The 461,373-nt window shown below is 70.1% G+C and carries 385 protein-coding genes and 25 pseudogenes (2 of these 410 cut by a window edge); 209 read left to right on the forward strand and 201 right to left on the reverse strand.

Annotated features, from left to right (window positions below; translation table 11 throughout):
• A protein-coding gene (locus ACZ41I_RS07805; RefSeq protein WP_468513479.1) for a helix-turn-helix transcriptional regulator crosses the window boundary here: on the reverse strand, positions 1–235 show its beginning. It extends 755 nt beyond the left edge of the window; 235 of the gene's 990 nt are visible here — the first part of the coding sequence; it begins with the start codon at positions 233–235; its stop codon lies beyond the left edge, outside the window.
• Positions 236–327: 92 nt separating this feature from the next.
• On the opposite strand from ACZ41I_RS07805, the gene ACZ41I_RS07810 reads away from it, so the two are divergent.
• The 6 genes and pseudogenes from ACZ41I_RS07810 to ACZ41I_RS07835 all read left to right on the forward strand — a co-directional run bounded on the left by ACZ41I_RS07810 (position 328) and on the right by ACZ41I_RS07835 (position 3,912).
• Complete coding sequence (locus tag ACZ41I_RS07810) at positions 328–726, forward strand: VOC family protein (RefSeq protein ID WP_468513480.1); 399 nt, start codon at positions 328–330, stop codon at positions 724–726.
• A gap of 128 nt (positions 727–854) precedes the next feature.
• Positions 855–989: pseudogene (locus tag ACZ41I_RS07815) on the forward strand (helix-turn-helix domain-containing protein); the annotation flags it as partial.
• A 35-nt stretch (positions 990–1,024) separates the two neighbouring features.
• Positions 1,025–1,243: a hypothetical protein gene (locus ACZ41I_RS07820; protein ID WP_468513882.1), complete on the forward strand. Its 219-nt coding sequence runs from the start codon at positions 1,025–1,027 to the stop codon at positions 1,241–1,243.
• A gap of 342 nt (positions 1,244–1,585) precedes the next feature.
• Positions 1,586–1,768: a hypothetical protein gene (locus ACZ41I_RS07825; protein ID WP_399775336.1), complete on the forward strand. Its 183-nt coding sequence runs from the start codon at positions 1,586–1,588 to the stop codon at positions 1,766–1,768.
• A gap of 888 nt (positions 1,769–2,656) precedes the next feature.
• Positions 2,657–3,325: pseudogene (snpA, locus tag ACZ41I_RS07830) on the forward strand (snapalysin); the annotation flags it as partial.
• A gap of 395 nt (positions 3,326–3,720) precedes the next feature.
• The gene (locus ACZ41I_RS07835; RefSeq protein ID WP_468513481.1) at positions 3,721–3,912 is read left to right on the forward strand and encodes a hypothetical protein; all 192 of its coding nucleotides are present in this window, start codon (positions 3,721–3,723) and stop codon (positions 3,910–3,912) included.
• Positions 3,913–4,401: 489 nt separating this feature from the next.
• On the opposite strand, the gene ACZ41I_RS07840 is transcribed toward ACZ41I_RS07835, so the two are convergent.
• The 3 genes from ACZ41I_RS07840 to ACZ41I_RS07850 all read right to left on the reverse strand — a co-directional run bounded on the left by ACZ41I_RS07840 (position 4,402) and on the right by ACZ41I_RS07850 (position 9,816).
• The gene (locus ACZ41I_RS07840; protein ID WP_468513482.1) at positions 4,402–5,238 is read right to left on the reverse strand and encodes a hypothetical protein; all 837 of its coding nucleotides are present in this window, start codon (positions 5,236–5,238) and stop codon (positions 4,402–4,404) included.
• A complete protein-coding gene (locus ACZ41I_RS07845) occupies positions 5,235–5,555 on the reverse strand; it encodes a PadR family transcriptional regulator (protein WP_399775330.1) in 321 nt (106 codons plus the stop codon). Before ACZ41I_RS07845 ends, ACZ41I_RS07840 begins: the two co-directional genes overlap by 4 nt.
• Positions 5,556–6,879: 1,324 nt before the next feature.
• Positions 6,880–9,816, reverse strand: coding sequence for an AfsR/SARP family transcriptional regulator (locus ACZ41I_RS07850; protein ID WP_468513483.1), 2,937 nt, complete (start codon positions 9,814–9,816; stop codon positions 6,880–6,882).
• A 444-nt stretch (positions 9,817–10,260) separates the two neighbouring features.
• On the opposite strand from ACZ41I_RS07850, the gene ACZ41I_RS07855 reads away from it, so the two are divergent.
• From ACZ41I_RS07855 to ACZ41I_RS07875, 5 genes are all read left to right on the forward strand, one after another.
• On the forward strand, positions 10,261–10,770 hold the full coding sequence (locus tag ACZ41I_RS07855; protein ID WP_468513484.1) for a hypothetical protein: 510 nt from the start codon (positions 10,261–10,263) through the stop codon (positions 10,768–10,770).
• Between the two features lie 167 nt (positions 10,771–10,937).
• The gene (locus tag ACZ41I_RS07860; protein WP_468513485.1) at positions 10,938–11,357 is read left to right on the forward strand and encodes a hypothetical protein; all 420 of its coding nucleotides are present in this window, start codon (positions 10,938–10,940) and stop codon (positions 11,355–11,357) included.
• Between the two features lie 79 nt (positions 11,358–11,436).
• Positions 11,437–11,706, forward strand: a complete 270-nt coding sequence (locus tag ACZ41I_RS07865) for a hypothetical protein (RefSeq protein ID WP_468513486.1) — start codon at positions 11,437–11,439, stop codon at positions 11,704–11,706.
• A gap of 36 nt (positions 11,707–11,742) precedes the next feature.
• On the forward strand, positions 11,743–11,901 hold the full coding sequence (locus ACZ41I_RS07870; RefSeq protein WP_399775324.1) for a hypothetical protein: 159 nt from the start codon (positions 11,743–11,745) through the stop codon (positions 11,899–11,901).
• A complete protein-coding gene (locus ACZ41I_RS07875) occupies positions 11,898–12,281 on the forward strand; it encodes a hypothetical protein (RefSeq protein WP_468513487.1) in 384 nt (127 codons plus the stop codon). The genes ACZ41I_RS07870 and ACZ41I_RS07875 overlap by 4 nt, the downstream gene beginning before the upstream one ends.
• A gap of 356 nt (positions 12,282–12,637) precedes the next feature.
• Here the strand turns inward: ACZ41I_RS07875 and ACZ41I_RS07880 are convergent, their stop codons facing one another.
• The 5 genes from ACZ41I_RS07880 to ACZ41I_RS07900 form a co-directional block, all read right to left on the reverse strand.
• Positions 12,638–14,515, reverse strand: a complete 1,878-nt coding sequence (locus ACZ41I_RS07880) for a caspase, EACC1-associated type (RefSeq protein ID WP_468513488.1) — start codon at positions 14,513–14,515, stop codon at positions 12,638–12,640.
• Positions 14,512–14,937, reverse strand: coding sequence for an effector-associated constant component EACC1 (locus ACZ41I_RS07885; protein ID WP_468513489.1), 426 nt, complete (start codon positions 14,935–14,937; stop codon positions 14,512–14,514). Before ACZ41I_RS07885 ends, ACZ41I_RS07880 begins: the two co-directional genes overlap by 4 nt.
• Positions 14,938–15,056: 119 nt before the next feature.
• On the reverse strand, positions 15,057–15,311 hold the full coding sequence (locus ACZ41I_RS07890) for a hypothetical protein (protein WP_468513490.1): 255 nt from the start codon (positions 15,309–15,311) through the stop codon (positions 15,057–15,059).
• A gap of 117 nt (positions 15,312–15,428) precedes the next feature.
• A complete protein-coding gene (locus ACZ41I_RS07895) occupies positions 15,429–15,641 on the reverse strand; it encodes an nSTAND1 domain-containing NTPase (RefSeq protein WP_468513491.1) in 213 nt (70 codons plus the stop codon).
• Between the two features lie 466 nt (positions 15,642–16,107).
• Positions 16,108–16,845 carry an SDR family oxidoreductase gene (locus ACZ41I_RS07900; RefSeq protein ID WP_468513859.1) on the reverse strand — a complete coding sequence of 246 codons (738 nt, stop codon included), beginning with the start codon at positions 16,843–16,845 and terminating at the stop codon, positions 16,108–16,110.
• A gap of 149 nt (positions 16,846–16,994) precedes the next feature.
• Between ACZ41I_RS07900 and ACZ41I_RS07905 the strand changes: the two genes are divergently transcribed.
• Positions 16,995–17,792: a helix-turn-helix transcriptional regulator gene (locus tag ACZ41I_RS07905; protein WP_468513492.1), complete on the forward strand. Its 798-nt coding sequence runs from the start codon at positions 16,995–16,997 to the stop codon at positions 17,790–17,792.
• Between the two features lie 29 nt (positions 17,793–17,821).
• Entirely contained in the window at positions 17,822–18,097 is a 276-nt protein-coding gene (locus ACZ41I_RS07910; RefSeq protein WP_468513493.1) for a hypothetical protein, read from the forward strand.
• A gap of 44 nt (positions 18,098–18,141) precedes the next feature.
• Here the strand turns inward: ACZ41I_RS07910 and ACZ41I_RS07915 are convergent.
• A pseudogene (locus tag ACZ41I_RS07915) lies at positions 18,142–18,501 on the reverse strand (transposase); the annotation flags it as partial.
• Between the two features lie 224 nt (positions 18,502–18,725).
• On the opposite strand from ACZ41I_RS07915, the gene ACZ41I_RS07920 reads away from it, so the two are divergent.
• Complete coding sequence (locus ACZ41I_RS07920) at positions 18,726–19,199, forward strand: hypothetical protein (RefSeq protein WP_363221119.1); 474 nt, start codon at positions 18,726–18,728, stop codon at positions 19,197–19,199.
• Between the two features lie 355 nt (positions 19,200–19,554).
• On the opposite strand, the pseudogene ACZ41I_RS07925 reads toward ACZ41I_RS07920, so the two are convergent.
• The 3 genes and pseudogenes from ACZ41I_RS07925 to ACZ41I_RS07935 all read right to left on the reverse strand — a co-directional run.
• Positions 19,555–19,992 (reverse strand): annotated as a pseudogene (locus ACZ41I_RS07925) (nucleotidyltransferase family protein); the annotation flags it as partial.
• A gap of 201 nt (positions 19,993–20,193) precedes the next feature.
• Positions 20,194–20,928, reverse strand: a complete 735-nt coding sequence (locus ACZ41I_RS07930) for a dienelactone hydrolase family protein (protein WP_468513494.1) — start codon at positions 20,926–20,928, stop codon at positions 20,194–20,196.
• Positions 20,929–22,197: 1,269 nt separating this feature from the next.
• Positions 22,198–23,814 carry an ADP-ribosyltransferase domain-containing protein gene (locus ACZ41I_RS07935; RefSeq protein ID WP_468513495.1) on the reverse strand — a complete coding sequence of 539 codons (1,617 nt, stop codon included), beginning with the start codon at positions 23,812–23,814 and terminating at the stop codon, positions 22,198–22,200.
• Positions 23,815–23,928: 114 nt separating this feature from the next.
• On the opposite strand from ACZ41I_RS07935, the gene ACZ41I_RS07940 reads away from it, so the two are divergent.
• A complete protein-coding gene (locus tag ACZ41I_RS07940; protein WP_468513496.1) occupies positions 23,929–24,606 on the forward strand; it encodes a macro domain-containing protein in 678 nt (225 codons plus the stop codon).
• A gap of 291 nt (positions 24,607–24,897) precedes the next feature.
• Here the strand turns inward: ACZ41I_RS07940 and ACZ41I_RS07945 are convergent, their stop codons facing one another.
• Positions 24,898–25,179, reverse strand: a complete 282-nt coding sequence (locus ACZ41I_RS07945) for a hypothetical protein (RefSeq protein ID WP_468513497.1) — start codon at positions 25,177–25,179, stop codon at positions 24,898–24,900.
• 558 nt (positions 25,180–25,737) lie between these two features.
• On the opposite strand from ACZ41I_RS07945, the gene ACZ41I_RS07950 reads away from it, so the two are divergent.
• Positions 25,738–26,835 carry a PP2C family protein-serine/threonine phosphatase gene (locus ACZ41I_RS07950; RefSeq protein WP_468326005.1) on the forward strand — a complete coding sequence of 366 codons (1,098 nt, stop codon included), beginning with the start codon at positions 25,738–25,740 and terminating at the stop codon, positions 26,833–26,835.
• A gap of 914 nt (positions 26,836–27,749) precedes the next feature.
• Here ACZ41I_RS07950 and ACZ41I_RS07955 read toward each other — a convergent pair.
• From ACZ41I_RS07955 to ACZ41I_RS08020, 14 genes and pseudogenes are all read right to left on the reverse strand, one after another.
• On the reverse strand, positions 27,750–28,358 hold the full coding sequence (locus tag ACZ41I_RS07955) for a TetR/AcrR family transcriptional regulator (RefSeq protein ID WP_468513498.1): 609 nt from the start codon (positions 28,356–28,358) through the stop codon (positions 27,750–27,752).
• A 362-nt stretch (positions 28,359–28,720) separates the two neighbouring features.
• Positions 28,721–29,503 (reverse strand): ISL3 family transposase, encoded by a 783-nt coding sequence (locus ACZ41I_RS07960; RefSeq protein ID WP_468513860.1) that lies wholly within the window; start codon positions 29,501–29,503, stop codon positions 28,721–28,723.
• A gap of 45 nt (positions 29,504–29,548) precedes the next feature.
• A pseudogene (locus tag ACZ41I_RS07965) lies at positions 29,549–29,716 on the reverse strand (transposase); the annotation flags it as partial.
• A 98-nt stretch (positions 29,717–29,814) separates the two neighbouring features.
• Positions 29,815–29,991 carry a hypothetical protein gene (locus tag ACZ41I_RS07970; RefSeq protein ID WP_468513499.1) on the reverse strand — a complete coding sequence of 59 codons (177 nt, stop codon included), beginning with the start codon at positions 29,989–29,991 and terminating at the stop codon, positions 29,815–29,817.
• A gap of 105 nt (positions 29,992–30,096) precedes the next feature.
• Positions 30,097–30,489 (reverse strand): annotated as a pseudogene (locus ACZ41I_RS07975) (telomere-associated protein Tap); the annotation flags it as partial.
• Positions 30,490–30,642: 153 nt separating this feature from the next.
• Complete coding sequence (locus ACZ41I_RS07980) at positions 30,643–33,240, reverse strand: DUF6185 family protein (RefSeq protein WP_468513500.1); 2,598 nt, start codon at positions 33,238–33,240, stop codon at positions 30,643–30,645.
• A complete protein-coding gene (locus tag ACZ41I_RS07985; protein WP_468513501.1) occupies positions 33,222–33,602 on the reverse strand; it encodes a hypothetical protein in 381 nt (126 codons plus the stop codon). Before ACZ41I_RS07985 ends, ACZ41I_RS07980 begins: the two co-directional genes overlap by 19 nt.
• Before the next feature lie 36 nt (positions 33,603–33,638).
• Positions 33,639–34,088, reverse strand: coding sequence for a transposase (locus ACZ41I_RS07990; protein ID WP_468513502.1), 450 nt, complete (start codon positions 34,086–34,088; stop codon positions 33,639–33,641).
• A 55-nt stretch (positions 34,089–34,143) separates the two neighbouring features.
• Positions 34,144–34,326, reverse strand: a pseudogene (locus tag ACZ41I_RS07995) (hypothetical protein); the annotation flags it as partial.
• Positions 34,327–34,406: 80 nt separating this feature from the next.
• Positions 34,407–34,805: a YciI family protein gene (locus tag ACZ41I_RS08000; protein WP_468513503.1), complete on the reverse strand. Its 399-nt coding sequence runs from the start codon at positions 34,803–34,805 to the stop codon at positions 34,407–34,409.
• 66 nt (positions 34,806–34,871) lie between these two features.
• Positions 34,872–35,771: a Vgb family protein gene (locus tag ACZ41I_RS08005; protein ID WP_468513504.1), complete on the reverse strand. Its 900-nt coding sequence runs from the start codon at positions 35,769–35,771 to the stop codon at positions 34,872–34,874.
• Between the two features lie 5 nt (positions 35,772–35,776).
• Positions 35,777–36,433 (reverse strand): CatB-related O-acetyltransferase, encoded by a 657-nt coding sequence (locus ACZ41I_RS08010; protein WP_399775284.1) that lies wholly within the window; start codon positions 36,431–36,433, stop codon positions 35,777–35,779.
• A gap of 92 nt (positions 36,434–36,525) precedes the next feature.
• A complete protein-coding gene (locus ACZ41I_RS08015; RefSeq protein ID WP_468513505.1) occupies positions 36,526–36,681 on the reverse strand; it encodes a hypothetical protein in 156 nt (51 codons plus the stop codon).
• Positions 36,682–36,695: 14 nt separating this feature from the next.
• Entirely contained in the window at positions 36,696–38,165 is a 1,470-nt protein-coding gene (locus ACZ41I_RS08020; protein WP_468513506.1) for an MFS transporter, read from the reverse strand.
• Between the two features lie 166 nt (positions 38,166–38,331).
• Here ACZ41I_RS08020 and ACZ41I_RS08025 point away from each other — a divergent pair, with 166 nt between their 5' ends.
• Positions 38,332–38,898: a TetR/AcrR family transcriptional regulator gene (locus ACZ41I_RS08025; protein ID WP_363219641.1), complete on the forward strand. Its 567-nt coding sequence runs from the start codon at positions 38,332–38,334 to the stop codon at positions 38,896–38,898.
• 185 nt (positions 38,899–39,083) lie between these two features.
• Here ACZ41I_RS08025 and ACZ41I_RS08030 read toward each other — a convergent pair whose 3' ends face one another.
• Together ACZ41I_RS08030 and ACZ41I_RS08035 are read right to left on the reverse strand one after the other, a co-directional pair.
• Positions 39,084–39,254, reverse strand: a complete 171-nt coding sequence (locus tag ACZ41I_RS08030; RefSeq protein ID WP_468513507.1) for a Tn3 family transposase — start codon at positions 39,252–39,254, stop codon at positions 39,084–39,086.
• A gap of 20 nt (positions 39,255–39,274) precedes the next feature.
• Positions 39,275–39,442 (reverse strand): annotated as a pseudogene (locus ACZ41I_RS08035) (Tn3 family transposase); the annotation flags it as partial.
• Between the two features lie 16 nt (positions 39,443–39,458).
• On the opposite strand from ACZ41I_RS08035, the pseudogene ACZ41I_RS08040 reads away from it, so the two are divergent.
• The 4 genes and pseudogenes from ACZ41I_RS08040 to ACZ41I_RS08055 form a co-directional block, all read left to right on the forward strand.
• Positions 39,459–39,920, forward strand: a pseudogene (locus ACZ41I_RS08040) (SAM-dependent methyltransferase); the annotation flags it as partial.
• Positions 39,921–41,038: 1,118 nt separating this feature from the next.
• Positions 41,039–41,644: a dihydrofolate reductase family protein gene (locus tag ACZ41I_RS08045; RefSeq protein WP_468513508.1), complete on the forward strand. Its 606-nt coding sequence runs from the start codon at positions 41,039–41,041 to the stop codon at positions 41,642–41,644.
• A gap of 122 nt (positions 41,645–41,766) precedes the next feature.
• Positions 41,767–42,411, forward strand: a complete 645-nt coding sequence (locus ACZ41I_RS08050; RefSeq protein WP_468513509.1) for a hypothetical protein — start codon at positions 41,767–41,769, stop codon at positions 42,409–42,411.
• A gap of 104 nt (positions 42,412–42,515) precedes the next feature.
• Positions 42,516–43,318 (forward strand): annotated as a pseudogene (locus tag ACZ41I_RS08055) (IS5 family transposase); the annotation flags it as partial.
• A 15-nt stretch (positions 43,319–43,333) separates the two neighbouring features.
• On the opposite strand, the gene ACZ41I_RS08060 reads toward ACZ41I_RS08055, so the two are convergent.
• The 4 genes from ACZ41I_RS08060 to ACZ41I_RS08075 all read right to left on the reverse strand — a co-directional run bounded on the left by ACZ41I_RS08060 (position 43,334) and on the right by ACZ41I_RS08075 (position 45,446).
• Positions 43,334–43,699 carry a VOC family protein gene (locus ACZ41I_RS08060; RefSeq protein WP_468513510.1) on the reverse strand — a complete coding sequence of 122 codons (366 nt, stop codon included), beginning with the start codon at positions 43,697–43,699 and terminating at the stop codon, positions 43,334–43,336.
• A gap of 93 nt (positions 43,700–43,792) precedes the next feature.
• On the reverse strand, positions 43,793–44,188 hold the full coding sequence (locus ACZ41I_RS08065) for an SgcJ/EcaC family oxidoreductase (protein ID WP_468513511.1): 396 nt from the start codon (positions 44,186–44,188) through the stop codon (positions 43,793–43,795).
• The gene (locus ACZ41I_RS08070) at positions 44,185–44,766 is read right to left on the reverse strand and encodes an MPN domain-containing protein (protein WP_468513512.1); all 582 of its coding nucleotides are present in this window, start codon (positions 44,764–44,766) and stop codon (positions 44,185–44,187) included. The genes ACZ41I_RS08065 and ACZ41I_RS08070 overlap by 4 nt, the downstream gene beginning before the upstream one ends.
• Positions 44,767–44,840: 74 nt before the next feature.
• Entirely contained in the window at positions 44,841–45,446 is a 606-nt protein-coding gene (locus tag ACZ41I_RS08075) for an EF-hand domain-containing protein (protein WP_399776901.1), read from the reverse strand.
• Positions 45,447–45,777: 331 nt separating this feature from the next.
• On the opposite strand from ACZ41I_RS08075, the gene ACZ41I_RS08080 reads away from it, so the two are divergent.
• From ACZ41I_RS08080 to ACZ41I_RS08090, 3 genes are all read left to right on the forward strand, one after another.
• Positions 45,778–46,401, forward strand: a complete 624-nt coding sequence (locus tag ACZ41I_RS08080) for a hypothetical protein (protein WP_468513513.1) — start codon at positions 45,778–45,780, stop codon at positions 46,399–46,401.
• A 43-nt stretch (positions 46,402–46,444) separates the two neighbouring features.
• Positions 46,445–47,218 (forward strand): transposase, encoded by a 774-nt coding sequence (locus ACZ41I_RS08085; protein WP_468513514.1) that lies wholly within the window; start codon positions 46,445–46,447, stop codon positions 47,216–47,218.
• An 84-nt stretch (positions 47,219–47,302) separates the two neighbouring features.
• Positions 47,303–48,132 (forward strand): IS5 family transposase gene (locus ACZ41I_RS08090; RefSeq protein WP_468513861.1). Its coding sequence is split into 2 segments (ribosomal slippage): positions 47,303–47,618 and positions 47,618–48,132, totalling 831 coding nucleotides; the frame shifts between segments, so codons are not numbered across the junction.
• On the opposite strand, the pseudogene ACZ41I_RS08095 reads toward ACZ41I_RS08090, so the two are convergent.
• The 3 genes and pseudogenes from ACZ41I_RS08095 to ACZ41I_RS08105 form a co-directional block, all read right to left on the reverse strand.
• A pseudogene (locus ACZ41I_RS08095) lies at positions 48,081–48,650 on the reverse strand (transposase); the annotation flags it as partial. The gene ACZ41I_RS08090 and the pseudogene ACZ41I_RS08095 overlap by 52 nt on opposite strands.
• A 473-nt stretch (positions 48,651–49,123) precedes the next feature.
• Positions 49,124–49,369 (reverse strand): annotated as a pseudogene (locus ACZ41I_RS08100) (MSMEG_1061 family FMN-dependent PPOX-type flavoprotein); the annotation flags it as partial.
• A gap of 335 nt (positions 49,370–49,704) precedes the next feature.
• Entirely contained in the window at positions 49,705–50,070 is a 366-nt protein-coding gene (locus tag ACZ41I_RS08105) for a hypothetical protein (protein WP_468513515.1), read from the reverse strand.
• A 210-nt stretch (positions 50,071–50,280) separates the two neighbouring features.
• Here ACZ41I_RS08105 and ACZ41I_RS08110 point away from each other — a divergent pair, with 210 nt between their 5' ends.
• The 4 genes from ACZ41I_RS08110 to ACZ41I_RS08125 all read left to right on the forward strand — a co-directional run bounded on the left by ACZ41I_RS08110 (position 50,281) and on the right by ACZ41I_RS08125 (position 54,387).
• Positions 50,281–50,913 (forward strand): PASTA domain-containing protein, encoded by a 633-nt coding sequence (locus ACZ41I_RS08110; protein ID WP_468513516.1) that lies wholly within the window; start codon positions 50,281–50,283, stop codon positions 50,911–50,913.
• 622 nt (positions 50,914–51,535) lie between these two features.
• Entirely contained in the window at positions 51,536–52,741 is a 1,206-nt protein-coding gene (locus ACZ41I_RS08115) for an acyl-CoA dehydrogenase family protein (protein ID WP_468513517.1), read from the forward strand.
• A 164-nt stretch (positions 52,742–52,905) separates the two neighbouring features.
• The gene (locus tag ACZ41I_RS08120; RefSeq protein ID WP_468513518.1) at positions 52,906–53,787 is read left to right on the forward strand and encodes a polysaccharide deacetylase family protein; all 882 of its coding nucleotides are present in this window, start codon (positions 52,906–52,908) and stop codon (positions 53,785–53,787) included.
• 411 nt (positions 53,788–54,198) lie between these two features.
• On the forward strand, positions 54,199–54,387 hold the full coding sequence (locus tag ACZ41I_RS08125; RefSeq protein WP_468513519.1) for a DUF6896 domain-containing protein: 189 nt from the start codon (positions 54,199–54,201) through the stop codon (positions 54,385–54,387).
• 576 nt (positions 54,388–54,963) lie between these two features.
• Here ACZ41I_RS08125 and ACZ41I_RS08130 read toward each other — a convergent pair.
• Positions 54,964–55,557 (reverse strand): hypothetical protein, encoded by a 594-nt coding sequence (locus tag ACZ41I_RS08130; RefSeq protein WP_468513520.1) that lies wholly within the window; start codon positions 55,555–55,557, stop codon positions 54,964–54,966.
• Positions 55,558–55,966: 409 nt separating this feature from the next.
• Here ACZ41I_RS08130 and ACZ41I_RS08135 point away from each other — a divergent pair, with 409 nt between their 5' ends.
• From ACZ41I_RS08135 to ACZ41I_RS08145, 3 genes and pseudogenes are all read left to right on the forward strand, one after another.
• Positions 55,967–56,686 (forward strand): peptidoglycan-binding protein, encoded by a 720-nt coding sequence (locus ACZ41I_RS08135; protein ID WP_468513521.1) that lies wholly within the window; start codon positions 55,967–55,969, stop codon positions 56,684–56,686.
• Between the two features lie 30 nt (positions 56,687–56,716).
• A complete protein-coding gene (locus tag ACZ41I_RS08140; RefSeq protein ID WP_468513522.1) occupies positions 56,717–57,601 on the forward strand; it encodes a DUF2690 domain-containing protein in 885 nt (294 codons plus the stop codon).
• Positions 57,602–57,700: 99 nt separating this feature from the next.
• Positions 57,701–58,087: pseudogene (locus tag ACZ41I_RS08145) on the forward strand (ATP-binding protein); the annotation flags it as partial.
• On the opposite strand, the gene ACZ41I_RS08150 reads toward ACZ41I_RS08145, so the two are convergent.
• The 5 genes from ACZ41I_RS08150 to ACZ41I_RS08170 form a co-directional block, all read right to left on the reverse strand.
• Positions 58,044–58,787 (reverse strand): GNAT family N-acetyltransferase, encoded by a 744-nt coding sequence (locus ACZ41I_RS08150; protein WP_468513523.1) that lies wholly within the window; start codon positions 58,785–58,787, stop codon positions 58,044–58,046. The pseudogene ACZ41I_RS08145 and the gene ACZ41I_RS08150 sit on opposite strands and share 44 nt — an antisense overlap.
• 540 nt (positions 58,788–59,327) lie before the next feature.
• Entirely contained in the window at positions 59,328–59,903 is a 576-nt protein-coding gene (locus ACZ41I_RS08155) for a SigE family RNA polymerase sigma factor (RefSeq protein WP_468513524.1), read from the reverse strand.
• 973 nt (positions 59,904–60,876) lie between these two features.
• On the reverse strand, positions 60,877–61,290 hold the full coding sequence (locus tag ACZ41I_RS08160) for a peptidoglycan-binding domain-containing protein (protein ID WP_468513525.1): 414 nt from the start codon (positions 61,288–61,290) through the stop codon (positions 60,877–60,879).
• Positions 61,291–61,335: 45 nt separating this feature from the next.
• The gene (locus ACZ41I_RS08165) at positions 61,336–61,509 is read right to left on the reverse strand and encodes a hypothetical protein (protein ID WP_468513526.1); all 174 of its coding nucleotides are present in this window, start codon (positions 61,507–61,509) and stop codon (positions 61,336–61,338) included.
• A gap of 702 nt (positions 61,510–62,211) precedes the next feature.
• Complete coding sequence (locus ACZ41I_RS08170; protein WP_468513527.1) at positions 62,212–62,646, reverse strand: hypothetical protein; 435 nt, start codon at positions 62,644–62,646, stop codon at positions 62,212–62,214.
• A 447-nt stretch (positions 62,647–63,093) separates the two neighbouring features.
• Between ACZ41I_RS08170 and ACZ41I_RS08175 the strand changes: the two genes are divergently transcribed.
• Positions 63,094–66,768, forward strand: coding sequence for an nSTAND1 domain-containing NTPase (locus ACZ41I_RS08175; RefSeq protein ID WP_468513528.1), 3,675 nt, complete (start codon positions 63,094–63,096; stop codon positions 66,766–66,768).
• A 212-nt stretch (positions 66,769–66,980) separates the two neighbouring features.
• The gene (locus tag ACZ41I_RS08180; protein ID WP_468513529.1) at positions 66,981–67,436 is read left to right on the forward strand and encodes a VOC family protein; all 456 of its coding nucleotides are present in this window, start codon (positions 66,981–66,983) and stop codon (positions 67,434–67,436) included.
• A 42-nt stretch (positions 67,437–67,478) separates the two neighbouring features.
• Here ACZ41I_RS08180 and ACZ41I_RS08185 read toward each other — a convergent pair.
• Positions 67,479–67,745 (reverse strand): annotated as a pseudogene (locus ACZ41I_RS08185) (transposase); the annotation flags it as partial.
• A 265-nt stretch (positions 67,746–68,010) separates the two neighbouring features.
• Between ACZ41I_RS08185 and ACZ41I_RS08190 the strand changes: the two are divergent.
• From ACZ41I_RS08190 to ACZ41I_RS08200, 3 genes are all read left to right on the forward strand, one after another.
• Positions 68,011–69,495, forward strand: coding sequence for an alpha/beta hydrolase (locus tag ACZ41I_RS08190; RefSeq protein WP_468513530.1), 1,485 nt, complete (start codon positions 68,011–68,013; stop codon positions 69,493–69,495).
• 496 nt (positions 69,496–69,991) lie between these two features.
• Complete coding sequence (locus ACZ41I_RS08195; RefSeq protein WP_468325922.1) at positions 69,992–71,278, forward strand: hypothetical protein; 1,287 nt, start codon at positions 69,992–69,994, stop codon at positions 71,276–71,278.
• A 411-nt stretch (positions 71,279–71,689) separates the two neighbouring features.
• Positions 71,690–72,253, forward strand: a complete 564-nt coding sequence (locus ACZ41I_RS08200) for a dihydrofolate reductase family protein (RefSeq protein ID WP_363219055.1) — start codon at positions 71,690–71,692, stop codon at positions 72,251–72,253.
• 467 nt (positions 72,254–72,720) lie between these two features.
• On the opposite strand, the gene ACZ41I_RS08205 is transcribed toward ACZ41I_RS08200, so the two are convergent.
• A complete protein-coding gene (locus ACZ41I_RS08205) occupies positions 72,721–74,349 on the reverse strand; it encodes a hypothetical protein (RefSeq protein WP_468513531.1) in 1,629 nt (542 codons plus the stop codon).
• A 1,429-nt stretch (positions 74,350–75,778) separates the two neighbouring features.
• Between ACZ41I_RS08205 and ACZ41I_RS08210 the strand changes: the two are divergent.
• The 18 genes and pseudogenes from ACZ41I_RS08210 to ACZ41I_RS08295 all read left to right on the forward strand — a co-directional run bounded on the left by ACZ41I_RS08210 (position 75,779) and on the right by ACZ41I_RS08295 (position 94,459).
• Positions 75,779–76,338: pseudogene (locus ACZ41I_RS08210) on the forward strand (P-loop nucleotide/nucleoside kinase family protein).
• An 860-nt stretch (positions 76,339–77,198) separates the two neighbouring features.
• The gene (locus ACZ41I_RS08215) at positions 77,199–77,534 is read left to right on the forward strand and encodes a transposase (RefSeq protein ID WP_468513532.1); all 336 of its coding nucleotides are present in this window, start codon (positions 77,199–77,201) and stop codon (positions 77,532–77,534) included.
• A 999-nt stretch (positions 77,535–78,533) separates the two neighbouring features.
• A complete protein-coding gene (locus tag ACZ41I_RS08220; protein WP_468513533.1) occupies positions 78,534–79,610 on the forward strand; it encodes a glycosyltransferase family 2 protein in 1,077 nt (358 codons plus the stop codon).
• A 93-nt stretch (positions 79,611–79,703) separates the two neighbouring features.
• On the forward strand, positions 79,704–79,973 hold the full coding sequence (locus ACZ41I_RS08225) for a hypothetical protein (RefSeq protein ID WP_468513534.1): 270 nt from the start codon (positions 79,704–79,706) through the stop codon (positions 79,971–79,973).
• 180 nt (positions 79,974–80,153) lie between these two features.
• Positions 80,154–82,274 (forward strand): NHL repeat-containing protein, encoded by a 2,121-nt coding sequence (locus tag ACZ41I_RS08230; RefSeq protein WP_468513535.1) that lies wholly within the window; start codon positions 80,154–80,156, stop codon positions 82,272–82,274.
• A gap of 342 nt (positions 82,275–82,616) precedes the next feature.
• Entirely contained in the window at positions 82,617–82,997 is a 381-nt protein-coding gene (locus tag ACZ41I_RS08235) for an NHL domain-containing protein (protein ID WP_468513536.1), read from the forward strand.
• Complete coding sequence (locus ACZ41I_RS08240; RefSeq protein ID WP_468513883.1) at positions 82,901–83,233, forward strand: hypothetical protein; 333 nt, start codon at positions 82,901–82,903, stop codon at positions 83,231–83,233. Before ACZ41I_RS08235 ends, ACZ41I_RS08240 begins: the two co-directional genes overlap by 97 nt.
• 232 nt (positions 83,234–83,465) lie before the next feature.
• On the forward strand, positions 83,466–84,818 hold the full coding sequence (locus ACZ41I_RS08245) for a hypothetical protein (RefSeq protein ID WP_468513537.1): 1,353 nt from the start codon (positions 83,466–83,468) through the stop codon (positions 84,816–84,818).
• A gap of 166 nt (positions 84,819–84,984) precedes the next feature.
• Entirely contained in the window at positions 84,985–85,632 is a 648-nt protein-coding gene (locus ACZ41I_RS08250; RefSeq protein WP_468513538.1) for a class I SAM-dependent methyltransferase, read from the forward strand.
• Positions 85,633–85,918: 286 nt separating this feature from the next.
• On the forward strand, positions 85,919–86,110 hold the full coding sequence (locus ACZ41I_RS08255; protein WP_468513539.1) for a hypothetical protein: 192 nt from the start codon (positions 85,919–85,921) through the stop codon (positions 86,108–86,110).
• A 90-nt stretch (positions 86,111–86,200) separates the two neighbouring features.
• Positions 86,201–87,211, forward strand: coding sequence for a hypothetical protein (locus ACZ41I_RS08260; protein ID WP_468513884.1), 1,011 nt, complete (start codon positions 86,201–86,203; stop codon positions 87,209–87,211).
• A complete protein-coding gene (locus tag ACZ41I_RS08265; protein WP_468513862.1) occupies positions 87,208–88,149 on the forward strand; it encodes an NAD(P)-dependent alcohol dehydrogenase in 942 nt (313 codons plus the stop codon). The genes ACZ41I_RS08260 and ACZ41I_RS08265 overlap by 4 nt, the downstream gene beginning before the upstream one ends.
• A 194-nt stretch (positions 88,150–88,343) precedes the next feature.
• On the forward strand, positions 88,344–88,979 hold the full coding sequence (locus ACZ41I_RS08270) for a hypothetical protein (RefSeq protein ID WP_468513540.1): 636 nt from the start codon (positions 88,344–88,346) through the stop codon (positions 88,977–88,979).
• A 461-nt stretch (positions 88,980–89,440) separates the two neighbouring features.
• A pseudogene (locus ACZ41I_RS08275) lies at positions 89,441–89,979 on the forward strand (transposase); the annotation flags it as partial.
• 275 nt (positions 89,980–90,254) lie between these two features.
• Positions 90,255–90,653: an ATP-binding protein gene (locus ACZ41I_RS08280; RefSeq protein WP_468513541.1), complete on the forward strand. Its 399-nt coding sequence runs from the start codon at positions 90,255–90,257 to the stop codon at positions 90,651–90,653.
• Positions 90,654–91,736: 1,083 nt separating this feature from the next.
• Positions 91,737–92,224 (forward strand): annotated as a pseudogene (locus ACZ41I_RS08285) (helix-turn-helix domain-containing protein); the annotation flags it as partial.
• Between the two features lie 480 nt (positions 92,225–92,704).
• Positions 92,705–93,283: a hypothetical protein gene (locus ACZ41I_RS08290; protein ID WP_468325192.1), complete on the forward strand. Its 579-nt coding sequence runs from the start codon at positions 92,705–92,707 to the stop codon at positions 93,281–93,283.
• A gap of 183 nt (positions 93,284–93,466) precedes the next feature.
• Complete coding sequence (locus ACZ41I_RS08295) at positions 93,467–94,459, forward strand: glycosyl hydrolase family 18 protein (RefSeq protein ID WP_468513542.1); 993 nt, start codon at positions 93,467–93,469, stop codon at positions 94,457–94,459.
• 915 nt (positions 94,460–95,374) lie between these two features.
• Here the strand turns inward: ACZ41I_RS08295 and ACZ41I_RS08300 are convergent.
• Positions 95,375–99,013, reverse strand: coding sequence for an nSTAND1 domain-containing NTPase (locus ACZ41I_RS08300; protein WP_468513543.1), 3,639 nt, complete (start codon positions 99,011–99,013; stop codon positions 95,375–95,377).
• Positions 99,014–99,315: 302 nt separating this feature from the next.
• Here ACZ41I_RS08300 and ACZ41I_RS08305 point away from each other — a divergent pair, with 302 nt between their 5' ends.
• Entirely contained in the window at positions 99,316–99,642 is a 327-nt protein-coding gene (locus ACZ41I_RS08305) for a hypothetical protein (protein WP_363220338.1), read from the forward strand.
• Positions 99,643–101,128: 1,486 nt separating this feature from the next.
• Positions 101,129–101,413, forward strand: coding sequence for a hypothetical protein (locus ACZ41I_RS08310; protein ID WP_468513544.1), 285 nt, complete (start codon positions 101,129–101,131; stop codon positions 101,411–101,413).
• 175 nt (positions 101,414–101,588) lie between these two features.
• On the opposite strand, the gene ACZ41I_RS08315 is transcribed toward ACZ41I_RS08310, so the two are convergent.
• Both ACZ41I_RS08315 and ACZ41I_RS08320 read right to left on the reverse strand, forming a co-directional pair.
• On the reverse strand, positions 101,589–102,134 hold the full coding sequence (locus ACZ41I_RS08315) for a GNAT family N-acetyltransferase (RefSeq protein WP_468513545.1): 546 nt from the start codon (positions 102,132–102,134) through the stop codon (positions 101,589–101,591).
• A gap of 37 nt (positions 102,135–102,171) precedes the next feature.
• On the reverse strand, positions 102,172–102,999 hold the full coding sequence (locus ACZ41I_RS08320) for a HEAT repeat domain-containing protein (protein ID WP_468513546.1): 828 nt from the start codon (positions 102,997–102,999) through the stop codon (positions 102,172–102,174).
• A 108-nt stretch (positions 103,000–103,107) separates the two neighbouring features.
• Here ACZ41I_RS08320 and ACZ41I_RS08325 point away from each other — a divergent pair, with 108 nt between their 5' ends.
• From ACZ41I_RS08325 to ACZ41I_RS08340, 4 genes are all read left to right on the forward strand, one after another.
• Positions 103,108–104,307 carry an SMI1/KNR4 family protein gene (locus ACZ41I_RS08325; RefSeq protein ID WP_468513547.1) on the forward strand — a complete coding sequence of 400 codons (1,200 nt, stop codon included), beginning with the start codon at positions 103,108–103,110 and terminating at the stop codon, positions 104,305–104,307.
• A 274-nt stretch (positions 104,308–104,581) separates the two neighbouring features.
• Positions 104,582–105,277 carry a glycerophosphodiester phosphodiesterase gene (locus ACZ41I_RS08330; protein ID WP_468513548.1) on the forward strand — a complete coding sequence of 232 codons (696 nt, stop codon included), beginning with the start codon at positions 104,582–104,584 and terminating at the stop codon, positions 105,275–105,277.
• A 741-nt stretch (positions 105,278–106,018) separates the two neighbouring features.
• Positions 106,019–106,903 carry a pentapeptide repeat-containing protein gene (locus ACZ41I_RS08335; protein ID WP_468513549.1) on the forward strand — a complete coding sequence of 295 codons (885 nt, stop codon included), beginning with the start codon at positions 106,019–106,021 and terminating at the stop codon, positions 106,901–106,903.
• A 211-nt stretch (positions 106,904–107,114) separates the two neighbouring features.
• Positions 107,115–107,600 carry a VOC family protein gene (locus ACZ41I_RS08340; RefSeq protein WP_468513550.1) on the forward strand — a complete coding sequence of 162 codons (486 nt, stop codon included), beginning with the start codon at positions 107,115–107,117 and terminating at the stop codon, positions 107,598–107,600.
• Positions 107,601–107,869: 269 nt separating this feature from the next.
• On the opposite strand, the pseudogene ACZ41I_RS08345 reads toward ACZ41I_RS08340, so the two are convergent.
• Positions 107,870–108,669: pseudogene (locus tag ACZ41I_RS08345) on the reverse strand (IS701 family transposase); the annotation flags it as partial.
• Between the two features lie 424 nt (positions 108,670–109,093).
• Here ACZ41I_RS08345 and ACZ41I_RS08350 point away from each other — a divergent pair.
• On the forward strand, positions 109,094–111,214 hold the full coding sequence (locus tag ACZ41I_RS08350) for a PKD domain-containing protein (protein ID WP_468513551.1): 2,121 nt from the start codon (positions 109,094–109,096) through the stop codon (positions 111,212–111,214).
• Here ACZ41I_RS08350 and ACZ41I_RS08355 read toward each other — a convergent pair.
• Positions 111,129–111,734, reverse strand: coding sequence for an IS701 family transposase (locus ACZ41I_RS08355; RefSeq protein ID WP_468513863.1), 606 nt, complete (start codon positions 111,732–111,734; stop codon positions 111,129–111,131). The genes ACZ41I_RS08350 and ACZ41I_RS08355 overlap by 86 nt on opposite strands.
• A 165-nt stretch (positions 111,735–111,899) precedes the next feature.
• Here ACZ41I_RS08355 and ACZ41I_RS08360 point away from each other — a divergent pair, with 165 nt between their 5' ends.
• The 3 genes from ACZ41I_RS08360 to ACZ41I_RS08370 all read left to right on the forward strand — a co-directional run bounded on the left by ACZ41I_RS08360 (position 111,900) and on the right by ACZ41I_RS08370 (position 115,936).
• Positions 111,900–112,304: a type II toxin-antitoxin system PemK/MazF family toxin gene (locus ACZ41I_RS08360; RefSeq protein WP_468513552.1), complete on the forward strand. Its 405-nt coding sequence runs from the start codon at positions 111,900–111,902 to the stop codon at positions 112,302–112,304.
• A 432-nt stretch (positions 112,305–112,736) separates the two neighbouring features.
• Positions 112,737–113,486 (forward strand): ABC transporter ATP-binding protein, encoded by a 750-nt coding sequence (locus ACZ41I_RS08365; RefSeq protein WP_399776029.1) that lies wholly within the window; start codon positions 112,737–112,739, stop codon positions 113,484–113,486.
• Positions 113,480–115,936: an ABC transporter permease gene (locus ACZ41I_RS08370; protein ID WP_468513553.1), complete on the forward strand. Its 2,457-nt coding sequence runs from the start codon at positions 113,480–113,482 to the stop codon at positions 115,934–115,936. The genes ACZ41I_RS08365 and ACZ41I_RS08370 overlap by 7 nt, the downstream gene beginning before the upstream one ends.
• Positions 115,937–116,646: 710 nt before the next feature.
• On the opposite strand, the gene ACZ41I_RS08375 is transcribed toward ACZ41I_RS08370, so the two are convergent.
• The gene (locus ACZ41I_RS08375; protein ID WP_468513554.1) at positions 116,647–118,893 is read right to left on the reverse strand and encodes a pentapeptide repeat-containing protein; all 2,247 of its coding nucleotides are present in this window, start codon (positions 118,891–118,893) and stop codon (positions 116,647–116,649) included.
• Between the two features lie 182 nt (positions 118,894–119,075).
• A complete protein-coding gene (locus ACZ41I_RS08380; RefSeq protein WP_468513555.1) occupies positions 119,076–119,645 on the reverse strand; it encodes a TetR/AcrR family transcriptional regulator in 570 nt (189 codons plus the stop codon).
• Between the two features lie 73 nt (positions 119,646–119,718).
• On the opposite strand from ACZ41I_RS08380, the gene ACZ41I_RS08385 reads away from it, so the two are divergent.
• Positions 119,719–120,570: a patatin-like phospholipase family protein gene (locus ACZ41I_RS08385; RefSeq protein WP_468513556.1), complete on the forward strand. Its 852-nt coding sequence runs from the start codon at positions 119,719–119,721 to the stop codon at positions 120,568–120,570.
• 21 nt (positions 120,571–120,591) lie between these two features.
• On the opposite strand, the pseudogene ACZ41I_RS08390 reads toward ACZ41I_RS08385, so the two are convergent.
• Positions 120,592–121,098, reverse strand: a pseudogene (locus ACZ41I_RS08390) (transposase); the annotation flags it as partial.
• Positions 121,099–121,351: 253 nt separating this feature from the next.
• Positions 121,352–121,750 (reverse strand): hypothetical protein, encoded by a 399-nt coding sequence (locus tag ACZ41I_RS08395; RefSeq protein ID WP_363220788.1) that lies wholly within the window; start codon positions 121,748–121,750, stop codon positions 121,352–121,354.
• Positions 121,751–122,120: 370 nt separating this feature from the next.
• On the opposite strand from ACZ41I_RS08395, the gene ACZ41I_RS08400 reads away from it, so the two are divergent.
• Positions 122,121–122,309: a hypothetical protein gene (locus ACZ41I_RS08400; RefSeq protein WP_468513557.1), complete on the forward strand. Its 189-nt coding sequence runs from the start codon at positions 122,121–122,123 to the stop codon at positions 122,307–122,309.
• A 534-nt stretch (positions 122,310–122,843) separates the two neighbouring features.
• Here the strand turns inward: ACZ41I_RS08400 and ACZ41I_RS08405 are convergent.
• A complete protein-coding gene (locus ACZ41I_RS08405; protein ID WP_468513558.1) occupies positions 122,844–123,425 on the reverse strand; it encodes a Type-2Aa cytolytic delta-endotoxin in 582 nt (193 codons plus the stop codon).
• Positions 123,426–123,708: 283 nt separating this feature from the next.
• On the opposite strand from ACZ41I_RS08405, the gene ACZ41I_RS08410 reads away from it, so the two are divergent.
• From ACZ41I_RS08410 to ACZ41I_RS08420, 3 genes are all read left to right on the forward strand, one after another.
• On the forward strand, positions 123,709–125,148 hold the full coding sequence (locus tag ACZ41I_RS08410; protein ID WP_468513559.1) for a hypothetical protein: 1,440 nt from the start codon (positions 123,709–123,711) through the stop codon (positions 125,146–125,148).
• Positions 125,145–126,296 (forward strand): ARPP-2 domain-containing protein, encoded by a 1,152-nt coding sequence (locus tag ACZ41I_RS08415; protein WP_468513560.1) that lies wholly within the window; start codon positions 125,145–125,147, stop codon positions 126,294–126,296. Before ACZ41I_RS08410 ends, ACZ41I_RS08415 begins: the two co-directional genes overlap by 4 nt.
• A gap of 343 nt (positions 126,297–126,639) precedes the next feature.
• Positions 126,640–127,971: an alpha/beta hydrolase family protein gene (locus tag ACZ41I_RS08420; RefSeq protein ID WP_468513561.1), complete on the forward strand. Its 1,332-nt coding sequence runs from the start codon at positions 126,640–126,642 to the stop codon at positions 127,969–127,971.
• Between the two features lie 159 nt (positions 127,972–128,130).
• Here ACZ41I_RS08420 and ACZ41I_RS08425 read toward each other — a convergent pair whose 3' ends face one another.
• Together ACZ41I_RS08425 and ACZ41I_RS08430 are read right to left on the reverse strand one after the other, a co-directional pair.
• Positions 128,131–128,349 carry a hypothetical protein gene (locus ACZ41I_RS08425; RefSeq protein ID WP_468513562.1) on the reverse strand — a complete coding sequence of 73 codons (219 nt, stop codon included), beginning with the start codon at positions 128,347–128,349 and terminating at the stop codon, positions 128,131–128,133.
• Positions 128,350–128,709: 360 nt separating this feature from the next.
• A complete protein-coding gene (locus ACZ41I_RS08430; RefSeq protein ID WP_468513563.1) occupies positions 128,710–129,030 on the reverse strand; it encodes an ArsR/SmtB family transcription factor in 321 nt (106 codons plus the stop codon).
• 372 nt (positions 129,031–129,402) lie between these two features.
• Between ACZ41I_RS08430 and arr the strand changes: the two genes are divergently transcribed.
• From arr to ACZ41I_RS08475, 9 genes are all read left to right on the forward strand, one after another.
• Positions 129,403–129,831 carry an NAD(+)--rifampin ADP-ribosyltransferase gene (arr, locus tag ACZ41I_RS08435; RefSeq protein ID WP_468513564.1) on the forward strand — a complete coding sequence of 143 codons (429 nt, stop codon included), beginning with the start codon at positions 129,403–129,405 and terminating at the stop codon, positions 129,829–129,831.
• A 398-nt stretch (positions 129,832–130,229) separates the two neighbouring features.
• Positions 130,230–131,465, forward strand: a complete 1,236-nt coding sequence (locus ACZ41I_RS08440) for an epoxide hydrolase family protein (RefSeq protein ID WP_468513565.1) — start codon at positions 130,230–130,232, stop codon at positions 131,463–131,465.
• 585 nt (positions 131,466–132,050) lie between these two features.
• A complete protein-coding gene (locus ACZ41I_RS08445) occupies positions 132,051–133,469 on the forward strand; it encodes an ATP-binding protein (protein WP_468513566.1) in 1,419 nt (472 codons plus the stop codon).
• A gap of 2 nt (positions 133,470–133,471) precedes the next feature.
• Positions 133,472–133,894: a roadblock/LC7 domain-containing protein gene (locus ACZ41I_RS08450; protein WP_468513567.1), complete on the forward strand. Its 423-nt coding sequence runs from the start codon at positions 133,472–133,474 to the stop codon at positions 133,892–133,894.
• Positions 133,891–134,244, forward strand: a complete 354-nt coding sequence (locus tag ACZ41I_RS08455) for a DUF742 domain-containing protein (RefSeq protein WP_363219731.1) — start codon at positions 133,891–133,893, stop codon at positions 134,242–134,244. The genes ACZ41I_RS08450 and ACZ41I_RS08455 overlap by 4 nt, the downstream gene beginning before the upstream one ends.
• On the forward strand, positions 134,222–134,848 hold the full coding sequence (locus ACZ41I_RS08460; RefSeq protein ID WP_363219730.1) for a GTP-binding protein: 627 nt from the start codon (positions 134,222–134,224) through the stop codon (positions 134,846–134,848). Before ACZ41I_RS08455 ends, ACZ41I_RS08460 begins: the two co-directional genes overlap by 23 nt.
• On the forward strand, positions 134,845–136,062 hold the full coding sequence (locus ACZ41I_RS08465) for a cytochrome P450 (protein ID WP_399775899.1): 1,218 nt from the start codon (positions 134,845–134,847) through the stop codon (positions 136,060–136,062). Before ACZ41I_RS08460 ends, ACZ41I_RS08465 begins: the two co-directional genes overlap by 4 nt.
• A gap of 50 nt (positions 136,063–136,112) precedes the next feature.
• Positions 136,113–137,354, forward strand: coding sequence for a cytochrome P450 family protein (locus ACZ41I_RS08470; RefSeq protein ID WP_468513568.1), 1,242 nt, complete (start codon positions 136,113–136,115; stop codon positions 137,352–137,354).
• 132 nt (positions 137,355–137,486) lie between these two features.
• Complete coding sequence (locus tag ACZ41I_RS08475; protein ID WP_468513864.1) at positions 137,487–138,008, forward strand: MepB family protein; 522 nt, start codon at positions 137,487–137,489, stop codon at positions 138,006–138,008.
• Positions 138,009–138,121: 113 nt separating this feature from the next.
• Here ACZ41I_RS08475 and ACZ41I_RS08480 read toward each other — a convergent pair whose 3' ends face one another.
• On the reverse strand, positions 138,122–138,691 hold the full coding sequence (locus ACZ41I_RS08480) for an RICIN domain-containing protein (protein WP_399775895.1): 570 nt from the start codon (positions 138,689–138,691) through the stop codon (positions 138,122–138,124).
• A 262-nt stretch (positions 138,692–138,953) separates the two neighbouring features.
• Between ACZ41I_RS08480 and ACZ41I_RS08485 the strand changes: the two genes are divergently transcribed.
• The 3 genes from ACZ41I_RS08485 to ACZ41I_RS08495 all read left to right on the forward strand — a co-directional run bounded on the left by ACZ41I_RS08485 (position 138,954) and on the right by ACZ41I_RS08495 (position 142,559).
• A complete protein-coding gene (locus ACZ41I_RS08485; RefSeq protein WP_468513569.1) occupies positions 138,954–141,827 on the forward strand; it encodes an AfsR/SARP family transcriptional regulator in 2,874 nt (957 codons plus the stop codon).
• Positions 141,824–142,357: a GNAT family N-acetyltransferase gene (locus tag ACZ41I_RS08490; protein WP_468513570.1), complete on the forward strand. Its 534-nt coding sequence runs from the start codon at positions 141,824–141,826 to the stop codon at positions 142,355–142,357. The genes ACZ41I_RS08485 and ACZ41I_RS08490 overlap by 4 nt, the downstream gene beginning before the upstream one ends.
• Before the next feature lie 76 nt (positions 142,358–142,433).
• Positions 142,434–142,559, forward strand: coding sequence for a hypothetical protein (locus tag ACZ41I_RS08495; protein ID WP_468513571.1), 126 nt, complete (start codon positions 142,434–142,436; stop codon positions 142,557–142,559).
• Positions 142,560–143,046: 487 nt separating this feature from the next.
• On the opposite strand, the gene ACZ41I_RS08500 is transcribed toward ACZ41I_RS08495, so the two are convergent.
• Positions 143,047–144,240 (reverse strand): hypothetical protein, encoded by a 1,194-nt coding sequence (locus ACZ41I_RS08500; protein ID WP_399775886.1) that lies wholly within the window; start codon positions 144,238–144,240, stop codon positions 143,047–143,049.
• A 447-nt stretch (positions 144,241–144,687) separates the two neighbouring features.
• Here ACZ41I_RS08500 and ACZ41I_RS08505 point away from each other — a divergent pair, with 447 nt between their 5' ends.
• Positions 144,688–145,251 carry a hypothetical protein gene (locus tag ACZ41I_RS08505; protein ID WP_399775882.1) on the forward strand — a complete coding sequence of 188 codons (564 nt, stop codon included), beginning with the start codon at positions 144,688–144,690 and terminating at the stop codon, positions 145,249–145,251.
• Positions 145,252–145,353: 102 nt separating this feature from the next.
• Here ACZ41I_RS08505 and ACZ41I_RS08510 read toward each other — a convergent pair whose 3' ends face one another.
• The 3 genes from ACZ41I_RS08510 to ACZ41I_RS08520 all read right to left on the reverse strand — a co-directional run bounded on the left by ACZ41I_RS08510 (position 145,354) and on the right by ACZ41I_RS08520 (position 152,143).
• On the reverse strand, positions 145,354–150,276 hold the full coding sequence (locus tag ACZ41I_RS08510; protein WP_468513572.1) for a trypsin-like peptidase domain-containing protein: 4,923 nt from the start codon (positions 150,274–150,276) through the stop codon (positions 145,354–145,356).
• A gap of 7 nt (positions 150,277–150,283) precedes the next feature.
• On the reverse strand, positions 150,284–150,511 hold the full coding sequence (locus tag ACZ41I_RS08515; protein WP_399775878.1) for a trypco2 family protein: 228 nt from the start codon (positions 150,509–150,511) through the stop codon (positions 150,284–150,286).
• 240 nt (positions 150,512–150,751) lie between these two features.
• A complete protein-coding gene (locus ACZ41I_RS08520) occupies positions 150,752–152,143 on the reverse strand; it encodes an MFS transporter (RefSeq protein WP_399775876.1) in 1,392 nt (463 codons plus the stop codon).
• Positions 152,144–152,241: 98 nt separating this feature from the next.
• On the opposite strand from ACZ41I_RS08520, the gene ACZ41I_RS08525 reads away from it, so the two are divergent.
• A complete protein-coding gene (locus ACZ41I_RS08525) occupies positions 152,242–152,844 on the forward strand; it encodes a helix-turn-helix domain-containing protein (RefSeq protein WP_399776025.1) in 603 nt (200 codons plus the stop codon).
• A 210-nt stretch (positions 152,845–153,054) separates the two neighbouring features.
• The gene (locus ACZ41I_RS08530) at positions 153,055–154,095 is read left to right on the forward strand and encodes a vWA domain-containing protein (protein ID WP_468325282.1); all 1,041 of its coding nucleotides are present in this window, start codon (positions 153,055–153,057) and stop codon (positions 154,093–154,095) included.
• Between the two features lie 76 nt (positions 154,096–154,171).
• On the opposite strand, the gene ACZ41I_RS08535 is transcribed toward ACZ41I_RS08530, so the two are convergent.
• Positions 154,172–155,266 carry a M4 family metallopeptidase gene (locus tag ACZ41I_RS08535; RefSeq protein ID WP_468513573.1) on the reverse strand — a complete coding sequence of 365 codons (1,095 nt, stop codon included), beginning with the start codon at positions 155,264–155,266 and terminating at the stop codon, positions 154,172–154,174.
• A 458-nt stretch (positions 155,267–155,724) separates the two neighbouring features.
• Between ACZ41I_RS08535 and ACZ41I_RS08540 the strand changes: the two genes are divergently transcribed.
• From ACZ41I_RS08540 to ACZ41I_RS08580, 9 genes are read left to right on the forward strand one after another with little or no spacing between them, the layout of a single operon-like run.
• Complete coding sequence (locus tag ACZ41I_RS08540; protein ID WP_468513574.1) at positions 155,725–156,744, forward strand: 3-oxoacyl-ACP synthase; 1,020 nt, start codon at positions 155,725–155,727, stop codon at positions 156,742–156,744.
• On the forward strand, positions 156,741–157,010 hold the full coding sequence (locus ACZ41I_RS08545; protein WP_363219597.1) for an acyl carrier protein: 270 nt from the start codon (positions 156,741–156,743) through the stop codon (positions 157,008–157,010). The genes ACZ41I_RS08540 and ACZ41I_RS08545 overlap by 4 nt, the downstream gene beginning before the upstream one ends.
• Entirely contained in the window at positions 156,994–158,232 is a 1,239-nt protein-coding gene (locus tag ACZ41I_RS08550) for an acyl-CoA dehydrogenase family protein (protein WP_468513575.1), read from the forward strand. Before ACZ41I_RS08545 ends, ACZ41I_RS08550 begins: the two co-directional genes overlap by 17 nt.
• Entirely contained in the window at positions 158,229–159,278 is a 1,050-nt protein-coding gene (locus ACZ41I_RS08555) for an HAD-IIIC family phosphatase (protein ID WP_468513576.1), read from the forward strand. The genes ACZ41I_RS08550 and ACZ41I_RS08555 overlap by 4 nt, the downstream gene beginning before the upstream one ends.
• Before the next feature lie 23 nt (positions 159,279–159,301).
• Positions 159,302–161,197: a non-ribosomal peptide synthetase gene (locus tag ACZ41I_RS08560; protein WP_468513577.1), complete on the forward strand. Its 1,896-nt coding sequence runs from the start codon at positions 159,302–159,304 to the stop codon at positions 161,195–161,197.
• Positions 161,198–161,219: 22 nt separating this feature from the next.
• Positions 161,220–166,598 carry a condensation domain-containing protein gene (locus tag ACZ41I_RS08565; RefSeq protein ID WP_468513578.1) on the forward strand — a complete coding sequence of 1,793 codons (5,379 nt, stop codon included), beginning with the start codon at positions 161,220–161,222 and terminating at the stop codon, positions 166,596–166,598.
• A 31-nt stretch (positions 166,599–166,629) separates the two neighbouring features.
• Positions 166,630–167,577 (forward strand): 3-hydroxyacyl-CoA dehydrogenase family protein, encoded by a 948-nt coding sequence (locus ACZ41I_RS08570; RefSeq protein WP_468513579.1) that lies wholly within the window; start codon positions 166,630–166,632, stop codon positions 167,575–167,577.
• The gene (locus ACZ41I_RS08575) at positions 167,570–172,327 is read left to right on the forward strand and encodes an amino acid adenylation domain-containing protein (RefSeq protein WP_468513580.1); all 4,758 of its coding nucleotides are present in this window, start codon (positions 167,570–167,572) and stop codon (positions 172,325–172,327) included. The genes ACZ41I_RS08570 and ACZ41I_RS08575 overlap by 8 nt, the downstream gene beginning before the upstream one ends.
• Positions 172,324–177,009, forward strand: a complete 4,686-nt coding sequence (locus ACZ41I_RS08580; protein ID WP_468513581.1) for an amino acid adenylation domain-containing protein — start codon at positions 172,324–172,326, stop codon at positions 177,007–177,009. Before ACZ41I_RS08575 ends, ACZ41I_RS08580 begins: the two co-directional genes overlap by 4 nt.
• Before the next feature lie 137 nt (positions 177,010–177,146).
• On the opposite strand, the gene ACZ41I_RS08585 is transcribed toward ACZ41I_RS08580, so the two are convergent.
• Positions 177,147–178,229 (reverse strand): TFIIB-type zinc ribbon-containing protein, encoded by a 1,083-nt coding sequence (locus ACZ41I_RS08585; protein ID WP_468513582.1) that lies wholly within the window; start codon positions 178,227–178,229, stop codon positions 177,147–177,149.
• A 48-nt stretch (positions 178,230–178,277) separates the two neighbouring features.
• On the reverse strand, positions 178,278–179,411 hold the full coding sequence (locus tag ACZ41I_RS08590) for an SPFH domain-containing protein (protein WP_468513583.1): 1,134 nt from the start codon (positions 179,409–179,411) through the stop codon (positions 178,278–178,280).
• A 301-nt stretch (positions 179,412–179,712) separates the two neighbouring features.
• Between ACZ41I_RS08590 and ACZ41I_RS08595 the strand changes: the two genes are divergently transcribed.
• Positions 179,713–180,120, forward strand: a complete 408-nt coding sequence (locus tag ACZ41I_RS08595) for a YciI family protein (protein WP_363219709.1) — start codon at positions 179,713–179,715, stop codon at positions 180,118–180,120.
• A gap of 8 nt (positions 180,121–180,128) precedes the next feature.
• Positions 180,129–181,274 carry an RNA polymerase sigma factor gene (locus ACZ41I_RS08600; RefSeq protein ID WP_468513865.1) on the forward strand — a complete coding sequence of 382 codons (1,146 nt, stop codon included), beginning with the start codon at positions 180,129–180,131 and terminating at the stop codon, positions 181,272–181,274.
• Between the two features lie 196 nt (positions 181,275–181,470).
• Here the strand turns inward: ACZ41I_RS08600 and ACZ41I_RS08605 are convergent, their stop codons facing one another.
• A complete protein-coding gene (locus tag ACZ41I_RS08605) occupies positions 181,471–182,805 on the reverse strand; it encodes an alpha/beta hydrolase (RefSeq protein ID WP_468513584.1) in 1,335 nt (444 codons plus the stop codon).
• Positions 182,806–182,889: 84 nt separating this feature from the next.
• On the opposite strand from ACZ41I_RS08605, the gene ACZ41I_RS08610 reads away from it, so the two are divergent.
• Together ACZ41I_RS08610 and ACZ41I_RS08615 are read left to right on the forward strand one after the other, a co-directional pair.
• Complete coding sequence (locus ACZ41I_RS08610; RefSeq protein WP_468513585.1) at positions 182,890–183,507, forward strand: TetR/AcrR family transcriptional regulator; 618 nt, start codon at positions 182,890–182,892, stop codon at positions 183,505–183,507.
• Positions 183,508–183,691: 184 nt separating this feature from the next.
• A complete protein-coding gene (locus ACZ41I_RS08615) occupies positions 183,692–184,165 on the forward strand; it encodes a GNAT family N-acetyltransferase (RefSeq protein WP_363219706.1) in 474 nt (157 codons plus the stop codon).
• On the opposite strand, the gene ACZ41I_RS08620 is transcribed toward ACZ41I_RS08615, so the two are convergent.
• The gene (locus tag ACZ41I_RS08620) at positions 184,130–184,780 is read right to left on the reverse strand and encodes an HAD family hydrolase (protein WP_468513586.1); all 651 of its coding nucleotides are present in this window, start codon (positions 184,778–184,780) and stop codon (positions 184,130–184,132) included. The two genes, ACZ41I_RS08615 and ACZ41I_RS08620, sit on opposite strands and share 36 nt — an antisense overlap.
• A 260-nt stretch (positions 184,781–185,040) precedes the next feature.
• On the opposite strand from ACZ41I_RS08620, the gene ACZ41I_RS08625 reads away from it, so the two are divergent.
• Positions 185,041–185,559, forward strand: a complete 519-nt coding sequence (locus tag ACZ41I_RS08625) for an AMIN-like domain-containing (lipo)protein (RefSeq protein WP_468325328.1) — start codon at positions 185,041–185,043, stop codon at positions 185,557–185,559.
• Positions 185,560–185,744: 185 nt separating this feature from the next.
• On the opposite strand, the gene ACZ41I_RS08630 is transcribed toward ACZ41I_RS08625, so the two are convergent.
• Positions 185,745–186,095: a hypothetical protein gene (locus ACZ41I_RS08630; RefSeq protein WP_363219703.1), complete on the reverse strand. Its 351-nt coding sequence runs from the start codon at positions 186,093–186,095 to the stop codon at positions 185,745–185,747.
• A 664-nt stretch (positions 186,096–186,759) separates the two neighbouring features.
• Positions 186,760–188,895 (reverse strand): hypothetical protein, encoded by a 2,136-nt coding sequence (locus tag ACZ41I_RS08635; RefSeq protein ID WP_468513587.1) that lies wholly within the window; start codon positions 188,893–188,895, stop codon positions 186,760–186,762.
• Between the two features lie 447 nt (positions 188,896–189,342).
• Between ACZ41I_RS08635 and ACZ41I_RS08640 the strand changes: the two genes are divergently transcribed.
• A complete protein-coding gene (locus ACZ41I_RS08640) occupies positions 189,343–190,032 on the forward strand; it encodes a hypothetical protein (protein ID WP_468513588.1) in 690 nt (229 codons plus the stop codon).
• Between the two features lie 163 nt (positions 190,033–190,195).
• On the opposite strand, the gene ACZ41I_RS08645 is transcribed toward ACZ41I_RS08640, so the two are convergent.
• Positions 190,196–191,185, reverse strand: a complete 990-nt coding sequence (locus tag ACZ41I_RS08645) for an ornithine cyclodeaminase family protein (RefSeq protein WP_399775834.1) — start codon at positions 191,183–191,185, stop codon at positions 190,196–190,198.
• 427 nt (positions 191,186–191,612) lie between these two features.
• On the reverse strand, positions 191,613–194,264 hold the full coding sequence (locus ACZ41I_RS08650; RefSeq protein ID WP_468513589.1) for a WD40/YVTN/BNR-like repeat-containing protein: 2,652 nt from the start codon (positions 194,262–194,264) through the stop codon (positions 191,613–191,615).
• 354 nt (positions 194,265–194,618) lie between these two features.
• Between ACZ41I_RS08650 and ACZ41I_RS08655 the strand changes: the two genes are divergently transcribed.
• Together ACZ41I_RS08655 and ACZ41I_RS08660 are read left to right on the forward strand one after the other, a co-directional pair.
• The gene (locus tag ACZ41I_RS08655; protein WP_468513590.1) at positions 194,619–195,413 is read left to right on the forward strand and encodes a S1 family peptidase; all 795 of its coding nucleotides are present in this window, start codon (positions 194,619–194,621) and stop codon (positions 195,411–195,413) included.
• Positions 195,414–195,501: 88 nt separating this feature from the next.
• Positions 195,502–196,440, forward strand: a complete 939-nt coding sequence (locus ACZ41I_RS08660; RefSeq protein ID WP_468513591.1) for a class I SAM-dependent methyltransferase — start codon at positions 195,502–195,504, stop codon at positions 196,438–196,440.
• Positions 196,441–196,615: 175 nt separating this feature from the next.
• Here ACZ41I_RS08660 and ACZ41I_RS08665 read toward each other — a convergent pair whose 3' ends face one another.
• The gene (locus ACZ41I_RS08665) at positions 196,616–197,104 is read right to left on the reverse strand and encodes a hypothetical protein (RefSeq protein WP_468513592.1); all 489 of its coding nucleotides are present in this window, start codon (positions 197,102–197,104) and stop codon (positions 196,616–196,618) included.
• A 725-nt stretch (positions 197,105–197,829) separates the two neighbouring features.
• On the opposite strand from ACZ41I_RS08665, the gene ACZ41I_RS08670 reads away from it, so the two are divergent.
• Positions 197,830–198,648 carry a hypothetical protein gene (locus ACZ41I_RS08670; protein WP_468513593.1) on the forward strand — a complete coding sequence of 273 codons (819 nt, stop codon included), beginning with the start codon at positions 197,830–197,832 and terminating at the stop codon, positions 198,646–198,648.
• Positions 198,649–198,824: 176 nt separating this feature from the next.
• On the opposite strand, the gene ACZ41I_RS08675 is transcribed toward ACZ41I_RS08670, so the two are convergent.
• Positions 198,825–199,067, reverse strand: a complete 243-nt coding sequence (locus ACZ41I_RS08675) for a hypothetical protein (RefSeq protein ID WP_468513594.1) — start codon at positions 199,065–199,067, stop codon at positions 198,825–198,827.
• 477 nt (positions 199,068–199,544) lie between these two features.
• Positions 199,545–199,679, reverse strand: coding sequence for a hypothetical protein (locus tag ACZ41I_RS08680; protein ID WP_468513595.1), 135 nt, complete (start codon positions 199,677–199,679; stop codon positions 199,545–199,547).
• A 633-nt stretch (positions 199,680–200,312) separates the two neighbouring features.
• Here ACZ41I_RS08680 and ACZ41I_RS08685 point away from each other — a divergent pair.
• Together ACZ41I_RS08685 and ACZ41I_RS08690 are read left to right on the forward strand one after the other, a co-directional pair.
• The gene (locus ACZ41I_RS08685; RefSeq protein WP_399775816.1) at positions 200,313–200,846 is read left to right on the forward strand and encodes a nucleoside-triphosphatase; all 534 of its coding nucleotides are present in this window, start codon (positions 200,313–200,315) and stop codon (positions 200,844–200,846) included.
• On the forward strand, positions 200,843–201,205 hold the full coding sequence (locus tag ACZ41I_RS08690) for a hypothetical protein (RefSeq protein ID WP_468513596.1): 363 nt from the start codon (positions 200,843–200,845) through the stop codon (positions 201,203–201,205). Before ACZ41I_RS08685 ends, ACZ41I_RS08690 begins: the two co-directional genes overlap by 4 nt.
• A gap of 711 nt (positions 201,206–201,916) precedes the next feature.
• Here the strand turns inward: ACZ41I_RS08690 and ACZ41I_RS08695 are convergent.
• Positions 201,917–202,384, reverse strand: coding sequence for a hypothetical protein (locus ACZ41I_RS08695; protein WP_468513597.1), 468 nt, complete (start codon positions 202,382–202,384; stop codon positions 201,917–201,919).
• Between the two features lie 76 nt (positions 202,385–202,460).
• Positions 202,461–203,561: an ArsR/SmtB family transcription factor gene (locus ACZ41I_RS08700; RefSeq protein WP_468513598.1), complete on the reverse strand. Its 1,101-nt coding sequence runs from the start codon at positions 203,559–203,561 to the stop codon at positions 202,461–202,463.
• Between the two features lie 546 nt (positions 203,562–204,107).
• Here ACZ41I_RS08700 and ACZ41I_RS08705 point away from each other — a divergent pair.
• The 3 genes from ACZ41I_RS08705 to ACZ41I_RS08715 all read left to right on the forward strand — a co-directional run bounded on the left by ACZ41I_RS08705 (position 204,108) and on the right by ACZ41I_RS08715 (position 208,142).
• Complete coding sequence (locus ACZ41I_RS08705) at positions 204,108–204,743, forward strand: LysE family translocator (RefSeq protein WP_399775804.1); 636 nt, start codon at positions 204,108–204,110, stop codon at positions 204,741–204,743.
• Between the two features lie 986 nt (positions 204,744–205,729).
• Positions 205,730–206,629, forward strand: a complete 900-nt coding sequence (locus tag ACZ41I_RS08710) for an FG-GAP repeat domain-containing protein (RefSeq protein WP_468513599.1) — start codon at positions 205,730–205,732, stop codon at positions 206,627–206,629.
• Positions 206,630–207,596: 967 nt separating this feature from the next.
• Positions 207,597–208,142, forward strand: a complete 546-nt coding sequence (locus ACZ41I_RS08715) for a hypothetical protein (protein WP_468513600.1) — start codon at positions 207,597–207,599, stop codon at positions 208,140–208,142.
• A gap of 93 nt (positions 208,143–208,235) precedes the next feature.
• Here ACZ41I_RS08715 and ACZ41I_RS08720 read toward each other — a convergent pair whose 3' ends face one another.
• Positions 208,236–208,757, reverse strand: a complete 522-nt coding sequence (locus ACZ41I_RS08720) for an EF-hand domain-containing protein (protein ID WP_468513601.1) — start codon at positions 208,755–208,757, stop codon at positions 208,236–208,238.
• Positions 208,758–208,996: 239 nt separating this feature from the next.
• On the opposite strand from ACZ41I_RS08720, the gene ACZ41I_RS08725 reads away from it, so the two are divergent.
• Complete coding sequence (locus tag ACZ41I_RS08725) at positions 208,997–209,533, forward strand: hypothetical protein (protein WP_468513602.1); 537 nt, start codon at positions 208,997–208,999, stop codon at positions 209,531–209,533.
• A 220-nt stretch (positions 209,534–209,753) separates the two neighbouring features.
• The gene (locus ACZ41I_RS08730) at positions 209,754–210,563 is read left to right on the forward strand and encodes a VOC family protein (protein WP_468513603.1); all 810 of its coding nucleotides are present in this window, start codon (positions 209,754–209,756) and stop codon (positions 210,561–210,563) included.
• Positions 210,564–210,653: 90 nt separating this feature from the next.
• Here the strand turns inward: ACZ41I_RS08730 and ACZ41I_RS08735 are convergent.
• The 3 genes and pseudogenes from ACZ41I_RS08735 to ACZ41I_RS08745 form a co-directional block, all read right to left on the reverse strand.
• Positions 210,654–210,896 (reverse strand): annotated as a pseudogene (locus ACZ41I_RS08735) (SpoIIE family protein phosphatase); the annotation flags it as partial.
• A 49-nt stretch (positions 210,897–210,945) separates the two neighbouring features.
• Positions 210,946–211,164, reverse strand: a complete 219-nt coding sequence (locus ACZ41I_RS08740) for a transposase (protein WP_468513604.1) — start codon at positions 211,162–211,164, stop codon at positions 210,946–210,948.
• Between the two features lie 119 nt (positions 211,165–211,283).
• The gene (locus tag ACZ41I_RS08745) at positions 211,284–212,114 is read right to left on the reverse strand and encodes an NAD(P)H-binding protein (protein ID WP_468513605.1); all 831 of its coding nucleotides are present in this window, start codon (positions 212,112–212,114) and stop codon (positions 211,284–211,286) included.
• An 82-nt stretch (positions 212,115–212,196) separates the two neighbouring features.
• Between ACZ41I_RS08745 and ACZ41I_RS08750 the strand changes: the two genes are divergently transcribed.
• Positions 212,197–213,138 carry an AraC family transcriptional regulator gene (locus ACZ41I_RS08750; protein ID WP_468513606.1) on the forward strand — a complete coding sequence of 314 codons (942 nt, stop codon included), beginning with the start codon at positions 212,197–212,199 and terminating at the stop codon, positions 213,136–213,138.
• A 242-nt stretch (positions 213,139–213,380) separates the two neighbouring features.
• Here the strand turns inward: ACZ41I_RS08750 and ACZ41I_RS08755 are convergent, their stop codons facing one another.
• Entirely contained in the window at positions 213,381–214,517 is a 1,137-nt protein-coding gene (locus ACZ41I_RS08755) for an FAD-dependent oxidoreductase (RefSeq protein ID WP_399769125.1), read from the reverse strand.
• Between the two features lie 281 nt (positions 214,518–214,798).
• Complete coding sequence (locus ACZ41I_RS08760) at positions 214,799–215,350, reverse strand: CGNR zinc finger domain-containing protein (protein WP_468513607.1); 552 nt, start codon at positions 215,348–215,350, stop codon at positions 214,799–214,801.
• 77 nt (positions 215,351–215,427) lie between these two features.
• Between ACZ41I_RS08760 and ACZ41I_RS08765 the strand changes: the two genes are divergently transcribed.
• Positions 215,428–216,672, forward strand: a complete 1,245-nt coding sequence (locus ACZ41I_RS08765; RefSeq protein WP_468513608.1) for an MFS transporter — start codon at positions 215,428–215,430, stop codon at positions 216,670–216,672.
• A 776-nt stretch (positions 216,673–217,448) separates the two neighbouring features.
• On the opposite strand, the gene ACZ41I_RS08770 is transcribed toward ACZ41I_RS08765, so the two are convergent.
• Positions 217,449–219,068: a DHA2 family efflux MFS transporter permease subunit gene (locus ACZ41I_RS08770; protein ID WP_468513609.1), complete on the reverse strand. Its 1,620-nt coding sequence runs from the start codon at positions 219,066–219,068 to the stop codon at positions 217,449–217,451.
• Positions 219,061–219,591, reverse strand: a complete 531-nt coding sequence (locus tag ACZ41I_RS08775) for a gamma carbonic anhydrase family protein (RefSeq protein ID WP_468513866.1) — start codon at positions 219,589–219,591, stop codon at positions 219,061–219,063. Before ACZ41I_RS08775 ends, ACZ41I_RS08770 begins: the two co-directional genes overlap by 8 nt.
• Positions 219,592–220,053: 462 nt before the next feature.
• On the opposite strand from ACZ41I_RS08775, the gene ACZ41I_RS08780 reads away from it, so the two are divergent.
• Positions 220,054–227,655 carry an SDR family NAD(P)-dependent oxidoreductase gene (locus ACZ41I_RS08780; RefSeq protein ID WP_468513610.1) on the forward strand — a complete coding sequence of 2,534 codons (7,602 nt, stop codon included), beginning with the start codon at positions 220,054–220,056 and terminating at the stop codon, positions 227,653–227,655.
• A gap of 58 nt (positions 227,656–227,713) precedes the next feature.
• On the opposite strand, the gene ACZ41I_RS08785 is transcribed toward ACZ41I_RS08780, so the two are convergent.
• The 3 genes from ACZ41I_RS08785 to ACZ41I_RS08795 all read right to left on the reverse strand — a co-directional run bounded on the left by ACZ41I_RS08785 (position 227,714) and on the right by ACZ41I_RS08795 (position 230,909).
• Positions 227,714–228,949, reverse strand: a complete 1,236-nt coding sequence (locus ACZ41I_RS08785; RefSeq protein ID WP_468513611.1) for a cytochrome P450 — start codon at positions 228,947–228,949, stop codon at positions 227,714–227,716.
• Between the two features lie 124 nt (positions 228,950–229,073).
• Positions 229,074–230,081 (reverse strand): NADP-dependent oxidoreductase, encoded by a 1,008-nt coding sequence (locus ACZ41I_RS08790; protein ID WP_468513612.1) that lies wholly within the window; start codon positions 230,079–230,081, stop codon positions 229,074–229,076.
• A gap of 150 nt (positions 230,082–230,231) precedes the next feature.
• Positions 230,232–230,909, reverse strand: a complete 678-nt coding sequence (locus ACZ41I_RS08795) for a TetR/AcrR family transcriptional regulator (RefSeq protein WP_468513613.1) — start codon at positions 230,907–230,909, stop codon at positions 230,232–230,234.
• Between the two features lie 91 nt (positions 230,910–231,000).
• Here ACZ41I_RS08795 and ACZ41I_RS08800 point away from each other — a divergent pair, with 91 nt between their 5' ends.
• The 3 genes from ACZ41I_RS08800 to ACZ41I_RS08810 all read left to right on the forward strand — a co-directional run bounded on the left by ACZ41I_RS08800 (position 231,001) and on the right by ACZ41I_RS08810 (position 234,278).
• A complete protein-coding gene (locus tag ACZ41I_RS08800; protein ID WP_363217743.1) occupies positions 231,001–232,053 on the forward strand; it encodes an alcohol dehydrogenase catalytic domain-containing protein in 1,053 nt (350 codons plus the stop codon).
• A gap of 153 nt (positions 232,054–232,206) precedes the next feature.
• Positions 232,207–232,665: a DUF485 domain-containing protein gene (locus ACZ41I_RS08805; protein WP_399769134.1), complete on the forward strand. Its 459-nt coding sequence runs from the start codon at positions 232,207–232,209 to the stop codon at positions 232,663–232,665.
• On the forward strand, positions 232,662–234,278 hold the full coding sequence (locus ACZ41I_RS08810) for a sodium/solute symporter (protein WP_363217741.1): 1,617 nt from the start codon (positions 232,662–232,664) through the stop codon (positions 234,276–234,278). The genes ACZ41I_RS08805 and ACZ41I_RS08810 overlap by 4 nt, the downstream gene beginning before the upstream one ends.
• A gap of 40 nt (positions 234,279–234,318) precedes the next feature.
• Here ACZ41I_RS08810 and ACZ41I_RS08815 read toward each other — a convergent pair whose 3' ends face one another.
• Entirely contained in the window at positions 234,319–236,739 is a 2,421-nt protein-coding gene (locus tag ACZ41I_RS08815) for a SpoIIE family protein phosphatase (protein WP_468513614.1), read from the reverse strand.
• 226 nt (positions 236,740–236,965) lie between these two features.
• Complete coding sequence (locus ACZ41I_RS08820) at positions 236,966–238,150, reverse strand: PucR family transcriptional regulator (RefSeq protein ID WP_468513615.1); 1,185 nt, start codon at positions 238,148–238,150, stop codon at positions 236,966–236,968.
• 213 nt (positions 238,151–238,363) lie between these two features.
• Here ACZ41I_RS08820 and ACZ41I_RS08825 point away from each other — a divergent pair, with 213 nt between their 5' ends.
• A complete protein-coding gene (locus ACZ41I_RS08825) occupies positions 238,364–239,014 on the forward strand; it encodes a carboxymuconolactone decarboxylase family protein (RefSeq protein WP_468513616.1) in 651 nt (216 codons plus the stop codon).
• Entirely contained in the window at positions 239,007–239,816 is an 810-nt protein-coding gene (locus ACZ41I_RS08830) for an SDR family NAD(P)-dependent oxidoreductase (protein ID WP_468513617.1), read from the forward strand. Before ACZ41I_RS08825 ends, ACZ41I_RS08830 begins: the two co-directional genes overlap by 8 nt.
• Before the next feature lie 57 nt (positions 239,817–239,873).
• On the opposite strand, the gene ACZ41I_RS08835 is transcribed toward ACZ41I_RS08830, so the two are convergent.
• Positions 239,874–240,485: a TetR/AcrR family transcriptional regulator gene (locus ACZ41I_RS08835; protein ID WP_468513618.1), complete on the reverse strand. Its 612-nt coding sequence runs from the start codon at positions 240,483–240,485 to the stop codon at positions 239,874–239,876.
• Positions 240,486–240,532: 47 nt separating this feature from the next.
• On the opposite strand from ACZ41I_RS08835, the gene ACZ41I_RS08840 reads away from it, so the two are divergent.
• Positions 240,533–241,468, forward strand: a complete 936-nt coding sequence (locus ACZ41I_RS08840) for a DUF2867 domain-containing protein (RefSeq protein ID WP_468513619.1) — start codon at positions 240,533–240,535, stop codon at positions 241,466–241,468.
• Between the two features lie 82 nt (positions 241,469–241,550).
• On the opposite strand, the gene ACZ41I_RS08845 is transcribed toward ACZ41I_RS08840, so the two are convergent.
• The 8 genes from ACZ41I_RS08845 to ACZ41I_RS08880 form a co-directional block, all read right to left on the reverse strand.
• Complete coding sequence (locus ACZ41I_RS08845) at positions 241,551–242,753, reverse strand: ABC transporter substrate-binding protein (RefSeq protein ID WP_399769150.1); 1,203 nt, start codon at positions 242,751–242,753, stop codon at positions 241,551–241,553.
• Positions 242,754–243,097: 344 nt separating this feature from the next.
• Entirely contained in the window at positions 243,098–245,926 is a 2,829-nt protein-coding gene (locus ACZ41I_RS08850) for a SpoIIE family protein phosphatase (protein WP_468513620.1), read from the reverse strand.
• A gap of 615 nt (positions 245,927–246,541) precedes the next feature.
• Positions 246,542–249,157, reverse strand: a complete 2,616-nt coding sequence (locus ACZ41I_RS08855) for a LamG-like jellyroll fold domain-containing protein (protein WP_468513621.1) — start codon at positions 249,155–249,157, stop codon at positions 246,542–246,544.
• Positions 249,158–249,444: 287 nt separating this feature from the next.
• Positions 249,445–250,254, reverse strand: coding sequence for an SMI1/KNR4 family protein (locus tag ACZ41I_RS08860; protein WP_468513622.1), 810 nt, complete (start codon positions 250,252–250,254; stop codon positions 249,445–249,447).
• A gap of 250 nt (positions 250,255–250,504) precedes the next feature.
• On the reverse strand, positions 250,505–251,431 hold the full coding sequence (locus ACZ41I_RS08865; protein WP_468513623.1) for a hypothetical protein: 927 nt from the start codon (positions 251,429–251,431) through the stop codon (positions 250,505–250,507).
• A 234-nt stretch (positions 251,432–251,665) separates the two neighbouring features.
• Positions 251,666–253,390, reverse strand: a complete 1,725-nt coding sequence (locus ACZ41I_RS08870; RefSeq protein ID WP_363217727.1) for an acyl-CoA dehydrogenase family protein — start codon at positions 253,388–253,390, stop codon at positions 251,666–251,668.
• Between the two features lie 96 nt (positions 253,391–253,486).
• Positions 253,487–254,059: a PadR family transcriptional regulator gene (locus ACZ41I_RS08875; protein ID WP_399769161.1), complete on the reverse strand. Its 573-nt coding sequence runs from the start codon at positions 254,057–254,059 to the stop codon at positions 253,487–253,489.
• Positions 254,060–254,253: 194 nt separating this feature from the next.
• Positions 254,254–255,234 (reverse strand): hypothetical protein, encoded by a 981-nt coding sequence (locus ACZ41I_RS08880; protein WP_468513624.1) that lies wholly within the window; start codon positions 255,232–255,234, stop codon positions 254,254–254,256.
• Positions 255,235–255,483: 249 nt separating this feature from the next.
• On the opposite strand from ACZ41I_RS08880, the gene ACZ41I_RS08885 reads away from it, so the two are divergent.
• The 3 genes from ACZ41I_RS08885 to ACZ41I_RS08895 all read left to right on the forward strand — a co-directional run bounded on the left by ACZ41I_RS08885 (position 255,484) and on the right by ACZ41I_RS08895 (position 257,591).
• Complete coding sequence (locus ACZ41I_RS08885) at positions 255,484–256,101, forward strand: papain-like cysteine protease family protein (RefSeq protein ID WP_468513625.1); 618 nt, start codon at positions 255,484–255,486, stop codon at positions 256,099–256,101.
• 4 nt (positions 256,102–256,105) lie between these two features.
• A complete protein-coding gene (locus ACZ41I_RS08890) occupies positions 256,106–256,975 on the forward strand; it encodes a hypothetical protein (protein ID WP_468513626.1) in 870 nt (289 codons plus the stop codon).
• Positions 256,976–257,159: 184 nt separating this feature from the next.
• Positions 257,160–257,591 carry a type II toxin-antitoxin system Phd/YefM family antitoxin gene (locus ACZ41I_RS08895; RefSeq protein WP_468513627.1) on the forward strand — a complete coding sequence of 144 codons (432 nt, stop codon included), beginning with the start codon at positions 257,160–257,162 and terminating at the stop codon, positions 257,589–257,591.
• 117 nt (positions 257,592–257,708) lie between these two features.
• On the opposite strand, the gene ACZ41I_RS08900 is transcribed toward ACZ41I_RS08895, so the two are convergent.
• Both ACZ41I_RS08900 and ACZ41I_RS08905 read right to left on the reverse strand, forming a co-directional pair.
• Positions 257,709–258,593 carry an alkaline phosphatase family protein gene (locus tag ACZ41I_RS08900; RefSeq protein ID WP_363219531.1) on the reverse strand — a complete coding sequence of 295 codons (885 nt, stop codon included), beginning with the start codon at positions 258,591–258,593 and terminating at the stop codon, positions 257,709–257,711.
• A 247-nt stretch (positions 258,594–258,840) separates the two neighbouring features.
• Complete coding sequence (locus tag ACZ41I_RS08905) at positions 258,841–259,485, reverse strand: hypothetical protein (RefSeq protein WP_468513628.1); 645 nt, start codon at positions 259,483–259,485, stop codon at positions 258,841–258,843.
• A gap of 247 nt (positions 259,486–259,732) precedes the next feature.
• Here ACZ41I_RS08905 and ACZ41I_RS08910 point away from each other — a divergent pair, with 247 nt between their 5' ends.
• Positions 259,733–260,299, forward strand: a complete 567-nt coding sequence (locus ACZ41I_RS08910; protein ID WP_468513629.1) for a DUF6817 domain-containing protein — start codon at positions 259,733–259,735, stop codon at positions 260,297–260,299.
• A gap of 54 nt (positions 260,300–260,353) precedes the next feature.
• Here ACZ41I_RS08910 and ACZ41I_RS08915 read toward each other — a convergent pair whose 3' ends face one another.
• From ACZ41I_RS08915 to ACZ41I_RS08960, 10 genes and pseudogenes are all read right to left on the reverse strand, one after another.
• Positions 260,354–260,848, reverse strand: a complete 495-nt coding sequence (locus ACZ41I_RS08915) for a hypothetical protein (protein ID WP_399769177.1) — start codon at positions 260,846–260,848, stop codon at positions 260,354–260,356.
• 173 nt (positions 260,849–261,021) lie between these two features.
• On the reverse strand, positions 261,022–262,308 hold the full coding sequence (locus tag ACZ41I_RS08920) for a M20 metallopeptidase family protein (RefSeq protein ID WP_468513630.1): 1,287 nt from the start codon (positions 262,306–262,308) through the stop codon (positions 261,022–261,024).
• Positions 262,309–262,627: 319 nt separating this feature from the next.
• On the reverse strand, positions 262,628–264,319 hold the full coding sequence (locus tag ACZ41I_RS08925) for a tetratricopeptide repeat protein (protein WP_468513631.1): 1,692 nt from the start codon (positions 264,317–264,319) through the stop codon (positions 262,628–262,630).
• A 205-nt stretch (positions 264,320–264,524) separates the two neighbouring features.
• On the reverse strand, positions 264,525–265,334 hold the full coding sequence (xdhC, locus tag ACZ41I_RS08930; RefSeq protein WP_363219539.1) for a xanthine dehydrogenase accessory protein XdhC: 810 nt from the start codon (positions 265,332–265,334) through the stop codon (positions 264,525–264,527).
• A 1-nt stretch (position 265,335) separates the two neighbouring features.
• Positions 265,336–267,780 carry a xanthine dehydrogenase molybdopterin binding subunit gene (xdhB, locus tag ACZ41I_RS08935; protein ID WP_363219540.1) on the reverse strand — a complete coding sequence of 815 codons (2,445 nt, stop codon included), beginning with the start codon at positions 267,778–267,780 and terminating at the stop codon, positions 265,336–265,338.
• Positions 267,777–269,240 (reverse strand): xanthine dehydrogenase small subunit, encoded by a 1,464-nt coding sequence (locus ACZ41I_RS08940; protein WP_468513632.1) that lies wholly within the window; start codon positions 269,238–269,240, stop codon positions 267,777–267,779. Before ACZ41I_RS08940 ends, xdhB begins: the two co-directional genes overlap by 4 nt.
• 376 nt (positions 269,241–269,616) lie before the next feature.
• Entirely contained in the window at positions 269,617–270,153 is a 537-nt protein-coding gene (gene grpE, locus ACZ41I_RS08945; RefSeq protein ID WP_468513633.1) for a nucleotide exchange factor GrpE, read from the reverse strand.
• Positions 270,154–270,155: 2 nt separating this feature from the next.
• A complete protein-coding gene (locus tag ACZ41I_RS08950; RefSeq protein ID WP_468513885.1) occupies positions 270,156–270,422 on the reverse strand; it encodes a hypothetical protein in 267 nt (88 codons plus the stop codon).
• Positions 270,385–270,648 (reverse strand): annotated as a pseudogene (locus ACZ41I_RS08955) (Hsp70 family protein); the annotation flags it as partial. The gene ACZ41I_RS08950 and the pseudogene ACZ41I_RS08955, both read right to left, overlap by 38 nt.
• 46 nt (positions 270,649–270,694) lie before the next feature.
• Positions 270,695–271,063, reverse strand: coding sequence for a J domain-containing protein (locus ACZ41I_RS08960; protein ID WP_468513634.1), 369 nt, complete (start codon positions 271,061–271,063; stop codon positions 270,695–270,697).
• Between the two features lie 172 nt (positions 271,064–271,235).
• On the opposite strand from ACZ41I_RS08960, the gene ACZ41I_RS08965 reads away from it, so the two are divergent.
• The 7 genes from ACZ41I_RS08965 to ACZ41I_RS08995 all read left to right on the forward strand — a co-directional run bounded on the left by ACZ41I_RS08965 (position 271,236) and on the right by ACZ41I_RS08995 (position 278,166).
• On the forward strand, positions 271,236–271,700 hold the full coding sequence (locus ACZ41I_RS08965; protein ID WP_399769191.1) for an STAS domain-containing protein: 465 nt from the start codon (positions 271,236–271,238) through the stop codon (positions 271,698–271,700).
• Between the two features lie 106 nt (positions 271,701–271,806).
• Entirely contained in the window at positions 271,807–271,959 is a 153-nt protein-coding gene (locus tag ACZ41I_RS08970) for a hypothetical protein (RefSeq protein WP_363218607.1), read from the forward strand.
• A gap of 286 nt (positions 271,960–272,245) precedes the next feature.
• A complete protein-coding gene (locus ACZ41I_RS08975; protein ID WP_399769193.1) occupies positions 272,246–273,145 on the forward strand; it encodes a hypothetical protein in 900 nt (299 codons plus the stop codon).
• Positions 273,146–273,502: 357 nt separating this feature from the next.
• Entirely contained in the window at positions 273,503–275,641 is a 2,139-nt protein-coding gene (locus ACZ41I_RS08980; protein WP_468513635.1) for an FxsB family cyclophane-forming radical SAM/SPASM peptide maturase, read from the forward strand.
• 6 nt (positions 275,642–275,647) lie between these two features.
• Positions 275,648–276,475 carry an AAC(3) family N-acetyltransferase gene (locus ACZ41I_RS08985; protein WP_468513636.1) on the forward strand — a complete coding sequence of 276 codons (828 nt, stop codon included), beginning with the start codon at positions 275,648–275,650 and terminating at the stop codon, positions 276,473–276,475.
• Between the two features lie 125 nt (positions 276,476–276,600).
• Positions 276,601–277,674, forward strand: coding sequence for a tyrosine-protein kinase family protein (locus tag ACZ41I_RS08990; RefSeq protein WP_468513637.1), 1,074 nt, complete (start codon positions 276,601–276,603; stop codon positions 277,672–277,674).
• 9 nt (positions 277,675–277,683) lie between these two features.
• The gene (locus tag ACZ41I_RS08995; protein WP_468513867.1) at positions 277,684–278,166 is read left to right on the forward strand and encodes a toll/interleukin-1 receptor domain-containing protein; all 483 of its coding nucleotides are present in this window, start codon (positions 277,684–277,686) and stop codon (positions 278,164–278,166) included.
• Positions 278,167–278,403: 237 nt separating this feature from the next.
• On the opposite strand, the gene ACZ41I_RS09000 is transcribed toward ACZ41I_RS08995, so the two are convergent.
• Both ACZ41I_RS09000 and ACZ41I_RS09005 read right to left on the reverse strand, forming a co-directional pair.
• The gene (locus ACZ41I_RS09000) at positions 278,404–280,824 is read right to left on the reverse strand and encodes a tetratricopeptide repeat protein (protein WP_468513638.1); all 2,421 of its coding nucleotides are present in this window, start codon (positions 280,822–280,824) and stop codon (positions 278,404–278,406) included.
• A 49-nt stretch (positions 280,825–280,873) separates the two neighbouring features.
• Positions 280,874–281,254, reverse strand: coding sequence for a hypothetical protein (locus tag ACZ41I_RS09005; RefSeq protein WP_468513639.1), 381 nt, complete (start codon positions 281,252–281,254; stop codon positions 280,874–280,876).
• A gap of 4 nt (positions 281,255–281,258) precedes the next feature.
• On the opposite strand from ACZ41I_RS09005, the pseudogene ACZ41I_RS09010 reads away from it, so the two are divergent.
• Positions 281,259–281,543 (forward strand): annotated as a pseudogene (locus tag ACZ41I_RS09010) (winged helix-turn-helix domain-containing protein); the annotation flags it as partial.
• A 138-nt stretch (positions 281,544–281,681) separates the two neighbouring features.
• On the opposite strand, the gene ACZ41I_RS09015 reads toward ACZ41I_RS09010, so the two are convergent.
• Positions 281,682–283,205: an isocitrate lyase/phosphoenolpyruvate mutase family protein gene (locus tag ACZ41I_RS09015; protein ID WP_468513640.1), complete on the reverse strand. Its 1,524-nt coding sequence runs from the start codon at positions 283,203–283,205 to the stop codon at positions 281,682–281,684.
• Positions 283,206–283,362: 157 nt separating this feature from the next.
• Here ACZ41I_RS09015 and ACZ41I_RS09020 point away from each other — a divergent pair, with 157 nt between their 5' ends.
• A complete protein-coding gene (locus ACZ41I_RS09020; protein ID WP_468513641.1) occupies positions 283,363–283,875 on the forward strand; it encodes a GNAT family N-acetyltransferase in 513 nt (170 codons plus the stop codon).
• 56 nt (positions 283,876–283,931) lie between these two features.
• Here ACZ41I_RS09020 and ACZ41I_RS09025 read toward each other — a convergent pair whose 3' ends face one another.
• Positions 283,932–284,840 carry an oxidoreductase gene (locus ACZ41I_RS09025; protein WP_468321585.1) on the reverse strand — a complete coding sequence of 303 codons (909 nt, stop codon included), beginning with the start codon at positions 284,838–284,840 and terminating at the stop codon, positions 283,932–283,934.
• 78 nt (positions 284,841–284,918) lie between these two features.
• Here ACZ41I_RS09025 and ACZ41I_RS09030 point away from each other — a divergent pair, with 78 nt between their 5' ends.
• Both ACZ41I_RS09030 and ACZ41I_RS09035 read left to right on the forward strand, forming a co-directional pair.
• Entirely contained in the window at positions 284,919–285,893 is a 975-nt protein-coding gene (locus tag ACZ41I_RS09030; RefSeq protein ID WP_468513868.1) for an ArsR/SmtB family transcription factor, read from the forward strand.
• A 321-nt stretch (positions 285,894–286,214) separates the two neighbouring features.
• The gene (locus ACZ41I_RS09035) at positions 286,215–287,447 is read left to right on the forward strand and encodes a hypothetical protein (protein WP_468513642.1); all 1,233 of its coding nucleotides are present in this window, start codon (positions 286,215–286,217) and stop codon (positions 287,445–287,447) included.
• Here ACZ41I_RS09035 and ACZ41I_RS09040 read toward each other — a convergent pair.
• From ACZ41I_RS09040 to glyA, 7 genes are all read right to left on the reverse strand, one after another.
• On the reverse strand, positions 287,431–289,188 hold the full coding sequence (locus tag ACZ41I_RS09040; protein ID WP_468513643.1) for an asparagine synthase-related protein: 1,758 nt from the start codon (positions 289,186–289,188) through the stop codon (positions 287,431–287,433). The genes ACZ41I_RS09035 and ACZ41I_RS09040 overlap by 17 nt on opposite strands.
• Before the next feature lie 61 nt (positions 289,189–289,249).
• Positions 289,250–289,873 carry a lasso peptide biosynthesis B2 protein gene (locus ACZ41I_RS09045; protein ID WP_363218620.1) on the reverse strand — a complete coding sequence of 208 codons (624 nt, stop codon included), beginning with the start codon at positions 289,871–289,873 and terminating at the stop codon, positions 289,250–289,252.
• Positions 289,874–290,154: 281 nt separating this feature from the next.
• On the reverse strand, positions 290,155–290,763 hold the full coding sequence (locus ACZ41I_RS09050) for a sarcosine oxidase subunit gamma (RefSeq protein ID WP_468513644.1): 609 nt from the start codon (positions 290,761–290,763) through the stop codon (positions 290,155–290,157).
• The gene (locus ACZ41I_RS09055) at positions 290,756–293,623 is read right to left on the reverse strand and encodes a sarcosine oxidase subunit alpha family protein (protein WP_468513645.1); all 2,868 of its coding nucleotides are present in this window, start codon (positions 293,621–293,623) and stop codon (positions 290,756–290,758) included. The genes ACZ41I_RS09050 and ACZ41I_RS09055 overlap by 8 nt, the downstream gene beginning before the upstream one ends.
• Positions 293,620–293,916, reverse strand: coding sequence for a sarcosine oxidase subunit delta (locus ACZ41I_RS09060; protein ID WP_363218623.1), 297 nt, complete (start codon positions 293,914–293,916; stop codon positions 293,620–293,622). Before ACZ41I_RS09060 ends, ACZ41I_RS09055 begins: the two co-directional genes overlap by 4 nt.
• Positions 293,917–293,926: 10 nt before the next feature.
• Positions 293,927–295,147 (reverse strand): sarcosine oxidase subunit beta family protein, encoded by a 1,221-nt coding sequence (locus ACZ41I_RS09065; protein WP_399769218.1) that lies wholly within the window; start codon positions 295,145–295,147, stop codon positions 293,927–293,929.
• The gene (gene glyA / locus ACZ41I_RS09070) at positions 295,144–296,448 is read right to left on the reverse strand and encodes a serine hydroxymethyltransferase (RefSeq protein WP_399769220.1); all 1,305 of its coding nucleotides are present in this window, start codon (positions 296,446–296,448) and stop codon (positions 295,144–295,146) included. Before glyA ends, ACZ41I_RS09065 begins: the two co-directional genes overlap by 4 nt.
• A 95-nt stretch (positions 296,449–296,543) precedes the next feature.
• On the opposite strand from glyA, the gene ACZ41I_RS09075 reads away from it, so the two are divergent.
• Both ACZ41I_RS09075 and ACZ41I_RS09080 read left to right on the forward strand, forming a co-directional pair.
• Positions 296,544–297,224, forward strand: coding sequence for a GntR family transcriptional regulator (locus ACZ41I_RS09075; RefSeq protein ID WP_468513646.1), 681 nt, complete (start codon positions 296,544–296,546; stop codon positions 297,222–297,224).
• Between the two features lie 233 nt (positions 297,225–297,457).
• Positions 297,458–298,387: an oxidoreductase gene (locus ACZ41I_RS09080; RefSeq protein WP_468513647.1), complete on the forward strand. Its 930-nt coding sequence runs from the start codon at positions 297,458–297,460 to the stop codon at positions 298,385–298,387.
• Here the strand turns inward: ACZ41I_RS09080 and ACZ41I_RS09085 are convergent.
• A complete protein-coding gene (locus ACZ41I_RS09085) occupies positions 298,353–299,063 on the reverse strand; it encodes an SGNH/GDSL hydrolase family protein (protein WP_399769225.1) in 711 nt (236 codons plus the stop codon). The two genes, ACZ41I_RS09080 and ACZ41I_RS09085, sit on opposite strands and share 35 nt — an antisense overlap.
• Positions 299,064–299,172: 109 nt before the next feature.
• On the opposite strand from ACZ41I_RS09085, the gene ACZ41I_RS09090 reads away from it, so the two are divergent.
• Positions 299,173–300,471, forward strand: coding sequence for a glycosyl hydrolase family 28-related protein (locus ACZ41I_RS09090; protein WP_468513648.1), 1,299 nt, complete (start codon positions 299,173–299,175; stop codon positions 300,469–300,471).
• A 95-nt stretch (positions 300,472–300,566) separates the two neighbouring features.
• Here ACZ41I_RS09090 and ACZ41I_RS09095 read toward each other — a convergent pair whose 3' ends face one another.
• Positions 300,567–301,076 carry a DinB family protein gene (locus ACZ41I_RS09095; protein WP_468513649.1) on the reverse strand — a complete coding sequence of 170 codons (510 nt, stop codon included), beginning with the start codon at positions 301,074–301,076 and terminating at the stop codon, positions 300,567–300,569.
• A 275-nt stretch (positions 301,077–301,351) separates the two neighbouring features.
• Between ACZ41I_RS09095 and ACZ41I_RS09100 the strand changes: the two genes are divergently transcribed.
• On the forward strand, positions 301,352–302,554 hold the full coding sequence (locus tag ACZ41I_RS09100) for an alpha/beta hydrolase family protein (RefSeq protein ID WP_468513650.1): 1,203 nt from the start codon (positions 301,352–301,354) through the stop codon (positions 302,552–302,554).
• A gap of 63 nt (positions 302,555–302,617) precedes the next feature.
• Here the strand turns inward: ACZ41I_RS09100 and ACZ41I_RS09105 are convergent, their stop codons facing one another.
• The 4 genes from ACZ41I_RS09105 to ACZ41I_RS09120 all read right to left on the reverse strand — a co-directional run bounded on the left by ACZ41I_RS09105 (position 302,618) and on the right by ACZ41I_RS09120 (position 305,632).
• Complete coding sequence (locus tag ACZ41I_RS09105) at positions 302,618–303,142, reverse strand: transglycosylase SLT domain-containing protein (protein ID WP_399769231.1); 525 nt, start codon at positions 303,140–303,142, stop codon at positions 302,618–302,620.
• A 357-nt stretch (positions 303,143–303,499) separates the two neighbouring features.
• Positions 303,500–304,300 (reverse strand): thioesterase family protein, encoded by an 801-nt coding sequence (locus ACZ41I_RS09110; protein ID WP_468513651.1) that lies wholly within the window; start codon positions 304,298–304,300, stop codon positions 303,500–303,502.
• A gap of 35 nt (positions 304,301–304,335) precedes the next feature.
• The gene (locus ACZ41I_RS09115) at positions 304,336–304,710 is read right to left on the reverse strand and encodes a hypothetical protein (protein ID WP_468513652.1); all 375 of its coding nucleotides are present in this window, start codon (positions 304,708–304,710) and stop codon (positions 304,336–304,338) included.
• 493 nt (positions 304,711–305,203) lie between these two features.
• The gene (locus ACZ41I_RS09120; RefSeq protein WP_399769237.1) at positions 305,204–305,632 is read right to left on the reverse strand and encodes a DUF2690 domain-containing protein; all 429 of its coding nucleotides are present in this window, start codon (positions 305,630–305,632) and stop codon (positions 305,204–305,206) included.
• Between the two features lie 288 nt (positions 305,633–305,920).
• Between ACZ41I_RS09120 and ACZ41I_RS09125 the strand changes: the two genes are divergently transcribed.
• From ACZ41I_RS09125 to ACZ41I_RS09135, 3 genes are all read left to right on the forward strand, one after another.
• Positions 305,921–307,213 (forward strand): sensor histidine kinase, encoded by a 1,293-nt coding sequence (locus ACZ41I_RS09125; protein WP_468513653.1) that lies wholly within the window; start codon positions 305,921–305,923, stop codon positions 307,211–307,213.
• A 29-nt stretch (positions 307,214–307,242) separates the two neighbouring features.
• Entirely contained in the window at positions 307,243–307,932 is a 690-nt protein-coding gene (locus tag ACZ41I_RS09130) for a response regulator transcription factor (RefSeq protein ID WP_363219839.1), read from the forward strand.
• A 108-nt stretch (positions 307,933–308,040) separates the two neighbouring features.
• Positions 308,041–308,664 (forward strand): histidine phosphatase family protein, encoded by a 624-nt coding sequence (locus ACZ41I_RS09135; protein ID WP_399769242.1) that lies wholly within the window; start codon positions 308,041–308,043, stop codon positions 308,662–308,664.
• 24 nt (positions 308,665–308,688) lie between these two features.
• On the opposite strand, the gene ACZ41I_RS09140 is transcribed toward ACZ41I_RS09135, so the two are convergent.
• Positions 308,689–308,928, reverse strand: coding sequence for a hypothetical protein (locus ACZ41I_RS09140; protein WP_468513654.1), 240 nt, complete (start codon positions 308,926–308,928; stop codon positions 308,689–308,691).
• A 103-nt stretch (positions 308,929–309,031) separates the two neighbouring features.
• A complete protein-coding gene (locus ACZ41I_RS09145; protein ID WP_399769246.1) occupies positions 309,032–311,416 on the reverse strand; it encodes a phosphoketolase in 2,385 nt (794 codons plus the stop codon).
• Positions 311,417–311,848: 432 nt separating this feature from the next.
• On the opposite strand from ACZ41I_RS09145, the gene ACZ41I_RS09150 reads away from it, so the two are divergent.
• The 3 genes from ACZ41I_RS09150 to ACZ41I_RS09160 all read left to right on the forward strand — a co-directional run bounded on the left by ACZ41I_RS09150 (position 311,849) and on the right by ACZ41I_RS09160 (position 314,008).
• Positions 311,849–312,259: a VOC family protein gene (locus ACZ41I_RS09150; protein WP_468513655.1), complete on the forward strand. Its 411-nt coding sequence runs from the start codon at positions 311,849–311,851 to the stop codon at positions 312,257–312,259.
• Between the two features lie 119 nt (positions 312,260–312,378).
• Complete coding sequence (locus tag ACZ41I_RS09155; RefSeq protein WP_363218317.1) at positions 312,379–312,807, forward strand: hypothetical protein; 429 nt, start codon at positions 312,379–312,381, stop codon at positions 312,805–312,807.
• A 418-nt stretch (positions 312,808–313,225) separates the two neighbouring features.
• Positions 313,226–314,008 (forward strand): hypothetical protein, encoded by a 783-nt coding sequence (locus tag ACZ41I_RS09160; protein WP_468513656.1) that lies wholly within the window; start codon positions 313,226–313,228, stop codon positions 314,006–314,008.
• A gap of 110 nt (positions 314,009–314,118) precedes the next feature.
• On the opposite strand, the gene ACZ41I_RS09165 is transcribed toward ACZ41I_RS09160, so the two are convergent.
• Complete coding sequence (locus tag ACZ41I_RS09165; protein ID WP_468513869.1) at positions 314,119–314,508, reverse strand: hypothetical protein; 390 nt, start codon at positions 314,506–314,508, stop codon at positions 314,119–314,121.
• A gap of 133 nt (positions 314,509–314,641) precedes the next feature.
• On the opposite strand from ACZ41I_RS09165, the gene ACZ41I_RS09170 reads away from it, so the two are divergent.
• Positions 314,642–315,052 carry a hypothetical protein gene (locus ACZ41I_RS09170; RefSeq protein WP_468321635.1) on the forward strand — a complete coding sequence of 137 codons (411 nt, stop codon included), beginning with the start codon at positions 314,642–314,644 and terminating at the stop codon, positions 315,050–315,052.
• A 55-nt stretch (positions 315,053–315,107) separates the two neighbouring features.
• Here ACZ41I_RS09170 and ACZ41I_RS09175 read toward each other — a convergent pair whose 3' ends face one another.
• From ACZ41I_RS09175 to ACZ41I_RS09185, 3 genes and pseudogenes are all read right to left on the reverse strand, one after another.
• The gene (locus ACZ41I_RS09175; protein ID WP_468513657.1) at positions 315,108–315,251 is read right to left on the reverse strand and encodes a hypothetical protein; all 144 of its coding nucleotides are present in this window, start codon (positions 315,249–315,251) and stop codon (positions 315,108–315,110) included.
• Positions 315,248–315,427: a hypothetical protein gene (locus tag ACZ41I_RS09180; RefSeq protein ID WP_468513658.1), complete on the reverse strand. Its 180-nt coding sequence runs from the start codon at positions 315,425–315,427 to the stop codon at positions 315,248–315,250. The genes ACZ41I_RS09175 and ACZ41I_RS09180 overlap by 4 nt, the downstream gene beginning before the upstream one ends.
• 95 nt (positions 315,428–315,522) lie before the next feature.
• Positions 315,523–315,597 (reverse strand): annotated as a pseudogene (locus ACZ41I_RS09185) (GNAT family N-acetyltransferase); the annotation flags it as partial.
• 142 nt (positions 315,598–315,739) lie between these two features.
• Here ACZ41I_RS09185 and ACZ41I_RS09190 point away from each other — a divergent pair.
• The 7 genes from ACZ41I_RS09190 (at position 315,740) to ACZ41I_RS09220 (ending at position 322,235) form a co-directional block, all read left to right on the forward strand.
• Entirely contained in the window at positions 315,740–316,039 is a 300-nt protein-coding gene (locus ACZ41I_RS09190) for a hypothetical protein (RefSeq protein WP_363218311.1), read from the forward strand.
• A 150-nt stretch (positions 316,040–316,189) separates the two neighbouring features.
• Positions 316,190–317,218: a 3-oxoacyl-ACP synthase III family protein gene (locus tag ACZ41I_RS09195; protein ID WP_468513659.1), complete on the forward strand. Its 1,029-nt coding sequence runs from the start codon at positions 316,190–316,192 to the stop codon at positions 317,216–317,218.
• Positions 317,215–317,955, forward strand: a complete 741-nt coding sequence (locus ACZ41I_RS09200; RefSeq protein WP_399769264.1) for a glycosyltransferase family A protein — start codon at positions 317,215–317,217, stop codon at positions 317,953–317,955. Before ACZ41I_RS09195 ends, ACZ41I_RS09200 begins: the two co-directional genes overlap by 4 nt.
• Entirely contained in the window at positions 317,955–319,433 is a 1,479-nt protein-coding gene (locus ACZ41I_RS09205; protein WP_468513660.1) for a class I adenylate-forming enzyme family protein, read from the forward strand. The genes ACZ41I_RS09200 and ACZ41I_RS09205 overlap by 1 nt, the downstream gene beginning before the upstream one ends.
• Positions 319,430–320,191, forward strand: a complete 762-nt coding sequence (locus tag ACZ41I_RS09210; protein ID WP_468513661.1) for a glycosyltransferase — start codon at positions 319,430–319,432, stop codon at positions 320,189–320,191. The genes ACZ41I_RS09205 and ACZ41I_RS09210 overlap by 4 nt, the downstream gene beginning before the upstream one ends.
• Positions 320,188–321,327 (forward strand): cytochrome P450 family protein, encoded by a 1,140-nt coding sequence (locus tag ACZ41I_RS09215; protein ID WP_468513662.1) that lies wholly within the window; start codon positions 320,188–320,190, stop codon positions 321,325–321,327. Before ACZ41I_RS09210 ends, ACZ41I_RS09215 begins: the two co-directional genes overlap by 4 nt.
• Positions 321,324–322,235 carry an NAD-dependent epimerase/dehydratase family protein gene (locus ACZ41I_RS09220; protein WP_468513663.1) on the forward strand — a complete coding sequence of 304 codons (912 nt, stop codon included), beginning with the start codon at positions 321,324–321,326 and terminating at the stop codon, positions 322,233–322,235. The genes ACZ41I_RS09215 and ACZ41I_RS09220 overlap by 4 nt, the downstream gene beginning before the upstream one ends.
• Positions 322,236–322,287: 52 nt before the next feature.
• Here ACZ41I_RS09220 and ACZ41I_RS09225 read toward each other — a convergent pair whose 3' ends face one another.
• Both ACZ41I_RS09225 and ACZ41I_RS09230 read right to left on the reverse strand, forming a co-directional pair.
• Positions 322,288–322,845 carry a DoxX family protein gene (locus ACZ41I_RS09225; protein WP_468513664.1) on the reverse strand — a complete coding sequence of 186 codons (558 nt, stop codon included), beginning with the start codon at positions 322,843–322,845 and terminating at the stop codon, positions 322,288–322,290.
• A 185-nt stretch (positions 322,846–323,030) separates the two neighbouring features.
• Complete coding sequence (locus tag ACZ41I_RS09230) at positions 323,031–323,783, reverse strand: helix-turn-helix transcriptional regulator (RefSeq protein ID WP_468513665.1); 753 nt, start codon at positions 323,781–323,783, stop codon at positions 323,031–323,033.
• A gap of 121 nt (positions 323,784–323,904) precedes the next feature.
• On the opposite strand from ACZ41I_RS09230, the gene ACZ41I_RS09235 reads away from it, so the two are divergent.
• From ACZ41I_RS09235 to folE, 3 genes are all read left to right on the forward strand, one after another.
• On the forward strand, positions 323,905–324,453 hold the full coding sequence (locus ACZ41I_RS09235) for a DUF2231 domain-containing protein (protein WP_399769278.1): 549 nt from the start codon (positions 323,905–323,907) through the stop codon (positions 324,451–324,453).
• A 74-nt stretch (positions 324,454–324,527) separates the two neighbouring features.
• Positions 324,528–324,986 carry a hypothetical protein gene (locus ACZ41I_RS09240; protein WP_363218301.1) on the forward strand — a complete coding sequence of 153 codons (459 nt, stop codon included), beginning with the start codon at positions 324,528–324,530 and terminating at the stop codon, positions 324,984–324,986.
• A gap of 1 nt (position 324,987) precedes the next feature.
• Positions 324,988–325,647, forward strand: coding sequence for a GTP cyclohydrolase I FolE (gene folE / locus ACZ41I_RS09245; protein ID WP_468513666.1), 660 nt, complete (start codon positions 324,988–324,990; stop codon positions 325,645–325,647).
• Between the two features lie 253 nt (positions 325,648–325,900).
• Here folE and ACZ41I_RS09250 read toward each other — a convergent pair whose 3' ends face one another.
• Positions 325,901–326,164, reverse strand: a complete 264-nt coding sequence (locus ACZ41I_RS09250) for a hypothetical protein (RefSeq protein ID WP_468513667.1) — start codon at positions 326,162–326,164, stop codon at positions 325,901–325,903.
• Between the two features lie 164 nt (positions 326,165–326,328).
• Here ACZ41I_RS09250 and ACZ41I_RS09255 point away from each other — a divergent pair, with 164 nt between their 5' ends.
• Together ACZ41I_RS09255 and ACZ41I_RS09260 are read left to right on the forward strand one after the other, a co-directional pair.
• Positions 326,329–327,087, forward strand: a complete 759-nt coding sequence (locus tag ACZ41I_RS09255) for an IclR family transcriptional regulator (RefSeq protein WP_363218298.1) — start codon at positions 326,329–326,331, stop codon at positions 327,085–327,087.
• 98 nt (positions 327,088–327,185) lie between these two features.
• Positions 327,186–328,367: a PP2C family protein-serine/threonine phosphatase gene (locus tag ACZ41I_RS09260; protein WP_468513668.1), complete on the forward strand. Its 1,182-nt coding sequence runs from the start codon at positions 327,186–327,188 to the stop codon at positions 328,365–328,367.
• Here the strand turns inward: ACZ41I_RS09260 and ACZ41I_RS09265 are convergent.
• Complete coding sequence (locus tag ACZ41I_RS09265; RefSeq protein WP_399769285.1) at positions 328,364–328,786, reverse strand: ATP-binding protein; 423 nt, start codon at positions 328,784–328,786, stop codon at positions 328,364–328,366. The genes ACZ41I_RS09260 and ACZ41I_RS09265 overlap by 4 nt on opposite strands.
• Positions 328,787–328,981: 195 nt before the next feature.
• On the opposite strand from ACZ41I_RS09265, the gene ACZ41I_RS09270 reads away from it, so the two are divergent.
• From ACZ41I_RS09270 to ACZ41I_RS09295, 6 genes are all read left to right on the forward strand, one after another.
• On the forward strand, positions 328,982–329,749 hold the full coding sequence (locus ACZ41I_RS09270; protein ID WP_363218296.1) for an IclR family transcriptional regulator: 768 nt from the start codon (positions 328,982–328,984) through the stop codon (positions 329,747–329,749).
• A 43-nt stretch (positions 329,750–329,792) separates the two neighbouring features.
• On the forward strand, positions 329,793–331,325 hold the full coding sequence (gene glpK / locus ACZ41I_RS09275) for a glycerol kinase GlpK (RefSeq protein WP_468513669.1): 1,533 nt from the start codon (positions 329,793–329,795) through the stop codon (positions 331,323–331,325).
• 66 nt (positions 331,326–331,391) lie between these two features.
• Entirely contained in the window at positions 331,392–332,636 is a 1,245-nt protein-coding gene (locus ACZ41I_RS09280) for an LmeA family phospholipid-binding protein (RefSeq protein WP_468513670.1), read from the forward strand.
• 371 nt (positions 332,637–333,007) lie between these two features.
• Positions 333,008–333,565: a pyridoxamine 5'-phosphate oxidase family protein gene (locus ACZ41I_RS09285; RefSeq protein ID WP_468513671.1), complete on the forward strand. Its 558-nt coding sequence runs from the start codon at positions 333,008–333,010 to the stop codon at positions 333,563–333,565.
• A 193-nt stretch (positions 333,566–333,758) separates the two neighbouring features.
• Complete coding sequence (locus ACZ41I_RS09290; RefSeq protein ID WP_399769292.1) at positions 333,759–334,319, forward strand: DUF2243 domain-containing protein; 561 nt, start codon at positions 333,759–333,761, stop codon at positions 334,317–334,319.
• Positions 334,319–335,158: a cytochrome c oxidase assembly protein gene (locus ACZ41I_RS09295; RefSeq protein ID WP_468513672.1), complete on the forward strand. Its 840-nt coding sequence runs from the start codon at positions 334,319–334,321 to the stop codon at positions 335,156–335,158. Before ACZ41I_RS09290 ends, ACZ41I_RS09295 begins: the two co-directional genes overlap by 1 nt.
• A gap of 229 nt (positions 335,159–335,387) precedes the next feature.
• Here ACZ41I_RS09295 and ACZ41I_RS09300 read toward each other — a convergent pair whose 3' ends face one another.
• Positions 335,388–335,723, reverse strand: coding sequence for a hypothetical protein (locus ACZ41I_RS09300; protein ID WP_399769296.1), 336 nt, complete (start codon positions 335,721–335,723; stop codon positions 335,388–335,390).
• A gap of 147 nt (positions 335,724–335,870) precedes the next feature.
• Here ACZ41I_RS09300 and ACZ41I_RS09305 point away from each other — a divergent pair, with 147 nt between their 5' ends.
• Positions 335,871–336,614, forward strand: coding sequence for an HAD family hydrolase (locus tag ACZ41I_RS09305; RefSeq protein ID WP_399769298.1), 744 nt, complete (start codon positions 335,871–335,873; stop codon positions 336,612–336,614).
• On the forward strand, positions 336,611–339,007 hold the full coding sequence (locus tag ACZ41I_RS09310) for a glycoside hydrolase family 65 protein (RefSeq protein WP_468513673.1): 2,397 nt from the start codon (positions 336,611–336,613) through the stop codon (positions 339,005–339,007). Before ACZ41I_RS09305 ends, ACZ41I_RS09310 begins: the two co-directional genes overlap by 4 nt.
• A gap of 81 nt (positions 339,008–339,088) precedes the next feature.
• Here ACZ41I_RS09310 and ACZ41I_RS09315 read toward each other — a convergent pair whose 3' ends face one another.
• The gene (locus ACZ41I_RS09315) at positions 339,089–339,574 is read right to left on the reverse strand and encodes a hypothetical protein (RefSeq protein ID WP_468513674.1); all 486 of its coding nucleotides are present in this window, start codon (positions 339,572–339,574) and stop codon (positions 339,089–339,091) included.
• Positions 339,575–339,651: 77 nt separating this feature from the next.
• Complete coding sequence (locus ACZ41I_RS09320) at positions 339,652–341,043, reverse strand: (2,3-dihydroxybenzoyl)adenylate synthase (protein WP_468513675.1); 1,392 nt, start codon at positions 341,041–341,043, stop codon at positions 339,652–339,654.
• A 561-nt stretch (positions 341,044–341,604) separates the two neighbouring features.
• Here ACZ41I_RS09320 and ACZ41I_RS09325 point away from each other — a divergent pair.
• The 12 genes from ACZ41I_RS09325 to ACZ41I_RS09380 all read left to right on the forward strand — a co-directional run bounded on the left by ACZ41I_RS09325 (position 341,605) and on the right by ACZ41I_RS09380 (position 353,891).
• Complete coding sequence (locus tag ACZ41I_RS09325) at positions 341,605–342,672, forward strand: glucose-1-phosphate thymidylyltransferase (RefSeq protein ID WP_468513676.1); 1,068 nt, start codon at positions 341,605–341,607, stop codon at positions 342,670–342,672.
• Positions 342,669–343,703, forward strand: a complete 1,035-nt coding sequence (rfbB, locus tag ACZ41I_RS09330; protein ID WP_399769305.1) for a dTDP-glucose 4,6-dehydratase — start codon at positions 342,669–342,671, stop codon at positions 343,701–343,703. The genes ACZ41I_RS09325 and rfbB overlap by 4 nt, the downstream gene beginning before the upstream one ends.
• A gap of 38 nt (positions 343,704–343,741) precedes the next feature.
• Positions 343,742–344,635, forward strand: coding sequence for a dTDP-4-dehydrorhamnose reductase (gene rfbD / locus ACZ41I_RS09335; RefSeq protein WP_468513677.1), 894 nt, complete (start codon positions 343,742–343,744; stop codon positions 344,633–344,635).
• Positions 344,632–345,231, forward strand: coding sequence for an acyltransferase (locus ACZ41I_RS09340; protein ID WP_468321690.1), 600 nt, complete (start codon positions 344,632–344,634; stop codon positions 345,229–345,231). Before rfbD ends, ACZ41I_RS09340 begins: the two co-directional genes overlap by 4 nt.
• A gap of 263 nt (positions 345,232–345,494) precedes the next feature.
• Entirely contained in the window at positions 345,495–346,667 is a 1,173-nt protein-coding gene (locus ACZ41I_RS09345; RefSeq protein WP_468513678.1) for a hypothetical protein, read from the forward strand.
• Positions 346,664–347,434 carry a WecB/TagA/CpsF family glycosyltransferase gene (locus tag ACZ41I_RS09350; RefSeq protein ID WP_363218559.1) on the forward strand — a complete coding sequence of 257 codons (771 nt, stop codon included), beginning with the start codon at positions 346,664–346,666 and terminating at the stop codon, positions 347,432–347,434. The genes ACZ41I_RS09345 and ACZ41I_RS09350 overlap by 4 nt, the downstream gene beginning before the upstream one ends.
• A complete protein-coding gene (locus tag ACZ41I_RS09355) occupies positions 347,434–348,693 on the forward strand; it encodes a nucleotide sugar dehydrogenase (RefSeq protein WP_363218558.1) in 1,260 nt (419 codons plus the stop codon). Before ACZ41I_RS09350 ends, ACZ41I_RS09355 begins: the two co-directional genes overlap by 1 nt.
• A gap of 3 nt (positions 348,694–348,696) precedes the next feature.
• Positions 348,697–349,812 (forward strand): non-hydrolyzing UDP-N-acetylglucosamine 2-epimerase, encoded by a 1,116-nt coding sequence (gene wecB / locus ACZ41I_RS09360; RefSeq protein WP_468513679.1) that lies wholly within the window; start codon positions 348,697–348,699, stop codon positions 349,810–349,812.
• Positions 349,813–349,863: 51 nt separating this feature from the next.
• On the forward strand, positions 349,864–350,709 hold the full coding sequence (locus tag ACZ41I_RS09365; protein WP_468513680.1) for a YveK family protein: 846 nt from the start codon (positions 349,864–349,866) through the stop codon (positions 350,707–350,709).
• On the forward strand, positions 350,672–352,159 hold the full coding sequence (locus ACZ41I_RS09370) for an oligosaccharide flippase family protein (protein WP_468513681.1): 1,488 nt from the start codon (positions 350,672–350,674) through the stop codon (positions 352,157–352,159). The genes ACZ41I_RS09365 and ACZ41I_RS09370 overlap by 38 nt, the downstream gene beginning before the upstream one ends.
• A gap of 14 nt (positions 352,160–352,173) precedes the next feature.
• The gene (locus tag ACZ41I_RS09375; RefSeq protein WP_468513682.1) at positions 352,174–353,088 is read left to right on the forward strand and encodes a right-handed parallel beta-helix repeat-containing protein; all 915 of its coding nucleotides are present in this window, start codon (positions 352,174–352,176) and stop codon (positions 353,086–353,088) included.
• Between the two features lie 11 nt (positions 353,089–353,099).
• Positions 353,100–353,891, forward strand: coding sequence for a glycosyltransferase family 2 protein (locus ACZ41I_RS09380; RefSeq protein WP_363218553.1), 792 nt, complete (start codon positions 353,100–353,102; stop codon positions 353,889–353,891).
• A gap of 3 nt (positions 353,892–353,894) precedes the next feature.
• On the opposite strand, the gene ACZ41I_RS09385 is transcribed toward ACZ41I_RS09380, so the two are convergent.
• Positions 353,895–354,794, reverse strand: a complete 900-nt coding sequence (locus tag ACZ41I_RS09385; protein ID WP_468513683.1) for a glycosyltransferase family 2 protein — start codon at positions 354,792–354,794, stop codon at positions 353,895–353,897.
• Positions 354,791–356,806, reverse strand: coding sequence for an O-antigen ligase family protein (locus tag ACZ41I_RS09390; protein WP_468513684.1), 2,016 nt, complete (start codon positions 356,804–356,806; stop codon positions 354,791–354,793). The genes ACZ41I_RS09385 and ACZ41I_RS09390 overlap by 4 nt, the downstream gene beginning before the upstream one ends.
• A gap of 71 nt (positions 356,807–356,877) precedes the next feature.
• On the opposite strand from ACZ41I_RS09390, the gene ACZ41I_RS09395 reads away from it, so the two are divergent.
• The gene (locus ACZ41I_RS09395) at positions 356,878–357,534 is read left to right on the forward strand and encodes a hypothetical protein (RefSeq protein ID WP_468513685.1); all 657 of its coding nucleotides are present in this window, start codon (positions 356,878–356,880) and stop codon (positions 357,532–357,534) included.
• Positions 357,535–357,551: 17 nt separating this feature from the next.
• Here ACZ41I_RS09395 and ACZ41I_RS09400 read toward each other — a convergent pair whose 3' ends face one another.
• The 8 genes from ACZ41I_RS09400 to ACZ41I_RS09435 all read right to left on the reverse strand — a co-directional run bounded on the left by ACZ41I_RS09400 (position 357,552) and on the right by ACZ41I_RS09435 (position 368,696).
• A complete protein-coding gene (locus ACZ41I_RS09400; protein WP_468321713.1) occupies positions 357,552–358,598 on the reverse strand; it encodes a glycosyltransferase in 1,047 nt (348 codons plus the stop codon).
• Entirely contained in the window at positions 358,595–362,206 is a 3,612-nt protein-coding gene (locus ACZ41I_RS09405) for a DUF4082 domain-containing protein (protein ID WP_468513686.1), read from the reverse strand. Before ACZ41I_RS09405 ends, ACZ41I_RS09400 begins: the two co-directional genes overlap by 4 nt.
• A 61-nt stretch (positions 362,207–362,267) precedes the next feature.
• On the reverse strand, positions 362,268–363,386 hold the full coding sequence (locus ACZ41I_RS09410) for a DegT/DnrJ/EryC1/StrS family aminotransferase (protein ID WP_468513687.1): 1,119 nt from the start codon (positions 363,384–363,386) through the stop codon (positions 362,268–362,270).
• Positions 363,383–364,072, reverse strand: a complete 690-nt coding sequence (locus ACZ41I_RS09415; RefSeq protein ID WP_399769328.1) for a NeuD/PglB/VioB family sugar acetyltransferase — start codon at positions 364,070–364,072, stop codon at positions 363,383–363,385. The genes ACZ41I_RS09410 and ACZ41I_RS09415 overlap by 4 nt, the downstream gene beginning before the upstream one ends.
• The gene (locus ACZ41I_RS09420; protein ID WP_399769330.1) at positions 364,069–365,208 is read right to left on the reverse strand and encodes a DegT/DnrJ/EryC1/StrS family aminotransferase; all 1,140 of its coding nucleotides are present in this window, start codon (positions 365,206–365,208) and stop codon (positions 364,069–364,071) included. Before ACZ41I_RS09420 ends, ACZ41I_RS09415 begins: the two co-directional genes overlap by 4 nt.
• On the reverse strand, positions 365,205–366,179 hold the full coding sequence (locus ACZ41I_RS09425; RefSeq protein WP_468513688.1) for an NAD-dependent epimerase/dehydratase family protein: 975 nt from the start codon (positions 366,177–366,179) through the stop codon (positions 365,205–365,207). Before ACZ41I_RS09425 ends, ACZ41I_RS09420 begins: the two co-directional genes overlap by 4 nt.
• Before the next feature lie 31 nt (positions 366,180–366,210).
• On the reverse strand, positions 366,211–367,266 hold the full coding sequence (locus tag ACZ41I_RS09430) for a Gfo/Idh/MocA family protein (protein ID WP_468513689.1): 1,056 nt from the start codon (positions 367,264–367,266) through the stop codon (positions 366,211–366,213).
• Between the two features lie 23 nt (positions 367,267–367,289).
• Positions 367,290–368,696 carry a sugar transferase gene (locus tag ACZ41I_RS09435; RefSeq protein WP_399769334.1) on the reverse strand — a complete coding sequence of 469 codons (1,407 nt, stop codon included), beginning with the start codon at positions 368,694–368,696 and terminating at the stop codon, positions 367,290–367,292.
• 310 nt (positions 368,697–369,006) lie between these two features.
• On the opposite strand from ACZ41I_RS09435, the gene ACZ41I_RS09440 reads away from it, so the two are divergent.
• The 3 genes from ACZ41I_RS09440 to ACZ41I_RS09450 are packed head-to-tail and all read left to right on the forward strand — an operon-like array spanning position 369,007 to position 372,215.
• On the forward strand, positions 369,007–369,855 hold the full coding sequence (locus ACZ41I_RS09440) for a glycosyltransferase (RefSeq protein ID WP_399769336.1): 849 nt from the start codon (positions 369,007–369,009) through the stop codon (positions 369,853–369,855).
• Between the two features lie 27 nt (positions 369,856–369,882).
• A complete protein-coding gene (locus ACZ41I_RS09445) occupies positions 369,883–371,142 on the forward strand; it encodes an MFS transporter (RefSeq protein WP_468513690.1) in 1,260 nt (419 codons plus the stop codon).
• 32 nt (positions 371,143–371,174) lie between these two features.
• Positions 371,175–372,215, forward strand: a complete 1,041-nt coding sequence (locus tag ACZ41I_RS09450; protein WP_399769340.1) for a TolB family protein — start codon at positions 371,175–371,177, stop codon at positions 372,213–372,215.
• A gap of 49 nt (positions 372,216–372,264) precedes the next feature.
• On the opposite strand, the gene ACZ41I_RS09455 is transcribed toward ACZ41I_RS09450, so the two are convergent.
• The 4 genes from ACZ41I_RS09455 to ACZ41I_RS09470 are packed head-to-tail and all read right to left on the reverse strand — an operon-like array spanning position 372,265 to position 377,181.
• Positions 372,265–373,938 carry a glycoside hydrolase family 13 protein gene (locus ACZ41I_RS09455; protein WP_468513691.1) on the reverse strand — a complete coding sequence of 558 codons (1,674 nt, stop codon included), beginning with the start codon at positions 373,936–373,938 and terminating at the stop codon, positions 372,265–372,267.
• A 42-nt stretch (positions 373,939–373,980) separates the two neighbouring features.
• Positions 373,981–374,814, reverse strand: a complete 834-nt coding sequence (locus tag ACZ41I_RS09460; RefSeq protein ID WP_399769344.1) for a carbohydrate ABC transporter permease — start codon at positions 374,812–374,814, stop codon at positions 373,981–373,983.
• The gene (locus ACZ41I_RS09465; RefSeq protein WP_399769346.1) at positions 374,811–375,872 is read right to left on the reverse strand and encodes a carbohydrate ABC transporter permease; all 1,062 of its coding nucleotides are present in this window, start codon (positions 375,870–375,872) and stop codon (positions 374,811–374,813) included. The genes ACZ41I_RS09460 and ACZ41I_RS09465 overlap by 4 nt, the downstream gene beginning before the upstream one ends.
• A gap of 10 nt (positions 375,873–375,882) precedes the next feature.
• The gene (locus ACZ41I_RS09470; RefSeq protein ID WP_399769348.1) at positions 375,883–377,181 is read right to left on the reverse strand and encodes an ABC transporter substrate-binding protein; all 1,299 of its coding nucleotides are present in this window, start codon (positions 377,179–377,181) and stop codon (positions 375,883–375,885) included.
• 240 nt (positions 377,182–377,421) lie between these two features.
• Between ACZ41I_RS09470 and ACZ41I_RS09475 the strand changes: the two genes are divergently transcribed.
• Entirely contained in the window at positions 377,422–378,483 is a 1,062-nt protein-coding gene (locus tag ACZ41I_RS09475; RefSeq protein ID WP_363220481.1) for a LacI family DNA-binding transcriptional regulator, read from the forward strand.
• Between the two features lie 25 nt (positions 378,484–378,508).
• Here the strand turns inward: ACZ41I_RS09475 and ACZ41I_RS09480 are convergent, their stop codons facing one another.
• The 8 genes from ACZ41I_RS09480 to ACZ41I_RS09515 form a co-directional block, all read right to left on the reverse strand.
• On the reverse strand, positions 378,509–379,153 hold the full coding sequence (locus ACZ41I_RS09480; RefSeq protein ID WP_468513692.1) for a nitroreductase family protein: 645 nt from the start codon (positions 379,151–379,153) through the stop codon (positions 378,509–378,511).
• Positions 379,150–380,043: a hypothetical protein gene (locus ACZ41I_RS09485; protein WP_468513693.1), complete on the reverse strand. Its 894-nt coding sequence runs from the start codon at positions 380,041–380,043 to the stop codon at positions 379,150–379,152. Before ACZ41I_RS09485 ends, ACZ41I_RS09480 begins: the two co-directional genes overlap by 4 nt.
• A complete protein-coding gene (locus ACZ41I_RS09490; RefSeq protein ID WP_468513694.1) occupies positions 380,040–381,023 on the reverse strand; it encodes a ScbA/BarX family gamma-butyrolactone biosynthesis protein in 984 nt (327 codons plus the stop codon). Before ACZ41I_RS09490 ends, ACZ41I_RS09485 begins: the two co-directional genes overlap by 4 nt.
• 10 nt (positions 381,024–381,033) lie before the next feature.
• Entirely contained in the window at positions 381,034–381,966 is a 933-nt protein-coding gene (locus tag ACZ41I_RS09495; protein WP_363220485.1) for a nucleoside-diphosphate kinase, read from the reverse strand.
• Positions 381,963–383,057: an SDR family oxidoreductase gene (locus tag ACZ41I_RS09500; RefSeq protein ID WP_363220486.1), complete on the reverse strand. Its 1,095-nt coding sequence runs from the start codon at positions 383,055–383,057 to the stop codon at positions 381,963–381,965. The genes ACZ41I_RS09495 and ACZ41I_RS09500 overlap by 4 nt, the downstream gene beginning before the upstream one ends.
• Before the next feature lie 37 nt (positions 383,058–383,094).
• Positions 383,095–384,765 (reverse strand): hypothetical protein, encoded by a 1,671-nt coding sequence (locus tag ACZ41I_RS09505; RefSeq protein ID WP_468513695.1) that lies wholly within the window; start codon positions 384,763–384,765, stop codon positions 383,095–383,097.
• A complete protein-coding gene (locus tag ACZ41I_RS09510) occupies positions 384,762–387,530 on the reverse strand; it encodes a phosphoenolpyruvate synthase (RefSeq protein ID WP_468513696.1) in 2,769 nt (922 codons plus the stop codon). Before ACZ41I_RS09510 ends, ACZ41I_RS09505 begins: the two co-directional genes overlap by 4 nt.
• Positions 387,531–387,797: 267 nt before the next feature.
• Positions 387,798–388,466, reverse strand: a complete 669-nt coding sequence (locus ACZ41I_RS09515; protein ID WP_399769366.1) for a TetR/AcrR family transcriptional regulator — start codon at positions 388,464–388,466, stop codon at positions 387,798–387,800.
• 142 nt (positions 388,467–388,608) lie between these two features.
• Here ACZ41I_RS09515 and ACZ41I_RS09520 point away from each other — a divergent pair, with 142 nt between their 5' ends.
• The 3 genes from ACZ41I_RS09520 to ACZ41I_RS09530 all read left to right on the forward strand — a co-directional run bounded on the left by ACZ41I_RS09520 (position 388,609) and on the right by ACZ41I_RS09530 (position 390,975).
• The gene (locus ACZ41I_RS09520) at positions 388,609–389,799 is read left to right on the forward strand and encodes a cytochrome P450 (RefSeq protein WP_468513697.1); all 1,191 of its coding nucleotides are present in this window, start codon (positions 388,609–388,611) and stop codon (positions 389,797–389,799) included.
• 8 nt (positions 389,800–389,807) lie between these two features.
• A complete protein-coding gene (locus ACZ41I_RS09525) occupies positions 389,808–390,029 on the forward strand; it encodes a ferredoxin (protein WP_399769370.1) in 222 nt (73 codons plus the stop codon).
• Positions 390,030–390,285: 256 nt separating this feature from the next.
• Complete coding sequence (locus ACZ41I_RS09530) at positions 390,286–390,975, forward strand: GAF and ANTAR domain-containing protein (protein WP_363218900.1); 690 nt, start codon at positions 390,286–390,288, stop codon at positions 390,973–390,975.
• A 41-nt stretch (positions 390,976–391,016) separates the two neighbouring features.
• Here ACZ41I_RS09530 and ACZ41I_RS09535 read toward each other — a convergent pair whose 3' ends face one another.
• Entirely contained in the window at positions 391,017–392,600 is a 1,584-nt protein-coding gene (locus tag ACZ41I_RS09535; protein WP_468513698.1) for an alpha/beta hydrolase, read from the reverse strand.
• A 394-nt stretch (positions 392,601–392,994) separates the two neighbouring features.
• On the opposite strand from ACZ41I_RS09535, the gene ACZ41I_RS09540 reads away from it, so the two are divergent.
• Positions 392,995–393,369, forward strand: coding sequence for a VOC family protein (locus ACZ41I_RS09540; RefSeq protein ID WP_363218902.1), 375 nt, complete (start codon positions 392,995–392,997; stop codon positions 393,367–393,369).
• A gap of 216 nt (positions 393,370–393,585) precedes the next feature.
• A complete protein-coding gene (locus tag ACZ41I_RS09545) occupies positions 393,586–396,261 on the forward strand; it encodes an MFS transporter (RefSeq protein ID WP_468513699.1) in 2,676 nt (891 codons plus the stop codon).
• 123 nt (positions 396,262–396,384) lie between these two features.
• On the opposite strand, the gene ACZ41I_RS09550 is transcribed toward ACZ41I_RS09545, so the two are convergent.
• From ACZ41I_RS09550 to ACZ41I_RS09560, 3 genes are all read right to left on the reverse strand, one after another.
• Positions 396,385–397,557, reverse strand: coding sequence for a carboxylate-amine ligase (locus ACZ41I_RS09550; RefSeq protein ID WP_468513700.1), 1,173 nt, complete (start codon positions 397,555–397,557; stop codon positions 396,385–396,387).
• A 261-nt stretch (positions 397,558–397,818) separates the two neighbouring features.
• The gene (locus ACZ41I_RS09555) at positions 397,819–398,544 is read right to left on the reverse strand and encodes an FAD binding domain-containing protein (RefSeq protein WP_468513701.1); all 726 of its coding nucleotides are present in this window, start codon (positions 398,542–398,544) and stop codon (positions 397,819–397,821) included.
• 213 nt (positions 398,545–398,757) lie between these two features.
• Entirely contained in the window at positions 398,758–399,918 is a 1,161-nt protein-coding gene (locus ACZ41I_RS09560) for an alpha-hydroxy-acid oxidizing protein (protein ID WP_468513702.1), read from the reverse strand.
• A 110-nt stretch (positions 399,919–400,028) separates the two neighbouring features.
• Between ACZ41I_RS09560 and ACZ41I_RS09565 the strand changes: the two genes are divergently transcribed.
• On the forward strand, positions 400,029–401,066 hold the full coding sequence (locus tag ACZ41I_RS09565; RefSeq protein WP_399769385.1) for an Lrp/AsnC family transcriptional regulator: 1,038 nt from the start codon (positions 400,029–400,031) through the stop codon (positions 401,064–401,066).
• Positions 401,067–401,190: 124 nt separating this feature from the next.
• The gene (locus ACZ41I_RS09570; RefSeq protein WP_468321771.1) at positions 401,191–401,721 is read left to right on the forward strand and encodes a DUF488 domain-containing protein; all 531 of its coding nucleotides are present in this window, start codon (positions 401,191–401,193) and stop codon (positions 401,719–401,721) included.
• 138 nt (positions 401,722–401,859) lie between these two features.
• Here the strand turns inward: ACZ41I_RS09570 and ACZ41I_RS09575 are convergent, their stop codons facing one another.
• Positions 401,860–402,642 (reverse strand): hypothetical protein, encoded by a 783-nt coding sequence (locus ACZ41I_RS09575; RefSeq protein ID WP_468513703.1) that lies wholly within the window; start codon positions 402,640–402,642, stop codon positions 401,860–401,862.
• Between ACZ41I_RS09575 and ACZ41I_RS09580 the strand changes: the two genes are divergently transcribed.
• From ACZ41I_RS09580 to ACZ41I_RS09595, 4 genes are all read left to right on the forward strand, one after another.
• On the forward strand, positions 402,641–404,422 hold the full coding sequence (locus tag ACZ41I_RS09580; protein ID WP_468513704.1) for a glycoside hydrolase family 15 protein: 1,782 nt from the start codon (positions 402,641–402,643) through the stop codon (positions 404,420–404,422). The two genes, ACZ41I_RS09575 and ACZ41I_RS09580, sit on opposite strands and share 2 nt — an antisense overlap.
• Positions 404,423–404,549: 127 nt before the next feature.
• Positions 404,550–404,765, forward strand: coding sequence for a DUF4177 domain-containing protein (locus ACZ41I_RS09585; RefSeq protein ID WP_031168938.1), 216 nt, complete (start codon positions 404,550–404,552; stop codon positions 404,763–404,765).
• Between the two features lie 170 nt (positions 404,766–404,935).
• Positions 404,936–407,458, forward strand: coding sequence for a SpoIIE family protein phosphatase (locus ACZ41I_RS09590; RefSeq protein WP_468513705.1), 2,523 nt, complete (start codon positions 404,936–404,938; stop codon positions 407,456–407,458).
• Positions 407,459–407,573: 115 nt separating this feature from the next.
• Positions 407,574–407,729 (forward strand): DUF6131 family protein, encoded by a 156-nt coding sequence (locus ACZ41I_RS09595; protein WP_363220280.1) that lies wholly within the window; start codon positions 407,574–407,576, stop codon positions 407,727–407,729.
• 216 nt (positions 407,730–407,945) lie between these two features.
• Here ACZ41I_RS09595 and ACZ41I_RS09600 read toward each other — a convergent pair whose 3' ends face one another.
• Together ACZ41I_RS09600 and ACZ41I_RS09605 are read right to left on the reverse strand one after the other, a co-directional pair.
• Positions 407,946–408,227, reverse strand: coding sequence for a hypothetical protein (locus ACZ41I_RS09600; RefSeq protein WP_363220279.1), 282 nt, complete (start codon positions 408,225–408,227; stop codon positions 407,946–407,948).
• A 77-nt stretch (positions 408,228–408,304) separates the two neighbouring features.
• Entirely contained in the window at positions 408,305–408,775 is a 471-nt protein-coding gene (locus tag ACZ41I_RS09605) for an HIT family protein (RefSeq protein ID WP_468513706.1), read from the reverse strand.
• Between the two features lie 123 nt (positions 408,776–408,898).
• Here ACZ41I_RS09605 and ACZ41I_RS09610 point away from each other — a divergent pair, with 123 nt between their 5' ends.
• Positions 408,899–409,306: a YrdB family protein gene (locus tag ACZ41I_RS09610; protein WP_468321783.1), complete on the forward strand. Its 408-nt coding sequence runs from the start codon at positions 408,899–408,901 to the stop codon at positions 409,304–409,306.
• A 45-nt stretch (positions 409,307–409,351) separates the two neighbouring features.
• On the opposite strand, the gene ACZ41I_RS09615 is transcribed toward ACZ41I_RS09610, so the two are convergent.
• From ACZ41I_RS09615 to ACZ41I_RS09640, 6 genes and pseudogenes are all read right to left on the reverse strand, one after another.
• Entirely contained in the window at positions 409,352–413,812 is a 4,461-nt protein-coding gene (locus ACZ41I_RS09615; protein ID WP_468513870.1) for a caspase, EACC1-associated type, read from the reverse strand.
• A gap of 12 nt (positions 413,813–413,824) precedes the next feature.
• Positions 413,825–414,223, reverse strand: a complete 399-nt coding sequence (locus tag ACZ41I_RS09620) for an effector-associated constant component EACC1 (RefSeq protein ID WP_363221163.1) — start codon at positions 414,221–414,223, stop codon at positions 413,825–413,827.
• A 181-nt stretch (positions 414,224–414,404) separates the two neighbouring features.
• Positions 414,405–414,617, reverse strand: a complete 213-nt coding sequence (locus tag ACZ41I_RS09625) for an O-methyltransferase (protein WP_399769848.1) — start codon at positions 414,615–414,617, stop codon at positions 414,405–414,407.
• Between the two features lie 70 nt (positions 414,618–414,687).
• Positions 414,688–414,864 (reverse strand): annotated as a pseudogene (locus ACZ41I_RS09630) (DUF2218 domain-containing protein); the annotation flags it as partial.
• Positions 414,865–415,119: 255 nt separating this feature from the next.
• The gene (locus tag ACZ41I_RS09635; protein ID WP_468321792.1) at positions 415,120–415,872 is read right to left on the reverse strand and encodes a hypothetical protein; all 753 of its coding nucleotides are present in this window, start codon (positions 415,870–415,872) and stop codon (positions 415,120–415,122) included.
• 85 nt (positions 415,873–415,957) lie between these two features.
• Complete coding sequence (locus ACZ41I_RS09640) at positions 415,958–416,368, reverse strand: nuclear transport factor 2 family protein (RefSeq protein ID WP_468513707.1); 411 nt, start codon at positions 416,366–416,368, stop codon at positions 415,958–415,960.
• Positions 416,369–416,499: 131 nt separating this feature from the next.
• Here ACZ41I_RS09640 and ACZ41I_RS09645 point away from each other — a divergent pair, with 131 nt between their 5' ends.
• The 3 genes from ACZ41I_RS09645 (at position 416,500) to ACZ41I_RS09655 (ending at position 417,847) form a co-directional block, all read left to right on the forward strand.
• A complete protein-coding gene (locus tag ACZ41I_RS09645) occupies positions 416,500–417,144 on the forward strand; it encodes a TetR/AcrR family transcriptional regulator (protein ID WP_399769403.1) in 645 nt (214 codons plus the stop codon).
• Positions 417,145–417,292: 148 nt separating this feature from the next.
• Positions 417,293–417,535, forward strand: a complete 243-nt coding sequence (locus tag ACZ41I_RS09650) for a hypothetical protein (protein WP_363220886.1) — start codon at positions 417,293–417,295, stop codon at positions 417,533–417,535.
• Between the two features lie 96 nt (positions 417,536–417,631).
• Positions 417,632–417,847 (forward strand): hypothetical protein, encoded by a 216-nt coding sequence (locus tag ACZ41I_RS09655; RefSeq protein ID WP_363220885.1) that lies wholly within the window; start codon positions 417,632–417,634, stop codon positions 417,845–417,847.
• Positions 417,848–417,993: 146 nt separating this feature from the next.
• Here ACZ41I_RS09655 and ACZ41I_RS09660 read toward each other — a convergent pair whose 3' ends face one another.
• The 7 genes from ACZ41I_RS09660 to ACZ41I_RS09690 form a co-directional block, all read right to left on the reverse strand.
• Positions 417,994–418,605 (reverse strand): TetR/AcrR family transcriptional regulator, encoded by a 612-nt coding sequence (locus ACZ41I_RS09660; protein ID WP_399769405.1) that lies wholly within the window; start codon positions 418,603–418,605, stop codon positions 417,994–417,996.
• Between the two features lie 81 nt (positions 418,606–418,686).
• Complete coding sequence (locus tag ACZ41I_RS09665) at positions 418,687–419,859, reverse strand: acyl-CoA dehydrogenase family protein (protein ID WP_468513708.1); 1,173 nt, start codon at positions 419,857–419,859, stop codon at positions 418,687–418,689.
• Positions 419,860–419,890: 31 nt separating this feature from the next.
• Entirely contained in the window at positions 419,891–421,066 is a 1,176-nt protein-coding gene (locus tag ACZ41I_RS09670) for an acyl-CoA dehydrogenase family protein (RefSeq protein ID WP_468513709.1), read from the reverse strand.
• A 28-nt stretch (positions 421,067–421,094) separates the two neighbouring features.
• Positions 421,095–423,149 carry an acetate--CoA ligase family protein gene (locus ACZ41I_RS09675; RefSeq protein WP_468513710.1) on the reverse strand — a complete coding sequence of 685 codons (2,055 nt, stop codon included), beginning with the start codon at positions 423,147–423,149 and terminating at the stop codon, positions 421,095–421,097.
• A gap of 1 nt (position 423,150) precedes the next feature.
• Entirely contained in the window at positions 423,151–423,333 is a 183-nt protein-coding gene (locus ACZ41I_RS09680; RefSeq protein WP_399769413.1) for a ferredoxin, read from the reverse strand.
• A 48-nt stretch (positions 423,334–423,381) separates the two neighbouring features.
• Positions 423,382–424,638, reverse strand: a complete 1,257-nt coding sequence (locus ACZ41I_RS09685) for an NADH-ubiquinone oxidoreductase-F iron-sulfur binding region domain-containing protein (RefSeq protein WP_468513711.1) — start codon at positions 424,636–424,638, stop codon at positions 423,382–423,384.
• Positions 424,635–425,063 carry a hypothetical protein gene (locus ACZ41I_RS09690; RefSeq protein WP_468513712.1) on the reverse strand — a complete coding sequence of 143 codons (429 nt, stop codon included), beginning with the start codon at positions 425,061–425,063 and terminating at the stop codon, positions 424,635–424,637. The genes ACZ41I_RS09685 and ACZ41I_RS09690 overlap by 4 nt, the downstream gene beginning before the upstream one ends.
• Before the next feature lie 377 nt (positions 425,064–425,440).
• On the opposite strand from ACZ41I_RS09690, the gene ACZ41I_RS09695 reads away from it, so the two are divergent.
• From ACZ41I_RS09695 to ACZ41I_RS09725, 7 genes are all read left to right on the forward strand, one after another.
• Positions 425,441–426,616: an aromatic ring-hydroxylating oxygenase subunit alpha gene (locus ACZ41I_RS09695; protein ID WP_468513713.1), complete on the forward strand. Its 1,176-nt coding sequence runs from the start codon at positions 425,441–425,443 to the stop codon at positions 426,614–426,616.
• Positions 426,617–426,787: 171 nt separating this feature from the next.
• Positions 426,788–427,912: a polyamine ABC transporter substrate-binding protein gene (locus ACZ41I_RS09700; protein ID WP_468513714.1), complete on the forward strand. Its 1,125-nt coding sequence runs from the start codon at positions 426,788–426,790 to the stop codon at positions 427,910–427,912.
• Between the two features lies 1 nt (position 427,913).
• Positions 427,914–428,798, forward strand: coding sequence for an ABC transporter permease (locus ACZ41I_RS09705; protein ID WP_468513715.1), 885 nt, complete (start codon positions 427,914–427,916; stop codon positions 428,796–428,798).
• Complete coding sequence (locus tag ACZ41I_RS09710; protein ID WP_399769425.1) at positions 428,795–429,676, forward strand: ABC transporter permease; 882 nt, start codon at positions 428,795–428,797, stop codon at positions 429,674–429,676. Before ACZ41I_RS09705 ends, ACZ41I_RS09710 begins: the two co-directional genes overlap by 4 nt.
• A 3-nt stretch (positions 429,677–429,679) precedes the next feature.
• Positions 429,680–430,750: an ABC transporter ATP-binding protein gene (locus ACZ41I_RS09715; protein WP_399769427.1), complete on the forward strand. Its 1,071-nt coding sequence runs from the start codon at positions 429,680–429,682 to the stop codon at positions 430,748–430,750.
• 26 nt (positions 430,751–430,776) lie between these two features.
• Positions 430,777–432,090 carry a flavin monoamine oxidase family protein gene (locus ACZ41I_RS09720; protein WP_468513716.1) on the forward strand — a complete coding sequence of 438 codons (1,314 nt, stop codon included), beginning with the start codon at positions 430,777–430,779 and terminating at the stop codon, positions 432,088–432,090.
• On the forward strand, positions 432,083–433,429 hold the full coding sequence (locus tag ACZ41I_RS09725) for an aldehyde dehydrogenase family protein (protein ID WP_468513717.1): 1,347 nt from the start codon (positions 432,083–432,085) through the stop codon (positions 433,427–433,429). Before ACZ41I_RS09720 ends, ACZ41I_RS09725 begins: the two co-directional genes overlap by 8 nt.
• On the opposite strand, the gene ACZ41I_RS09730 is transcribed toward ACZ41I_RS09725, so the two are convergent.
• From ACZ41I_RS09730 to ACZ41I_RS09760, 7 genes are all read right to left on the reverse strand, one after another.
• On the reverse strand, positions 433,419–433,841 hold the full coding sequence (locus ACZ41I_RS09730; protein WP_468513718.1) for an SRPBCC family protein: 423 nt from the start codon (positions 433,839–433,841) through the stop codon (positions 433,419–433,421). The genes ACZ41I_RS09725 and ACZ41I_RS09730 overlap by 11 nt on opposite strands.
• Before the next feature lie 12 nt (positions 433,842–433,853).
• Positions 433,854–434,306 carry a MarR family winged helix-turn-helix transcriptional regulator gene (locus tag ACZ41I_RS09735; RefSeq protein WP_468513719.1) on the reverse strand — a complete coding sequence of 151 codons (453 nt, stop codon included), beginning with the start codon at positions 434,304–434,306 and terminating at the stop codon, positions 433,854–433,856.
• Between the two features lie 79 nt (positions 434,307–434,385).
• The gene (locus tag ACZ41I_RS09740) at positions 434,386–435,627 is read right to left on the reverse strand and encodes an FAD-dependent oxidoreductase (protein ID WP_468513720.1); all 1,242 of its coding nucleotides are present in this window, start codon (positions 435,625–435,627) and stop codon (positions 434,386–434,388) included.
• Between the two features lie 30 nt (positions 435,628–435,657).
• Positions 435,658–436,824: an XdhC family protein gene (locus ACZ41I_RS09745; RefSeq protein WP_468513721.1), complete on the reverse strand. Its 1,167-nt coding sequence runs from the start codon at positions 436,822–436,824 to the stop codon at positions 435,658–435,660.
• Positions 436,817–438,955: a xanthine dehydrogenase family protein molybdopterin-binding subunit gene (locus tag ACZ41I_RS09750; RefSeq protein ID WP_468513722.1), complete on the reverse strand. Its 2,139-nt coding sequence runs from the start codon at positions 438,953–438,955 to the stop codon at positions 436,817–436,819. Before ACZ41I_RS09750 ends, ACZ41I_RS09745 begins: the two co-directional genes overlap by 8 nt.
• The gene (locus ACZ41I_RS09755; RefSeq protein WP_468513723.1) at positions 438,952–439,944 is read right to left on the reverse strand and encodes an FAD binding domain-containing protein; all 993 of its coding nucleotides are present in this window, start codon (positions 439,942–439,944) and stop codon (positions 438,952–438,954) included. Before ACZ41I_RS09755 ends, ACZ41I_RS09750 begins: the two co-directional genes overlap by 4 nt.
• Positions 439,941–440,522: a 2Fe-2S iron-sulfur cluster-binding protein gene (locus ACZ41I_RS09760; protein WP_468513724.1), complete on the reverse strand. Its 582-nt coding sequence runs from the start codon at positions 440,520–440,522 to the stop codon at positions 439,941–439,943. Before ACZ41I_RS09760 ends, ACZ41I_RS09755 begins: the two co-directional genes overlap by 4 nt.
• Positions 440,523–440,747: 225 nt before the next feature.
• Between ACZ41I_RS09760 and ACZ41I_RS09765 the strand changes: the two genes are divergently transcribed.
• A complete protein-coding gene (locus ACZ41I_RS09765; protein WP_468321832.1) occupies positions 440,748–441,326 on the forward strand; it encodes a TetR/AcrR family transcriptional regulator in 579 nt (192 codons plus the stop codon).
• Between the two features lie 75 nt (positions 441,327–441,401).
• Here the strand turns inward: ACZ41I_RS09765 and ACZ41I_RS09770 are convergent, their stop codons facing one another.
• From ACZ41I_RS09770 to ACZ41I_RS09785, 4 genes are read right to left on the reverse strand one after another with little or no spacing between them, the layout of a single operon-like run.
• Positions 441,402–441,638, reverse strand: coding sequence for a hypothetical protein (locus tag ACZ41I_RS09770; RefSeq protein ID WP_468513725.1), 237 nt, complete (start codon positions 441,636–441,638; stop codon positions 441,402–441,404).
• Positions 441,638–442,042 (reverse strand): hypothetical protein, encoded by a 405-nt coding sequence (locus ACZ41I_RS09775; RefSeq protein WP_468513726.1) that lies wholly within the window; start codon positions 442,040–442,042, stop codon positions 441,638–441,640. Before ACZ41I_RS09775 ends, ACZ41I_RS09770 begins: the two co-directional genes overlap by 1 nt.
• A 57-nt stretch (positions 442,043–442,099) precedes the next feature.
• Positions 442,100–443,557 (reverse strand): sensor histidine kinase, encoded by a 1,458-nt coding sequence (locus ACZ41I_RS09780; protein ID WP_468513727.1) that lies wholly within the window; start codon positions 443,555–443,557, stop codon positions 442,100–442,102.
• Positions 443,554–444,258, reverse strand: a complete 705-nt coding sequence (locus ACZ41I_RS09785) for a response regulator transcription factor (protein ID WP_399769449.1) — start codon at positions 444,256–444,258, stop codon at positions 443,554–443,556. Before ACZ41I_RS09785 ends, ACZ41I_RS09780 begins: the two co-directional genes overlap by 4 nt.
• 265 nt (positions 444,259–444,523) lie before the next feature.
• On the opposite strand from ACZ41I_RS09785, the pseudogene ACZ41I_RS09790 reads away from it, so the two are divergent.
• Positions 444,524–446,018, forward strand: a pseudogene (locus ACZ41I_RS09790) (MFS transporter).
• A gap of 32 nt (positions 446,019–446,050) precedes the next feature.
• On the opposite strand, the gene ACZ41I_RS09795 reads toward ACZ41I_RS09790, so the two are convergent.
• The 3 genes from ACZ41I_RS09795 to ACZ41I_RS09805 form a co-directional block, all read right to left on the reverse strand.
• Complete coding sequence (locus tag ACZ41I_RS09795) at positions 446,051–450,193, reverse strand: molybdopterin-dependent oxidoreductase (protein WP_468513728.1); 4,143 nt, start codon at positions 450,191–450,193, stop codon at positions 446,051–446,053.
• A 185-nt stretch (positions 450,194–450,378) separates the two neighbouring features.
• Complete coding sequence (locus ACZ41I_RS09800; RefSeq protein ID WP_468513729.1) at positions 450,379–451,233, reverse strand: isocitrate lyase/PEP mutase family protein; 855 nt, start codon at positions 451,231–451,233, stop codon at positions 450,379–450,381.
• Positions 451,234–451,274: 41 nt separating this feature from the next.
• A complete protein-coding gene (locus tag ACZ41I_RS09805) occupies positions 451,275–452,636 on the reverse strand; it encodes a bifunctional transcriptional activator/DNA repair enzyme AdaA (protein ID WP_468513730.1) in 1,362 nt (453 codons plus the stop codon).
• 213 nt (positions 452,637–452,849) lie between these two features.
• Between ACZ41I_RS09805 and cpt the strand changes: the two genes are divergently transcribed.
• Positions 452,850–453,464 carry a chloramphenicol phosphotransferase CPT gene (gene cpt, locus ACZ41I_RS09810; RefSeq protein WP_363220752.1) on the forward strand — a complete coding sequence of 205 codons (615 nt, stop codon included), beginning with the start codon at positions 452,850–452,852 and terminating at the stop codon, positions 453,462–453,464.
• Here cpt and ACZ41I_RS09815 read toward each other — a convergent pair.
• Entirely contained in the window at positions 453,378–454,013 is a 636-nt protein-coding gene (locus ACZ41I_RS09815; protein ID WP_399769458.1) for a DUF1345 domain-containing protein, read from the reverse strand. The genes cpt and ACZ41I_RS09815 overlap by 87 nt on opposite strands.
• Before the next feature lie 33 nt (positions 454,014–454,046).
• On the opposite strand from ACZ41I_RS09815, the gene ACZ41I_RS09820 reads away from it, so the two are divergent.
• Positions 454,047–454,841: a PIG-L deacetylase family protein gene (locus tag ACZ41I_RS09820; RefSeq protein WP_468513731.1), complete on the forward strand. Its 795-nt coding sequence runs from the start codon at positions 454,047–454,049 to the stop codon at positions 454,839–454,841.
• Between the two features lie 18 nt (positions 454,842–454,859).
• On the opposite strand, the gene argS is transcribed toward ACZ41I_RS09820, so the two are convergent.
• From argS to htpG, 4 genes are all read right to left on the reverse strand, one after another.
• Entirely contained in the window at positions 454,860–456,521 is a 1,662-nt protein-coding gene (argS, locus tag ACZ41I_RS09825; RefSeq protein ID WP_468513732.1) for an arginine--tRNA ligase, read from the reverse strand.
• Between the two features lie 109 nt (positions 456,522–456,630).
• A complete protein-coding gene (locus ACZ41I_RS09830) occupies positions 456,631–457,806 on the reverse strand; it encodes a DSD1 family PLP-dependent enzyme (protein WP_468513733.1) in 1,176 nt (391 codons plus the stop codon).
• A gap of 69 nt (positions 457,807–457,875) precedes the next feature.
• Entirely contained in the window at positions 457,876–458,532 is a 657-nt protein-coding gene (locus ACZ41I_RS09835; protein WP_399769467.1) for a transcriptional regulator, read from the reverse strand.
• A 152-nt stretch (positions 458,533–458,684) separates the two neighbouring features.
• On the reverse strand, positions 458,685–460,589 hold the full coding sequence (htpG, locus tag ACZ41I_RS09840; RefSeq protein WP_468513734.1) for a molecular chaperone HtpG: 1,905 nt from the start codon (positions 460,587–460,589) through the stop codon (positions 458,685–458,687).
• 215 nt (positions 460,590–460,804) lie between these two features.
• On the opposite strand from htpG, the gene ACZ41I_RS09845 reads away from it, so the two are divergent.
• Together ACZ41I_RS09845 and ACZ41I_RS09850 are read left to right on the forward strand one after the other, a co-directional pair.
• Complete coding sequence (locus ACZ41I_RS09845; protein ID WP_363220146.1) at positions 460,805–461,155, forward strand: DUF1330 domain-containing protein; 351 nt, start codon at positions 460,805–460,807, stop codon at positions 461,153–461,155.
• A gap of 26 nt (positions 461,156–461,181) precedes the next feature.
• On the forward strand, positions 461,182–461,373 hold the 5' portion of the coding sequence (locus ACZ41I_RS09850) for a VOC family protein (RefSeq protein ID WP_468513735.1). 156 nt of this gene lie beyond the right edge of the window; 192 of the gene's 348 nt are visible here — the first part of the coding sequence; it begins with the start codon at positions 461,182–461,184; its stop codon lies off the right edge, out of view.

A 461,373-nucleotide genomic window follows, 5' to 3' on the forward strand; every position in this document is an offset into this window, starting at 1 on the left:
CCTCGTCGTCGCTGAGCATGAGCGGAGGCAAGCGGTACCCGGGGGCGAGCCGGTACCCGCCGTAGCGGCCGCGCACCGATTCCACGGGCACGTCCAGGTCGATCAGCTGGTGCACATACCGCCGCACGGTGCGCCCTTCGACGCCGAGCCGGTCTGCGAGTTCCGCCACCGTCCGGGTGCCGCCCGACTGCAGCAGCTCCAGGAGTGTCAGCACGCGGCCAGTGGGTCGAGGCATGTGCACAACATAGCGCGAATACAGGACCGATTCTGTCCACTATTTCTCCTAGCCTGCGACGTGCACGCCTTCACACAGCCAAGGAGATCCCCATGGACTTCGTCTCGATCCGCATCATCACCAGCGACGTAGCGCGCCTCGTCGAGTTCTACGAGCGAGCCACCGGGGCGCGGGCGACGTGGGCCACCGAAGACTTCGCCGAACTCAAGACCCCGGGCGCCACCCTCGCGATCGCCGGCACTCGCACCGTCCCGCTGTTCGCCCCGGGCTCTGCCCGCCCGGCGGACAACCACAGCGTGATCACCGAGTTCCTCGTCGACGACGTGGACCGCGTTCACCAGAACCTGTCCGGCTTCGTCACCGACTTCGTCAACGAGCCCACCACGATGCCCTGGGGCAACCGGTCGCTGCTGTTCCGCGACCCCGACGGCAACCTCGTGAACTTCTTCACCCCCGTCACCCCGGCGGCCATCGAAAAGTTCGCACGCTGACGCCACGCACAGCCGCTCACGCGGGAGCCCGGAGACCCCAGGGCTCCCGATGAACGCGGCCGCCGAATCCAAGAACGCCACCAGCAGGGGACATCGGACGCGCCGCCGACCCCGAAGGACGTCTGCGCTTGTGCCGGCGGATCGACGCCGGACGTGAGATAGCACACGTCGCTGCGGAAGCCGGAATCTCCCGCCGCCGCCTGGTCAAGTGGTACGCCAGCTGGCGCGCGCTCGGCGAGAATGGACTGCTCGACCACTCCTCCCGCCCACCCGCACCCATGAGAGCATCACCGACCTGGTGGAGGCGCTGCGACAGCAGACCAACCACGGACCGGCCCGGCTCGCCGACGACCTACAACGGCTGCACGGCGTCACACTCGCGCCGACGACCCTCCACCGCATCCTGGTGAGGCGAGGAATCAACCAGCTCCGGGGACCTCGATCCACCGAGCGACGCGCAGCCACCGAGGCGAGTGGCGACCTGGCGCGCATCCATGCCGAGCTGCACCCCAGCTGATCCGTGTTCACGACGGTCTCAATCCCCGCACCGTGGCGGTGATCCTGGACTCCCAGTCCGTCAAGGGATACGAGACGGTGGGTCAGAGCACCCGCGGTTTCGACGGCGGGAAGTTGATCAATGGGAGGATGCGGCAGACGCTGGCGTCTGCTCCGGGGACTATGAGTCGCCACGTACGTGTGGTGGCGATCCCCGCCATCGCCACCACACGCTCACGCTCCGTTGGCTCTCCCGGCGGCCGGGCTAGTAGCAGGCCTGGGCGCCTGTGCGCCGTGTACAGGAAGCTACGGCCTGTCGCCGTGGTCGTTGATCTGCCCGGCCGGCCGGTAGGTGTTGCCGGCCGTGTCGGTCACGGTGACCACACCTGAGTCCGCGCTGATGAGCCGCCTGCTGCTCTTTGCAGTCCTCCGTGCCAGGCCGCTGAACACACTCGATCAGATCACCATTCGCCGGCCGAGAGCCATCGTCACCCATATCGCGATCCACGTCGACGTATTCCGGTGGATCACCGCCGCCGGACCCTGAACCGATGCCGAATCGGACATTAGCCATAAATCAACCGACAATGGCGGCCTGACACTACGATTCCCAGGCGACCCCTTCCGCACCGCCGTGAACGCCCCAACCGGCCCCGCCTCCCAATTCGATGCACCCGGGCAGGAAACGCACCGGCAGCCCGTGCCCGCACAACCCCACGCTCACGACGGCCCACCGCTCCATCACCTCCACAGACGACGGCTGCACGGTCCACGGCACCGCGACCCCACCACGGCAGTCCATTCCCCTGCACCTCCACGCAGAGGCACGAGCAAGCAGCCGGGTGCGGCGCGCACGTCGCTGAAGACGGGCGCGGAACTCATCGCCCCCCCGCCGCTCGCCGGGCCCGGCCTCCGCCCTGATCAGGACGGAGCGGCGACGCTCAGCGGCGAGGGATGCCACCCGGCGCCGAGTATGACTCTCCTGGGGCGCCCCGGGGTCGGTGGGGCGCGAAAGAAGCGGAAGCTCATGTTCTATGGCGTCGGTCACAGTGCCCCGCCCACAAACCGGCACGCTTAGTAGAGGCGACATGGCAGATATTCGAGTATTTGTCCGTCTTGGGTCAGATGTGAATCCCGCCGTGCGTCTTGGGATTCCCCCGGTCTGCCGCACGCCCGTTGCCGCGTGATGTAAGGCTTCTGACGCTGCGACAGCTTTCCGTCCTGCCCGCCATGTGCGGACCCGAGGCCCGTGCGCTGCCCTGGAAAGGCCCCGGTACCTACGAGGCGACGTAGTGGCGGGGACCCTTTGCGCTCCCTGTCGAGCCGTTCTAAGAATGACGACCCACAGGACGTCGCCGCAGTTCGGAACCGGTGTTCACACAGAGTCGACCCACACCGGGCGCTCGGCGTCAGCGAGTGAGTAGGAGCCCCCCACATGAAGTCGTCCCGAACGTCCGCGAGACTCCTCGCCCTCGCTCTCGGCCTGGGTCTGGCATCCAACGCGCTGGGCGCGGCGGTGCCGGCCAGCGCCCAGACGGCCGACACCCCCTCCCGCGCCACGGGTACCTCCGTGGCGCAGTACACCGGGTCGCTTGAGGAGGCCGCGGACAACAAGGCGTTCTTCGAGGCCGTGCTCAAGTCCGTCGCCGAGAAGCGTGCCGCCCAGCCGAACGCGCAGTCGGTGACTGTCTACTACAACGCCTCCCAGGCACCGAGCTTCCGTTCGCAGATAGCGAGCGCGGCCTCGATCTGGAACAGCTCCGAGTCCAACGTCAAGCTCCAGGAGGCGTCAACCGGTGGTGCCGACTTCTCCTACCGCGAGGGGAACGACCCGCGAGGTTCTTACACCTCCACCAACGGCCACGGAAGCGGCTACGTCTTCCTCGACTACACCCAGAACCAGCAGTACGACTCGGTCCGCGTCGTCACCCACGAGACCGGGCACGTGCTCGGCCTGCCGGACGACTACGGCGGGCCCTGCAGTGAGCTGATGTCGGGCGGCAGCGCCGGCCCGTCCTGCACCGACCGCTACCCGAACGCCACCGAGCGCTCGCGTGTCGACCAGTTGTGGGCCACCGGACTCGCACAGGCCCCGGACACGGCACGCCCACCCAAAACCACCGGCCCGCTCGCAGGCGGTGTCACCAGTGAAGGCGAGGAACCGATCAGCGGCGATGCCCAGGCCCCCAGCACGCCTGCGATCACCGCGCCGGCACCCGCGCCCGTCGTGATCCATGTTGGCTGATTCACGGCAACAGCAGATCACCCAGAAGTCCGCACACCCCGAACACTGCCAAGGACCCTGCCACGACGATGGTTACGCAACTCCCATGGCCTCTGCCGGCATCGGTGGATCGTAGAACGCGGCGACCGCCGGTGGTTGGCCTCGCGCTCCTGGTCCCGGTCCAACCGGACTGGCTCGTCGTCGCCGACCTGGACGGGACTTTGATGTTGCCCGTCGGTGGCGTGTAGGACGCGCAGAGCCTGGAAGCCGACGCGGTGGAAGAACTGGTGGGCCGCGACGCGCGTGCCACGGTGCGCGTACGGCCGGCGCTCCAGCTCCTCGACCAGGTACGGCCGACCGCCCGGACACGCGTCCTGGTCGGCCGGCAGGCCCTCGCCATAGGTGGGACCGCCTGCACCGAAGCGGGCGTCATGGAGGCCGAACTGCCCGCGGATCTCACGGCCTGATGCTTCCCCGGGTGCGGCCGCCGCTCGTGGCCGCACCCGGGAGTTGACGTAACGGACTGAACGCTGTCACGTCTCCCGGAATGACCACGGCCTTGGAGCGGGGCCGAACCTTCGTGGGACAGACCTGCACATGACCGACGAGTCCTCGTTCCATTCCGCCACCGTCAACAAGCACCCGCACAAGTGGGTCGTCGCTGCCGAGACATGCGTTGACGAAGCGGTTGCTCGCGTCGCGGCGGAGACCAGGCCGTCCGCGCGAAGCGCAATCCGGCCCCGACGCCGCCCCCGAACAGGAAGCTTGTCAGGGGCGGCTCCTACAGCCGCTACGACCACAAGGCGTACGTCGCCGACATCTCCCGCCGCACACGCAGCCCTGGTCGGCGACCACGCGAGGCCAACCCGAAGGCGTTCCTAGCTTCCGCCGGGTGAGCACGACGAGCAGCTGCAGCTGGCGGGCCCCCGCCTGGAGTGGGAGCACCACCGCGTCACTCACACGTCACCATCGACATCCACCGGCTGCTCCCTGTGGAGCGCGGCCTTGGCTCCGCGACCGGAGCTGATCAGGGCTACCGTAGAAGCGGCCACGGTGATGAGCATCATGACCAACTGGGCCGCGTCAGCGGTATTCATGGTGAACGTCGCGACGCAGGCGATGCCTGTCGTCGTCACGGCGAACGCCACCGCAACACCGGACAGGGCAAGCAGCCGCAACACCTTCGCAGATGGTCGGCACCGGGTGACGACGACAGCCGGCGTCACCGCCGCGGTAATGAGGAACGCTGCCGGCCCGAGCATCCCCAAGGCCCCGACCCAATAGGAGACCGGGTCGATGGAGGCGAATGCCAGGAGGAACGGCGCGATCAGCCACGTGGGCAGCGTCGGGACAAGAGCCACCAGCGGGCGCCACGCGGCCCAGCTGCCGGTTCTGGAGGATTCCGCAAGGAGTGCGAGGGCGCCGACCAGCAGGATCAGGCCGGCGCCGTACATGACGTACTGGGCGACGTCGAGCAGTCGACCTACCAAATCCGGAGTCGGCCAGGGCTCCTCGGACAGGATGAAGCGCAGCATCGGCAGGGCATACAGCGCCGTGCACCAGGTGACCCAGGTGGTGGCGACGCTTGCCTGCATGCGGCGGCGGCGCCGTTCGGCGGACCCATCGGGCATCACTGGGCGAAGCCATGCCCGCAGCGCGCCAATAAGGAGGTCTGCGACGACGCTTGGGCCTGCGCCGGTGTCCTCGACCAGTGCTTCAAGCTCGCAACCGTAGCGCTCCCGGAACGAGGGAGGATATGCCCGCAAGGCCAACCGGGCCGCCATGCCGATCACGCGTTTGCCACCCCCAACCGGGTCAACCCGGTGCGTGCGAAGCGGGCCATCGCCCGGAGTTTGTCGTCGAGCACGGTCTGGCCTTCCGCCGTGAGCCGGTAGGGCCGCCGACGCTCGTCCTCGTCCACCGGCGCGACCAGGCCCCGTTCCTCCAGCCGCGCGATGGCGGCATACAGCGTGCCCGGTCCCAGCCTGATGGAAGTCTGTTCCTCGACGTCCTTGATGATCGCGTAGCCGTGCTTCGGTCCGTCGGCCAGGCTGGCCAGGATCAGCAGCGCGGGTTCGGCCCATCCGACGCGGTCCCGTTGACGCGGCATCAGGCACCTCCTTCGTTCCTGGCGACTACTACGTAATACGATACTACGTAGTACGTTGCAGTGGCCCGCCGCAGCGGAGGAGCCTGGACAGGCCCGTCCACCGGGCTGGGCCCGCGCCGCTTCGGTGAACTGTTGACCGCCCTGCGCCGCGAGGGAGCGGATGCGGTCCTTCGAGGCCGGCCGTGCAGCCTTCCCCTGGAGGACCGCGTTCTGCCGTTTGCGGCGTAACGTCACACGTACTTGATGCGGCGCCAGATCGCACCCCTGCTCGGAATCTCGAAGTCCGCGGACGCCCGGATCCTCAATCGCCTCGCACCGCTGTTCGCCCTGCGGCCGCGCCGACGGTTCCGCATCCGCCGGCGGCCAAGGCGGAGGCCGCGCCGAAAGGGAGGTTCCTTTGCGCGCACGTCTCGCCGCCTCAGCCGTGGCCCTCGCCGGTGTCTGCTGCAGCGCACCGGCCGCATCAGCGGCGACTCTGCCGCCCACCAACACCGCCCACCACTGCATCCACCACACCACCGGACTGTGCGGCTGGACGCACCGCCAAAAACCCAAGGACAAGTACGACACCGCGAAGTGCCAGGACACTTCCCTCTCGCACTCGCGGCACTCCCAGAGCACCTGCCTTCGCCGAGTACTGGCCCGGGCGCCGCAGCACACAGGGCTCGCCCCAGTCGGGCGCCACGACAAACGCCTCGTCGAGCGTCATGCCATCAGGATCGGCGGGACTCTGCACGGCGGTCGAGTACCAGATCCACTCGTAACCCCTCGCTCTTGGTTGCTTGTCCACCGGCCGCTCCACCGGTACGGGCGAGAAGGTGGTCCGGCGACGGTAGTAGTGCACCGTGACAGCGCCCAGTAGCGGACCTCACAGGAGCAGCGGTGAGGAACGCCAAGAGCTCGGAGACCAGGCTGAGGCCGATGAGGTAGAACGAAAATGCCCGGGCGTGTGGAACGGCGCGCCTGCCTCCAGCGGTTCGACCCCGGCGGCCCGCATCATGTCCACCGCCTCTGCAGCAGACAGACGACGCCGTGCGGCTGCCGCCTTCCGCGCGCAGTGGGTGCAGCCACCTCGGTCGGAACGCCCCACCGTGACATCGGCATAGCCGTACCGTGGTGGCGCGGGCCCGGAGGATCTTGACCCTGTTCGCGCTGGCTGCGTGGGAGCCGTGCGCAAGAGTGAGCGGCGTGCGCGTCCTGCCGCTGTGATGCAGCGTAGGGCATCAGACTGACAACGCGCAGGGCAACGCTCGGAGCCGCAGGCGACACCAGCGCGATGGGGGGTCCTTGGCGCTCACGCCGGCCAGAGCCAGCGTGGCCCGCATCACGGCGACGATGGTCGGGCCGGAGCTTTCGTCTGGTTCATGTCTCCGATCATCTCCCACAGCCGCAGCGCCCGCCCTCGGTGCCGGTGCGCCATGTGGTGGACGCCGGCGGCGGCATCCAGGTCGCCGATCAGTTGCCAGCACGTGGCCTCGTCCTGGCGGTCGCCGTGCCGGTGGAACAGCCCCGCCGCGCGCTCCAACGCCGGGTTCGCCCGGTCCCGGTCGTGTTGACCGGCGTACACGCGGCCGACTTCCAGCAGCGTGTACGCAGCGCACCGTTCGTCGGCCAGTTCCTCGAAGGTGGCCAACGCCTGCCACAGGCAGCGCAGCGCCTCGTCCGGATCACCGCGCCGATCGTGCAGCCGGCTGAACCGCCGCAGCACGACCGCCACCCGGTGCCCGTCGTCGAGTGCCCTGGCCTGACGCAAGGCTCCGTTGAACCACAGCTCCGCTTCGTCGAGTTTGCCCTGCATGAGCGTCATCACGGCCATTGAGCAGGACAGCTGCGCTTCGATGTGCCGGTCACCCACACCGACCGCGATGGCCAGCGCCTGCTCGACACGTTCGAGGGCTTCGTCGTCACGGCCCTGTACGCGGCTGACCGTGCTCAGCATCGCCATTGACAACGCCTCGCCGCGCTTGTCCCCACCGTCCCGGCACAGCCCGACGGAGGACTCCAGGGCACGGGTGGCCTGGTCGTACTCGTCTCGGTAGATGTGCAGCTGGCCAAGACCGCGCAGCAGCACCGATGTGCCGTGCACGTTGCCGGCGGCCTCGGCCGCCTCCAACGCGAGCTGGTGCCCGTGCTGCCAGTCCTGATACAGACACCGGTGGTCGTAGTAGGTCGCCGTGCCGGCTGCCAGCTCCCAGGCCAACTCGTCCAGGCCCCAATCCACGGCCAGTTTCACCACACCGAGCAGGTTGTCGCTTTCCGCGTCGAACCAGCCGAACGGATCGGCCATCAGCCGGTCCACGACCGCATCGGGCAGCGGCCGGCGCGGTGCCGAACCGGGGGCGGCGGCCAACAACCCGGCCGCCGGCAGTCGACCGGTGCCGCGCCCGACCAGTTCGAGCCAGGCGGACAGCACTCGGATGATCGCGTCCCGCTTCTCCGTCACCGGCAGCGGGGCAGCGATCTCCACGGCACAGGTCCTGATCAGGTCGTGCAGCCGGTAGCGCGGCTGGCCGATGGCGTCGGTGGCGGTCAGCCGAACCAGGCTGGCATCGACGAGAGTGTCCAGCACCTCCTCTGCGTCCGAGCGGTCCAGCAGCGGGCCGACCACCCAGCCGGGCAGGGTGTAGGCGCCGAGCAGTCCTAGCAGGCTCAGCGCGCGCACCGCGTCAACCGGCAGCAGTCGCACGCTCAGTTCGACGCTGGCTCGCACGCTGAGATCCCCGATCCTCAGCTCGGCCAGCCTCCGGGACTCATCCTCGATCCGTTCCCGCAACACCCGCAGCGACCAAGCCGGGCGGCCCGTGAGCTTGCCGCTGGCGATCCGGATCGCCAGCGGCAGGTTGCCGCAGCAGTCGAGGATCGCGTCGGCCTCCGCCGGTTCCCGCTCGACCCGCCGCCGCCCGACAATTCCGGTGAACAACTCCCGCGCCTCTGCGGGGCTCAGCACGTCCAGGTCGATGTGCCGAGCGCCGGGAAGTTGCGTCAGCAGAGTGCGGCTGGTGATCAACACGGCACAGCCGTCGGCCCCGGGTAGCAACGGCAGCACCTGATCGGCGTGACCGGCATCGTCCAGCACCACCAGCATGCGGCGGTCCACCAGCAACGACCGATAGAGCGCGGCCCGCTCGAACAGGCCGTTCGGGATCGCGCTGCCGGCGATCGAGAGCGCGCGCAGCGCCTCGGCCAGCATCAGCCCCGGATCCCGCGGCTCGTCCGATGTCGCGGCGAGGTTGAGGTAGAGCTGGCCGTCGGGGAAGGCGCCGCTCGCCAGCCGCGCGGCATGCGTCACCAGGCAGGACTTGCCGACACCGGGACCGCCCGTGATGACGGCGACCGGGGCCCGGTTCGGCGCCGACCCGTCGAGCAGTCCAGCGATCTCGGCCAGTGCCTCGGCCCGGCCCACGAAGTCGGAGACATCGAACGGTAGTTGACGCACGGGCATCCCCATTGCCAGACCGGCGGCCGCCGCGTCAGGACTCTCCGGTGGTGTGTCTGAGAAACCGCTTGGTGGGACCGGAGCCGCTAGGGCGGGATCCGCGGTCAGGATGCGCTGATGCAGCGCCTGGAGCGGCGGGGTGGGATCGACGCCGAGTTCGTCGGCCAGTGTCCGGCGCAGCCGCTCGTACACCTGCAGCGCCTCGCCTTGTCGCCGACACCGGTAGAGGGCGACTATCAAGTGTTCGGCGACGTCCTCGTCGTAGGGGTTCTCGCGGAGCAGGGCGGTCAGTTCGTCGATGACCTCCCGATGACGCCCCAGGTCGAGTTCGATGGCCAGGCACTGTTTGTGCGTGGCCGCGCGTCTTTCGTTCAGCCGTGTCGCATCGAGTTCCAGGGCCCGGCTGGGGATGTCGACCAGGGCGTTTCCACGCCAGCAGGCCAGCGCCCGCCGTAGCGCGACAGCTGTCTCGAACGGGGCCGTGTGCCGTTCGGCGAGGCGCCGCTCGTGGTCGAACTCCAGCAGGTCGAGCTGATCCGGGGCCAGGTGGATCTCGTAGCCGCCGCGCCGCGTACTGATCAAGGAAGCTGGTGCTCCGCAGGCTACGAGGTTGCGACGCAGTCCGGAGACGGCGTCCTGGACCTGGCGGACGGCAGTGGCAGGCGCCTTCCCGTCCCACATCACGGCGACGAGCCGTTCCATGGCAACGATGTCGTTGGCGTCGATCAGAAGTGCGGCCAGCATCTTGGCCTGCCGCGGCCCCTTGAACCGGACCTCGCGTCCGGTGATCTGGGCGTGTAACGGCCCCAGTAAGCCGAATCTCATGTTTCCCCCGGCACGTGACGATTAGCGCCAACCCCCGCTGACCTCGCACTAGGACGAATCTAGGACGGCCGACGGATGCGTGTCCATAGCGTTCCCGTAGCAGGGCTGACCGAAGACGAGTGGGCCGGCAATACGTGTGGAGAGTGCCTTCGCATTCCGGACTTGATGCGACCGAGGGGGGTGGCTGGATCCAAGTGGTGAGCATGTCTGGAGCAGGATCCCGACCCCGATCGGTCGACATGAAGCACACGGCATTGCACCAGGGAGCCGCGAAGGCCAACCGAACTTCGGCTTGACAACCGGTGTTGCTCTGGATTGCGCGTCAAGGATTGCACCAGGGCTCAGAGCGGCCAGCCTTGCGACACAAAGCCGTCACTTTCATGAGATGCCAAAAGGAGCTGCACCATGAAGGCAATACTGAGATCTGCACTCACTCTCGCCGTCATGACCGCCACCGTCTTCACAGCCGTGACAGGAACGGCGTCCGCCTCGATCTGGATCGAGAATCAGCAGCTGGGCCTCCGGGCCCTCAGCGCAGATGGCGGCCAGTGCATCAGGGCCAACCCCTATCAAGGCAGCTTCATCAGTGAGTGCGGCATGTGGGGCAACGAGGATGACTGGAATCTCGAGTCTGTTTATCCCGACGCACCCAACCACGCCTACGCCAACGTCCGGATCCGCAGCACGCGCCTGGACAAGTGCCTCACTGTCCTGAACCAGGCCGGGCCGCCCGGCGGAGCCAGCAAGGAGGTGTCTCCGCGCACCTGCGACAACTCACCGTCCCAAGAATGGGCCAGCACCCGCAGCGCAGACGGCTACCTCAACTACTTCAACTTCCAATACCGGGTATGCCTTGATGGTGGCTACGGGGATACCTACGGATTCTCGGAGAACGGGTGCAACGCCAACGGAGAGAACTACTACCAGGATTGGTACTACCTTCCCGGCGCCTGACTCCATCGGCCCACCAACCAGGCTGAGCAGGCACCTGCGCACCACGGCCTGCACTCACTCCAGCTGCGATCTGACATGGGAGTGGTGCAACCAGCCTCCCAACGGGGGGTCTCTCTCCTGTCAGTTCGTGGCGAACAAGCGCAAAGACCAACACGCATGGGGGACACATGAAAAGCAAACTCGCCACACTCATCCGCGCCGCCGCCGCTCTGGGGCTCGCGACCGCTGGCACCGTGGGCCTGGGAGCCGGTGCCGCGCACGCCGACACCCTGAGCTGCTCCGACCAGATGTGGAGCAACTACAAGACCGAGTACCGCATCTGCATCGACTACATCGACTATGCCCACGCCGTCGTGAAGTGGGCGGTCAACACCACCTACCACACCACTGACGAGCGCTTCCATCTCCAGATCAGCGGCGGCTGCCAGAACGGCTACAACGCCGACTGGAACGACATCTACCAGTCGGGGCAGAACGTCGGCCAGCTGGCGATCAGCTGCCCCGCCGGCGAGGCCAACGGGGGGATCGACGCCCAGCTGTGGCCCACCGAGTCCTACCACTACAGCGGCCCCGTCGCAGAGGCGTGAGCCGTGCCATGAACGGACGCATCCTCACCCGCGGCCTCGCGGCCCTCGGCCTGGCCACCAGCGCCCGGCCCGCTATACGGTGTGTCTGCGCTACGTCGCCTGGGACCGCGCCTACGCCACCTGGGCCGTCGACCCGACGTTCGCCAGCACCGACGAGCGCTTCTACCTCCGCCTCGCGAGCGGCTGCGGCGATGTCTACGGCATCAACTGGAACGACAAGAACGACCAGGTCTGGGACTTCAACCACTCCCCAACGTTCACCTGCACCGCAGGCGACCTGACCTTCGAGGCGATCCTGCGGCCGCAGGAAACCGGCCACTGGTCCGGTCCCGAAGCCGACGCCGGCTGACCCCTCAACCTTCCAGGGAGAAACATGATCAGGCGCATGGCCACCGCCGCCGCGCTCAGCATCGCAGCCGCCGGCCTCATGGGACTCGGCGCAGGCACCGCCGGCGCCACCGGCAGGAACGTCAGCTACGCGGCGATGTTCCCGACCGAGGCCAGCCAGTCTGACGACGGACCGACGGTGCAGGTCAACGGATGAGTCGACACATCTCCACCAGCCTGGCAGCTCTCGGCCTCGCGGCCGCCGGCCTTCTCGGCACGGGGGCCGCCTCGGCCCACGCTGCGGACCCGGGCTGCTCGGACTGGGCCAAGACCGCGCACGGCGCGAGCTACCGCGTCTGCAAGGGGAGCAACGTCTTCTCCTGGCAGGTCATCACCGTGGGCGCGAGCACCGATGAGCGGTTCTACGTCGGCGGCCACGACGACTGCGGGCACTCGTACTACCTCAACTGGAACGACCGTGGCCAGACGCAGCTCAACCAGTCGTACTGGACAGCCGCCTGCAACATCACCTACGGCTACATCACCCCGACCGAGGCCACCACCGCGAACGACGGCCCTGAGGTCTACACCCCCTGACCCGAGCGTCCCGACCCACGACGCTGTTGCCGCCGAGGAGCAGCGCCGCGGCAGCCGGCGACAGCAGTTGCACATCGTCGTCGCGGTCGCACTGCAAGCAGGATCGCACCCGGAGAAGTCAGGCACACCCGGTCGTCCACCGGCTTCGAACCGGGAGCCCTCTGCAGTGCCGGTGGGTGATCGGTCAGCAGGCGCGTCTTGGGAATGCTTCGTGGATGTCGGCCTGTCGTTCGCCGCTTGGAGCCGCTACTGCCACAGCGTGAGATCCACGGCGACATCCCCACATCGCACCGAACGCTCAACTGCCATCCGGACACGGCCGTCAGCGCCGATCCACCTCTTTGTGTCATCCGTTGTCAGCGGGCGACTGTCCAGAGGCGGATCTTGTTGTCGGCACCGGCGCTGGCGAGGAGCTTGCCGTCGGTGGTGAAGGCGACCGAGTGAACGGCGCCGGTGTGGCCGGCGAGAGGGTGGCCGAGTGGTTTCGGTTCGGCCGGGTCGGTCAGGTTCCAGAGGCGGACCTTTTTGTCGGCCCCGGCGCTGGCCAGGACTTTGCCGTCGGTAGTGAAGGCGAGGCAGTAGACCGCGTCCGTGTGACCGGATAGCGGGGCACCGATCTGCGTCGGGTTCGCGACGTCGGTCACATTCCACAGGCGGACCGTCCGGTCCCCGCCTGCGCTGGCCAGGATCTTGCCGTCGGGGCTGAACACCACGCTGTGGACGCGGTTCTTGTGGCCGGGGATGGGTAGGCCCACGGTGGCCGGCGGGGTGGCCACGTTCCACAGCCGGATCGAATTGTCGGCGCTGCCGGTGGCCATGAGGCTCTGGTCAGGACTGAACGCCACGGAGAGGACGGCGTCCGCGTGGCCGGTGCCGGGGCGGCCCATCAATGTCGGGTTCACGGGGTCCGACACATTCCAGAGACGGAGCGTCAGATCCGCGCTGCCGCTGGCGAGGATGGTGCTGTCGGGATTGAAGGCGACCGAGAAGACCGCGCCCGTGTGGCCGGTCAGCCGGCTGAGCAGTCTCGGTTTCGCGGGATCGGTCGTCTTCCACAGCCGGACCGCGTTGTCGTTGCCGCCGCCGGCCAGGAGGCCACCGTCGGAGCTGAACGCCACCGCGTCGACGTTGTCCGTGGGGGCGGTGAGAGAGACGAGCGGTGCCGTTTTCGCCGGGTCGGTCACCTTCCACAGCCGGATCGTCCGATCGGCGCCGGCGCTGGCCAGGATCTCTCCGCCGGGGCGGAACGCCACCGACAGGACGGCGCCCTTGTGAGCGGCGAGGGTCTGCCCGGGAGAGGGTGCACCGGTCACCTTCATCGCCGGGGAGCCACTCGACGACGGCCCGCTGGAGCCCGATGTGTCATGGCCCGGCCCGCCTTTGACCAGCCATTCCAGGGCCGCGGCACCGAGGGCCAGACCGGCGGCGGAGCCCGCGACCAGGAACCCGCGCCGGTTCCGCCGGGTCGGCGGCGCCTCCTCGGTGTGGGGCGTGTCGCCAGGGTGCGCCGCGGTAGGCGGACCCTTCACCAGGGTCAGGCCTCCCGCCGTGTTCATCACCCGCCGCTGGGGCAGTGGTAATGACCGGGCGAGGAGGTGGTGGTGCACCTTGTCGAACAACGCGTCGAGGGTGAGCGGATCCGGGCGGCGCAGCGCCGTGAGCAGTGCCTCGGTGAAGGCGGTGTGGGTCGCGCCCGGCACGGCCCGCGAGGGCTTGGTCGCCGATGACGAGGCGAGGACGTACGTGCCGGCGATGTCGATCTGCCCGCTGATCAGCCCTTGCCCGTCCCCCATCGGTCCGGTCGCCCGACCGGAGAAGCAGCAGTCCAGCACGAGCACCCTGACCGCCGCGGGACTGTCGACCATCGCCTCCCGCAGGACGTCGTAAGGGAGCGCGGTCACGCTCGTCCGAGCCGGGTCGGTGTGGAACACGGCCAGATGGAGCCTGCCCTGCCCGTCGACGACTCCGTGACCCGCGTAGTAGACGAGCAGTACGTCCGTGGCCTCGCCGGCGGCCTCGGTGACGGGGATGCCGAAGTCGGTCGGGGCCCGGGGCTCGTCGACCACGACGCAGTGCTCGTCCCGCAGAGTCCCGTTGACCGGATCCGTGAGGACCGCCCTGAGATCGGCGAGGTTCGCCCGCACCGCCGGGAGCCCGGGCAGTTTGGGGTGCTGGTACCGGCTCACGCCGACCAGGACGGCCCGCGAACCAGCCGGATCCGGGAACCGGGTCACTCCGGCGTCCTCTCCCCGTCCCCGTCTGCCTGCCTGTCCGCCAGCAACCGTTCGACGACCTCGGCCAGTGCGGGGACATCGACGCGCTTGCCGTCCACCTCGACGGTGCGTCCGTTCTCGTTGGTGACGGTGATCCGCAGGTCCGCACGGCGATGCTGGAACCATGTGGCCAGAGCGCCGATCAGCGCGCCGACCGCGGCCACGCCCACGCCGCCGGGACCGATGGCCACCACCAGGGCGTCCAGGCCTCCGCCCATCTCGCCGGGCGTGATCGGAGCGTGTTCGACGCGTACGCGTCCGCGCAGCGCGTCCTCGTGCCGCAACCAGTCGAAGAGGGATCTCAGCTCGTCGGGCCCATGGTCGCTCTCGCGGGACGCGGACTCGGTACGGATGCGCAGCTCTTGAGATGTCGCCGATGTCACCCGCTCATCATCCCGGGCGAAAACCGGAATTGGGCCGAATCTCAGCACTTCGCCTTCTGCACCTGCACATCAGAGCCATGGTCCGCGCGGAACAAGCAAGATCTCGGGTTACGGCTGACTCAAGCGGAGATCACGTGCGTGAGCCGCCGGTACTCACCGGGCAGCGGTCTGAGCCGGGCCTTCAGCAGGTCCCCCGGCGTGCTCAGCAGGGCGCCACGGGCTGGTGCGGCAATACCGTTCAACCGCGCCGCGCCCATGGCCAGCAGCTGTTCCGTCTCGGGCAGGCCCTGGTTGCGGGCGTCGGCGGCCGCGGCGGTCGGGGCCAGAGCCTGGGCGTGTGCGGTCTGGTCACGTGCGGTGGCTCCCTTGTCCACCGCGATCGAGGCCAGAACGAAGGCCAGCAGGCTCAGTGCAGTCAGGGCCGCGGTGAGTGAGCGCAGGCGCCGGACCCCGGCCCGTTCGGCACGACGGTCAGCGTCCTGGAACCCGACCTAGGCACGGATGAACTCCTGCTCCTGGGGAGCCACGCGGCGCTGCGGCATGAGGTCCAGCGCGGCGGCACGACGCGCCCCTCGATACAGGAGGTGCCGGTCCTTGCCCTCCGCCGCCCAGGCGCGGGCAGCGGCGGTGAGCTGCTGGTGGGCGCACAGCGCGGCGCGGTCGTCGCTGATCCATGTCCGCAGGGGCGGCCAAGCGGTGAGCACTGCTCAAGAGAGCCCCAGCCGAGGCCCTTCGCCGCCCCGACCCGGGGAACGTCATCGGCGCCCTGGTCTGCCTCGCAGGCACGGCCGTGATCATGTACACGCCGTGCAGCTGCTGGCCCACGCTTCGTCCCGCAAAGCCTGTCAGATCGGATCCGGACGCCACTCCTCTCGGCAGCCCGGCCGGTCGGCGTACGGCAGCGCGAGGGGGCACACCACTGGGGCCAGGTTTTCGCTTGCCTCGATCAGCTCGTTCTCCCGCCGATGCAGGCGTGGGCCCTCGATTTCGGCCTCCAGCGCTTCGCCCTGCCGGACGAGAGCGGCGCACGGACCCTGCTGCCTCGGCCTGTCCTCCGCCATCCACCCTGGGCCCTGGTCTACTACGACGACGAACCGCCCCAACACCGGTCCAGCGTCCCGACGCGACCGACTTGTGACCGCCTGCGTGACCGCCTCGAACTCGAGCGGGTCAGCTCTGGGCGGTGGGCCGGACGACGATCTCGTTCACGTCGACGGTTGCAGGCTGCTCGATGGCGAACGCGATGGCTTGGGCGATCGCCTCAGGCGGGATCGCGATCCGGTCGCGCATCTCCGTGATCTGTGCTCGCACCTGCGAATTCGTTGATGCCCCGGCGAAGTCGGTCCCTACCGCGCCGGGCGAGACGCAGGTCACCCGCAGAGAATCACCTGCCTCCTGGCGCAAGCCTTCGCAGATGGCGCGGGCCGCGAACTTCGTGCCGGCGTAGACCGCCATGGTCGGCACGATGCGAAATGCGGCCGTAGAGGCGATGGCGACGAAGTGGCCTGCGCCCTGGGCTCGGAAGACCGGCAACGCTGCGCCGATTCCGTGCAGCACACCCTTCACGTTGACGTCGACCATCTCGTCCCACTCGTCGACCCTCAGATCGTCCAGAGGCGAAATGGTGCCGACCCCCGCGTTGCTGACCAGCACGTCGAGCCGGCCGAAGCGCTCGCCGGCCAGGGCGACGAGGGCGTGCAGGTCGTCCCGTCGCGTCACGTCCGTGCGAGTCTGCACGGCCGTACCACCCGACTTCTCGATTCGCGCCACCAGCTCCGCGAGGCGCTCGGACCGGCGCGCACCCAGGACGAGCCGCGCACCTCGCTCGGCCAGCAGGAGCGCGGTCGCCTCGCCGATGCCGCTGCTGGCTCCCGTTATCGCCACGACCTTGCCGTCGATTCCCGACACCATGTCCGCCTCTTCCTTCCGCACTACTCGCTGGCCGGTGACCTACAGATCACCGGTGTGAGCTGCACCTCCCGCTCGGGATCAGTCTGCGGGGCGTTTAACCTGGTATCCAGAATGCATTTATTCTGGAACCCGAGATGCCATCCACCATGCATACACAGCCGAATCAGCGCCGTGAGCTGGGCGCCTTCCTCCGCAGCCGCAGAGAGCGGATCACCCCCGACCAGGTCGGACTGCCACGCACCGGCCGACGCCGGACCCCGGGCCTGCGCCGGGAGGAACTCGCGCTGCTCGCCGGGATCAGCGCCACCTGGTACACGTACCTCGAGCAGGGCCGGGACATCCGCGCCTCGGACCACGTACTCAACGCCCTCGCCTCAGCACTGCAACTCGACCGGTACGAGCGCGGTCATCTCCTTCAGCTCGCCGGGCACGCGGTTGCGGCCGAACCCGAAGAACCCGAGCCGCTCGCCGCCGAGGCGGCAGCCGTCCCGCTCCTGCTCCAGCCGCACCCCGCATACATCATCGGCGGCACCTACGACGTGCTCAGCTACAACCAGGCGGCCGACGAGCTGTTCCCGCACCTCACCGCGGCCGCGGACCAGCCGGCGAACTTCGCCCGCTGGGTCTTCCTCGAACCCGCCGCCCGTACTGTTCTGGTCGACTGGGAGCTCGAGGCACGCGGCCTGCTCGCCCGGCTGAGGACACTGGCCGGACGCCACCCGGGCGACCCCCGATACAGCCGGCTGATCGACGAGCTGAAGACGGGCAGTCCCGAAGTGCGCGCCTGGTGGCCGCAATACGACGTGCAGGCCCGGCACAGCGGACGAAAACGGCTACGACGCCCGGGACGCGGGGTGATCAACTACGCCTACACCGCCTTTCATCTGGCCGAACAGCCCGAACAAACACTGGTGATCTACTCCTGCGAGGCACCAGTTGACTGAGCGTCATGTGAGTCGTCCAGCGTTGAGCCGTGACGTTGAGTGAGGCGGAGTACCTCGAGTGTCTGCAGTCCGAACGGCGCGGCTACGCATGGGTGATGCAGCATCATGGTGGGCTGACGCTGGTGGAAGCCGAGGAAGCCGCTCTGCAGCGATACCCGTACGAGCCGGAGGATGCCCCGTACCGCGGGCTCATCTTTCATGATGAGGCGTGGCACTGGGCGATGCTGGCGATCCACGGCGATCGGTACGTCGTGGAACACCCGGAACTGGTCCACCCCTCACCTGACTACCGAACCCTCAGGTGAACGTCGAGCTCAGGTGCACATGCGGCGGTTCTTCAGGCTCCGGCCTTGCGCTCGTAGCGGCGGTGGAGACGGCGGCAGCCACCCAGCCAGGACACCGTCCTTTCGACTACCCAGCGGTGGCGGCCGAGCCGCCGAGAGGACTCGACACCTTCCCGGGCGACGCGATGGCTTATGCCGCGGCCGCGGAGCCATCGACGCAAGTGTTCGTAGTCATAGCCCTTGTCGCCATGCAGTTTCCCGGGTCGCCTGCGCCGCGGCCCCTGGCGGGAGCGAACAGGCGGGATACCTCGTACGAGCGGCACCAGGCCCTGACTGTGGTGCACGTTGGCAGCAGAGACCCCGAGCGACGGGGGCAGTCCGTTCCGATCAGTGATCAGGTGAATCTTCGATCCAGGCGTGCCTCGTGGGGCATGCGGGACCGAAGACCGGTGGAACCCCTGCCGCCAAGTGCACCCCGACGTGGCCACGGAAATCATCCGGCACCAGCCGCTCAACCAGATCCGCCACGAAACGACCAACCAGCCCGGAGGCCAAAAGAGACGACGCCAAGGAGCATGATCGGCTCGCCCGCAGGCACCTGTTACGTTTACGGGCGTTGTAAAGACGCAAAGAGAGAACGGACGTTGTTGTGCGCAAGGCGCGATGGATAGCGGCCGCGACGCTCGCCGTGGCCGTAACGGCCGCCGGGTGCGGTGGCAAGAGCGCGGGTGGGAAGACGGCAGACGGCACGGCAAGTGCCACCGCCGGCGTGGCGAAGAAGCCTGCCGGCACGGCTCCGTCTCATGGCACGCTCCTTGAGCGGGCGGCCGGCACCTGGAAATACATCGCCACCCACGACGACTCAACGCTGGACACGCTCGTCATCAAGGACGGCAAGGCCACAGCCAAGGGCGCGAAGCTCTCGTGCATGGGCACCTTCGTGCCGACGAAGAAGGACGGCCAGGAATCCGCGACCATCACCTACACGTGCCAGGGCGGCAAGGACGGCGGGCGCGGTCTCGGTCACCTGAAGGTGGACCCGGACGGCTCCTCGCTCGTGATCGACTTCGACGGGCCTCCCGGCGGCTGGGGCGGCCCGGTCGACAGCTACCGTCGAGCCTGAACGCCTGCTTCTGGGCTGGGCATGACGTGACAGGGGGTCTGGCCGGTCGACACCGACGCCGACGAGTGCGGCGACGACCGGCTCACCCCGACGACCGTACCGGGCTCGCCACGCTGCGCAAGGCGAAAGCCCAGCTCAAGCGGGTGAACGAGGTCCTGCGGACGGCCTCGGCCATTTTGCGGCCCACTGCTCGACTGCTCGACCCGACTCAGCCCAGGTGACCGCGCTCCTCGATGAGCACCTGGAGCTGGTGGTCGAGCCCGTCCTGCGGGACCTCTGTGCCGTAGGGCTCGTACTCACTGCCGGCGCGCCTCCGAAGACCTCCCTCCTTCTCGCGTCCAGTGGCAGCAGGCATCCGCCAGGGGGCTGGGCCGCCTACGCTGATCTCATAAAGCGCCCGTGGAGCGAGCATCGGGTTCGGACGGACAACGAGGTTGAACACGTCCGACAGGCCGTGCGGCGCATGCACGAGCCACCGGCCGTCCACCTCCACACATATTCCGAGGCAGCAGGTCGTCGCGGCGAAACTGTCGATCGCCGCCTCAGTCGAGTCATACGGCGGACACGGGAGACCGAACTTGTCCTGGTACGAGAGGTGCACCCGCGCTTCGTTGCGGATCTCCACCTCCGCGGGCAGGCCGGCGAAGACTCTCCGACCGGCCTTGAGCACCGTGTCTTCGGCCTCCCAGTAAACGATCTGGAACGGGCAGCCGGCCGTCACATACCACCCGGGCAGCTCCAGCGTCGCCGCTCGCGACAGGACCTCCGTCAACACGTCGTTACGGCACAGCACCGCGCGAAGGGACTCAGATTGCTGGTCGAGAGGGAGTCAACTGATCATCAGCCCTACCTACCACAGGTCGCCCGCCGGACGGGCCGGCTTGCCGCAAGGACCCCTCGGTGGAGGGCGGGTGACGTCCGCCCTCCACCGAGTCCGAAACATCGCCAGGACCCCGGCGACGTGTACTTCAGGCTTGACCTTCGGGCCGGATCCTCAGCTCTTGGTCAGTGTGCGGCGGAGAAGGGGCAGAAGGCGGTCCCAGTGAAGTTGCAGTGCGGCGGGGTTGAAGGCATCGGTGTCGGACATGGTGAAGCCGTGGACGGTGCCGGGGTAGATCTCGGAGGTGTAGCTGATACCCGCCGCGTCCAGGGCCTGGTTGAGCTCGCCGAGGGCCTCGGGCGTCAAGTCGCTCTCGGCGTGGCCGAAGTGGACCTCGGCGGTGAGCTTCGAGAGACTGTCGGGTCCATCGACTCCCACCGGACCGTGGAATGCGGCGAGGGCGGCTACCTGGCCAGGGTGGGCCGCGGCGGTGCGCGTCGCCAGGAGGCCGCCGATGCAGTAGCCGGTCACCGCGACCGGCCCGCCGCTGACCTGGGGCTGAGCGGTGAGGAACCTGAGATAGGCGTCGGCGTCGCTCAGGACACGTTCTGTGGTGTGCGCCTCGATCACGGGCATCAGCTGGGCGAAGACCGCGGGCCGGACGTCATCTCCAATGTGTTCGGGAAGCTCGATCAGCGGTGCCGGGCCGTGCCGGTAGAAGAGGTTGGGGACGAGCACGTAGTAACCGTGCCCTGCCAGTTCACGGGCCATCTGCCGCAGCACGGGCCGGATTCCGAAGCCGTCCGCGTACATCAGCACCCCTGGGCGCCGCCCGCCACCTTCGGGGAAGGCGGCGAACGCGTCGGCCTGGCCGTCCGGGGTGGGAATCTGCAGCGTCTTGGTGGGCACGAATTCTCCTGTCGTGGTTGATGTGTCGAGCCTGTGATCAACACGACGGAGGCGGACCCCGCGCAGCAGCGCAAAATCCTCGATCCAACAACGGGCCAGCACCGGCCCGTACGGCGCTCAGAAGAGCACCGGGTCACCAATCCGTGTGTGGCGCAATGCCATCCCGGTAGTCACGACTGCACAACGTAGCCCACGGAATGAAGCGGATGCCAGCCTCCCAGGCCACGTGCTGTTCGTGAGAACGCTCTCGGTCAACACTACGGATCCAGAAGCCGGTTGACCCGCTGCCAGTGACCGGGATATCCCATCCTGCCGGATCGCGGTCGTCACCGCACTTCGAAACACCCCCTTTGCCGAACCCTCCGGATGTGACCGAACCGAAGCCGCTCTTCCGGTCCGATTTGGCCATGTTCGTAGGCTTCCACAGGGAAGGCAGTGCACCACGGCGCGAGGCGGTCACCAGATTGCCGAAGCAGCGCGGACCCAGCCCGGTGTACGGGCCTGTCCAGGACGCCTTCGACACCGTGATCACACCAAACACACATTGATCACTTCACTGCGGCTTGGGCTTGGGTCAGGCCCCTCATACAGCTTCTCGTCTGCCGGCCAGACGGCGCCGCCACCAGAGGTCAGAACGCCACTGCCGGTGATCGGCGAACGGATCTGGCAGCGTGCGCTCGACATACCTGGCATCCAGGGCGCGCACTCGGCGTCCAAGCTCGGTGCGGGCCCAGGGAGGCAACTGCCGCAAGACCTCCTCAAGCACGTCGCGGGCATGCCGCACGTCGTCGAAGGAACAGTCGCGGCACGAACACTCCGCCTCCTGCGGATACAGGGGGCGTCGTCCTGGTGGTTGCAGAAACGCTCGATACCGCCGCAGCGCACGGTCGGTGACGCCGGGGTAGACGTAGTAGTCACCCGAGAGCCTCTCTACTTGACCTATTGCGGCACTGGTTCGAGCAGAGAGGCCGTGGATCCGGTCTGGGGGCAAGCCCCACGCGACAGGGAGAGACTGTTCAGCGCGCAGCGCGCCGGGCCGCTTACGCGGCATCGGCCTTTCGGTACGTGGGCATGAGCATCATCATGCCAGCATCTGCAGTCCGAGGACGGTCAGGAAGCCGCATCCGTCTCGATCCGGCGCCCCAGGACTCAACCTCGCATGCTGTCGTTGACGGCCTCGGCTGCTGCCTCCAACTGACGGTCACCGGCGCTACCTTGGACGCGTCCTGGCTGAACTCCAACCATTTGCCCCGGCTCGTTCACGCCTGCTCAGGACACGAGGGGCTGTTCTTCCGACTCGGTGAGCTTCACGGTGCACAGACCGCCACGCTCGGTCTTCACATCCACCACCTCGAGCTGCGTGCCCGGCAGGAGAATGAACTCCTCCTCGCCCGTGAACGCGGAGAAGTTGCGAATGCCGACGGCCCGTGCGGGCTGCACCTCGAAGAGCGTCCGCTTGCCGCGACTGCCGAGGAACGCCCGTGCCACGCCGAGCTCGGATGTGCACGAGGACACACCCCACCAGGTCACGGTCCGCCCCACCGGGTACTGCGCCCGCAGGTCCAGCGGCACACCGCGCCACAACGGCTCCTTGCGCACGGGAAGGCCCGACACCGCTGAGAACAGCAGCCGCAGATAGGGGAGGTAGGGGACGACCTTCGACCGGTCCGGATTGCGCAGGATGGCGTTGATCTCCCGGTAGAACGCGGACTCGCAGGTGTAGAGGTAGAGGGCGGCGACGGCGTCTGCGGACAGGTTCCCGGTGCCTTCGTCCGCTCGGAGCTTGCCGAACTCGTGCGACCGCTGGACGTGCCGGTCGAGACCGCGCAGCAGCTTGGCGACGGGGCTGACGGCGTCTCGGAAGTCCATGAGCGGGGTGTCGAACACGCCGGTGATCGCCTCAAGGACGAGGCCTTCGTCCTTGACGCTGGAAAGCCGCTCCAGGTACAGCTGGTGCAGCTCCATGGTGGACGTGATGAACGCGCCCATGCGCTCGGCGACGTCGCTGTCCGTCCCGCCGGCCCCCGCCGCGAGCCTGTCCCACCCTCGGCTCGGCAGCCAGTCGACCGCCTCGGCACCCACCGACGCGAGGGCGTCATTCACCATTTCGAAGTGGTCGCCGTCGCAGAAGATATCGCCCTGCGCGGCGGGGTTGCAGTGGTCGATGTGCCGGACCTCGACCTCGGGATACTTCTTCTGGAGCCGGAGGACGACCTGCTTCAGACTGCGGGCGTGGGCCCCCCACCACGCGAAGACGACACCGCGGTCCTCCTCGTCGGCGTTCTGCTTGGCCTTGAGTATCTCCTCGACGATCCGCTCGGCGACCGGACGCCAGAACCCGGTGTGCGGGTCGGCTCCCCTCGGCCCGTCGCTGCTGGCGGTGAGGGCCGCGTTCAGCAGCAGTACGCCCTGCGTGAGCATTGCCTGGAACCATTCCGGCGGCTGGACGGTGTCCTGCTTCTTCAGCAGCGCGCGGATGTCGGCGATCGGCGTCTTCTTGGGGATGCCGTACTTCCACATCGCCGCTGCCTTGATGATGCAGCGGATACTGACGACCCTGCCGAACTGGCTGTCCTTCCAGTCGTGGAAGGTGTTGTCGAACATGGCGATGCCGGTGGCGCTCTCCGGCCGTGGGTACGGGTTCTGCCCGAAGATGACGACCTTCCACTTGTGGGGCGGGTTGGGCTTGAGCGCCTGGAAGGTCAGTTCGCGGACGGGAACCACATCCGGGCCCCGGTCCGGGCCGATGAAGGAGGTGGCGTTCGGCTGCGCCTCGATGACCGGCCTCAGCAGCGGGAGCCAGGGTTCACCACCGTCCTTGAACAGTTCGGCGAGGGCGAGCGGGTCGTTCGGGTCGGGCTGGGCCGAGGCGTTGTCATTGATCATGGCCCGGGAGGCTAGCAGCGGGGTACGACAACGTGATCTCCCAACTGCGTTGTCAGTGGGCCCCTGTAGCGTCGTGATCACTGGAAAGCCCCTTTCCCGACGGGAGTGTGGAAGATGACCGTGAACCGCGTGCAGCCGCCGCTCAAGGTGGTCTTGACCGACATCAATGCCACGGTGGTGCAGGCGTGGCGGGCGGCATTCGCCGATACTCCCGGGATCGAGATCCGCAAGGGGTCGATCCTCGATGAGACCGTCGACGCCTGGGTCAGCCCGACCAACTCGCGGGGCCTGATGAACGGCGGGGTCGACGCCGTCATCAAGCGGCACCTCGGCGCGGGGATCCAACTGCGCGTACAGCGGGCGATCCGCGACCAGTTCGAGGGAAGGCTCCCGGTGGGAAGCGCGGTGTGCGTTCCCTCCGGGGCGACCAACCCGAAGTTCCTGATCTCCACACCGACGATGGAACAGTCGTCGCAGAACGTGAGCGAGACCCTCAACGTGGCTCTGGCGTGCGCCGCCGCGTTCCAGGCGATCCACCGCCAGAACAACGGAGCACCCGGCAGCATCACGTCGGTGGCACTGGTCGGCATGGGCGCCCAGACCGGCCGGGTACCGGCACGCGTGTGCGCCAACCTGATGTGGACGGGCTACACGCTGTTCAACGACTACTGCTTCGACGACTACGACAACCTGCGCAACACGATCATCGCCCAACTCGACGACATCGAAAACGCCCCCACCGAAACCCGGGTACGCATAGCGCCGCCCCGTCGGGCGTCATCCCATCGGTGACCACCGTACGAACCGCCGCCGGTGTGGTGCTTGATCCCGCAGGATGCGCAGCGCCTCGACGAGCAATCCCTTCCTGCCGCGCATCCACTCTCTGTCCGCCCTCGTGCCGCTGAACGCCGCAGATCGCACTAGGAGCCGCCACCAGGGCCCGTGGCCGAACGCTGGAAACATCACCAGCGTGTGCCACACAGGAGCGGGCGCACCTCCGGCCGTGTCGGGTACTGGGACCAGCACGGCCAGGCGGGACGTCAGCGGGCCAGGGTGACGGTGACAGGAACATCGGGACAGCTGCTAAGGACATCCGTGAGCGCCGTCTGCTCGGCGGCGGGGGCGCCACTCCCCCGCGGCCGGGAGGTGCCGGGCTGGGTCGGTAGGCCGGACGTCGTGCCCGAGCTGGACGAGCCGCAGGACGATGCAGGCAGCCGCCTGTCGGCCCTGACCGGGCTGGGTGCGGTCTTCGATGTCGGGGCTCCAGGTGAAGGCCGCGTCCTCGATGTCGGCGTGGGTGGCGTCGTTGAGGTCGTCGGGGCACTCCGGGGCGGCGACGGCACCGAGCTGGGTGTCAGTGGTCACCAAGTACATGGATCCGGGAGTGGCCGCGTTGTGGGTGTGAGGTGACCCGCTTGGGACGGCGGCGGGTGGGCAGGGCACGGTCGACGGAGAAAAGGTCGTACTTCTTGCGCAGCCGGTCCTCGGTGCGCCGCCGATCAGCTGTTGATGCGCTACAGAGAAGTTGAGGCCGAAACCCCGCCGGCCGCCCATCGCCACCAAACCGATGGACAAACGCCGCTGATTGAAGTGAACGAAGCCAGACATTCGGAGCCGGCAGCCGAATTCTCGACTGCGCGACATCCCGCGAGTTCCTCTGAGCTCTGCTGAGTCCTCGTCCGCGTGGCCGGGGCGTTGTGGCCCCTTGGGAGTGTCCTTCGAGGAAAGCAGCAGGTCAGACGGGATGCGGCTGGGCGATCACAAGGCCTGTGAAGGGGCCGGGCTGGTCTCCGTGCTGCCCAGGGGTGGCGGGCTGGGGTGGAGTCGTGGGTTTCAGCGAGGCAGGCTTGGTGCATGAGGTCGCTCTTGCGCTCACCCCCGGTACCAGGAGCAGGCGGTCATCACCGGGTCCTCTTCGCGTTGATGCCGTGTGTGCCCTATCTGATCGCGCTGGCTGTGCTGGTCATCGAGCTCACGCCTGCGCACTTCATCTATACAGGTCCCTTTCTCACTGCGGTCCCGGCGCTGGCGGCGGTGACGTTGGGGCCCAGGGGCACCACTGCGGCGGCGGTCCTGGCGCTGGCGATCAGTGTGGTCACCGCGACTTATAACGGGGCGTGGGGCACCCTGCAGGTCTACAGCAACTTTCTGGCGCTGGCCCTGGTCTCCGTGGCTGGGTTCATCACCAGCCGCGCCATGCAGGAGCGCAGGCAGAAAGAGCTCGACCAGGTCCGCCGCATCGCCGTGGCGGCCCAGGAGGTCGTGCTGCGGCCCGTACCCGCGCGCCTGGGCCCGCTGCGAGCCGGCAGCCTGTGCCTTGCGGCTGGGACGGGGGCACGGGTGGGCGGTGATCTGTACGAGGCCGTGCAGACGCGGTACGGCGTCCGGATGATCGTCGGGGACGTGCGGGGCAAGGGACTGTCTGCGGTGCGGGCCGTCGCGGTGGCGCTGGGGGCGTTCCGGGAGGCCGTGCACTATGAGGACGATCTCGTGGAGGTCATGAACCGCTGCGCGGCTGCGCTGCGACGGGAAGTCGCGGTGCCGGGCGCGTTCGGGCAGGAGGTTCTGCTGGAAGGGTTCACCACGGCGCTCATCGCGCAGGTGCCGGACGAACCCGTGGTGCAGTTGGTCAACCGTGGACATCCGCCACCGCTGCTGCTGCACCGGGGCAGGGCCGCACCGTTGATGCCGGGCCTGCCGTCGCCACCTCTCGGTCTCGAAGACCTCGTCACCGACCTCCCCGAGAAGCCTGAGACCTATCCGTTCACTCCCGGTGACCGTCTGTTGCTGTACACCGACGGCGTGATCGAAGCCCGCAACCGCGACGGCGAATTCTTCGCTCTGCGGGAGGCCGTCGAGGAGATGGGCGTCGGCCCCGCCCCGCCAGAATTCCTGGAGCAACTGCACCAAGCGTTGAACCGCCACACCGGCGACGACTTGGCCGACGATGTGGCGATGATCTTGGTCGACCGGTTCGACTGCCTACCGCAGTCGCCTCCCGGTGAGTCAGAGGCGGGGTAGGTGACTGTCACACGGTCGGCTGCGAAACCACGGCTTGCCGGTCATCTTCCGCACGGTCTGTAAACCTGCCGGTGATGAAAGCCGTCGTGGTGGTCGCCTCGGGCCGGGCAACGTACGACGGAGGTCCTGTGGAGGCAGCGCGGGGCGCGGTGCCGTCCAGCGCGCACCGGCCCCGCACTGTGCTGCCTTACCGGGCCGGGCGGTGCCGCGGTAACGGGGTCCCAGGGCCGGCGAGGTGTGGGGAGTCCCACGACGCGGAGTGGAGTAGCAGCGTCGACACGATATCGACCCCCTGGGGCTGGCGCGTCGTCCTGGGCTGTCGTCATGTTCTGTCCTTGTCGGCGAGCGGTCTGGTGAGGCTTCGTGCTCCTGAATGACCTTCTCTGTGCTGGCGCGCCACAGATCGAGCCGACGGCGCAGCGGGAAGGGCAACTGCGGGTCCGGCGCAGTCGGCGTCGATCTGGTCGAGTTGCTCTCGGGCCCGGTCGATGTGGGTGTCGATGCGGGAGATGTTCACGCACACGGGGTTGCAGCGGCTCCAGTGCGGTGTCCGCATCGACGGCACTCGTCGCCGGGGTGTGCGGGCCTCCACCCAGACACCGCCGATCCCGTCCGGGAAGTGCATCTGCTTCTGCACGCCCCGCTGGAAGACGGCTCCGGCCTCGTCGGCATCACCCTTCTACGGCTAGAGATCCATAACGCTGGGGGTTACGGTCAGTTGTGATGGCTGTCCTGGGCCGCGCCATGCCAGAGGAATGAGGTATCCGATGACGTTGGGCTGACGGCCGACGAGCGGGCTCGGCGCGAGCAAGTCCGGCTTGAAAGCCGCTCCAACGACGGTAATGCGCCCGTCATTGGGTTCTGACCGGTCGCCGGTGTTCCAGCGGGGGCAATGCCACTTCCGGGTGTTGCCGTCAGGGCGCTTCCGTGGACATGGGTCCCAGTGCCTGGATCGCGGTGTCGATTGCGGTGGCCAACCGTGCGGGATCGTGGCCGGCGCGTTCCCGGACCCGCAGTCCGAGCACCGTGGTGAACAGGAGTTCCGCGGCGCCCTCGATGTCGAGGGCGGGGGGTAGTTCGCCGTTGTCGCGGCCCTCGAGCAGCAACGATCGCAGTGCCTGCCGGGTCACTTCGAAGGCGGCCTCGGTCCGCTGACGGACCTCGTCGTCGGTGATGTCGAGTTCGGTGGCTGTGTTGACCACGAAGCAGCCCCGGCCGGGCTCGCCGCCGGTCGGGCAGGTCACCAGCCACAGCATCCAGTCCCGCAGTGCCTGGCGCAGCGGACGGCCATCGGCGCCCAGCCGTTGTTCGGCCTGGGCGGACTCGGTGGCCCGGTAGTGGTCGAGGGCGCGCAGGAACAGCGTGTGCTTGTCCTGGAACGTCCGGTACAGGCTGCTGGGCGTGAGTTTCAGCTCGTCACCCAGATCACGCACGGAGGTGGCGTTGTAGCCACGTCGCCAGAACAGCTCGGTCGCTCTGGCGACCGCGTCCTCCCGAATGACTGAAGGAGGCGTCGGTGACAACCACAGAACGGACCACCGCCCAGGTGGCTGGTCAGTCAGCAAGCCCTGCACAAGAGCCACTGGCCGGCGGTCACCGCCGTGGCCTTAGGCACCTTCCTGCTGGTGACCGCCGAGCAGCTGCCGATCGGCCTGCTGACCGCCGTGGGATCGGCACTGTCGGTCTCCGAAGGAACGGCAGCGCTGATGGTGACGGTTCCCAGCCTGCGGTTCCCAGCCTGGTCGCCGCGGTCTCGGCACCACTGGTTCCGGTGCTCGTCGGCGCCATGGACCGTCGGCTCCTGCTGCTTGGTCTGGCGGTCAGGGCCTGCCCGCTACGGCCGCAATCTAGGTATCCCACCAGTTATCTGTCTGAAGCCAGAAGGTCAGGGCTGGGCGAGGATGCGGGTCCGAAGGAGTTCGAACGAAGCCCGGCCGTACATAGCCCGCTTGAGCGTTTTCACCCGGTTCACATGCCCTTCGACGACCCCGGAACTCCAGGGGAGAGTGAGGCCGGCGGTGATCGCATCGAGGTCCTGACGGAGGAAGCCAGCGAAGCCCTTCATGGGCTTCGGTGCGTCCTGCTCGGCCTGCCTGATCCAGTCGAGCAACAGGTATCCACGCTGGTGACGGACTAGATCGGCGAACGCCCGCGCGAGGTCGCAGGCCCGGGTGATGTCCGAGCAGGCGAGCCGGACTTGAAGGAGTCGCTTGTCCTGACTGTCGGTGAGCGTCTCCCGGGGCCGCATGATCCACGAGGTGATCTTGCGAGGACTCGGGATGTCGGCCCGGACCGGTTCGGCGGTGCCTGAACGGAGGGCGGCGAGGTGCTTGCGGACGACATGACAGCTGCCGCGGTAGCCGCGAGCCTGGATTTCCAGGAACAGGTGCGTCCCGCTGACCTGGCCTTGTGCTTCGGTGAAGCGGGCATTGAGGTATGCCTTGAAGGGGTCCAGGACGCCGTTGGGGCGGCGCTCGCGAGCGGAGGCCAGCAGCTCGTCGAGGTCGGTGTCGCGAAAGCGGCGCACGGTCTTGCGGTCAAGGTTCAGACGGCGGGCGATGACGCTGACGGTCCAGCGTTTCTCCAGCAGGCGGTGGATGTCCTCGTAACGGTGGCGGGTGCGTTCGATGATCTGAGTGCGGGCCAGTTCCGCGGGTGGTAACAGCATCGGGGGTGGCTCCGGCACTTCGGTCACGGCCTCCTCGTCGGCGCGTTTGCGCAGGCAGTCGCGGTGCTGGTGGCAGGTCCTCTCCACCGCGGCGGACAGGTTCTGCAGCAGGTGCCAACGATCAGCGACTTCGAGGGCATGAGGGGTGGCTTCCTTGACCGCCTTGGTGTAGGCGGTGGCCCAGCGTGCGGCCGGACGGCCGCCGAGCTCGATAGCGCAGCCAGCCTGTCAGCCCGGTGCTGGAGCGGCGGTGTCGCTCGGACAGGCCCGGCACCTGCTCGACGAACGTCTTGTGGGAACAGCTCTTCCGGTCACAGAAGTACCGGCGCACCCGCAGCCGTCCTCGCCTGCTTCCGGCAGTCCGGGCACCGGCCCGGACGAGCCGTCGATACCGCCTCCACCACCAGGACGCTGGAGAAGTCGTTGACCCGCTCCACCCGCACATCGATCCCGGGAAACAGCACATCCTCGACCGTCTTGCTCGCCACGGCAGGAAACACCCTGCTGAAACGATCCCCCGTTCCAGCTGCTGACCTGGGGATTCACGGAACTGCGGACAGAGCCTTGAAAACGACCACGGATGCTCCCCGGTGGGACAGGACCGCTATGGTGTACTGCCCGGTGAACGCCGCGTACTTGACGATCTTGCGGTGCAGGTTGATTCGGGTGCGGGAGATGACCGCCGTACGGATGTCTGGCCGCCACGTCGGCCGGGACAGCGCCCGCCAGGGCTCACCAGGTCGCCAGCCCTCACCGCGCGGGCGCTCGCGCAGCTTGCCCAGGCCGCCCTTGACGGTGGCTTTGATCGCCGAGGCGACGATCGCCAGCTCAGGGTCGCCTTCCTTATAGCCTTCCATCGCCGCCAAGAAGTCCGCCGGCGGCAGGTCCGCGCGCACGCCGAGGTCGGCCATCGTGGCGACGAGGTAGGCGTCGCACAACCGCTTGTACCAGCCGTCCAGGTAGCAACCGTTGTCATACCGCACCCACCTGCGGTGATCCGGCCACCGGCCACTCTGGGTCGCGCACGACCGAGTGACTTCGTGCGCCGGAGGGAAGGTAGCGATCACTCGCGGCTGCTCGTTGGTCCTTGGGGCGCACCGAGCCCGGTGCCCATGCGATGCGGGCGTGGTCGCGGGTGATCAGGCATTGACGACGGCACGCCAGATTGTCACCACGGCCCCCGCCTGGATCAGCAGGAAAGCGATCTGTCCCGAGAGGCCGTGCAGCTCGTAGATCGATGCCAGTAGGCGGAGGCGTTTCGTCATGTAGGCCCGTTCGCGACTGAACGTGTCGGTGTCCATCCACATGCTCGTCAGGGTCAACACCATGAGCATGAGAATGACGCGCAGGACTGCCTCGCCCAATTCCTTGGTTCCGAGGTTTTGGGTGAATGCGGCAAAGACGGCAGCGACCACGATGGGAACGAACCAGGCGACGAAGAGACTCAGAGCTCGCGTCGGACCGCGTTCTCCGGGCAATACTCGCCACAACGCGCCCAGAACGAGTCCCGCCCCGGCGAAGGAGATCTCACCTGCGATGAACGTCCCGATCGTATCGGGAATGCCCGTGGGTAACGTGAGAGTATATGTCCAGTGTTTGACGCCGTATGCGTTCTGGTACCAGGCGAAGACCATACTGGGCAGAATTCCGAAGATAGATGCCCAGCGTGCCGCATTGAGAGCATTTCCCCACCAACGGGAGCTTGGTCCCCAGCTGAGCGCGACGTCGACCACGGACACAGGGTCCGGTAGACAGTCGTGGCCACATTGGGTGGGTCGCCAGCGGTGCAGGAAGCGGAGCTGCTTCTCCAGGCTCGGTCTCGTGGTTTCCTCCGCGTGCCCGTGATCGATGAGGTGCAGCCGGTGGAGCAGCTCCCGGCAGCGCCGGGCCTCGACCAGTAGCTGCTTGTGCCTTTCCCGGTCACTCAGTTCCGCCACGACGCAATGCGTCCCTGCTTTTCGGTCCACTCGGCTCAGTACCGACCAACGGCCCATCACCTTCACCACGCCGTACAATGCGACCATGTTGAGAGGTAGCCAGAGGCCGTACACCGCCGCGACATTTCCCGGAAACTTGACTCCCCTCAACGCAACGACGATGGCAAAGATGGAGATCACCGCAACTAGATCCACACCCTCCGGGCCCAGGGTTTCTGGTTTGATTCGGCAGTTGCTGTGGAGAAGTGCTACGAGTGCGAGGCCTGCCAGTGCCCACGTGTAGGCGTACGCCCATTGCGGGCCGCGGGATGCGAAGTCTGCGAGCTGCTGACTCAGGGCGCTTCCATGGTCGGTCCCGAAAAGCGCGGCTGCTTCCCCCATCCAGTTGGCACGTTTCCACCTATCTTCGAAGATCAGTGCACGGCAGAGCACCACCATGGCTGCGACCACAGCAAGCGCTGCGCCGACTGCAACCATGTGCCGGAGGTGATAGTCGGGTCGGCCATCTTTCGAGGGTGAAGGATTTTCGGGCTTGGTTTCGCTCGGGGATTCTCCCAGCCTTCCTTCCCGTGCAAAACGCCAGGCCCAGGCAGCGATCGCAGTCAGCCACAGCCAAAGCATGGACAGGTCCAGCAAAACCAGTCCGGCTATTCCTAGAGTAGGGGGGCGAGTGCTGGGCACGAGATTCGGCGGAAGCCCGATGAGGTGCGGAGACAGGATTACCAGCAGTCCTACCGCTGCCGCCGCCCCGGAGGTGCCGTAGACGACTCTCTTGCGGTTCACCAACCCTCTGGGATCATCGGGGCCCTGCGTCAGCGGCAGCCATGGCCGCGCGAGAAGGACCATGGTGAGACCCGCGCAGATCCCCAGCAGGGCGCGCCCGACGTTCTTGCTGGGAGAAGAAGGCTGGATCACCAGCAGCAATGCCAAGCCAAGGGCTGCACTCAGCACGGCCCATTCCAACGCCGCGCAGGCCACCGCTCTGGAAGCGGTCCTCTCGGTGTTGTCGTCGGACTTCCCGCTGTCCCGTCGTGCCAGAGGCAACGCTGACGCGGCGAGGACAATCGAGGCACTGACCCACCACGAGGCAATTCCCAGAGAGGCGATGAAAGTAGCGCGTTTACTTTGAGTAAGATCCCGTGGTGGCGCTATTTTGGCGAAGATGGGCGGCTTGTGTCCGCGCCATACTCTGGTGTCTTTGTCGATGCTCGATATTCCGGGGGAATCGCTTATCTCCAGTCCGCCTGGATCGATCGAGATCGTCTGCCATGAGGCGTTGGTCGAACCACTCGATGGGTTGAGGGTGATGCTCCAGTCGTTGGCTGACGGAGCCGTGACCGTCCAAGGACCCACCTCGTATTCGCCGCCTGGGTGAATCAGATTCCACGACTCGTATTGCAGGGTGGCAGGGTGTTTTTGCGTGATCTGGTGATTGATGGATCGCCACTCCGGATGCCACTCGTCGATACTTTTCGGCGATTGGTTACTCCTGGGTAGCAGGCAGTGTAGGGCTTGTTTGTACTTGAATGCATTCGAGCTGAGTGTCAGGCTGTCCGCAAGTTGCCCCTTCTGCTCTGGTAGCTCGATGCTTGTTATCTGCCGAACTTCAACGAACTCGAGATTTTTCCGTCTGAAGATCAGCCGGGAAGTGAAATTCGCCTTCCCGGCCTTTCGGATTTCCGAGCAGTTGGCCATGTCGGCGGCGTGTGCCTGTGCTGGTTGCGCCGCCCCCCACCCCAGCACCACGAAGGTGAGCGCAATCAATCGCCACACCAAGGAATTCATGTCCGGGATGGGCATCCGCTGTAGGGGTCGCATTGCAGGATGACCTCATAGGGGTCGCCGGCGAACTCGCTGCGGCGTGAGTGGCCGACGCTGGAGAGGAAGCGCCATTGGGTGGGCTTCTTATGGCTGGTCCGGTCCGTTTTCTCCACGTGGGTGTGGAGGGTGCGTGTGCTCGTGTCGGTCGTCTCGACCAGGGTCTCGTCGTCAGCCAAGGGGAAGTGCTCGTGCAGCAGGCACAGGCCGAAGCGGTCCAGGTTGCCGTGTTTCTCAAGTACGGCGATCAGATCCCGGACGAAGTCCGCGTCCTGCGAGCTCAGAGGCTCGGCTTCCTCGAACCGTGGGAGGCCTGACTCAGAATTCGGCTTCTGTGCGCTCACCGCCACCTCCGTCGACTACCAAAAGTACCCTCTTTGTCACTTTACGTGTGCATATGTCTGCCCGCAACGGATGGGTCTCCGGCGCAAGGACGGGGCAGTTGTCCACAGGGTCTGACGCGTCGCACTGGCTCGGTCCTGGCAGATGATCTCGGCTCCGGGGTGCTCGGTGAGCCAGGCCGCGAACGTTTCGGAGGTGCGGCCAGGCAGTACGTCCACGACCCGGCCGGCCTCGACGTCGACCAGCACGGTGCCATAGGTGCAACCCTTGCGGAAGGCGAACTCGTCCACCCTCAGCACCCGCGGCGCACGGTGCGGCACCGTCGGCGCCGCCAGCAGCCTGAGCAGCCGGGTACGGCCTGCGACCAGCCGCAGGCGGCGGCACAGCCGCGCGGCCGGATGTCCGTCGAGCTCGATCGCGATGGACCGCAGCCAGCCTGTAAGTCCTGTGCTGGAGCGGCGGTGCCACTCGGACAGGCCCGGGGTCACAGAAGTACCGGCGGACCCGCAGCCGGACGATGACCCGGCGAGATCCCAACGACTTGTCATCCAGGACGCGTTCGTACGTGCTGTGTATGCGTCTCGCCTGTTTCCGGCAGTCGGGGCACCGGCCGGGGCGAGCGGTGGACACCGCCTCCACCACAAGGACGTCGGAGGAGTCGGTGACGCGCTCCACGCGCACATCGATCCCGGGAAACAGCACAACCTCGACCGTCTTGCTCGCCATGCCGGGACATACTCTTCCGAAACGATCCCTCGCTCAGCTCGCTGACCTGGGGATTCACGGAACTGCGGACAGAGCCATTTTCAGCGACCCTGCGGCCGGGCTCTGGGCCGTCGAGCAGGTTCCCGGCGTCGGTCGGGCGGATTCGAGGATCGGGCGGACCTCGACGGTCTCCGGGGTAGGGAGGCTCTGGCCAGTTCGAGGGCTTCCGCACGGTCGGCCACCTCGACGATGAACCAGCCGCCGAGGGTCTCCTCGCCGGCGTGCGCGGGCCCGTCGGTCACCGTCGGCGTCCCGTCGGCCGCAATGCGCACCGTCGCGGGCGCGGTGCGCTCGGTCTCCAGGGCTTCGCCGCCGACCAGTTTCCCGACCGCGGCGAGGCTACCGATCCAGCCCTCGCACTCCTTGCGGTACGCGGCCCGGTCGGCCTGGATCCGGCAGCGCGATTCGTCCGTCTCGAAGATCACGAGTGCGTATTTCATGGGACCTCCTCCCCCGGCCGCCGTACGGCCGACTGCTGCTGACGGTGCGGGAGAGGGGTGGTTTGTTCAGGCGGTGCTGTCCAGCGGGGCGATGCGGGCGAGTGCGCCGATCTCCAGCGCGGTCCACAGGGCGCCGTCGGGGCCGACGGTGATGCCGTGCGGTTCGGAGCGGGGGGTGGGCAGGTCGTGGACGGTGACGTAGCCGTCGGGGGTGATCGTGCCGACGCGGTTGCCTCCCCATTCGGTGAACCACGCGGTGCCCTGTCCGTCGACGGTGACGGCGTGCGGTCGGGCGGCGCGGTCGGGCAACGGGAACTCGGTGATCCGCGCGTCGGGAGTGATCCGGCCGATCTGACCGGCGGCGATCTCGACGAACCAGAGCGCTCCGTCGTGGCCTGCGGCGATTCCGACCGGCGCCGCCGCCTCGGTCGGCAGGGGATGGAGAGTGACCCCACCGTCCATGCCGATCCGCCCGATGGCGTTGGCCTGGTTGAGTGTGAACCACATGCCGCCGTCGCGACCAGCGGTGATTGCCGAGGGAAACGCGCCGGTGACGGGCAGTGGAAACTCGGTGAGGTGACCTTCGACGGTGATGCGGCCGATGCGGTCGGCGGCGGTCTCGGTGAACCACAGCGCGCCGTCGGGGCCCGCCGCGATACCGAACGGCCCGCAGCCGGAGCCGGGCACGCCGAACTCGTCGATCACGCCGTCGGTGGTGATCCGCCCGATCCGGTCCGCCCGGTACTCGGTGAACCACAGCGCGCCGTCCGGGCCGGGTGTGATGACGGTCGGTCCGCTGTCGGGGTCGAGCCGGTGGCTCGTCGACTCCTCGCCGGGGGCGAGGCGGCCGATCCGACCGCTGTGGACGAGGGTGAACCACAAGGCGCCGTCCGGTCCCGTGGTGAGGGCGTAGGGTCCGGCCGCGTGGTCGGCCACCGTGTGCTCTTCGATGGATACCTGGGTCACGTGGGTCAAAGGGACTTCCCCTGTCCGTGCTCGGTTGCGATGCGTTCGATGTCGGCCGGGGTTCCGGCCATGATGGTGCGAGCGTGTTCGGTGACCAGGTCGGCGGGCCAGTCCCACCACGCGGCGCGCCGCAGCCGCTCGATATCGGCGTCGTCGAAGCGCTGCCGGATCGGTCTGGCCGGGTTGCCGCCGACGATCGTGTAGGGCGGAACGTCGGCGGTGACTACGGCGCCGGCCGCGATGATGGCGCCGTCGCCAATCCGTACGCCGGGCATGACAGTCGCCCGGTACCCGAACCAGACGTCGTTGCCGACGACTGTGTCGCCGCGGCTGGGCATGGCGGTCACGATGTCCAGCGTCTGCTCGGCCCACCGACCGCCGAACATGGTGAACGGGTACGTCGAGACGCCCATGGTCGGGTGCTCGGCACCGGCCATCAGGAAGGTGGTTCCGGTGGCGATCGCGCAGTACTTGCCGATGGTGAGGCGCTCCGGCCCGTAGGCGTAAAGGACGTTGCGGTGCTCGAAGTCCGTGGCGCCGCCCGGATCGTCGTAGTAGGTGTACTCGCCCACGGTGATGTTCGGTGAGGTGACCAGCGGGTTGAGGAACACCACGCGGTCGTGAGCGGGCAGCGGGTGCACGGTGGTCGGGTCAGGGGACAAGGTCGGGGTCCTTTGCGTGGTTGCGGGATGTTGCACACGGGCCTGGCGGGGGGCGCCGGGCCAGGGTCGGATCACCCTGGCCCGGTGGGGCTTCAGGTGTTCTCGGGGCCGGGCGGGGTGACCCATTCGATGAACTGGACGATGACGCCGCTGGGGTCGGCGGCCTGGAAGTAGCAGTTCGCCCAGGGGCCTCGGTAGCGGCATGGTGATGTCGACGCCCTCGGCGCGCAGCCGCTGCTCCCGGCCAAGGCGGTTGTCACTGTCAACGGCTGTTCACGGATGCCTCGTTCGAGGTGGTGACCGCGTCTGGGCCGGTGGAACAATGCGTCACCACAGTGCCTTCCGCGGGCTTGGACCTCGCCAGCCACAGGCCGGTGAACACGGCGGTGGCCAAAGTGACGGTGCCGGCAGCGAGGAAGGCGCTGTTGAGGCCGGTCTCGAAGGAGGCGCCGCCGGATTGCCGGGTGCGGACGATGGCTCCGAGCACCGCCACGCCGAGCACCGCACCGATCTGCCGGGTGGTGCTGCTGATGCCTGAGGCGAGGCCGCCTTCCTGCGGGCTGACTGCTTGGATGGCGGCGCCTGTCAGCGGGGACATGGCCAGTGCGAAGCCGATGCCGGCGAGTCCCAGCCGCCACCACACGTTCCCGTAGCCGGTGTCGGCGTGCACCATGCCGAGCGCCAGCAGCCCCAGGCCGGCCAGGGCCAGGCCGATGGTGACCACGATTCGGAAGCCGTACCGGGCGGCGAGCCGGCCCGCGTACGGGCTGACGATCACCATGGCGAGGGATACCGGCAGGGTCTGCAGGCCGGCGCGCAGGATCGAGCTGCCCTGGACGTACACGAAGAACTGGGAGAAGAAGAACGACGAGCCCATGAGCGCGAACCCCACCACGACCATGGCGGTGTTGGACACGGTGAACAGGCGCTGCCCAAACAGCCGCAGCGGCAGCATCGGAGCGGAACGGCGCGCTTCGACGGCGACGAAGGCGGCGAGGAGGATCACCGCGGCGGCGAAGCTGCCCAGGATGACCGGTGAGGTCCAGCCGCGGGCACCCCCCTCGATCAGCCCGTAGGTCAGTACCCCCACCGCCAGAACGGACAGCACCGTGCCCGGGATGTCGATCGCGGGGGCGCTCGGATTGCGGGACTCGCCGAGGTGGCGCAGGCCGACCAGCAGCAGGACCACGCCGATGGGCAGATTGACCAGGAAGATGGCGGGCCAGCCGAAGGCTTCTGTCAGCACGCCGCCGGCCACGGGGCCTGCGGCCAGACCGATTCCGCTGAGTCCGGCCCACAGCCCGATCGCCTTGATTCGTTCTTGCGGCACGGGATAGGCGGCGGCGAGCAGGGCGAGCGAGGCAGGGCTCAGCGCCGCGGCCCCGATGCCCTGCAGCACCCGGCCGGCGACCAGCCAGCCGAGCGAGGGTGCGAGGCTGCACAGCAGCGACGCGGCGGTGAACACCGCCACACCGGTCAGGTACACCCGCTTGCGGCCGAAACGGTCGGCGAAGACACCGCCGGACAGCAGCAGCATGGCGACCAGTAGTACGTACGCGTCGACGATCCATTGCAGACCGGTCAGCTGAGTGTGCAGCCGGTGCTGCATATCGGGCAGTGCCGCTCCAACAATCGTGTTGTCGAGCAAGACCATGAATTGGCCCAGGCAGGTCACCGTGAGCAGCACGGCCCGGTTTGATCGACTGCCTAAGGTCGCAGGCGATGCAGCCATGGGATCCCCCTCAATCGTTGGTTGCGCCCGGTCGCGGTCGACGCGGGTGGTGATACACGCGGGTGGCGATACACCTGAGCACCCTAAAGCAGTCAGCGACTGCGTTAGGTGACTATAGAGAGGATGATCCCGCAAACGCAAGTCGTGACTGCGTTAAGGTGTGGGCATGAACGAGCGACAGCGAGCCCGGCGGCCCGGCGGGCGCAGCGCCCGCGTCGGCGCGCAGGTGCACCAGGCCGTCACCGACCTGATCAGTGAGCGCGGCTACGGCAACTTCAGCGTCGGCGACGTCGCAGCCCGCGCAGGCGTAGCCGACAGCAGCATCTACCGCCGGTGGGGCGACCTGGAAACCCTGCTCACCGACGTGGCGCTCACCCGCCTCAATGCGCAGTCGCCGATGCCCGACACCGGGAGCCTCGCCGGCGACCTGCGCACTTACGCGGCCCAAGTGGCCCGCGAGATCACCGGACCCGACGGTCCGGCGGTGCTGCACCTGGCCTTCGCCCTGTCGAGCAGCGGTCAGCAGGGCCTGCAGGCTGGTGCCGCCCTCCGCGCCGAACGCACCCGGCAACTGCAGGCCATGCTCGATCGCGCCCGCGACCGTGGCGAGCACGCACTCGACGCGTTCGACGTGCTGGATCACATCCTGGCCCCGATGTATATCCGCGTCTTGTTCGGCATGGTCCCGCTCACCCCGGACTACATCGACGGGCTGGTCGACCGACTGCTGTGACCTCAGCCCGGTTCCCTCGATCAGCCCTCGGACGCGGTGCCAGGGCTCCGCGAGGTGCTCGCCGACACGCGCCCGGCCAGCTCACGCATCCGGCCCTTGTCGGGTTCGTCGGCGAGCTCGTGGGTGGAGTAGTCGCCGCAGCGGCGGATGTGCTTGGTTAGGCACAGCGAGACCTGCGCCCGGTCCTACGGGCCGACCTTCTCTCCTTCATCCTTCAGCTGGCGGACGATCTCGGCGATGTCCAGCACGTTGTGGAAGATGATCACGTTGGCCAGCAGGGCGTTGAACTTCGTGGCCTTCTCCTGCTCGGGGGGTCGTAATCGGCGAGCATCCCGCCGTTGCCGAAGCCGAACCACTTCGAGACTTTGTTGAACGCCTCCACCTTGTTCGTCGCCGCAGTCACTCTGCGGCGCAGCGGGGCGTCGGAGAGGCAGTGCAGCAGCTGGATGGTGCGGATGGCCCGTCCGACCTCGCGGAAGGCGGTGTAGGTGGCATTCTTGTTCGACCCGAAGCCCAGCCGGCCCAGCAGCAGCGTGAAGGAGATGGCGCCCCAGCCGACTCACCCCGACCGCGCACTGCGCAACGTCCACGACGTGCTCGCGCCCGGCGGCCTGTTCGCCGTCGTCGCACTGGCCGGCCATCCCCGCTTCCTGCCCGAAAACGCCCCCGAGGACAGGCCCGGCCTGGCAGAGCGCGTCCACGCCGGCGCCGATCGCCGCCCAGCAGAACACATGCCCCACCGCGGCGCCGACTGTGGCCCGATGCTGACCGTCGCCGGATTCACCATCGAGGGCGAACGCACCATCGCCGTGAACCTCAAAGGCTCGCGCAGCGAAGCGATCGGCCACTGCTCCGCCGGAGTCTTGCAGCGCATCCGCAGCGTCATCGCAGGCAGACTCTCCCCCGAGGACCTCACCGCGCTCGACCAGCTCCTCGACACCAGCAGCCCGCACAGCATCCTGCGCCGCGACGACCTGACGGTACGCACCGAGCGCACCGTCGGGGCCGCCCGCCGTATCTGACCACGGATGGTTCTCCCGCAGGGCGGCCCGCCTCCGAGTCCGCGGGCGGTGAATGACCGGGTACGCCTTTCGTCCCGCTGGTCAGCTGCGCTTTGCGGCGAAGCCACCACCTGCACCGGGCGTAGACAGCGACTCAGTGGCTTCGGCCTGGATGTGGCTGCGTCGGCAACGCCCGGACCAGGGAGTCGGGCTGCGACAGGGCGTGGAGCAGCTGCCGGTTGTGCGCGGTCAGTTGGTTCATGGCGCGTACGAGGTGCTCACTGGGCCAGGGCAACGATCGGCAGCGCGCCGTTGGAGTGCTGCGTGATTCCGTGGAGGATACGGTCCATCGCCGCGCGGATACGGGCGCGTTCGTCGCGTGCGGGGCTCATGCGGTGCCGTCCTGGAGGCTTGCACGGGTGCGGTGGTGGGTGTCGGCGAGGTCGCGCAGCCGGGTGGCGTTGTCGCGCAGACGCTCAGCGGGCCGGGGACATGGCCTGCCTGCTGGTCAAGTGCCGTGGCGTGGCGCCGAAGGGCGGCGGCGTCCTGATCGGTGCGCGCGTTGTTCGCGCAGGCGGGGACACACTGGTCGAGGCTGGGGGTGTCCTTGAGGCCGCGGTGGCACAGGGCCTTGTCGCGCTTGTAGACGCACATCAGCAACGTATGGGGGTTGTCGTAGACGACCAGGTGGGGGTTGGCGAGGATCTGGCGGCCTGCCGGGCGGTGATGACGGTGCCGGTGTACTGGGCGCGGTGACGGCGGCCTTGACAGCCCGGCGAGCGGCGGGCCCGGAGATGCCGAGGCCGTCCTCCAGAGCGGCAATCAGGTCGGCGACGGTGTGGATGGTGGCGCGCGCCGTCTCGACCCCTGCCCGTGATCAGCCGGGACGACCGAAACAGCCCGCCAGAGAATCCAACGGGCCGTCACGAAAAATCGAGGCCAGGACCTGTCGTGTGGATCATCCCGGCGGCGCGGGGTTTGGTGCGCACATCTGCGGACCAGACCCCCTCGGGTCGGCCAAGAGGCACCGCACTTCACAGCCGGGCTGATTCAGGCGACGCCTGCTGCTGCTCTGCGGAAGTTCCGCCGATGAGTTTCCGGCAGTTGCGCGGTCTACCCGTCGAGGAAGGGAGCGCACCATGCGCAAGATCATCGTTTGCACGTTCCTGACGCTGGACGGCGTCATGCAGGCGCCGGGCGGTCCGGACGAAGACGCTCAGAGCGGCTTCGAGCATGGCGGCTGGCAGAAGCCGGTGTCCGACGACGAGGTCGGCACGGCCATCGCCGGTTGGTACGAGGTCTCCGACGCGATGCTGCTCGGTCGCAAGACGTACGAGATCTTCGCGTCGTACTGGCCGACCGCCGATCCCGACAATCCGTTCACCAATCAGATGAACAGCATGCGCAAGTACGTGGCGTCTCGGACCCTGACATCCGTCGAGTGGCAGAATTCCACGCTGCTGGAGGGCGAGATCGTCGATGCCGTACGCAAGCTGAAAGCGTCCGACGGCGGCAACATCAACGTCGTGGGCAGTGGCGACCTCGCCCAGACCCTCATGCAGCACGGCCTCGTCGACGAGTACCGGCTGACCATCCATCCCGTGATCATCGGCACCGGCAAGCGGCTGTTCGCCGACGGAGCGATCCCCACTGCGCTGGAGCCGGTCAGCGTCTCAACGACGAAAGGCGGCACCGTCGTCGGCATCTACCGGCCGAACGGTAAGCCGAGCTACGACAGCTACTAGGGCCTGTCCGGCCGATCATGCGGCTGATCCTGCACCGGTCTGATCCGGGAAGTTGGGAGGGACGCAAGGAAGCGCCGGGCCGGAGGATTCTTGGCGCGCTGGCCCTGGTAAAACAGTGACCGGTGGGTATCCAGGAGCGGGAACGGAAGATGTACCGGCCGCTGCGGCGGGCAGGCCTTGAGGTGATCCCGGACGCAGTGCCGGACGGCACGATGCCGTTCGACTCCGGATGGCGTCCCGAGGACGTTGCCGGCCGCTTCTCCCACCAGTACGAAACCCCACGGCTCGTCGAGCGTCTCAACGAGGACTGGTACGACCTGGCGGTCTCCTCGGGCCTTCTCGACCACCGGCGTGAGTTCCTCGTCCTGCTTCCCCACGGCACCCACACGCACCAAGCCGTCCTGCGTAGGCAGAACCAGCACTATGGCCGCCGTGCCGCACCGGCGGTCTGGGCCCGGGTCAGGCTCCTGGACCGCTGGGACATCATGGGCCGGGGTGCGGCATCGGCGTTCCTCGGCATACGCGCGGGCCACCCGGGCTTTGGCATGATGGCGCTCGACAGCAGCGTGTACATCAGCTGCTCGACCGGCGAGATCGGTGTCGACGCGCTCGCGGTGCGTCACCCAGACCGCTCTGAGAACATCCTGCAGAACCTGGAATGGTACGCACATTGGGACTACCCCCGTGCCGACAAGGAGTTGCAGAAGCGGATCGCCGTCTGGCTCGCGGGCCGCGCACCGGGGACCGCCAGCCGTTCCGACCGATGACCACGCGCCCCGGCGGCGAGGTCGGCAAGAGTGTCGCCGTCCAGCTGATCATGTGACTACTCCGTTGTCGAATCGTTCACGTGGTCATGGGGCGGGGTGACCTGACCGGTGTTCAGTGGCGCGACCTGCCCGAACGGTTCGGTCCGTGGAAGACGGTCTATGAACCCACCGCTTGTGGTCGGCCGACGGAACCTGGGAACGCCTGCTCCGGCAGGTCCAGGCCGAGGCCGGTGCGGCAGGTGAGACCGACTCGGACATTTCCGTCGACTCCACCATCGTGCGAGCGCATCAGCACGCCGCCGGCGCCCGCACCGATCCGCCGTCGGCTCCCTCCTCAAAGGGGGACATGCCGGCAGAACACCAGGACGAGACGCGGTGGCAGAGCCGCGTTGCCCGTCTGGCGGAAATGGTGCTGGAGGTGAGGGCCTGGGCCGTTCGCGCGGCGGGTTCACGACCAAGCTCCACCTGAGCGCGGACGGCCGCTGCCGCCCGCTTTCCCTGATCGCCACACCGGGACAGAGGGCGGACTGCACCCAGTTCAAGCCCGTGCTGGAGAAGATCCGCGTCCCGCGGATCGGGACGGGCAGGCCCCCGTAAGAGGCCGGACAGTCTCGCCGCGGACAAGGCCTACAGCAACGGGCCGTGCCGTGAGTACCTGCGGCGCCGGGGCATCCGGCACACCATCCCGGAGAAGATCGACAGCCAGGCCGCCCGCCTGCGCAAAGGCACACGCGGCGGACGGCCACCGGGCTTCGACGAGGAGCGGTACAAGAAGCGCAACACCGTCGAACGGGCCATCAACAAGCTCAAGCACGCCCGAGCTGTGGCCACCCGCTACGACAAGCGCGGTTACATCTTTCTCGGGACCGCGACTCCCGCAGCCCTCGTCATCTGGCTCCGCGCATGATCGGCCGGACAAGTCCTAATCGACCCCGTAACCGTGCTCGGACAGGTCGAACCAGTTCCCCTCGGGATCGATGGCGCGGAATTCGGCGTACGGGCGCGGGGATGCCCGGCGCTCGGGGCGCTCGACGGGTTCGTTCGCCAATTCCGCACAGAGTCGGCCGATGTCGTTGACGTGGAATCCGAAGTGGTTTATTCCGGCGGGGGCCTCACCGCCCATATCGAGCTTGAGCAGGGCCAGGGTCAGGTAGCCGTCGTGGAGGAAATGGTTGCCCGCCTGGTCGGCGGCGAGTAATTCCATGCCGAAGCGCTCGCCATAGAAACGCGCCAGTTCCGTCGGCTGTCGGGCATACAGGGCCAGATGACGAATTCTGGACCTACTCACGAGAGTGTGCTCCTTTCTTTGTCGGCGCCGGTCGACCGTGGTCGCCCGTCATCTTCTGTACCCGTAATCTTCGATGTCTGCTACCCCTCGCCGTTATTGACGGACCGGCAGCATGTTGATGAAGGCGACGATGAGCCAGTTCTCCCGGCGGCGCTCCAATACCGCCTGAGCGTGCAGTACGAGAGCGGCGCCAGATTCCCGGGTGTGCACCGTGTTCTCCACCCGTGCCACGGCGATATCCGGCCGGAGTTGGGTCACCCGCAGGACGGTGGCCGTCAGACGGGTTCCCGCATAAACCGTGGTGAACAGGTGTCGATGCGCCGCCGCGATCTGCGTGCTGCCGCGGTAGTGGTCGGCGCGTACGGAGGTGAAATCCGCGTCGGCGGAGAAAACCCGGGCGAAGGCATCGGCGTCGGACCGGGCCCATGCCGTCTCCAGGGCCGCGAAGGCGGATCGTACCTCCGCCGCGTCGGCGTCGGCCGCGGTCATGCCGGCACGCCCCTTTTGCGGTGTTCGTGGAGCTGGATGCGCAGCGGCGTGCAGGCCGTTGCGTCGGGGCCATACGCGGGGCCCCAGGCGGCCACCGTGTAGCAGAGCAGCCCCTCCTGGCGCTCCACGTAGCAGATCATGTTCACCAGCCAGCCGGTGCTGGCGAACATATAGGCGTCCATGGGCGTCGGTGCTTCGCTGATGCGCAGGCCGCGCTCGCTCGGCGGTCCGATCCGGTGCCAGTCGGGATGCAGATGGATCGAACCGAGCACCTCCAGGCCCTGTTCGGCCGCCAGGCGGTGGACGCGCAGCAGATCGCGCGAATCGCACCAGAATCCGCGGTGGACGTTGTCGTAAGCCGTCCCGAAGCGCGGGACGATCGTTGTGCGGAACTCTTCCGTGGCCGCCCGGTCCGCGGACCGGGCGTTGCGCGCGAACTCCGTCGCGGCGATCAGCGCCCGGCCGTTGCGGAGGGTGCCCGTGAGGAGGGCGAAGGACGAGGGGGGCTCGGCGGGCGAGCACCCCTCGTACGCCTCGAAAGCGGCATGCAGAAACGGCGCGAGCGTCTCGTGACTCACCACGACAGTGCTGCATCGAGCGGCGCCGCCCCCGGACGACCCGGCCAGGGTGCTCCGCCCGGTGATCTCAGAGGTCACAGACCGGCCTTCGCCGCCGTCCCCGGGACTTCGGTGCCCCACACGTCGCCGTACAGCCAGTTGCCGCGCGCCTGTGGATCGTTGCTGGTGTAGTACTCCCGGTAGGCACTCAGGATTTCGTCGACGGACAGCGATCCGTCGCCGTTGACGTCGAGCTTCTCGAAGGCGAGCCGTCGGTTTTCCGGGGAACTTCCCATGGCCTTCTGGAAGCAGAGGAATTCCTCAGCACTGACGGTGCCGTCGCCGTCGCGGTCGCAGACGCGCCAGATAGCCTCGGCCAGCGGCCGGAACAGGGCATCGAACCGCTCGGGATGGTCACCGAACACGCCGATGATCCCCTTACGCCATTCCTCGGGGTTGATCCTTCCGTCACCGTCGACATCGAGGTGCTCCAGAATGTTGTGCATGAACTCCTGGTAGCTCTTGAAGAGGCCCACCGCCGGTGCCGAATCGATGGGGATGTTCTGGTGTGCGATGATCCTGGCCGCCATTGCCAGTACGTCGGCCTCGTCGAAGAATCCGTCTCCGTCGACGTCCACATGTCCGAAACAGACGTCGATCTTGCGCTCCAGCAGATCGCCCTTGGTGCGCCGGTCCGCCATAAGAAAAACCCACCCCTTCGATCTCGTATTCGCTTTGCCCTGTCGGGCTCCCGGATCGAGAATTCCCGGCTCCCCCTTCAGGGAAACCGCGGCAGCCACACCTTTCAATAGATGGGTAATCAGATGAGTAAGCCGCTGGGCGCGGGGGCTCTTCCGGCGCCTGATGTCGTACCGCCATGATCCGCCGGACAGCCCCTAGAGCGTGTCTCTTTGATGGGTTGATCAGTTGATCGGATGTGTCCGTCCGATTAAGTCCTGTCCCGCAACTCGGCGACGCCCCCCTGCCGATCCCGGATCGGACCGTGTCAGTGGCTGGTGACAGGATCGAGGAGTGCTGATCAAGGGATATGACGCCGACGCGTTGGTGGCGGGCGAGTCACTGCTGGCCCGCCCGGGCTTCTGGTCGAACTACCTTCTGGCCATGTGCAGCTACGGGGGGTGTGCCGAGCGGCCGGTTCCTGAGTGGTTCGGCGACGACGGCGCCGATGCCGATGCCCTCTCCGAGATCCTCTTCGCTCCCGGATGCTGGCCGGTATTCCGGGTGCCAGCCGAAGCCGGTCCTGGAGTCGTGGTGATCTACCGAAACCTGGATGGCGACTACGGCACCGACTATCTCCTCACCCATCCTGGCAGGAGCGATGTCCAGCAGATCGCGAGTTGGGACGGAGATTTCAGGGGCACTGGGCTGACGTGGCACGAACTGGTCGGCATCGCTGACAGCCCCTCCTCCGGGGTCGAAGGTGTCCAGGACACGGCAGCCCGCCTCCTGCTGGTTCTTCCGCTTCTTACCGACCCGGATGTGCCAGAAGAGGCGTCGGCCAGGCTCACCTCCGCCCTGACGGTGGTCGGCGCGCCGCAAGACACTGCCTCCAACACGGCGGAGCACCTGCTGGCCCACCTCACGAGAAGATCCCTGCACGATCCCACCTGGGGGTCTCCGCTCAGCGGAAGCTGAGAGGTGAGCCGAGCTGCTGGTCACCGCATGAAATGATCTTGATGTGGCCTGTGTGATTACGGCATCGGAGTCTGCTGCCTGGATAGCCCCGTTCACCGGGTTGAGCCCCCGCCAGTTCCGCAAGGTGGTGATGGTTTTGCGGCGCGATGGTGCGGATGCGGTCCGCAGGGGCCGGCCGTGGAGCCTGCCTCTGGAGGACCGTGCCCTGCTGGTTGCTGCCTACTGGCGCACGAACCTGACGATGCGGCAGCTCGCTCCGCTGTTCGGGGTTTCGAAGTCGGCGGCGGACCGCATCATCGACCACCTCGGGCCGATGCTTGCGCTCCGGCCCCGCAAACGGTTCGCCAAGGACACCGTGCTCATCGTGGACGGCACTCTCGTACCCACCCGGGATCACACTGTGGCCGAGCAGTCCAAGAACTACCGCTACTCCACCGCCCACCAGGTCGTCATCGACGCGAACACCCGTCTCGTCGTCGTGGTCGGCCGGCCGTTGCCGGGCAACCGGCACGACTCCCGCGGCTGGGAGGAGTCCGGCGCCAAGGCCGCCGTCGGCAACACCACCACGATCGCCGACGGCGGCTACCAAGGCACCGGACTGGTCATCCCGCACCGAAAGGCGAAGGGGCAGGCCGGACTCCCGGACTGGAAGGAGGAGCACAACCGGTCCCACAAGCAGGTCCGAGCACGCGTCGAGCACGTCTTTGCCCGTATGAAGACCTGGAAGATCCTCCGCGACTGCCGCCTCAAAGGCGACGGCGTCCACCACGCCATGCTCGGCATCGCCCGGATGCACAACCTCGCCCTCGCCGGATAGGCAACCGGGCCGCACGACAGTTGGCCATGCCCGAGGTGACGAAGAAGATCATTTACGGGACAGCCCTTAGTGATCACCGATGCGATGTGGGACCGGATCGAGCCGCTGATGCCTGCCGATCCGGTCCGCGGGCGGCGATGGGCCGACCACCGCCGCACTCTCGAGGCCATCGCGTGGAAGTACCGCACCAACTCGCCCTGGCGAGACCTTCCCGACGAGCTCGGCTCGTTCCGGACCGCTCACAAGCGGCTGATCAGGTGGGCCGTCGATGGCACCTGGGAGAGGATCCTCGCAGCGGTCCTGGCGGCGGCGGACGCCGACGACGATCTGGACTGGACGGTGTCGGTGGACTCCACGGTCGTCCGGGCCCATCAACACGCTGCCGGAGCACGCAAAAAGGGGCGGACCACTTCGGCGAGCCCGCCGATCATGCGCTCGGACGCTCCCGCGGCGGACTGAGCACCAAGGTCCACCTGGCCGCGGACGGCCGTGCACGACCCCTCGCCTTCACCGTCACCGCAGGCCAGGCAGGTGATGCACCCGCCTTCGAGACGGTGATGTCCCGCATCCGTGTGCCCCGCACCGGTCCGGGCAGGCCCCGTACCCGGCCCCTGGCCGTTCTCGCCGACCGCGCGTACTCCTCACGTGCCATCCGCAGCCACCTGCGGCGCCGGGGCATCCACGCAGTCATCCCGCAGCCGTCCGACCAAGTCGGCCACCGCCTACGGCGAGGCCGGCTCGGCGGCCGTCCGCCCGGCTTCGACAGCGAGGCGTACAAGCAGCGCAACACTGTCGAGCGGTGCATCAACCGCCTGAAGCAGTGGCGCGGCCTGGCCACACGAACCGACAAGCTGGCGATCGCCTACCAGGCCGCACTCCACGTCGCGGCCATCCTCACCTGGACCCGACGCTGACCAAAGAGACAGAACCTAGGCGGCTTCGTTGGATCACCGGGCAGACCACAAGGGATGCCCGCTCCGGGGAGTCCGGCCAGGTAGATGGTCGCGGTCTTCTCGTAGCGGGTGGCGACGCCGCGCCGCTGCTTCCAGCGGTTGATGCATCGCTCGATGGTGTTGTGCTCCTTGTACGTCTCGCCGTCAAAAGCCGGTGGTCCGCCGCCCCTGCTGCCTCGACGCAGCCGGTGGTCCCGCTGGTCGGCCGGGACCGGAATCACCGCCCGGATGCCGCGCTTGCGCGGGTGCTCGCGGACCGCGCGTGACGAACCGGCTCTATCGGCCAGAACGGCGTCCGGGCCTGGTGCGGGGCCGTCCGCGTCGGCTCGGAACACGCAGGCGTCTCATCACCTCGCGGACGGCGGGCACGTCAGCAGCTGCCCGGCGGTGTGGTGGAAGGCCAGGGGTCGACAGCGGCCATCTGCTGTGAGGTGGGCCTTTGTGGTCAGCACGCCGCGGTACCGGCCGATGGCATGGTCTACCGCTCTGCGGCAAGTCGCGTGGGCGCACGAGCTGCGCCAGGCGGTGGACGAACTACGGGCGCCCGGCTCGGCACGGCAGCTTCCAGCGCATCCGAAGGGGCGCATACGCCGAGCGCGCGTGCCCTGCACACCCCCGCGCCCTTCCTCACTACCCCGGCACTCCAAGGCCAGCGCCGAACGTCGGCCCCGTTCAGCCACGGGCGCACCGTCGTTGCAACCGACGCCGCGTGCCCCCGCCATCCGCCGAGCCGCGCCCGGCAACTTCCCCGCCACGGCCCCCTCCAATCCGGAACCCCCCAGCGCCAACCAGTTCCGGCTCACGGAGTTCACTCACAGGAGTGACACCCGCCGTACTGCCCGCACCTCCCGGCCGCAGACAGACCCGCAATCCCCGGCGCACCCGATCGGTCGCAGGCTTGCATGACGCCGTGAGGCCGACCGGTCTTTCGAGTAGCGGTTACCGGCGGTGAGACGAACCCGGCCGGGCCGCCACGCGGCGTCACGTCCGCCCGGCCCTCGACGTCCGCACTGCTGATGAACACCAGCGAGGAACAGCCGATCAGCGCCCGGGTCTCCTCGGTCAGGCGATCGATCTCCTTGCGGAGCGAGTTCGGGTTCGGCTGCGGGTAGAGCTCGCGCAGCTGCTCCGGGCTGGTGAGGGCGTCCGCCCGGAGGGATTCAAAGGGCAAGCCGGCGACCCCAGTGCCGATCATCATACGGACGACCCTGGAAGACGGCCGAGCAAGTGCGCGGCTCAGCGCGTGATCTCGCCCGCGTTGACCAGTCGCCACTCCTCGGTGCAGTCGGAAGAACGTGGCGGTGCGAGGCCAGTCCGTACCGAGGCGGATCTCGGCGAGCAGGCGCTCCGTCAGGGCAGCACGGCGCCCGCCTCGTCCCGCTGCCATGCCGAGCCGAGGAGTCCGGTCAGCACGCGGACCGGGGCAGAGGTCAGCGCGGGTGAACCAGGCCATGTTGTCCGACCTGACCACTCTGTTAGGAGTTCTAAGACGAGACGGACGGGCCCTACTCCCCCTCGGAGCGGGGCTGCTGCTCACCTGGTCACGACTTGCCCGCTCTCCCGCAACGTCAGATAGGCGACGGCCACGTCTTCACACTGCGTCTTCACGCCGACCGGTGTCGAGTCCCGCAGGTGCGTGAGCGCGCTGTACTCGGTCTCGTGGATGCCGTTCTTCTGGAGGTCCTGCACCGTTGCGTAGACGTATCCGGCCAGCGCCGCCGAATCTTCGTTGCAGCGGGATCCCCACGTATTGAGTGCCTGCTGGTACTGGCCGACGAGGTGGCTTCCACCGTCCAAGTCCGCAAGCTTCTGCGCCGAGCTCGGAGCGCTGTGGCTGTCGTTCGAACTTGAGCAGCCGACAAGCGAGACGCTGATGGCGGCGGTGATGCGGCGGCGCATGTGTGTCCCCCTGATGTTGAATGCCGGCCGCATGATGCGCCCACCGCCCGCGAGCGGAAGTCCACTGTCACCGGACTGTGATCCCAGGAAGGCCGTGATACTGCCCCACTGCCGGCAGGGTCGCAGTGTCACGGATCCGTCACACACTTCACTTCTCTCCCACGAGTGCCTTAGCGTGTTCCGCCTGTATTGGCACCACTAGGGGGATCGATGCGCGTCCGCATCATCGCTGCTGTCCTGCTCTGCGTCGCGAGCGCGGGCGTTGTCGCCTGCCAGCCGACCGACACCGCCAAGCCGAGTGGCAGCGCGCCACCGGCGGCCACGAGCGGCGCGCCGAAGAAGGACGACAAGCCGGCGGAGAAGAAGGTGACGGTGCCGAACTTCGTGGGCATGGGCCTGCAGTCCGCGCAGGACAAGGCGCAGGCGGCCAGCTTCTATAGCCTCAAGAGCCACGACGCGTTGGGCCGGGCCCGGATGCAGATCCTGGACCGTGACTGGAAGGTCTGCTCCCAGAACGTCAAGGCGGGCACGGTCGTGGTCACTTCGACACAACTGGACTTTGGTGCCGTGAAACTGACTGAAAGTTGTCCGGCGCACGACCAGGCGACACCCTCGGCGGCTGGCGGGTCGATGCCGAACTTCCGCGGCAAGAGCGTGAAGGCGGCGCGGCAGGCGCTGGACTCCAGCACATCGGTCACCGTCAACGACGCGACGGGCGACAGCCGGATGGTGATCATCGAGTCCAATTGGCAGGTGTGCTCCCAGAAGCCAGCCGCAGGAACGAAGCTGAACGGTCAGCCGGTGACGCTGGATGCGGTCAAGTACGGCGAGAGCTGCCCGTAGGAACGGCGAAGACGCCCCCCTCGCGAAGGAGGGGGGCGAGTCTCATGCGGGTAAGTGCCGTCGGTCCATGCGTCGCCGGTCGGTCGTGATGCTCCCGCTGTGCTTTCAGCAGCAGACGGGTGCGCCGAACCATGAGAACGGCGAGGCCACGAGAGCAATTAGACGGGTTACTCAGTGTGAGTTGACCACCCTGAGTTTGGGCTTCCCTCCAAGTCGGGCGGCCGGGCAGACCTAAGGCCGAGACCCAACGCCGGTCCCGGCCTTCCACTCACCTCGTCCGTAGACGATCACACCCCCCTGGTGCGGCTGAGGAAGACACGCTCCGACTTCAAGCGGCTTGGGGCGCTGCCGTCCGCGCTCAAGCGGGGCTACCAGCTGGAGGCTCCGCTGGAGCAGTTGTTCAGGCAGGCGCGCTTCCGGGCCGACCGCGACCCGACCGTCGCCAAACCGCGACAGACGAACCTGATGGCCCGCTACGGCGACACCTGGTACATGATCGAGGCGAAATGGCTCAACGGGCCAGCCGACGACGACGTCTTCGACGCGGTTCGGTCACGGTACGGTGCCGGGACCGGCCGCTGGCCTCTTGCCTGGCCGGTTCACGTGCGAAGGAGGACCTCTCATGACGATGGGCGCCGCGGAACCTGCCACGGACATCGAGCAGGCCACGCTGCCCGGACGGGCCGCAGCCTTGGTCGAGTTACTCCGGCGCAATGCAGCCCGCACCGAACAGGACCGCTGTGTTGCTGCGGAGAACATCGCGGCACTCGATGAGGCCGGCCTGTTCAGCCTCACCGTTCCCCAGCGGCTCGGCGGCCACCAGGAACGCATCCGCACGCTGGTCGAAGTGAGTTCCGAACTCGGCCGCGGCTGCGGATCGACTGCCTGGACCACCAGCTTGATCAACATCTCGGGGTGGCTCATCGGCCTCTATCCCCAACGCGCGCAGCGTGAGGTCTACGCGCAGGATCCCGGCACCCGTGCCTGTGCGGTCCTGCCACCCCATGGGACCGGCAGGACAGCCGACGCCGGCAGCATCGTCACCGGACGGTGGGGCTTTGCCTCCGGCTGTCTCCACGCCCGATGGGCGCTGCTCGGCATGACGCTCACGGGCGAGCGCGACGAGCGCCTGGACCAAGCACTGGCCCTGGTCCCGATGGACCAGCTGACGATCGAGGACACCTGGCACGTTGCCGGGATGCGTGGCACCGGCAGCAATACCCTCATCGCCGACGGCGTCTTCGTACCAGCCCACCGCATTCTGTCGGTTACGCGCGCGCTCCAGGGCGCGTATCCGACCGAGTTCAAGGACGAGACACTGTACCGTGCGGCGTTCGTCCCGACGCTCGCCCTGTCGCTCGCCGGCCCGCTGCTGGGTCTGGCCCGCGGCGCGATGGAACTGGTGCTGGCCTCGCTGGCGATGGGCCGGGGCATTTCGCATACGCACTACGCACAGGCACGCGAGGCGCCCTCCACCCAGATGCAGCTCGCCGAGGCAGCATCATTGATCGACACTGCCACCCTGCACCTGATGCGTGCCGCGGACGATGTCGACAGCTGGGCGGCGAGCGGCCAGTGCATGCCCGTGGTCAACCGGACCCGGGCGCGCATGGATATCGGGACAGTCGCCCGCTGCTCACGTGATGCACTGGACCTGCTGCTGAGCGTCCAGGGGGCCCGGAGTTTCGCCGACGCCAGTCCGCTGCAGCGCATCTGGCGGGACCTGGAGACTGGTACGCGGCATGCCATGGTCAACCCCGCCATCGCGACCGAGATGTACGGCCGGGCCCTGCTCGGTATCGAGGACCAGGTCACCCCGCTGATCTGAGCGGGCAGCTCTCGACGGCTCCCGGACATACCCATCCTGCTACCCAGGATCAGAGAGCGGGGCACCGGTTGCTCCGGCCAGGCGAGACACCGGTGGGCGGCCGCGGGCGAAAGGTACGGGCCGGGCCACTGTCGCAGTGGAACGGGCTCAAGCGCGGACACGGGGTGGCCGATGGCGGTGGCATGGAAACGCATTCCCACATCGCCGCGCGCCGTCTTGCCTGCCGCCGCCTGCTCGGGGCGGCTGGCGGCCTGTTCACTGCCCTGTGGGCGGTGGTGCCCGGGCCCTGGGCCGTAACCGCCCAGGTCCTCTTCCCTCGGATATCAGGGACTGCGGATGACAAGTGCCTTGAGGTTCTGTTCGCGTCGGAGAACCGCGTGATCCGTACACGCGAGCGAGTGGTCGCAGTGACGTTCAATGCGGCGTGGAACGATGCCGGACTGGACAGCGTCCTCGGGACGCTTGCCCGCCGGCACACGCCTGCCACCTTCTTCCTGACCGGCGACTTCGCCGACCGGCACCCCGCAGTGGTCAAGAGGATCGCGGCTGCTGGACACGGGCTGGGTAACCACTCCTACAGCCACCCCCACTTCGCCCACCTGACCGAGGCCGGAGCTCGCCACGAGGTCCGGGCAGCGGACCGGGCCCTGCACGCCGCCGGGGCAGGCCGTGCCCTGACCCCATTCTTCCGGTTCCCCTACAGCGAGACGAGCACCGCACAGATCAGAGAGATCAACAAGCTGGGATTCGCGGATATCGAATTCACCACGGACACCAACGGATGGATGGGCACCGAGGGCGGGATGACCGTGGACCGGGCGGTGCAAAGAGCCCTGGACGCCCTGCACCCGGGGGCGATCCTGCAGATGCACGTCGGCGCTCCCGAGGGGCGCACCGAGGTGATCGACGCCCAGGCCCTGCCCCGAGTCCTCGAGGCGATCCACGCCCGCGGTTACCGCGTCATCGACCTCCGCAGCCTTCTGGCCTCCGCCCCATCCGTGCCCAGTGGCGGACAAGGCACTTCGGGCAGCCGCGCCAGACCGTGACCGGGGCGAGCAGCCAGAACAGGGCCGAAGCCGTTGTGCCCCCGGGCGGCCGACGTGCTGTCGCAGCGCGGGACGACTGCGCCGATCGCGTGACTACGACGACCTAGGCTGACGGTCATGATGACGACCGCCGATGAATGCCGCTCGATGGAGATGCTGGAAGCCCCAGTGTGACAATCGCTTCAAGCGTGGACGGGGAAGGCCACCTGGAACAGAGCTCGGTTTGGGAAGAACCGCACGCGGTGACAGCGCGTGATCTTGTGATCGGTTACATCGACGCTCTCAACGCGGTTGGTGAGGCCGTAAGAGCGGCAATCAGCCCGCTTGAGCGGCTAGGGGACGTGCTCAGCCTGGTCCGTTCGCACGAGATCATCAGCCGGAGTGGCGAAATCGGTACCTACTCCTATCGACGTGGACTTCGCGGCCGACGGCAGGGAGATCTTCGATTTCTGGCGGCTGCGCTGCTATGGGCGGAGTTTGCCTGAGCCTTATGATCCCACGGAGCAGGACTTACGGTCCGCGGTGGAGTCGCTGAAGCCTCTGCTGGTCGAGGTGCGGCCAGGGTGGTTCAGCGTGGCTGCGGCCAGGGCTTCAGCATGAGACCGGCGTGTCGGCTGGTAGCTGGTGATCTTCGCCGGCAGGGTCTGCGAGGTGCCCGATGATCTTGTCCCTGATGACCTGTCGGAGCGCGTAGCGCCACTGCTGCCACCGCAGGCCGAGCGAAGACGCCTGCGCCCAGGCCGGCTTCGGGTGCCTGACTGGGTTCCATTGGCGGGCATCTTTTACGTGCGACGGCTCCCACGTCAGGGCCCTCAAGGGGGGCACTGTGTCGGGCCACCGCCGGTCGACCGCGGTCGCTCCGGATCCGAACACCACCTGATGGTCGACCAGTACGGAAACCCACTGGCCGCGTCCTGACAGGCGGGAACCCGTGCACAGGCCGCCGAGCCGCCCACGGTCCCCGGCGGCCAGGGATCGGCCGTCAGTCGGGCATCGCTTCACGCCGACCTGGTGGCCACCGACGCCCGTACCGCCGACCTCGCCGCCGCCCGCGCAGCCAGCCGCGAGCTCATGTGCCAGATCAACCGCGATCACAACGGCTTGCCCCGTGAAGGGACTTCAGAGGGAGACCGTAGCGCCACAGTGCCGCTGTCAGCGACCTGGCTCTGCCCACCATCAGCTCAGGTACCAACGGGTGCAGCCCACCCAGTAACCGCCACTGTTGGTCTTGGGATTTCCGCCGGAGCCGATGCAGACGCGGGCGGACCGGTTCCTGACCCAGTCGAATGCCTTGGTGTACGTGGCGACATTCTGGTAGGCAACGTAGGAGGGACGGTTGCCCCAGCCGCATGCGTGATACGTACGGCCTCCGTCGTCAGACCATTCCGCTGCAACGAAGAAGCCGCCCTCGAAACTGTAGACCGCTTTCACACGACCCCACGCGAACCAGCGGCCCTTCAAAGAAGACCAGCCGTTACGCAAGTAGCCGTCGAGGAGATTATTCTGATTGTCCTGAAAGCGCTTGGCGTGGTCAGTGGCCACCTTGGAGAGTTCAGTGTGGCCTGGATCGATGCCGCGGCCACTGTTGTAGCCGCACGACCACCCTTTGAACTGGCCGTCTGCGGCGCTCGCGATAGTCGAAGCCAGCGTTGCAGCCCTGGCTGAGGCTGTCGTCGTGTGCACTCCCCCGACGGGCTGCGCTGCCGCACCGAAGGCAGGGACCGTGGCCAGCGCGACCGCTGCCACGGATGCGGCGAGAGCCTTGCCCACGTTCACTTTTCCCCCATTTGACTTCTACCCGACTTCCGAGTTCCTGTATCTTCCGGGCGACCCGCCCTGACGCTGCGTACGTGTCCGGGCCCGACGCCTGGCGTCAACACGAGCGTGCTGGATGAGTAGGGCCGTTTCTACTGGCGTTGAGCAGCCTGAGACGTCTCGGGACGTCTCAGGCTGTGGCCTGCAGAGACGCAGTCGGGGAGATGTGTTCCCGGGAATTCTTGGCGGTGCAATCGATGGGTGCTCCGAGCCGTCTGCTGACGTGACCGAAATCGAGCGCACGAAAGTGGGGGGGGAGGGGAACGCATGACGCGAGTGGCGGAACGGGTAGAGACTGACGGAAGGTCGTGACTGTGCAGGCGTTCCGCAGTACGCGGACAATCCAGGTGCCAGCGGGGGGCTTGTGAGATGGAAGGCGCTGCCCAAGTCGCTTGATCCGCACGCTTGGCAGCTTGTCGTGGAGTTGCGGCTTCTGAAGGATCACAGCGGGCTGAGCCTGAAGTCACTCCAAGCGAAAACGCCTTTCAGCAGGTCCTCCTGGGAGCGGTATCTCAACGGGAAGGCACTGCCGCCTCAGGCCGCTGTCGAAGCGCTGGCCAGGATGGCTGGTGCGGATGTCACGCCGTTGCTGGCCTTACGAGATGCCGCCCAGAGAACCCTGACCGCCGCTGCGGTGACGCCAGCAGAGAACTGTTCAGCAGCGCTGAACGGGAATCCGGAGCCGGAGATCCGGGTAGCTGCACTATCCATTGCCGCGGGTGCGCTGCTGATTTCCGCGATCACCTCAGCCTTGCTGATCACCGATCCTTGGCGTGAGCAAACCCCTGCGACAGGCGTGGCCGGCGTGGGAAGGTACACGTGCACGTACATCCGGCATGGCGACGAGTTGTTCGCCGGGAACAGCACCACCGCCTCCCGCCTGGTCATGCGCAACACGACAGGTCCCGACGCCGCGGAAGTACAGTGTCTGCTTCTGCGCCACAAGCTGTCACCCGGCGAGGTGGATGGGTACTTCGGTGAACGCACCGAGGCCGAGGTCAAACGGTTGCAGCGGATAGACCACGTCCCCGCCGACGGGATAGTCGGCGAGCAGACATGGGTGTTACTGCGGCATGTGGAATAGCCGACGATGAGGAAGGAAGGGCCCAGGAGGATGGCGTACTCCGCGCCTCGCTGGCGAGGGCTGCCTCACGATCTTCCCGCCGCCTGCTCACGTCTCATTACCGACCTGCGCAATCTGAAAGACAGTAGCGGTTTCACCCTCACCGAACTGGCGCACGCGACAGCCATCAGCAAATCGTCGTGGGAGCGGTACCTCAACGGCAAGCAGTTCCCACCTCGGCCTGCCGTTCAAGCCCTGTGCAAGGCAGCACACCATTCCGAGGACGAACTCCTGGCGCAGTGGGCGCTGGCGGACGCGGCCTGGAGCAATCGCGGGCAACCGCTGTCGCTCAGCGACGGAACATCCACATCTCCTTCCAGCGTCGATGCCGCTGTACTCGACAGCCCGTCCACCACACAACACGTCAGCCGCGTACGCAGAGTGCTGCTTGCGGCATCCGCTCTGATCGACGAGCGGCCTATGGGCACAGCGGCTGCGGTCTTCCTGCTGTGTGCGGTGATGGTGACGCCCGCCGCCGTCATCCACGCCTCTCGCACCACCACTTCCCAGCCATCCGCCCGTCCGCCCATATGCCAGTTGCGGTCGTGTGAAGGCCGGAACCCGCGTACGACGGCGTGTGAGGATCCCATCACCACTGCTTCTCACACGGCAGGCGACGGCACCCGGCTCGAAATCCGGCTCAGCCCGAGCTGCCAGGCAGGATGGATCCGCGCGTGGCCCACGCACCCTGGCTTCCGTATCGAGATCTCCAGCCCTGACGCCCATCCCCAGAGTGTCGCGGAAACCGCACGGCGTGCCGACGACGAAGTGACGACGACAACAATGATCGCCGCCCCTCACCCTTCGAGCTTACGTGCGTGCTACTACTCTTCCCTCGGGCATCCCGGAAGGGAGTGCTTCAGCAGCACAAGCTGACCGTGCTGTGGCCGCGACATTCGCAGTCACCGCTGTTGAGCCGCGTGACCTTGAACTGCACGCTCACCGCGCCCGCAGAAACCTGGGCGACTTCGACGCATTGGGGACTCCGGCACCGACACGTCGCACCTGCTGATCGTGCTGGGCACCGCCGCAGCCTGGGCCGGCTACCGCGTCCGCTGCCCACCGCGGCAGCCTTGGTGAACGAGCTGGTCGAGGCGGCAAACGACATGCAACTGGGCAAGACCATCGCCGAAATCGAGAGCTCGGCTACCTCGAACTGGACCGCCGCGCGCGGAAATGCTCCTCCCGGTTGTCGCTGAGCGTGAGGAAAAGAGCAGTATCGCGATCGCCTCCAACGAGGCTTTCACCGGCACTGAGTCATATCGCCTGGCTCGCTCCACAGCCCAGAAGAACATAGCCGCTGGGCGACACGCTCTGGTCAGCCTTCCCTGCGAAGCTCTTCCTGGTCCAAGCGGATGCTGAGCTGGCTTCCCAGCTCACGAAACCCCAGCGCTCGCGCGACATTACGGGAGGCCATCGGGCGGGCACGCCACTGCGGCAGCAGACCGTCAGCGAGTGCCTGCGCCACCGCCGCAGAAGCGACCAGCCGCGCCAACCCGCGGCCTCTTTCCTCCGGCGCGGTGAGCACGCACAGATGGGCGGCTGCCGCCGGCCAGACTTGAAACCCCGCCGCAGCCACCACGTCCGCGCCCTTGCGTACGACGAACGCAGCGGAGGTGATCTCGTCCATCGCGCTCTCACCGGCGTCCTCGGGCGACACCGACTTCAGGAACGCCATCACGTCCTGATGCCCGGGGGCAAGCCGTTCAACGGCATGGTCAGCCGGCGCCGGACGGAAACTGTCACGTGACACGTATCCCAAGACCGCGGGACCGAGCACCTCATTCACCGGCAATACGGCCCGAACTGCTTCTGAAGACGTCAGTGAGCTGGTCGGCATCACGGCCAGAAGCCGATGCAGAACCCGCGCGTCCCTGTCGGTCGGCGCCGTGACGATCGCCGACTCGCCCAGCACCACAATCCCAGCCCACGAAGGCGGAGCCAGCTGCGAGTCGGGCGACGCGACCACGTCCAGGCCGCCCACCGGGGGAAACGACACCGGCACAGCAGCCAGCGTCTCCCACACGCCCTGAGCCTGCTTCAGCAACGGATCAACAGCCATCAGCCGATCCTGCCACTTCGAGATCACAGACGCCGAGGGATTCCGCCGGCCGCCCAGTGAGAAGACGCCTCAGGTAGTCCCAACGCAAGCCCTCGCCCCGGGGCCGCTGAATAACGTCCGGGCCAGGTCGGGCGCCTCGCACTGCGGACGCGCCGACGACGACATCACGTCTGTTCCTGCTGCTGTCATGACCTCCGCGTGTAGCGCGTACCGGTCCATCGGTCGTGGCCGTCGCTGGTCCAGCCGGGCACGTCTCCGGTGTACCGGTCAAGCAGCCAGTCGCGCTCGACGAGCCCGGTGACCGGCCCCAGCGAACGGGGACTCGTCGTGCGCCGAGCCGGCGTCGACGACGGCCAGCGCTTCCGCATCGGGATGGTCTGGATCCCGTACCTCGACCACCCACCTTCCGTCCCGCACGAACACCTGCGCCTGGCAGGCGGGTACCAGGGAGTACTCGGCGTCGAGCTCGCAGCCCGACTCCTGTCTCTCGCGTCGCTCGGATGTTGTGGGGAAGGACGGAATCCGGCCACCCCTGGAGCGTCATTGTGCCCGGCGGACGGCCTCCGGGCGTCCACGGCCAGCGGCTGACGCCGAAGCGGTGTCGGGGTCGCGGCGCTGCAACTCCTGATGGAGCCGGGCGAGCGCACGATGCAGAGTGCTCTTGACCGTTCCTGGCGCCATGCCCAGGGCGACGGCCGTCTCCTCCGTGGACATCTGCTCCCAGTGGCGCAGCACCACGACGCTGCGCTGTTGGGGTGCCAGCGTCTTGATGAGGTCCATCAGCAGCGCGTGGTCGGCGTGCTGCTCGGCCGAGTCCTCGATGGATACGTTCGGCAGCTGTTCGGTGGGGAGCTCCTCCAGTTTGCGGGCCCGCCACCACTCCGTGCGAATGTTGATCATGACGCGGCGCACATAGGCGTCGGCGAGTTGCTTGTCCGCTATGCGGTCCCACCGGTGGTACGTGCGTAACAGCGCGGTCTGCAGCAGATCCTGTGCCTCGAGCGGGTCGCCGACCAGGCGCCGAGCGCTGCGCAGCAGAGCGTCGTGCCGCGTACGGACGTACTCCTCGAAGTCCAGCACCTTCGCACCCTTGGCACCGTGGCTGCGGGGGTTCATGCCCAGGCTCCTTTCAAACGTGGTCGTACGTAGTCGTGGTCGTACCTGGTCAGTGCGTGCTGCCTGGGCCGCGAGGCCGGGGCGACACCGGACGGGCTGGTGCAGCCCCGGCCGACTGGTGTCGTCTGCGGGTCACCACTTGGAGGAGGCCCGTTGGAGGAGGCCCGGGCGCAAGGGCCCTGGTCGTCCTTGATCAGATATACGGATAGGCGGGGCGCTGGAGCTGCTGCTGTGCCGGACACCCACGGCCTTGACGGCCCGGGTGTTCTGCGCGCTTCCCGAGTGCACGGTCGCCGAGCAGGCGCCGCTGTTCCGCCAGGAGCCGTGGTCGATGTCCCAGTAGAGGGTGACCGTGTCGCCCCGCTGGCGCCGGTGATCGTGGCCCGGTAGTAGCGCGGCCCTCCCGGTCGCTTGCCGTAGCGCAGCCGTATCCGAGCGTTGCCGATCCTTGTCGCAGGGCCGTTGTGCCGCCTGCTGCGGAGGATGTAGCGGTTGGGGTTGACGCTGGGGCCGCACGTGCTGGCCATCGTCTGGCTGCCGGCCGTCGTCCTAGGTGCCGCGGCTGTGACCGCCGACGTGCCGATCAGCAGGTTGGCGGTGGCCGTCACCGCAGTGGCCAGGCTGGTCTTCACTCCAGGAGAGAGGCGGAATCTCCTCCATGCCCTGACCGACATCTTCCTTGTGATCATCACGCGCTGCCTCCCGTTGTGTCTGTGTGTCGTGATGCGCATGGTGGGGTGCGATCCTCGTGGCGAAGGCCGCTCCGGACGCGGCGTCAGCGTCTGTGAGCTGCTCGTCTGCTGTGCGCCCCCACCCCGGCGGCATGTGGGTATGAGCGGGGCGGCGCCGGGCGGGGCGGCGTACGGTTGCCCGGCCGCCGCCGTCTGGTGATCGCGATCGTGCCGGCGCGCCTGTCAGGTTGGGATGCCGTGATCGACGGGCCGCATTGGATGTCGGCTGTGCCGGGTGCCGGTCAGCGGCGCAGGTACTCCCAGGTGTGACTGCCGACGATGCCGTCTGCGCCGCTGGCAATGTGGTGCTGGCGCTGGAGCCACTCGACAGCCGTGAGGGTGTTGGGGCCGCAGCTGCCGTCGACGGACAGCAAGACGGGGTAGTCCGTGTGCTGGTTGATGATGTCCTGGATTTCCCTGACAGCAGCGGCGTTGGAGCTTCCCTCGCTGATGGTCGCGGTGCCGTAGTAGTAGTCGCACGTAAAGCCGACGGTGGAGCGGTAGGTGCAGGAGTGCACGTCGGCTGCTTGAGCCGTCGGCTTGGCCGCGTGGCTGCCGACGGCTGCGTGAGCAGCCGTCACGGGGGCGGTGAGGAGCAGTCCGGCGGGCAGGGCCAGGATGCTGAGGACTCGGGTACGGCGGAACGGTGTGGGCATGTCTGTCTCCTGTGGTACAGCTGGTAGCGGTTTGGCGGTCCGCTGTCAGCAGCTCGGCACGCGGGGCACCTTGGGTGCCGCTGTGTGCACGTAGTGGTTGCTCACCCAGGCTGGGTCGCTGCCGGACAGCAGGGTGGCCTTCGTCCACCACTTGTTTCCCGAGACCTTGCTGGTGCGCTGGTTGGTCTGGCAGTACGCCCGCACGGTCGTGTGGGACACCCTCGTGCCCACCGGCAACTCGTGCGCGAGCACTCCCTCAGGGCCACCTGCGTACCCCTGATACGGATCTTCCTGGAACTGGCGGCCGAGGCGTCGGTCAACGACAGCACGGCCGAGGCTCGGTCGGTCGCGGACTGCGCGCCATGCACATCGGCGTGTCCCGGGCCGGCGACGGCAAGACCGCCGGTCAGGGCAAGGGTGGTCGCGGCGAGCCCAAAACTGCTGCGCACCGTGGAAAGCATTCCTGTGCTCCTTTCACTGGCACCGCACCGCACGGCGCACTCGGGTTGCTCACGGCGGCCGACCGGCTCGGTCTTGGGGCGGTCTGTGTCGTTTGACCTCGGCCCTGTCACCCGGGCAGGACAACCTGTCCCCGGCGTCCTCATCACGGGCTGGACCGCAGTTCGGGCGCGCAGCGAGGCGTGTCGACTGCAGAAAGCAGATCCGCGCCGTCGGTGAGCGGTGGGTATCGTCCTGGTCACCAGGGCGGGCTGCTGGCCGCTCCCCTCGTGCCGGCCAGCAGCCCAACCCGGCGATCAATCGCCCGTAACAACGGGCCGCCCGCCCGGGATGGGTCAGTACGAGCGGGTGGTGGCCGAGAACTCGTAGGCGTTCTGGCGGATGGAGGTGTTAGAAGCCCCCGAGGTGACGTCTGCGCCGTGGAGGACCATGTGGGCGCGGTGGCGCACCCATTGCAGCCGGTCAGTACGGCTTGCTGTTCACGTCCCCGTCACCATCGTTGATTGTCATCATTACGCGGTAGCGGGGCCCGTCCCAGTACCAGGCGGTCTGGTGGCTGGAGTTCCGTCGCAGACTCGCGTGCGACAGACTCCAATAGGCTCCGTTGCCCTTCTTGCGCCACAGGTAATAGGAGCAGCCCGCGACTCCGCCGCCCGACATGTTGTAGAACGATGCCCGCACGAACCAGTGCCCGGGTGCCGTCTTCTTGGCGTCGAGCTGGGCGGTGCACCGCCCGTCGTCGGTCTGGATCTGCCGTACGCCGTAGTAATACTTGACGGCCGTGGGCGATGCGGACGTCGCATGTGCGGGCTGCGTGGACGCCGTGGCCAGGCCGCTGCTCAGGGCCAGGGCGGCCACGGCCGATGCGATCGGCTTGCTGATGATGGTGATCGGCACCATTTTCTCCTTCGATGGGGCTGCCGGCTGCCGGGAGGGCCGCGTGTGTTGATGGCGACCGTTGAGCAGCCGGACGTGACGTGCAGGTCCGGGCCGTACGAACACGACCTTCGCAGCAGGAGAATTGAATAGACAGCCGGCTCCGCCACCCGGATCAATGGAGACAGTGCAGGTCACGGCACGGCGCACGAAGCTGACCAAAGAAGACGCCCGTCGTTTGCTCTTCTCCTCGGGCGTGCGTAGCGTCCGGGTGATCGCGACGCATCCACGGGGGAGGCGAGCGACCAGAGGGGTGAGCCGTCGATGGCAGGACGTCCTGAGAGCCCACTCGATCCCAGTGCGGGGCCGGTTGCGCGGTTCGCTGCCGAATTACGCAAACTCCGGGCGGAGGCCGGGAGTCCGACCTACCGGGTGATGGCACAGCGCACAGGGCAGGGTGCGAGCACGTTGTCCCAGGCTGCCGGCGGCGAGCGGTTGCCCACCCTCCCTGCTGTCCTCGCCTACGTCCAGGCCTGCGGCGGCGACCTGGAGGAGTGGGAGGCGCGGTGGCGTGAGGCGGCGGCCGAGCCGCGTACCGAGAGTGAGGATGCCGCGCCACCGTATCGAGGACTGGCCCGCTTCGAGCCTGGCGACGCCGACCTGTTCTTCGGCCGCGATGAGCTCACCGACCGCCTGCTCGCGCTGACCCGTTCCCGTCGGTTCAGCGCGGTGTTCGGCCCCTCAGGCAGCGGAAAATCCTCCCTGCTGCGCGCCGGTCTCATCCCCCGCCTCCGCAACCCGGACCAGGCCACCGCACAGCCGGCCGCGCTGCGCGTCCTCACCCCTGGCGAGCACCCCCTGCGCACCCACGAACAGCGGCTGACCCCGAAGGACGGCGACGGGGACACATGGCTGATCGTGGACCAGTTCGAAGAGCTCTACACCCTCTGCCACGACCCGGCCGAGCGCCACCGGTTCATCGACCGACTCCTGACCGCCACCGATGCCGCGAGTCATCTGCGCGTCGTCATCGCCGTGCGGGCCGACTTCCTCGGCCACTGCGCCGAACACCACGAACTGACCGCCGCGTTACAGGACGCGACCGTGCTGGCCGGCCCCATGAGCCGCGCCGAGCTACGCGAGGCCGTCACCAAACCCGCCCAGAGCGCGGGGATGATCGTGGAACGTGCCCTGACCGCCCGCATCCTCGACGAGGTCGAAGACGAACCCGGCGCACTGCCCCTGATGTCCCACGCCCTGCTGGAAACCTGGCGGCGCCGCAAGGGCCGAGTCCTCACTCTGGAGGCCTATGAGTCCGTCGGCGGCCTGCACGGTGCTATCACCCGTACCGCCGAAGACATCCACGACCGGCTGACGCCGGCGCAGGCCGATCTCGCACGCCGGATCCTGCTGCGTCTGGTCACCCCGGGAGACGGCGCCCCCGACACCCGCAGACCCGCCCACCGTGAGGAGTTCGGTTTCGGTGAGGTCACCGACACCGCGACGGTCATCGAGGAGTTGACCCGTGCTCGGCTGCTCACTGTGGACGACGAGCAGGTCGACCTTGCTCACGAGGCGCTCATCAGCGCCTGGCCTCGTCTGAGGAGCTGGATCGACACCGATCGTGAGCGGCTGCGTGCCCATCGGCGGCTGACGGAGGCCGCCGCCGCCTGGGACGCGCTGGACCGCGATCCCGGTGCCCTGTACCGGGGCACGCTCCTGGCCGCCGCGGAAGAGGCGTTCCCCGCCCAGGACCGGGAACAGGCCCTGACGGCCCTGGAGGGCGCGTTCCTCTCCACCAGCCTGCAAGCCCGGCGCCGTGAGCGTACGCGCCCCCGCATCCTGGCGGCCATCCTGTGCGCTCTGGTCACACTGGCTCTGACAGCCGGGGCGATCGCTTGGCAGCAGAGCCAGACGAACGCCGTGCAGCGCACCCAGGCCACTGCCCGCAGAATCGCCGCCCTCGCGCAGAGCCTGCGCTACACCGACCCGGTCACGGCCATGCGGCTCAGCGTCACCTCCTGGCGGATCGCCGACACGATCGAGACCCGTTCCGCCCTCATCGGTGCCCAAGCCCAAAAGGAGGAAGACGCCTTCGCCCCCTCCGGCGACGAGGACAGCCAGTACTTCCTCAGCGCCGACACCCGCACCCTGTTTGTCGTCGAAAGCGCACGCCTCGTGCGCTGGGATGTCAGAACACACCGCAGGACTGGAACCTTCCGTGGCCCGGGAGACGATGGGGCTGTCGATGCGAGTGGCGTCAGCGCCGATGGACGGCACCTGCTGATGGTGGGGTCGGACAGCGCCCAGGTGTGGGACATTGCCGCGGGCCGGTACGTAGGGGCCGCCATCCCCCTGCACAGCAGCGGATCCGGAGAACTCCACACCGGCGGATCCGCGGAGTTCGGTCCCAGCGGGCGCACACTCGATGTCGCTGACATCGCCGGTGACATCCCCCGTGTCCAAGTGTGGGACTGGCGACGGCACCGGCTGCTGTTCGAGCGACAGGGGCGGCGTGTCCAGGGCGCCATTATCAGTCCCGACGACCGCCTGGCCGCTGTGTGCGAGACAGGTCGGCCGCTGCAGGTGTGGGACCTGGCGCGGCACCGCACACTGCCCATGCCCGGCGCCCCCAAGGCTCCCCGCGACGGCGGATGCGTCACCGCCCTGTTCAGCCCGGACAGCCACCAGATGGTGGCCGCCATGCCCGACGGCGGACTGCGCCTGTGGAACCTCGCTGCCGCAGGGTCCGCCGCTCCCAAGACCTATGCCGTCCCCAGCCGCTTCGGTGACGAGAACGTGGAAGACTCCTCCGACATCACGAACATGGCATTCAGTCAGGACGGCCGCTTCGTGGCGACCTCCAGCGATCACGAGGTCCGGCTGTGGAGGTTGTCAGCCGGCGCACCCGGGCCGGTCTTCCGCTACCCACTGCCATCCGTTCCTTCTGGCCTCGTCGGTGTCACACAGTTCGGCCTGGACCCGGACGGCCGTACTGTTCGCTACCTCACGCAGACAGGAGAGAACGATTCGGCCACGGGCAGGCTGATGCGCGCCGTGTCGGCGCGCGACGCGTCCGCCCCCGGCTGGGCCGACAAACCGTCGGAGGAGGCCCAGATCAGCCCCGACGGCCGGACGCTTGGAAGGATGTGGCACAGCAGCGATGCAAGCCACTTCCAGCTGGTGGACGCCAGGACCGGTCGCGGATCGGCCGACTTCACCGGCAACAGCTCCTGCCCAAGAGACCCTGACGACCCAGTACACAGTGCGCCAGGCTGTGGAGATCTGATGACCTTCAGCTCTGACGCCAAGACATTCGCCTACGTGACCAGGGTCGGCGAGGACTCACACGCCACACTGCAGGCCATCGTGTGGGACATCCAGCGCCACCGTGTCCGTGCCACCCTGAATCTCGGCCTTCCCATCAATACCCAAGGCATCGTCCATGCCCTCGCCCTCAGCCCGGACGGCCGCACTCTGCTGATCTCCCGGATGAAGGCCGATTACCACACTGAGATCTGGAACATCGCACGCGGCAGGAGAACCGGGACACTGTCTGTCGGCGGTGATGTGTTGGCCTTCCAACCTGGCGGCAAGTCCTTCGCCACCTCGGACGGACACATAGTCGATCTTGCCTCGCAACACATCGTCAGCCGTCGACTGACGCAGGCCTTCACCACGGCGCTGGCCTTCAGCCCGGACGGCCGCTACCTCGCCGCCGGCGACCAGTCAGGCCGGGTGACCCTCTGGGACAACCGGGCCACGCACCGCCTCGCAGCCATGGCCGGCACCTTCACCGATACGGAGCTGGACTCCGGGTCAACCGTTCGGGCCCTGGGTTTCTCTCCCGACAGCCACACCCTCGCGGTAGGCGGCAGCGACGGCACGCTCCAATTGTGGGACGTCCCTTCCGGCCAGCGGCTCGGCTCCGCGCTGCCTACAGCGAACGAACCCATCCTGGCCGTGGGTTTCGATGCAGACGGCAGAACGCTTCGAACGTCGGGCCGGTATGTGCCGCTGCACGGCTATCCCGCCGACCTGTCCTCCATCGCGGTACAGACCTGTCGCCGTACCGGCGGCGGGCTGACGCGCGCCGAGTGGAAGGAGTACCTCCCGGAACTTTCCTACCGCAACTTCTGCTGACCTGCCACCAGAAGCCAATGGTACGAGCCTAGCTTGGGGAAGAGGCGGAACCGACGAAATGCGGGTCCCGAGGTGACGGAACCAGGGTGGCGTGTAGCAGTCCAGGTCATCCGCGTGCTTTGAGTAGACGTCCTGAGCGCGACCTGTGTTGCCTGCCTAGCGCGTGTTGCGAAAGTGGATCGTCTGTCAGACCTGCCTGGGACGCTCCAAGCATGGAGATGACAGTGCAGCTGACGATCGACTGCTCCGATCCGGAGAGAATGGTGTCTTTCTGGGCCGAGGCCCTGGGCTACGTGCCTGAGCCTCCGCCGGTCGGGCACCCCACGTGGCGTGCTTACTGGGCGGCGATGGGGGTGCCTGAGGCAGAGTTGCCGACCGGTGCCGGGGATATTCCGGAGTCGATCATCGATCCCGTGGGACGTGGGCCGAGGGTGTGGTTCCAGCAGGTTCCGGAGCCGAAGGTCGCCAAGAACCGGTGGCACTTCGACCTGAAGGTCGGTGGGGGCCGTGACGTCCCGCTGGACGTCCGCACACAGCGGGTCAAGGCTACGGTGGAACGGCTGGTCACAGCTGGTGCCACCGTGCTGCGGATCAAGGATGAGCCGGACATGGGACTCTACGCCGCCGCCCTGCAGGACCCCGAGGGCAACGAATTCGACGTCGTCTGAGGGCCGTTGGGCCGGTGCTGGTGCTGGTGCTGGTCACAGCCACGACTGAAGCCGGGTGAGGACCCGGTGCCAGGTGGCGTCTCGTTGCCATCGGCGGAACAGATCGTAGATCCGGCCCCATGGACCGTACTCGACGGGCACATCCCGCCAAGGAACTCCTGTCCGAACCCGGAACCGTATGCCGTCGATCAGCTGCCGCCGGGGCCAGGTGGGCGGCCGTCCCACCTTCGCTCCCTTGAACAACAACGGCTCCAACACCGCCCACTGTGCATCCGTGATCTCCCCGCGCCGTGAAACACGATCATTCATCACCCAAGATCTACTTTCGATACACGGACTGGTAGAGGTCGGCGTCGTGGCTGACAGGCCGACCGAGACTGCGACGGAGTCCGCCCCCTGACCCGGCCCTGGCCGTTTTCCGCCCGGGCCCCGATCACCCCTGATCGGTCCCTGACCCGACCCGGAAAGGCCCCTGACAGGCGCCCCACATGGGCGACAGTGCACCTAACGTGACGACAGTGCCCCGGCCGGGTCCGCACACCTGACACAACCGCTCTCTTCACGAGGAGGATCCATGCCGTTAAGGGGCAGATCCGCACTGCGGCGCACCGCCGCGCGGGGCACGACCATGGCCGTGGGAGCCGCCATGGCTGTCATCACCGGCCTCGCCGCCGCTCCCGCGGCCCACGCGTCGCCGCCTGCCGCAGGGACCCTGCGGTGGGCACCGTGTGACGACCCAGCGAAGCCGGGAGCCGAGTGCGCCACTCTTTCGGTGCCGGTCGACTGGGCCCACCCCGACGGGCCAAGACTCGACCTGGCTGTGGCCCGCCGCAAGGCCACCGCCGCCGGCGCGCGGGTCGGCTCGATGGTGTTCGGCCCCGGCGGGCCGGGCGATTCGGGTGAGGAGATGGTGGTGCGCCATATCAGCCGGTTCAGCCCGGAAGTCCGCCGCCGGTTCGACATCGTCAGCTTCGACCCGCGCGGCGTGGGCGGCAGCAACCCGGTGACCTGCTCCGGCGATCTCCTTGCCGAGCGGCCGTCACCGGAGCTGAAAAGCCAGGCGGACTTCGACGCCACCATGGCGTACAACAGGCGGCTCCGTGCCGATTGCCGGGCCCGTACCGGCCCGGTGTTCGACCACCTCGACACCGCTCAGACGGTCCGGGACCTGGACGCCCTCCGGGCCGCCCTCGGCGAGCGGAAACTGACCTTCCACGGCAGCTCCTACGGCACTCTGCTCGGGGCACAGTACGCCGAGACCTACCCGCGCCGCGTGCGCGCGATGGTGCTGGAAAGTGTCATGGACCACAGTGTCCCGACCACTCGTGACTTCCTGCAGTCCGAGATGGTCACGGCAGAGGATTCATTCCAGGAGTTCGTGAAGTGGTGCGAAAGTGCCGCGGACTGCGCGCTGCACGGCCGCAACGTCCGCGCCGTCTGGCAGAGCCTGCTGGCCCGTGCCGGGCGCGGCGAGCTGGAGGACCCGGCGAAGCCTGGCACTTCGCTGTCGTCCGCGGACCTGGTCAACAAGATCGCGTTCCGCAAGTTCTACGAGGCCGACTACGCGGGCCTGGCCACGGCGATAGCGGGGATGGACACAAGCAAGCCGCTGCCCAAGTCGCCCACCTCGATAGCGCCGCTGCCTCCGGCCACCCCGGTCTTCTGCTCCGACTGGCACCTGCCCGTGCGCGACTACCAGGAGTACGCCTCGCTCGTCACCATGACACACATGACCGCGCCTGACCTGCCTTACCTGCTACCGATACACATGGCAGCGGCATGTCTGGGCGCGCCGACCGCCAACCCGCAGCACCGCCTGGACGCACACGGCGCCCCGCCGATCCTGGTGTCCAACGCGCTGCACGACCCCGCCACCGGCTACCCGTGGGCGGTCTCCGTGGCCCGGCAGCTCGGCCGCAGCGGTGTGCTCCTCACCTACGAAGGCCAGGGGCACGGCAGCGTCACCAGCGGCCCGTGCATGGAGGACGCCGTGGACAGCTACCTCACTGACCTGGCCGTCCCGCCACGGGGCACCAGTTGCCCCGCCGTGCCGTCCTGACAGCTTGCCGATCCGGATCGGCCTGGAAGGCCGATCCGGTAGGAAGGCGATCAACCAGCGACGGTCAGGTGCCATCCCGCTCCGTGTACACCGAATGGTTGATGCCTCTCGTGGCCAGTCATCGACGCACCGACCACGGTCACGCAGCGTCCCCGCCACCTCGCGTGCGACCGGATGCGTCACAACCGCGTGCGGCGTACTGCGTGCAATGCGCCCAAGCGCCGACGGAGGAGGAACTCGGCCGTACGCCGGCCAGCCTCATCCGCGGCGTGCTCAGCAGCCCCTTTACCGACCGGTGACGAGGGCCGTCGGCTGCGAGGCGCGGCCTGGGCGACTGGCTCCGTCCGGCAAAGCAGCCGAACCTGCCCTCCTCCGTATGGTGCTCAGCGTTCCGCCTCGCTGCGCCGTCACGGTCGTAACCGACCAGCTGAGCGCGAGCACCCTGGCTGATCCATTTCTGTGACAGGGAACTGGCAGTGAGCGAGGATCAGGCGGTATGGAGCCAGAAGTCCTCGCCGCCCTCATTGGCGTTCCCGCCAGCCTCATAGCCGCCGCGATCGCCTACCCGGTAGGGCGCGGAGTCGCCCGTCGACAAGCCGAAGACCAGCACCTCCAGTGGCTGCGCGGCCAACGCCAGACCGCCTCCAGTAAGCTCACCGACGCGGCCACTTCCTTCATCGATTCGTCCGTCCAGGTCTGGGAAGCTGTCGCACGGCCCGAGTACGCGCACACCCGTCGCCGCGATATCGAATCTCGCAAGCGCCTCGACCCGGCCCTGTACGAACCACTGAAAGACGCGCTGCGCACCATGCACAATGCCTTGCCCGCTGTCGCGCTGCACGGCCCGGACCCGGTGACAGTTGCCGGCGAAGACCTCTACAACGCCGCGATGGAGATGACCGGGGCGATCCTGCACCTGGACGCCGCATGCGTCCAACGATCCGTACTGAGTGGCACAGTAACCGTCGAGGGCATGTCCCCTGAACGCGTCCACGCCTCCCTGGAAGATCTCGACACCGCCTATGCCCGCTTGGCAGCGCCGCTCGGCCTACCGGAGTTCGCCGCCCGAGCGGAAGCGACGCTGAGGTCGAGCGCCGTCCTCACCGACCTGGTTCGAGTGTGCCTGACCATGGACGACCCGCCGGCAGCGGTGTCCGCCATGGCCGAGTTGCGCCGCTCAGCTGCGGATGACCCCGACATATTGCCCTACGTCGAGCCCTTCCTCGCGTTCCTGCCAGTGATCGAAATGCGCGCGCTGGCACGAGCCATGCAGGAAGGCCAGCAGATCGGCCCCGACCAGCAGCTTGGCGCGATCTCCGCAGCCGTACCCGTCCTGCTGAATGTCTTCACCAACCTGCGGGACACCCTCCAAAACGCCCTCCCCGAAGACTTGGACCTGAACGATCTGCCAACGGAACTCAGCAGCGCGGTCCGTGAGATGGCAGCACTTGGGCAGCGCTTCACCGACCCGATCCAACTCATGGAGGAGATGCAGCAGTACCTGGCCATGGGAGACGAGCTGGCCGCCGCCACCGCACATGACCCTCTCACCGGCCTGCTCGCCGGGGCGGCCTGGGATTCCAGCCTCGGGACAATCGCCACCCGGGCCATCGATCAATTCACCCAGCTCAACACAGTGGCGCCGCAGATGGCTGCCCTCTGCGCCCCCGTGTTCGAGTTCAGTATCCGTCAGGCCAACGACGAAGTCACCGCCGCCAGGGACAAGCTCATCCAGGCCCGCATCAGCTTCATCGACGCGGCACGACATGCCATCCACGAGTGACCTGGCAGGAAGCGCGCAGCACAACAGGGGCTCGGTCCGAATCGAATCGAGCCCCTGCGCATACGAAGCCATTTCGCTACGGTGACAACGAGTCGCTCCGGCACGAGATGGCGGTGCGGACAAGGTGAGCCGGGGCCGAACTACGCACGGTCCGGTCTATGGCCGCTTCGGCCACGAGCCGGACTCGCACCTCATCGAGGCTGATCTGCTGGGCCACCTGGTCGGCATCGATGAGGCCCTTCCCTCGCCCTTGACGGCGATGCCGGTCAGCCGAGACTGCTGGAGGCGGGCGGCGTCCAATCAACTGGTCGGCGAGAAATCCGCACGTCTTCAGGGGGTCCCGCAAGTCGCGATGAGTCCTGCGGCGTGTAGCGGTCGTACTGTCGAACCCGTTACCGAGGAGGACTTCTGATGCGCAACGTGACCTATTCGATGAGCCTCTCACTTGACGGCTACATCGTCGGGCCGGACGGCGAATTCGACTGGACGGTCCCCGACGAGGAGATCTTTCGCTTCGCCACCGACGAGATTCGAGAGGTAGGCGTCCACCTGTTGGGGCGACGGCTGTACGAGACGATGCTCTACTGGGAGACCGCCGACCAGAATCCATCGCTCGACTTCTCAACGCTCGAGTTTGCCGCGATCTGGAAGGCGCTCCCCAAGGTAGTGTTCTCCACCACGTTGTCGGCGGTCCAGGGCAACGCCCGCCTGGCCTCAGGCGGCCTGGCCGAGGAGATCGAGCGGTTGCGAGCCGAGCCGGGAGAGGGTGACATCGCGATCGGCGGCGCGACTCTCGCCGCCGAGGCGGCCGCGTTGGGTCTGATCGACGAGTACCGTGCCAGGGTCTACCCGGTGCTGGTCGGCGGGGGCATTCCGTTCTTCCCCCAGCACGAGCGCCGGGTGGATCTCGAACTCGTCGAAACACGCCTCTTCAGCTCGACGGTCATCTATCTCCGCTACCGCGTGGCTCGCTAGCCGACTCGTCCGCCGAGGCCCAGCCGTTTCTTTCGGATCATCCGACGTTGGTCCGGGTGTGTCGTTAACTGACGCCCATTGGGCGAGGATCGAGCCATTCTCGCCAGACCGGACGCCGAAGCGCGGTGGCAGTGGCGGTGGCGGTGGCGGTGGCGGTGGCGGGATCATCGGCAGGTGATCGACGCGCTCGCGTTCCAGACCGCGCCAGGACGCCGTGGAGGGACCTGCCCGAGGAGTTCGGCTCCGGGGAAGGCATTCACAACCGCCTACGGAAGCGGGCGGCCGACGGCACCTGGACACACCAGCACGCCGCCGGAGCCCGTCAAAAGGGGCCCCGGCCGACGAGCGGACAACGCCTGGCGTGATACCGAGGCCGATGCGAAGTGGCCGGAGGAACCGGCGAGTAGCACTCGCCCCGCCGGAGAGGCCCGAAGACACTCAGAACCGCCGGACGGGCGAGGGGAGCCTCAGGACCGTCGACGCCGGCGCGCAGCGAGGAACAGCACCGTGCCGACGCCCACGGCGACGACGCCCGTCGTTGCGGCGATCCACGGCAGGGACCCGGCGCCCGTGCCCGCCATGGACCCGGTGGGCGTGGAAGTGGGCGTCGTGTCGTGGACGCCCCCGGTGGATCCGGACCCGCCGCCGGACCCCGAGCCGGACGTGCGCCCCGTCGGGCCTTTGGAAGTCCCGTTTCCGCCACCGTCGGAGCCACCGGTATCACCCGCCGCGCCCGGCACCTTCACGGTGATGGCGGCGGTGTCGTTCTTGGGGTCGCTGTCATGCTCGGGCAGCACCTTCAGCAAGACCTTGCCGGGCTTGAGCGCGGACGCCTTCTCGATGCGCAGGCCGAACGACCACACGAGACGCTCGCCCGGACCGACCCACCATTCGGTGTTCTCCCCCACACAGTGGTAGCTGCGGCCGCCGGCCTCGCTCTTGTGGGTGTCGTTCCTCCAGCACCCTCTCGGCGCCTTCACCACGGTCGTGCCCTGGGGAATGGTGACCGTCGTCTCCACCGAAGGATCCTCGATGGGCTCGCTGCCGTTCCAGGTGGGCATGCCGCCGGGACCGTTGTTGCGGTACCCGACGTCCACCGTGACCACCTTGCCCGACCGTCCCTTTGCCGAGGCACCGACGGCCTCGATGTCGGCCGTGTTGTCGACCTGGTAGCTGACTCCGTACAGGCTCGCCTTCGGCTCCCCCTGCGGGGCATCGTCCGGGCGCGGCACGAGTTTCAGCTCCGGGCCGCTGCCAGGGTGGACGTCGGTAAGCTCCTTCAGCCGGTCGGTGACACCCGGCTTGGCGTACCACGTGGCACTGCGTGCGGCGTCGTCGATCCTGAGCGGCCCCGGGGACAGGTCGAAGGAGTCGCCCACCTCGATCGTGTTGTCGAAGTGACAGACGGCCGCCGGGAACGACACGTCGGTGAGCTCACCGCTCGGGTCGTCGAACATGTGGATCGGCATCGTGCCGTACTTGCAGTTGCTGTACTCCTGCTTGAACGACGCACGCCCGGCGTACATGTAGAGGTCGGTTCCCTTGAGCTCATGGGCGCCGAAGTAGGTGAAGCCCGTACCCGGATGCACTTCGGCGCCGGGCTTCACCTTGCCCTTCACGGCTCCCGTCACGCGGTCCTGGACGAACCCGCTGTCCTTGATGTCGACCTTCCACACCCTCTCGGCGATCTCGGCTCCGTCGGCCTCTCCGCTGACTCGGATCTCGCCGGTGGTTCCGCCCTGCGCACCCTTCAGACTGCGCACACGGAATCCACCCAGCCGGGTGGTCTTGCCGGGCGCGGGCGCGTCCGCGCCGTTGCAGACCAGGACGCCCGCGGTCTTTTTCTCGCATCCGGAGAAGGGGGCGGCGACGTCCACGACTCCGTCGAGCGAGCTGTAGTCGACGGTGAGCGTGTACGACGTGATCTTCGTCGTGCCCGTGTTGGTCAGCGTCACCGAACGCCAGGAGTTCGGGTCCGTGTCCGTGTAAGGCAAGGCCTCCAGGGTGTAGCTGCTGGAATCCGCGGCGACTTCCAGCCCCGCCCCGGCCGCGACGGCATGCCCGGACGGCACACCCACCGCCGCGGTGACCGCCACCGCGCCGGCCGCAGCTCGTACTCGTCGTCGAACCTCGCCCGCTCTCACGGAACCCCCTCCAAAGCTCAAGAACACACGCCATGAATAGCGCGAGAAAACCGCCTTTCCAGACGGGGCAGGACGTCGAATGGTTGTACGGCCGCCCGGACCGGCAGGTTCCATCGGGGACGTCACCGAAGCGTTCCTGGGGACCAGGCAGGCCACGGGCGCTGCTTCGCCCCCTTATGCGCGCCCACAGCCGCGGAGGGCCTTTAACTTCGGCCCCCTACGGGGTGAAGAAGCCGATCCGAGACGCAAGCACGGCGCGTGGGGGTCCAGCAGGCCACGGCGACCCTTGCCCAGATCGACGGCTGGATCGCTGTGGAGGAGCGACACAAGGCAGTACGGCGCCAAGCTCGGAGATGCGGCCAGCTCCTGCTGAGTGGCTGCTTCCGCACGGACTCAACCGGACGAACATAGACGCCGTACACCCGGCGAGTGCTGGGCCGGGGCGGCCATGAGCGGACGATGCCTCCCGGCGACCCGGCAGCAGGCGCTCCAGGCACGGCGCCAGCGGCCGCCGGCCTGCGTCCACTGCCGACCGGCCACGGACCTGGGCATCCTCGACTGGCCCAGGGCCGGATGCCAGGTGACTGGACGCTGGTCGGCAGGCTCCCGATGGTCGGCGTGGACGGCATCACCGCAGAACATGGCCCTTGCCCGAGCCGATGCTGACCGTGGCCGTGGACAGCCCTGTATGCCCGCCGGGTGGGCAGCGAAGCCGAAGTGGCAAGGCACCACGCTCAGCTCGCTGCGCACGCGGACGGGCGGGTGCTGCCGCGCTCCAGCAAGGCACGGACATGACCGGTCCCGGGGGCACCGGGCTGGGCAGCGAGCCGGTCGTGCGGGAGTCCGACCAGTTGGCGTTCGAGCAGCTGCAGCAACGCCGGCCACCCGAGGGATGCGGCTGACGAGGTGGCGGAAGACGGGGAGTGCGGTCAGCGGGTCGTGCGGCCGCAACGTCCCCAAGCAGGGCCTGGGCGGCACCTGGCCCCTCGAACCCCAGATTTCCGGCAGCACATGGCCACCCAGCTGTCGATCCTCCCGTGGCATCGGGCATCCATCGGCGATGACAGCAACCCCTCACCGTCAGCCTCTGGGTGGGGCACGGACATGGCGCACAATCCCGAACTCCGCGCCGTCCGGGGCAAGCAGCGGCACAACGCCTGTCACTGGCTCAGAAAGGCAGCCAACACCCCAACTACGCGCACTCAAGTTGCTGCTTGACGCCCACGCCGAGCAACCGGCCGAGGCGATCGATCGACCACCACCTGCCGAGATAGGTGACACCTGATCTGGATGGTTGACACCACCCTGAGACACGCCGAAGCCATACCGGATTTCTGCCGTGCCTGTTCCCGCGGCCCGCACGACGCTAGCGACGAGTCTCATGATCGTATGGCTCAACGGCACCCACGGCGCAGGCAAGACGACGACCAGTGCGCTCGTGCAGCAGCTGATCCCGAATTCACGGGTGTTCGACGCAGAGAAGGTCGGCGAGACGCTCATCGACATCACGCCAGCGCTGCCCGCCACGGACAACTTTCAACACTGGCCGCCTTGGCGGCCGCTCGTGGTCGAGACTGCCCGACGCATCCTCGACTTCACCGGCGGCACCCTGGTGATGCCCATGACCGTCCTGGTTGAGCAGTACTGGCGCGAGATCAGCTCGGGCCTTGCCCAGCATGCCATTGCGGTCCGGCACTTCGTCCTCCATGCCGACCAGGACACCCTCCGTAAGCGCATCGCGGGCGAACTGTTCTTGACCCCAACTCCCCGTTCCGTCTCCAATACCTTGAGCCCTACGCCGAGGCGGCCCGCACGTGGCTGCACACTGCGGGCGAGGTCGTCGACACCACGCACCTCACACCCGCCCAGGCCGCCCTGCAGATCGCAGAGGCTCTCAAGAGATGCGAAGAACAACCTGCCGGCGTCGAGCCTCGCAGGTGACAACGAGCCTGCCCGGGTGACAAAAGCGTGCTTCGGCTCAGCGAAGGGCCGGCTGCGAACCGAGGTCAGTACAGGGCAGAAGGCGAGGTCGATGTAGTCGATATCAGTGAACTCGACTTTGAGTTGATCGGGGCGACGGCCGTAGTCCTTGAAGTACCGCTCCTGGATGCCTTCCGCGGCAACCTCATTGGGGGCTCTGGGCGCCGATACCATGTTGAGCGTCGAACAGGCGCCGGGGGTAGTGGCGGGCAGGTGGACGGTAACGCAGGTCAGACGGCCGTCGTCGGTGGTGCCGACGGGCGCGCTGTAGCCCAAGTGTGCGCAGGCCGCCACGGTGGATCCCGGGTCGTGGCGGCGGCATGCTTATAGCGCCGGTCGCGGACCTTCGGCTGCCGGCGGACGCGCACAGCCGCCTCGATCCGGTCGGCGATCGCCTTGGGCGGGCTCCCGCAACCCGCCGACCAGGCCTTCAACCGCAAACGCCTCAGCAGTCGAGGCGGCCGTCCACCCCCTTCGATGCAACGCAACACGGTCGAGCGCCGCATCAGCAAACTCAAGCGCGCGTTGCTCTGTTCATGGTGCGTCGTCATGAGTTGACCGATGAATCGTGGGCGGTGATCGAGCCGTTGCTGGCTCCACCGCGGATGGGTCGTCCAGTGCGGGACCGCCGCCAGGTGGTCAACGGGATTCTGCGGAAGCCGCCACGGGGGCGGCCTGGCGGGAACTGCCAGAGCGTTACGGCCGTGGATGACGGTCTACGAACGCTTCCGCCGCTGATCGGCCGACGGCACCTGGAACCGGCTGCTTGCTCACGTCCAGCAGCACTCCGATGCCGTGGGCCCTGTGGACTGGACGATCGTGTGCGTCGACTCCACCGGCCATGTGGGCTCACCAGCACGCGGCCGGACCAGGTCGTCGCGGACAAGGGCTACTCGTCCACGAAGATCCGCGCCTACCTGCGCAGGCGGGGTATCAAGGCTGCGATCCCGGAGCGGGTCGATCAGGTCAAGGGGCCTACCCGGCGCGGCGAAAGCCTGTGCCGGCTCGACCGGCCGGCCTACCGGCGCCACAACGTCTTCGAGCCCTGCTTCAACCGGCTCAAGCACAACAAAGCCTTGGCCACGCGCTACGCCAAACGCGCCCGTCACTACCAGGCCATGATCACCCTCGTCCGCCTACGACTCCGGCTGCCCTGACACTGCGGACACCATCTAGCTGTCCTTCTGGTCCAGGCTCCAGTTCAAGGCGTCTGTCACCTTCTTCACCAGGGCCTGTCCTTCGGGAGCTGCCAGATTGGCCCTGTTGAGGTGGAACCCGGTAGAGAGAGTGCCCCTGCCCGAATAGCCGGCCACCCCGTTCAGTGCGTCATGGACGTCGGTCTCTGTAAGTCTCGGTCCGGCCATGCTGTCCTCCTGGGGTCTTGGCGCGGCAACTACATCACCACCAGGGGTAGCCGAGCCCGTAGGGAACCGCCCCCGCGGCCCGCACCTATCGCTCGAACGAGCGATCGACAATGCACCCATCCGGGCCGGAGACGGTCAGTTCTCCAGCAGCGCCGTGGCGGTGCACAGCCCGCGCAGGGCCCGGTCGTGCCACAGAGTGCCCACCGTGCCGCACATCAGGCGGCGCTCAGCAGTCCCCACTGGGCCACCGGTGATCCCACGCCGGCATCAAGGCCATGAGGACAGTGTGCGAAGCCCGGAGCCCGCGCGGACGAAGGCCGATGTCTTCCGACCGTGCGCAAGGCGATCGGGTACTCGCTCCTTCTGCTCAGCGTGCCGCGCTGGCCTGAACATTGCTCCGGCCAGGGCTGACCCGAATGGGGGGCGCACGCTTGTCGAGGCCGTGCGCCGGAGCGCGAAACTTAATCGGCTCATGCTTCTGCAGGCCCCGCCCAGCCGGGTGAGGAGTCCTGGCGCACGGTGCGCCCGGTGGAAGAACTGCATATGCCAGATGGAATTCCGTCCGGCAGTTCGCTGAATACCACCCACTCAAAGAGGCGCAGGGCCGGCATGTCCGCGGCCCGGAGCCGAGGGGCGGCCGTGCCCGACGGCCCCGCCCGTCGGGCCCTTGCCCATGTACATCGCGTCCTCTGAAGGCGCAGCCCCCTGTGTAGACACAGTCCCTCGTGCGCTCGGTGATGCGTGCGCGCGGTCAGGAGCACGGTTATGCGAAGACGCACGCATCATGCCCGCGTGCGGCCATCTGCAGGCAGCACGGCGGTGCCCCGTATCGTCGCGCTGATCCCCGCGCACAACGAGGCCGGCCGCATCGGCGCGGCCATCGCCGCCCTGCGGGCGCAGAGCCGGGAGCCGGAACGGATCGTCGTGGTGGCCGACAACTGCACCGACGCCACCGCGGACAACGCCCGGCGGGCCGGAGCGACGGTGGTGCAGTCCACGGACAACCGCCATAAGAAGGCCGGGGCGCTGAACCAGGCTCTGGACCAGGTTCTGCACGGGCTGGCCGGCTCCGACCTCGTCCTGGTCCAGGACGCCGACACCACCTTGGTCCCGTCGTTCGTGGCCAGCGCCGTCGAGGCAATGGGATCGGATGTGGGAGCGGTCGGCGGGATCTTCTACGGCGAGCCCGGCGGCGGACTGCTCGGCGTCCTGCAGCGGATCGAGTTCCAGCGCTACGCGAGGGAGATCGCCCGGCGCGGCTACCGGGCCGATGTGCTCACGGGGACCGCGACCGTGTTCAGGGTCTCCACCCTGCGGCAGGTCCGGCAGGCGCGCCTGGACGGTCTCATCGGTGGCGGAACGTCGTACTACTCCCTGGCCTCGCTCACCGAGGACGACGAGATCACCAAGGCCGTGCGCACCATCGGATACCGCACCGTCTCGCCCGCCGGCTGCCGGGTGGTCACCGAGGTGATGACCACCGTGCCCAAGCTGTGGCACCAGCGGATGCGCTGGCAGCGCGGAGCTCTGGAGAACCTGCGGGACTACGGCTGGACCAGGGTCACCGCACCGTACTTCGTGCGCCAGGCGCTCATGGGACTGTCCGTGCTGGCCATGGCGCTGTATCTCGTCTTCACCGCCTGGATGCTGGCCCGCGGCCGCCCGGAGTTCTCGCCGTTCTGGATCGCGGTCGGCCTGGTCTTCGTCGCGGAGAAGGTCGTCACCGCCAGCGGGGCGGGCTGGAGGTCCCAGCTGCTCGCGGGCACGCTCGCCGTCGAGTTGGTCTACGACCTGTTCCAGCACGCGGTGTACGTCCGCTCCCTTTGGGACATGGCCCGGCGGCGCGAGGAGCGCTGGTGCGCGACCTGAGACGACCCGCGCTGCCCAGGACGCCGTCCCGGACAGCCGCCCCAGCGATTCCGGCACACAGGGACGACAGGCAGGAGAAGAGGCGGGAGATCTGTGTACGCAGGCGTACCACTGGCCAGTGCCCTGGGAGCCGGCGGGGCATCCACGCTCGCATCCCGGCGCCGCTCAGGCTTCGACACCCTCGCCACCGTCGTGGCCGCCACCACCCTGCTCATGGCCGGAGCGTCCGTGTGCAAGCTGCTCCCGCGGCGCCGTACCGACGCGGTCCTCACCGGCAGGCCCGTCCAGATCGTCTCGGACCGCCTGGCTCTGCGGCTGCCGCGGGAGCGGAACACGACCGACACCTGGGTGGAGGTCCCCTGACCCCGGTGCCCTGGGCCACCGCCGCACCGAGCGCCACGGCAGCCGCCTCCCGCGCATTCCCGACCCCTTCACACTCCGCGCGTCGGGGCCAGCCCGAGCGCGGTCGTAACAGCCCGGGGGCCCGCCTTCACCGGAACACCGGCCGGCGCCGCGCCCCGCACCCCAACAGGAGGAACAATGATGACAACCAGCAGAACCGGCGCCACGGCGGCCTTCCCGGACGGCACGATCATCACAGCGGCGGGCAACGGCGAGGCCGGGTTCGTCGTGGACGGCGGTCCGGCTGTCGGCACCAAACTCCACAACCCCAATGGCGTGGCGGTGGACGGGGCGGGGAACCTCTACATCGCCGATGTCAGCAACCACCGGGTGCGCAAGGTGTCACCCAATGGCATCATCACCACCGTCGCAGGCAACGGCCAGGCCGGCTTCGTCTCCGACGGCGGCCCCGCCGTCGCCACCAAACTCAACGCGCCGATCGGCGTGGCAGTGGACAGGGAGGGAAACCTCTACATCGCCGATTACTCCAACCACCGGGTGCGCAAGGTGACACCCAACGGCATCATCACCACCGTCGCAGGCAACGGCCAGGCCGGCTTCGTCTCCGACGGCGGCCCCGCCGTCGCCACCAAACTCCACTACCCCTGGGGAGTGGCGGTGGACCAGGACGGCAACCTCTACATCGGCGACCGCTACAACCACCGGGTCCGTAAGGTGTCACCCCACGGCATCATCACCACCGTCGCAGGCAACGGCGTCGCCGGGTACGTCGCCGACGGCGGCCCCGCCGTCGCAACGTCTTTGCACTACCCCTCAGCCGTGGCGGTGGACGGGTCGGGGAATCTCTACATCGGCGACGGCCACAACCACCGTGTCCGCAAGGTGACGCCCAGCGGCATCATCACCACCTCCGCGGGTACCGGCGTCGCCGGGTATGTCGCCGACGGAGGACCGGCGGTGGGCGAACGGCTCTACTACCCCTACGGAGTGGCCGTTTCCCCCTCCGGCGACCTGTACATCGGTGACGGTGCGAACCACCGCGTGCGGAAGGTGTTCGCAGCGGCGACCGTGACCCCGCCGCCCCCTCCCATCGCCGACCTGTACGGCGAAGTCATCCTCCCGGTCACGGTCCCCCGCCGCCAGGAATTCGACCTGGGCGCCCGTGTCCACAACCGCGGCCCCGCCATCGCCGGCGGAGAACACATCACCGTGGTCCTCACCCTGGCCGACGGTCTGGAGAGCACCCAGGAAAACAACGGACGGCGCCTGACCCGCACCTTCCCCGGCACCGAACTGATCCCCAACAAGGGCTCACTGGACGGCGTGTTCCGCGTCCGCGCCGCCGACACCACCAAACCGGGCACGTACGAGTCCACGCTGGAGATCCAGTACGGCGGCGACCTCAACCTCAAGGACAACAGCTTCACCCTGCCCGTCACCGTCGTCGTCCCCGAACCGATGGCCGACGAGCGCGCCCTGACCGTCTACCAGGAAAACATCCCCGAGGCCGCTCCCGGCCAGTCCGCCCGTGTCCTGCTGCGCTACGTCTCACCCGTCGGCCAGCCGGTGAACCCCGGCATCATCACCCAGCGCTTCACCGCCCCCACCGGCTTCACTTTCAGCGGCCGGCCCACCTACACCTACCCCGACACCGTCCAGGGCGCCATCACCGGCGACCTGCAGCACGAGATCTACGACTCCGGCCGCACCCTGATCATCCGCGACAACCCGCACCTGAACACCACCCACACCGACGCGGGCACCCTTATCTACAGCATCGGCCTGCGCGCCCAGCCCGACGCCACCGCCGGCCTCGCCAGCGACGGCTCGGCCAGCATCGGCCAGCGGCCCCCCGTGCAGATCCTGGCCAAGGTCACCGGCGCCGATGCCGGGCACAGCGTCCGTATCGTCCAGACCCAGCTGGAGAAGGCGCGGGTGAAGCCCGGCCAGCAATGGGTCTACCCGGTCGTGCTCACCTTGACCAACGCCGGGCGCACACGGATCGGCCCTGCGGACATCGTCTTCACCGCCCCCGAAGGCCTGTGGTTCACGGAGAACCGGGTGATGATGTCCCGCGAAGGGGCGACGTACGAGACCGAACTCGCCGGTCAACGCTCCGACGGCAACCGGACTCTGACCATCCGGGACGCCGCCCTCGACCTGGACCCCGGCAAGTGGGCTGTCGTCTACCCCGAGATGGAAGTCCAGGCCGACGCCGCGACCGGCGCCGTACGCGTCGGCATCCGCATCGGGATCCCGCCCTTCGCCAGCGGAAACGCCACCGTCACCATCGAGGCATAACGCCGCGACCCAGCTCGGCGCGGGGCAACATCCACCCAAAAGAGGCCAGGCCCTCTCCCTGGACGGAGAGGGCCCGAGCCTCTGCGGTTCATACCGCGAAAGCCGCCCGAGGCGCCACCCCGAATCAGGCGTACCCGAGAGCGCCTCCCGGGTGGTGGCCCCCAGACCCTGCTGTCCCGGCCGCCGCCGCACCCCAGCGGTCACCTCCCGCACAGTGGCATCCCGTTCGCACGCCGCGCCACGGGCGCACAGCCCCAGCGCTGCCGCAAGAGCCAGGGCGCGCCCGCCCGCACCGGAACACCGGCCGGCGCCGCGCCCCGCACCACCACAGGAGGAACAACGATGACAACCAGCAAAGCCGTTGCCACAGCGACCTACGCGGACGGCGCAATCATCACGGCGGTGGGCAACGGTGAGGCGGGCTTCGTCGCGGACGGGGGCTCAGCGTCCGGGACCAAACTCAACCAACCACGGGGCCTGACGGTGGACAGGGAGAGGAATCTCCACATCGTCGACCGCTCCAACAATCGGGTGCGGAAGGTGGCGCCCAACGGGATCATCACCACCGTCGCAGGCAACGGCCAGGCCGGATTCGTCTCCGACGACGGCCCCGGGCTTACCCCCTCGTGCTCACCCTCACCAGCACCGGACGCACCCGGATCGGTCCCCAGGACATCGTCCTCACCGCCCCCGAAGGCCTCTGGTTCACCGAGAACCGAGTGATGATGTCCCGGGAAGGTCACACCGGCGAGACCGAACTGGCCGGCCAACGCTCCGACGGCAACCGCACCCTGACACTCCGAGGCGCCGCCCTCGACCTGGACCCCGGCAAGTGGGCCGTCGTCTACCCCGAGATGGAAGTCGAAACCGGCGCCCCGGCCGGCGCCGTACGCGTCGGCATCCGCATCGGCAACCCGGCCTTCGCGACCTGGCAAGCCACCGTCACCATTCAGGCATAACCCCGCAAGGATGCGATCCAGCGCGCCCAAGCGCCACTCAAAAGAGCCATCCCCGCAGCGCCGACCGCCACCGTAACCGCGGTCGCCGACAACGGACGACACGTCCGCATGGCAGACGGGCCGCCGACGCCCGAGTCGATGACCCCGTCGCTCCAACGGTGCGGGCCTTCGTGAGGGCGACCCTCGCGCCGCACCGCCGATCCCCACTCCCGGAAGGAATCAGAGAACACTCATGAACGCTCCTGCAACTCCCCAGGGCTGCGCACCGCTCGACCCTGAAGTCACCGGCATCCGGACCCTGGGCTACGCCAACCGCTTCGCCGTCTGGGACAGCGAGTTCCGCTACGACGGCCGCGTCCGTGTGCCCGTCGGGGTGAAGATCAAGGAGATCAAGTACTCCTACACCGGCAACGGGAAGGCCGAGCTCGCCGCGACGGAGGTCAAGCGCGGCAGGGGCGGCATCGACCAGGAGTACGAGGTCATCGACCTCACCTTCCTCGACGACGCCGACCTGATCACCTTCACCCTGCGCGGCGACCTCGACGTCGACGCGGACCCCCGCCCGGCCTACAGCCGCAAGTACCAGATCCGCGTCGACGTCACCCTCGACAACGGCGACGTCCGCACGGCCACCCCGGAGATCGAGGTACTCGCCAGCGCCTGGCAGCGCAGCGACCCCGAGAAGGTCGGCCGGCCCTTCGTCCGGCTGCCCTACGACAACAACTGGGGCGGCACCCCCAACAGCCAGTCCGGATTCGGCTATGTCTCGGACAGCGGCCGTATCCCCGGGGACAAGTTCATCATCGACTTGGTCAACCTGCGCCAGGGCGAGAAGGGCGTGCCGAGCAGCAACAGCGACCACGTCTACTATCAGCTCGTCCACGAGGACGGAACGCCCTCGCATTACACCCCGACCCCCCAGCTGCAGAAGGCCGAGGGGCACAAGGACAGCGGCACCGGGCGCAAGGTCACCCTGCCCGCGATCGACCTGCGCCAGCTCGGTGACAAGCCGGGCTACTACCGTTTCCTGGTCTGGCCGCAGTCCGCCGACCCCGACGGCTCGCCCAGCAGCCTGCGCTGGGACGAGGCCAAGCTGGAGGACGCCTTCCAGCTCGGCAGCGTCTACTACCGGTACAAGGCGCCGGCCAGCATCGACACCGGACTGCGGGCCACCGTCAAGACCCACGCCCTGACGGCGACCGCGGGCCAGGAGCGCTGGCTCTATCCGGCCTTCGTCATCCGCAACACCGGCCAGCGCACCATCGGCACCATCAAGGTGGTCTTCACCGCCCCCGAGGGACTGCTGTTCATCGAGGACCGGGTCGCCTTCACCCGCTCGGAGGACGAGAGCCACGAACCCGTCGCCCTCGGAGTGCTCTCAGCCGACCGCCGCACCCTGACCTGCCCGGCCGTGCCGCTGGACCTGGTACCCAGCCGGCCCGGCAAGGACGCCTGGGTATCCATCTACCCGGCCATGGAAGTCGAGGCCACAGCACCGGCCGGACTTGCACTCGTCGGCATCCAGCTCGGCCAACCCGCCTTCGCCACCGCACAAAACCCCGTCACCATCACACGCAAGAACTGACCGGCCGAGGTGTCAAAAAGGGGGCGGCGCACTGGGGCGCCGCCCCCGTCCGGTCGACATCACGAGCGCCGCCGACAAGGCCGAAGGCCGCCCGCCCACACGTCACAGATCAGCAGACTGCAACACGGCTTCGCAGAGTCGCAGACCCGATCGCCAAGGAGTCCTGATGACCAAGAACGTCCAAACCTTGTTGCACAACACCTCTCCCTATGCAGGTTTCGACGGAAAAGGAATGTCCTACGACCCGCAAGGATGGGGGTCGGACCATCCGGTCTTCGCCCAGGAGATCGAACGACTCGCCCCTGGTCTGATCGTAGAGGTCGGCACGTGGAAGGGTGCGTCCGCCCTGCACATGGGCAAACTGGTGCAGCGTCTCGGAGTGGACTGCGAGATCGTCTGCGTCGACAGCTTCCTCGGCAGCATGGAGCACTGGATCACACAGCGGGGGAAGTCCGAGTTGAACCTGGAGTTCGGCCACCCGCAGCTCTACGACCAGTTCCTGTTCAACGTCCTGCACGACGGCCTGGAAGACGTCATCACCCCGTTTGCGTGCACGAGTACCCAAGCCGCAAAGATCCTGGCCCATTACAGCATCCAGTGCGATCTCGCCTACATCGACGCCGGACACGAGTACCCAGACGTTCTCACCGACATCGAGCACTACTGGCCGCTCGTCCGTGAAGGCGGGGTCATGATCGGCGACGACTTCAGCAACAACTGGCCGGGGGTGATGCGCGCGGCACGCGAGTTCAGCGACACGAACGGCTTGCCTTTGAGCATCTACGACTACAAGTGGGTGCTGCGCAAGGACTGACCAGCCGGCCATACCGCTGCCCAGCGCGAAACACGCAGGTTGGGCGGTGCCGACCGTGATGTTGCTGGATGCCTCGATGATGACTGGGCTGCCCACCTCGAAGAGCACGGGGTACACCCCCGGAACGGCCTCCAAAGCGACTTCCAGTGCGGCGAAGATCACGGCCCAGGTGCAGGGGGCGAGTTCGAACGGCACGTTCGGCAGGGTCATGGTGCGTTGGTCCGGGCTTCGCTTGCCGGGAACGATGCGTTGGGCGGGCTCGTCCGCTTGGCGAATGAGGGCAGCGGTGTCCTCCAGGAAGCGCAGCCCGGGCGGGACGGTGATGGTGACGGGTTCGGGCTACGACAAGACCACCATCGTCTGTGGATCTCCGCCCACCTCCAGCGCGGCTCGGCATCGCAATGCCGGCCGGGCCGGGCATCAGCCCACGGGGTTCCCGCTCGGCGTCACCGGGCTGGTGCTCCGGTGGCCGGTGTGAGGGGCGGAGAACGGAACGTGGCAGTGGGGTGCGGCCACGGCGTCGAACGACGGCTCATCGGGTACCTCGTGAGTATCTCCGACTCCGACCGTGGCACTGCGCCCGGGCGAGCAGGTACAGGTCCATGGCGCCCGTCGGGACGTCCTGGCCGTCTTCGACAACGGCACCACCGGCTGGCCCGAACGCACAATCGCCGTCGGCATCGCCACCCGCGCCGTCTTCGCCGCGGCCCTGCGCCCGGCCGGCACCAAGGCCGTCGCCGCCGCCCTGCTGCTGGCGGAGACGGCCGTCCCGCACGCGGGTGTCGTGGCGGTGGATTTCGTCGTTGAGGACCAGGTGGACGCCGGCGGCGGTGCAGGTGTGGCAGACGGCGCTGGTGATCTGGGTGTGGGTCATGCGGGTGGTGGCGGGAATGCCGAGGTAGCGGGCGAATTCGGGGGCGAGGGTTTTGGCGGTGGCCGTCCAGAGTCAGCAACCGTCCCCCGCACCACCACCGGCGCCGAAGCAGCCGACCTGCTCAAAGACCTCACCAAACGCATCCAAGCGACCTTCGTCCATACCGGCATCGACGTCGCCGCCACAGCCCTGTTCACCGGAGCCCGCGGCGCCCAACTCGCCGGCCGCCCCGACCTCATCGCCTACGGCCCCCTACCCGCCCGCCGCGGCACCCACATACCCTTCACCGATCTCATCACCGACATGGAAGCCGCCCTCGACCTCACCGCACACCGCCCCGGCGCCCTCCCCCGCCATGCCGCCTACCTACACCCAGCGCACCGCCGGCCGCATCGGGAGCCTCGCCCGCCTCATCCGCCAGGCAGCCGTCACCGCCATCTGCGATGGCACCGAACACATCACCAAAACCTCACTGGAATTCATCCAGCTCGACCCCCTACGCCAAGGAGCACGGGCGCTCCCGCACCCGCCAACCGGCCGGACCGGCATGATGCAGCCGTGAACACGACCACGGAGACGTCGACCGGCAAGAACTTCCGGAAGCCGTGCTGCGCACGGCGCGGCACTCCCGGCACAGCATCGGGCCGGGCGAGGTGTTGGTGCGGGTGCGGGCCTCCACCGTGGACCGGGGCACCTGGCGCATGATGTCCGGTCGGCCCTACGCGGTCCGCCCTGTGAGCGGGCTGCGCAGGCCGAAGCTCCCCAACCCCGGCCGCACCATCGCCGGTGTCGTGGAGGCGCTCGGTTCCGAGGTGACCGGGTTCACGCCCGGCGACGAGGTCTACGGGACGGCAGCAGCTGCGTTCGCCGAATACGCCGCCGCCCGTCCCGACAGGATCGCGCCCAAACCGACCCGACTCACCTTCGAGCAAGCGGCGACGGTACCCATCAGCGCGCTCACCGCACTCCAGGCAGTTCGCGACAAGGCCAAGGTCCAGCAGGGTCAGCAAGTCCTGATCACAGGAGTGGCCGGCGGCGTGGGCACCTTCGCCGTCCAACTCGCGCACGCCTTCAATGCCCGGGTCACGGCCGTCGCAAGCACTCCCAAACTCGACGCCGTACGGGCGCTGGGTGCCGACCACGTGATCGACTACGTCCGCGAGGACTTCCTCGCCGGCCCGCGACGCTACGACGCCATCATCGATATCGCAGGCAACCGTGATCTGCGGGATCTGCGCCGCGCCCTCACGCCCCGCGGCAGGCTGGCCATCACCGGCGGCGAGACGAACGGCGCCTGGCTCGGCGGCACTGACCGGCAGCTGCGCGCACAGATGCTGTGCCCGTTCACCGGCCAGCACCTGGGCACCTTCATCCGCCTCCGAGCACGCCGATGGGCTGCGCGAGCTGACCGCTCTCATCGACGCGGGCACGCTCAGCCATGTGGTAGACCGCGTCTACCCGCTCACCGAGACCGCCGCAGCCGTACGACACCTCCACGACGGCCGCGTCACAGGCAAGTTGGCACTCACCCTGCCCGGCAAGTGACACCCTGCCCGCCGATCAACGCCGTGGACCGGCACCGACAACCTGCCATCCCTCAGCAGCACGGGCATCCACAACTGGCAGACTCACTGCCCAACTGAAGGGCCCCGGCCGCGCTTCCATGATGGCTACGCTCGGCAGCGGACCCGGTCGGAGCCACCAAACTGAGGCTTCACGGAACCGCGGCCCAGACTCTTGGCCAATCGAGCCTCAAGCGGGCAGCCTGTCTATCGCCTCATCCAGGTGCTGATGCATGCGATGGTGCAGCGGTCCTGGACTCAGCAGGAAGGACCACATGGCAAGCGCCGATCTGACAGCAGTGGTGGTAGCCGCCGTCGGTGTAGCCGGCACCATGGGCGCCCCGCTGCTCAGCCAGTGGTCCCGGCGCCGCGAATTGGCGGAGGAAGGTGCGCGAGCAGAGCGCCAACGCCAACAAGACCGCGACGAGAGCAACTTGCAGCGCAAGCGGGACCTGTACGCGGCACTCAACTCATCCGCCCGCGCCTACCGAACGGCCGCCTACGACTACATCCTGGCCCTCAAGCGCGGCGAGAACGCAGACGGCTCGGCCCTGGAGTCTGCACGTGGCTCCTACCGGGATCAGTACGCACAAGCCCAGATGGTGCTACCCGGCCGCACCTTACAGGTCGCCTCCGAAGTCAACCACTGCCTGAGCCTCGGCTACAAGCTGGTGAAACAGCTTCCGAACCCCGCTGACAGCCAGGACATATGGAGGCAGACGGAAACATGGTTCGCCACTCCCCTTGCGGAGGCAGTCTGGCTGCTACGGCATGCCCTTCGCGAGGACCTCGGCGTCCTTGATGAGTTCCCTGACCTGCCGGAGCGCGTAAAGCAGTTAAGAGCCACCCGGAAACGTCTTACCCGCCAGACGGAGGAGCGGCAGGACCCTCCCCAGTCGGGCCAGGCCTGACCAACCGGCTCGTCAGCACCCGTGGCCTCCACCCCCAGACTGGGATCGGCCCGGCCACCGAACACTCAACCGGCCAACTGAGGGATCTGGCCGCAAGCCCATGAGGGGCCCCTTTGTCCTGCTCAGCGGGACAAGCGGACCAGGATCCTCCCACGGGTCCCGGCTGGGGATACCGAAGGTCGGCGACGGGCAGCGCAGGCCGGATGGTGGTGGCGTCCGCCTGCCGGGCCAGGGCCCTGGCGTAGTCCTGCTCGTGACGTGGCAGGGCCCGCAGGGCGAGGCGCGGCGTCAGGCTGATCACCTGAGGCGTGCAACGTCACTAGGCGGCAGGCAGGTGCGGGCGGTAGCGGTCGGCCAGGCGTAGGGCCCACGCGGCCGACAGGAACGTCTCCGTGAACGAGATCGAGCCTGGCGAGGAAGCCCAGATCGACTACAGGCCCCTGTGGCAGTGGACCAACTTGCACATACTCGTCCGTCCGGTCCTGCACCTGGACCAGCACGCGTGGACCGAGGCACACGTCGCGGCCTTCCGCTACTTCGACGGCGTCCCGCGCCGACTGGTGCCCGACAACCTGAAGACCGGCGTCGACAAGACTGACCTCTACGACCCGAAAATCAACAGGGCGTATGCCGAACTCGCCGCTCATTTCGGCGCGTTGGCGGATCCGGCGAGAGGCTCGAAGCCGAAGGACAATCCAGGGTGTGGCGGCCCATGCCCTATGTCCGGGACTCGTTTCTGGCGCGGGCGGGAGTTCACCTCGATCGAGAACATGCAGGCCGAGGCCGTCACCTGGAGCCAGCAGGTGGCCGGACGCCGGAAGTGCCGGCCGCTGGGCGGGGCGGCCCGATGGCCGTGTGCGGTGTCGTCGAGGCCACCGCGCTGCTGCCGCTTCCGCCCACCCCGTTCGCCCTGCCCGCTGGTCGACGGCCACCGTCGGCCCGGACATCCACATCAAGGTCGGCCGCATCCTCCACTCCGTGCCCTGGAAAGTGATCGGCCGCAAGGTCGACGTCCGACCCACCGCGGCCATGGTGTAAGTCTGGCTCAGCGGCACCCTGGCCACCACCAATGCGGCGCTTGAGCAGGGGAAACGCACCGACATGAGTAACTATCCTCCGGAGGAGATCGCCTTCGAGAGGAAGACGCCCGTCTGGTGGCGAGCCTGGCGCTTTGCCGGGCGGTAGGCGACCTGCCGCCCGCCAAGGTCCACGCTCCGTTGAATACCCGGCAACAAGACACTTCTCAAACACTCTCCAGGCGGCTCGACTTCTCCAGTGCGCGAAGTTCGAGCAGCAGATCACCCTGGAGGAGTTCGACTTCACCGCCTTCTCGAAGCTCTCCGCCTCCAGATCCGCGGCCTCGGAGGACCGCGTTGGCTCCACGCCGGCGAGCACGTAATTCTGTTCGGCCCGGCCCGGGGCGGCAAGACACATACCGCCCAGGCGCTCAGCCACCTCGCCATCCGGCAGGGCGCCCATGTCCGCTTCGCCAAGACGAGCCCGATCCTCGCCGAACTCGCCGGCGACCACGCGGACCGCACCCGGGAGAGGCGGATCCAAGAGTTGGTACAGCCCGACGTGCTCATTTTCGACGACTTCGCCATGCGTCAGCTCTCCGCTGCCCACGCCGACGACCTCTACGAACTCGTCAGCGAGCGCCAGGGCCACTCCTGATCGTCACCAGCAACCGGGCGCCCAGCGACTGCTATCCACTCTTCCCCCGACCTCCTCGTCGCCGAGTCCCTCCGCGACCGGCTCATCAGCACCAGCCACCAACTCTCAGCCCAGGGAAATACGTGAACGTCCACCGTCACAGTTGATGACAGGGCTGATGAGCAGGTATCGGGAGCCGACCGGCGCTACCGGCCCGTACCGACCGACGGCTTCAGATGCCGAGAGGGAGGCCGAGGGGAGAGCCCACAAGCGTGCTGACGGGCCGTTCGAGAAGACCGTCGGTGATGTCGTCGGGGCCCGGCGCTTGGGCGGCCACGGCGGGCACGATCGCTCCGAGGGAAAGCAGTGCACTCACTGCTGCAACGGCCACGATGCGACGGACAGACAGCACGGTGATTCCCTCTCGGTAGGCAGAGACGCTGGACGTAGGGACGGGCAAGAAATCTTCCACCCGCCGGGCACATGCACGCTTCACGTCACTCGTTCAAGCGACAGCCACCCCCGCCCACCGCCGATTGACATAGGCATTCAGGCGCCCCCTGACCGAGGCTTCGTAGGCGGCCACGCCCCCTCGACAACGAGACTCAGGCTCAGGTGCTCGGGTGCGAGCCCGTGGCCCGGCACCGGAGCCACGGCGCGGCGGCCGCCCGGCTCCAGCGAGGGTGGGAGGAGCCCGACCGCGCAGAGCCAAAGTACCCCGGCCGCCGGCCGGAGTCCTTGTCGGCGCCGTCGCGGCACGGCCAGAGCTGGCGCTCAGCCAAGCCCCGCACGCGGCAACAAGGCTCGGTCCTCACCCGGGTGCTCATGTCTTCCCGGTGGAACGCCCCGAAGTCGTCGGCGTTCAGGAGGCAGGACGACGTCTGGCAAGGCCTGGTACTCGGCCAGCGCGGCCTCCTGGAGGCGATCGGCATCACGCCGCTGACCCCGGAGCCGGAGGAGCCGCCAATGAGCCCAAGACGGTCCATGCGGCCCTCGAGCGGGCATTGCAGCCCTCGCCCAGCACAGGCCCCCGAGGGCTCTGTCAGGTCCACATGAGTCACTTACTGTGGGCTGACGCCCCGGGAGCAGGAGAAGCGGGAGCGGATGCGCCCGGCGGTTGAGCGGTTCGCTCGTGGCGCGAAGACCAAGCCGTCGCGAAGGATCTGCGAGTGACGTCGCGGTCGGTGCGGCACTGGCGGCGGGCATGGGAACAGGACGGTGCGGACGCGTTGCGCCGTGCAGTGGGCGCTGGAGCGCGACGAGGAGGCAATCGCGGTGTGGAGGGCCGAGACGTGGCCGCAGGTAAAAGGACCGCGGCCCACCTGGGCGCCCTCATCTGCTTCGAGGACGAAAGCGGCCAGGGGCTGAGGCCGTCACGGGGGCGCACCTGGGCCCCGCGGGGGCAGCGGCCGCTGGTGCGGGTGCGCGGTCGTAGCCAGGGACGGGTCAACATCACGGGCGTGGTCTGCTGGTCTGCTACCGCGCCGGACACCGGTCCGTCCCGCTACTTCTTCACGCTGCACATCTGGCACGGGCGCCCAGGCGAGCCGAAGGCGTTCTCCTGGCGCCAGTACCGCGATCTGATCGTCATGCTTCTAGGGCGAATTGACCGCTCACTCGGACCCTCCTCGCCGGTCACCCCCCACGGTCACGCCGGAACGGTCCGAAGCCATCGGTTTATCTGCGCCTTAAGCGGCATGTAATGAAGCCTTAGAAACGCAAATTCCATACCGGTCAATGGTGTTACCGACAGTAATATGTTGTACAACAGTACGGCGGTTTCCGGCAGCCAACCCGTTTCATCCTGACCGGTAGTCGAGAGGACTCGCATGCCGATAAGACATGGCCCACGAAGAATCCCCTAGCCAGAGCCGACCGGCGAATCCCTGGCGGCGTTCGGCACACCGCCGTATCAACCTGTCCGCCGGTGCCATCACGGCCTTCGGGGAGCACCTTGTGGTGGCCCCGGAATCTCTCAGCGCGTGCTCCGGCTTCCGGGTGCCCTGCTGGGTCGCCCACCGAAGCGGTCCGCCCGCTGACGTCCGCATTCCCCATCGGAGAAGAAAGACACCATGCGCTCACATCTGAAGTTACCAGTCGCCGTCACAGCGGTGACACTCGCCACAGCCCTCGCTGCCCCTGTTGCCTCAGCACACACCGTCTCCGCCGTCGTCCAGCGTTCCGGGAATCACGAAAATCGGCCGACGGACAGCCAGAGCGTCAACGTCCATGTGACGTCCTACGGCTACAACGACAACGACGACGGCAATGGCAACTACGGCACCGCGCAGATCGCCTATCCCCAGATACACAACGAGGCGACCGAAGACCTGGGCACCTACGACCACCCCGCCACCTTCGCCACCGACCCCGACGAATTCGCGCCCGGCACCCGCATATATGTCCCGTACCTCCAGAAGTACTTCATCATGGAGGACGGCTGTGCGGAGTGCAGTTCGGACTGGAAAAACGGCGTGTACCACGTCGATCTGTGGATGGGCCCCGCCAGCACGCAGCCGGAGCCAGCCCTCGGCAACTGCGAAGGTTCGGTCACCCAGGACTCCGGCATCACCGTCAATCCTGACCCCGGCCTGCCGGTCGACACCACCCCGATGTTCTCCGACGGACAGTGCACGGTCGTCCACCACTGAGCCGTCCCTGAGCGGCCCGGCTCGTCGGCCTTCGGTCGCCGCCGGCGGCCGACGAACCTACATGGCCTCGCATCCACACACCGGGTCAGGCACACCCGTGCCGGAGCACGCCGCCCCTCCCAGGCCCAAGCCTGCGCGGACGGCGATCCCATTCCTGTCGATTCCCAGTCCGACAAGGCAACCATGAACACTCGCATCCCCAAACCCGCACTCGCCGCGCTTCTGCCGCTCACCGCCACCGCCATGCTGATCGGTAACGGACAGCCGGCGAACGCCGCGGCGGCGACGTCGACGTGGCCCGCGCACTTCGCGGCCCCCTACCTCCAGATCGGCGCCGGCACAGCCGGTGACATGGCCGACGACATGGCCACCACCGGTCTGAAGCACTACACGCTCGCATTCCTCATCCCCCAGGACGGCTGCACGGCCAAATGGGAATTCAACGGTGACCCCGTCGGCGCCTTCAGTTCGGAAATCAACGCGCTCAAGGACAACGGTGGGGACGTCATCATCTCCTTCGGCGGAGCCGCCGGCGGCGAACTCGCTCAGACCTGCACCTCCGTTTCCGACCTGACCGCCGCCTACGCCAACATCGTCAACACCTACGGCGTCACCCGGCTCGACTTCGACATCGAAGGCTCGACCCTCGACGACACCGCAGCCAACACCCGCCGCAACCAGGCACTCGCCGCGCTTCAGGCACAGAACCCCTCTGTCCAGGTGGGCTACACGCTCGCGGTCGCCCCCGACGGCCTGCCCTCCGCACAGACCCAACTCCTCCAGGACGCCAAGAACAACGGGGTCAACGTCAGCACCGTCAACCTCATGACCATGGACTTCGGCGACGGACACAACGCCCTCGCCGACGCCGAATCGGCCGCACAGGCAACCGCCCAGCAGCTCGCCGATATCTACGGCGTTTCCACCTCGCAGGCGTATCAGATGATGGGCCTGACGCCGATCGCCGGCAAGAACGACGACGACGAAAACTTCTCCCAGGCCGACGCGGCCGCGCTGGAGAACTTCGCCGCCTCCAACGGAGTCCAGGAACTGTCCTTCTGGGAGGTCGACGGGTACGACAAGCCCACCGGCTACGCCTACTCCAACATCTTCAACCAGATCAGCACCACCCAGGCGCCCAACGCGAGCGCACGGACACCACGCACAGCACACTGATACCGCCTCAGCGAGGAGGAGAAGTCTTTCGAGACCCCCTGAGCCGGCGCGATGCGCCGGCTCAGGGGGTCGGCGGTGCATCCCTGCTGAGGTCAGATGACGAAAGGGCCCGACGGTCGGGCCCTCTTGCCTTCTCCCCGCGAGGAAGCCGGCCGGTCGCCTTCAGGCGCACCCGCTCCCGCTTCTCCTTCTCCCCCAACTCCGCATGCTGCGCGAAGGTCGTCCCGCACAGCGGCTTCGTCGAGTGTTGCCGCCTCCTGGCCTTGCTCCGGGCACTCCCGCTCGGCTGCCGTCTGCTGCTGGGGCGCGCAGTCGGGATGTCCCCAGCCGCCCGTCACCCTTGTGACGACCTCGCCCTTGCCTCATCCGTGTAGCGGGCCGGGCAGGTGCGCGGGTTCGTGGCCCGCACCGAGTCGCGCGGTAGCAGCACTGCCTTCTTGGCCGCCGTCTTCTTCGGGGTTCGGCTTCCCGCCGACCGCCTTCTTCTTCGCCGTCCGCACCCGCTTGATCGCTTCGCGCTGCGCCTTGTAGGCCGCATCTTCGGCTGCTGCCCGCGTGCCGCCTCGGCATCCTTCCATGCCGGGGTCTGTCCCCCGCGCGGACCGTAGAGGCGACTCCTGACGGCCGTCACGCGCCACGCACACCGGCAACCGGTAACAGCGGCGCGCCGAGGCACACCAGTGCGCGCATGGCGCGACGAGCTGTGCGGGCGCACCGCACTGACTTGCCGTCAGATTGAAACCGCAGGCCGCAGGTCATAGGGAAGCAACAGCAGGCCTGGCGCTGGTCCGACCAAGCCAAGGCGATAGCCGCCAAGCGCGCCGACGACCCCCACACGTGGTCGTCGGCGAGGGGCCCTGGACTTCATGCTCACCCGATCCGGGCAGTCCTTAATCTCCTGACCGAAGAGCAGGCTCATCGTGTACAGGTGGTTGTTCGTTGCTGGTCCGGCAGGTACGCCGCGCGTTCCTGCGTGGTCAGGTCGCGGGCGACGGCGCGGCAGATGGCGCTGATGGCCGCGGTGGGGGCGGGAAGAGCCAGGTGCCACTGCCGTATCGACCGGTCGGCGCTGCCGGTGGTCAGGGTGCGTTCGTCCGGGCTGAACGCGATGGCGAGCACGGTGCCTTTGTGCCCGGAGAGTGTGGCGAGTGTGCTGCCGGTGTCGGCGTTCCACAGCCGTACGGTGCCATCGTCGCTGCCGATGGCCAGGGTGTGCCCGTCAGGGCTGAAGGCAACGGCTCCCGCCTGACCGGTGTATCCGGGCAGGCTTCCGCGGCTGTGGCCGGTGCGGGTGTCCCAGAGCCGTACCGTGCGGTCTTTGAGACCGCCGGTGGCCAGGATGCGGCCGTCCGGACTGAAGACCACGGCGGTCACTTCACTGGCGTGCCTGAGCGGGCTGCCGAGGCTGTGGCCGGTGCCCGTATCCCATAGGTGCACGGCGCCGTCGGTGCTGCCGGTTGCGAGGATGCGGCCGTCCGGACTGAACGCCATCGAGGTGATGACGCACGTTGATGTGAGGGGCAGGTGTCTGCTCAGGTGGCCGTCGGCGGCGTTCCACAGCTGCACGCCGGCGTTCGGGCCGGCCGTGGCCAGGGTGTGTCCGTCGGGGCTGAAGGCCATCGAGTGGACCGGGGTGGTGTCTGCCACATTTTTCAGCAGGCGGCCCGTGTCTGTGTCCCACACTTCAGCCCCGAGGCTCAAGCTGTTCGAGGTGGCCAGGGAATGACCGGCTGGGCTGAAAGCGATTGAGTCGGCTTCCTTGGTGTGCCCGGCCAGTCGCACCCGGCGGTGGCCCGAGGTCAGGTCCCACACCTGCACTGGCTGCACACCGAAGCCGGCCGTGGCCAGTGAGTGCCCGTCCGGGCTGAACGCCATGGAGTCCGCTGTCGTGGCAAGACCGGTGAGGATGGGACGGGACTGGCCGGCTGTCATGTCCCACAGCCGCGCGCTACCGCCATCGTCGCCGCTGGCCAGGGTGTGACCGTCCGGGCTGAACGCCAACGCGCGCACGCCGTGGACGTGCCCCGGCAGCCTCCTTTGCCGGCCGCCGGTGCCGGTGTCCCACAACCGTATGACGCCGTCATGACTGCCGGTGGCCAGGGTGCGCCCGTCCGGGCTGAACGCCACCGCGGAAGCGCTCGATCCGGCTTCGGTGACCGCAACATGGGAGTCTTCGGCCAGGCTCCCTCGCTGCTGACCGGTGTGGGTGTCCCAGAGCCGCACGGGGCCGTGGTCGCCGGCCGTGGCCAGGGTGCGCCCGTCCGGGCCGAAGGCCAGTGCGCGCACGCCGCGGGCGTGGGCGGCCAGGCTTCTTCGGAGATGTCCGGTGCGGGTGTCCCAAAGCCGCACGGTGCCGTCGTCGCGGGCGGTGGCCAGGCTGTGGCCGTCGGGGCTGAACGCCAGCGAGGCGACGCCCGATGCGGCCTCGGCGCCCGCGGATTCGGCGTTCACGGCCAGGTTCCCCTGCAGGCGGCCGGTGCGCGTGTCCCACAGGCGCAGAGTGCGGTCGTCGCCCGCAGTGGCCAGCATGCGCCCGTCCGGGCTGAAAGCGGCGGCGACCGTATCGGCCGCTTGCTCACGAAGACCTCTGCGTAGGCGGCCGGTGCGCGTGTCCCAGAGGCGCAGAGTGCGGTCGTCGCCCGCAGTGGCCAGGGTGCGCCCGTCCGGGCTGAACGCCACCGCGAGCACCGACCCGGTGAATTCGGCGAGCCTGTGTCGCAGCGGCAGGGCGAAGGCGGCGTAGAGGCTGTCCTCGGCCTGGGTTGTGGCATTGGTGCGGTAGGCCTGGACGGCCAGCAGCGCAGCAAGATCGGGATCGGTGCTGATGAGGCCAGCGGACTGAGCCGCGAGCTGCCGGGACAGCGCCACCCGGCGAGCGGCCTCTGCATTGCGCCGCTGATGGTCGCTGGTCCGGCTCTGCTGCCACGCGAGCAGGCCGGCAGTGACGGCGACGGTCAGAAGGACAGACAGGGTCGCGGTGAGCATCCGCAGGCGGCGGGTGGTACGTGCGGAGGCCCGCTGCTCCTGCTCGCGCATGGTGAGGCTGGCGGTGAGGAAGGCGCGTTCGAGGCTGGTGAGGTCTGCGGTCGGCCCGGAGCCGAAGTGGTCCTGGGCGGTGGCCAGGCGGGTGCCGCGGTACAGCGCCCCCGGGTCGCGGTCCAGGTCCGCCCAGGCGCGTGCCGCTTCGGTCAGCGTGCGGTGTACGCGCAGGTGTTCGCGATCTTGATCGATCCAGCGGCGCAGCCGTGGCCAGGCGGTCAGCAGGGCCTCGTGGGCGAGGTCGACGGTGTCGTCATCCGCCGTGAGCAGCCGGGCACGGGTGAGGGCTTGCAGGACCTTTGCGGTCTCTTGGCCGCCGACGTCCTGCAGCTCCGCGCGGCTGACAGGGCACCGGGTGTCGGGGGTGCCGTCTCCGGGGATGACCAGGCGGAGCAGCATGCGGCGTGCCGCGCTTTTCTGGCCTTCGGTGAAGCGGCCGTAGACCTCGTCGGCGGTCTTGGCGATAGCGCCGGCGAGGCCGCCGGCTGCTTCGTAGCCGGTCATGGTGAGTGTGCTGCCGCGGCGTCGGCGCCAGATTTCCAGCAGCACGTGCGACAGCAGTGGCAGTCCGCCCGGGGCGTCGGTGACTTCCTCGATCAGCCGGGCGGTCAGCGCCCGTTCCACCGTCAGGCCGCTCGCGGTGGCGGGTTTGACGATTGCTTCGCGCAGTTCTTCCGGGCTCATGGGGCCGACGAGCAGGTGGCCGTCGCGCAGCGCGTCGGCAAGGTCGCGTTGTTCGGCGCAGTGGTTGTAGAAGTCGGCCCGGACGGCGATGACGACCCGTAATCGGCTCCCGGGCCGGCGGGCAGCCAGCAGCAGGCCGATGAACCGGGCACGCTCGGTGCGGCTCTGGCAGAGGGTGAAGACTTCCTCGAACTGGTCGACCACCACGAACGTGTCCGCTTCGGTGTCACTGGTGCCCTGTGGGGCATCCGCGGGACCCAACACGCGGGCGTGGGTGCGGGCCGGGTGCTCACCTGGCGTGAGAATGCGGATCGCTGCCGGGCGTAGCCCTGCTTCCTGGGTGCGCCGGAGGCTAGGGATCAGTCCGGCGCGCAGCAGGGAGGACTTGCCGCTGCCGGAGGGGCCGAACAGGGCCACGAACCGCTGGCTGCGTAGCAGGTCCAGCAGGTCGCCGGTGAGCCGGTCGCGGCCGAAGAACCGGCCGTGGTCCCCGGTGTCGAACCGCGCCAACCCCTTGTAGGGCGGCTCCGCACCCTGCTCGCCATCCGCAGGCTCCGAGGCGGCGACCTCGTCCACAGCCTGCTTCCACCGGGCCTCCCACTCCGACAGGTTGCCCCCGCAGGCTCGGGCGTAGGCCAGGACCACCGGGAGCGTCGGCAACCGCTCACCGCCGGCCGCCTGCGACAAAGTCGTGATGGAGTACCCGGCTCGTTCCGCCAGCACCCGGTAGGCGATCGCGCCCGCCTCGGTGCGCAGTTTGCGCAACTCGAACGCGAAACGCTGCACCGGACCGGCTTCCGGATCGATCGGTACCTCAGGACGCCCCGCCACACCCTCTCCTGCACGTCGCCCCGCACCAGGTCAGCACCACGCTAGGCGCCCGCACCACCCCGCGGAAGGATCGAGCCTGGCCATTGTTTGGTCACCTGAGGAGTCCTGCCGAACAATGCGCCGGCTGCTGAACTCGGTGCTGCGCCCCAAAAGGCCACGCCCAGCGAGGGACTGCCGGAGGGGCACGGGTCCGGTTCACGGAGAGCAGGCTCGACATCCGGCACACCGGAACTACTCGGGGAGGCCGATGCGCAGCCGCCCCCGGAACTGAAACCACCACCACCAGGAAGCGAAGGAGATCCATGCGTATTCGCTACGCCCTGTCGATCGCTGTCGTCGGCGCTGCACTTGCCGTCGGCCCTGTCGCCACAGCCGCCCAGGCGGAAAGCGGCTCGATCAGCAGCATGCCGTCCTACTGCAAGCCCGGTTCAGACGTGAACTACTTTGGGGCGCACTGCGCCACCCAGCGGCTGTATCACGTGAAGGCGTACTGCGACCACACCGACGGCCGGAGCAAGGTGCTCAGGGGGAACGATGCCAGCAACGACGGATGGTCCACCATCCACTGCAACACCCTGGGCTCCGGATGGCGTTACCGCCAGGGCAGCGGGATCGTGCTCATCGGGTAGGCGACGACTCCAGTAGGGCTGCGCGGCCCATCCGCGTCGGTGCCTTCATGGGTGTCGGCGCACTCGGACACACGTAGGTGAGCGCACTGATCCGAGACCAGCGTCACCGACCCGGTGGGTAGAACACTCAGGCCGCTATGGGCGCTTCCCGCAGCAGCGATGCGCAGGAAGCGCCCGAGGTGGTGGCCGGAACGTGAGCCGGCCTCACATCGCCTGAACCACTCGTTCCGCAGGATGCCCGGCGAGCGTCGCGTGATTTGCGCCTCACGTCCAACGCCGGCAACACCGCCAGGAAGGAAGCGGAGCCGCCACCTGGCCAGCGGCCGGCACCCCGGCGCCGGCGTCGATACCGGTGACGACGGCACGGCAGTGGTGAAGCGCAGCCGGGAGGGGCTTGAGCCGCAGCCCGCGTACGTGATCCGACGGCCGGTCATGATTCCGCGTGGCTGACACCTTGGGCCACGCCCAAGAGACGGTCTTGTTGCTGATGCCGATCCCGATGATCGGCGCGGCCTGCGGGGCCTTGGCCACGAGCTCGCGCTGTAGCGGCGGGAGTCGGTCTGCTCCGCGATCCCCAGCGGCTTTGCGAGCGCCTCGTGCAGCCTCCTCCGGGCCCCACTGACCCGCCGCGGTCAGCCCAGTGACACGGTCGTGCTCCCAAAAGCCGCTCGAACTGCTGAATGGACCCGGCTCGACCGACGACGCCCAGGTCCCAGCCCGGCCCAGGCGCGGGCACCCGGTGCACGCCACGATCCATCGGTCCAGGGCGTCCTCGTCGTCGGCGGGTGGCAGGTCGGGGCCGCAGCCGAGCGGGATGCAGAACAGCCGCAGATGGGTGAGGTAACCGTAGGGGCCGGGGTCTCCGCCGGCCCGAGGACCAGGGCGTGCGTGGCGGTGCGCCAGATGCGGTGGATCAGCGGCGGGCCGACGGCCACCGCCACCGACACCAGGGCCCCTTCCCGGACCGTGCCCAGGTGCTCGGTGACCGCCCGCGCCGCCTGCGCAAGCAGGGCCCCGGAGTCCTGGTCGGTGGACGCCCTGTGGCATGTCCAGCCGGGCAGTTGCTGCCGGCCCTCGACACAGCCGTTGAGCCACTTTTCGTTCCTTATGTCCTCGTCGCGGGGGTCGACGGGGCAGATCTCGCCGAAGACGAGGAACCACCGCGTGTCCGGCTCTCCGAACGGGCTGCCGTACTCGCTGCACAGCACGTGTCCGTGTCCGGTGCGGAAGGAGACGCAGCCCAGTTCGTGCTGCCATTCCCATCCGCGCCGTCGCAGCCCTCGTCGACGGAACTCCTCGGGCATGGGGGTGTTGGCCGCCTGGAGCAGCCGAGGGTGAGTACGTCCACGTGCTTGGTTGAGTAGAGCGCCTCATGAAGTGCACGCGGGCTGCCGACGATCATCGGCTCATGAATCCTCAGACCTGTGCGAGGCTCTACGGCCCGTGGAAGTCGACCCCGTCGGCTACAGCCCGTCCAGGGGCCACATTGCTGACGGTTCTGCTCGGCGCTGCCACGGTCCTGTCGATGGCATGGCTGACTTTCCTGGTAGGCATGGTCGCACTGTGGGGTGCGGCGGAAGGGGCGGCTGTCGGTGGCTTTCTCGCGGAGTACGCGGCGGGCGTGGCCGGCGGTGCCACACTGCTCGCCGCGCTCGCCTTTGTGCCCGGGGTGCGTCGCATGACGCCGGCCGGACGTCGGCTGTTGCTGACTGCGGTGGCGTGCCCTGTCCCACTCGTTCTGGCTGTCGTGACCTGGTTGGGCGTGGGCTGACCACCTCTCCTGCCTCGCATCCAACCGTTCACGGGGCGGATCACCGCAACGCCCGTGGTGACGAGGAACGCCGCCCCTCTACTGGCCGAACGGGGCACCGTACTTCGCGAGACATGCCAGCCGGAGCGCCCCTTCACAGCTGTTGTGACTGCGCGTTCCACTGGCGGATGTGCGCTTAATTTGGCCCCGGCCGGTCGACACGGTAGAGGTAGTGGATCCGGTCATCGACCGGGTTGTCCGGCTCCAGGTTTCCGACCCCGACCCGGCTCAGGCCTGCTCGCTCGAGTGCCCGCCACGAAGGGCGATTGGCCGCCACCACCGGGACGAGAACGCACGGGGCGGCCGGGTGTTCGGTCCAGGTTCGCACGATGACGGAGTGGATCATCGCCGTCCCGATGCCCTGACCGGTCCGCCGGGGATCGCCGATCAGGTAGTCGATGGTCACCGTACCGTCAGGTACAGGGACGATGGCCGCCAGCTCGGCCAGGTACTCGGGATAGTCGCGCAGGTGTGAACGCTGTACGAGACCGACCGGTCGACCTTCGAGGAAGGCGAGGAGGTCCTCCGAAGGCTCCTCGCCTCGGGCAGCGGGACCGAAGTCGCGGGCCACCGCTTCCGCCGTGGTCTCGTGATTCCACCAACGCTTCACATGGGGTTGCTGGAGCCACATGCGCAGCAGCGGGAAGTCCTGCTCCTCGATCCGACGCCATGTGATCTCCATGAGACCGCTCCGGGAATGCTCTCGATTTCCTCGCAGGCTACGTGCTGCGCGAACCATACCCAAGGACTCCTGCAGCCCGAGCGCGCTCCATACGCCAAGTGGAATGCTCGACCACACGGGCCCTTTGGGGACTGTCGACGCGGAGATCCGTCACGTCGATCCGGGAGATCGTCGCCACCCGGTCCGGCGTCATGTCCACGGCCTCCGCCGCCAGCAGCGCCCGGTTGCGGCAGGAGGTGACGGTCTCGGGCCAGGGGCGGTCGCGGTCGACGTGCCAGTGGATGCCCGGCCCGCCGACGCCGCGGCGTCCGCCGTTGGGAGTGAGCTCCCAGAACTGGAAGCAGAGCGCCGCCTGCCCGTGATCGGCAAGGTCCCGGATCACCTCTGGCAGGTGTTCCACCGGCCAGAGACCGTTCAGTGCGCCGCCCGAGCTGCGCAGCGCGGCAGACCGCGGCGGCAGGACGGTCTCGCGGCCACCCAGTTCGGTGAGCGCCCAGCGCAGCCCCTCACCCTCGCTGTCGTCGGGCGCCTCCTCGCGTCCCAGGAACGCGTGGTACACCTGCCCCAGGCGTGGCACGGCACGCCGGACGCCCAGTTCGGCCAGGGCCTCGGCGGCCCACTGCCGGACGGTCGCGCTCTCAATGCTCAGCATGCCGATCAGGGTGTCGGCGGGGCGCGGGTCGGCCAGCGCGGTGAACACCTCGATGGCGCACAGCTGCCCGAACGGGTTCAGCGTCGGGGCCGCCGCGAGCAGCAGCTCCAGCGCCTGCGGGCCCAGGGCGATCAGCGTGTGCTGCGCTTCCTCGGCCACCTCCGTCGACTTCGCGTCCAGCTCGGCCACCCTGCGGGTGATCTCGTCCTCCATACGCACCAGTCCGACTCGTGCGGCACACCCACCACCGCCCGATTTCCGCCCGGACCGCGGAGACGGAAGAATATGCCGAGTACATGGCGCATGCTGGAAGGACGTCAATTGACATCCGACATAAGGACGTTCACGACCCCCTCCGCGGAGCGCCCGCCCTCCCCCGTCCCCATCGACTGGGCGGCCGTCGAGGACTGGCTCGGACTGCGGCTGCCGGCCGACTACAAGCGGCTCGCCGACCGGTACGGGCCGCTGGACTTCGGCGAGTACGTGTGGATCCACGTGCCGTGCGTCCAGCGGGACCACTTCGACTACGGCGAGTGGCTGCGCGCGACGCACCGGGAGGCGCGGATCGAGGCGCGGAAGCTGCCCGAGGCCGAGCGACCCGTGCTCCACCCCGAGCCCGGCGGCCTGTTGGCCTGGGGCTGCACACGGGGCAGCGACGTACTGTTCTGGGACACCTCGGCCTCCGACGACCCCGACGAGTGGACCGTGGTGGTGCGGCACTCGGGGGTGGTGCCGGGCAGTGGCCTGCTCCGACGGCACCCGTACGACCTGACGCTCACCGGCTATCTGCGGCACACCGTCCGCGACACCTGGGAGCTCCCTTGTCCTCCTGGCCCGCTGCTGGGCCCGCTGCCGGGCACCGTCGCGCGGACCGCCTTCCTGCCCGACGCCGAGGCGTGGACCCCGCCCGCGCCGGTCCCGCCCCGGCTCACCGAGGCCGAGCGCCGGATAGCGCTGGAGACCGGCACCGGTCTGGACGCGCTGCGGCTGCTGTCGCCGCCACCCGAGCGGCCGTACCTCGGCGGCGGCTCCTGGGAAGGGCTGTTCGCCGAGCTGGGCACACGACTGCCCGGGGAGTACGTGCGGCTGATGGACGAGTACGGCGCCGGCATCTGGAGCGGGTGGCTGCGCTTCCACACCCCGCTCCGGACCGGCGAGCGGCGTTTCCTGACGCACGTCGAGGACACCGTGGACGCCTACCGGCAGCTCAAGGACGGCCACGCGGAGTGGTACCCGCTGGCCATCTGGCCCGAGCCCGGTGGCTTCCTCCCCTTCGCCAACTCCATCGACGGCGACTACCTCGGCTGGCTCACCGAGGGCGGGGATCCCGACACCTGGCCGCTGATCGTCTGGCCCCGCCACGCGGACCAGGGGGCGCCGCTGGAGGGTGGCCTGATCGACACCCTCCTCGACTGGCAGCGCGGCACGCTGGTCACGCATGGGTTCGCCGCCCTGGACGAGGACGACGACCCCGTCGAGTTCGCGGGCTTCCGGTCCTGGGACGACCGCGCCTACTGGTAAGCCCTCGGCCTGCGATCACCCGGTTGCCCGTCCGGCCGGTGCCCGGGGTGTCGCGCTCGTGCCGGCGTCGTACGACGTACCGGCCGAGGCGATGCCCATGCCGCCGTGTTCGGCTGGATGAGGCAAGCGACGACCGCGCGGTCCGGACGGGCCGAGCGCGCGGCCGGACGGGCCCATTACGCTTGGGTGCTCCGACGGACGGTCACCCGCCGGCCAGCGGGGTACGGCGCTCGTGCTGCTGCCCCGGACCAGCACACCCTAGGACGGCAATCGAGTGTCTTTCTTCACCATCGGCCACCGCGGTGTCATGGCCGCCGAGCCGGAGAACACCCTGCGCTCCTTCCTGCGGGCCGAACGCGAGGGGCTGGACGGCATCGAACTGGACCTGCACCTGAGCAAGGACGGCGAGCTGGTCATCATGCACGACGAGACCCTGGACCGCACGACGGACGGCTCCGGTCCGATCGCCGACCAGGAGTTGCGACAACTCAAGAAGCTCGACGCCGGCCTCGGCGAGCGGATTCCCACGTTCGAGGAGGTGCTGGACGCCGTCGGGCCGACGCTGCCGATCCAGGCGGAAATCAAGGACGTGGCCGCCGCCCGGTCGCTGGCGAAGGTGCTCGCCGACCGTGACCTGCTGGACCGGGTCTCGGTGCTGTCGTTCCACGACGTGGCTCTGATCGAGATCCACAACCTGCTGCCGCAGGCCCGCACTGTGCTGGTGGCAGGGCCCCGCGCGCACCGCGACACCTTCGTCGGCCGCGCCCAGAAGGTCGGTTCCACCCTGGTCAGCGTCGAGCTGCGCCAGCTGAACCAGGCCATCGTGGACAAGTGCGGCGCCGCCGGCATCGACGTGATGGCCTGGACTGTCAACGACGAGCGCGACCTGGCGCTGGCCCGGGCGCTCGGCCTGGTGGGCTGCGTGACCGACCAGCCCGGCATGAAGCGGCTGGTCGAGGCCACGGCTTGACCTCAGGGTCAGGGACTCCGAGGTCAGGGCTCGGCACCCCGCGGGACAACCCCCGGATCCGGCTGCCACCTCTGGTGGCCTATGCACCTGACCAGCGCACAAACTCCAGGCCCCCTCCGGCGTACGGGCCAACGCGGCCGTCATGGCCGCCCTGCTGCAGCCCGTCGCAGTCAAGAGCGACCCACCCGCCGTCGGACCTGCTAGGCCGTTCCGTTCGGATCACCTCGCCGACCAGATGAAGATGGCGGCGATGTGGAGTCCGGCCAGGTAGACGGTCGCGGTCTTGTCGTATCGAGTGGCCAGACCGCGCCACTGCTAGTACATCGACGAGGGGTGTGCACCAAGCACCGTTGAAGTTTGGCGGTGGACCAGGCCGAGCGTGAGTCGCTGCTGCGGTACGCGGCCGACTGCGCTCGCCTTGCGAGCGGGCGTCCTGATTACCGCTTAGCAACAGCTGACGACCGGCCCCGGCGCGGTCCCCCCACCACCATCCCGTGGCGGACCGCACTTTCGCACGTCTGGGACCAGGCATGGGGCAACCCCACCAGAAAAGAAAGATGGCATCGCGTGCGTTGGGACGGCCAGTCCATCAGGGTTGCGCACTGACTTTCGGGCATCCTGGCCTTTACCGCGGACGGTACAGAGAACGCTGAGGATCTTGACCTGACCATCCTGGGCAAGCTCCCCGGCGTATTGCGAAGCCCAGTACGAGTGACAGGCACACCATGGAGCCGCAGCGCCATGAGCACACCCTCACCTCCCTCCTCCACACCTCCGCCCTGGCCGTACTGCGGCAGGGGCGCGGCTCCTGCCGCCGACATCATCGGCTGCCGCGGCATCCGCGTCCGAGGACACACCGCTTGTCTGGCGCACCTGGCCAGCACCGACCGGTACGCCTACCTGTACGCCCTAGCCCCAGGCGCCAATATTGACCACCGCGGCACCACCTTCACTCAGGACTTGCTGAACCGACTCCTGAACGCACTCCGCGATCCCACCACCGGGCACCCTCGTGCCGGTGACGCCAAGTTCGAGTCGGCGACCTTCGAGGACGACGCCAAGTTCGAGTCGGTGACCTTCGAGGGTGACGCCAAGTTCGGGTCGGCGATTTTCAAGGGCTACGCCTGGTTCCAGTCGGCGACCTTCGAGGGCGACGCTAGTTTCGGGTTGGCGACCTTTGAGGGCGACGTCGACTTCGGGTCGGCGATTTTCAAGGGCGACGCCAAGTTCGCGTCGGCGACCTTCAAGCGCTACGCCGAATTCCGGTGGGCAACCTTCAAGGCCCTCGCAAAGTTCGGGTGGGCGACCTTCGAGGACAGCGCCGTGTTCAAGCGGGTGACCTTCGAGAGCGACGCCGTGTTCGAGTTGGCGGCCTTCGAGCGCCACACCTTGTTCGGATCGGCGACCTTCGAGGGCGATGCCAGCTTCAGGCGCGCGACCTTCAAGGCCATCGCCTGGTTCCGGCGGGCGACCTTCAAGGCCAACACCTGCCTGAGGGGCGCGACCTTCGAGGGCGACGCCGACTTCGGGTCGGTGACCTTCGAGGGCGACGCCGACTTCGGGTTTGCGACGTTTAGGGGCAACGCTGAGTTCGGGTATCGCCGAGGTGAGCCTGCGAGTGAGTAGTTGCGGTACAGGATGCCTGGGGCACGAGGCGGGGTGGGGTGTCCGCGGTTGCGGCGAGGGTGGGCGTGGCCAGGGCCGGGGTGAGGGGTGGCGGCGGCCCGCAGTGGACTTGCAGGGCCACATCGACCTTGACCTCAACCAAACTTGAGCTTTTAGGTTCCTTCCAGAGCCGCAGGAACCGACCAGCGGTGCCTTTTCAAGGAGGTTCGCCGTGACCGAGCGCACGGACCACATTGAGATCCCCGACCGCTACCGCTATGCCGTGATCCCGCACATCATGGTCGACGACGCCGCCGCGGCGATCGATTTCTACCAGCGGGCGTTCGGCGCCCGTGAGGACTTCAGGATCGACGCTCCGGGCGGCGGGATTCTGCACGCCGAGATCACCATCGGACGGTCGGCCCTGATGCTGGGCGACGCCAGCGTGGACGAGGCGGAGGCCGCCTCCTTCGCCGCACCGACCGCGCTCGGCGGAGGTACGTCCGTCACGCTGCATGTCTTCGTGCCAGACGTCGACAGCCTGGCGGAGCGCGCAGAAGCTGCCGGCGCTGAGATCCTCCAGCCGCCGAAGGACATGTTCCACGGTGACCGCACCGTCATCCTCAAGGACCCTTCAGGTCACATATGGGTATTTCTGACCCACGTGGAAGACGTCTCGCAGGAGGAGCTTCGGCGCCGCCTGGCCACCGCCGGGTGACTGGACCCCGTGCGCGGTGATCCGAACCGAATTACCGAGCGCCGCACCTGACGGAACTCGCCGACTGAACCGCCCGGTCATGCCTGGGCTGCTTGCCACCGGTAATGGCCGGCCCGCGATCGGGCCTGGTGACGACGTCGCCAGTGGGACCAGCTGAGCCGGTGATCCGCGTCGTGGACGGGCTGGACGACGAGTGTGATGAACAGGCGCTGGATCTCGTTGCAGGTGAGTGGGATCGGCTCACCTGACCCGGGGTGGTGGGCGTGCTCGTCGGCGCGGACGACGGCCAGGAAGGCGTGGGCGAGCATGGCGAGGGTGACCCAGCGGCTCCAGGAGGGGTAGCGGCGGACCTGGTACTCATCGAGCCCGGCCAGGCCCTTCCCGGCCTGGAAGGTTTCCTCCACCCGCCACCTGGAGCCGGCTGTCTTGACCAGGGTGCTCAGCGGGACCGGCAAGGTGGAATGGCAGTGGTAGTAGGCGAGTTCACCGGTGGTGCGGTTGCGGCGGATCAGCAGCTGGCCGTGGCCCGGTGCCGGGTCGGCGAGGTCGATGACGGCCCAGTCGTAGAAGCGGTGGCCCTTCGCGCCGCGTCCGGCCGACAGCTTCTGCCAGGCCCGCTTGGGCAGCTTCGCCACCAGCGCGTCGGCGCGGAACTTCCCTGCTTTGGTGGCTACTTCAGCCGAGCAGGCCACGGCGAGCACATAGCCCATGCCGCGTTCCTCCAGAGCCGCCCTCAGCTTCGGGTTGCCGCCGTACACCTCGTCGCCGGTCACCCAGTCGATGCAGTGTCCGGCGTCCAGGAACCGTTCGATCATCACGCGGGCCAGCTCCGGCTTGGTCGCGAAGACGGTGCCCTCTCCCAGCCCGGCCGCCTGGCATCGCTCGGGGTTGGTAGTCCAGGAGCGCGGGACGTACAACTCCCGGTCCACCGTCGCGTTCCCGCGGGATCGCGCACGGCGTCGGCGTCCCAGGACGCTCGGCACAGCAGATGCTGCATGCCGTGCGGGGTCTTCTCCCCGGCCCGCCACCGGGGTTCGACCCGGGCAAACCGGCCCGCGATACGGCCCATGGCCACCTCGAACGCCTCCCGCCAAAGGCCGGAATCTCTGCTGTGACCTGCGGCCACCGTCTCTTCGTAAGTCCACACAACTCACGATGATCAACGGTGGCCGCACCCGTTCCCGGACCGCCCCCACCAGCGAGATCACATCTACAGCTGGAGTACTAACCAGCTCGAAAGTGATTGATTCTGATCAAAAAGCGCGATCAAAGCAAGCAATCGTGTCATTATTGCGCCAACCCTTGCTCCCTGAAAGCAATTACCCGATAATAACGGTCGATCATGGAGAGCTCTTCTGTGGGCGGGGGACGTGGGCGTTAAAAAATCATGCACAGAGAGATCCCTCTACAAGCCGGGCCGCGGGAGCAGATGGACGGCTGCGGTACTCGCCCTCTTATTGCTCTCGCTCGTCGGCGTCGTCCAGAGTCCCGCAGTGAGCGCCGCTACCTGCGCGCTCCCGCCACAACAGGCGCTCGCCGCGGCACGCGCGCGGATGCCGGGTTCCAAGGCGATGGAGTTCCCGATCGCCAAATACCCGCCTTTGGGAACGGTCACGATCGAAGCGTTCATTCGGGCGCGGGAGATCTGGGTCAATCCCGGGTTCGACTTCCGTAGCGGCGACATGCTGCTCCCCGCCTCCGTGACGCCTTCCGCTAGGCCGACACTCACCGCTATCTACGGACACGAGGAATTCCCAGGACTGTTTCTCCAGGGTGACGGCCGGGACGTGAGCCTGAACTTCCCACCCGAAAAGACACGCGCGTTTGCGGTGCTCGATTTCGCGGCCGGGACAGGATATTTCATCGTCAATAAGTCCGTGAGTAAACTCAGGACCCCACTGCCCATTTCCTCTGGGACCTACACAGCACACAAGAGTTGGGATGCGCGGCCCACCTACCGGCAATGGGGAGGCGCCAACAACTGGTTCTACGCCGACTGGATTTCCGGAGACGTATACCGGTTCCGCACCCACATCAAGGAGTCGGCCTTCGGAACGTCGTGGTTCGCGCCGGGGATCGACGTACAGGTCTCGGTGAACAAGGACACCGGTCAGGCGACGGTCAGCGGCGACACCTTCCCGACGGTCGCGGTGCACCAGCCGTCGGCGTGCCGCACTCTGTTCGTTCGACCTGAGAACAAGCCGGCGGACCTCTACGTCTACGAGGCGCCGGGAGACATCGCTCCAGGTCCCCAGAACGCGACGCCCGTCACGACCCAACCGCCGCCCGCTGGCGGGGTCAACCGACCCCCCACCGCCGCCTACAGCTACGCGCGCCGCGCGGGAGCGGGCAACATCGTCGCCTTCGACGGCCGCTCCTCCACGGATTCCGACGGCAGGATCACGTCCTGGCAGTGGCTGACGGGCACTCAGCAGATCGCCACGGGGCCCACTCCGACCGTCGCGCTCGGGACCGGCACCTCGAAGACCGTCACTCTCAGGGTCACCGACAACCGAGGTGCCACCGCCTCCATGACCAGGACCCTGGCCCTGGGCAACCGCGCCCCCGTGATCGCAGCGGTTTCGCCGACGTCAGGCTCCGTCACCGGGGCCAACGTCCCCACTCTTGCTGCGATTGCGCGGGACGATGACGGAGACGCCCTACAATACGCGTACCGTGTAACCGGGCCCTCCGTCGATGTCTCGTCGGGATGGGTCAACGGCCAATGGACGGTTCCCCCACACCGCTTGGATCCGGGGACCGCGTATCAGTGGTCCGTGACCGTCCGGGATCCCTCCGGTGCCACCGTAACCAAAACGGCGACGTTCACCGTTGCCACGCTACCAACGGCCAGTGACGTCGTATCCACGTCCACCGGAAGCGGCTACTGGCAGGCGGACACCTATGGAGGCGTCTTCTCCTACGGAGACGCGCCGTTTCACGGATCTCTGCCGGGACTCGGCGTACGGGTGTCCAACATTCTCGGAATGGCACGCACGCCGACCAACGGTGGGTACTGGCTGGTGGGGCGGGACGGTGGCGTGTTCGCCTTCGGTGACGCTCCGTTTGTCGGATCGCTCCCAGGCCTAGGAATACACATCGACAACATCGTCGGCATGGCACCGGCCAAGGACGGCAAAGGCTACTGGCTCGTCGGGAGCGACGGCGGCGTGTTCGCGTTTGGAACAGCCAGGTTCCACGGCTCGATGGGCGGCAAACCACTCAACGCCCCCGTCGAGGCCATCGCCCCCACCCCGAGTGGTAACGGATACTGGCTCGTGGCCCGCGACGGAGGCGTCTTCGCCTTCGGTGACGCACCGTTCTACGGCTCGATGGGCGGCAAGCACCTGAACGCCCCCGTCGTAGACATGGACGCGGCACCGGACGGCAGGGGCTACTGGCTCACCGCGGAGGACGGCGGAGTGTTCGCCTATGGCTCCGCCGGATTCCATGGCTCGCTCGCAGACAAGCGCCTCAACGGCCACATCACCGCCATGTCTGCCACTCCCGATGGACACGGCTACTGGCTCAACGCCTGCGACGGCGGAGTCTTCGCCTTCGGCAACGCCGTATTTCACGGATCCAGGCCCACGTACCAATGTCGCGGGACGTGACCACCCCACCCCGGTCCGACCTCCGCTCCGCCCAATTCAGGACCCTTGCAGCAGTCGGTCTTGTCACCGAGTCCGGCGGCCCGGCGGCGGTCGGGGTCCGAGGTCCAGGAACGCGGAACGTACAGTTTCGGTCTACCGCGGCGTGTCCGCGGCGGCCGGCGTAGACGAGATAGACGGCGACCTGCGCGTTCTCGATCCTGCCCGCGGTGCCGGTGTACTGGCGCTGGACACCGACGGTGTCGGTGCCCTTCTTCACGTCGCCGGTCTCGTCGACCACCAGAACCGCCTGGTCGTCCCGCAGATGCTCCACCACGTAGACCCGCACGTCGTCGCGGACCTGGTCGGCGTCCCACTTGGCCCGCCCGAGCAGGTGCTGCATGCCGTCCGGGGTGCTCTCTCCGGCCCACTCTGCGATGGTCCAGCAGTTTTTGCGCGGCAGGTCCGACAGCAGCCCGAGCACCAACCGCCCGACCCGACGTCGGGGTTCGACCCGTGCGAACCGGCCCGCGATCTGGGCCATCAGGCCCTCGAACGCCTCCTGCCAGCGGGCAGGGTCTACGCTGTGGCCTGCGGCCACCGCATGATCTTCAGTCTTCACACACCGATGATCAACGGTGGCCGCACCCGTCGCCACAGCGCGTCAGGTCGCGCAGCGTCTGTCTGCCGTCATGTGTCTGGAGGACTTGTGCAACGTGGCGAAGTCTGGTGGGTCCAGTTCGACGAGCGGAGGTTGGTCGTACTGCTGTCGGGAGACGGCACGTCCGGGATCCGGGTGATGCAGGTCGTCGCTCCGGCGGGCGTCGACATCAGCGGTCTGGGCATCGAAGTGACGGTCGGCGCCGGTGAAGGACTGCCGTTCGAAGGCGTGCTGCGGCTCGCGTTCCCGCGTCCAGGCTTCACCCCGTGCACGTGGCTGACCACTGTGTCCCGGGACGACCTGATAGAGCGGGCGGCCGTCCTGTCCTCCGTGAAGCTCAGCGAGATTGACGACGCCCTCCGACTCGCTGAACAAGCGCAGGAGCGGACCCCGGCCACGACCGCGACGCTCAGCGAGATAAGGGATGCCCTCCGTCTCGGTGAACTCGGGTAGACGGACAAGGAGCCGACGCCCGCGACGGCGTGGGCGATCTCGGGCGAGATGATCGACGCTGGCCACCTGCTGCCTCGGCGCCCCTCACCACCGAGACTGGTTCTCTTCACGCGATTCGACAGCAGTTGTTCATCCCTTCGAAGGGCACCCGAACCGGGCCGCGTTCGATGTTCATGAGAACGAACAGCACCCGGCCACCGGTGGCGAGCTGCGGGTGTCTGCGCCGCAGGGCCGCCGCCTACTCGGGTCAGGGGTTCCTCAGGGGCGAGATCAGGGACAGTCCGGAGGCGTGGATGCCTCGAACGGCCCTAACGTCGGTGTGGCGGGTGCCGATGCCCCCGACCGGTGACCCGATGGAAAGGCGAGCGAGTGTTCCGGAACAAGGCTCTACTGGCACAGGCTCCGAGTCCGGCCTTCGTCGGTGCGGAGAGGCTGGGCCACATTGCCGGCCTGACCGCCGTGCACAAGACGTACGGTCGCGGCGACAACCGGGTGCGGGCGCTCGACGGTGTGGACATCGGCTTCGCGGCGGGCACCTTCACCGCCATCATGGGTCCCTCGGGCTCGGGCAAGTCGACGCTGCTGCAGTGCGCGGCGGGCTTGGACCGGGTCGACGCGGGCGAGATCCTGCTGGACGGCGCTCCGTTGCACCGGCTCTCCGAGCGGGCGCTCACCGAGTTGCGCCGCGAGCACATGGGCTTCATCTTCCAGTCCTTCAACCTGATCCCGGCACTGACGGCCCGACAGAACGTAGAACTGCCACTCCGGTTGGCCGGGCGCTCCATCGATCCGACGGCGATCGACAAGGTGCTGGCTGAGGTCGGCCTCGCCGAGCGGGCCGAGCACCGGCCGACCGAACTGTCCGGTGGCCAGCAGCAGCGTGTCGCTATCGCGCGGGCGCTGGTGACCAGGCCCAAGGTGATCTTCGCGGACGAGCCTACCGGTGCGCTGGACTCGCGTACCGCGCGTGAGGTCCTGGCGCTGCTGCGCGGAGTCGTCGAGCAGCACGGGCAGACGGTCATCATGGTCACGCACGACCCGGTGGCCGCCTCGTACTCCCAGCGGGTGGTCTTCCTCGCCGACGGCCAGGTGACCGGTGAGCTGTTCGAGCCGACGGCCGAGTCCGTGGCCCTGCGGATGGCCGCGCTGGAGCCCGGCGAGAGCGAGACGAAGCCGTGCTGAGCATCGCCGCAGCCACCCTCCGGCACCGTCTGATGGGCTTCGTGGGCGCCTTCCTCGCCCTCGCCCTCGGCACGACGATGATCGGCATGATGACGCTGACCCTGGCGGCCACCTTCGGCACTCCGCATCCGGGGCCGCAACGGTTCAAGGAGGCCTCGACCGTCATCGCGCCACGGGGCTTCCAGGGGCGCCCGATGAAGGCCCCCGCAGTGCTGCCCGCCGACGTGGTGACCAAGGTGACCGAGGCCGGACGAGCCACGGCCGACCGCAGCTTCCCGGTACGGCTGAGCCCCGGCCTCGGGGAGACGACCGGCCACCCCTGGAGCTCGGCCGGCTTCGCGGGCTACCACCTGGTGGCCGGGCGTGCGCCGCAGGCCCCGGACGAGATCGTCGTCGCCGGCGGCGGCAAGTCGCTCATCGGGCGTGAAGCCGAGGCCGTCACCTCCGACGGTGCCGGCCGCTACCGGGTGGTGGGCGTCACCGACGCGCTCTGGTTCGAGAACGCGGTCTTCTTCAGTGGTGCCGAGGCGCAGCGCCTGTCGCCCGGCGTCAACGCACTGGTCACCGACCAGGACGTGAAGCAGGTGTCCGCCCTCGTGGGCGGCCGGGCCGTGGTCCTCAGCGGCCACGACCTGACCCGGGTCGACCCCGATTCCACCGGCGGCGCCCAGGCGCTGGCCAACGCCCAGGCGATGGCAGGCAGTACGGCCGGGCTGGCGGTGTGCGTAGCGGTGTTCGTCGTCATCGCGACCTTCGCCTTCGCCACCGAGCAGCGCCGCCGTGAGCTGGCGCTGATGCGGCTGGTGGGTGCCGCGCCGCGGCAGGTGCGGCGCATGGTGCTCGGCGAGGCGATGCTGATCGGCCTGGCGGCGGCGGCCGCCGGCTGCGTCCTCGCCCCGCTGTGCACCGTGCCGCTGCGCTCCTGGATGCTCGACCACGACGTTGCCCCGTCTTGGTTCACCATCCCCGTCAACCCGCTGCCGCTGCTGATCTCCTTCCTCATGGGCGTGGTCGCGGCGCTGGTCGGCTCGGCCGCCGCCCTCGTCCGGGTCTCGCTGATCCGGCCGATCGAGGTGCTGCGCGAGAGCGTGGTGGAGCGTCGCGGAATGACGCCGGTCCGCTGGCTGCTCGGGACCGGGATGCTGATCGGCGCAGTCGTCGCGGGGATCGTGATCTCCCGGACCGAGCCGTATCTGGCGGCCAGTGCCCGCAAGTACGAGGCGGTGCCGGTCCTCTACGTCGGCACGGTCACCTTGCTGGCGCCGATCCTGCTGCGACCGGTCACCCGGCTGCTGACCGGCCCGCTGCGCGGCTCGGCCAAGGCCGGCCCGCTGCTGGTGCGCGAGAACATCCTCGCCTCCCGAAGGCGTACGGCCGCCACGGTGGCGCCGATCGTGGTGGCCGTCGGGCTGGTCGGCGCTCTGCTGACGATGCAGAAGTCCGGTGACGCCGCGGTCCTCGCCCGCCAACAGCAGGAGATAAAGGCGGCGGACGTCGTCGTGCCCGGCGGTTCCGGGATCGACGCCCGCACGCTGCAGCGGCTGACGGCCGTGCCCGGGGTCCGGGTCACCCCGGTCGCCTCGATGAACGTCCGGATCGGCACCGCCCAGGGCGAGCAGATCGACTCGCTCACCACCAACGCGGTGCCCGCGGCGGCACTGGGCACCACCATCAAGCCGCCCGTGCTCTCCGGGTCGCTCGCCTCGCCGCCGGACAACTTCCTCGTCATCGACGAGCACGCGGCCCGGTCCGACGGCCTGTCGGCCGGGGACCACGTGGTCGCGCTACTGCCCACCGGCGAGAAGGTCCGAACCGTCATCGTGGCGGTGGTCGCGCGCGGTCTGCAGGGCGACGACACCTATGTGTCCGCGTCACTGACCGGCGCGTTGATGCCGAGTCAGGTCTATCTCGACTCGAAGGCGGGCGCGGGCCGGCCGCTCGACGAGCAGCAGACGGCCGCGGTGAACGAGGCGCTGTCCGGCTCCGGCGCGCACGTGATGACCTACGGCGCCTACCTGGAGGCCCAGCGCGCGCACGCCGCCAAGCAGACGAACAACGCCGCGGTGGTCATCCTGGGGATCGCACTCGCCTACGCGCTGATCGCGGTCGCCAACACGCTGATCATGGCGACGGCCGGGCGGCGGCGGGAGTTCGCCCTGCTCGGGCTGGCCGGCACGGTGCGCAGCCAGATCGTGAAGGTCGCCGCCGCCGAGGCTGCCGTGGCGGTGGTCGTCGGCACCGTGCTCGCCGCCGTGGCGACCGGCCTTGCCGCGGCGACCCAGCAGGTCTCGCTGAGCAAACTCGTCGCCGGCGCGCCGACGGTGATCCCGTGGGCACAGCTCCTGGGAACCATCTCGCTCTGCGCCCTCGTCACCGTGGTCACCGCGTCGGGAGCGACTTGGCGGGCAACCCGCCGACGCGCGATCGAAGCCGCAGGCATCCGTGAATAGAACACGGCCGGGACCACGCGCGGGCCGCTGGGTCGTTCCCGCCTCTCGTCAGCCGGCGGCTGCTCGGCGTCCCTGCCGAGCGCGGCCAGAGCCGGCGTCCCGGTACTCCCAGGCGTCCTCGTACTGCGTCATCTGCCGCTCGGTGTACCGCTTCACGCACGAGGCGCCCTTCACGCCCAGGTGCTCAGCCAGTCCCTTTCCGAGGCCTCCCCGGAATAGTGGTCTTCGCTGTTTCACGACCGAGGCAGTGATCGGCGCGGTCGCCGGCGCCCTCGGTCCATCCCTGCCTGACGTCGTGATGGAGATCGTCGTCGACGTCGCCCAGGGCAACGCGGGCGGTGGCGGCACCCCGGCCCGTAGCCTTGCGTCCCAGGCTGGCCTGGTGTCCGAGGATGCCGGACGGACCGGGGGAATGGAACTGCCGGCGCGTGGCGAACGGTTGAGGCCGGACGCTCGGCCTGAGCCATGTTCTGCTCGTCGGTGTGTCTGCCCAGGCAGTGGCGGAAGGAACAGCGGCTGCGCAAGCGCCCCGGCGGCTGTCCAAGGCGAGGCCGGCACGGTTGAGTGCCTCGGCCCGGCTGCGGCAGATGCGGCCAGGCTTCAGGCAGGAGTGCGGGAAGTAATGGGCAGACGACCGGTTCACCCGGAGGCCGCAGTCGCCGGCCGCCTCGCCTTCCCCGACGTCGTCTTGAGCCTCCACCGGCTCTCGGCTACCGCCTGACTCGCCCGCGAACGGCAAGCACGGCGAGGCCCAGCAGCGCGGGCTCGGTCAGGCGGGATGCCATCTCGGTGTAGGTGCCGGCGGCGGTGAGGTTCTGGCCGGAGGAGCGGAAGAACACCGAGTTCACGACGATCCGCAGGGACCTTTCCCAGCGCTGGGAGGTCAGTCGGGAGCGCAGTGGGCCGGAAGGGTTCACGGGGGCTGGGTCGTCCGTGGTCAGTGAGACGTTCTGCCCGGTCAGGTGCCCGGTTGTCACGGATCGTGGGTGGTCCTTGGGGATGCCCCACAGCATCATGATCAGGGTGGTAGCGGCCATGGCACCCACGAGCCAGGCAAGGGCCCTGGAAGCGCGTAAACCGTAGCCGGACACGGCCCAGTACAGTGTGAGCAGCGCGCGCTCGGAGGAAGGCCGGTCGCGGTCGTGGCGGCGCATCTCCATCTCGCCGTAGTAGAAGTCTGCTGCGTCCGGTTCGTTCTTGGCATCCTCGAAAGACTTCCGCAGCTGGCGGTATACGGGAGCGAGGGAGGCCGGCTGTTGGAGGGACGTCCCGGAAGGCGCGGGTGTCCAGCCGGTCGAGCCGGTGGCGGCGCGCCAGTGGTGTTCCTCAGCGAGGGCTCGACGCTGGGTCCAGCGGGCCGGAAGGGCGCCGTGCCGGTGCAGGCCGGTGGGGGTGGCCGCGAAGGCGCAGCGGCCTTCGAGGCGGAGCTGGTCGAGGTGGAAGGTGCCGGTGAGCCGGCAGGCCGACAAGTCGACGTCGGTCAGCGCCAAATGCGCCGCGTCCACACCGCTCAACGAGGTGATCCGGGCACTCGGGTCCAGGCCGGCCAGACCGAACTCGTCGACCGGCCGCCGGTCGTGCGTGAAGGCGGAGGGGCAGGTGGCCACGCTCAGCGGGTACTCAATGACGGCGTCCGTGAGATCTACTGTCGCGTAGCGCAGACGCAGCGTTGCCGTGGAGTCCCAGCGAGTCCTCATACATGAGAAGAAGGCCGTTGCCGCCTCGATGGTCACGGGGCCGCCGAAGCGTGCGCCTGAGAGATCCAGCTTCCCCTGGCAGGCAAGCGGGCCCAGTTGGGATACGTTCTCGAACGTCGCATCGCTGAAGAAAGCGCCGGTGGAGAAGGTCGCCGCGCCGAAGGCGGCACCGTCAGAGAAGGCCGCCCTGCGGAATGCCGCGTCACCGGAGAACACCGCCTCACTGAACTCGGCGCTCTTCGAGAACTCTGCCCCGACGAAGCTGGCGCCGCCGGAGAACGCCGTCCTCTGGAAGGCGGCCTCACCGGAGAAGGTCGTAACGTCGAAGCGGGCGCTTCCGGCGAGTGTCGCCGAGCTGAACCGTGCGCTGCCGGAGAAGGTCACCCTGGTGAACCAGGCGTCGCCGGAGAACGTCACGCTGCGGAAGTCGGCGCTGCGGGAGAACGTCGCCTCGCCGAAACGGGCGTCGCCGACGAAATGAGCTCCGCCGAACCCGGCATCACCGGCGAACACTGCCCCGCGCAAGCTCGCCCCGCCAGAGAACACCGCCCTGTCGAAGACAGCCCCGCCGGAGAACGCCACCCTGCTGAACCCCGCGCCTCCTGCAAACTCCGCACCGCGGAAGTTGGCTTCGGTGAACGTGGCATGGTCGAAATGGGCGTCATGGGAGAACGTCGCCGCACCGAACCAGGCGTCACCGGAGAAGGCCGCCCCGACGAACGCAGCGTCGGCGAAGGACGCGTTGTCGAAGCGGGCGTCAAGGGAGAACACCGCCCCGCTGAAGTCCGCAGCGCGGGAGAACACCGCTCTGCTGAACCCGGCGCTCCCGAGGAACGACGCCCCGCGGAACCCGGCGCTCCCGGCGAACGACGCCCCGCGGAAAACAGCATCGCCTGAGAACACCGCCCCGTCGAACCAGACGTCCCCGAAGGCCACTCCGCCGAAGTCAGCTGTATCAGTGAACGTGGCGGCTTCGAAACGAGCCTGGCGGACCAGCAGTTGCTCGCTGTTCGGGTCCCGGAGGGCACGGAGCAGCCGTTGCAGCAGATCACCGGTGAAGGTGGTGCCGGAGAGAATGACCTCGGTTTCGGGGGCCAGGCCGGCCAGGTACGTCGCTCGCAAAACCTCCGGCAGGTGGGCCAGACAGGTGTCGTACGAATCTACGAGGTGGCCACGACAGCCCACGGGATCGTCCGGGCTTGCTCCGACGGCGCAGTGCGGCCAGGGGGGTGGTTCCAGGTGCGGGGAGGTCGTCGTCACCAGAAAAAGAGATCAAGCGGCAGGGGCGATTGCAAGGACCGTAACTCTACTCCTGCGTCCAGCATTTACGGCAACCGCGCGCCGACCCTGGTCCACCCGCCACCAACGCTGCAGGCGGCTTGCCGGAGACCCGAGGGGCACTTCAGCGCGGGAGCGGCCCTTCGGAGGGGCGCGCCGAGACGTCAGGGTGTGGGCGCCTGCAGGAGGGCGGCGAACTGCTCCAGGGCGAGATCGGTGCGCTCGCGTTCGCCCGTGGTGGTGAGGTCGAACAGCAGGCCTCGCATGACGGCCATGACCAGGGTGGGGGTGGCGGTGTCGTCGGTCCCGGTGGCGATGTCGGCGAAGACGGTGCGCAGTGGGCCGAACCAGTCGGTGACGGCCGCCGCCTGGTCCGGGTAGCGCTCGGGATGGGCCAGCAGGTCGGCGTGGACTTCGAAGAACAGTCGAACGAACGGGGCGCGTTCGGGCGCACTCAGCCACGTCCAGATCCCGCGCAGCCGCTCCGAGACGTCGGCGCCGCTCGGCGGCAGGCCGTGCGCCAGGCGCTCAGCACCGCGCCGGCGCGCCTCGGCGAGAACTGCGGCCACCAACTCCTGCTTGCTCCCGAAGTCGTAAAGCAGCATCCGCGGGCTGGTACCCAGCGCCACGGCCAGCGGACGAAGACTCAATCCGGCCAGCCCCTCCGCGAGGACGTAGTCGGTGGCCTGCGCCAGAACGCGGTCACGCCGGCCGGAATCGGAAGGCCGTCCCACAGTGCACCGTCCTCTCGTGCGATAGCGCTGTGCGAGTATATGACACGGGCGTTTCAATAACGGACGGAGAGCCATGGAAACCGACGGCATGCACGACCTCGACCGGGCACTGGTCCTGGGGCCCGGCGGGCGCCTTGGCGCCGCATGGACAGCCGGACTGACGGCGGGCCTACGCAGCTTCGGGGTCGACCTGGGTGAGGCCGACCTCATCGTGGGCACCTCAGCCGGGGCGATCGTCGGCGCAGTCATCGCCACCGGGCAGGACCCCGCCCGCCTCGCCACCGTCCCCGTCCGGCGCTCCGCCAACGCTTCGTCCGCGCCGTACCGCCCCGACCCGGCAGTGACGGGCGCGGTGTTCGCCGTCCTCGGCGACCCGGGCCTGGACCCTGCCGATGCCCGTCGCCGGGTGGGCCGCATCGCCCTGGAGACGGTCGACGCGGAGGCGGAGAGCCAGCTGATCGCCCAGCGGGCCGCACTGATCGCCGCCGACAGTTGGCCGCGACGCCGTCTGCTGATCCCGGCCGTTGACGCCGAGAGCGGCGAGCCGATCGTGTGGGACGCCGCCGCGGGCGTCCCACTGGTTCGCGCGGTCGCCGCGTCCAGCGCTTTCCCTGGGATCGAGCCGCCTGTCGCCGTCGACGGCCGCCGCTACCTGGACGGCGCCTTGCGAGCCGGCACCAACACCGATCTGGCGCGCGATGCCCGCACGATGGTGGTGGTCGACCCACTCGCCCACCGCCACCCACACCCCACGGCCGACGGTGCCCACATCCTGGCCCCCGATCCGGCCGCGGTGCGCCTCCTGGACGCCGAGCAGAGCGACCCTGAAGCGTGGAAGGCGGCCTACCGGGCGGGCGGGGCCCAGGCCGGCGCGGCAGCTGAGGCACTACGTGCGCACTGGCGGCCTGCCTCGACCCGCGGCTGAAGGATTCCGAACGCTCTTCGCTCCGGGGTGCGCGACCCACGCGGAACGGGTGGCAAAGCCGGGGTGGATGCGGTCCCAGGCCATCGCGTGGGCGGTGCCGTACCTGTCGGTGATCTGCGTCGTCGCCGCCCGCCCTGTGACGGGGAGATCCACGGTAGCGGGACGGGCTCGTGCATCACCCGGCCCGTGCGCATCCGTCTGGACGGTGTCCAGGTGCTGGCACCACGAGGTCCGGCCCGACTCGAGTGCGGCCACGAACGAGTACGGCCAGCCGGGTACGAACTGGTCTGACGACCGCCTGCTGCGGCCATAGACGTGACAGAACAGGCGGTCCGGGCTGGTCGGCACGTCGGGTGGCGGAGTCTGCCGCAGCCGGGGCACCGGCCTGTCGGCGCACAGCAACGCGTCCGCAGGCTCGAACAGTTCGTCCCGGAGCGCGGCCCGGCAGTCGAATGAGTCGTCCCGGAAGCATGAGGTTTCCGCGAACACCCCCACTGGAACAGCTTCAAACAGCAGACTCACCGTCATGGCCTTCGTCGTCATCATGTATGCACCAGGGACGGAGGACATGATCAGACGAAGGCCACAGCGTCCGGAGAAACCCTGGTCAGCTACCTGGTTCGGGTCGTATTTCGACACCGGACCCACTGCGGTGCCGACAACATCCGAAGGCGACCTGGAGCTGCCTTCAAGCAGGACCGTGCCTGCTTGGGCTGCCTTCCCCGGAACGGCGTGTCGTTCAGGGGAAAGCGCCGATCAGCGTGCGGTGCTCTTGCGTCAGCTAGCGGACGACGTGGACGGTCACTGGCGTGGAGATACGGTCCGTCTTCGCGTGCTGGTGGTGCTTATCGGTCGAGTACAGCACTGAACGGAACTGCAACTCGCCCGTGTGCGTGACCTTGACCTTGGCGCGCACATCGAAGTCGAAGCTCCGCGCGATGGCGTACCAGTGGCCCCAGTGGCCGGGTTTTCCGGACCGCTCCTGTATGACGAGCATGGTGTACCGCTCGGCGTCGTCGTCACCCTGGCCGTGTACCTTCACCACCTGGCCAGCATGCGCGGTGTGAGGGGTGGCCTGAATCGAGATGTCGCTCTTTGCGAACGCCGGGGATACCGCCAGTGCTGCTGAGGCCAGGCCCAGCGCACCGACTGCCGCGAGCCGCTTCATACCACGCTTCATGCTCGGGTCTCCTTGGATTCCTTGGTTCCCTTTGCACCAACTAGGGTTGCGTGCCGCCTAATTGCCGCGTTTTCACCGAAGAAGAGCAGTCGCCGCGCTAAGAAGTTGGCCCCCGATTGTCACTACCTCGTAACTGTTGTCGTATGACCACCGTGCTGCCTCACGGTGCACACACCGGGATGGCCTGTTTGACAGAGCCTGATCGGCTGCCGGAGAGACAGTCACCGTTCAATTGGCCGGTTGACTTATCGCCTGGGTGTGGCGCGTTACGGCGAGTGCGTCTGGGACGGCGCGCCCCTGCGTTCGTGCTTGAGCGAGCCCGGCAGTGCCAGCGCCCGTGGTGGCCGCAGGCGCGGTGTCGAGGAGCTCGTTGAGGCTGGTCACCATCTCGGTGATGGCGGCGGTCGCTTCCGGTGCGCAGGCGGCGTCGCTGCAGTCGGGTTCGTATTTCGGCTTCGCATTTCAGGGTCCGCACGTCTGGCATTCGCTGGCGGGTGGCCAGGCTGTCGTGGTCGGCGAGTACTTGGAGCTGCACGTGTGTGCGGCGCAGGAGCGGTGACAGCTCGGTGAGATCGGCGTGATGATTGTCCTTGCAGCGCCAGCGGCGGGTCAGTGGCCATCGGGTCACGGCGATGTTGTTGGCGAAGCCAAGTGGGTGGCCGGTTCACAGGCAGGGTAGAGGTGGCTCCTCTCCAACCCTTCAGCTCCCTCAGCAGCCGACGGCTTCTTCAGGTCCGGCTCGCCTGCCCGGACATCACTCCGGCAGGCGACCTTGCTTGGCGCGGCGAGCGTGGCACGGTGCGCATCGCCGCCTTCGCCTCGGCGGCTCGTACCTGATCCCGCGGCTGTGGCCCAAGTCCCATGCGGCTCGGGGCCCCCGGGGGGAGGGCTGCTCGGTACGCTCAGGAGGGTCCGGCCCTCGAATGGTCGCCGCGCGGACTACCCTGCCAGGCGGCTGTCACCGCCGCACAGCGATGTGCGAGGTCGCGGCCCGGGACGGCGGGCCGTGATTGGTCGTGGAGACCTGCGGGGGACCGGCCGCAGGACATACATGGGACGGCCCGAAAGGAAGCGGCGAGAAGTGTCCGGAGGGTCAGGCCACGTTCGCGAGCTTCTGCCGCACGACGATCGCGTTGAGCCGGACCGCGAACGGTGCGGTGTCGGTGAGGCTCAGGTTCCCCACTCGTGACTTGCCGAAGCCGACGGTGACGTCGGCGCAGAAAGCAACGGCGTACAGGTATGCGCCGGCTTCCTCATCCTGGAGGGCGAAGAACAAATCGCGGTAGTAGCTCGTGTGGTCCGGCCCCTCCTCGTAGTAAGCCAGTCCCGGTTCGCCCTCCTGCGCCGCGAGACCGGTGAAAGCATCCATGAGTTCACGCTCGATGGTCTCCCAGAACGACGCCTGAGCCGCCTCGGGCGGGAGCGCCTGGCGCACCGCCTCCTTGAGGGAGAGCGCCATCACCAGGATGGGCGCCTCCTCTTGAAGGCCCCACCCACGGACCATCTTGACGATGTCACTGTTGGGAAGCCCTGCAGCGGCATCGCGAATGTGACCGAAGTCGTAGTTGACGGTGGCGGGCGCGATCGCTTCCTGGAAGGCACGTCCCAAGGCTTGCGCTTGGGCAAGATGCGCCTCTCCCACCTTGGTGACCGTCCTGAAACAGGCTGCCAACATCCCTCCTTAAACATTTTGTTGCACCGGTGAGCCGCCAGTATGCCCCAGCACCGCGCCACGGCAACCCACAACCTCGACTTGACCATCGCCATGGTGTTCTCGTACGTGCCTGGTAGTCCTGGGCCGGGAGAAGTCAGTAGAGGGCTTGTGGCCTGCTCTGTTACGGTCCTGTGGCCGGCCGCGGGACTCCGGTGCGACTTCCGGAACCTGCCTGTGAAGCAATGATTCGTAGCTCGTGCCCCCATTCCCCGGCCGGCATCAGCACTCTCAGGGAAAGATGTGGATGGATTCGTACGGGGACCTCGTCGCAGCCGACGATGTGCTGCTCTTCGTCAACGCTGCGATCACCTCCACTGGCCAGCGTGAATTCCACAGCGACGCGGGCGAGCAGCGGCTGTCCTTGGACTTTCTCCATGCATACATGCTGGGGAACTACCGTGACCTGTACGCCGGGGTCCTTGCGCTCGACATCAACGACTACAACGCAGTCCTCATCATCCGACGGCTGCTGGAGACCAGCAGTGAGGCCACTGCCGACCAGCGCCGCAGCGAGGGCCGCCTGATTGCGTCCCGACTTGCGACGCTGCCGCCACAACGCGTGTACGGACTGTTCGATGCCCTGCGCCGGGCCAGAGTGAACAACCGTCGCAGCCGCGCGATCATGCGTGACTGGCTGTCCGCCCGCCAGGACCTGGCGTTCGACGCAGTGAAGTACCGCAGCGGCCTCAAGCGAGCCCTCCGCCATGCACACCTGGCCCCCGCCACCGAAGAGCTGGGGACGTTCCTGTTCGCGCCGTTGGCCCGCCCGCACTATGACACACCCCTCTTGGAGACGTGGCGCCGCGCGCACTACGAGCAGGCCGCCCTGTATGAGCTGCCCTATACGGTTGCCGAGGGCTTCGCCGCCAAGTACGGCATTCCCCGGGACGTCTTCCTGGAGCGCATAGCTCCCCGGCTAACCCGCCTGGAGACCTTGCGGCTGCAGGAGTCCGCGCACAAACGTGGGACCGCAGGGGTACAAGCAGACCTGGCGGGGATGCCGCTGACCCGCTTGGCGACTTATGTGCTTTCGCTGCCGGTCGAGGACCGTCGGCGCCGGCGTGCCGAGTTGACCCACGCCCTGGAATCGGCCGCCGACCGGGTGGCCGGCTTCCACCGGGAGAGCTGGGGCAAGGTCACCGCCGTCCTGGACGACAGCTTTTCCGCCTTCGGCTCGGTTCACAAGCGTCGTCGGCCGCTGGCCGTGGCCCTGGCCTGCCATTACCTGCTCGCGGCTCTTGCCGGCGACTACACCGGGCTGTGGACGTCTGGCCGGACTGATGCACTGCTGACCTATCCGTACGGGCCGACGCCGGTTGGCCGGCGGATCCTCGACGCGTTGGACACCGCCCCGTCCAGGCTGGTGATCGTCTCCGACGGATGGGACAACGCGCCTCCCGGCCTGGCGGCCGAGGTGCTGCGCATCTGGCGGACCCGGCTCGACCCCGAACGTCGCACCAGCGTCGTGCATCTCAACCCGGTCTACGATGCGGCCGATTTCGATGTGCGTCGGCTGTCGGCGACGGTGCCCACCGCGGGTATCCGCGACGCCGAGGACCTTCCCGCACTGGTGGAACTCGCCCAGTTCGCGGAAGGCCGGACCGGCCTGGCCGAACTGATCGCTTACATGGACACCCGGGCGGCCCGAATGTTGGACGAACACCACCAGGAGCGGGCGCGATGACCACACTGGACCTGACCGGTCTGGCCACCCGCCCCTCCCAGGTCTGGAATGCCGTCCGACTGGTACCGCTCGTGCGTGACGAACCTGTCGACGACCTCCGTCTGAGCTCGCAGCTCTATGGTGATGCGGCCGGGCTGGTCGAGGTCGGCCCCCGCCATGCTTACATCTCCTACATCCCGCACGGATTCGTCGCCACGTGGACTGATGACGGCACGCCGGCAGCCGCCTACGGCACGCAGCTTTCCGCCGACGCCAACTCGGCTCCCGCCGCCACGATGGCGCTGCGCTTCCACCGTAGGATGGCCCGCCGTCAAGCCAAGGACCGGCTGCGGTTCCTCCCCATGCACCTGGCGCTGGAAGGCTACCTGGCACTGCACTTCGGCGGCCCCTCCCTCGCCTGGGAAGAGTGGTCGCAGCGTGCGATCCGCCAAGGGCTCTCTCCTCGCGTCGAGGAAGCCTATGTGGGTGCCGAAGTACGCGGGCTCACCGACGCACTGCGCGTCTTCGAGATCCACCCCAACCAGTGTGGCGTGATGGTCTACGTCGCCGACGCGCTCGCTGCCGCGTTCGTGGTCCCGCATCCCGACGACTATCGTGCACTTCACCCAACGCTCCTGCAGGATCTGTACGGCGAGCTGATCCACCACTACGCCACGCTGATGCCGCCGGTGCCGGACTTCCGGGCCCGCATACCTGACTTTCAGATCCGCTCCCTGACCGACCTGCGTACGGCAGTTGCCGAACAGGAAGACGCCTGGACGCGTTTCCACGACACGACCATGGCGACCGGCCTGCTGGAACACGCATACACCTGGCAGTCGGTCTACCGGATGGGACGCTTCACGCTCTCCCGCTTCCTGCCGCCGTTCCGCCCCAAGCAGGAGAACCACATCGGTGAGGTCATCACCGACGACGGGGGCAGGATCGCCTACCTCAAGACGTTTCGCCTGTCGGAGAACCAGGTGCGTCGCGGTCACCTGCTCAGCAGGCTTGCCGCCAACGACTGGCACCTGGCGGACACCGCGGTCGGTCTTGGTATCGGTGAGGCTCAGCTGGGACTGCGACTGGAGTCCGCCGGCTTCGGTTACCTGCTCCGCCAGGACGTCTTGGACGGGTACCGCAAGCAAGGACGAAACCGAGCCGGATGAGCGCGCCACGATGAGCGGTCCTGGCTCAGCAGCATCGGGCTCGTGCAGTTGGGTCGTTGGCAGATGCATGTCCACGCCGGCCCTGGCCGGCGGCCCCGGAACGGATGACCACCCAGCGTCCTGGTCGAAAGCGACCTCGAACTGCGCGGCATCGTCCGAGCCCTCACCCCCGCTGCAGGGTGTTCGCATCAGCAGGTCGCCGATGGAGGGGTGTGGTGAGCGCCTGAGTAGGCTTCGGCGCGTGCCGTGATCTGTGTGGGGTCGAGCCAGGCAGAGGTCGTGTACGGTGTGCCGAAAAATGATCTACGGTTCCCACGAACTCTGACCTACTCAGGGGGATCCCATGCAGCAACGTCGACCGCGCGACCGCCATAGAGCGATAGCCAGAGCGATCGGTGCGGCGGGCGCGCTGGCCATCGTGTTGGGCGCGGGGGTGGCGCCGGCAGCAGCAGCCGAGAAGCCTTCCGCCACCTCGACAACAGCCGGTTCCAACGGGTACGCGCCCTGGGCGCCTGAGAACGACGATGTCCGTGTCGACCGCAAGGACGTCCACCCGGCTCCGCGCAGCAAAGCCGACCCTTCGCCCCTGCAGCTCACTCTTCCGGCACCGACCGGTCGTTCCTCGGTGGGCATGGTCGGCCTGCATCTCATCGACAAGTCTCGTACGGATCCGTACGTTCCGGGCAATCGTGCACGCGAGTTGATGGTGTCCTTGTGGTACCCCACCTCCTCCCCGTCCGGGCACTATCAGGCGCCGTGGATGTCGTCGGTGGCGGGTGCCCACTTCCTCAGCACGTCGCTCAACCTGACGCCGCAGCAGGTAACCCTGCCGCGAACCGCCGGCCATGTCCTTGCCCCGGTCGACACCAGGCACGGCAAGCTGCCTGTGCTGTTGTACTCGACCGGGCTGCACTCGGACCGTGCGATGGGCACTGCTCTCGTCCAGGACCTGGCCAGCCGTGGGTACCTCGTCGTCACCGTCGATCACACGCATGACGCCAACGAGGTGCAGTTCCCCGGCGGCCGGCTCGAGGTCAACACCATGCCGGCGGGCGCGCACTCCTCCGATACGCTCAAGGTGCGCGCTGCCGACATCCGCTTCGTCATCAACCAGCTCGGCACCATCGCCAAGGGAGGCGACCCGGACGCCGGCCACGCCAAGCTTCCCGCCGGGCTGTCCCACGCGGTGGACACATCCCGCATCGGGATGTTCGGCTTCTCGCTGGGCGGCGGCGCGGTCGACACCGCCATGCAGCTCGACCACCGGATCGACGCCGGCGCCGACTTGGACGGCCAGTTCTTCGGCTCGGCGCCGAGCAAGGATCTTGACCGCCCCTTCATGCTGTTCAGCTCGGGAACCCACAACCGCAACAATGACGGGTCGTGGCGCACGTTGTGGTCGCACCTGAAGGGATATCGGGTCGACGTCCAGCTCCACGGTGCGACCCACCTGACGTTCTACGACAACGCGGTGCTGGCCCCGCAGTACGCGCCCCTGGTCGGTTGGTCACAGGCCACCGTCCAGCAGTTGTTCGGCACGATCGACCCGATCCGTGCGATCAAGATCCAGCGCGTCTACCTTGCCGCTTTCTTCGACCGGACACTGCTTCATCAGCGTCCTCCTGTGCTGGACGGCCCCAGCAGGAGCTACCCCGAGATCTCCTTCGTCCGCTGACCCAAGCCGGCAAGGAAGAACGCTTGGGCCCAAAGTGGCGGACGGGCAGGCCCGGCTCGGCCATCGCCGTGCCGATTCCGATCAGCAGGTGAGACTTGCCGGTGCCGCAGTCCGTCCGACCACGAGGGCGGCCGCCGTCGTCACCTTCACGGCTTGAGCTCAGCTACCCGGACTTACTTGCTGCGGCTCCTCGCCGCTGTAGTAGCCGGTGGAGCGCAGGAAATCGGGGAAGCCGCGTACCAGTTGCTCTGCGTCCGCCGCCGGGTAGTGGTGGCCGTAAGGGCTGAACGCCTCGCAGAGCATCCAGCGGAGCCGCGCCAGGAAGCCCGGATGGTCGAGTTGGCCGACCGTGGCACGGAGTGTTGCTGTGCAGCGCATGGTCGACGGCGGAGAGGAAGGCGTCGACGGCGGGAGGTTCAGGATCGTGCGGCGGCGCGGTGAAGTTCGGGGAACCCATGGCGGCAGCCTTGCGGTGACTGCCGTCCGGCAGGCTTACGCCAGCTCCGGACCACCCAGAAGTCGTTGAAGGCTGCCTGGCGGGCGAACTGCACGCCGACAAGGGTGACGACTGCGAGCAGCTGCGCCGTCGTCGCTGGACAGTCGAGCGAACCGTGCCCTGGCCGGCCGGCTGTCGAAGGCTCCAGCCGCTGCGAACGCAAGGTCGAACACTTCCTCGCCCTCGTCGGCACAGCCGCAGCCCTTATCGGCCATCGCCGTCCTACAGCGCGTTGACGCAGTTCAGCGCACTTGACCTGCAGCGATTACGGCCTGGATCAGGCCCGGGAACCGGCGGTCCAAGTCCTCCTTGCGAAGGCGCATGTACAGGCCGTTCCCGGCGTCGCGCTGATACACCAAGCCCGCCTCGCGCAGTACTCGCCAGTGACGGGTACGACTGGACTTGCCCACCGGCAGGTCGAAGGAAGCGCACAGCCGCTCTTCATCCGGCCGTTCGGCCAGTTCGGCCACGACCCGACGCCGGTTCGCGTCAGCCAGCGCCAAAAGGATGGGCCCTACCTGCAACTCCTCGGCGCGAGGGTGCATCAACTCGCCTGCTGCCATTACTTCACCCCTCGACAAGGTACGCCTAGTTGCGTACCTTCCTTGAGGTACGCAACTAGGCGTACCTTACCCGCTGTTGGGAGAGCCATGCCTGTACCCGCATCGCCGCGTCGCCGGGTCCTGTCGCGCATCCGCACGTCACTGCGCAAGCTCCTGCTCATCGAGCACTCGCCCTTCATGACCCTCTGACCCGGCAGGGCCTCCGCCGCTCGCGTGCGGAGGCATGGGGACAGCCAACCAAGTGCCCTATGAGAAACGTCGTCCAAGGCAGCACCACGCCGGGAGTGATCGATCCGATGCCGGCTCCGCCGCGGATTACCAGTAGCTGCCGTGGTTCCCTGTTACCCCAAGCCCAGGCTGAAGGAGCAGCGCATGACCAGCGCCCCTGTCCCCTTCCAGGTGTACGAGGCAGGAACGTTCCTGCACGGTACGAAGGCAGACCTTGTTCCGGGGGATTTGTTGAGCCCCGGCTACGCATCCAACTTTGAGGAAGGGCGCACGTCCCGTCACGTCTACGTTTCCGAGACCCTGGATGCCGCCACCTGGGGCGCCGAGCTCGCAGCCGGCGACGGACCCGGGCGGATCTATGTAGTGGAACCAACCGGCCCTCTGGAAGACGATCCCAACGTCACCGACAGGAAGTTCCCGGGCAACCCCACCCGCTCCTATCGCACGCGCGAACCTGTGCGCATCGTGTCGGAGCTCAAGGGCTGGGTCGGGCACTCCCCCGAGCAGATCAAGGCCATGCTGAACGGGCTGGCCGATCTTCGTCGCCGCGGCATCGCCACAATCCTGGATTGACGGGGCCGTCGGCGCGACCGTGGAAGCCTCCGCCGGGCAGCAGGTCGAGCTGCGGCAGCAACAGGCCACCTGGGCCACATGCCGTAGGCGGCATCGGCCTCCACCACCGCCTCCCCCGAGGCCGACACTCGGCGGAGCGCCGCCGCGCGCCGCTCGTCCCGGATCCGCTCTGCCAGCTGCGGGGCGGTAAGAGCGACAGCGCTGAATCGGCGTTCGGACTGCAGGCCCGCTCGCACGCCGCCGCGAGCAGGCTGCGGGTGTCCGGCTCGCACTGCCGGGTGAGCTTGGCGGCATACGGTGCCTGCCTGCGGGCCGGCTCGGCTTCCTGCTTGCCTGGCTCGCTGTCCATCCAACATGCCGACGGCACCGCTTCCCCTCGTCCAGTAAGGAATCACGGCATGACCCTCTCGCACGCCTTCCCCTTGGAACCCATCTCGATCCATGTGTCCGACGAGGTCCTCGACGACCTGCGCGCCCGTCTCGCGCTGACCCGTCCGCCGCTGGACGAAGGGAATGAGGACTGGTCCTACGGCGTCCCGGACAGCTATCTCCGTGAGCTGGTCGCCCACTGGCGGGACGGCTACGACTGGCGCAAGGCTGAGGCGGCCATCAACGTCTACGAGCACTACCAGGTGAGCGTCGCCGGCGTCCCGGTGCACTTCATGCGCAAGCCCGGCCGCGGACCCCGCCCGATCCCGTTGATCCTCACCCACGGCTGGCCCTGGACGTTCTGGCACTGGTCCAAGGTGATCGACCCGCTCGCCGACCCGGCCGCGTTCGGCGGTGACCCCGCCGACGCGTTCGACGTCATCGTGCCGTCCCTGCCCGGCTTCGGTTTCCCCGGCCCGCTCACCGGGTTTTCGGACGTCAATTTCTGGAAGGTCGCCGATCTCTGGCACACCCTGATGACCGAGACCCTGGGATACGAGAAGTACGCCGCCGGGGGCTGCGACATCGGCGGGATCGTTTCCAGCCAGCTCGGCCACAAGTACGCCGACGAGCTGTACGGCATCCACATCGGCTCGGGGCTGCCGCTCGACTTCTTCACCGGCCCCCGTGCCTGGGACTTCGCACGGAATCGGCCCCTCACCGACGACCAGCCCGCCGATGTCCGCGCCCGCATCATCGAGCTGGACCGCCGCTCGGCGTCCCACCTCGCCGTGCACATGCTCGACGGTGCCACTCTGGCCCACGGGCTGAGCGACTCACCCGCCGGACTGCTCGCCTGGCTGCTGGAGCGCTGGCATGCCTGGAGCGACAACGGCGGCGACCTGGAATCCGTCTTCACCAAGGACGACCTGCTCACCCACGCCACGATCTACTGGGTGAACAATTCCGCCGCCACGTCGATGCGTTACTACGCCAACGCCAACCGCTACCCCTGGGCCCCCGCCCACGACCGCACCCCGGTCGTGCAGGCCCCGGTCGGCCTCACCTTCGTCACGTACGAGAACCCGCCCGGCATCCACACTGCCGACGAGCGCGTCCGGGCGTTCAAGACCGGCTCGCAGGCCGATTGGTTCAACCACGTCAATGTCAACGCCCACGACCACGGCGGCCACTTCATCCCCTGGGAGAACCCCGCCGCCTGGGTGAGCGACCTGCGCCGCACCTTCCACGGCCGCAGACCCTGAACGGCCCTGCGGGTCGCTGTCGGCGTCGTAGGCGCGGCGACGTGTCCGGCCGGCCCCCGGGGCGATGGCCGCCCAGCGCTCCCCCAGCGTCGCGCCTGCGGCCGGGAGCCGCCGGGCGCACCGGCAACCAGTGCGTCGTACTCCTCGCCGGAGAGGCCGGCCAGGCGGTGATCGTGGCCCGGGTTCGGCGGCCGGGGTGGACGGTCGTGGACGTCTTTCAAGGGTTCCGCTTGTCAATGAGGGCTGATCTCCGCCCAGTTGGGTGGTTTCGGCCGTGTCCGCTGAGGAGGGCCGCTCATCGACGCCCTGTCCCTCGCTGGTTACACTGCGACGCGTTCGGCTCAGCGCGCTTCCGTTTCGAGCTTGTCGAACACCTTGCTGGACGACATGACCGCGTACCCCGGAGGACACCGTGCCCGCCGCTCACTCCGCCTTAGCCGGCAGGCCCCTCCACTCCGACTGCCTTGCGCCCGAAGTCCGTTCGTCGTGCACGACGCCTCCCTCGGCGGTCACGCGACATTTGGCCTGTCATGCCCGCATCCAGACAGCTGCTTTCGCCGCGTCGGACACGCTGGAGAGGACCTGATGACCGATCTGATACTGGCCGTGAGTGCCCCGGTCGCTCTGGCGGCCGGTGCGACCGCGTGGCGCTTCCGTGGTGCGTACCGGCGCGAGCGAGCCAGGGCCGACCAGCTCCAGAGCCGTACCGACCAACTCACCCAGCAGTTGCGTGCGGTGGAGCACGTCCTCGGGCAGCTGGCCGCGGAGGTGCTGCCCGCGGTGGGCACCGGCGCCCTGCCCGACCATCAGTACGGAGCCGGCCTCGCCCTTCCCGGCCCGCTGGCCCACACCGCCCTTGCCGGCCGGCTGCGCGACGTGACGGGGCAGGCGGTCGCCACCGTGACGCACGTACGCGAGGCCGCCCAGGCCGCCGCCGACCACCGTATCGCCGAGGTCCGGTCCGCCGCGGAACAGGAGGTCGCGAAGGCGCGCCGGGAGTCGCAGCAGGCGACCCGCGCGGCCGTGCGCAGTTTCGCCTCCAACGTGGTGGCACGCGCGGCCCGGCTCAGCCGGGAGATCAGCAAGGGCGTGCGCTCCCACCAGGACGACGAGGCGTACGCAACGTTGGTGCACATCGACCACATCGCCCAGCAGATGCTGCTGACCGCGCAGGGCTACGCGGTGCTGGCCGGCGACAAGCTCTCCAGGCGCTGGCCGCGCACCTCCCTGACCGACGTGATCCGCGCCGCCATGGGCCGCATCGAGGGCTACCAGCGGGTGGAGCACCACGAGTCGGACACCATCGCGGTGGAGAGCCGGGCGGTCGAAGCCGTCGTGCACACCCTGGCGCTGCTGCTGGACAACGCCCTGCGGTACTCACCGCCGGCCGCCCGCGTGCACGTCTCGGTGGAGGAGGGCCATCACGCCTGTTTCCTGATCGTCGACGACGCCGGTCTGCGTATGGACGACGAACGGCTGCTATGGGCCAGCGACATCATGTCCGGCAAACAGCGCGACGACATCACGCAGCTCGGCGCACATCCGCAGACGGGCCTGCGCGTCGCCTCCCTGCTCGCCGAGAACTACGGCTTCCGGGTCGAGTTGACCGCGCCGAACATCTACCAGGGCACCCGGGCCGTGCTGGTTCTGCCGAAGAACCTCCTGGTCTTCTCCCCCGGCGGGGCCCAGCCCGCCGGAGCCCGCGCCACCGCGGTCAGGCCCGCCGCCGTGCCCCGCCCCGCCGCAGCGCTCGAACCCGCTGCCGTACCCCCCACCCAGGATTCCGGCTCCCCCACCCAGGATTCCGGCTCCCCCGCGCCTGCCGCGACCACCGCCAGCGGGCTGACCGTCCGTCAGCGCCCTGCCCGGCCACGCGGCACCGCACCGTCGACGCCGGAGCCGCCGGCCGTGCCGGGGCGGCCCAGCGTCGCCGCCGCCTGGGCGGCGGGCACCCGCCGGGGACGCCAGACTCAGGAAAACACCGGCCCCACCGAAGGAAACTGACCATGCGCGACACCCACAGCAACAGCCTGGGATGGCTGCTCGACCAGGAACTCGGCGCCGTCGAGGGCGTCGAGTACGCCGTGCTGATGAGCAGCGACGGCCTCCTGCAGGCCCGCACCCGGACGATCGGCCAGGAGGACGCGGAGAAACTCGCCGCCCTCACCGCCTCGCTGCGCGCCGCCGGCAAGGCGTGGGACGAGCACGTCGGCGGCAAGGGCATGTGCCAGTTGCTGATCGAGTCGCAGGGCCGCATCGGGCTGACCACCGCGGCCGCGCGGAACTCGATGCTCTCGGTCGTCACGACCGGCCCGGACGCCGACGTCGGCCTGATCAGCCACCACATGGTGCGGCTGGCGACGCGGCTCGGCCACGAGCTGGAGGTCGGGGACCGGCGCCCTGTCTCGGAAGGCGGCACCGCGACGTGAGTGGTCCGCGGCACGACCCGGACCTGATCAGGCCCTACGTCCGCACCGGCGGACGGAACCGGCCCAGCCGTGATGTGCGCCTGGAGACGGTGGTCATCGCCGCGTCCGGTCCCACCGAGAGGCTGGCGCCGGACGCCCGCAGGGTGATGCGACTCTTCGCCGGCGGGCGGGGCGGCCTGGCCGTGGCGGACATCGCCGCCGCGCTGGAGCTGCCGCCCTCGACCGTACGGATCCTCGTCTCCGCCCTGATGGACAGTGGCCATCTGACCAGCCCGGCCCCTGTGCAGGAGGGCCGCCCAGGACTCGACCTGCTCCAGGAGGTGCTGCGTGGACTACGCGAACTGGTCTGACCCGCCGGCCGTCCACTATGTGGCCCCCGCCGTGAACCGCTCGGCGAAGATCGTCGTCGCCGGCGCCTTCGGGGTCGGCAAGACCACTTTCGTCGGCAGCGTCTCCGAAGTGGCACCGCTGCGCATGGAGGAGCCGATCACCGAGGCGAGCGTCGGCGTGGACGATCTGCGCGGCACACCGCACAAGACGACCACGACGGTCGCCATGGACTTCGGGCGCATCCATCTGCTGAACGACCGCCTGGTGCTCTATCTGTTCGGGACGCCCGGCCAGACCCGGTTCCGCCCCCTGTGGGAAGGGCTGACCGAGGGAGCCCTGGGCGCGGTGGTCCTGGCCGACACCAGGAACCTCGACGGCTGCCACGAGGTGCTGAGCCTGCTGGAGGAGCAGCAGACGCCGTACGCCGTCGTCATCAACGTCTTTCCCGACGCGCCGCGCTACCCCCTGGAGGAGATCCGGCAGGCGCTCGCGCTGGAGCCCGACACACCGCTGACCGAATGCGACGCGCGGGACCGCCGCTCCTGTGTGTACGCGCTCATCACCCTCATCGAGTACCTGACCACCAAGCACATCCCCGCCTCTCTTGTGGAGCCCCGCCCATGACCACGCCCGGCCCCGGCATCACGAGCCCGTCGGCCAGAGTTCCGCTCTACGCCGCCGAGTTCGCCGACGACCCGCACGCCGCGTACGAGCGCATGCGCCGCGTCCACGGTCCGCTGGTCCCCGTGGATCTCGCTCCGGGTGTCCCCGCCACCCTGGTCATCGGCTTCCACCAGGCCCGGCGCATCCTCAACGACCCCCTGCACTTCCCCGCCGACCCGCGGATCTGGCAGCAGGGCATACCCGAGACCTGCCCGGTACGGCCGATGATGGAGTGGCGGCCCAACGCGCTGCGCTCGTCCGGTGCCGAGCACACCCGCTACCGGGCGGCGAACACCGCGAGCATCCAGGCGGTCGACCAGCACGAGCTGCGGGCCCTGGTGGAGAAGGTCGCCTCCGGTGCGATCGGCTCCTTCCGCCACCTCGGCCAGGCCGACCTGCTCACCCAGTACTCGTTCCCCATCGCATTCCAGGTGCTGAGCGCGCTGCTGGGCTGCCCGGACGAGATCGGCATGCGCATCGCCGACGGGATGGCCAAGATCTTCGAGGCGGAGGCCGAGACCGCCGCCCGCGGCAACGAGATCCTCGGCCAGGCCGTCCTCGACCTCGTGACGCTCCGGCGGCAGTACCCCGGGGACGACATCACCTCCCGGCTGATCGCCCACAGCGCCCGCCTGGACGACGTGGAGATGTCACACCAGCTCGTCACGCTGTACGGCGCGGGCATCGAGCCGCTGACCAACCTGATCAGCAACACCGTGCTCAGGATCCTCACCGATGAGCAGTTCTCGGCCGGCCTGCACGCCGGACAGCCGGTGCGGGAAGCCCTCGACACGGTCCTGTACACCGACCCGCCGATGGCCAACTACTGCATCAGCTACCCGCCGTACCCGATCGACGTCGAGGGCGTCCTCCTCCCCGCCCACCAGCCCGTCGTCATCTCCATGGCCGCCTGCAACAACGACCCGGCCGTCACCGGGGGCCTCGGCGCCGGAGCGCTCACCGGCAACCGCGCCCACCTGTCCTGGAGCATCGGTCCGCACACCTGCCCGGCCCGCACCCACGCGTACCTCATCGCCGAGACGGCCGTCGCCTGCCTGCTGGACGCCCTTCCCGAGATCGATCTCGCCTGCCCCGTGCGGGATCTGGTGTGGCGGCCCGGCCCGTTCCACCGCGCCCTGGAAGCGCTGCCCGTCCGTTTCCCCGCTGTCGTCTGAAGCACCGCTGCCGTCCGACACCGCCACTGCTGTCCATAAGGAGAACGGCCATGCCCCAGCACACTCCGCTCGTCCTCGACCCCACCGGCGCCGCCCGGCATCTGGAGCACGAGACCCTGCGCGCCCAGGGTCCCGCCACACGCGTGGACATCCTCGGCGTCCAGGCCTGGGCGGTCACCGACCCAGCCCTGCTCAAGCAGCTGCTGACCAGCCCCGACGTGTCCAAGGACGCACGCGCGCACTGGCCCGCCTTCGAGCGGACGGTCGCGACCTGGCCGCTCGCCCTGTGGGTCGCGGTGAAGAACATGTTCACCGCCTACGGCGCCGACCACCGCCGTCTGCGCCGCATGGTCGCCCCCGCCTTCAGCGCGCGCCGCATCGCCGAGCTGCGCCCGGCCGTCGAGGCCCTGGTCACCGAGCTGGTGGAGGACCTCGCCGCGCTGCCCGCCGGGGAGGTCGTGGACCTGCGTGAACGCCTGGCCTACCCGCTGCCCATCGCCGTGATCGGGCACCTGATGGGCGTACCCGAGGACCGGCGGGCGGACTTCCGCAAGCTCGTGGACGGTGTCTTCGACACCACGCTCACCCAGGAGGAGGCCGAGACCAACGGCGCCCGCCTCTACGCCCTCCTCGACGCGCTGATCGCCACCAAGACCAGCGCTCCCGGCGACGACATGACCTCCCTGCTCATCGCGGCACGGGACGAGGAGTCGGACGGCACCGGCTTCACCGCGGAGGAACTCCGCGACACCCTGTTGCTGATGATCAGCGCCGGGTACGAGACCACCGTCAACGTCATCGACCAGGCCGTCGTCGCGATGCTGACCAACCCCGACCAGTTCGACCTCGTCCGCACCGGCAAGGCCGGCTGGGACGACGTGGTGGAGGAGACGCTGCGGCACGAACCCGCCGTCAAGCATCTGCCGCTGCGCTACGCCGTCACCGACATCGAGCTGCCCGACGGAGGCACCATCGCCCGGGGCGATGCCATCCTCGCCTCGTACGCCGCCGCCAACCGTCACCCCGACTGGCACGGCGACGACGCCGACACCTTCGACATCACCCGCACGGTCAAGGACCATCTGGCCTTCGGCCACGGGGTGCACTTCTGCCTGGGCGCCCCGCTGGCCCGCCTGGAGGTCACGGAAGCCCTCCGGCAACTGTTCGAGCGTTTCCCCGACCTGTCCCTCGCGGTGCCGGCCGAGGAACTGCAACCGGTGGCCTCCCTCATCAGCAACGGGCACCGGGAACTCCCCGTCCAGCTGGGCCCAGCGCGCCCGGACACGGCCTGAGGGTCTTTGCCAGGCGGACCAGGTCGGAGATCGGGGTGCCGTCGGGCAGACCGGACAGCCAGAACATCGCGAGGAAGCGCGAGGTCATCGCCCCCGGGGGCCTGTCCGATGAGTCGATGGCAGGCTGACGGCATGATAATGAATCAGCCGTGGACGGGGCTTCACGCCGATCTGCTGGCGGCGAAGGCATTGGTGTTCGACCCGAGCGGTTTCGCCTGCTCACTGCCGGTGCCGGAACCGGAGAGCGCCGAATACGCGGCTTGCGCGTTCACGCTTGATGGCCGCTCGGTTCGGTTCCGCGTGGCCAAGACCACCCCGACGAAGGTGGGTCAGTTCGTCACCGTGTGGCAGCGGTCCGAGCAAGGGCCGATCCGACCCTTCGACGCCTCCGACGGGGTGGACCTCTTCGTCATCAGCAGCCGCGACGACGACGGCTTCGGACAGTTCGTCTTCCCGCGCGAGGTGTTGTGCGAGCGCAACATCGTCTCCCGCGGCGGCTCCGGCGGGAAGCGCGGATTCCGCGTCTATCCGCCGTGGGTGACCACGACCAACCGGCAGGCCCGCAGCACCCAGGTGTGGCAGGTGAACTACTTCTTCAACCTGGGCCAGGAGCCTGCCGGCCTGAGTCGCGCCCACGCCCTCTACCACGCCTGAGGAATGCCCAGTGGGTCACGAGCGGAGCCGGAGCCGGACGGCGGCCACAGTCCCCGGCGCCGGGGCCGCCGTCGTGCGGGTGCGGCCCCGGCGGGACGGAGACGCGAGGGGCGCTACCTCACGAGCCAGGTCTGGGCATCGTTGCCCGCATCGCAGTTCCACTGCATCAGCTGGCTGCCGGGGCCGCTGACCGTGTCAAGGCACATCGAGGTGCCCGAGTGCGTGAACTGCTGGTAGACGATTCCGTTCACGGTACGGAAGCTCTGCACCCACTGCTCCGAAGCGGTCCCGTTGCAGAAGTACTCGTCGACAGTCTCGCCGGGGTCCGCCGTGCCGTCGTTGACTTCCATGCAGTAGCCGCCCACCTGGTTCACGAGGTAGTACGTGGAGGCGGCCGGCGCGGCCACGAAGGCCCACTTCTGGGCTGAGGACCCGTTGCATCCGGCGAGCCGGAGTCTCACGTTGAGGGCACCCCTCGGCGCCTCCACGCATTGGTTGTAGGCAAGGTTCACTATCTCGTGGTAGCTGCTCGCGGCCTCGGTGGCCACGATACGGGCGGAGACGTTCGCTCCGGGCTGCACCGCGGCGGCCTCGGTCGCGGTTGCAACCGTGCCCGACGCGATCAGCAGCGCACCCGCAACGGCTGCCAGAGCGGCACGTGTCTTCTTCGTTTTCCCGGTCATTTGCCTTTGCTCCTTCGGTCGGTAAGACGCTCCGTGTCGACGTGCCGGCATTCGCACGCAGAATGGGTCGCCGCGAGTCCCATGTCGTTTTCTGTCTGTTCAGGGGATCGCGCCAGGCGATTCGAACCGCAGAACCCCTGCTGACTCGCATGACGGTGCCAAGCCGACCATGGACAGACGTTGGACAATCGTTGAATCGGACCGTCCAGGCCGGGTAATGAAGACGCGTTCGAGTTGCGGCCTCGTGGGGAGTGCGGTCGGGATGACGGTGGAATTCAGCGTGCTGGGCAGCGTTGAGGCCCGCATCGATGGCAGGTCTGTGGTGCTCGGGCATGCACGCCAGCGGGCCGTGCTGGCGGTTCTCCTGGTCGACGTAGGACGCCCGGTGACGATCGATCAGCTGACGGACCGGGTCTGGGGAAGCCGTCCGCCGCGGCAGGCTGTCCCCACCTTGCGCAGTTATCTCTCCCGGCTGAGACAGGCCCTGGCAGCCACCGGCGAGGCAGTCATCGCGCGGCAGCCAGGCGGTTACGCCATGACCACCGCCCGCTCCGTGACCGTGGACATGCACACCTTCCGCCGCCTTGCCGCTCAGGCCCGTGCCGCCGGCGACGACACCCGCGCCGCTGCCCTGTTCGAACAGGCCCTGCGGCTGTGGCGCGCGGAACCCTTTGCCGCCCTGGACACGCCCTGGCTGAACGCGCTGCGCGATACGCTGGTCCAGGAACGCCTGGCGGCCCAACTCGATCTGGGCGACGTGCGATTACGCCTGGGCCAGCACGTCGCCCTGTTGCCCGAACTGTCAGCACGCGCCGCAGCACACCCCCTGGATGAACACCTGGCAGGCCAGCTGATGCTCGCACTGCACCGCTGCGGCCGTTCCGCTGAAGCCCTGGACCACTACCGGCGCACCCACAGCCGACTGGCCCGGGAGCTGGGAATCGACCCCGGGCGGCACCTGCAGGACATCCAGGCCGCCATACTCCAGCAGGAGGCCGTCCCCGCTCCTGTCGCGCAACCGCAAGGCCCGGCACAGGTGAGCACGATCCCTGCTCAGCTGCCCCTGTCCGTCGCGGCCTTCACCGGCCGCAAGAGCGAACTCGCCCAGCTCGACCGTCTCCTGCCCGGCACGGCCGGGGCCCTGTCGGCGCGCCCCGCCGCAGTGGTGATCTCGGCGGTGTCCGGCACCGCCGGGGTGGGCAAGACCGCACTGGCCGTGCACTGGGCCCACCGCGTACGGGACGCTTTCCCCGACGGGCAGCTGTACGTGAACCTGCGCGGATTCGACCCGGGTGGTTCCGTGGTGGGCCCGGCCGAGGCGGTCCGGGGGTTCCTGGACGCCCTGGGGGTGCCCCCGGCCCGTGTCCCGAACGGCCTGGAAGCGCAGGCGGCCCTGTACCGTAGCCTGCTGGCCGACCGACGGGTACTCGTGGTGCTGGACAACGCCCGCGACGCCGAACACGTCCGCCCGCTCCTGCCCGGCGCGTCCGGCTGCCTGGCCCTGGTCACCAGCCGTAACCTCCTCACCGGCCTGGCCGCGACCGAGGGCTCCCATCTGCTGACCGTGGACCTGCTCACCCCCACACAGGCCGGGGACCTGCTGACCAGCCGTCTCGGCGCCCACCGGACCGCGGCCGAACCCGCCGCTGTCGAGGAGATCGTCACCCGGTGCACCGGGCTGCCGCTGGCCCTGGCGATCACGGCCGCCCGCGCCGCCGCCCAGCCCCATCTGCCGCTCACCGCCCTCGCCCACGAACTGCGCGAAGCCGGCAGCCGCCTGGACGCTTTGGACGGCGGGGACCCGGCCAGCCAAGTGCGGGCAGTGTTCTCGACGTCGTACCGGGCGCTGACCGCCGACGCGGCCCGGCTCTTCCGGCTCCTCGGACTCCACCCCGGACCCGACATCGCCCTGCCCGCGGCCGCCTCGCTGGCCGGCGTGTCACGTGTCCGCGCCGGCGCCCTGCTGGCCGAACTGACCCGCGGCAACCTCCTCAGCGAACACACCCCGGGCCGATACGCCTTCCATGACTTGCTTCGCATCTACGCCACCGAACTGGTCACCACGCACGACAGCGACGACGCCCGGCGATCGGCCGTGCACCGCATGCTCGACCACTACCTGCACACCGCCCACGCCGCCGACGCGCTGCTGACCCGCAGAAGGGACCCGATCAGCGTGGCCCCCGCCCAGCCCGGAGCCGTGGTCGAGGAACTCCTGGACCGCCAGGAGGTGCTGGCCTGGTTCAGCGCCGAGCACCCCGTCGTCCTCGCCGTCATCCAGCAGTCCCCGGCAGGCTTCGAGACCCACACCTGGCAGCTCGCAGCGGTCGTCGCCACCTTCCTCAAGCGGCAGGGACGCTGGCCGGCGCTGGCCGCCGCCCACACCACCGCCCTGAGCGCCGCACTGCGGCGGAACGACAAGACCGGGCAGGCCAACGCCCATCGCGGCCTCGCACTCGCCCGGACACAGCTGAACGGCCCCGACGACGCCCGCGCCCACTACGCGCTCGCGTTGGACCTGTTCAGGGAACTCGGCGACCACGCCGGCCAGGCACGCATCCACAAACACCTCGGCAGGATGTCCGCGGACCGCGGCGAGCACCGCAAGGCACTCGGCCACGCCCGCCAGGCCCTGGCTCACCACAAGGCCGCACACAACCGGCTCGGACAAGCCGGCGCTCTCGACCACATCGGCCGAAACCTCGTCAGACTCGGCGCCGACCGGTCGGCGGCACTCTCCTACAGCCTGCGGGCTCTCACACTCGTCGAGGAACTCGGGGACCTCAACGGCCAGGTCAGGAGCTGGAGAAGCCTCGGCTACATCCATCATCACCTCGGCCAGTACGGGCACGCCATCGACTGCTACCGGCAAGCCATCGATCTCGTCCGCAAGACCGACGACCGCTATCACGAAGCCACCAGCCTCGCCGACCTCGGCGACACCCATCACGCCGCAGCCCACCCCGACGCCGCTCACCGAGCATGGACCCAGGCCCTGGCTCTCACCGACGAAATCGGGCTCCCGGGCACAGCCCCGCTGCGAGCCAAACTTCTCCAGAACCTTGGCCCTGGCCGACTGACGCCCCAACGCGTGAGTGAGAACCATAAGGAAGTACAGGGCAGGATGGGACCATGAACGAGATCCACACGCCCCGTCTTCTGCTGCGCCGCTGGCTGGATGACGACCTCGTCCCCCTGTCCGAGATCCACGCCGACCCGGACGTGATGCGATGGGTCGGTGACGGCACGCCGCGCTCCTTCGAAGAGACGGCCCAGGACATCGAGGCCTGGGAGGAGGAGTGGGACGAGGAGGGTTTCGGGATCTTTGCCGTCGAACTCCTCGGGTCCGGGGAGCTGGCCGGAGCGGTCGGCCTGTACCGCGCCGACTCCCCGCCCGTCGTCGCGGACCAGGTGGCGATCGGCTGGCGGCTCGGGCGCCAGTACTGGGGGCAGGGCTACGCGTCGGAGGCGGCCCAGGCCACGCTCGAGTTCGCCCTCCAGGACCGCGGTCTGGACCGGGTCGTCGCCGTTTGCCGCACCAGCGACACCGCGTCCGCGAACGTGCTGTACAAACTCGGCATGCGCGCGACGGGCACGACACAAGACCCGGACACGGGCCATGAGCTGCGGGTGTACGGAATCGATCTCACAGAGTACGAGGCCTGACCACAGCCGACGGCCGTCACGGTGGTCGTCGCCCCATGAGGCAGCCCGACGCACACGGCGGCCACGGGGTAAGTGCGTGTCCTACGCTTCAAGGCTGCGAGTGACCAACGGCCGCGGCTACACGCATCTGCTCAAGGCGCTCGGGGTAGTAGCGGCCGAAGAGTTCGGCGGACTGGTCGAAGTCGACCAACGAAACGGCTGAGGATCCGGCGATCCGTAGTGGCTTCGGCTGCTTTGGCACGCCAGTGCGGAAGCACACGGGCGAGGTCACCGTTGGAGGCGAGGAGCGGCGCCGGCAGGTGTCGGCCGACGCTGGTTTCCCCGGCCGGCTGGGAGTGGCCCCTTTCCGTGCGAGGCGCCTGGTCACGCGGAAAAGGACTTCCTTCGCGGCCGCTGCGTCGTGCAGGTCGGCTGGGCTGACCATGACCGTGATCAGAAACGCGCACCAACGCCATCTCGGGCGGTGCGCGGCACGCCCACTGCAAAAGCCGGCCGGGCGCCATCCACCGCGCCGCGTGAGCGCACGGTGCGGGTGGCGGACCGGGTCGCACCCCCGCAGCACCGCGAGTTGCTGCTGCGCATCGGCGACTACCTCGCCGCCCACCGAAACTCCGACGGCGGCTCGGCCACCAGGTCCGCACAGAAGGTCTACCGCAGCCGCACGCCTTCACCCGCGCCGCTTCGCTCCCTCACGCCACCGTGTGCGGCACCCAGACGGCGGCATGGAAAGGGCCGTTGGCGGTGGACGGGTCGGCAGGCGGAAGTGCTGCGCTGCCTGCGACGATGCCGTGGCGGTTGACCTGCGCTGCGGAGGAGTTGAGGCCGCCGAGAGAGGCCAGGTAGGTGAAGTCGCCGTTGTCGACGCGGGCGACGAAGGCGAAGGAGTTGGGGGCGAAGTTGTCACCGACCACGACGTTCCCGGTGATCTGCTTGACCTCGGTGACACCACGCCCGGAGCCGATCATGGCACTAGTGTGGGTCATGAGGTCGAACGAGCTGGAGAGCAAGCCGTCGCCGCCGACCACAGTGCTCCCGCTGATCAGCTGCGCGGTCAGGAAGTGGGATCCCAGGTCCGTGTGGATGCCGGTGCGGAGGTCGTAGGCGTATCCGGTCAAGCCGTTGCCGGCCGTTCGGGACTGACCGACCACGGTTGAGCCGCTGATGTCGTTGGCTGTACTGGAGCTACCACCGAGGGTGCCGAGATCGGTCATCGTCCGGGTGCGCAGGTTGTACGCGAACCCGTGCGTTGTGGTGGCAGGCGTGTTCGGCAGGGAGGAGTTGCCCACGACGATCGCACCGCTGACGGCCGCCGCGGTGCTGTCGCCCGACGGGCCGGCAAGGCTGCCGAGATCGGTCATGGTCCGGGTGCGGAGGCTGTACGCGAACGCGTGGGTGACCACGTCGCCGGACAGCGACGACGTCCCCACCACGGTGTCACCGTTGAGGCCGGTGATGTCGGTGCTGCTGCCGCCGAGAGTGCCGATGTCGACGAGCCGGCGTGTCCGTAGGTTGTAGGCGAATCCATGAGCCGGGCCGTCGGTGGAGAGGTCTGACTCCCCGACGACGTAATTCCCCTGCACACCGGTCGCCCGGCTGGAGTCCCCCAGTGTGCCGAGATCGGTCATGGTGTGTCTGCGCAGGTCGTATGCGAAGGCGTGTTCGGCGGCGTCGCCTCTCGTCAGTGAGCTCCCGACGACCGTGTTGCCGTCGATGGCGGTCGCCTTGCTGCGGGTACCGCCCAGAGTGCCGAGGTCCTGCACGGTGTACTGCACGGACCCCGCCGCCGACTCGGCCGACGACGTGTCAGCCGCGTGCGCCGGACCGGCGCCCACGGCGAGCAGGCCCGCGCCCGCCAGAATCCAGGCACGTAAACGTATGCGCATGATGCCCCCTGAAACGATCGACGAAGCGAGGACGGTTCGGCAGACCGCTGTGTGCCCCCGGGCACGGGCCGACCGGATGTTGCACAGCCTTCACTTGTACAGCAGTTCCGATCAGCCACATAGTGGACGGTCGGCCACAAACAAGACGTTCGTGACCGCCGCATGGCCGGCACGGTTGTCCCCCACCGAGGTGACGTGCCGTCCCAGGGGTCAGCCAGGGGCGACGGATCACCGGCTCGAAGGCGTGGGCGGTCGCCTCGGCGTTATGTGCTCCGTCGAGCGCCGGTGCAGTCGCCAGTATGCGCGGCTTCCTCAGTGAGGCGTCCGGTCTGCCGCCGGTCATGACCACCATCAGGGTGCTTCTCCGACCCCGAGAATCCTTCCCCTCCCCTGAGTTAGCCTGGAACCACGTACGGAGCTGAAGTGTCATCAAAACGGGGGGACTTGATGACAGACGGGGCGCAGCAGAACGGTCAGTCCGCCAACAGCGGGGGCTCCCACGGGGACGGGGCATGGCGGTATGTGCTCGGCTCGATCGCGGTATCCGTGGTCTCCGGGCTGCTTTATCAGGTGCACGGTTGCAGTCCGGACACTCCGGACCCGGCGCCGACGTCCACGGTGACGGAGACCATGAGCGCCGAGACGACGGCACCAGAGGACGACGTATCCTCGTCCCCGAGCGTGTCCGCGCACATCACCCGGATCCTGTTCCGTGGGAGGGACTCCGGGAACGCTGCCTACTCGGACTTCGAGGTCGACGTCGACTTCTCGGGGTTACGAGGCCAGGAGTGCGTCATCAAGTGGTCCTCCTACTATCCAGGAAAGGCCGGGCAGAGCGACACGAACACCGGCTTCAGCGGGCAGCTGTCAACAGGTCTCCTCGCTCACGACAACGAGTCGCACTGGAACACCTTCGCCGTCCACAATGCTCAAGCCGGCTGGATGTTGCACGTCTTCGTCTACGCGCCCGACGGAACACTTCTGGACCAGGAAGACGGCCCCACAGCGTGAACCGTCCAGGGGTGACGGTCGGCATCCGAGGGTGACGGCACGGTACGCCGGCTTTCAGCGCCCTCGCGCCGCAGCAGGGTGCCCGGGCGCGCCTGAACAGGATCAAGCAACTGCGCCCGGCCTTCCCGGCGTCTTCGTCGACGTGGCATTTCGTCGCTGTCCCGCCATCAGCGCGAAGGCCTCCGCGACCGCCTGGGGACGGCGGGCCGCCACCAAGGGCAGTGCCTCCGTCCACCGCTCGCCGGCCAGCGCCTGTCGCAGCGCCCACTCGGCGGCCTCCTGGACCAAGGGCTGCGCGTCGGGCCGGCCGGCGTCGGCCGCCAGGCCGCGCGCGAGCCGCACCCATGCGGCGTCGCGCTGCCAGGGGCCGGGCACCTGGTCCAGCAGGGCGCGAGCGGCCGGTCGGTCGTCCAGTGCGGCGAGTGCCCTCGCGGTCACGGTCAGGCTGTCGAGGACGGGCTCCGTGAGGATGAAGTTCTGGAACGACAGAGCCGGATGAGCCCCAAGAGGGCCTCGGTAATCACGCAACAGGTCGGCTGCCGCACGGGCGTGAGCCGCCGCCCGGTCAGGGACGGCGTCGACCGTTCCCGCGGCGGCTCCGGCGAGCAGCACCGGCAAAACATCTGTGGAGCCGTGCGCAATCCGGGACTCGGGCTCTGTCAGCGCGCTCGACAGATCGCCGACGCGGCACAACAAGGCGGTGGCGTCGGCGACGGCGGATGCCGGGGCCTCACCGGGCCGCACCGGGTCAAGGGCTGCCGCCGCCTCCAGCGCCATGGTGGCGAAGCGGGCGGCCGCCTCCTGATCGAGGCGTTCCAGGGACAGCGCGGCACTTGTGGCGAGCGGGAGCACACCGGCAGGTGTCAGGTGGCCCGAGTCCAGCGCCTCGGCCAGGGCGCGGACCGCCGCCGAGACCGTTGTCCGGTCGGTGGCCGGGCAGTGTCCCAGTACCGCGGTGAGGGACTCCACCGAGTCCTGCGCGCGGAGCCGCGTGGCGGCCCATCCCACGGCCTGCTGCCGTAGCTCGTCGGCCGCGTCGGGACCGTGGAGGCCTGCCGCCGCGACGAGGGCGACGCACTCGGGAACCGCGGCCGTGTCCGCTGATGCGAGTACGGCCGTCGTGAGGCGACGGGCCTCGTCCTGCCGCCCTGCCGCCACAGCGGCGCCGGTCAGCGCCACCAGAGTCCGGCACCGCCATCGACGGTCGTCGAGCTGGTTCAGCAAGTCCTCGGCGGCGGCGCCGTCACCGGCGCGGGCCAGCACCACCGCGCAGCGCCCCAGCGTCTCTTCCGTGCTCGCGAGGGACTGGGCGGCGTGTGCCGCGCGTACCGCGTCTTCCGGGCGGCTGGGGACCAGTGCTTCGGCGAAGTCGATCAGGGCTCGCTCCGTACCGGCGCCGGCCCCGTACCGGCCGGGGCGAGCGATCGGCGGCGTGCGCTCGGCCTCGTCCGCCAGGTGGGCGGCGTACCGGGGTTCACGTTCGACGAGAGTCTCGGCCACCCGGGTCAGTGCCGTGCGCCGGGCGAGGGGTTCCTCGATGCTTCTGGCCATCGACGCCGCCGTACGCCACTGGCCCTGCCCGGCGCAGGCCGGCGCCAGGGCAGAGCACCATGCGTCGGTTCCGAAGACGGGGCCGAGCGCATCGAGTGCCTCCGTCCTCCGCGCCGACTGTCGGGCCAGCAGCTCGGCGACGCCCTCGGCGATTCCGGCACCGATGCCGTTCAGGACCAGGGGCCGCAGCGGTTCCGCCCAGGAGGAGCAGTAGGCCGCCAGCGCCTGCCAGCGACCGTCTCGGGCGAGCACGGGGAGAGCCAGTGATTCGAGTCGCGCCAGTTCATTGCTGCTCAACGGCTCCGGTGGCGCGGCCAGCAACTCCTGCGCCAGCTCCGCGGCCTCCGGACGACCGGCATGGGAGCCCGCGTACACCATCGAGACCGCGGCGCCGATCCAGCCTTCCGGCTTGTCCTCGGCCCGGTAGCGTGCCAGCAGGTCCAGAGCCTGCTGCCAGTCGCCGCGCAGGGCCAGCACGGTGAGCGCCTGACGGCGCGCCTCCCGGCGGAACGGCGCGGGGTACGGGAGCGCGGCCACGGCGAGCGCCTCTTCCCACCGGTCCAGGGTGCCCAACGCCCGCAGGCGCAGAGCCCCGCACGCCCCGCCGCACGGCCAGTCGGCAGGGGGCGCGGCAGTGTCGTGGCCGTGCGGGCACGCCTCCTCGATCAGGCGCAGTCCCTCCCGGGCGTCCGGCGCCCGCACGGCCAGGTCCAGCAGCGCACGCCGTCGGGCCTCGGGTCCCGCGACGGCGCGCGCGGCGCGCAGGGCCTGTCCAAGGTCCCCGGCCTCGCCGAAGGCCTCGCTCAGCCCACCGAGGACCATGTCCCGGTCTTCCGGCGGAACCGTGTCCACGGCGTGCCAGGCCTCCTTGCCGGCGCCCGCGGCGGCAAGGGCGGCGGGCCAGGCGGCGCGTGCGGCGGACGGCCAGTCGGGCACCTGCGGCGCATCGTCCGCATCGTGCGATGCGGCGTCCGGCGGCCGGTCCAGTGCCAGGCGGTGGCCATGCCGCGCGAGGGCGGTGAGGGCGCGCAGCAGGATCGTCCGGCGACCGCCCCGGGGGCCGTCGGCGGACCAGAGGGCGCGTACGCCGTCGACGTCGCCGGCCGCGCCGAAGGACTCGGCTGCCAAGACGACCACCTGATCCGTCCACGGGGAGCGCTCGGAGTTTCGTAAGCGCTCAAATCTCGGGGAGCCCTCGGTGCCTTCGGTCGGCTCCCGCGCGGCGGCGTGTTCCGCGGCCACCATGCCGAGCGCAGCGTGCACGACCGGTTTGCCCTCCGGGCTGCCCAGTCGCATCAGGACGCCGCCTGCGCGTACCGCGGCGAGGGCGGGCACCGATCGGTACGAGGAAGGGGGTGCGGCGCGCACGAGCTCCGCTGCCTTCTCCGCCAGGACGAGTGCGCGGCGTGGTTCGGACTCGGCGAGCAGGTCGGCCAGGCGGATGAGGGCGAAGCACCTGGCGCCGTCTTCCGGTATCGCCTCGGCGAGTGCCTGCGCCCGGTCGGTCTGCCCGAGCCGGGCCCGCAGCAGGGCCAGCTCGCCGTCCTCCACGTCGGCCGCATGACGCACCGTCACCCGGGCGTGTGCCGCGGCCAACAGGACGGCGGACCGTAGCCCGTCCTCCGAGTCGTCCTGTGCGACCGTGCCCCGGGCCATCCGCAGTTCCGCCAGTGCGGGGCCGACACCGAGCAGCCGGCGCGCCATCCGGTCCTGCCGTACCGGGTCGGCGACCACCCGCGCGATGTGTTCCGGGTCCGCCGCCGTCACGACCATGCGTCCGTAACCACTGAGCAGGAAGTGCGGGGTGTCTGCCGGCCAGCCCCGCTCCTTGAAGGTGTCGGCCCAGCGATGGATGCGCTCCTGGAACGTGGGCAGTTCGGCATCGAGCAGCCGCAGTGCGGTGGTCAGCAAGGTGTCGTGCGCGAAGACCAGCGCGGTACGGAACTGGTCGCCGTCGTCGAGGAATACGGGAAATGTGCGCTCGGTCAGACTGCGGCCCAGAGTACCGCCGATCAGTTCGTCGAGGCGGCGGGCCGGCATGCCGGTCAGCGCGCCCAGTTCGTCACGGCTCAGCCCCTCTCTCGCCGCGGCGAGCAGTCCGATCACCTGCCGCTCCGCCGAGTCCTCGGCAAGCAGCCCCTTGAGCTCGTACTCCGCCTCGTAGCGCAGCCGAGTGGCGTTCGGTGAGGCAGTGAGCACGAGCGGCTCGCAGTCCCGCAATGGGTGGTCACCCGGAAGATCCGCGGCCGGCCCCGGCAGTGGGCGGCTGGTGACGAGGACGGACACGCCGTCCGGAAGGCGGCGAGGCAACAGCGCCGCGATGCTGGGCCGAGGCGGGGATGCGGCCTGCGACAGGTCCTCGTCCAGACCGTCTACGATCACCAGCAGGCGCCCCCGCCGCCGTTGCCGCTCGGCCGCGGCTTCAAGCAATCGGAGCCACTCTCGTATGTGCACGCCGGGTGCGGCTGCGTGCACCATGGACTCACCCGCCAGCGCGGCCAGTTGGGCGGCCATTGCCTGGGCGAAGGCATCGCTGTCGCACTGAGTCGCATCGCGCCGCGTCACGAAGAAGGCGGCTACGGCCACCCCGGCGGGGGGATGCGCGGCCAGCCAGGCGGTGAACGCGGTCTTGCCGTGCCAGGGCGGCGCCTGCCACCACTGGTAGCCGGGCGGGCCGGCACAGAATCGCAGTACTGCCTCCAACTCGCTTTCCCGGCCGAGCAGTTCTGGAGGTGCGATGGAGCGGGCCTGCGCCTGGTAACCCTCGGCCACCCGGACGTCACCGGCCGAGGGACCAACCATCTCCGGAGGGGTGTCGAGCCCGGCCCGCCGCAGCAGTTCGGCGCCGGGGCCGTCGGACGTTCCGGTCCAGCGGTCGGCGCGGCTGACGGTGAGGGTGCCGGGTCCCTCCGTACGGTGGTGTTCCGTGACGATGCCGATGACGCGCCCCTCGGCCCACACGGCCGCCCCCGACATGCCCTCCCAAGGCGATCCCTGCGCGGTGCCTTCGGGGGGCGGAACCCTGAACTCCAAGGTGTCGCTGCGAAGGTTGGACAGCACGGGAAGGTGGCCCCACGCGTGACAGGCGTCGCGTGCGAGCGATCCGTCAGGACGTCGGCGCATCTTGAACAGAGGGAAGCCCAGCGCGCTGCAGGTCAGTACGGCGTTGTCGTCTCCTGGTGCGCCGAAACGCACCGGTTCCACCTGCCGGGAGAAGGAGTCCGCCCCAGGATCGAGTTCCAGTAGGGCGACATCCGTCCGGTCAGGGCCGAACCAGCCCACCCGTGCCTCAGCGCTCCACTCGTCGGACCGGTCCGGGTTGAAGCGGACGGTGATCGTGGCCGCGTCCCTCACCACGTGAGCGGCCGTGAGCACCAAGCCGGTCGCCGCGAGATATCCAGACCCCCGCGACCGGCTGCCGTCGGCACAAGCGGCGACGACTTCGGCTACCCGGTCCCCCCGCAGGTCCGCCATCGGCGTGTCAGCGCTCCTCGGCATCGCTCAGGCCGGAAAGCACCTCGGCCTCCGCGCCGGCCTCCAGGACGCGGTACATCACTTTGCCGTGCGCAGCGGCATCCCGCTGCACGCTCACGGGCAGTTCCGTCTCCACTGGTCCCGGCGCGAACCGGAGGTCCTCCCCCTCCCCCTCTGCCATCGCCGTGACCGGCTCGGCACGCAACTGACGGTTCCCCTCGGACAGCTCGACCACCTCCGGCACTCCCCCTGCGCCACTTCGTCCAACCCGTGTCCATATGCTAACACTCAGTGATAATCACGGCTGGTGGTGCCGGGCCCAGCCCTCGAAGGCCTCCGGCGAGAATGACGGTTGTGCGACGGCGGCACAATCGCAGTTGTTCGCGGGATGCCTCCAGCCACTCTTCCCAGGGCGATCGCCGCCGAGAAGGAGAGCACGAGCGAGTACCTCGCCTCTCACCTGGCGTCCTCGCCGTCATCGACGGTCGCGCCGCGCGACGTGGGCCATGAAGAGCAGCAGGAGTCCGCAGGTGGCGACCAGGATCCAGCCCGGGCGGGAGGCCTGGGCCAGGTCGGAAGGGGTGCTGTGCGCCACCAGGCCTCCGGCGAGGGCGATGCCGAGTGCGGAGCCGATCTGTCGTGCGGTGGACGTAATCGCTCCTGCCACGGCCGCCCGCGCGGGAGGCAGCCCGCTGACCGCGGTGTTGGTGATCGGCGCATTGGCGAAGCCGAACCCGATGCCGATCAGCAGGTACGCCATCAGCAGCAGGGACAGGCCCGTGTGCCTGCCCAGTCCCACCAGGCACAGTCCGCCGGCCGTGATGAAGCCGCCGGCCAGGGACAGGGGCAGCCGCGGTCCGATACGGCCGACCAGATGACCGGACCACGGTGCACACAGGGCCGCTCCGATGGCCATGGGCAGGGTGGCCGCCCCGGCGGCCAGGGGCGTGAAGCCCCGGGTGTGCTGGAGATAGAGAGTGTTCAGCAGCAGCGTCGCGTTCAGCGCGACGAAGACCGCAACGGCACCCAGGACCGCACCGCCGAAGACAGGGCTGCGGAACAGTCGCAGGTCCATCAGTGGCTCGTGCCGACCCCGCTCCACCCATACGAATCCGACCGTCACCACCGCGGCGAAGCCGTAGGCGGTCAGTGCCGCCGGGCTCGTCCAGCCCATGCGCGGCCCTTCGATGAGGACACCGATCCAGACAGCGATGGCTACGGTGAGGAGAGCCTGCCCCGGAGCGTCGATCCGCCGCGCCCGCGGCCCTCGGGATTCGGGCACGAACACCGCACTGAGAACCAGGGCGGCCACGATGACCGGAGCGTTGATCCAGAACAGGGACCGCCAGCCGAGCGCCGCGACGAGAGCACCGCCCGTGACCGGACCAACGGCCATACTGAGTCCGAAAACGGACGCCCACACACCGATCGCCTGCGCTCGCTCCCGCGGATCGGGCATCGTGTTCACCACGATCGCCAGAGCCACCGGGCTGAGCATCGACGCGCCCATCCCCTGCACCGCACGAGCCGCGACGAGCGCGCCCACCGAGCCGGCCGCCGCGCAGACCAGCGAGGCCGCACCGAACAGGACCAACCCCGACTGGAACACCCGTCGGCGCCCGAACCGGTCCGCCAGTGCACCGGAGGAGATCAGCAGACCCGCCATGACAATGGTGTAGGCGTCCACGGTCCACTCAAGACTTCGCGTCCCGACGCCCAGGCCACGTCCGATGGCGGGCAGACCCACGTTGACGATGGTGGTGTCCAGGCCCACCACAAACATGCTCAGGCAGCAGACGGCCAGCACGGTCCAGCGTCTGCGCGCGCTCAGAACGGGTTGCACAAAAGGAGTCGTTGTGGCGGTCATGGCCTGCCTCTTCACCTCAGGGAGCAATGCCTGACCAGGCTCGTGCAGGACGACGACCACCACCGAGCGTCTTTGCGAAGACCGCAAAAGATCGCACACTGAACCGTGTGGACACAGAACTGCAGCGGATACTCGATGCCATCGGGCCGCGGCTGCGCACGCTGCGCAGGGACCGCGGACTGACTCTGGAGGCGCTCGCGGACTCCACCGGGCTCTCGGTGAGCACGCTGTCCCGTCTCGAGTCGGGCAAGCGGCGCCCGACCCTGGACCTGCTCATCCCGCTGGCGCGTGCGCACCGCGTCGCACTCGACCAACTGGTGGATGCACCGGCCACGGGCGACCCCCGGGTGCATCTCACGCCCCTGCACAAAGGTCAGGGCAGCGTCCTCGTGCCGCTGACGCAGTACCCGGGCCGCGTGCAGGTCTTCAAGCACGTACTGGCGCCCCGCGAGCCGAAACTGGTGACCCACGAGGGCTACGAGTGGCTCTACGTCCTGGCCGGCGAGCTACGCCTCGTTCTCGGGGACAGCGAATGCACTCTGCGTCCCGGCGAAGTCGCCGAGTTCGACACCAGACAGCCGCACTGGTTCGGCCCGGCCGACACACGCCCGGTGGAGATCCTGCACCTGTTCGGACCACGAGGCGACCAAGCCGTTGTCCGCACCAGACCATCGTCCTCGGCCACTGCCCCGCCACCGTGATCTCCCAGCCCAGCCCAGCCCCTGCGGCACCTCAACCCGATACCCCGAGCCGAACCCGGCCGTAGACCCGCCCGCTTCCCTTGGCCTTGCGGACACCGGTCGCCGACGCGCCGCGGTCCGGCACGCCACGGTCCACGCTCTGCAGCCAAGATCGATTGTCAGTGGTGCGTGAGACGGTAGGAGCATCGAGTCGGAAGAGGGGGAGCTGTCATGTCCGGAAGCCAGAACTACATCAACCACGTTGCCCTTGTGCTGGATGCCAGTTCGTCCATGTCGCACCTGAGCGGCAAGGTCGTCGAGGTCGCAGACCAGCAGATTGCCTACCTTGCCCGCCGGTCGAGGGAACTGGACCAGGAAACCCGCGTCACGGTGTACGTCTTCGCCGACAAGGTGGAGTGCGTCATTTACGACAAGGACGTGCTGCGGATGCCGTCGTTGAAGCAGCTCTATCGGGTCGGTGGAATGACGGCTCTGCTGGCGGCCGCACTGAAGTCACAGCGGGAGCTGGCGCTGACAGCTCAGCTGTACGGTGACCACAGTTTCCTGACGTTCGTGCTCACCGACGGGCAGGAGAACGCCAGTCATCGCTGCCCGGATGCCCCGGCCAGGGAACCGCGTGAACTGGTCGAGGCGGTGTCCGAGATGATCGAGACACAGCAGGACAACTGGACGCTGGCCGTGCTTGTGCCGGACCAGATGGGCAAGCGCGAGGCCATGCAGTGCGGTTTCCCGAAGGACAACATCGCCATCTGGGACGCCACGAGCACACAGGGGCTGGAGGAGGCCGGGCAGGTCATCCAGCAGGCCACCGAGAAATTCATGGTGGGCCGGACCCGGGGCATCCGGGGATCGCGGGCGGTGTTCTCCACGGGTGCTGAGGCAGTCAACAAGGACACCATCAAGGCGGCCGGTCTCACCCCGGTGGACTCGTCGGAGTACCAGCTGATCCCGGTGACTCGTGACGCCGGGATCCGGGACTGGGTCATCGAATGCGGGCACACCTACCGCACCGGTGCCGCGTTCTACCAGCTGAGCAAGTCGGAGAAGATTCAGGCGCGGAAGCAGATTGCGGTGCTTGAGAAGAAGACGGACCGGGTGTACACGGGACCGGAGGCCAGAGCTCTACTCGGCCTGCCGGACGTGGAAGTCCGCGTCAAGCCGGACCACAACGACGACTTCACGATCTTCGTGCAGAGCACCAGCGTGAACCGGAAACTCACCCCGAACACACGGCTACTGCTCATGCTCTGACGCCTTGTGAGCCCCGTAGGTCCCTGTGAAAACTGTTCTGGCCCGCGGCGAGCGGCTCGCGGGCCATGACGGGTGATCAGGCACTTCCATTGGTCGGCACGCCGACCTGGGACCAGGCGTCGAGGACGGCTTTGGCCTCTTCCTGGTCGCCGTAGCGGGACTTGGCGGCGGCGACGGTGAGCCTGGCGAAGTCCGCGAACTGCGCGTCCGGCGCCAGTTCACCGCCGGTGAGCGTGTCGTACCAGATCTGCCCGGCCTTCTCCCAGGCGTTGCCGCCGATGGCTTTGGCGGTCAGGTAGAAGGCGCGGTTGGGGATGCCGGAGTTGATGTGCACGCCGCCGTTGTCGGCGGAAGTCCTGACGTAGCCGTTCATCGAGGCGGGCTGCGGATCCTTGCCGCCGAGCCGCGGGTCGTCGTAGGCCGTGCCGGGGTCCTTCATGGAGCGCAGGCCTCTTGGAGAGTCGTTGTAGCCGCCGACGGTCGGGCCGAGCAGCTCTGCGCCGATCATCCAGTCGGCCTGCTCGACGGTCTGGCCGAGCACCCACTGCTTGATGATGGTGCCGAAGACGTCCGACAGGGACTCGTTGAGCGCTCCGGACTGCCCGTAGTAGTTCAGGTTCGCCGTGTACTGCGTGACGCCGTGCGTCAGTTCGTGGCCGATGACGTCGATGCAGCTGGTGAAGTCGAGGAAGATCGTGCCGTCCCCGTCCCCGAAGACCATCTGCTCGCCATTCCAGAAGGCGTTCTCGTACATCTCGCCGTAGTGCACCGTGGCGACCAGTGGCAGTCCTCTGCCGTCGATGGAGTTCCTGCCGTACGCCTTCAGGTAGAGGTTGAAGGTGTTACCCAGACCGTCGTAGGCCTGATTGACCGCGGCGTCGTCGCTCTCCTGACCGCCCTCGGCACGCACCTGTGTACCAGGCAGGATCTGCTTGTGATGCGCGGCATCGATGGTGCGCTGCGGCCGGTCTGCGCCGACGCCGCGCGCGAGGGCCTCCGGCGCCCCGATGACGGCGGTCAAGCGGCGCTTGGTACGCACGGAGGCATCGTGTTCCAACGTGCTGCGGGCGAACGCGGCAAGCTCTGGGTGCGTCTCCGCCGCCCGCGCAAGATGCTCGAGCATGTGCGGCGGGACGATCGTGCAGTGGGTCAACGTGTGCTTGTGGCTCATACAGGCATATGTCACAAGAAATTTCCGTTCTGACACTGAGTGAAGCAGAGGTTACTGAGAACGGAGGAGAAACTACGTTCTTCGGAGTTCAGGGCGGGGTCGAGGCGGCGGGCGCATTCGTAGCCCGCGCGGGACGCGCAGGCCGGCACGAGGGAGAGGCGGACGGCGCCGGGAAACCGCTCGCGGAACATCTACCGCGGCCGGCCGAGCACCGGGCGGGCCAGGCGCCGGACCCGCACCGACGCCACGCCCCCCTCCGTGCACCGGAACATCTGCGACCACCCGTCCGTGGAAGCCCTGGGCCACCGCCGACAACGGCACAGGACGGATTCTTGACACCCCCTGATCGGGTGCTGTCAGCGGTACGTCAGTTCGGCGTCAGTCGCCCTCGGGAGAATGCGGGACGTTTGGGCTGACAGCCCGGACGTCCTGCCTTGGACGAGAGGGGACGAGAGGGAATGACCGTGTCCCAGCAGGCCCTCCGGAGTGGCGCGGCACCCGTCGCCATCCGCAGTGCCGCCTGGTATCTGCCCGAGCACACTCTGCCGATCACCGATGTGCGGACGCTCGACGAGACCGAGCGCGCCACGCGCGACGGTCTGGGCATCGACACGGTCCGGGCCGACGACCGGCTGAGCTCCGTCACTCTCGCGGAACGCGCCGCGCGCCGGGCGCTCGAACAGGCGGGGCTTGACGCCCGGGACCTGGGCGCCCTGGTGATGGTGGAGTCGCGGGTCCAGGAGACGTTCCTCAGCTCCGAGGTGACCAGGCTCCAGCACCGGCTCGGCGCCGACCACGCCACCACTTTCTCGGTGGGCGGGCTCGGCTGTGTCTCGATCACCCCGGCCCTGCTGACGGCCCGCGGACTGCTGGCCGCAGACCCTGCCCTGGACCATGTCCTGGTCGTGCACGGCAGCAAGCCGGCCGCCGCCCTGCGCTACCGCCACCCCGTCACGGTGAACGGCGACGGCGGGCAGGCACTGCTGCTCTCCCGCAGCGGGACGATACGGATACTCGATATCGCGCAGCTGACCAACGGGCGCTACTGGGACCTCTTCCACATCGACTACCGGGACCGCCCCACCGCTCAGTGGCGTGAACAGTGCACGGAGCCCAGCACCTACTCCTTCCGCCTGGCCATGGAGACGCGCAGCCGGCTCTCCGCGATGTTGGGCGACCTGCTGCGGCGCAACGGAATCGGCCGGGAGGACGTCGCCGGCTTCGTCAGCCAGAATCTGTCCGCCGGGAGCTTCACCTTCCTCGAGGACTGCCTGGACATCGAACTGCTGCCGGCGTGCCGGGAGAACCTCCGGCAGTACGGACACCTCGGTCCCAATGACGTCTTCCTCAATCTCCGCACCGCAATCGATCGCAAGGAGCTGGCCCCCGGCGACCTTGCGGTTCTGATCAACGTGAGCCCGGTGGCCGCCTGGAGTCTGCTGCTGGTCGAGACAGGTTCACCTAAGGACACGGCATGAACGACATCACCTCGCAGATCACCGGCTTTCTGAGCGCGGCTCTTCGTCGGCCGGTGGAGCCGGACGACGACTACTTCGCACAGGGCCTCGCCGACTCACTGTTCGCGCTGGAGCTGGTGACCTTCGTCGAGAGCCGCTTCGCCCTCACCGTCGAGGTCGAGGACCTGGATCTGGACAGCTTCAGGACCGCCAACCGCATCGCGGAGTTCGTCCGGCGCAAGACCGGAGCGCCCGAGTTGGGAGAGGCACATGTCGAGGGTTCCTGAAAGCGGCCCCGCCACTGCGACGACGGATCCGCCGCCCGTGGAGCCCGTGGACCTGTCCCGGGTCGCAGCCGATGTGGCGGCCAACGCACATGACCGCGCCTCGCGTTGGGACCAGGACGGCGGACTGCCCGATTCGGTGCGCAAGGAGGTCGCCGCGTCGGGACTGCTCGCCGCGGACCTGCCCGAGCAGTACGGGGGTGCCGGCCTCCATCCGCTCGCGCTCGGGGAGATCACCGCACGGATCGGTGCGGAGTGCAGCGCCCTGCGCGGGCTGCTGACCGTACAGGGTATGGTCGCGGCGGCGCTGCTGCGCTGGGGCACCGAGGCACAGCGGGCCGACTGGCTGCCCAGGCTGGCCGGCGGCGAGCTGACCGCCGGCTTCGCGGCGACCGAGCAGGGCGCCGGCAGCGCGCTGGCGGCGGTGGAAACCCGTATCGAGGCGTCGGGCAGGTCGGACCACCAGGAACTGGTGGTGAGCGGCCACAAGAGGTGGGTCACCTTCGGTGCGGTCGCCGACGTGTTCCTGGTTCTCGGCATGTACGAGGGCAAGCCGGCCGCCGTGCTCGTGGACGCGGACCGCGCCGGTGTCGAGCGGGAGCCGGTGAACGGGCAGCTCGGCATGCGGGGCGCCCGGATCGCCCATCTGTCCTTCGACGGCGTGCGGGTTCCCCGGCGTCAGCTCGTCGCCCCTCCCGGACTGGGGCTCTCCCATGTCGTCGGCACCGCGCTCGACCACGGCCGGTTCACGGTCGCCTGGGGATGCGTGGGCATGGCGGAGGCGTGCGTCCAGGACGCCGCCACCCACGCCGCGGTCCGTCGGCAGGGTGGCATCCCCCTGGGGGACCACCAGTTGGTCCGGTCACTGCTGGCCAGGGCGGCGGTGGACGCCGCCGGGGCCCGGCAACTCGCCCGCAGGGCCGCGGAGGCACGGGCCTCGGGACCGGGTCAGGGGGTGTCGGAGACGCTCATGGCCAAGTACGCGGCGGCTTCCGCGGCGGCGGCGGGCAGCCACGCGGCCGTACAGGTGCTCGGCTCGGCCGGCTGCACGCCCGACAGCAGGGCAGGCCGTCACTTTCGGGACGCCAAGGTCATGGAGATCATCGAAGGAGCACAGGAAGTGTCCGAACTACACATAGCCGAGCGGCTGTTGCGGCGCTTCGGTGCTGCGGCGCGCGGCACGGACCGCCCCGCCGGACCCCGACTTCCCGGAGAGTCGCCGTGACGGCGGCAGCGGGCGCACCCACCGTCAAGTGCCTGGTGTGGGACTTGGACGACACCCTGTGGGACGGGGTGGTGCTGGAGGGCGACGATCCCGCCCCCTTCCCCTCGGCGCTGGAGACGCTGGTGGAGCTGGACCGTCGCGGCATCCTGCATGCCGCCGCCAGCCGTGGCGAACACAGCGTGACTCGACGTCACCTGACGGAACGCCGACTGGCCGACTGGTTCTGCGCGACAGAGGTGGGCTGGGGTGCCAAGTCCGCTGCGGTGCGCCGGATCGCGAAGGCCCTCAACATCGGTCTGGACACCATCGCGTTCGTCGACAACGACCCGGTGGAGCGGGCCGAGGTCGCGAGCGAACTGCCCATGGTCCGCTGCTACCCGGCGGCGGAGATCGGACAGCTGCCGGATTACCGGGAGTTCCGGCCCGAGCAGATCACCGCGGAGGCCACCGGGCGACGCCGGCTCTACCAAGCCGAGTGGCAACGCCGGAAGGCCGAAGAGGAGTTCACCGAAGGACGCCACGCGTTCCTCGACTCGCTCGACCTGGTCATGGAGCTGCGCCCGGCCACCGAGGAAGACCTCGCCCGGGCCAGCGAGCTGACGGTGCGCACCCACCAGCTCAACAGCACCGGACTGACGTACGGCATCGACGAACTGCGCCGGTTGAGCTCCTCACCGGACCATCAGGTGCTGCTGGCCTCGCTCCGCGACCGCTTCGGTGACTACGGAATCATCGGGCTGGCCGTCACCGAGCTCGTCGGGCCGGACTCGGTCCTGCGGCTGATGCTGATGTCCTGCCGAGTCGCCTCGCGCGGTGCGGGGAGCGTGCTGCTGCACCATCTGACCCAGCAGGCCCTGGTGGCCGGCCGGCGCCCCGTCGCGCACTTCCTCCCGACCGAGGCCAACCGGAACATGCTGGTCATGATGCGCTTCGCCGGCTACGAGGCGACGGTCACCGACGAGGACCGCCTCGTGCTCACCGTGGACCCGGAGCGCCCGCTGCCCAAGGCGCCCGGTCACACGCGGGTGATCGCCGGTGCGGCATGAACGGCGGAGGAAGCGAGGCTGCGATGACCCGTCGTCCCGGCGGTACAGATGAGTTCGCCCCCGCAAACGCCCCGGCGGAGGTACGGCCGGTGTGGGCCGCCTTCCGGAGCCAGGTGGTCAGGACGCCCGAGGCGACCGCGCTCATCATCGGCGGGGTCTCGCTGACGTACCGCGAGCTCGACCATGCCTCGGCCGGTCTTGCACGGCTGCTGTGGCAGCACGGGCTGCGGCCGGGGCGGGTCGTCTGCGTCCGGACGCAGCAGAGCGCCCTGTCCGTGGTCGCCATGCTCGCCGCACTGCGCACCGGTGCCACCTGGGCGGTCCTGGAACCGGACCTTCCCGTCGGGAGGTTCGAGGCGCTGTGCCGGGACGTCGACTGCGCGGTGGTGCTGAGCGAGGGCGGCGACGCCGTGCCGGCCTCCGTGCTCTCGGCGATGCCCGCCCCGCCGACGGTCGTGGACGCGGCGGACCTCCCTCTGACGCGGCTCGTCGAGGCGGGCCAGGAGCTGCTTGCCGACGCGTACCCACCGGTCCCTGAGCAGAGCATCGCCTACGTCGCCTACACCTCGGGATCCACCGGTGTGCCCAAGGGCGTGATGGTCAGCCGGGGCCAGCTCGCGGTGTCCATCAGCTGCCGGGGCCCGGTGTACGGCACCGAGCGCTCCGTCTTGCTGATCGCGTTGCGGCTGTCCTTCGACGGGATCCTCGGCGGGATGTTCTGGTCGCTCACCGGCGGTCACACGCTGGTGCTCCCCGACCCCCGGCAGCTCGTGCAGGTGGCTGAGTTCACCCGGCTCGCCAGGGAACACCGTGTCACACACCTGTTCAACATCCCCTCCTACTACCGGGCGGTGCTCCAGGATCCCGGCGGCCTGCCCGACACACTGCGGCTGGTGGTCGTGGGGGGTGAGGCGTGCACCCCCCAGCTGGTGGGCGCGCACCACGAGCGACTGCCACGGGCCCGGATCGTCAACGAGTACGGGCCCACCGAGACAACCATCGCCTGCACGGTGGAGACCGATCCGGACCCGACCCGTGACCGTGTCCCCATCGGGCGGCCGTGGTCCGGAGCGCAGACCCTGGTACTGGACGAGCGGCTGCGTGAAGTCCCGGCCGGGAAGCGGGGCGAGCTCTACGTCGGCGGCTCCCTCGTGGCACTCGGCTACGCGAACCAGCCGGCCCGTACGGCCGAGCGATTCGTCGCGGACCCGTATGGGCGGCCGGGCGGGCGCCTCTACCGCACCGGGGACATCGCCAGCGTCGACGAGCGGGGCGCGCTGCACTACCACGGCAGAACGGACGACCAGGCCAAGATCCGCGGTACGCGGATCGAACTCGGCGAGATCGAAAGCGTGCTGGAACGCCATGCGGGCGTGGAGCAGGCCGTGGTGCTCTGCGAACGTGCCGGGCAGGACGAGCCGCAGGTGATCGCCTTCGTACTGCCGACACCCGGCAGCGGGCCGCCGGACGCCTCGGAGCTGCGCGAACACTGTCGAGGCCGGCTGGTGGAGCAGGCCATGCCGACCCTGTTCGTACCGGTCGACCACATGCCGCTCGACCGCAGCACCAAGGCGGACCGGGCCACGCTCCGCACGCTCATCCCGGCAGACCGGCAGGCATCCGGGGGCACCACGGGCGGGGACTGGAGCGGGCACCGGCTCGCCGTCGGCCGGATCTGGGCGGAGGTCCTCGGGCACTCCCGCTCGGGCCCGGACGACAACTTCTTCGCCGTCGGCGGGAGTTCGATCAAGGTCATCGACCTGCACGACAGGCTGGACAAGCGATGGCCCGGGGCGCTGCGGGTGGGCGAGCTGTTCGACCACATCACCATCGCCGCCCAGGCGCAGCTCATCGCCGACCGCCTGGGCGAGCGCGCGCAAGGCGACTCACACGCCCCGCCGGCCACATACGAGCTCTGACACGCGTGAACGGAGAGGTGATATGAGCGCTACCGGCGTGACACGCGGCAGACCGGCCGTCGCGGTGATCGGCATCGCCACGAGATTCCCGCAGGCGGATTCCCTCGCCGCCTTCCGGGCGAACCTGCGGGCGGGCAGGGACTCGGTGCGCCCGATCCCTCCGGAACGGATCTGGAGCACAGGGCTCGATCCCCGGCACGACTATCCGGAGCAGGGCTACCTGGAGCGGATCGACCTCTTCGACCACGAGCGCTTCGGGATGTCCCGGCGCGAGGCGGAGGTGACCGACCCGCAGCACCGGCTGGCACTCCAGCTCACCCAGGAGGCGCTGGAGAACGCCGGATACGCCCCGGCCGGGCTCCGGGACAGCCGGACAGCCGTGATCTTCAGCTCGCCGAACAACGGCTACGCACCTCTGGTGCGCGAGCAGGGCACGCTCAGCCTGAACGGAAACATCCCCTGCGCCCTGCCCGCCAGGATCTCGCACGTCTTCGGGTTCACCGGCCCCTGCTACGGCGTGGACACCGGTTGCAACGGCTCACTCGTCGCCGTCCACCAGGCATGCCGTGAACTCGGCGACGGCGACGCGGACCGCGCCGTCGTGGGCGGGGTGAGCCTGCGCCCCATCGTGCCGCCGGCGGCCACAGTGGCCGACTTCCCCGGCATCAGCTCGCCCACCGCCCGGTCCCGCGCGTTCGATCGTGCCGCGGACGGCGCGGGCTTCGGCGAGGGCGGCGCGGTGATGGTCCTCACCACGCTGGAACGGGCTTTGGCAGAGGGGGCGTTCATCCACGCCGTGATCCGCGGCAGCGCCGTGGTGCACAACGGCCGTCACTCCGCGACCGTCAGCACACCGAGCGCCCGCTCGCAGGCCCAGGTCATCACCCAGGCGTGGCGCAATGCCTCGCTGGACCTGGCCACCGCCGGATACATCGAGACACATGGTTCGGGCACCCGGCTCGGCGACGCGGTCGAGGCGGAGGGCCTGGCCCTGGCCCGTCCCGACGGGGATCGTACGGTGAAGGTGGGCTCGGTCAAGACCAACATCGGGCACCTGGACCACGCCGCGGGAATCGCCGGGCTGGTCAAGGCGGTACTCAGCGTGCACCACGGCGAGCTGTATCCCTCGCTGCACTTCGAGGAGCCCGCCGACGAGGTCGACCTCGAAGGCGCCCGCCTGGAGGTCGTCACCTCGCTGGAGCAGTGGGACGACGAGCCACGCCGGGCGGGGGTGAGCTCGTTCAGCCTCGGCGGCGTCAACGCGCACTGCGTGGTGGAGCAGCCTCCGGTGACCGCCACGGCAGGCCCCGCCGTCCGTACCCCGCAGCTGGTCGCGGTGTCCGCCCGCAGCCGGGCGGACCTGCTCTCCCAGTGCGAGCGGCTCTCGCTCGAACTGCGCCACAGCGCCCACCGGCTGGCCGACGTCGCGCGCACGCTGAACGAGGGCAGGGACCACGACGCCTGCCGTGTGTCCGTGGTCGCCCGGGACACCTCCGAGCTCGCGGCGCGCCTGGCCGCCGAGGTCACCTGGCGTCGGCACGAGTCGCCCGAGACGCCCGGGACGGCTGCCACCGACGCCGTGGCCGCACCTCGGGTGGTCTTCCTGCTCTCCGCGGACGCCGCACCCGACGAGCCACGCGGTCAGCTGCCGGGCACGTTGCCGGACGAGTTGCCCGTACCGGCCGACTGTGCGGCGGTGATCGGCGGACAGCTCGCGACGTACCAGCGGCTGGTCCGGGCCGGCATCTCGCCGGATGGGCTGATGAGTTCGGGGATCTCCCGCTACGCCGCCCGGTACCTGCGGGGCGATCTCAGCGCCGAGGACACCGCCGCTCTGCGGCGAGCACGCAGCGGGCAGGACCCCGCGGTGGCGGGAAATCCGCTGCGGGTGGAGCAGCTGCACGCGGCGGCGGACGAGCAGCTCGCCGACGGTCCCGTGGTGTTCGTGGAGCTGGCGTCGCGCGGCGAGATCGGCGATCGGCTGACGGCCCACCTCCACGACCGCGCGGACGCCCGCGTGTTCCGTCTGCGGCCCGGTGCCGCCGACGCCGATGCCGCGGTCCTGGAGCTGCTGGGCAGGTTGTACGAGGAGGGCGTCGGCCTGGACTGGTCGACGCTGCGGGCCGACCCGTCGGCGGTCCTGGTTCCGCTGCCGGGACATCCGTTCACCGGCGTTCGCTGCTGGGCCAGGCCGCTGGGCGAGGCGCTGTCCTTCGACGAAGCGCTCCATCGGCCCGCTGCTCCGGCTCCGACAACGTCTCCGGTTCCGGTACCGGTACCGGAACCGGCCCCATTACCGGCTCCGGCTCCGGCTCCGGCTCCGGCTCCGGCAGCCGAGGAGCCGGTCCGCGCACCCCGCGGGCAACGGACCGCAGAACCCGGGACCATACTGGCCTGGCTGCGGGAGACCCTCGTCGAGCTGCTGCACGCGGACGAGGTCCCGGCCGACGCGGACTACTTCTCCATCGGCGGCAACTCCGTCATCGCTCTCCAGCTCCTCGCCCTGGTACGAGAGCAGCACGGGGTATCGCTCAAGATGGCGGACATCTACGACCACCCCGTCGTCAGCGCGCTCGCGGACGCCATTCACGACAGGGCGCCGCACGCTCCCGCGCCGGAATCGCCCAGTGCCGCGGCCGCGCCGACGGCCCCGGTCGTCCCCGAGGTACGCGACGCCGAGTTGCCGCCGATCGTCCCGGGCGGGGAGCCGGTGCTGTCGTACGGGCAGGAGCGCATGTGGTTCCACCACCAGCTCGACCCGACGACCACGCTCTACAACCTCCCCGGCGCCTCCCGGTACCGCGGCCCCCTGGACGTCGAGACGTTCAGGCTCGCCTGGGAGGACCTGGCGCGGCGCCACGAGGTGCTGCGGTCCAATCTCGTCGAGGCCGACGGCAGACCCGGGCTGAAGATCCGGCCGGAACTCGGCGACTTCTTCACGTACCTGGATGTCTCGGGCGAGGACGCCCCGGAGACCGCGGCGGGTGCGGTCATCACCTCCGCCATGCGCTGGGTCTTCGACATCGCCGACGAACCGCTCCTACGGCTCACCGTCGTGCGGATCGGCGAGGACGACCACATCGTCTGCTGGTGCATGCACCACGCGGTGAACGACGGCTGGGCTCCGCAGATCCAGAAGCAGGAGCTGCTGGAGTTCTACACGGCCCGCCTGGAGAACCGTGCCCCCGAGCTCGAACCGCTGCCGGTGCAGTACGCGGACTACGCACGTTGGCAGCGCCAGCTGGTGGCCGACTCCCGCCTCGACGGTGAACTGAGCTACTGGCGCGAACGGCTGAGCGACCCGCCCGCGCTGGAGCTGCCCACCGACCGGCCGCGCCCCGGCCGGATGGACTTCGCGGGTGCGACCCACGGGTTCAGCATCCCGGGCGCACTGGTGCGGCGGCTGCGCGAGGTGGGCGCCCAGGAGACGGCCACCTTGTTCATGGTGCTGCTCACCGCGCTCACAGTGCTGCTCGCACGCTGGTCGGGTCAGCGGGACATCGTCGTCGGCACCTCGACCATCGGTCGTAGCCGGCCGGAACTGTGGGGCCTGCTCGGCTTCTTCAACAACACCATCGCGCTGCGCTCGGATCTTTCGGGTGACCCGAGCTTCCGCGAGCTGCTGCGCCAGGTGCGCGGGGTGGTGCTCGGCGCCCTCGACCACCAGGAGATCCCGTTCGACCAGGTCGTGCGGGAGGTCGCGGGCGACCGGGATCCCAGCCGTCATCCGCTCTTCGACGTGATGTACGTGCACCAGACGCTGCCACCGGCCGCCGCCTTCGGCGAGATCGTCACCGGACCGGCTCACGCCCCGGAGATCATCCCGCATTTCCCCGGGCTGCCCCCCGGCACCGCCAAGTTCGACCTCTCGATGGTCGTCGGCGAGCTGGCGGACCAGGACGAGATCGTGGTCATGATGGAGTACGCGACACAGCTCTTCGACGCCGACACGATCTCCGCCATGTCCGAGGCGTACGTGAAGCTGCTGCACGCCGTCGCGGACGACGAGGACAGGTGCTACAGCGACCTCCCCGGCGGTCCTCCCCCGGCGACCGGACCGGCCGCGGACCGACCGGACACCCCGCCTGCCCCGGTGGTCCCGGTCGCCGCCCCTGTCGTCAGCTGCCTCGAACTGCGCGGCGAGGTGCGGCTCCCCGCGCTGCGCACGGCGCTGGAGGAACTGGCGGAGCGGCACGAGGTGTTGCATGCCGGGACCGTCGAAGCCGTGGGGCACGGCTCGTTGCTCGGCGACGGCTTCTTCACCACCGCGGACGTCTCCGGCGAGAGCGAGCCCCTGTGCACAGCCAGGGAGATCGCGCAGGCCGAGGCCGCACTCGTACTCGATCCGGCATCGGGTCGCCGGCTCCACGCGCTCCTCGCGACGACGGGCCCGGACCGGCACGTCCTGCTCGTGACCACCCACCAGCAGGCCTACGACGGTGGCCGGCCGGAGGTGTTCTTCCGGGACCTGCTCGCTCTGTACGACGCCCGCCTGGACGGACGCCGGGCCGAGCTGCCCGAGCCTCCCACGCTGTCCGGCGGGCACACCGAGCCCTGGACAGGCCCCCGGACGGAGGACCAACTCGCCTACTGGAGACGGACACTGGCGGGGCTGGCCGACGGGGCGCTGCCGCTGGACCGGGCCCGGCCTGCCCACGGCACCCTCGTCACCGCCACCGTTGGGTCCCGGATTCCGGACGACCTCGCCCACGCGGTGGGCCGTTCGGGGACCAGGGAGAGCGTGCTGGCGGCTCTCACCGCTTTGCTCGCCCGGCACACGGAAGCGGACGAGGCGCTCATCGGGCTGACCGGCACGGCGCTTCCCCTCTCGGCAGCCCGCACTCGGGTGGATTCCTTCGCGCGGAGTCTGCCGCTGCGTCTGGACCTGGCCGACGACCCGTCCTTCGAGGAGCTCACCGACCGGGTGCGGCGCGCCATCACCGGCGCGGAACAGCACGGGGATGTGCCGCTCGCCGACATCGTGCGCGCGGCCCGACTGCCTCACGAGCCCGGCAGGGCACCACTGTTCGATGTGGCGTACTCCTACCAGGCGCTGCCGGCGAGGCTCGGCTCGGCGGCCGGGGTGGAGGCGGCCCCCGTGCGGTGGCCCGGCACGGACGCGGGACGGCTCACGCTGCCGCCCGGCCGCAGCGAGCTGGACCTCTCCTGGTCCGTCGTCGAAGGGCCGGGGCTCAACGAGCTGTCCGTCTCGTTGGACTACCGCACCGAGCTGTTCGACCGGTCGAGTGCCCGGGCTCTCCTCGAAGGACTGCTCGTGATGCTGCGTGCGGCCACCCGCGCCCCGGGTGCACCGCTGTCCAGCCTGTGGCCCATCCGCACGACGACCGGCGCAAGCACACCTGCTGAGCCGGCCACGGCACGGCCCGCACACACCGACTGACGCGGCTCGGCCGACGAAGGAGACCTGCACAGTGGGCGATCAGACAGACATTCAACAGACCGCGCAGACCGTTCCGGCCGGGTCACTGGTGGGCATCGTCGGCGCGGGCACGATGGGGGTCGGTGTGGCGCAGTGCTTCGCCGAAGCCGGCCACCCCGTGGTCGTCGTCGACAACGATCCCGGGGCGCTGGCCTCGGGGCCGGCTCGGATCCGCGCCGGGATCAGAGCGGCCGCGCTGCTGCGCCGTGGGTCCCGGCAGGCGCGGGCGGGCGTGCACGCTTCCCGTGTCGAGTCCCTCGTGACCTGGTCCGCCGAGTTCGCCGACATGGCGGTCGCTCTCCTGGTGGTGGAGTGCGCCCGGGAGGACGAGGACATCAAGGAGGGGATCCTGAGCGAGCTGGACCGGATCTGCGGGGCCGAGGCGATCTTCGCGTCCAACACCTCGTGCATCCCGGTCGGTCGCCTCGGATCCTTCACCACCCGCCCCGACCGGGTCATCGGCACCCACTTCATGAACCCGGCGCCGCTCAAGGACGCCGTGGAGGTGATCTGCGCGCCGGAGACCAGCGGTCTCACCGTGGAGCGCACGAAGGCGTTCCTCGCCCGCATCGGAAAGCACGCCCTCGTCGTGCGTGACGCCCCCGGCTTCGTCACGAACCGGGTGCTGATGCTGACGCTCAACGAGGCGGCCGCCGTGCTGGGCGAGGGAACCGCCGACGCCGAGACCGTGGACCGTATTTTCCAGGACTGCTTCGGTCACCCCATGGGGCCATTGCGCACGGCCGACCTCATCGGTCTCGACACCATCGCCGACTCGCTGGAGGTGCTGCGCCGGCATACCGGCGAGGACCGCTTCCGGCCCTGCTCCCTGCTGGCCCGTCTCGTCGCCGAGGGCAACGTGGGACGCAAGTCGGGCAGAGGCTTCTACCAGTACGCGCCACAGCACATCGTCGCGCGGGGAGGAACCGACCATGGCTGACCACCGCGGTGCGCCCACGGGCATGTCCGCCGCCGGACAGGACGCCTGGCCTGCCGTACGACACTCCGGTTCGGGGCCCACCGCCCCCAGCAGCCTCATCGCCCAGCTCGTGGAGATCCACGGCGACCTGGACCTCACCGCGCTGGGCAAGGCGGTCGCCCAGGTCGTGGCCGAGACCACGGCACTGCGGATGCGCTTCGCCGGCGAGGGACCGGACGGACCGCCGGCCCCGGAGATCACGGACGGCCTGCCGCTGCCCGTGGTGGACCTGAGCACGGAGGCGGACCCGCGGGGCGCGGCCGATGCGTGGACACGCGCGGCGCTCCAGCGGGCAGCGGAGCCCGCACGGGGCGGCGCGGAGACCGGGCTGCCCTGGTCCACCCAGGCGTTGCTGCGGCTCGGCCCGGACCTCCACCACTGGTTCCACCAACACCACCGCGCCGTTGTCGACCCCTTCGGCTGTGCGCTGCTCACCCGTCGGGTCTCCGAGGTGTACACGGCGCTCGCCGAGGGCCGCTCGGCCGCTGACGGCGCCCTGGTCACCCGGGCCCAGCCGGCTTCGGCAGCGGCCGGGTACGCCGGTTCTGCCGCGCAGAAAGCCGACCGTGCCCACTGGCGCCGGCGGCTCGCCGACCTCCCCGAGCCGGTGACCTTCGCGTCCGCTCCCGCCCGGGATGCCGGCTGGTTGCGGGCGCCGGTGAACTCCCGCCCGATGACGCTCGGCACCACCGACACCGAACGCGTACGTGCCATCGCCCGCTGCGGCGGTGTGCCGGCACGGGCGGTGCTGTGCGCCGCCGTGGCGGCCTACACCCACCGGCTGAGCGGCGCCACGGACGTGGTGATCGGCATGCCGATGGACGGCCGGCCGAGCCGGGTGAGCAGGCGTGTCCCGGACGCGAGCGAGTACATCGTGCCGCTCCGGCTGACGGTACGGTCCACCGCCACCTTCGCCGAGCTCGTCCAGGACGTCGCCCGGGAGTCGCGCGAGGCGGTCAGGCACCAGCGGCTGGGCCACCGGGAGTTGTGTCGCGAGGCCGGGGCGCCGGACGATCGGCCCCGGCTGTTCGGGCCGATCGCCGACATCCGCACCCCCGGGACCCATGTGCAGTTCGGTGACCTGTCCGTGGTGGTCCGCGACCTGGTGCCCGACCCGGTCCACGACATCCGCGTCGTCCTCGACGACGACCCCGTGGACCGGCGGCTGCGGGTCGTCCTCAGCGGTGCGGCAGATCGCTATTCCGCCGCCGAGCTCGACGCGCACGCCAGGCGTTTCGGGCGTCTGCTGTCCCGGGCCGTGGCCGGTCCGGGGGACCCGCTGGGCAGCTTCGGTCTGCCGGCGGCGGACGAGTGGGCGGCCGTTCGCTCCTGGACGAGCGGCACCGCCTCCGGGACAGCCCGCCGAACTCTCACCGCCTCCGAAGCATCCCGCCGAACGCTCACCGACCTGCTGGAGAGCGCCGCCCGGAGCCACTCCGACGCGGTCGCCGTCATCGGCGCCGACGACAAGCTCACCTACGCGGAACTCCACGAGCGTGCCAACCGGCTGGCCCGGCTCCTGCTCGACCGGGGTGCCGGGCCGGAGTCGGTCGTCGGGCTGCTGCTGCCCCGGTGCGCCGGGACACTCGTGGCGATGCTCGCGGTGCTCAAGACCGGCGCCGCATACCTGCCGCTCGACCCCGGTTACCCGGCCGAGCGGCTCCGCTTCATGGTCGAGGACGCGGAACCCGTCTGTGTGCTGACCGACACCGCCACCGACTCGTCCGTCGCGGATGTGGTGAGCCGGTCGACCACGACCGTCCGGCTCGACTGCCCCGCGATCGCCGGGGAGTTGGAGCACTTGTCACCCACGGCCCCGTCCGACGCCGACCGCCCCGAGCCGCTGCTGCCCTCGCATCCCGCGTACGTCATCTACACCTCGGGCTCCACCGGTACGCCCAAGGGGGTCGTGGTGCCGCACCGCGGTGTGGTCGCACTGGTGGACTGGGCGGCTGCCGAGTTCGGCGCCAAGTCGTTGGCACACGTTCTGGCGGCGAGCTCCTTCAGCTTCGACGTGTCGGTGGCCGAGATCTTCCCGGCGCTGGCGGGCGGCGGCAGCGTCGAGGTGGTCGGCAATCTCCTGTCGCTGCTCGACGGCGACCCTCCGCGCTGGTCGGGCGGTCTGCTGTGCGCCATCCCTTCGGTGTTCTCCAAGCTGATCGAGACCGGCGGTCTCGAGGTGTCGGCCACGACGCTCTCGATGACCGGTGAGGCACTCCCCGCAACCCTCGCCGCGCGGATCCGGGAGATCATGCCCGGCACCCGGGTGCTCAACGTGTACGGGCCCACCGAAGCCACCGTCCATGCCACCGCGGCCACCGTCCATGCCACCGCCTCGGCGGCCGACGGTCCGGTACCGGAGGGCGCACCGCCCATCGGACGGCCGCTGAGCCACGTACGCGCCTACGTGCTCGACAGCGCACTCCGCCGGGTGGCAGCCGACGGTCAGGGCGAGTTGTACCTGGCGGGAGACGGCCTTGCCCGGGGATATCTGCGCCGGCCCGGGCTGACCGCGGAGCGTTTCGTCGCCGACCCCTTCGGCCCGCCCGGCGAGCGGATGTACCGGACCGGTGATCTGGCCCGCCTGCGCCCCGACGGGCAGCTCGACTTCCTCGGCCGCGCGGACGCCCAGGTCAAGATCAACGGTTTCCGTATCGAACTCGGCGAGGTGGAGGCGGTGATCGCCCGGCACCCCGCCGTCACCGAGGTCATGGCCTGTGTCCGGAAGGGGGCGAGCGGTGACGCCCGGCTCGTGGCCTACCTGGTGCCCGCGGAGGGAGCCCGCATCCCCAGCCGCCACGCGCTGCGGGACTGGGCGGCCGAGCGGCTGCCGGCACATCTGGTCCCGGCCGAACTGAAAGCCGCCTCGGTGCTGCCGCGTACGGGCAGTGGCAAGCTCGACCGCGAGAAGCGCCCGACGGGCGTACGGCCTCTGGAGGCCGACCCGCCGGCCGCCGACGGAGCGCGTGAGGATCCCGTGGCCCGGGAGGAGCACGTGGCCCGGGTGTTTGGCGAGGTGCTCGGGCTCTCCGAAGTACCGAAGGACGCCGGCTTCTTCGACCTCGGCGGGGACAGCATCATGTCGATCCAGCTGCTGAGCCGACTGCGCCGGGTGGGTCTCGTCCTCACACCGCAGGACGTCTTCGAGCACAAGACGGTCGCAGCGCTGGCCCGGGTCGCGCGCGGGGCGAGCCGTACGAAGAGCTCGCAGGCCGTGGACCGTACGAAGGCGGAGGACGCGTGGCGTGCGGCCCTGCAGGGGGTGAGCACCACCACCGAAGGGGCGCCCGGGGAGGGTTCCGAGGAACCGCCGGCCCCAAGGACCATGCTCTTCGAGGTCGACGTGGAGACCTCTGCCGCGGCGGCCGACGTGGCGCGCAGGCATGGCGTCACGACCGACACCTTGCTCAAGGCGGTGTGGGCCATCCTGATGGGGCAGGAGACCGGCAGCACCGACATAGTGTTCGGCTCGGTCTTCTCCGGCCGCCCGGCGGAGCTCGCCGCAGCGGAGACCAAGGCCGGGTCCTTCACCAACATGGTGCCCACCCGGGTGCGGCTGGACCCGGCGGAATCGTTCGGGGCGCTGCTGGGCCGGCTGCAGCAGGAGCAGGCCGCGCTGCTGCCGGACCAGCACATCGGTCTCGGCGAGATCCATCAGATCACCGGCGTGGGCGGCTCCTTCGACACCGTAGTGGCGTTCGAGAACCACCCGCTGGACCGCGAGTGGGTCGTCGCGCTCGCGGAACGCTTCACCACAGTGTTGACCGAAGCGGCCGCCGAGCCCGCCAGAAGCGTCGGTTCCTTCCTCTCGCCCGAGACGGGCGGCGACACCGCGAGCAACACGTCGCAAGGCATCCAGGAGACGTCCGAGAGCGGCTTCGGAGTCCTGTTGCCGCTGCGAGAGTCGGGCGACAAGGCGCCCCTGTTCTGCGTGCACCCGGCGGCGGGCTTCTCCTGGTGCTACGCGGGACTCACCTCGCCGCTCGGCGCCGACCGGCCGGTGTACGGGCTGCAGGCCCGGGGCCTGGACGGCACCGAAGCTCTGCCGGCGTCCCTGCGGGAGATGGCGGCGGACTACCTGGACCAGGTGAGGTCCGTCCAGCCCACGGGCCCGTACCACCTCCTCGGCTGGTCCTTCGGCGGGGTGGTCGCCCACGAGATGGCGGTGCTGCTGGAGGAGAGCGGCGAGTCGGTGGAGACGCTGGCGATGCTGGACGCCTACCCCATGGACGCGGACGTCGCCGACGCCGCTGCCTCGGCCGAGGCAGCGCCGGGTTCGGTCGCCGGCCGGGACGTCCTCGCGATGCTCCTGGAGCATTTCGGCTACGACCCCTCCCTGTGGGCGGGTGAGTCGCTGACGTATCCGCGGCTCGTGGAGATCGCCCGTGCGCAGGAGGGGTCGCTGGCCTCGTTCGACGAGCAGCGGATCGCCGCGCTGGCCCGGACCTTCACCAACAACGCGCGGGTCGCCGTCCTGCACAAGCCTCGCCCGTTCGGCGGGGACGCCGTCATGTTCACCGCGCGGGACCACTCGCCCGAGACCGCGCTCGGCCGGTGGCGTCCGCTGATCAAGGGGGCGCTCGAGGTCCTGCCGGTCGACTGCACACACATGGAGATGGGACACCCCGCCGCGCTCCGCGACGTCGGCCGCGTCCTCGTCGAACAGTGGGCCGCCACGGCACCACAGAAGGGGTCGGTGAACACTCCGTGAGGAACGAGCCAGAGCATGTGCACCCGGCGGATCACCCGTCGATGCCGCTCACCACGATGCAGCACGGGATCTGGTGGGCGCAGCAGCTGGCGCCTCCGGTCCGGTACCAGCTGGCGAGTGTGTTCGAGATCGCCGGAGATCTCGACCCGGAGCTGTACGAGGCGGCTTTCCGGTTCGCCGTGACGGAGACCGAGCCGTTCAGGTCCCGGTTCGCCGTCACGGCCTCCGGGGAGCCGAGGCAATGGGCCGGCCCCCTGCCCGCCTGGCACATACCGGTCGTCGACGTCCAGCGGGAACCCGCACCGATGGCCGCCGCGCTGGACTGGATGCGGGCCGACATCCCCCGCCCCCTCGACCTGGAGAACGGTCCGGTGTTCAGGACCGCGTTCCTGCGTCTCTCCAAGGACCGGGTCTGCTGGTATCTGCTCGTCCACCACCTGGTGGTGGACGGCTTCGGCCTGGCACTGTTCGCCCGACGGCTCGGCGAGATCTACGCCGCATTGGAGCGCGGCGAGTCCCCGCAGCCCGGCCACCAGGTGCCGTTGGACACCCTGCTCAAGGCCGAGCGGGCCTACCGCTCCACGCCCGGTTTCGAGGCCGACCGTGAGTTCTGGACGGCGAAGATGGCCGGTTGGCCGGGAGCCGTCCGGCCGGGTATGTCCCGGCCCGCCGCACCCGACCGGGACATACCCGGCCGGACGGGCGGGGCACCGGTGCGCGGTGCGTCCCGGATGCCCGAGGACCGGCTGGCCGCCCTCCGCGCACGCGCACGCGAGCTCGACGTCCCCTGGACGGTGCTGGCGACCACCTCCGCCGTCCTGCTGGACCATGCCCGTACCGGCGGGGGCGAGGAGACCGTCGTGGGGTTCCCGGTCGCCGGCCGCACCCCCAAGACGGCGGGTGCCGTGACCGGCGCGGCGTCGAACGTGCTCCTGCTGCGGGTACCGGTAGACCTGCGCCGGTCGGCCGCCGAACTGATCCGGACCGTCGGCGAGGCGACCGCCCTCGCCGTCGACCACCAGCGCTATCGGTACGAGGACCTCCGCCGCGACCTCGGCTTCACCGGGTCCGCGCACGCGCCGTACCAGCTGACCGCGAACATCGTTCCGTTCAGCTTCGGCCGCAGTTTCGCCGGGCGGCCGATGACCCTCCGGCAGCTCAACACCGGCGCGGTGGAGGACCTCTCCCTCGTGATCAGGCCGGCACGCGGCCGGGTCGGCCTGATGGTGGAAGCGCACGCCGAGGCCGGACGGTACGAGCCCGAGGAGGTCGCCGCCGAGGCCGACCGCTGCGTACGCCTGCTCGACCAGCTGATCGACGACCCCCGGCGCCCTGTCGGAGAGCTGGATCTGCTGGCACCGGAAGAGCGCAGGCTGCTCGTACCGCGCATCGCCACCCCCGCACCCCCCTCGCCGCGTACACTCCCCGAGTTGTTCGAACACTGGGCTGCGCATACTCCGCACGCCCCGGCGGTCGGCCACGGCGACCGGCAGCTCACCTATGCGGAGCTCAACGCGCGCGCCAATCGGCTGGCCAGGACGCTGATCCAGCGCGGCGCAGGACCCGAACGCACCGTCGCCGTCCTGCTCCCGCGCTCCGAGGATCTGGTCACCGCGATCCTGGCGGTGTCCAAGACCGGCGCGGCCTACCTCCCGCTCGACACGGAATGGCCGCAGGAGCACACGGAGCGGATCCTCGCCGACGCCCAGCCGGTATGCGTTCTGTCCGGGACGGACCCGACGGGAGCTGCCGCGGCCGCGTCGGCGATGAGCGACGCCGACCTGACCGACGCGGACCGCACGGAGCCGCTGACGCCCGACCATGCCGCATACGTCATCTACACCTCCGGATCCACCGGCCGCCCCAAGGGCGTGGTGGTCCCGCACCGCGGTCCGGTGGCGCTGCTGCAGGAGGGAGCCGCCGAGTTCGGCTTCGGCCCCGACGACACCTGGGCGATGTTCCACTCCTGTGCCTTCGACTTCTCCGTGTGGGAGATGTGGGGCGCCCTCGCGCACGGTGGCCGACTGGTGGTCGTCCCCCGCGAGGTGCGCCGCTCCCCCCGCGCCTTTCTCGACCTGCTGGTGCGGGAGCGTGTGACGGTGCTCAATCAGACGCCCTCCGCCTTCCGGTCGCTGGAGCAGGCCGACGCCGAAGAGCCGGAGCAGTGGCGGGACTTGGCCCTGCGCTGGGTCATCTTCAGCGGTGAGGCGCTCTCCCCTGCCGTCGTGCGTTCCTGGTACGAGCGGCACCAGGGCTCCGCGCCCGCCCTGGTCAACATGTACGGCATCACCGAGACCGCGGTCCTCTCGACCCGGCTCGACCTGGGCCGCGACCATGGCGCGGCGCGGGCCGTCCCGATCGGCAAGGCCCTCGCCGGTACCCGGCTGTATGTGCTGGACGACCGGCTGCGCCCGGTGCCCCCCGGGGTGGCCGGTGAACTGTATGTCGCGGGTTCCGGTGTGGCCAGGGGCTATCTGCACCGTTCGGCATTGACGGCGCAGCGTTTCGTCGCCGACCCCTTCGGCCCCGACGGGTCCCGGCTGTACCGCTCGGGCGACCTCGTACGCGCCCGGCGTGACGGCTCACTGGAGTACCTCGGCAGGACGGACAACCAGGTCAAGATCCGTGGCTTCCGGATCGAACCGGCCGAGACCGAGGCGGCGCTGCTGGCCGCCCCCGGCGTGGCGGGCGGCGCCGTGCTGGCGAGCTCCGGCGTTCCGCGGGATCCGGCCCGCACGAAGGCGGCCGGCGAACAGGGAGCCGACGCGGCCGCACAGTTGGTGGCCTACGTGGTCCTCACCCGTGAGACGGCGGCGGACCACCCCGAGCCGGCTCTTGCCCGGCTGCGGGAATGGCTGCGCGAGCGGCTTCCGGCGCATCTGGTGCCGTCCCTGTTCGTCCCGCTCGACAGGCTGCCGATCACCCCCAACGGGAAGCTGGACCGGGCGGCGCTCCCTTCCCCCCGCGCCCGCGCGCACACGCCGTCACGAGCCCCGGGCACGCCACTGGAGGCCGAACTGGCCGGGCTGTACGCCGATCTGCTCGCCGTGGAGCAGGTGGGCGCCGACGACGACTTCTTCGACCTCGGGGGTGACAGCCTGCTCGCGACACGGCTGGTCACCATGGTGCGCCGAGCCGGTCTCGGCGCCCGGGAGGAGCTGGATGTCAGGGATGTCTTCGCCCACCCGACCGTCGCGGGGCTCGCCGCTCATCTGGGCGACACGACGCATCCGGGCGTCACCTCCGTGGCACCGGGGCCCCGGCCCGTCCTCCCGCTCCCGCTGGCCGAGGACCGCGGCCCCGAGCCGGTCCCGCTCTCCTTCGGCCAACGGCGCTTCTGGTTCCTGCACAGGCTCGCCGGCCCCGACAGCACCTACAACGTTCCCCTGGTGCTGCGCTGGGAGGGCGAGCTGGACCAGGAGGCGCTCCGTGCCGCCCTGGGCGACCTCACGGCCCGGCACGAAACCCTGCGCACCCTCATCGAGCAGCGGGACGGCCAGGCGGTCCAGCACATCCTGCCGGTCACGGCCGCGCGCCCGGCACTCACCGTCGAACCCGTCGCCCCGGACCGGCTGCCGGACGCGTTGAACGCCGCGGCCGGCCGCCCCTTCCGCCTGGAGAGCGAACTGCCCATGCGGGCGGTCCTTTTCACCACCGAGGCCTCGCACACGCAGACGTTGCTCCTGCTGATCCACCACATCGCCTGCGACCGGGCCTCGCTGCGGCGGCTGCTGGACGACCTCGGCACCGCGTACCGGGCCCGCGTCAGCGGTGACGCCCCGGGCTGGCCGGCGTTGCCCATCCAGTACGCCGACTTCACCCTGTGGCAGCGTGAACTGCTCGGCTCCGACGACGAGCCCAGCGCCCTGCGGTCCGGTCAGCTCGCCTACTGGAACAAGACCTTGGCCGGTCTGCCGGAACGCGTCCCGCTACCCACCGACCGTACGGAGCAGGCGCCGTCCGGGCGCCCGGTGCACAGCGCCGGCGACACGGTGGCTTTCACCGTCCCCGCAGACGTACACGGGCAGCTCCTGGAGGTGGCCGCGGCCGAGCAGGCCAGCCTCTTCCTGGTGGCGCACGCCGCACTGGCAGCGCTGCTCACCCGCCTCGGCGCGGGTACGGACATCCCGATCGGCACGGCGGTGTCCGACCGCGCGGACGCGGAGCTCGACGGTCTCGTCGGCTTCTTCGTGAACACGCTCGTACTGCGCACCGACACCTCCGGAGAGCCGACCTTCCGCGAGCTGCTCGGCCGGGTCACGCAGGCCGACCTCGCGGCCTTCGCCCACCAGGACGTGCCCTTCGACCTGGTCGTGGAGGCGCAGGCGCCACGGCGGGCGGCGAGCGGGCACGCCGTGTTCGGCCGGGCGTTGTTCCAGGTGATGCTGGTGCTCACACCGTCCCTTCCCGACAGGCTGGAGCTGCCGGGCGTGTCCGCCACGGTGGACCTGGTCGGCAGGGGTTCCGCCGGGTTCGACCTGACGTTCGGCCTGTTCGAGCGGCGGGACGCCGACGGCACCTGCCACGGCCTCGACGGTGTCGTCGAATACCGGACCGAACTGTTCGACCGGTCCACCGTCGAGGCCCTCTGCACCCGCTTCACACGACTGCTGCATACGGTCGCCGCCACCCCGGACCTCCCGGTCCACGACATCGACCTGTCAGGGCCGAAGGAACGCTGACGGCTGCTCGCGTGCCCGGCTGCCCCGTGAAGGCCACGCCTTCGCCCGTTGCCCGAGTGGCAGATGCCGCCGTGCCGGAGCCGTCCGGACGGATGGGCGGGGCAGCGCCACGGGTCGCCGGGGACGGGGCGGCGTCCTCAGTTGCGCAGCATCACCACGAGCAGCACCACCAGGGCGATCAGCAGCGCGCCGCCCACCGACGCCAGGGTGATCTTCACCGCGCTGTACGGCCGCTCGCCGATGACCTCGCCGGTACGGGCGTTGACCATCACCGGCCACGCCTTGCCGGCGTGGACGTAGGTCAGGAACCAGACGGGCAGCAGCACCAGCTTGTAGGTGAGGCCGCTGTAGAAGGTGGACATCGAGTGCACCCGCTGCTCGTCGCCGCCGATGTCCCGCTTGCAGTCGGCGCGGATCACCGGCGCCATCCGCGCCTTCGCCGACTCCAGGCCGGCCTCCGGCTCGACGTCGTACCGGACGGTACGGAAGCCCGCCAGGTACTCCTCCTGGTAGGGAACCGTCTCCTCCAGCGGCCAGGGGGCCAGCTTGTCCAGTTCCTCCACCGGCACCTGGCCGCTGCCGGGCACCAGCACGTCGTCGAAGAACCGGCCGACCGTCCCGGACGTGCGGTGCCAGCGGGTGTGCCGCACCTGCCGGGTGCGGCCCTCGGAGTCCTCCTCCTCCACCCAGTAGTGCTCGCCGCGTTCGCCGGTGTACTGGGTGGTGGTCTGCGCGTCGTACGTCCAGTGCGGCAGGTAGCTGCCCTGGAAGGTCTCCGCCTCGGTGACCCTCTTCAGCTCGTTGGGCGCGAACCAGCGGGACCTGGTCCACTCCGCCAGCGCGTCACGGGCCTGCTCGCGGCCCACCCCGAAGGGCAGTACCGCCTCGGGGACCACGCGCTCGGTGCCGGAGGCGTCCGCGACCAGCGGGGTGGCACAGAACTGGCACTTGTCGCTGAGCGTGTCGCTCTCGGTCACCGCACGGCAGCCGGGGCACGTGTACACCTTCACCCGGCCCGGCACGGATGCCCGGCGGGGCAGCGCGGCCAGCTCCTCGATCGGATGCTCGGCCACCTGCCGCGGTATCGGCGTGATGTCCTGCTCGTGCTTGCAGTACGTGCAGCGCAGCGCGTACGTCCCCGGCGCGTACTCGCTGACGCCGCCGCACGCCTCGCACTGGAACGCCCGGTCGGGCGCCGACGCGACGTCCTGATCCGTCAACTCACTTCTCCTTGTGACCTGTTGCCGGAAGATTCCGGGTGGCGGATCTCAGCCCTGCGGGGGCAGCGGCGGCGGGACGTCGGCGAGCAGCCGCGCCAGCTCCGGGACCTGGTCCGCGGGCTGCCAGGCGGTCTGCCCGCTGCGCCAGACCAGCGTGGTACGGGTCAGGTTGCCGGCCGCCACCTGCCCGGCCAGCGCGCTCTCGTCGTACGGACCCTGCTGCTGTCCGCCGACCGCGAGGAACCAGCGCGGCGCGGTGGGCAGCGGCGGCGGGACGTCGGCGCCGGCGGGAGCGGGCTGCGCCGGGGCCTGCGTCACCGGGGCCGAGGGAGCCGCCGCACCGGACGTGCTCTGCACGATCCGCTGGCCCAGCGCCATGCCCACGCCGAGCCCGAGGGCGTCGCCGCCGGTGCCGGGGTTGGCGGCGGCGATCGCAATCGCGTCGGCCGCCTGGAGCTTGGCGTAGTCGTCCAGGTTGCCGGTGATCGTCATCCGGGAGCGGGTGTCGATCGCCGCCTCGATCTCCGGCGGGACGCTGATGTTCTCGATGTAGAACCGGGGGATGGCGATGCCGGTGGAGGACAGCTCCAGGGTCAGCGCCTGGGCCAGCTGCTGTCCGATGCCGTCCTGCCGGGCGGCGAGGTCCAGCAGCGGCACGCCGGACGAGCCCAGCGCGGAGCCCAGCTTGGAGACGATCAGCTGCCGCAGGTGCTCGCCGACCTCCTCGGTGCGGAACTGCGGGTCGGTGCCCACCAGTTCGCGCAGCAGCGCGGCGGCGTCCACCACCTTGGCGGCGAAGGTGCCGAAGGCACGGACGCGGACCATGCCGAAGTCGGCGTCCCGCAGGATCACCGGGTTCTGGGTGCCCCACTTGAAGTCGGTGAACTGCCGGGTGGTGACGAAGTAGACCTCGGCCTTGAACGGCGACTCGAAGCCGTGCTTCCAGCCCTTCAGTGTCGACAGGACCGGCATGTTCTGGGTCGTGAGGGTGTACGTGCCGGGCTGGTAGACGTCGGCCAGCCGGCCCTCGTTGACGAAGACGGCCACCTGCGACTCGCGCACCACGAGCCGGGCGCCCATCTTGATCTCGTTGCCGTGGCGCGGAAAGCGCCACACGATGGTGTCCCGGCCGTCGTCGGTCCACTCGATGATGTCGATGAACTCACCGCGGATGCGGTCCATCAGCCCCACGACAATCCCCCACTCCCCGTGTTTCCGGAGACCGCCGCTCCCCAGCCGGTCCCGGGACGGGTGACCCCGCGACGATCAAGCGATCAGCCGACAGTATGCCCATTGCCGTCCCACGCGGCTACGTGCGGGGACGGGCCCCAGCCCGCCGGCCCCTGCGGGCGTCATCGACTCAGAGGCCCTGAAAAATGTGGGACGGAAAATGTTGGACGGCGATGTCGAGAATCCGTAACCGGCTCCGTCCCCGGGGTGAACGCGACCACAATGGGTCGCACCAGCACCGAGGAGAACCACGATGGCCAAGTACCTGCTGCTGAAGCACTACCGCGGCGCCCCGGCTCCGGTGAACGGCGTGCCCATGGACCAGTGGACGCCGGAGGAGATCTCGGCGCACGTGCAGTACATGCAGGACTTCGCGGCCCGGTTGGAGAAGACCGGCGAGTTCGTCGACGGTCAGGCGCTCGCCCCCGAAGGAGCGTGGGTCCGGTACGACGGTGAGGGGCGTCCGCCGGTCACCGACGGGCCGTTCGCCGAGACCAAGGACCTCATCGCCGGCTGGATGATCATCGACGTCGACGGCTACGAGCGCGCCGTCGAGCTGGCCGGGGAGCTGTCGGCCGCCCCCGGGGCGGGTGGCAAGCCGATCCACGAGTGGCTTGAGGTGCGCCCGTTCCTGGCCGCGCCGCCCACCATCACGGAGTGATGTCACCGATGGACGAGGTCCTGCTCAGGAGCCTCACGCCGAGCGTGCTCGCCATACTCGTCCGCCGCGGAGCCGACTTCGCGGCGGCCGAGGACGCCGTGCAGGACGCGCTGCTCGAGGCCGTTCGCGTCTGGCCCACCGACCCGCCGCGGGATGCGAAGGGCTGGCTGATCACCGTGGCCTGGCGCCGCTTCCTCGACGCGGCCCGCGCGGACACCGCCCGCCGCCGGCGCGAGGACCTCCTGGACCAGGAGCCGGCACCCGGGCCCGCGGCCGCGGCGGACGACGCACTCCAGCTCTACTTCCTGTGCGCCCACCCGTCGCTGACGCCCTCGTCCGCGGTTGCGCTCACCCTGCGTGCTGTCGGCGGGCTCACCACCCGCCAGATCGCCCGGGCCTACCTGGTGCCCGAGGCGACCATGGCGCAGCGCATCAGCCGGGCCAAGCGCACCGTCTCCGGTGTGCGTTTCGACCGGCCCGGCGACGTGGCCACCGTGCTGCGCGTCCTCTACCTGGTCTTCAACGAGGGCTACTCCGGTGATGTCGACCTCGCCGCCGAGGCCATCCGGCTCACCCGGCAGCTCGCGGCGGCAGTCGACCACCCCGAGGTGGCCGGGCTGCTCGCCCTCATGCTGCTCCACCACGCGCGCCGCGCCGCCCGCACCGCACCCGACGGCAGCCTGGTGCCCCTCGCCGAGCAGGACCGCGGCCGGTGGGACACCGAGTCGATCACCGAGGGCATCGGGATCCTCCAGGCCGCCCTCGCCCGCGACCGGCTGGGCGAGTTCCAGGCCCAGGCCGCCATCGCCGCTCTCCACGCCGACGCGCCCACCGCCGCCGAGACCGACTGGGTGCAGATCGTCGAGTGGTACGACGAACTCGTGCGCCTGACCGACAGCCCGGTCGTCCGGCTCAACCGCGCGGTCGCCGTCGGCGAGGCGGACGGACCGCGCGCCGGCCTGGGCGCACTCGCGGAGCTGGACGCCTCCCTGCCCCGCCACACCGCGGTGGCGGCGTACCTCCACGAGCGCGACGGCGACCCGGCGACGGCGGCACGGCTGTACGCCGAAGCGGCCCACAAGGCGCCCACCCTCGCCGAACGCGACCACCTGACCCGCCAGGCCGCCCGGCTCAACGCCCGCCGATGTCGCTGACGGGTCGCGTCTACGGCAAAGTCCTGTCCGACATCGCGCACGGGTCCCTCTTGGCAGACCACGGGCGCCTTGCCGAGGCGGTGACGGCGTTCGAGCAGGCTGTCATCAATGCTCAGGAGGGCGTCGCGGCCTTCCAGGAGCTCGGTGATGCAGAGCGAGCGTCCACTTTGCGAACGCGACCTAGGGGCCTGCCCGCTTACTTGTGGTCACGGAGGAAGGCCGGGACATCGGCTCGGGTCGGGTAGTCGGGCAGCGGTGCGGGCTTGTCCTGGAGGAATGCGGTAATGACGGCTGCTGCTCGTCGGTCGTTGTCACCCAGCCCATTCCACATGTGGTGGCCGACGCTGGGCATGTACTGGGTGCGCTGGATGGCGGGGTTGTCCGCGAGGATGGTTGTCGCCCACTGCCGGACCTGGGAGGAGCACTCGGCGATCATCAGCATCGCGGGTGTCCGGGAGTGCCTCAGCTGAGGGGCGATGGACGGGGAGTCCTTGATTGTTTGCTGGATGCGGAGGCTGGCGGCGGCGCTGAAGGAGAAGTTCCGCGCCGTGTCCTCGATCGGGATGCGGTGCGCGTCCCGCGCGCAGTAGGCGGACGCGGTGTCGCTGCCGAGATCGGCGGCGGTGAAGGCGTTGTCACCCTCAGCCTGCCCTACCAGCCCGTTGCCAGGGCTGAGCAGTCCGAGCCGCATGAGGCCGAACGCGACCGCGTACCGCGGGTTGTGTGTGGAGCGCGGTCCGGTCATGGCCGGTGCGATACCGCGGGCTGACGGTCGGCCCTTCTGCCCCGCGATCCGGGCGGTTGGACCGTCCATCGGGCCTGGCTCGGCGATGACCGCCCGGCGCAGGTGCGCGGCGATGGCCGGGTCGGCCAGCGCGCGGGTGAGCACGACCGCGCCCGAGGAGAATCCCAGCACGTCGACGCGGCCCTTGCCGAGCTTGCCGACGAAGGCGCCGAGGTCATGGACGGACCGGGTGATCGAGTACTGGTTCATGGGCAGCAGGTCGCTGCGTCCACCGCCGGCCTGCTCGTAGGCGTACACGTCGTAGCCCTGGCCCGCGAGCCGCTGCAGGAAGTGGTGGTCGAGCACCGAGATTCCGCGCACCGGCCCGCCGTTGAGGTAGACGAGCGGCACGCGAAGCCGGGGGCTGTTGCCGGTGGGCGGGTAGTGGTAGACCGCGACCCGGCTGCCGGTCGACAGGCGCCAGTGCTCGGTGGTCACGAACGCCAGGGCGGGCGGGTAGCGGCGCGTCGTGGGGACGGTGGGGATGCACACCGACAGGGTCAGGGCCGCTGCGACGAGCACCGGCAGGAAGGGCACCAGCCGTCCCCGCCAGGAGCGGCGGCGGCCCCGCCACAGCGCCGCGATGACCGCGACCCCGACAGTCGCGGACCATGCGGGGAACCCCGATCCCGCACCGTCGGTGGCGACGATCAATGCCAGGAAGAGGGCGACGAGCCCCACCGCCGCGGCGGTAGCCGCCAGCAGGCGGCCCATGAAGCGCAAGGAACGTATGACGGACGGTGGCATGGTGATCGCTCCCCAGCTATTTTGAAACGTCGTTTTGAAACGCGGTTTTGAAACGATGTTATCAGCATGGGTAGACTGCTTCCCATGGGAAGGCCGAGGACGAACGACGCCGCCGTCAGAGAACGGCTCGTGGCATGCGCGACCGAGATGTTCGCAACCCGTCCCCAGGAGTCGATCACTGTCCGCGCACTGGCCGCCGCCGCCGGAACGTCGACGGCGGCGGTGTACACCTTGTTCCAGGGCAAGGACGGACTGATCCGCGAGGTGCGCGACCATGCGGTCGCCGGCTTGTTCCAAGACCTGACGGCCGTTCCCAGCTCGGAGGCCGCCCTGGAGGATCTGTACGCGTTGGCCGTGGCGTACCGCCATTGGGGACGCGAACACCGCCACCTGTACATGGTGCTGTTCGGTGGCGCGCAGTCCTTCGTCCCGTCGCAGCGGGTCGGTGACCGCGACCCGGTGCGGCCGCTTGTCGCGGCGATCGACCGCGCCGTGGCGGACCACATCCTCGCGGGCGACACCACACAGATCGCCGTCTCGTTGTGGGTCGCCCTGCACGGGCTCGTGACCCTCGAACTCGCCGGCGGCCTCGACGGCACCGCAGCCGAGACCGCGTTTCGGTCGACGATTGATGCCGTACTGCGCGGCTGGGCAACCCCCGCCGCACTCCCCGGTCTTCGGCGCACAGACCCGGCGCCGTGAAGCCGTTACCCCGCGGCCTCACGAACACGACCGACACAGGGCCGAGTCGAAGTTGTCAAGGCCGAGCCTGGCCGGCCACGCATCGGCTGGGCTGTGGGCGCTCCTGACGGGGCTGGCTGACCTGCACTTCCTCTCACAGCAATTTCGTTTGACGGGTCACGGCGGGCACCTGTTTGCTGGGCCGGTGTCCGACCTTCGCATCCAAGTGGTGGACGACGACGCCTCGATCCACGACTGGCAGTACGTCCACAATGTGATCATCCCCGGCGACGTGCTGTCGCTCGACGACGTCCGGGCCCGCGCCGGCCGCAACCGCATGGAGGTCGCGTACCTCGGCGACGTTTTGATCGGCTGCACCACCGTGCGCCCGCCCACCGAGGACAACGGCGCCACCGCCACGGTCATCGCGCGCGTCCTGCCCGAGTACCGCCGCCGCGGCCTCGGCACCCAACTCTACGAGCGCGCCCTGGGCCAGGCCCGCGCACTGGACGCCCAGGTGATCGAGACCGTCGTACTGGCCTCCAACCCGGACGGGCTGCGCTTCGCCCACCAGCACGGCTTCGTCGAGCTCGAGCGTTATCTGCTGCGCGAGGGCGACACCGTGCCCTGGATCGACCTGCGCCTAGCCTCTGGCGACGAAGGCGAGGATGTCGGGTAGCGCCTCGCGCAGGCTCTCGAAGTGGCGGTGCACGCCGTCCAAAGCGACCGGAGTGTTGACTCCCCACACCGTCATCCCGGCCCGCCGCCCGGACTCAATGCCGGACGGCGCGTCCTCAATGACCAGGCAGTCCTCCGGCTTGGCACCAAGTCGCTCAGCGGCCAGCAAATAGGGGACCGGCGATGGCTTGCCTTCGTCGACGGCGGCGGCATCCACGAGCACGCCGGGAACCGGCAGGCCGGTCCGGGCGAACCGTCCACGCACCCGATGCTCATAGTTGGACGTCACCAGCCCCCAGCACCCCGAAGGCAGGGTGGACAGCAGCTGGGACGCACCATCGAAAGCGTCGTAGACACCTGACCGAACGTCCTCGTCCTCCAGTTCATGCAACACAGCCAGGCACTCCTGTGGGTCCCGGTCCGGGGCGACCGCCGCGAAGGTCTCCATCGGCCGCGTCCGCAGCGCCAGCTCGTAAACCACGTCAGGATCCAGCCCGTATCGACCCGCCCACGTCTTCCAGACCTGACGCTGGTTGTCCACCGCGTCGATCAACGTGCCGTCGACATCAAACAGGACATACTTCCCGGAACTGGGCTGAACATGTTCGCTGATCATCCCGTGATCATGCCATCGGTCTCGCCGGCAGCAGCAGACGCCGACAAGAAGACGCGGCACACCGTGCGGCGGATCGCTCGCGCTTCTGGCCCGTGGCCGGACGGCAGAAGACCTCGACCATGTTCGCGACGTGATTCCGGGCGACCGGCTCAACCACAATCGCTGACCACGCCCAGAAAAAGCGATGCAACCGTACGGCTCGGTCGGATGTCTCTCATGGTGAAAGCACTGTCCCCGTCCAGGAAAGATCGGGGGACCACATGCACCACCATTTGCGCCGCACGGCCGTCGCTGCGGGGCTTGTTCTCATCACTGCAGTCGGTGCCGCGATTCCCGCGGTGGCCGCCAGGCAGACCGGGGCATCCAGCAAGGCCCCAGCCACCGCACTCGTCGTCAACGCCCGATGGGGCGGGCACTGCACCTTCGATCGGCTCGTCATCGATGTACGGGGCAGCATGCCCTCGGTCACCGTGCAGCCGGTCAAGGAACTGCGTTACGACCCCTCCGCCAAGCGGGTCCCGTTGCCCGGCAAGCATTTTCTTCAGATCAAGCTCTCTCCGGCCGCCGCACACAATGCGGCCGGACAGTCGGTCTATCGAGGACCCCGGCTGGTGAAGATCCATCTCCCCCAGCTCGAGGGCCTCGCCCTGACCAGTGACTTCGAGGGCGTGGTCAGCTTCGGGACCGCCTTCCACACCAAGCCCGTCTACCACACCTACAAGCTCCACTCCCCGGAGCGCTTCGTCCTCGACGTCAGGCACACCAACCGATGCACCTGATGCGAACGGCACGGAGGCCACCCGTGAGGGTGGCCTCCGCGGCTGTGCCAGTGTGATCGTGCGCGCATAAGGCCACCCCCGTTCTGGCGCTCTCGGCGCCATGCCCGGCTCGCCACCAGCTGCCTCGACCACCGGGGCCCCGGCACCGACGCCGAGCGTGCGGCTCGGCGCCAGGACTGTGTGGGCTACTTGCCGAGGACGAGCGTGTTGTTGCACCCCAGGCTTGAGCCGACGTTGGTCGTCTGCGAGCCAGGTGAGCCCTTGCCGTTGAACTGATTGCCCTCTCGGCCGTTCTCGAATCCGGACTCGCCCTGTACGTCGACGTTCTCTTCGGCCGTCGTGCAGGAGGTGCTCTGGTTGATGAGGACAGTCTCGCTGCTCTCTCGACCTTCGTGCCCGCGTGCGTGGGCGTGTCCGTGTCCGTGCCCGTGCCCGTGCCCGTGTCCCTGCCCGTGGGCGTAGGCGGTGCCGGTGCCGAGGAAGCCGATGGTGCCGAGAAGGATGGCCACGACAGCGGTCTTGCGAGGCTTGCGCATGTCTTCTCCGAGAGTTGAAGCGGACGCGTACGCGATCCGCCACGTCATAAGGTGACGAGAGGTTAATGCGTAAATGCCCGAGATGTACTCGTCGGCACGCCGGATCGTCCGATCAACGAGCACGGGCGTCGGCCCGACGGCGGCCCCAAGTCCCTTGTAAATCAAGGCACGACGAGGCCGAACTCGGGTCCGGGCGCTCCCCGCAGAACCACCCGTGTGGCCGCGCCACGAGCCCTAGGCGGCATGGGCTATTCGGCCCTGAACCAGGGGCAGCAATGAAACTCCCGTGCGGCGTCGGCGAGTTCGTCTCACGACGGGGCATCTCGACGACGTCGCCCGCCGCGTACGGCGGAACGCCAAGGGGTGTTCCTGCCGGCGGACGACAGCTGCCCAATGTCGTACAAGATGAGTTGGCTGTCCCCAGGAGGCGCCGCGCAACTCACCGGGCCATTCCAACGCCGACGTCAGCAGGCCCCGCTCAGGGCGCGACAGCGAGCCGTCCCCGGGCGGTACTAACAGCATCTCGTATGCGGTCTGATGCAACTCGCCTCGGCCAGTTACGTGATCAACGATCGGCGTAACCCTGGCCCGGATCGTGCACGGGGCCCTCACCGCCCGACACGGCAAGTCGGCCCGTCCGACCTCCTGTGCATCAGCAGCACCATCACGCCAACAACTCCCCGAACTCCGACGCCGCCTCCCCATACCGGACGTTCCAGCCCTCCACCACGGCCGCCTCCAGGACGGCGGTGTCCACGTCCTCCAGGAGACGCGGCGTCGGTTTCCCCGGCGTGTTCTCGTAGTTGAACGCGATGACGTCCAGGAACACCGGACGCTTCAACCGCGTGCTGTCCAGCCTCAGCAGCAGCGACTGGGCGAGCGCCGGGTAGGGAGTGAACTCCGCGTTCCGGAGCCAGTCGGTGAGGTCCGCCTCCGGCACGCTGTAGTCGACCGCGGCCGCCCCCAGCGCGTCGATGAACGCGGTGGGCGGCGCCTGCACCTGGAGGAGCCGGCTCAGCTCGCCGCGGCCGGCGGCGTCGAGGTCCGGTGGCTGGGCGATCAACCGGAACGCCTGTCTGAGCCAGGCCTGTTCAGCCAGCCGACGCGTCGTCAGGTCACTCCAGGGCGGCTCGGGCGTCGGCCTGCGGAACGGCGCAGGCATCCGCCGGTACCGCTCCGTGATCCGGCGCAGGCAGTCACCGAACTTCTGCACGTCGTCGGGGTGGATTCCCTCGAACCACCCCTGCGCAGTGAACACGGCGGTGGCGGACGCCGTCGTCCCGTCCCCGCTGACCGTCACCGCCGCGGGCGTCTCGTAGCGTTCCCCGCCCCGGGAGGTGAGTGTGAGCTCGGACATGACCGGATCGATCGTGTAGTCGAGCGTGAATGATGTCCCGTCCACGGGAACACTGACGTTGCCGCTCGGCGCGCCCAGGGGCACACCGCCGACGGTCCAGGCGATGGTGGGCTGCGGGTCGACAGGCTCGCCGCTGCCGCCGAAGCCGGTGCTGCGCACGCCGAAGCGGGCGGTCGTCGAGGTGGCGAAGGTCCCCCTGCGGACGGGGTCGCCACAGGGCGTCATGGTCTGCTGCACTTCACCGACGGCGCCGACCACGTCGTCGGTCTGCAGTCCCCGGACGATCTCGGCCGCCTTCGCCGCGCCCGCCGTGACCGACAGGTCCACCCATTGCCGCTCGGGATCGACGGCTGCGGTACGCACCACGAGCGGTGTCGTCGCGACGGCGACATCGGTGTCCGGCGACGCCGTCGGTATCGATCCCCGGTACCACGCGCGAGGGCCCTTGTTGGTGATGTCGACGATCGAGTGGACGACCGCCCCTTCCCGCGAAAGGCTCGGCCCCTGGGGGTCCATGCCGGCGTCCCAGCCCGCCGGGACGCGGTACTCGACGTAGACCCGGCCCACCCCGTTGGCCGGCTCTCCGGGCGGGTGCAGCACGAGCAGGCACCTGCCGTTCGACGCGGACGCCGGCACGATCCGTGCGGTGACGGGTGCGCCCGGCTGCGGGAAGGGCGCCTCGACCACCCGTCCGGCCAGCGCGTCCGGCATGAACAGGTGCAGGTTCGCGCGCGAGAGGTGCGGGCCCATGGAGGAGGCGCCGGCGTACGGCCAGTTGGTGACCGTCGGCCCGGTGAAGGTCGGCTGGCCGGAGTAGAACGGCCCCGTGCCGAGGAAGCGGCCGGCGAAGGTGGCCGATGACATGAGGTCGTAGGGGGAGCCGTACTCCTGGCCTACGACGATGGTGGCGTCGGTCGGATCCCAGTCGGTGCCGTTGTTGTCGAGCCCGAAGGTGTGGTCCAGGCCGAGGACGTGGCCGACCTCGTGACACATGAAGGTGAGGTCGCTCGACATCACCGGAAGCACGGCCACCGGCAACCCGTCGACACCGGTCGTACCGCCGTCGAAGCTCTGCGTGATCGTGGCGGGCTGGCCCGGCTGCCCCGCCCGAGGATTTGGCATTGTGCGCTGTCCCGGGTGGATGATGACGATCAGGCCGTTGAGTCCGGGCCACTCCGGGGGGTTGGGGAACCGGGCGCGCAGCGCGTCGACGGCAGCGCGGGCCTGGGCGTCCCGGGAGGTGTCAGTCCCCATCGTCATGTCGACCCACGGGAACATCGACGAGTCGACGAAGTCGAGGTGTCCCCGGGTGGTGTTTTCCCAGAACCGCAGCAGGGCGTGGTCGCCGGTCATGAGCATTGCGATGCAGGCGGGATCGGGGATGACGGGCACGGTGGTGTCGTGCCGGGCCCGGATGATGCCGAGGCGGACGGATTTGGCCATGATGTTCTGCTCCTCGTCGGGACGGCCAACACGCCTGCACCCGGGTGAAATCCGACACCACGCCCGATCTCAATCTACCGTGCGGCCCGGCACCTCGCAGCCGCGAGACGGGAAGGTGCACTGATCACAACGAAGGCCGCGAGGGGCGAGTTTGCTGAGCCGCGGACACAGGATGGCCGGTGCCGTCGTTCCACAGACTTTGATGTGTCTCATGGGACATCGGGCTGGCTAATGCCGGGCGGGCTCGCGTATTCGCGCAGCGGCTGCCTCTGACGGCGCGTCCGCTGCGGCTGCTCGACGGGGAGTTCCCCGACCGTGCAGGTCGTCGGGGTGACGCCGCCCTTGGTCCTGGCGGCGGCGAGTGCCCTTACCGCCCCGGCCGGGGCTGGTAGGCTCCCGCTGCCGATCATGGGCGTGATCATCAAGGGGAAGACGGAGTGGGGGCCCGTGCGCACGATTCGTATGACCAGGGCACTGGTGTGTCTGCTGACCGGGGCCGCGCTCACCGGGTGCGCGGCCGGGGACGGTGGTGAGGGAAAGTCCGCGGCCGACCTGCTCCACGAGGCCAACGGCACGATGCGCGCACTGCGTTCCGTGACCGTGGAGATGACCAACACCGCGGCCAACGGCACGGTGACGACCCGCCTCGAGACTGATCTCAAGAACCGGTGCAGGGCGAAGACCACCTGGGCCGAGCACGGCAGCCTCGAACAGATCAGGATCGGTGGGACCGACTACGTCCGCCCGGACGAAACGTACCTCGGCAACTGGAGCGGCAGGAAGATCGACGGCCTCCGGCTGAAGCAGTGGGTGAAGGAGCCCGCCGACCAGGCGCAGCCCGGGGACGGACTGGCCGCGTGCACCTGGACGTTCGCCTCTTTCGGCAAGGCAGAGAAGGGGAAGAACACCCGCATCGGCGACCGGAAGGCGGTCGCGCTGAAGGTCACGGACAAAGCAGACAAGGGAGGGACGTACACCTTCTACGTGGCCACCGAGGGCAAGCCGTACCTGCTGAGGACCGTCTACAAAGGCGGCGGAAACCTCACCACCACGTCGTTCAGCGCGTTCGACGAACCCTTGGATGTCCAGCCTCCCGCGTCCGTGGGGGTACTGAAATCAGGCGACGTCGGGGGCTAGGGGGTGTCGTTCGGATCAGGCCGGTGGGCACCCCCTAGGAGCCGGGTGGCGCACCGGGACGCCTGCCCAGGAGGCCGGCGCTCGATCGGCCGGCTACCTTCAGGTGCGCACCGAGGCACGGCTGTGGCCGGATGACGCCGACAACACACGCCGGGCATCGGCATCACCGCAAGGTGATCTCCTCGCCGATTGACTGCTCGCGGGCGGCGGCGACGACCAGGGCCGCGGCCGCGGCGTCCTGCACTGCGACGCCGACCGATTTGTAGAGGGTGATCTGCTCTGGCGAGCTGCGTCCCGTTTTGCTGCCGACGACGAGTTCGCCCAGCTCGGCGTGCACGTGCTCGGCCGTGATGAGGCCGTCGCGGATCGGCACCAGCAGGTCATTGCTGCCCGTCGGGAAAGGGGCCAGCGCGGCCTGCCTCGATTCGACGCACACCAGAGCATCGACGACCGTGGCGTCGTCGACCTCGCGACCGGCCGGGTTGTACCCCACCGACGTGATGTGCACCCCGGGTGTCAGCCAGGGGCGGCGGATCACGGGGTGGAGGGCATGGGTGGTCGCGGCGGCGATGTCCGCGCCGTCGAGCGCCTCGGCATAGCTGGATGCCGCACAGACCTCTGTCTCCAGCACGGACGACAGCTCCTCTGCCAGGGCGGCCGCCTTGGCCGGGTCCGGGCCGGCCACCCGGATCTGCCGGATCGGGCGGACCCGGCAGATCGCGCGGGCGTGGGACCGGGCCTGCACGCCGGTGCCCAGGATCGCCAGCACCGTCGCGTCCTCGCGCGCCAGCAGCCGCACCGAAAGCGCCGAGCAGGCGCCGGTCCGCGCCGCGGTGATGACCGAACCGTCCAGCAACGCCGCAGGCTCGCCGGTGTCCGGATCGAACACCACGATCAGCGCCTGGTGGGTCGGCAGCCGTGTCCCGGCATTGTGCGGGAAGAGGGAGACCAGCTTGCTCATGAGCACCCCGGCCGAGGGCACGAAGCCCGGCATCGCCGCCAGGAACCCCTCACGCTCGGGCACCAGCGCGGCGACGCGGTCAGGGGCCGAGGCGTGGCCCGCACTGAGGTCCGCCATCGCCGAGGCCAGGGCGTCGATCAGCGCGTCCACGTCGAGCAGGGCCTCGACCTGCGAGCGCCCCAGTACCAGCATGCGTCCCATCTCCCTGTCCCTCCCGGCCCGAGGCCACTCCGTCGGAGCGTCGACCGCAGCCACCTTGCCCCGGCGGTGACACGCCGCTCTCCTGAGCACGTTCATCCATACACGCCTGAGCACATCAGTGTGTACGCCGGCAATGGGCCCCGTGTACGGATCCGGCACACGGTGTACAGCCGTGCTCCCTGCGCATGCGGGATCGGCCCCTTTGACATCGAGGCCCGTGACCGCGCCGAGGAATGCTCTCCGCGCCTGCGGGCAGCTCACCGGCGTGTGTCCACGCCGCCACGTACAAGTGGCGTGTGTTGCGGGCAGTGGTCGAGGGGCCTGACGCAAGGTCTGCGAACGCGGGATGCCCTCGGCCAGGAACCTGGCTGAGGGCATCCGGCGTTGTGCCTGCCGTCACCGTGCCCGGGCTCGGGCGTTACGGGGTCTGTGTCCTCCAGATGCCGCGGCCGTGGGTGGCCACGTACACCTGGCCGCCGTCCGGGCCGGATGAGAGGTAGACCGCCGGGGAGGTGGGCAGGTTCGTGCCCAAGCGCGTCCAGTGGCCCGCCGAGGTGCTGGTGAACACGCCCAGGTCGGTGGCGACCACGAGGGCGCCGTTCTTGGTGACGAGCGCCGCGTTGGCGGGGGCGTCCGGGAAGGAGCCCCTGGCCGCGGGGTCGCCGCTGATGTCCGTCCAGGTCGTGCCGCCGTCGGTGGTCTTCCAGACGTGGCCGTAGCCGGCGCCGGGGCCCTCGTTCCAGTGCCGCGAGAAGCCGTTGATCACCGCGTAGACCGTCTTGCCGGAGACGTCGGACGGGTCGATGGTCAGGCCGGAGATGTAGCGGTTGGGGAAGGCGGCGGGCAGGTTCACCTGGTGCCAGGTGCCGCCGTAGTTGGTGGCGATGCCCCGCCCGAAGGTGCCGTCGACCTTCGAGCAGGGGCCGCACCAGGCCGCCCACGTCACGTGGCCCCGGCTGGCGACCGCGGAGGCGGAGTGGCCGGCGCCCAGGTCGTACAGCTTGGTCCAGTCGGCGCCGGAGGTGCTCTTCCAGGTCGTGGTGTTGCCCCAGACGTACTGGCCGCCTGCGACCCACAGGCCGTTCGGGTCGGTCTCGTCCGCGCTGAACGGGGCGATGAAGCGGGCGCCGGGGTCGCCGGGTGCGATGTCGGTGATGACGTCCTCGGAGCCGTCGTCACTGGCGGTGTAGCCGCAGTTGTTCGTGATCTGCAGCGCCAGGTCGACGTACTCGCCGACCGTCTGGCAGCCGTTGGCGGGGTTGACCAGTTGGTCGCCGCCGTCACCGCCGAACGGGGAGACCATCTCGCCGTTCGGGTTGAGCCGGCGCCCCTGGTAGGTGGCGCCCTTGGGGGCGAGCAGCGAGACGCCGTTGTCCTGCAGGCCGCCCCAGACGGCCTCGCCGCTGCCGTCGGTCATCCTGCCCGCGCGTACCGAGTAGTACTGGAGGTTGCGCAGGGTGCCCGATGCGTTGAGGTTGCGCCAGCCGGTGGTGGTCTGTGTGGTGGGGCGGGCGTAGGCGCCGCCGTCGTTGCCGACGAACACCTCCGGCGTGCTGCCCTTCCACTGGGAGAAGGCGAGGGCGTGCTGGTCGGAGTGCATCACGTCACCGTCGCAGGAGTTCGCGGCCGGGTCGTACGAGAAGCACGGCATGCCGAAGTTCCAGTAACGGCCGATCGTCTTCCAGGTGGCGCCGCCGTCCCGGGACTCGAACATCTCCTCAAGGCCCAGGTAGACGTGGTTCGGGTCGCTCGGGTCGACCGCGACGACCTGGTCGTACCAGGCCTGGGAGCCGGGCTGGTAGCCGCTGCCGATCTCGTTGATCTTCATCGCGGAGCCGGACGCCGACAGCGACGAGGAGGTCGCGATCTGCTTGAACGAGCCGCTCGCGTTGCCGCTCTGGCTGACGTACACACCGGCGAGGACGGAGTACACCCCGGAACCGGAGGACTTGTTGAGGAGTTTGGGGGACTCCATCGAGACGTAGAGCCTGCTGCCGTCGGCCGCGTAGGCGAAGGCGGCGTTGCCGATCTCGGCGGGGTTGATCGCCCCGGTCGGGTTGGCGCGCTTCCAGGTGGTGCCCGCGTCGTCGGAGTAGTAGAAGCCGTTGTAGTCGGCGCCGCTGCGCCAGGCCACATTGGCCAGCAGCTTCGTGCCGCCGGTGCCGGGCTGTACGGCGATGTCGTTGGCGATGTCCGCGTAGTGGCCGTCCACCCCGCAGCCCACGCCGCTGATGCCGACGCCCGCGCACGGGGCGAGGACCTTCGTCCAGGCGGTGGACTGCCCGGCCGACAGCGGGCGCCGGAAGACGCCGTGCGAGGAGGCCGCGAAGACGTAACCGGCGGCCTTGTCGAAGGTGAGGGTGTGGATGGAGGCGGAGTCCAGTTCCGTGCCGCCCACCTTGTCGCTCTCGCTGAAGGTGCCGGTGACCGGGTCCGCGAGGCGGTAGACGCCGCTGCCCAGGTAGTTGTCGGAGGCGGTGGTCGCCTCGCCGGTGGCCAGCCACAGCGAGCCGTCGGGCGCGACCGCGAGGGCGCCCACGGACAGCGCGGGCAGCCGGTCGGCGATCGGTGTCCAGGTCTTCCCGTCATCGGTGGAGCGGAACACACCGCCGCCGGCGGCGCCCGCGTAGACCACGCCCTGGTGCGTCGGGTCGGTGGCCAGGGCGGCGATCCGGCCCGCCGAGTGCCCCGCGCCACCACCGGAGTTGGAGGCCGACCGGTCACGGTAGTGCAGCGCGTCCTCGTCGTACGGCGAGGTGGTGACCTCGGACCAACTGCCGGACGTGACAGGCATGTTCTTGATGTGCGCCCAGGCGTCGGCGTAGGCGCCCGAAGAGACCTCGCCGCTGGGCGAGAGCCTCGGCTCGTTGAACGCGTCCAGGGACTCCATCAGTTCATGGGACTCCTCGCCCGCCACCTCATGGCGGCCGGAGTCGGTGTCGCCAGCCCCGAACGCGGCGACGGGTCCCGTCCCCGCTATCAGAAGTACGGCGGCCGCGGCGGCGAGCACCCTTCGGCCACCGCTCTCCGCCTCGCGGCGCGGTCTGCGCCGCGCGGAATACACACGCATGGACTGTCTCCGGCTTCTTCGGCGTAAGTCGCGGCCGCCCCTACGGCCGCACCTGATCTCCTACTGCCGAGCGCCGGAACCGTACTCCCCCGCCCACCCTCAACCCCAGATGTTTACAGCGACTTTATAAGTCAACAAACGTAATATTTGTCAAAAATAGGCCCGTTCGCCATCCCGCCTCTCGACATGACGACACACCCCACCACTTGCAGCGCAGCCGACCCGTTCTTCGTTACCAGCACCCCTACCCGTCCACACCCGACCACCGGGCGACCGACTGGAGGCGGCATGCGAGGCGGGGGCAGCGCGGGCGGCCCGAACCGGGTGCCGGATTTCCGTTGCCGTGAGTCCCTTGTGCGCGGAGCCCTTCGGCGGCATCCTCACCGGTCGGCATATGTCAGGAACACGCCATTCTGGTCGGGAGCGCCCAGCGCCGCTGCCGCGGGCACCGCGGTTCGCGGCGCGGCGCAACTGGCCCGCGTTTCGGACAACATCGCCCGGGCCGGTGTCGACGGCGTCTCCTGGTACGTCGACCAGGCGTCCAGGCACGTCGTCGTCACGGCCGACAGTACGGTCACCAAGGCCGCGATCGCCCGCATCGAGAAGGCCGCCGGCGGTGACCCCGGTGCCGTACAGGTCCGGCACGCCGACGGAGTCTTCCGGCCACTGCTGAGCGCCGGCGACGCCATCTACGGTGGTCAGTACCGCTGTTCGCTGGGGTTCAGCGTGGCCAGCGGCAGCACCCACTACTTCCTCACCGCAGGTCACTGCGGCAAGGTCGCCAAGACCTGGTACACCAACCAGGCCCACACCACCCTCATCGGCCCGACCATCGGCTACGACTTCCCCGGCAACGACTACGCGCTGATCCGCTACGACAACACCGCCCTCAGCCACCCCGGCGGCTACACCGCGGCGAACGCCTACGCCGGCGAGAACGCCAAGCGCACCGGCTCCACCTCCGGCACCCACGGCGGCACCGTGAACGCACTCAACGTCAGCGTCCGCTACCAGGGCGGCGGCACGGTCAGCGGCTTGATCCAGACCACCGTCTGCACCGAGCCCGGCGACTCCGGCGGCACGACGTTCTACCAGCCGGTCCCCGAGGCACTCAGCGCATACGGCGAGCCCCGGACGAGTGTGAGCTGAACAGACGAACAAGAAATCGCTGGATCAAACAGCCGAATTATGTCTGAACCCTGACAGAACCACCAAGATCACGGGAACGCTCACTGCCATGACGACAGACAAGGCGTATGAGACATCGCCACTGGCAGGGAGCATGGTCACGGATTGGGCTGGTGCGGACGGGGAGCACTGGGCCCGGTACGCCGCGCGCTACGACGCGGTGATGGGTGTCTTCAACCCGCTCATCCTTGATGCGGCTGATATCAAGGAGAAGGATCGGGTGCTTGATATCGGCTGCGGTGCCGGGCAGTTGACACGTGCGGCCGCTGAACGGGCAGCACACGGTGAGGTGACAGGCATCGACATCAACCGGCGGTTGGTGGACCTGGCCCGCGCGGGAGCGGCGCAGCCGCATCTGACTCATGTGAAGTTCGTGGTGGGCGACGCGCAGGTCCATGCCCTGCCCGAGGCCGGTTATGACGTGGCCATCAGCCGGCTGGGGGTTATGTTCTTTGCCGATCCCGGCAAGGCTTTCACCAACGTCGCGCGCTCATCACGGCCCGGGGGGCGGGTTGTGTTCCTGACACCGGGGCCCTTGGACGGCAGCGAGCTGGGAGAGGCGCTGGATGCCGCAGGCGGGCGGGCCCGTCCAGATGAGGAAGTCAGCTCGGCAGAAAACATCGGTATGTCACTGTCCTCACCGGATCGTGTCCATAAAGTCCTGGAGGGGGCGGGATTCACTGAGGTGAACGCCCGGCCTGTGAGCGTCGTGCAGACCTGGGGCGAGGAAGTGGAGGATGCCGCGGCCTTCCTGGCCGACTGGTGTCCGATCCGACTGCACCTGGCGAGCCAAGGACCGGAGGCGGATCGTCGGGCCCGGGCCGCGCTCCCTGCTGTGCTGCGCCGGTATCAGGGTTCGGCAGGAGTGCGCCTTCAGTCGACCGGCATGCTGGTCACGGCGCGTCGTGGGACTTCTCGGCACCTGGGCGCGGAGCGTCCACGGGACGGGCATTCGCCTACACGCGGGCGTCGCCGCCGAATGGGGTGAGGCGCGCTGCCCAGCCGATGGGGCGCCCCTCGCGGGCGGAGAGTTCAGACCGTGATCGCTTGTTGCCCAGTTCTTGACGGAGCCGAGTCCCGGACGGCCCTTGGCCGGCTGACGGTGCGAGGACGGCTCGGCACCCCTCGACGGCGGCAAGCGTGAGATCGCGTGCGGGGTGACCTCAGGCGCGCACGGCTCTGGACCACGACGAAACCTTGTTCGCGCGTGAGGTTGCCACGCGTGGGCGGGGTCCAGGGGTGCGGCGGAACTTCACCAGCATGTCCAGCGCCGCCTTGATGCCGTTGAGCTGGGCCAGGACCAGCTGCACCCACTCATCGTCCGGATCCATCTCGCGTGCGGGCCGACGGTGCCAGTGATCAGCCGGGCGAACTCGTTCAGCTTCCGCCGGAAGATCGCCTGTTCGTGGGCTTCCAGCTCGACCGGATCCCCGGCGAAGCGGTACCCGTCGGCCAGCGTCCAGATGATCGGCGGTCAGATGTTCCTCGACCGCGATGTCCCGCAGCAGGCCCAGGCCCCGGCGGGCCTGCCACGGCGACAGTTCCGTCGCCGCGACCAAGTGGGGGAGCCTCAGCCCGGCCAGGCGGGCCTCCATCAGCGCGGCCCGCACCCGGTCGGCCGAGACCGCCGGCTTCAGCGGCCCTCTGCGCACGGCTACTCGCCCCGCAGCAGGCGGGTCAGCTCCTCGTCTAGGGGGTGTCGTTTGCCTAGACACCACCTGATGGGGATTCTTGAAAACGACCAGGGATGCTCTTCGCCCCACTCGGTCCGGTTCTCAACGGAGTGGGGAAGCTCAGTGAGAACCTGTTTCTGATTACGGCGCCTGCTGTTCCCGATGCTCGGTCCCGCCGGTGGAGGTCGTCGGCATTGGTGACGAGCGGCTGCCCCGTGGGCACATCGAGCCTGGCGGCTGCGACGTCGGCTGCAGCCCGTTCCAGGGCCTCGCTCAGCTCCTCGGTCTGCGTCTGGCGCCGAACTGCAGCACCCGTGAAGGGCGTTCTCCTTGAACCCGTTGTCTTCCTCGCGGTAGCGGCGCATCACCTTGAAGCCGGGCGCCCAGCCGACCTGCTTCTCCGCCACGGCGTCGGGGTTGCGAGCGCGGGAGGAGTCGGTGACCAGGCCGCGGCGGGGGCTGTGCCCGGTGGGCCGGATGTCCAACTGGGCGCGGGCGCCAATGTCTGCTCAACGTGCGGGGACGGCCTCTGGGTGCGAGAATGAACGTCGAGACCTGACCAAGTCGTTGGCCAGCAGTGACCGGCTCCCAGTGTTGCCCTTCGTGGGGCGAAGCACCGATTTAACTGCATTCAGGCTCCCTTACCACCAGAGGAATTAGAAATCCTTAACGGAGGTCAGGAGATGACCCTTACAGAATATAGCGTGTATGCCCTGAGCCCGGACAAGAGCGGAGTTTATCACTACCACGACGAGGGCTGGATGAAGGTCGGCGGCCCGGCAGGTCGACTCTACGGCGGGGATTTGGGGTTGGTAGCCACCAACCCGGACACCGGAAACCTGTACATGTACTGCAATGAACCCGACATCTGGCGACACATCGGAGGTCCCGGCGCCTCCTTCACAGTCACCAAAGACGCGGTGTACGGCCTGAGTCCAGATAAGAGTGGTGTCTACCGCTACGACGGTCATGACACCTCGTGGACCAAGGTCGGTGGCCCGGCAGGCCAACTCTACGGCGGGCCTTGGGGGTTTGTGGCCACGAACCCGGATACCGGAAACCTGTACATGTACTGCAATGAACCCGACATCTGGCGACACATCGGAGGTCCCGGCGCCTCCTTCGCAGTCACCGCAGATTCGGTGTACGGCCTGAGTCCGGACAAAAGTGGTGTCTACCGCTACGACGGTCATGACACCTCGTGGACCAAGGTCGGTGGCCCGGCAGGCCAACTCTATGGCGGAAATTGGGGGATCGTGGCCACGAACCCGGATACGGGAGACGTTTATGGATATCGGTATATTGATCCGGCGGACAATCCTGATCAACCTGCCGGATGGGGCTACCTCGGCGGTCCTGGTGCCGATTTTTCCGTCACCTATGAAAGCGTGTTTGGCCTGAGTCCAGACCGAAGTGGCGTTTGGCGCCTACGCGACGGAGACAGTTCTTGGCAACCAATTGGCGGACCGGCAGAATCCATTGCCGCAGCGCTATGGGTGAGTAGACACCCGGACCCCCACTGAGGCGAACACTTCCGCGGACCGGACCGCCTCGTCTGGGTCAAAGCTCGGAACGAACGGGGATCCCGGCTCAAGCGGCGGGCCATCGATGACCTGGCTGGCTATCGGGCGGCCCCTCGTGGCTGATGAACGGCTTGATGCCGAGTGGGCCCGGGTTTGTGTGAGCAGGCGGGACCCTTTCAGCGCACGGTTACGCCACACATGGCGCGGCGCAGCCCCTCGAACAGGTCACGCAGCTCGCTCGGCATGTGGGGCGCCACGTCCGCGCCTACCTCCAGCAGGAGCCGAACGCCGCCCCGAAACCCCTTCTCGCCGATGGGCTCGTCCAGCATCTTCGCCACCTCGACCAACGGAGTGCCGATGGAGGCCTCGACCTCCTCCGGCGGGAGGCTGTCAAGGTAGACGTCGTCCTCGGTCAGCACGAGATCCACAATGCGGCGGGCGGCCTCCCTTGACGGACTGCGAACCAGTAGTCCCGTACGTCACGGTCCCCCCATGTCAGTCGGTGAGTCGCGCCAACGTGCCTGAATTGTTCAGCAGTTGAGCTGGCGACGTGGTGAAGCGACTGGTAGATGGGTTCCGGCCAAGAAGTACCGCCCCCGGCAGAGGCTTCGTGTGCTTGTCTACCCGTCGGGCGTCTACGTGTCCGCCCCTGCCCTGCGCTTCCTCGCACAACGACTGCGGCAGCGCTGCAGCGTGATCGGCACCCGTAGGCGACGCCTGAGAGAGCCGGTAGTTGCGGCTGGAGGTGGCAATTCGGTCGCGGACCGGGATGAGCTGCCGTCCACGATTCACATACGGCCCTGCAGGGTGCCGTTGCCATACAAGGCAGATGTTCAGCTCGGTCACAGCCTTGGTCACCACGCTTAAGCAGTCGTATGACGCCGTGCGCCTCGGGATCAGGTGGGCGGACCGTCGAAGGAGGACCACTCGGACCAGGTGTCGTCGGGGTCGGTGCTCACCTTCCACGAGGACACCGAACCGGTGTCGGTACCGACCACGATCTGCGGACGGCCGTCCGTCAGAGTAGCCACGCCCACGCTGCGGGCCGATCCCGGCAGACCGTTGAACTTCGCCCAGTCGGCCCAGGCGGCGCGCCGTGGTCGAATTCGAACGGCTGCCAGCCGGTCCAGCCGGCGTCCGGGTGCTCGCTCACCTTCCAGGTGGTGAACAGTCCATGACTGCTTCCGCGAACAACTGCGGACGGCCGTCCGTGAGGCGCGCTGACGCCACACTTCAAACAGACATGCTGTTTATTTCCTTTCCAACGCCCAGGCAGGCGTTCACGCCCCCTCGTCCTTCCCCCATTCCAGCGTTCGCGCGGCCCCTGCGGATCCGCAAGTCGGGCACTTGAGTCAACCGACCAAGCGGGTGACAGTCGCCCGGCGAGCCCAGCCGACGCCAGGACTCCGACCCGCTGGTCCCGGCTCAGCCACGGCCTGCCCAGCTCGGTCACGACCGACATCACCCTCCTTCCTCGGCTGACGCGCTGGTCGCCGCGCCACACGGCCGTGGTCTGTGGAGACTTGGGCTGAGCAGGTGAGCTGACCGAGCCGCCGGCGAGCAGTGACGGTCCGGTCTTCACCGCGCGAGGCACTGCATCGGCTGTGGGCCTGCCGCGCCGACCCCGGGGACCTGCCATACGGGCCTGTCAAGGAGCACACACGATGCCGACGAGAATCCTGCTCGAAGGACGCCCCGGCGCGGGCAAAACGACTCTTGTCCGCCGCCTGGCCACGCTCCTGCGCACCCGCAGGGCGGTCGGCTTCACGACGGAGGAGATCCGGCACGGTGGTACACGCAGCGGCTTCGCGCTGGAGACACTGGAGGGCGGTCACCGAGCCGTGCTCGCCCATGTCGACCTGCCCGGTCCACCGCGGGTGGGCCGCTACGGCGTCGATCTGGACGTCATGGAGCAGTTCGCGCTCCCGCCGCTCATGTCGGCGGCAACGGATCCCGCTCCTGAAGATCTCGTCCTGATCGACGAGCTCGGGCGTATGGAGCTGGCGTGCACCGCGTTCCAGGACACGGTCCGCCGTCTGTTCGAGTCCGACATCGACATCGTCGCCACAGTCCACGCGCACCGTGACCCTTTCACCGACGCCCTCAAGCACCGCCCTGACATCACTGTGCTCCCAGTGACCCGGACCAACCGGGACACGCTCCCCGTAGATCTGGCAGCCCGGCTCGAGAAGCCATGAAAGCGTCAACCGAGTGGCACCACCGGAGCAGTAGTTCCGTCGCGGCGCATGGAACTGCCGAGCAGAAGGAGGCGGTCGAGCACCTGAGGAAGTGGCGGGGGTACTCCCGCAAGGTGTACCCGGCAATCGAGGTGGCATCCGACTACCCGACCGTCGACTACGAAGCAGATGACGCCGTCGACAAGACCCAGGACTTGGAACAACAGTCCCAGTACATCGCTGAGGCGTTCGCTTCATGGTGGCAAGCAGATGAGCCATCGGTGATCGAGGTCTTCGACCGTGGCGGCAAGTACACCGCCGGTACCTCCTGCATCCGGGCCGACAGCGTCAGGGCCCATGGGTCGTGCCTCAGCATGTGATACGCATGGAGCCCGTACTGGTACGAGGGTTCGGGCTCCACGTGCGGGCATTCTCCGGCTCTGACCTGACGTGGGCCGTCAGAGACCAGGGAATCGGCGCCACCTCCGTACTCGTGAGCGCGGGATCCCCCGGCTTGCGCGGAGTTCGGTGGCGCGCTTGGAGCCGGGAGAGAGGCCGCCTCCGAAAGGCGTCAGTACCCGGCCCATCGATTCCTCGGTGTCCTCTGCGGAAAGCCCGGAGCGGCGTAAGCGTGGGGCATCGCGGCACCGTACCGAAGCCGCCGTGCACAAGGACGCGACGTGCCGTCCGGACCGCACGGTGGTAGGAGTTGGCCCCGCGGCAGAGGAGGCGACCGCGAGGCCGTGGTGCTCGGGGGCGTGACGGGCCGGTCTTCCAAGGTGTCGTTGTGATCCTTTCCAGTCGGCGGACTTTGTCCGAAGTGGTTCCCCTGGCGGCTACTCCCCTGGCTCAGGCGTGGCGTCGTCGCTCTCGAGACGTGCAGGTTTGAGTTTTACAGCAACAGGGCAGCTGCGCCCCCGTGGCCTGGAGACCCGCTGACCTGTACCTACCAGCGACGGCCACCGATGTCCGCTGTTCCCTGACTGTTCCTGCCCGATGGGACACACCAGGAGCACATGTGCCTCGCTCCAGCGCTGCTGCCGGAGCGTCCACCCGGTGGGTAGCAGTGTCATGACATGTGATGACAACTTCTAGGGCCACAGCACCTCGCCGTCTCGAATGACCAAAGGGTCGAACTGGTCTGACTCGTAGAACCTGGTCCAGCCCAGGCGGACCGTGCCGGTGGGGCTACGGTGCCGGTCATCCGCCTTGGCGGCCAGCCAGCTGAGCAGTTCACCAATGCGGTCGAATTCGTCGGGGTGGATCTCCTGGCGGACCGTCAGGGCCCATGCACGCGCGTGCTCATGGCGGAGTAGCACCGCGACCAGCGCTCCGTCGATCTTCCATGCCTCACCGTGCTGGCCCAGCAGAGGAACGGGGTCGTCGACCACGACGGGTTCGCCGCGGTCATCCTCCTCCACTGTCGGAAACGCCGTCACGACATGGAGGGTTCCCGGCTTGGGGCCCAGCCCGAGATGCCACCGAAGCTCTGCGAGCTCATCGTCAGACAGCTCGTCGCGCAGGTTCAGGACGATGGAGAGTTCGTAGATGTCTGCCATGGCGGCAAGCTATCGGGCCGGTATGACAGCGTTTCGCGCAGGCGTCCAGGGGGAGACGCGCTGCAGATGCCCCCTGTCAGTTCCGGGGTGTGGCGACGAGACCGTTGAGGGCTGTGGCGAGCTGGCCGAGGCGGGTGGGGTCGAGAGAGTAGAGGACGTAGTAGCCGTCGCGGCGTGTGGTGGTCAGGCCGGCCTGGGTCATCTGCTGGAGGTGGCGGGAGATCACGGACTGCGAGAGGCCGAGAAGGGTGGCGAGTTCCTGGGTGCTGCGGCTCCGCTCGGCGAGGCAGGTGGCGATCTGCAGGCGGGGGGCGGCGGCCAGGGCCCGAAGCGCCGAGAGGAGTTCGTCCTGGCTCGGCGGGCGGGGCGTGGAGGCGGGCGCGAGGGGCAGTGCGGGGTAAGTGACCCGAAGAGGCCATGGTGTGTCGCAGGTGATGCGGACGTGGGGCCAGACGTAGTGGCTGGCGGTGAACGTCACCGGGCGGGCGGGGGTGACAGTGATGTCGTGGTGGTGCGGGCGGTCCAGGCGCAGCGTGCGTTGTGCGGGGTCGATGCGGATCTGCGGTACCAGGGTTCGCAGCATCGGGAAGACTCCGTGGTGGGCGATCCGCTGGCCGGCATGGGCGATCGACTCGTAGAGGGTGGGTTCGATGCGGTCCCATTCGCGGGCGAAGGCGGCACTCCAGTAGTCCTCCAGTGCGGTGAGCGCGCCCTCCAGAGTCGGGAGGGGGTCGGTGAGGACCTCGCTGAGTCGTGCGGCCCGGGTGGGGTCGGTCTGCTGGAGCTCGGTGAGGGCCGCGTCGCGGGTGGCGGTGTCCTCGACGAGGTCGTCGCCCCGGTAGCGGGTGGTGTCGACGAGGGTCTGGGCGAGTTCGGCGGCCAGCTGAGCGGGCGGTAGCCGGCGAATGACGGCGAGCTGGCCGGCGAAGTCGGCGTGGTGGTCGTCCGCCAGGGTTTCGAAGAAGGCCGGGATGTAGTCGGCCACCACGAAGCCGTGATCGCGCATCTTCCGGCGCAGCGCCGCGGGCAGCCGGCGACAGCGCCTGACCCAGGGCACATGCAGGGCGTGGTGTCCGGGGCCGGTGAGCACGTGCCAGGAATGGACCGCCTCGAGCAGGGGGGAGACGGAGAAGGCGAGGTCCTCCTCGACCGTCTCGGAGAAACGCAGCGTGATCACGATTGCATGATTCCACAATCACTTGATCGGTTCGCGCGGCGTCGTTCAGGCTCAGGGGGAGCAAGCACTCCGACATCACTCCGGACTCACCCCCTGGACATGGTCATCACTCCTGATCAACTCGAGGCCGCAGACCCTCACCGCCAGGCGCCTGGCAGGCCCTGTTCGACACGCCGGCAGCCCGTACACCATCCACGGGCGCCCGCCTCGCCCGCGCCGTCGGCACCAGCCGTTCGGAGCTGCTCGCCGCCGACCCTGATCTGCTCAGCACCGAGGGCCTGGTCCCCGGGAGCATCCCCCTGCTCAGCCACCGTGCCGGGGTGGCGCGCCTGATCGACACGGCGGTCACCGAATCCGCGCACCCGGTCTGCCGCGGCGCCGGATCCGTTGGCCGCGGCCTCCAGGTGGCGCCCGCGGTCCTGGTCCGACTGCCCCGTGCCCACCTCACGATTCTGCGCCGGTGGTCCGCCACGCGGGCGCGGCCCGCCTCACCACCCAGCACCGTGCCGAACCGGCACCCCGCACGACTCAGAAAGCAACCGGCCCATGGTGTCCACCTCCAACCTTCTGGCCTTCGCCGCGATGTCGCTCGTCGTGATCGCCATCCCGGGACCGAGCGTCCTGTTCGTGATCGGCCGCGCCCTTGCCCACGGCCGCCGCACCGCTCTCGCCACCGTCCTCGGCAACCTCCTCGGCTGCTACGCCGTCATCCTGGCCGTAGCCCTGGGCCTGGGCACCCTGGTCCAGAGCTCCGCCACTGCCCTACTGGTGGTGAAACTTGCCGGAGCCGCCTACCTCATCCACCTCGGCGTCCATACGTTCCGCCACCGCGACCGCCTGAGCGCGGACATGGCGGTCACTGCGGACGAGAAACGCAGTGATCTGCGCACGGTCATGGACGGGCTCCTGGTCGGCATCACCAACCCCAAGGGCTTGGTCTTCTTCGCCGCCGTCCTGCCCCAGTTCGTGGACCACGACGCCGGCCACATCCAGCTCCAGATGGTGATCCTCGGCCTGGTCCCGGCCCTCATCGGCCTCCTCTGCGACACCCTGTGGGGCCTGGGCGCCTCCGCGGCCCGCACATGGTTCGCCGGCTCGGACCGCCGCCTCTCGATGATCGGCGCCGCAGGCGGCGTCGCCCTGATCGGCCTCGGGATCACCATCGCCGCCACTCATCACTGACCGGCTCCGCCTCGCGGGCTCCGGACCACCCCGTCCCGTTGGCCTGGTGTTGCCCACGGCTCGCGATCACGGCGCAGTTCCGGGTCCACGGACGCGGACCCGGCCGGGAAGCGGGTCCCGTCCGGGTGAGGCGGCGATCCATGATGCCGATCACCGCCCAGCGGATCATGGTGTCTCCGGCCGGACCCGGCCGGCCTCGTAGTCCCTGGCCAGGCGCCGGTGGCGGTCAGCCACGAGAAGGTGCGTTCTAGCGCCCACCGCTTCGGCTGACTTGGAAGCTCCGCTGGTCGGGGCCCGTGCGGACGATCTCCAGCTCGCGGCCCAGCCTTTTCGGACGCTTGGATGGTCGAGTCGGGTCCACAGCAGCGGGTGTCTGGTGCCGTCGCGGTTCCTGGGCATTCGCTGCCACGACGTGGACGGCCAGCAGCAGGCCGAGGGTGTCGGTGACGATGAATTCTTGCGGCTCTTGACCTTCTTGCCCGTGCCGAAGCCCCTGGTAGCAGCCGGGGCCGCCGCCGTGGATCGGTCATTGTCGCGACGACACCCGGAATGCCGGCCACAATTGGTACCTGGACTTCCCTTGGTTCGGCGTTGGCGACGCCGCGGATCACGTCCATAACAGCGGCGGTCAGCAGGGCCGTGACGACATGGTCGACTGAACTTCTTCAGAACGCGACGACGTTGACGGCGTGGGCCGGCGTGAAGGTGATGAGAGGCCCTCATAGCTCGGAGCGGAGCCCGCTCTCATGGTCAGAGCCGGCGAACGCTCGCGGAACACCCGCTGAGGCCTTTCGGTGACGGGAAAAGGGCCGCTACGTATAGGCGGTTGCGCCCCTTCCACAATGCCATCCGGGCAGAATTTTTCATTCCGCACCCCACCGTGAAACCACTGGGACAGACGTGCAAAGATCCGGACACTAATGCGGGCGCTCCCGACATCTACGCAGAGCGCACCGCCTGATTCCGCATACCTCATGGAGTCGTACATGACGCAGTCTTCCCGGCGTGCCCGCGCCCTGTCGCGTCTCGTCACCTCGGCGATCGCCGTCGCCCTGGTGGGCGCCACCGCCGGCACCGCTCTGGCCTCCGCCCCTGCGACGACCGGTCCGGCGAAGAACCTCACCCGGAGCGCCGCCGCCGGGCAGCACAAGCCCACGCCCGCCGCGCCGTTCTTCTTCCTCTCCGGGATACTGCCGTCGGGCCAGATGTATGTCTACATGCCCGACGGGAAGGGCGGCTTTGACGACCGGTCGGGCGCGTACGTCTGGCCGCACTTCAGGTACGGGGTGTCGATCGACCCGGATCTGACCGGCTACCAGGACGGTGCGTACCACGTCATGGACGACGGCACGCTGAATCTCTGGCGCAGCGGGCGTCTGAAGAAGGTGGCCACCGGCTGGGGTCAGTACAACGTCGTCTTCTCCCCCGGCACCCTGGTCGGCGCCAAGCACCCCGACCTGCTGGCCCGCGACAAGCAGGGCGTCCTGTGGCGCTTGCAGACCAAGGCGGACGGCTCGCTGGCACCGCGCGTAAAGGTCAGCTCCGGCTGGAATCAGTTCACCCAGATCACCGGCCAGGGCGACCTGACCGGCGACGGCAAGTCGGACGTCGTCGCGCGCGACAAGCAGGGCGTCCTGTGGCTGTACAAGGGCACGGGCGATGTGCGCAAGCCGTTCGCGCCCCGTGTGAAGATGGGTCCGGGCTGGAACCAGTTCAACAAGCTGGTGGCCACGGGTGACGTCGACGGCGACGGCCACAGCGACCTGCTCGCCCGCGACCCCAAGGGCATCCTGTGGCTGCACAAGGGGACGGGCAAGGCCACCTCCCCCTTCACATCCCGAGTCAAGATCGGCGCCGGCTTCAACCAGTACCGCGACCTGTTCTGACGTTCCCTCAGGGACCTGACGCTGGACCCGGCGCGGGTGCGTCAGCGTTTCTGTGGCTCGGGGCTGTGCCGGTCGCGTGGGCCCAGCACACCAGCCTTGTGCCGGGGTCCGCACGCCTCCTCCTGGACATGGTCGCGTGCGCCGTGGAGACAATGAACGCAGACGCGGTCCGGCCCCGCTGCCCTGCGAGCCGATCGCCGGCGGCGGCATGGAGGACCGGATCGCTGTCGCGCTCGGCACACCAAAGCGGACCGCGTACGGCGGGCGGTCGAACGTGACGGCGATACGGTCCGTCGGCTCATCGCGCGCGGCCTGCTGACGCATCTCAGACCAGCCCCGGCGAGTCGCTGATCAGCTCGGACCAGGCCGACGCCGTGTGCCCGTGCGAGGACGGGGCCGACCTGGCCGCCGCCGGTGGGTGTCGTCGCGGTGGGTGAACCGACCCACCGCGTTCTTCCGCCCGAGGCTGACGGCCCGCGCGACATAGCGCAGAGCGTTCGTCGTCCGTGACTGCGCAGGCACTCGTCCACGAGCGCACGACCTTCCGGACCGACCGGGAGACCACTGCGTCCCGCAAGGCCGGCGATGTCCGGCACCTGTCGGCGACCGACGACCCGACGATCCATACCCGGAGGTCCGGCCTTGCCTCGGGCCACCTCCGCCGCCGCCTCGATGCCCGTGGCGCCGCCCCCGATCACCGTCGCCGTACTGCCTTCCGGAAGCACGCCGAGCGCTGCGCGGGCCTGCTCCGCGCCTCGTTGCCAAGCCAGGGCAAGCAGGCGACGGTACGCTGCCACCTGGCCTTGCAGGGGCTGCGCGGCACACGGCCCTCCGCCTGGGGCTGGACGTGGTGTGCTTGCGGGCACCTCCCCCGGGAAGCGGACACCGGCACTCGGACGGCTTCCCTGTGGACGGATTCCGTGTGTCTGGGCGGGCGAATACGGCCTTGCTGGGTGAAGCTGAAGTCGTGAACATCAGTAGCGAGCGCCCGGTAAGTGCTGAGCAGATCTATGCAGCGCTGGCCGCTCTTGCGGCTGAGCCGCCAGCAGATCCGGAGAAGCGACCCGAGGGGCCGCAGGAAGAGGACCGCCTGCGCCTGCTGGGCAGTCTGCTGGCGAAAACGGAGCTCGAGATCACCGCCGCGACCCGGCTGACCGAGGAAGAGGAGATCGAGGACGTCCTTGAGACATTGCGCGGCTGGGGGGAACAGCTGGAAGCGGATCCCGGCCTCGCAGTCAACGTCCTGACGAACCGGCTGCAGCGCACCGCGCTGCAGGTCTCGGAACCCGAGGCGGAAGAACTGCCACCCGGCCGGGAGGCTGCCTTCGCCGCTGCGATGACGGCGGTGTACGCGCTCAGCGCTCAACTTCACGCGGAGCGCGGCGATACAGAAGGAACCCGACGCGCTCTGAGCGGGGCGGAAGAAGCCCTCATCGACATCCTGCAAGGCATTCATGACCTGCGCGTCGCCATCGGCGACACGCCCGGGCCAGAAGAGGAAGCCGACAGCTGACCCGCTCGCCACGACGCATCCGGCGCCACACCACCGCCACCAGACCATGACCAGCACCGTCACGCGACGTACCCGCTTCCGGAAGGACCCGGACTAATACAGGGCCTCGCCCATCGGGGACGTGTCGCCGATGACGTAGGCGCGGATCGCCGCCAGGTACGCGGCACGCCCCACTCGGCCGTCGCCGTCGGCGTCCAGTGCCTCGAACGCGGCAGCGGCGTTTCCGGGCGCATTGTTCAGCGCGGTGCGCAGGAGGGTGAATTCGGTCTTGTCCAGGGTGCCGTCCCCGTCGGCGTCGGCGAGGTCGAACAGTGAGCCCAGGGCGAACCGACAGATGTTGTCGAACTTGTCGGCGCCGACCCATGCGTCGTATTCGTCGAAGGTGAGCTGCCCGTCGCTGTTCTCGTCCATCGCTCCCCACGCCTTGTGGGCTTCCGCGCGGGCGGCGACGACGAGCGGGTCGTCCTCCGTGCGCCCTGTGGCCTGGACGGTCCGGTCGACCCGGGAGAGGTAGTCGTGCGCCGAGATGATCCCGTCCCCATTGGCGTCCATCATGGCGAAGATTCGCGCTCGCGCGGCGGTGGCGGCTGCGGCTGCGGCTGCGGTACGGCCCACTGGAGATCTCCTTCTCATCGTTTCCTGCTCCACCAGTTCTCGTCCGGCGCTTGCTACCCGCCGTGTTCCGGATTTCATGCGCCCGGCGCCGACCGCAGGGAATCCGGCGGAAGGACAGGCGCACGCGACAGCGCGCCTGGCAACCGCGCGCCGACTGTGCGCTTCAAAGCGCCAGGGCAGCGGATCTTCCCCCTGGGTAGGTCAGGGCCGTTGGCGGTACAGGACGGGCTGGAGGCAACGTGTTCGGTGGGCGTGGCATCACGGTGACCCTGGGGTCGCTCATGCTGGTGGGATCGTCGTTGGTGTGGGCGCCGGCCGGTCAGGCCACGACGAGCGAGGCAGGGAGCATCGGCTGCACGGGCGGCAGCGAGAGCCGCTACGACCCGCCGCTCACCCTCCTGCCCCGGCCGGCCCATGTCCACGCGGACATCACATACACCTGCAGCGTCACTCCCGGCCGTACGGTCTCCGCCACCGGTTCCTTCGACTCGGATCTACCGGCGGCCTCCTGTGTCGCCGTGTCCGGCGGAAGCGGAACGGAAACCGTCCGATACACCGACGGGCAGAGGTCACTGATCGTCTACGACAGCGCCATCCCCGTCCGTGTCGCAGGCGTCCTTGTCGTCATCCAGCGGGGCCGGGTCATTGAAGGGCGGGGCCAAGGTCATCCCGCGGAGCGGACCATCACCGGGCTGCCCCGGGAGCTACCCACGGAATGCCTCACGGCCGGCCTGCGGGGAGGCAGCAACGCGGTTCAGCTGGAGATCCAGCCGTAGCGCCGCCTCAAGAGGAGACCTCAGAGCGGCATCCAGGTCTTCGACGATCCACCGGCCTCATGACTCCCGCTGAGCCGCGCGGGAGGCGGTCTCCGAGGGTCCAGCCTGGACGAATGGAGGCAGGGACGACGCTGCTGCGGGCAGGCGACGTGCGGGACACGGATTCCGGTTGGACACTGGAGTCAGAGCAGCGGCCGCGAGCGTACGAGGCCAGGGCGCGATGGCCATAAATCAGGGCACACATCCCTCGGATGCAACGGACATGATCGACACGCGCTCCGTGTTCGGCGCGCCGTGCTGGGTGAGTCTGACCAGCCGCGATCTCGACGCCACCCAGGACTTCTACGGTGCCGTGCTGGGCTGGCGGTATCGCAAGGCCAGGCTGGGCGAGCATTTCCGGACCGCGCTGGCGGAGGGGATACCTGTCGCGGGGATCGCCGGGGTGGCCGGCGTGTGGCAGATGGCCGTGGCCTGGACGCCGTACTTCGCCGTGAAGGACGCGGACGAAGCCGTGAGCCGCGTCCGGGAGCGATGCGGCACGCTGGCAGTCGGGCCGATCTCCTTCCCTCCTGGAAGAGCGGCGCTGCTCGCCGACCGCGACGGCGCCACCTTCGGGATCTGGCAGGGGAAGCTCGTCACCGAATGGGAGGCGTGGCGTCACGCCGCGCCGACCTTCATCACTCTCCACACCCGCGACGCCTTCGACGCCGCCATCTTCTACGCCGAGATCCTCGACTGGGCCTCGGGCTTCCCCGGCTGCTGTGAGGTCGAGTACGCGGGCGGCGAAGTACTGCTGCGAAGCCGGAATGACATCGTTGCCCGCATCGAGGCCGGCTCGGTGGAGACACCACCGGACCCTTCGGTCCGACCGCACTGGCAGGTCCACTTCACCGTGCCCGACGTGGGCCTGTGCGCCCGGGCCGCGGAGGAGCACGGCGGCAGCGTCCTGCACGAGGGCGAGCACCAAGCCGTGCTGCGCGACGCCGACGGCGCCCAGTTCACGGTGACCTCGCGGGAAAGCAGGCCGTGACGTCCGCGGTACGGCCTGCATCGCCCATCGTCGATGCGGTGGCCAGCCGCTCCGGGACTTCCGCTCCATGGCGGAGTTGCAGGGCTGCGTTCACGGCGCGGCATGGACGAGCTGCAAGGCGTCACGGGCCAGGACGTCGGCCAGGTGGTCCGGGCTGAGCCGTGAGTTGTCGGCCAGGGCGTCGGTCAGCCGGTCCAGTCCGGTGTCGATGTCCTCCCCTCTGCGTTCGATGAGCCCGTCGGTGGAGAGAACGTGGGTGTCGCCGGGGGTGCAGGGCGCGGCGGCCTGCGGGCGCGGGACGTCGCGGGGACGGGCTCCCAGCGGCGGGTCGGTGCCTGGGCCGTCTCATGCTCTGGCGGCAATCTGCCCTCTCGGAGCTGGCTCATCCACATCTCGCCCTGCTCGCCGATCGCGCAGCTTCCGGACAGCAGCTCGGCCATCTTCGCAGGATGCGCCGGGCTGTGCCCGACGACGGACTGGAGCTGGACGCTGACCGCGGCCTGGCGGATCGCCCGCTTGCCCCACTCCCGCACCACCGCCGGGCCACCCCGACCGATGCGATGCCGCACTTGGGGAACGACACCGCATCGACCACCCACACCTCAGGGCTGCTCGCCTCGCACAACCGCTGGCAGATCCGCCGCCGCGGGTGCTGGCCGGTGTGCCCTTCAGTCAGCCGCTTTGGTACTCACCGTGAGCCTGCTCGACGCGCGCCGACCTTCAGTTCCAGTGGCCCGCGGCGGCGGTCTCGGTGACGAACGTCTCGAAAGTCCTGGGTGGTCGGCCGAGGGCTCGTTCCACGCCGTCGGAGAGCCCGGCGCCCGAGCCGTTGCGGATGTCGACCAACAGCCCCGTCAGCAGCTGGGCGACATCGGGTGCGGCGCCGGCGGCGACCTGACGCTCGACGAAGTCCTCCGGATCGACGTCAAGGTGACGGATCGTACGGCCGGTGGCCCGGGTGATGAGGTCGGCCGCTTCACCGAAGCTGATCGCCCGTGGGCCGGTCAGATCGTAGACCCGTCCGCTGTGGCCCTCTTCGGACAGTGCCGCTGCGGCGACCTCGGCGATGTCCTCGGCGTCGACGAACGGGGTGCGCCCGTCACCGGTGGGCAGGGCCAGGGCCCCGGCGAGAATCCCGTGCCGCCAGGGTCCCTCGCTGAAGTTCTGCGCGAACCACTGCGGGCGCAGGATGGTCCACTCCACGCCGGATCCGCGCACGGCCTGTTCGGCGGCATGCAGGGGATGGCCGTCCTCACCTGCGCGTGGGGCGGACAGCAGCACCAGGCGGCGCACGCCCGCGGTGACCGCCTCGGTCACCAACCGGGGTATGCGTGCCTGGTGGTCGGTGCTCCCCGACAGGCTGGGCTCCACGAGATAGGCGGCCGTGACGCCGTCGAGCGCGGACGCCCAGCTCGCCGGGTCGTCAAGGTCGAGGCGGCAGTCGCCGCCGGTGCGGGAGGCCGTGCGGACCGGCAGGCCGACGGCCTTGAGGCGTCGGGCGATGCGGCTGCCGGTCTTGCCGGTGCCGCCGAGGACAAGGAGGTTCTTCATGCCGTCCAGACAACCCCAGGGGCGTGTGGACGATCCATGGGAGATGATCCTGACTTCCTTTGTGTTCGTCTAGCGTTGGCGCATGGACGTCCTCAGCGATCTTCTGCACCGGGCGCGGGCCAGGAACGCGTGGGTCAGGCAACTGATACAGCGTCCTCCGTGGTCGCTGAGCTTCACCGACCCGCCCCCGCTCACGGTCGTGACCACGCTCGCCGGTCACGCGTCGGTGCGGATCGACGACAAGGGCATCGCACCGGTACGGCTGGCCGCAGGCGACATCGCCCTCATCACCCGCCCCGGCTGGTACACGATCGCCGACAGCCCCTCCACCCCGCCTCAGGTTCTGATCCACGGGCGGACGAAACGGGTCGTCGGCGGATCCGCACAAGTGCCGGACACACAGCGGAGCCTGGCGCCCCGTACCTACGGCGACGGTCTGCCCGGGGCCACGATCATGCTCCGCGGCGCCTACGACGTCAGCGGCGACATCGGCGACCGTCTGCTCGGCATGCTGCCGCCACTGGCGGTCGTACCCGCCGGGCCGGCGACCCGGGCGGCACTGGACCTGCTGGCCACCGAGGCCAGTCGTGACGAACCCGGCCAGGACGCCGTCCTGGCCCGGCTGCTGGACCTTTTGCTGGTACTGGCGTTGCGCGCGTGGTGTGCGGACGCTGAGACGGCGCCCGCCTGGTACCAGGCGTTGGCCGATCCGGTGATCGGCGAGGCGCTGCGTCTGCTGCACGAGGATCCTGCCCGTCGGTGGACGGTCGCCGACCTGGCCGCCCGGGTGGGCATCTCCCGTGCGGCGTTCGCCGCCCGCTTCACGGCGCTGGTCGGCGAGCCCCCGCTCACCTACCTCACCGGCTGGCGTATGACCCTGGCGGCGGACCTGCTGAGGGACGCCGAGACGACCGTCGCCGCCGTGGCCCGCGAGGTCGGGTACGAGGACCCCTTCGCCTTCAGCGTGGCGTTCAAGCGCACACGGGGCGTCAGCCCCTCCATCTGGCGCCGCCAGCCACACTGATCCGGCGCGAAGAGGATTTCACCCCGCGGGACATGGCCTTCGGCGGTGCCCGTTTCGAGGACAGGGTGAGACCGGCGGCGCGAATGGGCAGGCTGGTCGTCCGGTCCGGCGGGCCTTCACGCCACGTCCCGGCCGTATCCGGACGGTGGATCGGGCGCGGCCGAGTGACATCGTCACGGACCGCGTCCCGTCCCCGGACACTGAATTCAACAGCCGCTCAAAACCGTCCGTCGTGCGGTGACTTACTGAGCCTGCTCGTGTCGCGTGAACGCTGCGATCAGGGCGTGGGCTGTGTTGTTGTCGGAGTCGGTCTCGTGGGCCTCGGCGCCCTCAAAGGTGGCGGCTTCGGTGCTGCGCGGGAACATGGCCTCCTCGTATTCGGTGAGCGCGGCCTCGATGTCGTCGCCGTGCGCGGCGAGGGCCTTGCCGAGTTCGGCACCGTCGAGCATGGCCAGGTTGGCGCCTTCGCCGTTCGGGGCCGAGAGGTGGGCGGCGTCGCCGAGCAGGGTCACGCCGGGCACCCGGTCCCAGCGGTGCCCGGCCGGCAGGGCGTAGAGGGGGCGCAGGACCGGCTTGGTGTCGCTGTCGGTGATCAGCGCGGTGAGCTCCGGCGCCCAGCCGTCGAACTCTGCCGCGATCCGCGCGGTGGCCACGGCGGCATCGGTGAAATCGATGGCGGCGAACCAGTCCTGCGGCCTGGACAGCCCCACGTAGGCGTGCAGAGTGTCGTCCCTTTCCCGGTGAGCGAAGAGCTCCCTGCCCGGTGAGGTCGCGATCATCGATCCGCCACCGACCGCCTTCGCGGCGGCCGGGTGCCGGGTGTCGGCGTCGAACAGGTAGGTCTCGACGACCGACTTGCCGACGTACTCGGGTGTGGCGGTCGAGAGCAGCGGCCGGACCCGTGACCACGCGCCGTCCGCGCCGACCAGCAGGCTGGTGACGACGCTGCTGCCGTCGGCGAACGTCACCTCGTGGCGACCGTCACCGAGGGTACGGGTGCTGCTCACCTTGTGCCCCCACTGGACGGTGCCGGCCGGGAGTGAGCCGAGCAGGATCTGTCGCAGCTCGCCGCGTTGCACCTCGGGGCGTCCGCCCGTGCCGTCGTCGGCTTTGGCGAACAGGACGGTCCCGTCCGGGTCGAGGATCCGCATCGCCTGGCGGCCCTCCAGGATGAGGCCACGAAACTCGTCCATCAAATCGGCTGCTTCGAGGGCGAGTTGTCCGTTGTAGTCGTGGATGTCGAGCATCCCGCCCTGCGAACGCGCAGCCGGTGAGGGCTCCGCCTCGTAGACCGTGGCTGGTATTCCGTGGACGTGCAGGACGCGGGCGAGCGTGAGGCCGCCGAGCCCGGCACCGATGATGGTGACGTCAGTGGTCATGGAGGCTTCCTTCGTGATCGTGGATCGCTGGGCGGACACCTGGCAGGTCACGCCGGGAGCACCGTTCCAGCAGGTCGGGACGGTTGATTGCTGGTGGCCGGTGCGTTGATGGCCGGCGCCGACCAGCACCAATGTCCCGGCAGCCACCGACGGATCACCGACAGATCACCGAGCCACCGCCGACAACCACCCGACACCGGCCCCGGCCCCGGCCCGCGGGAGCGATCACGTTTCCCCAAGTCGCCGTTCCTGGAAGTCCTTTCAGAATTGACCGGCTGAGTTCACGCCTGGCCGCTCGCGCGCCGCGCACGGAACGCCGCTGCCTTGACCCGGTTCTGGCATGCCGTCGAGCAGAACTGGCGCCCGGCGTTGCGGGACGTGTCCACATAGACCCGGTCGCAGCGCGGGGCTGCACAGACCCCGAGGCGGCCGGCGTAGTCGCCGCCGAGGGCCATGGCGAGGCCGGTGGCGCAACCGGCGCTCCAGCCGACGGCATAGGAGTCGTCGGCACCGTGGAAGTGCACCTGCCATGGCTCCCCGGGAGCCCGGTCGAGCTGAGGCCGGGCGCCGGTCTCCCGCAGTAGCGCGTTGAGGGTGGGAGCCGCGTCGTCGAGGCGGTCGGCGGCTGCGGCCTCGAACACGGCGCGTAGCGCGCGGGCGGTGTCGGCCAACCGGTCGGCCTCTCCGAGTTCCAGGTCCGGCCCGGCGGATAGCGCCGCCCGGACCGCCCCGACCCGCTCAGCACCTTCGGGGGCCTGGTAGCGACGGCCGCGCGCCTCACCGTCGGTCAGCGCGTTGACGAGCGCCACCGAGGCGTCGAGCAGGGTACGCATGTGACTGTCGAACAACACTTGACCAGTTACCTTTCGCCTGTCTACGGTGTCCGTCACCGACAATAGATGATTGACCAGTGACGGGAGGCGCTGTGCTGCGCTCCGAACCGCTGCCCCGCACCGTCCGCCTGCTGCTGCTCGCCCGGGTCGTCAACCGGCTCGGAGCCTTCTCGCTGCCCTTTCTCACCGCGTTGATCCGCGCCGATCACGGCGCGAGCCTGACCACCGCGGGGCTGGTCAGCGCCGCCTTCGGGCTCGCGACGATCCCCTCGCGGCTGGCCGGGGGAAGACTGGCCGACCGGATCGGCCGACGCACGACCGTCGTGCTCGGGCTCTGCGGATGCGCCGTGGCACAGCTGGCGATCGCGGCTTCCGCGTCGCTCACCTGGGCGGTCGCCGGGGCGGTGCTGCTCGGGCTGGCCTTCGAGCTCTACGAGCCGCCGAGTCAGGCGATCATCGGCGAGTCCGTGCCAGCGTCACAACGGGTGCGCGCGTTCAGCCTGTTCAGCGCCGCTCTCGCGGTGGGCGGCATGGGCGCCGGACTGCTCGCCGCGTTGCTCGGCCGTTGCGACCTGCGTTGGCTCTTCGTCACCGACGCCGCGACCTGCCTGGCCTGCGCGCTGCTGATCCGGCTGGCCCTTCCCCACGACCGTCCGGCACCGCCCGGAGCCGGCCGGGACGACACCGCCGTGCGACCGCTGCGGGACCGAGCCCTGCTGAGCGTCCTGGCCACCGGAACCGCCTACACCCTGATCAACCAGCAGGCCGTGATGACCCTGCCGCTCGCACTCGCGCAGCAGGGCCTGCCCGCCGCCGACGCGGGGCTGCTGTTCACCGCCACCGCAGCCACCACCATGCTCGCCCAGCCGCTGGTCCGGCTGTCCTGGGCGAACCGGCTCACGACGCCCGTCGCGCTCGCCCTCGCGCATGTCCTCCTGGCCGCGGGGCTGACCGGCTACGCCCTCGCCCGCACCCTGCCGGGGCTGCTCGTCTCGGCCGCCGTGTGCAGCCTCGGCGACCTGCTGGTCATGGGCCGCGTGTACGCGCTCGTCACCGACCTGGCTCCGCCCGGTGGAAGCGGCCGTTACCTGGCCGTCTTCGGTACCAGCTGGGGCGTCGCCGCGACGCTCGCACCCGTCCTCGGCACCCAGCTGCTCGACCGCGCGGGGACAGCCACGCTGTGGTCCACGATGGCCGCGCTCTGCCTGCTGCTCGCCGCGCTGCACCTCCGGGTGACACCGCAGTCGCCGGGTCTCCTGAACGTCACGGAGGCGGTCAGCCGCCGGTCCAGGGCACTGCGTGGGGGCGGTCCGCCCGGCTAACGGACGGGTGCTGTCGCTTCTCCGGTGCCGGCTCAGGTTCTGTGATCGGTCACGGGGCGTAGGGGCCAGGCCGTAGGCGGTCAGCAAGCCGGTGTCCTCGTGGCCACGGTGACGCGGACGGGTCGGCGACCGAACTGGCCTCGCGCGCATGTTGGGGTGCTGCGGGCGTCAGGAAGCGCAGGCAGCGGCGGTGCTGGGGCGAAGGCCCGCGAGCCGGTCCCCTGGGGAATGACCGACGCCGCGTGGCGGGTGCTGCGGGACGCACTCCCGCTGTGGAAGGCGCCCGGGCCCGCGCTGATCGCTGCGAGCGGCCTTCGCCTTCGACGGCCATGTGCACGACCACCGGAACGAGCTGTTCCTGCCCCCGCTCCAGCCGCCTCCTCATCCGGCCGTGCCGTGGTGGTGTGGCGCGACCCGAGGTACTCGTCCCCGGGTGACCGGTCGGCCGCAACACCGAACTCGGGCTCTCGCTCCCCCGCTTCGCGCCGCCCCAATGTGCCCTCCGCACCTTCACCACCCGGTCCTGGACCCGGCGCCAACGCGCGGGCGCCGGGATGGCCGACGTCAGCTTCGTGTGGCATCGCCCCTGGGCTCGGGCAGGCCCACACTGCGCTGCTTATCGGCCTGGTCTGCAGCCGTGGCCGTGGCGCGTTCGCCGTTCTCGACCTGCTGCAAGAGGCGGTACTGCCGGACGACGTGCAGGATGTCGCGTCCTTGGTCTAGTTGTTCAAGGAACCACCCAGGCACCGACGAGGTCCACGGCTCCCGCTGCGTTCCTACGGTGCTTCCGGGATGGAAGAGCACTCGGACTGCTTCACGAGCAGTGAGGACGCGGCGGTCGCGTGGTTGTCGCGCAGCAGGAAGGCGACCGCAAGAGCGGCGCAGCCCACCGTTGCCGCGCCGCAGAGCAGGCACAGGTGCAGTCCCTCGATGAACGAGTCCGCCACCCATGTGCGTGTCCGGGCGGAGACGGTGCTGCCGGCGGTGCTCAGGCTCGCGGCCGGTCCCCGGGCGAGTGCTGAGTGGGTCAGTGCGTGGGCTGCGCTTTCGGGCAGGCCGGCGAGAACCGCCCGGTCGAAGAGGGTGTGTCGCATACGAACGATGAGGACCGCTCCGAGGACGGCCACACCGACCACTCCGCCCAGTTCTCGCAGGGAGTCCATCAGTGCCGAACCGACTGCGGCGCCCGTGGTGTTGGAGCGCTGAACAGCAGTGATCACGGCGGGAACGAATGCCAGGCCGGTCGCGATGCCCAGCACCGGCAGCAGCCATCCATAGTCGGCGAAGCCGGCGTGACGGCCGTAGCGCGCCAACCCGGCCAGGGACACAGCGATGAGCAGCAGCCCGGTCGTCAGCGGGAGGCGCGGACCGGAGCGGGCGCACAGCACACCGGCCGACGGGGCAGCCGGCACGATGACGGCGGAGGCGGCGAGAAAGACCAGCCCGGCCCCACCGGCGGACCAGCCGAGGACGTCCTGCAGGTACAGCGTCAAGAAGAATGTGGACCCGAACAGGCCGAAGCCGGAGGCGAAGCAGGACAAGGCGGAGGCCGCGTACGCCCGCCGGCGCAGCTGCCGCAGGTCCAGCATCGGCTGCACGGCGAGGGATTCGACGACGACGAAGGCCGGCAGGGTCACAGCCGCGAGCACCAGCGCACCGGTGACCGGGGCGGCGGACCAGCCGTCAACCGGCCCTTGCACCAGCCCGAAGACGAACGCACCGACCCCGACCGCAGCCAGCAACTGCCCGGCCGGGTCCCAGCTCTGCCGGGCGCTCGGCACCGGGGGCAGCAGCAATGGGGTGAGCAGCAGCAACAACAGGCCGACCGGGAGGTTGATCCACAGCACACTGCGCCAACCCAGGTGCTCGACCAGGGGGCCGCCCACCGCCGGGCCGAGGGCCACGCCCAAGCCGGCAGCACCGCCCCGTACCCCAAGGGCACGCGCCCGTTCCTTCTCATCGGGAAAGACGTGGCCCAGCAGAGCGGTACCCGCAGGCAGCAACACGGCCGCGCCCAGACCCTGCACCAAGCGGCCGGTCACCAGCCGGGGCCAGTCGCCGGCGAAGGCCCCGAAGGCGGATCCGGCGCAGAAGAGCAGCATCCCGGCACAGAACGCCCGTCTCGGTCCCAGCCGGCCGGCGACCAGACCGCCGGACAGCAGCCCGGCGGCGAAGACGAGGGTGTATCCGGCGACCACCCATTGCAGTCGGCTGATGCCCGCCTGCATGTCCGCGCCGATGTGCGGCAGCGCGTTGTTCATCGCCAGGTTGTCGAGCATGGCCATGAACACCGCGCCCGACACCGCGGTCAGCGCCGCGGCTCGCCTGCGCCGGAACGGTCCCCGCCCGTGCCGGTCGTGCGGTGCTGCAGGCGCGGGGGCAAGGGCTTCACACATCGCCTGTCCTCCCGGCACCCGCGTCGGGCCGGTGGTAGAGACGGGTCAGCGCCTGGTAATTCTCGGTGTGAGCCCGGATGAGGGCGATGTCCTCGCTGTCCACGGCACGCACCACGGCACCGTGTGGCCCGGCCACCAGTGAACGGGCGGGGACACGTCGGCCTTCGGGGACGACCGCTCCGGCGGCGATGATGCTGTGCGGGCCGATCCTGGCGCCGTTGAGCACGGTGGCGTGCATGCCGATCAGCACGTCGTCGCCTACCTCACAGCCGTGCAGCACCGCGTTGTGGCCGACGGAGACCCGGTCCCCGAGGCGGACGGGGAATCCGGGGTCGGTGTGCACCACGGTGCCGTCCTGGATGTTGCTGTCCGCACCCACGCTGATCTCGTCGCCGTCGGCGCGGAGTACGGCGTGGAACCACACCCCGCTGCCGGGCCCCAGTCGCACGGGCCCGATGAGCACGGCGGTGGGGGCGACGTACGCCGAAGGTTCCACAGTGGGTGTGCAGCCCAGCATGGGCATCAGCAGCGGAGCGCCGTGGGCCTGCACAGGGCGCGGCACGAGCTCAGGATGCACGGGGGTGCGAGCAAGATTCTCTTCGCACATGCCCGTTTGCTGGAGCGGTCCAGCCGGGCTCTGCACCGAGTACTCCACGGTTCTCCTCCTCACCCGGCCGTTTCGGTACGGCGGGTCCCCTGCGGGACGCCTCCGCCGAAACGGTGAAAAACGACGGCACCGGGTGGCACAGCCCGTAGGCATGCCCGGTGGCCGTCATGCTGCGGCAGCAGAAGATCGGCTTCTGTGACCGGCCCGGCACGTCGTCACGGCAGGAGGCAAACACGCGCGTCGAGTCAACAGAAAACGCCGCCCGTGCGCCCCCGCCACGCCGCACACATCGCCCGAACGCCCGCCCCGACACCACCGGATGCCTGCGACTGCCGGCATCCGTTCCCGTCCGTCCACCGCGTGCTCAAGGAGTTCTCCGTGGCGATCTGCTCGTCCAGTGACGCCATCGCCGTCGTCGGCGCCGCCTGTCGGTTGCCCGGCGGAATCAACGACCTCGACGGTCTGTGGCGCACGCTCAGTGAAGAGCACGACGTCATCGGCAAGATCCCGGCGGACCGCTTCGACGTGAGCCGGTGGCTCGACCCCGAGCCGCGACGGCCGGGAAAGACGTACTGCGAGGTCGGCGGGTTCCTCGAAGACATCCGTGGGTTCGACGCCGGCTACTTCAACCTTTCGCCCCGCGAAGCCGACCGCATGGACCCGCAGCAGCGACTGCTGCTGGAGATGGCCGCCGAGGCCCTCGACCACGCCGGCATCGCGGCCGGTTCCGTCGCCGGTTCCGACACCGCCGTGTACGTCGGTGCTTCCAGCCAGTCCTACGCCTTCCTGCAGGGTCTGGACGTCCGCTCGGTCGACGCCTACACCATGTCCGGCGGCGCCGGCGCCAACATCGCCAACCGTGTGTCGCATGTCCTGGATCTGCACGGCCCCAGCCTGACGATGGACACCGCCTGTTCCTCCTCCCTGGTGGCGCTGCACCACGCCTGCGAGGCGCTGCGCGCCGGGCGTTGCCGCACCGCGCTGGCCGCCGGCGTGAACGTCCTGTTGAGTCCGTTCGAGTTCATCGGGTTCTCCAAGGCCGCGATGCTCTCCCCGACCGGGCGCTGCCGCCCCTTCTCGGCCGAGGCGGACGGGTATGTGCGCTCCGAAGGCGGCGGCCTGGTCGTCCTCAAGCCACTGTCCGCTGCGCTGGAGGACGGTGACCGGGTGCTCGCGCTCGTCCTGGGCAGCGGGGTCAACTCCGACGGCCGCACCCCCGGCCTGGCTCAGCCCAGCGCCGAGGCCCAGGCGGCTCTGCTGCGCGAGGTCTACACCGCGGCCGGCGTGATCCCCGACGAGGTGTCGTACCTGGAGATGCACGGAACCGGCACTCCCGTGGGTGACCCGGTGGAATGCCGGGCCGTGGGCGCTGCCCTGGCCACCCGGCGAAGCCCGGGCCGAACGCTGGCGGTGGGATCGGTCAAGGGCCACCTGGGGCATCTGGAGCCGGCCTCCGGCATGGCCGGCCTGCTGAAGGCGATGCTGGTGCTGAGCCACCGCCGGATTCCAGCGCAAGTCCACGCGCAGCCGCTCAGTCGCGACATCGACTTCGCCGGACTGCGGCTGGCTCCCGTCACTGAGGCGCGTCCCCTGGAGACACTGCCCGGCGGGCGCCCCGTCGCCGGGGTGAACTCCTTCGGCTTCGGCGGCGCCAACGCACATGTCGTTCTGACCACGCCTCCACCTCTCGGCACCGCCCCGACGACGGAGTCGCCACGGCAGGGCGTGCAGGGCCGGCTGCCGGTGCTGGTGTCCGGCAGGACACCGGCTGCGGCTGCGGAAGCCGCCCGGCGCATGGCGGACCGTCTGGAACGGTGCGCGCCGGAGGCGTTCTACGACCTGGCGTACACCTCCTGCCGGCGGCGCGGTCACCACGAGCATCGTGCCGCCGCGTTGGCGCGGGATCCGGCGCAGGCCGCTGCACTGCTGCGCGAGGCCGCCGAGTCGCACGAAGGGGGCGGGACAGCCGGCGGTCCGATGAGGCAGGCCGCGAGCACAGGGACGGTCGCCTTCGTCTTCTCCGGCAACGGGTCCCAGTGGCCCGGTATGGCCGCGGACCTGCTGGCGGCCGATGTCGTGTTCCGGCAGGCGGTGGCCGAGGCCGACCACGTGCTGCGTCCGCTGCTGGGTTGGTCCGTTCTGGAGGAGCTCGCCGCTCCCGCCTCCCGGCGTCGGCAGTACACCACCGATGTGGCACAGCCCTTGCTGTTCGCTGTCCAAGTGGGACTGGTGCAGCTGCTGCGGGCCCATGGCATCGAACCGGCAGCGGTGGCCGGGCACAGTTGCGGTGAGATGGCCGCGGCCTGGGCCTGCGGCGCGCTGGAACTGGACGCCGCAGCCCTGACGGTGGTCGAGCGCGCCCGTGCCCAGGAGACAACCGCGGGCGAGTACGGGATGGCCGCACTCGGTCTCGGTGCCGGCCGGGCCCGACAGCTGCTCGCCTCCCGGACCGGCCGGCTGGAGATCGCCGGCATCAACAGCGAGCAGAGTGTGACCGTCAGCGGTGACAGGGCCGCGCTCGCGCAGTTGGAGCAGGAGTGCCTGCGGGAGAACGTCTTCTTCCGCGACTTGATGCTTCCGTACGCCTTCCACAGCAGCGTCATGGATCCGCTGAAAGGCCGCCTGCTGTCCGCGCTGGCAGATATCAAGCCTGCCAAGGCACGCATTCCGTACGCCTCCGCGACCACCGGCACCCTCCTGACCGGTGAGGAGATGGACGCCGATTACTGGTGGGACAACCTGCGCCGGCCCGTGCTGTTCGCGGACGCCGCCGACCAGCTCAAGCACCTGGGCTGCGAGGTGTACGTGGAGATCGGCCCGCACCCCGTGCTGCGCACCCACCTGCGGAGCTCGAAGGTGTCCGGTCGCCCGCCCGCCGTCGTGGCCACCCTGCAGCGGACCGTGCCCGGCCGGGAGGCGGTGCGTACCGCCGTCGAAGCACTGCTGGCGCACGGCGCACCTGTCGACACCGACGTCTTCTTCCCCCGCCCCGGCCACGTGGTGGACCTGCCTGCCTACCCGTGGCAGCGGGAGGACCGCTGGAACGGCGCACCGGAACTGTGGGCCGGCGGATGCGGCGACGGCACCACCGACCACCCGCTGCTGGGCGAGCGGGCAGCCACCGCGGAACCGGTCTGGCACGGTCCTTTCGACCCGGCCCGCACCGCATGGCTGGCCGACCACAAGGTCGGTCCGAGTACGGTGATGCCCGCGGCCGGTTATCTGGAGATGGCACTCGCCGCCGGCCGCCGCGTCCTGGACGCACCGGTGGAGATCACCGACCTGCACCTGCCGCACGCCCTGGTGCTGCCGTTCGACAAGGACGACACCACCCTCCTGGAACTGCAGACGGCAGTGTCCGGTGAGGACGGGATCCTGCACATCGCAAGCCGCTCCGACAAGGCCGGACCCTGGCAGCAGCATGCTCGCGGACGCATCCGCAGGCTCCTCACCCCGCTGCCGGCCCCACTCGACCTCGACCGCGCCATGGCCGAGTCGGCCACGGTCCGTACCGCCGAGGAGCATTACCGGCTCGCCGCGCACACCGGTCTGTCCTACGGCCCGGCCTTCCGGACCCTGCAAGAACTGCACGTCGCGGACGACCGGGTCCTGGCCCGCTACCGTGCCGGGACCGGTGCCGCCGGCCTCGACACCACCGGCTACGAGGCTCACCCGGCCCTGCTGGACGCGGCTTTGCAGGCCGGATCGCACCTCCTGGAGGACGTCACCGCCGAAGGCGTCCCCTTCCTGCCGGTGTCCTTCGATCGGGTGCGCGCCTGGCGCAGAATGCCGGCGCTGGGCTACATCCACGTGCGCTCCCGGGCGCTGTCCGATCGTGAAGCCGTCTGGGACGTCACCGTACTGGCCGCCAACGGTGTTGCCTGCATCACGCTCGAAGGCTGCCGACTGCGCAGGTTCGACAGCCGTACCGGAACCCCCGTCCGGCGTTACGTCACCGTCCTGCGTGCCGCTCCGCGACCCGGTGACGATCTCGGCCCTGCGCCCCTGCCGGCCCCCCGTGAGATCGTCCGGGGCATCGAGCACCGCTCTGCCCGGCAGGACGGCCGCACCGAGGAAACCGCAGCGCATGCGCGGGCCCTGACGGCCCACTTCGGCGCCACCGCACTCACCACACTGCTGGGAGAAACCGCCGACCGGCCCTTCACCCACAGCGACTTGCTCGACGCGGGCGTACTGCCCTCCTACACGAAACTGGTCGACCTGCTGCTGCACACCGCGCACGTCCACGGCCTGGCCGAACCGCTACCGGCCCGCGGTGGATGGCGTATCGTCCGACCCGGTTCGCCCCGGGCCCAGGTCCGCGACATCAGCCGTAGCAGCCCCGACTGGGCGGTCGAGTTCGCCCTGCTCGGCACCTGCGGCAGCCGGCTGGTGGACGTACTGCGGGGCGACGCCGACCCGATGGAAGTGTTGCTGTCCGAAAGCGGCCGGCACCTGTGGGAGGAGTTCCACACCGCCGGGCGAGTCCGCGAGTTCGCCAACCGCGCCACGCGCGCCGTCGTGAGGGAGCTGGTACGCCACTGGCCGGACGATCGGCCGCTGCGCGTGCTGGAGGCGGGAGCCGGTACGGGGGGCACCGCCTCCCATCTCCTGCCGGTACTGCCGCCCGAACGCACCTGTTACACGTACACCGATGTGTCCGCCGCGTGCTTCCCCCGCGCCCGCACCCGGTTCGCCTCCTACGACTTCGTCGACTACCGCGTGCTCGACCTCGACCGAGCCCCCGGCGACCAGGACCTGTGCGAGGGCGGATTCGACCTCGTGGTCGCCCATGACGTCCTGCACGCCACGCGTGACGTGCGCCGCAGCCTCGGCCATCTGTCGCAGTTGCTGGCCGACGGCGGCCACCTCCTCGCCGCGGAGGTCCACGACCCCGCCGCACTTGCGCTGATGACCGGACTGCAGCCCGGCTTCTGGGACTACCGCGACACCGACCTGCGGCCCCACAGCCCGCTGCTGGGCACCGATGCCTGGCAGCGCCTGCTGGCGGACGCCGGATGGCTGGGCCCTGTCGTCCTGGCGGACCACCGGGATCCCGCTCGCAGTGTCGGGTCGGTGCTTCTGGCTCAGCGCGCCGGCCGGAGTGCGTCGGCGTCCGGTTCCCTCCGGCCGCTTCCGCAGTTCTGCGAGCCCTCAAAGGAGGAGCAGGGCGGCGCAAGCTCCGGAGGAGACGGGCTCGTATCGGACCGCACCTGGCTGATCGCGGCCGAGGCGCCGAACGCCGATCCGGCCGATCACCTCGCCCGGCAGCTGCGCACCGCCGGCCTCCGGGTCCTGCGCACGGCACCCAGCGTGGATCAGTCCCACTGGGCCGCTCTGTTCCAGCAGCATCCCGGTCCCCTGTCCGTGGTTCTCCACCTCGCGGGGGAAGCACCGGCCCCACAGCACGCGGCCGACGCGGACACCGACCAGCGGGCGCTGGTCGACCACGCAGTTCACCACACCGCAGTGCTGCGCTCCCTGGCAGCCGCTGCCGCCGACCGCGAAGAGTCAGAGCTCGAACTGTGGCTCCTCACACCGCCGACCGGGGCCCTGCCCGCCCCGGAACGCCCCGCAGCGCCCGCTGCCGCGGCGGCCTGGGCGGTGGCACGCACCCTCGCCAACGAGCACCCGGACATCACCGTCCGCCGCATCGCCGTGGAACCCTCTGCCGACCAGGCCGGCACCGCCACCCGGCTGGCCGCCGAACTGGCTCACCCTGACGGCAAGGACGAGGACGAGATCCTGCTCACTCCCGCAGGACGCTTCGTGGCCCGCGTCCGTGACGTCGCGGACACCCGGGGCCGCTCCGCTCGCAGCGCCTCAAGCCACGTCCTGCATCTGAACGAGCCAGGCCGTTCCTACACCCTGCAATGGACCGCCGAAGACGCGCCACGCCCCGCTCCTGACGAAGTCGTCATCGCCGTGCACGCAGCGGCGCTGAACTACCGCGACGTCATGCAGGCCCTCGGCAGCCTCCCCCTCGACCGGACCGGCAGATCAGTCGGGCAACCTCACGTTCCCGGCAAGGAATGCGCCGGCGTCATCACACAAGTGGGCTCCAGCGTCACTGGTTTCGCCCCCGGCGACCGCGTCTTCGCCTTCGGCACCGGCACCCTGCGCTCCCATGTGTCCCTCCCCGCCACGGCCGTCGGCCGTATTCCCGACGGCATGGACTTCAGCGCCGCTGCCACCCTGCCCGTGGTCTTCCTCACCGTGCACCACAGCCTGCATCACCTGGCCCGCCTCGCCCCGGGCGAGACCGTCCTCGTCCATGGCGGCGCCGGAGGCGTCGGCCTGGCTGCCGCCCAGTACGCCGAGCACATCGGCGCCCAGGTCATCGCCACCGCCGGCACCCCCGCCAAGCGCGACCTGCTGCGCCTGCTGGGTATTCGCCATGTCCTGGACTCGCGGTCCCTGGACTTCGCCGACCGGGTCAGGGCACTCACCGAAGGCCGCGGTGTGGACGTGGTCCTCAACTCCCTGGCCGGGGAGGCGATCGGACGGGGGCTGGAGACCCTTCGCCCCAGCGGGCGCTTCGTCGAACTCGGCAAACGTGACCTGTACGCCAACAGCCGCCTGCTCCTGGGGCCCTTCCTGAAAAACCTCACGTTCTGCACCACCGACCTGGCGCAGCTGGCCCAGGACCAGCCGCAGGTCGTCGCGGAGGAGCTCGCCCAGGTCTGCCGGCTCATCCACGAGGGCGTCTACCGTCCCATCCTGCACCATGTCTACCCGCCCGATCGTGCAGCGGACGCCTTCACCGCCCTGCAGCACTCCCGCCACGTCGGCAAGGTCGTCATCACGCTGGACGACCGTCCCAACGACCGCCGATCCGCCCGTACGGGCAGCGCGCGACCGACGTCCCCCGAGAGCTCGCTGCGCCTCGATCCGCACGCGGCCTACCTGGTCACCGGCGGTCTTACCGGTTTCGGAGCGGCCACCGCCCGCCGGCTCGTCGAGCACGGCGCCCGGCACCTGCACCTCGTCGGCAGGCGCGGCCCCGCCACCCCGAACGCGCAGAGCCTGGTGGCCGATCTGAACACTCAGGGCGCGACCGTGCACGTACACGCCGCCGACGCCTCGGCCGCAGAGGCGATGCGCGCGGTACTGAGCGCCGCGGACACCCCCGAGCACCCGCTGCGGGGTGTCATTCACGCCGCCATGGTTCTCGACGACGCACCCCTGACCCACCTGAGCGATGACTCCGTCCGCCGCGTCGTGGCGGCGAAAGCGGGCGCTGCGCTGGTCCTCGACGGCCTCACCCGCGACAGGGAACTGGACTTCTTCGTCCTGTACTCCTCCGCTTCCGCGCTGCTGGGCAACCATCGCCAGGCCAACTACACCGCGGCCAACATCCTTCTGGAGGCGCTGACGCGCTCCCGCCGCAACGCCGGACTGCCCGCCCTTGCCGTCGCCTGGGGGGCGCTGGCCGACGTCGGTTTCGTCGCCCGGCACGATCTGAGCGAGTTCATGACCCACATCGGTCTCACTCCGATGTCCCCGAAGGACGCCCTGGCGGCGCTGGAGGTGCTCCTCGTCCCCGGCGACGAGACCTCGGACGGTGTCGTCATGGCCGCCGGTATCGACTGGAGCCGGGTACGGCACACCATCCCCGCCATTGCCACCCCCCGCTTCCGTCTCGTCCTTCCCGACGCGGACCATGAGGACGGCGCCTCCCACCGCGAGCTGCTGCAGGCCGTCGCCACCGCATCGCCCGAGCAGGCGCACGTCCTGGTGACCGAGGCCGTCATCGACATCCTCGGTCGAGTGCTGCAGACCTCGCCCGAACGCATCCCGGCCGACCGGCCCCTGGAGCAACTCGGCCTGGACTCCCTGATGGGCGCGGAGCTGATGTCCGCCATCCATCAACGTCTGGGATTCAGCCTTCCTGCTGTGGAGATCTTCAACAGCCGCACCGTCGACGACCTCGCCCGGCGCTGCGCACGCCGCATCGGCCGGGCAGCGTCGAACCGATGACCGCAGCCGGTGCGTGCAGTGTCCCTCGTCGCACGCACCGGGAAGGGGACCGGCAAGGTCAGTGCGGCTCTTGGCCTTCGGTAGCCGTCAGCACGACGGGCAACCGCTCCAGACCGCGGCTGATCAAGGACGCCTTGTAGCGCACGGGCTCGTCGTCGGCCAGCGGCCGGCGACGGGCCAGTGCGGTCAGCGTCAGCTGCGCCTGCACGCGTACCAGCCGGGCCCCCAGGCAGAAATGCTCTCCCCACCCCAGGGACAGGTGCTGTGGCCCCCGTGCGGTGTCCAGTCGGTGCGGATCGGCGTACACGTCCGGATCCCGGTTCGCCGCTCCCACCAGCAAGCCGACGACGGTGCCCTCGGTGACGGGCAGGCCTCGGATGTCCGCGTCCCGCAGCGCCACCCGCGGCACCAGCTGGATCGGCGGGTCGAACCGCAGCAGCTCCTCCACCACGTCGGGTGCCGTCCGAGGACACTCCCGCAACCGGGCGAGCTGATCCGGATGACGAAGCAATGCGTGCAGGCCGTTGGCGATCAGGTTGACCGTCGGCTCGAAACCCGCCACCACCAGTTGGCTCACTCCGGCGATGATCTGTTCCTCCGTCAGCAGCGAGCCGTCCGGCCCCGGTCTCACCAGGGCACTGACGAAGTCGCCGGCGGGACGACGCCGACGCTCCTCGACGAGGCCTCCCAGGTACCGGGCGAAATCCAGCCTGGCGCAGGTGACGCGCGCTACCGTCTCGTCGTCCAGCAACGCCTCGGGGTCGAAACCGGCCGCGAGACACGACAGCGCCTCGAACCAGGCCGGCCGCTCCTCCAAGGGCATGCCGACCACGGCGCAGATCACGTCCAAGGCGAGCGGGACCCCGAGGTGCTCGATGACATCGACCTCGCCGGAGGGGCCGACGCGGGAGATGAGTGCGGCCACCCGGTGGCTGATGGCCGGCCGCAGACGGTCCACGGCACGGGCGGCGAACGGCCCTGCGACCCGGCTGCGCAACCGGCGGTGCTCGGGCGGGTCCGTCATCAGCAGTGACCTGCCGTCCATCCCCAGAGGCCGCATCCCGAACCGCGTGTCTGCGAGCACCGCCAGGCACTCCCGGTATCCGGTGACTGCCAGTACGCCGTCCGAGAGACAGACCACCGGGCCCTCACCGCGCAGAAGATCGAAGAACGGGTAGGGGTCGGCCCGAAACTCCGGGGAACGGACATCGACCGGCAATTGATCCCAGAACCCCGAGGCCACGACGGTGCTCTCCACCGTCCGTGTGCCCATCGTCTGCGGTTCGGCCTTCATCACAGGTCCTTTCGGACGCGATCACCTACGGCAACAGCAGACTAGGGCCCATGCGAGAGGAAATCAGGGAGCAGCTCTCCCATGGAGTGGGCGGCAGCCGGTAAGGACCCCGGTCAGGCAGCGGTCACGCCAGCTCCAGGACGAGCTTGCCGACGTTCTGCCCGCGGAAGAGCATCTGCAGCGTCTCGGGGAAGTCGTCCACGCTCCCCCGCACCACATGTTCCTTGACCTTGATGCGGCCGGCGCCGATCCAGGCGGAGATGTCCTGCGCTGCCTGCGCGTAGCGCTCGGCATAGTCGAAGACGACGAAGCCCTCCATGCGGGCGCGGCGCACCAGCAGCGAGAGGTAGTTGGAGGGGCCTTTGACCGGCGTGGCGTTGTTGTACTGGCTGATCGCACCGCAGACCACCACACGCGCGTGCATCGCCAGCCGGGTCAGGGCGGCGTCGAGGATGTCTCCTCCGACGTTGTCGAAGTAGACGTCGATGCCGTCAGGGGCCTGCTCGCGCAGCGCTTTCCTGACATCTTCGGCGCGGTAGTCGATCGCCGCGTCGAATCCCAGTTCGTCGGTGAGCAGCGCGCACTTCTCCGGCCCTCCGGCGATGCCCACCACCCGGCACCCCTTGGCCTTCGCGATCTGACCCGCGATGGTGCCGACCGCACCGGCCGCCCCGGACACCACGACGGTCTCGCCGTCCTTCAGCGCGCCGACGTCCAGCAGGCCGAAGTAGGCGGTCATGCCGGGCATGCCCAGGGCGCCCAGATAGGTGGAGGGCGGAGCGAGGGAGGTGTCGATCTTCATGGCGCCCCGCCCGTCGGAGACCACGTACTCCTGGACGCCGAACGTCCCGACCACGTGATCACCCGGCTGGAAGTCGGGGTGGTTCGATGCGGTGACTTCGATGACCGATCCGGCGCGCATCACCTCACCAATGCCCACCGGCGGCAGGTAGGAGGGGCGGTCGTCCAGCCAGCCCCGCATGGCCGGGTCCAGGGAGATGACACGCGTCCGGCCCGCGAACCGGCCGGGGCCCGGCTCGTCGACCGGCTCCGAACAGTGCTCCCAGTCCTCGGGTTTCACCGCGCCCGCGGGGCGGGCGGCCAGACGGATCTGGCGGTTGGTCACGGACATCGCGCCTCCTGTCGTTCAGGGGTTTCGCCGCAGGGTACCGACCGGTTGGTATGTCGAGGTGTGTGATGTCCGCCATATGCCCTGGCTCGGCGCTGCAGAGATCGGTTGCGGACGCCGGGGCCGCCGGCGAGTCGAGGCCTGCCGCTCGCGTCAGCCCTTGCGGTTCCGCTCCTGGAGCAGGTGTGCGGTCTGTGGGGACACCGGCGCGGCCAGCAGCGCGGTGACCAGGTCGACCAGTCGGCTGGTGAACAACCGGTCGTCCCTGCGGGGGCGGCCGGCGGCCCGGGCGGCGAGTTCGGCATGGCAGAACCGCATGGCGGTGAAGCGGGTGTGGAACACGGCGGTCGAATCGGGAGCCAGCAGCGGTTCCACCAGGCGCCGCCAGGCAAAGATGCTCGACCCCTTCGTCACGACGGTCTCGACCATCGGTTCGGGTCGGTTGAGCAGTTCGGCCACGATCTGCAGGAACTCGCGGCCTCCGTCGGGCTCGGCGAGTTGCGCGGCGGCAGGCAGGACCAGGGCGGCGGCGAGGGATCGCAGGTCGTCGGCGCCGCTGTCCTCGTACTGCTGGAGCAGCACCTCCCGCCGGGCGTCCACCGCGGGCAGGTGCTTGTCGAGTACGGCCCGCAGCAGACCCGCCCGGTCGCCGAAGTGGTACTGGAGGACCATGGCATTGCGCTGGCCGGCGGCCCGCTTGATCTCGTTGAGCGACGCACCGTCGACGCCCTTCGCCGCGAACAACTGCTCGGCGGCCCGGATGAGCGTGGCGCGCGTGTCACCGGCCCTCCGGCTCCGAGGTGACGTGGCCTGCGTCTCATGTGCTGTCACGGATGCCCATGCTAGCGTCACCCAGCCGGAAGTAATACGCGTGCATTAATAACTGATACAGGCGCCTTGGTGCGCCGCGGGAGTCCATCCAGTGAAGGCACTGACCTACCACGGCCCCCACGACATCCGCTACGAAGATGTCCCCGACCCGGCCGTCACCAGCCCCACCGACGCACTCGTCCAGGTCACCACGGCCGGCATCTGCGGCAGCGACCTGCACATCTACGGCGGCAACGGGTTCAGCCCGCAGACCGGTTACACCCCCGGACACGAGTGCGTCGGTGTGGTCGTCGACACCGGCGACCGGGTCACCCGCTTCAAGCCCGGCGACCGGGTCCTGGTTCCCGCCTCGGTCGGCTGCACCTCGTGCGGAACCTGCGCGAAGGGCCTCACCGCCAGATGCGAGCGAGCCCATGCCCCGACGGACCTGTGCTACGGAGTGGGTCCGCACCTTCCGGGCAGTCAGGCCGAGGCCCTGGCCGTGCCCCATGCCGACATCAACCTGGTGCACCTGCCCGAAGGCATCTCCGACGAAGCCGCCATCGTCCTGACGGACAACGCGCCCACAGCCTGGTACGGCTGCCGCCGCGCCCGCATCCGGCCCGGCGAGACGGTTCTGGTCATCGGCCTGGGCCCGGTCGGCCTCATGGCCGCGCAATCCGCCTTCGCGATGGGTGCCGCCCGTGTGCTGGGCGTGGATCTGGTCGCGGAGCGCCGGGCCTTCGCCGCCACCCTGGGGGTGGAGCCGGTCGAGGGCGACGACGCGCGCACGGCCGTACGGGAGATGACCGCAGGGCGCGGACCGGACGCCGTGGTGGAGGCCGTCGGCTCGGACGCCACCATCGATCTGGCCCTCAAAGCCGTCCGGCAGGCAGGACGGGTCAGTGTCATCGGCGTCAGCCAGAGCAAGGCCTTCCCCTTCCACATGGGGCTGGCGCAGATCAAGGAGCTGGAGTTCGCCATCGGGCTGTGCTCGATCCAGTACGAACTCCCCGCCCTGATCCCCCTCGCCCAGGCCGGCCGGATCACCCCCGAGGCCGTGGTGTCCCACCACTTCGCGCTCTCCGAAGGCCCCGCGGCGTACGAACTGTTCAGCAGCCGCGCCTCCGGTGTCCGCAAAGTCGTCCTCGACCCCACCCGCTGACCGCCGCAGGCCGAGCTCCGCCGGGGCCGCGGCATCGACCTCGAAACGTGACCCCAGGACCCTTACCAGCATCCCAACCAGTCGGTACGGTACGCCGCTGAAGCATTCCCACCCGTTCAGCTCCAGGTTCGAGCCGTAGTGGAAGGCCAGGCGATGACATACGCCGACGAGAACCAGTACCCGCCACCAAGACCGACGGAATGGCCGCCGCCCCGCACCGCGCCCTGGCCGTACGGACACGAAGCCCATCGACCCGACGGGTACGCCCCAGGACCCTGGGACGAGCCGTATGCGCCCCAGGCTCCCCTGCACCACGCCGACCTCGCCGCACTCCGGTCGGCCTACCGTCTGCTCCGCCGGGTCTCCACGCTGGCCGCGCTCGGCTCCTTCGTGATGTACGTCGTGCTGTCCTGCGCCGCGCCGGGACTGATGGGATCCAAGATCGCCGGAGAGCTGAGCCTGGGCATGACTCTGGGGGTCCTCCAGCTCGTGGTCACCTTCGCGGCGGTCTTCTGGTACGGACGCAGCGCACAGCGGTCGGTGGATCCGCTGGCCCGTGCCGTCAGGGAGCGGGCGGTCCCCGCCGGCCGGGACGCGGGAGTGGTGAGATGACCGACTTCCACACCGGGACGCAGGCCACCGTCCTCGTACTGTTCACCGCCCTGGTCACCGTGACCCTGCTGATGTGCGTGATGGCGGGGCCGGACCGCGACGACCTGACGAACTTCTACACCGGCTACCTCTCGCTCACCCCGTTCAAGAACGGCCTCGCCATCGCGGGTGACTACATATCCGCGGCCACGGTGCTGAGCACCACCGGCATCGTCGCGCTCGCCGGATACGACGGCTATGTCCTCGCGGTCAGCACGGCCTTGTCCCTGGTGCTGCTGATGTTCCTGCTGGCCGAACCGCTGCGCAACGCCGGCAGGTTCACCATGGGCGACGTCCTGGCCCGCACCATGCCCGGGCGGGCCGTGCGGATCGCCGCCTGCCTGGTGACGCTTGCGGCGACCCTGCCCTTCCTCGTCGTCCAGCTCTCCGGGGCCGGGTCGCTGCTCACCTTCATCCTGAACCTGCCGCACGTGACGGGCGCCAGGACGGCGTGCATCGTCATCGTCGGCACCCTCATGATCATTTACGCGGCGCTCGGCGGTATGCGGGGCACCGCGCTCATTCAGATGATCAAGATCGTGATCCTGCTCGGGACCAGCGTCGTCGTCGCAGCGCTGGTACTGAACCGCTTCGACTGGAGCCCGGGCGAACTGCTCAGAGCCGCCCAGCACGGCAGCGGCGCCGGCCCCGCCTTCCTCCAGCAGGGTCTTCAGCTGGGCACCTCGGCCGGTGAGCGGCTGGACTTCATCGGTCTGCAGATCAGCGTGGTCCTCGGCGTGGCCTGCCTGCCCCACATCACGATGCGTCTGTACTCCGCACAGGACGTGCCGGCCGTGCGTCGCTCCATGTCATGGGCGGTCGGCACGGTCACCACCTTCTGCCTGCTCGTGATCACCATGGGTACGGGAGCGGCGGCGCTGGTCGGATCGCGGTACATCACCGCGGCCGACCCACAGGGCAGGACGTCGGTGCTCATGCTGTCGCAGGTGCTCGGCGGGGCACCCGGCTCCGTGGGCACGACGGTCCTCTACTCGGCCGTGGCGGGCACGGTCTTCATCACCTTGCTGTCGTCGGTCGCGGGGATGACCCTGGCCGCGGCCTCGTCGCTCGCGCACGACCTGTTCGCCCATGCGGTGCGGCGGGGACGGGCCGAACCGCGTACGGAGATGACGGTTGCGGTGTGGACGAGCGCGGCCGTGGGAAGCATCGCCATCGCACTCGCCATCCTGGTCCAGAACTGGAACGTCGGCGTGCTGACCACACTGGCCATCTGCATCGGAGCATCGGCGGTGGCACCCGCGCTCACCTACTCCCTGTTCTGGCGCGGATTCACACGCACCGGCCTGCTCGCCACCCTCTACGGCGGAGCGGCCTGCGCGCTGTTGCTGATGGTCTTCTCCAAGGCCGTTTCGGGCACGCCGTCCGCCCTCTTCCCGAACGCCGACTTCCACGTGTTCCCCATGCAGTCCACCGGACTGGTCTCCGTCCCGTTCGGCTATCTGGCGGGCTGGCTGGGCAGCCGTCTGGACCACCGGCGCCGCACCGCCGACAGCCGCGAGAGCCGTCGGCTGTACGAGGAGAGCGAGGCTCGGCTGCTCGCCGCAGCCGAATGACACGGCGGCGGGGCCGGCTGCGCAACGGTCTCGGAGACGGTCAGGCGAGCGTGCCGGCCAGTGGTTGTTCGGTCCATACGGTCTTTCCGTCGCGGGTGTAGCGGGTGCCCCAGCGTTCGGTCATCTGGGCCACCAGGAACAGACCGCGGCCGCCCTCGTCGGTGGTACGGGCACGGCGCAGGTGGGGTGCGGTGTGGCTGGTGTCGCTGACCTCGCACACCAGACACCGTTCACGGATCAGCCGCAGGGTCACAGGGCCACTGGCGTAGCGGTAGACGTTGGTGACCAGTTCACTGACGATCAACTCGGTGGTGAATGCCAAGTGCTCCAGGCCCCATTCGCTCAGCTTGGCCGAGGTCAGGGCACGGGCCCGGGCGGCGCTGGCAGGCTCCAGCGGCAGACGCCAGGAGGCGACGTCGTCGGGTGGCAGCCTGCGGGTGCGGGCGATCAGCAACGCGACGTCGTCGGTGGGCTGCGTCGGCACGAGTGAGTCGACCACCGCTTGGCAGGTCCGTTCCAGCGCCTCCGCCGGCCGGGTGAGCGCCGTGCACAGTTTGGTCAGGCCGAGGTCGGCATCGATGTGGCGTTCGCCGATGAGTCCGTTGGTGTACAGGCACAGCAGGCTTCCCTCGGCCAGTTCGACGTCCCGCGTCTCGAACGGCAGGCCGCCCAGGCCGAGTGGCGGGCCGGCGGGCAGGTCGAGCGGAGCCGCCTCTCCGTCCGGAGCGGTCACCACCGGCGGCGGGTGGCCGGCCCGGGCCACGGAGCACCGCCCGGCGACCGGGTCGTACACGGCGTAGAGGCAGGTGGCACCGACGACCTGCTCCCCCACGGGCCGTTCACCGGATGCTTCCTGTTCGGCCGCCAAGAGGTTGACCAGGTCGTCGAGGCGGGAGAGCACCTCGTCCGGTTCCAGGTCCAGGCTCGCGAGCGTGTGTACGGCGGTACGCAGCCGGCCCATGGTGGCGGCAGCGTGGATGCCGCGTCCCACCACGTCGCCGACGACGAGGGCAACCCGGGCCCCGGACAGGGGAATCACATCGAACCAGTCTCCGCCCAGGCCCGGGGCCGCGCTGGCCGGCAGGTACCGCAGGGCCACCTCGACTGCCGACTGGTCCGGTACCGCCCGCAGCAGAAGGCTGCTCTGCAAGGTGAACGCGGCCTGCTGATGCTGGGTGAAGCGCCGGGCGTTGTCGATCGCGACGGCCGCGCGCGAGGCGAGCTCCTGGGCGAGGGTGAGATCGTCGGCCTCGAAGGGATCGGGGCGGCGCGAACGCCACAGGGTCATCACTCCCAGCACCAGGCCACGTGCGGCAAGAGGTACCACGATCAGGGAGTGGACGCCCAGGTCGGGAGTGTGGGCCCCGTGGCGGCCTTCCGTCGAGAACCAGTCGGGCGGGAGAACCGGTTCCAGGGCGGGCCGCCCTTCGGCGAGGCATCTGGCCTGGGGTGTGTCAGGCGCGAACTCCACCCGCTCGCCCTGGGGGTGGGGCGGACCGGCTTGCTGGGCACCGACGCTGCAGGCCCCCACGCGTACCATCGGCCCTGCCAGGGCCCGCGTGACCTCCTCACCGCGCGTCACCGGCTGAAGCAGGTCAACCGACGCGTGGTCGGCGAGGTGAGGCACCATCACCTCGGCGAGTTCCCGGGCGGTCTCCGCCACGTCGAGGGTGGTTCCGATACGACTGCCGGCCTGGTCGAGGAGCGCGAGCCGACGCTGGGCCCGATGGCGTTCGGTGATGTCCTCGATCATCTCCGCCACACCCAGGATGCGGCCGGAGGCATCCTCCATCGGGAAGGAGGAGACCATCGCGACCCGCTCTCGTCCCGGATCCCACTCCAGGCGAACGAACTGCTCCGAGTAGACCATCGGCCTTCCGGTCTCCATCACCTGGCGCACCCGGTCCACGGCCGTGCGTGCGTCGTCGGGGACGAGGAAACAGCCGGTGGGCAGTCCCCGAAACCGAGCCGCCGGTACGCCGCTGAAGCGTTCGATGGCCCGGTTGACCCGCAGAAGCCTCAGGTCGGGGCCGTGGACGACCAGGCCGATCGGACACCGCCGGTACAACCCGTGGAGCACCGCGCGGTCCCGTTGCCACTCCAGGACGTCAGCGGCAAGTGCCCCGGCGAGAAACCACTCACGGATCCGGTCGCCGCGCGAGAGCGCGTGGGCCCTGAGCCCCATCTCCACGAGCCGCCCGTCCCGGTGCCGCACGTTGAGCATTCCCGACCAGCCGCCGGCTCTCCTGCAGCTCGCCGCGGCCTCCTTCGCAGCCGTCAGGTCGCCAGGGTCGACCAGGACCTCGAATGCCGGACGGCCCAGCACGGCTGTCTCCGGATGGCCGAGCAGTTCCTGGGCCCGCCGGTTCCATCCGACCACGACTCCCCGGTCGTCGACCACCGCCAAGGCGGCGAGGTGCGGGATGAACGGATCGTCCTGGCTTTCGCTGAGCTCCGTCATCCGCTTCTCCACTGCTGGACACCACCTTGTCGTCGGTCAGCGATGTTCCGCCGCGGCCGGTGACCGGCGTGACGGCGTCCCGCGCGGTGCGACTCGGCCTTCTCCCCTGCGCGCCGACTGCCGATGCGCTGCAAGCCATTGAACCCCGGTGCGGCCGTGGCAGCATCGCCTGCAGCGTGGCACGGCGTGGCGGGCACGAGGGGGTGCGGCAGACACGACGGTCCGCTCACCGGGCAGGTCCTTCCGAGCCTCGTGGACGTGTCCGCAGCTGACGCGCCGCCAGGGCCCAGCTGACCTCCACCACGGTGTCCGGAGCGTCCAGGCTGGTTCCGGTCAGCTCCTCGAAACGGCGCAGCCGGTAGCGGACGGTGTTGACATGGACGTGTGAGCTGCGGGCGACTTCGCGGATGTGCCGTCCCGTCTCCAGGTATTTCCGCACCGACTCCTCGATGAGCGCACCGAACTCCCCCTCCGCCTCCAGTGGGCGCAGATAGCGGTCGAGCAGCAGCGCGCAGAGTTCCGGTTCGGCGACGACGGCCACCCGCCAGGACAGGCCGCCCAGGTCGTACACGCCGCGCAGGCCGTACGCACGGGCGGCTTCCAGCAGTCTTCCGGCGGCACGGAAGGAGCGGTGCACCGCGGTCAGGTCCGTCGGCGGGCCGAGCCCCGCCGTCACCTCCAGGTCACCGGTCTGCGGCAGGTCCTCGACTACTCCGACGACAGCCTCGTCCAGCACGGTGAGCAGCGCGCCCCGGCCGTTCCTGCGGCCGGAGGACTCCAGGGAGCGTTCCAGCGATTCCGGGCCGACGTTGCCCGCCGGGACGGCTCTGACGGCCCGGTACGGACGCGCCGGGTCCAGTCCGTAGATCGCCGCACCGCTGTGGATCTCCGGCGCGCTCAGCGTCCCGTGCAGCAGTCCACGCAGGAAGTCGGCGCGGCGGCGGGCGTCGACCAGGGCGGAGGCGATCTCCGCCTGCCGGTGGACGGCGGCGATCTGCAGGCTCGCGACGTCCGTCAGCTCCCACAGGCACTTGGTGCGGTCGACGACGAGGCCGGGGTCGAGCCCGTGTTCGGCCGCCTCCGCGAGGAAAAGGTCCCGTATCGCGCTCAGCGCCCGGCGGAAGGCACGGAGCCCGTCGCCGAGCGGCACGCCCCGGGCGACCCGGTCCCGGGCCACCTCCGCTTCGTCGAAGTCCTCCGGCGCGGGCACGGTCCCCTCTCGCACCACCGCGAGAGCCCGTTGGAAGTGCCGGTGCCAGATCTGGTCCAGGAGTTCCCGCGGGACCGCGCGGTAGGACGGGACATGGACCGTCAGATCCGCGTGCAACCGCCCGCCGACCTGCCTCTGCTGTACGGCCATTGCAGCGACGACCCGTTCGAGGGGCACCGCCGCACCCGGCTGTCCGGGCATGGGCCTCACCTCCGCTCCGGCATCGGCCGTTGTGCAACGGAACAATATGCCGACCTCCGCCTTTGGCCGCAGAGCCGTCGACACCCGCCCGCTTGCGGAAGCACAGTGGCACAGCGGCGGAAGGAGCCCCGGCGCACCGGCAGCAAGGCGCCGAGACCGTGCTCAGACCGCCCTCTTCTCCCGCCCCACCTGACGAATCGTGCGGAGACCGCCATGACCGACGAGCACCATCACAGCTTCCACCGGACCGCCCCCGGCACCGGTCCGCGTCTCGGGCCCCTGCCGGAGGCCGACTGGGACCCTGCTACCCGGGAACTGCTCGCCCCGATCCCCCGGGACGCCGACGGCCACCTCCCCAACGCCTTCACCACCTTGGTGCGACACCCCGGCCTGTTCCGGCACTTCCTGCCGTTCGGCAGCCATCTGCTGCGCGACGGCCGTCTTCCGGACCGGACCCGGGAACTGCTGATCCTGCGCACCGCGTACCACACCGGGGCCGGTTACGAATGGGGCCGGCATGCACCGCTGGCCAGGGCCGCGGGGCTCACCGACGAGGAGATCAGGCGAGTCGGCGCGGGCCCGGACGCCCAGGGGTGGGCGCCGGCCGACGCCCTTCTGCTGCGTGCCGCCGACGAACTGCACCGGGACGCACGCCTGTCCGCGGCCACCTGGTCCGCACTCGCCGCCGACCACGACGAGGCACAGCTGATCGAAATCACCATCCTCGTCGGTCAGTACCACATGGTCGCGTTCTTCCTGAACTCCGCCGGTACCCGGCTCGAACCCGGCTATGCAACGGAAGCCCTGCCCACGTCCAGCGTGTCCGGCGGGGACGCGGCGGAAGGAGCACACGGCGATGCCTGAGCCCCGGAACCGCGCGACCCACCGGGCCGGCCTCCTGACCGGCCGCAATGTACTGGTCATCGGGGCGGGCACCCGCCCCAGCGACGATCCGAAGGCCCCGGTGGGCAACGGGCGGGCGGTGGCCGTGCTCGCCGCCCGCGAGGGAGCCTCCGTGGCCTGCGCCGACGTCTCCCCCTCCGCCGCAGCGGCCACGGCCTCCCTGGTCGGTGCGGAAGGCGCCCGTGGTGTCCCCGTGGTCGGTGACGCCACGGATCCCGGCCAGTCCTCGGCCATGGTCGCCGAGGCACTCCGCGAACTCGGCGCACTCGACGCGATCGTGGTCAATGTCGGCATCGGCCTCGGCGCGGGCCTGACGGGCACCTCACCCCAGCAGTGGGAACGCGTGCTCTCGCTGAACCTGAGCGCTCCCTTCCTCGCCGCCAAGTACGGACTGCCCGCGGTCGCCGACGGGGGATCGATCGTCTTCGTCGGTTCCGTGGCCGGGTTGCGCGCGGCCACCGACTCGCCCGCCTACGACAGTTCCAAGGCAGGCCTGTTCGGTCTCACCCGCCATGTCGCCAAGGAGGGCGGACCGCGCGGGATCCGCGCCAACCTGGTCGTCCCGGGTCTGATCGACACCCCGATGGGCCGCGAGGCCTCGTCCCGGCGGGCGTCGCGTACCGCCTCGTCCAGCCGGATGCCGCTCGGACGCCAGGGCACTGCCTGGGAGGTGGCCGAAGCCGTCGTCTTCCTGCTCTCCGACCGCGCCTCCTACATCACCGGACAGAGCCTGGTGGTGGACGGAGGGCTGAGCGCGGTGTGAACGCTCAGGGCTGGGGCGCGGGCGGCCGTGAGCCCGGCGCTCGGGCCCGAAGGAGCACTAGGACTGAGGGGCGGCCGTCATCAGTGTGTCGAGCACCGAGTCCAGATAGCGCCTGCCGTCCTCACCGGCGGGAAGCGTCTCCGGCACCGCGTGCGCCAGCTGGGTGTGCCCGAGGTAGCCGGTGTACGCCAGCAGTGCACGGCGGCGTGCTTCGTCCGGGGTGAAGCCCAGTTCGACGAAGAGCTGCGCCAGGTAGCCGACTCGACGCTCCGTCACCCGGTGCAGGACGGCGGCGACCCGCGGGTGACCGACCGAGGCCGGCAGGGAAACCTCCAGCGGGTCTTGGGCGGCGCGTTCGGACGCCTCGGAGAAAAGCCTGCGCAGCCGCGTCGCCGGATCCGGCTCGGACGCCAGTCCGGCGATGATCGACTCGGTGGACTTCTCTTCCCAGCGGTCGAGCGCGGCCTCGATCAGCGACTCACGGTTGGCGAAGTGCCAGTAGAAGCTGCCTTTGGTGGTGCCCAGACGAGCGGCGAGCGGCTCGATGGCGACCGCCGCGAGACCGCCTTGACCCATGGCTGACAGGGCCGCGTCCGCCCAGTCCTGCGCCGTCAGCCGCTTCCGGCCGCTCTCGCGAGCGACCTCTTCACGCCGTTGCACCATGCCCATACGCTACCGTATGGTCAACAACATACGGCAGCGTATGGAGGAGCGCTATGCGCAGGTTCCGCAGGTTCGGCACGATCAGCAATGTCCACCAGCGCACCATCGAGGCACCCGCCCAGGACGTCGGGGCGTTGCTCGACCGCCTGGCCTCGCCCGACGACCCGCTCTGGCCCGCGCCGGCCTGGCCCCCGATGCGCTTCGACCGGCCCTTGGGCGTCGGCGCGGACGGCGGCCACGGCTTCGTCCGCTACCGCGTCACCTCGTACGAGCCCGGCCGCCGCGCCCGCTTCGACTTCCACCCGCCCATGAGCGGCCACCATGAGTTCGTCGTCGAACCGCTGGGACCAGAGCGCTGCCGTCTGCGGCACACCCTGGAGCTGAAACGCCGCGGCCCGATGGCACTGGGCTGGGCTCTGGCGGTGCGCTGGATGCACGACACAGTCGTCGAAGAGATCTTGGACAACGCCGAACGGGCCGCCACCGGGACGGCAACGCCCCCCGTTCGCTGGTCGCCCTGGGTCCGGCTGCTCCACCGGCTCATGTGGGAGAGGGCCGCCGCCGGCGACCTTCCGACGGGCGCGCGCCTGGCCCGTGCCTCCTTCGAGCGGACCGACTACAGCGACGCATGGCGGATGACGGTACATCCCGGGATGCCCCGGGACCCCGAGTCCTGGCGTGGTGTCCTGCGTGGAGCTTCCTTCCCGGTCGTGGGCCGCGAGGGCGGCGAGGTACTGCTCGGCGAGGACGCCGGCCACCTCGACTTCCGCGCCTCGATCCTCGTCGACGACTGTCACGTCACGCTCAGCACGGTCGTGCGCATCCACAACTGGCGCGGCCGGTTGTACTGGGCCGTGGTCCAGCGCGTCCACCCCTTCATGGCCCGCTCCATGCTCCGCCGCATCCACCGGCGACTCGCCCTGACGGCTCCGAGCGCCGCCGAGCGCGCACAGCCGGCACTGGTTCCTGCCGCTGTGGAAGGAAGTTGAGCGGGGACCGACACAGAACCGCCAGGGGCCCGATGGGTGGCGAAGCATCACGGGGCGGCGGGACCCCCGTCGGCAGGGCCGCTCACCGCTGCGGTCGAGACGGTGCGACGGCCGGGACGTCTCCTGTCCCGCCCCGCGGCCCTGACGACCCGGCGACGGCCTTCGCCCAGCCCCGGGTGACTGTCTCCCTCGCCTTCTCCAGTTGTGCGTCCGTCGGGAACTGCGGCGTTCCCTCAACCGTCGGCAGCCGTGCGGCGGCTGCCTCGTCGAGGGTGCCGTCCTGCTTCATGACATCCATGAGCACCGGGCGGGCGTAGCCGCGCAGCCGCAGGTTCTGGCCCTGTGGGCTGAAGAGGTACTCCTGCCACAGTCGGGCAGCCGCCGGGTGCGGAGCGCTCTTGTTGATCGCCAGCGCGAAGTACTGGGCGAAGCTGCCGTCGAAGGGGATCGCGACCTGCCAGTTCACGCCGTGGCCGCGGAGCTGGTCGGCGTAGTGCAGGTTGATGTAGTCCCAGTTGATGCTGATGGGTGTCCGGCCGTCCTCGACCGTCGCCAGGTTGGACCTGAGCGGGTTGAGGTTGCCGTTCTCGTTGAGCTTGGCGAAGAAGTCCAGACCGGGCCGGACGTCGGCGAACGACCCGTTGTTGGCCAGCGCGGCCGCATAGACGCTGGCAAATGCGGTGGCAGACCGCGGCGGGTCGCCTTCGAGTGCGACCTTGCCTCTGTAGACGGGCTTCAGCAGGTCGGCGAAGGTCTGCGGGCAGGGCTTGACCCGGTTGGCATCGCAGCCGATGGACATGTAGCCCCCGTAGTTGTTGGACCAGCGGGCCTCGGAGTCCTTCTGATTGCCGGGAATCGAGTCGTAAGCGGCGACCTTGTACGGCGCGAGCAGATTCTGCGCCGCCGCTTTCCGCGCGAACGTGTCGCCCACGTCGATCACGTCGGGGGCTGTCGGCCGGTTCCCCCTCCTGCGAAGGGTGTCGATCTCGTCCTCGCTGTGGCCCAGCGGATTCTCGACCGTGACCTTGATGCCGTACTTCTTCTCGAAGCCGTCGATCAGGCCGCCGTAGTTGGCCCAGTCACGCGGCAGTGCGATCGCTCTGAGCGTGCCCTCCTGTCTCGCCGCGGCGATCAGGGCGCGCATGCCGCCCACATTCTCGGCGGACGTGGCCACCGGCGGCTTCGCAAGCCTGGTGGCGGGTGTGTTCGCGCAAGCCGTCACTCCCAGTGCCATGAGAGCGAAGCAGCCGAGGACGGCCGCTGCTCGGGACCGGGATGTGGTCACGACTGCTCCAGCGAGGGGATGAGGTTGTCACCCGGGGACGGGTGCTGGTTACAGGGCTCGTAGGGCCACCGGAGGGGTGCCCGCGGCTGCCGTGGCCGGTCTGGAGTTCCGGTCGCCGTCTCGCAGGCCGGGGGTCCGCGCGCCGGTGAAATGGTCGTCGACGCCAGGGTACCCGGCCGCCTCGACGGCGGAATCCCGCCCGTGCAGCACGTAAGCACGTAGGCGAAGCCCGCGACCACCGCCTTTCCCCGCGGAATTCGACCTCGCTGGGCCCTGGTCACCGGTCGCGCGACGCCGGCACGCGGCGTGCACGGCCATGGCGGAAGGGGACGGACAGGCGCCCGTCACAGTGCTGTGTCGTCCCATTGGCCGAGCAGGATCTCGCCGAGTCCCTCCGTCTCCGGCGGGGCGCCGTGGCGGAGGGACTGTTCCGCCCAGATGACCTTGCCGGTGGGGGTGTAGCGGGTCCCCCAGCGTTCAGCCAACTGAGCGACCAGGAAGAGTCCGCGGCCACCCTCGTCGGTGACCTTCGCGCGGCGCAGGCGGGGCGAGGTGCTGCTGCCGTCGGAGACCTCGAAGATCAGGGTGCCTGCGGCGGGGCCGCTGATCGGCACCGTGCGGAGCAGCCGGACGGCGATGGGTTCGGTGCCGTAGCGGATGGCGTTGGTGATCAGCTCGCTGAGGATGAGTTCGGCGGTGAAGGACACCTGCTCCAGGCCCCACTCCGTCAGCCGGCGGGCGCAGGCGGTGCGCACCGGGGCCACCGCCGCCGGGTCACGGGGCACGTCCCACTCGGCCATCTGCGCCGGCCCGAGTCGGCATGTGCGGGCCACCAGCAGCGCGATGTCGTCCCTGGGCCGGTCGGACAGCATGGCCTGCATCACCGCCGTGCAGGTGTCCTCCGGCGTGCGATCGGCCCCTGTCAGGGCGTCGCGCAGGGCCTGCAGACCGGCATCCAGGTCTCGGGTACGGTCCTCGATCAGTCCGTCGGTGTAGAGCACCAGCCGGGACCCCGCGGGCACGGTGAGCTCGACGGTCTCGACAGGCAGGCCTGCGCCGAGCCCCAGTGGCGGGGAGACCGGCAGCTGGGGGAAGTCGACGGTTCCGTCGGGCCGGACCACCGCCGGTCCCGGATGACCGGCGGTGGCGAGGACCAGCTGCCCGGAGGTGGGGTCGTAGACGGCGTACTGGCAGGTCGCGCCGGTGATCATCCCCTGCCCGTGCTCCGCGGTGGCGGCCTCCTCGGCGTCGATCTGGGCCACCAGTTCGTCCAGCCGGCCCAGCAGCTCCTCCACCGGCATGTCCAGGACGGCGAAGTTGTGCACGGCGGTGCGCAGCCGGCCCATGGTCGCCGCGGCGTGCAGACCGTGACCGACGACATCACCCACGACCAGCGCCACCCGGGTGCCGGACAGCGGGATCACGTCGAACCAGTCCCCGCCCACCCCGGCCTGGGCCGGCAGGTAGCGGTAGGCCACATCGAGGGCGGACTGCTCGGGCAGCCCGCGTGGCAGCAGGCTGTGCTGCAGGGTGACGGCCATGGCGTGTTCGCGGGTGTAGCGGCGGGCGTTGTCGATGCACACCGCTGCCCGGGCGGCCAGCTCCTCGGCGAGGGACGCGTCCTCTTCCTCGAACGGCGGTGAGCCCCTTGCCCGCCGGAAGTCCACCACTCCCAGCACCACGCCGCGGGCCCGCAACGGAACCACGAGCAGGGAGTGGACACCGTGGTCGAGGATGCGTCCGGCGTGTTCGGGGTGCTGGGCCCGCCAGCCGTCGGAGCCGCTCAGGTCCTCGATCAGGACCGGGCGGCCCTCGGTCATCGCCACGGCGACGGGGTGGGCCGGGACGAACCGGATCAGCTCGCCGACGTGCGGGAGAGGATCGTCCGCGTCCAGCCCTGCGACGGCGCTGCGGCGCAACTCGGTCACGGCGGTCGCGCCGGGGGTCTCCTCGCCGCGCAGGACCGGCTCCAGCAGTTCGACGGTGACGATGTCGGCGAACCGGGGCACCGCCACCTCGGCCAGTTCCTCGGCCGTGCGCTTCACGTCCAGCGTGGTGCCGATCCGCAGTCCGGCGTCGTAGAGCAGCGTCAACCGCTCACGCGCCACCTCGGCCCGGCCGGAGAGTGCCCGGAGCTCTGTGGTGTCTCGGAGCGTCACCACGCTGCCGACCGGCCCGTGAGGTGCGGTGAGCCGCTTGTTGACCGCGAGCAGCCGGTCGCCCGCCAGGTGCACCTCGTCGGTGGCAGGGAGGTCGGAGGCCAGCAGCCGGGCGAGGTCGTCTTCCAGCCGCAGCTCGGTGATGTGCCGCCCGTCGGCGTCCGCCGGCAGGTCCAGCAGCCGCCGTGCCTCGTCGTTGGCCAGCAGCAGCCGGCCGTCGCCGCCGACGATCAGCACTCCTTCCCGCACCGCGTGCAGCACCGCGTCGTGGTGTTCGTACATACGGGTCATCTCGATGGCCCCCAGGCCATGGGTCTGGCGCCGCAACCGCCGGCTGACCAGGCCCGACCCGCCTGCCGCGACGACCAGGGCTGCGGCGGCGCCGCCGAAGAGGACCGGCAGCTGCCGGTTCACCCTGTGCTGCACCGTCTCGACCGTGACGGGGACGGAGACAATGGCGACGACCGAGCCGTCCGGACCTCTGACGGGAACCGCCGAGATCACGGAGAGCCCCAGGGACCCCTTGAAGGTGCTCGTGAACGGCTTGCCGGTCGCCGCCTTCGCATAGGGCCCGATGACGTGTTTGCCGATCTGGTGCGGGTCGCTGTGGGTGAGGGTGAGCCCGTTCAGCCCGTACACGATGATGGCGTCGACGCCTGCGGCCTTCCGGGCCGCCTCGGCGTACGGCTGCAGCACCGCGCTCGGGTTCGCGCTGTTCAGCGCCGCCACGGTCCCCGGGGAGTTCGCGAAGGTCTGCGCCGTGGTGAGGGTCCGCTGCCGGGCGTCCGCCATGACATCGCTTCGAGCCTGTACCACGAGCGCCACCAGGGTGGCCGCCACGAGCAGCATCACGACCGCCAGCTGCAGCAGGAAGACCTGGCCGGCGAGGCTGTGCACGCTCAGCAGCGAGCCCGACCGCCGCTCCTCTCCTCCCTGACGGAGCCGCTCGGGCCGATGAGTCCTCCTTGACGCATGAGGAGCATCACGCCCAGGTTGACCCGAAACACCACACATACCCCCTTTCTATCGTTTCCGAGCGGCCGACCACTATCCGACCGGACCGGCCGGTCCCCACAGGGACGGCGACGCGCGCCCCGCTGAACGGACGAGGACGACGATGACCGAGCCGCCCGAACGACGACTGTCCGCGCCGACGCCGATCCCACCGACCTGTACGTCCGAGCGCAGCGTCAGGGGTGGCCGCGGCCGCCCTTCCCTGCCGCCTAAACTCGGCAGCTGCGATGTCGATTGGCATCACCGACGGAAAGGTCTCGTGCCACGTGTTCCAAGACGCCCCGATCTACCACAAGCTCGTCGCCGAGCGTGGTGACGTGCCCGCGCGAGTTCGTGACGCTGCTGAGGGCATACGCCGCCAACTCGAAGGGGTGATGCGGACCGGGCAGCCCCTCGGCGGCTACGGGCCCGACCCGTCCCATGCCGGCACACCGACGTGGCACTCCACGCCTCCCCCCGACTCGCAAACGCCATGACACCGCGCCGCACCGGCATCGGGACAGGACCGGCCGGGCGGCCTGACGACCGACACGCAGGACGGTGACGGTCACTCACCGTCGTGCGAGGTGTCAGTCCGTTGCCCGACGCCCCACAAGGGCGTCGGGCAATGCGCGATCAGGTCAGGACGAGCTCCAGTACGGTGACCGAGAGCGGTGGCACGATGCTGGTGAAGGACGCTGACGCGCCGGTGACGATGCTCGTCCTCGGCACCAACGTGTCCGGTTCCGCCAGCGTGTTGGTGGTGGCACGCGAGGGGCCGGTCAGGACGGTCGCGGTGGCCTGCCTCCTCACCCCCTTGGCCAGGCCCTTCAGTTCGACCGGCACGTTCACCTTCTCCGTCCCGCAGTTGACGACCGCGAGGTAGAGGCGGTTCCCGGAGCGGGTGGCCACGGTGGCGAGGCCGGGCAGCGCACGTGCGGTGGCCGGGAGCACCGTGGTGCCGAGCCTGCTCGTCAGCATGTGCTGCGCCCAGTAGCTGGGTGACACATAGCTGGTGAGATTGTCGTAGGCGATCAGGTTGGTCGCCCAGACGTTGTCCTTGACGTGCGAGAAGAGCGGCGCGTAGCACTGCATGAGGACCTGATCGGAGTTGCGGATCAGCCCGGCCAGCCAAGCGGCGTCGCCGAGCGCCGCGTTGAGGTCGGGTGTGGGGCGGCCCTCCTGCGCGGCCCACTCCCCGACGAACACCTTCGTCGAATTGCGGTCCCGGTTGTCGTACTTGTGGGTGGAGGCCTGGGCGGCGGACGGCGCGAGGTAGTAGTGCTCGTCGATCAGGTCCGGGGTGCGGCTCGTCACGGACGTGGTGGCGATCAGCTTCAGATGCGGGTACTTCGCCTTGATCGCGTCGTAGAAGGCCGCGAACCGCTGGTCGTACGATCCCGAGGAGTCGAACCAGTCCTCGTTGCCGATCTCCACGTACTCCAGCGGGAACGGCTCCGGATGTCCGTCGGCGGCACGTCGTGCGCCCCAGGTGCTGGTGACCGGGCCGGTGATGTACTCGATCTCGTCGAGTGCGTCCTGGACGAACGGCTTCAGCGCGTCGCCGGTGACGTGTTCCCCCTTGAGCGAGTAGCCGGCGTAGACGGCGAGGACCGGCTGGGCGTGCATGTCCTCGACCCATTCCAGGTATTCGAGGAGCCCGAGGCCGTCCGTGGACCAGTAGCCCCAGGCGTCGTCCATGTGGCCGGGGCGCTCCCAGACCGGGCCGATGGTGTTCTTCCAGTCGTACCGTGTCGCAATGGTGTTGCCCTCCAGGAAGTTTCCGCCGGGGAAACGCAGGAACTTCGGCTTCAGAGCGACCAGTTTGTCCATCAGGTCGATGCGCAGACCGTTGGGCCGGTTGTTGTAGGTCGGCGGGAAGAGGGATACGTGCTGGAGCCAGAGGGTCTCGCCCGCGGCGGCGGGGTCGGCCGTGGTGACGGTCAGCCGCGCGTCCCCGACCACGGGGGTGCGTGAACCGGTGCGCAGCGTCAGCTCGAAGGGGCGGTCGGGGAAGTCGGTGCCGATGTGGGGCAGGCGGGCGGACGCGTACACCGTCGCACCGTCCGCCGACTCGATGGCCACCGTGAGCGGGCCGATGCGTCGCGAGGCCTTGGCGAACAGCCGGGCGCTGTAAGTGGTTCTGGGCCGCACTGGTATGCCCCAGAAGCCGTCGTTGGCGACTCCGGCCCGGTTGCCGACCTCCGTGCGGCCCGGCAGCACGACCTTGAGGGAACGGTTGAGTGCGGCGTTGAGCGGGGTGGCCGTGTCGAGTGCGAGGGTCGTTCCGCCGACGGCGGACCAGTGGACGGGCGTGGTGTCGCTGGCCATCATCGAGCGGTTCTGCACCAGCTCGGCGTAGATGCCGCCCTCGCCGGAGTGGTTGATGTCCTCGAACATCAGACCGGGAAGGATGGGGGACACGGCGTGCGCGGGGCTGCCGACGTCCACGCTCAGCAGGGGCGTCGTGGTCTCCAAAGGAACCCCGGCCAGTGCCGCGACCTGAGCGGGGGTGAGGACGGACGGGAACATCCATACGTCGTCGATCAGGCCGTGCCACTGGTCGACGTGCCCGCCGCCGTAGAGCGCACGGCCGATGGCGGTCTCACCGCTGCCGGCCCAGCCTGCGGTGCAGGCGGTCTCCCCCTCCAGCACGCCGTTGACGTAGAGGCGGAGGACGCCGGCGGTCGGGTCGCTGACGCCGACCAGGTGGGTCCAGGTGTTGGTGATGGGCGCCGAGGCGGCGGCTGCCACTGCGGCACTCTGGGTGGCGTCCGAGCCCAGCCGGGCGAAGGCGAAGGTGCCGGTGTCGTCGCGCAGCCCCAGATAGAAGGAGCTGACGACCTTGCCGTCGATGCTGACGGCGGTCTGGTAGCCGCCGAGTTGGGCGAGGTTGACCCAGGCGCCCACCGAGAACGCCTTGGAGGTGTCGAGGGCCGGCCCGGACGCCGTGGCGTTGCCGCCCGCCTTGAGACTCAGGCTGTGGGTGCCGGCCTTGCCCGCATCCCAGCCGGCCGCGCCCTGGAGCGTCGCGGTACGACCGTTGCCGGAGGCGTCGGCGGCGGAGGTGCCGGAGCCTTCGTCGAAGGTCCAGTGGGCGGCTGCTGCGGGGAGGTCCACGCCAGTGGCGCTTGCCGTTGTCCCGGTGAGTTCGGCGGCCACGGCGGGAGCGGCGGCGAAGGTGCCCGCGAGGGAGGCGGCACCCAGGACGGTGAGGACGGTTCTGCGGGGCACTCCGGCTTCTGAAAGCATGCGGCTCATTCCTTTGTGACGGACCGTTGCGGTGCGTACCGGCCGGAGCAGGGCAGCCTGCCGAAGCTGTCAGCTGACCTCGCTCGATATATCGAACGGCGATCGGTACTTCGAGCAGCACGGATCTTAAGGTGTCGGCCAGGCCCGTCAACACCCCTTGAACTTCGAAACGCCCCCGCGGCGGAGTTCTCCGCCTCGTCGGCGCCGTCGCCATCGCCGGCCTCCGCGGCGAACGCGGCCACACCGTGGCTCGCGTGTTTCCGCCCGGTTCCCCGAAGGCACCAAGGTCAGTCGCCGTACCGGTAGTTCATGAACCAGTGGGTGTCGAAATAGCGGGCCAGCGTGTACGGGTGCTGCGGGTCGACGAGGATGCGGCAGACGAACTCCGCGGCCTGGCAGTCGAAGGGGACGTCCTTGCTGTCGAAGGACCGGACCACGACGGGCCAACGGTCGGGGTCGTCGCCCTCGGTCCTCCAGCAGTACAGGTCCTCGTTCTCCGTGCCCGCCCAGACGAGCAGCCCGTCCTCCCTGAGATCCGTCCACGGCTCCTGGTTCAGGTCCAGGTATCCGTCGAAGGCGCCCTTGCCGAACGTCTCGACCATGCGCTTGTAGTCGCTCGGCAGCGCGGTGCCCAGACGCAACTCCACCTCCGCCCAGTCCACGTCCGGCCGCTGGGAGGGCTGTGTCCAGCCGGTGAGCCGTATGAGCCGCTCCATCCAGTCGACGTCCTCGTCCTCGCCCTCGTCCGAAGCGACTGCCACAGGTTCTGGCACCTCCCTTTGAGCGACCACCAGAACCGGCCGCTCGACCCCTTCGGCGTCCCGCGCCGTACCCGCGCCGACCCACTGATCCCCGTACGCCCACGCCCGTATCTTCACGGCCCGGTCCTCGAAGGGAACGAGGAGAGCCGCGCCCCTGGAATCATCGACGGTCGGATCGGTGAAACCGTCGAGGACGAGGGTGCGCGGAACGCCGTACCTGTCGGCGAGCAGGTCGGTCAGAGCCTGCGGGTCCAGGCCGGTGGGCAGGTACACGTAGCCGTTCCCCGGGCCGAGCCGGTCCAGCAGGTCGTTGACGGTCGCTTGCGTGAGCTCCATGGCGGACAGTGAAGCGCACCGCACTGACAACGGATGTGTTCGGAGGCGGCTGACGTCAAGGCCGAGCGCCTGGTCACGGCGATGTCCCCGTAGTCCCCGTACCCCGACGGCTGCGGCGCGGAAAATGCCACCGCCTCCCGAGGCACCGGCACCGGTGGGCGTGGCGCCGACCGTGCCGATCGTCTGGGAGTGGCCGCCGTCGTCCACACAGCCCAGGACCCGGTGCCCATGGCGCGGGGGCGAACATGGCTCAGAGCTTTCGGTCGATCTTCTTTTCCCGCATCAGCTGCCCCAGCTCTGTGTCCGACAGTGGGTGCAGCGTGTTCAGGAAACGGCGGAGCCCAGGTTCGTCGAGTGTCTGGCTGGTGACCTCGATCTCCGCGTTCCGGTGGCGGCGGGCAAGCGTGACCTCGCGGGCTCCGCCACGGAAGTCGCGGACCGTCACCATCTCACCGTGCGCGTCGACCGTGCAGGTCACGCCCTTGTCCGGGGGCTCGGGGCATCGGGGCGTCCATGTGGACGGCGAGCGCACCACGAGGCCGACGTACCCCACCTCGTAACCCTCCCGGACGGGGCGGTAGTCGACGACGAAGGAGGCCGGGCCGACCTCGGCACGGGAGACCTGCATGCCCGGCGGCGCGTCGCCCAGATACAGCAGCTCCGGCTTCTCCCGGTACCGCGCGACCTCCGCCTCGTGCTGACGCTGCTTCGCCTGCGCCGGACCGACGAAGCCGCCGTAGGCCACCCCTCCCGCCAGCACGGCCAGCGCCCCCAGCCGCACCCACCGGCTCGGCACGAAGAACGCCGCCACCACGGCGTACGGCGCCCCCGTCAGCGCGATCCGGGTGCTGGCGCTCCCCAGGTCGACGTCCGCACCGTAGGCGGCCAGACCGGCCAGGACGCCGAGCGTGCCGAGGACGAGGACCAGTACCGCCCAGCCCAACCGCCGCGGTGCGGAGCCGCACAGCGGCACCACGGTCCTCACCGGCAGGCCCGCCACAGCCAGCAGGCCCACCATCAGCGGCACACCCAACGCGAAGGCCGGCACCGTCGCGCCGACACCACCACCCCAGGCCGATACCTCCAGGCCGAAGCCGACAGACGGCACAACGGCCGCCGTCACTGCCCAGACCAGGAAGAGATGGAGGGCCGTAAGCGTCCCTCTGCCACCATTCATATCGCGGAGCCTGGCAGCCGACGGTCCGGCGCACATGAGTATGCGTACTCACGGTCGGCCGGGGCGGGCGGCTTTTGCCGTACGAACCCGCCGCGCAGGATGTCGCTCCCTCCTCGCCGAGCGGCTGGACGAGGGACTGGAGCGGCTGCGGCCACCGTGCAGCAGCCTGGCCCGCCGGTGTGGATCGGTGGCCGGGGCGACGCGGCCCGGCCACCGGTGATGCGTACGACGGCTCTATGGGGCCATCTCGTACGCGCCGGACAGTGCCTCGACGCGCTGCCAGACCCGCTGCGTGCGTGCTTCGTCGACGACCGGCCGCCGGACCGAACCCAGCGCCCATTCCTGCTGCTGTTCGGTCGCCGAGTCCTTGCCGTGCAGTTCGACGGCGTGCGCGGAGAAGTCCCGCACGAGGACGGCGAAGAGTTCGTCGAGCACGTCCTCGTCGAGTCCGGTCAGGGCGACCTGCTCCAGGACGAGCTGCCCGTGCACGACGAGGGCGAAGAGCTGACCGACCGCGAGGACGAGGTCGAGGTCGCGGCTCTGCTCCGCGTCGGGGGCCGCCGTCGCGACGAATGCGCAGAGAGCGTCGGCCTGTTCGCGGAAGCGGGTCACGTTGGGCAGGTGGGCGTACGCGTCGAAGGCGGGTCGCCAGTCGTGGAAGCGCACCGAGCCGAGGCCGCGGGCCGGTCCCTGACGGAACAGGAAGTCGTCGTCGGCCGCGTCGAGGCGGGTCGGCACGCCGGGATACTCGACCGGGTCGAGGAGGTGGCTGCGCATGAACTTCAGGATGAGCGCCAGGTTGACGTGGACCGTGCCTTCGAGCTTCGGCAGGCCGCGGATCTCCACGGCCGCCTGGCCGAAGTAGTTGTCCTTCTCGAAGCCCTTGGCCGCTATGACGTCCCACATGAGATCGATGACCTTCTCGCCCTCCGTGGTCACCTTCATCTTCGTCATCGGGTTGAAGAGCAGGTAACGGCGGTCGTCCGGGCCGGCGGAGCGGAAGTAGTCGACAGCACGGTCGCTGAACAACTTCATGCCGACGAGCCTGACGTACGCGTCGGTCAGCTCGCGCCGCACGTGCGGGAAGCTGGTGACGGGACGGCCGTACAGGATGCGGTTGTGGGCATGGGTGACGGCCTCGTACATGGCGTGCTCGCAGATGCCGATGGAGGCGGTGCACAGGTTGAACTTGCCGACGTTGACGGTGTTGAGGGCGGCGTCGAAGGCGGCGCGGCCGGTGTGCAGGACGTCCTCGGCCGCGACGGGATAGTCCTCCAGCCGGAACTCACTGACGAACTTCGAGGAGTCGACGACGTTCTTGACCAGGTGATAGGCCGGGTGACGGCTGTCGGCGGCGAAGAACACATAGCCGTCGGGGCCCTCGACGTCGGTACGACGGCCGAAGACCGAGACGAGTCCGGCGGCGTTGCCGTTGCCGATGTAGTACTTGGAGCCGGTGGCCCGGAAGCCGCCGTTGCCGTCGGGCTCGAGCAGCATGTCGGTGGAGTAGATGTCGGCGCCGTGGGCCTTCTCGGACAGGCCGAATGCGAACACCTCTCCCTGGGTGAGGAGTTCAGCGGCGCGGGCGCGGGCGGCGGCGTTGTCGCTCTGCCAGACGGGGCCCAGGCCGAGGATCGTGACCTGCCAGGCGTACCAGTAGTCCAGGCCGTAGAAGCCCAGGATCTCGTTCAGCGCGGCGATCCGGGCGGTGTCCCACCGCTTGTCCGGTTCCCCCTCCCCCGCGGCGGACGACGGCGTCAGGAAGGTGGCGAACAGGTTCTCCTTCGCCGCGAAGGCGAGGAAGTCGCCGAGCCACGCGCGGGTCCGGTAGTCCTCGATCAGCCGTCCCTTACCGCGCTCCTCGAACCAGTCGATGGTGGCACGCAGCAAGCGGCGCGTCTCCGGGTCGAAGTGCGCGGGGTCGTAGGTGCGCGGGTTGAACAGCAGCTGGTCAGCCATGCGATGACGCCTTTCGGCTGGTGGACGGGTGAGAAAGGGGAGGTCCGACGGCTGGACCGGCCGGATCGCGAGGACCGGCGGAGGGTGCGGCGGTGATCAGCGGGCCGGACCGAACCGGGCCAGCGTGGCAAGCACGTCGTCCAGCCAGTCGATCATCATCCGCTCGTACGCGATGCCGCCGCGCAGTACGGCGTGCTGGAGCTCCCGCTCCGCGTCGAGCGGCGCCTGCGCACCGGCCGCGTCCGCCTCGGGCCCTGTGAAGTCCCGCGCCTCTCCGGCGAGATAGTGCGCCAGCCGGTCGCGGTGCGCCTGCCGGTGCCGCTCCACCTCGCGGATCAGGGCGGCCGGGTCGTCGAAGGCGGCGCCCCGGATCTTCACGGCCAGGTCGTGGCGGACGCTCTCCGGCTCGATCGGATCGTGCAACCAGGAGGACAGCGCGGCGCGGCCGAGGTCGGCGACGGAGTACTCCTTCTTGTCCGGCCGGCCCTGCTGCGGGACGTCCCGGACGTCGACCCAGCCGTCGTTCTCCATGCGCTTGAGCACGCGATAGATCTGTTGGTGGGTCGCGGTCCAGAAGTAGCCGATGGACCGCTCGAAGCGGCGAGCCAGCTCGTAGCCGGATCCCGGCTTCTCCAAGAGCGACACCAAAATCGCGTGTTCCAGCGCCATGCCCCCGATCCTGCTATGCAACTCGTTGCATAGCAAGCCTCACCCCGTCCGATGCGACGCGACTCACCCCGCCGACGGCCCCCGTCCCGGCGGACAGGTCCGGGCCGCGCCGGCGGAATGGAGTCGTCGGCGAGGAGGGCATCAACGATCTTTATCGCCGCCTTGACGATCGATGCGGGCATTCGATCGACGCCTCAGTCCCACTCCCATGTGATGCCGAGGACGCCCGGTCGTATCTGCTGCTCCAGGAGGTGGACCGAACCGTAGGCGTTCAGTGTCAGATCGGCGACCGCCTCGCGAGGGGCGGTCGCCGAGGGACGGGCGAAGCGGCGGCAGTGGACGGGCAGGGCAGTACGGTCGAAGCCGACCTCGAGGACATACTGGCCGCCGCCGTAGGTGAAGCCGCGCACATACTCATGGCTGGGCGCACCGGTGCCGTCCTCGAAGCGGTACCCCATGACGGCGGTCTCCCCGGCTCTCAACCGCCCGTCGAAGAGCAGCTCGACGACGACCACTCCCGACGCGCCGTGACGCCGGATCCGCCCGACCCGGCAGTTGCCGAGACCGCGTACCCGTACCCGTTCCGTGTCGCAGCCCGGGTCGCCGTGATGGATGGCCAGATAGCGGTCGACACCGTCGCGGTGGGCCCGTACGACGTGTTGCGAGTCGCGGGCGACGAGCTCTCGATGGGCACCGATGTGAACGTGCTCGTAGTGGATCACGGTGTGCAGGCCGCCGTCCGCCGGCGCCGCCAGACTGGCCAGCAGCGATTCGACCGCGGCGGCGGGTTCGAGGAGGGTGCGGTACGTGCGGGCCGGGGGATGGTCGCCGGCGGCAGGTGGGCCTATCAGGCGGGTGAGGGCGTGCGGCGGGAGCTCCAGGACCTCTTCAAGTGCGGTGACGGCACGAAGCGACTCGGGCCGCTCGGGCCGCCGCACACCGCGCTGCCAGTAGCTGAGGCTGGTCACACCGACCCGTATACCGCGCTGGGCGAGCCGGTGCTGCACGCGATGCAGAGCCAGCCCGCGTGCGGCGAGCGCGGCCCGGAGCGCGGCAGAGAACGGGCCGGTGCGCAGTGCTTCGGCGAGTTCGGCCTCGGGGGTGGGGCGGGAGGGGCCGAGGGGTGGGTCACCGGGGCGCGGAGTGGCGCGGCGATCGGTATTGCGTGCTGCCATGGGACCCTCCCCTCTCCACGCCCTCTGATGGTTTATCTGTGAACGTTCACTTCCCCGTCCTGGCACGGGGCGTTTCTTGCCCCGCCATCTGCTGGTAGCTGCTGGGGCGTTCACAACCGTACGGGCGGAGTTCACTTCGCCGCCAGCCCTGTGGATAACGTCATTGACCGGGACCCAACAAGAGATCGATGCTGCTGTCGCAGCGTCCGGACGCGCTCCTCCACCCCCACCCTGACTGGGAGGAACGCCATGTCCACTACCACCCGGGGCCGTAGACGCCTGGCGTCAGCGGTCCTCTTGACCGTCGCCGTGCTCGCAGCAACGGCCCCCGCCCAGGCCGCTCCCCACACCTCGGCTCCGCACACCTCCACTCACACCGCCGTTCCCGCCGCCAAGCGCCTCGACATCACCATGCAGGCGCAGCAGAACAGCAACTGGTGCTGGGCGGCGAGCGGCAACACCATCGCGTCGTGGTTCGGGCGTGCCTACACCCAGAACCAGTTCTGCGACGCCGCTTTCAACCGGCCACAGGGCAGCGCCTGCGGCAACTGGCAGGCGGCACTGGACGACGTGCAGAACGCCCTCGACTGGATGGGCATCAACCCCGGTACCTATGTGAGGGGTTATCTGCGCTACAGCACCGTGCAGAACGAGATCAGCGCCAACCGTCCCATCGAGACGCGCATCGAGTGGAGCTCCGGGGGCGGGCACATGCATGTGCTGTACGGCTACGACACCTCGGGCACCCAGGTCTACTGGGGCGACCCGTGGCCCTCCAACTACCGCTACAACTGGGGGGATTACGACTACTACGTGAGCAACAACTCGTTCACGTGGACCCACTCGCTCTACGGGATCGGAGCGTGACCCCATGACACCGATCCGCACGTCACCGAAGCCCCGCACATCGAACCGGCAGGTGCCCGGCGGCCACAAGCCCGTCCGCAAGAGCGCGGCGGTCGTGGTGCTCACCGCCACGGGGATCCTCGCCGCACTCTCACCCACCACCGCCCACGGAGCGCCCACCGGCGGCTTCCCCGCGCCCTACACCGCCGCCGACACCGCTCAGGCACGCGAGGCGGCGTCGGCCCCGGCGTCCCTGCTCACCCTTTCGCGCTTCTTCGCCCGCAATGGCGCGATCGCGCAGAGCGCGGCCCGGCCACACCTGGTGGGGCCGTCGGTAACCGTCTACTCCCTCGCCCCGGGGTTCGTCGCCGGACACCCGGGTGCCCCTGTCGCCGACCCGCAGTTCGTCGCGAGCAAGGCGGTCTCCGCGGACGGCCAGGTCGCCTCGGTGTGGACCGTACGGACGGCGAAGGGGTGGAAGGTCGTCAACATCGCGACCGGCGGTGACGAGACCGACTACGTCAGCAAGGGGCGCGGCCTCGGAACCGTCTTCCGGGAACCGCAGATCGACGCCTGGTACGTGGTACGCGACGGCCGTGTGCTGCCGCTCGACCCCGACGCCCGGCGGGCCGTGGGCAAGGACGGTGTGCCCCTGGCCGGCTACCAGCGCCTCGTACACAGGAAATACGGCGACAAGCTCCCGGGGTCCGGCTACGACCGGGCGGGCGAGGGCGGCGGTTACGGCGGTACGGCCGCGCCCCCGCGCGCGTCCGCCGCATCCGCGGCCAGCACCGGGGCAACCGTCGCCGTGGGCGCCGCCGCCGCGGCCGTCGCCGCCTTGCTCGGCGTCTGCTTCGGCGTCCTCCGCAGGCGGCGCTCGCACCGCGTCAGCTGAGCCGCCTCCCCGGCACCGCCCCCGTGCCCAGGTCCACCCGGTCCGGTGCACGGGGGCTGTCCGCCCGGCCCGAGCGGGAATGCCGGCCCTCACCAGGAGGGTGAATCCATGGCCGCCGCCCCCTCCCGCCACCGCCCTCCAGGCGCGCGGTCCGCACTCCCGGCTGCGGGTAGCGTCGGTGCCCATGGACGTAGAACTGATAGAAGGCGACCCGGAGTTCGGGCGGCTGATCGCCGAGGTCGAGGAGACCGGCGAGCGTGTCCGGCTCACCGCGGACGGCGAGCCGGCGCGAGTGCTGCTGGCGGCGGCGGAGCTGGCAGCACTGGAGTGCTGGGCCGCACGGCACAACAAGGGCGCGCGGCCGCAGGACGAGCCGGCGGACGAGTACCCGCCGGGGCCGACGGCGTACGGGGCCTACCTCGGTTACAGCCATCCGCACGGCGGGATGACGCTCACCCGAGGCCGGGTGGTCGTGGCCGAGCTGCGCGACGCCGACACGGTGGCGTGGCTGGACGAACAGGCGATGTACGGGCGTCAGGGCTACATGGGGCCGAAGCAGTCGGCGGCCTTCGCCGAGTTCCTCGCACGTCAGAAGCCGGTCGGCGACGAGCACTGAACAGCGAACCGATCCGGCTCGCGGTCTGTTGCGCCAGGACCGCCGCCTCCGAGGGGGCGGCGGTCCTGATGCTCTTTCACCGTCGAGGGCCGGCTGTGTGTGCCGTGCTCCGTGAGGTCAGTTCCAGATGCCGGTGATGTCGGAGGCGTTGGCCGCGGCCCCGGCGTGGGTCGTCAGCCCGGCCAGGTCCTCAAGGGTGCGCAGCGTGTCGTAGTGGTTGTAGCGCGTCGAGGTGGAGCTGCCCGGTGCCACGTGCGCACCGTAGAACACGGTGGCGATGTGGTTGCTGTGCGAGCTGTCGTCCTCGTCGAAGGTGACGGCCAGGATGCTGTTGTGTGTCTGGGCCCAGGTGGCGTAGGCACTCAGGTTGTTCTTCAGCCACGTGTCGCCCGTCGTGATGGAGCAGTCGTGCATGTCGTTGCACAGGTTCGGGACGACGAAGGACACCTTCGGCAGGGTCGTGTAGTCCGTCGGGAACTGTGTGAAGGTGTGCGCCGTGTTCAGCGGAACGTTGCTGAAGGCGAACCACGGGTTGTGCTTCCGGGCGTACTTGGTGGCGGAGTTGGTGCACACCGTGGAGCCCTCCGAGGGCAGGCCCTCGTTGTAGCTGCCCCAGGTCTTGCCGGCGGCGATGAGCTCGGAGCCGAGGTTCGCTGCGCTGCTGAACTGCGGGGTGTAGCAGTTGTCGTTGGTGATGCCCTGGTTGTTGCCGGAGAAGAGGTCCAGGTAGTTGGGCTGGCTCGGGTGGGTGATGGCGAACGAGTTGGTGAGGTTGCCGCCACCGGCCTTCAGCGTGTTGTTGAGGTACGGGGCGCTGGTGCTGCCGATGACCTGCTCGTAGGAGTGGTTCTCGAACACCACTACGACCACGTGGTCGGGAGCGGGGAGTGCGGCGGCCTGCGCAGCCGGGGCGGCGACCCACACACCGACCAGGGCGGCGGGGAGGGCGGTGACGAGGGAGAGCGCCCGGCGCGAGCGCTTGATCCGGGACAGCAAGGACATGGTGGACCTCCTGTGAGAGCGGAGAGCGGCGAGGTTGTCCACTGATCAGGTCCTTTCTGATCAGGCGGTAGGAGAGTAGAGCGGCGCGGTGAGGGCCTTCAGGAGCCTGGCAATGAAGACCCGTCAAACAGCCGCTGGCTGCCGGTGTTCCAGCCATTTCCTCTGTTCACCTTCTGGAGGGTTGCCTCGGGCGTCCGGGCCCAGCACCGCAGCTGCGAGCTGTCGGGATTCCGTCGTCCGATCCGTCTCAGTAGACGGTGACGGACACACCACACAAGCCGCGTGCGTCCGCGGCTGCCTGCCGCCACATCCGCAGCGGTCCGTCCAGGACGCTCTCCTCGTCGTCGTGGTAGGCCAGCCAGTCCTGGTCCTCGGCCTCCGCGCGCTCCTTCGGGGTGAAGCCCAGTGCCCGCTCGACAGCAGGCAGCGTCTCACGCACCTCGGCGGAGGTGAGCAGGAAGTTGCCGCACCAGCCGGGGAGGAGGACGGCGCGGTCGGGGCCTATGGCGTGAAAGAAGGATCTCAGCGCGAACTCTTTGCTGTGGACCGAGATGAAGATGTCCTCCGCGCCGGTGACCAGGTCCCACACGTCCGTGAGCAATGAGAAGTCGTCGTGGGGCGACAGGCCGTCGTACATCTTCTGTACGTGCTCGCCGGAAGCGGTCAGTTCGAGGAAGGAGTTCAGCGAGTCCGCCTCCCTTTGGCAGGACCGGCCGAACGGCTCCCACCACGTCCGGTAGTCCGGCAGCGGCTCCCGGCACCAACGGTCCCAGCGTTCCCGTGCGAACGGATCGTCCCGCTCCGCGGCGATCAACGGGAGCAGCCGCGGAGCGAGAGTGCCGATGAAGTCGTCGTTGTGGGCGCTGATGGACCAGGCCGAGGTGATACCCATGTGAGGACCGTACGAGGCGCCACTGACAAAGGAGTGCCGGCAACGCCGACTTGGATGCGGGTGCGGGTCACAGACCCCAAGGCATCACTTGGGTGCGGCTAGACATACACAGGATTGACCGGGTCTGTCGCCATCCACGATGATCAGCGCAAGGCCCAGGCGGCAACCGGTCCGGCGCATTCGCGGGGTCCGGAGCCCGGGCGAAGACACGGAGGGTGCCGACCCGAGCGATGGAAGGATCCGTCTCGTGCCTGTCTCCCCCACCGCTTCCGCTCGGGCCATCAAGCTCCTGCGCGAGCTGGGTGCCGAAGAGGTCGCTCATCCAGGAGGTACTCTCCTCGCGCATCTCCAGCGCGTCCGAGAACAACTCGCCGACTGGGGCGCGCGCCCTGCCCTTCAGCTTGCGGGCCTGTGCCACGCGTTCTACGGCACCGACGGTTTCCCCACCGCGTTGCTGTCCCTGGACCGCCGTGCCGAACTTGCGGCGGCGATCGGTGCCGAGTCCGAAGCCATCGTGTACCTCTACGCGTCATGTGACCGAAAGGCCACCTATCCGACGCTCGCGGATGCCAACGTCCCGTTCCACGACCGCTTCACCGGCCATACCCGAGTCCCGGAACCGCAGCTGTGCCGTGACTTCGCCGAGCTGTCGGCCGCCAACGAGCTCGACCTCGCCCGCATCGACCCGTCGTTCCGCAAGAAGTGGGGGGCTGAACTACTCGCCTTGTTCACCCGCTTCCGCCCCCTGCTGAGCGAACCGGCCTGGTCGGCATGCCAGGCCGTGCTCGCTTCGGATCCACCTCCGCAGGGCTGAGTCCTCCGGTTCGCAGTCACGCCCGCTCGCCTCCGTGAGCGTGCGCGCACGGCGCTACCGTCGCTGCCGCTCGATCGCGTCGGCGGCCGCCAGCGCGAACCCCGCCACGTTGCGCGGACAGCGCCATCGGGAGCCCGGGTCGGGATCCCCGCCCTGTGTGTCCAGGTCCTCCCACGTGTAGTCGGAGCCCCCGGCAAGCAGCGACAACAGTGTCTCGAAGGACTCCAGGTGCGCGCTCAGGTCGTCGTCGCACGGATGACCCGCATGATGGCATGCGGCCTGCACGACGGCGGGGTCCGACGCGGCGCCCGACAGTGCTGCCACGACCCGCCGCGCCACCTCGGGGTCCGCGTCGTACATGGCATGGCCGTGTGTCCACGCAAGGCCCAGCGTGTAGAACGCCGTCACATCCGGATCACGCGGCCGGGCGGCCCGCGCTCCGTCGAGCCGCTCCACACACTCCAGCAGGGTCTCGTCGTGCTCCCCGAGGAAGTACCCCTGCCATATCGACTCCCAGTCGTTGATCAGCTCGTCCGCATCAGCAATCATGATCACTGAAGACGTCCGTCCGGAGGGCCCGGTTCCCGGCCAGGCGCCCACTGAGATCGGGTTCTCGACGCTGTTGTACGACGACGAGGTTGGTCCGCGGGAAGGGCGCGACGTGGATCGCGAATGCGGGGAGGCTGTTGGAGTCGGGGGGTGTCTCACCGGCCCGGGGGCCGTCATGGCGCGGGATCCCGTGCGCCTCCTGCGAGGAAGGCCAGCGCCACGGCTGCGTGGCAGGCGATACCCGAGGCGATCACGTCTTCGTCCAGGTCCATGCGGGACGAGTGCAGTGACGGGGCCTCGTGCGGTTCCCGGCCGGGCGGGCACACGCCGAGGAAGGCCAGGGCGCCGGGGACGGCCCGGAGGACGTAGGAGAAGTCCTCCGCCGTCATCTGCGTGGCCGCCAGGACGTCCGCCCTTCCTGCCCCGAGCACGACCTCGGCCGTACGCAGGACGAAGTCGGTGAACCGGGGGTCGTTGACGGTGACCGGATAACCCGGCTCGACGGTCGCCTCGGCCTCCGCTCCGTGGGCCGCGGCCACGCCCTCGGCCACCCTGCTGATCATCTCGTGCAGCCTCTGCCGTGTCGGCTCGGACAGGGTGCGCAGCGTGCCGCCCAGCTCCGCCGTGTCCGGGATGATGCCCGCGGCCGTACCCGCGGTCAGGCGGGTCACGCTGAGGACGGCCTTGTCGTCGACGGACAGGCTGCGGGTGATCATCGTCTGGAGGGCCAGGACGATCTCGCACGCCACGGGGACCGGGTCGCACGTCGTGTACGGTGCGGAGGCGTGACCACCGCGGCCGCGGACGAGGATCCGGAACCGGTCGGAGGCCGCCAGCTGCGGACCGGGGCGCAACCGCAGCTCGCCCGCGGGCAGATTCGGATGCACATGGAGGGCGAAGGCGGCGTCGGCTCTGCGTCCGGACGCCTCCAGCACACCCTCCTCCATCATGTGGCGGGCACCGTGGTTGCCCTCCTCACCGGGCTGGAACATGAAGACTACGCGTCCGGCGATGCGTTCGCGCCGCTCGGCGAGCAGCCGTGCCGCACCCACGAGCATCGCCGTGTGAGCGTCATGGCCGCACGCGTGCATCAGCCCGGGTGTCCGCGAGGCGAACGGCAGGCCGGTCTGCTCGGTGACCGGCAACGCGTCCATGTCGGCGCGCAACAGGATCGTCGGGCCGTCGGCCGGCCCGGTGAGGACCGCGGTGACGGAGGACAGCGTGCGGCCGGTGAGGATCTCCAGGCCGAGTCCGTCGAGCGCGCCCAGCACCAGGTGTTGGGTGGCCGGCAGGTCGAGTCCCAGCTCCGGACTTTCGTGCAGGGCGCGGCGCAGGGCGACCGCTCCGGGGGCCAGGCGGCGAGCATCGTCGAGAAGAGCCGGCTCGGCCGTGGCCACGGCGTCCTGCCCGGAGGGAACGGCGTCCGGCGCGCCCTGCGAAGCCCGAGACGGAGGCGTCATACAACCGTTCTCCTTCCCGGGCCCGGCCCATGGCGGCGCGCGGCCCGCAACAGCGGCACACGAGGAGGCGGTGCTCCCTCACCCTAGAGACCGCGGGGCAGGGCTGGACAGACCCCGGCGGTCCCGGCCAACGGGATCAGGACGGCGCCCGTGCTGACAGGATGGCGGATTCCGTCCGCTGACCAGGTGCCGACGCGCTGACATCCTCGGCTGAGGACAGCCCGCGAACCCGGGTCAGGGTGAGGACCGATCCGTGGCGATGTCTGCGTCCGCGGGAGCAGCACCCCGGCGCCCGGCCAGCGAAGGCGGAGGCCGGCTGTCACGCAAGAGCCTTGCAGCACCCGCCTCCGCCGGCGGTGTCCGAGACCGCTCCGAGGCGGCAGAAGCAGGACGCCTCGACCGGCACGTCCGCCATCGCGACGGCGATCTTCAACTTCTGCGCCACGATCTGTGCCTCTCCCGCCTTGCCCAGCCGGACCAGGCACTCGTGCAGCCCGTGCAGGGCCCAGACGTTGTCAGGGTGCTGCAACGCGCGGGGAAGGGTGTCGTCGAGTCCCAGATCGGCCCGGTAGACCGCCTCGGCCTCCGCGACACGCCCCCGTTCCAGGAGCAGGGCGCCGTATGCGTGCCGGGTGGGCTGCATCCATCCCCACGGCTCGTCGTAGGGCAGGTTGTCATCCAGGTCGATCGACCGCTTGAGCGCGGCGAAGGCGGCGTCATGGTCGCCCTTGCGGTATGCGAGTTCACCGTCGAGCATCGCCGACGCGATCGCCAGGATGTCGGCGCAGGTGTTGTTGAACAGCATGCGTGTCTCCGGCACCCGGGCGACCGCCTCGCCCAGCAGCCGGCGTTCGGCGTCGGCTTCGGCGATATGGCCGGTGGCCGCGTACGCGACGCCTCGGGCGTAGTGCAGCATCGCCGTGCTCACGCTGTAGAGCTCCGGGTCGGCGGGCAGGGGCGTCCGCAGGATGTCGTTCCAGCGGCCGAAGCGGATCAGTACATGGACCCGCATGGCGAGGAAGCCCTCCAGCCAGTCAGCCATGGGCGGACTCTGCACACGCAGCAGTTCCTCGGGGATGGACGCCTCCAGCTGGGCAGCGGCCTGCAGAGCGGTCCGGAACTGGCCGAGGAACATCGCACCGTAGATCTTGAAGTGGTAGTTGTGCGACCGGTACAGCGTGTAGAAGTTCATGGCTCCGGCCCGCGCGTGGAACTTCTCGTCGGCGACGATCGCGTCGTCGTTGTCGGACACCACTCGACGGTAGTCGCCGCAGAGCACCTCGATGTGTGACGGCATGTGCTGCAGATGGCCGGCGTCGGGCACCAGGCCGCGCAGCCGGTCGGCGACGGGCAGGGCAGCCTCGGGCGTCGGGGACATCTCCATCAGGTGGATGTACATGTGCAGGATGCCGAGGTGTTCCGCCCCGGCATCTGTCGCGATTGCCCGGTCCAGGACCGCCTTGGCCTCAAGCGTGCGGGCGCCTTCGGCCGGCGCGCCGGTCCGCAGGTTCCACAGCCGCCAGGGGGTGAGGTTCATCAGCGCGTCGGCGTACAGGGTGGTGATGTCGAGGTCGTCCCGGGCGATTTCGTGGACGGCGCGCATGCTGTCGGCGTACGGCGCGTTCCACACGGAACAGTCGTCGACGGCCTCCGCCTGCGGATATCGGCTACGCAATGCGCCGATCAGGGCTAGTTCGACGGGCGTGGCGCGGGCTTCCGCCTTCGCGTGGGCGAGTTCCACGGCGGCGTGGGTGCGTTCGACGGTGCGCGCGAGGTCCTGTTCGTCGAAGAACTCCCACGGCTTGTTGTAGTTGGGGCCGAGTGCGTAGGCGATGCCCCAGTACGCCATGGCACAGCCGGGGTCGGCCGCCGCGGCGGCTTCGAAGCAGGAGACGGCTTCCTCGTGGTTGAAGGCGTACGTCCAGACCAGTCCGCGGTCGAACCAGAGTTGTGCCTCGGGTGAGGAAGTCGTGACGGGGCGGCTGTACGTGCCGAGATCGTAGTAGTCCATGCATCGTCCCTCACCAGCCGACCGCCGAAGCGCCGGGAACCGATCGCGCTCATTACGCACAGCGTGCACGGAACAGCGTAGTGGGACGATTCATGACTTGGCCGGCAGTTCCGGGCGTGCCCGTCGAATGACGTCGCCCGGAAAGGGTGCCCCGCATGTGTTCGTTCGTACGAGCGCGGGGCACCCTGTCGGCTCCGGTGGGAAGTCAGTTCCTCTCGGTCTCGAAGGTGCGCAGCAAGTCGGCGGCGACGCTCACTGCGATGGTCGCCGGTTCCTTGCCGGTGATGTCGGCCAGTCCGATCGGGGTCTTGATCCGATCGATGGTGGCCTCGTCGTGACCGCCCTCGGTGGAGAGGCGTTTGCGGAACCGTACCCACTTGGCCGCCGACCCGATCAGCCCGATGGAGCCGAGATGGGTCGTGCGCAGGGCGGCGTCGCACAGGGCGGCGTCCTCGGCGTGATCATGGGTCATGATCAGGATGTGGGTGCCGCGCGGCAAATCCTCCAGGACCTCCTCGGGCAGCAGCGGCGTGTGATGCACATGCACCTGCGCCACCGCGTCGGCCAGCACGTCGAGCCGCTCCTCGGTCAGGACGTCCGCGCGGGTGTCGATCAGATGGAGGTCGAGGTCCTGACGAGCCAGGATGCGCGCCAGCTCCAGGCCGACGTGCCCGACACCGAAGATCGCCACCGCCCGCACCACCGGCAGCGGTTCGAGCAGCACGGAGACCGTGCCACCGCAGCACTGCACGCCATGCTGGTTGGTCACTTTGTCGTTCAGGGCGAAATCGATCAGCTCGGGCTCCGGCTTGGACGCGGCGATCATCTCCCGGGCCCGATCGATCGCGACGGCCTCGACATTGCCGCCGCCGATCGAGCCCCATGTCTTGCTCTGCCCCACGACGAGTTTCGCACCGGCGTCGCGCGGGGCGTGGCCGCGCACGGTCGCGACGGTCACCAGCACGCCGGCCTCCCGGCGTGCTCGCAACCGTGCGACCGCGGCGACCCATGTCATGTCAGGCACCGCTCAACGCTTCTGCGTCAGTGCGGATCTCGCCGTTGACGTGGCCATTTCCGGCGCGGCCGTTGGCGGCGATCCCGTTGCGGGTGTGATCGACCCCGGAGGCGTCGCCCCGGCGAGCCGCCTGGATCGCCCAGTACACCGCTTCCGGTGTCGCGGGCGAGGCCAAGTCGACGCCGACCCCGCTCGGCCCGAACGCGGCGGCGGCCTGCCGCAGCGCTTCGCGCACCGAGAACGCCAGCATCAGCGGAGGCTCACCCACCGCCTTGGACCCGTACACCGCGCCCTCTTCGGTGGCGTTCTCCAGCAGCGTGACGTTGAACTCCTCGGGCATCTCCGAGAAGCTCGGCAGCTTGTAGGTGCTGGCGGCCTGGGTCAGCAGCCGGCCGCGGTTCGGTCCGTCGCCGGTGTCCCAGCGCAGGTCCTCGAGCGTCAGCCAGCCGGCGCCCTGCACGAAACCGCCCTCGACCTGACCGATGTCGATCATCGGGGAGAGGCTGTCGCCGACATCGTGCACGATGTCCACCCGTCGGATGCGGTAGGCGCCGGTGAAGCCGTCGACCTCCACCTCCGTCGCGGCGGCGCCATGGGCGAAGTACTTGAACGGCGAGCCCCTGAAGGTCTTCGCGTCCCAGTGCAGCCCCTCGGTCCGGTAGTAACCGGCCGCCGACAGCTGGACTCGCTGGAAGTACGCGGTGCGCACCAGGTCGTCCCAGGCCAGTTCCCTGTCGCTGCCGAGGGCCCGCGCGACGCCCTCGACGATGCGTACGTCCGAGGCGTTCGCACCCAGCTGGGTGGCGGCCACCTGGAGCAGCCGCTCGCGCAGCTGCTCGCAGGCGTTCTTCACCGCGCCGCCGTTGAGGTCCGCCCCGGAACTGGCAGCGGTGGCGGAGGTGTTGGGCACCTTGTCGGTGCGCGTCGGGGCCAGCCGCACCTTGTGCAGCGGGATGCCCAGCGTGGTCGCGGCCACCTGCAGCATCTTGGTGTGCAGGCCCTGACCCATCTCGGTGCCGCCGTGGTTGATCAGGACCGAGCCGTCCTTGTAGATCAGCACCAGCGCGCCGCCCTGGTTGAAGGCGGTGAGGTTGAACGAGATGCCGAACTTGATGCCGGTGATCGCGAGCGCCCGCTTGGTGTGCGGGTGCGCTGCGTTGAAGGCGGCGATCTCGCGCTTGCGGTCGGCGATGCCGGCGTCGGCCTGAACCTGCTGCCAGACGGTGGAGATCCGCTCGGGCTGCGTGACCGGCTGTCCGTACGGCGTCGTCTGGCCCTGGCCCGGCTGGTAGAAGTTGCGTTCCCGCAACTCCATGGGATCCAGGCCGAGCAGCGGGGCGCAGCGGCCCAGGATGTCCTCGATCACCAGCATGCCCTGCGGTCCGCCGAAGCCGCGGAAGGCGGTGTTGGAGACCGTGTTGGTCTTGGCGATGCGACCGGCGACGCGCGCGTTGGGGATCCAGTAGGTGTTGTCGATGTGGCACAGCGCGCGGGCCAGCACCGGCTCGGAGAGGTCCAGGCTCCAGCCTCCGTCCGCGGTCAGGGTGGCGTCCAGGGCCTGGATACGGCCGTCCGCGTCGAAGCCGATCTTCCACTGGGCGTGGAACCCGTGCCGCTTGCCGGACATGGTGAGGTCCTGCGTCCGGTTGAGCCGGAACCGTACCGGGCGGCCGGTCAGCTTGGCACCGAGCGCGGCGACGGCCGCGAAGCCGTGCGGCTGCATCTCCTTGCCGCCGAAGCCGCCGCCCATCCGCAGGCACTGCACGGTCACCTCGTGCGCGGGCACCCCGAGCACGTGCGAGACGATCTCCTGGGTCTCCGACGGGTGCTGGGTGCTGCTCTGGATGAACACCTGCCCGTTCTCGTCGACCTGGGCCAGCGCCGCGTGCGTTTCGAGATAGAAGTGCTCCTGGCCGGCGAACTGGAACTCGCCGGTGAACACGTGTGCGGAGTCGGCGAAGCCCGCGTCGACGTCGCCGGCCACCATCACGGGCTGGGCACCGTGATAACTGCCGGCCGCGATCGCGTCCTGCAACGTGATCAGGGAGGGCGCTTCGTCGAGTTCCACCTCGACGGCCGCCGCACCGAGCCGGGCGGCCTCCAGCGTCTCGCCGAGCACCCAGGCGACCGCGTGGCCGTGGAACATGACCTCGTCGGGGAAGAGAGGCTCGTCGTGCTTCATGCCGGCGTCGTTGACGCCGGGTACGTCGGCACCGGTCAGGACGCGCACCACACCGGGCACGGCGAGCGCCGGCTCGGTGCGCAGCGCCGTGATCCTGCCGCGGGCCTTCATGACCTGGACCGGGTAGGCGTGCAGCACGTCCTTGGTCCGGTGGATCAGGTCGTCGGTGTAGAGCGCGGCGCCGGTGACGTGCAGGTTGGCGCTCTCGTGCGGCATCGAAACGCCGACGACCGGCTTTTCGGGGCGCTCGGACAGATGGCTCATGACGACACCGCCTCGGTGGTCTGTGCGTACAGCTTCAGCAGGCTCTGGCCGAGCATCGCGGCGCGGTAGTCGGCGCTGGCGCGGTGATCGCTCATCGGCGTGCCCTGGGACTGCAGCACCTGTGCCGCGGCCTCGACGGTCTCCGTCACCCACGGCTTGCCCTCCAGGGCCGCCTCGGTGGCGAGGGCGCGGATCGGGGTGGCGGCCACGCCGCCCAGGCCGATGCGCGCCTTGCGGACGATCCCGTCCTCGATGTCGAGGGCGAACGCGACCGCCACGCTGGAGATGTCGTCGAAGCGCCGCTTGGCGATCTTGTGGAAGGCCGTGACGGGCGACAGCGGGAGCGGGATGCGCACCGCGCGGATCAGTTCGCCGGGGCGGCGCACGCTCTGGCGGTAGCCGGTGAAGTAGTCGGCCAGCGGAACCACCCGCTCACCGTCGGCGTCGGCGAGCAGCACCGAGGCCTCCAGCGCGAGCAGCACCGGCGGGCTGTCACCGATGGGGGAGCCGGTACCCAGGTTGCCGCCGAGGGTCGCGCTGTTGCGGATGAGCCGGGAGGCGAACTGCGGGAACAGCTGTGCCAGCAGCGGGACGGTGCCGTCGAGGCGGCGTTCGATCTCGGTGAGCGTCTGCGCCGCCCCGATCTCGATGTGGTCGGACTCGACGCGCAGCTCCCGCAGTTCGGGCAGGCGGTCGATGGCGACCACGCAATTGGCCCGGCGCGAACGGACGTTGACCTCCACGCCCCAGTCGGTGCTGCCGGCGACCACCACCGCGTCCGGCCGCTCGCGCAGCAGCCGCAGCGTGTCCGCGAGGGTGCCCGGCCGCAGGAACGCGTTGTCGCCCTGGGTGTATTCGGTGGCGACCGGCTCGGGCGGGGACTGCTCGCGACGCTGCGCCAGCGGGTCGTCCTCGGTGGGCGCGCCGACAGCGAACGCGGCATCGCGGATGGGGCGGTAACCGGTGCAGCGGCACAGGTTTCCGCTCAGCGAGTGCAGGTCGAAACCGTTCGGACCGTGCTCGGCGTCGGCGCTGTCGGCCGAGTCGGCGTGCGCGCAGCGGTCGGGCCGGTAGTACTCGGCGGCCATGCTGCAGATGAATCCCGGCGTGCAGTAACCGCACTGGGAGCCGCCGCGGACCGCCATCTCCTCCTGCACCGGGTGCAGGGTGGGAGGCGTGCCGGGTTCACCGTCGGTGGCGAGGCCTTCGGAGGTGACGATCTCCTGACCGTCGAGCGCCGCGACCGGGACCAGGCAGGCGTTGACCGCCACCCAGTCGGTGGGCTTGTTCACCCCGGGACGGGCCACCAGGACCGAACAGGCGCCGCACTCACCCTCCGCGCAGCCCTCCTTGGTGCCGGTGAGGCCACGCTCGCGCAGGAAATCCAGAACCGTGGTGTGAGGAGCAGCGGGCGAAATCGGTGTTTCTTTCCCGTTGACCGTGATCCGCGCCGCTACCATGACGGGCCTTCGTTTCTGTGCGTGATCGGTCGATTCATCATGTTCGCCAATTTCAGGCAGCTTTCTGTGTTCAGACGCGCCAGGTGAGACAAGCAGGCGCAAAAACGGCACGCAACAGCGGCGTGCGAGAAGGTGGTGACGGAAAGCCCGAATGTGCCACGGACGGGCACATCAGAACGGCGTGCTCAGCAGCCGTGCGCGATCCGACCCGGAACCCAGACCGTGCACTGGGCGAGGCGACCGAGATCAGAGCAGGTGTACATCCGCTGGTCGCCTCCTTTCGGTAGTCATGGATCGGCTACCGCAAGCTAGTGGCTTGGGCCACAGAGGTCAAGAGATCGATCCCGCGACGTGCGCTGTCGGCCCAGTCCGACTGTCATGTCACCCCCTGCGGGTGCCAGGAGCAGCTTCGGTGGCGCTGGGGTCCGCCGGCCGTGGTGAGCGGGTTTCTCGCGGGTGGAGCCGGTCCGGTGACCTCCACGGTGGCCGGACGCAGCAGATGCTCACCGAGCCGGTAACCGGGGCGGAGGACCGCCGAGCAGACCAGTCGATCCCTGTCGGGGGACACGTGGTGCGCCAAGGCGTCATGACAGTCGGGGTCGAACGGATCGCCCACCTCACCGAACGACGTGACGCCCAACGAGCCGAGCTGCTCCTGCAGGCTGTCAGTGATGTCCTTCAGGCCGGGCGTCAGCGGCTCGTGCGCCAACGCCCGGTCGACGGCGTCCAGCACGGGCAGCAGCGCCCGCACCACGTTGGCCACCGCTATCTCGCGTACGGCCAGACGGTCCCGCCGGACCCGCTTGCGGTAGTTGTCGTACTCGGCCTTCACCCGCTGCAGGTCGGCGGACCGCTCCTCCACCAGGCGTCGCAGCCTGTCCAGCTCGGTGCTCCGCGGACCGCTCCCGGTCATCGTCAGCCAGCCTCCGGCTTGTCATCGTCCACGATCTCGGCGTCCACCACGTCATCATCGGACGAACCACCGCTCGTACCACCGCCCGCGGACGCGCCGGCCGGCTGCTCGGCCCGCGACTTCTCATACAGGGCCGTACCGATCTTCTGCGCGGCCTGCGCGGTGCGGTCGACGGCCTGCCGGATCGCCGCCGTGTCCGCGCTCTCGTCCTTCAGCTTCTCCTTCAGCTCGGCCAGCGCCGTCTCCGTGCTCGGGAAAGCGCCAGGCATGGTCACCCATGTGCCGCTTGACCGAGCGCGCGGTGCGCTCCACGTTCGTCACGGCCTGCCGCTTGGCGACCTCGCCGACGAGGACCTCACCGTTCTTGGAGAACGCCACCACCGACGGGGTGGTCCGGGCACCCTCGGTGTTGGTGATGACGGTGGGCTCGCCGCCCTCAAGGACCGAGACCACCGAGTTCGTCGTACCCAGGTCGATACCAACCGCACGTGCCATCGGTGCTCTCCCTCCTCACCCATGCCCTGCTTCGCGTCTCTGTTCCTCATCGGGATGTCCGCTCCCACCGGACGGGACCGGCGCGCAGCGGCGGCTCGGGGCGGGCGGTCCCGAGTACCACGAGGTACGTCCGCGCGCGTCCTGCCGGCCGCGCGAGGACAGGCCCGCGGTCGTGTGCCCGCCCGGCCATCCGCTGGTACGTCTGGTCGTAGGCCGCGCGCAGGACCGGATCGCGGAGCGTCTCGTACGCCGCCCGCAACTCACCGAACCGTTCGGCGGTGACCGCATCGACGCGGGTGTCCGGGCGTAGCTCCCGCACCCGGGCGCGGAAGGCGGAGGTGATCACCTCGACCGTCGCCGAGGGCTCCACCCCCAGCACCGCGTACAGGTCCGCTCCCTGGTCCCGCACCTGCATCCCGCCACCTCCTCACCTGGCACGAGGTGCGCTTTCACCCTTACTTGCCTCTAGTCCTGAAATAAAACCTGAGCCACATCTTGTCAAGGTTTGCCCTGCGGAGGTATAGGGATGGTCAGTGACATTCCGGGCTCCAGGAGTCCGCAGGCGCTGAGCGGCAGGAGTGGAAACCATGGCTCTGTTCCTCGCCTCGCACTGGGAGAACGGCTGGGCCGTGATGGAGATCAAAGGGGCCCTGGACACCAGCACCGCCCGCGAGCTGTGTGACTTCGTGGCCACCGTCACCGCCAAGCACCGGCACCTGCTCAACCTGATCGTGGACCTGTCCGAGCTGACCTGGGCAGACGCCGGTGGCCTCAGTGGCCTGATGTCCGTGCGTGCATTGCTGGACGAGGACGAGGGTGAACTGCGCCTGGTCTGCCCCGAAGGGCGGGTGGAGCGGCTCCTGCACAGCAGCGGACTCGCCCAGGCCCTGCCCGTTCACCCCTCGCTCGACGCCGCCCTCGCAGCGCCCCGGACCACACTCGCCGACGACCCTCCTGATCGGCCTGTTCAGCCCGAACCGCGTGCGAGAGTGGTGCCGCCCATGGGGACTCCAGGAGCATCGCTGCGGCCGCCGGATCTCACCGCGCGATGAAGCGCCGTGGCCTCACTCGTGGACTGTGTGAGCTGCGGCATTGCCGACGGGAGCGGCGAGCCCGCACGATGAGGCGGACGACGGGCGTCAAGGAAAGCAGCTCCTCATGGGTGATCATGTGCATGTGCGACTCAGCCAGGGGCTGAGCGTGTCGGAAGAAGGGGAACTGGTCGAGTACTCGCGCTGCCCGTGCGGTGCCACCTTCACCAAGGTGTTCGACGCCGACGGCGGGGAGCCGGAGTACCCGAGCCGCTCCTGAACCGGCGTGCCCGGCGCACTGCCCTGCCCTTGCCGCTCTGCGGACATGGACCCTCACCCGGATGGCCGAACCGTCGGTAGACCGTTTCCGTGCCATGACAGCGCGGGGCGGGCCGGGCTCCAGTACCGTCGCTGCCCACGGGCGAGCATGCTCCCGGCGGGTGATCTTGGCGCGGGATTCGCAGGATGATCCCGGCTGCTGAGCCGCAGGAGGACGGCCGGCTGTGCAGCCGTACGTTCTGCGCGGCTGAACGCCGCCCGATCCCCTAGGCAGGGAGCAGTCCCCCATGGCGATGACGCAGACCTTGATTCCCGCGCTCGAGGATGCCCACCACGCCCATGCCGCGGCGCGCGACCGACTGCGGGCGGATGCGGCTCTCGCGCCGCCCGGTCCCCATCGGCAGATGCTCGAGCGCCAGGCCGACGACATGCAGGACCGTGTGCACCGCATCGAACGCCATGTCAGCGGACTGCAGCCGCGCGGACTGCTCGGCGGCGTGACCGACATGGCGCGGTTCGCCGCCCGTACCACCTGGAGAGCGGCGACGCTCCCGCTGACCATCGGGCAGAAGACCGTGACCGGCGTGCTGCGCGGCCGAGGGCCGGCCGACGAGCGGCAGATGCTGAGGAACACCGAGGACGAGTACGCCGTAGCGGCCCGGGCCCTGGCCACGACGCGGGCCGGCGAAGTTCTCGCCGACCAGGCCGAGGACCGCGCCACCCTCGACCTGCTCCAGGAAATGCGCCGCCAGGACCAGGAGCTGCTGGCCCTGCTCGAGGACAGCCTCGCCCGGCAGGCCCGAACCGTGGCCGCCGCAAGCGACGGATTCCGCGTGGAACAGACGGCGAAGGGCGGCCTCGCCCATGCGGCCACCCGCCCGCTGCGGGCCGTCGTCAACCGGCTGAGCCGGGCGGAACGCCCCGAACAGCGCCTCGCCGTCGAAGACGAGCCGGTGGCTTACAGGCCCGAAGTGAGTGCCGCGGCCGAGCAGATCCAGGGAGCGGTCAGCAGCGAGGAAAGCCTGCCCATCGCCGGCTTCAGCCAGCTCAGCGTCGAGGAGATCGAGCGGCGCCTCCCCCTGCTGTCCGAGTCCGACCTGCACATTCTCGAGGGTTACGAGCGCACGCACGCGCACCGCAGGGGTGTCCTGGAGGCCATCGAGCGGCTGAGCTCCAGCCGGTCGTGATCTCTCCGACGCAGTAGCCGAAACGGCACTTTTCCTCGGGCGTCGAAGCCACGATGATGGGTGCTCGGTGGCCCGGTGCCACGGTTCGACCGCTCCTGTGCATCCTCCACGAGATGGCGAAGGAGAGATACCGATGAGCGCAGCCGGAGAGTCCCCCCTCGGAGGTACAAGCGAGTTGCTCGCGACGACGGCACAGACCTCGCCTCTCAGCACGTGCGTTCCCGACTGCACCGTTACTCCTCTGGAAGACCTGGCCGTATACGACTCCCCCGTGCTCAGTCGGCTGCTGCCGTCCCGGCACCTCTGCGGCCCGGAATTCAACTCCGCCATCTGAACGGGCCACGCCGGCATCCGCCCATGACGCCCGGGCCGAGAGCCTTTCGCCAGTTCGTTCTCAAGGTGCACAGCAGGTGCGACCTGGCGTGCGACCACTGCTACGTCTACCGGCACGCCGACCAGAGTTGGCGGCGGCGTCCTCCTGTCATGCCGGAGGACGTGGTGGCGGCAACGGTGTCACGGATCGCCGAGCACGCCCGCGCTCACCCCGAACTTCCCCGTGTGCACGTCGTTCTGCACGGCGGTGAGCCTTTGCTCGCGGGCCGAGAACGGCTGGCACGGATCGCCTCCGCATTGCGCGGGGCGCTGGACGGAGTGTGTGATCTCGACCTGCGCATGCAGACCAACGGACTCCGGCTGGACGGCGACTTCTGCGACGTACTGGCCCGGGAGGCGATCCACACCGGAATCTCCCTGGATGGGGACCGTGCTTCCCACGACCGGCATCGCAGACGTGCCAACGGAACGGGGTCGTACGACGCGGTGGTCCGCGCCGTACGGCTCATCGGGTCGCCTGCGTACCGCCGCATATTCGCGGGCCTGCTGTGCACGGTCGACGTCGAGAACGATCCGGTCGGCGTGTACCGGGCTCTGGTGGCGCTCGATCCGCCACGCGTGGACTTCCTCCTGCCCCATGCGACCTGGGATCACCCTCCCTCACGGCTGAGCGGGCATCCCCACGCGTACGCACGGTGGCTGACGACTGTGTATGACCTGTGGACCGCCGACGGCAAGCCGTTCAGCGTTCGCCTCTTCGATTCGATCGAGGCCGGGCGGGACGGAAGGCGATCTCTCACCGAGGCGCTCGGACTCGGCAGCCCCGACCTGGTCGTCGTCGAGACGGACGGCGAGATCGAGCAGGCCGACTGGCTCAAGACAGCAGGGCAGGACGCGCCACGGACCGGATTCCACGTACTGCGGCACTCGTTCGACGAGGCGGCGGGCCACCCCGGCTTCCTCGTCCAGCAGGCCGGCATCACCGGCCTGTCCCGGACGTGCCGGGAATGCCGGGTGGTACGGATCTGCGGCGGTGGGCTGTACGCCCACCGGTACCGCTCGGCCAACGGCTTCGACAACCCGTCGGTGTACTGCGGCGATCTCATCCGCTTGATCGACCACTGTCTTCAGAGCGCCCGCCCGCGGCCGGTCGGCCATGCGCACCGGCTCACGTCGCACGGCTTCGACTCGCTCGCGGCGGGGGCCGGCGACGCCGACGTGCTGCGTGAGCTCGTGAGAGCGGAGTCAAGTATCTGCAGGGTGCTCTTCGCCGCACTCTGTGCGCGGTATCGGGGGCCGGAAGCGGACGCCGTGACCCGCATGGACCGGCGATGGCCCGGTGCGACGACGCAGGTTCTCCGACATCCGTACCTCCGCCATTGGTCGGCGCGCGCCCTCGAAGGACACCTGGTCCGTGACGCGGTCCGGCAGCGGCTCGTGGAGATCGCTGTGGCCGTCGCGCTGCGGACCGGTGCCGATCTCACAGTCGGACTGCCCGCGACCGCGCAGGCCGTCCATGTCCCGGGCCACGGCCGACTGGTCCTGCCGCCCCGTCCGGAGAACCGTGAGCTGATCGTCCGCGGCGGGGCCCTGATGCTGCGCGTCCGTGATCGCTCGCTGCCGATTCCGGTGACCGGGACCTCGCCTGGTCTGCCGGACTGGGAACCGGTGCGCAGCGTTGTCATGGACGGGTTCCGCATCCTCGTGGAGGACGGTGACCCGCATCGGAACGCTTTCGTGGCCACTCCGGCGCCACGGCTGAACGAGGAGGAGTACGGCCGGTGGCAACGGCTGTTCGCCGAAGCCGCCGTCCATGTCCGTGACCGGCACGGCGACCGTGCCGCGGGCGTCCGCGCGCTGCTCACCGTCTGCACACCCATCAGCGGTCCGGGGGAACAGGGCGTTGTGGCCGCCGGCCCGGATGCCTTCGGTGCCTTGGGACTGTCCCTGCCGGCCACCGCCGGCTCGCTGGCCGCACTGCTCGTCGACGGAGTGCAGCAGATGAAGTTCAACGCCCTGTCGGACCTGTTCGACCTGGCCGCAACCCGCGAGGCGAAGGACGGGCTGCGGTCTGCATATCTGGGCCGAACACCGCTTGGGACGCTGCCTGCCGGAGACCTGACCGACCACGGGCGCCGGATGGCCGACAGGCTGTGGAGCTGACCGCCGATGTCCAGTGAGGCCTCGCTCAGTGCCGAACTGAGAAGTCTGGGGTGTGGTCGAAGGCCGACCCTCCTGGTGCACGCGTCGCTGCGGTCTGTGGGAACGGTGAGCGGCGGTGCCCTCACGGTCGTGCGCGCCTTGCGCGACGTGCTCGGCAGCGACGGCACACTGGTCGTCCCCACCTTCACACCGGGCAACTCACTGACCTCCCGCACCTACCTCGCCAGAACCCGGGGCATGTCGAAGCGTCAACTCAGCGCACACCACGCCCGGATGACGCCATTCCACGCTGCGTCCACGCCGTCGGAGGGAATGGGAGCGATCGCCGAGCAGGTGCGTACCGCCGTGGGAGCAGCACGCAGCGACCACCCCCAGACGTCCTTTGCCGCGCTCGGTCCGGGCGCCAAGAGGACTGTCGCGCATCATGCACGGGACTGCCTGCTGGGTGAGCGATCCCCCCTGGGCCGCCTGTACGACGGCGATGCGGACATTCTGCTGCTGGGCGTGGGCTTCGAGGTCTGCACCGCCTTCCATCTGGCGGAATACCGCCTGCCCGCCCCTACGCGCCGGTACGACTGCAGGGTCATGGGGCGGAGTGGCCCACGCTGGACGAGCTTCGTGGACGTGGATCTCGACGACAGCGACTTCGGCGAACTGGGCCGGTGGCTGGAGACATCGACACACCACGGCCGTGACCCTGTCGCACGAGGCCGTGTCGGAGCCGCCGACAGCCGGCTGATCCCCCTGCGCTGGGCCGTCGACGGCGCCGTCGCATGGATGGCCGCCGGCCGCAACAGACCCCGCATCCCAACGGGGCAGGCCGACCGTGCCTGAAACCCAGGCTTCGTAAAGCTCGCCGACGGCGCGGCCCACCAGTACCTGGACCGGGTTACGCTGCGATCCTCGACCCCGTCCTCCCGGGACGCGTCCGACGCCCAGGGTGACCAGGAGGCTCAGCCGTGACCGGCCCGCTCGCCCGCCCCGAGGGCGGCAAGATCGTCACGTTCTACAGCTACAAGGGTGGCGTCGGCCGCACCATGGCGCTCGCCAACACCGCCTGGATCATGGCCTCGCAGGGCAGGCGGGTCCTGGTGGTCGACTGGGACCTGGAGGCGCCGGGGCTGGACCGCTTCCTGTATCCGTTCCTGGAACCGAACACACTGCGCGACCGCCCCGGAGTCCTGGACCTGCTCAACGACTACCTGCTGCGGGTCGACTCCCGGTGGGGCAGCGGACACCCCGGCGCCACCGAGGAGGCCACCGCATGGATCAGCGGCCAGGCCGACATCAGCAGAGCCGTGTCCCCGTTGCAATGGGCCTTTCCGGCCGGCGGCCGACTCGACTTCATCTCGGGGGGCCGCCAGGACCGCAATTACTCCTCCGTCTTCTCCCAGTTCAACTGGGACCGCTTCTACGAGGACCAGTACGGCGGCCAGTTCCTGGACGCGCTGTGCGTCGGGTTCCGCAGAGGATACGACTACGTCCTCGTCGACAGCCGCTCCGGCCTGAGCGACATGTCCGACGTCTGCACCATGCACTTCCCCGACGTCCTGGTGAACTGCTTCACGCACAACGACCAGAGCATCGAGGGCGCGGCGGCCGTCGCCCGCCGGGTGGCGGACACCTACGGGAACCGCCGCATCCGGATCCTGCCGGTGCCCATGCGGGTGGAGGACTCCGATGCGGACCGGTTGGAGGCCGCGCGCGCCAAGGTCCGCCTCGCCTTCGACCAGTCGCTGGGCCGCACCTCGCACGTCGACCCGCGCCACTACTGGGGCAACATGGAGGTCCCGTACAAACCCACGTACGCCTACGAGGAGATCCTCGCAGCCTTCCGTGACGAGCCGGGCGTCCCGGCCTCCCTGCTCGCGGCCTGTGAACGACTGACGGCGGTCATCACCGAGGGCGACGTGACCTCCATGGCCCCGATGACCGGGGCGCAGCGACGGCACTACCTGGAGGCCGTCGTCCGACGACGGTCGCCGCCTCCCACTCATGTGTTCCTGAGCCATGTGCCCGAGGACCCGATGTGAGCCGACTGGATCAGTTGGGTCCTCACCGACGCCGGCTTCACGGTGGACGACGCCCACTCCGAGGACGGCAGCGGCGCCGGTGTCCCACTGCGGGAAGACGTCGCCCGCAGGGTGCACGGCGCCGTTCGCACGGTCGCGGTGCTCTCCGCCGCCTATCAGGGGTCCCCGCAGGCCAGGGCTGTGTGGGAGGCGGTGGCCGCCGCCGACCCGATGGGGTCGCGGCGTGTCCTGGTGCCGGTCCGGATCAGCGACTCACGGCCGGAACACCGGTGGATCGAGGCGGAGTTCGGTGACCTGACGCAGCTCTTCGACAACGCGACGTCCCCCGAGTCCATCGAGTGCCTGCTGGTCGACAGCCCGACCGGGCCTGTACTGATCACCTCCCGCAACGGAGGCCGGGCCCGGATCGGCCGGCAGGTCCAGGTGGATGCTCACCCCAACACGCTCGCGTACGCGGTCAATCACGGCATCAATTCATGCACTGCCGGGTGAACCTGGCGAACACCGAGGCCTCGCTCGGCGAGACCGCCGAGGCCGAACGCAACTACCACCAGACCCACCGAGAGCTGGGCGACCATCTCGGCAGGGACCACCCCGCGGCTCTCGTTTGCCTGGGCACCCTCTCGGTCCGAGATGATCGGCGATGTGCGTCACATCGTGCGCGGCATGAGCGACACGCCGGTCAGGCAGGTGTGTGGAACCGCCGTAACAGACCTGGAGGGCGATCTGTCACCCTCCGTCGAGCAGGCTCCGCACCTCTGCAACCTGTGGCGCACCAAGCTCGGTGTAGAGTTCCCGGGCCCTTTCAAGGTACGGCCACGCTGCCGCATCCTGCCCCCGGCTCAGCTCAAGTCTGCCCAGCTCCATGTTGGCGCGGGCTTCGCCGGAGCGGTCGCCGATCTCCTCGCAGGTCGCCCGCGCTTCCCCGAGCTTGCTGTCCGCCGCGCCGAAATCCCCCTCTGCGGCAGAGAGTGCGCCCAGTTCGGTCTTCGTCCACGCGCCGCCTCGGCGGTTTCGCATGCGCTCGTACATCCGGAGCGCCGTGTCACCATGACCGCGTGCTGTGCTCGGTTCACCCAGCACGCGGTGGAGGGAGCAGAGTTCGACCTCCGCGTCCGCGATGTTGCGCCGGCTGTCCAGCGCCTTGAACTCCCGCAGCGCACCCTGCAGCAGAGTGCGCGCCTCGTCGTACTGACCGAGGATCCTCTTCAGGATCCCGAGCTCGCGCCGGGCCCAGGCGCAGCCGTTCACGTCCTGCAATCTGGTGTTGATGTCCAGCGCCGCGTTGAACTGCTCCTCGGCGCTGTGGAATTCTCCGGTCAGCCGGTCGATGACGCCGAGTTCGATTCGGATCCATGCCTCGTTGCGATGGTTCGCTATCTCACGGTAGAGGGCCAGCGCTTCTGTGAGGTGTTCGCGCGCTCCTCCGTAGTCACCCGTCGCCCTCTTGATCAGTCCGAGAACCCCCAGCCCGTTGGCCCTGCCGCGCGTTTGGCCCGCCCTCTCGTGGAGGGCGACGGCGCTGCCCATCGTCACGCGTGCGGACGGGTAGTCGGCCAAGTGGTAGCGGTTGGTGCCCACTTCGGCGGCGGCATGCGCCTCGTTGCGTCGGTCGCCCAGCCGGTTGAAGGCCTCTGTCGCCTTTTCGGCCTGCTCCAGAGCTTTGTCGTACTCCCCCGATACACGGTGCAGGGCCGCCAGCTGCGCCTGGCAGTGAGCCTTGCCGGCCTCGTCGGACACCGGTGTGATCTGCAGCGCCGCTTGGTTGAGTCCTATCGCCTGATGGATGTTCCGCTTCTTCACGCGCATGTAGTAGGCCAGTCCGGCCGTCAGTCGCCAACTCTCCGGCCAGGCGGTGTTGATGGCCAGGCGCGCCACCGACCGCAGGTCCTCGAAGTAGCGGTGCAGCCACTGCAGGGCCTGTTCCTCGTCCATGGTCACCTGGGGTTCCCCGAGGAAGAGCGGGGCGTGGATGCCGTCGTTGGCCCGTACCAGCCGCTCCGCCGCCCACCTGAACAGCCGCTCGCGGGCCTGCGCACTCGTTCCGTCCCGACGTGAGCCCTCGCGGTGTGCCAGCGATCGCACCAGGTCGTGCAGACCATATCCATGTGGATCGGGCCTGATGATCAGCCCGTGCTTGTGCAGCAGGGCGAGAGCGTCCGCCGCTTCCCGGAGGGGCACACCGGCCAGGGCTGCGGCGATCTCGTCGGTGACGTGCGGCCCCGGGTGGAGTGCCATCCGGCGGAAGACCAGGTGCCTTACCGGAGTTAGCGCTTCGATCGCCGCCAGCATGGGTTCGGTTCCTTCACCACTCAGGGGGACGGGCGGCTCGGTGTGCAGGGCGAGTGGCGTCTGCTCGGCGACGATACGGTCGGCGATGTGCCTGATGGTCAGGGGCAGGCGGTACAGGGCCACCACCGCGTCGATCACCGTGTCGTCGACCGTGCGGGAACCTCGGTGCAGGATGGCGGCGACGACCGACCTGGCACCTTCTTCGCTCAGGGCGTCGACCTCGATGTGGACGTCCGCGTCGAGGCCGGTCAGCATGGTCCGACTGGTGACGATGACCATCGCACGGGGGGAGGCAGGCAGAAGGGGCTCCACCTGTTCGGCTTGATTCACGTCGTCGAGGACCATGAGGAACGGTCTGTTGTTGACGGTGTTCAACCACTGACCGGTCATGCTGAGCGGATCGAAGCGCGTCGTTCCCGCCGCGGCGCCGACGGCGGCCAGCAGCGCGGCCAGGGCGTCCTCCGCGAGGAGGCGACCGGCCGACTCGGTGTTGCTGCGGTACCCGACGAACAGCTGACCACTCGGATAGCGCACGGCGAGACGGTGGGCCGCCTGTACGGCGAGCTCCGTCTTGCCGCTCCCCGGAGGGCCCGTGACGAGGCAGATCAGGGCCCGGGGCCGCGCTGCGGGTGGCCGGGCGTTCAGTATCCGGTCGAGCTCGCTCTCGCGGCCGGCGAATACCGCGGCCCCCGGAGGGAGTGTGCTCGGGCCACCGCTGGGCTCCTCGACCTGGGCGGAGTCGTCTGCGGGAGGACCGCTGCCCGGCACCAGTGCGGCGCCCACGGCCGCGAGGGAGACCAGGAGGAGCAGCGCGCCGAAGAGCCACCAGTTCCAGGTGGAGGTGATCAGGTTGGTCACCGCGCCTACGCCTGCCCCGAGGACGGGCCCGGACGCCAGTATCAGCACCTCACGTCGTCGCCTGGCGAGGCTTCTGCTCATTTACCCCCCACTGTGCCGAGCGAACAGGACATGCCCGTTCGAACCCGGTTTCACTCCTCCGGCCCCTGGCACACGGGGAAGGGCGCTGAAGACGGCCTGGGAGCGGGGTGCTCTCCTGGGTGGTGCGGGAGCGTGCCGTGATCACGGCCGACAGGCTGATGGCGGCCAGGGCAGAGATCGCGCCGCCGGGGATGAGGCTGAAGCGGGCGCCATGGGTGTCGGAGACCAGGCCGACCAGAGGTGCGCCGATCGGGGTGCCGCCGAGCACGACGAGCAGATGGACGGAGACGATACGGCCGCGCATGCTCGGGTCGGCGTTCAGCTGGGTCATGGCGTTGGCGGTGGTCATCACGGTCACCAACCGGCGCACCAGGGGCGTCACCATCGACGGGCGCCCGCTCACCCTCACCCCGAAGGAATTCGATCTCCTGGCCCAACTGGCCGGCGATCCCGGTGCCGTGCATTCCCGCCAGCAGATCCTCGACACGGTGTGGGACCCCAACTACTTCGGCCCCACCCGCACACTCGACGTGCATGTGTCAGCGCTGCGCCGCAAGCTCGGTGACCCGGCCTGGATCCCCACCGTCCGCGGTATCGGCTTCCGGCTCACCGTCCCCGGCGACAGCGCATACGCCTGAGCGGCAAACGGAGGTCACCGGGTGCTGCTCCTGGCCTGGGCTCGCCGTTGCACGGCCGGCCCGTCGTTGCAGCCCCAGATCTCCGGGGAGTCCTGGTCGCCGGTCGGCCAGGTGCGTCACGTGAACCTCTGCGCCTTCTCATCCGCCGCTCAACGCCTGTACTTCCGCGTAGGTGGGTGTCCCGAGATCCGCCAGCCGGCCGTCGCGGATGGCGGTGGCGGTGTTCACGGCCGCCGCCAGGGCTCTGCGGTAGAGCAGCGAGCCGAGGCTGACCCGGCGTACGCCCAGCGCTGCCAGCTCGGCGAGGGTGGGTCCGGTCGGTGTGTAGAGGATGTTCAGCGGGACGGTGAGGGTCGCCGTGAGGGCGGCGATTCCGTCTCGGTCCGACAGCCCCGGCACGAACACGCCGTCCGCACCGGCCTGTTCGTAGCGGGCGAGGCGGAGGGCGGTCTCTTCCTCCTGGCGCCCGAGCCAGTGGGTGTCGGTGCGAGCGTTCACGAACAGCTCTGGCACAGCGGCCTTGACGGCGGCGATCTTCGCGGCCTGCATGTCCACGGGGGCAAGCGTGCCGTCCGGGCGGCCGTCTTCGAGGTTGATGCCCGCGGCTCCTGCGTCGTGCAGCCTTCGGGCCAGCTCGGCCACGTCGTCCGGGCTGTCGCTGAAGCCTCCTTCGGCGTCGACAGTGAACAGGAAGGAACCGCGTCCGAGTCGCCGGGCCAGGGCCAGGGTCGCGTCGGCGGTGGCGGCTGCCCCGTCCGGCAGTCCGGCGGCCGCGGCCACGCCGAGGCTGGTGGTACCGATCGCCTGGAAGCCCTGCGCCGCCAGGGCGGCGGCGGAGGCATAGTCCCAGGCATTGGGCACCAGCAGCGGGGCGGTCCGGTGGTGCAGGCGGGCGAAGTCGGTCAGCCGGCGCTGGAGCAGGCCCCCGGCCAGGGCGAGGGCGTGGGCCCGGCCGGGGCAGACCCGCGGCGGCGCGCCGAAGGTGAGGGGCACGGGGTGCGCACGCTGGGCGCTCACGAGATCCATGAGCACCACATCGCCCGCGGCGATGTCACGGCCGGCGACCCGGGTGGCCCTGGCGGCAACGCGGCGCATGGTCCGTACCGGCGGAACCTCCCGAAGCACCCGGGCCGGCGGAACGTCACCGTCGGCCGCGGCCTGCACCAGCGCCGCCGTCGCCTCACATGCCTGCACCAGCAACCCGATGCGGTTGGCGACGGACTCCAGAGCGGGCTCGTCCGCGCCCTGTGGCGCCAGTCGCGCCACCAGCCAGGCCACCGCCTCGTCCGCGGCCGCGTCCGTACCCCCGAAGTAGGCCCTGGCCACCACGGTCACCGCCTCGGCCACTGCCCCGGCCTCCGGCATCCCCAGAGCTTCGGCGAGGGTACGCACCACCCGCACCCTGGTCTCCCCGGCGGGCGCTGTCGCCGCCGTCTGCCACAGAGAGGCGGGCTCCAGCCGGGCCAGTTCGTCCTCCACCAGAGCCCGTCGCCGCCGGTGCGGCTCCCCGGAACCGAACCGGGCCACGGTGGCACGCAGCCAGGCGACACTCGCCCCCACCGGACCGTCGTCCGCAGCCGGCAGCTCCGGCACGAGCGCCGGATCGGCAAGCGCCGCCCGCACGTCCTCGTACCGGCCGATCTCATGCATCGTGTGCGTCATGTCCCCGACGCTAGGGGCCCAGTGGTTCGGCACCGCCCGAACCGTGCTCGTGACATCCTGCCCCTGAGCCCGCTACCCAGGACGGCCCCCGCCCGGCGGCCCGGGCAACCGCAGGGCCACCGGTAAGAAGCTGCACCGGCCGTGCGAGGATCGGCGGGTGAATGACCTACGTTTCCGCCCGGCTTCCGGCGCCGACCTCTCCACCCTCGTACGGCTGCGCGACGATGCTGCCCGATGGATGAACTCCCGTGGTACGACCGGCCAGTGGCAGCCCGGGGAACTGGGCGAAGACCACTTCCGCCGGATCATGAAGGACGGCGAGGTCTGGGTCGCAGAAGCCGACGGCCGTACGGTCGGGGCCTGGGAACTGTGGTGGGAGGATCCGGACGCATGGGGCCCGCAGCCTCCGACGGCCGGCTATGTGCATCGCCTGATGGTGGACCGTGCCGCCGCCCCGCCGGGGACGGGACGGCTGCTTCTGCGAGCCGCCGCGCAGCGGGTGGCCGAGGTGGGCCGTACCCTGACCCGCCTCGACTGCCTGAAAGGCAACGATCGTCTGACCGCTTACTACCGTGACGCCGGCTACCAGGTCGTCGGCCACACAGAAGACAAGCCTCAGCCGGGCGGCGCCACCAAGTCGTTCACGCTCCTCGAAAAACCCGTGAGGTGAAACATCCGGGCAGCGGCGGCTCCTCGGCCGAGGAGGCCAGGATTCCCAGCCCCGTCTCAGAGTTTCTGGCTGTGCAGGGAGTCGAGGAGGGTGAGGTCGGCTTCGGTGAGTCGTAGGGCGCCGGCGGCGACGTTGGATGCCAGGTGGTCAGGGTTGCCGGTGCCGGGGATGGCCAGCACGTGCGGGCCGCGGTGCAGTGTCCAGGCGATCCGGACCTGCGCGGGACCGACGCCGTGAGCCTGGGCGACGGCCAGGATCTCCGGGTGGTCGCCGTCGCCTGCCCCGGCTTGGCGTCCGGAAGCGGCAATCGCATAGAACGGCACGAACGCGACACCCTGTTCACCGCAGGAGTGGACGAACGCGTCCTGGTCGGGCCGCACTCCGAGGCCGTACATGTTCTGCACGCACACCACCGGGGCGATGGTCCGGGCCTCGGCGAGGTGTGCGGGGGTGACGTTGGAGAGTCCGAGGTGGCGGATCAGCCCGGCCTCGCGCAGCTCGGCCAACGCGCCGAACCGTTCGGCGATCGAATCGGTCCCTACGATACGCAGGTTGACCACGTCCAGGTGGTCCCGGCCGAGTTGGCGCAGGTTCTCCTCGACCAGCCCGCGCAACTGCTCGGGCGTGGCATGGGGCAGCCAGGCACCGGACGGGTCACGCGGCTGCCCGACCTTGGTGGTGATCACGAGGTCTTCCGGATACGGCGCCAGGGCCCGGTTGATCAGCTCGTTCGCGGAGCGCAGCGCAGAGAAGTAGAACGCGGCGGTGTCGATGTGGTTCACGCCGAGCTCGACCGCGCGGCGCAGCACGCTGATCGCCTGGTCACGGTCGCGCGGAACGGCGTCGGCGACGAGAGCTTCGCCGGTCTGCGGCAGGCGCATGGCTCCGAAGCCGAGCCGGTTGACCGTCAGGTCTCCCAGCTTCCAGGTGCCCGATGCCGCGGCGGTGATCGTCTGTGAGTTCATGCCGGAATGATCTCGGCCCGCTAGGGTGGCCACCATCGATTCAGGTATGGCTGAATCCCGGGGGTTGTCGTGGCGGAGCTGGCGTTCTCGGCGAGCGATCTGGCGCAGATGCGGTTCGCCGTCTCACCGATGTGGGAGGTCGGAGCCAGCTTCCGGCTGCTGAGCTCCGGTGCCGCAGATCCCGTGCACCGACGCTGGCTGGAGCAGGTACGGCCACGGGTGGCGGCTTCCGGGCTGGGCAGAGGGTGGCTGGCCGAGTTGGTCCCGGCCTCGGGGTACATCCCGGACTTCCTCAATCCGGCACCCCCCGGTCCGGCCCCCTCGCTGGCGGAGGAGCTGACCACGATCTTGGCCACGCCCGCCGACCGCGTCCGGCGGGACCTCGACCATCTCGGGCGCCATCGAGGCGGCATGGGCACCCTGCTGCGATCCCTGTATGCCGACCCGCAAGCCCGTCTGGTGCGGGTCGTGGAGGAGATCGAGACCTATTGGGAGCTGGCGCTCGCGCCGTACTGGGCGCGGCTGCGCACCGTGCTCGACGCCGACGTCCTCCACCGCGCCCGGCAGGCGGCCGAGCTGGGCGCCGGCCACCTCATCAACGACCTGCACCCGCTGGTGAGCTGGGACGACAACGTACTGCGCCTGGTCCGCCGCAAGCGGACCATGTCCCGGGACACCGCGGGCGCAGGTCTCCTGCTCATTCCCTCCGCCTTCAAAGGATCGGGCCTGTCCACGCGGGTGGCACCACCGGACCCACCGCAGCTCGCCTACCGGGCGCGCGGCGTCGGCACGCTGTGGGAACGCCGTCCGGCCACCGGGACCGCCGCGGTCTCCGCCGTCCTCGGCCGCACGCGGACCGTGCTGCTCACCGAACTGGAGACGCCGGCCACCACCACCGAACTGGCCCACCGCACCGGGATCTCCATGGCCGGGGTCTCTCAGAACCTGACGGCACTGCGCAAGGCAGGCTTCGTCAGCGCCCACCGAGCCGGCCGCTCGGTGCTGTATGCCCGCACCTCGGTCGCGGAATCCGTCCTCTCCGCCTGTCAATAGCCATTCGGCGGAGCTCTCGACAGGCCTGTCAGGACAAGGGCGTGCCCGCGACAACCGAGGCTGGTGACCTGCTCGGTCTCGGGGCCGACGCCCCCGGCGGCGGTCCCACGTCCGGGGGCTCCGGATGGCGGCCCGGTGGATCACCGCGGACGATGGTGCTCGGACCCTCGGCGCGGCAGCAGATCTCCTGCGGCCGCGCTGCACACGTGCGGGGCACGACCGACGGGCTCAGGAGGTGATCGGGTGCGGACTCCGCCCAGACCTCAGTCCGGCTTGCGCCCGAGAGTGGTACGGCCCTCGCTGCGGAGCTGGCGGTCTCGGGTGTCTCTGGCAGTGATCGTGCTGGTCCTTCTCACGACGACGGTGCTGCAGGCTCGGTTCGGCCGGGAGAACTTCCTCCATGCTCTGACTTTCCCCGGCCGGGTCACCGGTGCCGTTCTTCTCGCGGTCTCGTTCACCACGCTGGTGGGCGCCGTCGCCGCCCTGGACCACTGGATCCAGCACTGTTTCCCCTACTCCGGCCTGGTCGCGCTGATCGGCACGTTCACGGCCCTGCTGACCAACGCCATGCTCTTGGCCGAGACGTGGAAGGACGGCGATTCCACGGTCTACAAGGCGCTGTTCGGCGTGCTCACGGCGGGTTCGACCTGGGCCGTCTTCGCCGTGTGGCGGACGTCGGTCATGGTCCCCGCGCCCAAGCGGGTGGCGGTCGCGGTGATCGTCCCCTCGCTCATCGCGGTCGCCAACTTCGGCTACCAGAGCCTCTATCAGCCGTACGAGCGGGAAACCAGGCCCATCATCACGTTGTCCGTGGGGAAGGCAGAGCTGAGCACGGACCGCAAGGCGTTCGCCGTACCGGTGAACATCACCCTCCAGAACCGCGGCGAGAGGAGCTTCTATGTGCTCGGCTCCGAATTCCATGTGATGGCCCAACAGGTGACGCTCAGCCCCACGGACCGGCTCCGCCAGCAGTGGCGAGCCGATGCCGACCAGTGGACCAAACCCTCGGAGGTGAACCCGCTCTCCCGCAGGGAGATCCACCAGCCCGGCGATTTGCTGGCGGCGCAACCGTGGATGCCCTATGGACAGTGGATCGAGTCGAGCGACAGCTTCGCCACGCAGCTGGTGGTACAACTGCCCCTCGACACGAAGTATGACCAGGTGACGTTCTATGCCACCGCGAGCCTCGCCCGCAAGGACCGGCTCGTGCTGGAGCCACCGCTCCAGTTCCTGGCGAAATCCTGGGGCGGGAATCAGGTCCCCGATTGGGTGAGGAAACAACAGGGAAAGGACTTCGACTTCCTCGTCTACCGTGCCAGGGTGCACGAGAACAATGCGATCGACGAGTACACGAGGGATCCGCGTTTCGTCACCGTGTACTGGAGGTTCGGCACGCACGGCGCGACGGTGGTGACGTCCATCGCGCGCAAGGGCGACGAGGGACATGTCCCGCCCCCTACGGAACAACGCGAGGTGACGAGCCGGTACGGCCTCGTCGACCTCATCACGGGCCCTCACGTGCGGAACCTGTGGGACATCAAGAGCCAGCGCTGACGGGCAGCGCCGCGCCGTGCGCGCCGACGCGCCGGTCCAGTCGCTCCAGCCAGGCCACCAGGGCGAGCGAGCTGTTCATACGGTCCCAGGAGTACGAGTCCCCGATGCCGAGCTGTGCCTCCCGCACCGCCCGGCACAGCAGGTCGACGTCGAACATCTCCGCGATCAGCGGATGCCGGGCGGAGCGGCACAAGGCGATGAGTTCGTCCCCGTGCCTCCGCAGGCCGCGGGCATAGAGGTCGTTGAAGGGCACCTTGACCGCCCTGTCGCGGATCGGGGCAGGGAGCAGGTCCGCCATGGCCTCGCGGAGCACCGCCTTCGGAGGGCCCGGCCGGAAAGTGACTGCGAGGGGGAGGCGGCGCATCGTGGCGACGACCTCCGGGTCGAGGAAGGGGTGTGAGAGGAAGAACCCGTCCTGCCGCGCGCGGTGCCAGGACAGCGGGTCGGGAGCGGCGACGTAGTTGGCGGCGTCGTACAGCGACTGTTCCGGTCTGCGCCCGAACACGAAGCGGCTCTCCGCGAGGACCGCCTCCCGGTAGCCGTGAGCGCGCGCGAATCCGGGCCGCAGCCATCGGGGGCGGTTGAAGGTGCCGAGGCCGCCGAGAACCGTTCCGCTGCGGACCAGTGCGGTGAACCGTTCGGTCATGAGGGGAAGAGCCGGCTGGACCACATGGGCGTACACGACGTCCCGCAGACCCCGCTCGCTCTCCGCGGCCCAGGCACGTGCCTGCCGGGTCATCTGCCGTAGCCGGCCCGTGCGGGCGAGTCTGTGCAGGTGGAACGGGTTGGCGTCCGCGAGGGGATCGGCTCCGCAGCCGGTCAGGAGGGTGTCACAGCCCTGTTCCGCGGCCGCGGAGTGGAGTCTGCTCCAGAACGGGGCGCGGAAGGCGTGCGCATGAGGCTCGTCCGCGTCTCCCGCGTGGTGCGGGAAGTCGTCGAAATCGGCCACGTCGTCGGCATCGACGACGACCGGGCGGGCTGCGGGTGTGTGCCGCCGGATCTCCTCCATCGCGATGTCGAGGTACGGCTGCTCCGCGGCCAGTTCCCCGTGGGAGAAACGCCCGGCGAGCAGGACGAGGTCCCCGGGGCGGCCCCGCCCCTCGGCCAGCAGACGTGCGGCGAGCAGCGCGACGCTGGTCGAGTCGGTGCCGCCCGAGACATGGCACGCCGTCGTCGTGCCCATACGGCGTAGGACGGCGGTCTCGAGCGCCAGGCGCAGCTCCTTGGCGGCCCCGGCGAGGTGGGGCCCGTCAGTCGTCGGCGCGAGCGGGTCGGTGGCGCGATGGAGGGGGCGCCGCGTACGACTGCGCAGCTGCCCGGTGCGGGAGAGCTCCAGCACCTCCCCGCCGAGGACGCGGTGTACGCCGGTGAACGGGGTGAGGTCCGTGTGCGGTTGGGCCATGTTGCCGGTGAGGTAGCGGCAGAAGTAGCGCGGTTCCAGCTCTGTGGCGCTGCCGAGACTGCCGGCGGAGGTGCTCACGGCATTGACGCGGTCACGGGAGGCCCTGAAGAACAGGGGAACGCGTGCCTGTTCGTCGCGCATCAGCAGGATCCGGTCGGGGCACACGAGAACCGCCGCGTAGTCGCCGTCCGGCAGCGGTGGGCAGGCTCCCTGCCGGCCGAAGGCGTCGAGGAGGCCGTGTGCGCCCGCCGTCCGGTCGCGGGCCGAGCCGACCCAGCCCACGACGGCAGCGGTGCCGGCCGGGGAGGAGACCGTCGTGACGAGTCCCTGACGCGCCATGACGTCGGCGGTCCGGAGCCTCGGTGCGCCACCGGCCCATGTGAGGCGGAGCGCATCCATGTCACTGTGCCCCGCAGTCGATCGAGAGCACCGGGGTGAAGGCGTGCCCGCGCGGGTCGGCGTCGGGGATGCACAGGCCGGCCGTTGCGGTCCAGGCATGGAGGGCGAAGGGGTGTTCGCGTACACCGACGTGGAGTACGGCCTTCAGACCGCGCCGCCGCAGCAGGACGAAGGCCGTCACGGCCTCGGACTTGCAGTCGCCGTTGACGAACCAGCTGCTGCGGCTGTGTGTCTGCACCGCTCGTTTCAGCCGTCGGGCCTCCTCCGCGGAGGGGAGGTCGGCGCGGGCGTAACCCGGGGCGGCCAAGGACAGCAGCCGCAGGACACGTCCGAATCCCACGGTCCGGATCAGCAGGTGCACTGCGCGCAGCCAGAGCCCGGCGCAGGCGTCCGCACGCTTGTTCCGGCCGCCCGTCGCGCACCCGGCCCGGACGAGGGCGGAGAGGAGCTCGGCGCGTTCCTCGGGGCTTCCCTCGGTGAACTTCTGGACGTCCTCCGCCGACATCCCGAGAAAACGCGTCCGTTTCCAGTCGGCGACGAGTGCTCCGTCGGACATCCGGGTGACCCGGCAATGCGGTGACAGGATCCTTGTCATGGCTTCCAGGGCATCGGTGTCCTCTGCCACCGCTCATCCTCCAGAGTTCCGCCACGGACGGTGTCAGGACTGATATCCGTGGCCGTCGTAGAGTCCGCCGCTGAAGCCCCGGATCAGACGGCCGTTGCCGAGAAGGACCAGCCGCTGCGGCTTACGACGCCGCAGGAATCGGAGAAACATCGCCTACCTCCAGAATCGGGCAGGGCCGATCACGTCCAGGCTACGCCTCAACGAACGGCCCGCAACCGGACTGCCGGGCCTCTCCGTGCGGTCCGCCGGCCCGGGGAAGAACAGGCGGGGCGCTCACCGCATCAGGGCACCTCCGGGCCGCGGTACTCGCTCATCGCGTCGATGAGCCAGCGCGCCAGATGGTCGGCGAACGAGGAGCGCGGGAACAGCCGGTACGTCGGCCGGTCGTCGACCTGCCAGAGCAGTACCGCGACGGGGCCCACCGTGGTCGACACCGCCCGTCCGGGTCCGAAGGCACGGGGATGCAGGTCGAGCGGGCAGCCCTTCTCCAGCACCTGCCGGGCGGCCGAACCGCTCAGTTCCAGCGTGGTGCGGTTGGCGGAGACGTCCACGACCGAGCCCGGGGCGTCGGCGAGTGCCGCGCGCAACTCGGCGGCCACAGCGGTCGCTTCGGCCTGGGATAGCACGAGCCATTCGTCGGGGCCGAGCCAGGCGACCGTGTGGGGGCCGAATGCGGTGGTGTGGCCGCACTGGCGCGGGAGCTGCGTGCCCAGGGTCTTCTCGATGCGGTCGGCCGCTTCGGAGGCGGGGTCGACGCGCAGGTTCACCATGGTGACGAACGGCCACTCGGTCAGCGTGACGCCGCGGGCGCCGGTGACGGCGGCGGCGCGCATCCGCTCCGCCAGGTGCGCCAGCGGGCTCACCCGTGCGTCGATCGTCGGCTCAGCCATCTCGCCTGGTCCCTTCGGGGTCGTAGAGGACGGAGTCGGTCACCTCGACGGGCACGAGGGTCTCCCCCACCGGGGCGAGCAGGGTCTCGCCGATCCTTGCCCGACCGTCGGCGACGAGGGCGAGGGCGAAGGGGCGGCCGAGGGCCTGGCTGTGGTAGCTGGAGGTGACATGGCCGAGCATCGGCACCGGCCCGGCCTCGGGGGTGACGGGCACGTCCGGCGCCACGAGCTGGGTGCCCTCGGGCAGCCGGGTCGTGCGGTCGCTCGGCAGCAGGCCGACCAGGTGCTTGCGGTCGGTGCGGGAGGTGTCGGCGCGGGAGTGGGACCGCTTGCCGATGAAGTCCTTCTGCCGGGAGACCACCCAGGACATGCCGGCGTCCTGCGGGGTGACGGTGCCGTCGGTGTCCTGGCCGACGATGATGTAGCCCTTCTCGGCCCGCAGGACATGCATGGTCTCGGTGCCGTACGGGGTGATGCCGTACGGCTGCCCGGCCTCGTAGACCTGCTTCCAGACGGCGAGGCCGTACCACGCACAGACGTTGATCTCGTAGGCGAGTTCGCCGGAGAAGGAGATCCGGCAGATGCGGGCCGGGATGCCGGAGGCCAGGGTGGTCTCGCGGAAGGCCATGAACGGGAACGCCTCGGCGGACAGGTCGACGTCCGGTGCGAGGTGAGCCACGACCTGGCGGGACCGCGGGCCTACGACGGCGATCGTCGCCCACTGCTCGGTCACCGAGGTGCAGTGGACGTCGAGTTCCGGCCACTCGGTCTGCAGCCACTCCTCCAGCCAGTCCAGGACCGCTGCGGCGCCGCCGGTCGTGGTGGTCATGAAGTAGCGGTTGTCGTCGAGGCGCAGCGTCACGCCGTCGTCGAAGATCATGCCGTCGGTCTTGCACATCACGCCGTAGCGGGCCGTGCCGGGCTTGAGCTTCTTGAAGGCGTTGGTGTAGATGCGGTTGAGGAACTCGCCCGCGTCCGCTCCCCAGATCTCGATCTTGCCGAGGGTCGAGGCGTCCATGAACGCCACGCCCTCACGGGCGGCGCGGCACTCGCGGGCCACGGCCGTGTCCATGTCCTCACCGGGCCGGGGGTAGTACCGGGGGCGCTTCCACTGCCCGACGTCCTCGAACTCCGCGCCGTGCGCCGCATGCCAGCTGTGGAGGGACGTCGTGCGCTCCGGATCGAACAGCTCGCCGCGCTCACGCCCGGCCAGGGCGGCGAACGCGACCGGCGTGTACGGCGCCCGGTAGGCCGTGGTGCCGATCTCCCCGGGTGACGCGCCCCCACCGAGTGCCTCGGCGATCACACCGATCGCGTTGACGCCGGACGTCTTGCCCTGGTCGTTGGCGGTGCCGAGCGAGGTGTAGCGCTTGACGTGCTCGACGCCGCGCATACCGGCGCCGGTGGAACGCCAGACGTCGGCGACGGTGACGTCGCGCTGCAGGTCGACGAAGTGGCTGTCCCACGTGCCGGGTTCACCTTCCGGAGCGGGTACCAGCCACAGCGCGCGCATCGGCCCGGCTCCGGTCCGCGCGTCGCCGGGCGACGGTACGGCAACCGGGAACCCTGCGTCCGTCGCGGCCCGGGCACCGGCCCGCGCCCCTTCGGCGAGGCAGCCTTCGAGGTCGTACGTCCCGCGGGCCGCACCGACGACGTGTTGGTTGCGTACGGTGCCGTCGGGGACGAAGGCGACCAGGTCCTCGTCCCAGCGCAGCCGGCCCTGACGCTGGCTGTGCAGGTGCACCACCGGACTCCACCCGCCGGAGACGGCGAGCAGGTCGCAGTCGAACGACTCGGGGGCGCCGGTGAGTTGCCCGTCGGCGTCGAGCGCCTGCACGGTCACGCCGGTGAGCCGGCCGTCGCCCGCGGTGCCGACCACCGCGCTGCCCGTCAGCACCCGCACCCCCGCCGCCATGGCGGACTCGGCGGCACGGCGGGACAGCTCGGGGCGCGCGTCCACGACGGCGGCGATGTCGATGCCGGCTGCGTGGAGGTCCGCGACGGTGTCGTAGGCGCTGTCGTTGGTCGTGCCGACCACGGCACGCGAACCGGGCGCGACGGCGTACCGGTTGAGGTAGGAACGTACGGCCGCGGCGAGCATCACTCCGGGGCGGTCGTTGCCGGCGAAGACCAGGGGACGCTCGTGCGCGCCGGTCGCCAGGACGACCTGGCGGGCGCGGATGTGCCACAGGCGCTGGCGCGAGACGCCCTCGGGGGCAGCGGCTCCGAGGTGGTCGGTGCGGCGCTGGAGAGCCAGCACGTAGTTGTCGTCGTACGACCCGAAGGCCGTGGTGCGTTGCAGTACGACGGCCTCGGGAGCGGCGTCGAGCAGCGCGCGGAGCTCGGCGACCCGTTCGAGGTCGGCCCGGGTGCCGGAGAGCAGCGAACCGCCGGCCTCGGGCTGGTCGTCGACGAGGATCACCCGGGCGCCGGAGCCGGCGGCCTCGGCGGCGGCCGAGAGCCCGGCCGGTCCGGCGCCGACGACCAGGACGTCGGTGTGGACGTACTTCTTGTCGTAGACGGCGGGGTCGGGGGCGGGGTCGAGCCGGCCCATGCCGGACAGGGTGGTGGCGGACAGGCCGTCGTACAGCTCCACGGTCGTCGCCGGCAGCATGCCCTCCGAGCACGGGCCGGCGAGCTGCAGCAGGGCGTTGGGCTCCTCGACGCCCCCGGCGACGATGCCGCGCGGGCGGCCACGGTAGAGCGACGGGGCGACTTCGATGATGCCGTTCGCCAGCATGGCCGAGGCGACGGTGTCTCCGGGGTGGCCGGTCAGCTCCCGCCCGTCGACGGTGAAGTGCAGCAACGTGCCGCGATCGATGCGGCCGCCCTGCCGGAGCCTGTATCGCTGGTCGGTCATCGGGTTCCTCCGGCCTGGGGCAGTTCCGGGCGGGGCTCGTCGAGCCGGTAGACGGCGAGCACCTCGTGGCTGGCGGTGTCGCGCAGGACGTTGAACCAGCGGCGGCAACCGGTGCTGTGCACCCATCGCTCCGCGAAGGGGCCCTTGGGGTTGTCGCGGTAGAAGACGTACTCGGCCCACTGCTCGTCGGTGAGGTCCGCGGGGTTGCCGGGGTGGGCGACATGGGCCTGCCCACCGTAGTGGTACTCGGTCTCGTCACGGGGACCGCACCACGGGCAGCTGATCAGCAACACGCTGTCCTCCTCAGTGGGCCACGGCTGCCGCGCCGTGTTCGTCGATCAGGGCGCCCGTCGCGAAACGGTCCAGGGCGAAGGGTGCGTTCAGCGGGTGCGGTTCGCCCGTGGCGATGGTGTGCGCGAAGGTCCAGCCGGCGGCCGGGGTGGCCTTGAATCCGCCGGTGCCCCAGCCGCAGTTGACATACAGGTTCTCGACGGGAGTGGTGCCGATGATCGGGGAGGCGTCCGGGGTGACGTCGACGATGCCGCCCCAGGTGCGCAGCACATGCGCCCGCGCGAAGACCGGGAACAGCTCTACGGCGGCGGCCATCTGCTGTTCGATCACGTGGAAGGAACCGCGCTGCCCGTAACCGTTGTACGAGTCGACGCCCGCGCCCATCACCAGCTCGCCCTTGTGCGCCTGGGACACATAGACATGGACGTGGTTCGACATGACCACCGTGGGATGGACCGGCTCGTGCAGCTCGGAGACCAGCGCCTGCAGCGGATGGGACTGCACCGGAAGGCGGAAGCCGGCGCGCTCGGCCAGCACGCTGCTGTGCCCGGCCGCCGCGAGGCCGACCCGGCCGGCGAGGATGCGGCCGCGGGGGGTGTCGACGCCGACGACCCGGTTGCCGTCCTTGACGAAGCCGGTGACCTCGCAGCCCTGGATCAGGTCCACGCCCAGCTCGTCGGCCCGGCGGGCCAGCGCCCAGGCGACGTGGTCGTGCTTGGCGATGCCGGCCCGCGGCTGGAAGGTTCCGCCGAGGACCGGGTACCGGGTGCGGGGCGAGACGTTGAGGATGGGGCAGATCTCGGCGACCTCGTCCGGCTCCAGCCACTCGGCGTCGACTCCGTTGAGGCGGTTGGCGCCCACCCGGCGCACCCCTTCGCGGACGTCCTGAAGGGTGTGCGCGAGGTTGAGGACGCCGCGCTGGCTGAACAGGAAGTCGTAGTCCAGCTCTTCCGGGAGTCTCTCCCACAGCTTGAGTGCGTGCTCGTAGATCGCCGCGCTCTCGTCCCAGAGGTAGTTGGAGCGGATGATGGTGGTGTTGCGGGCCATGTTGCCGCCGGCCAGCCAGCCCTTCTCCAGTACGGCGACGTCGGTGATGCCGTGGTTCTTGGCGAGGTAGTACGCGGTGGCCAGGCCGTGGCCGCCGGCGCCGACGATGACGACGTCGTACGAGGAGCGCGGCTCGGGGTTGCGCCAGAGGAAGTCCGGGTGCTCCGGAAGCTGCTCGGCGGTCATGCCGGGTCTCCGTTCAGGTGGGGGTAGAGCGGGAAGGCGGCGGCGAGCTTCCCGACCCGGGCGCGCAGTTCGTCGTCGGACTGTTCGCCCTTCAGGGCCTCGGCGATGATGTCGGCGACCTCCCGGAACTCCGTCTCGCCGAAGCCGCGGGTGGCCAGGGCCGGCGTACCGATCCTCAGTCCTGACGACACCATCGGCGGACGGGGGTCGAAGGGCACAGCGTTGCGGTTGACGGTGATACCGATGCGGTGCAGCCGGTCTTCGGCCTGCCGGCCGTCGAGCGCGGAGTTGCGCAGGTCGACGAGGACGAGGTGGACTTCGGTGCCTCCGGTCAGCACCGTGATCCCGGCCTCGGCCACATCGTCGGCCAGCAGCCGTCCGGCGAGGATGCGGGCGCCGCCCAGAGTGCGCTGCTGCCGCTCCTTGAACTCCGCCCCCGCCGCCACCTTGAAGGCCACTGCCTTCGCCGCGATGACGTGCTCCAGCGGGCCGCCCTGCTGGCCCGGGAAGACCGCGGAGTTGATCTTCTTGGCCAGGTCGGCACGGCTGAGGATCACACCGCCGCGCGGGCCGCCGAGGGTCTTGTGCGTGGTGGTCGTGACGACGTCGGCGTACGGCACCGGACTCGGGTGCAGGCCCGCGGCCACCAGGCCGGCGAAGTGCGCCATGTCCACCAGCAGGTACGCGCCCACCGCGTCGGCGATCCGCCGGAACGCGGCGAAGTCCAGCTGCCGGGGGTGGGCCGACCAGCCGGCGACGATCATCTTGGGCCGGTGCGCGAGCGCGAGCTGCTCCACCTCGTCCATGTCGATGCGCAGGTCCGACTCGCGCACGTGGTAGGGCACGACGTCGTACAGCTTGCCGGAGTAGTTGAGGCGCATGCCGTGGGTCAGGTGGCCGCCGTGCGCCAGGTCGAGGCCGAGGATCGTGTCGCCGGGCTGGAGCAGCGCGAACATCGCTGCCGCGTTGGCCTGGGCGCCCGAGTGCGGCTGTACGTTCGCGGCCTCGGCGCCGAACAGTTCCTTGACCCGGGCGATGGCCAGTTCCTCGATGGCATCGACGTGTTCGCAGCCTCCGTAGTAGCGGCGGCCCGGGTAGCCCTCGGCGTACTTGTTGGTCAGCACCGACCCCTGGGCCTCCATCACGGCGGCCGGGGCGAAGTTCTCGGAGGCGATCATTTCAAGGGTGGACTGCTGGCGGCGCAGCTCGGCGTCGACGGCGGCGGCGACGTCCGGGTCGAGTTCGCTGAGCGGGAGGGAGAGCGGGGAGGTGAGCGTTGCGGGCGACGGGTTCGCTGCCATCTGTGCACCATCCTGGAAGCCAGCTAATGAGCAACTGATATATCAGCCTCTGCGGTAAGGTATGGGAGCTCGCCGGACAGGTCAAGGGGGCATCCATGCAGCAGGCGGCGACCGACCCCAGGAGCGGGGCACCGGAGGACGAGGAACTGTCCCTCGCCGAGCGCGCCTACCGCGCCATCCGTGACCGGCTCGTCATGCTGGAGATCCGCCCGGGCGCGCCGATCAACGAGGAGCAGCTGGGCCAGTCCCTCGGCGTCGGCCGGACGCCGGTGCGCGAGGCGCTCAAGCGGCTGCAGTACGAGCGGCTCATCACGGCCTACCCCCGGCGCGGCACCTTCGCCACCGATGTCAACATCACCGACCTGGCCCACATCTCCGAGGTGCGTCAGGAGCTGGAGCCCCTGGCCGCCGCGCAGGCAGCGCGGCGCGCCACACCCACGGACCGCGCGAACCTGACCGCTCTACGGCGGGAGCTGGCGAGCGCGGATTCCCGGGGGCGCGACGCCGCCGGACTCATGCACCTGGACCTCCAGGTCCATCGCGCCATCTACGCCGCCACGCACAACCCCTACCTGGAAGACACCCTCGTCCGCCACGACAACCTGGCCACCCGCATCTGGTGTCTGTTCGTCGACCGGCTGTCCGACATGGCCGGACATGTCGAGGAGCACGGACCGCTGATCGAGGCGATCGTCACCGGTGACTCCGACAGGGCGGCACAGCTCGCCCGCAGCCACGTCGAGCGCTTCGAACGGGCCATCCGCGACGCCATCTGAGAACCGCACGACGTTGCTGCCCGACCACTGATCACCGCCAGGCCACGGAAGCTTCACCGGTAACAACTCGGAACGGGCGCCCAGGAGTTCCCGGTCGTGTTGTGACATTCCCCCAGCCCTTCGCGCCTTACGGTCACGCTCGCCATCTGCGCATACTCCAGGATCGCCGCGCCTCGAACCGTTCGCGGACGAGGGCCGACTCGGATGGAGCTGAGGAAAAGTTGACGTCACACATGGTCTCTGCAGCAGCCGCCGGCACCTGGGTGCTCGGTGACTCGGAGGTCAACCGGATCGGTTTCGGCGCCATGCGCCTGACCGGTAGCGCCGCCTTCCACGAGGGCACCCCCCGCGACCGCAGCCAGGCGATCGACGTCCTCCGACGCGCAGTCAGCCTCGGCATCAACCACATCGACACCGCGGCCTTCTACTTCTCCCGGCTGCGTTCGGCCAACGAACTGATCAACTCGGCGCTGGCGCCCTATCCGGACGATCTCGTCATCGTCACCAAGGTCGGCCCGGCGAGGGATGCCGACGGCGAGTGGATCACGCCGGCGCGACCCGACCAATTGCGCGGCCAGGTCGAGGAGAACCTCCGCCAACTGGGCCGTGACCACCTCGACGTGGTCAATCTGCGCATCATGGACCAGGAGTCCATCACCGAACACTTCGGAGCTCTCGCCGAACTGCGCGACGCCGGACTCGTCCGCCACCTCGGTATCGCCGGCGCCCGCCCGGAGCACCTGGCCGAGGCTCAGGAGATCGCACCGGTGGTCTGCGTCCAGAACCGCTACGGCATCGACACCCCCGGCGGGCACGCGATGCTGCGCGCATGCGCCGCGCAGGGCATCGCGTTCGTGCCCTTCTTCTCCATCGCCGGGCAGGGACGCGAGGCCGGAGCCGTCCGGGCCGAGCACGACCAGGTCCGCGCCGTGGCCCGCGCACACGGCGTCTCACCCGCGCAGGTCCGTCTGGCCTGGACCCTGCAGCAAGGCTCCCATGTGCTGGCCATCCCCGGCACGGGCAACCCGGAACACCTCGTCGACAACGTGGCAGCCGGCGCACTCCGGCTCACGCCGGAAGAACGGCGGCTGCTCGATTCGATCGGCCGACCGCACACCGGCACGGGCACTAGTAACCCAACAGCCGGGACACTTCGGGGCTGATCTGGTCGGCCAGGTAGACGTGTCCCGCGTCTGTGGGATGGACGCCGTCACTGCCGATGAACTGGTGGGCGGAGCCGGTGAACCACGCACGCCGCACCGCGGACACATACGGCAGGGGCACTTCGGCCGCCGCAGCCGCGACGGCATCGTCGACCGGTCGCGAGGCGACCGGCTGCGGGTCGGAGTAGATGGGCCCGATGACCAGGATGCGCGCGTGCGGCAGGCCTGCCCGCAGCCGGCGCAGGGTGTCGACCGCGGCTGCCTTGCTTCGTGTCGGATCCAGGTCGTTGCGGGACCCTTCGACGATCACCACGTCGGGCGCCGCCGCGACAGCGTCGTCAACCCGTTGAGGGTAGGCCCGTCGGCCCGGCTGCGGGCCGGCAGTGGTGTAGCCCGTGCCGCCCTCACCGTCGAGAGTGAGCGTCAGTCCCAGCCGGGCTGCCACCAGCGCGGGCCAGCCGTGCGATCCGTAGCCGCCCTCGTCACTGCCGCCGGCGATGCTGTCGCCCATGACGAACAGCCGCAAGCTCGACCTGGTGGCGTCGGCAGAGGCGCTGCCGGCTCCGGCGGGGGCGCTGAGCAGACATGTCAGCACGGCCATCAGCACGACGACCAGCGTGCGTCCGGACTGCCGTATCGGCTTGGCCGAACGCCGCGGACGCGAAGATATCGCCATGGCCCGAGGTTAAGGCGCCACCAGAAACGTCACCAATGCAATACGTCCGAACGGGGACCTGCCGTGCAGCCACCCCGGTGACCCCGGCGGCGACGCAGCCCTGGCCACCATGAATCACACTCCGCCTTTTGATACGTTCGGATTGTGCACTGTTGAGGTGATATTAGGGGTTTCGGGAATGGCCATTTCGGTGTGCGGCAGTACCGCTTCTGAACGGCCGCCGACCATCAACGTGGCGGACCTGGGGGCTGTGGGAGACGGGCGGACCGACGACACCGGGGCCTTCGAGCTCGCCTATGCTGTCGCCGCCGCCCGGGTCAGGGACGGTGTCGGACGCATGGTGATCGAGATTCCGGCCGGCGACTTCCTCATCAGCCGGCCACATGCGCTGATGAATGGCGTGGCGCCCCCGCGGCCCGCGAACGGACTGCGTTTCTGCGGGGCGGGCAAACGCATGACCAGCCTCGTCTTCCGCCCCAAGACAGGCCCCGGCTCCTTCTTGTGCCGCAATGAGGACTGCTGGTTCAACCTGTCCTTCGAGCGCATGCAGTTCCGCTCGACCACCCCGGGCGCCTCCTTCTTCAGCTCCTACTCGACGGGGCAGGCACAGGACTACCGCTTCTCGGAGTGCAAGTGGACGGGAGAGTGGGAGTACGGCCTCGCGCTGGACGGCACGAACAACAACTCCGAAATGCGCTGGGAGGCGTGCGAGATCGGCGGCAGCTATCGCCGGGCCTTTCTCTACTCTGGTCTCTCACGGCGCGGACAGACCAACCTCAACGACCAGGACCAGTTCCTGAACTACTGGTTCACGGACATGAAGGTCGAGTACGAGTGGGGCAACTTCCTGGAGTTCCCCTACGGCGGCTCGATCACCTGCCGCGGCGGCTCCTACGTCGTCACGGGCCAACGCCCCGCGGCCACCCACGAATACGGCAGCACCAGCACGTTCTTCCGGTTCCCTGTGGCACAGCACTACGACGCCGTACAGCGCTTCCACGCCGAGGACATCCGCTTCGAGGTGCGCAACCGGAACGTGGTGATCATCGACTGCGTGTGGAACAGCGGAACGGTCCACTTCAACGACTGCGACGACACCGCCACCGCCGGCAAGGACTTCTCCGCCGACGTGCGAACGCATCGCTACACGGTAGGGCCGCGTGGACCGCTGATCCGTTACGACTCCTGTCAGTTGATGGGTCGTCACCAGTACCGCACGACCGACTCACACACGGCACTCCCCTCCGTCGTCCGCTATGACACGTGCCTGCTCCGTAACCATCCGGCGAGCACGTTCCTGGCGACCGACGGCACGGTCCGGCCCGGCTTCGTCACGTTCATCGACTGCATCGACAAGCCGGACGGCAGCGGTGCCCAGGTGCCGCCGCCGAACACGGGTGGCTCATGAGGCCGTGGCCGGCTCCACGACTCTGCCGTCCTTCGACGCGGTGACGACGGCGGTCACGAAGGTGCGGAGCGACGTCCGCCGTGACGCGCGCGTCATCAGGCGCCGACCGTGCCGTCCACTCCCTCGCGGAGGAAGTCGGCATGGCCGTTGTGGCGGCCGTACTCCAGGATCATGTGGAGCATCACCATCCGCAGGGACACGTCCTCACCCCAGCGCGGCTGGTGCCCGGCGAGGTCCAGGGACTCGGCCTCGCGCTCGATGCGGCGCGAGTGCTCGACCTCGGCCTCCCATGCCGCGAACGCCTCCTCGGCGCTCGCGTCCGTGGTGTCGTACGCGGCCTGGAAGTCGAACTCCTTCTCCGACCAGACCATCGGGGCGGCGTTGTCGTCGAACACCCGGCGGAACCAGGCGCGTTCGACCTCGGCCACGTGGCGGACCAGAGCGAGCAGGGAGAGGGTCGACGGTGGGCTCGACCGCTCCTTGAGCTGCTCCTCCGTCAGGCCCTCGCACTTCATCGCCAGGGTCGCCCGGTGGAACTCCAGGAACGCCCGCAGCGTCTCGCGCTCCGTACCGAAAAGGGGCGGACCAATACGTTCGACGCTCACGGCGGGTTCCTCTCGATGGCGAGCTGGGGCCTCGAAACTACACTGCCTGCCTTGAACCACCGGGAACCGGGGGGCCGTCAGCCTGCGGAGGTACACCCGTGGGCTGAGGAGACGGTGGATTGCATCCGGTGGGCGGACGCGGCACGGCCGTGGCGGATGACAGCGTTCCGCACATGCGCACGGATCTCGGCACAGCACACCGATGCGCGACCGCGGGCACAGCTGACGGTCAGGCAGTTGAGCCCGGTTCCGTCCAGGAGACCCAGGGAGAGGCCGTGACCACCACACCGTTCACCAGTCGAGACACCTTGACCCGTCGTCGCCTTCTGGGAGCCGCGCTGGCGGTCGGCGCGGCCGTGCCGTTCGGCCTCGCCGGGCCGGCCCGGGCGGCCTCGGGTACGTCGACCCCGGCGCAGCTCGCCCTGCCCGCGCCGACCGGGCCGTACCCGGTGGGCACGGTGGCGCTGCACCTCGTCGACGCCGCCCGCCCGGACCCCGTGGCGGGACCGGGGCGCCATCGGGAGCTGATGGCGAGCGTCTGGTACCCCGCCCGGGACGCCGAGCGGTATCCGCCGGCACCGTGGATGTCCCCTGCCAACCTGCGAGCGCTGCTCACGTCCGCGGACTTCCCCGCCGACGCCGCACAAGTGCCGCTGACCGCCGGTCACCAGGGTGCCCCGGTGCGGCGCGGCGGCCGGGAGCTGCTGCCCGTCGTCGTGTACTCGCACGGCGCGCACAGCCACCGGGGGGACCACACCGTCATGGTGCAGGAACTCGCCAGCCACGGCTACGCGGTGGTGACAGTGGCCCACACCTACGACGCCTTCACCGAGTTCCCCGACGGACGGGTCCTCGCCCCGGACCGGGAGGTCGCAATGGGGCCGGCGGACTTCGCGGCCGACATCCGGTTCGTCCTCGACTGCGTCGAGGACCTCGCCGCCGGGCGCAATCCCGACGCCGGCGGCCGGTCGCTGCCGCAGGGCCTGGCCTGCGCGATCGATCCGCGCCGCATCGGCATGTTCGGCTGGTCGAAGGGCGGGACGGCGACCGCCCGCGTCATGCTCGACGATGCCCGCGTGCGGGCTGGGCTGAGCCTCGACGGTCCGATGCTGCCCGCCGTCACCGGTGATCTGGACCGGCCGTTCATGATGATGACCGCCCAGTTCACCCGGGCCGCGGAGCCGAGCGTCGCCGAGTTCTGGACGCACCTGCGGGGCTGGCGGCTCGACATCCGGGCCGAGGGTGCCGTCCACTCGTCCTACGGCGACAACCAGGTGCTGATTCCGCAGCTGGCGAAGGCGGTGGGGATGAGCGACGAGCAGCTGCGCGCCTGGACCGGCACGCTCGACCCGGCCCGGGCGGTACGCATCCAGCAGGCGTACCCGCTCGCCTTCTTCGACCTGCATCTACGCGGTCGCCACGGCCACCTGCTCGACGGCCCGTCCCGGGCCTTCCCCGAGGTGACCTTCCTGCCGTGAGACGAGGGCCGCGGCGCCCAGCCCGCGGGCGCCGCGGTGCGGCTTCCCGCACGGGGTGCGGGGTCAGTACGCGGAGTTGACGTTGTCGATGGAGCCGTAGCGGTGCGCGGCGTAGTTGGCCGCGGCGGTGATGTTCGCCACCGGGTCGGTGGCGCTGTGCGCCGTGCCGTCGACGTGGTACGCGTTGAAGGTGGGGTCGATCACCTGCAGCAGACCCTTGGACGGGGTGCCCTGCCGCGCGTTGACGTCCCAGTTGTTCTGGGCGTTGGGGTTGCCGCCGGACTCACGCATGATGTTGCGCTTGAGGCCTTCGTAGCTGCCGGGGATGCCCTTGGCCTTCATGATCGCCAGGGACTGCTTGATCCAGCCGTCGAGGTTGCCTGTGGTGCCGCTGGTGCCCTTGGAGTCGGCGTGGCCGGCGCTGGGGAGGGCCGCGATCGTGTGGGCGGCGTTCGTCTGCGGGGCTTCGGCGGCCTGCGCGGACGCCGGCATCAGGGTCAGCGCGACGGTCGCGGCGCCGGTGGTGGCGATGCCGGTCAGGGCGAGGGTACGCAGGCGGGCAAGGCGGCGGGTGGTGAACGCGGTCATGAAGGGGTCTCTCCTGTGGGGACGTCGTAGAGGCGCCGGCCGGGTCGGTCGCGGCCTGTAGGGCGTCGGGGCGAGGCCCCGTGCTGCAGGGCACAGCGGACCAGGCCTGGGTAGGTAGGCCCGGTGCGTCCTGCGGCTCCGGCAACGACAGACATGGTTATCGGGGCGCGGAAACCGGCGCAAGAATGTGACGTACTACCCAACTACGGAGAAATGTCCAAAATTAGCCGTTCTAGCGGCTTTCTTTCCTGCTTGAGGCGGTCTGGAGCTACTATCCGCGGTAGGACGTGACATGGCTCTCGTGGGAGGCGTCACCCCCCTCCCCCGTCCAGCAGCCTCCGGACCTCCCCCGTCGTCTCAGCCGCGCGCGGCCACATACAGGCTCTGGGTACTGCGGCCGAGCGGCCCCTTCTCGTCGTGCAGGGCGGACTCGGCCAGACCAATACCGGCGCCGTCCACCATCGTCCGGGCGTCCAGGCACACCCACTCGCCCTCGGGATGGCGGTGCAGGCCGACGGTGAGGTCGGCATTGACGAAGACGTAGCGGTGGAAGTCCAGCTCGGCACTGACACCATTGCCCGAGTCGGCAGCCGTCAGCACCCGGCTGAGCGGCGTGATCTCCTCCCCGGCGACCAGGGGGACCCTCATCCGCATCCACGCGGTGGCCGGTCCGGGATCGAGGAACGAACCGGCCGCGAAGCGTACGTCCATGGCGGTGTGGTAGCCCTGATCCCACGGAACCGGGAAGAAGGCCTTCAAGGGCGCGGTCGAGGGCCCGGGCACCTGCGGGCCCGGCGACACCTGGGGTACCGAGTCCGGCGCGGTCTTCATCAGCAGCACCGTCGCCCGCATCACTTCCTGGCCGCCGTCGGGTGTCAGCACCGCCTCCACGAGCTCGACGCTGCGCCCGGCGCGCAGCACGCGTGTGACCACGGTCAGCGGCCGTATCGGGACCGGGCGCATGATCTCGTAGGTGAGCCGGGCGACCCGCATGTCCGGCCGTCCGCCCGGCCGTTGCTCGACGGCCAGAGCGAGCAGGGCGGCCGGCGGGCCGGCGTGCTGGGAGTCGGCGTCCCAGGGGCCCCGGGTGTAGGCGGTGGGCAGGAACCGGCTGCCGGACTCCCGCTCGTAGAAGGCCTCGGCTTGCGACGTCGGCACAGCTGCCCCTTCCTACCGCGCGGACTCCGGAGACCTCATCTTACTAAGCGCTTGTTCATCTCGCCGAGGATTGTTCGAAGACCTGCTCCCCAAGGAGTCATGACGGTGCGGATGCCGAGGGCTTCCAGCTTGGTCTTGACGACGGCGCCGCGCAGGGCGTTCTCGTCCGGCAGGGAGATCGCCACGGCGGCGTCGGCGCCCCAGGCGCGCACGCGCGCGACGAACTCGTCCGGTGTCGCGGCGGGGTCGAGCCGCTCACTCGTGCCCGGGAACAGGTCCGGAGTGCAGTCGCCGTGGGTGTGGAAGAGACGGGCCTCGGCACCGAGCTGCGCCAGGGCGGGGGCGATGCCGTGGATGTAGGGGTCGGCGCGCTGGATGTCCGCGGACCGGAGGAAGGCGATGCGCTGCATCTGTCGGCTCACTTCTCTGCGGGTGCGGGCCGGCGCGTGGGCGGCGTCGGACCCGTGCGGGCGTGGGCCATGCCGGCCACGAGGTGGTCTCCCGGCAGGCGGGCACCCCGCCTCGATGCCGAGGGGGCCCTCGTCAGTCCGTGCGGGGCGGCGATCGGCAGGAATGGGCGGCCGTACGGCGGTGTCGAGCTGTTCGGGGGCTGTCGACCACGCTGACCGCCCCAGTAGCGGCCACGGAGAGGGGCCGGAATGTGCGCGCGCTTCGGTCGCAGGATCCTCTTCACGCCGCCGCAGTAGACCGCACCCGCCGGGCCGGGACCATGAATCCAGGCGCCGACGAAAGGCACGGGCCCCAGGCGTCCGACGTTGCGGAAGCGCACACTCCGCCGTGCTGATCCAGCAGACGGCGGGCCCAACACGCGGAGGCCGCCCGGGCGTTCCGGGCGGCCTCCTGACGCTCACGGGCCTGACCGGCCCTGTGCTCGCGGCGGGATCAGTACCAGCCGGTGCACTTGATGTGGTGCGTGGAGTCGTTCCACGCACAGGCGCGCATCACATAGCCGCCGTCGTAGCGTGAAGCGGTATGCGTGTCCGAGCCGCTCCGCACCGTGGTCAGGCTCAGCGGGCCTTCCCAGGTGCGGCCGTTGTTCGAGGAGCGGTCCACCCAGACCTTGTCGCCGGGGTCCGCGTTGTAGATGCGGCCCCATGCGCAGCGGGTGGAGGTGCTGTAGCGGAGCTGGATGTTGATCGAGTCGACCTTCGCCGTCTTCACCGTCTTGGGATGGGCGAACGTGCACGACCCCGCAGCACTGGCGTCGGCGGCGGCAGCGCTTGTCGCGGCGACGGCGCCGCCCAAGCCCGTGAGCAGGGTCGTCGTCGCGACCAGGACCGCTGCGCGGGTGCTGAGGCGCGGTATGAACATGATTCCTCCGTCGTGGATGCAGACCGAGGTGGCTGCCCGGCCCTGAAGTCAGCTGTCGTCGCTGCCTTGTGCGGCCTGGGCGCACCGTCCCCCGTGTTGGAACCGGCTTGCGTCGACGACGCTACGAGAGCGGCTGCCCCAGCGAATCCCACGGTGGTTGCAATTCGCGGGTCAGTCCCCGGCGGTACGCCGGCTACCGCGCAGGTTTACGCCCCTCAAGCCATCCACCGCCGGAGTTCAACCCCTGGTCCGACGGCCGGCCAAAGACGTCATGGCTAGTCTTCGGGCATGCGCTTGGGGGTGACGCCACGTCAAAGGGTCTGTGTCGACACGGCGATCGCAGCGGGCATGCTGGGAGTCACACTGGGCTTCGCCGAGCAGTACACGCCCTCCGGCTGGCCCCCCTTCGACACGCGTGCCGTCGTCCTGACCTGCGTCATCCATCTGCCGTTGGCGGTCCGTCGGGTGATCCCGTGGCCGGTGCTGTGGTGCACCTGCGCCGGCCTCGCCGTCTACACCGCTCTCGGCTACCAGCCGTCGGTCAACGTGTGGTCGCCGATGCTGGCGTTCTTCACGATCGCCGCCGCACGGCCCACCCGGGAGACCGCCTTGGCGGCCCTGCCCGTCATAGGCGCATGGCTCCACAACACGATGGCCTCCCATGCGGTGTCGGCGGCCGTTGCCCTGGGGCAGACCCTCGTGGTCCTGCTGCTCGCCTGGGGTTTCGGCCGGAACCTGCGCCGTCTGGAGCAGCAGAACGCCGAACTGGACCGCCTCACCGCGCGGCTGCGGGCCGAGGAGGGAGCGCGTGCCCGGCACGCGGTGACCGAGGAACGCGTGCGCATCGCCCGGGAACTGCACGACGTGGTCGCCCACCATCTGTCGGTGGTCTCGGTGCAGAGCGGACTGGCCCGGTACGTCTTCGACACGGACGCCGCGAAGGCCCGCGAAGCACTGCACACCATCGAGGGCACCACGCGCGAGGCGCTGGAGGAGATGCGCGGCCTGCTTCATGTGCTGCGCGTGACGACGGACGGCACCGACGCCGTGTGCGGACCGCCGCCCGACCCCGACACGGGCCTGGCCCGCCTGGGAGAACTGTCCGCACGCATGGTCGCCGCGGGGCTCACCGTCGACACCCACGTCACGGGTGTGCCGCGGCAGCTGGCTCCGGGAGCCGATCTGTGCGCCTACCGGATCGTCCAGGAGGCCCTGACCAACACCCTCAAACATGCCGGGCCGGCCGCCCGGGTCCGGGTATCACTGGTGTACGGCACCGGGACGCTGACCGTCACGGTGACCGACGACGGGGGCCGAAGGGAAGGCGGCATCGGTGAGCGGGAGGCCCCGGCCACCGACCCAGGCGTGGGAATCGGTCAACGCCCGCCAGCATTCGGACAAAGCTCCATGGGAACCGGGCATGGGTTGATCGGCATGTATGAACGCGTGAGGCTTTATGGCGGCAGTTTCCGCGCAGGGCCCCGACCGGCGGCGGGATTCGAGGTGGCGTTCACGCTACCCGCCCCGTACCGCGCGGGCCGGGACGGCCACCCGGCCGCGGAGCCGCCTGCAGACAGATGAGGTGCACCGAGTTCGGGGGGACCACGGGAATGACACGTGTGCTCGTCGTCGATGACCAGGCACTCGTCCGCAGCGGGCTCTCGGCGCTGCTGCGTGCGACGCCCGATCTGGACGTGTGCGGGGAAGCCGCGACCGGCGAGGAGGCGGTCGCACTGGCCGCAGGGAGACGGCCGGACGTGATCCTCATGGACATCCGGCTCCCCGGACTCGACGGGGTCGCCGCGACCGAGCAGATCCTCACCGCGTCGGACGAGCCCAAGCCGAAGATCGTCATGCTCACCACGTTCGACCTCGACGAGCTGGTGTACGCCGCGCTGCGGGCGGGCGCGAGCGGCTTCCTGCTCAAGGAGACGCCTCCGGAAAGGCTGTTCACCGCCATCCGGACCATCGCGGACGGTGACATGCTGTTCGCGCCGACCGTCACCCGGCGGCTCATCGACACCTACCTCAGCCGTCCGTCACCCGCCAGCACCGACCCCGCCGTCCTGGCCTCGCTGACCAACCGGGAGCGAGACGTACTCAGTCTGGTCGGCCAGGGACTCTCCAATCGGGAGGTGGCCGACCGCCTCACGGTGAGCATCGCCACGGTGAAGACGCATCTGAACCGGATGATGGCCAAGCTCGACCTCAGCAGCCGGGCACAGGCCGTGACGGTGGCGTACGAGACCGGTCTCATCCACCCCCGCCGTGTCCCGCACGCCGACAGCGCATCCCTGTGATCCGCGACCGTTCGGACGACCTGTGACCCGGGGCCTGCCGGAACCGGCACCGAGGAAGGCAGCGTCCATCGATGCACAAGATCGCTCAAGGGGCCAGAGGAGTTCCAGATGACCGGCACGGCCACCCGTTACCTCTATCTCGTCCGGCACGGCGAGGCGTCGGCGGACGAGAGCGGGCTGACAGCGGGCGGCCGTCGGCAAGCCACACTGCTCGGCCGGCGCCTCCGGGACATTCCCCTCGCCGCTGTCCACCATGGTCCGCTGCCCCGGGCGGAGCAGACCGCGCGTCTCATCGGCGACCAGCTGAAGAACGTCCCTCTGCACGTCTCGGACGTTGCCGGAGACTACGTTCCCCATGTGCCGGCAAGGGACGAGCTCCCTCAGGAATCGGCAGACTTCTTCCTCCGCTTTCTCGCCGACGCCACGGATGAGGAGCGGGAGCACGGACCTGCGCTGGCCCGCCGCGCGCTGGATCTGTTCACCGGGCCGGTGGAGGGAGAAGAGGAGCGGCACGAACTGGTCGTCACCCACAACTTCCTGGTCGCCTGGCTCGTCCGGGACGCCATGTACGCGCCGAAATGGCGTTGGCTCGGCCTCAACCACGGCAACGCCGCGCTCACGGTGATCCGCTACGCTCCCGGTCGGCCGGCCTCCGTCCTCGTCTCCAACGACATGCGCCATCTGCCCGCCGAGCTGCGCTGGACCGGCTTTCCCCCCGAATTGCACATCTGAGGGGGGCGTCCGTCGTCCGTTGGGTCAGCGGTCGCTCGGGTCCGTGCCGTGGGCCGCCTCGTCGCCGGCCTCGGGGTCCTCGATGCCTTCGAGGGGCTTGCCCGCTGTCGTGCCCCGTTCGGGCTGGTAGCCCTCCTTGGCTCCGGCCGTACCCGGGACGGACCGGCTTCGTGCCTGGCTCTCCGCGCCCGAGTGCGACCCGGGCTCCTCCGGGGTGCGCGCACGGTCGTAGCGGTCCCCGTGCTGGTCGCGCCTGGCTGTCATCTCCATGCCTCCCTCCGAAGTCGAGCCACACCGAGTACCCCGGGCCGGGAGCCGGAAACCGCTTCGGGCCGGCGACGACATCGACGGCGGGCCGCGCCGGAGCTCAGCTGTCCCACGACCAGTCCGCCACCTCGGGCAGGTCCGTCCCGCTCTCGCGGATCCAGTCGTGGTGGCGCTGCCGGGTGTCCTCCATGCGCTGGCGTACGGCCGCCGCCCGTACGGCCAGGCCGGGGACGCGGTCGATGACGTCCATCACCAGGCGGTAGCGGTCCAGGTCGTTGCGGACCACCATGTCGAACGGCGTGGTCGTGGTGCCGATCTCCTTGTATCCGCGCACGTGCAGGTTGCGGTGACCGGTGCGCCGGTAGGCGAGGCGGTGGATCAGCCACGGATAGCCGTGGTAGGCGAAGATCACCGGTTTGTCAGCGGTGAAGAGCCCGTCGTACGCGAAGTCGCCCATGCCGTGCGGGTGTTCCTCGCTCGGCAGCAGCCGGGCGATGTCGACGACGTTCACCACCCGCACGACAAGCTCGGGCAGGTGGCGGCGCAGCAACTGGGCCGCCGCCAGCACTTCCTGGGTGGGTACGTCCCCGGCGCAGGCCAGCACCACGTCGGGTTCACGCGCGCCGTCCTCGGTGCCGGCCCACTCCCAGATGCCGGCGCCGCGGGCGCAGTGGACCTTCGCCTGCTCCATCGACAGCCAGTCGAAGCACGGTTGTTTGCCGGCGACGACGACGTTGACGTAGTCACGGCTGCGGAGCACGTGGTCGGCCACGGACAGCAGGGTGTTGGCGTCCGGCGGCAGGTAGACCCGCACGACTTCCGGGCTCTTGTTCAGCACGTGGTCGACGAAGCCGGGGTCCTGGTGGGAGAAGCCGTTGTGGTCCTGGCGCCATACATGGGAGGTCAGCAGGTAGTTGAGGGAGGCGAGGGGGGCCCGCCAGGGCAGGCGGCGGGTGGTACGCAGCCATTTGATGTGCTGGTTGACCATCGAGTCCACGATGTGCACGAACGCCTCGTAGCAGGAGAACAGCCCGTGCCGGCCGGTGAGGAGGTAGCCCTCCAGCCAGCCCTGGCAGGTGTGTTCGGACAGGATCTCCATCACTCGGCCGTGCCGGTCCAGGTGCTCGTCGACCGGGAGGGTGGCGGCCTGCCAGGCCTTGCCGCTGGCCGCGTAGACCGCTTGGAGCCGGTTGGAGGCGGTCTCGTCGGGGCCCACGAGCCGGAAGTCGCGCCGGCCGGCAGTGGCCGCCATGACGTCCTGCAGCATGTCGCCGAGCACGCGGGTCGGTTCGTGCAGGGTCGCGCCGGGTTTGTCGACGGTCACGGCGTAGCGTTCCAGCGGAGGCAGGGGCAGCTCGCGCAGCAGGAGTCCGCCGTTGGCGTGCGGGTTCGCACCGAGCCGTCGGGCGCCCCGGGGGATGCAGGCCAGCACGTCCGCGCGCGGGGCACCATGCTCGTCGAACAGTTCCTCGGGCCGGTAGGAGCGCATCCACTGCTCCAGTCGGCGCAGGTGTTCGGGGTTGTCACGGACAGCGGCGAGCGGCACCTGGTGGGCACGCCAGGTGCCTTCGACCGGCAGTCCGTCGACCTCTGCGGGACCGGTCCAGCCCTTGGGTGTGCGCAGGACGATCACCGGCCAGCGGGGCCGGTCGGTGACCCCGTCCCGGCGGGCGGCGCGCTGCAGGGCGGCGATGCGGTCGGCGGCGGTGTCCATCGCTTCGGCCATCGCGCGGTGGACGGCGGCCGGGTCGTCGCCGGTGACGTGGATCGGCTCGTGGCCGTAGCCGCTGAGGAGTTGATCGAGTTCGGCGTCGGGCAGGCGGGACAGCACCGTCGGGTTGGCGATCTTGTAGCCGTTCAGGTGCAGGATCGGCAGCACGGCGCCGTCATGGACCGGGTCGAGGAATTTGTTCGCATGCCAGGAGGCGGCCAGCGGGCCGGTCTCCGCCTCTCCGTCCCCGATCACGCAGGCGACCAGCAGGTCCGGATTGTCCAGTGCGGCGCCGTAGGCGTGGGACAGGGAGTAGCCGAGCTCCCCGCCCTCGTGGATCGAGCCCGGGGTCTCGGGGGCGACATGGCTGGGCACCCCGCCGGGGAAGGAGAACTGCTTGAAGAGCCGGGCCATGCCGGCCGCGTCCCGGGTGATGTCCGGGTAGGTCTCGGTGTACGACCCCTCCAGCCAGGAGTTCGCCAGAACGGCCGGGCCGCCGTGGCCGGGCCCCCAGATGCACAGGGCGTCCAGGTCGCGGGCCTTGATGACGCGGTTCAGATGAGTGTGGACCAGGTTGAGGCCCGGCGAGGTGCCCCAGTGGCCGAGCAGCCGTGGCTTGACGTGCTCCGGCCGCAGCGGTTCGGTCAGCAAGGGGTTGGCCATGAGATGGATCTGGCCCACGGAGAGGTAGTTCGCGGCGCGCCAGTGGGCGTTCAGGGTGGCGAGCTCCTCGTCGGTGAGTCCGGCGGACGCCTGCTGCGTGTCGAGGGACATCTGTGGTCCTTCCCGGTTCGGCCGGTGATCGGGGGTGTGACGCATGCCGGTCTCGGCGCTGGGGGCACAGCACGTCACCTTCCGGCGTACCGACCGGTGCCCGACAGGGGCCGTTCGGCCCCGTCGCCGGGCCGAACCGTCTGTATTCCGGGTCGCCCCCAAGGCACAAGCTCCACCCCGTAGAGCATCTGCCCCGTCGCCGGGTCACGCTCGGTGACCGGCTCCGGATGGATGCGCACGAACACTCCCTCGGGGGAATCGGACGACGGCCGTCGCCCCGCCGGTGACGACTCCGCTCCATCCCGGGGCCTTGTTCATGTCGGCTCTGGGTCGCGGCCGGATGCGGAGGAGGCCACCGGCTACGGTGGCCATGTGTCGACTGTCCGGGGCGCTCGTGTGCCGGCTGTCCGAGGCACTGGAGGAGTGAGCGGTATGGAGATCACGGCATCGCAGAAGATCACCACGTTCTTGATGTTCGAGGGCGACGCCGAGGAAGCGATGACCTTCTACATCTCACTCTTCGACGGCGCCGAGCTCGTCAACATCACCCGCTACGGCGCCGGGGGCGAGGGCAAGGAGGGGAGCGTGCGGCATGCGACGTTCTCACTCGCCGGCCAGCAGTTCATGTGCATCGACAGCCCTGCGAAGCACGATTTCACCTTCACCCCCGCGGTCTCGCTCTTCGTGCAGTGCGAGAGCGAGCCGGAGATCGACCGCCTCCACGCGGCCCTGGTCGAGCGCGGCACGGAGCTCATGCCGCTGGGGGACTACGGGTTCAGCAGGAAGTTCGGCTGGGTCAACGACCGGTTCGGCGTCTCCTGGCAACTGAACCTGCCGGCCTGAGCCGAACCGCGGCTGCGTCAAGGGACCCTCAGCCTCTGCACCCTGCCGAGCGGCGACGACGCCTGGTACGGCCAAGGGCGGTGCCGCATCCTCCACCTGCACGGCATATGATCACGAGCATGTCGGTCCTCCACGAGCGTTCCGCCCTCAATCAACTGGCCCCCGGCGAGCGGCTCTTGGGCTACGGCACCGTCGTTCCTGCCAAGAGCGCCAAAGGCATCAGCCCGACCATCGTCCGGTCCCTCGCGAACGACCTGGTCAACAGCGTCGGCGCCCAGTCCGGAGCAGCCGGAAGCATCGCCGCTCAGATGCCCCACACGTCCGGCGCGCTGCTGCTGCGGGTGACCGACCAGCGCATCGGACTCGTCCAGCCCCTCGACGGCACCCCGGTGTGGGAGGTGCCGCGGGCCTGGGTGACCCGGGTCGAACGCAGGCCGCGCACACAGCTGATGGCCCGCTTCCGGCTGCACTACGCCGACAGCTCCTGGCTGGCCTTTCTCACGATGCGGCGCCGCACGATCGACCAGTTCCGCTCACTCATCGGCTGACCCCCCTCCCGGGCCCGGGCCTGCGGCCCGACCGGGTCAATATGACCTGGACCACATCTACAGGTCTTCCGCGGCCGCCACTGGAGGCGTAAGTTCCACTTACCCCGCGACGGCGCCTCCAAGGCGCTGGTCCGCCAGGCCCGGGGTGGCGGACCAGCGGGGGCCAAATCTTCACATCTGCGACGGGACGACCGCCACGCTGAATCCGGCCCGAGGGGCCGGGGCCGCCGTGACTGCCCTCGCGCCGGAACTGCCGGCCGATGGGCTCGTGGTCGATGGGCTGATGGTCGCACCGATCGCTGTCGCCGGTGGTGGCTCCGCCCCGGACGGGGCGAAGGACTCCCTGGTGACCGCCGGGCATCCGCCTGCCCCGGCCCTGGCCACGACTTCGCTCCACCGACCCGGCATGATGATCAGCATGACTTCGATCGCCCAGACCCCGATCACCGGCCTGGACCTCACAGGTTTCACCGAGCGTGAGCCCGGCCTGTGGACCGATGCAGCGGGGCTCGTCCTGTCGGTCCACTTCTTTCCCCTGGTTCCGGACCTGCCGGCCCCCCTGCACGAGCAGGAGCGGCTGCGCTACGGGAGCGCCCAGGGCGCGGCCGGATCCGGTGGCGGCCTCATCGAAGCGGTGGTGGGAAGCGTGGACGGCGTCCCGGCGCTGCGCCAGCTGATCAAGATGCCGCTGCAGAGCAGGCAGGGGCAGGCCTTCATCGGCAGTTGGACGCTGCCGAAGGACCGTTGCAGCACCGTGGTGAAGGTGCAGGCTGCGGAGGGTGCCACGACCGGCCTGCGGGAAGCCATGGTGATGAGTCAGGTGGGGCCGGCCGCCTACTTCCAGCCCCATCCGTACGCCGGGGGCGGGCAGTTCGGCGGTCTGCCGTACCACGTGGCCGACCTGGAGCAGTGGGATCCCCAATTCCCCGATCACCCGCTCACCTTGGTGCGCGCCGCCCTGCGCCGGATCACGCCGACAGTCACCCTTCACGACCAGTTCAAGACCCTGCCGCCGTTCCCCGGCCCGACGCCACCCCTGGCCCACCCCGGTCCGTCTCCGGCTCCCTACGGCGGCCCGGTCCCGCCCGCACACCCCGGCCCCACCCCTGCCCCACACCCCGTGTCCTCTCCCCCGCCCCACCCTGGCCCGTCCGCCCCGCTCACACCTGGACGCGGCTGGTTCCGCCGCAGAGGCGTCTAGGACGTTTCCTGCCGTCATCGGCTCGTCGGTCCCGGGATCCCCTCGTCAGCAGCGTCGAGGAGATCATCGCGGCCGGTCGAGCCGCCGGCGTCGTACGCAGCTCCAGGACGTCATGGGCCTTGTTTCCTGCAGGCGATCACTGCGGACACGGCCAAGGTCGTGGCCAGGCTGCCGATCATGACCATCGCGACGCCGACCCCGAACAGTCCGGTGGAGTCGTCCGACCAGTCCGCAAAGGCCGCAAGGGTGAGACCGGCCGTCGTACCCGACACACCGCCGACGGTGTAGCCCCGGTACGCCGCCCAGCACACCGGTACCAGCAGGGTCAGCACCAGCCCGATCACCTGCCACGCCTCGTACGGGCCGGTCGTCGAGCCATCGGGACGGACGTCGCGATGCTGGTCCCAGCCCAGCCAGACAGCCCACGCAGCCAGTGACACCCCCGCCAGCAAGGGAATCGAGAGCAGGTGAGGTACGGATTTCAGTAGTCCTTGACGCATCCCCCCAGCGTTGCGACCGGCTCCCTCCCCCACCAGCGCGCACATACTCAGGCGCTCCTCCGTCAACATCCCCAACTCCCGTGGCGGAGAAGGCCCTGCTCCAGGCAGCAGTACGAACATGAAGGCGGCGGACATGACGACGTGGGCACTGGTTGTCGAGATGACCTTGGGTGCCGGCGAGGGCAAGCACATGGAGGCGCACGTCGTCGCGCACGTCTCCGGAACTCGTGCCGAGGCGCTCGCGGAGTTGGAACGGCGGGCCCGGAACCACTCGCCCGAGCATCCCCGAAGTCCCAGACGCCGTCGGCTCCTTCGGGACGGCGACGGTTTCCTCGTCGTCGTGGACGGGGCATGGCAGTCCTTCGCCACCCGGTTCACGGTGGCGGAACTGCTGGAGGACTCCGCCGCGCCCGCCGCCCCAGAACCTGTGGAGACGCCGACTGGCCCCGTCGCTTCGCCGGATGAGCCGGCGGAGCAGGACGAGCGGTACGCGGACGGGGTGCCCGTCAAGCCGGCCTGGCTGGGGCGCGACGACCTGCCGTAAGCGTGCCGCATCGTCGGACACGCCCGCACTGTACCCGCCGGCAGATGCGGGTCCCTCAGCCGCCGACGAGGGCGACGAGCTTGATGAAGACCAGGTCGGGATCGGCGCTGAGATCCAGGACTTCGTCGAGGTCCTCCACCTGGCGATCGCCTGCCGGCACGAACAACCCGTTGGCCGGCAAGGCGCGTTCGGCGATCACGGCCTGGTGCTCTCGATGCGGCGGGGCTCGCGCAGACGGTAGCCGTTCAGGTCGGTCTCCCGGACCCGGATCCTGATCAGCTCGCGTACGGTCATCCCTTCCGGCAGCCCGGCGATCTCCCGCTCGGTGACCGGCCCGCCCGTCGCGGTCTCGTCCCGGAAGGTCACGGTGGCCATCAGGCACCTCGCTTGATCTGCAGGAGAACGGACTCGTCGGTGATCTTCGTGCCGGCGGCGAGCAGGAACGCCTTGCTGAGGATCAGGGAGAGCCGTTCGTCCAGTTCCCCGGGCTGCCACTGGCCGGTCGTACCACGGGAGTCCATCCATCGGGCAGCATCGTCGCGCAGCCGTACGACGAGCCGGTGCGCGGTCGAGCGCGGCGCTCGGCAACCGCTCGCCGTATCCGTCCCGCCGAGGCGCAATCCCGAAGCGCGCCGCTGACGTACTGAGAGTAGGGCCGCAGTCCGGAAAGAAGAGGGTGCATCCATCATGCGAGTACAAGGCGCGAGGCGTCTCGTCGCGGCGTCCGCGGCCGGCCTGCTGATGGCCGGCGGCGCTGCGATCGGCGCAGCAGGCACGGCGGCAGCAGCAGCCCCGTCCGTTCACACCGGTGTGATCACCGACCAGTGCTTCGGCCATCACGACTGGCGCTGCTTCGACCACGGCGGGTTCCGCTTCGACCACCGGGGCTTCTGCTTCCACCACCCCTGGTTCTGTTTCGACCACCGCTTCGACCACCGGTTCGACCACCGGTTCAACAACGGAACGGTTGTGATCATCGTCGGCTAGCGGTCACCACAGGCAATCGAGGGCGCGTCCACGGGCGCGCCCTCCGCGGCGTGGCGTGTGCGCAGACGACCTGGTGGGAGGCTTCTACCTAGGCGAGTTGAGTACGCGTGCTCAGGCAGGCCGTCCGTGTCCGCTCATAGCGTCCAGCCCATGCACACAGACCACGCTGCTCGCGGTCCCGTGCTCCGGGTGGGCATCACGTCAGTGGCGTCCTGCCTGCCGGAGCTCGCGGTCACGTCCCAGCACTTGCAGGAGCAGATCTCCACGGCATCCGGGCTGCGGTTGCCAGCCCGGATGCTCGAACGCGTCACCGGGATCGTCTCGCGCCGGGCCGCGGCGGAGGGCGAGTACGCCTCGACGCTCGCGGTGCGGGCGGCGCGTACCGCGCTGGTCCGGGCCGGTCTGGCTCCGTACGACGTGGATCTGCTGGTGTTCGCCTCCGCCACGCGGGACATGGCCGAACCGGCGACTGCCCACGTCGTGCAGGCCGAGCTGGGCTCCCGGGCGCATGCGCTGGATGTGACGAACGCGTGCAACAGCTTCGTCAACGGAATCGACACGGCGCGGGCGATGATCCTGGCCGGCCGGGCCCGCCGGGCTCTGGTGGTCACCGGGGAGACCCCGAGCCGGGCGGTGCGGCACGCCCCTTCCGGCCCCGGCCAGCTCCGGGACGGCTTCGCGGGCTACACCTTCGGTGACGCGGGAGCCGCGGTCGTGCTGGAGGCCGTGGAGCAGGGCGGCATCCTCGACGTCGACACCGAGACGCATTCCGAGCACTGGCGGGTCGGCGGGATCTTCGGTGGCGGTTCGCGTCACCCCCGCGGGGACGAGCACACGTACTTCCGCGGCGACGGGACCGAACTGCGCGAGGTGTTCGAGAAGATCGGCACGTCGGTGCTGGACCGGATGAGGCTGCGCACCGGGCTGGACTGGGGCGACTTCCGGTACGTCCTGGTGCACCAGGTCACCGTGCCGTACCTGGAGCGGTTCGTGGAGCTCACCGGCATACCCCGGGACCGGCTCGTCGTCACGGTGCCCGACCTCGGCAACATGGCCAGCGCCACGCTGGGCGTGCAGCTCGACCGGGTCCACGGGCGGCTGCTTCCCGGCGACCGGGTGCTGTTCGTGGGCCTGGGCGGTGGCGTGAGCCTGATGACCATGGTGTGGGAGAAGGCGTGAGTGCCCTGTGGGTGGTGGTGCCCGCACACCAGGAGGCCACGCGGATCGGCGCCACGCTGGACGCGCTCGCGGCCCAGCACGACCGGGACTTCACGCTCGTCGTCGTGGACAACGCCTCCACCGACGCCACGGCAGCGATGGCGTACGACTTCGCCCGCCGGGCCCCCTTCCCGGTCCATGTGCTCAGCGAGCCGGAGAAGGGCGTCGGCTGTGCCGTGGACACCGGTTTCCGGTACGCCATAGGCAACGGCGCGACGATGCTGGCCCGCACCGACGCGGACTGTCTGCCGCGCCCCGGCTGGACGGCCGCCGCCCGCGACGCCCTGAGGCAGGGCGCAGGCCTGGTGTGCGGTCGTATCGACGCACGTCGCGACGAACACGGACCGCTCGGGCGTGCCGTCTTCCGCACGCTGGTCCGCGTCGCCGCGTTCTTCGGCCGGGTCCGCCCCGCGCACGGGCGCCGGCACGGCTATCTCACGCCGTACCGGATGCACGCCGGTAACAACATGGCCGTCACGGCCGCCCTGTACGAAGCCGTCGGCGGTATGCCGCGCCGCCCCTCCCCCACCGACCGTCTCTTCCTCAACCGGGTCCGGCGCCGCACCACCGCCATCGTCCACGCCCGCGCCATGGTCGTCGAGAACTCCACCCGGCGGCTGCGCGCCTACGGGCTGGTCGGCACGGCCCGCTGGTACCTCGACCGGGGCCCGGGCCGGCACCCGGAGGACCCGCGCTGATGCTCGACACACTGGCCCACGCCCTGCGCAAGAGCCCCGATCGGCCCGCCGTTCTCGGCACCGCCCGGAACGGAGCCGTACGCGTCATGGCCACCTGCGGGGACCTGGCCGACCTCACCGACCATTACGCCGCTGCGCTGCACGCACGGGACATCGCACGCGGCAGCACCGTCGGCGTCGCGGTACGGCCCGGACCCCGGGCGCTGGCCGTGATGCTCGCCGTACACCGGCTCGGGGCGCGGGCCGCGGTGCTCGACCCGGGCGCGGGACCGGACGTGCTGCGTGCCCGGCTCACCCTCGCCCGGCCCGATGTCGTCCTCGCCGACGCCACCGCCCAGGCCGTCGCCGGGTGGGCCCGCCCGCTCGCCCGTCGGGCGCACCTGGCCCTGCCGGACCTCGAGACGCTGGGGCCGGTGGCCACGGTCGGCCCCCGACTGCCCGGCTGCGCCCCGGCGTTGGAGACCGGGGTCCGGTCGGTGGTCCTGCCGCGTCCGGTGGACGAGGACGGCGACGCGGTCATCGTCTTCACCTCGGGCACCACGTCCCGGCCGCGTGCGGTGGTGCACACCCGTTCCTCGCTCGCGGCGGGGATGGCCACGGTGACCGGTCTGGTCCGGGTGGAGGCCGAACGGCCGGTGCTGGGCGGGACGTTCTTCGTCCTCGTGCCGTCCCTGGCGAGCGGTGCACCGGTCGCGCTGCCCGCCCGCTCGCCGCGCGTTCTGGTCCGGCAGCTGCGCCGACTGGACCCGCAGGCCACCTATCTGACGCCACCTCAGCTGCGGTTGCTGCTCGCCGCGGGGGCCCGGTTCACCGGGCGGGTGTGGACGGGGTCGGCTCCGGCCAGTGCCGATCTGCTCACCCGGGTCAAGCAGGCGGGGGCGCGGGAGGCGTGGGGCGTGTACGCGCTGACCGAGCTGTTCCCCGCCGCCGCGGTGGAACAGGCCGACAAGGCCGCTTTCACCGGCGGGGGCGATCTGGTGGGCGCTCCGCTGCCGGGGGTGACGGCCAGGACGGACGCCTCCGGTGAACTGCTGCTGGCCGGTCCGGCGGCCCGGGACCGTTACCTGGGCGAGGAACCGGACCCGTGGGTCGCCACCGGTGACCGTGCGCACCTGGAGGGCGGCCGGATCGTGCTGCAGGGCCGCCTGAAGGACATGGTGCTCAGGCGCGCGGAGAACATCTACCCGGGGTTGTACGAGCCGGCGCTGCACGTGCCCGGCGTCGAACTGGCCCTGCTGGTCGGCGTACCGGCCGGTGACGGCGACGAGCGCCTGGTCGCCGTCGTGCAGCCGGGCCGGGGTGCCGACCGTGCGGCGCTGCGGGCCGCGCTGACCGGTCCGCTGGGGCGGATGGGGTCCGCCCGGCCCGATGCGGTGCTGCTGGCCGACATTCCGCTGTCCGGGCGCTCCCGCAAGCCGGACCGCGCGGCCACCGCGCGCCTGGCCGCCGCCCGCCTCGCGGAAGGGGCCCGGGGATGAGCGCGCCGCTGTGGGTGGTCGTACCGGCCTACAACGAGGAGGCCGGCATCGGGGCCACCCTGGCCGCGCTCGCCGCCCAGACCGACACCGGCTTCACCCTGGTCGTCGTCGACAACGCCTCCACGGACGCGACCGCGGAGGTCGTGCGCCGCTTCGCCGCCGCCGCGCCCTTTCCCGTGCACCTCGTCGAAGAGGAGGAGCCGGGCACCGGGGCCGCCGTCGACACCGGATTCCGGTACGCCATCGGGCAGGGCGCCGCACTGCTCGCACGGACCGACGCCGACTGCGTACCCGCCGCGGACTGGATCGCGGCGGTGCGCAGGGAGTTCGGGCGCGGCACGGAGCTGGCCTGCGGGCGGAGCGTGCCACGCAGGGACGAACACCCCTCGCTCGCCGAGCGGTATCTGCTGCCGGCGGTGATCCGCGCGACCGCGCTGTACGGGCGGTACCGCACCGAGCATCGCCACCCGCGCTTCCGTGCGCCGTACGTGCTGTGCCACGGCCACAACCTCGCCGTCACGGCGGCTCTGTATCTGCGCTGCGGGGGCACACCGCGCGTCCCGCTGCAGGGGCCGCCCGAGGACGTGGTCCTCCTCAACCGGGCACGCGCGTACAGCGACCGGATCGCGCGGGCCGAGCGGATGGTGGTCCACTCCAGCCTGCGCCGTCTGCGGGCGTGGGGTGCGCGCCGGACCCTCCTGTGGTCCTGGGACCGACGCTACTGCCCCGCCGACACGAGAGAGGTACACGTGCGATGACCGCCGCGCCCGTCCAGCCCGGCGTACGGGCGGCACGCCGCCGTGACCGGCGCGTGTACACCCGTTCCCACCCCGTGCTGTTCACTCTGCTCGCGGCCGGCCGTCACCGGACGGTGACCCGGCTCGGAGGGACGGTGCTGGTGCACGGCAGCGATGCGTACCGGCACGCCCTCACCCGTGTTCCGCTGGACCGCACCGCGGCCGGCACCACCGGCGGGGCCGCGCGGGAGCTGTCCGCCGGCGGGTCGCTGTTCGACCAGGAGGGCGCCGGTCACCGTGCCACCCGCCGTGCGGTTGCCGAAGGGCTCGGCGCGGCCGGGGTGGAGCGGCTGCGCCCGGTGTGGCGGGAGGTCCTCACCCGCCGTCTCGCCCCACTGGCCGACGGCCGCACGGTCGACCTGGTGCCGCTGGCCCGCGAGCTGGCCGGGGCCACCGTCTGTGCGCTGCTCGGGACGGACGCGGACCCGGAGGGTGTCGCCGTGGCTGCCGCCCACGTGGCGGCCGCCGCCGTACGCGGTCATCTGCCCGGGCCACGGCTGCCCGGCACCGCCCGGGCGGCGGCCAGGGCGACGGCCCGCTTGGAGGCCCTGCTCACCCGAGGCAGCACGCCCGGCGAGTCGGCGGAAACGGCCTTGCGGGCCATGCTCGCGGTAGCCGCCGTCAACACCACGGTGGCGGCTCTCCCACGCGCCGCAGCCTGGTGTGCCGACGCGGCCTGGTGGGACCAGGCGGCCGACGACCGGCTGCGGCCGGCCCTGGTGACCGAACTGCTGCGGGTGATCGCTCCGTCCCCGCTGCTGCCGCGCGCCGCAGCGGCCGGCGGCGCTCTCGACCGGTGCCCGGTACGGGCAGGGGACCGCCTGATCCTGGTGGCACGGCACGCGGCCCGGGCGCACACCGATCCCCCGAACATCCGCAATCCCGCGCCGCCCGAGGTGGCCCAGCTCGTCTTCGGCGCCGGATCCCACGCCTGCCCCGGTGCGCGCCTGGCCCGCGCGCAGCTCGACGACGCGCTCGCCGCACTCGCGGCCCACCGCCCCGCCGTCGTGCGGGCCCGTGTCGACCGGTCCGCGGCTCTGCCCGGCTGGCGTTCGCTCACCGTCCGCTCCACCGCCCGCCCTTCGGAGGCCCGATGACCACCATCGCCGTCACGGGGGCGAGCGGCTTCTGCGGCTCCCATGTCGCCGCCACGGCTGCCCTCCGGGGCGCCGAGGTGCTGTGTGTGGGGCGCCGCCCCGGCCCGGTCGGACGGCACATTCCGTGGGACGCCGCCCACGAGGTGCCGGACCTCGCCGGCGCCGACATCGTGGTGCACTGCGCGGCGGCGGTCGGCGACCCGGTGCCCGGCTCCCCCGCCGAAGCGGCGATGCGTGCCGTCAACGTGGAGGGCACAGCACGTCTGTTGCAGGCCGCCGCCGGCCGACCGGTGGTCTGGGTGAGCAGCGCCAGTGTCTACGCGCCCGGCCCCGGAAGGGCGCGGATCACCGAGGACCATCCGGTGCACAGCCAGCTGAACGCGTACGGCCGTACCAAGGCCGCCGGTGAGGCGCTGGCGCTCACTGCCGGTGCCGTGGTGCTGCGCCCCCGGGCGGTCTACGGTGCCGGGGATCCGCATCTGGTGCCGCGGCTGGTGTCCCGCGTCCGCGGCGGCCTGCTTCTGCTGCCCGGCCCGAGCGTCCGCCTCAGCCTGACGGCCGTGGAGAACCTCACCGAGGCGTGCCTGAGCGCCGCCGACTGGCCGCCGGGCGCCTACAACATCGCCGACCCGGCGCCGTACGACCGTGACCAGGCCGTACGGGCGGTCCTCCGTGCCCACGGCATACGGGCCCGGATCCGCCACCTGCCGGCGGCGGTCGCCCACGCCGCAGCGGGCGCCGCCCAGTCGCTGGCCCGGCTGCGTCCGCACACTGAGCCGTTCCTCACCCGTTATGCGGTCGACCAGCTGGCCAACTCCGTCGTCCTGGACGTGTCCAAGGCCGAGGCCCAGGGCTGGACGGGTGGTCGTGTGCTCGGGGACTACACCGCGGCCCGGCCGGCCGTGTGAGCGGGCCGGGCACTCGACCGGCGCGGGATGGCCGAGTGGGCCGGTGGTCCGTTCAGAGAGCGAGCGTGACCGCAGCGGCGGCGCCGCCGAGGCCGAGGGCCAAGGCCGCCTCCGTCCAGCCGCCCTCGCCCCAGCGGAAGAAGCGGTCGGCGGCCAGCCGGCCGGGACCTGTGGCTGCGACGGCCAGCGCGACGACGGCGATGCACACGCTGTATTCCACGCCGCCGTCCGTCTCCCACAGGCCGTGCGCGCCGGTGACCGTGGCCATCGCGTTGATCATGACGCCGATCAGGGCGGCAGCCGCCAGCGGCGTCAGCAGACCGAGCGCCAGGCCGAGGCCGCCTAGCAATTCGGACAGGCCGCCGATCGTGGCGAAGAGCTTTCCCGGGTGATAGCCCAGGGCCGCGAACCCCTTGCCGGTCCGGGTCAGGCCCGGGCCTCCGAAGAGCCCGAAGACTTTCTGAGCTCCATGGGCGGCCATGAGCAGACCGAAGGTCAGTCTGATCAGCAGCAGGCCGGCATCGGCGGCGGTCGTCCTGGAGGCGGTGGTGGGATGCGCTACCGGTTCCGTGGAACGAGCAGCACGGTTCAGGATGCGCTTGGTCAACATGGCAGATGCTCCGGTCGGAACGCCATGACGGGCGTTTCCCCCAGCTCGGGCGGATACCGAGCAACCGGTCGACGGGCGGGCCCCGCGCAGCGGCGCAGAGCCGGCCCTCCCTACGATCGTTGCGCCGAGGGCAGTGCCGTGCATCTGGGCGGTGGCCCGCCGGAGGCAGGCGGCCGGTGTCGCCCTCAGCGGTCCTGGGGCGTCCGGTCGTCATCCTCGGGGCCGCTCGGGCCGAGCCGCACACAGCATTCCCCGGGCTCGGGGGCGAGGACGGCGTGGACTCCGGTGACCTGAAGACCGTCGAGGTAGCCGCTCAGGAAGGCCTGGTTCATGCCGCACACCAGGTCGGGGGCCTTCGCTGCCAGCGGGTGGAAGGGGCAGTTGCGGAGCCGGAGCCGGGTGGGGCTCTCCCGGACCGGTTCGTAGCCGTACTGGTCCAGCAGCCGCTCGCACGCGGTCAGCCCGCGCTCGGGGCCCAGACGGCCCGGGCGGGTCTCCTCGCGTGCGGCCTCGCCCATCTGCCGGCCCCGCTGGTCGGCCGTGCGCATGGCCGCCTGCGTCGCGTTCTCGTCGGCGCCCTCGGTCAGGACGGCGTCCAGGAGAAGACCGGCCAGCAGTTCGTGGCGCCGCTCGGGGATGGTCACGGTGATCTGGGTGTCGGTGGCCTCGTACACCTTCGGCTGTCTGCCGACCTTGCGGATGCCGCCCGGTGATTCGTAGCGGGCGCGCAGCAGGCCGGCGTCGACGAGTTTGTCGAGGTGGAAGGCGGCGAGCTTGCGGGATATGCCGACGCTGGCGGCGGCCTCGTCGCGGGTGACGGCACGGCGGGCCCGCCGGATGAAGGTGAACATGCGCCTGCGCGAGTCCTCGTTCAGGACGCTCACGGAGTCGAGGGCGGTGTCGGCCGTGTCGGGCTGCGGAGTCGGGTGGGAAGCCACGAGACCACAGTAACTCCCACCTTGCTGGGCGCAACTGCCTTTTTGGCCCTCTGTTCTGCACGTCTTGACGTCTTACCCGAATAAGACCAACATTTATTGGTGAAACCCCTGGGAGGTTGCGATGGTCAATGAGCCACAGCTTCAGGCGAAGCGTCCGGTCAGCGCCTCGCTCGCCGGCCCGTACGGCCACCCGTTCCACCCGATCCTGGTGACCGTGCCGATCGGCGCCTGGGTGACCAGCCTGGTGTTCGACATCGCGTCCCACGCAGTGCACCGTCCGGGCTTCCTGACCCAGTCCTCGGAGTGGCTGATCGCGGTCGGGGTGATCGGTGCCCTGCTGGCAGCCATGGTCGGATTCCTCGACCTGTTCGCGATCCCCAGCGGCACCCCGGCCTTTCGCACCGCCCTGGTCCACATGACGCTGAACCTGCTGGTGACCGCCGCCTACGTCGTCAACTTCCTGTGGCGGTACGGCGACCACACCGGCGGTGGCAGCGTCGGCATCGGGCGGCTCGTCCTGTCCGCACTGAGCGTGGCAGCCCTGGGCGTCTCTGGATTCCTCGGCGGCAAGCTCGCCTACCGCTACGGCGTCCGGGTCGCCGACGAGAGCACCCAGGCCGAGGGATTCACCACCGACCGCGGCCCGGGGAACGCCCGCTCCGTCGCCTGACCCGGGCCGCGCACCCGCCACGGCGGCCGGTGCCCTCCGACCGCCTCCTACCCCGTCTTCAGCTGGGAGTTCCCATGGACATCGCCGCACTGATCACCTGGGTGGTCACCGCTCTGGGCGGCTTCTACATGCTCGGCACCTGGATCCAACGCGGTGGAATCCGGCAGCAGCAATCCGGCACCAGCCGCCTGCCCGCACCCGTCGTCTTCGGGCACTTCGCCCTGGCCGCGATCGGGCTGGTGGTGTGGATCATCTATGTCGTGGCCGACAAGGGCGCCCTGGCCTGGACGTCGTTCGGTCTGCTGCTGCCGGTCGCCCTGCTCGGATTCGTGATGCTCGCCCGCTGGATCCCCGTCTACCGCGACCGCGCCACGGCCGGGGCGGTACCGGCCGCCGCGACGGCCGCCGGAGCCGAAGGGGCCGTACCCGCCGAACGGCATTTCCCCCTCGCCGTGGTGCTGGCACACGGCCTGTTCGCCGTGGTCACCCTCGTCCTGGTCCTGCTCACCGCCCTGGGCATCGGAGGCAGCTGACATGAGCCCGCGGCCCGAGCACCGCACCACCGCCCGAATAGACCCGCCCGATGCGGAGGACGCGCCATCCGCACGGCCCGCGCTGCGGGTCGTCCACGAGCCCGACGGTATCGACCTGGCCGCCGCGGAGGCAGCGGCCGGCCAGTTCCTCACCGCACTGGGCATCTCCACCGCCTCGGAGAGCCTGCGCGGCACACCGGGGCGGATGGCCCGCGCGTACGCCGAACTGTTCAGCCCGCGCTCCTTCGACCTGACCACCTTCCCCAACGAGGAGGGCTACGACGAACTCGTCCTGGCCCGCCGCATTCCGGTCCGCTCCGTGTGCGAGCACCATCTGCTGCCGTTCGTCGGCACCGCCCACGTCGGCTACCTGCCCGGCGCCCGCATCCTGGGCCTGTCGAAGCTGGCCCGCGTCGTCGAGCACTTCGCCTGCCGGCCGCAGGTCCAGGAACGCCTGACCAAGCAGGTCGCCGACTGGCTGCAGACACACCTGGAGCCCAAAGGCGTCGGCGTGGTCATCGAGGCCGAGCACTCCTGCATGACGCTGCGCGGGGTGCAGGCCACCGGCTCCAGCACCATGACCTCCACCCTGCTCGGCCTGCTGCGGTCCGACGCCCGTTCGCGGAGCGAATTCCTGGCCCTGACCGGCGTGGCCTCATGACCGCGGGCCACCGCCGCCCCGCGCCGGGCCGTGGCGTGGAGAGCCGCGTCAGGCCTGTTCGCCGGCCGCCTTCGCGGCCTGCCCGCACCCCTTTGCCGCGGTGCCGCTCCAGGATGTGCAGCCCATGGCCGGCGGGCGTGGCCGAGCCCTCGGGAAGCAGCTCCGCGAAGTCGCGGTCGGACTTGCGTACGGCCTCTCCGGGTTCCTTGCTCCAGCAGGCGCTCCGCCTCTGTGGCGCCGAGCCCGGCCGCCGCTACAGCAGACCCACCGCAGGGACCGCGACGTTGAGGGGTCCCAGGCTGATGGGATCGGCCGGGCCGCCCAAGGCTCGGCCGGCGGACGCCCCCTCGGCACTGTCACCCGTGGGCGGCGCCGGGAACCGCGCGGAGCCGTGAGCCAGGGCGCCGATCGGAGCGGCGCCGAAACGAGAGGCGGCCGCCGACGCGTCGGCCGCGTGCACACCGAGGCCACCGACGGCGAGGAGAGTGACAGCCGCAATCCGGAAAGACTTGATCATTGCGCTCCTTCGAGGCGTTTCGTTGTCTCTTTGGCACGTTCTCCGGCACGACACTCGCCGATCCGAGGCGAGGATGGGCGTATCGACGCGCGGCCGGTCCATCGGCGATTCCGGCGGTGATCCCCGCCTTGCCCGTGCCACCTCCCCCGGCGCAGTCTGGTCCTATGAGCGCTCAGGACGGCCCCACGCTCATCACGTCCGTGCAGCGGGCCTTCCGTTTGCTGGAGGCGGTGAGCGCGCACGAGAACGGTGCGCCGGCGAAACAGCTGGCACGCGAGACCGGTCTGCCCCTGGCCACCGCGTATCACCTGCTGCGCACCCTGGTGCACGACGGATACGTGCGGAAACTGGACGACGGCGGCTTCGTCCTGGGCGACAGACTGAACTCCCTGCACTCGGCGGCCGGCACGCAGACCCTTCTCAGCCGCATCCGCCCGGCGCTCGCCGCCCTGCGGGACGAGCTGTGCACCGCCACCTACCTCACGTTCTACGAGGACGGTGAGATCAGGGTCGCCGAGATCGTCGACGGGCCCCGTGCCCCACGGGTCGATCTCTGGGTGGGGTTCGAGGACGCCGGACATGCCACCGCCCTGGGCAAGTCCGTGCTGCGTGAGCTGGACGAGGACGCCCGCCGGGACTATCTGTCGCGCCACCACCTACCCGACCTCACACCACGTACGGTCACCAGCCTTCCCGAGCTGCTGCGCAGGATCGCGTCGTCCCCCCTCGCCCCGGCGGTCACGGACCTGGAGGAGTACTCACTCGGCACCGTGTGCGTCGCCGTGCCCGTCTATCGTGGCGGCACGCTCGGCTCGCTCGGCGTCTCCCTGCCCGTGGAACGGCGGGACCAGATCGAGGAGATCCGGGCACGGCTGCTCCCGGTCGCGAGCCGTATCACCAGGAGCCTCTCGCTCACTATCTGAAATTCCGCTTCTTGTGGCAGCCACGCCGAGCCCGTTTTCCTTGACGAAAGGGACATTCCGGGTGTGCATCCCGTACAGGCGAGGACTGCGGAAGAAACATGAGTCAGGCCCGACACCATGGTGGCGACCAGGAGCCGAGTTTGTTCAGGAAGCGTGCAGCCGGCATCTGGGGATCGGTACGCCGGCGTGCCGCCGGTCAGCCGTCCCCCGGAACAGCCGTGCTGCCGGTCCTGGTCCTCGCCGTCGTCGTGCTCGTGGACATCTCCGGCGGGGCGGGCATGGTCTGGCTGCCGCTGCTGGCGGCCGGGCCCGCGCTGGCCGCCGCCACCAACGGGCCGCGCGGGGTGCTGTGTGCCGGTCTCCTCGCCACGGCGCTGGGCGCGGGGCTGGGTATCAGAAACGGCGTTCCCGCCGGTGAGCTGATGGCCGTACTGTCCGCGCTGCTGGCCGTCACGGCGGCCAGCGGCCTGGCCGGCGCGCTGCGCAGCCGGCGTGAGCGGGTCCTCGCAGCCGTCCGCTCGGTCGCCGAGGCCGCCCAGCACGCCGTACTCCAGCCCGTCCCGGAGACCGTCGGACCGTTCCGGGTGGCCGTCCGCTACAGCGCCGCGGCGGCGGAGGCCCGGATCGGCGGGGATCTGTACGCCCTGGTGCCCACCCCGCACGGTGTCAGGCTGATCGTCGGCGACGTGCGCGGCAAGGGGCTGCCCGCCGTGGGGACCGCCGCACTGGTGCTCGGGGTGTTCCGCGAGGCCGCCCATGACGAGCCCGACCTGCTCGCCGTCGTCGGCAGGATCGAGCGGAGCCTCGCCCGCAACCTCGGCCCCGACGACTTCGTCACCGCCGTGGTCGCCGGATGGCCCCGGCCCGGACAGCTGGAGGTCGTCAACTGCGGACACGCGCCTCCGCTGCTGATATCCGCGTCCGGAGAGGTCAGGGCGGTGGAGCCGGCCCACCCCGCGCCGCCTCTCGGGCTGCGTGCCCTCTCGGGCCAGGCCCCTCGTCTGCAGCGGCTGCCCTTCGCGGTGGGAGAGCAGCTGCTGCTCTACACCGACGGGGTCACCGAGGCCCGCGATCAGGCGCGCGAGTTCTATCCGCTCGCCGAAGGGCTGGCCCGCCATGTCTCCGACGAGCCGGCCCGCACACTCACCGCGCTGCACGACGAGCTGCTGGCGCATGTGGGCGGCCGCCTGCACGACGACGCCGCCCTGCTCCTGCTCCGCAGGCAGACCGCGGACAGCGAAACGGCCTTCCTGCCGTCTCCGGTGGAGGCCACGCTCTAGACCGCGACGAGATCGGCCCATCGGGTGACCCCGCCCGGGTGGACGCGTATGCCGTGGCGGGTCGCCAGGGCGTGGATGATCGTCTCGCCCCGGCCGTGCTCGTCCGGGTCGTCGGCACGGGCCCCGCCCACCGGGAACGCAGCCCCCGCGTCGGTGACCTCGACGCGCAGGGTGCAGGCGCCGTCGTCGGGTATCCAGGACAACCGGAGAACGGCCGGGGGGCGGGCGTGCAGGAGCGCGTTGGTGACCAGCTCCGACACCACGAGCAGAGAGTCCTCGACCAGCTCCGGGAACACCCTCCAGTCGGCGAGGACCGCCGCAACACGCCGGCGTACGGCCGAGACGGCGCCGGCGACGGGAGGCACCGGACACACGTGTTCGCAAGCCGCCCGAAGCAGCGTGTTGAGCTGAGCCGTCATGGTCTCTCCCCATGGTGTGTGCTGCCGGTCCGACGCTGTGTCCTCACGCATACCGGCTTCGCAGCAAACTATGAAGACAAATCCGGCCCGTCAATGAACAGCGGTCGGCATTGCCGAACGGCTTTGCTCACCTGCGACCCCCGAGCGCCGTCCGCCCGCGGAGCGAAGCACCCGCGGCGGTAATAGGCTCGGCTCATGGCCGGCCCAGTCCAGTCGATCGAACGGGCGGCGGCGATCCTGCGCCTGCTCGCCGGTGGGCCCCGCCGACTCGGGCTCGGCGAGGTGGCGGCCTCGCTCGGGCTGGCGAAGGGCACCGCCCACGGCATCCTGCGCACCCTGCAGCACGTGGACTTCGTCGAGCAGGACGCGGCGACCGGGAAATACCAGCTCGGAGCCGCCCTGCTGCACCTGGGCACCAGCTACCTGGACGTCAACGAACTCCGCTCGCGCTCCCTGAACTGGGCCGATGCCCTCGCCGCCCGCAGCGGGGAGGCGGTACGCCTGGGCACCCCGCTGGAGGGCAGCGTGCTCATCGTCCACCATGTGTTCCGGCCGGACGACACCTTCCAGACCCTGGACGTGGGCTCGCTGCTGCCCCTGCACGCCTCCTCGCTGGGCAAGGTACTGCTGGCGTTCGGGACCGCGACGATCGAGCCCGGCGACAGGCCTGGCCTGGAGGCGTACACCCGCCACACGCTGGTGGACCGCGAGCGGCTCACCCGGGCACTCGCCGAGGTGCGGGAACTCGGCTGGGGCGCCGAGATCCAGGAGATGAGCATGGGCGAGGCCGGGCTCGCCGCGCCGATCCGCGGCCACGGCGGCCTCGTCGTCGGCGCCATCGGCCTGTCCGGGCCGGTCGAGCGGATCTGCGACAGCCAGGGCCGTCCCCGCCCGAGCCTGGTCACCCTGATCCGTGAAGCGGCGCGCGCGATCTCCAGAGACCTGGGAGCCGCCCGCTGGTAGGCCAGGACAGCCGCCCCTTATCCATCGGAAGGCAGACCCGATCATGGCTGAACGGTATGTAATGTCCATCGATCAGGGCACCAACTCGACCCGATGCATTCTCTTCGACCACCGCGGGCGGCTGGTCTCGGTCGCGCAGAAGGAGCACCAGCAGCACTTCCCCCGGCCCGGCTGGGTCGAGCACGACGCCGTCGAGATCTGGCAGAACCTACGACGCGTCGTGCCGGAGGCCCTGTCCGACGCCGGGGTCGGCACGGGACAGGTCGCCGCCGTCGGCCTGGCCAACCAGCGCGAGACCACCGTGCTCTGGGACCGGCGTACCGGCGCACCGCTGGGCCGGGCGATCGTATGGCAGGACACGCGTACGGCGCCGCTCGTCGAGGAGCTCAGAAAGGACCCCGGTGAGGAGTTCTTCCTGCAACGGTGCTGTCTGCCGCCCTCGACCTATTTCTCGGCGCTGCGGATCCGCTGGCTGTTCGACCACATCAAGGGTCTGCAGCAGCGCGCCGTAGACGGGGAGGTGCTGTTCGGGACGATGGAGAGCTGGCTGATCTGGAACCTCACCGGAGGCACCGACGGTGGCCTGCACATCACCGACGCCACCAACGCCAGCCGCACGATGCTGATGAACATCCACACGCTCGCCTGGGACGAAGAGCTGCTGGCCTTCTTCGGCGTCCCCCGCTCGATGCTGCCCGAGATCAGGTCGTCTGCCGAGACGTACGGCGACGCCCGCTCGCTGCTGCCGGGCGTCTCCCTCACCGCCGCCCTCGGCGACCAGCAGGCCGCGCTCTTCGGCCAGACCTGCTTCTCGCCGGGCGAAGCGAAATGCACCTACGGAACGGGGAGCTTCCTGCTGCTGAACACCGGGGGCGACGTCGTGCGGTCCCGGCACGGGCTCCTCACCACCGTCGCCTACAAGATCGGGAACCAGCGGCCGGCGTACGCCCTGGAAGGGTCCATAGCCGTCACCGGCGCACTCGTCCAGTGGTTCCGTGACCGCCTGGGCCTGATCAGCAGCGCCCCGGAGATCGAGACCCTGGCGCGGACGGTGGAGGACAACGGCGGCTGTTACATCGTCCCCGCCTTCTCGGGCCTGTTCGCACCCCGCTGGCGCAGTGACGCACGCGGGGTCATCGTGGGCCTCACCTCGTACATCACCAAGGGGCACCTGGCGCGCGCCGTCCTGGAGGCCACCGGGTGGCAGACCCGCGAGGTCGTCGACGCCATGAACGCCGACTCCTCGGTCTCCCTGCAGCAACTGAAGGTGGACGGGGGCATGACCGCGGACAACCTGCTCATGCAATTCGTGGCCGACGTCCTCGACGTGCCCGTGGTGCGGCCCCTGGTCGCCGAGACGGTCTCCCTCGGCGCCGCCTACGCGGCCGGCCTCGCTTCCGGCTACTGGCCGGACCTGGAAGTGCTGCGCCGCAACTGGCACCGGGCGGCGCAGTGGTTGCCCGCCATGGATCCCCGACTGCGGGAGGCGGAGTACGACAACTGGCAGCGGGCGGTGGAACGCTCCCTGGGGTGGGCCCGGACATCGCGCTCAGCCGAGCCGCGCCCACCCAAGTGACGTATTTCGCGCCTTACTTCAGGTAGGACTTGCGCACCGGGTGCCATTATGTGATCAAATCTACCGATGCGTACCCCCCACATAAAGACGCATCATGCTGCTCAGTCGGACGGGCCTCCCGCCGAAGAGGTTCCACCCCGCCGGAATCCGTACGACGAACTGGCCTCGCTGGCAGACCATCCGCTGGACGACTTCCTCACCGAGGACAGCGCGCCGGCCCGGCAGGAGGACGACGCCGAGGAGCCCTGGGCACCACCCAACCACCGGCGCGGCAGCCGCCGTCGCAACCGCGCCACGGGCCTGCCCACGGTGGTCCGGGGCCTCGCCTGGGTCGTCACCCTCGCCTGCCTCGTCACCCTTGCCGACCGCTGGGCATTGCTGTACGCCGAGTACAGGGCCTCAGAACAGCTGAAGGACAAACTGCACCTCGCAGCCGCCCCCGAGGTACGGATCGGCGGCTTTCCCTTCCTCACGCAACTGGCCGCACAACGCCTGGACTCGGTCCGGGTGACCGTCCCCGGCATCCCGGCCCACCGGGTCACCCTCACCCAGGTCACCGCCACCGCACACGACATACGCATCGACGGCGACGGACCCACCGCGGTGCGCGGCGCACTCGTCCGGCAGGTGCGCGGTCAGGTCCTGCTGTCCTTCGCCGACATGAACCGCGAACTCGGCGCCTCCCAGGTGGCTTTCACGGCGCACGGACCGGAAGGCGTCCAGGCCCGCGGCTCCCTGCACATGGCGGGCCGTGACCTGAGCGTACGGGCCGACGCGCGCATCCGGCGCAACGGGGACCGCGGCATCGCCACCTCCGTGGACGGCATCCGGCTCGACATCGACGGCCTCGCGACCTACCGGCCCGGCACCAGGCCCGCCGAGGGGCTCCACCTGACCCCCGCATCGGCGAGACGTCTCACCCGGGAGGCGGAGAAGATCAAGGCCTTCCTGGCGCTCCCCGAGATCGTGCACCGCCTCGGTGTCCCCGACAGCGCGGTGCGCGCCGCGCTCCACGACGAGGACAAACTCCATCGACTCACCGGCGCCCCGCGCTTTTTGCACCGGCTGACCCGCATCAACCTCGTGGACGCCGCTCTCGCCCACCCGGAACTCCTCACCAGGCTGGGCCTCGACCCGTCCCTGCTCACCGCGCTGACCAAGCTCACCCGCCCCCAGATCGCCGACCGCTTCTCCTTCGCCTTCCAGCTCCCGAAGCCACCCGGAGGCTCCCTGCGTCTGCAGCGCGTGACGGTGGACAGGGACGGCATCCGCGCCGAGGTGTCGGGAACGGGACTGCTCCTGGGCCGCTGAACCGGCGACGCGGCCTGTTCGTCTGCTTCGGCGTCGCCTGCATCGGCATGTGGGCTGCGATGTCACCGCTCCTGGCCATCGGCCCCTTCGCCGGTCGCTGTCCGTTCGGCGGGGTGCACGGGGAACGGGCTCGGCATGTGGGCGGCCGAGCCTTGCTGAAGATGGTGCTGTGGCTTCCGACGCTCTTCGGCCAGGAAGTGGGCCGGCAGGGCTACCTCTTCCCGCGCCCGGCACGGGACGGTGAGCGACAGCAAAACGACTGGCGCAAGAACCCACGACCACATCTCGTCCGGCCACACCCGAACGGTGACGGCGTGGCGGCGTTCCCGATCAGGGCGGTCGGCTTACATGGGGGGAGGAAGGAGATCCGCATGCCACAACAGGGACCCGCCAAGCAGCCCACGTCCGAGCTGGACGCCCGCTACAGTTCCGCGCTCAATCCCCGGCCGGGTGCCGCGGACGTCACCGCCACAGAATGGGCCGAGGCCGAACGGCAGATGAGGGCCGCCGAGATCTTCTGGGTGTCCACGGTGCGCGCGGACGGCCGGCTGCATGTCACGCCCGTGATCGCCGCCTGGCACGACGGGGTGCTGTACTTCTCCACCGGCAAGGGGGAGCAGAAGGCGAAGAACCTCGCTCATGACAGCCACTGCGCGCTGACCACCGGCGGGAACTCGCTCGGCGAAGGGCTCGACCTGGTGGTGGAGGGCAGGGCCGAGCCGGTTGCCGATCCGGCCGTGCTGGACGAGGTCATCGCGGCATATGAGGCGAAGTACGGGCCGCACATCACCTCGCCCGAGGGCACCTTCCACGGCATCGGGGATGCGTTCCGAAGGGGGGACGTGGTGGTGTTCGCGGTGGCTCCCGAGACGGCGTACGGCTTCGGCCGGCGCGAGGGGGTCTACACCCATACGCGCTGGACGTTCTGAGCGGCGGCGGTCTTCGGCACGCTGTACCGCGCCGTCGTCGTCCGGCCGAAGTCCTCGTCCGGTCGAAGTCCTCGCCTGGCCCAAATCCTCGCGCGGCACGGCGTCGTCTGCGAATGGCCGACGGTGACGGCGCCGTGGGGCCGGGGAACTGGTAGCTCCTTGAGGGACAGCGGACGCCGAGGGAAGGATGGTCATGGCCACCACCGTGGACGGAACCAGGGACCACACCGCGCCGCCGAGCCTTCAGCTGCCCGGGATCGTCCTCGGGGTGGGGCTGGGCGGGTTCGTCGACGGCATTCTGCTGCATCAGCTGCTGCAGTGGCACCACATGCTCACCAGCACCAATCACGACCACATCGGTGTGAAGTACTACGACCCGCACACCGTCTCCGGGCTGGAGATGAACACCGTGTGGGACGGAATCTTCCACACCGTGTGCTGGATCGCTGTGCTCACCGGCCTCGCGATCCTCTACGCGCGGGTGACGACCGGCAGGCGCCGCGTGTGGGCCTCGCGGGTCCTGTGGGGCTGGATTCTTGCCGGTTGGGGCCTGTTCAACCTCGTCGAAGGCATTCTGGACCACCAGATCCTGGGCATCCACCACGTCCACGGCGGGCCGTACCAGCTCTGGTGGGACATGGGCTTCCTCGCCCTCGGAGCGCTGCTGGTCGGCGGCGGCCGGCTGCTCCAGCGTGGTGCACGGCCCTTCGATCCGCAGGCCGCCGGCACCGGGCGGGCAGGCCGAGCCGGCTGATGGGCGACGACAGCGGCCACATGCATCACCCGCAGGGCAGCGGTGCGGCAGACGTACTGGTGCCGTTGCTGGGCCTGCTGGTGTGTGCGGTCCTCTATCTCCTCCTGGTCCACCGGGCGCGCCGCCGCAACCCGGTACGGGGCTGGAGCTGCTGGCGCGCCGTCAGTTTCGTCACGGGTCTCGCCCTGGCGTCCATCGCCCTGCTGCCGCCCCTCGCGCCCCTGGCCCACAGCGACTTCCGCGGTCACATGGCCCAGCACCTGCTCATCGGCATGTACGCCCCGCTCGCCCTCGTACTCGGCGCCCCGGTGACGCTCCTGCTGCGCGCCCTGCCCGCACCGCGCGCCCGCGGCCTCACCGTGTTCCTGCACAGTCGTCCGGCCCGTCTCCTCACCCATCCGGTGCCGGCCCTGCTGCTGTCCACCGGCAGTCTCGCGGTCGTGTACTTCACGCCGCTCTACAACACCGCCATGGCCCATCCTGCCGGGCACTGGCTGCTGCACGCGCACTTCCTGCTGTCGGGCTGTCTGTTCGCCCACGTCATCGCGGGTCCGGACCCCGCTCCGGCCCGCCCCGGCGTACGGGCCCGGCTGGTCTGCCTCGGCTGTGCCATCGCCGCGCACGCGGTCATCGCGCAGTTGATGTACGGCGGATTCTGGATAGACATCCGCGCTCCCATCCCTCAGGTCCAGGGCGGTGCGGAGATCATGTACTACGGCGGTGACATCGCCGAACTCCTCCTCGCGGCCGCCCTCGTCGCCACCTGGCGCCCGGAGCGCGGTTCCCGTCAGGCAGCGAGGACGTCAGCGGCGCCGGTGTACGGGGCAGTGCGGGACTGACGAACCCCCTCGGGGCCACTAGGCGGGAAGGCAGGGTGGTCAGCGGACCGCCGGCCGGTGGCTGGGGGCCGGCTGCGGGGCGTGCTGTCCGGTGCGCAGCGACAACGGTCCCGTCCCGGGAACGGCCCCGTCCCAGGGTGCAGCTCTTCAGGTGCGCAGGTGGCGGGCGGCGTGCCGGGGTGGCCACGATCGGCACCGGGCGCCCCCGTTCCGCCCCGGGCGTGCCGGATCATTCAGGGTGGGCCACTGCGTCCCTCTGCAGCTGTACGGACGCCAGGAGGCTCAGCGAGGGCTCGGCCTGGCGCAGCGCCCTGACCGCCGCGACGGAGGCGATGTCCCCGGTGAAGCCGACGGCGTCCAGCCGGGAACGGACCCAGCGGGCGCGCAGCTGCGGGTCGGTCGCGGCGGCCGTGGATTCGACCAGCGCGGCGGCGCGCTCCAGGCCTGGGCGCTCTTCGGGGGACGCCTCGCTCAGCGCCTGCCGCAGGGTCGCCGCGACCAGGTCGGAGTCCCGGATGAGCAGTACGGCGTCGTGTTTCTTGGTCAGCCCCGTGAATGCTTTCATGTCGATCACTGTGCCGGTCGCCTTCCCGGTCCGCCAAATGACTTGAGGAACCTCAGAGGGAGCACCTCTCCACCGAGTGGGTGCCTTCCGGCCTGCCGGGCGGTGTCCTGCCACCGCCGGCTGTGTCCGCCTTCTAGCCTCGGCGGCATGCTGGGGCTTCCTGCTCACGTCCGTGCCTGCCTGTTCGACCTCGACGGGGTGCTCACCCAGACCGCGAAAGTGCACGCGGCCGCCTGGAAGGAGATGTTCGACGACTATCTCCGTGAGCGCGCCGCACGTGAGGGGACCGCGTTCGTGCCCTTCGACGCGGTCGACGACTACGACGAGTACGTGGACGGGCGCCCCCGTGAGGACGGGGTACGCACCTTCCTCGCGGCGCGCGGGGTGCACCTGCCCGAGGGATCGCCGGACGACCCGCCGGAGGCCGAGACCGTGAACGGCCTGGGCAACCGGAAGAACAACCTGGTGCTGCGGCGGATCCGCGAGGACGGGGTGGAGCCCTACGAGGGCTCGGTCCGTTTCGTGCACGCGGTGCGGGAAGCCGGGCTGCGCTGCGCGGTGGTGTCGTCCAGCGCCAACTGCCGGGACGTGCTGGTGGCGGCCGGGATCGAGGGCCTGTTCGACGAGCGGATCGACGGAGTGGTGGCGCACGAGCGTCGGCTGCGCGGCAAGCCCGCTCCGGACACCTATCTGGAGGCGGCGCGCGGGCTGGGCCTGGAACCGGACGAGGCGGCCGTGTTCGAAGACGCCCTGGCCGGCGTGGAGGCGGGCCGGGCGGGAGGGTTCGGCATGGTCGTGGGCGTCGACCGGGTGGGCCAGGCGGAGCAACTGCGGGCGCACGGGGCCGATGTGGTGGTCCGGGACCTGGCCGAGCTTCTGGAGTCGCGGTGATCACGCATCCCAGCTACACGGTCGAGCCGTGGTGCCTGCGCGAGACGGAGCTGAACCTCGACGTGCTCGCCCAGAGCGAATCGGTGTTCGCGCTGTCGAACGGGCACGTCGGGTGGCGTGGGAACCTCGACGAGGGAGAGCCGCACGGACTGCCCGGCGCCTACCTCAACGGCGTCTACGAGCGGCATCCGCTGCCGTACGCGGAAGCGGGCTACGGGTATCCCGAGTCCGGCCAGACGATGATCAACGTCACCGACGGCAAGGTCATCCGGCTGCTCGTCGACGACCACCCGTGCGATCTGCGCTACGGCCGGCTGCTGGCGCACGAGCGGGTCCTGGACTTCCGCTCCGGTGTGCTCAGCCGGACCGCCCGGTGGACCTCGCCCGGCGGCCGTACGGTCAAGATCACCTCACGGCGGCTCGTGTCCTTCACCCAGCGAGCGGTGGCCGCGGTGGTGTACGAGGTGGAGCCCGTCGACGGGCCGACCACGGTGGCCGTACAGTCCGAGCTCGTCGCCAACGAACAGCTGCCCCGCTTCGAGGGCGATCCCCGGGTCGCAGCGGCGACCGGGTCCCCGCTGGTGCCCGAGGAGCACTTCGCGCAGGACACCCGGCTGCGGCTCGTGCACTGCACCGACGTCAGCGCACTGCGGGTGGGAGCGGCGGCCGACCACGTCGTGGAGGGGCCCGAGAGCACGCGCTGGACGGCACAGAGCGAGCCCGACGTCAGCCGGCTGACGGTGACCGCGAACCTGGTGCCCGGACAGCCGCTGCGCCTGGTGAAGTTCGTGGCGTACGGCTGGTCCGGGGAGCGTTCGCTGCCGGCCGTGCACGATCAGGTGGACGGGGCGGTGGCGGCGGCGGTCAGCACCGGCTGGGAGGGACTGGTCGCCGCGCAGCGGGCGTACCTGGAGCGCTTCTGGGCCGGCGCGGACGTCGAGGTGGAGGGCGACGCGCAGATCCAGCAGGCGGTGCGGTTCGCTCTGTTCCATGTGCTCCAGGCAGCGGCCCGCGGCGAGAACCGGGCGATTCCCGCGAAAGGCCTGACCGGAACCGGGTACGACGGGCACTCCTTCTGGGACACCGAGTCCTATGTGCTGCCGGTGCTCACGTTCACCGCGCCGGAGGCCGTCGCCTCGGCGCTGCGCTGGCGGCACCGGACGCTGCCGGCGGCCCGGGAACGTGCGCGCCAACTCGGGCTGGCCGGGGCGACGTTCCCCTGGCGCACCATCGACGGCGCCGAGTGCTCCGCCTACTGGCCCGCTGGGACGGCCGCCTTCCACGTCAACGCCGACATCGCCATGGCCGTCGTGCGGTACGTCATGGTGACCGGAGACGAGGACTTCGAGCGTGCCGAGGGACTCGACCTCCTCGTGAACACCGCGCGGCTGTGGCGTTCCCTCGGTCACCATGACGCGGAAGGCGTCTTCCACATCGACGGGGTGACCGGCCCCGACGAGTACAGCGCGTTCGCCCGGGACAACCTCTACACCAACCTGATGGCCCAGCAGAACCTGCTGGCTGCCGCGGACGTGGCGGTACGCCATCCGGACCGGGCCGCGGAGCTCGGTGTCGACGACGAGGAGGCCGCGGTGTGGCGGGACGCGGCGGCCCGCATGGCACTGCCGTACAACGCGTCTCTCGGCGTCCATGAGCAGTCGGCCGGTTTCACGACCTTCCAGCGCTGGGACTTCGAGGCGACCCCACCCGAGAACTACCCGCTGCTGCTGCACTACCCCTACTTCGACCTGTACCGCAAGCAGGTGGTGAAGCAGGCCGACCTGGTGCTGGCGATAATGGAGTGCCCGCACGTCTTCACCGCGGAGCAGAAGGCACGCAATTTCGCCTACTACGACGCCCTGACCGTGCGCGATTCCTCGCTCTCGGCGTGCTGCCAGGCGGTGCTCGCCGCCGAGACCGGGCATCTGCGGCTCGCCTACGCCTACCTCGGCGAGGCCGCGCTGATGGACCTGGACGACCTTGAGCACAACACCCGTGACGGGCTGCACATCGCCTCCCTCGCCGGAACCTGGATCGCCCTGATCGCAGGGTTCGGGGGGATGCGCCGGTACATCGGTGAGGACGGGAAGCCGGACCGGCTGGCGTTCACACCGCGCTTGCCGGAAGCGCTGTCCAGGGTGGCGTTCACCGTGCTCGTACGCGGACGCAGACTGACGGTGGACATCGGCCGCTCCCGTACGCGGTACAAGCTGGTGGAAGGCGAACCGCTGCTCCTGCTGCACCACGGAGAGCCGACGACCGTGACCGCCGACGAACCGGTCGACCGCCCGACGCCCCCCGTCCGGGCGCGCACCGAGCCACAACAGCCGCCGGGCCGCCGCCCTGTGGGCCTGCCCGTCGGTGAGGAGCCGCGGGCTGAGACACCCGAATGACACGGCGGGGATCATGCCGCGTGCGGGGGACGAGGTGGACGCCGCGCCCCGCGGTGCGCGACATCCGGCCGGCCATGACCGTCATGACGCGTTTCGGTACGACCGGCTGACGCCTCGGGCCGTTGAGGGTGCCGCCGGACGCGGCGTACTCGCCGCCTGATGCGGCGGTGCCGGGTAGGCGTCACTCGTCAGTCTCGCTCCCAGCCAGGTGAGGGAGGCGAAGACGAACAGCCCTTCCACGATCAGGGAAAGGGGGCCGTACGGCGGTTCCCAGCCGGATTCGTAGTAGCCGCCGGGCAGGCCAACGGTGCGCGAGAACAGAAAACCGAAGATCATACCGAGGCTGACCAGGGCTCCGGTCAGCCACGCGGCTGCCGGACGCCTCATGGTCACCAGTACCGCCGCCACGACGAGCATGACGGCGCTGCCCAGGGCGAACAGCAACCCGATGTAGAACTTCTCCTCCAGGTGATCAGGGACGAGGAGGCCGTGCAGCACCACATTGCCGACGGCGCAGCACGCTCCCAGTCCTCTCAGGGTGATGTCGGTGGCAGAGAGGGACTTCATGAAAGAGGTACGCAAACGACGTCGGAAGGGATTGCGACGGACCTGTGCACGGCATGACGCCGGGCCGGCCCTGCCCGTCACAGGCCGGACGGTGCTTCGTGGCCGGTGCGCCGCAGGGCGTCCTTGAGGCGGCCGGTCACCACCAGGTTGCCGGCCGGGGTGCGCCGCGCGAGGAAACCGGTGCGGAAGTAGCCGTCGGGGGTGAAGGCGCGAGCGTTGTGGTCGGATGCCCGGTAATACCCTCGCAGGGTATACGGACCCCGGGCGAGGAGTTCGCCGGGCTCCCCGTCGGGCACGTCCCTGCCGTCGGTGTCGACGATCCGGATCTCGTCGTCGGGCGAGAGCGGCCGGCCCTGCGTGGTGAGTACGGTTTCGTCGGGATCGGCGGGCCGGGTGAGCGCGAGCGGCCCCCCCCCCGCCGGGCCGAAGACCTGCTGCAGGCGACAGTCCAACGCGGGGCCCATCCGTGCGGCGGTCGCCCGGTGCAGGGGTGCGCCGCCGACCTGCACCAGACGCAGGCTGCTCAAGTCGGACCGGATCACGGGGAGTTCGTCGAGCCATAGCCGGGCGACGGCGGGCACCACCGACGTGATGGTGACCCGCTCCCGTTCCACGGCCGGAAGGCATTCGGCGGGTTCCGGGCTCTCGACCAGGACGACGGTGCCGCCGGCGGAGAGGGTGCCGATGATCCCGGGGCAGCCGAAGGTGAGATTGAACTCGGCGGGCAGCGCGGCGAGGTAGACGTCGTTCTCGGTGAGCGACACCAGTTCGGCGGCGGCCCGCGCCTGGTACGCGTAGTCGTTGTGGGTGCGCGGAACGAGCTCGGGCGCCGCGGTGGTGTCGTCGGAGAGCAGGAGGAACGCCACCTGATCGGCGCCCTGCGCAAGCGCCGGCCCGGGCGGGGCGTCGATGGAGTCCAGCGGGAAGTAGTGGCAGCCCGACGGGTCGGTCCTGAGGCCGCCGTACGGGGACGCGGCTCCCGGCGCCTCACGGGTGAACACCCGCCGCAGGAAGGGCCCCCGGGCCGCGATGTCCGCGGCCATCGCCGTGTGGTCGAAGCCCTGGTACGTCGAAGGGCCGACGTAGCCGGCGGCCTCGGTGACCCGCACCAGGTGGGACACCTCGGACGCGCGGTGAGAGACCGGACAGCACACGGGGACCGCGCCGGCGCGCATCAGCGCGAACACGGTGACGACCCACTCGGGCACGTTCGGCAGCTGGACGACGACCCGTTGCCGGGGCCTCAGGCCGCGCAGCCGGAACCCTGCGGCCATCCGGTCCACGCGCCGGTTCAGGTGCGCGTACGTGATGCGGGTACCGCCGTGCACGAGCGCGGTCCGCGGTCCGTGCTGCAGGGCCCAGTCGCGCAGCAGGTTGTCCAGCGTATTGCCACGCCAGTGCCCGGCCGCCCAGTAGCGGTCGACGAACTCCTCGGGCCAGGGCGTACAGCCGTCGAGCATGGATGTCATCCGCTTTCTTCCGCACCGCTGTCCTGACCCTCGCGATCCCATCTGCCGACGCCCCTGTGCACAAGGCGCTTTCCCCACCATGGATGCTCGATTCCCTCGGCGGAAAGTCCAATGAGCGCCGCCGGCCAGGACGTTCCTCCGGTATCCGGTCGACCCCCTGAATCCCGCGTGCCCAGTCGTCGAGGAGCCGCCAGGCGGTGAGGGCGAGCGTGGCCCGTATCAGGCCGGCGGGTTCGGTGAGTTCCACGCCCAGGACCTTGCCGATCTGCTGGAGACGGCGGGCGAGGCTGCTGTGGTGCAGGTGAAACCGGCGCCGATGTCCACGCCGATCACTGGGAGATCCACACCGAGGCGGACGAACTCGTCTGTCCGTCACCATCCCCCGGGGCAGCCGCCTCGAACGGCGGACCACAGCCTCACAGGCCTTGATCGCGGCTTCGGGCCACCGTCGGTTTTCCGCCGGTGGCCCTGAGGTGCCGTTCAGGGCTCACTCACCGAAGGCTGCCCTGCACTGTGCGGAATCCCTCCGTCGGCGAGTCCGGCGAAAGTAGGGTGATACGCATGAAGGCACTTTTGTTGTCTGGTGGCTCAGGTACCCGATTGCGCCCCATAACTTATACATCGGCGAAGCAACTTGTACCGGTCGCGAACAAACCGGTGCTGTTCTACGGTCTGGAGGCGATCGCCGAGGCCGGCATCACCCAGGTCGGGATCATCGTCGGGGACACCGCAGAGGAGATCCGGGAGGCGGTCGGCGACGGTTCCGCGTTCGGTGTCGACGTCACCTACATCCGGCAGGAGGCACCGCTCGGGCTGGCCCACGCGGTGCTGATCGCCCATGAGTTCCTGGGCGAGGACGATTTCGTGATGTACCTCGGCGACAACTTCGTCGTCGGTGGCATCAAGGATCTGGTGGACTCCTTCCGCACCGAGCGGCCGGAGGCACAGATCCTGCTGACGAAGGTGCCGAACCCGCACGCGTTCGGCGTGGCCGAGCTGGACACGGCGGGCCGGGTGATCGGCCTGGAGGAGAAGCCCGCACATCCCAAGAGCGAGCTGGCGCTGGTGGGCGTGTATCTGTTCTCCCCGGCGATCCATGAGGCCGTGCGCGCGATCCAGCCGTCCTGGCGCGGCGAGTTGGAGATCACGCACGCCATCCAGTGGCTGATCGACGCCAGGCGTGACGTGCGGTCCACCACGATCTCCGGGTACTGGAAGGACACCGGGAACGTCACCGACATGCTCGAGGTCAACCGCTCGGTGCTGGAGACCCTGGAGCGCAGGATCGACGGCACGGTCGACGCCGGCAGCGAGATCATCGGCCGGGTGCGCGTCGAGACCGGGGCCAAGGTGACCGGCAGCCGGATCGTGGGCCCGGCGGTCGTCGGCGCGAACACCGTGATCACCGACTCGTACGTCGGCCCCTTCACCTCGATATCCGACGACTGCCGGATCGAGGACAGCGAGATCGAGTACTCCATCGTGCTGCGCGACTCCTCGCTGAGCGGCGTCCGGCGGGTGGAGGCCTCCCTCATCGGCCGCAATGTCCAGGTCACTCCCGCGACCCGCAAGCCTGCCGCTCACCGTTTCGTCCTCGGTGACCACAGCAAAGTGCAGATCTCGTCATGACGGCCTCTTCCTCTCCCGACGGCCCGACCCGGATTCTGGTGACCGGCGGTGCCGGTTTCATCGGCTCGCACTACGTCCGCACGCTCCTCGGTCCGGCCGGCCCGGGTGATGTGACGGTCACGGTGCTGGACAAGCTCACCTACGCGGGTAATCCGGCCAACCTCGACGAGGTGCGCGGCCACCCGGGATTCGCCTTCGTCCAGGGCGACATCTGTGACGGCGCGCTGGTCGACGAGTTGCTCGCCGCCCACGACCAGGTGGTCCACTTCGCCGCCGAGTCGCATGTGGACCGCTCGATCCTGGGCGCCGCCGAGTTCGTCCGGACCAACGTGGTGGGCACCCAGACGCTGCTGGAGGCGGCGCTGCGCCACGAAAGACACACTGGACGCCGAAGACCGAGGACCTTCGTGCACATCTCCACCGACGAGGTGTACGGCTCCATCGACTCCGGCTCCTGGCCGGAGACGGACCCGCTGCGCCCCAACTCCCCGTACGCCGCCTCCAAGGCGTCGGCCGACCTGATCGCCCTCGCCCACCACCGTACCCACGGCCTCGACGTGCGGGTGACCCGCTGCTCCAACAACTACGGGCACCACCACTTCCCCGAGAAGGTCATCCCGCTGTTCGTCACGAACCTGCTGGACGGCGGGAAGGTCCCGCTGTACGGCGACGGCGGCAACGTCCGCGACTGGCTGCACATCGACGACCACGTCCAGGGCATCGAGCTGGTGCGCACGAAGGGGCGCGCCGGTGAGGTCTACAACATCGGCGGCGGTACCGAGTTGTCCAACAAGGAGCTGACCGCTCTGCTGCTGGAGGCCTGCGGCGCGGACTGGCACACGAGTGTCGAGTACGTCCCCGACCGCAAGGGACACGACCGCCGCTACTCGGTGGACTGCAGCAAGGCACGTGCGGAGCTGGGCTACGAGCCCCGCAAGGACTTCGCCATCGGCCTTGCCGAAACGGTCACTTGGTACCGCGAGAACCGCTCCTGGTGGGAGCCGCTGAAGGAACGCGCGGCGCTCCGATAGATCTGCCCCGGCCACCTTCGGACGACAAACAGGGGACCATGACCACCACTTGGCTGATCACCGGCGCCGCCGGCATGCTCGGGCGGGATCTTCTGGCACGGCTCCACCGGGACGGCGAGGACGCCGTCGGCCTCGCCCGTGGCCATCTCGACATCACGGACGCGGATGCGGTGCACGGCACCGTCGACGCGCAGCGGCCCCGGATCGTGGTCAACTGCGCCGCCTGGACGGCCGTCGACGACGCCGAGGCGCGCGAGGCGGACGCCCTGCGGGTCAACGGTGACGGGCCCCGGCACCTCGCCGAGGCGTGCGCGAAGATCGGGGCGAGGCTGATCCAGGTCTCGACGGACTATGTCTTCGCGGGCGACGGCACCAGTCCGTACGCCGAGAACGCCCCTACGGCACCGCGCAGCGCGTACGGACGCACCAAGCTGGCGGGGGAACAGGCGGTGCTGACGGAACTCCCGGACGCGGGGTACGTCGTGCGGACGGCCTGGCTGTACGGGGCGGGGGGCGGGAATTTCATCGACACGATGATCGGGCTGGAGTCGGTGAGGGAAACCGTCGACGTGGTCGACGACCAGCACGGACAGCCCACCTGGACGGTGGACCTCGCGGACCGGATGGTGCGGCTGGGGCGGGCCGCCCTCGCCGGCAGCGCGCCCGCCGGGATCTACCACGGCACCAGCGGTGGGGAGACGACCTGGTTCGGCCTGGCCCGGGAGATCTTCCGGCTGCTCGGCGCGGACCACGGACGGGTGCGGCCGACCACCAGCACCGCCTTCGTGCGGCCCGCCCCCCGCCCCGCGTACAGCGTCCTGGGGCACGGCCTCTGGCACCAGGCAGGAATGGAACCGATCCGTCCCTGGCGGGAGGCGCTGCAGGCGGCGTTTCCTGCTCTGCTCGACGAGAAGAAAGGTTCAACCCGGTGAACTTCAGGATCCAGCCGACCGCCCAGGTCGACGAGACGGCCACGATCGGTGACGGGACGACGGTCTGGGACCTGGCCCAGGTACGGGAGGACGCCCGGCTGGGCAGCGGGTGCATCGTGGGCCGGGGAGCGTACGTCGGTCCGGGAGTGCGGATCGGCGCCCATGTGAAGCTCCAGAACTACGCGTTGGTCTACGAACCCGCGGTGCTCGGAGACGGGGTGTTCGTCGGCCCGGCGGCGGTGCTCACCAATGACCACTTCCCCCGGTCGGTGGACCCGCGGGGCCGGCTGAAGCGCGGCGGCGACTGGGAGGCCGTGGCAGTGGTGGTGGGTGAGGGGGCGTCGCTGGGGGCGCGTTCGGTGTGTGTGGCGCCGGTACGGGTCGGTCGTTGGGCGCTGGTCGCGGCGGGTGCCGTGGTGACCCGGGACGTGCCGGACTTCGCGCTCGTGGCGGGCGTACCGGCACGCCGGATCGGCTGGGTCGGCCGGGCCGGTGTCCGGCTGGTGGAGCGGGAGGGCGAGCCGGGCGGATGGCAGTGCCCCGAGACGGGCGCGCTGTACGACGAGAAGGACGGCGGACTCGTCGAGCGCGCGTGACTGCCGATTCTGCCAAAACACCGACCCTCGAACACATGCAGGCATAACATGTGTGCGAACTGTGCAGACCGGGCACAGTGAGCACACACGCCAGTGCCCAGGGGGGTTACCGGGTGGGGACACCTGTGTCCGAAACGAGGAGCGACGACCGCTCCGACGCCTGACGTCTGGCGCGCCTTTCTTCCGCCGTGCGGCCGTTCACGCCACGGCGCTCACAAGTCTGCGCACAAGGGGACCCACAGGGGGGTTGGTGTGTCCGAACGATGACCATCACACGTCTGGCGGCGCTCGGTCGTGAGGAGCCGAAGCTGCTCGCCCTCGCCCAACGACTGCTCGCAGTCGCCGAGTCGGGCCTTCCGTCGATGCTGCTCCCCGGGGGAGAGGCCTTCGCCTTCACCCTGGCCGGGCGGCAGGCACCCGACGGATCCTGGACCCTGGAACGGCGCGGCACCAGCACCCGGTACGCGGCCATCACCGCCCTGGGGGCCCGGTTCCTGCCCGAGGACCGCCAGCGCGCGGTGCTCGGCGGGCGTACCGCACAGGAGTTCACCGGCCTGCTGGTGGAATCGCTGCCCGCGGTGACCAACCTCGGCGACGCGGCGCTGATCGCCTGGGCCGCCGCCGAGACCGGGCACCCCAAACTGTCGGACGCCGTCGCTCGGGTCGAAGCCCTGGACGAGGACGGCCGGCCGCAGTACACCGTCGAGGCGGCGTGGGTGCTGTCCGCCCTCGCGGCGGCTCGTGGCACGGTCGATGTGGAGAGACGTTTCTCCGCAGCCCGTGACCGTCTGCTGCGGGCCCGGATCGGGGACAGCCCGCTGTTCCCGCACGCCACCGGGCCCGGCCTGCTGCCCTGGTACCGGGCGCACGTGGGCTGCTTCGCCGACCAGACCTATCCGCTTCAGGCCCTGGCCCGCGCACACGCCAGCGGTGACGGAGACGGTGATCCGCAGGCGCTGGCCGCGGCCGAGGCCTGCGCGGCGCGGATCTGCGCCCTGCAGGGCGACGGCGGGCAGTGGTGGTGGCACTACGACGCCCGCACCGGTGGTGTCGTGGAGGGCTACCCGGTCTACAGCGTCCATCAGCACGCCATGGCGCCGACCGCCCTGTTCGATCTCGCCGACGCCGGCGGCACCGACTTCGGCGCGTCGGTCCGGACGGGCCTCGCCTGGATGACGGACGTGCCCGAACTGGCCGAACACCCGGAGCGGAAGGAGCCGTTGATCCTCGACGAGCTCGGCGCCACCTGGCGCAAGGTCTACCGGGGCGATCCGAAGAAGGCCGTACGCGCCGCCCGGGGACTCGGCACCCGGATCGCTCCCAGCCTCCGGCTGAAACCCCTGGACCGGGTGTACCGCCCCCTGTCCGTGGACCGCGAATGCCGGCCCTACGAATTCGGCTGGATGCTCTACGCCTGGCAGGGAGGCCGGATATGACCGCGCGTCAGTCCCTGTTCGGGGTCGAGCTGGACCCGCTGACCATGGACGAGACCGTACAGCGCTGCCTGGAGGCGGTGCGGGACGGCAGACAGCTGGAGATCGGCGTGGTCAACGCCGCGAAGCTGGTGAACATGCGGCGCGACCCGCGGCTCGCCCAGGCCGTGGCCGGCTGCGATCTGGTCCTCGCCGACGGGCAGGCCGTGGTCTGGGCCGGCCGGGTACTGCGTGCGCCATTACCGGAACGGGTGGCCGGTATCGATCTGTTCCTGCGGCTGCTGGCCGAGGCGGAATCGGCAGGCGTGTCCGTGTACTTCCTCGGCGCCAAGCAGGAGGTACTGGAGCGGATGCTGCGCCGGGTGGCCGACCGCTTCCCCCGGCTGAAGGTGGCCGGCAGCCGCAACGGCTACTTCGACGACTCCGAGCAGGAAGCCATAGCCGGCGCCATCGCCCGCAGCGGCGCCCGAATGCTGTTCCTCGGCATGACCTCGCCGAAGAAGGAGATCTTCACCGCCGCCTACGGCGCACGCACCGGCGCCCGCGTCGTCCACGGAGTCGGCGGCTCCTTCGACATCCTGGCCGGTGTCACCAGACGGGCCCCCGCATCGTGGCAGCGGTGGGGACTCGAGTGGCTCTACCGCGCGCTGCAGGAGCCGCGCCGCCTGGGCCGGCGCTATCTCACCACCAATGCTGCCTTCGTCCTCATGACGGCGCGCGAGTTCATCCGGCTCACCCCGCCGCCCGCTTCCGCGAACAGGAGTCACTGATGCGCGTCGTCGTGGTCGGACAGGGATATGTCGGCCTGCCACTGGCCATCCGCGCCGCCGAGGTCGGACACGAGGTGATCGGCTACGACGTCGACTCCCGGCGGATCAAGAGCCTCGCCGCCGGTGAGTCCTTCGTCGAGGACGTCTCCTCCGAGCGGATCCGCGCGGCACTGGACAACGGTGCCTACCGTCCGAGCGAATCGGCCCGCGACTGCGGCGGTTTCGACGTCGCGGTCGTCACCGTCCCCACCCCGTTGCACGAGGGCACTCCCGACCTGCGTTACATCAAGGAGTCGGCGGTCACCCTCGCCCGCTACCTGCGCCCCGGAGCCACCGTCGTCCTGGAGTCGACCACCTATCCCGGCACCACCCAGGAGCTGTTCGCTCCGATCCTGGAGGAGGGCTCGGGCCTCACCGCCGGTGCGGACTTCCACCTCGGTTACAGCCCGGAGCGGATCGACCCGGGAAACGCCGTCTGGGGCTTCCAGCAGACCCCGAAAGTCGTGTCCGGGGTCAACGAACCGTCCCTCAAAGCCGTTCAGGACTTCTACGCCCAACTCGTCGACACCACCGTCCCGGTGAGCTCGCCCAAGGAGGCCGAGCTCGCCAAACTGCTGGAGAACACCTTCCGCCATGTGAACATCGCCCTGGTCAACGAGATCGCGATGTTCGCCCACCACCTGGACATCGACGTCTGGCAGGCCATCGACGCCGCCGCCACCAAGCCCTTCGGGTTCATGAGGTTCACACCCGGACCCGGTGTCGGCGGCCACTGCCTGCCCATCGACCCCTCGTACCTGTCCTGGCGGGTGCAGCGCGAACTCGGGCAGAGCTTCCGCTTCGTGGAACTGGCCAACGACATCAACAACCACATGCCCGAGTACGTGGCGCGCCGTATCAGCGACCTGTTCAACGAAAGACGTCGTTCCGTGAACGGCTCGCGCATCCTGCTGCTCGGTCTGGCGTACAAGAAGAACACCGGCGACGCCCGCGAGTCGCCCGCCCTGCGCATCTCCCACCTGTTGCTCGACATGGGGGCCCAGGTCAGGGCGGCCGACCCGCACGTCGTCGAGAGTCTGCCGATGGACAGCCGGCTGGTGCGGGTCGAGCCGGTGCCTCAGGAGCTGGCGGCGGCCGATGTGGTGGTCCTGCTCACCGACCACGACAGCTTCGACTACGAACTCGTCGCGGAACACGCCCCCTTCGTCCTCGACTGCCGTCGGCGGCTGCCGGCCGGACCCACGATCGAGGTGCTCTGAGCCATGCCGCGCATCGTCTGTGTCGCCGGGGCACGCCCCAACTACATGAAGATCAAACCGGTGATGGACGCCCTGGAACGCCGGGGCGCCGAGGTGGTCCTCGTGCACACCGGTCAGCACTACGACCCGGCCATGAACGACGTGTTCTTCGCCGACCTCGGCATCCGGCCGCCCGACCGCTTCCTGGGGGTCGGCTCCGGCACCCACGCCGAGCAGACCGGACGCGTGATGACCGCGTTCGAGCCCCTTCTCGGCGAGGTGTGCCCGGACATCGTCGTGGTGGTCGGCGACATCAACTCCACTCTGGCCTGCGCCCTGGTCACCGCCAAGGCCGGGCCGCTGCTGGCGCACGTCGAGGCCGGCCTGCGCAGCCGCGACTGGAGCATGCCGGAGGAGGTCAACCGCGTCGCCACCGACCGCGTCAGCGACTACCTGCTGGCCCCCTCACCCGACGCCGTCGAGAACCTGCGGGCGGAGGGCTACCGGAACGACCAGATCCACCTGGTCGGCAACGTCATGATCGACACCCTGCTGGCCAACCTGGAACGGGCCAGGGCCTCGGGCATTCTCCGCCGGTACGGCCTGAGCAGAGGGGAGTTCGGCCTGGTCACGCTGCACCGCCCTGCCAACGTGGACGATCCCGAGGTCCTCGCCGGGCTGCTGAAGGCCCTCGGTGAGATCGCCGGCCGCTGCCCGCTGCTGCTGCCCGTGCACCCGCGCGCGGCCGGACGGCTGGCCGACATCGGCGTCCCCGCAGGCATCCGGCTCGTGCCCCCCGCCGGATACCTGGACTTCATCGCCCTGCAGGACTCCGCCCGCCTCGTGCTGACCGATTCCGGCGGCATTCAGGAGGAGACCACCGCGCTGGGCGTGCCGTGCGTGACCCTGCGGGAGAACACCGAGCGGCCGATCACCGTCGAGCAGGGCACCAATGTGCTGGCCGGCCGCGACCCGGCGCGCATCGTCTCCACCGTGCACAGGGTGCTGGACGATCCGCCCGCACCGCGCCGGCCCGAACTGTGGGACGGGCGCGCGAGCGACCGCATCGCCGACGTGCTGATGGAGGGAGGCACCGCGAGCACACGGCCGAGGCCGACCGACCGAACCTTCCCCAAATGATCCGCTTGCCGCATATGCTCGTCGAACGTCGGGTCGCGAGGGGGGACCGCCATGGATCTCGCTGAGATCTTCCGGGTCATGCGCAGGCGCTGGCGCGTCCTGCTGCCCGGACTGCTGCTGACCGCCGGACTGACGGTCGCCGTGTACCTGCTGGTTCCGGTGACCTACCAGTCGCAGAGCACGGTGGTCCTCCTGAACTCCCAGAAGGCCACGGTGGCCTACGACGGCAACCCCTTCCTCAGCACCCAGACCTCGCTCACCGGCATGGCCGACGGCCTGGCCCGCAATCTCAATTCCGACGACTCCGTGCGGGAGCTCAAGTCCCGTGGCGCCACGGGGACGTTCGAGGCCAAGCTCGCCGACAACGCCCAGGGGCCGCTCATGTGGCTCACGGTCACCGGCACCGACAAGACCGACGTGCTGGCCTCGGACCGCATCCTGACCGCGTATGCCGGACAACGGCTGGAGCAGTTCCAGAAACAGCAGTCGGTGGCCCCGAAGGCCATGATCCGTATGACGACCGTCGTGGCCCCCCAGAACCCGGTGGCGCAGACCAAGACCCGGCTCGAATACCTGGTCATGGCCGGGTTCCTGGGACTGGTGCTGAGCCTGGTCGCCGTCTTCTACGTGGAGGCCCGCCGCCGGCCGCGCGCGCCGGCGCAGCCGGACGAGCCTGCGCGACCGGTCACCGCCCCCACGTCCGCGACCGGAGAACCGGCGACGGACGAGACGGTGGCCCTCCGGCCGCCGCCCACCTGGTCGCGGTCCGCCGAGACCACGGCCGCCGCGGAGCCGAGGGCCGGACGGCCCGCCATGGCCGTGGCACCCGCCGCCGAGCCGCTCGACGAGGAGTCGACTCATGGACAGCGTTCGCACACCGGACAGCGGGACCGCTGAGCCGAGCGACACCCCCGCTCCCGCTTCCCTCGGCCGCAAGGTCCGCTCCGCGGCCCGCTGGAGCCTGATCAACACCGTCGTCATGCGCCTCGGCAACTTCGCCACCGGCATCCTGCTGGCGCGCTTCGCCCTCGGGCCCGCTCAGTGGGGCGTCTACGGCATCGCCCAGACCGTGCTCCTGGTCCTCCTCTCCGCCAACGAACTCGGCGTCAGCCTGGCCATCGTCCGCTGGGACGGCGATCCCCGCCGCTTCGCGCCGACGGTACTGACGCTGGCCACCGCGTCCAGCGGCCTGCTGTACGCCGCCCTGTTCGTCTCGGCACCGACGGTGGCAGGGCTGCTCGACTCGCCCGGAGCCGCGGGCGTACTGCGGGTGATGTGCCTGTGCCTGGTGATCGACGGGGTGGCCCAGGTGCCCGCCGGCTTCCTGACCCGGGAGTTCGCCCAGGGCAGGCGGATGGTCATCGATGCGCTCAACTTCCTCATCAGCACCTCCGTGACCCTGGTGCTGGCCTTCGCGGGCTGGGGCGCGATGAGCTTCGCCTGGGGCGCGGTCGCGGGCAACGTCGCCGCCCTCGCCGGCTGCGCCCTGGCCGCCCCCGGTACCCTGCGGTTCGGCTGGGATCCCGAACAGGCCCGGGCGCTGCTGAGGTTCGGGCTGCCGCTGGCCGGCGCGAGCCTCCTCGCCCTCGCCGTCGTCAATGTGGACACCCTGGTCGTCGGCTCCACCCTCGGTCAGGTCTCCCTCGGCTTCTACGTCCTGGCGTTCAACATGTCCGGCTGGCCGGTGCGCATCATCTCCGAGGCGGCCCGGCGTGTCTCCTTCGCCGGCTTCTCGCGCCTCGCCGGCTCCCCGCAGGCCCTCGCCCGGGGCTTCAGCCGCGCCCTGGGCGTGCTGGTCACCGGCACCGTCCCGCTGTGCGTGCTGCTCGGCAGCCTCGCCGCGCCGGTCGTGCACCTCGTGTACGGCGGCACGTGGGTGCCCGCCGCCGATGCGCTGCCCTGGCTGATGGCCCTCGGCCTGATCCGCATCGGCTGCGAACTCGCCTACGACTGCCTCGTCGCCACCGAGCAACGGCGCGCCCTCCTGCTCGTCCAGGGCCTGTGGGTCGTGGCCCTCGTCCCCGTCCTCCTCGTCGGCGCGCGCCTCGGCGGCATCGTCGGCGTCTCCCAGGGCCATGTCCTGGTCGCCGCCTGTCTCGTCGTACCCGCCTTCCTCTACGCCCTGGGCCGGGCCGGGATCGGCCTCGCCCACATCGCCGCAGCCTGCGCCTGGCCCTTGCTCGGGGGGACCGTGATGACCCTGCTGATCCTCGCCGCGAAGCGGTTCCTCGGCGACGGCACCCCCGCCCTCCTCCTCATCGGCACAGCGGCCCTGGCCTGTTACGCGGTGTGTGTCCTGCCCGGCCGCCGCCTGCTCCTCGGCTCCCGGGCACCGGAGACCGTATGACCAGGATCCGCCGCATGGCCGCCCTTGTGACGCTCGCGCTGGCGACCGCCTGCGCCGGCGGAGCGGGCCACACCGCCGAAGACGGAACCAACGGCACCGCTCACGCCACCAGCGGGAGCCCCCGGACAGCCGGCTTCCCCGATGCCCGCAGCACCGGCCCCCGCGTCCCCCTCACGCCGCACTCCACCGGGAACATGACCGTCAGGACGGACGGGACCGTCATCAGAGGGTGGGACATCACCGGCTCACTCGACATCTACGCGGACAACGTGACGATCGTCGACACCAGGATCACCTCCACGAACTGGTGGGGGGTCAACCTGCGCCCCGGTCACAGCGGACTGAAGATCCTCCACACCACCATCACCGCCGTCCCCGGCAAGGGTCCCGACAACGGCGGGGTGGACTACGCCGTGTCGAACATGGGCGGCAGTTCCATCGAGGTCGGCTGGAGCGACATCTCCGTCTTCGGCAACGCCCTGTCCATGGGCCAGGGCTATATCCACGACTCCTACGTCCACGACCTCGTCCCCTTCCGCAACGCCGGTGGCGAGTGGCAGCACACCGACGCGGTGATCAGCGGCGGCAGCAACAAGGGCCGGCTGATCATCCGTCACAACACCCTGCTCAATCCCGTCGCCGTCGACCGGGGAGCCTCCGCCAGCCTGGGTCTGTTCGCCGACTCCGGGCCCGTCTCCGATACGGTCATCGACCACAACCTGCTGGCCGGTGGCGCGTACTGCCTCTACGGGGGTGGCGACGGCGCCACCGGGATCGAGGTCACGGACAACGTCTTCTCCACCCGCTACCACCGCAACTGCGGTGTCTACGGAGCCGTCACCGCCTGGAACGCCGGCGGTACCGGCAACGTCTGGCGCGGCAACCGGTTCTCCCACGGCACCCCGATCACCCCCGAGCCGGCCGGCTGAGGAAGAGGATCATGCGACGCATCGCCCGCGCTCCCTGGGAGCTCCTCAAGCGCGCCTTCGGCTGGCTCGTCCTGTTCGAGCTGCGCAACAAGGTCCTCCTCTTTCCCTCCGCGGTGCGGCTGCGCCGCTTCGAAACCGCCGAGGCCCGCAGGCTCGCGGCTGCCGCCGCGCCGCTGCCCTGCGCCCTGGTCGCCACGGTCATCGCCACCCACCGCCGACCCGACGAGCTGCGGGCGGCCGTCCGTTCGGCCCTGGCGCAGACCGTCCGCGACCAGGTCGTGGTGGTCGTCGACGACGGTGCCGGGCTCCCCGAACTGCCGGATGATCCACGCCTGTTCGCGGTCTCGCTGGCGCGCAACACGGGCGTTGCCGGCGTCGTGCGCAATGTGGGCATCCGCCTCAGCCGCTCGCGGTACGTGGCCTTCCTCGACGACGACAACCTGTGGGAGCCCGACCATCTGGAACAGGCGCTGGCGGTTCTGGAGTCCCCCCACGGGCCCGACGGCGTCTACACGGCGCTGCGCCGCGTCCTGCCGGACGGGACCGAGCGGGACATCCTGTCCGTGCCGTTCGACCGCCGCAGGGCGGCCCGGGAGTCCTTCCTGGACACCAACGCGTTCGTCGCGCGGCGGGACGGTTCGCTGCACTTCAGCCGGCTGCGGCGGACGCCGGAGGTGCTTCCGCGGGAGGACTGGGAGCTCGTCCACCGGTACAGCCGCGGTCACAGTGTGCGGCACGTGCCGCGGGCGACCGTGCGGTATCTGGTGAACCCGGGGAGTTTCTACACGTCGTGGGCCGACTGAGCGTCACGGTGCCGGTGTGGCCCGCAGCGCGCCCGGCTTGAGCAGGGCGGCTGCCGCCGCGCGGCTGGCCCTCCTGCCGAGAGCCGCTCGCGACGCCTCGCGCAGGAACACGGCTCCTCGGAAGCATGCCGTTGAGACGGCCCCGTGGCGCCGCCCGTAGAGGCGCACGCGATTGAGCGTCAGCAGAGTCCAGAGCCGGGGCGAGACCTGGGAGTCGCCGCCGAGATGGACGGCCTCGGCTGTCGGTTCCAGCTGCGTGGCGTATCCACGGTCCCGGGCGCGCAGGCAGTACTCGGTCTCCTCCGAGTAGAGGAAGAAGGACTCGTCCCAGGGACCGCAGGCGGCCAGGCAGTCCGCGGCGACGGCCATGAGCGCGCCGGTCGCCCAGTCCGCGCGCGTGGGCCGTCGGTAGGCGGCGGGGTCGGTGACGAGTTCGCTCCAGTGCGGGAAGCGCCCGGCCCGGCGGTTTCCGATGACGGCCTCGCCGAGGGCCCGGGACACGCTCGGCTCCCGGCGCAGTGAGTAATGGGGCGAGTCCCGGCCGTCTTCGTACAGGAGGGGCACGGCGATCCCCACGCCGTCGCCGAGACTGTCCACGAGACGTCGGGCGCAGCCCCGCCGCATCCGGATGTCGGGGTTGCAGATGAGTACGGCCCTGTACGCACCGGCGGCGCCCAGCGCAGCGTTGATGCCTGCGGCGTACCCGGCGTTGCGGCCGGTCTGGACGACGGTCGCGTCGGGGGCCAGCGCACGGAGCACCTCGACGGTGTCGTCGGCGGAGTCGTTGTCGGCGACGACGAGCCGCCAGTCGAGACCGGCCATGCCGTCCCCGAGTGCGGCGAGGAACCCGGGGAGCACCGGGGCGCTGTTCCAGGTGACGACGATGACGGCGACAGGGCTCAACGGGACTCCATGAGGTGGGGAAGTCGGTCTTCGGAGGCGGCGCGCGGGGCCGGGACGGCGGCGGTTGCCGCCTCGCGCCGGACGAAGCCCAGACAGCTGCACCCCGCCCCCAGCATCAGGAAGAACATCCCGGCGAACATCGGGAAGCTCAGTGAGTCGAAGGTGGCGCTGATGACCAGGGCGACCACCGACGAGGCGAAGAACGCCTGTCCCAGTTCGCGGTCGGACTCGGTGCGGGCCAGCCGCCGGAGGGCGCCGCCGTGGTGGATTCCGGTGACGAACAGGACGAGCAGGGCGACGAGCCCGAGCACGCCCGTCTCGGCCAGGGTCAGCATGTACTGGTTGTCGGTGAAGAAGTACAGGTCCGGGGTGAAGGTGCCGAAGCCCCGCCCGAACAGCGGATGCTCCTGCAGATAGGGCCCGATCGCGCTGTACTTGACCGTCCGGGCCTGGGTGCTGCTGTCGGAGTTGGACAGGAACGACGCGAACAGGCCCGTGATCGTGCCGATCAGCCCGGGGACGAGCACCTTGAAGACGGCCACGGAGGCCGTCATCACACCGATCGCGGCCCACCGTCGGGCCGGCTTCCAGCGCGGCACCATCACCAGGGCGACCAGCAGCAGGCCGATGATCGAGGTCCGCGACACGGTCAGCGGCAGCGCACCGGCCATGAGCACCACCGGTGCCCAGCGGCGCAGCACATGGCGGTGACGGCGTACCGGATCGAAGGCCTGCTGGACGGCGAAGGGCAGGAGGATCGCCAGCATGCCGGCGAACTCCAGCGGCTGGGCCGTGGTGGCCCGGGGCCGGGTGAAGGCGCCGCGGTCCATGACGCTCACCTGCGCCACGCTGGTCTGGAGCCCGGGGATGTGGAGGGAGTCGGCGATGTTGGTGGCCGCGAAGAAGTCGTAGAAGCCGATCGCGGCGACGACGGACCCCATGACCACCACCCGGCGCAGCAACACGTCGAGCCGTGCGCGGTCCTGCACCCCCGCCGAGGTCAGGACGACCAGCGACACCCACACCAGGAACCCGATGAGCCCGCGGTCGGCCCCGAGGACCTCCTCGTGGGAGCTCTCGCGCATCGCGTCGGCGACATACGCCGCGAGGACGGCCAGCCCGAGCACGCACATCGCGACCCGTGCGAGCCTGGTGCCCGGTGCGGGAAGGACACGGCCGCCGAGCCAGGTCGCCAGGTACCAGAGCAGTCCGAGCAGGGCGAAGACGTTGGCCGGCGTGCCGACGCCGCCGAGCGCGGGCAGGGCCAGGTTCGACGGGATGAAGAAGGCGAGCGCCAAGTAGACGGTGAGGATCGCGGTGGCGTCCACCCGTCGGCTCAGCGGTCCTGCTCGTACCCGCTTGGGGGTGCGGGTCTCCTGCTGTCGTGCGGTGCCCTGCCGCCGGCGGCGGACCACCGCGACGCCCTCCATCAGGATCGACAGCAAAAACGCGCTGACGACGCCCAGGATGACGACAGCAGCGACGTCCTGGTAGCGGCTCTTCGACTTGGCCACCGGGGTCTGCGGCAGCACGACGGGGGCGGTCTGCACGAGATACGCGGGCGGGACCTTGGCGGCGGCCTGCAGGGCATCGAGTTGCTCGCCGGCGAAGGTGGTCAGGGTGCTGGTCTCCTTGAGCACCTTCGCCCGGTCGGTCCCGGTGACGCTGAGCACGAGCAGTGGGCTGTCGCTCTGCGGCGCGAAGCCGGCGGTGTACGGGTCCGTGACGCCCCTGCTGTGCAACTCCTTGGCGGCGTCGTTCGATTCGAGGGTCCTGATCAGCACGTCGGCCGTGACGATGAGCGAACCGCCCGCGTTCGAGATGGGGTTGCCGAAGGTGGGGGCCAGCCGGGCGACGGCCGAGGAGTCCAGCAGGGCGACCGAGCTCTGCGACTGGTAGGAGACGGGGACGGTCACATACAGATACGCGCCGCCGAGCAGGCTGAGCAGGGTGAAGGGCACCATGAAATACCAACGTCTGCGCAGAATGGCCCATATCTCATCGAGATTCATGAACCATCCCCCCATTCGATGGCGTCCCACCGCGTGCCCTGCCAGTATCGGGGGCGACGGAAGGAACTCACATGTCGCCCGGGAACGTCGCCGATGCGCTGCTCCGACGCTGGTACGTCGTGGTGGTCGCGCTGCTGCTGACGGCCGCCGGGGCGTATCACGTGGTGCGTCCCGCTCCCCAGTACGTCGGGTCCGCGGTGGTCGTCCTCAAACCGCCGGTGACGCGGAACCAGCCCAATCAGCTCACCAATCTGCAGCCCCCGCTCGCCCTGGTGTCCTATGCGGTCGTCCAGCAGCTGCGATCCCCGGACGGTGCAAAGGAGTTGCGGGCCGCGGGCGTTCGGGGGAGCTACCATCTCGTCCCACGCAACAGCGGCACCAGCGCGACGCCCCGTTACCTGATCCCCTCGCTGCAGATGCAGTCGCAGGCGTCCGGCGCCGGCGCCGCCGTGGCGGCGGTCCGTCGCATGATCGATGTCTACACCCGGCATGTCGACCAGTTGCAGTCGGCCCAGGGGGTGCCGGCCGGGTCGCGGATCACCGCCTCCGTCCTGACCTCGCCGAGCGCGGCACAGGTGCAGGGTGACAAGAGCCGGGGCCTGGCGGGCATGGCACTGCTCGGCGCGGCCGGCGGGGTTCTCGGCGCGTTGTGGCTCGACCGGTTCCTGCTGAGGCGCCGTCACGTCTCTCCCCGCCGTCACGCCGGCCCTGTTCCAGCGACCCACTGAGGCTTGCCGACGCACCATCAGATACCGCGGCGCTTCCACGACTCCCACCACAGCCACTCCCGGCCGCGCTCGGCCACGGCCGACCACACCAGCGGCTGCAGATAGGGCATGACCTGCGCACCGATCCGCCTGCGCAACCGCAGCGCACGGTATTCCGGCAGCGCCGTGTATCCCGGCAGGCACTGCGCGGCGAACTCCACGCACGCGTCGACCGGGACGACATCCGTCCGCCCCCGGTCGTAGGCCCGGTACGCCCGGCGCAGCGCGAAGCGGGCGAGCCGGGTGTGGACCTCGTCGGCCAGGCGGTCGGCGTGGGGCAGCCGGTCGGCGCATTTGGCGAGCACCGAGTCGAAGGCCACCAGGCGCTGGCGCAGGTCGTCGAGCTGACCGCCGAAGTCGGTGGTGGACATGTTCTTGCCGTGGACGCGGTAGAAGGCCTGGTCGGCACCGCGGATGTAGCCGACGTCGGCGTGTGCGGCGAGCCGCATCCACATCTCGATGTCACCGGCGTGCGGCAGGGCCGGGTCGTAGCCGCCGACCGTGCGCTGGAGGCTGGTGCGGACGACGACTTCCGGCGAGGTGATGCAGCCGGTGCCCTCGCGGAAGCGCCGCTCCAGCCACCACCGCCCGGGATAGACGACCGAGCCGGTGCTGTGCGTGCGGGCCGCCGGCAGCGGGCCGCCGTGCTGGAAACGCAGCGGGCGCCCATAGGCGAACCCCGCTTCGGGATGGGCGTCCAGCAGCGCGGCGGCCCGCACCAAGGCCCCTGGGACCAGCCGGTCGTCGGCCGACAGGAGGGCGACGTAGTCGCCGTCGGCCCATTCCAGCAGGCCCTCGTTGTAGGTGGCGATGTGGCCCTTGTTGGTCGCGTGGACGCGGACTTCGATCCGGGGGTCGGAGGCGGCCAGCTTGTGCGCGGTCTCCGCCGAGTCGTCGGGCGAGGCGTCGTCGATGACGAGTACCCGGACGTCGACGCCGTCCTGCTCGTCCAGGACGCTGCGCACGCAGTCGGCCAGGAAGTGGCCGTACTTGTAGCAGGGGATCACGACACTGACGGTGCTCATCGATCAAGGGAGCCAATCTTCTTGCGGACGGTCTTGCCGGTCAGGGTCCAGCTGCGGGACTTCACCGGGTGCTGGTGCCGGTCCCGGGCGGTGACGGTGACCGTGAACCGTGTGCCGTCCGGCAACGGGGCGGACAGGTGGACGGACACCCTGTGGGTGGCCCGGTCGTAGGAGGTGACGGCGGTGATGTGGAGCTTCCTGGCCGCCTCGGAACCCCTCAGGACGGTCACGGTCGCCTTGACGGACGACACGCCGGCCGAGGCGGGCAGGGTCGTGACGAGGGCGTCCTGCGCGTCGGCGGTGTGTGTCACCGAGGACGCGGTCACCTCCGAGGCCTTGGCCGTCGACAGGGACGCACTCGGGTTGTCGGCGGTGAAGACCGGGCCGACCCAGTAGTTCGCGGAGCTGTAGGAACCGTTGGGGAAGGCCGGGTCGGTGCCGTACCGGTAGAGCCCGTTGTGGTGCGCGGTGGTGTCGGCGGTGGCGGTCAGCGGATAGGACTGGTGGGCTGCCGCGAAGTAGCCGCCGTCCACCGCGTAGTTGCCGTGCGGCGCGTGGTAGGAGACGACGTACGGGGTGCCCGCGGTCACGGCCACCGGAGCGGCGAACGTCATCTGCTGCCAGCCCGAGGCCGTCTCGCCGGTGAAGGTGCCGGTGGCGAGCAGCGTGCCGTCGTCGGTCCACAGGCTGCCGGTGTGCGTGCCGGTGTTGCCGGTGCCCTTGTAGAACGTGACGCCGGTGATCCAGCCGTCCGCCGAGGAGGTGAACCGGGTGCCCAGCTCCACGGAGTTGGTGTCACTGGTCATGTCGGCGTTGGCCGGCACGGTGGACGAGCCCCACAGCGTGCAGGGACAGGTGACCGCGGGCGGGGTGGAACTGGTGGTGAAGGACCAGGTCACCGGGTCGGCCATGGCGTTGCCCCACAGGTCGGAGGCCTGGACGGACGCGGTGTAGGTGGTGTGGAGTTCCAGCTGCGTCGACGGTGTGAGGGTCGCCTTGTCGGACGCGGGGAGCGTGGTGGTTCCCGGCACGGTGGTGCCGTCCGGGCCTTTCAGGGTGAACGTCAGATCGTCGGTGTCGACGGCCGAGCTGAAGACGGCCGACACCGGTGCGGTGATCGACACACCGGTCGCCCCGGACGTCGGGGAGGTGGAGGTGACGGTGGGCGGGGTCGTGCTGGCCGTCGAGGTGTCCAGCACGACATCGACCCAGTAGTTGCTGCCGGAGGACTGCGAGGACGGGAACGCGCTGGTCGAGCCGTAGTGGTAGACGCCGTTGCCGCCGTCCGTGCCGGACTTCAGTGCCGTGAGCGGGGCCAGGCCGGCGTCGCTGCCGGAGAAGTAGCCGCCGTCGTAGGAGTACCCGCCGTTGGGAGCGAAGTAGGAGGCGACGTAGGTGGTGTTGGCCTTGACGCTGACCGGGGTGGCGAAGTTCAGCTGCTGCCAGCCGGAGGCCGTCTCCTTGGTGAAGGTGCCGGTGGCCAGGCGGGTGCCGGAGGCGCTCCACAGGCTCCCGGTGTGGGTGCCCGTATTGGCCGGTGACTTGTAGAAGCGGACACCGGTGAGGGAACCGGCCGTCGTGGTGCGGAACTTGACGCCGAGCTCCACCGAGCTGCCGTCGCCCGCGTTGACGGTGCCGGGAACGGCCGAGGCCGGCCAGACGGTGCAGGGGCAGGCCTGCGGGCCGACGGTCAGCGGGACGGTGGTGACCGCGCCGATGTTGACGCTGTCGTCGACCGCGCGGACTGCGACGGACGCCGGGCCCGGGGTCGTCGGGGTCCAGCTGTAGCTCCAGGACGCCAGGCCGTTCGCGGCCTTCCAGGTGGTTCCGCCGTCCGTGGACACCTCCACGCGGGCCACCACGCCTCCGCCGGAGTCGGTGGCGGTGCCGGTGATGGTGACCGGCTTCAGCGCCGGGACGGTGATCCCGGAGGCCGGGCTCTTCACGGTGACGGCCGGACCCGTGGTATCGGTGGAGGCCGTCGCGGTGACGAGGTTGCTCTGCAGGGTCAGTGGCTTGACCCCCATGTCGGCCAGGACGTTCACGGTCGCCTGCTGCATCCGGGCGTCCTCGGTGACCACCGTGTCCTCGGGGTTGTAGGTGGGGATGTCGGTCAGGCCCCACGACCACTGCACGGTCCCCGCCCCGAACACCAGGGCGCCCGAGTCCCGGTCGCGGAACTCGACGAGGTTGTGCGTCGCCGTGCCGTTGCCGTACACGTTGCCCCAGTCCGTGCGGAGCTTGCCGTCGTTGATGTCCACGGTCGTGGACGACAGGTCGATCTCCCCCGCGGGCCTGGTGCCGTTGTCGATGTCGCTGTCCCACTCGTAACCGAGGGTGCCCGTCGGGAAGGTGGCGGTCTGCCCGGCGGTGAGGTTGGCGATGGAGGTGTTGCGCCACAGCCGGTTCCTGCCGTACGAGCCGGGGACGGTGATCGCGTCGCTGCGGTAGCCGTTCACCTGGAACATGGAGCCGGTGAGGATGTTCGGCGGCTGGTAGGTCTGGCCGTAGTCGCTGCCGGCCGGGTCCATCCAGGTGCCGGTCCAGATGCCGCTGGGGTCGGCGATGCCGTTGTTCTGGGACATCTTGGTCATCTTGTAGCAGACCAGGGTCCGGTTCGCCGTGCCGGCGCCGTCGATGCTCGGGGCGAGCCGCGTCTTCCAGAAGACCTCGTTGCCGCTGAAGAAGGCCTCGCGGACGCCTGCCTTGCGGGCCGCCAGGACGTTGGAGTACTGGCTCTGCGTCCAGTACTCGTCATGACCGGAGGACATGTACACCTTGTGCTTCTTCAGCAGGGTGGCGCCGTTGGCCGACACGTCCACGCCGGACAGGTAGCTGACGTCGTAGCCGTTGCGTTCCAGCCAGGACAGCATCATGTACTCGGAGCCGTAGATGCCGTTGTCACCGCCGATGTCCAGCGGCCGGTTGTAGCTGACCTCGTAGGCGCGGCCGTCCGGAGCGGGCCCGGTGCCGCCGTACAGATCCTGGCCGCCGTAGTCGTTGTAGGCCTGCCAGGTCTGATCGCTGGTCTGTACGACGATGTCGGAGGTGCTGGAGTCGTTGCGGACGACGAACGGGTACGGCATCAGGCCGTCGCCGTCCGTCTGCGTCAGGTTCGCGATGTACAGGCCGGACACGGCACCGCTGGGCACCGTCCAGGTCGCGGTCACGGGCCAGTTGCCGCAGTCGACCAGGCCGGTGCTGCTCTTCGTGGTGCAACCGGCCGGCTTGGTGATGTAGTTGGCCGGATAGGTCACGGCCGCCTGGGCCGCGGTGGACATCTCGCGCGCGCCGTCGCCGCCGTACCAGCCCAGCCGGTAGATCTCGATGTGGTAGGGGACCTTCGACTGGACCTTGAACTGGACGGTGTCCCCGGCCTGGACGCTCTCCTTGGTGGAGAACCCCTGGATGTCACCGTAGGCGTTGGGCGAGAACCAGTCGGATTTCGGGCTGCCCGGCTTGGAGTTCTCGCACACGACGGGGTTCGAGCCGGCTCCGCACGGATCGGATGCCGCCTGGGCCGGTACAGCCTGGGGGAGCACCGCCCATATCAATGCCGCCACGACGGCGAGGCGGACGCCCCGGATCCGTCTGCTCCATCTGTTCATGAGTACCTCTCAGCGGTGCTGTGCAGGACCGACGCGTGCCGTCGGGTGGAGCCGGGGCCGGTCAGCTTCCGAGCGCGTCGGTGAGCGTGTCCACGACGCGCTGCTGCTGATCGGCGGTGATCTGCGGGTACAGCGGGAGCGACAGGATCCGGCCGGCCGCCCTCTCGGCGTTCGGGAAGTCGCCCCGGACGTGGCCGAGATGGCGGTACGCGGGCGTGAGGTGCACCGGGACGGGATAGTGCACACCCGCGCCGATGCCCTCGGCGTTGAGCTTGCCGACGATGTCGTCGCGGTCCGCGCCGACGACCTGGACGACGTACAGGTGCTGGACGTGGACGTTGCCGGGCGCCGTCGTGGGGAGCACGATGCGGCCGGTGACCGCCAGGTCGGCGAGCAGTGCGTCGTAGCGGGCCGCGGCTGCCCGCCGGGCCGCGTTGCCGTCCGCCAGCCGGGCCAGCCTGGCCCGCAGGACGACGGCCTGCAGCCCGTCGAGACGGCTGTTGAACCCGGGCACGTCGTGGCGGTACTTGGCGACGCCGCCGTGGTTCGCGATCGCCCGCACCAGGCCGGCCAGTTCCTCGTCGTCGGTCAGCACCGCGCCCGCGTCGCCGTAGGCACCCAGGTTCTTGCCCGGGTAGAAGCTGGTGGCCGCGATGCCGCCACTGCCCGGCGCGCGGCCGTCGCGGGTGGCGCCCTGGCACTGCGCGGCGTCCTCGACGACCCGTACGCGACCGGGCAGCCGGCCGGCCAGTTCCGTCACGTCGGCCATCTGCCCGTAGAGGTGCACCGGTACCACCGCGCGGGTGGCCGGGCCGACCGCGTCCAGCGCGGCCTGGGGGTCGAGCAGGTGGGTGTCGGGCAGGCAGTCCGCCAGGACCGGTCGCGCACCGATTCTGGCCACGGCGCCCACGGTGGCGATGAAGGTGTTGGCGGGCACCACGACCTCGTCGCCGGGCCCGACCCCACGGGCGCGCAGGGCGAGTTCGACGGCGTCGGTTCCGTTGGCGACGCCCACGCAGTGCGCGACACCGCCGAACTCCGCGTACGCGTGCTCGAATCGGCGGACCTCGTCTCCGCCGATGAACGCGGTGTCGGCCAGGATCCGTTCGAATCCTGCCCGTACCTCCTCGGCCACCTCGGCGTGGGCCGCCTTGAGGTCGACAAGCGGAATCTGGTTCATCGGACGGGTCCCCCCATTTTTCGCGTCGCGAGTTCGTCGAGCGCGGGCGCGTCCGCCGCGCGCAACCGCCGGGCCGGGCTCCCCGCCCAGACCTCTCCCGGCGGCACATCGCCGAGCACGGTGCTGCCCATCCCGACCAGCGACCAGGCTCCGATCGCCGTGCCCTCCCTGACCAGGGCCCCGGAGCCGACATAGGCGCCCCGCTCCAGCCGCGCTCCCCCGCCCAGGCGGACGCCGGACGCGAGAGTGACGTAGTCCTCCACCACGTCGTCATGGGTGAGGACGACCTGCGGCATCACCGCCACATGCGCACCCACCCGCACGGCGGCGGTCAGGACGCAGTGCGCGAGCAGGACCGAGCCGGGGCCGACCCGGGACGTCGATGACACCGCCGCCGCCGGGTGGATCACGGTGGCGTAGCGGTCCGGGGGCAGGGCGAGCCTGCGGGCCAGACGGGCGCGGGCCGCGTAGTCCCGGGGGTTGCCCACGCAGATCACCACGCGGGCGCGGGGCAGGTCGTGGACCAGGTCGCAGCCGCCGAGGACGGGCACGCCGTCCACCTCGGTACCGTGCAGGGCGGAGTTGTCGTCGAGGTGCCCGAGCAGCTCGGCATCGGCCGCGTCGCGTACGGCCTGTGCGGTCTCCCGGGCGAAGCCGCCCGCGCCGACGATCAGCAGCCCGTTCATCTTCGGGCCTGTTCGCGCAGCGCCGCCACGACGCGGTCCTGCTGGGCCTCGGTCATCGTGTGGAACAGGGGCAGGATCAGTGAGTCGCGGCTGATCCGCTCGGTGACCGGCAGCGGCGCGCGGGGGTGGTCCGCGTAGGCGGGTTCGAGGTGCGCGGCCATGATCCCGCGCCGGGCGGAGACACCGGCCTCGGCGAGGGCGGCGAGCAGGTCGTCCCGGCCTGCGGGGAAGTCCTGGTCCAGCAGCACCCAGTAGGACTGGAAGTTGCTCTGCCCGTGCGCGGGGTCGCGTACGGGAGTGAGGCCGGGGACGTCGTGCAGCAGCGTGTCGTAGCGGGCCGCCAGCTGTCGGCGGCGCGCGATCATCGCGTCGAGTTTCCCGAGCTGGACCAGGCCGACCGCGGCCTGGATGTCGGTCATCCGGTAGTTGAAGCCGACCTCCAGGTAGCTCTCCAGGACCGGCCTGTTGCTCGCATGGCGCTCGGCCGCCGAGGCGTTCATACCGTGCTCGCGCAGCCGGCGCAGGCGGGCCGCCCACTCGGCGCTGTCCGTGCTGATCATGCCGCCCTCCCCCGTGGTGACGACCTTGCGCGGGTGGAAGGACCAGGCGGCGATCAGCGCGCCGTGCCCCACGGGCTTGCCGCCGACGGTGGAGCCGATGGCGCAGGCCGCGTCCTCGGCCAGGGGCAGGTCCCAGTCCGCGCAGGCGGCGCGCAGGGCGTGCACATCGGCCGGTACGCCGCCCTGGTGGACGGCGAGGACGGCCTGGGTGCGCGGGGTGCGGACCGCGTCCACGGTGGCCGGGGTGAGGTTGCCGGTGGCGGGGTCGACGTCGGCGAACACGGGCTCGGCGCCGACGTGGCGCACGGCGTTGGCGGTGGCGATGAACGACAGCGAGGGCACCACGACCTCGTCGCCGGGCCCCAGTCCGAGCGCGACGAGCGACAGGTGCAGGGCGGTGGTGCAGGAGCTGACCGCGACGGCGTGCTCGGCGCCCACCCGCTCGGCGAAGGCCCGCTCGAAGGCGGCGACCCGGGGGCCCTGGGCGACCCACCCGGACAGCACCGCGTCGGAGGCGGCCCGGGCCTCCTCCTCGCCGAGCCAGGGGATCATCACCGGGATGCGGTCGGTGCTCACTTGGCCGCCTCCCGCTCCGCGCGCCACCACGTCACCAGGTCGTTGAGGCCCGTGCGCAGGTCGATCCGCGCCGTGAAGCCCAGCCGCTCGGCGGCCTGTGCGGTGTCCGCGAGCCTGCGGGTGACCCCGTTCACCGTGCGGGCGGGCCCGTACACGGGCTCCAGTCCCTCGGCCCCCATCGCCTCCAGCAGGCCGTCGGCGAGTTCGCGCAGCGAAGTCTCGGTGCCGCTCGCGATGTTGAACACCTCGTCGGTGAGACCCGGCTCGGCGGCCAGGACGTTGGCCCTCGCGATGTCACGCACGTCGACGAAGTCCATGGTCTGCATGCCGTCGCCGAGGATCAGCGGCGGCTCGCCCGCCTCGATGCGCTCCATCCAGCGGATGAGCACCTCGGTGTAGAGACCGTGGATGTCCATCCGGGGGCCGTAGACGTTGAAGTAGCGCAGCGCCACGTAGTCCAGTCCGTACATGGCGTGGAAGCTGCGCAGCATGCCCTCGTTGAAGGCCTTGGCCGCGCCGTAGAAGGTGTCGTTGTTGTACGGGTGGTGGCGCTCGGTCGTCGGGAAGGTCTCGGCCAGGCCGTAGACGGACGCGGAGGACGAGGCGATCACCTTGGACACGCCGGCCTCGGCCGCTGCCTCCAGGACGTTGAAGGTGCCGTCGACCAGGACCTCGTTGGCGAGCCGTGGCTCCTCCGCGCACTGGGTGATGCGGATGGCGGCGAGATGGAACACCAGGTCGGCGCCCTCGGTGACCTTCCGTACGGTGGCGGCGTCCCGGATGTCGCCCTCGACGACCTCCACGACGCCGCCGGGCAGGGCCTGGGCGAGGTTGGCCCGCCGTCCGCGCACGAAGTTGTCGAGTACGACGATCTCGCGGGCGCCGCCCTCGGCCAGGAGGTCGACGAGGTGCGAGCCGATGGTGCCCGCTCCCCCGGTGACCAGGATCTTCTTTCCTCGTACGCTGCTCAACTGCCTTGCCCTCCCGGTCAATTGCATGTCCTCAGCGCTCGGCGCGCAGGCCGACGACCGCGCCCTTGAATTCGAGACTGCGGGACGCCGCTTCGAGAATGTCCAGCACCCTGAGGCCCGCCCGGCCGTCGGTCAGCGGCGCCCGCCCCGCACTGATCGCGTCGGCGAACTCGTCGACCATGCTGCGCAGCGCTTCCTTCTCGCCGATGGCGGGCGCGACCATGTCTCCGGCGCGGTACGAGATGAGCATGTCCCGGCGCTCGTCCGCGCCGATCTCCTGCGGTGCGGCCAGGTTCACGCCCCGGTCGTAGACCGCCACGCGCTGCAGGGGGTTGAGGTCGTCCCAGATCAGGGTGCGTTTGGCGCCGCCCACCATGGTGGTGCGAACCTTGGTCGGGGACAGCCAGTTGACGTGCACGTGCGCGATGGCGCCGGTGTTCAGCTGGAGCGTCAGATAGGCCACGCAGGCCTGTCCGGCGCCGATCGGGTCGGCACCGTGGGCGGCGACGGCGACCGGTTCGACGTGGTCGGGGAGGATGAAGTCGAGGATCGACAGGTCGTGCGGGGCCAGGTCCCACAGCACGTCGATGTCCTTCTGGACGAGGCCGAGGTTGATCCGGACCGAGTCGACGAAGTGGATCTCGCCCAGTTCGCCGGCCCGGACCAGCTCCCGGATGCGGCCCACGGCGGGCGTGTAGCAGTAGGTGTGGTCGCACATCAGGGTGAGGCCGCGCTCCTCCGCCTCGGTCACCAGGCGCATCCCGTCGGCGTACGTCGCCGCGAGGGGCTTCTCCACCAGGACGTGTTTGCCGGCACGCAGGGCGGCCAGGGCGATGTCGAGGTGGGTTCCGGCGGGTGTGGCGACGGCGACGGCGTCGACGGAGGGGTCGGCGAGGACGGCCGCGTAGTCCGCGGTGGCCTGGACCGTCGAATACCCGCCGAGGACCCGCTGGGCCCGCTCCACGTCCAGGTCGCACAGCCGGCGCAGCCGGAACCGCTCACTGGCCTGGAAGTTGCGGACGAGGTTGGGACCCCAGTAGCCGGCCCCGACGACCGCGACCCCCAACGGCTCCCTGGTCTGCGTCACGTGGTTCCTCTTCCCTTGGTCCATCAGTACGCCCCCGTTCCTCGCACCACTGCGGACCCGGTGCGCACCAGGATCGAAAGGTCCAGGCCCATCGACCAGTTGTCCACGTATCCGAGATCGAGCCGGACCGCCTCGTCCCAGGGCAGGTCGGAGCGGCCGCTGACCTGCCACAGTCCGGTGAGGCCGGGTTTCACGAGCAGCCGGCGCTTGATGTCCGGCGTGTACTCCTCCACCTCCTCGGGCAGCGGCGGGCGCGGGCCGACGAGTGACATGTGGCCTCTGACCACGTTGATCAGCTGCGGCAGTTCGTCGAGCGAGCTGCGGCGCAGGAACGAACCGACCCGGGTGACCCGCGGGTCCTCCCGCACCTTGAACAGCAGGCCGTCGCTGTTCTGGTTGAGGTGTGCCAGTTCCGCCCGCAGGGCCTCCGAGTCCGGTCGCATCGTGCGGAACTTCAGCATGGTGAAGTGGTCGCCGTACCGGCCCACCCGCTGCTGTCTGAACAGGGCGGGGCCGGAGCTGTCCAGCCGGACGATCAGGGCGATCAGCAGCATGGGCAGGGCGAGGACCGTCAGGAGAGCCGCTGCGAGCGTCCGGTCCAGCAGTTCCTTGGGCAGCCGGGAGATCCGGGACAGGTTCGGCCCCTGTAACCGCATCAGCGGCACCCCGTTGGTGGGCCGTACCGCCAGCCGGGAGGCGGACACATCGGTCAGTACGGGGGCCAGCAGGAAGTCGACGCCCTGTACGGCTGCCGTCCAGGACATCCGGCGCAGCACGGAGGCGTCGGCGCCGGGCACCGGCAGTGCCACGACGGTGCTGATGCCCAGGGCCCGGACCACGTCGTGCAGGTCGCCGAGACCGCCGAGGAAGGGCATCCCCAACTTGCGTGTTCTTGCGGCGTTCTGCGGGTCGCTCAGGCAGACTCCGGCGACCTGCAGTTCCTGTGCTCCGCCGCGCCGCAGCACCGTGGCCAGCTCCACGATGCCGTGCGACGGCCCGACCAGGAGCGTGGCGCTGCGGTCCCGGCCGCGTGACCATCGTCTGTGCAGCCGGCGGCGCAGGGTGTACCGGATCGACAGGGCGATCGCGGCGACCGGCACGGCAGCCATGGCCATGTCATGAAGGAGTCCGGAATCGTGTGTGAACAGCCAGTAGGCGACCGCGGCCAGCGCCGGCAGTGCGACGGCGCCTCGAAGCACCCGGCGGTACTCCTCGCTGCCCAGGCCCAGGGCGCTGCGGTCGTAGGAGCGATGGACGAGCATGACGACGATCCACGCCGGGGGCAGCGCCACAGCCACCGCCCAGCGGCCGTAAGCCGCGTGGATCAATAAGGCCGCGACAACGGCCGCCAGACCGTCCGCGACCAGCAGGGCTCTCCGGTACTTCTGCTCCCAACGTCTTCGGCGACCTTGTGGAATTCTGTGTTCCACAACCACATGCTCATGCGTGACCTCAATGGTCATGCCACCCCCCACATGCGCGGCTGTCCCTGACCGAAGTGCCCTCGACACAGCGGCACTGGAAAGCAAGGGAGCTTCAGCGGTTCCCCAACCGCCCCATGCCCCCGGCATGCTGGTATTGCCTGTGCAGAATCCGTTCACCGGGCCACGCCGTGACATGCGGTCGAGTTCCCCACCCAAATCGGCCCGGCGGTCCTCAATCTAGACCACGAGCCGCAGTCGCGGGAACAGTTGGACGAAACACGCATCGCATGAGCGATATTGGCTGCATACTGCCCCCGTGACGAGCATCGTGATCCCGGCTCACAACGAGGCACGAGTCATCGGCCGGCTCCTCGATTCCCTGCTGGCCGACAGCTCCGGGGCCGAGACCGACATCGTGGTCGTGTGCAACGGCTGTACCGACGACACCGCGCGGATCGCGGCCGCACGCGGCCCGCGCGTCCGGGTGGTCGAGATCCCCGTCCCGTCCAAGCACGTCGCCCTGCGCACGGGTGACGATCACGCGCGCGGCTTCCCGCGCCTGTATGTGGACGCCGATGTCGTGATCACGAGCGCCGCCGTACGGGCGCTGACCGAGCCGCTGTGCGACGCCACCGCGGGCGTTCTCGCCACCGCCCCCGAACGGCAGATCCCGCTGGCCGGCTGTGCCTGGCGGGTGCGCGCCTACTACCAGGTGTGGCAGCGGCTGCCGGCCGTGCGCAAGGGGCTGTTCGGCCGAGGCGTGATCGCGGTCTCCAAGGCCGGGCACGCCCGGATCGCCGCGCTGCCGCCGCTGATGGCGGACGACCTGGCCGCGTCCCTGGCCTTCGCCCCCGAGGAGCGACGCGTGGTCGGCGCGGCCCGTGTCGTGGTCCACCCGCCGCGCACCTGGCGGGACTTGATCAAGCGACGGATCCGCGCCGCGGTGTCCACCGCCCAGGTCGAACGGCAGCAGAGCCCGGACGGAGCTTCGGCGCGCACGAGCAAGGCGGATCTGCTGGCCGTGCTGCGCAGGGAGCCGAAGCTGTTCCCCGGTGTCCTGGTCTTCGTCGCGGCAGCGGTCGTCGCCCGCCGGAAGGCCCAAAAGGCCATCGGGGAAAAGGACTTCGGCACCTGGCTTCGGGACGAGAGCAGCAGGCATGCCTGATCCGCACCGCACCTGGAGTCCCTGACCATGTATCTCACCGACCGCTCCACACCGCCGGGGGCGGACACCGAGCAGGGCCGAAGACGCGGCCCGGTGCCCAAGGTCGCCCCGGTCGTGCTCGTGCTGGGTGCGGTCAGTCTGATCACCGACATCTCCTCGGAGATGGTCACCGCCGTCCTGCCGCTCTACCTCGTCAGCACGCTCGGCTTCAGCCCGCTGGGATTCGGCACCCTCGACGGCGTCTACAACGGCGTGAGCGCGCTGGTGCAGCTCACCGGCGGCCACCTCGCCGACCGGGTGCGCGGCCACAAGCTGCTGGCCGGACTCGGCTATGGACTGTCCGCGCTGTGCAAGCCGCTGCTCCTGCTCGCGAGCGGCCTCGGCACACTCGGTACGGTCCTCGCCCTGGAGCGGACCGGCAAGGGCCTGCGCACCGCCCCGCGCGACGCGATGATCTCCTTGTCGACGCCGGCCGGTCACCAGGGCCGGGCGTTCGGCGTCCACCGGGCGATGGACACCACCGGCGCGATGCTCGGCCCGCTGGCGGCCTTCCTCATCCTGCGCGCGGCGGCCGACGGCTACGACGCCGTGTTCGGCGTGAGCGCGTGTGTCGCCGCGCTCGGCGTGCTCGTCCTGGTGCTGTTCGTACCCGGCAGACGTCACAGCGCGCCAGGTGCGGCGGACGGCAGGCAGCCCGTCCGTGTACGCGAGGCGCTGGCGCTGCTGCGCCTGCCGCGTCTGCGGGCGCTCGCCGGCTGTGCCGCGCTGCTCGGCCTGACCACCGTCAGCGACGCCTTCGTCTATCTGCTGCTGCAGCGGCGTGCGGGGGTCGGCGAGCAGTGGTTCACGCTGCTGCCGCTGGGCACCGCCGCCGTGTTCCTGCTGCTGGCGGTGCCCGTCGGCGGACTGGCCGACCGGGCCGGACGGCGCACCGTGTTCCTCGCCGGGCACATGGGTCTGCTCATCGCCTACGCCCTCCTGCTGTGGGCCCCCGCCACGCCGGCCCTCCCCTTTCTCATCCTCGCCCTGCACGGCACGTTCTACGCGGCGACCGACGGTGTGCTCCCGGCCGCGCTCGCCGGCATCGTGCCCGAGCAGCTGCGCGCCAGCGGCCTGGCCATCGTCGGTACCAGCCAGGCGCTGGCCCGGTTCTGCTGCTCGCTGGCCTTCGGCGCCGCCTGGACGGTGTGGGGAGACGGACCGGCGCTGGCCGGATCGGCGGTCGGTCTGCTGTGCTGCGCCGCCGCCGCGGGCATGGTACTGCGGCCGACGGACGGGGCCCGATGACGCCGCCGGCACCGAGAACCACAAGGATTCCGATGACATCGCTGCGCCGCCGCCTGCTCGTACTCGTCGCGGCGGTCCTGCTCCTGGCAGGCCTGGCCACCGGCGTCGTGCTGCACGCCGCCGCCCGCGCGGACCGGGCGAACCAGCCGCAGACGGGCGGTCCCGCTGTCAGCGCAGGCACGGTGACGCTCGACCAGAAGGACCGCCTGACCTTCCTCAACGGGATCGGCGGCCCGCACCGCACCGCGGTCGCCGCGGTGCCGGCCACCGACCCCGGGGGCGGGCGGACCGCCTCGGACCTGAAGTGCGCGCGCTTCTACGCGGCGGCCGGCACGGGCGTCTGCCTGCAGTCCACCCCCGGCGTCCTCAGGCAGAGCAACCGCGCCCTGCTCCTGGACGACCGTCTGCGCACCCTGCGCACCTTCCCGCTCGCGGGCACCCCCAGCCGGGCCCGGGTCTCCCCCAGCGGCCACTTCGCCGCCTGGACCGTCTTCGTCTCCGGCGAGTCCTATGCGTCCGCCTTCTTCTCCACTCGGACCTCGATCCTCGACACCCGCACGATGCGGCTGACTCCCAGCCTGGAGACGTTCTCCATCGTCAAGGACGGCAAGCCCTACCACGCTTCGGACATCAACTTCTGGGGCGTCACCTTCGCCTCCGACGACGACACCTTCTACGCCACGCTCAACACCGCCGACAACACCTACCTCGTACGCGGTTCACTCTCCCGGCGTATGGTCACCACCCTGGCCCGGAACGTGGAGTGTCCCTCGCTCTCCCCCGACGGGACCCGCGTCGTCTTCAAGAAGCGGGTCCTGTCGGGTGCCGCCCTCTGGCACGAGTACGTCCTCGACCTGAACACCCTGCACGAGACGGCACTCGCCGAACGCCACAGCGTCGACGATCAGGCCGTCTGGCTCGACAACCACACCGTCGCCTATGCGCTCCCGGCCGACGGCAAGGTCGGCAGCAGCGACGTGTGGAGCGTCCCCGCGGACGGCACGGGAAGCCCCCGGCTGCTGATCGCGGGGGCCTCTTCGCCCGCGCCGATCCGGCCGGGAACGGCCTCATGAGCTCGTGGCGCACCTCCGGGGCGGAGGTGCGCCGGGCGGGCGAGCCGTTCTATACAGCGAGCCAGACCGCTTGGTCGGGTGCGAGGCGGCCGTTCTCGATGGGGGTGCTGGCGACCAGGACCGAGGTGTGGGCGGGCAGGGGGCAGGGGTCGGGCGAGAGGTTGACCACGCAGGTGAAACCGGGGTCGCGGGCGAAGGCCAGGACACCCTCGGGAGCGTCCAGCCAGGTGAGGGTGCCGTCGCCGAGCGCGGGGTGTTCGCGGCGCAGGCGCAGGGCGCCGCGGTAGAGCTCCAGCATCGCCGCGGCGTCGCCGGTCTGCGCCTCGACGCTCAGCTCGGCCCACGCGGCGGGCTGCGGCAGCCAGGGCGCGGCGGAGGCGTCCTCGGGACTGAAGCCGTACGGTGCCGACTGTCCGCCCCAGGGGATGGGCACGCGGCAGCCGTCGCGGCCCCGGTCGGTGTGTCCGGACCGCTCCCAGACGGGGTCCTGGAGCACGTGCTCGGGCAGGTCCTCGACCTCGGGCAGGCCCAGCTCCTCGCCCTGGTAGATGTAGGCGCCGCCGGGCAGGGCGAGCATGAGCAGGGCGGCCGCGCGGGCGCGCCGGGTGCCCAGCGCCAGGTCCACGGGGCCCTCGGGGCGATACGGCTCGTTGGCGGTCCACCGCTTGACCGTCCGGCGGCCGTAGCGGCTCGGGTGGCGCATGACGTCGTGGTTGGACAGCACCCAGGTGGCCGGCGCACCGACCGCGCCGAGCATGGCGAGTGAGTCGTCGATGACGGCGCGCAGCTCCTTCGCACTCCAACTGGACATGAGGAAGTCGAAGTTGAACGCGGTGTGCAGGCCGTCCGGGCGGACGTACGCGGCGAGCCGTTCGGGGGTGTCGGCCCAGGCCTCGGCGACGAACGACCGGTCGCCGGGGAACTCGTCGGCCACCTTGCGCCAGGCGCGGTAGATGTCGTGGACCTCGTCGCGGTCCCAGTGAGGGTGGTCGACGTGCTGCCGGGGCCCCGGTTCGGCCGCTTCCCGGGAGACGAGGGGGCCCAGCACCGCCGGTTCCTGGCGGGGCGGGAGGTCGGGCAGTTCGGGGTGCTTGACGAGTCCGTGGGCGACGTCGATACGGAAGCCGTCCACTCCCCGGCTGAACCAGAAGCGCAGGATCGACTCGAACTCGGCCCGGACGTCGGGGTGTTCCCAGTTGAGGTCGGGCTGCTGAGGGGCGAACAGGTGCAGGTACCACTCGCCGTCGGGCAGCCGGGTCCAGGCCGGGCCGCCGAAGCAGGAGACCCAGTCGTTGGGCGGTTCGGAGCCGTCGGGTCCGCGGCCGGGGCGGAAGACGTAGCGCTCGCGTTCCGGGCTGCCCGGGCCCGACGCCAGGGCCGACTGGAACCACGCGTGCTGGTCGGAGGTGTGGTTGGGCACGATGTCGGGGATGACGCGGATTCCGTGCCGGTGGGCTTCCTCGATGAGCTGCTCGGCCTCGGCCACCGTGCCGAAGAGCGCGTCGATCTCTCGGTAGTCGGCCACGTCGTAACCGTGGTCCGCCATCGGGGACTTGTACCACGGGTTGATCCATATGGCGTCGATACCGAGGGACTTGAGGTACGGCAGGCGGGAGCGGATCCCGGCGATGTCACCGACACCGTCACCGTTGGCGTCGGCGAAACTGCGGATGTAGACCTGGTAGATGACGGCGCTGCGCCACCACGGCGCGGTGCTGGGCATGGTCTGGAGTGGGCCCTTCGGGAGTGCGGGAGAGTGAGGTGTCTACTTGGCTGCGCCGGCGGTGAGTCCGGCGACGATACGGCGCTGGAAGAGCAGCACCATCGCCACCAGCGGGACGGTGACCAGGACGCCCGCCGCCATCTGGCTGCCGAACGGGGTCTCGAACTGGGTCGCGCCGGCGAACTTGGAGATGGCGACCGGCGCCGTCTGCATGGCGGACTTGTTGGTCATCGACAGGGCGATGAGGAACTCGTTCCAGGCGGCGATGAACGTGATGATCGCGGTGGTGAAGATGCCCGGCGCGGCGAGCGGGATGATGACCTTGCGGAACGCCTGGCCGCGGGTGCAGCCGTCGATCATCGCGGCGTGCTCCAGCTCGTCGGGCATCTGCCGGAAGAACGTGGTGAGGTTCCACACGGCCAGGGGCAGCGCGAACGACATGCTCGGCACGATCATCGCCTGGTAGGTGTTGATCCAGCCGATGTCGGTGAACAGCTTCAGCAGCGGAACCACGATCGACACCACCGGGAACATCGAGGTGGCGATGATCAGCGTGAGGATCAGCCGCTTGAACCGGAACTCCAGCCGGGCCATCGCGTAGGCGGTGAACGTGGCCAGCAGCAGCGCCAGTGCCGTGGTGACGCCCGCGACGACCAGGCTGTTGAGCAGTGCTCGGGTGAACCCCTGGGACGGGTCGAACACGGCCCGGTAGTTCTCGAACGACACCGGGGCGGGCAGTAGCGAGGTGTCGAAGATGTCGGAGGTGCGTCGCAGGCTGGAGACCAGCATCCAGTAGAACGGGGCCAGGCAGTAGGCCACCACCACGGCGACTCCCACGTACAGCAGCCGGGTGCGCCAGGTCGCCGTGCGGGTCATGCCGCCACCTCCGTCCGGCGCGGCGCCAGGATGCCCCGCAGCCGCAGCATGCTGCGTTTCCCCTTCGTGCCGTCCCGGTCGCCGACGAGGTCCGCGCCGAGCAGCCGGACGAAGGCGAGCGCGATGAGCAGGACGTAGAGGAAGAGGATCACCGCGTAGGCGGAGGCCGGTCCGAAGCGGACGTTGGAGGCCTCGTTCTGCGCGAGCATGGACAGGGTTTCCACCGAGTTCTTCTGCGCGCCGACGAGGATGTACGGCAGGTCGAACATCCGCAGCGCGTCCAGGCAGCGGAACAGCACCGCCACCAGGAGTGCGGGCTTCACCAGGGGCAGGGTGACGTGCCGGAACCGGCGCAGGGCGCCGGCCCCGTCGATGCGGGCGGCCTCGTAGACCTCCTTCGGGATCACCTGGAGGCCGGCCAGGACCAGCAGCCCGATGAAGGGGGCGGTCTTCCACACCTCGGCGACGACGACCGCGACCTTGGCGTGGAAGCCTTCGGTGGTCCACAGGATCTGGCGTCCGAGGATCGCGTTGGCCACGCCGTTGCTGTTGAAGATCCACCGCCACAGCAGGCCGGAGATGGCCGTGGGCACCGCCCAGGGCACGAGGATGCCCGCTCGTACCAGGGCGCGGCCCCGGAAGGCCTGATGCATGATCAGTGCCATCGCCACGCCGATCACCGTCTCCAGCCCCACCGTGACGACCGTGAAGAACGTGGTGTTCCAGAAGGCGTTCCAGAACCGCCGGCCGTCGGCGCCGAAGATGTCGGCGTAGTTGTGCAGCCCGACGAACGGCTCTGCGGTGCGGATGAATCCGGTCCTGGGATCAAGGCCCTTGGGTCCGTAGAGCGACTCGTGCAGCGCCATGAGTGTCGGATAGAGCACCACGACGGCCAGCACCAGGAGCGTCGGCGAGACCAGCAGGGCCGCCATCCGGCCCGAACCGGCCGTCGCCCGGGCGCGCGTGCGGCGGCGCGGGGGCACCGGCGTGGACGGCTGCCGGGAGGTGCCGCCGCGTGCGTGCACCGGGGTGCCGGGCGGGATCGTCGTGTCGGTCATCACCCGCTCCTCACTGCGCCGTGGACTTCTGCAGCGCGCTCTGCAGGTCCTTGAGCGCCTGCGCGCTGCTCTTGGCGCCGGTCAGCGCGGCGTACGCCTCCTGCTGGATCGCCGAGGTCGCGTCGCCGTACTGCACGACCCGCGGGCGGGGCACGGCGTGCAGGATGGACTGCTTGAGGACGGGCAGGTACGGATACTGCTTGACCAGCGAGGCATCGTCGTACGACGTCGCGTACGGCGGGGCGAGGGAGGCGTCCTTCAAAAACGTGTTCGTGCTGTCCTGGCTGCTGAAGAACTTCATGAAGTCCAGCGCCGTGGCCTTGTTCTTGGCGAAGGAGGACAGGGCGAGGTTGTGACCGCCCAGGCTGGAGGAGCCGGGTCCGTTCAGACCGGGCAGCGGCGCGACCGCGAACTTCCCCGCCAGTTTGCTCTTTTCGGCGAGCGCGTACATGTAGGGCCAGTTGCGCAGGAAGATCAGCTTGCCGGACTGGAATGCCTGGCGGCCGTCCTCCTCCTGGTAGGTGATGGCCTCCTTCGGGATCGTGCCGTTCCTGACGGCGCCGACGAGGAAGTCCAGGCCCTTGCGTGCGCTGGGCGTGTCGACGTCCGGCTTGCCGCTCGCGTCGGTGACGACACCGCCCGCGGAGTTCACGGCCTCGGCGAAGTTGACGGTCAGGCCCTCGTACTTCTGGAGCTGTCCGGCGTAGCACGACATGCCCTCGGCCCCGGGCAGCCGCTTCACCTTGGCGCAGTCGGCGGTCATCTCGGACCAGGTGGCCGGAGGCTTGGTGATGCCGGCCTTCTTCAGCAGATCGGTGCGGTAGTACAGCAGTCCGCCGTCGGAGCTGGCGGGGACCGCGTACAGGCCGCCGCGGTACTTCGCCGTCTCCACCACCGGCTTGAGCATGTTCCGCAGCAAGAACCTCTGCTCGGGCAGGCGGTCGATCCACTGGTGGGCGGCGAACTCCGACGTCCACACGACGTCGAGGGAGAGCACGGTGTAGGCGTCGGACTTCGTCTCCGCGTTCTGGATCATCTGCTGCCGCTGCGAGTCCGCGTCCGTGGGCAGCTGGACGAAGGTGACCTTCTCTTTCGGGTGCAGCTTGTTCCAGCGGTCGATGACCTTCGGCACGACGCCGGAGGTGTCCTTTCCCGCCACGTAGGTGATGGGGCCACGGCCCTCGAAGGATGTGCTCCCGGCCGGCTCGCCCGAGTCACTGCCCCCGTTCGAGCCGCAGGCGGTGAGAAGGAGCCCGGCGGCGGCGAGCGTCGCCGAGCACCGGAGGGCTCTGGTGGTTCTGGTCTTCACTGTCTCTCTCCTGGTCGTGCGGGAACCGAAGTAATGAATCGACGCTGTCGAGACAACGCTTGCACGCTAGGAGTGCACTCGGGCGCAGTCAATCCGTAACTTGCCGGTAGCTCGAACATATCTGGAAGTACAGATGCCCTATTTACTGGCAAAGGATGACATCACGATGGCGTACTGCTGTCGTGACAGCGCTGTCACGACAGCTGGGAGCGAGACCCGTCCCTGTGCTAACTTCCGCTCATGTCACCCGCTCAACGGCACCCCACGATGGCCGACGTCGCCGAACGGGCCGGCGTCTCCCCCTCCACCGTCTCGCGCACCCTGCGCGGCCTTCCGACCGTTTCGCCGGAGGTCCGCGCCCGGGTCGAACAGGCCGCCAGGGAGCTGAACTTCGCGGTCTCACGCCAGGCGGCGAGCCTGGTCACGGGAAAGACCGGGGTGGTGGCGGTGCTCGTACCGACACTCAACTCGTGGTTCATGGGATCGGCGCTGTCCAGCCTGGGTCCCCTGCTGCGCGCGGCCGGCCGGGAACTGAACGTCTATGTCATCCCCGACATGGCCGAGCGCACCGCGTTCTTCGAGCGTCTCCCGGCCCGCCGGAACGCCGACGCGCTGCTGGTCTTCGGCTTCGACCTCACCGATGAGGAGACCGCACGCCTGGACGACCTCGGGATGCCAGTCATCTACGTCAGCCAGCACGCCGAGGGCCGGCCCAGTGTGTACGTCGACGATGTCGCCGGTGCCCTGAAGGCCACCCGGCACCTGCTGAACCTCGGCCACCGCCGGATCGCGTTCGCGCCGACCACGGGGGCCACCGGCTTCAGCTTCAGCTCGCGCGAACGCCTGCTCGGCTACCAGCAGGCGCTGACCGAGGCGGGCATCCCAGTCGACGACGAACTCGTGGTCACCATGGCGGCCGACGACACGCGGGCCCTCGTCACCGGCATCGGGCAGCTGCTGAGCCTGCGCGAGCCGCCCACCGCTCTCTTCGCCGAACAGGACGAGCTGGCCGTGGCCGTCATCCACACGCTGCGCCAGGCCGGCATCCACGTGCCCGACCGGATGTCCGTCATCGGCTTCGACGACCACCAGGTCGCCCCGTGGTTCGACCTCTCCACCGTCGCGCAGTCGCCCTCCGACATGGGCCGGCTCGCGGGGGAACTCGCCCTGCAGCTCATCGACGACACGGCGGCCGACCACGCCCGGCACATCATCCTGCCCACCCAGCTGATTCCGCGGGCGACCACGGCGCCCCGGGCGACGCCCCCGCAGGACGACGACACGGCACAGACATCCCCGTAAGCACCTGTGATCGGCTGGATGCCGGTCAGGTGCCCTGCCAGCCGTCGTGGTGCAGGACCTGCTCCAGCGGCAGTCGCGGCCCCGGCCGGAAGGTGGTGCGCAGCGGGTACGCCGTCGGCAGCAGCGCGCCCTGACGGACGGTGGGCGGCAGGCCCAGCAGGCCGGCGATCTCCTGCTCGCGGTCCAGATGGACCGTCGTCCAGGCGGTGACCAGACCACGGCTGCGGGCGGCCAGCGCATAGCTCCAGGCGGCAGGCAGCAACGAGGCCCACAGGCCGGCCTGGTTGCCGGGGGGCAGCCGTCCGTCGGCCAGTTCGAGACACGGGACGACCAGGACGGGGACCCGGTGCAGCCGGTCGGCGAGCGACCGTGCGGCGGTGAGCACGGAGCGCGTGGCCCGGGGCAGTTGTGCCGGCTGCTCCAGTGCGGCGGCGTTGCGGTCGTAGAAGGCGGCCCGGTACACCTCGGCAACCTTCGCGCGCAGCCGCGGGTCGGTGAGCAGGATCCACCGCCAGTTCTGCCGGTTGTTTCCGTTGGGCGCCTGCAGGGCGATGCCCAGGCAGTCCTTGACGAGTGCCGGATCCACCGGCCGGTCCAGGTCGAGGCCGCGCCGCACGCATCGCGTGGTGGTCAGCAACTCCTCGCAGGACAGCGCAGGTTCGTCGGTCACGGCCACAGCACCGCCCGGGTGATCAGCGCGAGGTACGTGGCCACGACGAAGCCGATCGCGGTGGGCATCGGCCAGGCGCCGCGCCGCGCGGACAGGAAGCGCCGGGTGCCCCAGGCCGGCAGGGCTGCCGCGAGGCAGGGCAGCAGCCCGAGCGGGCCGTCCGGCGCGCACAGCGGCACCTGGCAGCCGACCGCACCGGCTGCGAACCCCGCGGTCACCAGCGCGCTGCGGCGCGGTCCGATGTCCGCCGCGTACAGACGTGCTCCGGGCGGCGCCTCCCAGGCCGTCTTGCGGGCGAACTCGAAGTGCAGGAACACGCAGGCGCTCAGGGCGAGCAGCACCGCGCCGCGCCAGTCGGCGGTGACGGTCCCGGCGGCGACGAGCGAGCCGTACACATAGGCGCCGAGCACCACCTGTACCGGGTAGGTGACCGCCAGGCCGAGCAGCTGACGGTCGCGTACCGCGGACGACAGCCGTTCCAGGGCGGCGAGGAGCAGCCCGTACCCGAGGGCCGCGAGGAGCAGCAGGACGTCCGTGGCCGAGAGGGCGGCGTTCAGGGCCGCCGCCCCGACGGTGATCACGGCCATCGCGCCGCGCAGTTCGGCCGCGGTGATCGCGCCGGTGACGAGCGGCCGGTCCGGGTGGTGCACGCGGTCGTGGGCGAGGTCCTTCTGCTCGTCCAGCATCCGCAGGAACAGCAGCGCCAGTACGACGCTCGTGACCCGCACCCAGGTGGCGCCGGAGGGCCGCCAGGCCCTACCGGTGGCGGCCACCGCCGTACTCTCCAGGGCGAGGACCCACAGCAGCCCGTAGGTGACGTAGAGGTGCGGCCGGAACCTGTGCAGCACAAAACGGCCCAGTCTGGCCGGGGCCGGCGGAAACGACGTCATACGGCTCCGTGGGCTGCCCGGCCCGCGAGGACTCCCGCCCTGCCGGACCGGTCCGGTTCGGCCAGCCGGATCCGGGCCTCGGCGGCGACGGCGCCGGGCTGACGCAGGGTGCACTCGATGCCGGCGCCGGGCAGCACGGGAGCGGTCCGGCACCGGAGCGGCAGGTCCATCTCGGCGAAGCAGCGGAACCGCGCGGTCAGGCCGACCGGCAGCGCCGCGGGTGTGCGGACGGCGCCGGCGGCGACGGCCGCGGTGACGGCGAGCTGGCGGAAGGCCTCCAGCTCCAGCATGCCGGGCACATGGTCGACCCAGTGGTCGTACAGACTCGGATGCGTGGTGTCGACGATCAGATGGGCTGTGCGGGTGCCGTCGTCTGCGGCGCGCGGTGGGGAGATGACCGTGTTGGCCGGGTCACGCCGCCCGACGAGGGCGGGATCGACGCGTGGGCCGGGCAGGGCGACGGGCACGTCGGGCAGGCCGAGTGCGCCCCGCTGACCGGCCCGCAGACGCGTCCAGTCCTCGGGCGGCATCCAGGAGTAGTCGATGCGGGCCAGCAGGGCCTCCTGAGTGCCGATGGTGCAGGTGAAGCGCAGCCGCAGTCCCGTCACCGCGGCCCGGATGCGGAACCGGTGCTCGATGCGGACCGCGATGACGGCCTCGGTGGGAAGGTCACCGCAGGTGAGCGCCGTCGGGTCCGGCACCTCGAACTCGACCGCGCGCAGCAGGAACTTGTGCCCGAGGGGGACGTCGAGGTAGCGGTGGGCCACCACGAAGATGCCCTGCCTGCACGCTTCGAGCAGCAGCAGCGGATCGTGGTGGGTGCGGGGCTCAAGGGTGTCGTGGTAGTAGGCGTGGCGGCGGGGAAGTTGCGCGGCCAGCAGCAGCTCGTCGTCGCTGGGGCGCTCGGCGTCGGTCAGGAAGACCTCGGCGACCGCTGCCCGGTGCACCACTTCCTTGGCGAGTGTCCGGGTGAACTGCATGGACCGCTCCTCACTTCAGGCTGTCCAGGTGGCGGCGCCAGGTTGCGGCGTCGGCCCCGTCGAGCACGGGAACGCGGCCGGGGTGCCGCATGGGCAGCACCTTGGAGCCGACGATGACGGTGTCCCACGGGTCGAGGTCGATCCCGTGCTCCCACGCGGTCTCCAGCAGCAGGCGCGGTGCCACCGCCGGATCGGTGCCCGGGTGCCGGGACACGGCATCGCGCAGTCGTTCGACGGCGGGGTCGAAGTCGAGGTCACGGGGCTTGGTGGCCGCGTACAGCCGGCCGGTCAGCCGCAGGGCGTCCTCGGTGCGGTCCTCGCCGGCGAGGGCGGAGCGGAAGAGGTGGTCGCGTGCGGTGTCGTCGAAGTGGACGGCCAGCTCCCGCAGCACGTCGGCGGGCTCGTCGGGGGTGTGCACCAGATTCAGCAGGTAGCTGTGGCGGCCGAGGAGGTGCCGCAGCTGGCCCGGCCGGCGGGCGTCGGGGTCCGTGGGCCCCTTGAGCCGGGTGAGTTCGACCGACGCGGGGATGTCCAGGTCGTGGCCGGGGCGGACGATCAGCACCAGGGCGTCTGCGTCCTCCAGGAACAGGGCGGCGAGCCTTCTGCGGTGGGGGGTGGCGAGGTTCCACTGGAAGTACCACAGAGCGCGGATCATGGTGCGGGTCAACCGGGTGACGGCCGCTGCGACGATCCTGAAGCCCCGTCCGGTCACCCAGTCCACGGCCGCCTCCAGCCTGCGGGCCACCACGGCGTCCGGCTTCAGCAGCAGCGCGGCGTGCCGGTGGGCGAACCCGGTGACGTCGTCGGTGAGCGCGGCGAGCTGATCGTGGCTCTCCTGGAAGTAGGTGTCCGCGCCGTACAGCCGCTGTTTGGCCGGGTGGCAGGTCAGCAGCGCGGACACGGGTATGCCGTGCGCGGGCCGGGCGAGAGGGTCGGGGGTCATCGGTGGGTGCTCCCGTCGGGTCGGACTGCGGCGGCCGGCGTCCGGCGTGGGGCCGGGCCCAGATAGCCGGTCGCGAGGCAGTGGTCGAGGAGGCGGCGCAGGTACGGCCGTGCACCCGTGAGGGCCGGACGGCTGCTGAAGGCCGCGGCCTGGGAGTCGTCGAAGCGGACGCGCCGCCGGAAGTAGGTGTCGTACAGGGAGATGACACGGTCGTAGTAGGCGCGTTCGCGGCTCGGCAGGGATGTGGCGGAGAACGCGGACGGCGGGACGAAGCGCGGCACCTGGAAGCAGGGGTATTCGGCGAGGACGTCGGAGAAGTCCCGCAGGGTCAGCTCGTGGCCGACCGCGTGCAGGGTGTGGCCTTCTGCGTCCTTCGTGCGGGTGGCGGCCTCGGTGACCAGGGCGGCGACGCGGTCGACCGGGACCAGGTCGAGGACGGCGTCGTAGTGACCGGGCACGGTCCTTACCAGTCCCTGGGTGAGGATCCGGAGCACGGGGTAGATGGTCTTGAAGTCGCGGACGCGGCCGCTGCGGGTGGCGCCGGTGACGATGCTCGGGCGCACCACGGACACCGGCAGGCCGTCCGTCGCGGCTGTGCGGACCATGGTCTCGGCGGTGAGTTTGCTCTTCTCGTAGCCGTTGCCGGGGTGCTGGCCGACATCGAGTTCGTCCTCGCGGGCCATGCCGTCGCGTTCCCCGCACACATAGGCGGTGCTGAGGTGCACCAGCGGGATGCGCACGGCCAGGGCGAGGTCGAGGACGTGCCGGGTACCGACGACGTTGATGCGGTCGTAGCGTTCGTCCGGCAGCCCGAAGTCGGTGACGGCTGCGCAGTGCACGATCCGGTCGGCGATGGCGGCGAGCCGCCGGTCGTCGTCGGTCATCCCGAGGCCGGGGCGGGTGATGTCGCCGGTGATCCGGGTCAGGGTGCCCGGCCCGGGGGTGAGTTTTCTGCCATTGTTGCGGACGATGTCGGGGGTGTGGTGCAGCAGCGCCAGTACGGTGTGGCCCTCGGCGGTGAGCCGGGCGGTCACCTCCGCACCCACGAAACCGCCGGCGCCGGTCACCAGCACCGTCATCGGGTCGGACATCGGTGGCTACCTCCGGACGGAAGGTCGGGCAGGGGGCTCACGGAGCCTGGTGCCGGGGCAGGGCCGGTTGGGGCTGGGTGCCGTGGCCGGTCAGCAGGTCGCGGGCCTCTTCGATGGGCAGTTCCGCGTCGAGGTGGGCGCCGATGCGCAGCCAGTCGTAGCCGAGTTGCAGGGTGGCCCGCCAGGTGTCCGCGGAGTCGAAGGAGAGCGGGAAGGAGTCGGCGCCCGCGGCGGCGCGGACCTGGGCGATGAACCCGCGCAGCTCCGCGAGCAGGCTGTCGCCGTGTTCCGCCGAGTCGACGCTGCGCCGCAGCAGTTCGCCGGCGCGTGCCCCGATCGGCCGAGCGGCCGGGGGCAGCAGCTCCAGGCGGCGTACGAGGTCGGGGTCGGCGGGCAGCGGATGGACGCCATGGGCGCTGAACAGGCCGCGCAGCGCGGCGTGTACGGCGCGGCGCGCGGTGAGTGCGGCGACCCGCCACTGGCCGCGTCGCAGGGCCCCGGTCAAGTCCTCGACGGCGTTCTCGGCCACCACGTTGGACCACACCAGCGCCATGGCCGCGGCGGCGAACCGATCGGCGGGCAGCGGCATCAGATCGACGGCACGGGGCCCGCCGACGGCGGCGCCGTGCACCGACAGCATCGGCTGTGCGGTGGACGGCGGCGGAGTGACCGGACCGGTCGGGGCGGCGAGCGGCAGCGAGGGGGTGACGGTGCCGCCGCCCTTCCAGGCGAGCCGGATCAGCCCGTAGCGCAGGAAGGCGGCCAGCAGCGAGCCGGGGTCGGCGACGCCGGTGCCGGCGGCCGCCGCCAGCACGTGGGGCAGCGGCCGGCCCAGGACGAGGGAGCGCCAGACGGCGCCGGCGTCGTCGCCCAGGGCGAACACGTCGCGCCGGCCGCGGATGACGTGGACCCGTTCGCCGGCCTGCCAGGTGGTCACCCCGGCCACGCGTGCGACGGTGAGCTGCTCGGGGCGCCGGGGGACACCGGTGAGCCCGAGATCCGTGGCGAACGCGAGACAGGCGCCGAGGTGGTCGCGAGCGGCATCCGCGTCACCGGATGCGAGGGAGACGGCCTCCAGCTCCCAGTAGCGGTCGCGTACGTCCGCGCGGCCGGTGCGGTCCAGTTGCAGCGACAGCCACTTGGGTTCGAGGTAGGTCTCGCCCAGGCCGGCTGCCCAGGACTTGACGGTCTGGAGGAGTCCGGCGCGGGTCCAGTCGACGGCCTCGTCGCTCTCGCCGAGGCAGAGCAGCGCCGTCGCCTGCCTGAGGGACTGGCGGGCCCGGTGCGCCCACCAGTCGGCGGTGATCCGCCGGAACCGTTCGACGGGCAGCAGCGCCTTGACCTCCTCGACCAGGGCGTGTCCGCGCAGCGGGTGGCTGTGCAGCAGTCGCTGGCAGCGGTTGAGGAGGTCCTCGGAGAGCCGGCCGGGCCGTTCGGCTGCCTGCTCCACCGCGCGGAACTGGTCGGCGAGCTGCCGTACCGACCGGGTGCGGACCTCCACCCGCCGGCCGTCCACGAAGAGCAGTGACGGCATGGTCGGCGGCTCCTCCGCGCAGCGGGCGACGAGCAGGAAGTCGATGTCGGAGGAGGGGTTGCCGAACCCTTCCGCGATGGAGCCCTCGAGGGTCACGGCCCACTCGACGCCGCCTGGAGGTTCGGCGAGGGATTGGTCGAGCAGATCCTGCAGTTGGTCCTCGGTGAGGATCACGGGTGTGCCTCCGTTCGGGGGCCGTTCAGGGCGGCGGACGCGCCGTGCCGGTCGGGGGTTGCGCCGTGCCGGTCGGGGGTTGCGCCGTCGTCGGGCGGGTCGGTGAGTACGGTGACGGTCCCGGCGGCGCCGTCGACGCGCAGCCGCGTGCCGGTGCGGATCTCGGTGGTGGCGTCCTTGACCTGGACCACGGTCGGGATGCCCAACTCCCGTGCGACGACGGCGACATGGGTGAGCGGGCTGCCGCGTTCGATGACGAGGGCGGCGGCCGAGGGCAGCGCGGCGACCCAGCCGGGGTCGGTGCGGTAGGTGACCAGGACGCCGCCCCCGATGTCGTGCGGGTGGTCGGTGACCACGGCGGCCGCTTCGGCGACGCCGGGGCCGCAGGGGGTGCCACGCAACTCGCGGGCGCCGCTGCGGGCGGCGGGACCGCCGGCCCAGCCGGCCCGCTCCAGGTTGCCCGACCAGTACGGGGCGCCGTGGGTGATGAAGCGGGACGGTGCGTGCAGGGCGGTGTCGGCGGCCAGCTGCCTGCGGCGCAGCGCGGCCAGCTCGCGCAGTTCGGTGTGGACGATCATGCCCTCGTAGGCACCTTTGATCTCCTCCAGACGCAGCATGAACACGTCGTCCCAGGCATCGATGGCACCGGTGCGCGCCAGGTCGCGTCCCAGGGCGCGCAGCATGCGCTTGGCCGCGCCGAAGGCCCGGGTACGGCAGAACCTGAGCCGTTCCCGGTCGGCGAGCGCCGCCCGGGCCTTGCCCCGCACCCGCTCGTACAGCAGCCGGCGCGGGCCGTGCAGGTGTTCGTCGAGGTAGGCGTCGGCCTCACAGCCCCGGTCCCGGGCGCCCTCGTTCGCGGGGTCCCGTAATGCGTCGCGCAGCAGCGTGAACAGTCCAGCCGGGTTCTCGTACAGGTCGGGGACCTCCAGCTTGAGTTCGTCGGGGCTGCGATAGCCGTAGTCGGCGATGTAGGCGTCGACGGCCGCCAGGAACCGGGTGTGGCCGGCCTCGTGCAGCGCCCGGTGGGCCGCGGAGTCGGATGTGTGCTCCAGCAGGTGCAGGATCTCGGGGTCGGCGCGTGCCCGGGCGGCCAGCTCGCGCAGTGCCCGCACCGGTTCGGCCGACTCCACGGTGCCGGCGGGGGCGGCCGCGGCCCAGGTGAACCACTCGGGGGCGTCCGGCAGCCAGCTGCGGGTGAGCAGGGCCAGCAGTCCCACGGAGAGCAGGATGGTGGCGTCCAGGGCCTGCATCGGGCCCCATTTCTCGATGAGTTCGCGCTGCAGCCGACGGAAACGGCGGTAGGTCTCGTCGCCGGGCAGGGAGTCGTAATCGACATCGTTGAAGATTGCGTACGCCCGGTAGAAATCCCGGTGGAACCTCTCCACGGATTTCCGGACGGTGAGAAATCGCCAGGTGAAGACGCTCGTGCGGACCAGTTGTGACAACCGGGCGCGCAGCCCGGAGCGAGGGGTGAACGGATGCAAGGCGTCGGCGGTCTCGTCGGAAATGCTCTCGGCGACCCCGAGGGATTTCTCCAACACGCGCCGGTTGAGCGGGTACAGCGGAGCCAGGCGCACCATGCGGTACCAGTGGAACAGGTTGTAGTAGACCCGTCCGTGGAGGTATCCGAGCAGGTGCGGGGTCCACTCCCCCACCTCGCGCAGTTGCTCGCCGCGTACGCCCAGGGCGCGGGCGTAGCCGTCGTACACCTTGGCGTAGGTGTCGGCGGCGAAGCTGAAGGTGAGGGGGGAGACGACGCCGCCGAAGCTCTCGATGATGTTGGAGTTGTCCCAGATCCGCAGCTCTCCCTCGGGTTCGGGCGCGCGAGCCGGGGTGGTGACCGGGCGGCTCTGCAGGATCCACAGGGTGCCCTCGGCGATGGCCCACTCGATGTCCTGCGGGGCGCCGAAGTGCGCGGTGATGCGGCGCCCGGTCTCGTGCAGCAGGGCCAGGTCTGCGGGGGTCAGGGCGCACCTGGCGCGGTCCTCGGCGGCGACGGGTGACACCCGGCAGCCCGGTCCGGGTCCGGCGTCGTAGCGCTCCTGCTTGTCGCCGATCACCGTGGTGAGGGGCCGGCCGGTGGCGGCGTCCAGGACGACGGTGTCGGCGTCGACCGCGCCGGAGACCAGCCCTTCCCCCAGCCCGTGGACGGCACTGACCAGCTGGCGGTCGGTACGGCCGGTGGTCGGGTCGGCGGTGAACAGCACGCCGCTGCGCTCGGCCGGCACCATGCGCTGGACGATCACGGCGACACCACCGGTACCGGGCGGCAGCCGGCGCTGGGCGCGGTAACGCAGGGAGCGTTCGGAGAAGCCGGAGGCCCAGCAGCGGCGGACATGGGCGGTGACGTCGTCCAGGCCCCGGACATTGAGGAAGCTGTCGAACTGGCCGGCGAAGGAGTGCCGTGCGCCGTCCTCCTCCGCGCCGGACGAGCGGACGGCCACCGCACCGCCGCCGGCCTGCCGGTATGCCAGGGCGATGGCTTCGGTGACGCGCGCGCCGAGCGGGGCGGCCTCGATCAGGCCGGCGACGTCCTCGGCGACCTGCCGGGCCTGCGCGTGCCGGCCGTCGGCGAGCAGCCGGGCCAGGTGCTCGTCCAGACCGCTGCCGCGGCAGAATTCCGCAAAGACGTCCAGGCCGAGGACGGACCAGCGTGGTACGTGAAAACCGGACGTGGTCAGGGTGTGGAGGTTCTCGGCCTTTCCACCGGCCCATTCGGCGATCACGGAATGGTCACTGGACGCTGTGAGAACGTGCAGGGGCAACTCGTTTCCCTTTCAAGGGGGTTACGCAACCGGTGCGCGTTGTGCGATCTCGCCCGAATGTTTCACAGCATGGCCTGTCAAAACATCCGGTGCGCCCACCGCGGATGTTTTTCGGCCGTCGTGGCATTTTCAATTGTCCGGCCGTACACGCCGTTCAGGACGACACGGCAGCGATGCACGGCGGCGCAGGCCGCAATGGCGGCGGCGGCACCGCCGAGGAGCGTGTCGATCAGCCGCTCGTGGACGTGCAGGGCGCCGTCGGCCTGGTCAGCGGCGCTTGGCCGGGTGTTGGTCCGCTCCTCGGCCCCCGGGCGCCTTCTCGTCGTGCAGGAGTCCTTCGAGTGCCGTGAGTACGTGGCCGCAGATCTCGTCCGGTTCTGCGCTCGCCAGCGGCTCCTGGCCGACCACGACCCGCATCAGGCCGATACCGAGCAGCCAGGCCATGGCGAGCTGTGCGCGCAGCTTGCTGTCGTCGGCGGAGGAGAGGGCGGCGAGGGCGGCGGCGTACTCCTCCCCCAGCGCGCGTACGGTGTCCGGGGCGGCATCGGCGCTGCCGATGGAGCGCAGGTAGACGGCCAGCAGTCGGTCCGCATCGGGTTTGCCGCCCTCGGCCAGGACGCCGCGCAGCGCGGTCTCGAACAGCCGGTCCGTGGGCGTGCTGATCAGCTGCTCCTTGCCACCCTGCGCCATGACCTCGGTGAGCAGGGCCTTTTTGGATCCGAAGTAACGGAATATGAGTGCCTGGTTCACCCCTGCGCGTCCGGCTATGTCGCGGACGGTGGCCGCCTCGTATCCGCGCTCGGCGAAGACCGCGCCGGCCGCGTGCAGGATGCGCAGTCGGGTCCCGCGGGCGTCACGCGGACGGTGCGGGGAGTCCTCGCTCGCGGGGCCGTCCCCGGGCTGGTCCTGCTGCCGCGTGTGCTCGCCGATGTCCACCCTCTGCTCCTTCTGCCGTCCGCCGTGAGCCCGCTCCGCGCCTGCCCGAGGAGCCGTCAGAGTAACGGCCGGTTAGCGTCGTTGACCTCCAGGTGAGCGCCTCCTAGCGTTGTAAGCGTGTGCTTACACCAGGGAGGCAGCAGTGACTGCAACGGACCCCGCACCCCTCGCCTATCCCTTCAACTCCAGCCATGACCTGGCCTTGTCCGAGGCGTACGAACGAGCCCGGGACACGCCGGGGCTGTTACGCGTCCAGCTGCCGTACGGGGAACCGGCGTGGCTCGCCACCCGCTATGCGGACGCCCGGCTGGTCCTGGGCGACCAGCGCTTCAGCCGGGCCCTGGGCCTCGAACACGACGAGCCGCGCGCCTCCGAGGGCAGGCGGGAGAGCGGGATCCTCGGCATGGACCCGCCCGACCACACGAGGCTGCGTTCGCTGGTCGCCAAGGCCTTCACCGTGCGGCAGGTAGAAAAACTCCGGCCGCGGATCCGGGAGCTGACGTCCACGCTGCTGGACGAGATGGAAGCGGCAGGGCCGCCGGTCGACCTGGTCGACCGCTACGCCCTGCCCATTCCGGTCGCGGTGATCTGCCGCCTCCTCGGGGTACCGGAGGAGGACCGCCCGCGATTCCGCACGTGGAGCGACGCGGCGCTGTCCACCAGCTCGCTCACCGCCGAGGAGTTCGACCGGAACCGAGAAGAGCTGCGGGCGTACATGGCCGAGCTGATCGCCGCCCATCGCGGGCAGCCCCGGGACGACCTGATGACGGCGCTGATCGAGGCGCGCGATCACGACGACCGGCTGTCCGAGCTGGAACTCGTCGACCTGTGCGTCGGCATTCTCATCGCCGGCCACGAGACCACGGCCACCCAGATCCCCAACTTCGTGCTCACCCTTCTCGACCATCCGGAGGCGCTGTCCCGCCTGCGTGCCGAGCCCTCGCTCATCACCGGCGCGGTCGAGGAGCTGCTGCGCTTCGTGCCGCTGGGCAGCGGTGCCGGTATGCCCCGCTACGCCAAGGAGGACATCGAGGTCGGTGGCACCCTGGTGCGGGCCGGGGAACCGGTGCTGGTCGCCATCGGCGCGGCCAACCGGGACGCGCTGCGCTTCACCGCGGCCGGCACGCTCGACTTCTCCCGGAGCGGCAACGCACATCTGGGCTTCGGCCACGGCGTCCACCACTGCCTCGGGGCTCCCCTGGCCCGCCTCGAACTGCAGGAGGCCGTCGGCGCGCTGGTGGCCCGGTTCCCCCGGCTGCGCGTCGCCGGGGACATCACCTGGAAGACCGAGATGCTGGTGCGTGGCCCTCGCGTCATGCCGGTGAGCTGGTGAGGCGGCCCATGGGCTGGCAGCTGCACATCGCCTCCGACCGCTGTATCGGCTCCGGGATGTGCGCCGGGGCCGCACCGGACCTGTTCGCCCTGGACGACGACCATGCGCGCCCCGTGCGCGAGCGCATCGCGGAGGACGACGACCGCGCCCTGGAGGCCGCCGACATCTGCCCGATGCTGGCCATCACCGTCCGGGACGCCGACGGGAGGGAGATCGCTCCCCGCGAGTGAACCTCCGCGCCGGGCCCCGTCCCGGCACGGTCGCGCCGACGATCGGCCGATCGGCCCGCCCCGCCGCCCGTGGTCCTCCGCCGGCGGGCCGCCGTCCCACCCGGCCGAGTGGCACCGTCCGGGGCAGAGAGCCGTTCTTCCGGCACAGGGGCCGGACGGGCCCGGGGAACCGGGATGTCTCACGCACACGCGGTCCGGCTTGCGTGGAATGCTGGGACACGGCCTGTCCGGGACGAACCGAGAGGCGGAGGACACGATGGACTGGGCTCGGTTCGCAGAGCAGATGGCGGCGATGGCGCGGGATCTTCTGGCGCAGAAGTCGGTCGGCGCCACCCTGGAACGGATCACCGCTTCGGCCACCGAGCTGGTCGAGGGCTGCGACGCGGCCGGCATTCTGGTGCTGCACGGCACGAAGGTGCAGACGCTCGCGCCCACCGGGCAGCTCGTCGTCGACAGCGACCGGCTGCAGGAGCGGTTGGGTGAGGGGCCCTGCTTCGACGCGGCGCGCAGCAGCGCAAAGGAGCGGGTTTTCCGCATCGCCGACTTCACCCGGGAGCAGCCGCGCTGGCCCGCCTTCGCCCCCATGGCCCATCAGCTGGGTGTGGGCAGCATGATGGGGTTCCTGCTGTACACCGAGGACGAAGAGCTGGGCGCGCTGAACCTCTACTCGTGCAGGCCCGGCGCCTTCCCCGAGACCAGTGAACTGGCCGGCTGGCTGCTGGCCTCGCATGCGGCGGTCGCGTTCTCCAGTGCCCGCACGCACGCCCAGATGGAGCACGCCGTCGCCACCCGCCACATGATCGGCGAGGCGATGGGCATTCTCATGGGGAGCCACCGCCTCACCGAAGAGCAGGCGTTCGACGTGCTGCGCCGTTACTCGCAGGAGAACAACATCAAGCTCCGGGAGGTCGCCCGCCGGGTCTGCGAGCGGGGCAGTCTGTCATGACCGCAGCAGAGCCGGCCATGTCACCGGCTCCGTCAGCCGCGTCAGAAGCGGGGCGACTGCGGTGTGTGCGACGGCCCGGGGACGGGAAGGGACGTCACGCCGGGGCTCCGGCGGCCGGACGGCTTGCAGGTGACGTCACGGGCCGGAAGCCTGCCGTTGCTCAGGAAGGCGTTGACGGTACGGTCGGCGCAGGCGCGTGGGTCTCCTGAGTAGACACCGTGGCCCTCACCTCCCTTGACGTACACCATGCGTGAGCCCTTCAGGGCGTCATGCATACCGAGGCCGCTGGCCAGGGGTGTCTGGGAGTCCCACTGGTTCTGGACGGTGAGCACACCCAGGGTGTTGTGCACTTCGGTGACGGGCTCGGCCGGTTCGGTCCAGAACGCGCAGGGGGTGATGTTGGAGGCGAAGTCGCCGTAGAGGGGGTACGTGGCCTTGTCCCGGATCGCGTCACGCCGGTACTGCTCGGGGTCGCGTGGCCAGGCCGCGGTGTCGCCGCAGAGCACGGTCCAGAAGACCACGGAGGCGTTGTCGGTCGGCTGCTGTGCGGCGGGGGCCTGCGCAAAGCGCGGTTCCGGTTGCCGGTCCGGCGCGGGGGAAGGACGCAGGGACGCATGGCCGTCGGCGGCCTTCTTGAGCCTGACGACCTCATCGGCCGCGGACTTGGGCCTGAAGAACCCGGCGCGCAGTGCGGCCCGGATGTCGTCCCCGGTGAGTTTCTGGCCGGCGTCGTCGATCGGAGTGCGGTCGGCCCGGGCGATCAGGTCCCAGAACGTCTTCTTCACCTGCGCCGGGGTGTTGCCGAGGCCGTAGGTGCGGTCGTGCCGGGCGGTCCACTTCGTCCAGCGGGTGAACGCCGGCTCGGTGCCCTCGGCCCAGACCTGGATCATCCCGCGCCACACCCGGGCGGGGTCGACCGCGCTGTCCAGGACGAAGCGGTCGGTCCGCGTGGGGAACATCTGCGCGTAGACGGCGCCCAGGTAGGTGCCGTAGGAGTAGCCCAGGTAGGAGATCTTCTTCTCGCCCAGAACGGCGCGGATGACGTCCATGTCACGGGCGGTGTTGCGGGTGGTGAAGTACGCGAGCCGGTCGCCGTTCTCGGCACGGCACTTGTCGGCGACGGTCCGGGCCCACTTGACGTCCCGGCTGAACGTCGCCGCCTTGTAGGGGTGTTCGATGTTCTGTTCCCTGGGCGTGAGACCGCAGGTGAGCGGGGTGCTGCGGCCCACGCCGCGCGGGTCGAACCCGATGAGGTCGTACTGCTCGCGCACGTTCTTCGGCATCGCGTTCTTCATCATGACCGGCATGTCCAGGCCCTCGCCGCCCGGTCCGCCGGGGTTGAAGAGGATCGCGCCGTGCCGTTTGCCGGGGACAGCCGTCTTCATACGGGAGATGGCCAGCTTGATCTTCTTGCCGCCGGGGCGGCTGTAGTCCAGCGGTACCTGGATGGTGGCGCACTGGAACGCCGCGGGCTGTGACGGGGCGCATCGGTGCCAGGCGGGCTTCTGGTTCTCGAATCTCCTCAGTGGTTCCGCCGCGGATGCCTGTGCCGCCGGCACGAGGGCGGGGAGCAGCGTTGCCGTGATCCCCACGGTGAGCAAGGGCGCGATGCGTCCGGTCCGCACGATGGCCGTTCCCTTCGGTCAACTTCCAGTGAGGAACGAGCTTTTCGTGCCGGCGGAGCCCACGGATCCGTCTACGGGGCAGACTTGCTACGACTCCCGGCGTACACAGAAAGAGACGTGCGGAGGAGAACCGGAACGGGCTGAACTCCGTCCCCGCCACCTCCCAAGGCGAGGACGGAGGGCTTATCCGGTTGGCGCGGCCTGCAAGATCAAGTAATGTCCTGTGATGTGAACACCGGACCGGCGCTACGCCACACACGGATTGGTCTTCCGGTGGAAGGCTGATCGCACAGCGGGTGCGCAGAACGCACCCCCTCGGTTCGGCACGTGGACCCCCTCGCGGTCGTGCACCGCGATTCCGTTTCCCGTGCCGGACAACAACGAGGTCAGCCGCATGACAGTCACGTTCAACCACACCATCATTGCCGCCAAGGACCGCCACGAGTCGGCCCGGTTCTTCCGGGAGCTCCTGGAACTTCCGGAAGCACCGTCCTGGGGCCCGTTCACCAACATCCAGCTCACCGACGGCGTACTGCTCCAGTTCGCCGAGCCGCCGGTGGAGATCCAGATGCAGCACTACGCGTTTCTGGTCGACGACGAGCTGTTCGACCGGGCGTACCGGCGTCTGCGCGAGGGCGGCGTCGAGCACTGGGCCGATCCGCAGATGCGACGCCCGGGCGAGATCAACAACGAGCACGGCGGTCGAGGGGTGTACTTCAAGGACCCCGCCGGTCACGCGATCGAGCTGATCACCCGCCCGTATCTGTAACGGGTGCCACCGGTCACCGCCGTCGCAACTGGTCGAACGGGTGGCGAGTCGTCGTCGCCCGTTCGGCCGGTGCACCAGCGTGATGCACCCTCCTCTCCCCGGGATCTAGACTCACTTGGTAGCCGCAAGCAACGGATAGCGAGTGATGAGCGACACGGGTAGCCCTCCAGCCGGGCAGTGCGCGGGTGGCGGGGCGAGGCAAGGAGATCTGCACGCATGACCACGCCCGCGTCCCCGCCCCGTGGGGAAGCCGCCGCGACAGCCCCGTCGGCCCCGCCGGCCGGCCGACTGACGCACCGCCAGATCATGACGATCCTCAGCGGCCTGATGCTGGGGATGTTCCTCGCGGCGCTCGACCAGACCATCGTCAGCACCTCGATCCGCACGATCGCCGACGATCTGCACGGACTCAGCTCCCAGGCGTGGGTCACCACCGCGTATCTGATCACGTCCACCATCAGCACGCCGCTGTACGGAAAGCTGTCCGACCTCTACGGACGCAAGCCCTTCTTCCTGGCAGCCATCAGCATCTTCATCGTCGGCTCGGCGGCCTGCTCGTTCGCCACCTCGATGACCGAGCTGGCCGCCTTCCGGGCCTTCCAGGGCATCGGCGCCGGCGGTCTGATGTCACTGGCGCTGGCGATCATCGGTGACATCGTGCCGCCCCGGGAGCGGGCCCGGTATCAGGGCTACATGCTCGCGATGTTCGGCTCCTCCAGCGTGCTCGGCCCGCTGATCGGCGGTTTCCTGGCGGGCCGCGGCAGCATCCTGACCATCGCCGGCTGGCGCTGGGTGTTCCTCGTCAACGTGCCGGTCGGCGTCATCGCCCTGTTCGTCGTCGCCAAGGTGCTGAACCTCCCGCACACCCGGCGCGAGCACCGCATCGACTGGTGGGGCGCGCTCACCATCGCCGTCGGTGTGGTGCCGCTGCTGCTCGTGGCCGAGCAGGGGCAGGACTGGGGCTGGACGTCCGCGAAGGCCTGTGTCTGCTATGCGGTGGGCGCGGTCGGCCTGGTGGTGTGGATCTTCGTCGAGCGGGCCATGGGCGAGGAGGCTCTGATCCCGATGCGGCTGTTCCGCAGCTCGGTGTTCAGCAAGATGAGCCTGCTGTCCGTGCTCATCGGCATGGGCATGTTCGGCGGGATGATGATGGTTCCGCTGTACCTGCAGATCGTGAAGGGCGTCAGCCCCACCAGGTCCGGCCTGCTGATGCTGCCCTTGATGGTCGGGATGATCTCCGGGACCATCGTGGTCGGACGCATCATCCAGAAGACCGGCAAGTACAAGATCTTCCCGATCATCGGCACCGCGCTGATCATCGCCGCCATGCTGCTGTTCCACTACCGCGTGCAGTGGAACAGCCCGCTGCCCGAGACCATGGCCTACATGGCACTGTTCGGTATCGGCCTCAGCGGGTGCATGCAGATACTGACACTGGCCGTGCAGAACGCCGTGGAGCCCAAGGACATGGGCGTGGCGACCGCGTCGGCCACCTTCTTCCGGCAGATGGGCGGCACCGCCGGTACCGCGGTCTTCCTCTCGGTGCTGTTCAGCACCGTCGGCGACAAGATCGGCTCCGCCTTCCGGGCCGCGTACGAAACGCCCGGCTTCCAGGCCGCGCTCCATGACCCGGCCGTACGCTCCGATCCCGCGAACGCCCCGGTGCTGGAGATGTTCAGGCACCCCCGGGCGGGCGGCGGGAGCGGCTCCGGCGTGCTGAACGACTCCTCGTTCATCCAGCGGCTCGACCCGCGCCTGGCGCAGCCGTTCAAGGCCGGCTTCACCGACTCGATGCAACTGGTGTTCCTGATCGCGGCGGCCGTGATGGTGCTGGGCTTCCTGGTCGCTCTGTGGACCAAGGAGGTGCCGCTGCGCAAGGTCTCCGGTCTGGAGGCGCAGGCCGCCGAGGAGAACCGCGGCCCGGCCGCGGAGCCCGGCCAAGCTGCGGAGCCCGGCTCAGCTGTGGAGCCGCCCGCGGCCACCGCCGAAGGGTCGGCTGCCGTGGAGTCAGCCGTCGGCGCGACCCCCGCCGACCGGTCCGTCGCCCGAGCCGAGCCCGCCGCCGGAGGCGCACCCGTCGCCGGAGCCTCCGCGGAGGGGGGCGGACCCCCTCACGGCGCCCCGTCGTACGGCGTTCGCGGCCGGGTGCTGGACGGCGCGGGCAGGCCGGTGCCGCAGGCCGTGATCACCTTGATCGACGTCGAGGGACGGCAGCTCGACCGCGCCGTCAGCGCCGAGGACGGGGGCTATGCGGTGAGCGTCGCGCGCCCCGGCACCTATGTGCTGATCGGCGCCGCCGGCGCGCGGCAGCCGCAGGCCGTCACGGTCCTCGTCGGCAACGAGCCGGTCGGGTGCGACCTCGCGCTGAGCGGCAGCGCCGCCCTCACCGGATCCGTCCGGGACGCCGTCGACGGACACCCGCTGCCGGGCGCCCTGCTGGTCGCCACCGATGTACGCGGCGAGGTCGTCTCCTCGGGCACCTCGGCCGCCGACGGCACCTTCCTGCTCGCCGATCTGGTCCCCGGCAGCCATACGCTCACTGTGAACGCGCCCGGCCACCGCCCCACCGCCCTGCCGGTCGAGGCCACCCCGGGAACGACGGGGGCCTACGAGGTCCGCCTCGAACCCGGCGCCCGGCTCCATGGTGTGGTCAGCACCGCCACCGGCAGGGCGCTCGCCGACGCCAAGGTCACTCTGCTGGACGCGGCCGGGAACGTGGTCGCAACGGCGGTCACCGGCCCCGACGGCGCCTACGGTTTCACCGACCTCACCGGCGGCCGGTACACCGTCATCGCCGGCGGTTGTCCGCCGGTCGCCGCAGCACTGCGCGTGGACGCAAGCGGCGTCACCGACCACGACCTCGAACTGTCCCACGAGGACTCGCACCGGTGACCCACGTCGGGAGCCGGGAGCGGTGATGCCGGTGAGGCCCAGGAAGTCGGCGCGGCAAGGACCCGCCGACTCCCTGGGCGTCCGGCGCCGCGGTACCCACCCCGGAGAAGACCGCCTGGCGCGTCATCCGGGAAGCTCGACAGCGAGGTCGTCCACCACTGCCTGCAGGCGGCCTCCGTACTGTTTCGCGACACGCCGCTGGCGCGCGCAGCCGGTCCCGTCGACCTGGACATCGCTCAGCCAGTCGCCGACGCACTGGTCGTCGCCGTACCGGCTGAGGTACGGCTCCACCCGTTTCCACAGCTCCTCGACCAACCGGCCGACGGACGTGACCACGCAGTCGCGGGTGTGGGTGGCGGGCAGGGTGCCGGCCGGACCGTGCCGGGCGGCCTGCCAGCATGCCGCCCGCAGCAGCAGGTCGGGGACCTCGGGCGCGTATTCGCCGGCGCGTGCCGCCTCGACGGCGTGCCCGACGAGGCCGCGGACGAGCAGCGCGTACGCGGTGGTGGTCCCGGCGTCGGGCATCACGTCCGCGATGCGTACCTCGATGGTGGGAAGATGCGCCGAGGGCCGCACGTGCCAGTAGATCATGCCCGAGTCCATCGCCGCTCCGGTGGCCACGAGTTGGTCGACGACCCGTGCGTAGTGGGCCGCGCCCCGCAGATAGGGGGGCGGCCCCGCAGCGGGCCACCGGCTCCAGACCATGGAGCGCCAGCTCGCGTAACCGGTGTCCGATCCGCCGCTGTACGGGGAGTTGGCGGTGAGGGCCAGCAGCAGGGGCATCCAGCCGCGCAGGTGGTTGACCGCCTCCACGGCTTCTTCCCGTTCGGCCACGCCGACGTGCACGTGGCAGGCGTTGACGCCCTGCTCGTGGACCAGGAGCCCGAAGCGGCGGGCGAGGGCGAGATAACGCGGCTGGTCGAGGAGGGGCGGTGGCCCGGTGCGACCGAGGACCGCCGTGCCGCTGGGCACCAGCAGGCAGTCGTACTCGGCGGCCGCGGCGGCCGCACCGGCGCGTAATCGCAGGATCTCGGCCTCCAGTTCGGCGGCCGTACGGCACACCGCACTGACCGTCTCCACCTGGGACTGCGAGAGTTCGGGGGTGACATGTGGCGCGCCGAGGTGCGCGCGGGCGGCAGGTACGACGGACAGGGATCTGTACACGGCCGACCTGCTGTGCCGGTCGGCCAGGACGAACTCCTCCTCCACTCCGACTGTCGGCGGTGCGGTCGCCTCCGGCGGGAACCCGGGCCCGCCGGCGGCAACAGGGGTCACGGCATCAAGCGGCTCTGGCACGTCCATCCCCTTCGGGAGACACGGGACACCGGCATCACTCGTCGTGGGCTGTGCGCGTCTCACTCTCCTCGCTGGCGAGCTCGGGCGCATGGGCCACTCCCTGCCGGACAACGGGTGGGAACCGCCATGCTGCGCCGTCCGCCGAGGCTGCTGCAAGCGGTTGCCAAGCCAGCCTCAGGGCATGCGGGCCGCGCGTTCGGCGGGAGGTGCTGCGGGACGAAGCAGTGTGCCGGGGGGCGGAGCGGCTGGCGCTCCGCCTCGTCACTCCGTGCTGTGCTCGCCGAGCAGACCGGTGACCTGTGCGTGGACGGCTTGCCATGCGGAGGCCGGCAGGTCACTCAGGGCGGTCTCGCTCAGCGAGTGCAGGGTCTCCTCGGCGTCGGTGGCGGTGGTGCAGCTGACGCTGCCGCTGAGCACGTCATGACCGTCGCGGACGGCGACCCGCAGGCGGTTGCCGCTGTTGTCGGCGTGGACCGCCGAGGCGACGACGAGGGGTGGCGGTCCGCCTGTCTCTCCGGCCAGTTTGCGGTAGGAGGAGGCGAGCGGTGTACGCCAGCGCAGGCTGACGAGGACGGGACGCTTGGCCACCAGCTCGGCCATGTCCGTCTCCTGGAGGCCGTCGGATTCCAGCACTGTCGCCCGGGCGTCCAGGACGAGTGCCGCGGGCAGCAGACAGCGCAGCGTGCTGCCGACGAGGTTGCCGCCGACCGTCGCGGTCCGCCGCACGGCTCCGGTGCCCACCATGGCGGCGGCCAGGCGGAGCACGTCCGGAACCCGGTCGTCGATCCGGTGCAGGACCACGGCGCCGCCCACCGTCTGCCGCCCCAGTACGTTGGCCTCCGGCAACTCCCGCAGTGACATGGCCTGTTCGGGAAATCCGTCCCGCTGCCAGGTGGCCCAGACGAGGGTCGCCCCGCCGATCGGCACGGCACCCTCGGCCAGGCACGTCTGGGCTTCGGACACGGATGTGGGCAGCCTCAACAGCACAGCAGCCGACCTGCCTTCCGGAGAACTCGGATCCGTATCGGTGGGTGATGTTCTGGCCAACCACCCACCGCGAAGGCAGTCTTCCCGCCCCTGCGGGGGCGCGTACAGGGCTCACACGAGCACGGGGTGTGCCGCGCGGCCCGCACCGCCCGGTTGCGAGCTCTCCGGGCGCCTCTCGCAGCCGGACGTCAGGGGCGCACGGACCGTCCCGGGTCAGCGGATGCGGCGGAGGGCGTCGGGCGTGAGGTCGGCCAGGGTGGGGTAGCCGTCGACGGCCATGAGGAGGTCGGCCTCCGCGAGCACCGAGCGCAGGACATGGACGATGCCGTCGGTCCCGTCGAGGGCCAGGCCATAGGCGTACGGGCGGCCGATGCCGACGGCGGTCGCCCCCAGGGCGAGGGCCTTGACGATGTCGGCGCCGGAGCGGATGCCGGAGTCGAAGAGGACCGGCAGGTCACCGGCGGCCTCGGCGACGCCGGGCAGGCAGTGCAGCGCGGGCAGCCCGCCGTTGGCCTGGCGTCCGCCGTGGTTGGAGCAGTAGACGCCGTCCACGCCGGCGTCCCTGGCGCGGCGGGCGTCGTCGGGGTGGCAGATGCCCTTGAGGATCAGCGGCAGGTCGGTCATCGACCGCAGCCAGGGCAGATCGTCCCAGGTGAGCGGGTTGCCGAAGGTCTGCGCCCAGCGCATCACCGCGGCTGCCGGGTCGTCCTCGGGGGACTTGGCGAGACGGGAGCGGAAGACCGGATCGCTGGTGTAGTTGGCCAGGCAGTGTCCGCGCAGCTGAGGGAAATTGCTGACGGCGAGGTCACGGGGACGCCAGCCGGTGATCCAGGTGTCGAGAGTGACCACGATGCCCTTGAAGCCGGCCTTTTCGGCACGGTGGACGAGGCTCTCGGCCAGTTCCCGGTCGGTGGGCGTGTAGAGCTGGAAGAAGCCCGGGGTGCCGTCGAACTCGGCGGCCACCTGCTCCATCGGGTCGACGGTCAGGGTGGAGGCGATCATCGGCACACCGGTCCGGGCGGCGGCGCGTGCGGTGGCGAGGTCGCCGTGGCCGTCCTGGGCGCACAGCCCGATCACGCCGATCGGAGCCAGGAACAGCGGCGCGGGCAGGCGCATGCCGAACAGGTCGACCGACAAGTCCCGTTCCCTCGCGCCGACCAGCATGCGCGGGACGAGACCCCACTGCTCGAAGGCGGTGACATTGGCTCGCTGGGTGTACTCGTCCCCGGCGCCGCCCGCGACGTAGGAGCGCACCGACGGGGTCATCGCGGCCAGGGCCGGCGCCTCCAGTTCCGCGCAGGTCATCGGCAGCCGCGGTGCCACGCCGTGCAGCCCGGCGAGGTAGATCTCGTTCTGGTAGTCGGCGAACGCCATGGTCCGGTCCTCCTGCTCCGGCCCGCCCCGTGCGGGCCCTGCCGCTTCCACAGTGCAAGACTGGCCATGGAAGGCAGGGGAAACGCAGGATTCTCGCCAGGGAGCCCGTAGTGGTGCAGGAAGGTGCACACGAGCTGAGCGAGGACGACCTTGCGCTGATCCATGCGCTGCAACTGCGGCCGAGAGCCTCGTGGACCGAGCTCGGCCGTGCCCTCGGGGTGGACCCGGTCACCGTCGCCCGCCGCTTCAACCGCCTCACCGAGCACGGCACGGCGTGGGTCGCGCTCTCACCCGGCCCGCGCCTGCTGGACCGGATATGTCTGTCCTACGCCCAGATCGACTGCGCCCCGGGCGCCGCGGCCTCCGTCTCCCAGGCCCTGAGCGGCCATCCGCACATGCTCACCCTGGAGCGCTCCGCCGGCGGCCACGACATCCTCGCCACCGTCGCCACCCGTGACCTGCACGCCCTGTCCCGCTACACCCTCGACCTGCTCCCGCACGTCCCCGGCATCACCGCCGTCCACGCCCGGATCGTCACCCACATGTTCACCGAGGGCGGCCGTTGGCGCATCGCCGCCCTCGCTCCCGACCAGCGCGCCCGGCTCAGCACTCCGCCCGCCACCCGGTCGCCGCGGCCCGGGCCCAGTGACCTCACCGCCTTCGACCGCGCCCTCCTGGGCCGGCTGGTCCACGACGGCCGCGCCTCCTACCAGTCGCTGGCCACCGCCCTGGGCGTCAGCCTGTCCAGCGCCAAACGCCGCATCGAGCAGCTGATCCGACTCGATGTCCTGCGCTTCCGCTGTGATTTCGCCCGCCCCCTCGGCGGCTGGCCCGTCGCCGTCACCTTCTGGGCCAGGGTTCCGCCCGCCGACCTGCCCGCCATCGGCCACGCCCTGATCCGCCTGCCCGAAACCCGCAACTGTGCCGCGGTCACCGGCCCGCAGAACCTCGTCGTGCAGGCCAGCCTGCACTCCGTGGACGACGCCCTGCGCCTGGAGACCCAGCTCGCCACCGCCCATCCCAGCCTCGACATCGTCGACCGCGTCATCACCCTGCGCCACGACAAGCTCCTCGGACGCCTGCTCGACGCCTACGGGCGGTCCACCGGCATCGTCCCGCCCGATGTCTGGGCCGAGCCCGCCATCTGACGGTACGTCAGCTTCGAACCCCCGACTCGTCACGCCGCCGGACGCACCCGCTCGTCACCCGGCACCCGCGCCGCGTCGTACCGTTCTCACGCCTGGGTCCTGGAAAAATGGACACTCTGGCCCCATGGACGGGGCCCTGCTCACTTTTGGGCACAGCACCGCCGATCGCGAGCGGATCGTCTCCTTGCTGCGCCAGGCCGGTGTGGCGGCCGTCGTGGACGTGCGCACCGCCCCGGGGAGCCGCCGCTACCCGCACTTCTTCCGGCAGCAGCTGGCCGAGTGGCTGCCGCAGCACGGGATCGCGTACCGGTGGGAGCCGGACCTCGGCGGGTTCCGCAGAGCCCCTCCGGACAGTCCCGACACCGTCTGGCGCAACGCCTCGTTCCGCGGCTACGCGGCCCACACCCGCTCCGACGCGTTCGTCACCGCGATGGACGAGCTGCTGCTCCAGGCCACCGACGTCCGCACCGCCGTCATGTGCAGGGAAGCGGTCTGGTGGCGCTGCCACCGACGCCTCATCGCAGATTTCGCGGTCCTCGCGCGCGGTGTACCGGCCTACCACCTCATGCACGACGGCCGCCTCAGCGCGCACACCGTGACGCCCGGCGCGCGTGTGCGCGAGGACGGGCTTCTCGTCTACGACGGCGCCTCGTAGCCGGCTGAGGCATCGTGTGCTGCGAGCGCTGTATGCGCGTGCCGTCCGGATGCGGGACGCGGCATCGGGACCGGGGACGGGAACGATCGCAGGGGTGGCGTCAGCGCCTGCGCCGACGGCCGAGGGCGAGGAGCCCGGTCAGCACCGCGGCTGCCGCACCCGCGGCCCCTTCCTGCCCTTGAGCGCGGCTCCCGTCACCTCCAGATCCCACGCGTTGTGCACGGGCACACCCAGCAGGCCGTACGACATGCCCCCGGTCCGGCGGGCGGTCGGCGGCACGCCTCCGGTGCGCTGCGCGAGGGTCAGTTCCCCACCGCGGCCCCGGTGGATGTCCCGCCACTCGCCGCCCGACCAGTCCATGCCGGTCGCGGCCCGCACGGCCACGTCCTCCCGGAGCGCCCGCTTGCCCACCTTCAGGGCGACGGGCGCCAGGTCGACGGACCGGCCCGGCGCGACCTGCATGTCGATCAGGCACAGCGCTCTGTGGTGCGTCTCGACCGTGCGGGGCTGCACCTCGGTGCCGTAGTGGCAGTTGCTGTACTCGGTCGTGAACGAGAGCCCTTCGGACACCTCGACGGACACCGGCACCTGCCGCAGCACCCGTTCACCGTGGTAGGTGAAACCGGCCCGCACCTCGACCGTCGAGCCGACGTTCAGGACCTCGCCCGGGTCGCGGTCCAGGCGGTCGAGCGTCAGCCGGTCCGCGCCCCCCACACTCCCGGCCTGGAGCAGGCGGTCACTCGCTGCGGGCAGCAGCCCGAGATCCGCCTGCCCGGGCCCGCGCGTCACCGGCACACCCGGGAGCAGCGCTCCAGCAGACACGTTCGGCCGGCTCAGGGTCGTACCGGGTTTGGTCTGCTCGGCCTCCGCCGGCCCAGTGGGCGTTTCCCGGCGGGGCGGCCGGGAAATCTGCAGTGCCATGGGTGACACAGCGGACAAGGCGGCACAGGTGCCGAACGACGTCTGCCCTCCGTGGGTGCTGCGGGCCTACGCCGTCCTCGCCGACGGCGAACGCGGCGCCGTGGTGGACCCGAAGGGCCGGATCGTGTGGCTGTGCGCTCCTCGCTGGCACAGTGACGCGGTGTTCTCCGCCCTCATCGGAGGCGGCGGGTACTTCGGCGTCGAACCGGAGGACCACTGGCACGTATGGGGTGGTTACTACGAGGACGGCACGCTGATCCGGGTCAGCCGGTGGGTGACCGCCGACTCTGTGATCGAGTGCCGCGACGCGCTGGCGATGCCGGCCTCCGTGGACCGTCTTGTGCTGCTGCGCCGGATACGTGTCGAAGAGGGTGAGGCACGCCTACGGCTGACCCTCGACCCGCGTCCGGGTTTCGGCCAGGGCGGGATGCGCGGCCCTCGCCTGGAGGGCGATGTGTGGACCGCGTACACCGACGGTCTGCGGCTGCGGCTCCACGGAGCGCGGCGGGCCGCGTGGGACGCCCGGTCCGTCCTGCGCGGTGAGTTCCGCCTGCGCAAGGGCGAGGAGCACGATCTGGTCCTGGAGTTGTCGGAGAAGGAGAGCACCGCCCGGCTGGATCCGGAGCGGCTGTGGGCGCGGACGGAGGAGGCGTGGCGGCAGGCCGTGCCCGACTGCTCCGGCCTGGCAGCCCCGCGTGACGCCCGGCACGCCTACGCCGTTCTGCGCGGCCTGACGAGTTCGTCCGGCGGCATGGTCGCGGCCGTCACCACGTCGTTGCCGGAGCGCGCGAACACCGGCCGCAGCTACGACTACCGCTACGCCTGGCTGCGCGACCAGAGCTACGCCGGCCTCGCGGTCGCCGCGCACGGGCCGCACGACCTGCTCGACACCGCGGTGCGTTTCACTGCCGAACGCGTTCTCGCCGACGGTGAGGGCCTGCACCCGGCATACACCGTCGACGGCGGCCCCGTACCCGAAGAACGAGGGCTTCCGCTGCCCGGCTACCCGGGAGGCCAGGACCGGATCGGGAACCGAGCGGCCGATCAGTTCCAGCTCGACGCGTTCGGTGAGGTGCTCCAGCTGTTCGCCGCCGCCGCTCACCACGATCGGCTCACGCCCGAGGCCGAGCAGGCGGTCACGGTCGCGGTCCGGGCGGTGGAACACAACTGGCAGCGGCCCGACGCAGGGTTGTGGGAACTCGACGAGCGGTGGTGGACCCAGTCCCGGCTGAGCGTGGTGTGCGGTCTGCGACGCGTGGCCGAGGCGCTGCCGGGGCGGACGGGACAGCGGTGCGCCGACCTCGCCCAGGCGGTCTACGCGGAGACCCGGCGCCGCTGTCTGCGCGAAGACGGCCGGTGGCGGCGGGCCGCCGACGACGACGGACCGGAAGCCGCTCTTCTGACGCCTCTGGCCCGCGGCTTCCCGTCCGCCGACGACCCGAGCAACTCCGTCACCCGCCGCTTCATCGAGGACCAGCTGAGCGACGACGGGTACCTCTATCGCTTCGTCCACCAGGGGATCCCGCTGGGTGAGGCCGAAGGGGCCTTCCTGCTGTGCGGGTTCACCATGGCGCTGGCCACCGACCACCTCGGTGACCGCGCCGGCGCGCTGCGCTGGTTCGAACGGACCCGGGCGGCCTGCGGGCCGTCGGGGCTGTTCGCCGAGGAGTACGACGTGCGCCAGCGCCAGCTGCGCGGCAATCTGCCCCAGGCCTTCGTCCACGCCCTCCTGCTGGAGTGCGCCGTCCGCCTCAACGACGCCTCGACGCTTCCCCCCTGAGACAGGGACCCCGCGCGGGCCTCCCACCCGACGGACGCCTCCTGCCTTCTGCCGTGCGGCCCGTTGATGATTAGCTTGCCCCGGCCATGACACCACCACCCGGCCCGGGTTCAGGAGGACTCCGCACATGAGCAGCGGCTACACGTACGAGTACAAGGTCGTCACCTTCCGGGAGTCGCTGATCGGCGACGCGCTGGACAGCGACAAGCTGGAGAAGGTCCTGAACAAGCACGCCGAGGACGGCTGGGGCCTCAAGGCCATCACCTCCGCCGACGTCAAGGGCCGTATAGGGCCCGGAGCCGTGGAGGGGCTGCTGCTGACCTTCGAGCGCCCGCGCGGGTAACGCTCACGGCGCCGGCGGGGCACGGACCGAGTGTCCACGCCGGCGCGCCGCCGGGTGATGCCCCGCGGACCGCGGACCGTGCACAGGCCCGGGTGGTCGGCGCGAAGACACACCCGGGTCCATGTGAGACCGTGGTGTGAGAAAACACGCTTGCGGATGCGGCCGCCACCATGGGTCTGAAGGATCTGGACAACAAGCACCAGGACGATCCGTTCGGCATCACCTCTGCCGCCGTCGCCCTCGTGGACGGACACGGCCTGATCCGGTACTGGAGTCAGCGGGCGGAGGACCTCCTCGGCTATCCGGCGCCCAGCGTGCTGGGGCAGCCGGCGACCTCCGTCCTCATGAGCGAGGACTCGCCGACGTCCGCGCTGTCCACGGCGCAGCGGGTCGGCGAGGGCTGGGAGGGCCTGATCACCGTGCGCCACCGTGCGGGCCACCCGGTCGAGCTGGCCCTGCGGGCGTGTCCGCTGAGCGCGGAGCAGGGCTCCGCCTGGCTCGCCGTGGCCTGTGAGGTCTCCGACTCGCGCCGGTGGGAACTCGATCAGGCAGTGGTACGCGGCCTGCTGGAGGAGTCACCGATCGGCATCGCCGTCCTCGACAGTGAGCTGCGCTTCCAGTGGGTGAACCAGGCACTGGTCGCCATGGAGGGCCTGCCGGCCCAGCCCGGGGCCGACCGCACTCCCGCGCCTCCCGGACCGGGACAGGTGCCGTCGGACCCGCTGCCTTCCGGAACCGGACAGGTGCCGGCCGAACCGGGACAGGTGCCGGCCGGACCGGGACAGGTGCCGTCGGCCGTGGACTGGCAGGCGCGCCAGGCGCTGATCTCGGGCCGGGTGACGCCCGCTGTCGAGCATGTGCCACCCCCGCACGGGAGGTCCCGCCGGAACGCGCAGGGTCACCTCAGGCTCCGCTCGTCGTTCCCGCTGCGGGACGTCGGCGGCCGGACGCTCGGGGTGTGTCACACCGCCGTCGACTTCACCGCGCAGGACCGGGCACGTGAGCGGCTCGCCCTGGTCAACGAGGCGGCACAGCGGATCGGCACCACCCTGGACCTCGACCGCACGGTGCAGGAACTGGCCGAGGTGCTCGTACCGCAGCTCGCAGAATTCGTGGCGATCGACCTCTTCCGGAGCGTCCTCGCGGCCAGGGAACTCACTCCTGGACCGGTCGCCGGCGACACGCTGCAGCGGGCGGTGCACCGGTCGATCCGCGAGGACATTCCGGAGGCGATCGTTCCCATCGGGGAGCCCACCGGGTACCCGGCCATCTCCCCGCAGCGACGGTGCCTGACCACGGGCCGGCCGATCCTCGATCCGGTACTGGAACCGACGACATGGTGGCTGGCCGGTGATCAGGAGCGCATGGCCAAGATCGTCTCCCTGGGTGTGCACACACACCTGGTGGTGCCGCTCCGGGCCCGGGGCGTGACCATGGGGGTGGTCACGCTGCTGCGCTGGGAGAACCCCAACCCGTTCGACGAGGACGATCTGCTGCTCGTGGAGGAGCTGGTGGCTCGGGCCGCGGTGTGCGTGGACAACGCCCGGCGTTTCGTCCGCGAGCATCACGCGGCTCTCGCTCTCCAGACCAGTCTCCTTCCGCCCGATCTGCCCGAGCACTGTGCCGTCGACGTCGCCTACCGCTATCTGCCCACCGACGCCGAGGCCGGCGTCGGCGGCGACTGGTTCGACGTCATCCCGCTGTCCGGCGCCCGCGTCGCCCTGGTCGTCGGGGACGTCGTCGGCCACGGCATCCACGCGGCGGCCAGCATGGGCAGGCTGCGTGCGGCCGTACAGACACTCGCCGACCTGGACCTGCCCCCCGACGAGCTGCTCGCCCGCCTCGACGACCTCGTCCTGCGCCTGGCGGACGAGGCGGAGGCGGCCACGGACGGACCGGTGGTGATCGGCGCGACCTGCGTCTACGCGGTCTACGACCCCATCTCGCGGAAACTCAGCGTGGCGCGGGCCGGGCACCCCACGCCCGCCATCGCCCACCTCAGCGAACCGGTGGAGCTGCCCGACATCCCCGCCGGCCCCCCGCTGGGGCTGGGCGGTCTGCCCTTCGAGTCGGCCGAGATCGAACTGGAGGAGGGCAGCGTCGTCGCCCTCTACACGGACGGCCTGATCGAGGCCTCGGACCGCGATGTCGATGTCGGCTTCGAGCGGCTGTGCTTCGCCCTGGCCCACCCCGACCGGCCGCTGGAGGAGATCTGCGACACGATGGTCCGCATTCTGCTGCCGGGTCATCCGCACGACGACGTCGCCTTCCTCGTCGCCCGGACGCGCGCCCTGGCCCCCGACCGCGTGGCCTCCTGGGAAGTGCCCGCCGATCCCCGGGCGGTGCACGAGGCCCGCGACAACGCCGCCCGTCAGTTGGCCGCTTGGGGGCTGGAGGACATCGCTTTCACCACCGAGCTGATCGTGAGCGAACTCATCACCAACGCCATCAGGCACGCCTGCGGTCCGATCGGTCTGCGTCTGATCCACGAACGGGCTCTCATCTGTGAGGTGTCGGACGCCAGCAACACCTCTCCGCACCTGCGCCGTGCCCGCAGCACCGACGAGGGAGGGCGCGGTCTCTTCCTGGTCGCGCAGGTCGCCCAGCGCTGGGGCACGCGGTACACCGCCACGGGCAAGACCATCTGGGCGGAGCAGCAGCTGTCGAGCGACGCGTCCTGGCGACTTCCCTGAGCGGACCGATCACACCGGTACGGGGCTTCCGTAGATTTTCGGCCTGCGGGTGATGACATCGTCCGCTTCGGGGCACTCGGAGGGACAGGAGCGATTCATCAACAGGAGGCGCGTCATGATCGCCCTCGGTATCATCCTGCTCGTCGTCGGTTTCATCACAGGTCTGTCCATCCTGTGGACCATCGGGATCATCCTCGTGGTCATCGGCGCGATCTTCTGGATCCTTGGCTCGATGGGGCACGCGGTCGCCGGCCGACGGCACTACTGGTAGGCGTCACTACTGCTAGGCGTCCAGCCCCTTCCCGGCTGCCGGGGCAGAACCTCCTCGGTTCGCGTCAGCCGGCCGGCCTGGCCGCGGGCGCGGGCCGGCCCCGGCGGCCTCCGGGGCGCAGACCCCGCGGCCCTGCCTGCGAGGAACCTCGCGGGCGGGGCCGTGTCCAGCTGACGAACAGGCGACGCAGTCGGTCGGCGGGTGCAGGCGGTGCGGTCACTCCTGACCGGAGAAGGAGCCGGGCTCTTCGGACCGGGTGCGGACGCGGTCGGGGTGCTCGTGGTTGTTGCAGGCGTCCTGCATCGAGTCGCCGGCCAACGGAGCGGCGAAGCGGACGAGCCCGGCCGCCTGCCTGCAGAGGTTGTCGCCGGTGAACGGCCGGCCGGCGATGTTGATGCGGCCGTGGTCGGGGCGGTTGCCGTCCTCGTCGGCGTGGGCCGGGGTGGCGAGGGAGAAACCGGCCACGGTGAGCGCGGCGAGCGCGGTGATCTTCTTCATAGCCTGGTCAACGACCCCCGCAGCCCCATGTCACGCCGGTGCTTCTCGTTCCATCGGGTGATCCCGAAGCGCACGGCTCAATTCGTACGGTTCAATTCGCTGGTGATCGTCTCCCGCAGCACATCGTGCTGCGGACCGAGCCCGAACCGCTCGTCCCGCCACCGGTCAGGCGGATACAGCCATACGGGCTTGCCCACCAACTCGGGCGACTCCCACTCGTACCGCGGCCACACATGCGCATGCAGGAACGGGTCCGTGTTCCCCAGGATCTCCAGGTTGACCCGGCGGAATGCGGGGTCCAGGCGCCGGCAGGCCCGCTCGACCGCCTCTCCGAGCTGGTCCATGCCCGACAGAAACGCCAGCCGCTTGGCCTTCGGCAGGTCGGAGAGCCGTTGAACGCCCGGTTCGTCCACGAGCAGGACCGAGTAACCCGGCAGGAACTGAACGTCGCCGATCACCGCGAACCCCGCCTCGAGCCGCCGCAGCACCGTCGGGTTCTCGCCCCGCAGCGCAGCTCCGATGCGATCCGACCGCCAGTCTTCTTCCATGATCGAAATCTAGTGGAGGAGCGATCCCGGCCGTTTCCCGGGGCCGGTCCGCAGTTCCCCGAAAGGGCACTGCACACGTCGCCGCCCTGTCATGCTGGGGTCCCGGCGCATCGAGAGGACTCCATGTCACAAGGCCCTGACGCCATGGTCGTGATCGATGAGCGGCGGTGGTACGCCGCGAACGAACTCCTGGCGTTTCTGCTGGAGCTCGCTGCGCTGGCATGTCTGGGCTGGTGGGGATCGGCCGTCGGCGAGGGCGCTGCGCCTCGTCTCCTGCTCGGCCTCGGAACGCCCCTTGCGGCGATCGTGCTGTGGTCGTTGTTCGCGGCGCCGAAGGCCCGTTTGCGGCCACGGCTGCCCCTCGTACTCGCCGTCAAGACGGTGGTGCTGGGCGGCGGGGCAGCGGCCTTGTACGGGGTCGGGCATCCTGTTGCCGCCGTAGCCATGGCAGTCGTCGTGGTCGCCAACACAGCGCTGGCCGAGATCTTTCGCCGCAGGCCGCCCACCTCGCCCACTGACGCCGGTCGGTGAACCGGCGGCGGTGGACGGGGTGCACGCGCGGTGGAGGTGTCACCGTCAGCAGGTGCGCTCGTACTCGAGATCGGGGAGGTAGTGGGACCATTGCCCGGCGGCCAGCCCGTGACCTGCCCGGGCGCAGGCGATGTCGCGGGCATGGGTGCGCGCGTTGTTGAGCTTTGTCAGGCTGTTCAGGTTGACGGTGCCGTCCGCGGAAGCGGTCAGCAGCATGGTGTTGTCGGCGCTGATCGCCACGGACGTGACCGAGTCGGTGTGGTTGCTGCCGACCACGCCGAGGTCGTAGGGGTGAACGGGATCGGTGACGTCCCAGAGGATCGCTGTCCGGTCGGCGCTGCCCGACACCAGTGTGTGGCCGTCAGGGCCGAAGGCCAGTCCGAGGACCCAGCTGCTGTGCTGGACGAGCGGCGGACCGAGGTGCTGGGGCTTGGCCGGGTCGGTGGTGTCCCACAGGATGATGCTGGAGTCCAGGCTGCCGGTGGCCAGTGTGTGTCCGTCGGGGCTGAAGGCCACGGAGGAGACCCAGTTGGTGTGGCCGGCCAGTGGCGTGCCCAGGGGATGCGGCCGGGCCAGGTCGTCGATGTTCCACAGTCTGGCCGTGCCGTCCCAGCTTCCGGTGGCCAGGGTGTGTCCGTCGGGGCTGAAGGCCACCGCGTCCACACCCGCACGGTGCCCCGTGATCGGCCGGCCGATGGGCCGGGGACGGGAGGGGTCCGCAGTGTCCCAGAGCGTGATCGCGCCGTCCCCGCCCACGGTGGCGAGGGTATGGCCGACCGGACTGAAGGCCAGCCCGTCGACTCCGCCCTTGTTGGCGGTGAACTGTGTGATCTTGCGGAGATGGTGGAGGTCGCCGGCATCCCAGAGGATCACGGTGTGGTCCAGGCTGCCGCTGGCCAGTATGCGTCCGTCGGGACTGAAGGCCACCCCGAACACAGTGCCCGCGTGACGCACGGTCTTGCGTGTCACTCCGCTGGGATGCTTCGGATCGGCCAGGTCCCACAACGTCACCTTGCCGTCCACTCCGCCCGTCGCCGCCGCGTGGCCGTCCGGGCGCAGCGCCATCGTCTGCACCCCACCGATGCCTCCGATGCGGGCGGAGAGCGGAACGGTTCCGCTGGCGCTCTTGCCCTGCCACAGGATCACCGTGTTGTCGGCGCTCCCGGTGGCGAGCAGGCCGGCGTGCGGTGCGAACGCCACCGCGCCGGTCCAGTTGGACGCCCCGGCGATGGAAATGTTGACCATGCGGGGGGCAGTTGGCCGCGAGGTGTTCCACACGGTCGTGTAATGGTCGGCCAGTGCCACGTCGATCTCATGCCGGAACACCTGCAAGGCCTTCACCGGGGCATCTCCGGCGGGGATCTGGCTCACCCAGGCGGGATGGTCCGGATCGCCGGCGTTCCAGAGGTCGACCTTGCCGTCTCCGCCGCCGATGACGAGCGTACGGCCGTCGGGGGCGAAGCCGAGAGCGGACACCCCGTACGCGTGGCTGATCGGGTTCTTGAGCCGCCGGGGATGAGCGCGATCGGTGACGTCCCACAGCACCACGGTGCCATTGAAGCCGCCGGTCACGAGCAGGTGCCCGTCGGGCCTGAACGCCAGGGCCGACACGTCCGTGTTCTGGACTGTCAGGAGCTGTCCGAGCGGGTGGGTGCGGCCGGGGTCGCTGGTGTCCCACAGCCAGACCTTGCCGTCCGGTGCGCCGGCCGCCAGCATGCGTCCGTCCGGTGCGTAGGCCAGCGTGTGGACGTTGGCCGGGCCGGTCAACGGCTCGCCGAGACGGCGTGGTCGTCGCGGAGAGCTCACATCCCACATCTGCACGGTGAGTCCGGCGCGGTCGCTGCCGCCGGCCGCGAGGTAACGCCCGTCCGGGCTGAACGCCACGGTGTACACGCCGAAGCTGGGGCCCTGCAGCCGGCCGAGCCTCCTGACGTTCTGCGGGGAGCTGGTGTCCCACAGGACGACGGTGCCGTCCTGGCTCGCGGTGGCAAGGGTCCGCCCGCCGGGCGTGAACGCCACACCGGCCACCGCGCCGGAGTGGGCCGCGAGGGTGCTGGCGTAGGGCGTGAACAGGCTGCTGAGGAGGTTCGCGGTGGTCGCGGGGGTGTGGTCCAGGCGGTCGGCCGCGATGCCGAGTTGCAGGGCCAGTCTGGGATCGTTGGCCCGGGCGGAGTCCGCGTCGCGCACCAGCGCCTCCGCGATCGCCGAGCGCTGTTGTCTCTGTGCGTCTTTACGGCCCTGCACGGCGAAGCCGGTCGCGATCAGGGATGCCACCACCAGGAGGATCAGTGTGACGGCTGTTCCCGTCCGTATGCGGCGGCGCCGCCGGTCGGCTCGTACGCTGGCGGCGAAGAACTCGGCCGCGAGCTCGCCCAGTTGGCCGTCGCGCCCACCGTGCCGGCCGGTGTCGCCGAACTGGTCGCGGACGAGTTCCAGTTGGCTGCCACGGTAGAGAGCGCTCGGGTCGCGTCCGTCTCTCTCCCAGGACTCGGCCGCGTCGAGGAGCTTCTGCTGGACCAGCAGACCGGCGCGGCTGGCGTCGATCCAGCCACGCAGCCGGTCCCAGGCGCGCAACAGCGCCTCGTGGGCGATCTGGGCGCTGTCGCCGTCGACGGTGATCAGGCGCGCGCCGGCCAGCGCGTCGCGGGCGGCGGCGATGGCGGCGGCTTCGTCCGGCGGCCGTTGGGCCAGCAGGTCGGTGAGATCGAGCCGCCGACGGGTGTCCTCGGTGCTCTCGCTGATCCGGACCATACGGAGCAGCATCAGCTTGGCGGCCCGCTGGGCGTCCGGCGTCAGGCTGTCGTAGGTGCGGTCGGCCTGTTGGGTGATCGCGTCCCAGATGCCGCCGGTCGCGCCGTACCCGGCGAGGGTCAGGGTGCGGCCCTCGCGGCGGCCCCAGGTCAGCCAGAGCGCGTAGGCCAGCAGCGGGAGGGTGCCGCCGGCGAACTCGCGGTCGGCCCGCAGATCGCGCAACAGCGTGCTGGCCAGGCCGCTTTCGAGCTCAAGCCCGGCCAGTTCGGCGGGCTTCTCGATCGCCTCGCGCAGCTGCTCCGGCGTCATGGGTTCGACCGGGAACTGGCGGTGCTTGAGCACGTCGGCCAACTCGGGGTGCGCCAGACAGGAGGCGTAGAAGTCCGCGCGGATGCCGAGCACGACCAGGGCAGGTGCGCCGACGGCGGCGGCCTCGTCGCCCGTCGCTGCCGAGCAGATCGCGCTAATGAAGTCGCGCCGCTCCTGCTCGTCCTGGCAAGCGGTGAACACTTCCTCGAACTGGTCCACCACGAGCAGCAGTCGGCCGCCGGGCACGTCCTGGCCGCCGCTCCACCGGTGCAGGGCGCGGCGCATCAGGCCGGCCGAGCGGGTCGGGTCCGCACGCAGCTCGGCGATCAGCTCGGCTTTCGTGTGTCCGGTCGGGCGGGCCAGCTGACCGGCCAGGCTGTCCAGCGGGTGTTCGCCGGGGGTGAGGATGAACTGCGGCCAGGTACCGGCGCCGGGCAGCGGGAGTTCGCCGCGCTTGACGGCGGGCAGCAGGCCCGCGCGCAGCAGCGAGGACTTCCCCGCGCCGGACAGCCCCACCAGTGCGACCGGCCCGTCGTCCTGCGACCAGTCGGCGAGTTTCGTGAGCAACTCGGCGGTGGTCTGGGACCGGCCGAAGAAGAACCTGGCGTCGTCGGCGGTGAACGGATCGAGGCCCGGATACGGGCAGATCTGTTCGTCGGGCCGCTCGGGCGGTGCATGGGTGGCCGGCGGGGTGTGCCGGGGCGCGGCGGCCGGGTTGGCCGCCAGTACCAGGTCCCCGGCCCGGCCGCTGAGGTGCCGTTCCGGTGCGGGCAGGTGCCGAAGCGGCAGGACGCGGCGCAGGTGCCGGTAGGCGCCCTCGATGGTGAGTCCCGGCGGGCCGCCGGGGTCTCCCTCGCGCAGAAAGCGCAGCAGCTCGCCGGTGAATGCCGTGTACGGCTCGTCCGGCAGCGCCAGTGCCTGTTCGTCCCGCGAGGCGGAGGCCAGCACATAGCTGCCGCTGAGCGAGGCCAGCGCGAACGCGTCGGCCGCCGCCGTACCGAAGGACCCGTGTGCGCGTCCGGCGAAGCAGCAGTCCAGCACCACGATGATGGAGCGCGCCCGGCAGTTGCTGAACGCGTCGCGCACCGCCTGGTACGGCAGCGCCTTGAACGCCAGCCCCTCGGCCAGGTCGTCCGTCGCGGCCGTGGCCAGATAGAGCTCGTTGCCCGGGCTGACCAGTCCGTGGCCGACGTAGTAGAGGAGGAGGACGTCCTCGGCCTGTCTGGCGGCCGTGACGACGGCGTTGCCGAACTCGATCGGGTCCTTCGGATCGAGCAGCGGCGGGAGAAGGTTCTCGGGCCGCAGCCCGCAGGTGTCGACCAGGGTGCGGCCGAGCTCCCGGATGGTGGCTGACACCGCGGGCACGTCGGGGAGCCGGGGAGGTGGCGTCCGGTGCCGATGAGCAGAGCGCGCGATCCGGGCGAGCCGAGGCCGGTCGCCGGGGATGCGCCGTACGGCTCAGCCTGCGTCACCGGTTTCCCGATCGCCGGCGGGGTCGAGGGAGCGGGAGAGTTCGGCGGTGATCCGCTGTACTTCCGCTGCGTCCAGGCCGAGGACGTTGGTGGCGCTGAACTCCGCCGCTGTCCCGTCCGGCCGGACCACCTTGACCGAGACGTTGCCGGTACGCCGACGCAGCCAGGAGATCAGTACGCTCGCGGCGGCCGTCGCCACGCCTCCGGGGCCGAGCGCGACCGTCAGTGCCGCCACGAGCGAGCCCAGGGCACCCGGCGCCGGGGGAGGCAACTCCAGCCGCACCCGCCCGCGCAGTTCCTCCTCGGCGACCAGCCAGTCACGCAGTGACCGAAGCTCGTCGGCAGCCCGCTCACCGACGACCTCGACCACTAACCGCTCGTCCACGCGGACCTCCCGTCACTTCTGCTCCGTTGCGTGGTCATCCTGGCAGAGGGACCGGTGGTCAGTGGAGCGATTGGTGTGACTTGACGCGGACCTGCTCCCTCGAAGTCCCGTACCGGATGCGCGTCAAGCGCACCGGCGGGCCCGCGAGTTCGTGTGTCGTCGGGTTCGGTTGGCCGGGTTCTCAGCATCTGCGAGTCGCCGGCGCGGGCGCGGTGCGCAGGTCGATCCGGTCGGCGACGCCCGCTCGTGCCCGGTACGGCCGGCCGATCGCGGCCCGCTCCCCGCTGACGTCGCCGGCGAGCAACCGGCCGCCGGCGGCCGGGCCACGGGTGATGCAGAGGGTCGAGTATCCGGTGAAGACGCCGACCTCGACCGCGCAGCGGGCGTCCGTCAGGCGGGGTCAGCATCGTGAGCAGCGTGCCTTCGTCGGCGGATACCTGCATGTGCGCGGCGCCGGCGGCGGCTTACCGGACCGCCAACCGCACCAGGTGACGGGTGATCACGTCCTGGACCCGGCCCAGCGCCTCGGCGTCGACCGCGGTGGCGGTCGCCTCCAGCCGGTCCGGGGTGGCCGTGAGGCTGCAGGTCCGGCGGCAACCGTGATGGTGCCGCGGCCGTCCGGGCTCAGGGCGCAGGCGGCAGGGGCCGTGGCGAGAGGTACCGGACTCCTTGGGGGCTCTCCGGCAGGTGACGAAGCCCTCGTGCTGCGCGAGGCCGGGCCGGCGCGGCTGGCGGCGGTCCGCCCGGAGTTCCTGCGCCGTACGGGCTGCTGGTCAGCCTCTTTCGCGCCAATGTGCCCAGCCTGCCGCCGGACGACGAGCGTTGACGGTGGAGCTCCGGCACGACCAGCTGCAGTGTGCGGCGGTGATGGCCCACCGCCGCACACGAGGCGCGGTTCAGGTCAGCGGGAGTGCCTTGACGCCCGGCAGGACGGGAAGCAGGTCGTAGCCCTGGGTTCCGGCGGCGCAGGCAGGGGTTGTCTCGGCGGTCGAGGACACCTTCGTCCCGGTCGAGAAGGCCCCGCCTCCGCCGAGCACCGTCGTGAAGTGGTCGGTGTTCGCGGCCGAGTAGTACACGCACTGGTGCAGGTCGAGGAAGGTTCCGGTGGTCAGGTCCAGGGCCTTCACGTACGACAGGTTCGGGACGATGGCGTAGTTGCCGTCACCACTGCCGCAACTGACGTTGCCGCCCGGGGTGTTGGAGATGTTCGTGCCGGCCTGGAAGCGGCCGTCCCGGCTCGGTACCACCGTCGTGAAGTAGTTGACGGCAGATGCCGAGTAGTAGGTGCACTGATGCAGGTTCAGGTAGCGGCCGCCGCGCAGGTCCAGTGGCTTGACGCCCGACAGGAGAGCGATGAGGCCGAAGTTTCCGTCGCCGCTGCCGCAGGTGGGCGCGCTGTCCTGGGTGTCGGAGACATGCGTGCCGGCCAGGAAACGGTTGTCCTGGCTCGGCACGAAGGTCGTGAAGTGGTCGGCGGCCGAGGCCGAGTAGTACAGGCACTGCTGGAGGTTCAGATATCTGCCCGCGACTTGCCGGGCGTCCTCGGCGGGGGCGGCGGTGACCGCACCGGCGAGGCTCGGCACGAGTGCCAGCGCGATGGCGCTGACGGCGGCGAAGAGCCACCTTCCGACGCATAACGTGTGGCGCACTCTTGTCCCTTTTCTCTGTGGAGTGAAACGCGCTTCTCTGTGAAGTCGAACGCGAGGGAACAGGGTTGCTGCGGGAAACCGGGCGTCAGCCGGTCCGGGAGGGAGCCGTGAGCTGGGCGACGATCGACGCGCTGTCCAGCCAGACGTTCTCCCGCGAGATCCGGCCGTCCCGGAACTCGAAGACGTGCAGGATCCGGAAGGAGATCCGCCGGCCGTCGCCCGGGAGGCCCATGAAGGAGTTCGGGACCGTACCCGTCATCACGTTCTCGATGGTGATGGCGTCGTCCGCGTAGTACGTGCGGGTGCGCTCCTCCTTCTCCGCGCGGAATTCCTCGCACAGCCCGCGGTAGAACTCCAGCGCCGCCGGGATCCCGTGCTTCGGGCCGCCGGGGTCGCCCACGACGTCGTGCTCGATGTCCTCGGTGTACATCGCGACCGACCCTTCCGGGTCGGCGCGCTCCTCGGCGGCCATGTGCTGCCGGATCAGAGCTTCCATTGCCTCTGGTGTCGTGGAGCCCACGAGAGGCCCCCTCTCTTCTCGCGCCGCACGCCTGACGGCCCGCGGCCCCCGCGATGAGACAGTGCTACCGTAATGAGAGGCGATTCTCACGACAAGAGGATTCTCTCATGACTGACGGGGGCGCGCGAAGCACGGACGGCGCGGAGCGGCGGGGTGACGGCCGGCGGAAGCAGAAGCTGCGCACCCGGCGCGCGCTCATCGACGCCGCGGTCGCGCTGCTGCGGGAGGGCAGGGCGGTCACGATCGCGGAGGCCGCCGAGACGGCCCAGGTGTCCACGGCCACGGCGTATCGTTACTTCTCCAACCCCTCGGACCTGCTGCTGGAAGCCCGCACGCTCATGCGGGCGCCGGACGTGCTGGCCGATCTGCCGGACGAGCCGGCCGCGCGGGTCGATGCGGTCGTCTCCCGGATCGCGGATGTGCAACTCGGTGACGAGCTCATGTGGCGGGCGTTGCTGCGGGCGAGCCTGGACCGCTGGCAGCAGGTCGAGCAGGGCGAGCGTGCCGACGACCTGCCCTTCCGCAACCGCACCCGCCTGGATCTGACCCGCACCGCGCTGGAACCCCTCGCCGGCGTCCTCCCACCCGCCGAGCACCGTCGCCTGACCATGGCGGTCATGCTGGTCTACGGCGTGGAAGCGCTCATATCGACGCGTGACGCGTGCGGACTCGACACGGAGGAGGCGAAGGAGGTCATGCGCTGGGCGGCGGGAGCGCTCGTGGAGTCCGCACTGCGGCGTACGGGAGCGTAGGGGGACCACCGCACCCCGTACCGGCTCCCCCTCGGCCCCGCCTTCGGCTCCCCCTCGGGGTCCGCACGGAGACCGACGGCGGCTCTACCCGATCGGCCGGTAAGTCCGCCGGCCGATGCGGTGCTCCCACCGTTTAGGATCCGTGCCCGTGGCAGAGGTCCCCGATGAGTTGATCAAGCTGGAACGATCCGCCGAGGTAGAGCGCGCGAAGCTCGCGGGCCTGACCGGTGACGAGTACGACGCCCAGATGCGCCGCTGGCGCGAGGCGTCCGAGGCGGTACAGGCGGCCATCACCGCGCACGCCGCAGCCACCGAAGCCAGCCGGTTCGAGGTCGAGCAGGCCGTCAAGAAGGCCGTGCGGCATGCCCAGGAGGACCCGGCCGTCGAGTAGCGCCGGCTGTTCCCCGGCAGACTCGGGCGGCCACTGCCCGCATATTCGGCCATACTGGCCCAGAGTGGCACCCCTCCATGCGACAAGGAGCACGGTATGCCGACGGATCAGGTAGGACGATTCCTGGCAGCCCTCGACCCGAATCACCGGGAGGCGATCGGCGCCAAGCCGCGCCAGGAGCAGGAAAGGCTCGCGGCGGCCTGGGAACGGGAACTGGAATCGGATGACGAGCTCGACACGCTGGACGAGCTGTCCCCGCCGGCGGCAGAGGCCGAGGCGGCCCGTCGCGTCCTAGACCGCGGAGCCGGCTAGCGCACCGGAGACGCATAGGTGCTGATCTGCGGGAGCGCTCGGCGGAGTTGGCGATCTGGGCCGGCGCGGAGGCCGGGCCGCGGCGAACGAGCCGGCGCCGGCAGGACAAGAGGCGCCGAGCAGAAGAAACTCAGCCGCTACGGCGTTCACTCCACCGGCACCGCCTCCGGCAGGCCCAGCGCCGCGGCGACGTGGCGCCAGATGGAGGCGAGCGCGGTGTCCAGGGTGACCACCGGATCGCGCAGCATGAGGCGGATGCCGTAGCCGTCGCTCAGGGACAGCACGAGCGTGCAGAGTTCGTCCACGTCGGTCGGCTCGAACTCGCCGGAGGCGATGCCCCGCCGGACCGCATCGGCGACCCAGGTGTGCAGCTGGGCGTACAGGTCCACGGCATAGGCCCGGGTGGCCTCGTCGCGCAGGGCCCGGACCCACAGTTCCTGCCACAGTCGCCAGTCCTGGTGCAGTTCCGGGTCGGTCGGCAGCAGGTTGCGCAGGATGCGGGCCAGGACGACCGCCGCCGGGGCCGTCCCGGCGTCGCGTTCCACATCGGTGGCGGTGTTGGCGAAGGAGTGGGTCATCGCCTCGGTGAACAGCTTCTCGCGCGTGTCGAAGTGGTAGTGCAGCAGCGCCGTCGACACGCCGGCCCGTTCGGCGACCATGCGCATCCGGATCTTCTCGAAACCGATCTCGGCGATGGCCTCACACGCCGCGGTCAGGATGCGCTCACGCGTGTCTGCCGTGCGCACCTTGGTGGACACCCTGCGGCTCCCCTCGTTCGGTGGTCGTACGCCCCGACCATCTTCCCTCAGCTTTCCCCCACCGGGGCGTCGGCCGTGGTGTCAGGCGGTGGGCAGGTCCAGGACCCCGGAGCCGCGCTTGATGAGTTCGCCCGCGATGATCAGCCGCTGGATCTCCGAAGTGCCCTCCCAGATGCGGTCCACGCGCAGTTCCCGGTAGAGCCGCTCGACGGCATACGCACGGTCGTAGCCGCGGCCCCCGTGGATCTGCAGGCACCGGTCGACCACCCGGCCCGAGGCCTCGCTCGCCGCGAGCTTGGCGATGGCGGCCTTGGCGTGCAGCGTCTTGCGGTCGTCGGCCGAGGCGTGGTCGGCCTCCCAGGCGACCTGGTGGGTGTAGGCCCGGTTGACGGCGATGTCCACGGCGCAGTCCGCGAGCATGCCCTGGATCAGCTGGTACGAGGCGATCGGCGCCCCGAACTGCTCACGCTCCACCGCCCAGTCCCGGGCCAGTTCCACCGCGCGCTCGGCGGCACCGGTGGTACGGGCCGCGATCATCAGCCGTTCCTCGGTGAACCAGGAACGGGTGATGTCGTACCCCTCACCGATACCGCCGAGCACGGCGTCCTCGCCCACCTGTACGTCGGTGAAGGTGAACTCGGGGTGCTCGTAGACGAAGGTGTGCATGAAGCGCGGCACGCGGGTCATCTCGATGCCGGGGGTGTCCTTGTCCACGAGGAACAGCGTCGGGGCGCGGTCCGGACCCGCCGCGGCGAGCACGATCATGAAGTCGGCGTGGTCGCCGACGGTCACGAACCACTTCTCGCCGTCGAGCACCCAGCCCTGGTCGTTCTTCGTCGCCGTGGTGGCCAGGTTCTGCGGGTCCGAACCGGCGCCGGGCTCGGTGACGGCGTAGCAGTCGCGGCGCTCGCCCTTGATCACCGGGATGAGGAAGCGGTCCCGCTGCTCGGGCGTGCAGAACCGGAGCGCGTTGGCGGGCCGCCACACCGTGTCCCACAGGGCTCCGGTGAGCCGTCCCAGCTCCTCCTGCACGGTGACCTGCTCGGCGATGGTGAGGCCGGCGCCGCCCCATTCGGCCGGCATGTTGACCGCCTGCAGGCCGGATGCGAGCACCGCGCCGCGGATCTCGGCGTGGGCGTCGGCGGGCAGGCCGTTGTTCTCCTCGCACGGGATCTCGTAGGCGGCGATGACGTCGGTGAGGGCGCGGGCGGCGGCCTTGAGCTGTGCCTGGCGCGGGGTGAGACGGAAGTCCATGGAGGTCCTCGCTTCGCGATGAAGGGGCGGGTCAGCGGGTGGGCAGGGCCAGGGCGCGGGTGCCGCGCTTGATCAGCTCGTTGGCGATGATGAGGCGCTGGATCTCGGAGGTGCCCTCCCAGATGCGGTCGACGCGCAGCTCCCGGTACATGCGCTCGACGGGGTAGGTGCGGTCGTAGCCGCGGCCGCCGAAGATCTGCAGACAGCGGTCGGCGACCCGGCCGGCCGCCTCGCTGGCGGCGAGCTTGGCGGTGGAGGCCTTGGCGTGCAGCGTCTTGCGGTCGTCGGCCGAGGCATGGTCGGCCTCCCAGGCGACCTGGTGGGTGTAGGCCCGGTTGACGGCGATGTCCACGGCGCAGTCCGCGAGCATGCCCTGGATCAACTGGTACGAGGCGATCGGCGCCCCGAACTGCTCACGCTCCACCGCCCAGTCCCGGGCGAGCCGCAGGGCGCGCTCGGCGGCACCGACCGTGCGGGCGGCGATCATCAGGCGTTCGTCCGTGAACCATTCCTTGGTCAGCTCATAGCCGTTGCCGACGCCGCCGAGGACGTCCTCGTCGGCCACGAAGACGTCGGTGAAGGTGAACTCGGGGTGCCCGTTGACCGCGGAGTGCATGAAGTGCGGCACCCGTGTCATGGCCACTCCGGGGGCGCCCTTGTCGACGAAGAAGAGGGTGGGCAGCCGTTCGGGACCGGCATCGGCCTGCACCAGCAGGAAGTCGGCGATGTCGCCGCAGGTGACGAACCACTTCTCCCCGTTGAGCAGCCAGCCACCGTCGGTGCGGGTGGCCGTGGAGGTGCCGGAGGAGGGGTCCGAGCCCGCGCCCGGCTCGGTGACGGCGAACGCGTCGAACTTCTCTCCGCGGATCACGGGCAGCAGGTACTTCTCGCGCTGCCGTTCGTCGCCGTACGCGAGGACGTTGGCGGGCCGCCAGGGGATGTCCCACAGGCAGTTGGTGACCTTGCCGAACTCCTCCTCCACGATGACCTGGTCGAGGAGGCCGAGCCCGGCGCCGCCCCACTCGGCGGGCATGTTGATGGCGTAGAGCCCGGCGTCCATGGCGGCCCGGGCCAGTTCGGCGACGGTCTTCTGCGGGAGGGGACCGCCGGCCTGCTCGGACTGGTCCTCGTACCGCATCAGCAGGCGTGCGTAGGCGGTGGCGCGGCGCTTGAGGCCGGTCTGTTCGGGGGTGTAGCGCATGTCCATGGGGGCCTCTTGGGTCGGTCGCAAAGAGTCAGGCGAGTACGGCGCGGGAGTCGAGGGCGAGAACCCCGTGCGGGGTCACGAGCAGCGGGTTGACCTCGATCTCGGCGAGCTCCGGGTGGGCGGCGGCGAACGCGGTGATCGTCTCGACGGCCGCGGCGGCCGCGGCGACGTCGACGGGTGGTCTGCCGCGTGCCCCGTCGAGCAGGGCGGCGGTGCGCAGTCCGCGCAGCAGGTGCAGGGCACGGTCGGCGGCCACGGGGGCGAGGGTGAAGGCGACGTCGCGCAGGGCCTCGGCCAGCACTCCGCCCAGGCCCACCATGGCGACCGGGCCGAACCGGGGGTCGCGGTGGACTCCGACGATCAGCTCGACGCCGTCGGTCGGGTCCGCCATGGCCTCCACGCAGTAGGAGGCGGCGCCGAGCCGTGCGTGCATCTCGCGGAAGGCGGCACGGAGTTCGGCGGGACCGGCCAGGCCGAGTGCCACGCCACCGGCGTCGGACTTGTGCAGCAGGTGGAGGGCCTTAAGGACGTACGGCCCCGCGAACTCCTGGGTGGCTGCGAGCAGTTCGCGCTCGTCATGGACTTCCCTGGCGACGGGAAAGGCGAGTCCGGCCGCCCTGAGGGCGCTGCGCGTGGGCAGGTAGCCGCACTCGTGGAGGGGTGCTGCGGGGCGGGGCAGGGGTGTGACGCCCGTGTGCGGTGGGCGGGGTGCCGTGGCGGCCAGGGCGCGGGCGGCGTCCTCGGTGGCGGAGAAGACCGGGATGCCGGCCGCGGCGAGGGCCCGGCAGCTGGGTGAGGCCGGGTACATCGACTGCACCACGAGCGGCTTGGCCGTGGTGCGGTGGCGGGCGGCGATCAGGCGCGCGGCGGCCTGTTCCGCGTCCGCGAGGGCGCTTCCGCCTCCGCCGAGCCCGCCGTCGGCGGCTGCGTACCCGCCGAAGTAGCCGGTCATCAGGACGGCGTCGGTCTCCTCGGCCGTCAGCAGCGCGGCGACGGACTCGGCGTACAAACCCGGGTGCTGTTCGCCCATCCCGGCGAGGTCCACCGGGTTGGCGACGGCCGACTGGTCCCACAGGACCGTCCGGAGGTGGTCCTGGGTCGGCTGGTGCAGTTCGGGGACGGTCAGGCCGGCCGTCTCGACGGCGTCGGCGGCGATGACACCGTGGCCCCCGCCATCGGTGAGGACGGCGACCCGGCGTCCGGCCGCGCGCCGCGCGCCGTGCAGCGCGGCCAGCACGACGGTGAGTTCACGCGGGGTGGCGACCAGTTCCACACCGGCGTCCCGGCACGCCGCCGTCACCACGTCGGCGGAGGTGGTCAGCGCCCCGGTGTGGGACTGGGCGCTGCGGGCGGAGGCGTCACCGCGTCCGGCGGTGAGCAGGACCACGGGCTTGCCCGCTGCGGCGGCCGCCTCGGCGAAGGCGCGTCCGTCGGCGAAGTCCTCGGCGTAGACGGCGATGGCGTGGGTGCCCTCGTGCCGGGCGCAGTCGGTGAGCAGGTCGACGAGGGTGACGTCGGCCTGGTTGCCCAGCGAGACGAACCGGGAGAAGCCGAGGCCGTGCGGGCGGAAGCGGAGCTGGAGTTCCAGGGCGAGGTTGCCGCTCTGGCTGAGCAGCGCGACACCGCCGGGGGTGAAGGTGTCGGAGGCCAGGAAGAGGTCGGTGGTGTTGTCGGCCAGTCCCAGGCAGTTCGGCCCGACCATCACGGCGCCCGCGGCGCGTACGCGTGCGGCGACGGCACGCTGGCGTGCCCGTCCCGCGTCGCCGGTCTCCGCGAAGCCGGCGGTGATGGCGACGATGGCTCGGGCCCCGCACCGCAGGGCCTCGTCGACGGCGTCCTCGAAGCCGGCGGCGGGTACGGAGACGACCGCCAGGTCGACGGTCTCGCCGATCGCGCTCAGGCTGGGGGCGGCGGTGCGCCCGAGGACCGTGCCGCCACGCCGGTTGACCAGGTGGACGGGGCGGCGGCCGTTGGCCCGCAGGGCTTGTGCGGCGATGGCGTGGCCGTACTTGGCGGGGTCGTCGCTGGCCCCGACGACGGCGACGGAGCCGGGGTCGAAGAGTGCCGACAGGTCGCGTCCCATGTCATTTCACCAGGCGGAGAGCGGAGTTGGGGCAGGCGGCGACGGCGGCGTCCGCGTCACCGGGAGCCACTTCGCCGACGCGGACCTGGGCGTACCCCCACTCGTCGAGGTCGATCAGCTCGGGAGCGGGTTCCTGGCAGAGGCCGTAGCCCTGGCAGCGGGTGGAGTCCAGCAGGAGTTTCACGGTCGGTCCCTTCGGGTGCGCGGGGCTTCGGGGCGAGGGGTGGAGCGGTCAGGGCACGGCCACCGTGAAGCGGCGGCCGTCGTCGGGTGCCGTGTCGGTGCACGCCGGGCAGCCGGAGGCGCGGTGGGCGTCGAGCCGGTCGGGGAAGTGGGCGAGGAGGGTGGCGACGAGGCGGGCGGCCGCGTCGAGGAGCCCGCAGGCCCCGCGCCCGGGCAGCTGCCGCGACCAGCGGTTCAGCTTCTCGGCCGCGTCGTCACCGGCCTCGCCGCGTGCCACGGCCGTGAGGGTGCCGGCCAGCGCACCGGTTCCGGACACGCACACACCGCACTGCCGGGTGCTCTGGGCCGCCACGTAGGCGGTGGCCTCGGCGGCCATGGCGACCGGGCAGTCCTCCGGGTGCAGGAAGTGCAGGGCCCCGCAGCCGAGGGCTCCGCCGGCGGCCTTCAGCCCGTCGTGGTCGAGCGGCAGGTCCGTCCAGCCGGCGCCGTACAGCCCGCCGAACAGGCCGCCCAGCAGGACCGCCTCGGCCCTTCCGTACCCGCACAGGTCGGCGAGGGCCTTCAGATGCGTACCGGCCGGCGCCTCGACCAGCGCGGCGGCGGATCCGCCCGGTCCAGAGAGTGTCACCAGATGAGCACCGGCGACGGCGATGGCGGCGTCGGGGCACGCGTGCAGCACCGCGATCCGTGCCAGCGTCTCCACGTTGGCGACCAGTGTGGGGGCGCCGCCGACCCCCGCCTCGAAGGGGCGCGGGGGTTTCGCCGTGGGCAGCGCCGGGCCGCCCTCGATGCGCCGTACGACCGCGGTCTCCTCCCCGGCCACGTAGGTGTGCCGGGTCCGTACGACATCGACGCGCAGGCCGGCGGGACGCTCGCCGAGCGCGTGCCGGACGGCCTGTTCGGCGACGGGGTCCGAGAGGTAGACGAAGCCGTGTTCGGCACCGGTCAGGGCCGCGGCCAGCCGCAGGCCGTCCAGGACCAGGTGCGGTCGGTGGCACAGCAGCCACCGGTCCTTGACCGAGCCGGGCTCGCCCTCCTCACCGTTGGCGACGACGACGGGCCTGCCGGATGATGCGCGTACGGCGCGCAGCTTCGCGGCGGCCGGGAAGCCGGCACCCCCGCGGCCCCGCAGTCCGGCCTCGGCGATCAGATCGAGCAGCCGGTCGCGCGCGGGCAACGGCGCATACCCGCCCACGGCGAGGTAGCGGGCGAGCTCCTCCACACCGCGGTGCGGCTCGGCGCCGAACACGGGGGAGACGAGCAGGCCGGGCTGTCCTTCGGGAAGGAGTGAGTGGACGCCGGTCATACGGTGCTCCTGGGCTCGGTGCGGTCGGAGAGGGCGGGGCGGCCGCGGGCTCTCAGGCGCGCCAGCGCGGTTTCCAGGGCCCGCCGTTGTGCGGCCGTTCGCGCGTAGGCGGTGCCGGGCAGGCCGATGAGCATGCGGTGGTGGTCGAGGACGACCTCGCCGGCCACCAGCGCCGGGCGGGGGTCGGCGGTCGCGGAGGCCGCCGCGGCGGCCACGACCAGGTCGGTGACTTCGCGGAGGTAGCGCAGCCAGCCGCCCTGGGTGCCGCGCAGCACCAGCCGCTGGACGCGGTGGCGCTCGGCGGCGACCAGGTCGGGTGGCGGGCGGCCGTCCGCCGGGGCCCGGAGGGCGGCCACCACGGCGGGCAGTTCCTGTTCGGGCTCGGGCGTGAGGCCGAGCCAGACCGGATTTCGGCGAGCGCTCATGCGGGCCTCCTGGGTCGCACCGTGTCCGGACGGCCCGGAACGGGGGTGGCGCGGCGAGGGCAGGGACGGGCGGTGCTCCGACGCCTGAGCGGGAGGGGCGGGGAGCGGGTGCGAGATGCCGGCCGGGAGGGCCGGGCACGACGGGGACAAACAGGTGTCCGGATCGGTGCGCGGTGCCCGGCCGAGCCGGACAGCGCCTGGCATGACACTAACTAACTGATTAGTCAGCCCACAAGTCTTGACTTGGCGCCGCCCGGGTCGCACTCTGACTAACCAATTAGTCAGCCGGGGCCCGGGCAGGCCGGGGCCCGACCTGCCTGAATCTCCCGCGCAGCCTCACCGCCCATCGCCGCCGCCGCGGCGCGGAGGAGGACTCCATGCACTCCCCGACCACCCGGGCAGCCGCCCTCTCCCCTGCCCCACCGGATCCGCCCCCCGAGCATCCCGGGGAAGCGCTGCCGGCCCGCTACTACACGGATCCGGCCATCGCCGAGGCCGAGACCGACCGCATCTTCGCCAAGTCCTGGCAGCTCGTCTGCCACGAATCCGACCTCCCCGGCCCCGGCGCCCGGCTGACCGCCACCGCTGCAGGCCGGGAGGTGCTGGTGGTCCGGACCGAGGACGGCGGCCTCGCCGCCCACCTCAACGTCTGCCGGCACCGCGGCACCCGCCTGGTCACCGCGCCCGAGCCGGCCGGCAAGGCGATCCGCTGCCCTTACCACGGCTGGACCTACAAGCTGGACGGACGCCTCGTCGGCGCCCCCGAGGCGCGCCGGATCCCCTGCCTGGACAAGCCCCGGCTCGGCCTGCACCCGGTCAACGTCGAGTCCTTCCTCGGGTTCGTCTTCGTCAACCTCGACATGGAGGCGACCCCGCTCACGGAGAGCTGCGCCGGGCTCGCCGAGGCCGTCGGCCGCTACGCCGGGCCCGCTCTCGTCCCCGTCGGCAAGCACCGCATCCACGACCTGTCCGGCGGCGAGCAGCAGAACGCCAACTGGAAGGTGATCGTCGACAACTACCTGGAGGGGTACCACGTCCCGGTGGCCCACCCGGCGCTCATGCGGCTGCTGGACTACCAGGCGTACACGGCGGACGTGCGGGAGGACTACGTCCTGTTCGAGTCACCGCTGCGCGACAAGCCCTCCTCGAACTGGAGCGAGCGGCTCTACCAGCGCCTCGCGACCCCGATGCCGGGGCTGACCGAGGCCGACCGGCGGGTGTGGCGGTACGCCGTGATCTATCCGAACACGCTCATCGACTTCTACCCTGACCACGTGCTCGCGTGGACCGCCCTGCCCACCGCCCAGGACCGGGCGGCGATCCCCGGGGGCTTCTACACGAGGCACGGCGAGAGCGTCCGCACCCGGCTGGCCCGGCGGCTGAACATCCGCATCGGCTGGGTCACCAACGACGAGGACGCCGAGTTGGTGGAGCGCGTGCAGGCCGGTCTGACCACGCCCGGTTTCCAGCCGGGCCCGCTGTCGCAGCGCGAGGCCGCCGTCGGCTGGTTCGCCCGCCGGGTCCGGGCCGACCTGGAGGGGGACACCCGGTGACGTCCTGCCGCGCGCCCCGCACCGTACGCCTCCGGACGGGCTTACCCCTCCCCCGCTGACGCAGCGCGCACCCTCCCCAGACCGGTCCTTCCTGCGGAGTCAGGGCCTCCGCGAGCCGACCAGCCGGTCCAGCCCTGGAGTTGTGCCGTTCCTCGACGGAGAGGACGTTCCGTGTCCCCCGAGGTTCCCCCACCAACCCGACGCGCCGTGCTGCGGGCCGGCGCCTGCGGACTGCTCGGCGCCGCGGCCGGCGGCTGCGGGTTCATGCCCGCCGAGCGCCCCGGCCCGCAGGCGCTCGCCCCGGTGAAAGCGCGCGTCGACGGCGATCTCGTCTACTTCAACTGGGCCGACTACGTCGACCCGACCGTGTTCAAGGGCTTCGAGAAGGAGTACGGCGTCAAGGTCATCCAGTCGAACTTCGACTCGATGGAAGGCATGGTCGCCAAGCTCAACGCCGGCAACCGCTACGACATCGTCTTCCCCTCCGCCAAATGGGCCCAGCGGCTGGCCCACGCGGGCCGGCTGCGCCGTATCGACCACTCCCAACTCACCGAATCCCACGCCATATTCGACACGTACACCTACTTCGCCGATCCCTGGTACGACCCGGGCTCCGCACACACCGTCCCGTTCACCGCGTACAAGACCGGCATCGGCTGGCGCCGCGACAGACTCGGTGAACCGAGCGGCTCCTGGCGGGACCTGTGGAGCGAGAAGGCGCGCGGCAGGGTCTTCCTGCTGGACGACCGCGACGAGGTGCTCGGCATGGGCGCCCTCGCACTCGGCCTGGACGTCAGCACCGGGAACACCGGTGACCTGGACCGCATCACCTCCCTGCTGGGCACGCTGCGCCCGCGGCTGCGCGGCTTCTCCAGCGACAGCTACAACAACCTGCTCAACGGCAACGCGGTCATGACCCAGGCGTGGAGCGGCGACATGGCCGCCATGCTCAACCAGGCCAAGGACCCCTCGGTGTTCGGCTTCGAGGCCCCCAAGGAGGGCACGCCGATCAACTCCGACTGCTACGCCATCCCGTGGAACGCCCCGCACCCCGGCACCGCGATGCTGTTCATCGACTACATGCTGCGACCGGAGAACGTGAAGAAGAACATCGCGTACATCGGTTACCCGATGCCGGTGGCCGGTTCCGAGAAGACCTACGCCGAGCTGGTCAAACCCTTCCCCGAGTGCCTCGTCACCGAGGACGAGCTGAAGGGGGACCTGTTCTTCCGCAACGGCAGCCGCGCGGCGGAGGACGCCCGCGACACCGCCTGGACCCATGTGAAGGCGGGCTGACATGGCACGCCTCCCCCGCCGCCGGGGCTCCGACGCCACCGGCACCCGTATGTGGACCTGGCTGATGCTGCCCGGAACCCTGTGGATGACGGGATTCCTGATCGCCTCACTGGTCCTCGTCGCCGTCCTCGCGGTCGGCACCACCGACGACCTCGGCAACCCGCGCTTCGGCTTCGACCTGTCCGGCGTGCGCGCCCTCGCCGACCCGGCCTACACCGAGGTCCTGGCCCGCTCGCTGGGCTACGCCCTGCTGACCTGTCTGATCTGCCTGCTGATCGCCTACCCGGTGGCGTACACCATCGCCCTGTACGGCGGACGGTACAAGCACGCGCTGATCGCCGCGATCGTGGTGCCGTTCTTCGCCAACTACCTGGTCCGCATGTACGGCTGGTCGGTCGTCCTCTCCGACGACGGCCCCGTGCTGAGCGCGCTGCGTGCCGTCGGACTGGCCGACGGGAACACGAAGATACTCAACACCGGCGTCGGCGTGGTCGCAGGTCTCGTCTACGGCTTCGTCGTCTTCATGATCATCCCGCTGTACGCGGCCCTGGAACGGCTGGACGTCTCCCTCATCGAGGCCGGCCGCGACCTCTACGGCGGCCCGGTCCGCACCTTCTTCTTCGTCACCCTGCCCGCCACCCGGCAGGGTGCGGCGGCCGGGCTCGTCCTGGTCTTCCTGCCCGCCATGGGCGACTTCGTCAGCGCACAGCTCATGGGAGGACCGGACCAGATCATGATCGGCAACCTGATCCAGGACAAGTTCTTCCAGGGCCAGAACTGGCCGCTGGGCTCCGCGCTCACGATGCTGCTGATGCTGGTCCTGCTCATCGGGATGTTCGGATACCTGCGGCGCACCCGCAAGGACGAGGCGGAGGCCACCCGATGACCCTGCTGCGGCTGCCCTCCGCCACCACCCCCGCCCGCACGACCGGCCGGACCCGCACCCGCCGCGGCCGCGCCGACCGCGGACCGCGGATCCTGATCGCCGTCACCGGCCTCTTCTTCGCGCTGCTCTACCTGCCCATCGCCGTGGTGGCCCTGTTCTCCTTCAACTCCAAGAAGTCGCTGACCGTCTTCGGCGGGTTCAGCCTGCGCTGGTACCGCGCCTTCGCCCACGACGACGTCCTCATCGCTTCGCTGGGCACCAGCCTGCGGATCTCCCTGGTCGCGATGGCCGGTTCGGTCGTCCTCGGCGTGGCGCTCGCGCTCGGTCTGGTCCGCTGCCGCACCCGGCTGGGCTCGCTGGCCGGCCTGATCATGCTGGTGCCGCTGATCACGCCGGAGATCGTCACAGGCGTGGCGTCGATGCTGCTGTTCAAGGGACTGGGCGTGGCCCTGTCGACCGGCACGGTGACACTCGCCGAGATCACCTTCTCCATCTCCTACGTCACCGTCATCCTCCGCTCACGGGTCGCCGCGCTGAACCCCGAGGTGGAGGAGGCGGCGATGGACCTGGGCGCCACCCGCCGGCAGGCGGTCCGCCTGGTCACCCTGCCGGCCCTGCTGCCCGCTGTGCTCGCCTCCGCCGTCCTGATCTTCGCGCTCGTCTTCGACGACTTCGTCCTCGCCTACTTCACCACCGGCGTCGACCCGCAGCCGCTGTCGGTGCGGATCTACTCCGCGATCCGTTTCGGGCTGCAGCCCACCATCAACGCCGTCGGCACGCTGATGCTCGCGGGATCCATCTGCCTGATCGCCCTGGCCCTGTTCATCCCGCGCCTCTTCGGCCGCCGCGGCGGCCTCGACATCCTCTCCGGAGAGTGACCCATGGACGCGATGCCCGCAGTCCGGCTCGACGGCGTCTCCAAGCAGTTCGCCGGCTCCTACGCCGTCCACCGCCTCGACCTCGACATCGAGGCCGGCCAGTTCTTCTCCCTGCTGGGTCCCTCCGGCTGCGGCAAGACCACCACGCTGCGCATGATCGGCGGGTTCAGCGATCCGACCGAGGGATCGGTGCTGCTCGCCGGGGAGGACGTGACCGCCCTGCCGCCCGACCGGCGCAACGTCAACACGGTCTTCCAGAGCTACGCGCTGTTCGACCACCTGGGCGTCGCCGACAACGTCGCCTTCGGGCTCAAGCGCAAGGGCGTCGGCAAGGCCGAGATCCGGCGGCGTGTCGGCGAGATGCTGGACCTGGTCCAGCTCGCCGGCCTCGCCGACCGCAAGCCGCGTACGCTCTCCGGCGGTCAGCGCCAGCGCGTCGCCCTCGCCCGGGCGCTGGTCAACCGTCCGGCCGTGCTGCTCCTGGACGAGCCGCTGGCCGCCCTGGACCTGAAGCTGCGCCGGCAGATGCAGGTGGAGCTGAAGCAGATCCAGCGTGAGGTCGGCATCACGTTCGTCTTCGTCACCCATGACCAGGACGAGGCGCTGACCATGTCCGACCGGATCGCCGTGATGAACGAGGGGCGGATCGAGCAGTGCGGCACCCCCGAGGACGTCTACGAGCACCCCGCCACCCGGTTCGTGGCGTCCTTCATGGGCACCTCCAACCTGATGAACGGCACCTACCGGGGCGGTGAGGTCGCCCTGGACGGCGGTCCCGCCCTGCCGGTCGGCGCACGTCCCGGCGTCGCGGACGGCACCGCCGTCAGCGTCTCCGTACGCCCCGAGAAGATCTGGCTGTCGGACTTCGAACCGGGCATGTCGATGCTGAGCGGTGTGGTGCGCGAGACCGTCTACAGCGGTCCGACCACCACCTACCTGATCGAACTCGCCCCGGGGGTCACGCTGTCGGTGCTGGAGCAGAACACGGCCCGCGCGCGTATGGAGGACCGCTGGAGCGGCGGCGAGACGGTGGAGTTCGGCTGGCGGCCCGAGCACTGTCTGGTCCTGGCCTGAGCCCGCCCGCGACGAAAGCGAATGCGATGCATCACGACGTGATCGTGCTCGGGGCCGGGCTGGCCGGCCTCGCCGCCGCCCGGGACCTGGCCGCCGCCGGCACCGATGTGCTCGTCCTGGAGGCCCGGGACCGTGTCGGCGGCCGGGTCGAACAGATCCGTACTCCCGACGGCCGTACCGTCCAGCTGGGTGGCGAAGTGGTCGGACGGGCCCACACCGCCTACCTCCGGCTGGCCGAGGAACTCGGCCTGGAACTGGTTCCCAGCTATGTCGCCGAGCCGGGCGTCATCACCCGTTCCACCCCCGAGGGTCTCTCGGCCGGCGATCCGCCGCACTGGTTCGGCCCCGGCGATCTGGCCCAACACGAGTTGCTCGGACGGGAGTTCAGCGAACTCGCCGCCACGGTCGACCCCGACGACCCGTGGTCGCACCCGGAGGCGGCCGCTCTGGACCGGCTGTCCGTGGCCGACTGGCTGCGTTCCTGCCACGCCGGCCCCGCCGTGGTGCGGCTGTGGGAGATCGGCCAACTGGCGCTGGCGGGCGGCTCGTACGAGCGGATCTCGCTCCTGGCGGCGCTGCGCAAGAGCGCGGCGGTCCCGGGTACGGGGGACTACGACTACGACGCCTGGGAGGGGCTGCGGCCGGCGCGGGGGTCGGCCACCCTCGCCGAGGTCATGGGCCGCGAGCTGGGCCCGCGCATCCGCCTCGGGTCGCCCGTCGCCGCGCTGGACGTCCGCCCCGGGCACTGCGCCGTGCGCCTGGTCACCGGCGAGGTGCTCACCGCGGCGGCCGTGGTGAGCGCCCTGCCGGTGGGACCACTGCGGTCGGTCGCCGTCACCGGGGTGAGCGACGCCCGCCTGGCCTCGCTGCACCGGCAACGACAGGCGACGGCCGCGAAGTTCGCCGCCGTGTACGACCGCCCCTTCTGGCGCGCCGACGGCCTGAGCGGACTGTCCGAGGCCGAAGGGATCCTGGGCAGCACCTGGCCGCAGAGCGAGGGCGTGCTGTCGGCGTTGATACCGCCCGAGCGCTACGGCGTCCTGCTGGGCACCCCGCCCCATCTGCGCACCCCCGAGCTGCTCGCCGAGGTGGCCGCCATGTTCGGTGACGAGGCACTGCGGCCGACCGCCTGTCATCTGCGGCTGTGGGGCACCGACCCGTGGACCCGGGGTTATGTCACCCAGTGGCCGCCGGGCGAGGTGATGGCGGTCGGCCCGCTGCACGGCACGCATGAACCGCCGTTCTACGTCTGCGGCTCGGACCAGTGGGTCGCCGGATACATGGAAGGCGCCGTCCGCACCGGCCGAGCCGCCGCCGAGGAGGCACTGCGCCGTGGCTGACACCGACCGCCTCAACCACATCGCCGGCAAGGACGTGCCCGCCGCCTCAGGGTCCACGCTGCCCTTGGTGGACCCGGCCACCGGACTCCCGCACGGCACGGCTCCGCGCTCCGGCCCCGAGGACGTGGACGCGGCCTGCCGGGCGGCACAGGAGGCCCTTCCCGGCTGGTCGGCCGCGACTCCGGCGCAGCGGCAGTCCGCGCTGCTGCGCATCGCCGACGCCCTGGAACGGCAGGCGGCTGCCGTGGCGAGCGCCGAAGTGACCGACACGGGCAAACCGCGGGCCCTGTTCCTGGCGGACGAACTGCCGGGGATTGTGGACGTGTTGCGGTACTTCGCCGGAGCGGCGCGGAACCTGCCGGGTGCCGCGGCAGCCGAGTACACACCGGGGCGCACATCGGTGCTGCGCCGTGAGCCGGTCGGCGTCTGCGCCCAGATCACGCCGTGGAACTACCCGCTGATGATGGCCGTCTGGAAGATCGCCCCCGCGCTGGCCGCCGGGAACACGGTCGTCCTCAAGCCGTCCGACACCACGCCCTCCTCCGCCGTACTGCTCGCCCGGCTGGCCGCCGCGCACCTGCCGCCCGGCGTCCTCAACGTCGTGTGCGGCGACCGCGACACCGGGCGTACGCTCGTCGCCCACCCCGGCGTCCGGCTGGTCGCCGTCACCGGCAGCGTGCGCGCCGGTCAGGAGATCGCGGCGGCAGCGGCGGCCGACCTCAAGCGGCTGCACCTCGAACTCGGCGGCAACGCACCGGTGCTGATCCACGAGGACGCCGATCTCGGCCAAGCGGTCGAGGAGTTGTCGTACCTGTCCTTCTACAACGCGGGCCAGGACTGTACGGCTGCCACCAGGATCCTGGTCCAGCAGCGGATCCACGATGTCTTTCTGGAGGCGTTCGCCCGGCGGGCGGCGCAGCGCGTGCCCGGCGCACCCGACGAGGAAGAGGCCGACTTCGGCCCACTGGTCCACGCCGGTCAACTCGCCGCCGTGCGCGGGCTGCTGGAGCGTCTGCCGGCACACGCCGAGGTCGTCACCGGCGGCGCGGCCCTGGCCCGCCCCGGTTACTTCCACCAGGCCACGGTGGTGGCCGGGGTCCGTCAGGAGGACGAGATCGTACGGAGCGAGGTGTTCGGGCCGGTCGTCACCGTCCAGCCCTTCGGTGACGAGGCCGAGGCCTTCCGGATGGCGAACGCGGTTCCCCAGGGGCTGGCCGCGAGCGTGTGGACCCGCGACCACGACCGGGCCATGCGCGCGAGCCGGGCGCTGCACACCGGCATCGTCTGGGTCAACACGCATGGCACGACGGTCTCGCAGGTCAAGCACGTCATGCTGTGACGTCGGCCCGGCCGCTCTCAAGGATCTCCTTGAGAGCGGCGAGTTCGGTGTCGACCAGGTCGGTCTGCTCCTTGAAGACGGCGTCGGTGAGCGACGGCGGCCGATGGAAGGTGATCATGAACTCGGCGCCCTCGCCGTTGGGGACCACCCGGGCCGGTACCTGCCAGGAGGCGGTGTCGTCGACGTAGTCGTGATCGAGGATGCCGTACTCGGCGTTGGCGCGCAGCCGGAGCCGGGCCGGTCCCTGCGGGGTGGACATGAGCCACCAGTCGGGGTCGTCGGTGGGCTCGATGGACCGGACGTTGACCACGGCCCACCTGGGCCAGTTCACGGGGTCGGCGACGAAGGCGAAGACCTGCTCGTGCGGGCGGTCGATGCCGATGGTCTTGGTGATGGATGCGCTGATGCTCACGGTGTGCTTCTTTCAGGGTTCGTCGGGTGGTGCCGTGGGGTGGGCCTCGCCCACCAGGCGCCGGATCCATTCCTCCAGCTGCCGGCGCTGACCGGCGTCCAGCGAGCCGAAGTAGTGGGCGTCGTTGCGGTCGGCCAGCTCCGCCAGTTCCGGTACGAGGGCGTGCCCCCGCTCGGTCAGCACGAGCCGGACCGTGCGCCGGGAGGCGGGGTCGGGCTCGCGGCGGACGAGGCCCTTGGCCGCGAGGCGGTCGACCAGGCGGGAGACGGCTCCGGGGTCGATGTCCATGTGCGCGGCCACGGCCTTGGTGGTGTCGTGGCCGTGGAACACACTGACCATCACCCCCCACTGGGAGACGGTGACGTCGTGCCGGCCGAGTTCGGCCTCGAACCGGCTGTGGACCTCGTCGGACAGGCGACGGAGCCAGTAGCCGAGATGGTCGTGGAGTCCGCTGATCTCACTCACACGTCCCAGCATCGTTGTCATGACAATTCTTGTCAAGGCAACAAACGCTCCCGAGTACGGCTGGGTGGCGCCGTGGGAGCTACCGGACGGCCGCGGCGGGCGGGCGTTCCCGGAGGGCGCCGTAGGCGACGAAGTACGCGGGCAGTCGGCGAAGCCACCGCGACTCGGCGATCAGGCGTGCCACGCGCCGGGCCCGGTCCGCGCTGCCGAGGGGCGGCCGGCCTTGCAGGACCGGAGCGATGAAGCGGGCGTGGGCGGTCCGCTGGAGGGCCTGGGTGGCGACCGTCGTGGGACGGCGGCGGCGCTGCACCCGGTGCACGTCGCGCAGGCCCACGGTTCCCCGGCGCAGCGGCTCGGCGAGACAGCGGGCGGCGGCGACGGCGTCCTGCACCGCGAGGTTGATGCCGATGCCGAAGACCGGGGACATCGCGTGCGCGGCGTCGCCGATGCACAGCAGGCCGGGGCGGTGCCAGCGGCGCAGCCGGTCCAGGCGTACGTCGAGGAGCTTGACGTCGTCCCATGAGCGCACGGCGTGCACGCGGTCGGCCATCCATGGGGCAGCGGCGGCGAATTCGGCCAGGAAGCGGTCGAGGCCGGCGGCGCGGCGCTGGGTGTTGGTGCCCTTGGGGATGAGCCCGGCGCACTGCCAGTAGTCGCCACGGTCGATCATCGCGGTCAGGAAGCGGTCGCCGACGGCGCCGACGAGTCCTTGCGGGTCGCTTTCCCTGCGCGGCAGCCGGAACCACCATGCGTCCATCGGGCAGGTGAAGCCGTGCAGTCCCAGTTCCGGGCGGGCACGGGCCAGTGATCCCCGTCCGTCGCAGGCGACGGTGAGGACGGCGCGCAGCTCGCCGATGCGGCCGTCGGAGGTGCGGTAGCGCACTCCGGTCACCCGCCCGGATTCGATCAGGAAGTCGGTCGCCTCGGTGTTCATGCGCAGACGGAAGGACGGCTCGCGCCGGGCCTCGTCCGCGAGCAGGTCCAGCAGGTCCCACTGGGGCACCATCGCCACGTAGTTGTAGGGACCGCGCAGCACCGTGAGGTCCGCGACCGTGACCGCCGAGCGGCCGGCTCCGATCGGCAGCTGGACGGTGCGTACGCGGCGCTGCGGCAGCCGGGCGAAGCGCTGGGCCAGGCCCAGGTCGTCCAGCAGCGCCAGCGTGGAGGGGTGGACGGTGTCACCGCGGAAGTCGCGCAGGAAGTCGCCGTGCTTCTCCAGGACCGTCACATCGACGCCGGCCCGGGCCAGCAGCAGGGCGAGCACCATGCCCGCGGGGCCGCCGCCCACCACACAGCAGGTGGTCCGTTCCCTCTGTTCCATGACGGTCCTGCCCTTCGGGAGAGCAGTAATTCATCGGGTGCTGAATATTATACACTCCCGGTGAATCGGCGTCCCGGAGCCGGTGAGGGGAACACCCGTGCCGCCCCGCCGCGCGGCGACGACCTCCGCCACGATCGACAGTGCGGTCTCCTCGGGAGTCCGCGCGCCCAGATCGAGGCCGATCGGGGAGCGCAGCCGGGCCAGTTCCCGTTCGGTCACGCCTTCCGCCCGCAGCCGCCGGTTGCGGTCCTCGTGGGTGCGGCGTGAGCCCATCGCGCCGACGAACGCCGCCGGCCTGCGCAGGGCCTCCTTCAGCAGAGGCACGTCGAACTTCGCGTCATGGGTGAGCACGCACAGGACCGTACGGGCGTCGGTGCCGGTGCGGCGCAGGTAGCGGTGCGGCCAGTCGACCACGACCTCGTCGGCGTCGGGGAAACGGGCCCGCGTGGCGAAGACAGGACGGGCGTCGCACACGGTCACGCGGTAGCCCAGGAACTTTCCGGCCCGCACCAGCGCCGCCGCGAAGTCGATCGCACCGAAGACGATCATGCGCGGTGGCGGCACGTTCGACTCGACCAGCAGGGTGAGACCGCCGGGGCAGTGGAAGCCTCCCCCGGACCCCGTCCGGGGGGATGCCCCTCCCGCTTCGCTCGCCGAGACGTCCACCGTGCCGGTGTGGCCCGCCTCCAGCAGGGCCCGTGCCTCGGCCGCCGCCGTCCGGTCCAGCTCCGGACGGCCGCCGAGGCCGCCCTCGTACGTGCCGTCGGGCCGCACCAGCAGGGCGCGGCCGAGGAGTGCGGCAGGGCCGCGGGCGACCCGGACGAGGGCCGCCGGCTCGTTCCGTGCGGCGGCCGACAGGGCCCGCACCAGGACCGCCCCTGCCTGTCCGGCCACGGGTGTGACCAGCACCTCGATCGTTCCGCCGCAGGTCAGTCCCACGGCGAAGGCGTCCTCGTCGCTGTAGCCGAACCGTTCGAGCACGCCCTTGCCGGTGCGCAGCGACTCCTGGCACAGCTCGTACACCGCGCCCTCGACGCAGCCGCCGGAGACCGAGCCGATGACCGTGCCCGCGCGGTCGACGGCGAGGGCGGCGCCGGGACCGCGTGGCGCGCTGCCGCCGACGGCCACCACGGTGGCGACGGCGAACTCCCGGCCCTCCTCGGCCCAGCGGTGCAGCTCCTCGGCGAGGTCAAGCATCCGGCGCCCCCGCGGCGGCCGACAGGACGCGGTCGGGGCGGATGGGCAGGCTGCGGTGGCGTACGCCGGTCGCGTGCCAGACCGCGTTGGCGACGGCCGCCGCGGCGCCGACGATACCGATCTCGCCGATGCCCTTGATCCCGACCGGGTCGTTCGGGTCCGTGTCCTCGATCCAGTCGGCCTCGACGTGCGGTACGTCGGCGTGCGTGGCCACGTGGTAGCCCGCGAGGTCGGCGCCGACGTGGCCGCCCGAGTGGCGATCCCGGACGGCCTCCTCGTGCAGGGCCATGGAGATGCCCCAGATCATGCCGCCCCGGAGCTGGTTGCGGGCGGTGAGCGGGTTGACGATCCGGCCCGCCGCGAAGACGCCGAGCATGCGCCGCACCCGCACCTCGCCGGTGGCCGGGTCCACGGCGACCTCGGCGAACTGCGCTCCGAACGAGTGCCGTTCGGCGGGGGCGAGGGCGCCGATGGCCGCGGTGGTGTCGGACCGTACCGTGATGCCCTCGGCGGGGATGTCGGCCCCGAGGGCCAGCCGTTCGCGCAGGTCACCGACCGCGGTCCTGACGGCCCAGGACCAGGAGCGGGTACCCATGGAACCGCCCGCGATCATCGCCGGGCCGAAGTCGCTGTCGCCGATGCGCACCCGGACACGCTCCGGCGGCACCTGGAGTGCGTCCGCGGCGACCAGGGTGAGTGCGGTACGGGCCCCGGTGCCGATGTCGGCCGCGGCGATCCGGACGGTGAAGGTGCCGTCCGGGTGCGCGGTCGCCGTCGCGGTGGACGGCGCGGCGCCCGAGGGAAAGGAGGCCGCCGCCGTACCGGTACCGAGCAGCCAGCGGCCGTCCCGGCGCAGCCCGGGGCGCGGATCCCGGTCCGCCCAGCCGAACCTGCGGGCGCCCTCGCGGAAGCAGGCGGCCAGATTGCGGCCGGCGAACGGCAGGCCGGACACCGGGCCCTTGTCGGGTTCGTTGCGCAGACGCAGCTCGATCGGGTCGATCCCGCACTGCTCGGCGAGCTCGTCGAACGCCGCCTCCAGGGCGAACGACCCGGGCGCCTCGCCCGGGGCGCGCATCCAGGTCGGGGTCGGCACGTCGAGCCGTACGACGCGGTTGGCGGTGTGGTGGGCGTCGGCGTCGTACATCACCCGGGCCACCACGGCGCTCGGCTCGACGAACTCGTGCACCGTGGAGGTGACGCTGACCGAGCGGTGCTCTAGTGCCCGCAGCCGTCCGTCGGCGTCGGCGCCGAGCCGGACGCGCTGGGTGGTGGGGCTGCGGTAGCCGGTCAGCGAGAACATCTGGCGACGGGTCAGGACCACGCGCACGGGCCGCTGAAGGACGGTCGCGGCCATCACGGCGGCCACCTGGTGGGCACGGGGGCCCTTGCTGCCGAAACCACCGCCGACGTGCTCGGAGCGTACGCGCACCGAGGCCGGGTCGAGTGAGAACAGCTTCGCGAGTTCGCCGACGACCCAGGTGGCGCCCTGGTTGGAGTCGATCACCTCCAGCCGGCCGTCGTCCCAGCGGGCGGTCGCCGCGTGCGGTTCCATCGGGTTGTGATGCTCTTCGGGCGTGGTGTACTCGGCGTCCAGGACGACGGCCGAGGCGGCCAGTGCCGCGTCGAGGTCGCCCTTCTCCGTCACGCCGGGCATATGGCCGTCCACCGGGTAGGCGTCCGCGCGCTCGCCCGTGAAGTCGATGTCGTGCGGCTCCTGCTCGTAGTGCACCACGAGCGTCTCGGCGGCCTCCCTGGCCTGCTCGGGCGTCTCGGCGACGACCAGGGCCACCGGCCAGCCCAGGTGGGGCACGCGGTCGTGCTGGAAGACCGCGCAGGTCGGGTCCGGACGCGTGCCCAGCAGGCCGGTGAAGTCGGTGTCGACGCGCGGGGCGTTGCGGTGGTCCAGGACCGCGAGAACACCCGGCATGGCGAGCACGGTGTCGGTGTCGAGGGCGCGGATACGGCCGCGGGCGACCGTGGACAGCACCAGCCAGCCGTGGGCGAGGTCGTCGAAGGGCACCTCTCCCGCGTAGCGGGCTGCTCCGGTGACCTTGTCCCTGCCCTCCACACGGGTGTGGGCGGTGCCGACGGAGGGCGCGTGGGTGACGGTTCCGGGGGTGACGGTGGTCATCGGGCGGCCTCCTCGGCGAGTTGGGACAGGACGGCCACCACGAGGTTGCGCATGAGGTCCACCTTGTATCCGTTGTGCGGCAGCGGCCGGGCCGCCGCCAGTTCGGCGTCCGCGGCGGCGGCGTAGGTCGCGGCGCCGGCCGTCGCACCGGTCAGCACACGTTCGGCGGCGACGGCCCGCCACGGGCGGGAGGCGACGGCGCCGAAGGCCAGGCGCACGTCGTGGACGACACCGTCCCGGACGTCGAGCGCGGCGGCGACCGAGCCGATGGCGAACGCGTACGAGGCACGCTCGCGGACCTTGCGGTAGCGGGAGGTGGCGGCAACCGGGGCGGGCGGCAGCGAGATGCCGGTGATCAGTGCGCCCTGCGGCAGGGCGGTCTCGCGGTGCGGGGTGTCACCGACCGGCAGGTGGAACGCGGCGAGCGGCAACTCCCCCGGGCCGTCGGCCGTTTCGAAGTGGACGACGGCGTCGAAGGCGGTCAGGGCCACGGCCATGTCCGAGGGGTGTACGGCCACGCAGTGGCCGGACGCGCCGAGGATCGCGTGGTTGTGGTGCTCACCCTCGATCGCGGGGCAACCGCTGCCGGGGACGCGCTTGTTGCAGGGCTTGGTGACGTCGGTGAAGTAGCCGCAGCGGGTGCGCTGCATCAGGTTCCCGCCGACCGTGGCCATGTTGCGCAGCTGCCCCGACGCACCGGCCAGCACCGCCTGCGCCAGCGCCGGGTAACGGCGCCGGACCTCGGGGTGGGCGGCCAGGTCGCCGTTGGTGACGGTGGCACCGATGCGCAGACCGCCCTCCGGTGTCGACTCGATGCCGTCCAGCGGGAGTTCGCGGATGTCGATGAGCCGGGCGGGCCGCTCGACACCGGTCTTCATGAGGTCGACGAGGTTGGTGCCGCCGCCGAGGAAGCGGGTGTCCGGATCGGCACCGAGCAGCGCGACGGCGCCGGCCACGTCGGAGGCCCGCTGATAGGCGAACTCCTTCATGCCGCCACCTCTTCCGCACCCGCCGTGGGAGTCGTACGTCGCTCGTCCGCCGCCTCTTCGGCGGCGCGGGCCACCGCCTCGACGATGGAGACGTAAGCGCCGCAACGGCACAGGTTGCCGCTCATTCGCTCCCGGATCTCGTCGGCTGTCAGGGCTGGTGGCCCCGCTTCCGGCCGGACGTCGTCGGTGACGGCGCTCGGCCAGCCCGCCGCATGTTCCTCGATCACCGCGATCGCCGAACAGATCTGTCCCGGCGTGCAGTAACCGCACTGGAATCCGTCCAGATCGAGGAAGGCCTGCTGGACGGGGTGCAGCCGGTCGCCGTCGGCCACGCCTTCGATGGTGGTGATCTCACGGCCCTCGGCCGCCACGGCCAGTTGCAGGCAGGCGACGGCCCTGCGCCCGTCCAGCAGGACCGTACAGGCACCGCATTGCCCCTGGTCACAGCCCTTTTTGGTGCCGGTCAGAGCGAGGCGCTCGCGCAGTGCGTCGAGCAGGGTGGTGCGGTGGTCGACGGGCAGTGTGTACTTCTCCCCGTTGATCTTCAAGGTGATGACACTGGACGTCGATGAGGCCATGAGCTGCTTCTTTCGCGTTTCCAGGGAGGTCAGGAGGGGTCCGGCTGCCGCACAGGCGCGGGGTTGTCGGGAGGGAACCGTGGCAGCCGGCGACTGCCGTGGGACGGCGTCCGCGGGCTATGGTGGACGCAACCGGACGACTGTCCGCTAACTGGGAACGTAACGGACAGCTGTCCGCTTAGCAAGGTCGAGGTTCGGCCACGACCCCTCGATCGAGGAGGACGAGTGCCGCAGCAGCAGGAATCACCCCGGCGCTCGGACGCACAGCGCAACCGCGAGCGCATCCTGGAAGTGGCGATCACCGAACTGTCGCGCTGCGCGGACGCCCCGCTCAGCGGGATCGCGAAGAAGGCCGGGGTCGGACAGGGCACCTTCTACCGGAACTTCCCCAACCGGGAATCGCTCGTCCTGGAGATCTACCGGCACGAGATGCAGCAGGTCGCCGACGCCGCGGCCCACCTGTTGCGGACCCGGTCACCCGAGGAGGCCCTGCGTGCCTGGATGGACCGGCTCTCCGAGTTCGCCATGACCAAGGCCGGACTGGCCGAGGCGATCCGGCAGGCCACCAGCGCACCGGGCGGCCCGGGGAAGCCGCCCCCCACACCGGTGACGTCCGCGGCGGAACTCCTGCTGCGCGCCAACGACGAGGCCGGCACCATCCGGCCCGGAGTCACCGCGGACGACTTCCTCCTCGCCATCGCGGGCCTGTGGCAGCTCGACCCGCACGACGACTGGCAAACACGCGCCACCCGGCTCCTCGACCTGGTCATGGACGGCCTGCGCACCGGGGCGCCCGGAACCTGAGCGCCGGTCTCCCGACGGGGGCCGGGCATACGCGGGTGCCGGGCGGGGGGCGCCGCGCGGCGCCCCCCGCGCGGGTCAGCGGTCGGCGGTGCCCGCCGCGTCCCGGTCGGCCGCGGCGGCCGCGGATTCGGCCGCCTTCACCTTCTTCTGCATCTCGGCCAGTTGCGCGGGCCCGGCGGACGGCTCGGTGGTGGCCGCGCCGTCGGGCGTCGCCTTGGGGGAGGCACCGTCGTGGTGGGCGCAGCCCGCGCCGAGCACCACCACCAGCGCGGTGACCGCCGTCAGCGTCAGTGCCCGGCGCCGGGCCCGCATCAGCTCGCCGCCTTCCCGTTGCCGCCCGCCGCGCACCACGTCTTGACGGCCGCCAGGTCCTTCTGGCGCTGCTCCAGATTGGTCCGCAACGACTTACGGAACTCCAGCCGGTCCTGGAGGAAGCCGGCGATCTCCGTGTGGCCCGCCTTCTTCGCGTTGTCGACCCGCTTCTGCAGCCGCGCCACCGAGCCGCGCGTTCCCGCTCCGGCGTCGAGCCGCTGCAGGGCCCGTGTGATCCGGCGGTCGATCTTCGGCACCCGCTTGCACAATGCGTGGGCCCCGTCACCGGCCGGTTTGGCGGTGGGGGTGCTGTCGGCCGCGGCGGCGGTCCCCGCCGCGCCCGCCAGGACCGCTGTCATGGCGAGCCCCGCGAGCAGCGTGCGCGTGCGTCGTCGTACGTTCATCTGCCTCTCCGTTCTCTTCCGGTGGACGGCCAGGTCCGCCGTCCGCCGCGGGGGAGGCTACGGAGCGTCTTTGGGGAAACTCTGTGACCGGTTTGCCCCGGCTGTGCCGATGAGCCAGTTCCGCCGGTCCGGCAGTCGGCCACCGCCCGAGGGCAGCCGTACGGCGAAGCGGGCGCCGACCCCGTCGGGTCCGTCCGTCACCGTGACACTCCCCCGGTGCAGCGCCGCCTGCTGGGCGACCAGGGTCAGGCCGAGCCCGGAACCCGCGCTGTCCGGGCCGCGCTGGAACCGCTCGAAGATCCGGTTCCGGGCGGCGGGCGGCACGCCGGGCCCCTGGTCGTCCACCGTGATCGCGACCTGGTCCGAGGTGGCGCTCGCGCCCACCCGCACCCGCGCCCGGCCGCGCGCGTCCCGACCGTGGGCCAGGGCGTTGCCGAGCAGGTTGTCCAGGAGCAGCCTGAGGCCGGGCTCCCAGCCGTGCACGGTGAGTCCGGGCGCGGCGTCCAGGATGATCTCGGCGTCCGGGGCCCGGCGGCGGGCGTCGGCGACGGCGGCGTCCGCCACGTCGGCGAGGTCGACGGGGCGGAACGCCTCCGCCTCCACCAGGTCCCCGCGGCCCAGCTCGCGCAGCATCACCAACAGGCCGAGCAGCCGGGCGTGTTCGCGCCGCAGGTCGGCGAGGACCTCGGCGCGGTCCGTTTCGGGCAGGCCCGGGTGGTCGGCGAGGATGTCGAGGTTGGTGCCCATGCTCATCAGCGGCGTGCGCAGTTCGTGCGCCGCGGCGGCGGAGAAGGAGCGGGCGGTGTCCAGGGCCTCGGCGGTGCGGGCGGCCTGTTCGTCGTAGCGGGCGAGGACGGTCCGCAGGGTGGCGGCCAGCTCGTCGACCTCGGTCACTCCGGTGCGCCGGTCGGCCGGCCGGGCGCTGCTGGTGCGCGGGTCGAGCCCGGCGGTGCGGCGGGTGAGACGGCGCAGCGGGGCGCTCGCACCGGCGGCCAGGCCCCAGGCGAGCAGGCCGGACAGGGGCGCGGCGAGGAGCGCGGCGAGGAGCACGCGGCGTCGCACGAGCCGGAGCTGGGTGCGGTCGGCGGTGTCGGTGGCGAAGACCCACAGGGTGCCGGTGGTGCCCCGGACGGGCCGGGCCAGGGCTCGCCAGCTGCGGGCGCCGTCGCGGACGGTGACCGGGCCGGCGGGCCGGGGCGGGAGGGTCACGGACGGGCCGGGCTGGGGGCCGCCGCTGAAGTCGGCGTGCGGTCCGACGACGCGTACGCCGACGTCGAGGGCCGCGGTGAACAGCTTTCGCTCCCTGGTGTCGGTGGCCTTGGGCCGGTCGTTCTCCGAGGCCCGCAGCAGCGACCGGGCGTCCGGGGCGACGGCCGCGGCCCGCTGGCGCAGGTGCTGGTCCTCGGTGTGGTGCAGATCGCGGGCGACCAGGTTGAGCAGCAGCCAGCCGGAGGCCAGGACCAGCAGCGGGACGGTGCAGCCGACGGCGAGGCCGATACGGGTCGAGAGTCTCACGGCGTGTCCCGGGCCTCCCTGAGCACAAAGCCGACTCCGCGCACGGTGTGGATCAGCCGGGAGCCTCCGTCCGCCTCCAGCTTGCGCCGCAGATAGCTGACGAAGGTGTCGACGGCGTCGGTGCGCACGTCGAAGTCGTAGCCCCACACGCGTTCCAGGAGCTGGTCGCGGGTCAGCACGAGTCCGGCGTTGCGGGCCAGCACCTCCAGGAGTTCGAACTCGCGACGGGTCAGATCCAGCGTGTGGCCGTCCCGCTCGGCGGTGCGCGCCGCCGGGTCGATGAGCAGGCCCGCCACCCGCAGCAGCGCGCGGTCGGCGGGCGGCCGGCGGCGCAGCAGCGCGTGCAGCCGCAGCACCAGTTCCTGCAGGGCGAACGGCTTGACCAGGTAGTCGTCGCCGCCCGCCTGGAGTCCGGCGATACGGTCGGCGGTCTCGTCGAGGGCGGAGAGCATCAGCACCGGCAGGTCCCGGCCCGAGTCGCGCAGCCGGGTGCACACCTCGATGCCGCTCATCCCGGGCATCGACACATCGAGCACCAGGACGTCCGGTGGTTCCTTCTCGATCATGGTGAGCGCCCCGGGTCCGTCGGCTGCGGTGCGCACCATGAAGCCGTTCAGCCTCAGGCCACGCTCCAGCGACCGCCGGATGGCCGCGTCGTCGTCGACGACCAGCACCGCACCGGGGCACGCGTTGTCCCTCATGCGCCCTCCCTCATCGCCCGGTCAGGGTACGTCCCGTCCCAGCCGCCCCGTTCAGCTCCCGCCCGGCGACCGTCCGGAAGCGGTGGGGCGGCCGGGCCGTAAGAAGATCGACAAGGCCGGTGCCCGGAAGCCGATGGCGGCATGCCGCCTGCACATTTCCCGCGCGCTCGAACGGGATGTGTGGCCACGTCGCGGCGCGGGAACTTGACTCGCCCGGGTGCGGTCCTGGTGAGCCGGGTGCCGGCCCGGGGAGAGGAGCGCCCCGGTGACAGCGTCAGCCGCAAGCGGTCGGGACGGGTACGAACCGGACCCGCGCCGGTGGCGGGCCCTGTGGGTCACCCTGGTGGCCGGCTTCATGAGCCTGCTGGACGTGACGATCGTGGCGGTCGCCCTGCCCACGGTCCAACGGGACCTGCACGCCTCCCCCGCCCAGGTCCAGTGGGTGGTGTCCGGCTACGCCCTCGCCTTCGCGCTCGCCCTCGTGACCGCCGGCCGGCTGGGCGACGCCCTGGACCGGCGCCGTATCTTCCTGCTGGCCCTCAGCGGATTCGCGGTCTGCAGCGCGGCGTGCGGAGCGGCCCCCGACATCACTCTGCTGGTGGTGGCCCGCCTCGCCCAGGGACTGGCGGCCGGATTCATGGCGCCCCAGAACTCCGCGCTGATCCAGCAGATGTTCCGCGGCGCGGAACGCGGCCGGGCCTTCGGTCTCTTCGGCACCACCGTGGGCATCTCGTCCGCCGCCGGGCCTCTCACCGGCGGCGCCATCCTCGCCCTGGCCTCCGGTGACCAGGGCTGGCGGTGGATCTTCTACGTCAATGTGCCCATCGGCATCCTCGCCGTACTGCTGGGCCGCCGTCTGCTGCCCCGCACCCGGCGGTCCGGGCGCGGCCATGTGGATCTGCCCGGCGTCCTGCTCCTCGGACTCGGCGTGCTCGCGCTGATGTACCCGCTGGTCCAGGCGGACTCCGGCGGCATCGGCAGTCTCTGGTGGCTGTTCCCCGCCGGCGGCGCGGTCCTGGCCGTCTTCACCTGGTGGCAGCGCCGGCTCGTCGGCCGCGGTGCCCAGCCACTGCTCGACCCGCGTCTGTTCACCACCGTGCGCGGCTACGCCGTCGGGGCCGGTGTCGGCACGCTGTACTTCATCGGCTTCAGCGGCGTCTGGCTGGTCTTCGCGCTCTTCTACCAGCACGGCCTGGGTTACTCCCCGCTCCGCTCCGGCCTCGCCGTGACCCCCTTCGCCCTCGGCACGGCGGGCGCGGCCGTGGTCGCCGGCCGGCTGGTGGACCGGTACGGCCGCCTGCTCACCGTGTGCGGTCTCACGGGTGTGATCGCCGGCCTGGGGGGAACCGCGCTGTTGCTCCGCTTCGCACCGCCCGGCATTGCTGCCTGGGCCGCTGCCCCGGTTCTGTTCCTCGGCGGCGTCGGGGGCGGCTTCGTGGTCTCCCCCAACATCACCATGACCCTGCGGGACGTACCGGTGCGCATGGCGGGCGCGGCGGGCGGTGCCCTGCAGACCGGGCAGCGGCTCGGCGCCGCGGTGGGGACCGCCGCGCTGCCCGGCCTCTTCTATCTGGTGCTCGGCAGAAGTGACGACTACCGCGCTGCCCTCGTCACCGCGCTGGGCGCCGCCCTCGTCGGCATGGCGGCGTCGCTGGCACTGGCGGCGTTCGACTGGCGGCACGACCGGCGGATCCGCCCGCACTCGCCGGAAGTGCCCCGAGGAGGTCGCCGACGGCCCGGTACACACCGGGCAGACCTGACCCCGCCCCCCGTGCAGGACACGATGTGACGGTCAGTACACGTCCCGCACATAGCGCTTGCCGGCGGCGAGTTGCTTGACGTACGCCGCCGCCTCCGTCTCGTCCAGGCCGCCGTGGAGGACGGCGATGTCCCGCAGGGCCCGGTCGACGTCCTTGGCCATGCGGGAGGCATCGCCGCAGACGTAGAAGTGGGCGCCGTCCCGGAGCCAGGACCACAGCAGGGGACCGTGTTCACGCATCCGGTCCTGCACGTAGACCTTGGCGCGCTGATCGCGGGAGAAGGCCGTGTCCAGGCGGGTGAGCGTGCCCTCGGACAGGAACCCGGCCAGCTCCTCCTCGTAGTAGAAGTCCGTCGCGCGGTGCTGTTCGCCGAAGAACAGCCAGTTCGGGGCATGGTGGCCGCGGGCCCTGCGTTCCTCCAGGAAGCCGATGAAGGGCGCGACGCCCGTGCCGGGGCCCACCATCACCGCTGGTGTGGCCGGGTCGGCGGGCGGGCGGAAGTGCGGGGCCCGCTGGACACGGACCGGCACCGGCGTGCCCGGCTCGGCGTCGGCGAGGAAGGGGGAGCACACGCCCTGCCGGGGGCGGCCGGCCAGGTTCTCGTAGCGGATGACGGAGACGGTCAGCGACACCAGGTGGGGGTCCGTCAGCGGGCTGGACGATATGGAGTACAGGCGGGGTTGCAGGCGGCCCAGCACGTCGGCCCACTCCTGTGCCCCGGCCCGGATGCCGAACTCGGCGACCACGTCGACGGCCTGGCGTCCCCAGGACCATTGCGCCAGCTCGCCCTTGTTGTCCGGCCGCAGGAGCTTCCGCAGCTCGCGCGGGTCGCGGGCGCGGCCGGCGGCGAAGCGCAGCAGGTCCGGGGTGATGCGGGTGATGTCCAGACGGCGCAGCAGGGCCTCGGCGAACGGCACCTCTCCCACGCTCTTGACCTGCACGGTCGCGTCCGCGTCCAGACCGGTGACGGCCAGCCACTCGGTCACCAGCTCCGGCCGGTTGACCGGGTGCACGGCCAGGGCGTCCCCGGCCTCGTAGACGAGCGGCGTATCGCTGTCGCGGGTGTCGAAGGTGAAGCGCCGGACCTCCTTGCCCGCGCCGGGCATGCTGAGCAGGCGGTTGCCGGTGAGACGGGCGGTGACGGGAGCGGTACGGTTCGGCCGGGACGGCGCAGGGGCTGCCGGCGGGGACGCCGGAGCGGGAGCGGCAGGGGCCGGCTGCTCGGTCGTCTGCAAGGCGGTGAGTACCTGGTCCAGCCAGGCTCCGGCGGTGGTCTCGTAGTCCGGTTCGCAGTCGGTGCGCGGTGCCAGCCGTACCGCGTCCAGCTCCTCCATGCGCCGGTCCAGGCGGCGGCCGTGGCCGCAGAAGTCGTCGTAGGAGGAGTCGCCGAAGGCCAGGACGGCGTACCGCCTGCCCTTCAGGCGCGGGGCCTCGGGCGCGGCGAGGGCGTCCCAGAATCCGGCGCCGTTGTCGGGGGCGTCGCCGTCGCCGAAGGTGCTCGTGATCAGCAGCAGGTCGGCGTCGGACGGCAGCGCGGCGGGGTCCGCCTCCTCCATGGGCACAAGGGCGGCGGGATGGCCGTCCGCAGTGAGACGCTCCCCCGCCGTGGTCGCGAACTCCTCCGCGTTGCCGGTCTGTGACGCCCACAGGATCACGACCTGGCGGCGCGGGGAGTCGGAGATCGGCCGCGGCTGGCCATCGGTGGCACACGCCGGCTCCGTCCTGGAGTACATCCCGGCCAGTACACCGTTCACCCACAGGGCGTGCTCCGGACTGAACGGGGCGTCCGGCGGCAGCACCGGTACGCCCGGGAAGCCGGAGGGGATGCCGGCGAGGAAGCCGGTCAGATAGCGGCGCTCGGGTTCGGCCAGGACCGGGGGCGGCGCGGGCTCCAGCCCGAACGGGGCGGCAGCGGACAGGGCGGGAAGGGCGGCGGTGGAGGCTGCCATGACCTCCACGGCCGCCGGGAGCTCGGCCGCCGGGAGCGCCGGGGCCGGAGCACGCACCGTCACCGGGGTGGCCACCTTGGTCAGCGACACCGCGCACGCCTTGAACCCGGGCTGGAACGACAGGGGGTCGACGGCGTCGCTGGTCACCGCGTTGACGCTGAGGTACTCACCGAACAGGTCGTTCCAGTGGAACGGCGCGAAACAGCAGCCCGGCCGCACCCGGTCCGAGACGACCGCCGGCAGCACGGCCCGCCCGCGCCGCGAGGCGACCTCCACCGAATCCCCTTCGGCGAGCCCGAGTTCGGCCGCGTCCTGGGGGTGCACCTCGACGAAGGGGCCGGGGTTCAGCTTGTTGAGCTTGGCCACCTTGGCCGTCTTGGTCAGGGTGTGCCACTGGTGCTGGAGACGGCCGGTGTTGAGGACGTACGGGTAGTCGTCGTCGGGCAGCTCCGCGGGCGGTAGGTGCGGGCGGGCGTGGAAGACGGCACGTCCGCTCGCCGTCGGGAACGTCGGCGATCCGTCCTCGCCGAGGTACCGGACGGGGTTGCGGTCGGGGCCGTCGGCGCTCGGCGCCGGCCACTGCACGGGCGTCTGCCGCAGTCGCTCGTAGCTCACACCGCGCAGGTCCCAGCCTGTCGACGGGTTCCAGGCGCGCTTGATCTCCTCGAAGACCTCCTCGGCGCTGTCGTACGCGAAGCCCTTCTCGTAGCCCATCCGGCGGGCCACGGCGGCGATGATCCGCCAGTCCGCCGTCGCCTCGCCGGGCGGATCTGCGGCCGGCCGGGCCAGGGTGAGGTTGCGCTCGCTGTTGATCAGGACGCCCTCGGTCTCGGTCCACAGGGCGCCGGGCAGCACGACGTCGGCGTACGCGTTGGTCTCCGTCTCCGCGAACACGTCCTGGGCGACGACGAACTCGGCTGCCTCCAGGCCCTCGATGACCGTCTTGCGGTTCGCGACGGAGGCGACCGGGTTGGTGCAGATGATCCAGCACGCCTTGATGTCCCCGCCGGCCATCTTGCGGAACATCTCGACCGTGCCCCTGCCGACGCCGTCGGCGCGCAGGGTGCCCGGTTCCAGCTGCCACAGCTCCTCGACGAAGGCCCGGTCGGCGTCGGCGAGCACGGACCGCTGTCCGGGCAGCCCCGGCCCCATGTAGCCCATCTCCCGGCCGCCCATGGCATTGGGCTGTCCGGTCAGGGAGAAGGGTCCGCTGCCCGGTCGGCAGATCGCGCCGGTGGCGAGGTGCAGATTGACCAGGGCGTTGGTGTTCCAGGTGCCGTGCGTGGACTGGTTCAGGCCCATCGTCCAGCAGCTCGTCCACTCCCCCGCCTCGCCGATCAGCCGGGCCGCCTCGCGGATGTCCTCCTCCGGGACGCCCGTGATCTCCGCGACGGCGGCGGGCGGATAGTCGGCGAGGAAGGCGGGCATCGCCTCCCAGCCCTCGGTGTGCGCGGCGATGAAGCGGGGGTCGGTGTGGCCGTTCTCGTGCAGCAGGTGCAGCAGCCCGTTGAGCAGGGCGAGGTCCGTGCCGGGCCTGAGCTGCAGGAACAGGTCGGCCTTGGCCGCGGTGGCGGTACGGCGCGGGTCGACGACGATCAGCTTGGCGCCCGCCGACTTCACCCGGTCCATCATCCGCAGGAAGAGAATGGGATGACAGTCGGCCATGTTCGAACCGATGACGAAGAAGACATCGGCCCGGTCGAAGTCCTGGTACGAGCCGGGCGGCCCGTCCGCCCCCAGCGACAGCTTGTAACCGGCGCCTGCGCTCGCCATGCACAGCCGGGAGTTGGACTCGATCTGGTTGGTGCGCAGGAAGCCCTTGGCCAGCTTGTTCGCCAGGTACTGCGCCTCCAGGCTCATCTGTCCGGAGACATAGAACGCGACCGCGTCCGGGCCGTGCTCGTCGACGATCGCGCGCAGGCGGCGGGCGGTCTCGGCGACGGCATCGGCCACGGGCGCCGGCTGCGGCTCCTCGCCACGGTCCGGCCGGATGAGCGCGGTGGTCAGCCGGCCCGGGGCCGCGAGCATGTCCGCGGTGGTGGCGCCCTTGGTGCACAGCCGGCCGAAGTTCGCCGGGTGCTGCTTGTCCCCCGACGCCTTCAGGACCGTACGCCGTCCGTCCGGTCCCGTGCCGACGTCGAGGACCAGGCCGCAGCCCACCCCGCAGTAGGAGCAGACCGTCCGCACCTTCGTCGTGTCCTCGCTCCGCGAGTCCGGCGCGGCCACGGGCGCCTCCCCTCTGCTGTGCTCGACCTGGTCTCACCTTCCGTGACCGTACGAACCGCTCATTACGTGGGTGTCTCCACCCCTGCTCACCAGGGGTTACGCGCACCGCACAGGGCCTGGGAGGCGGGTGTGAGCGCGGGGCTCCGCGCGCGGGGGAACGCCGAAGACAGACGGTGGGCCGGGCGTCACCGCGCCGCGCGTGCGGCGCTGACGGCGTTGTTGACGGTGCCGAAGTCGGCCGCGCCCCGCATCGCGTCGTAGGAGCCCGTGTCCAGCAGTTCGGCGGCCGCGCGCCGGACGGTCCCGTACGCGGTCTGGGCGAGCGCGGTGCCCACGCTGACGCGGCGGACGCCGACCGCCTCGAACGCCGTCACCGGCGGCGCGCCCGGGCCCGCCATCACGTTGACCGGCAGGGGACCGCGGCGGACCAGCTCGGCCACCGTGTCCAGGTCGACGAGACCGGGGACGAACAGGCTGTCGGCGCCCGCATCGGCGTAGGCCTTCGCCCGGGTCAGCACGTGTTCCACGCGCTCCTCCGCGGCGCCGATGCCGAACAGGAACACATCCGTGCGCGCGTTGATCCACAGGCCGGGCAAACCCGCTTCCGCGGCGGCGGAACGGGCCGCGCGCAGCCGGACGGCCTGAGCGGACACGTCGTGCAGCGGCCCGCCCGGCGCCTGTGAGTCCTCTAGATTGACACCGACCGCTCCGGCCGCGATCACCGCGCGGACGGTGGCCGCGACATCGTCGGCGCCGGGCCCGTAACCGCCCTCGATGTCGGCGCTCACCGGCACGTCGACCGCGTCGGCGATCCGACGTACGGCCGCGGCCATCTCCTCCCGTGTCAGGCCGTGGCCGTCGGGCCGGCCGGCCGACCAGGCGACACCGCCACTGGTCGTGGCGATGGCCCGGGCGCCCGCCTGTGCGATGAGTGCCGCGCTCGCGGCGTCCCACGCGTTCGGCAGCACCAGCGCGCGCCCGTCAGAGGCGGTGTGCAGGGCGCGCAGGGCGTCGGCCAGTTCTCGCTGGGCAGTGTGCATGAGGGATCCCTTCGGTACTGATGGCTGTTGAGTCGGTTCGGTCAGGCGGTCACGGCGGGGAGTCGGGCCACGGCCAGGTGGGTCGCGGCGTAGGCGCGCCAGGGACGCCATGCGGCGCCCGCCTCATCCCCCGGTGTGTGCGCGATCTCGCGATCCACGGCCGGGAAGGCGTCGTCGTAGCCCAGTCGCAGCGCGATCCGGTGCGCGGTGTCCTCGGTGACGCCGGGGACGGTTGCCACGGCACGCACGAAGTCCGCCAGGCAGGAGCCCCCGTCGAACAGCGTGTCGTCCTGTGCGGCGGCCCGGGCGAGGGCGCCGAGCGTGTCCGCCGTGGGCTTCGGCAGTCCGGCGCTCCGCAGGTCGGTCGAGGCCACCGTCCGGGCCGACGGGAAGCGGTGTGTCAGGCCGTGGCCGAGCCCGGGAACCGGCTGGCCGGCGGCCATGATCAGGGCCGCCAGCTGCTCCCGCACGCGCGGCCGTGCGGCGTACTGGCCGAGCACGGCGTCCACGGCGATCTCGAAGGCTCCCCAGGCGCCGGGCACCCGCAGTCCCGGTCGGGCCGCGATCAGCGGGCCGATCCGTGGGTCTCCGGCGAGGGCGGCCTCGGCCGGGGCGGCGTCCGTGTCCACGCCGAAGATCCGGCCGACGCGTTCGACGACATGGATCAGCCCTTCCCAGAACGGCAGATGGGCCCGCAGCAGCAGATGGTCCTCGCCGCCCACACGCACCTCCAGCAGCCCGGCCTCGCCGTCCAGGCTGATCGTGCGCCGGTACACGCCGTCCGCCACGGACTCCACGCCCGGTACGGCCCGCTCGGCCAGGAACGCCAGCAGTGCCGGCCAGTGCAGGGGCGGTGCGAACGGCAACCGCATCACCAGCCCGCCGTCCGCCACCAGCCGGTCCGCCCGCCGGCGCCGGCTGCGCAGTTCCAGCGGTGAGGCCCGGAACACGAACCGCATGTCCCGGTTGAACTGCCGTACGCTGCCGAACCCGGACGCGAACGCCACATCGGCCACCGGCAGATCCGTGTCGTCCAGCAGGCGGCGCGCGAAGTGGGCGCGGCGCGAGCGGGCGAGCTGGTCCGGGGTCACACCGAGGTGCTGGGTGAACAGCCGCCGCAGATGCCGGGGCGACACGGCGAGCCGGGCACCGAGCGCGGCTTCGGTCCCCGTGTCCAGCGCTCCCGCGATGATCAACTGTACGGCCCGGCACAGCAGTTCGGGGACGTCCGCGGCGATGGGCCCGGCCACCCGGTACGGCCGGCACCGCAGACACGCCCGGAATCCGTTCGCCTCGGCCGCCGCCGGGTGCTCGAACGTGCGCACGTTCTCCGCCAGCGGCTTCGACCCGCAGCCCGGCCGGCAGTAGATGCCGGTGGTGACCACGGCCGAGTAAGTCGTCATGTCCCCTTTCTAGGCGATCGGTTGGTCCCGGTGCTGGCCAGATTCGGACATGACCGTGAGCGCCACGTCTCGGCTCGGGCAGTCCGGCAGGGGAGCGCCGCCCGGTCCACGGCATCCGCCACGGCGGCTGTCAGTCCGTGGTGTGTCCCGCCGCGGATGTCTCCCTCGCGAAATCCGTTATGAGCGGTGCCCGGACGCGTCTACCGTGGCGCGGTGACGACTCAGGTGATCGTGGTCAATGGTGGGTCCAGCTCGGGAAAGTCCGGGATCGTCCGGTGCCTGCAGGCAGTGCTGCCGGATCCGTGGCTGGCTCTCGGGACGGACACACTGGTCGATGCGATGCCGACGGCGATGCACACATCGGCCGGCGGGATCGAGTTCGCTCCGGACGGAGAGGTGAGCGTCGGGCCGGAGTTCCGGACGCTGGAAGCGGCATGGATCGAGGGGGTCGCCGCGATGGCCCGGGCGGGTGCCCGGGTCATCGTCGACGAGGTCTTCCTCGGCGGGGCGTACTCGCAGCAGCGATGGCGGAAGGCTCTGGGTGACCTGCGGGTGCTGTGGGTCGGTGTCAGGTGTGACGCCGCGGTGGCCGCAGGCCGTGAGGTCGCGCGAGGTGATCGCGCCATCGGCATGGCCGCCGCCCAGGCGGAAGTGGTCCACCAGGGCGTGACCTACGACCTGGAAGTGGACACGACGCACACGGAGTCGATGGAGTGCGCACGGACCATCGCCGCACATGTGTCAGCCGGTGACCATGCTCGCGACCAGGTTGAGGGTGGTGGCCAGGATGCCGGTGCCGAACACGTAGGACAGCAGTGTGTGCCGTAGCACGATCGAGCGGATCAGCGGGCTGGAGACGGCGGTGTCGGAGACCTGGTAGGTCATGCCGAGGTTGTAGCTGAAGTAGAGGAAGTCCCGGTAGGCGGGCGGCTGGTGGTCGTTGAAGTCGATGCCGCCGGCGGACGCGTCGTAGTAGACATGGGCGTAGCGGGTGGCGTACATCAGATGAAGTGCCGCCCAGGCCAGGAACACACCGGCGAGCGCGGTCGGGGCAGCGGCACGACCGGCTGCGGATCCGTTCAGGAGGAGCAGCAGCACGATTCCGACCAGTCCGCACAGCGAGGCGGCCACCACGACCAGCTCTTCCAGGAGGGGTCGCAGCTCCTCACGCCGGGCGTTGCGGTGGGTCGCGGTGGCGTCCATCGGCCAGAGCACCAGCCAGCCCGTCACGACGAAGACGGCTTCCGTTGTCGCGGTGCCGGCGAGGATTCCCAGCGGGGGGCGCGTCGCCACGCCGACGGCCGCACCGACCGCCGCTCCGACGAGCACCGCGCAGGCCAGCCTGGGAACCGCGGACAGCGGCAGCCACTTGCTCATGCGACACAACGATAAGGGCGTCAGAATGGGTTCGTGACCAACGTCTTGGCCTTTCACGCCCACCCGGACGACGAGGTGTTACTGACGGGCGGCACGCTCGCGCGGGCCGCGACCGAGGGGCACCGCGTGGTGATCGTGGTCGCCACGGACGGACTCATGGACGCCGCGCCGGACGGCGACACGCCACGTCTGGCCGAACTCCGCGCCAGTGCTGCCGCGTTGGGTGTGCAGCGGGTGGTGCATCTGGGGTACGCGGACAGCGGCCACGGCGCGGTTCTCCATCCGGATCCGCCGGACCGGGCACGCTTCGTGCGGGCGGACACGGAGGAGGCGGCCGAACGGCTGGCCGCCATCCTCCGCGAGGAGGACGTGGGCCTGCTCCTCAGCTATGACGCACACGGCGGATACGGCCACCGCGACCACGTCAAGGTGCACGAGGTCGGCCGACGCGCCGCCGAGCTGGCCGGGGTGCCCCGTGTGCTGGAGGCGACCCTGCCGCGGGACGCGGTGGCGCGCCTGGTGAAGCTGGTGCGCGTGCTGCGGATCCCGTTGCGGTTCGACGCGGAGACGGTGCGCACCTGCTACACGCCGCGCGCGGCCATCACCCACACCGTCGATGTCCGACGCTTCGCCGCACGGAAGCGGGCGGCTCTGGCCGCCCACCATTCGCAGGTCTCGGGCACGGGCCGCCTTGCTCCTGTGCTGAGAGTGCTGGTGCGTCTGCCGGTCCCTGTCTTCGGTCGGCTGCTCGGCCGGGAATGGTTCGTGGAGGCCCGCGCGGCGACTCCGTGCGATGCCGTCGCGGGCCTCTTCCGCCCCACCTCGTAACGTCGGCTCCGGGTGCGTCTACATCCGTTCCGGTGCCGAGACGCCCAGCAGCCGCAGCCCGTTGCGCAGGACCAGCCTGCTCGCATCCGTCAGCCACAGCCGGGCCCGGGTCAGGTCGTCCGGAGCCTCGCCGGCCCGCGGCAGGACCCTGCAGGCGTCGTAGAAGCGGTGGTACGTACCGGCCAGCGCCTCCAGGTAGTACGCCACCCGGTGTGGCTCGCGCAGGGTGGCCGCGGTGGCCACGACCTGAGGGAACTCCGCCAGTGTGCCCAGCAGGTCGGCCTCCCGCTCATGGCTGAGCAGGGCGGGGTCGAAGTCCTCCGGGTCGCCCCTGCCGAGACCGGCTTCCTCCGCCCTGCGCAGGACGGAGCACAGCCGGGTGTGTGCGTACTGGACGTAATGGACCGGGTTGTCGTTCGACTGCCGGGTCAGCAGGTCGATGTCGAGGTCGATCATCGCGTCCACGCTGGCCCGCGCCAGCGCGTACCGGGCGGCGTCGACGCCGACCGCCTCGGTCAGGTCGTCGAGGGTGAGGACCGTACCCGCCCGTTTGCTCATCCGGACCGGTGTGCCGTCCTTGACCAGGTTGACCAGCTGGCCGATCAGGATCTCCAGATGCCGGTCCGGATCGTCGCCGAAACAGGCCGCCATGGCCCGCATCCGGCCCACGTAGCCGGCGTGGTCGGCGCCGAGCATGATGACCACCCGGTCGAACCCCCGGGAGGGCTTGTTCAGGTAGTACGCGCAGTCCGCGGTGAAGTACGTCCAGGTGCCGTCGCTCTTGACCAGGACCCGGTCCTTGTCGTCGCCGAAGTCCGTGGTGCGCAGCCAGACCGCGCCCTCGTGCTCGAAGACGTGGCCGCCGTCGCGCAGTCGGCCGACGGCGGTGTCCAAGTCCCCTTGGTCGTGCAGGGCCTTCTCGTTGAAGTAGGTGTCGAAGCGGGTTCCGAACGCATCGAGCGATGTCTTGATCTCGTCGAACATCAGCTCCGTTCCCACCGCCCGGAACACGGCGAAGGACTCGGTGGCGGGCAGGTCCAGGGCGTCGGGCCGCCGCCGCAGCACGGCGGCCGCGATCTCCTCGATGTACGCGCCGCTGTAGCCGTCTTCGAGCACCGGCGAGCCGTGCGCCGCGGCGAGCAGTGAGCGGACGAAGCGGTCGATCTGCACTCCGGCGTCGTTGAAGTAGTACTCCCGCGACACATCCGCGCCGGCGGCCTCGAGCAGCCGGGCGAGGACATCGCCCACGACCGCCCAGCGGGCTCCGCCGATGTGTACCGGCCCGGTGGGATTCGCGGAGACGAACTCCAGGTTGATCCGCAGGCCGCCCAGCCGGTCGGTGTGTCCGTAGGTGTCGCCGGCCAGGACGATGTCCCGGGCCAGGGCGCCGATCGCCGCGGTTTCCAGCGTGATGTTCAGGAAACCGGGGCCGGCGGCCTCGGCCTTCGCGACTCCGGGGGCCGCGCTCACCAGCGGCGCCAGTGCCTCGGCGACGGCGCGGGCGGGCAGGCCCGCGGACTTGGCGAGGTGCAGGGCGACGTTGGTGGAGTAGTCGCCGTGGCCGCGGTGGCGGGGGCGCTCCACGCGGATCTCCTCGGGCATCTGCGCTGCGATGCGTCCGGACTGGATGGCCGTCTGAATGCCGTCGGAGATGACGGCGGCGAGATCTGCTGGAGTCACGTCGCCGACGTTATCGAAGCCGGTACTGCCCATGACATCGATTTTCGAGGCGCGACGCTGCGCGCCCCTCACCGGTGTCATCGCCGCGCCGGTGGTGCGCAACTGGTGCTCACCAGCCGGTGACACGTTCCCAGACATGCTCGATCGCCGGAGCCGGGTCGGCGCGGCGTGTGCCGTCGACGATGTGGTAGCCGCGGTGCTGGGCTGCGGTGGCGCAGGCGTGGTTGGGCAGGATGCGCAGGCGGGTGCCCACCGGCAGGTGGGGCAGGTCGGCGCCGTCGCGGGCCGTGAGGGTGCCGTGCTCCTGGCTCGCCGCCGTCATGACCAGGCCCGGGACGAGGTGGCCGGCGAGGTCGGCGACCAGGCCGTAGCCCTGGTCCTGGGCCTGCGCGGCGGTCCCGCGGTCGCGCGACATGGCCATCCAGCCGCCGTCGGTCATGATCCATCCGTGCTCGGGGCGGTGACCTATGACGGTCACGACCACCGACAGGGCGATGTCCTCGACCCGGCAGACCCCCAGCCCGGCCATGACCAGGTCGAAGAAGACGTAGTTCCCCGCGCGCAGTTCGGTGACGCCGGTGAGGTCCTCGGCGGCGTGGGCGGTGGGCGTGGAGCCCACGCTGACGATGTGCACGGGCAGGCCGGCCGCGCGCAGCCGTTCCGCGGCGGCCACGGCGGTGTCGCGTTCGTTCTTCGCAGCCAGGCGCTGTTCCTCGGCGGTGGCGGCGAAGTAGGACTCGCCCGCGTGGGTCAGGACGCCGTCCAGACATCCCGCGGCGTGCAGGACGCGGCCGATTTCGGGGAGCGCGGGATCCTCGGGCCTCAGTCCGCCGCGGTGGCCGTCGCAGTCGATCTCGATCTGGCTGGGCAGCGGGAGACCCGCCCGACGGGAGGCTTCGGCGACGAACGTCGCCTGTTCGATGCTGTCGAGCAGGATGCGCAGGGTGACGCCGCGGCGCAACAGCGCGATGACGCGCGGGAGTTTGTGGGGGTCGATACCGACGGCGTACGTGATGTCGGTGTAGCCGCCGTCGGCGAACGCCTCGGCCTCCGCCAGCGTGGAGACCGTCACCGGGCAGGGTGTGCCGGGGTGCAGGAGGGCGGCGATGTCGAGGCTCTTCGCCGTCTTCACGTGCGGGCGCAGGGTGACCCCGAGCGCGTCGGCCCGGTCCTTGAGGCGTGCGATGTTGCGCCGCACGGTGTGGATGTCGACGACGGCGAACGGGGTGTCCGGGTCGGCCAGGGTCGCTGGGGCGTGCACAGCGGTGTTCACTGGGGTGCTCACGGAGGGGAGTCCGGCTTCTTCGGGATCGGACGGTCGCGCCGCCCGCTCGGTGGTCATGGAGTGCCGCCGCTACTTCGCGTAGTTGTAGACAGTGGCCCGGGAGACGCCCAGCAGGTCCGCGATGGTCTGGGCGGCATCGCGGGAGTCGAAGTAGCCGTCGCGCTGCAACTGCCGTACGAGGTCCTTCTTGTCCTCCCGGCTCAGCGACCTGGGAGTCGCGGCGCGCTCCGCGGCATGGGCCTCCACCGCGCGGCGCAGTTCGCGCGCGTTGCGGTCCCGGAGGGTCTCCAGGGGTTGCTCGCGGTGCTCGGCCTCCGTGGCCACCAGGTTGGACAGCGCGAGGGTCACCGGGGACAGCACGGACACGTCCAGGTTCAGGCAGAGGGCCGCGATGTACTGCCCCGCGGCGTTCTTGATGCCGATGGACGTGCTCTTGGCGGGGCGGCCGTCGGGGAACTGGTTGGGGTAGTTCTGGATGACGCTGGGGTAGTCGGGGTCCTCGATGCGGGCCAGCCCCAGCTCCGTGGCGGAGTCCCCGACCCGGCGGCCGGAGAGGTTGTTCTCGATCGCCCGGATCGCATGCTGCGGATCCCGCAGATCGTGCAGGACGACCTCGCACAGCCCGGGGAACATGCGCCCCAGCGCCACGGCGATCTTCTCGGCCTCGCGGATGAGATGCTCATCGGCCTCGTCGGGGGCTGCCGCGCTGCGTGCCACTTCGTCCACGGAAAGCCCTCCAGCAAGATCTTGGACTAAATATCCATCTCTGGATGATCAGTCTAGGCGAGACTCCGTGTTTGTCCAGCCGCCAGGGCCGGTACGCAGTCGGCGGCCTGCCCGGCTCGCCGGGCAGGCCGCCGATGTCTGGCCGGTCGGGCTTACAGGGCGCGTTCCAGGCGGTCCGCCATCAGCTTGACGAAGCGGGCCGGGTCCTTCGGCTGACCGCCCTCGGCGAGCACCGCCAGACCGTGCAGGACTTCGGCGGTCTCGGTCAGTTCCGTGCGGTCCGCGCGCTCCTTGTACGCCCGGTTCAGGCCCTTCACCAGCTGGTGGTCCGGGTTGAGCTCCAGGATCCGCTTGGCGCGGGGTACCTCCTGGCCCATCGCGCGGTACATGTTCTCCAGCGCCGGGGTGAGGTCGTTCGCGTCGGAGACCACACAGGCCGGGGAGACGGTGAGGCGGGAGGACAGGCGCACGTCCTTGATGTCCTCGGCCAGCTGCTCCTTCATCCAGTCGAGCAGCCCGGCGTACTCCTCGCTCTGCTTCTCCCGCTCGCCGTCGCCCTTGTCCTCGCCCGTGGCGTCGAGGTCGATCTGCCCCTTGGCGACGGACCGCAGCTTCTTGCCCTCGTACTCGCCGACGGCGTCGGCCCACACCTCGTCGACGGGGTCGGTGAGCAGCAGGACCTCGATGCCCCGGTCCCGGAAGGCCTCCATGTGCGGGGAGTTCTCGATGCTCTGCCGGGACTCGCCGGTGAGGTAGTAGATGTCCTCCTGCCCGTCCTTCATCCGCTCCGCATAACCCTTGAGCGTGGTCGGCTCGGTGTCGTGGTGCGTGCTCGCGAAGGACGCGAGGGCGAGGATGGCGTCGCGGTTCTCCGCGTCGGTGACCAGTCCCTCCTTCAGGACGGTGCCGAACTCCCGCCAGAGCGTGGCGTATCGCTCCTGGTCCTTGGTCATCAGCTCCTTGACCGTGGACAGAATCTTCTTCGTCAGCCGTCGCCGCATCATCTCGATGTGGCGGTCCTGCTGGAGGATTTCGCGCGACACGTTGAGCGAGAGGTCGGCGGCGTCGACGACGCCCTTGACGAAGCGGAGGTACGGCGGCAGCAGGGCCTCGCACTCGTCCATGATCAGCACACGGCGGACGTAGAGCTGCAGGCCACGCCTGAAGTCCCGGGTGAACAGGTCATGGGGCGCGTGCTCGGGGAGGAACAGCAGGGCCTGGTACTCGAAGGTGCCCTCGGCCTGGAGCCGGATCGTCTCCAGCGGGTCGCGCCAGTCATGGGCGATGTGCTTGTACAGCTCGTGGTACTCGTCGTCGGACACCTCGTCGCGCGAGCGCGCCCACAGGGCCTTCATCGAGTTCAGCGTCTCGGGCTCGGGTGTCTCGTCGCCCTGGCCCGAAGAGCTCTCCGGGACCATCCGGATCGGCCAGGTGATGAAGTCCGAGTACCGCTTGACGATCTCCCGGATCTTCCACGGGGAGGTGTAGTCGTGGAGCTGGTTCTCCGGGTCGGCGGGCTTCAGATGGAGCGTGACCGAGGTGCCCTGCGGCGCGTCGTCGACCGGCTCCAGCGTGTACGTGTCCTCGCCGCGCGAGGTCCAGCGGGTGCCCTTGCTCTCGCCGGCGCGCCGGGTCACCAGGGTGACCTCGTCGGCCACCATGAAGCCGGAGTAGAAGCCGACGCCGAACTGGCCGATGAGCCCCTCCGCCCCGGCCGCGTCCTTGGCCTCGCGCAGCTCCTGGAGGAACTTCGCGGTGCCGGAGTTGGCGATCGTGCCGATGAGCTGCCCGACCTCGTCGTACGACATCCCGATGCCGTTGTCCCGCACGGTGAGGGTGCGGGCGTCGTTGTCGATGTCGATCTCGATGTGCAGATCGGACACGTCCGCGTCCAGCGAGTCGTCCCGCAGCTTCTCCAGACGCAGCTTGTCCAGCGCGTCGGAGGCGTTGGAGACGAGCTCCCGCAGGAAGACATCCTTGTTCGAGTAGACCGAGTGGATCATCAGCTGCAGCAGCTGACGGGCCTCCACCTGAAACTCAAGTGTTTCAGTCGGCATGTTCGCGTATTCCTCACAGGTGTTATCGCCGGAAACTGCTGCCAGCCACTGTAAAACACCATGTCAGGGAGCATGAGGCGATATGGCATCGGTGGCTCGATCCAGCCATCGGAGCACCCGCGACACCGGGGGCGACGAGTGGAAACTCATCGCCCTCAGTGCGCCCGGAGGGCAGGATGGTGGACAACCGCAGCCGACCGACCGGGAAGGACCCCATGTCCGCCTACGCGATAGCCCACCTCCAGGAAGCCGCTCCGCACCCGGAGATCGCCGAGTACATCGCCCGGGTCACCGCCACCTTCGAGCCGTACGGCGGCCGCTTCCTCGTGCACGGCACTGCGCACGAGGTGAAGGAGGGCTCCTGGCCCGGGCACGTCGTCGTGATCGGCTTCCCGTCGATCGCCCAGGCACGGGCCTGGTGGGACTCCGACGCCTACCAGGCCATCGCGCCCCTGCGTTCCCGGCACATCGAGGGGGACATCATCCTCGTTCCGGGCGTGAGCGAGGACTACGACGCGACGGTCACCGCCCAGACCATGCTGACGGCCCTCGCCGACCACAGCTAGGCTCGCCTCTCACCTGGAGTACGCCGATGTCCGTTCGCCGTGTCATGCCCGTTGTCCGGTCGGAAGCCGTGCAGGAGAGCCGGGAATTCTACGGCCTCCTCGGCTTCGAGGAGGTCATGAACCAGGGCTGGATCATGACGCTCGCCTCCCCTTCCACGCCGGCGGCGCAGGTCGGCTTCATGACCCGGGACAGGACCGCCCCGGTCAACCCCGACCTG

Source organism: Streptomyces sp. NPDC030799, assembly GCF_055572255.1.

Excerpts from the sequence above, each read along its gene's own strand:
- ACZ41I_RS08355 (WP_468513863.1), bottom strand. The coding sequence starts at position 111,734 with ATGGCCCAGATCGCGGGCCGGTTCGCACGGGTCGAACCCCGACGTCGG.
- ACZ41I_RS08965 (WP_399769191.1), top strand. The coding sequence starts at position 271,236 with ATGGCTCTGTTCCTCGCCTCGCACTGGGAGAACGGCTGGGCCGTGATG.
- ACZ41I_RS09190 (WP_363218311.1), top strand. The coding sequence starts at position 315,740 with ATGCGAGTACAAGGCGCGAGGCGTCTCGTCGCGGCGTCCGCGGCCGGC.
- ACZ41I_RS08560 (WP_468513577.1), top strand. The coding sequence starts at position 159,302 with ATGACCCGTCGTCCCGGCGGTACAGATGAGTTCGCCCCCGCAAACGCC.
- ACZ41I_RS09015 (WP_468513640.1), bottom strand. The coding sequence starts at position 283,205 with ATGACGCACACGATGCATGAGATCGGCCGGTACGAGGACGTGCGGGCG.
- ACZ41I_RS08445 (WP_468513566.1), top strand. The coding sequence starts at position 132,051 with ATGACCGATCTGATACTGGCCGTGAGTGCCCCGGTCGCTCTGGCGGCC.
- ACZ41I_RS08140 (WP_468513522.1), top strand. The coding sequence starts at position 56,717 with ATGGCGTACTCCGCGCCTCGCTGGCGAGGGCTGCCTCACGATCTTCCC.
- ACZ41I_RS09365 (WP_468513680.1), top strand. The coding sequence starts at position 349,864 with ATGGATCTCGCTGAGATCTTCCGGGTCATGCGCAGGCGCTGGCGCGTC.
- ACZ41I_RS09405 (WP_468513686.1), bottom strand. The coding sequence starts at position 362,206 with ATGAACAGATGGAGCAGACGGATCCGGGGCGTCCGCCTCGCCGTCGTG.
- ACZ41I_RS08480 (WP_399775895.1), bottom strand. The coding sequence starts at position 138,691 with ATGACCGGGAAAACGAAGAAGACACGTGCCGCTCTGGCAGCCGTTGCG.
- ACZ41I_RS08755 (WP_399769125.1), bottom strand. The coding sequence starts at position 214,517 with ATGACCACTGACGTCACCATCATCGGTGCCGGGCTCGGCGGCCTCACG.
- ACZ41I_RS09695 (WP_468513713.1), top strand. The coding sequence starts at position 425,441 with ATGCACTCCCCGACCACCCGGGCAGCCGCCCTCTCCCCTGCCCCACCG.
- ACZ41I_RS08045 (WP_468513508.1), top strand. The coding sequence starts at position 41,039 with ATGCGCAAGATCATCGTTTGCACGTTCCTGACGCTGGACGGCGTCATG.
- ACZ41I_RS08950 (WP_468513885.1), bottom strand. The coding sequence starts at position 270,422 with ATGCCTGGCGCTTTCCCGAGCACGGAGACGGCGCTGGCCGAGCTGAAG.
- ACZ41I_RS09255 (WP_363218298.1), top strand. The coding sequence starts at position 326,329 with ATGAGCGCTCAGGACGGCCCCACGCTCATCACGTCCGTGCAGCGGGCC.
- ACZ41I_RS08710 (WP_468513599.1), top strand. The coding sequence starts at position 205,730 with ATGACGCAGTCTTCCCGGCGTGCCCGCGCCCTGTCGCGTCTCGTCACC.
- wecB (WP_468513679.1), top strand. The coding sequence starts at position 348,697 with ATGCCGCGCATCGTCTGTGTCGCCGGGGCACGCCCCAACTACATGAAG.
- ACZ41I_RS09545 (WP_468513699.1), top strand. The coding sequence starts at position 393,586 with ATGACCACGCCCGCGTCCCCGCCCCGTGGGGAAGCCGCCGCGACAGCC.
- ACZ41I_RS08960 (WP_468513634.1), bottom strand. The coding sequence starts at position 271,063 with ATGCAGGTGCGGGACCAGGGAGCGGACCTGTACGCGGTGCTGGGGGTG.
- ACZ41I_RS08825 (WP_468513616.1), top strand. The coding sequence starts at position 238,364 with ATGACCGACGAGCACCATCACAGCTTCCACCGGACCGCCCCCGGCACC.
- ACZ41I_RS08190 (WP_468513530.1), top strand. The coding sequence starts at position 68,011 with ATGCCGTTAAGGGGCAGATCCGCACTGCGGCGCACCGCCGCGCGGGGC.
- ACZ41I_RS09400 (WP_468321713.1), bottom strand. The coding sequence starts at position 358,598 with ATGAGCACCGTCAGTGTCGTGATCCCCTGCTACAAGTACGGCCACTTC.
- ACZ41I_RS08830 (WP_468513617.1), top strand. The coding sequence starts at position 239,007 with ATGCCTGAGCCCCGGAACCGCGCGACCCACCGGGCCGGCCTCCTGACC.
- ACZ41I_RS09350 (WP_363218559.1), top strand. The coding sequence starts at position 346,664 with ATGACCGCGCGTCAGTCCCTGTTCGGGGTCGAGCTGGACCCGCTGACC.
- ACZ41I_RS08540 (WP_468513574.1), top strand. The coding sequence starts at position 155,725 with ATGACCGTGTCCCAGCAGGCCCTCCGGAGTGGCGCGGCACCCGTCGCC.
- ACZ41I_RS09410 (WP_468513687.1), bottom strand. The coding sequence starts at position 363,386 with ATGAACCAGATTCCGCTTGTCGACCTCAAGGCGGCCCACGCCGAGGTG.
- ACZ41I_RS07980 (WP_468513500.1), bottom strand. The coding sequence starts at position 33,240 with ATGCCCATCCCGGACATGAATTCCTTGGTGTGGCGATTGATTGCGCTC.
- ACZ41I_RS09170 (WP_468321635.1), top strand. The coding sequence starts at position 314,642 with ATGACGACGTGGGCACTGGTTGTCGAGATGACCTTGGGTGCCGGCGAG.
- ACZ41I_RS07850 (WP_468513483.1), bottom strand. The coding sequence starts at position 9,816 with ATGAGATTCGGCTTACTGGGGCCGTTACACGCCCAGATCACCGGACGC.
- ACZ41I_RS09155 (WP_363218317.1), top strand. The coding sequence starts at position 312,379 with ATGTCGGTCCTCCACGAGCGTTCCGCCCTCAATCAACTGGCCCCCGGC.
- ACZ41I_RS09195 (WP_468513659.1), top strand. The coding sequence starts at position 316,190 with ATGCACACAGACCACGCTGCTCGCGGTCCCGTGCTCCGGGTGGGCATC.
- ACZ41I_RS09220 (WP_468513663.1), top strand. The coding sequence starts at position 321,324 with ATGACCACCATCGCCGTCACGGGGGCGAGCGGCTTCTGCGGCTCCCAT.
- ACZ41I_RS08105 (WP_468513515.1), bottom strand. The coding sequence starts at position 50,070 with ATGCGCCGCCGCATCACCGCCGCCATCAGCGTCTCGCTTGTCGGCTGC.
- ACZ41I_RS08075 (WP_399776901.1), bottom strand. The coding sequence starts at position 45,446 with ATGGCGGACCGGCGCACCAAGGGCGATCTGCTGGAGCGCAAGATCGAC.
- ACZ41I_RS09460 (WP_399769344.1), bottom strand. The coding sequence starts at position 374,814 with ATGACCCGCACGGCGACCTGGCGCACCCGGCTGCTGTACGTGGGAGTC.
- ACZ41I_RS08815 (WP_468513614.1), bottom strand. The coding sequence starts at position 236,739 with ATGACGGAGCTCAGCGAAAGCCAGGACGATCCGTTCATCCCGCACCTC.
- ACZ41I_RS09380 (WP_363218553.1), top strand. The coding sequence starts at position 353,100 with ATGCGACGCATCGCCCGCGCTCCCTGGGAGCTCCTCAAGCGCGCCTTC.
- ACZ41I_RS08320 (WP_468513546.1), bottom strand. The coding sequence starts at position 102,999 with ATGGAGGACGAGATCACCCGCAGGGTGGCCGAGCTGGACGCGAAGTCG.
- ACZ41I_RS09160 (WP_468513656.1), top strand. The coding sequence starts at position 313,226 with ATGACTTCGATCGCCCAGACCCCGATCACCGGCCTGGACCTCACAGGT.
- ACZ41I_RS09845 (WP_363220146.1), top strand. The coding sequence starts at position 460,805 with ATGTCCGCCTACGCGATAGCCCACCTCCAGGAAGCCGCTCCGCACCCG.
- ACZ41I_RS09415 (WP_399769328.1), bottom strand. The coding sequence starts at position 364,072 with ATGAACGGGCTGCTGATCGTCGGCGCGGGCGGCTTCGCCCGGGAGACC.
- ACZ41I_RS08915 (WP_399769177.1), bottom strand. The coding sequence starts at position 260,848 with ATGATTGCTGATGCGGACGAGCTGATCAACGACTGGGAGTCGATATGG.
- ACZ41I_RS09300 (WP_399769296.1), bottom strand. The coding sequence starts at position 335,723 with ATGAAAGCATTCACGGGGCTGACCAAGAAACACGACGCCGTACTGCTC.
- ACZ41I_RS09475 (WP_363220481.1), top strand. The coding sequence starts at position 377,422 with ATGTCACCCGCTCAACGGCACCCCACGATGGCCGACGTCGCCGAACGG.
- ACZ41I_RS08180 (WP_468513529.1), top strand. The coding sequence starts at position 66,981 with ATGGAGATGACAGTGCAGCTGACGATCGACTGCTCCGATCCGGAGAGA.
- ACZ41I_RS08415 (WP_468513560.1), top strand. The coding sequence starts at position 125,145 with ATGACCACACTGGACCTGACCGGTCTGGCCACCCGCCCCTCCCAGGTC.
- ACZ41I_RS09540 (WP_363218902.1), top strand. The coding sequence starts at position 392,995 with ATGACAGTCACGTTCAACCACACCATCATTGCCGCCAAGGACCGCCAC.
- ACZ41I_RS09755 (WP_468513723.1), bottom strand. The coding sequence starts at position 439,944 with ATGAAGGAGTTCGCCTATCAGCGGGCCTCCGACGTGGCCGGCGCCGTC.
- ACZ41I_RS08290 (WP_468325192.1), top strand. The coding sequence starts at position 92,705 with ATGCGCTCACATCTGAAGTTACCAGTCGCCGTCACAGCGGTGACACTC.
- ACZ41I_RS08565 (WP_468513578.1), top strand. The coding sequence starts at position 161,220 with ATGAGCGCTACCGGCGTGACACGCGGCAGACCGGCCGTCGCGGTGATC.
- ACZ41I_RS08840 (WP_468513619.1), top strand. The coding sequence starts at position 240,533 with ATGCGCAGGTTCCGCAGGTTCGGCACGATCAGCAATGTCCACCAGCGC.
- ACZ41I_RS08065 (WP_468513511.1), bottom strand. The coding sequence starts at position 44,188 with ATGACCGCGGCCGACGCCGACGCGGCGGAGGTACGATCCGCCTTCGCG.
- ACZ41I_RS08690 (WP_468513596.1), top strand. The coding sequence starts at position 200,843 with ATGAAAGCGTCAACCGAGTGGCACCACCGGAGCAGTAGTTCCGTCGCG.
- ACZ41I_RS09395 (WP_468513685.1), top strand. The coding sequence starts at position 356,878 with ATGTCGCCCGGGAACGTCGCCGATGCGCTGCTCCGACGCTGGTACGTC.
- ACZ41I_RS08575 (WP_468513580.1), top strand. The coding sequence starts at position 167,570 with ATGGCTGACCACCGCGGTGCGCCCACGGGCATGTCCGCCGCCGGACAG.
- ACZ41I_RS09710 (WP_399769425.1), top strand. The coding sequence starts at position 428,795 with ATGACCCTGCTGCGGCTGCCCTCCGCCACCACCCCCGCCCGCACGACC.
- ACZ41I_RS09150 (WP_468513655.1), top strand. The coding sequence starts at position 311,849 with ATGGAGATCACGGCATCGCAGAAGATCACCACGTTCTTGATGTTCGAG.
- ACZ41I_RS08810 (WP_363217741.1), top strand. The coding sequence starts at position 232,662 with ATGACCGACTTCCACACCGGGACGCAGGCCACCGTCCTCGTACTGTTC.
- ACZ41I_RS08785 (WP_468513611.1), bottom strand. The coding sequence starts at position 228,949 with ATGAAGGCCGAACCGCAGACGATGGGCACACGGACGGTGGAGAGCACC.
- ACZ41I_RS08000 (WP_468513503.1), bottom strand. The coding sequence starts at position 34,805 with ATGAAATACGCACTCGTGATCTTCGAGACGGACGAATCGCGCTGCCGG.
- ACZ41I_RS09305 (WP_399769298.1), top strand. The coding sequence starts at position 335,871 with ATGCTGGGGCTTCCTGCTCACGTCCGTGCCTGCCTGTTCGACCTCGAC.
- ACZ41I_RS08510 (WP_468513572.1), bottom strand. The coding sequence starts at position 150,276 with ATGGCGGACCTGCGGGGGGACCGGGTAGCCGAAGTCGTCGCCGCTTGT.
- ACZ41I_RS09050 (WP_468513644.1), bottom strand. The coding sequence starts at position 290,763 with ATGGCTGAGCCGACGATCGACGCACGGGTGAGCCCGCTGGCGCACCTG.
- ACZ41I_RS08020 (WP_468513506.1), bottom strand. The coding sequence starts at position 38,165 with ATGGCTGCATCGCCTGCGACCTTAGGCAGTCGATCAAACCGGGCCGTG.
- htpG (WP_468513734.1), bottom strand. The coding sequence starts at position 460,589 with ATGCCGACTGAAACACTTGAGTTTCAGGTGGAGGCCCGTCAGCTGCTG.
- ACZ41I_RS08900 (WP_363219531.1), bottom strand. The coding sequence starts at position 258,593 with ATGTCCTTGCTGTCCCGGATCAAGCGCTCGCGCCGGGCGCTCTCCCTC.
- ACZ41I_RS09715 (WP_399769427.1), top strand. The coding sequence starts at position 429,680 with ATGGACGCGATGCCCGCAGTCCGGCTCGACGGCGTCTCCAAGCAGTTC.
- ACZ41I_RS08385 (WP_468513556.1), top strand. The coding sequence starts at position 119,719 with ATGGAAACCGACGGCATGCACGACCTCGACCGGGCACTGGTCCTGGGG.
- ACZ41I_RS09085 (WP_399769225.1), bottom strand. The coding sequence starts at position 299,063 with ATGGCGATATCTTCGCGTCCGCGGCGTTCGGCCAAGCCGATACGGCAG.
- ACZ41I_RS09805 (WP_468513730.1), bottom strand. The coding sequence starts at position 452,636 with ATGACGACTTACTCGGCCGTGGTCACCACCGGCATCTACTGCCGGCCG.
- ACZ41I_RS08630 (WP_363219703.1), bottom strand. The coding sequence starts at position 186,095 with ATGCGCAAGCCTCGCAAGACCGCTGTCGTGGCCATCCTTCTCGGCACC.
- ACZ41I_RS08660 (WP_468513591.1), top strand. The coding sequence starts at position 195,502 with ATGACGACAGACAAGGCGTATGAGACATCGCCACTGGCAGGGAGCATG.
- ACZ41I_RS08230 (WP_468513535.1), top strand. The coding sequence starts at position 80,154 with ATGACAACCAGCAGAACCGGCGCCACGGCGGCCTTCCCGGACGGCACG.
- ACZ41I_RS09675 (WP_468513710.1), bottom strand. The coding sequence starts at position 423,149 with ATGGGACGCGACCTGTCGGCACTCTTCGACCCCGGCTCCGTCGCCGTC.
- ACZ41I_RS09145 (WP_399769246.1), bottom strand. The coding sequence starts at position 311,416 with ATGTCCCTCGACACGCAGCAGGCGTCCGCCGGACTCACCGACGAGGAG.
- rfbB (WP_399769305.1), top strand. The coding sequence starts at position 342,669 with ATGACGGCCTCTTCCTCTCCCGACGGCCCGACCCGGATTCTGGTGACC.
- ACZ41I_RS09560 (WP_468513702.1), bottom strand. The coding sequence starts at position 399,918 with ATGGCGTTCGCCGACTACCAGAACGAGATCTACCTCGCCGGGCTGCAC.
- ACZ41I_RS07810 (WP_468513480.1), top strand. The coding sequence starts at position 328 with ATGGACTTCGTCTCGATCCGCATCATCACCAGCGACGTAGCGCGCCTC.
- ACZ41I_RS08685 (WP_399775816.1), top strand. The coding sequence starts at position 200,313 with ATGCCGACGAGAATCCTGCTCGAAGGACGCCCCGGCGCGGGCAAAACG.
- ACZ41I_RS09250 (WP_468513667.1), bottom strand. The coding sequence starts at position 326,164 with ATGATCAAGTCTTTCCGGATTGCGGCTGTCACTCTCCTCGCCGTCGGT.
- ACZ41I_RS08535 (WP_468513573.1), bottom strand. The coding sequence starts at position 155,266 with ATGAGCCACAAGCACACGTTGACCCACTGCACGATCGTCCCGCCGCAC.
- arr (WP_468513564.1), top strand. The coding sequence starts at position 129,403 with ATGACCAGCGCCCCTGTCCCCTTCCAGGTGTACGAGGCAGGAACGTTC.
- ACZ41I_RS08245 (WP_468513537.1), top strand. The coding sequence starts at position 83,466 with ATGAACGCTCCTGCAACTCCCCAGGGCTGCGCACCGCTCGACCCTGAA.
- ACZ41I_RS09530 (WP_363218900.1), top strand. The coding sequence starts at position 390,286 with ATGGACTGGGCTCGGTTCGCAGAGCAGATGGCGGCGATGGCGCGGGAT.
- ACZ41I_RS08645 (WP_399775834.1), bottom strand. The coding sequence starts at position 191,185 with ATGCTGGTACTGGGGCGCTCGCAGGTCGAGGCCCTGCTCGACGTGGAC.
- ACZ41I_RS08430 (WP_468513563.1), bottom strand. The coding sequence starts at position 129,030 with ATGGCAGCAGGCGAGTTGATGCACCCTCGCGCCGAGGAGTTGCAGGTA.
- xdhB (WP_363219540.1), bottom strand. The coding sequence starts at position 267,780 with ATGAGCCATCTGTCCGAGCGCCCCGAAAAGCCGGTCGTCGGCGTTTCG.
- ACZ41I_RS09025 (WP_468321585.1), bottom strand. The coding sequence starts at position 284,840 with ATGAACTCACAGACGATCACCGCCGCGGCATCGGGCACCTGGAAGCTG.
- ACZ41I_RS08620 (WP_468513586.1), bottom strand. The coding sequence starts at position 184,780 with ATGATCAGCGAACATGTTCAGCCCAGTTCCGGGAAGTATGTCCTGTTT.
- ACZ41I_RS09785 (WP_399769449.1), bottom strand. The coding sequence starts at position 444,258 with ATGAGGGACAACGCGTGCCCCGGTGCGGTGCTGGTCGTCGACGACGAC.
- ACZ41I_RS09065 (WP_399769218.1), bottom strand. The coding sequence starts at position 295,147 with ATGACCGCCGAGCAGCTTCCGGAGCACCCGGACTTCCTCTGGCGCAAC.
- ACZ41I_RS07935 (WP_468513495.1), bottom strand. The coding sequence starts at position 23,814 with ATGATCAATGACAACGCCTCGGCCCAGCCCGACCCGAACGACCCGCTC.
- ACZ41I_RS07870 (WP_399775324.1), top strand. The coding sequence starts at position 11,743 with ATGGCCACCGCCGCCGCGCTCAGCATCGCAGCCGCCGGCCTCATGGGA.
- ACZ41I_RS08805 (WP_399769134.1), top strand. The coding sequence starts at position 232,207 with ATGACATACGCCGACGAGAACCAGTACCCGCCACCAAGACCGACGGAA.
- ACZ41I_RS08895 (WP_468513627.1), top strand. The coding sequence starts at position 257,160 with ATGGACGTAGAACTGATAGAAGGCGACCCGGAGTTCGGGCGGCTGATC.
- ACZ41I_RS09390 (WP_468513684.1), bottom strand. The coding sequence starts at position 356,806 with ATGAATCTCGATGAGATATGGGCCATTCTGCGCAGACGTTGGTATTTC.
- ACZ41I_RS08880 (WP_468513624.1), bottom strand. The coding sequence starts at position 255,234 with ATGGCAGCACGCAATACCGATCGCCGCGCCACTCCGCGCCCCGGTGAC.
- glyA (WP_399769220.1), bottom strand. The coding sequence starts at position 296,448 with ATGGCAGCGAACCCGTCGCCCGCAACGCTCACCTCCCCGCTCTCCCTC.
- ACZ41I_RS07950 (WP_468326005.1), top strand. The coding sequence starts at position 25,738 with ATGCCGTGTGTGCCCTATCTGATCGCGCTGGCTGTGCTGGTCATCGAG.
- folE (WP_468513666.1), top strand. The coding sequence starts at position 324,988 with ATGAGCCCGCGGCCCGAGCACCGCACCACCGCCCGAATAGACCCGCCC.
- ACZ41I_RS09320 (WP_468513675.1), bottom strand. The coding sequence starts at position 341,043 with ATGACATCCATGCTCGACGGCTGTACGCCCTGGCCCGAGGAGTTCGTC.
- ACZ41I_RS09640 (WP_468513707.1), bottom strand. The coding sequence starts at position 416,368 with ATGGAAGCTCTGATCCGGCAGCACATGGCCGCCGAGGAGCGCGCCGAC.
- ACZ41I_RS08200 (WP_363219055.1), top strand. The coding sequence starts at position 71,690 with ATGCGCAACGTGACCTATTCGATGAGCCTCTCACTTGACGGCTACATC.
- ACZ41I_RS08410 (WP_468513559.1), top strand. The coding sequence starts at position 123,709 with ATGGATTCGTACGGGGACCTCGTCGCAGCCGACGATGTGCTGCTCTTC.
- ACZ41I_RS08595 (WP_363219709.1), top strand. The coding sequence starts at position 179,713 with ATGGCCAAGTACCTGCTGCTGAAGCACTACCGCGGCGCCCCGGCTCCG.
- ACZ41I_RS09345 (WP_468513678.1), top strand. The coding sequence starts at position 345,495 with ATGACCATCACACGTCTGGCGGCGCTCGGTCGTGAGGAGCCGAAGCTG.
- ACZ41I_RS09600 (WP_363220279.1), bottom strand. The coding sequence starts at position 408,227 with ATGAAGAAGATCACCGCGCTCGCCGCGCTCACCGTGGCCGGTTTCTCC.
- ACZ41I_RS08025 (WP_363219641.1), top strand. The coding sequence starts at position 38,332 with ATGAACGAGCGACAGCGAGCCCGGCGGCCCGGCGGGCGCAGCGCCCGC.
- ACZ41I_RS07860 (WP_468513485.1), top strand. The coding sequence starts at position 10,938 with ATGAAAAGCAAACTCGCCACACTCATCCGCGCCGCCGCCGCTCTGGGG.
- ACZ41I_RS08625 (WP_468325328.1), top strand. The coding sequence starts at position 185,041 with ATGCACCACCATTTGCGCCGCACGGCCGTCGCTGCGGGGCTTGTTCTC.
- ACZ41I_RS08775 (WP_468513866.1), bottom strand. The coding sequence starts at position 219,591 with ATGCCCATGCTGGGCTGCACACCCACTGTGGAACCTTCGGCGTACGTC.
- ACZ41I_RS08110 (WP_468513516.1), top strand. The coding sequence starts at position 50,281 with ATGCGCGTCCGCATCATCGCTGCTGTCCTGCTCTGCGTCGCGAGCGCG.
- ACZ41I_RS08315 (WP_468513545.1), bottom strand. The coding sequence starts at position 102,134 with ATGGAGATCACATGGCGTCGGATCGAGGAGCAGGACTTCCCGCTGCTG.
- ACZ41I_RS08160 (WP_468513525.1), bottom strand. The coding sequence starts at position 61,290 with ATGCCCACACCGTTCCGCCGTACCCGAGTCCTCAGCATCCTGGCCCTG.
- ACZ41I_RS09285 (WP_468513671.1), top strand. The coding sequence starts at position 333,008 with ATGCCACAACAGGGACCCGCCAAGCAGCCCACGTCCGAGCTGGACGCC.
- ACZ41I_RS08790 (WP_468513612.1), bottom strand. The coding sequence starts at position 230,081 with ATGTCCGTGACCAACCGCCAGATCCGTCTGGCCGCCCGCCCCGCGGGC.
- ACZ41I_RS08485 (WP_468513569.1), top strand. The coding sequence starts at position 138,954 with ATGACGGTGGAATTCAGCGTGCTGGGCAGCGTTGAGGCCCGCATCGAT.
- ACZ41I_RS08760 (WP_468513607.1), bottom strand. The coding sequence starts at position 215,350 with ATGCGTACCCTGCTCGACGCCTCGGTGGCGCTCGTCAACGCGCTGACC.
- ACZ41I_RS09445 (WP_468513690.1), top strand. The coding sequence starts at position 369,883 with ATGTATCTCACCGACCGCTCCACACCGCCGGGGGCGGACACCGAGCAG.
- ACZ41I_RS08920 (WP_468513630.1), bottom strand. The coding sequence starts at position 262,308 with ATGACGCCTCCGTCTCGGGCTTCGCAGGGCGCGCCGGACGCCGTTCCC.
- ACZ41I_RS09665 (WP_468513708.1), bottom strand. The coding sequence starts at position 419,859 with ATGGACTTCCGTCTCACCCCGCGCCAGGCACAGCTCAAGGCCGCCGCC.
- ACZ41I_RS08250 (WP_468513538.1), top strand. The coding sequence starts at position 84,985 with ATGACCAAGAACGTCCAAACCTTGTTGCACAACACCTCTCCCTATGCA.
- ACZ41I_RS08850 (WP_468513620.1), bottom strand. The coding sequence starts at position 245,926 with ATGTGTGGTGTTTCGGGTCAACCTGGGCGTGATGCTCCTCATGCGTCA.
- ACZ41I_RS09500 (WP_363220486.1), bottom strand. The coding sequence starts at position 383,057 with ATGTCCGACCCGATGACGGTGCTGGTGACCGGCGCCGGCGGTTTCGTG.
- ACZ41I_RS09815 (WP_399769458.1), bottom strand. The coding sequence starts at position 454,013 with ATGAGCAAGTGGCTGCCGCTGTCCGCGGTTCCCAGGCTGGCCTGCGCG.
- ACZ41I_RS07845 (WP_399775330.1), bottom strand. The coding sequence starts at position 5,555 with ATGCCGCGTCAACGGGACCGCGTCGGATGGGCCGAACCCGCGCTGCTG.
- ACZ41I_RS09265 (WP_399769285.1), bottom strand. The coding sequence starts at position 328,786 with ATGACGGCTCAGCTCAACACGCTGCTTCGGGCGGCTTGCGAACACGTG.
- ACZ41I_RS07960 (WP_468513860.1), bottom strand. The coding sequence starts at position 29,503 with ATGCTGTTACCACCCGCGGAACTGGCCCGCACTCAGATCATCGAACGC.
- ACZ41I_RS08505 (WP_399775882.1), top strand. The coding sequence starts at position 144,688 with ATGACAGACGGGGCGCAGCAGAACGGTCAGTCCGCCAACAGCGGGGGC.
- ACZ41I_RS09605 (WP_468513706.1), bottom strand. The coding sequence starts at position 408,775 with ATGGAAGAAGACTGGCGGTCGGATCGCATCGGAGCTGCGCTGCGGGGC.
- ACZ41I_RS09750 (WP_468513722.1), bottom strand. The coding sequence starts at position 438,955 with ATGACCACCGTCACCCCCGGAACCGTCACCCACGCGCCCTCCGTCGGC.
- ACZ41I_RS08305 (WP_363220338.1), top strand. The coding sequence starts at position 99,316 with ATGCGTATTCGCTACGCCCTGTCGATCGCTGTCGTCGGCGCTGCACTT.
- ACZ41I_RS08695 (WP_468513597.1), bottom strand. The coding sequence starts at position 202,384 with ATGGCAGACATCTACGAACTCTCCATCGTCCTGAACCTGCGCGACGAG.
- ACZ41I_RS09180 (WP_468513658.1), bottom strand. The coding sequence starts at position 315,427 with ATGGCCACCGTGACCTTCCGGGACGAGACCGCGACGGGCGGGCCGGTC.
- ACZ41I_RS09465 (WP_399769346.1), bottom strand. The coding sequence starts at position 375,872 with ATGACCGACACGACGATCCCGCCCGGCACCCCGGTGCACGCACGCGGC.
- ACZ41I_RS08905 (WP_468513628.1), bottom strand. The coding sequence starts at position 259,485 with ATGGGTATCACCTCGGCCTGGTCCATCAGCGCCCACAACGACGACTTC.
- ACZ41I_RS08605 (WP_468513584.1), bottom strand. The coding sequence starts at position 182,805 with ATGCCACCGTCCGTCATACGTTCCTTGCGCTTCATGGGCCGCCTGCTG.
- ACZ41I_RS09760 (WP_468513724.1), bottom strand. The coding sequence starts at position 440,522 with ATGGCCTCATCGACGTCCAGTGTCATCACCTTGAAGATCAACGGGGAG.
- ACZ41I_RS09240 (WP_363218301.1), top strand. The coding sequence starts at position 324,528 with ATGGACATCGCCGCACTGATCACCTGGGTGGTCACCGCTCTGGGCGGC.
- ACZ41I_RS09775 (WP_468513726.1), bottom strand. The coding sequence starts at position 442,042 with ATGAACGTACGACGACGCACGCGCACGCTGCTCGCGGGGCTCGCCATG.
- ACZ41I_RS09295 (WP_468513672.1), top strand. The coding sequence starts at position 334,319 with ATGGGCGACGACAGCGGCCACATGCATCACCCGCAGGGCAGCGGTGCG.
- glpK (WP_468513669.1), top strand. The coding sequence starts at position 329,793 with ATGGCTGAACGGTATGTAATGTCCATCGATCAGGGCACCAACTCGACC.
- ACZ41I_RS08150 (WP_468513523.1), bottom strand. The coding sequence starts at position 58,787 with ATGGCTGTTGATCCGTTGCTGAAGCAGGCTCAGGGCGTGTGGGAGACG.
- ACZ41I_RS08235 (WP_468513536.1), top strand. The coding sequence starts at position 82,617 with ATGACAACCAGCAAAGCCGTTGCCACAGCGACCTACGCGGACGGCGCA.
- ACZ41I_RS08975 (WP_399769193.1), top strand. The coding sequence starts at position 272,246 with ATGGCGATGACGCAGACCTTGATTCCCGCGCTCGAGGATGCCCACCAC.
- ACZ41I_RS09645 (WP_399769403.1), top strand. The coding sequence starts at position 416,500 with ATGACTGACGGGGGCGCGCGAAGCACGGACGGCGCGGAGCGGCGGGGT.
- ACZ41I_RS09670 (WP_468513709.1), bottom strand. The coding sequence starts at position 421,066 with ATGGACATGCGCTACACCCCCGAACAGACCGGCCTCAAGCGCCGCGCC.
- ACZ41I_RS08590 (WP_468513583.1), bottom strand. The coding sequence starts at position 179,411 with ATGGACCGCATCCGCGGTGAGTTCATCGACATCATCGAGTGGACCGAC.
- ACZ41I_RS09270 (WP_363218296.1), top strand. The coding sequence starts at position 328,982 with ATGGCCGGCCCAGTCCAGTCGATCGAACGGGCGGCGGCGATCCTGCGC.
- ACZ41I_RS07905 (WP_468513492.1), top strand. The coding sequence starts at position 16,995 with ATGCATACACAGCCGAATCAGCGCCGTGAGCTGGGCGCCTTCCTCCGC.
- ACZ41I_RS09770 (WP_468513725.1), bottom strand. The coding sequence starts at position 441,638 with ATGCGGGCCCGGCGCCGGGCACTGACGCTGACGGCGGTCACCGCGCTG.
- ACZ41I_RS08420 (WP_468513561.1), top strand. The coding sequence starts at position 126,640 with ATGCAGCAACGTCGACCGCGCGACCGCCATAGAGCGATAGCCAGAGCG.
- ACZ41I_RS08865 (WP_468513623.1), bottom strand. The coding sequence starts at position 251,431 with ATGAATGGTGGCAGAGGGACGCTTACGGCCCTCCATCTCTTCCTGGTC.
- ACZ41I_RS09720 (WP_468513716.1), top strand. The coding sequence starts at position 430,777 with ATGCATCACGACGTGATCGTGCTCGGGGCCGGGCTGGCCGGCCTCGCC.
- ACZ41I_RS09450 (WP_399769340.1), top strand. The coding sequence starts at position 371,175 with ATGACATCGCTGCGCCGCCGCCTGCTCGTACTCGTCGCGGCGGTCCTG.
- ACZ41I_RS09120 (WP_399769237.1), bottom strand. The coding sequence starts at position 305,632 with ATGTTCATACCGCGCCTCAGCACCCGCGCAGCGGTCCTGGTCGCGACG.
- ACZ41I_RS09090 (WP_468513648.1), top strand. The coding sequence starts at position 299,173 with ATGAATCACACTCCGCCTTTTGATACGTTCGGATTGTGCACTGTTGAG.
- ACZ41I_RS07940 (WP_468513496.1), top strand. The coding sequence starts at position 23,929 with ATGACCGTGAACCGCGTGCAGCCGCCGCTCAAGGTGGTCTTGACCGAC.
- ACZ41I_RS09235 (WP_399769278.1), top strand. The coding sequence starts at position 323,905 with ATGGTCAATGAGCCACAGCTTCAGGCGAAGCGTCCGGTCAGCGCCTCG.
- ACZ41I_RS08650 (WP_468513589.1), bottom strand. The coding sequence starts at position 194,264 with ATGCGTGTGTATTCCGCGCGGCGCAGACCGCGCCGCGAGGCGGAGAGC.
- ACZ41I_RS08155 (WP_468513524.1), bottom strand. The coding sequence starts at position 59,903 with ATGAACCCCCGCAGCCACGGTGCCAAGGGTGCGAAGGTGCTGGACTTC.
- ACZ41I_RS09005 (WP_468513639.1), bottom strand. The coding sequence starts at position 281,254 with ATGACCACCGCCAACGCCATGACCCAGCTGAACGCCGACCCGAGCATG.
- ACZ41I_RS09165 (WP_468513869.1), bottom strand. The coding sequence starts at position 314,508 with ATGCGTCAAGGACTACTGAAATCCGTACCTCACCTGCTCTCGATTCCC.
- ACZ41I_RS07855 (WP_468513484.1), top strand. The coding sequence starts at position 10,261 with ATGACCGCCACCGTCTTCACAGCCGTGACAGGAACGGCGTCCGCCTCG.
- ACZ41I_RS08470 (WP_468513568.1), top strand. The coding sequence starts at position 136,113 with ATGCCCCAGCACACTCCGCTCGTCCTCGACCCCACCGGCGCCGCCCGG.
- ACZ41I_RS09740 (WP_468513720.1), bottom strand. The coding sequence starts at position 435,627 with ATGGAACAGAGGGAACGGACCACCTGCTGTGTGGTGGGCGGCGGCCCC.
- ACZ41I_RS08465 (WP_399775899.1), top strand. The coding sequence starts at position 134,845 with ATGACCACGCCCGGCCCCGGCATCACGAGCCCGTCGGCCAGAGTTCCG.
- ACZ41I_RS09690 (WP_468513712.1), bottom strand. The coding sequence starts at position 425,063 with ATGAGCGCTCGCCGAAATCCGGTCTGGCTCGGCCTCACGCCCGAGCCC.
- ACZ41I_RS09595 (WP_363220280.1), top strand. The coding sequence starts at position 407,574 with ATGATCGCCCTCGGTATCATCCTGCTCGTCGTCGGTTTCATCACAGGT.
- ACZ41I_RS09280 (WP_468513670.1), top strand. The coding sequence starts at position 331,392 with ATGCGTACCCCCCACATAAAGACGCATCATGCTGCTCAGTCGGACGGG.
- ACZ41I_RS09610 (WP_468321783.1), top strand. The coding sequence starts at position 408,899 with ATGTCACAAGGCCCTGACGCCATGGTCGTGATCGATGAGCGGCGGTGG.
- ACZ41I_RS08730 (WP_468513603.1), top strand. The coding sequence starts at position 209,754 with ATGGCCATAAATCAGGGCACACATCCCTCGGATGCAACGGACATGATC.
- ACZ41I_RS08745 (WP_468513605.1), bottom strand. The coding sequence starts at position 212,114 with ATGAAGAACCTCCTTGTCCTCGGCGGCACCGGCAAGACCGGCAGCCGC.
- ACZ41I_RS09205 (WP_468513660.1), top strand. The coding sequence starts at position 317,955 with ATGCTCGACACACTGGCCCACGCCCTGCGCAAGAGCCCCGATCGGCCC.
- ACZ41I_RS08980 (WP_468513635.1), top strand. The coding sequence starts at position 273,503 with ATGACGCCCGGGCCGAGAGCCTTTCGCCAGTTCGTTCTCAAGGTGCAC.
- ACZ41I_RS09260 (WP_468513668.1), top strand. The coding sequence starts at position 327,186 with ATGAGTCAGGCCCGACACCATGGTGGCGACCAGGAGCCGAGTTTGTTC.
- ACZ41I_RS09055 (WP_468513645.1), bottom strand. The coding sequence starts at position 293,623 with ATGACCGACCAGCGATACAGGCTCCGGCAGGGCGGCCGCATCGATCGC.
- ACZ41I_RS08985 (WP_468513636.1), top strand. The coding sequence starts at position 275,648 with ATGTCCAGTGAGGCCTCGCTCAGTGCCGAACTGAGAAGTCTGGGGTGT.
- ACZ41I_RS08705 (WP_399775804.1), top strand. The coding sequence starts at position 204,108 with ATGGTGTCCACCTCCAACCTTCTGGCCTTCGCCGCGATGTCGCTCGTC.
- ACZ41I_RS08925 (WP_468513631.1), bottom strand. The coding sequence starts at position 264,319 with ATGGACTACTACGATCTCGGCACGTACAGCCGCCCCGTCACGACTTCC.
- ACZ41I_RS09075 (WP_468513646.1), top strand. The coding sequence starts at position 296,544 with ATGCAGCAGGCGGCGACCGACCCCAGGAGCGGGGCACCGGAGGACGAG.
- ACZ41I_RS09370 (WP_468513681.1), top strand. The coding sequence starts at position 350,672 with ATGGACAGCGTTCGCACACCGGACAGCGGGACCGCTGAGCCGAGCGAC.
- ACZ41I_RS09590 (WP_468513705.1), top strand. The coding sequence starts at position 404,936 with ATGGGTCTGAAGGATCTGGACAACAAGCACCAGGACGATCCGTTCGGC.
- ACZ41I_RS08265 (WP_468513862.1), top strand. The coding sequence starts at position 87,208 with ATGATGTCCGGTCGGCCCTACGCGGTCCGCCCTGTGAGCGGGCTGCGC.
- ACZ41I_RS08530 (WP_468325282.1), top strand. The coding sequence starts at position 153,055 with ATGTCCGGAAGCCAGAACTACATCAACCACGTTGCCCTTGTGCTGGAT.
- ACZ41I_RS08500 (WP_399775886.1), bottom strand. The coding sequence starts at position 144,240 with ATGCGCATACGTTTACGTGCCTGGATTCTGGCGGGCGCGGGCCTGCTC.
- ACZ41I_RS08970 (WP_363218607.1), top strand. The coding sequence starts at position 271,807 with ATGGGTGATCATGTGCATGTGCGACTCAGCCAGGGGCTGAGCGTGTCG.
- ACZ41I_RS08600 (WP_468513865.1), top strand. The coding sequence starts at position 180,129 with ATGGACGAGGTCCTGCTCAGGAGCCTCACGCCGAGCGTGCTCGCCATA.
- ACZ41I_RS09375 (WP_468513682.1), top strand. The coding sequence starts at position 352,174 with ATGGCCGCCCTTGTGACGCTCGCGCTGGCGACCGCCTGCGCCGGCGGA.
- ACZ41I_RS08545 (WP_363219597.1), top strand. The coding sequence starts at position 156,741 with ATGAACGACATCACCTCGCAGATCACCGGCTTTCTGAGCGCGGCTCTT.
- ACZ41I_RS08520 (WP_399775876.1), bottom strand. The coding sequence starts at position 152,143 with ATGACCGCCACAACGACTCCTTTTGTGCAACCCGTTCTGAGCGCGCGC.
- ACZ41I_RS09105 (WP_399769231.1), bottom strand. The coding sequence starts at position 303,142 with ATGACCGCGTTCACCACCCGCCGCCTTGCCCGCCTGCGTACCCTCGCC.
- ACZ41I_RS08875 (WP_399769161.1), bottom strand. The coding sequence starts at position 254,059 with ATGGCGCTGGAACACGCGATTTTGGTGTCGCTCTTGGAGAAGCCGGGA.
- ACZ41I_RS08635 (WP_468513587.1), bottom strand. The coding sequence starts at position 188,895 with ATGGCCAAATCCGTCCGCCTCGGCATCATCCGGGCCCGGCACGACACC.
- ACZ41I_RS07875 (WP_468513487.1), top strand. The coding sequence starts at position 11,898 with ATGAGTCGACACATCTCCACCAGCCTGGCAGCTCTCGGCCTCGCGGCC.
- rfbD (WP_468513677.1), top strand. The coding sequence starts at position 343,742 with ATGACCACCACTTGGCTGATCACCGGCGCCGCCGGCATGCTCGGGCGG.
- ACZ41I_RS09685 (WP_468513711.1), bottom strand. The coding sequence starts at position 424,638 with ATGACCGGCGTCCACTCACTCCTTCCCGAAGGACAGCCCGGCCTGCTC.
- ACZ41I_RS09655 (WP_363220885.1), top strand. The coding sequence starts at position 417,632 with ATGCCGACGGATCAGGTAGGACGATTCCTGGCAGCCCTCGACCCGAAT.
- ACZ41I_RS08270 (WP_468513540.1), top strand. The coding sequence starts at position 88,344 with ATGGCAAGCGCCGATCTGACAGCAGTGGTGGTAGCCGCCGTCGGTGTA.
- xdhC (WP_363219539.1), bottom strand. The coding sequence starts at position 265,334 with ATGACATGGGTCGCCGCGGTCGCACGGTTGCGAGCACGCCGGGAGGCC.
- ACZ41I_RS09495 (WP_363220485.1), bottom strand. The coding sequence starts at position 381,966 with ATGACCCCCGACCCTCTCGCCCGGCCCGCGCACGGCATACCCGTGTCC.
- ACZ41I_RS09080 (WP_468513647.1), top strand. The coding sequence starts at position 297,458 with ATGGTCTCTGCAGCAGCCGCCGGCACCTGGGTGCTCGGTGACTCGGAG.
- ACZ41I_RS09140 (WP_468513654.1), bottom strand. The coding sequence starts at position 308,928 with ATGACAGCCAGGCGCGACCAGCACGGGGACCGCTACGACCGTGCGCGC.
- ACZ41I_RS09580 (WP_468513704.1), top strand. The coding sequence starts at position 402,641 with ATGGGTGACACAGCGGACAAGGCGGCACAGGTGCCGAACGACGTCTGC.
- ACZ41I_RS08610 (WP_468513585.1), top strand. The coding sequence starts at position 182,890 with ATGGGAAGGCCGAGGACGAACGACGCCGCCGTCAGAGAACGGCTCGTG.
- ACZ41I_RS09705 (WP_468513715.1), top strand. The coding sequence starts at position 427,914 with ATGGCACGCCTCCCCCGCCGCCGGGGCTCCGACGCCACCGGCACCCGT.
- ACZ41I_RS09130 (WP_363219839.1), top strand. The coding sequence starts at position 307,243 with ATGACACGTGTGCTCGTCGTCGATGACCAGGCACTCGTCCGCAGCGGG.
- ACZ41I_RS09490 (WP_468513694.1), bottom strand. The coding sequence starts at position 381,023 with ATGCAGTTCACCCGGACACTCGCCAAGGAAGTGGTGCACCGGGCAGCG.
- ACZ41I_RS08425 (WP_468513562.1), bottom strand. The coding sequence starts at position 128,349 with ATGCGCTGCACAGCAACACTCCGTGCCACGGTCGGCCAACTCGACCAT.
- ACZ41I_RS09290 (WP_399769292.1), top strand. The coding sequence starts at position 333,759 with ATGGCCACCACCGTGGACGGAACCAGGGACCACACCGCGCCGCCGAGC.
- ACZ41I_RS09355 (WP_363218558.1), top strand. The coding sequence starts at position 347,434 with ATGCGCGTCGTCGTGGTCGGACAGGGATATGTCGGCCTGCCACTGGCC.
- ACZ41I_RS09325 (WP_468513676.1), top strand. The coding sequence starts at position 341,605 with ATGAAGGCACTTTTGTTGTCTGGTGGCTCAGGTACCCGATTGCGCCCC.
- ACZ41I_RS08295 (WP_468513542.1), top strand. The coding sequence starts at position 93,467 with ATGAACACTCGCATCCCCAAACCCGCACTCGCCGCGCTTCTGCCGCTC.
- ACZ41I_RS09485 (WP_468513693.1), bottom strand. The coding sequence starts at position 380,043 with ATGACGTCGTTTCCGCCGGCCCCGGCCAGACTGGGCCGTTTTGTGCTG.
- ACZ41I_RS09525 (WP_399769370.1), top strand. The coding sequence starts at position 389,808 with ATGGGCTGGCAGCTGCACATCGCCTCCGACCGCTGTATCGGCTCCGGG.
- ACZ41I_RS08335 (WP_468513549.1), top strand. The coding sequence starts at position 106,019 with ATGAGCACACCCTCACCTCCCTCCTCCACACCTCCGCCCTGGCCGTAC.
- ACZ41I_RS08195 (WP_468325922.1), top strand. The coding sequence starts at position 69,992 with ATGGAGCCAGAAGTCCTCGCCGCCCTCATTGGCGTTCCCGCCAGCCTC.
- ACZ41I_RS08115 (WP_468513517.1), top strand. The coding sequence starts at position 51,536 with ATGACGATGGGCGCCGCGGAACCTGCCACGGACATCGAGCAGGCCACG.
- ACZ41I_RS09315 (WP_468513674.1), bottom strand. The coding sequence starts at position 339,574 with ATGAAGTCCCTCTCTGCCACCGACATCACCCTGAGAGGACTGGGAGCG.
- ACZ41I_RS09215 (WP_468513662.1), top strand. The coding sequence starts at position 320,188 with ATGACCGCCGCGCCCGTCCAGCCCGGCGTACGGGCGGCACGCCGCCGT.
- ACZ41I_RS09745 (WP_468513721.1), bottom strand. The coding sequence starts at position 436,824 with ATGCTTGACCTCGCCGAGGAGCTGCACCGCTGGGCCGAGGAGGGCCGG.
- ACZ41I_RS08855 (WP_468513621.1), bottom strand. The coding sequence starts at position 249,157 with ATGCTTTCAGAAGCCGGAGTGCCCCGCAGAACCGTCCTCACCGTCCTG.
- ACZ41I_RS09210 (WP_468513661.1), top strand. The coding sequence starts at position 319,430 with ATGAGCGCGCCGCTGTGGGTGGTCGTACCGGCCTACAACGAGGAGGCC.
- ACZ41I_RS08885 (WP_468513625.1), top strand. The coding sequence starts at position 255,484 with ATGTCCACTACCACCCGGGGCCGTAGACGCCTGGCGTCAGCGGTCCTC.
- ACZ41I_RS08860 (WP_468513622.1), bottom strand. The coding sequence starts at position 250,254 with ATGGAGCTCACGCAAGCGACCGTCAACGACCTGCTGGACCGGCTCGGC.
- ACZ41I_RS08440 (WP_468513565.1), top strand. The coding sequence starts at position 130,230 with ATGACCCTCTCGCACGCCTTCCCCTTGGAACCCATCTCGATCCATGTG.
- ACZ41I_RS09570 (WP_468321771.1), top strand. The coding sequence starts at position 401,191 with ATGGACGGGGCCCTGCTCACTTTTGGGCACAGCACCGCCGATCGCGAG.
- ACZ41I_RS08450 (WP_468513567.1), top strand. The coding sequence starts at position 133,472 with ATGCGCGACACCCACAGCAACAGCCTGGGATGGCTGCTCGACCAGGAA.
- ACZ41I_RS08490 (WP_468513570.1), top strand. The coding sequence starts at position 141,824 with ATGAACGAGATCCACACGCCCCGTCTTCTGCTGCGCCGCTGGCTGGAT.
- ACZ41I_RS09800 (WP_468513729.1), bottom strand. The coding sequence starts at position 451,233 with ATGCACACTGCCCAGCGAGAACTGGCCGACGCCCTGCGCGCCCTGCAC.
- ACZ41I_RS08870 (WP_363217727.1), bottom strand. The coding sequence starts at position 253,390 with ATGGCTGACCAGCTGCTGTTCAACCCGCGCACCTACGACCCCGCGCAC.
- ACZ41I_RS08940 (WP_468513632.1), bottom strand. The coding sequence starts at position 269,240 with ATGGTAGCGGCGCGGATCACGGTCAACGGGAAAGAAACACCGATTTCG.
- ACZ41I_RS09575 (WP_468513703.1), bottom strand. The coding sequence starts at position 402,642 with ATGGCACTGCAGATTTCCCGGCCGCCCCGCCGGGAAACGCCCACTGGG.
- ACZ41I_RS09115 (WP_468513652.1), bottom strand. The coding sequence starts at position 304,710 with ATGCAGCGCATCGCCTTCCTCCGGTCCGCGGACATCCAGCGCGCCGAC.
- ACZ41I_RS08550 (WP_468513575.1), top strand. The coding sequence starts at position 156,994 with ATGTCGAGGGTTCCTGAAAGCGGCCCCGCCACTGCGACGACGGATCCG.
- ACZ41I_RS08890 (WP_468513626.1), top strand. The coding sequence starts at position 256,106 with ATGACACCGATCCGCACGTCACCGAAGCCCCGCACATCGAACCGGCAG.
- ACZ41I_RS08820 (WP_468513615.1), bottom strand. The coding sequence starts at position 238,150 with ATGCCCGGACAGCCGGGTGCGGCGGTGCCCCTCGAACGGGTCGTCGCT.
- ACZ41I_RS09585 (WP_031168938.1), top strand. The coding sequence starts at position 404,550 with ATGAGCAGCGGCTACACGTACGAGTACAAGGTCGTCACCTTCCGGGAG.
- ACZ41I_RS08750 (WP_468513606.1), top strand. The coding sequence starts at position 212,197 with ATGGACGTCCTCAGCGATCTTCTGCACCGGGCGCGGGCCAGGAACGCG.
- ACZ41I_RS09040 (WP_468513643.1), bottom strand. The coding sequence starts at position 289,188 with ATGGCGCGTCAGGGACTCGTCACGACGGTCTCCTCCCCGGCCGGCACC.
- ACZ41I_RS09225 (WP_468513664.1), bottom strand. The coding sequence starts at position 322,845 with ATGTTGACCAAGCGCATCCTGAACCGTGCTGCTCGTTCCACGGAACCG.
- ACZ41I_RS09455 (WP_468513691.1), bottom strand. The coding sequence starts at position 373,938 with ATGCCCAGCACCGCGCCGTGGTGGCGCAGCGCCGTCATCTACCAGGTC.
- ACZ41I_RS08405 (WP_468513558.1), bottom strand. The coding sequence starts at position 123,425 with ATGTTGGCAGCCTGTTTCAGGACGGTCACCAAGGTGGGAGAGGCGCAT.
- ACZ41I_RS09125 (WP_468513653.1), top strand. The coding sequence starts at position 305,921 with ATGCGCTTGGGGGTGACGCCACGTCAAAGGGTCTGTGTCGACACGGCG.
- ACZ41I_RS09135 (WP_399769242.1), top strand. The coding sequence starts at position 308,041 with ATGACCGGCACGGCCACCCGTTACCTCTATCTCGTCCGGCACGGCGAG.
- ACZ41I_RS08835 (WP_468513618.1), bottom strand. The coding sequence starts at position 240,485 with ATGGGCATGGTGCAACGGCGTGAAGAGGTCGCTCGCGAGAGCGGCCGG.
- grpE (WP_468513633.1), bottom strand. The coding sequence starts at position 270,153 with ATGACCGGGAGCGGTCCGCGGAGCACCGAGCTGGACAGGCTGCGACGC.
- ACZ41I_RS08475 (WP_468513864.1), top strand. The coding sequence starts at position 137,487 with ATGATAATGAATCAGCCGTGGACGGGGCTTCACGCCGATCTGCTGGCG.
- ACZ41I_RS08395 (WP_363220788.1), bottom strand. The coding sequence starts at position 121,750 with ATGAAGCGTGGTATGAAGCGGCTCGCGGCAGTCGGTGCGCTGGGCCTG.
- ACZ41I_RS08770 (WP_468513609.1), bottom strand. The coding sequence starts at position 219,068 with ATGTGTGAAGCCCTTGCCCCCGCGCCTGCAGCACCGCACGACCGGCAC.